The organism is Lentzea sp. CA-135723 (genome assembly GCF_050936595.1).
GTDB lineage: Bacteria > Actinomycetota > Actinomycetes > Mycobacteriales > Pseudonocardiaceae > Lentzea.
This window is the reverse complement of the sequence record NZ_JBNJMK010000001.1, coordinates 57672-519044: the sequence shown is the minus strand read 5'-3', so window position 1 is coordinate 519044 and position 461373 is coordinate 57672. Positions and strand designations below refer to the sequence as shown.

Below are 461373 nucleotides of genomic sequence, written 5' to 3'. Positions count from 1 at the left end.
CCGCGCACGCCGTCGAGATGGCGCGCAACGCCACCGAGACCGCCGACGAGCTGATCTCGTGGTGCCTGGAGGACAACGCGGTCGAGGACCTCGTGCGGGCGGTGGACGCGCGCCGGGCGTTGGTGCTGAAGGCGATGGGGACCGGCCGCGCCATGACCGGCCTGCTCGTCGACGCCGGTCACCACGACCTCGCGCGCAGATGGGCGGAGGCCGAGGGCAAGGACGCCTCGCTCGTACCGGACTCCGACGCCGCGGAGGACCGCTGGGGCGGGCTGCGGCGCGAGGTGGTGCGGGTGCTGGACCAGGAGTCACCGTCTCTGATCGGCTCACCGTCGCTGCCGGAGATCAGGGAAGCGTTGCGGCACCACGGTTCTGACGCCCTCGTCTACCTGCTTCCTGGCAACCAGCGTTATGACGGAACGGCCGTGATCGTGTCGGCGGAGGGCGAACCCCGCGCGGTTCCCCTGCCCGGACTCGACATCGGTGAGGACTCGCCGGTCGGTCGGTACCAGAAGGCGTACAGGACCTGGCACGAAGCAGAGTCACGAAACGGGCCTGAGCTCCAGCAGTGGAAAGCAGAGCTGCGGCGGGTGTGCGCGTGGGCGTGGAACACCGCGGGCCTGGAGCTCAGGTCGATCGCGGACCGGATCGTGCTGGTGCCGGTCGGCCCGCTGGGCATGGTGCCGTGGCACGCGGCCGGTCAGGACGGCCGTCATCTGGTCCAGGACGTCACGATCTCGTACACGCCGTCCGCCCGGATGTTCTGCGACGTGGTCGCCCGCGCCGAGGTCGCGGAAGGAAACCCCGTGCTGGTGGGCAATCCGGCACGCGACCTGCTCGCCGGCGCCACCGAGGCCATCGGCATCCGCGACTCGTTCTACCCCGGCGGGCTCTTCCTCGGCAGCCACACGGCGATGCCCCGGACGTGGAGGCCCGCCGAAGACGGTGCGGGTACCGCTGACGACGTGCTGCGGTTGCTCGCGAAGCCGTTGCCGCTGCTGCACCTCGCCAGCCACGCGGTGGCGGACATGCGGGAACCGTTGCGGTCACAGGTGAACCTGGCCTCCGGGCCGCTGGCGGCGCGCACGTTGCTGGAGATCAGCCCGGTCGACCTGCTGCAACTCGGGCTGGTGAACCTGGCCTGCTGCACGACGAACGTCACCGGGGTCGACTACGACGAGGCGCTCAGCCTCGCGACCACGTTCCTCGCGATCGGTGCGCGCACCGTCATCGGTTCGTTGTGGTGGGTGCCGTCCGGGCGCTCGACCGCGCACCTGATGTACATGTTCTACCGCCACCTCAACGACGGACTGCCGGCGGCGGAGGCGTTGCGCCAGGCCCAGTTGTGGATGCTCGACCCCGATCGCGTGCTGCCGGAGGACATGCCCGACGCGCTCCGAGCCATGCTCCCGGCGGCGGAGTTCAGCGAGGAACAGGTCGAGTGCTGGGCCGGGTTCACACCGCTGGGCCGATGAACACCGTCCACATCGGCTGGTCAGGCGACGGGGCCAGCCGTGTTCACCATGGTGCGGATGACCTGCTGCATCTGGGGCCAGTCGGCGACGTTCGAAGCGGCGTAGACGATGTAGTCCAGGCCTGCTCGCCGCCAGTAGCGCGCGAACGCCTGCCGCTGCACACCTTCCGCCGTGTAGAGGAACTCCCACTCCACGATGTTCGTGCTGGACGTCACGTGGGCCAACTTGATCCGCTGGTAGCCGCTCTTCACGCCCGACTCGTTGGAGGCGACCGCGTCGTAGAGCGCCCGGGCCTCCGAGGCGCTGGCGCCGTACCGGATGACGGCGCCCGGCGTGGCCGGGTCCTCCGCCTGGTGGTTGGTCGGCTGGCTGCCCGGCGTGACCGTCCAGGTCTGCGGGATCGAGACGAAGACCCCGTTCGGACCGGTCACCGCGCGGTAGCCGCTGGGATTGGACGCGGAACTGGACACCGAAGTGGACGGTCGAGTAGTCGTGTACCTCTGTTGCGGCGGCGTGGTGACGGGCGCGAACTTATTCGATGTCACGGGGACTGGTGCGGCGCCGACGTTCTGGCCGTTCGGAGTTTCCTCGTCACCGCGCATGAAACTGACGACCACCACCGCGGTGACGGCCACGAAGGACACGACCACGGCCGCGATGACTGCTTTGCCCTCAACGGACTTCTTCGCCGCGGGTGGCGCGACGTACTCGGTCGCGCCCCACGCGGGCGGGTCCTCGTAGACCGGCGCGGCCGGTGGCGGCGTGCTCCTTGCCGGGGCCGGGCCCCACAGCGGAGTTCGCGGCTGACCCGCGTTCTCCCTCGTCACATCGGTGTTCGCGGCGTCTTCCATGCCGGTCCGTCCTTCCCGAGACCACATCCAAGAGAAACAATCGCCACCGCATCGCGCGATGTTTCTCGCATGACGAGGAGAGCACGATGACCGACGATCGTTCCGCAGCAGGAGATCTGACGGATCAGCGCGTGCCGGGCCGGGTGGCGGTCGGCACCGTCACCCGGATCGGCGCCGTCCGTCAGGAACCTTTCGTGAGAAGAACCAGCCTGGCCGTCGCGGCGTGGGGATGCGCCGCGCTGACCGTCGCCGAGGTGGCGGTCAGCGCCGTGGTCGGCGGAATGTCCTTGCTGGCCAGGATGATTGTGGTCACCGTTGTGGTCACGGCGGCGGCGTACGTTCTGCGCCGTTCGACGCCCGCGCCGGACGAGGTCGACGTGCACCACCTCTGGGTGAGAGACGCGAACGGCGCGGAACACGCCTGCCGCGTCAGGGGTTCGATCAAGCAGGGCATCCCGCTGGAGGGCACCGGGGTCGAGGTGTACGGCCGGGTGGACAGATCCGGATCAGTGCTGGTCCGGGAGCTGATCACGGACGGCGGCGAGACGTGGCGCCCCAGGTTGCCGCTGTCCCAACGGATCTCGCGCGGCGCCGAGGTGCTGACCGTCGCGCTGTGGGCGGGGGCGGCGCTGCTGGTGGCGTGGTCGCTCGTGTTCTCACGATGAACGGTTGCTCCGGTCGAGTGACTGTTCGACGGAAATCTCGCACGGCGTAATGGATTTTCCGATGCGTTCGATGAGACCGGCATCGAACGCGTGACGTCCTCGATGGACATGAGGGAGCTGGTGGCGTGCCGAGGCCACTGATGAACAACAGGTCGGAATCCGCGACCTGGACCGCACGGACGGGGGCGACCTCGCCGACGCGGACCAAGGTGCTCGACGGGCGCCGGTCGGCGCGGTACCTGAGAGCGCTCAAAGCGCTCGACGGGTCCGGCAAGCTCGCGACGGCCGACGTCGACGAGCTCGTCGGCGCCGTGCACCGGGAGTTCGCCGAGAAGTTCTGCACGACGCCGCTCGGCATCGTCTCACGCTGCTACCTCGGCACACCGTACGAAGTGCACACGCTCGCGCTGGACGGCTCGATCATCTCGCACTACCGCGCCGGGGAACCGTTGCCGCACGGCATGGATCGCGCGCGCTCCCTCGCCGAGTCCGAACGCTACCTCGCCATCGAGGTCTACCCGGACCGACTGATGTGCGTCCGCCCCGACGGCACGACCGTTCTGCTGGAGAGTGACCGATGAACATGACCAACGTGTCCACGACCGACATCTCCAACCTGGTCAGCGCGGTGCGCCAGGTGTCGCGCAACCAGGAGACGCTCGGCAACCAGCAGGTCGTCCTGCACAACGACATGTCGGCCATGCAACGCAACCAGGACAGCACCCAGCGGGAGCTCCTGGACCTCAAGTCGCAGTTCGTCGAGTACGTCCGGCGCGACGAGCTGCGGCAGAACCTCCAGCTCGCGCAGGTGCAGATCCTCGAGGTGCGCGGCGAGCTGAACGACAAGTTCGGGAAGTTCGCCGAGGTGCGCGAGCTCGCCACCGGCACGTTGCAGGCGCTCGACGCGGGCATCGTCTCGCAGGGCGCCATCCGCGACCTGTCCGAGGAGCTGATGCTGCGCACGCCGGGATACTGGCTCGCGCCCGCGCTGATCGCGGTGGCCGCCTGGATCAGGGACGAACCGGCGCTCGCCACCAAGGCGATCGGTGAGGCGCTGCGCAGGGACAACGACAAGGCGTCGCTGTTCTTCGCGCTCGTGCTGCGCCGGCACCAGCGCGACCGGGCGACCGCCGCGTGGGTGCGGCAGTACGCGGCGCGGCAGGACCCGACGAAGCTGTCGCGGGAGTTCGTCGTCGTGCTGGACGCCGTGTCGACCGGCGCGTTCGGGCGCGAGGCGAAACCGATGCTGCTGGAACAGATGTCCGAGTGGTACGGACGGCTGGGCCAGGACCAGGACACCGTGGACAGACAGGTCGAACGCTGGGCGAAGATGATCGACACGATGCGCCGTCCCGCCGACGCGCGCTACGAGCTGCTGCCCGCGCTCAGCCCCACCTGGCCACAGCTCAAGGACCTGCTCGAAGGCGCGACCGTGCACGGCGCGGCGGAGGAGATGCTGCGCACGACGTTCGAGGGGCCCGTCCCGCAGAGCCGGGACCTCCACGAGCGCGTGGACGGCATCCTCGACAACCTGGTGCGCGACTTCGACGCCGAAGAAGCCCCTTACCGCAAGCGGGAAGCGGAGCTGCAGGCCATTGTGGACGCACAGGGCGACCACGACCTGGCCAAGAAGAAGATGGCCGCGGAAGACCCGTTGCACGAGCAGACGGTCGACTTCCTCACGTTGCTCAGCAACGCCGCCCTGCACGGCGACCGCGCGGGAGCCTCCGCCGGCACCCAGCGGTTCACGCTGGCGCTGGCCCGCGACTGGCTGGTGCAGGGCGCGGGGCGACTCGAGGCCGCCAACATCGCCGCGATGCCGTCCCGCGTCGAACTGCGCGCCGAGGGCTGGACCGGCTGGGTCGACGGCGACACCGACGAACAACAGCTGGTCAGGTCGCTGTCCGAGCACATCGACCGGGAGACGGCGAAGGCCGTCAGCGAGGTGCGGATGAGCGGCGCCGCGCAGGCCGCCTCGGTCTGCGGTGGCCTGGCGCTGCTGGTGGCATTGCTCTCGGCGGTCGGCAACGCCAGCGTGTTCGCGGTGTTCCTGCTGCTCGTGGCCGCGGCACTGGGCGTGTGGGTCGCGTTCGACCTCCGTGCGCTGCCTGCCCGCCGTGCGGAGATCCGCCGCAGGGGCGACCAGCGTCGCGTCGCAGCCGTCGTGAAGCTGCGCGGGGCGATCGCCGAACTCGTCGACCTGCGTGGCGAGTGGCAGCAGGAGATCGCGAAGGCGGACTCGCTGAGGACCTTCGCGGAGGGGCTCACCGCCACCGCCTTCGTCGCCATCGCACCCGACCAGCCGCGAGGAGCCTGATCATGCCCGGACCGGCACACAGCCAGGAGCAGCAGCACCAGCACCAGCCTCCCGTCGCCCGGCACGGCGTCGCGGACCAGGACATCGCGGTGCAGCTGCCCGCGTGGGACCTGTTGCCTCCCGCGGAGTTCCTCGACCGGCATCGCAGGAGGTAAACCCGATGCGGCACGTTCCAGGGCCCTATGCGGACTGGCGCGCGTGGCTCGACGCCTTCGGCGAGGGCACCGACCTTCCGTCCGGCCACCTCGCGCCGATCGGCGAGCAGATGGGGCCGCACGTGCAGGAACGCGTGCTGCGGCACGTCGCCGAGGCGTTCGCGCGACGGCAACGGCGCTGGGCGGACACGTTCCAGCGCGACCTCGGCGCCCTCAGCGGAGATCCGGTGCACGCGCTGGCGGCGACGCTGGCGAGCGCCCGCACCCGGCTCGCGCCGTTGCGGAAGTTCTGCGCCTCCCCGGCCATGCCACCGGCGCTGCGCGACGAGCTCACCAACGCCCTGAACGAGACCGTGCGGTCTTCGCAGCAGAGCCTCGACGACTCGGTCCGGCACGCCCCGATCGCGCTGCAGGCCGTGGTGCGCGAGAACCGGCTGACGACCGCGCCACCCCCTCCCCCGTCGCCCGGCAGGCAGAGCACCGGCCGGCGAGTGATCATCTGACCATCGGAGAAACCCCATGCCCAACGGAGCGGAGACCAAGGCCCGCGTCGAGTCGTACCTGCTCGCCCGGATCCCGTTCGTCTCCATCCGGACCGTCGAACGCGCCCGCGTGCTGGACGCGCTCGGCGAGCTGGCCCGCGAGAAGCAGCTCGACGTCCTGGTGCACACGCTCAGCCAGGGTCTGCGCGACCTGCGGACCAGAACGGCGATCAGCGAGGACAAGTCGTTGCTGGGCGCGCTCGACCTCGCCGGCGAGTGGTTCCAGTCGAGGTCGAACCTCACGGTCGTCTTCACGGACGTGCAGCACCTCTCCGACGACAACGACGTCGCCCGCCGGTTCGCCGACCTGGCCGCGCTCGCCGAGGAGCACGGCGGCTGCATCGTGATCATCACCTCCGACCCGGTCTGGAGCACGTTGCAGCGCATGGGCATGTCCGTGCGCCTCGACCTGCCGGACTTCGACGAGATGCACCAGGCGATCAGGGAGTTCCTCCGCCCGTACGCCACCGACATCCGCATCGAGTGGAACCCGGCGGACTACGAGCAGGCGGCGTCCATCCTCGCCGGCGTGACCAAGACCGAGGCGCTGAACATCCTCGCCACGTTCGTGGTGAAGAAGGAGATCACCAAGGCGGACCTCGTCCAGCTGAGCCGGGCCAAGGACTCCATCTTCAGCGAGCTCTCCGGCATCGAACGCGTCGAGCTGCGGCCCGGCGAGTACGAGGTGGGCGGACTCAACGGCCTGCGGCAGTGGCTCGACCGCAAACGCGACCTGCTCACGATGGACCTGCGCGACCGGGGCATCCGCGCCCCGCGAGGCGTGCTGCTGGTCGGCGTACCGGGGTGCGGCAAGTCCCTGTCCGCCAAGACGATCGCCTCCGACTGGCAGCTCCCCCTCTACCGCCTGGACATGGGCTCCGTGCTGGGCGCGTACGTCGGCCAGTCGGAGAAGCGCCTGCGCGAGGCACTGGCCACCGCCGACACCGTCGCCCCGTGCGTCCTGTGGATAGACGAGATCGAGAAGGGCCTCGCGGGTTCCGGCACCGACTCGACCGGCGTCACCACCCGCCTGGTGGGGCAGTTCCTCTACTGGCTGCAGGAGTCACGAGCGCGCGTCTTCGTCGTGGCCACCGCGAACGACGTCCGCTCCCTGCCCCAGGAACTGCTGCGCAGCGGCCGCTTCGACGACATGTTCTTCGTGGACCTGCCGGAGCCCGACGAACGCCGCGAGATCATCTCGATCTACCTGCGCAAGTACCTGCGCACCCCGGTCGAGCCGGACCTCGTCGACGAGCTCGTCGGCATCAGCGACGGCTTCGCGGGCTCCGACATCCAGTCCGCGGTGACCGAGATCTGCCACGAGGCCATCCGCGTCGGAGACCAGAACGTCGGCAGGGACTACTACCTGAGCTGCTTCCGCAACGTCGTGCCGCTGCTGCGGTCCGCGCCGGAGAAGGTCGAGGAGATCAGGCAGTTGCGCGACCGGGCGATACCGGCGTCAGGCCGCACCCGTCCCGCGGTCGTCGAGTCGGCCGCTAGCCGCCGGGTCGTGCTCGGCTGACCCCGCCAGCGTCGCGACCAGGTCCGCGATCTTCGCGGTCGTGGCCTGGTCGAGGCCCCGCAACGGTTCGCGGGGGTCGCCGACCGGGAGGCCCGCCGCGTTCAGTGCCGCCTTCACCGCCGGGATGAACGGCGCGGACATGATGGCGTCCATCAACGGGTAGACGTGGTTCCACTGCTTCCTGGCCGACTGGAGGTCGCCTGCGGCGAGGGCTCGGTGGATCGCCACGAGTTGGGCCGGCATCACGTTCGCGGTGCCGGCCATCACGCCCGCGGCTCCTTCGGCCAGGGCCATCAGGAGCAGGCTGTCCCAGCCGACGAAGGTGGAGATCACGTCGCCGTGGTTGTGAATCAGCTGGGTGGCCTGGGCCATGTCGGCGCTGGTGTCCTTGATGTACCGGATGTTCTCGACATCTCGGGCCAGGCGGCCGACCACGTCCGGGGTCAGGTTCACTCCGGTGGCGGACGGCAGGTTGTAGAGCATGATCGGGATGGTCACGGCGTCGGCGACGGTGCGGAGGTAGCGCAGGGTCTCGTCGAGGGTGAGCGGTTCGTAGTACGGGGTCACGACCATCAGCACCGTTGCGCCGGCGGCCTCGGCGTGGCGGGACAGGGCTACGGCCTCCCTCGTGCTGACGGCGCCGGTCTGGGCGATGACCGGCACCCGGCCGGCGGTCTGGTCCAGGACGGTCTCCACGACGTGGCGGCGTTCGGCTCCGGTCATCGCGGCGAACTCGCCGGTGGAGCCGCAGGCGACGACGCCGTCGACTCCTCCTTCGATGCTGCGGTCCACCAGGCGCCGCAAGGTCTTCTCATCCAGTGAACCGTCCACTGTGAACGGTGTGGCGAGGGCGGTCAGCACTCCGCTGAGCATGGTCCTCCTCCTCAGGTGGTGATCAGGTTGCGGGTCTGGTGGTCGGTGGCGAGCAGGCTCTGGGCCTGCTGGGCCGCGGAGAGGCCGGTCTGGATGGCGGTCTCGGTGTAGAGGGTGCCGAGGTAGTCGCCCGCCAGCAGGACGCGGCCGGTGGGGCGGGTCAGGGTCGGCTGGAGCTTGGCGCGGCCGGGGAAGCAGTACGGGGCGCCGGTCGGCCAGCGCTGCACCTCTGCCTCGACCAGGTGGTCGGAGAATCCGGGGAGGACGGCGTCCAGGTCTGCCAGGTAGGTGTCGCGGATGTCGTCGTCATCGCGGTCGAGGAGATCGCGGGCGAGGGAGCCGGGGGAGAACGTCATGATGCTGCTGCCCGGCGAGCGCGCGGACTCCAGGCCGCGGGCGATGTTCGACAGGTTCAGCAGGACGTTGAACGACCGCTTCGGCGTCGCGATCGCGTAGGCGTCGTCCCAGACCTGGCGGCCGGTCTCGTTCGTCAGGAACGCGGCGCTCACGTACGGGCCGTAGACGATCTTCGACAACGCCTCGCGGACGTCGCGGTCCAGGTCGACCGCGACGCGGTGGCTCACGGTCGCGGGCGTGGCCAGCACCACGCACCGGGCCTCGACCTCGTGGTCCACGCCGTGCTGCCGGTACCGCACGACGACGGACCCGCGCTTCCGCACCACCTCGGACACCACGGCGCCGAGCTGCACGCGGTCGCCCAGCGCGGCCGCGATCGCACCGGTCAAAGTGGACGGTCCGCCGACGATGCTCTGCGAGAGGCCGCCACCGATGTTCCACACCAGGCCGAAGTAACCGACGCCCGCGCCCGCCGACATCTGGTCCATGTCGGCGGACGACCGCGTCACGGTCGGCTTGAACAACGCCTCGGCGTCCTCGGGCAGGTCGCCCACGAAGTCGGCGAACGAGCGGTCGTTCATGAAGTCGTAGATCCGCTGCTGCCGGGTCGCGGGGTCCTCGCCGGGCCTGCGCCGCACGATCCGCGAGTACTTCGCCACGGCCAGCGCGACCTTGGCGCCCGCCGTCAGCATGCCAACGCGGGACTCGCGGGACATCGGGATGCGGAACGGATACGACTCCACGCGGCCTCGCAGCAGCAGCTTGCCGTTCATCGCGAGCCCGGCGAGCGAACCCGTGACCGGCGTCGAGTCGACCCCGGTGGAGCCGAGCAGCCACGACGTCGCGGAGTCACCGCCCGCGTAGACGTGCCCTCCCCAGTTCATCCAGTGCCGGCCACGGCGTTCCGAACGGATCCGGCCGCCGACCCGCCCCTCGGACTCCAGCACCACGGTGTCCCAGTGCCGCAGCCGCCACGCGGAGGCCAGCCCCGCGATGCCACCGCCGACGATCACCACGTCCTTCATCGGTTCTCCTTCAGAGATGCGGATTCGTGCAGGGCCAGGCCGCGGGTCTCCGGTGCCCAGAGCACCGAGACGACCGCGCCTGCGAGGCTGATCGCGGCGGCGGCGAGCATGGTGCCGCCGACGCCCCAGCCGGCCAGCGCGAGCGGGACGAGGTAGGTGCCGACGGCGGCGCCGATCCGGCTCGCGGAGGACGCGAGGCCGACCGCCGACCCGCGCACCTCGGTCGGGAACAGCTCGTTGGGGTAGATCCACTGCAGGATCTGGGTGCCGCCGATGACGACGGCGTAGGCACCGAAGAGCGCCATGATCACGACGGTCGGCGCGCCCGGGAACAGGCCCAGCAACAACAACGCGAGCCCGGACCACACGAAGCTGTGGATCACCAGCGGCCGCCGTCCCATCCGGTTCACCACGAACAGCGCGAGCACGCAACCGACGAGGAACAGCACAGTGATGAACGCCGACCCGACGTGTTCGAGCCCGCCTTCGAGGTTCAGCGCGCCGAGAATGGCAGGGCCGAACGCGTAGACGGCGAAGAGCGGGATCACCGAACAGGTCCAGAAGACCGAGATGTAGAGCATCCGCCCGCCGTAGCCGGACCTCAGGATCGCTTTGACGTCAACGTTCTCGCGTTCCTCCTCCGGCAGGTCGGCGATCGACGCGTCCGCCCCGTACACCTGCTTGATCACGGCGTCCGCCTCCGCGTGCCGCCCCTGGCTCGCGAGCCAGCGCGGCGACTCCGGCGTGCCGAGGCGCAGCAGCACGATGATCGTCGCGGGCAGCGCGGCGCTCGCGAGCATCCAGCGCCAGCCGTCGTCGCCGGTCGTGAGCAGCCACTCGCCCACGACGTACGACGTGGCGGCACCCACGAACCACATGACCACCAGACCGCCGAGCAACGGGCCGCGGTACCTGCGCGGCGTGAACTCGGCCAGCAGCGACGTCGCGATCGGGTAGTCCGCGCCGACCGCCATGCCGATCAGCAGCCTCAACACGAAGAGCCACACCGGATCCGTGGCCCAGAACTGCGCGACGGAACACCCGATGATCGCGATCAGGTCGACCGTGTAGAGGGTCTGCCGGCCGAACCTGTCCGTGAGCCAGCCGCCCGCGAACGCCCCGAAGAAGATGCCGATCAACGACGACGCGCCGATGAGTCCCTGCGCCGAGGCGGACAGCCCGAGCTGCGGCGTGATCTGGACCATCGCCACACCGATGACGCTCAGCACGTACCCGTCGAGGAACGGGCCGCCGGACGAGTACAGCGCCAGCTTCTTGTGGAATCGCGACAAAGGCGCGTCGTCCAGCCTGTTCACGGCCTGTGTCATCACAGCCTCCGGAAAGGGGTCGGTGGGGATGGGGACCAAGCATCTGGCCGCTTCCGGGGGCCGACAACGGGTCACAGCTCCAGACCTTCACCTGAGTCAGAAGTTCGCCTACGCTTCCGGGCCATGGCCGGACGTCCTCAGGGCGCCGTCGTCCTCACCGACGAGGAACGGGCCGCGCTGCGGGCGTGGACCCGCAGCCGCACCTGCGCCCAGGCACTGGCCCAGCGCGCGCAGATCGTGCTGGCGTGCGAGTCCGAACCCACGAACGCCGACGTCGCCCGCCTGCTGGGCGTCTCCCGCGACATGGTCGGCAAGTGGCGGTCGCGGTTCCTGGCAGACCGGCTCGCGGGCCTCGCTGAACAACCCCGCGCAGGCCGCCCTCCCGCGGCCGACGACGACACGGTCGCGCACGTCCTCATCCGCACGCTCACCCCGCCGCCGCACGGCCAGGCGCGCTGGACGACCCGGTCCACCGCGGCCGAGACCGGGCTGAGCCAGAGCACCGTCAACAGGATCTGGCGGACGTTCCACATCGGACGGTCGCAGCCGGGTTCGCGCCGGCCGTGGTCGTTGCCGGACAACGTCGAGGAGGTCGTCGGCCTGTACGTCGCGCCACCGGTGTGCGTGCTCGCCGTGACCACCGGCACCGGACCGGTCACGACCTCCCGGCTCTTCGGTCACGACGACGAGCCCGCGCACGTCCTGGCCGTCGCCTGCGCGTTCGCCAGGCTCAGAGGTACCGCGCCACCGCCGTCGTTCCTGGACGGGGTCGCGACCGGCCCGAAGGTGCGCCTGCTCGTCTGCGGCACCTCGGCGCCGGGAGGCCCGCACTGGCACTACGCCCCCGATGCGCGGGCGTGGGTCGAGGAGGTCCACCGGCTGCTGGCCGGCGCGCACTCCCCCGCGCCGGGCCCATCGAGGCTGCGCGACGCCCTGCTGACCTGGTCGACGACCTGGACGCCGGCGGCGCGGCCGTTCGCGCTCGCGGCCGCTCCGGGTGCCTCCTACAGCGCGCCCATCAGCGGCCGTGACAGTGACTCACCGGCGCCCGCCGCGCGCACAGTCCGGCCTTCCGCGGCCGAGCTCACCACCGATCCGCTGGTGGAACGGCTGCGCGAGACCCTGCTGGCCGGCCCGCTCGTCGCCGGTGAGCGCGTCCGCGAGGCACCGCTCGCCACCGGTCTCGGCTGTTCGCGCCGGGCCGTCCGCACGGCCCTGCGGGCGTTGGCGGAGGAAGGTCTGCTCGATCTGCTGCCCACCGGGGCGGCCAGGATCCCGGTCGTCACCGCCCAGGACGTCCTCGACGTCTACGCCCTGCGCGCGAGCCTCGGCGCGCTCCTGCTGCGCAGGGTCGCCATGTTCGGCCCCGAGGTCCTCGCCCCCGCGGCGGCGATGCTCGACGAGGTCCGCGCCGCCGCCCACGACCGCGACCACCACCGCATCCGGGCGGTCGACCTGTGGTTCCAGGACGCGCTCGCCCGCACCGCGGACCTCCCCCAGGCCGCGGGCACCTTCGAACGCTCCACCGCGCGCCTCTGGATGTTCGTCAACCTGCTCGACATGGACTACCGCCAGGCCTTCGACGTCATCACCGCCGAGGACGCCGCCGTTTTCGAGGCGCTGCAACGCTCCGACGGCAACGAGGCCGCCCGCCTGTGGCGCCTCAAGATCGAACGGTGCGTGCGCCACATGGTCGCCCAGTTCCCCTCGGACGACGTCGACCCGCACCTCTGGACGGCACTGGCCGGGCGGCCCCGCCTGCACAGGACCTAGGAGCTCGCGGTGTCGTGCACCAGCCGTTCGGCGAGGGCGCGGGCCGAGCTGGGGTTCTGGCCGGTGTAGAGGTTGCCGTCGACGACCACGAACTCCGCCCAGTCCTCCGGCGCGCTGCGGTAGTGGCCGCCCTCGGCCCGCAGCCGGTCCTCCACCAGCCACTTGGCCAGCGGGGCGGTGCCGACGGCGTGTTCCTCGACGTTGCTGAAGCCGGTGACCTGGCGGCCGCGGAAGAGCCAGTCGCCGTTGCCGGCACGGGCCGGGAGCAACGCGGCGGGACCGTGGCACACGGCGGCCACCGGCTTGCCCGCCTCGGTGAAGCGGCGCAGCAGCGCGCCGAAACCCGGGGAGACGGCGAGGTCCTCCATCGGACCCCATCCGCCGGGGACGAAGACGAGGTCGTACCCGGCGACGTCGACGTCCTCCAGCGCCAGGGGCGTGTGCCGGGCGGCGATCGACTCCAGGTGCAGCCGAACCCGTTGCGCCTCTTCGGAACTGCCGCCGTGGTACTCGGGGTTGAAGCCCGCCTCGTCCGCTGTCGGCTTCACGCCGCCGGGGGTGGCGAGGGTGATGGCGAAGCCCGCGTCGGCGAAGACGTGGTACGGGGTGCTCAGCTCCTCCGGCCAGTAGCCGCTCGGGTGGCGGGTGCCGTCCGCCAGGGTCCAGTGGTCGGCTCCGGTGACCGCGATGAGAACGTGCGTCATGGCAGAAGTCCTTCTGGGTGAACGGAAGCGCGCGCAAACTACGGAACACCCGGTCGACGGGTGCTCCGCCGGCAACGGGCGCTAGTTGGCCTGGTCGAGCCTGCCGACCGGCGGGAGTTCGCCGCTGGACAGGGAGTCGCCGAACGCGCGGGGCGTCACGCCGAAGCGGTCGCGGAACTCGTTGATGAAGTGCGAGGTGCTGCGGTAGCCGACGGCCTTCGAGATCTGGGTGACGTTGGACTCGTCCTCCACCAGCAGTTCGCGGGCCTTGTTGAGCCGCATCTCCTTCACGAACTGGTACGGCGAGCGGCCGGTGACGTCGCGGAACAGGTGCGAGAACGCGGACGGGCTCATGAAGGCCCGCTCGGCCATGTCGTTGACGCTCAACGGTTCCGCGATGTGCTCGCACACGTAGGCGATGATCGCGCTGACCGGGTTGGCCGCGCTCTCCCGCGCCGCCCGGCCGACGAGCCGCGAGTACTGCTCGGCCTGCAGGGCGCGGTAGACGATCTCCTTGAGGTACGTCGGCGCCAGCACGCGGCGGTCCGCCCCGGTCGACAGGGCGCGGAGGAAGCGGAGGATCGCGTCCATCATGTCCCGGTCGAGCGCCGAGACGAACGAGGGCGGCGGCACGGCCTCGGCGGGCTCGCGGGTGAACGCCGTGGTCCGGCGTTCCGCGATGATGTCGGACGAGATGCTGCGGACCAGGTCGTTGTCGAGCTGCAGGCCGAACGACAGGAACGGCTTCTCCCTGCTGGCCTCGACGATCTCGGTCAGGAAGGGCTCGTTGCCGCTGATGGCGAGGTAGGTGAACGGGTCGTAGTAGTGCGCGACCCCGCCCTGGGTGACCCGCTTGCGGCCCTGGGCGATCACGCACAGGTGCAGCTCGCGGACCTCCTCCCACAGCGGTGCCACCGGCTCGTCGAACCGGTAGATCGTGAGGCCGGGCCACAGCCCGTCGTTGGTCCCGACCTGGTCAGCGCGGGACTTCAGCTCCCGGACGAGGTCTCCGGAGCTGATCCGGAACTCCAGCGGGTTGAGGAACTCGGTCATGCCAGCCTCCTGGTCCTGCGCTGCACCCTACTCCTGCGTTCGGCCGTTCGTCGCTGGTCAGGACGGGTCAACGGTCTTCCAGTACGAGTCCTTGCGGACGATCTTGCCGCCGCGGAACTCCCAGAGGTCGCAGCCGCGTGCCCTCACCTCGGTGCCGTCGGTGGTGGTGCCGGTGACCAGCCACTCGGACACGCCCAGGTCACCGCTGACCCAGTGCCGGTCGGCGGCGTAGCGCACGTCGGGGATGGCGGAGAAGCGCGCGGCCAGGCCCTCGCGGACGGCCTGCTTGCCGACCAGGCGCCTGCCCCACGGCTCGGGGCCGCGCGAGGTGTCGAAGGTGCAGTCCTCGACGAAGAACTCCATGATCGCGTCGAGGTCGTGGGCGTTGAACGCGTCCATGATCGCGTCCAGCGTCGCGACGGACATCGTGGTCATCGCTCCTCCAAGTCAGAACGCCGAGAAACCGATGGCCTGGAGCTGTTCACGGCCGTCGGGGCTGATGTCGGACGGCTTCCAGGCGGGCAGCCACTCCCACTCCAGGACGAGGTCGCGGCCGGCGAGCACGGCGTGGACGTTGCGTTCCATCACCGCCGTCAGCGGGCACGCCGCCGACGTCAGCGTCATCGTGATGGTCGCGACGCCGTCGTCACCGATCCGGACCTGGCGGACGAAGCCCAGGTCGACGACGTTGACGCCGAGGTCCGGGTCGACGACGTCGTAGAGCGCCTCGCGGACCGCCAGCTCGGCCTCGGTCTCCGGGACGTGCTCGCGGACCACGGGCACCCGCGGCGGTTCCGGCACGACCTCCACGGCCGCCGCCAGCCCCGACGGCCGCAGCACGAGGGTCACGTCGCTGGTGGGACTGCTGATCCAGTCCGCGACGCCGTGCGCCTTGCGGCGGATCCGGACGATGTCCTCCGCCGCCACGGCCGTTCCCGCGGCCAGCACCAGCGCGTCCGCGGCCAGGCCATGCTGCTGCGCGCGAACCAGTGCCTTGTCGAGCACGCGCGCCAGCTGCTCGCAGGTGACGCCCGGACCGAACCGCAGCCGGGCACGCGCCTCGCCGGCGGGCCTGCCCAGCACCCGCCGCAACGCGGCCTGCGCGTCGTCCCGCGCGATCCGGACCTGCTCCTCCCGGACGGTGATGTCGACGGCCTCGGCCAGAGCGGTCATCGCCGTGCCTCCGTTCGTCGCGTCCGCTGGGGCAGCAGGCTCTTCAGGTCGAACCCGTCGTCGGCGAGTTGGGCGGCGGACACCTCGTGCGGCGCGCCGAGCAGCTTGCGGGTGGTCATGAGGTCACCGAGCCGGTCGAGGGTGACCACGGCCGTGACCCGCCCGTCCTCCAGGGAGAACACCGAGAACGAGCGGTCCTCGACCGAGCCCCGCAGGACCTTGGTCGCGTCCGGGCCCGCGTGGCCGACGGACTTGATGCTGTGGTCGTACTGGTCGGACCAGAAGTAGTGGCTGTCGGTGAACGGCACCGCCTCGCCCATCAGGTTCCTGGCGGCGTTGGCCCCGTGCCGCATCGCCGTGTCGTGGTGCTCGACCCGGACCGTGCGCCCGCAGGCGGGGTGGAACCGGGAGGCGACGTCGCCGATCGCGAAGACGTCCGGCGCGCTGGTGCGGCCGAACTCGTCGGTGACGATGCCGCCGTTCACCTCGATCCCGGCGGCGACGGCGAGCTCGGTGTTGGGCAGCGAGCCGACGCCGACGAGCAGGTCGTCGCACTCGACGACCTCGCCGTCCCCGGTCCGCAGTTCGAGCCCCGCCGCCGTCTCCGTCATCGACGTGATCAGCTGCCCTGCCCGGATCTCGACGCCGCGGTCGCCGTGGATGCCCACCACCGCGGCACCGAACTCGGGGCCCAGCACGCGGGCGAGCGGCCGTGCCTCGGGTTCGAAGACGGTGACGCGCACGCCTCGCGCGGCGGCGATGGCGGCCACCTCGCACCCGATGAAGCCCGCGCCGAGGATCACCAGGTGCCGCCCCGGCGCGAGCTTCGCGCCCAGGCGCTGGGAGTCGGCGACGGACCGGAGCGAGTGGACGCGGTCCCCGGTGAAGCCGGGCAACGTCCTGGCCCGCACGCCCGTGGCGAGGACCAGGGCGTCGTAGGCCAGCGAGCCGCCGTCGGACAGCCGCACCTTCCGCCCGGCAGGGTCGAGCTCCTCGACCCGCGTGCCGAGGAGCACCTCGACGTCGTTGTCCGCGTACCAGCCGGACGGGTTGGCCTGGAAGTCCTCCAACCCGAAACTCCCGGCGAGGTACTGCTTCGACAGCGGCGGCCGCTCGTAGGGCAGGTGCAGCTCGTCGGAGACCAGCGACACCCTGCCGTCGTACCCGGCGGACCGCAGGCCGGCGGCGGTGGCCGCCGCCGCGACCCCGCCCCCGACCAGCACGAACCCGTTCACCGCACACGCACCGAGATCGCGCCCTCGTCGTCGACCTTGCAGTCGTAGCCGACGAGGGTGGCCGTGGCCGGGTTGATGCCCTTGGCCGTGCACACGTCGAACTCCCAGAGGTGCTGCGCGCAGGTGAGCTTGCGGCCGTCCAGCTCACCGTCCGCGAGCGGCCACTCCTGGTGCGGGCAGCGGTTCTGGTACGCCAGCACGTCGCCGTCCATGTTCACGAGGAGGACGGACCTGCCCTCCACGTCGACGGCGAGCATCTCGCCCTCCCACAGCTCGTCGAGGTGCGACACCTCGTGCCACCCGGTGAGCTGCTCCGTCACGGTCTCGCTCATCTCCGTCTCACCTCGCCGCGTCGAAAATGCCGCTGTGCAACGACTCCCTGGCCGCGCGTGCCTGCGCGACGACCTCCTCGGCCGGCCTGCCGAGCAGCGGGGCGAGTGCCTCGACCGCCTCGTCGGCCATCGCGGACCAGCGGTCGATCCACTTGCGCAACGGCTTCTCGTTGGCGGCGCGCTGGTCCAGGGCGTAGCGGGCCAGCGCCGCACTCCACCGGTCGCGCCTGCGGCTGTCCGCGTCCAGGAGCCCGCTGAGCAACCACGACTGCTCGTCCCCCGCCGCCCGGCTCACCGCGCCGAACTGGCGCAGCAGCAGGTCGTCCAGCGTCGGGGCGAGGACGAGGTTGAGCGAGGTGAACGCCTCGCCCCAGTCGTAGGCGACCAGCGCCCGTTCGACGGCCTTGCGCGCGGGCTGCCACGCCGGGTGCCGCTCCCAGAGCTCCCGCTCGTTCTCGCCGATGCCGGAACCGGGGTGGGCGATCTGCAACGCCCGCGTCCGGTAGGCGACGACGGTGACGCGGCGCAGGAAGTCGGCGTTGGCATAGCCGGCGGCACTCGTGACGTACGAGCTCGGGCCGATGTAGCCGACGTAGGCCTCGGCCTGCTGGAAGCCGTGGACGAGGTAGCGCGACGGCGTCAGCAGCGACCTGAGCCGTTCGACCTGGTGCTGTGGCAGGGTTTCGTCCGCGTCGGCGTACATCTCCATCACGCCGTCGAGCTTGGTCTGCGCGGTGGCCTGGAGGTTGACGTACGCGCGGTAGGCGATCTTGTCGGGGTCGCGGAAGCCCTCCCAGTCGTCGGCCTGCAGCGGCGAGTGCTCGCGGTAGGTGAGGAACCACAGGTTGCCCGGCGAGGACGGGTTCTGCTCGAACACGCTGCTCTTGCCGGCGCGGGTGTTCCAGTTCTGCGAGTGCGTGACGATCTCGTACTCGCTGGGCATCCGGCGGACGTCGCCGAACGCGCTGAACGTGCGCAGCTTGCGCTGCCTCTTCACGGGCCCGCTCATGCCTTTGCCCCGCTCTCCCAGACGATGTGGTCGCTGCCGGTGCGCACGCGCCCCGCGAAGGAGGACATGGAGACCTCCAGCGAACGGATCCGGTAGTCGGATCCCAGGTATTCCTGCAGGGTCGCCTCGGTCAGCTCGAGCCTGCCCTCGGCCTGCACCCGGATGTAGGCGCCGCGGTCGATGACCTCGATCTCGGCGTCCGGGTTGTCGTCCTCGATGGCGGCGATGATCTGGTCGACCTCGTCGCCGTGCCGCAGCACCGGTCCCACGGGGTTCTTCACGACGCGCCTCCGGGGATCTCGTACTCGACGGCGACGTGGTCGAGCGGCTTGATGCCCGCCTCGGCGACGGTCAGGTGGCCGGGCAGCTTGCGGCCGTTGTGGATGACGACCTTCGGGTGCGGGAGGGCCCGCACCCGGCGGCCCTCGGAGTGGTGGGCGACCGCCGCGGCCACCTCGTCCATCGTGTTCGCGGTGGTCACCGGGACCAGGATCGCGACGAAGTCCGTGGAGAAGATGGCGTTGAGGGGCACCAGTTCCGGTGCGGCTGTCTGCTCGCTCATCTCGTCACCGCCCCGCCACGATCAGGCCGCTGGCCTCGCGACCGGCGTAGTCCTTGGTCCAGGCCTCGTAGTCCGGGTCGTCGCCCATGACGTCCGGCGTGATGCCCATGTAGTCGAGCAGACCGGGCACGGTCATCGGCTGGATCTGCCCGGCGAGGAACCGGTCGACCAGGGTCAGGTGGTTGACGTTGTCGCGGTCCTTCCACCAGATCTGGCGGCAGCCGTTGCTGCAGAAGTGGTACTTCTGGCCGTTGTAGTCGAGCGAGCGGTCCCGGATGCGCCACGTGCCGTCCCGCGACTGGGTGGGGTTGCACATGGGCAGGTGGCAGGTGGAGCACAGCCACGGCAACGTCTCCGGCAGCGTGGCCTCGACGTTGTTGGCGTTGATGTTGTCGATGATGACGTCCCACTTGTCGCCGTAGACGGTCTCCCAGTTGGGGTACTTCTCCCGCAACCAGTCGCGTTCGTCTTGGGAGACACCGGCCTTCGGCTTCCACCACAGGGTCGGCCGCCACCACCACAGTCCCATGTGGAGGGAGTGGTGCCAGGTGTCGAGGCCGCGCATGAACTCGTCCCAGAACCACGGCTTCTTCAGGCCGTAGTCCTCGATCGTGCGGACGAACTGGTCGACGATCCACTCCTCCATGAACTCCCGGTACGACTGCTTCCGGTGCTCCAGCGGGGTGTAGTAGTCCATGGCCGGCCCGGTCAGCGCGGCGAACGCCCTGGCGTTGGCCCAGAAACCCTTGTCGATCACCCACTGGGCGCGGGCCGGGTCGTGCTCGACCAGGATCTCCAGGGTGGCGACGCCCTGCTGGGAGTGCCGGGCCTCGTCGGTCTGGATCGACGAGATCATGCTGGCGAAGTTGACGTCGCCCGCCTCCAGCGCGTCCGCCGAGAGCGCGACGAACTGGAGGTTGGTGAAGCCGGTCTCGAACGTGAGCGGCAGCATCAGCGCGCAGTCGACGACGTTCGAGGTGGTCATGAAGCCGTCGAACAGGGTGCGCAGCGCGATCGGCACCCAGTCGTTGGTGCTGTATGTCTTCTGCGTCCAGTCGAACTGCGGGTCCTTGGCCACCAGCTCGTGGCCGAAGAACGTCGTGAGGTTCTGGTGCCGCAGCTCGTCCAGCTGCCCGTAGACGGCCATGTTGCGCCAGGCGCCGTTGAGGCCGAAGCGGGCCATCTTCAGCTCGGCGAGCATGGCGGTGTACTCGACCTGGGCGACGCCGCCGAAGTGCATCTTCGTGGAGGACTTCCAGCCCTCGTCCAGGTGGTCGAAGGTCGCGGTGCGCTGCAACGCCGCCTTGACGGCGTAGGTCGCGGACTCCTTCTCCCGCTGGGTGTACACGTACTCCGGGTAGGAGACCTTGTAGCCCTCCTCCCACTTCGCCCAGGCCTCGCGCGGCACCTTGCCGCTGCCGGTCAGCCAGTCCGGGTAGACCGCCTCGTCGTCCACGTAGGACAGCGTCCAGTCGACGTCGCGGACGAAGCCTTCCCACTCTTCCCGCTTGAGAAGCGCCATGGTCTCTCGATGTCCTCTCTCAGTCGACTTCGAAGTGGCCGAGCTGGCGGTTGACGCCCGCGTTGTCCCAGTAGGCCCTGATGCTGTCGATCAGGCCGTCCTCGTCGACGTGCACCAGGAAGAGGTGGGGCTCGGCGAAGTACTGGCCCTTGGCGGAGATGAAGCCCCACGCGGACTGCTGGGTGCCGGTGATGTCGCAGGCGACGACGACGTCGCCCTCGTCGTTGCCGTCGATGTGGTGGATCGTGTTGCCCAGGTCGGGGAACGCGTTGATCAGGCCGCTCCAGATGACCCTGCCGATGGTGCGGACCTTGCCGTCACCGCGGACCACGCGCTGCTTGGCCCAGACCTCGAAGGGGATGTAGGAGAAGTCGGCGTTGTCGGTGCACAGGTCCGTCATCGACACGACGTCGCGTTCGCGGTAGCGGTCGAAGAACTCGGTGACGACGTCGACGGGCGTGCGGGTGGCGGGACGGTCCAGCTGCTGCGTCACGGTGTCTCCTTCAGACGATCGTCACGTGGTCCTGGCGCTTCACGGCCAGCCGGCGGTAGAGCTGGTTCTGGCACCAGTAGGCCTCGACGCCGACGATGCGGTCGTCCTCGACGGTGAACCGCCACGCGGTGTCCAGGTCGAGGTGCTTCTCCTGGTTGATGGCGTCGAGGAAGTCGGCCGACTGGGTGCCCTCGATCTTGAACTCGGCGACGACGACCCTGCCGGCCTCGATGACGCTCTTCACCGTGACCAGCAGGTCGGGGAAGGCGGTGACGACGTCGTGCAGGAGGGTGCCGATGACGTTCTTCCCGCTGTCGCGGACCTTGAGCGGGAAGACGGTCACCACGGCGTTGTCGTCCACAGTGGACATCGCGGCGGGCACGTCCTTCAACCGGAACCCGGTCAGGAACGCTTCGACCGTCTGGCGTGCGGTCGTGGTCATGGCTGGCTCCTCTGGTCGCACGGGTTCACAGCAGCGCCAACGACTTCAGGACGGCGTCGGCGGTCGCCTCGGTGGAGTACGGGTTCTGGCCGGTGATCAGGTTCCGGTCGACGACGACGTGCGAGGCCCACGGGTAGGGCGCGTCGTCGAAGATCGCGCCCGCGTTCTGCAGGGCCGACGCGAGCAGCCACGGCAGGCCGAGCCTGCCGATCTCGTTCTGGTCCTCCTCCTCGTTGGTGTAGGAGGTGAGCCGGAACCCCTCGAACAGCCACTGGCCGTCGATGCGGTCGGGTGCGGCGAGCAGCAACGCGGGCGCGTGGCACAGGGCCGAGATCGTGGCGCCCTTGGCGTGCAGCGCGTTCAGCAACCTCGCCACATCGGGGTTGTCCGGCAGGTCGACCATCGGGCCGTGGCCGCCCGGAGCGAACATCGCGTCGAACGCGCCGAGCTCGTCGTCGCGCAGGCTGGCGAGCGCCACCGGGGAGCGGAAGCCCTCGATCGCGTTCGCCCTGGCCAGCCTGTCGTCGGCGACGGCCTGGCTCTCGGCGTTCAGCTCGGCGACGGCTTCGTGGAGCGACGTCTCGGGCAGGCCGCCGTCGAGGCCCTCGGCGCGCATCACCTCGACCAGGTCCCGGTCCTGCCGCCACGCGATCTTCGCCGCCCGGCTGACCAGGTCGTGTGCCTGCGCGACGGTCCTGCCGGCGGCCACGAGCCGTTGCGCGATCCGCCGCCCGGCCACCAGGTTCAGCTCCGTGGTGTGGTGCAGCGTGATCCGGATGTCGTCCGGGTCGTGGTGGAAGGTGCGGTAGACCGAGGCGAAGTAGTCGCGGTCCTGCGCCGGGTAGTGGAAGACGTGCCGCAGGCCGTACGGGTCGGGGACCGGCGCGGTGCCGTCCGGCGTCATGACGACGACCTCGGCACCCGCCGCCACGAACCGCTCGTACGAGAGCAGCGCCTCCTCGAGCCAGTACCCCGTCGGATGGTTGCTGCTGTCCCGCAGGTCGATCTCCCGCGCGCCGGACACGAGAAAGGCGATTCGCGGCATTGGGTTCCTCCCGGTGACGGGCTGGTGAAGACAAGAGAAACCATGCCGGTCGGTGATCCGACTTACATCGCAGAATCCGGCTGACGAGTTGCGAATTCCTGCACGCGGGGGCTCAGACCAGGCCGAGCGCCTTCGCGACCGCCCCGGCCGTCGCCTCGGTCGAGTACAGGTTCTGGCCGGTGATGAGATTGCGGTCCACGACCACGTGGGACGCCCACGCCGAGTCCGCGTCGTCGAGCACGGCCCCCGCGTTCTGCAGCGCGGAGGCGACGTACCACGGCAGGCAGAACGCGCTCTGGTCCTCTTCCTCGTTCGTGGCGCAGGTGAGCCGGAAGCCCTCGAACAGCCACCGGCCGTCCACCCCGTCCGGTGCGGCGAGGAGCAGCGCCGCGGCCTGACCGAGCGTCGCGATGGTCGCGCCCCTCCGGTGCAGTACGCGCAGAAGCCGTGCCACGGCAGGACTTTCCGGCAGATCCACCATCGCGCCGTGCCCGCCGGGAGCGAACACCGCGTCGAACCCGCCGAGCTCGGCATCGGTGAGTTCGGCGAGCGCCACCGGCTCGCGGAAGCCGTCGAGGTCCTCCAGCCTGGCCTTCCGGTCCGCCGCCTCCGCGGCGCTCACCACGGCCAGCTCCTCGACGGCCTGCCGCAGCGACGCCTCGGTGAGCCCACCGTCCAGCCCGGCCAGCATCACGTCGACCAGCCTGCGGTCCTGCCGCCACGCGATCTTGGCGGCCTGGCTGACGAGCTCGTGCGCCTGCTCCGCCGACCGGCCGGCCACCTCGAGCCGGCGGGCGATCCTGCGCGCGGCCACCAGGTCGAGCTCGGTGGCGTGGTGCAGCGTGACGCGGATGCGGTCCGGGTGGCGGTGGAAGGTCCGGCACACCGACGCGAAGTAGCCGCGGTCCTCGGCCGGGTGGTGGAAGCACGGCTCGAGGCTGCACGGCTCGATGACGGGCGCGCTGCCGTCCGGGGTCATCACGACGACGTCGGCGCCGTTCGCCACGAACAGGTCGTACGGCGTGAGCGCCTGCTCGGCCCAGTACCCCGCCGGGTGGGCGGCGCCGTCCAGGAGGTCGATCTCCCGGGCGCCGGAGACCAGGTAGGCGATGCGAGGCACGTGTTCCCTCCCACGCCGGACCCGTCATCGCGCCCGGCGCCGTGGGATTACACCGCAGAATCGCCCGCCGGGCACCTCAGCCGTGCTGGACGATCTGGATCAGGTTGCCGCAGGTGTCGTCCAGCACCGCCGTGGTGACCGGCCCCATCTCCAGCGGTTCCTGGGTGAACCGCACCCCGAGCCCGCTCAGCCGTTCGAACTCCTTGCGCACGTCGTCCACCGCGAACTGGGTGGCCGGGATGCCGTCCTCGACCAGCGCCGTCTTGTACGGCCGCACGGCGGGGTGGCCGTCCGGCTCGAGCAGCAGCTCGGTGCCGTCGAGGTCCTCCGGCGAGACGACGGTGAGCCAGCGGTCCGCGCCGATCGGCACCTCGGTCTTCTTCACGAAGCCGAGCACGTCGGTGTAGAACGCGAGCGCCTTGTCCTGGTCGTCGACGAAGACGCTGGTCAGGTGGATCCTCATGCGGTGCCCTCCGGTGGTCTCGGCCTGAGCCATCGGGTGACGACGTGCTCAAGCGGTGCGGTGTCGAGGTCGTGGAACTTGTAACGGCCCTCGCGGCGCGAGCGGACCAGACCGGCCTGCTCCAGCACGGCCAGGTGCTGGCTGACGGCCTGCCGGGTGAGGCTCAGCCCGTGCTTGGTCAGCAGGCGCGTGCAGATCTCGAACAACGTCTGCCCGTCGCGTTCCGTCAGCTCGTCGAGGATGCGCCGCCGGTTCGGATCGGCCAGCGCCTTGAACAGCTCCTCTTCCACGGCACCCACCATAGGCAAGTGACGACTTACCTGCAAGCCGTCACTTGCCTATTGATCCGGTCAGCGACGGCCGGTCGACAGGACTACGAGGAACTGGCCACCGCCCGCCTCGACACCGGCGGTCACCGGCAGCCCCGGCACCAGGCGGGAGAAGCGGTCCTCCAGCCACTCCGCCGCCTCCTGGGCGTCCTGCCGCGTGGGACACCGGGCCACGAGCTCGCGTCCGCCCTTGCGTTCCAGCCGGCCGGCGACGGTGATCAGCGGCGCGGGCTCGGCCACGTGCAGGCGTTCCGGCCAGGCGATGACCACCTTGACCGCGCCCTTGCGGGTGTTGCAGCCGCGGTGGGCGAGGCGCTCGGCGACCTTCGCCTTCCGGTCGGCGGTCCGGCTGTCCACGCTGGGGCCGCGCGGGTCGTTCACCGACATGCCGGGGTCGACCGGCTCGTCGCACACCCAGCACCGCCAGCCGTCGCGTTCGGCCACGTCGTCAAGAGAGCTCACGCGAGCAAACTAGCGCTCCCGATCGCCAGATCCCGGTCGCGGGTGCGCGCTGGACGGCGTCGAGGCGGGTGTCACCTGGTCTTGTCGGAGCTCCTGAGGTCTTCGACGATCTGCTGCACGGCCGCCTTGATCTCGTCGTCGATCTGGACCTCGGACACCTGCACCCGCACGTTCCACCGGCCGGCGACGGCGTGGACCGACAGTCCGCCTTCTCCGGGTGGCGTGGCCTCGCACGACCTGGTCTTCGCGTCGAGCACCCCGCTGGTGCAGAGCATCGGGGTGAGGCGCTCCGACTCCTCCTGGCTCGCGTGCGCCAGCAGGCCCAGGGCGAGCACCTTCTTGCCGGTCGACACGAAGACCTCGCAGCTGTCGGGCTCCGCGGAGCCCACCTGCGAGACCTGGAAGCCCTCGGTGATGACCGCCACCGGTTCGGGCTTGAGCAGGCCCGGGCAGCCCGACTCGATCTTCGCGGCCAGTCCTGCGGGCACGTCGGTGCCGCACGCGGTCACGAGCGCGAGCGCCGCCAGCGCTGCTGCGAGCTTGGTTCTCACTTGTTCCCCCGGAGTCGCGCCTGGTTGTGCGGCGCGGCGGCCATGATCGCACGTGTTGCAGGTGACGTAGCGGCATGTGGTGTTCTTTGAGGCACCACAGCCCGAAAGGCACCGTCCACGATGCACCTCTCGTTCACGCCGCCCCGCCAGGTCAAGATCGGCGACGCCGCCGCCTTCGCCGGCACGACGCCGCGGGCGATCCGCCACTACCACCAGATCGGCCTGCTGCCGGAGCCCGAACGGGGTGCGGACGGCCGTCGTCGGTACGGCTACGACGACATGATCCGGCTGCTGTGGGTTCGGCGGATGGCGGAGGCCGGGGTCGGGCTCGACGACGTGCGGGCGGCGTTCGACGGTTCCCAGGACGTCGACGAGAACCTGCGGCGCCTCGACGAGAGCCTGGCGGCGCAGGAGGCCCGCATCCAGCGGCAGCGCGCGGTGGTGCAGCGGTTGCGCGCTGTGGGCAGCCCGCTGGGGTTGTTGTCGGAGCTCGTGACGGATCGGCTCCGCCATCTGCCCGCCGGTGCGGTGCGGCCGTCCGATGTGGACACGTTGATGGTCACCGAGCGGATCTTCGGGCCGGTGGCCGCGGCGGTTCAGGCGAGCACGTTCATCGTGCTGGCCACGCATCCCGAGCTGCGGGCCGAGGACGACCGCCTCGACGCGGCCGAGGCCGAGCTGGACGACGGGGTCGAGCCTGACGACCCCCGCGTCGAGGAACTGGCCTTGCAGCGGTTCGCGCACTACAAGGCGCTCGAGCGAGCCGGTGCGGCGGCCGGGCTGGACGTGGCCGAGGAGGAGCTCTTCGAGAGCGACGAGGAGCACGACCTGCTGATGAGCGCCTACGAGGCGTTCACCAAGATGCCGTACGACTTCTCCCCTGCCCGGCTGCGGTGCGTCGAGCTGACGGGGCGGCTTCTCGGGCAGGACGGCTCGTGACCACCGACGTCTTCGCCGCGAGCCGCGAGCGGTACCTCGGGCCGTTCGACGGTGACGAGGTCTTCTGCGTCGGCAACGCCGACGAGTGCGACCACTACACGGAGGACGGCGCCGTCCGGATTCCGTGGCGGGGGTCGCCGCGGGCCGAGGACCTGGGGCGGGTGCGCAGTCTCGCCCTGTGTCCGACGGAAGCCCAGCTGCGGAAGGCGGTGCTGCCGTCCTACCTGCCCGAGCTGACGAACCTGGAGTCGTTGACCTTGCCCGCACCGCTCGTGACGCACCTGACGTCGCCGCGGCTGAGGTCGCTCGTGATCGGCAACGCCGATGGGCAGGTTCCCCAGATCCCCCTCGCCGACGTCGCGGTGCCCGCGCTGCGGGCGCTGATGTGGGTGACCTCCTACTCGGCACCGCGGTTGCCTCAGGTGGTCGATCCGTTGCCGCCGCTCGAGTTCCTGCACACCAACGTCTCCGGGGACGGCGCGGTGCTGCGGCGGATCGCGGGCCTGCCGACGTTGCGGCACCTCGAGGTGGAGGACCTGAAGAACGTCGACCTCTTCGAGCACCTGCCCGCGCCGTTGCGGGTGCTGGAGATCGGCGGCACCGGACGTGACTTCCCGGTGGCCCGGCTCGCCTCGATGCCGTCGTTGGAGTCGTTGCGGCTCAACGGGATTCGTGCCGAGATCGACTGCGAGGTGTTCCGGCGGCTGCCCGAGCTGACGCAGCTGACGGTCCTGAACTCGAAGCGGATCGTGCACGTCGAGGCGTTGCTGGAGTGCCAGAAGCTGACGGACATCACGTTCGTCAACTGCGGCAACCCGTTCAAGAAGGACGGCAAGGCGCTGTTCAGGGCCAGGGGCTTCTCCCGGCTGCGGATCGACCACTCGTAGCCGAGAACCGGCTGATGTCGACCGCCTCGTGCGCCTCCGTCTCGCGGGTGGCGGACGCGAGCAGTGCGCTGATCTTCTCGGCAAACGCCGGCGCGGCGGCCGGGGGCCGGTACCTGCGGGTGGTCTTCCGGGGCGTGGCGACTAGTCGGCGAACCGTTCCAGCAGCCCCAGTGCGCGGGCGAGCACCGGTGAGTCGTCATCGGCCCGTACGGCGGCCATCAGGTCGATGCCGTCCCTTCCCGCCAACGGACGGTAGGTCGTGCCCGGCACGCCCAGCTCCGCCACGGGTTGCGGGACCACGGCGACGCCGAGTCCGGACGCGACGAACGTGACGAGCGTGGACGTCTCGGCGACCTCGTGGCGGATCCGCGGCGCGAACCCGGCCGCGCGGCACAGGTCCGCGACGATGCCGTGCATGACGGAACGGCCCTGCGCGGCGTGCACGATCAGGTCTTCGTCGCGCAGGTCCTCGATCTTCAGCCGCCGGCGGCCGGCCAGTCGGTGGCCGTCCGGCAGCGCCACGATGAACCCGTCCCGGCGCAGGGTCCGGACTCGCACGTCCGGGTGCTCGACCGGCGGTCGCAGCAGGGCCAGGTCGATGCGGCGGGCGAGCAACGACTCCAGCTGGTCCGGCGCCAGCATCTCGCCGCGGAACACGAAGTCGACGGCAGGGAGCTCGTCGCGCAGCACGCGGGCGAACGCGGGCAGCAGGCTGTAGGTCGCGGAGCCGACGCACCCGACGACCAGGCGTCCCTGCCGTCCTTCCGCCACCCGCACCGCCTCCGCGCCGGCATCGTCCACAGCGGACAGCACGGCTCGCGCGCGGTCCAGGTAGACGGTGCCGGCCTCGGTGAGCTCGACCTTGCGGGTCGTGCGGCGCAGCAACGTCACGCCGAGCTCGGCCTCCAGCTGCTGGATCTGCTGCGACAGCGGCGGCTGGGCCATGTGCAGGCGTTCGGCGGCCCGCCCGAAGTGCCGCTCCTCGGCGACCGCGACGAAGTAGCGCAGGTGACGGAGTTCCACTCGATTGATACTCCCAGAGTCTCAACAACAGCGAAATGAGTATTTCCGCATATGAGAGCGGCGTCCTAGGGTCGAGGACATGACCGACGTCGTGATCTGCGAGCCCCTCCGCACCCCGGTCGGACGGTTCGGCGGGGCCCTGTCCTCGCTGAGCGCCGCCGACCTCGCCACCGCCGTGCTCACGGAACTGGTGCGGCGCACGGGACTCGGCGAGGGTGATGTCGACGACGTCGTGCTCGGGCAGAGCTACCCGAACGGCGAGTCGCCCGCGGTCGGCCGGGTCGCGGCACTCGACGCGGGCCTCGGCGTCGGCGTTCCCGGGCTGCAGATCGACCGGCGCTGCGGCTCCGGCCTGCAGGCGGTGCTGTACGCGGCGGCGCAGGTCGCGACCGGAGCGGCGAACGTGGTCGTCGCCGGTGGCGTGGAGTCGATGTCGCAGGTGGAGCACTACGCGCTGGGGTTGCGCACGGGCATCCGCAGCGGCGGCGTGCAGCTCGCCGACCGGCTCGACCGCGCGCGGGAGACGGCCGGCGGGAAGTTCCACCCGGTGCCCGGCGGCATGCTGGAGACGGCCGAGAACCTGCGGCGTGAGTACGGCATCTCGCGGGCCGAGCAGGACGAGTACGCGGTCCGGTCGCAGCAGCGCTGGGGTGCCGCGCACGAGGCCGGCAGGTTCGCCGGCGAACTCGTCCCGATCACCGTTCCGGGCGGGCGCAAGCCCGATGTCGTCGTCGGCCGCGACGAGCACCCACGGCCTGAGACCACTATCGACGACCTGGCCAGGCTGCGGCCGGTGCGGCTGAAGATCGACGCCGAGTCCACCGTCACGGCGGGCAACGCGAGCGGCCAGAACGACGGCGCCGCGCTGTGCGTCGTCACGACCCGCGCCGAGGCCGAGAAGCGCGGACTGCGGCCGATGCTCGCGCTGAGGTCGTGGGCCGTCGCCGGGGTCGGGCCGGAGGTCATGGGCATCGGCCCCGTTCCCGCCTCGCAGGCCGCGCTCGACCGCGCCGGGCTCACCCTCGACGACATGGACGTGATCGAGCTCAACGAGGCGTTCGCCGCCCAGGTGCTCGCCGTGCTGCGCGAGTGGAAGGTCGACAGCGCCGACGAACGCCTCAACCCCAACGGGTCCGGCATCTCGCTCGGCCACCCGGTGGGCGCGACCGGCGCGCGGATCCTCGCCACGCTCGCGCACGAGATGCACCGCCGCGGCAGCCGGTACGGCCTGGAGACGATGTGCATCGGCGGCGGCCAGGGCCTCGCCGCGGTCTTCGAGGCGGTGCGCTGATGGCCGTCGCCGAGGTCCACCACGTCGTCAGCGGCGACCCCGGCGGCCCGGTCGTGGTGCTGTCCAACTCGCTCGGCTCGACCCTGGAGATGTGGGACGCCACCGTTCCCGCGCTCGAGGAGCACTTCCGGGTCGTCCGCTACGACACGCGCGGGCACGGCCGCTCCCCCGTTCTCCCCGGCCCGGCGACCATCGACGCGCTCGCCACCGACCTCGTCGTGCTGCTCAACCGCCTGAACGTCGCGAAGGCGCACCTGGTCGGCCTGTCGCTCGGCGGCATGACGGCCCTGCGCGTCGCCACCCGCAACCCCGAACGCGTCGACCGGCTCGCCGTCCTGTGCACCAGCGCGCACCTGGGCCCGGCCTCGAACTGGACCGACCGCGCGGCCCTGGTCCGCGCGGAGGGCACCCAGGCCGTCGCGAAGGCCGTGGTCGACCGCTGGTTCACGCCGGCCCACCGCGACCGCGCGCGCTGGGAGGCGATGGTCGCGGCCACGTCACCGGAGGGGTACGCGGGGTGCTGCGAGGCGATCGCCGCCATGGACCAACGCGCCGACCTGCACCGGATCACCGCACCCACGCTCGCGATCGCGGGCGCCGACGACCCGGCCACCCCGCCCCCGCACCTGGAGCACATCGCCACGTCCGTGCGGGACGGCCGCCTGCTGGTCGTGCCGGACGCGGCCCACCTCGCCAACGCCGAACGCCCCGACGTCGTCACCCCCGCGCTGCTCGACCACCTCACCAAGGAGATCTCATGAGTCTGGACAAGGTGGTCAGCGGACCCGCCGAGGCGGTGGCCGGCATCCGCTCCGGCGCCAGCGTCGCGGTCGGCGGGTTCGGGCTCGCGGGCATCCCGTGGTTCCTCATCGAGGCGCTGCTGGAGCAGGGAGCCGACGACCTCACGATCGTCTCCAACAACTGCGGCGTCGACGGCGCGGGCCTCGGCCTGCTGCTGGAAAGCCGCCGGATCAGCCGCGTGATCGCGTCGTACGTGGGCGAGAACAAGGAGTTCGCCCGCCAGTACCTCGCGGGCGAACTCACCGTCGAGCTCACTCCACAGGGGACGCTCGCGGAACGGCTGCGCGCGGGTGGTTCCGGCGTGGGCGCCTTCTACACCCCCACCGGCGTCGGCACGCTCGTCTCCGAGGGCGGCCTGCCGTGGCGGTACAACGCGGACGGCACGGTCGCGATCTCCTCTCCTCCCAAGGAGGTGCGGACGTTCCACGGCAAGGAGATGGTGCTGGAGGAGTCGATCGTCACCGACGTCGCGCTCATCCGCGCCGCGATCGCCGACCGCGCGGGCAACTGCGTCTTCCACGCCGCCGCCCGCAACTTCAACCCCGCCGCCGCGATGGCGGGCCGGTTCACCGTCGTCGAGGCCGAACGCGTCGTCGAGGTCGGCGAGATCCACCCCGACCAGGTGCACCTGCCGGGCGTGTTCGTGCAGCACGTCGTCGCGCTCACCCCGGAGCAGGCCGCCCGCAAGGACATCGAGAAGCGCACCACCCGCGCGCGCCAGGAGGCGAACTGACATGGCCTGGACCCGCGACGAGATGGCCGCCCGCGCCGCGCTCGAGCTGCGCGACGGCGAGTACGTCAACCTCGGCATCGGCCTGCCGACGCTGATCCCCGACCACCTGCCAGAGGGCTCGACCGTCACGCTGCACGCGGAGAACGGCATCCTCGGCGTCGGCCCGTTCCCCTACGACGACGAGGTCGACCCCGACCTGATCAACGCCGGCAAGCAGACCGTCAGCGTGCTGCCGGGGGCGTCGTTCTTCGACTCCCCCACCAGCTTCGCCATGATCCGCGGCGGCCACATCGACACCGCGGTCCTCGGCGGCATGCAGGTCTCCGCGCACGGCGACCTCGCCAACTGGATGGTGCCCGGCTCCATGGTCAAGGGCATGGGCGGCGCGATGGACCTCGTCAGCGGCGCGCGCCGGGTCATCGTCCTGATGGAGCACAACGCCCGCAACGGCGACGCCAAGCTCGTCGCGACCTGCACGCTGCCGCTCACCGGACGCCGGGTCGTCTCACGGGTGATCACCGACCTGGCCGTGCTGGACGTAGAGGACGGCGCGTTCCGGCTGGTCGAGCTCGCGCCCGGCGTCACGGCCGAGGACGTCGTCGCGAGGACCGGGGCGCCGGTCAGCCAGGACTCGTCAGCCGGTCACCGTCCACTCGTGTCCCCGCCTGCTTGAGCTGCCGCAGCACCGGGCTGACCTCCATGGTCTCCACCCCCGGCAGGCCGCCGAGCCGGCCGGTGGTGAACTCGAAGAGGTGGTCGAGGTCGCGGCACTGCACGACGGCGTGCAGGTTGTGCGGCCCGGTGACGGCCGCGGCGAACCCGACCTCGGGCATCCCGGCCGTGGCCCGGCCGACCTCCTTGATCCTGCCGGGGTGCACCCGCAGCCACAGGTTCGCGCGCGTGCGGAAACCCAGCGCCTCCGGGGCGACCTCGACGTCGACGTGCACGACTCCGGCGGCGACCAGTGCGTGCATCCGCCGTGCCGCGCGGCCGGGCGTGAGGCCGGAGGCGGCGCCGAGGTCCACGAAGCTCGCTCGCCCGTCCGCGGCGAGAGCGGCGAGCACCTTCTCGTCCTGCGCGCTGAGCTGGACCTGTCGCACGGCAGGACGTTCGGTGAACGGGTTGCCGGCCGATCCCAGCGCGGCCTCCTGCTCCGCGGTCAGGGCTCCGGTGAGCGCGGCCCAGTAGTGGCCGCGACCGCCGACGAACTGGTGCAGGATCGCCGAGGCCTGGAGGTCGAGCACGGCCGCGGCGCGCGGCAGCCGGTGGCTGAGCAGGTCGTCGCGCTGCTCCTGCGACCGGGAGCGCACCGCGAACGTGACCTCGGCACCGGCCGCGCTGAGGGCGACCCAGCTGATGTCCTCGCGCTGTGCCAGCGATTCGGCCATCGCCGTCGCGCTGCCCGGCCGGCAGCGCAGGCGCACCATCCACCTGCTCTGCCCCAGCGCACCGGGGTCGACCACGCCGATCACCCTGATCATCCCGGTCCGCACCATGCGGCGGTAGCGGCGGGCGACGGTGAGCTCGGACAGGCCCAGCACGCTCGCGACCGTCGCGAAGCTGATCCTCGGATCGATCTGGAGCGCGCGAATGATTCTCACGTCCTCTGGCTCCAGGATGGCGGAATCAGCGATCTGAGGCCCGTTCATGGTGGTGATCCTACGAAGCGACGCGGATCTGGGCAGTTCGGAAGGTGCCCGCGGCGCACTCTGGGACGCGACCGAACGAAGGAGCCGGATCTTGTCCCTCAGCACCTCCCCCACGATCCTGATCGTCGCCGCCGGACGCGGCCTGGGCCACGCCCTCGCGGAGCAGTTCCACCTCCAGGGGTGGCACGTCATCGGCACCGTCCGGCCCGGCAGCGGGCACACGAAGCTCCACGACCTCGCCGCGAACGGCGGCGTGGAGATCGAGACGCTCGACATCGGCGAGCCCGAGCAGATCGCCGCGCTCCGCCGCCGCCTCGACGGCCGTGAGCTGGACGCCGTGTTCGTCAACGCGGGCATCACCACCGAGGACCAGAACGTGACGATCGGCGAGGTCACGAACGACGACTTCACCTCCGTCATGCTCACCAACGCCCTCAACCCGATGCGCGTGATCGAGGCGTTGCAGGACCTCGTCAGCCCGACCGGCCTGCTCGGCGTCATGTCGTCGGGCCAGGGCAGCATCACCAACAACGAGCTCGGGCAGCGCGAGATCTACCGCGCCAGCAAGTCGGCCCTCAACCAGCTCATGCGCGGCTACGCGGCCCGCCAGCCGGAACCGAAGCGCACGCTGCTGCTCACCGCGCCCGGCTGGATCCGCACCGACCTGGGCGGACCCGACGCCCCGCTCGCCATCGAGGACAGCATTCCCCGGCTCGTCACCGTGATGCTGGACCAGCTCGGCACGCCCGGCCTGCGGTTCCTCGACTACCGCGGCGAGGTCGTGCCCTGGTGAAGCGCGCCTCGCGGCACCCGCCCCGCCGCCACCCCGACGCCGACCTGGACCAGGCCGAGCACACCCACCAGGACGAGAGACGCCGTCCACGTCCCGGTGTGCTCGGCGAGGAACCCGGCGAGCACCGGACCGGCCGCGGCGAGCAGGTACCCGAGGGACTGCGCCATGCCGGACAACTGCGTGGTGCCGTGCTGGCCGCGGCCACGCAGGCTGATCAACGTGAGCGCGACGACCAGCGCGGCCCCGGTGCCGAGCCCGGCGATCACCGCCCACACGATGCTCCACCGCGGCATCAGCAGCAGACCCGCCACCCCGGCGACCATCGGCACGCTGGCCGTCACGGCGGCGACGACCAGGTCGTCCCCGTGCCGCATCAGGCGCGGGATCGCGAGGCCCGCGCCGACCCCGACCAGCTGATAGACGAAGAGGTGCAGCCCGGCGCGTTCGGCCGGCACGCCCTCGGACATCTCGATCGTGGGCAGCCACGTGACCATGACGTAGAACGTCGTGGACTGGAGCCCCATGAACGCCGTGACCAGCCACGCGGTCGGCTGACGCCACACGCTCACCGTCGCCCGCGCCTCACCGGCGGGCGCGGCGGGGCCGCCGAGCCAGGCGCGCGGCAGCCAGATCACGGCGGCGACGAGCGCGGGAACCGCCCAGAACGCCAACGCACCACGCCAGCCCACGCCGTGCGAGAGCGGAACCGCCACCGCGGACGCGACCGAGGCCCCCACGGTGATGCAGGCCGAGTAGACGCCCGTCGCGAGCGACACGTGGTCGCGGTAGTCCCGCTTGACGATCGTCGGCACCAGCACGTTGCCGACCGCGATCGCACACCCGGCGACCGCCGTCCCCACCCACAGGCCGATGTCCCCGGCCACGGCCCTCGCCGCCGTGCCGATCGCCAGCACCACCAGCGCGACCAGCAGCGTGCGCTCGAGCCCGAACCGCCGCGCGGGATGCTGCACCAGCGGAGAGATCGCCGCGAACGCCAGCAACGGCAACGCGCCCAGAAACCCCTGCGCCCCTTCGGAAAGCCCGGTCTCCTCGCCGATCCGCGGCAGCAGCGGACCCACCGCGGTCAAGGCCGGCCGGAGGTTGAGCGCGACCAGGAACACCAGCGCGACCAGCAGACCCGTCCGGGCCGTGCGCGTGTTCATCGGCCTGCCTTCACCGCAGGTTCGCGGGGGCGAGGACGCCGTCCAGCAGGACGTCGATGATCCAGGCGCTGCGCTCGTCGTGGCCGCCGCGCACGAAGACCGCCGACCCGAGCGCCTTCAGCGTCGGGTGCCGGTCGGGGTCCGCCGCGTCGAGGGTGCGCACCAGGTCGCCGATCTCCTGCTCACCTCGTTCGCGGCGGCCGTCCCACTCGGCGGCCGCGGCGGTGGCGTGTTGCAGCAGCAGGTCCGTCGCGCGGGCCGCGGCCTCCGGGCGCACGCCCGCCTCGGTCAGCAGGCGCATCAGCAGCTCGATCAGGTCCAGGTAGTGCGGGCCGTCCGGCCAGACGAACAACGCCGACCGCGCGATGCCCTCGTGGGCCGCGAGCATCGCCGAGTAGTCGGCCAGCAGTCGGTGCACGCGGTCGCGCCAGGGCTCGGCCTCGGTCCAGGTCAGGTCCAGCGAGGCGATCAGCCGGTCGATCAGCAGGGAGCTGAGCTCCGTCGCGTTGCGGACGTACACGTAGAGCGAGGCGGGACCGGTGTCGAGCGCCGCCGCGACCCTGCGCATCGTCAGCGCCCGCGCGCCTTCGGCCACGAGGATCGCCATCGCGGCGTCCACGATGCCGTCCCTGCTCAGGGCGGGTTTCGCGGGGCGTTCACGGCGGCTGACCGGCGTCTGTCGTGCCATGTGATCAGCCTATCAGCCCTCGAACGCGATCGTAACGAACATGTTCGTTACGATCGCGTTCGTGACTACCTCCACCTCCACTTCGCGGGCATCGACCCGGACGATGGCGCTGACGCTCGTCGTCGTGCTGCTCGCGGACGCCATGGACCTGATCGACGCGACCATCGCGAACGTCGCGGCACCTTCGCTCGCCGCGGACCTCGGCGCCGGGCCCGGCCTGATCACCTGGCTCGGCGCGTCCTACGCGCTCGCCCTGGGATCGCTGCTGGTCCTCGGCGGCCGGCTCGGCGACCGCTTCGGCCAGCGCCGGACCTTCCTCGTCGGGCTCACCGGCTTCGTGCTCGCCTCCGCCGCGGCCGGTCTCGCGGCAGGGCCGGGGATGCTGATCGGCGCACGGGTCGCGCAAGGCGCGTTCGGCGCCCTGCTCATCCCGCAGGGCATGGCGATCATCACCTCGACGTTCCCGAAGGACGCGCTGCGCAAGGCGTTCGGGCTGTTCGGCCCGATGCTGGGCGTGTTCGCGGTCGGCGGGCCGCTGCTCGGCGGCGTCCTCATCGACGCCGACCTCTTCGGGCTCGGCTGGCGGCCCGTCTTCCTCATCAACCTCGTCGTCGGCGGCGTCGCGCTGGTGCTCGCCTTCCGGTTCCTGCCGGAGGTCGAGCCCGACCGCACCACGCGCGTCGACCTGGTCGCGAGCGGACTGCTCGCCGTCTCGCTCTTCAGCTTCCTGTTCGGCCTGATCACCGGCTCCGAGCACGGCTGGGGAGCGGTCGAGTACGGCGCCACGGCAGCGGGTGTCGTGCTCTTCGCCGTGTTCTGCCGCCGTCAGGCACGCGCCGAGCAGCCGTTGCTGGCGCGCTCGTTGCTGGGCAACCGCGGGTTCACCTCGGGACTCGTCATGGGGCTGCTGGTGTTCGCGGTGTTCAGCGGGCTGATGTACGTGATCTCGCTGTTCTTCCAGCTCGGCCTCGGCTACTCGCCGACCACGACGTCGCTCAACCTCATCCCGCTCACCGCGGGCATCATGGGCGGCTCCGGGATCAGCACCGCCCTCGTGGCGCGGCTCGGCCGCAAGCTCGTCCTCAGTGGACTGCTCACCACGCTGGCCGGCGCCGGGCTCCTGCTGTTCGCGGTCCACTCCGGAACGACGTGGTGGCACAACGCCGCCGCGACGCTCGTCATCGGACTCGGCGCGGGCATCTGCTTCAGCACGATCTTCACCTTCGCCCTCGGCGACGTGGAACCGCACGAGGCCGGTGCCGCCAGCGGTTCCCTCAGCGCCGTCCAGCAGGTCGCCAACGGCGTCGGCTCGGCGACGGTCACCAGCGTCTTCCTCGCGATGAACACCAGCGGAGGCACCACTTCCGCCATGACCACGACGTTGCTGGTCGTCGGTGGCGTGCTCCTCGCCTGCCCCGCCGCGGTGCCGCTGCTGCCCCGCACCGCTGCCGACCTCGACCACTGAATCAGGAGAACGCCATGAGCAAGCTCGTCGTCTTCGGCGCCGGCGGTGCCACCGGTCACGCCATCGTCGGCCAAGCCCTCCGCGCGGGCCACGAGGTGCGGGCCGTGGTCCGCGACCCGGCCACGTTCCGCCCGGCCGACCTCTCGCCAGGCCCGCAGGTCGTCCGCGGCGACGTGCTCGACCTCGGCGAGGTGCGCGCCGCGGTCAGCGGCCAGGACGCGGTGATCTCGGCGATCGGACCGTCCGGCAGCCGGTCCGGCGGCCTGTACTCCGCCGGCGCCCGGCACTTCGTGACCGCGATGACGGAGGAGGGCGTCGAGCGGATCGTCGTGCTGTCCTCCAGCGGAGTTCGGCACGACGACCCCCACCATCCACTGTGGTACCGCGCCGTCGCACGCACGCTCATGCGCGAGCTCTACGGCGACATGCGTGCCATGGAGGACGTCCTCGAACGCAGCGGGCTGAACTGGACCGCCGTGCGGCCCTCCCGGATCGTCGACGGACCGGCCACAGGCACCTACCGGCTCGGCGACGCCGAGAACCCGGCGGGCGGCACCGCCATCAACCGCGACGACCTCGCCCGGTTCGTCGTGCACGCCGCGGCGGAGAACGGGTGGTCGCGGCGCCGGCCGACGCTCGCGCACTGATCGCGGAAATTTCCCCCGGACGGGATGTAGGCACGGCGCGCCCGGCTCCGACGTCTCACGCGAGGATGGGGCTGACCGGCCGCGTCCACGACGAACACCCAGGAGCCGACGGTGAAGTACGTGATCATGATCCACTCCAACCCGCAGCCGTGGGGCCACCCGACCTCCGACTACCTGCCCGACTACCAGGCCATGCCGAAAGAGCAGCTCGCGCGGCTGAACGCCGAGTTCGAGTCGATGCTCACGGAGCTGCAGAGCAACGGCGAGCTGCTCGGCGGCGAGGCGCTGGGAGCGCCCGAGTCGTCGCGGCTCTACCGCTGGAGCGACGGCAAGCCGCTGGTCACCGACGGGCCGTACGCGGAGGCCAAGGAGCACCTGGCCGGGTTCTTCCTCATCGACGTGGACAGCCAGGAACGCGCGGAGGAGATCGCCACGCGGTTCTCCGGCCCCGGCGAGACCGTCGAGCTGCGTCCCGCGATGTGGCCCGGCGGTTCCGACCAGTGAGCGCGCGGGTGGTCGAGGACGTGTGGCGGCGCGAGTCGGCGCACGTCCTCGCCGCTCTGCTGCACCGGTACGGCGACCTGGGCGACTGCGAGGACGCCGCGCAGGAGGCGGCGGAGGCGGCGGCCCGGCAGTGGGAACGCGACGGCGTGCCCGACAACCCGCGCGGCTGGCTCATCCGGGTCGCGTCCCGGCGGCTGATCGACCGGGTGCGGGCCGACGGGGCGCGGGCGGGACGGGAGAACGCGCTCACCGCCGCCCAGCCCCTCGACGCCCACCTCTCCCCCGCCGCCGACCAGACACCGCGCGACGAAGGCGACGACACCCTGCGGTTGTTGCTGCTCTGCTGCCACCCGAGTCTGAGCCGCTCCTCGCAGGTCGCGCTGACGCTGCACGCCGTCGGCGGGCTGAGCACCACGCAGATCGCCGCCGCCTACCTGGTGCCCGAACGCACGATGACCCAACGCCTCACCAGGGCGCGGTCCACGTTGAGGGCCGCGGGCGCGGTGTTCGAACTGCCGGACCAGGCCGACCTGCCCGCACGCATCGCCGCCGTGCTCGACGTCTGCCACCTCATGTTCACCGAGGGGCACACCCGGTCCACCGGCGCCGGGCTCCTCGACGCGCCGCTCGCCGACGAGGCCATCCGCCTCACCCGGCAGCTGCACGCGGTCGTGCCCGACCACGACGAGGTGGCCGGCGCGCTGGCGTTGATGCTGCTGACCCACGCCCGCGCGACGGCCAGGACCGAGGACGGCGACCTGGTGCCGCTGGCCGAGCAGGACCGCTCGCGGTGGAACGGCGAGCTGATCGCGGAGGGCGTGCGGATCCTGGAACGGGTGCTGCCGCGCGGGCACGTCGGCAGGTTCCAGCTGCAGGCCGCGATCGCCGCCGTGCACGCGGAGGCCGAGAGCTGGGCCGGCACCGACTGGAAGCAGATCACCCTGCTCTACGCGATGCTCGCCCGCGTGGCGCCGAGCCCCGTCGTGACGCTCAACCAGGCGGTCGCGCTCGGGATGGCGTTGGGTCCCGAGGACGGCCTGGCGCTCGTCGGCCCGTTGCTCGACGATCCCGCGATGCGGCGGCACCACCGCACGCACGCCGTCCGGGCGCACCTGCTGGAGATGGCGGGCGACCTGCCCGGCGCGCTCGACAGCTACCGCCACGCGGCCAGGCTGACCGCGAGCCAGCCCGAACAGCGCTACCTCAACGCCCGGATCCGCCGTCTGGACCCGAGCTGACAGGGCCGCCTCCACGAGGAAGGCGGCCCTGCCGGCGTCAGGACGCGAGAGGAACGTCCCCCGGCACGCCCCACGCGACGCTGAACTGGTTGCGCACGTGCCACGTCCCGGTGGACGGGCGCCAGACCGCGAGGTCGCCGACACCGTCACCGTTGTAGTCGCCAGGCACCGGGATGTCGCCCTGCTGACCCCACGCCGTCGAGCTGACGCCGCGGACGTGCCACTCGCCGGTCGACGGACGCCACACGGTCAGGTCGAACCCGCCGTCGCCGTTGTAGTCGGCCACCACGGGGACGTCGCCGTTCTGTCCCCATTGGACGGACACGACGATGCCGAACGCGCCGATGTAGTGCCAGGTTCCGGTGGACGGACGCCACACGGCGGCCTGCACCGCGCCGTCACCGTTGCCGTCGAACGGCACCGGGACGTCGCCCTGCTGACCCCACTGCTGGGTGAACTGGTTGCGCACGAACCAGGTTCCGGTGGACGGGCGCCACACCGCGACGTCGGTGATCTCGTCGCCGTTGTAGTCGCCGGGCACCGGGATGTCGCCCTGCTGGCCCCACGCCACGGTGAACTGGCCGTTCACGAACCACTGGCCCGTGGACGGGCGCCACACCGCCACGTCGGACACGCCGTCGCCGTTGTAGTCACCCGGCACCGGGACGTCGCCCTGCTGGCCCCACTGGGTCGTGCTGATGTTGCGCACGAACCACGTTCCGTTCGACGGGCGCCACACCGCGGTGTCCGTGCGCTGGTCGTCGTTGTAGTCGCCGTCCGGCCCGCCGAAGGTGTAGCGGGAGTTGAGCAGCAGGTTCGGCGAGCCCGTTCCCGGGTTCACCACGACGTCCTTCGTGGACTCCGTGAACGCCATCTCGAACCAGACCGTGGTCGGGGACGCGTTCGCGTTGCGCTGCAGGTGAAGCGCGGCCACTCCCGCCGCGTGCGGTGAGGCCATCGACGTGCCGCTGAGCGACCTGGTGGCGGTGTCGCTGGTGTTCGACGCCGAGGTGATGTCGTCGCCGGGGGCGAAGACGTCCACGCAGGTGCCGAAGTTGCTGCCACCGCTGGTCCAGTTCGTCGGCCGCACGTCGTTGCGGTCGGTGGCGCCGACCGTGATCGCGTTCGGCGTGCGGGCCGGTGAGGTCTGGCAGGCGTCGGCGTTCGAGTTGCCCGCCGCCACCGCGTACGTGACACCGGAGGCGATCGACGCCTCCACCGCCGCGTCCAGCGCCGCGCTCGCACCGCCGCCGAGGCTCATGTTCGCCACGGCCGGGCGCACGGCGTTCTGGGTGACCCAGTTGACGCCGCTGATGACCCCGGACGTGCTGCCGGACCCGAGGCAGTTGAGGACCTTGACCGCCACGAGCCGCACCGACTTCGCGACGCCGTGCGTGGTGCCGCCGATCGTGCCCGCCACGTGCGTGCCGTGGCCGTTGCAGTCGGTGTTGTTGTTGTCCCCGGTGGTGTTCGTGCCCCAGGTCGCCCGCCCGCCGAAGTCCGCGTGCGTCGTGCGGATACCGGTGTCGATCACGTACGCCCGGACGTTGCGGGCACCGGAACCGGCGGAGACGTACCTGCCGTCGGAACGCCCGGTGATCTGGTCGAGCCGGTCGAGGCCCCACAACGCCGAGGGCGTCGGCTGGCTCGCGTCCGCGGTGATCTCGGCGTCCTGCTCGACGTAGGCGACCCGCGGGTCCGCCGCGATCCGCCTGGCCGTGGTCTCGTCGGCCGCCAGCGCGAAGCCGGTGAGCGCGTGCCGCCAGGTCTCCCGCACCTCACCGCCACCGTTCTTGGTGACGATCTCGGTCGCGTCCGCGTTTTCCTTGAGCACCACGACATATCGGCCGGCGATGGTCTTCGCCCCCGCGCCGACGCGGATCTCCCCCTGTGCCGCCGTCGCGGGTGTGGCGAGCCCCGCGAACGCGACCGCCGCTACCGCCACGGTCAGCAGCACGCGTCTTGATGAGTACGACAATTCCGTCCTCCCAACGAAATCTCGTGGACCTGTCCCCCGACGTCCGACGACAACGGTGGCTGCGCGGAACGGGCGGAAGCGAGCGAAACCGCCGGAGTTTCCGGTGAACTTCCGCTACGGTCGCCCGATGTCCGCGTTCGCCGAGCTGCTGCGCCGTCATCGGGCGGCCGCCGGGCTGAGCCAGGTGGAGCTCGCGCGGCTCAGCGGGATCAGCGACCGCGCGTTGCGGGATCTGGAGCAGGGCAAGCGGGTTCCGCGGGCGCAGTCGGTGCGGCTGATGGCGGCGGCGCTGAAGCTCACCGGCGACGACCTGACCGCGTTCCTCGCCTCGGCCCGTCCCTCGGCCCCGCCCGCCGCGCCGGCGCCGGTCAGCACGGACGGGCTGATCGGGCGGGCCGGCGAGCTGCGGTCGTTGCTCGACCTGGTGCTCGGGGCCCGGCACCGGATCGTCTCGGTCACCGGCCCTGCGGGGGCGGGCAAGTCGCGTCTCGCCGCCGAGCTCGCCGCGGTGCTGGGCGGGCGCACCGATCTGGAGGTCCGCACGCTCGACCTGTCCGCCGTCACGGACGTGGCGCTGGTCGGTGACCTCGTGGCCGACGCGCTGGGCTGCGGCCCGTCCCGGCTCGCGCCACCGGACCGGGTGGCCGCGCACCTGCGGGACCGGCGGGTGGTGCTGGTCGCCGACCGGTTCGAACAGCTCGTGGACGCCGCGCCGGACCTCGCCGTGCTGCCCCGCCGTTGCCCCGGCCTGACCGTCGTCGTGACGAGCCAGCGGCCGTTGCGGGTGCGCGACGAACGCGTGCTCGCCCTGGCCGGTCTGCCCCGCGAGGCGGCGGCCGCGTTGTTCCTGCGCAGGGCCGGGTTGGAGGCCGCCGACGACGCGGTCCACACGATCTGCCAGAAGGTCGACCACCTGCCGTTGGCGATCGAGCTGGCGGCGGGCTGGGTGCGGCTGATGAGCCCGGCGGACCTGGCCGTCCGGCTGGAGAACCGGTTGCGCTACCTCACCGACGGGCCGCGCGACCTGCCCGCACGGCACCGGTCGCTCCGCGCGGCCGTCGAGGCGACGCTGGACCTGGTGTCCTCCGAGGCGCGCGAGACGTTCCGTTTCCTGGGCGGCTTCCACGGCGGTGTCCGGCTGGACGACCTCGAAACGCTGCTGGGCCAACCGTTGCCGGACCTGACCGAGCTGGTCGACATCAACCTGGTGCGGCTCGTGCCGGACGGCGACACGTCGCGCTACACGCTGCCGGACACCGTCGCCGAACTGGCAGCCGAGCAGCTCGACGCCCCCGACGCCCGTGCCCGGATCGCCGCGCACTACCTCGACCGGTTGCGTGCGGGAACGGCCTACGGCCCGTCGGAGGCGGCCAACGTCCGGGCCGCGGTGCGCTGGGCGGCGGCCGAGGAGCCCGAGCGGCTCGACGCGGCCGCGGCGATGGCGGTGACCCAGTTCTACGAGGCCACCGGACGGCTCGGCGAAGGTGCGGAGCTGCTCAGCCAGGCAGGCGCGGGCGGGATCCCGCCGTTGCTGATCAGGTCGGGACAGCTGGCGGCGTTGCGCGGCGACCTCGACGCGGCCGGCGACTCGGCTGAGCGCGCTTTGGCCGTAGCCGCCGAGGACGACCACGGCACGCGGACCGCCGGGCTGAGCCTGCTCGGCATGGTCGCAGTGGAACGAGGTGAGCCCGTCGCCGCCATGGCGCACCTGCGCAGGGCGCTGGCCGCCGCCCGCCGCTCCGGGGACGACGCGACGCTCGGCCGCGTGCTGAACAACTTCTCGTCGGTCTCCGCCGAGATCGGCCGCCCGCAGGACGCCTTCCGCCAGCTGGAGGCGGCGCTGGCGGCGAAGCGAAGAGCCGGCGCCGGGCCGTTCGAGCTGGGACGCACGCTGTTCAACCTCGCGTTCCTGGCCCTGGACCTCGGCGACACCACCGCGGCCGTCGGTCACGCGGCCCAGGCCGTGCCGCTGCTCACCGAGGGAGGCCACACCCTGCTGGCGGCGTTCGCGGAGGTCACCGCCGCGCTGGCACTCGTGGAGAACGACCCCGCCACCGCCGCGGCGCACCTGGGGCACGCCGACCGCCTGGTCGCGGACACCGTGGTGGACAACGGGAACGACCGCGTCGAGGCCACCGTCCGGTTGCGCGCCAGCGTGGTCCGGCACTCGCTGGGCGACGGGGCGGCGTGGCGGGAGCTGGCGGACGCGATCCGGATCTCACTGGGCCACACGACCCGCGACCGCGACTCGGTGGCGGAGGCCCTGACCCTGCACGCCCGCCACCTGTGCGCCAGGGATCCCGCGTCGGCTTCGGTGCTGCTCGGGGCGGCGGATCGCCTGCGGCGCAAGAAGATCACGCCGTTCGTCGGCGCCGCCCGCGAACACGCGCTGGCCGTGTTCGGAAGCGAGCAGGTCACCGCCCTGGACGACGCCGCGCTCATCGCCTTCGTCGACGACCTCGCCACGCGTTCCTAGAGGCGGCGCTCGGACACCTGCACGTCCCAGGTCTCCGCCGCGGCCGGGCGGCCGAACAGGTAGCCCTGCGCGTACGAGCACCCGGCGTCGCGCAGCCAGTCCGCCTGCTCCGGCGTCTCGATGCCCTCGGCGACCGTCTGCGCGCCCAGCACGTCGGCGAGGGCGATGATGCAGCGGATCACGCCCTCGGTGCGGCCGTTGCGGCCGAGCGCGCGCGTGAACGAGCTGTCTATCTTCACCACGTCGAACGGGTAGCGCTGCAGGTAGCTCAGCGACGAGTAGCCGGTGCCGAAGTCGTCCAGCGCCACCCGGATGCCCGCGTCGCGGACGGCCACCAGGGTCCGCATCGCGGTCTCGTCGGCCCACACGCTCTCGGTCACCTCGACGGTGAGCCTCGCCGGCGCCAGGCCCGTCGTGGCGACCACGCGGTCGAGCCTGGCCAGGAAACCCGGCGTCGAGAGCTCGCGGGTGGACACGTTCACCGTCACCCCGAGCGAACGGCCTTCGAGCTGCCAGCGGACGGCCTGGGCGCACGCCATCCCGAGGACCTTCTCGCCCAGCGGCACGATGAGGCCGGTCTCCTCGGCGAGGCCGATGAACGCGTCGGGTCCCTGCAGTCCCCTGCCCGGCCGTTGCCAGCGGACCAGCGCCTCCGCGCTCGTGACCGCGTTCGTCGCCAGGTCGACGATGGGCTGGTAGTGCACGACGAGCTGGCCGTCCTCGATCGCGGTGCGCAGGTCGGCCCTGTCGCGCTGCCGGGCCAGCGCCTGCTCGCCCATCTCCGGGTGGAACAGGCGGATCCGGTTGCCGCCCTCGCGTTTCGCGACGTACATCGCGGTGTCCGCGTCCCGCAGCAGGTCGGCGGTGCCGGCGTCTGGGTCCGCCACCGCCGCGCCGATGCTCGCCCCGAACTGCTCGGGGGCGGAGTTCAGCTCGGTCAGCACGGACTTGGCCAGTCCCACGGTGTCCTCGACGTCGCAGCCCGGTGCGAGCACGGCGAACTCGTCGCCGCCGAGCCGCCCGGCGACGGTGTCCGGCGGCAGGGCGGAGATCATCCTGGCCGCCACGGCCTTCAGGTAGTGGTCGCCCGCCTCGTGCCCGTCGGCGTCGTTGACGTCCTTGAACCTGTCGAGGTCCACGATCAGCAACCCGACGGCCGGGTGGCGGTCCATCGCCTCCCGCACGAGGTGCAGGAAGTGCGCGCGGCTGGCCAGGCCGGTCAGCTCGTCGCGTTCGGCCCGGTCGCGCAGCGCGTCCTCCCAGAGCCGGCGGCCGCTCACGTCCACGGCCGCCACCACGGTGTGGTCCGGCCCGGCAGGCTGCTCCACCGGACCGGTGTGCAGCGCGAGGACCATGCCGCCGCTGTCCACCTCGACCGGGTCGTCCGCGCAGCCGGCGCGGCAGCGGGTGATCGGGACGCCGTGCGCGCAGGACACCGTTTCGGACTCGGCGGGGCCGGTCCAGCCGAACATCTCGCGGGCGCGCAGGTTGTGCAGCCGGGGAGTGCCGTGCTCGTCGAGCAGCGCGAGCCCCACCGGGGTCGCCTGGAGGAACGCCGCCACGGTCCGGCGCGCGGCCTGCTGGGCCCGCACCGCGCGGACCGCCTCGTGCAGCGCGAACGTGCCGATCACCAGGCCGAGCAACGGCATCACGCCGGCCATCAGCACGTCCGGGTCGACGTTCGCCTGCCGGGACAACGACACGAGCAGGCCCGCCAGGTACCCGGCCAGGCTGACGAGCGACTTCACCGGGTACCGCCGCGGTCCGCCCTGCACCGCGCGCCGGGTCGTGACGCCGAAGAGGAACGCGAGCACGGGCTGGACGTCCGGCAGGACCAGTGCCGCGCCGGCCGTCACGACCCCCTCGGCGACCGCGCCCGTCCAGCCGTCCTGGCCCGGCCGCACCCACCACGACCCCGCCAGGACCAGGATCAACGCGGCCAGCGGGAAGCGCGTCACACCGGTGCCGGCGAACAGGAGGTTGCCCGCCAGCGCCGCGGCTCCCAGCACCGCGAAAGCATTGGTGAGCAATCGAACCGTCCACAGAGGATCGCGGGTCGCGCGGCTCACCGACTCGTCCACCAGCACCATTTCCCTCTGCGAAAAATGCACTATCTGAGGAAAGAAGTAACAGTGCAACCGCCGATCGGGTACCTGCGGCCGCTCAAGGTTTTGCGCAAGGTTTTGGGCACGGTCCCCCGCGCAGGCTGTGCGGCGCAAGCGAAAACTTCGATCCTGAGGGGGGACGAACATGAAGATCTTTTCAGCTGTCGCCGCCGTGCTGTTCGCGGCCACGACGACGCTGGCGTTGGTCGGCACGGCGAACGCCGCGGACGAGAAGCCGCTGCCCATCACCACGGGCACCGCGGACACCGACCAGTCCGGTTTCGGCATCATGGCGTGCACCGGCCACGGCCACTCCAACAAGGACTCGCGGAGCGGACAGCTCTTCGACGGCAGCAACGTCAACATCCGCCGGGGACCGCACGTCGGGTGCACGTCCGACGGGCAGGGCCAGCTCAGCCACAACGCCGACTACCACTGCTACGCCATCGGTGACGCGGTGACCAGGAACGGCGTCACGTACACCACGTGGACGTACCTGCGGGACACCACGACCGGCGTGCAGGGCTGGGTGAGCGACTCCCTGCTGGACCTGAACCCCAGCGGCGCGACCCGGGGCAGCCTGGAACCGTGCTGACCTGGTGACGGTGGCCGGTCCGGAGAGGCGCTCGGGGCCGGCCACCGTCGCATCGTCATATCGGGCGCGGTTCTGCGCCGAGCTGCCGGGCGTACAGCCGCAGCAGGTCGTGCATCACGAACCGGTCCGGCGCGGTCTGCTCGACCAGGTGCGCGGCCCTGAGCACGTCCAGCAACCGCCGCGCGGCGGGCAGGTCCACCCCGGTCAGCGCGGCGGCCGAGCCGGCGCTGTGCTCGGGTGCCGGATGCCGGCCCAGCCGCCGGAACAGCCGCGCGGCCGGCGGTGGCAACGCCCGGTAGGACCACGAGAGCGCGCTCCGCACCCCCGACGCCGGGTCGCCGGGCACGTCCAGCGCGTCGAGGTCGGCCGACGCCGCCACGAGGTCGGCCGGCCTGGCCGCCCGGTCCGCCGCCACCCGCAACGCGAGCGGCAGCCCCGCACACCGCCGGGCCAGCTCGACCGCCGCCGCGAGCTCCGCGTCGACCCGGTCCGCGCCGAGCACCTGCCGCAGCAGCGCCAGCGACTCCGGTTCGGTCAAGCGCCCCAACGTGATCCGGTGCGCGCCGTCCCGCGCCACCAATCCGGCCAGGTCGTCCCGGCTCGTCACCAGCACGACGCCGCCGTGCCTGCCCGGCAGCAGCGGCCGCACCTGGTCGGCCGACCGCGCGTTGTCCAGCAGCACCAGCATCTTCAGCCCGGCCAGCGTCGAGCGGTACAACGCGGAGCGTTCGTCCACCCCTGGCGGAATCCGCTCCACCCCCAGCGCACGCAGAAACCCTTCCAGCGCGGCGGAAGCAGGCATCGGCTCGGCCGCGTCGTAGCCGCGCAGGTTCACGTACAGCTGCCCGTCGGGGAAGTCGCCGCTGTGCAGATGCGCCCACCGCGTTGCGAGAGCCGACTTCCCGACGCCGCAGGTGCCCACGATCACCGACACCGGCCGGCCGAGCTCGCGCAACGCCTCCGCGCGGCCGACGAGGTGCGGCACGCCACCGGGCACCTGCGCCGGTCGCCGGACCTCGACCGGTGACGCCACCTCGGGCGCCTGCCGCAACAACTCCCCGTGCAGCCGTTGCACCTCCGGCAACGGGTCGACCCCGAGCGCCTCGGCCAGCCGGTCGCGCAGCTCCCAGTAGGCCGCGAGCGCCTCCGCCTGCCGTCCCGACCGGTACAGCGCCAGCATGAACTGCCTCGCCAGCCGTTCGTCCAGCGGGTGTTCCCGCACCGCCGCGGCCAGCTCCGTCACCAGCTCGGCGTGCAGTCCCAGCGAGAGCCTCAGGTCGACCCGGTCCAGCTCGACGCCGAACCGTTCCTTCGCAAGGCTTTCCCGCACGTTGTCGAGCCACGGCGTGCTCAGCCCGGCGAGCGCCTCGCCCCGCCACAACGCCACCGCCCGGTCGTACCGGGCCAGGCTCGCCGGCCCGGCCTCCGCCCGTCCCTGCGCCAGCAAGCGGTGAAACCGGTGCAGGTCCACCGCCTCCGGGTCCACGTCCAGCACGTACCCGCCGGACCTGCGCGCGATCGTCACGTCCAGGCCGCGAAACGCCTGCCGCAGCCGCGAGAGGTACGTGTACAGGGTGTTCCGCCCCTGCCGCGGCACCCCGTGCCCCCACGCCCGGTCCAGCAACTGGTCCGCCGACACCACCTGGTTGGCGTCGACCAGCAACGCCGCCAGCACACACCGTCTTCGGCCGTGCCCGAGCTGGACGGCGCGGTCCCCGCTCCACGCCTCCACAGCCCCGAGCAACCGGAACTCGACTTCCCCCATCGCACTGGGATAGCACGCCCGCCCGAGGGCGCGGGCCGAGTTGCCGTGCCGTTCGCCCGACGAGACCAGCGGCCCGCCGACCGATGAGTTTCACTGCTCCCCGAGGTCTTCAGCACATGTCACGAACTCGGAGGTCCTCATGAAGCTCCTGCTCACCTCGGGCGGCGTCACGAACGGCAGCATCCACGAGGCCCTCGTGCGCCTGCTCGGCAAACCGATCTCCGAGTGCCGCGCCCTCTGCGTCCCCACCGCCCAATGGGGCCACCCGATGTGCGGCCCGGCGTCGGTGCGCGGCTTCGTGGCGGCCGAACCTCGCTGGCGGCACTTCTCCGGCCTGGGCTGGCAGTCCCTCGGCGTCCTGGAGCTCACCGCACTGCCGTCCATCGGCGCGCGGCGGTGGGTCCCGTGGGTCCAGGAGGCCGACGTGCTGCTGGTCGACGGCGGCGACGCGACCTACCTGTGCCACTGGCTGCGCGAGTCAGGGCTGGCCGACCTGCTGCCGTCACTGCCCGACCTGGTCTGGGTGGGCGTGAGCGCCGGCAGCATGGTGCTGACGCCGCGGATCGGTTCGTACTTCGTCGAGTGGCCCGCCGCACCCGACGACCGCGCGCTGGGGGTCGTCGACTTCTCGATCTTCCCGCACCTGGGCGCGTTCCCCACGAACACCGCGGCCGACGCCGACCGGTGGGCCGCGGACATCGGCGGGCCCGCCTACGCCATCGACGAGCAGACGGCGATCACCGTCGTCAACGGGACGGTCGAGGTGGTCTCCGAAGGCGAGTGGACCAAGTACTGACCAGGGTGCCGGCGGTCAGCGCGACGCCGGCGACCACCGTGATCGCCACCTGGTGCCAGAAGAACCCGGCGGCGTCGTACGGCGAGGACGTCAGCACCGCACCACCGCCCGTGTCGCCCAGGACCGCCGCGGCCACAGACAACGCCACGGCTGCCACCGCCGCGATCGCGACGAGCTCCCACCACCGCCGCCACCACGCCCAGAACACCACCACGACCACCGCCACCGCCCCGGCTACCAGCGACCGGACCGGCTCGCCGGCGAACCAGCCCCACGAGGCGTCACCGGACCGTGCCACGTGCTCGGCGATCCCCATCGGCCGGAGTCCGTCGTAGACGTCGGCCAGGTCCCAGCACCCCGCCGCGCCGGTCACCAGGCCCGCTCCGACCGGCACGCCCCAGTCGGAGACCGGCCGCGGGCGGCGGGCCGGCCGGACGACCAGGGGCACGAGCGCGGCGGCCACGACGACGCACAGGCTCCACGCCGCCGCCTCCCAGGCGGAGGCCGTCACCGCACGGCCGTTGAGCCAGGTGGACTCGGGAGGCACGAACAACCTCGCACCCCACACCCACAACGCCACCGCGGTTGCGGTGCCGGCGAGGGCACGCGCCAGCATGCCGTGGCCAGACCTAGAGGCCAAGGCGCTGCTGTTCGGCCTGCACCACACGCTGCTCCACCGACACCGCCGAGTCCAGCGCGCTCGCGTGCGAGTGCTTCGTGTCGCTTTCCCGCGCGTAGTGGTCGAACAGCAACGTCTTGTGGTCGCGGATCTCCCGCACCCGCGCGTCCACGCTGTCCTTGACCAGCAACCGGTGCACGTGGACCTTGCGGACCTGGCCCATCCGGTGGCACCGGGCGATCGCCTGGTCCTCGGTGCTCGGCTTCCACTGCGGCTCCGCGATGATCACCACGGACGCGGCCTGGATGTTCAGGCCCACGCCGCCCGCCTCGATCTGGGCCAGCAGCACCGCGTGTCCCTCCCGCGCGGTGAAGGCGTCCACCAGCTGCTGGCGGCCCTCCGCCGAGGTCGCGCCGGTCAGCGGGCCGAACGCCTCGACGTGGTCCGCCACCGCGTCCAGCACGTCGTGGAAGTACGAGAACACCACGACCTTCCAGCCGTTGTCGCGGGACTCCTCGACGATCTCCAGCAGCCGTTCCAGCTTCGCCGAACCGCGTGGGGTGCGGGGTGTGAAGGCGGCGCGGCGCATCGCCATCAGGTTGCCGTCGCGCACCGCGTCGAGGTAGGCGCCGCGGTCCTGCTTGCCGAACTCGACCCAGTCCTCGACCTCGAGCAGCTCCGGCAGCTCCCCCAGCACGTCCTCCTGGTTGCGCCGCAGGTAGACCGGCGCGACGACGCGGCGGAAGGCCTTCGCCCCCACCACGGTTCCGGTGTCGCCGGTGCGGGCCGCGACGCTCGGCTGGAGGTAGGCGACCAGGTTGCGGAACTCCTCGACGCGGTTCTCCATCGGCGTGCCGGTGAGCAGCACGGCCCGTTCGGCGCGTTGCACGACCGCGTTGACGGCCTGCGAGCGTTGCGTGTCCGGGTTCTTCACGTAGTGCGCCTCGTCGACCACGACCAGCGTCGGGCGGAAGTTCTTCGGCAGCACCAGTTTCGGCAGCGTGCCGAAGGTCGTCACGCCGACGCCGCCCTGCGCCAGCCACTCGCTGACCGCGCCGTCGCGGCCCGTGCCGTGCAGGCGGTGCGGCACGAGGTCGCTGTGCCGGGCGATCTCGTTGACCCAGTTGACGACGACGCTCGCCGGGCACACCACCAGGAACCCGCGCCGGCCGCCGGCGGCGAGGCCCGCCATCACGGCGATGGCCTCGATCGTCTTGCCCAGCCCCATCTCGTCGCCGATGATCACGCGCTTGCGGGCCAGCGCGAACTTCGCGCCGAACACCTGGTAGCCGCGCAACGACACCTTCAGCAGGCTGGTGTCGAGCGGTGTCGCGTCGACCTCCTGCTCGATGTCGACCGGCACGAAACCCTTGGCGGCGCTGCGATCCGGCGTCGCGTCCGGGCCGGCGAGGTCGGCGAGCAACGTGTTGTACGCGGCCGCGTCGAGCTCGTAGTCCCGCCACAACGCGCGCCGGTCCAGGTCCGGCACGCGCAGCTGGGCGCCCACCGCGCGCAACGCCGTCACGTCGCGGCTCGCCAGCAGCGTCTCGAGCCGGTCGAGCGAGTCGAGGGCCGCCTGCCGGTTCTTGCGCAGCGAGAAGAACATCCGCACCCGGCTCCAGGCACGGGACGCGGCACGCACGTCGGCCTCGACCCTGCCCAGCACGTCGGCGAGCGGCTCGTGGAGCGGTCCGACGAGCTGGTTCGCCCTGCGCAGCTTGGACAACAGCTGCAACAGCTCGGTCTGCGCGCCGTCGGCCCGGTCCGGGTTCAGCCGGACCGTCGTCTCCCGCTCGACACCGTCGACAACGGCCCGCACGACGTCCACGATCTGCTCGGCCGACTGCCTGCCGACGCCCGGCACGCCGTCGAGCTGGTCCAGTCGCGCCCGAGCCACGTCCGCGACGGTCCGGTACCCGGCGGCCTCCAGCGTGCTCAGCCGCAGGTTCGCCTTCGCCTCGCGGAGCCGGTCCAGCGGCATGGCGGAAAGCCGTTCGGCCACCAGCGCGTCCCGCACCGCCCGGTACTGCGCGGCGGCCCGCGCGAGCAGCCGGTCCGGTTCCGCGCGCACCCCTGCCACCTCGGCGCGGAACGCCTCCGCGGCGGCGAGCACCGCGCGAGCGTGCCTACCGACCTTTGACGAGTCGCCCACCCGTGTCCCTCCTTCAGGCGGTCCGAGGGTACCCATCCGGCCGGCGGGCCTGATCGCGGCGCTTCAGAGCCCGAGCGCCGGCAACTCCACGCCGGTGGCCGGTGCGCCCGCCGGTTCCCGCCAGGCGCGGTACCGGAGCTCGTCCGGGCCGGTGATCCCGTACGCCTCGTGCAACGCGCCGACGCTGCACTGCGCCAAAAGCACGAACTCGGCCGTGAGCGCCGGACGGCGCAACGACGACGTCCAGTTGGGTTGCCCGGCCTCCGGTGCGGCCCAGTCGAACCTGCGCAGCTGGAACTCGCTGGCGTCCGCCACGACGTCCGTGCCCGGCGCCTCGGCGTCGAGCCGGTCCGGCGAGGCCGCGAACTGCACGTACCGCTTCGGATCGGCGGCCGAGTGCACGACGAGGAAGACGCGGTCGGTCACGTCGCGCAAGGCGTCCGCGAGGCGTTCGGTGAACCGCCCCCAGTCGTGCGCCAGCTTCCACGGCATGAGCACGGGCGTGAGCGTGGTGGTGAACTCCAGTTCCGCGTCCTCGAACGCGATCTGCTTCTCCATCGGCGTCCGGTGGTCGCGCCGTTCGAAGCCCTCCGCCTGCGCTCTCGGATCTTTCGTGGTCACCACGTACTCGTCAGCGGTGTTGCCGACGACCTCGACGGCCATGCGGCGGTAGGTGCCAAGGCGGGCGAGGTCGTAGCAGTCCAGCACGTCGTCGTGTCCCAGCTGCTTGGTGAACGTGCGCCGTCCTGTTTGGACGAATGACTCGTCGACCGCGTGGTCCGCCGTGATCCACCACCTGCCGGGCATGTGCTGCAACCGGTAGGCGACGTCGAGGTACCGGACGAAACGTCCTGGTGACGGCAGGCGGTTCACCTGCGCCCCGCCCTTCGATCGAGCGCGACGCCCTGCGGGGTGTCGACCCTCGCGCGCAGGCTCTTCGGCGCGAGGCTGAACGAGATCTTCCCGCCGGACGCCGTGTTCCAGCCCGCGCAGGACGCTCCCTCCCTGTCGGACATCACCGGCACGCCCCACCGGGACTCCCCTTCGCGCACCATCAACGCGAAGGCGTCCCCGAGGAACCGCCTCGACCCGGAGGTGACCTCGCGGATCGTGTCGGCGACGTGGAGACCGAGGTAGGACAGGTCTCCCCGGGAACCGATGGCCGACACGTCCGGGGTCGTGAAGCCGGACACCGCGTTCATGAGGTACGGGACGCCGTCGTCGACCTCGATCGTCCACCCGAAACGGTCGACGGCGAGCCGCAGCACCTGGTCGCGGGTGAGCGGCCACGGCGCGGCGACCCAGAAGTCGACGAGGTCGCACGCCTCGGTGGGCGTCATCGCTTTCCAGGTCACCTCTCGATCTTCTCACGTCCACGGGACTCCCTGCGGGGGAACCGTTCCACCGATCTGGGACCATGCGGCGCCATGGATCGTTTCGAGCAGTTCCGCCGCGCCGCAACGGATCGGGGCCTCCCGGCCGACGACATCGCCAGGTTCGCCGACCAGCTCCGGTTCGCGGTCTGGGCGCGGATCGCCCTCGACGGAGAGGACGTCGTCGGCCAGTTCGGAGGGCTGCCGCGGTTACCGGTGGGCGCGCGGTGGCCGAGCAGCGAGGACGGTTCCCCGTTGCCCTTCCTGGCCTCCGTCGACTGCACGGCGCTGCCCCAGGCGGAAGGACTCGCCCTCCCGGAGGCCGGCTCGCTGCTGTTCTTCCTGCACCACGAGCACGACCTCCTGGCACCCCTCACCGCGGACGAACCGGAGTACGCCAGGGTCGTCCACGTTCCGGCGGGCACCGAGACCGCACCGGCTTCCCCACCGGCGAGCCACGACAGCAGGACGTTCTTCCACGAGGACATCCCGTTCCTCCTCGCCGAACGCCCGCTCTCGGCGTCGGTCGAGCCCGTGCTGCCGAGGTGGGTCGGCGACGAGGACTTCGACTTCGACTCGGCGGTGCTGGAGGAGCTGGCCGCCGAGCTGGAGCACACCGGCGAGCTCTGCGAGGTGGCCGACGAGCTCTGGCCAGAGCCGGACCGGAGCGCCTGGCTGCGCCTCGGCGGGTACTGCTCGCGGATCGGCGGCCAGGACCCGCCGTGGACCCGGATGACGCTGGCCGGCATCACCAGCACGCACGACGGCGGGCTCGCCGACCCCGGGCGGTTCGGTCCGGGTGACGTCGAGGAGTACCGGCTGACGCGCGAATGGCTGCCGCTCGCGCAGTTCTACACCGGGAGCGACTACCACTACGGCTGCTTCCTGATCAGCTCCGACGACCTGGAGGCGAAGCAGTTCGACCGGATGCGCTCGTTCACGATGTTCACCGAGTGACCCGTCGCCGCGGCCCGAAGAACGTTGTTAATTCGCCGTTCGCCGTCCCGATGATCAAGAGCCTCTACGGTGCAGGCGGAGCAACCCTGCTCGAACTGGACGTCCAGTCCCCACGAAGGACGAGTGAGACGACTTCATGAACTCGCATCGCACCCTGCGCAAGTCGATCGTGGCCGCCCTCGCGGCGACCGCCCTCGCCCTCGGCACGGCGGCGGCACCCGCGGCCACCGCCGCGACCACGGTGAACCTGATGACGCTCAACGTCTACCTGCGCGGCACGGGCGACCCGGCCCCCGACTCGGCGGGCGCGGTCGCGGCGACCATCCGCGCGCACAACTCCCAGGTCGTGGCGCTCCAGGAGACGTCCTCGGCGTTCACCGCCGCCGTGGCCGCGAAGCTCGGCTGGAGCCACGTCACGTACGGCGACGTCGCGGTGATCTCCGCGTCCACCCAGACCTCGACCGACCGCCTCACCGCCTCCGGCGCACCCATCGTCGGCGCGCAGATCGGCGGCGTCTGGTACTACTCCACCCACCTCAGCTACGACCCGTACGGCCCGTACCTGTTCTGCAACGACGGCGCCTCGGCCGCCACCGTGACGGCACGCATGCGGTCGCAGGTCGACCAGGCCGTCGCGATCAGGAACTGGGCGCAGACCCCGAAGGCGCAGATCCTGATGGGCGACTTCAACAGCCCGTCCGGCCTCGACTGGGTCGCCTCGGCGAGGGCGCGCAACTGCGACACCGTCTACGACTGGCAGACGCTGCGCACGTTCTACGCCGCCGGCTGGCAGGACACCTTCCGCGTGGCCAACCCGAACCCGGCGGCGACGCCCGGCGACAGCTGGTCGGCCAAGCCGTCCAACAGCGGCGACCCGCAGGACCGGATCGACTACATCCTCACGAAGAGCGGGAGCACGGCGGCCGCGGCGGTCCGGACCCGGTCCGGCGCGATGATCGGCAGCTGGTCCGACCCGAACTGGATCAGCGACCACTACGGGTTCGTCTCCACCATCACCATCGGCTGAGCAGGTACGGGACCAGCCTCAGCGACCCAGCAGGCGGGTGCTCTCCTCGGCGCGGTGCAACGCGGCGAGGAGAGCGGCCCGGCCCGCGTGGTCGATGTCGTGGGTCAGCGCGTCCGTCGCCGTGTCGCCGCCCTGCTGGAGCTTGCCGGCCAGGTCGCGGTGAACGGCGGCCAGGCTCCGGGCGTCGAAGTCGGGGCGGACGAAGGTGAGCAGCAGGCGCACCTCGTCCTCGCAGCGGCGGTAGCTGTCGAGCAGGTGCCGGTTGCCGGCCGCCGCGACGATCGCGCGGTGGAACGCGCTGTGCACGCGGGTCAGTTCGCGCCAGGTCGGGGCCGGCGTGCGGGTGGCGAGCCGTTCCAGGTGCACTACCTCGGCGAGCACCGGGCCCAGGTCCGCGCCCGAGGCCAGGGCCATGCGGAGCGCGCCCAGTTCGAGCACCTTGCGGTAGTCGAAGATCTCGTCGATGCGGGCCCGGGACAGCGGCGCGACGACGGCGCCGCGGTGACGTTCGTGCGCGAGCAGGCCGCGTTCGACCAGCAGGCGCAGCGCCGAGCGGACCGTGTGGCGGCCGACGCCGAACCGGGCGACCAGCTCTTCCTCGCGGAAGCGGGTGCCCACCGGGTGCGCGCCGTCCAGGAGTTCGCCGCGCAGGGCCGCGGCGATGCGTTCGGGAGCGGCGATCACGGTGTCCACGTCGCAGATTGTGTCACAATCTAGGAGGAGTTGTGACACAATCGACCAGCGAGGGGCCGCCATGATCGACGTTCGGGTGTTCGGCGAGTCCGGGCCGCCGGTGCTGCTCCTGCCCGGTGGCGCCGAGTCCGCCGACGGGTTCTTCCCCGGCCTGCGCGAAGGACTGGCCGACGCGCAGGTGATCGAGCACGACCGGCCGGGCACCGGAGCGTCCACTGTGGACGGCGAGCTGGCCGGTGCGGCAAGGGCGATCAGCGACCTCGTCGACCGGCTGGGGCGCGGGCCGGTGGTCGTGGTCGGGCAGAGTCTCGGCGGGGCGGTGGGGGCACTGCTCGCCCGGGACCATCCCGAGCAGGTGGCGGGGCTGGTGCTGCTCGACCCGACGCCGATCAACGACCCCCGCACGTGCGCGACCATCGAACGCATGACGGTCGTGCTGGGCAGGATGGCCGCCGTGCCCGGCCTCCGCGGCCTGGTGGCGGCGGCGTTCCGGAAGACCGCGCTGCGCACCGCCCGCGGTCTGCGTCCCGACTGCGCCGCGGCGGCCGAACGCACGGCGCGCCTCGACATCCCCCAGCTGGCACGCGCGGTGCGCGGTCTCAGCGCGTTGTCCCAGAACTTCCGGGAGTCGGATCTCCCCAGGCTGCCGGCCGTCGTGGTCACGGCAGAGCGCAAGCCGGACCACGTGGTCAGGCAGGCGCACGAACGGCTGGCGGCGGCGTTCGGCGGCGAGGTCAGGACGTGGCCGGGAGCCACGCACAGCGTCCACCTGGACCACCCGGACGAGGTGCTGGACACCGTGCGCGAGATGGCCGGGAAGGTCGCGACCTAAGATCGCTGAGCGCCAGGCCGACGTTCCGGCGCGCGGGAGGGGGCAGCGTGTTCGGCCGGAAGAAGAAGCGCAACGGTCTCAACGACCTGATGGAGCAGCTCAGGCCCGACCTGAGCCGCGAGTCGCTCGGCGTCGGACCCGCCTTCCCCGGCGTCGCCGCGAACCCGCTGCTGAGCGGCGACGCGCGGAAGCGCATCGCGGAACTGCGCACCGGCGAGCTCGCGCTCGGCGTCCTCGTCGGCTGGCGGGAGGTCAACAGCAATCCCCGCGTGGTCCTGATGTTCGACGTGGAGACCGCCGACGGCAGCGCGTTCCGCGGCATCGCGGACGAGGACCTCACGATCACCGAGCTCACCCGGCTCGCCCTGGGTCAGACGTTGCCGGTGCGCTACCGGCCGGCCGTCATGGACCACTGCGTCGCCCTCGCCAGGGACGCGGACCCCGCCCGCGTGCGGCAGCTCTCCGAAGAGATCGCGAACCGCAGGCGGAGCCGACCGCGAGAGTGAGGGGCAAGCCGTGGGAGCCAAGGGGTTCTTCGGGGCGACGCGGGCGCATCGCCGCACCGCGCGGGTCGCTGACCTGATCGAGGCCCGGCAGGGCGAGGTCGTCAGGGAACGGCGCTACGGCGGCCGCGGGCTGCAGCCGTCACCGAGCCGCGCGATCGTGACCGTCCGAAGAGGACAGATCAACGATGTGTTCCTGCCGCGCATCGAGGTCACGGCGTTCCCGTCCGGCACGGAGTTCGTCGAGAACTCCGGCGAGTTCGTGCCGGACGGGCACACCGGCATCGTCGTCGACATCAGCACCTAGTGCAGGTGAACGCCCTGGTCAGCAGGTGACGTTGACGGTCGCGCTCGGCTGGAACGACACGTGCACGTGGTCCATGTGGTTGGCCGTCGGGCTGCCGCGGTCCTCCATCGGCGTGAACCCGCTGCCGTCGTTGTAGCGCTGGCGCCAGATCACGTAGGTGACGCCGAACGCCTTGCGGTTGGCCAGCACGTAGTCCGCCAGCTGGTTGCCGGTGGCGGTGTCGACCATGAAGTCGAGCGCGAGGCCGATCGGGTGCTCGCCGCCGCCCGCTCGCCCGGCCGCGCCGCCGATGTCCTTGACGCCGAACTTGCCCGCGATGTGGTGGCCCACCTGCGCCACGTGGGGCTTGGTGCCCTCCAGCGTGGTCGGGCAGGGCGGCGGGGGTGGTGGCGGAGGCGGCGGGGGTGGCGTGGTGGTCGTGGTCACCGGAGGCGGGGTGGTGGTCTCCGGCGCCGCCGACGAGGACGACGGCGCGGAGCTCGATGCCGCGATGGACGGCACGTCCTGGCTCACGGAGGTCGTCGGGGCGCCCAGCTGGGCGGCCGCACCGGTCGGGTCCACCGGCTGGTCGGAACTGCGGACCACCCAGAAGGTCGCTACCAGGCCCGCGGTGAGGGTGGCGGCGACCACTATGGGCAGCTTTCGGTTGGGTGTATCTGGCGTTCTATGTCGGCCCGGCATTCGGGAAGCACCTTGCGTCGGGGACAGGGCATGCTCACACGGCCCGCCACATTACGAAATGAACACGGGAACGTCACAGCCGAGTGTTCTTACTCACATCCCTGCTGGTGAGCGGCCTGCTACAGATGGTGACCGTCCTCACGTCCGTCCAGGTCAGACGGTGATGACGACCTTCGCGCGGGCGTGGTCGGTTTCGACGTGTTTGAGGGCTTCGCGTGCCTCTGCGAGTGGAAAGGTGCGGTCGACGACGGGCGTGAGATCCCCCGACTCGGCCATGTGGCGCAACGCCGTGAGGTACTCGCGGCCGGCCTCCGTGGTGAGCACCAGGAGGGTGTCGCGCACGAACGGCGCGCGCAGCTTCGCGCCCAGCATCAGCCGCATCGGGCCGAGGAGGCTGCCACCCGCGAACACTCCCCCGCCGGACAGCACGATCGTGCCTCCGGGGGTGAGCGCGCGGCGCAGGGCGGCCAGGGGGTGGTTGCCGACCAGGTCGAAGATCAGGTCGTGCCGGCCGCCCGCGGTGGTGAAGTCGGTGGCGGTGTAGTCGACGACGTGGTCGGCGCCGAGCGACCGCGCCTGGCCGGCGTTGCGCGTGCTGCACACGGCCGTCACGGTGGCGCCCAGCGACTTGGCGATCTGCACGGCGAACGTGCCGACGCCGCCGGACGCGCCGTTGATCAGGACGTGCTGACCCGGCTGGAGCTTCCCGGTGTCGCGCAGGCCCTTCAGCGCGGTCTGACCGGCCAGCGGGAGGGCGGCGGCCTGCTCGAAGGTCAACGTGGCCGGTTTGGTCTCCACCAGGTCCTCCGGCACCGACACGTACTCGGCGAACGCCCCGTCGGCGGTGCCGAGGTCGCCGAACACCTCGTCGCCGGGCCGGAAGCGGCGCACGTCCCGGCCGACCGCCTCGACGGTGCCCGCGAAGTCACGGCCGCGGATCCTCGCCCTGGGGCGGGTGAGGCCGACGCCGGTGAGCCTGGCCAAGTAGGGGTCGCCGCGCATGACGTGCCAGTCGTAGGCGTTGACCGACGCCGCATGCACGCGCACCAGCACCTCGGCACCCGAGGCCGTCGGGATCTCCACATTGGACAGTTCCAACATTTCCGTTGAGCCGTAACTGTTCTGCACGATCGCCTTCATCGGTGTGCTCCCTGCGGGACGCGGACGGGACGGCGGAGGATCCACTCCGCGACGACGAGGTTGATCACCCAGGACGCGAGCATCAGCACCGCCTTGGAGAGCTGGCCGAGCGGGCCGGTGGCGGCGATCCACGCGCTCAGCAGCACCGCCTGGGTGCCGGCGCCGAGGCCGATCGCGAACGCCCTGACCATCCAGGCGCGGTGCGCGGGCACGTCCCGGCGGCGGATCGCCAGGAAGCCCAGCACGAGGAACACCGCCCAGGCCGTGCCGAACACCAGCCGGATGCCGGTGAGCAACGCGCCCACGTCGGCGGGTTTGGGGTAGAAGGCGGTCATCCACAGGCCGGACAACGCACCGATCAGTCCACAGAGGATCAGAACGCGACCCGCTCCCCGGTGCCAGGCCGGTCTGCGGCGGCGGAGGCCGGGGGCGAACTGGAAGGCGCCGAGCAGGCTGTAGACGCTGACCGTGACGGCGTGCAGCACCACGGGCACCGGCGAGGCGAAGAACCGCGCGTTGTCCGGCGTGATCTCCGCGCCGCCGCCCAGCTCGGTCAGCCGGAGCACGCCGCCGAGCACCGGGATGACGCTGAACAGGATGATCGCGGCCGGGATGAGCTTGTCGGACCTGGAGTTCATGCCGGAAAGCGTGGCGTGCGGGGTGTGGTCAGGTCTCCAGCGGAAAGGCTGCGATCATCCTGGCCGTTGGTCTGGCGCGCTCGTCGTACTTTCGGCTGAGCGACGGACCCGTCTGGTCTCGTAGGCCCAGATGGCGACCTCGACCCGGTTCCGCGCGCCGATCTTGGCCATCAGGCTCGCGAGGTGCGACTTCACCGTGCTGAGCGTGATGTGGAGCTCCTGGGCGACCTCGCTGTTGGTGCGGCCCGCCGCGACGGAGGCGAGGACCTGCTCCTCCCGTTCGGTCAGCGGGTCGATCGGCTGCACCGCGGGACCGGCGGGACCGGTGTCCGCGAACGCGTCCAGCAACCGGGCGGTGACGCTGGGCGCGATCAGGGCGTCCCCGACGGCCGCGGCGTGCACCGCCTGGGCGAGCAGCGCGGGACCGGCGTCCTTGAGCAGGAACCCCTTGGCGCCCGCCCGCAACGCCGCGTAGACGTACTCGTCGAGGTCGAACGTGGTGATCACGACGACGGCGAGCGGGTCGGCGACCCCCGGCCCTGCCAGCAGCCGGGTGGCCTCGATGCCGTCGATCCCGGGCATCCTGATGTCGAACAGGCACACGTCCGGCCGCAGCCGGCGGGCGAGGTCCACGGCCTGCCTGCCGTCCGCCGCCTCGCCGACGACCTCGATGCCCGGCTGCACGTCGAGGATCATCGACAGGCCGGTGCGGACGATCTCCTGGTCGTCGGCGACGATCACGCGGACGCTCATCGCGCGGTTCCCAGCGGCAGCACGGCGGTCACCGTCCAGCCCTTCTCGTCCGGGCCCGCCTCACAGGTGCCTCCGAGCAACGTCGCCCGCTCCTTCATGCCGATGAGCCCATGTCCTTGCGCGGCACGGGTGGTGCCCGTCTCGCCGTCGTCGCTGACCCGCAGCCGCACCGCCTTCTCGCCGACGCTGACCCGCACCTCGATGCGGGTGGCGTGCCGGGCGTGCCTGCGGGCGTTGGTGACCGACTCCTGGGTGAGCCGGTAGATGGCCGTGCCGACCGACTTGGGCAGGTCGTCCACGGTCCCGTCGATCCGCACGTCGACCTCCGGACCGGGCCTGCCCGCGCTCGCCAGCAGCTCCACGTCGGCGACCGTCGGGCTGGGTGCGAGGTCCGCGGAGTCGTTGTGCCGCAACGCCCGCACCATCGTGCGCATCTCGGCGAGCGCCCGCGACGCCTCCGCCTCGATCACCGCGAGCGCCTCGGTGGCCGCCTCCGGCCGGTGCGCCGCCGTCGCCAGTCCGGCCTGGGCGCGGATCGCCATGGCCGACACGTGGTGCGCCACCGTGTCGTGCAGGTCGCGCGCCAGCCGTTCCCGTTCCAGCGACTTCGCCTGCTCGAGCTCGCGCGCCCGAGCCCTTCCCCGGTACCGCACCGCGGCACCGAGCGCGCAGGCCGTCCCCAGCACGGCACAGCCCGCCACCGCGTCACCGGGCGTGAGGTGGCCGAGCGCCGCGGACAGCCCGACCTTGCCGAGCATCACCGCCAGCCCGAGCACCCACTCCCGCCCGGAACCCCAGCGGAACAACGAGAACGGGAACAGCAGCATGAACACCAGCGCGTTGAGATCGGGTTCGCCGCCGAACACCAGCGACGCCACCACGGCGATCCCGAACGCGCCCGCGACCGCGAGCAACGGCCTGCTCCTGCGCACCAGCACCAGCGGCAGCAGCAGGACGACGAGCACGAGGGAGCCCACCCGCCAGCGCATCTCCGGCCGCAGCACCACTTCGAGCACGGCGACCACCGGCAGGACGGCGACCAGCGCCCAGTCCCACCACAGCCGGGCCGCCGCGCGGGGCGGCCGCGGCTCGTCCCAGACGGACCGCACGAGGGCGAACACGTCGTCATCGTACGAGAGCGCACGGCCGTGCGGCCGCCGGTCAGGAGGCCGGGGCCTCCTCCTCCACGGCGTCCGCGGCGTCGATGTCGAGCACCGCCAGCAACGGCTCCACCTGGCCCGTGCCGAAGGCCCGGCGTTGCCGGTCCGCACCGGTCCCCTCGCGGTCGAGCACCCGCAGACCTCGCCGCACCACGGGCAGGTCGCCGTTCGCCTCCAGCACCGGGGTGAGTCTTCGCACGAGGTCGTCCAGCTGGTCGCGCACCGGCCGCAGCTCGCCGGTCAGCACGTCCCAGGCGTTGCCCCGCAGGCCTTCGTTCGCCACTCCCCAGCAGGCCTGCCGCAGCGTTTCCTGAGGGATCTGGGGCACTTCCGCGTCCTCGTCGGCCATCACCTGGGCGACGAGGGCTCTCACCAGAGCCGCGAGCAGTGCCGCGTCGTCCGCGGTCACCGCGACGTCGGCCACCCGCACCTCGACGGTGGGCAGCTCGGTAGCGGGACGGACGTCCCAGTAGACCATCGCCCGGTCCAGGGCGGTGCCCGCCTCGATCATCGTGGCGCACAGCTCCTCGTAGTGCTGCCACGACTCGAAGACCGGCGGCGGACCGGACACCGGCCAGCGCGACCAGACCGTCGCGCGCCAGCTCGCGAACCCGCTGTCCGCGCCTCCAGAGAACGGGGAGTTCGTGGTCACCGCGGCCAGCACCGGCAGCCACGGCCGCACGTGGTTGCACACCCGCACCGCGGTCTCCCGGTCGGGGACGGCGACGTGGACGTGGCAGCCGCAGATCAGCTGTTGTTCCGCCAGCGCACCGAACTCGCGGGCGATCCGGCGGTAGCGCAGGCTGTCGGTGATCTCGCCGGACGCGTCGCCCAGCGGGGGCGCGCCGACGGCGATGGCCCTGCACCCGGCGAGCCGCGCCGCCCTGGCGACCACCCGCCGTGTCTCCAGCAGTTCCTGGCGGGCCTGCTCGGCGCTGTCGCACACCGGGGTGTTGATCTCGACCTGCGCGCCAGTCAGCTCGTGCTCCAGCTCCAGGCCGAACTGCTCACGAGCGACGGCGACCACGTCCTCCGCTCGGTTGACCGGCACGCCCGTCTGCGGGTCCACGAGGAGGAACTCCTCCTCCACACCGATCGTGGGGCTCCACAGGTCGTTCGAGGACGCCTGCACCACGTGTCACCGTCCTGTTCTTCACTCCGTCGGGGGAACCGCCGAATGCCCGTTCGTGGCAACGGGGAAACGCGCCGCTGTCAACGCGCTGTGACGACGACGTGCGGTGATCCTCCGAACGGACGCCAATCCGCGGCACGCGGCGCACCGAATCCCCGGTCGTGGCCGACTACATCCTCGTCATCGGGTACGGCGACGCCGGGCGCGAGGCCGTGAACGCCGTGCTGGAGGCGCAACCCGACGCGCGGCTGACCGTGCTCGACACCGACTTCGTCGCGGTCGCCGAGGCGGCGGCCAACGGTGCCGTCGCGGTCGTCGGCGACGGCCGCGACAGGTGCGCCCTCGACCAGGCCTCGGTGGACGCCGCGGACCGCGTGTTCGTCGCGGTCCCGGACGACCTCGCCTCGTTCCTGATCGTGCGGGCGGTGCGGACGATGAACCCGGACGCCGTGATCGTGGTCCTCGTCCGCGAGCCCGAGAACCACGGGCTGTTCGACTCCTACGACGTCACGTCCGTGCACATCAGGAGGCCACCGACGTGAACACCATCGAGTGCCAGCCGGTGGCGCCGTCCGGGATCGGGGCCGCGCGCTGATCGGTCTGCGTCCTGCCGTTCCGGTCGGTCGCCCGGCACTCCACGGTGTGGTTGCCCTCCTTCAGGTCCAGCTCGACGCGCCACATCCGCCAGGTGTCGACGTTGACCTCGGTGCTCAGCGTCGTGTCCTGCCACGGCCCGCCGTCCACGCGCACCTCGACGCGGTCGATGCCGGTGTGCTGGGCCCACGCGATGCCCGCGGCGACGAACTTGCCCGCGGGCACGCGCTCGAACGACTTCGGCCGGTCGATCCGGGACATCGTCTTGACCGGCGCCTTCTTCGCCCAGGTGCGCTGGACCCAGTACGGGTCGAACGCGTCGAAGGTGGTGAGTTCCACGTCCACCAGCCACTTGGTCGCCGAGACGTAGCCGTAGAGGCCGGGCACGACCATGCGCACCGGGAAACCGCGCTCCAGCGGCAGCGGTTCGCCGTTCATGCCGATGGCCAGCATCGCGTTCGAGCCGGGCGCCATGATCGACTCCACCGGCGTGCCGCACGTCCAGCCGTCGACGCTGCGGGTCGCGAGCTGGTCGGAACCGGGACGGACACCGGCTTCGCGCAGCAGGTCCGGCAGCGAGACGCCGATGAAGTTCGCCGTGGAGATGTACGGGCCGCCCACCTCGTTCGACACGCACACCAGCGTGATGGTCTTCTCCTCCAGCGGGCGGCGCAGCAGGTCGTCGTAGGTCAGCACCATCTCGTTGTCCACCATGCCGTGCACGCGCAGCCGCCAGTCCTCCGCGCGCAGCCGGGGAATGCTCAGCGCGGTGTCGACGCGGTAGAACTTGTCGAGAGGCGTCATGAACGGCGGGGTGCCCTCCCGCACGAAGTCCGCGTCGAACGGGATCTCCGGCGCCTTCACCCGCGGCCGCAAGGTGATCGCCCGCCGGGACGCCTCGACGTCCACGCGACCGGCGAGCCACTGCCCGCCCACCGCGGCCACACCGGCGCCTGCGGCGATCGCGGCGGTCGACACGAGGAACCTCCGGCGTCCCGGCGTCCCAGCCGCCGTCTCCGCGGGCTTCTCCCGGGACCACAGCCAGCGGAACGCCAGCACGCCGACGACGAGGCTGGCCACCGGCGCGAGCACCGCCCAGGTCGTCGTGGTGGGCCTGGCCAGCACCGCGGCGATCCCGAGCAGGCCGAGCAGGCCGGCCAGCGCCGTGCCGGGCCAGGGACCGCGCCGCGACAGCAGCCCCGCCACCACGCCGAGTCCGGCGAGGACGACCGCCATGCCGCCGAGCAGCACCAGCTTGTCGTTCTCGCCGAACGTGCGGATCGCGAAGTCCTTGACCGGGTGCGGTGTCAGGTCGATCGCGGTGTTGCCGACCGCGAGGAACGGCGAGGCCAGCGGGCTCACCAGACCGGCGACGAGATGCCCCGCCGCGAGCGCCGCGGCCACCGAGACGAGACCGATGACGACTGAACGTGTTGCCTTCACACCGGTACTTCGGAGCCGATCGCCCTCCGGATGGCGGGTCGCGGTTGCGCGCGGGACGTCCGGCGGCCAGGGTTCGTGGTCATGACCGAGGTTCTGCTGCAGCGCATCGAGGCGACCTTCGCCCACTACGACGTCAACGGCAACGGCGTCATCGAACTCGCGGACCTCTACGCGCTCGCCGGCAGGCTGATGCGCGGCTTCGGCGAACCCGCGGGCTCGGAGCGGGGCCGGGAGCTGATCGAGACGTCCGACAGGTTCTGGGAGACCCTGATCGAGCGCTGCGACGCCGACCGCGACGGCCGGATCACCCTGGACGAGTACCGCGCGGCGATGGCCACGGTGCTCGCGGACGTCGACGAGTTCGACGACGTGTTCCTGGAGGTCTCCGAGTCGCTGCTGGCGCTGGCCGACGCGAACGGCGACGGCCGCGTCGAGGCGGCCGAGTTCGAGGTCCTGCTGAAGGCGCGCGGCCTGTCCGACGCCGAGTGCGGCCTCGCGTTCAGCCACCTGGACACCGACGGCGACGGGTCGATCAGCCTGCAGGAGTACGTGGACGCGGTGCACGAGTACTACACGAACCCGGCCGAGGACACTCCCGGCAGCTGGCTGTACCCGAGGTCGCTGCAGCTGACCTGACCGTCAGCAACGGCTCCGCAGCTCGTCCACCCCGTCGCCGGCCAGCTCGTCGCAGCACGCGCCACGGCCCGTCATCGCCATGACCAGGGCCAGCGTCGGGCCGCGGACCTCGCTCCCCTGCCCCGTCGCGAACCCGGTGTCGGTGGCGACCAGCCGCAGCCCGCCGATGCGGCCCTTGGCGAGCACGACCACGTCTGAGGACGCGTAGTGCTCGGCGACCGCCACCAGCACCTCCGGAGGCGGCACCCGCCGGATGCCCAGCGGCCTGCGGATGTCCTCGCCGTGCACGACCTGCTCGGCGAGGGCTCCCACGGCCGAACCCCGGAAGCCGAGGGGTGTGGTCGAGCGGTTCACCGCGGCCTGGAACCTCGCGAGCGTCTCGGCCGGACTGTCGCCCAGCTGTTCGCGGAGGCGGTCCACCACCTGCCGGTCGAAGTCGAAGCGGGCCCGCAGGACGCCCAGGAACCAGCGGGGGAACGACAGCACGGCGCCCGCGGTGAGGTGTGCCAGCACCTCTCGGACGGTGAGTTCGGAGCACAGCGAGGTCGTGGCCCACTGGTCGTCCGTGAGGCCGGCGAGATCGGCGGCCAGGGCGGCCCGTTCGGCGTGCACCAGCGGCCAGGTCGAGTTCACGACGGCATTATCGCCGCGAAGCCCGTGTGGTTCAGGAGATTACGGGCAACGGTCGTGTGACGACCTCTGCGGAGTCCTCTGGGGACAGTCCGAGCATGCGCAGCACCATCTCGGCCATGCCCGCCGCGGCCGTGTCGCAGTCGACGTCCGGGCGGGCGAAGCGCAGTTCGATCAACGCCAGCAGCGTGCCGCCCAGCGCGGTCATGGCCAGCACGACGTCGACCGGCAGGAAGCGGCCGGTGGCGATGCCGTGCTCCAGGTCGCGGCGGGCGCGCGGGGCGAGGCCCGTGTCGGCGTGCAGCAGGCCGATCGAACGGCGGCGCAGCACCTGCATGAGCTCGGGGTGCGTGTCGGCCATCCGGGCGGCCAGGCGGAAGCCGCCCGCCAGGAGCTCCGCCGGGTCCTCCACGCCGGCGAGGCCCCGGTCGAAGGCGGCGCCGAACTCCTCCATCGCCTCGGTGACGGCGGCGTCGAAGAGGTCCGCCTTCGACGCGAAGTGGTTGTAGAAGGAGCCGAAGCCGACGTCGGCGCGCTCCGCGATCTGCTGGATGCTCGCCGCGTTCTCCTCGCCCTCCGCCAGGAGTTTCCTCGCCGCGGTGACCAGGGACTGCCTGGTCGCGGCACGGCGGCGTTCGTTGCGGGTGCCGGACGGGGCTGTGGTCGCCATGCGCGCGAGCCTAGCAGCGGAACTGACGGTCGTCACAAAACTGAGGGTTTCATCAGAAACATTGCGCGGCCACTCTGAGTGATGGCATGGTCATAATTGATGAAGTCATCAGAAGGAGGCTGGATGCGGACGGCACATCAGGACCTGCACAGCGAGTTCGGCGGGCTGCGGCACGAGCACGCCGGGCGGGCGCGGAACCCGGTGACCAAGGTCGCCGACCTCGCGTGGCTGGAGTTCGAGAAGCCCGACCTGGACCGGGCGGCGGTGTTCGCGCGGGACTTCGGGTTCGAGGTCGCGGCACGGGAGCCGGACGCGCTGTGGTTGCGCGGTACGTTCGAGGGGCCGCCGTGCATGGTGATCCGCAGGGGACGGACGTCGCGGTTCATCGGACCGGCGTTCCGCGCCGCCGAGAGCGCCGACCTGCACCGGCTCGCCCGCGCCACCGGACGGGACGTGCGCGCGGCCGACGTTCCCGGTGGCGGTGAGGTGGTGGACCTCCTCGACCCGTCCGGGTTCCCGGTGCGGGTGGTGCACTGCGCACTGGTGTTGCCCGCGCTGCCCGAGCAGGTGCCGCTGACGCTCAACTTCGGCACCGGAAAGCCCCGCACGAACGCGACTCAACGCGCGCCGCGCGAGCCGTCGCGGATCCAGCGGCTCGGGCACGTCGTGCTGGAGACGCCGGTGTTCGGCCGCGCGCTCGACTGGTACCTGGAGACGCTCGGCATGATCGTCAGCGACTTCCTGTTCCTCGACGGGCAACGCGACCGCGGGCCAACGATGGCGTTCATCCGCTGCGACCGCGGCGGTGAGGCCGCTGACCACCACACGCTCGCGATGCACCTGGGGCCCGGCACCGGGTACGTGCACTCCGCCTACCAGGTCACCGACCTCGACTCGATCGCGGCGGGCGGCGAGTACCTGGCCGAACGCGGCTACCGGCGCAGCTGGGGCATCGGCAGGCACGTGCAGGGCAGCCAGCTCTTCGACTACTGGCGCGACCCCGACCGGTTCATGCTGGAGCACTTCGCCGACGGCGACCTGTTCTCGTGCGACGTCGAACCCGGCTGGGCGCCGATGTCCGCGAGCGGCCTCGCCCAGTGGGGACCGCCGGTCACCCGCGACTTCCTCGGCGCGAACCCCTCCCCCGCGCTGGTGAGCCGGCTGGCGGCCGCGCTGCGCGACGACGACAACGAGATCGACCTCGCCCGCCTGGTGGCCCTGAAGAAAGCGATGTCCTCATGAGCACCAACGTCCTGCGCACCCGCGACGGCTGGTGGGTCGCCCGCGGCGACCTCGCCGTGCCCGTCGACACGAAAGCCGAGACGACCGCCGAGCTGATCGCCGACTCCGCCGCAGTGACAGCCGCGCGGCAGTCCACTGAGGACGGTGTGCCGATCGCGGAGCTGGAGCCGCTGTCGCCGGTCACCACGCCGTGCCGGGTGGTGGCGCAGATGGTGAACTACCGCAGTCACGCCAAGGACTCCGGGTTCACCGGCGACATCCCGCCCGCGTTCTTCCGCAAGGCGTCCGGCTCGGTCAGCGCGCCCGGCGGTGAGATCAGGCGGCCGGCGCACGTGCGGTTCCTCGACTACGAGGTCGAGCTCGGGCTGGTGCTCGGCGCGGCGCTGCCGATCGGCGCCACCGTGACCGAGGAGGACCTGCCGAAGTACGTGGCAGGACTGGTGATCACCAACGACGTCAGCGCCAGGGACGTCCAGCTGACCAAGACCCAGTTCTACGAGAGCAAGTCGTACCCGACGTTCACGCCGACCGGCCCGTTCCTCGCGCTGCTCGACGCCGAGGACTTCGCGCATCTAACGAGCCTGCGGTTGTCGTTGTCCGTCAACGGAGAGCTGCGCCAGGACCGCACGGTCACCGACATGATCGTCCGGCCGGCGCAGGCGCTGACGCTGCTCGCCCGGTTCCAGTCGCTCGACCCCGGCGACCTGCTGCTCACCGGCACGCCCGGCGGCACGGCGCTGAAGGCCCCGCCGAAGATCGCGGAGAAGATCGGCGCGCTGCTGCCCGCCGACGTGAAGTGGAAGATGTTCTTCCGCAGCCAGTCCCGCAACCCGCGCTACCTCGCCGACGGCGACGTCGTGACCGCCACCATCGCGACGCCGGACCGCCGGATCGACCTCGGCCGCCAGCACACGCCCGTGGTGGGCTCGTGACGGTCGTGATCGTCGGCGCGGGCCCGGTCGGGGTCACCGCCGCGTTGCTGCTGGCCCGTCAGGGGGTGCCGTCGATCCTGCTGGAGCGGCACGACGACGTCTACCCGTTGCCCCGCGCGGTCGCGGTCGACGACGAGGTGCGGCGCGTGCTGCAGGCCGCCGGGGTCGCCGAGGCGTTCGCCGCGATCTCCCGGCCGTCGCGCGGGTTGCGGCTCGTCGACGGACGGCACCGCGTGATCGCCGAGTTCGCCCGCGCATCCCAGGGCGTGCACGGGTTTCCGCAGACGAGCATGTTCGACCAGCCCGCGCTGGAACGCGTGCTGCGCGACGAGCTCGCCCGCCGGCCGTTGTGCGAGCTGCGTTCCGGCGTCGAAGTCGTCGCCGTGCAGGAGGGTTCGGTCACGTACCTGCGGGACGGCGTCGCCACGACGGTCGAGGCCGCCGCGGTGCTGGGCTGCGACGGCGCGAACAGCCTGACCCGCCAAGCGATCGGCGCCTCCTGGCACGACTTCGGCTTCGCGGAGGAGTGGACCGTCGTCGACGTGCGCACGGACGCGGCCGTGCGCTGCTGGGAAGGCGTGGACCAGGTCTGCGATCCGCAGCGGCCGGCGACGTTCATGCGGGTCGGCGAGGACCACTACCGCTGGGAGTTCCGGCTCTCGGAGGAGATCGGCGACGCCCAGGTCGGCGCACTCGTGGCGCCGTGGGTGCGGCCCGCGCCGGACGAGGAGTTCGAGGTGGTCAGGAAGGCGCGCTACACGTTCCGGGCCCGCGTCGCCGATCGGTGGCGGCGCGGACGGGTCTTCCTGCTCGGCGACGCGGCCCACCAGACGCCGCCGTTCGTCGGGCAGGGTCTCGGCGCGGGCCTGCGGGACGCGGCGAACCTCACCTGGAAGCTCGCCCTGGTGTTGCGCGGCGCCGACGAACGCCTGCTCGACACCTACGAGGCCGAGCGCTCACCGCACGTGCGGCGGGTCATCCGGATCGCGGTCGCGGCGGGCTGGGCGATGACCGGCGGGCAGGACCGCGCGGCGTCGTTGCGGCACGCGGCCACCGCAGCGCTGTGCCGGCTGCCCGGCGTGCCCGGCCTGGTGAACCGCGAGCGAGGGATCGCGCGGGGCCCGTTGAGCCGCGGCACCACCTGCCCGCAGCCCCTGGTCGGCGGCAGACCGCTGGACGACCTGCTCGGCACCTCTTTCGCGGTGGTGGCAAGAGGAACGACGCCGGGCGTGCGTGCGGTCGCGGCGGCATTGGGAGCTCCGATCGTGCAAGCAGACGAACTCGACGAGTGGCTGAGGAGTGAACGAGTGGACGCGGTGCTGGTCCGTCCGGACAGGACGGTCATGGACGTGGTACCCGCCGGTGCGGGCGAGTTCGCCGGAGTGGCCGGCTGGGCAAGGCTGGTGAGCGCCTGATGTCCCTGACCCGTCGCGCCTTCGGAGGCCTGCTGGGCACGGTGGCCGCAGGCCTGTCCGTCCCGGCGGCCCGGGCAGAGCCCGCCCGCCGCCCCAACGTGCTGATCATCCTCGCCGACGACCTCGGCTGGGCCGACCTGTCCTGCTACGGCTCACCGCACATCAGGACACCGCACCTGGACCGCCTGGCGGCGAGGGGAATCCGGTTCACCGACGGCTACTCGGGGTCGTCGACCTGCTCCCCCACCCGGCTGAGCCTCTACACCGGCCGGTACCCGGGACGCATCCCCGCCGGGCTCGAAGAGCCGATCGAGGCACCCGGTGCCGGACTCGACCCGAGCCACCCCACGCTGGCGTCGATGCTGCGGTCCGAGGGCTACACGACCGCGATGATCGGCAAGTGGCACTGCGGTTCGCTGCCCTCGCACAGTCCGACGAAGTCCGGCTGGGACGAGTTCTTCGGCAACTTCGGCGGCTCGCTGGAGTACTACTCGAAGCTCGACACGGAGGGCCGGTACGACCTGTACGAGGGCGAGACGCCGTACCAGGACCTGCGGTACTACACCCGCGTTCTCACCGAGAAGGCCACGGAGTTCGTCCAGCGCGAGCACGACGAGCCGTGGCTGCTCAACCTCAACTTCACCACCCCGCACTGGCCGTGGATCGCCGAGGGTGACGTGCAGGAGGCGCGCCGGCTCGAGAACCTGCTCCGCACGTTGCCGCCGGAGCAGAAGACCCTCGCCATGGCCCACCTCGACGGCGGGTCCGTGGCCAAGTACGCGCAGATGGTCGAGGACCTGGACCGCTCGGTCGGCGAGGTGCTCGACCACGTCGGCCCCGACACGCTGGTGATCTTCTCCAGCGACAACGGCGGCGAACGCTTCTCCTACTCCTGGCCGTTCGCGGGCATCAAGGGCGTGCTGCAGGAAGGCGGCATCCGCGTGCCGACCATCGTCAGCTGGCCCGCCCGGCTGCGTGGCGGCCAGGTCAGCTCCACTCCGGTGTGCACGCCGGACTGGACCGCGACCGTGCTCGACCTCGCCGGGGCACAGCCCGTGCTGCCGCTCGACGGCGTGAGCCTCGCCGCCCACCTCCTGCACGGCGAGGCGGCACCGAACCGGGACCTGTTCTGGCGCACGGAAACCCAGCGGGCACTGCGCAGGGGCAAGTGGAAGTACTACCGCGCCGAGGACGCCGATCTGCCGTTCTACAACGGGAAAGACCTGCTGTTCGACCTGGAGGCGGACCCGCGCGAGCAGGCCAACCGCGCCCTGCACGAGCCGGCCCTGGTCGCCGCATTGCGCACCGCCTGGGAAGCCGTCGACGCGGACCTGCTGCCCTACCCGGAGGAAACCCGATGATCATCGCACTCGCCGCGGCCACGGTCGCGAGCCTGCTCACCCCGTCCACCGCGGTCTCCGCCGAGCAGGCCGCCGTGAACGCCTACCTCTACACCTATCCGCTGGTGTCCGTGGAGGTCACCAAACGCGGCTCCGGGCTGCCCGCCAACCAGCTCGCGCACCTGCCCGTGGTGCCCGACGCGTCGTTCACCGACGTCGTCCGCCCGAACGTCGACACGCTCTACACGTCGATGTTCTTCGACGCCTCCGCCGGACCGGTGACGGTCACGGTGCCGGACATGCACGACCGCTACCACCTCTTCCAGCTCATGGACGCGTGGACGAACGTCGAGGGCTCGCCGGGCACCCGCACGATCGACTCCCCCGGCTACCGGTTCGCGATCGCCGGCCCGAACTGGCGCGGCACCCTCCCGCCCGACGTGCACGTGTACCGCATGCCCACCGACACCGGCTGGATGCTCGGCCGGATCCAGCTCAACGGCCCGGACGACCTCGACACCGTGCGGGCGCTACAACAACAGATCACCGTCACCGCGGCCGCCACACCACAGCAACGCGACACCGTGCCCGAGGTCATCCACAACCTGACCGCACAGCAGTACTGGGACCTCTACTACTCCAGCGCGTCGCACGACCAGCCGCGCCCGCAGGACCGGAAGTTCCTGCGCGAGATGAAGCGCCACGGCTGGAGCCCCGGCACGCCGGTCGACCTGACGAAGATGCCCGCCGAGTGGGAGTCCGCGTGGCCCAAGGTGCTGGCGGCGCTGGACACCGGCCTCGGCGGCACGACCGTCAACGGCTGGACGACGCTGCGGGACGGCATCGGCGAGTACGGCACCGACTACCAGGCCAGGGCGATCTTCGCCCGCCACCTGCTGGCCGCGAACCTGCCGCAGGACGCGGTCTACCCGAGCACGTTCGTCGACGCCGACGGGCAGCAACTGGTCGGGGAGAACAGCTACGTGCTGCACTTCCCGGCCGGCCAACTGCCGCCGGTCAACGCTTTCTGGTCCCTGACCGCGTACAACGCGCAGGGCTACCTGATCGACAACCCGGCCGACCGCTACGCCGTGCGCGGCGAACAGCTCGTCCGCAACGTCGACGGCTCGATCGACATCCATCTCCGGCCGGACGAGCAGCCGCAGAACTGGCTGCCCACGCCCGCGAGCGGTGAGTTCAACCTCGTGCTCCGGTTGTACTGGCCCGATCAGCAGGTGCTGGACGGCCAGTGGCACCCGCCGGCCGTCCAGCGCGTGGACGCCTGAGCCTCACGGATGGCCGTGTCCCGCCGTGGTGATGCGGCCCGTTGACTGCCCCTCGCCCAGCACGACGAACTGGCTCATCATGCCCTCGTCCTCGTGCAGGGTGAGGTGGCAGTGCAGCATGTACGGCGTGTCCGGGTCGGCGAAGTCGCTGAACCTCATCGCCAGCCGGTAGCGGCGGTCGGTGCCGAGCTGGATCGTGTCCTTCCAGCCCGCCAGGTGCGGCGGCGGGCGTTCGCCGTCGATGTCGAGCACCTGGAACTGCACGTCGTGCACGTGCAGGTTGTGCATGTAACCGTTGGTGTTGCGGACTTCCCAGACCTCGGTGGTGCCCAGCCGGACCGCGAAGTCGATCCTGGTCATGTCCATCTTGGCGCCGTTGATGGTGCGGCCGGCCAGTTCGAACGACCTGGTCTCGCTGACCGGCTGGGTGTCCAGATCCGGTGCCGTGCCCAGTTCCTCGGGCAACGCGCCCGCGTCGGCGAGGGTGCCTGCGGCGCGGAACTGGACGAGGTCCAGGCGGTCGTCGGCACCGTTGAGGCGGGCGCCGAGGGCGTCGTAGCCGAACGTCGTCGGGTAGGACCGCAGCTCCGTGGTCTCGCCCGGCTCGAACTCGACGACGATCTCGGCGCGTTCGCCAGGGGACAGCTGCAGGCGCGGGGTCTGCCACGCCTTCGGGAGCAGACCCCCGTCGGTGGCGATCAGCTGGAACGGCCGGTCGTCGGCGAAGCCGAAGTTGTAGAGGCGCGAGTTCGAGGCGTTCAGCAGGCGCAGGCGGACCAGCCGGGTGGTGACCTCGGTGCGCGGGCCTCGCGTGCCGTTGACGAGGATCTCGTCGCCGAAGACACCGCCGGTGCTCATGAACGGGGCCGAGTGGTCGAACTGGTTGTCGCCGTCGAACGCCCTGTCCTGCACGATCAACGGCAGGTCGTCCACGCCGTAGTCGTCGGGCAGGCCGAGCGCAGAGGCCTTGTCGTCGTCCAGGATGAACATCCCGGCGATGCCCCGGTAGAGGTGGTCGGCGGTGCGGCCGTGCATGTGCGGGTGGTACCAGAGGGTCGCGGCCTGCTGGCTGATGGTCCACTGCGGACGCCAGGTGCCGCCGGGCTCGACCAGCTGGTGCGGGCCGCCGTCCATGTCGGCGGGCAGGTGCATGCCGTGCCAGTGCAGGGAGGTCGCCTCGGCCAGGCCGTTGCGCACGGAGAACGCGACCTTCTCCCCCTTCCTGGCGCGCAGCGTCGGCCCGAGGAAGGTGCCGTTGACGCCCCAGGTCCTCGTCGCGGGCCCGTCGAGGAACTTCGTCTCGCCCGAGCGGACCTCCAGGTCGAACGTCCGCGTCCCCGCCGAGTCCACAGTGGACGGCGCCAGCGGCGGGATCGCGAGCTCTTGGGCGAAGTCCACCTTCCCCGCGGTGTCGAGCTCGGCCTGGAGGTAGAACACCCCGAACGCGGCGCCGCTCACCAGCAGCAGCGCCACGACGGACAGAGCGGTCCAGCGCAGCTTCTTCACGCGGCGACCGCCAGGCTCGGCCGGCTCGCACCCAGGCGGCGGCGTTCCAGGACGGCGGCGACCAGGTAGCCGAGACCACCCGCGAGAGCGATCGTGGCGTAGACACCCGCCACGTCGAAGAACAGGGACGCCGCGCCGACCAGGGCGAGGAACGACCCGAGCTGGTAGTGCAGGGTGATGTCGCGGGCCACGCCCTCGGCGATGTTGATCAGGCCGACGAGCAGGACCGAGCCGGCGGGCCAGAGGACGTCCTGCAGGTCGGGATCGCCGAGGGACACGCCGGTGATCGCGATCGCCAGCGCGGTGAACCCGGTGCACCAGGCGAAGCCCAGCAGCTTCTCGGCGCGGCGGCGGGACTCGCTCGCGCCCTGCTGCGACCGCATCCCGGCCCGCACGGCCAGACTCAGGGCGGGGATCAGGCCCGCGGCCAGCAGGGTGAGCGGGACCCAGGCCGGCAGGCCGAACACCGGGTCGGGACCCTTGGAGAGGGCGGCGGCGCCGTGGCCGACCAGGTAGGCCACGCCGAAGGTCAGGTAGGCGGCGCGGCTGTCGACCTCGCCCGGTGGGAGCGTCACGGCTGGTCCTCCTGCCCGACGATGACGACCTTGCCGAGGACCGTGCGCGACTCGGCCAGCGCCAGCGCCTCGCCGGCCCTGGCCAGCGGGAAGCGGCCGCCGATCTGCGGGGCCAGCACGCCGTCCGCGACGAGACGCAGCAGCTTCGTCAGGTCCTCGCTCATGCGCGCCCGGAACGCCGGCAGGTTCCGCTTGCCCGCCCAGAGGTTGTAGAAGGTCGCACTACGGCCGTTGGGCAGGAGGTTCCAGGCGTACAGCCGCCCGAACAGCGCGATCATCGAGCCCAGGCCGTTCTCGCCCTTCTGGGACGCCGATCCGTAGTTCACCAGCGTGCCGCCGCGCCGCAGCAACGCCCAGGACTGCTTCAGCCCCGGGCCGCCGACGTGGTCGAACACCGCGTCGACGCCGTTCGGTGCCAGGGCACGGATCCGGTCGTACAGCGCGGGATCGCGGTAGTCGACCGGGGTCGCGCCCAGCCGCAGCACCGCGTCGTGGTGGCGGGCCGACGCGGTGCCGATGACCTTGATGCCGGCGTGCCGGGCGAGCTGGACGAGGGTCGAACCGACGCCGCCGTTGGCGCCCAGCACGACGACGGTGCCGCCCTTGGCCACCCGCGCGGTGCGGTGCAGCATCTGCCACGCCGTGACGCCGTTGACGAGCACGGTCTCCGCGGCCTCGGGGTCGACGCCCGGCGGCACCGCCACCAGGTCGGCGGCGTCGAGCACCAGGTGGCTCGCCCAGCCGCCGATCTTGGTCACCGCCGCGTACCGGGCTCCCGGGAACACGCCGTCCACGCCGGGACCGGTGGCGACGACCGTGCCCACCACGTCGTAGCCGGGGACGAACGGGAACGGCGGCTGGTCGTAGTACTTGCCCAGCCGCATCTGCTGCTCGGCGAACGACACTCCGGTCGCTTCCATCCGCAGCACGACCTGGCCGCGCGCCGGGGCGGGCAGGTCGCGGACCCGCACCTGCAGGCCGTCGGGAGCGACCGCGCCCGGCAGGACGATCTCGGTCGCACGGGTGGTGGCGGCAACGCCGGTCATCACGAACCTTTCTGGCTCAGGGGAAGGAGGTCAGGCCTGCGTGCCGGGAGCGCCGCTGCCGCTGTACTCGCCGAGGTCGGCCACCAGGTCGGCGACGTCCGGGTTGCCCGCGTACCGGCGGCGGTGGATGTCGGCGATCTTGGCGCCCAGGTCGGGGTCGGCGTCGTCGGTGATGTCGAACGAGACGAACCTGTCGATCAGCGGCAGCCCGAGGCGGTCGACCTCCAGGTGCGCCGGGTGGTTCATCATCTGCTCGTAGTCGTCGAGGGTGTCGAGGACCGACACCGCGCCGAAGTCGTACTCACCGCCGAAGTCGCGGCCGATCACGTACGACCGGACCGTCGTCATCTGGGCGGACGCGGCCTGCATGGCCGCGAGGCCCGCCGCCGCCTCCTCGTCCGTCACGCCGGGCTTGAGGGAGAAGCGAATGCCGTGGTAGATCACCGAGAGGTCCTTTCAGAGGTGGTGCGGAGGGACACGCCGGCGACGAGAGCGCCGGCGAGCATGGCCACGCCCGACCAGGTGAAGGCGGTGCCGACACCGGTGAACGCGATCAGGGGCTGCACGAGCAGCGGGGAGAGGAACTGCCCCAGGAAGATCCCGGAGACGAGTCCACTGAGGACACGGCCGCGCCACCCCGGCGGCGCGACGTCGGACAGCCGCAGCGTGAGGTTCGGGATCGCGAGACCGACCCCGAGCCCGCCGACGAAGAGCCCGGCGGAGGTGCCCGCGACGGTGCCGGTGACGCCGACCAGCAGCCAGCCGGAGCCGAGCAGCGCGACGCACAGCACCGTGACGACGCCGGACGACAACTTCGTGCGCACGGCGGGGAAGGCGAAGCCGCCGAGAGTGCTCGCCAGGGTGCCGCACGCGACCACGAGGCCGACCAGCACCGGCCCGTTGCCCTGCGCGGTCAGCAGGAACGGCACCTGGGTCGGGGCCATGTAGAACGCCATCGTGGCCACCAGTGCCAGCGCGTAGATGCCCAGCACTCCCCCGGTGAACGCCCGCCCGTGCCCCGACGCGGGCGCAGCGGCGGCGGACCGGTCCCGGACGCTGAACACCGCGGCCAGCGCCACGAGCGCGGCCGTCGTGTAGAGCCAGAACGGCACCCGCCAGCCGACGGTGGCCAGCAGGCCCGCGAGCGGGAGCAGCACGGCTCCGCTGAGGCTCGCGAACACCTGCTGCAGCCCGAGGAACGCCGTGCGCGCGGGTCCGTCGAACCAGTCGGCGATGATCGCGTTGACGGCCGTCATCACGCCCGCCACGGCGACACCGAGCACCGCCCTGCTCACCAGCAGCAGGACCAGGTCGTCGAGGAAGTACCCGGCCGTACCGCTGACCGCGTAGAGCACGAGGCTCGCCAGCAACAGCGAACGCCGGCCGAGCCGGTCCGCCGCGAGGCCCGCGAACGGCGCGGTGAGCGCGACCGTCAGCGACGTGATCGTCAGCGCGAGCCGCACGAGCAGCGAGGCTCCGCGCTGGTCGGCGAAGACCTGTTCCATCAGCGGCAGGCTCGGCGCGATGATCGCCGGCGCCATGATGGTGAGCGTGGCCGCGGCGAGCACCGTGCCGCGGCTCAGCACACCGGGTGCCCGCCACACCGGCGCGCCAGTTGTTCCGGGCTGCACAAGAAACTCCGTGGATACCGAGGGATTCGCCGGCGGGACATCGCCGATCTCGATCACCACGAAAGCTATTCACCCGGACGTGTCGCGTCTTCGGACGACGGTGCCGTTCTCGGGTCCGTTCCCGGGACGAGTCAGCGCTCGCCTCCTACCACGGGAGGAGGCGAGCGTCATGCTTTCGACCCACATCGGCGGCGGACGGGCGACCGGACCGCCGCACCGCCCTACTATCCGTGGTCATGCGCTTTCTGCCGCGCGGCCACGACGCGTTCATCACGAGGACCGCGCTGCTCGGCAGCGTTTTCGGCATCCTCAACCTCTTCTACACCGAGGAGTGGGGCTGGATCCTCGCGCTGGCGATGCTGCCCGCGTTGCTCGTGCGGCTCGTGTGGCGGAGCATGCCCGGCTGGCTGCTGCTGGCGTGGCTCGTCGTCCCCACGCTCATCGGCGACATCGCGGTCGTCACGCACACCTCGACCATGGTGCTGATCATCGGGATGGTCGTGGTCGCGGCGGGCGGCACCCGGCGCGCCGACACGGTCGCGCTGACGTTGTGCCTGTTCTCCCCGTTCGTCGTGTGGGCGCTCGACACCAACAGCTGGCACCGCGGCATCGGCGCGTGGCTGTGGTCGGGCGGCCTGCTGCTCGGCTGGGTGCTCGGGCGGCTAGCGGGCGAGCAGCAGACCCTGATCGCGGAGCTCGAACGCACCAGGAGCGAGCTCGCCGACGCCGCCGTGCTCGCCGACCGCCAGCGGATCGCCCGCGACCTGCACGACATGGTCGGCCACAGCTTCAGCGTCGTCCTGCTGCACCTCGCGGGCGCGCGGATGAACCTCGCCGCCAACCCGGACGAGGCGGTGAAAGCCTTGCGGCAGGCGGAGACCGTCGGCCGTGAGGGCATGGACGAGCTGCGCCAGGCCCTGGTGCTGATGCACCGCGGCAATCCCGCGCCCACCGTGTCCGGGCTCGGCGACCTGGAGGGCCTGATCGCCACCTACCGGGACGCGGGCCTGCGGATCGACCTCACCGTCGCCGACGGCGTCGACCAGATCGGGGCCGCGCCGCGGATCGTCCTGCACGACGTGGTCCGCGAGGCGCTCACCAACGCGGCCAAGCACGCGCTGCGGCCGGAGGCGTCGGTCAACATCGGACTCGACGACGACGCCATCGCGGTCAGGATCACCAGCCCGCACGCGCCGGGCGTTCCCGGCGGACGAACGGGCATGGGACTGACCGGCCTCGAACACCGCGTGTGCGCGATCGACGGGACGTTCACGGCGTCGCCCGACCGCGGCGACTGGACCGTCCTGGCGTCGTTCCCGCGCCGGCTGGTGGAGGTGCGGGCGTGATCAGGGTGCTGCTGGTCGACGACCAGCCGATGATCCGCGCCGGGCTCTCGCTCGTGCTGCGCAGCCAGCCCGACATCCAGGTCGTCGGCGAACGCGACGACGGCACGGAAATCGTGCGCGTCGTCGCCGAGTGCGCGCCGGACGTCGTGTGCATGGACGTCCGCATGCCGGGGATCGACGGCGTCGAGGCCACCCGGCACCTGCGTGCCGCGAACGGCCCGCCGGTGTGCGTGCTGACCACGTTCGACGACGAGGACGTGCTGTGGTCCGCGGTCGAGGCGGGGGCGGCGGGTTTCGAGCTCAAGTCCGCCACGGCGGAGAACCTCGTCGAGGCGGTGCGCACGGTCGCCGGTGGCGGCGCGTGGATCGACGGCAGGCTGCTGCGCCCGATCCTCACCACCTACCGCAGGATCGCCCGCGCCGTGCCCCGCACGCCCGACCTGCCGTCGACCGTCACCGAACGCGAGCGCGACGTGCTGCGGCTGATCGCGCGCGGCCTGTCCAACCGCGAGATCGCCGAGCACCTCAGCCTCGCCGAGACCACGGTGAAGACCCACGTCGGATCGTTGTTCGCGAAGCTCGGTGCCCGCGACCGCGCCGCCGCCATCGTGTTCGCCTACGACTGCGGCCTCGTTCTGCCGAACCGCTGAGTCACGCCGGCGGAGAACGCCGAGGCGGCGTCGCCGCCTCGGCGAGAACCCCTCAGAGGCGGCGGACCCGGCCGAGCCACGCCGCGAGCTGCACCTCGCCGTGCGCGGGCAGGCCCCGCTGCACGGCCACCTCGGAGATCTGCTCGGTGATGAAACCCTGGTAGTGCGCGGGTTCGACGCTCTCGACCTCCCAGCCCTCGATGAACGCCTTGGGGATCACGTCGGCGCCGATGCTGGAGCTCAGGCCGGGAGCCGCGTCCGAGTGGGCGAGGATGTGCACGAGGGCGCCGGGGTTGGTCAGCGCGTGCAGCACGGCGGCGTAGTCCCTGGCGGCGTTGGAGTCGCCGTACGCGCCGAAGCCGTGGAACAGGGCCACGTCGACGACGGTGTCGAAGCCGCCTGCCAGGAACGGGTGCCGCTCGGGGTGCAGCATGTTGGCCACCTCGAAGCGGGCGGCGGGCACGCCTCGTTCGACGGCGGTGCGGCGGGCGTAGGCGATCGCGCTCGGCGAGAGGTCGACGCCCAGGGCCTCGTAGCCGAGCTTGGTGAACAGGGTGGTGTGCTCACCGGAGCCGCAGCCGGGTTCGAGGACCCGGCCGCGGATCAGGCCGGCGGCCTCCAGGGCGACGATCGCGGGCTGTGGCCCGCCGATGAGCCACGGCGCGGTGCCCTCGTCGTACATGAAGTTCCAGTACTCCGGATCTTCGAAGCCGCGGGACTCGTCGGTCTGACCGGTCTGTGTCATGGGTTCATAGTGGTGAACCAACACGTGGGCGAACACCGCTCGGAAACGAACCCACTGGGTTGTGCGGTATGGAATGCGGGTCCGCGTGCCGACAACGCTGGGTGGGCTCAGGCGGTCGTCTTCACGCGGGTCAGCACGGTGTCCAGGAAGTCGGTGACGCTCGCCGACTCCGGTTCCGCGACCGCCGCGACGTGGCCGTCCGGGCGGACCAGCACGAGCAACGGGCCGTTCGCCTGGTACGCGCGGTAGGCGGCCTCTTCTTCCGGCGGGATCACGTGGGTGGTGATCGCGACGGCGTAGCGGTCGTCCAGGCTCGCGGCCAGCCGGTCGGTGTCGAGCGCCTGGGCTCCGAACAGCAGCACGTGGTAGCCGGTGCCGTGGGTCAGGTCCAGGACGCTGCTCGCGCCGTCGCGGGTCGGCCTGATCTCCGCGTACGGCGCCCGGTCCCCCGGCCGCAGCGCACCGGTGCCCCGGCCGACGGCGGCCGACCTGGGGTACCTGATCCACAGCTGCGAGAACATGTGGAAGAACATCCGGCGGATCGGCGCGAGCCGGGACACCACGCCGACCACGCGGGTCGCCACGTGCGTGCGCATCCACACCGCCACGGCGCTGTTGCCGGTCTCCAGCTTGAAGCCGAGGTCGGTGCGCTTGAGCACGGTGCGGGCGATCGGGCGGCGTTCCGACTCGTAGGTGTCGAGCAGCCACTCGGGCGCCTCGCCGTTGATCACCTGCGCGAGCTTCCACGCGAGGTTGACCGCGTCGCCGACGCCGAGGTTGAGGCCCTGGCCGCCCGCCGGGTTGTGGATGTGCGCGGCGTCGCCCGCGAGGAAGACGTTGCCCACGCGGAACTTCGACGCGATCCGGCTGTGGAAGCGGAACATCGACGCCCAGACGATCTCCTTGAGCCGGGCGTCCACCTTGAAGTAGTCGTCGAACCACTGCTGGAGGTCTGCGGGGGCGAGCGGCGCGTAGGCCTCGTGCGATGGGTTCTTCTGCGACGGCGCCTGCTCCAGCTCCCGCGGCACCACACCGAAGAGCCGGCACCGGCCGGATGCGAGCGGCAGGATGCCGACGAACCCGCCGCGGGTGAGGTTGAGCCGCATGCCGCGCACACCGAGGTCGACGTCGAGGGTGACGTCGGCGAGCATGCCCGCCTGGTCGTAGGTCTCGCCGTCGAACGACTGCCCGACGAACCCGCGCACGACACTGCTCGCCCCGTCCGCGCCGACCAGCCATCGTGCGGTGATCGACGCACCGTCCGCCGTGGTCACGCTCACAAGGTCACCTGTGTCCGTCAGGTCGGCCACGGGGGTGTTCCACTCGACCTCGACGTGGTGCTCCTTCAACGCCTCCACCAGCACGCGCTCGGTCTCGAACTGCTCCAGCGCGAGTGCGTAGGGGAACCGCGTGCGGTCGCTCGTGCCCTCGCCCGCGAGCGGCATGTCGCCCACGTGCCGGCCTGCCTCGTGGATGGCGACGTCGGTGATCGGCAGGCCGCGGGCGACGGCCGCCTCCGCGACGCCGAGCCGGTCGAAGAGCTCCAGCGTGCGGGCGTGCACGATCGCGGCACGGGCCTGTTCGACGGGGCCGGGCTTGGCGTCGACGACCCGCACCCGCACGCCGTGCTGGGTGAGCATCAGCGCGGTGCACAGGCCGGTCGGGCCGGCGCCCACCACCAGGACGTCACAGTCGCGTTCGTCGCGCATCGGCTTCCTCATTCACGTCGGCGAGTCTGCGTTCGCAGTATCGCGACGTGCGGTGATGCTCCACATCGCCCGTTCTGGAGCGTGATCGGCCGGTCACCCTGCGCGAGCGCGCAGGTTCTCCGTGCCGTCCTTTCTCCGCGCCGTCCGGACCACCGATGGTGGAGGCGATCACATGGTGGACTGCCGGAAGCCGAGGGACCTCGATGAGCACCGCACCGGAAGCGTTTTTCGACGACCTGGCCGAGCTGTACGAGCGCTTCACGGTCATCCGCGACGCCGCCACGAGCCCGGTGCGGTCGTGGCTCGTCGAGCAGCTGCCCGCCGGGTCCCGCGCGCTGGACGTGGGCTGCGGCGGCGGCAACAACTGCGGCATGCTCGCCGACCGGTACGACGAGGTGGTCGGCGTCGACGTGTCGCAGAAGATGCTCGACATCGCGGCCGCGAAACCCACCCGCGTGCCGGTGCGCTACGAGTGCCGCGACGCCGCCACGATGTCGCCGGACCGCGACGGGCTCTTCGACCTGGTGATGTCGGTGAACGCGGTGTTCCACATGGGACCCGCCGACGAGGTGCTGCCCGTGCTGCGCTCGCTCGTGGCGCCCGGCGGCCGGCTGGTGATCGTCGACGTGACGCAGCCCGACGACGCGGCCGCCCCCGCCGAGCAGAGCGCCTACGCGTTCCAGACCGGCAAGATCATCTACGACGTCTCCGGCGACGTCGAGGCCGCGTGCGACTCGGTGCGGATGATGCTGCACCCCCGCTGGCTCGAGATGAGCGCCGCCGCGATGCCGCTCACCGATCGAGAGTTCCAGCTCCAGTACGAGAAGGCGCTGCCCGGCGTGCGGATCACCAGGGACCTCATCCCCACGATGAGCGCGGCCGTCTGGGAGAACGCATGAGCGTCTTCCACCTCCCCCGCCTGCACTTCGCGGGCGCCGCGATCACCCGCCTGCCCACCGGCCCGCGCGCGGGCTGGCTCGACCTGGAGACCAACCAGGCCATCGACGACGGGGGCGTGTTCGACACCGACCGTCCCGTGCAGGAGTACTACGACTTCCTCGCGGACTCGAAGGGCCACAACTTCGAGGGCAACGGCCACTTCTGGGTCGACGCGAAGGTCGTGTCCACCGAGCTCGCGCCCGGTGCCGTCGCCACCGAGGACCTCGTCGTCGGGCGGAGTCTCGACTTCTGGGGCCACTTCTGCGACTACACCGCCGGCACGGCCAACCGGTCGCGCGTGTTCGACGTCGACCCCGCCTCGAACTGGACCACGACGTTGATGGTCGGCCAGCTCGCGCTGGGCAGGGCGGGCCGCTCGCACGACGTGCCGTACCTGGTGACCGGCGACGTGAACGGGCTGTGCCCGCCGCGCTGGAACCAGTTCCACACCGTGCTGCACCAGTTCGCCGTCGACAAGGCCGAGGGGCTGCACTGGCTCGACGGCGTCGCGGACTCCCCCGTGCTCACCCGGTTGCGCGAGGTCGTCGAGACCGAGGCGGACGGCCTGGTCGTGCAGTTCGGGCTCACCGACCAGAAGCACACCGGCGAGGGCCAGCCGGACATCTGGCAGCTGCGCGGGTCGATCGGCGCCTGGTACCGGTCCGAGCTGCGCAGCTACCCGGCCGGGCGGCTGCTCACCCCGCGCACCACGAGGTCCGCGCTGCCCAACGTCTCCGTGCACGTCACCGACGAGCACGTGACCGCGAACCTCGTCACCGCGCGCCCGGACACCGATCTGGAGGTGCGCACGGCGTCCGGCACGCTGCTCGCGACCATTCCGTCCACTTCGGACTCCCGCACGTCCGGTGTCGTCGTGGCGGCGCGGGTGGACGGCGCGTCCGGTGATCTTGCCGAGGCGCTGGTGATCACCGCACCCGACGGGACCGTGCTGTCGCGCGAGGAAGAGGTCGTCGTCGAGTCCGACGAGGCCGCGTTGTTCCTGGAGCACGAGAACACGCGGACCGGCGAGGACCACGCCGTCGAGATCCCCGTCCGCTCCTACCTGCGCGGGGTGCCCGCGCGGGTCGACCGGATCCACGTCCGGCAGCACGTGAACCCCGCCGCGCTGCCGTTGGCCGAAGACCGCGACACCGCGCAGCTCGTGGCGTTCCTGCCCACCGGACAGGCCGAGTACCAGGCCTCGCAGGTGCTCTCCACCGACGAGCACGGCCGCGGCACCATCACGTTGAAAGGCGTGCGGGGAGGCGCGACGCGGGTCGTCCTGCGTCCCGAGAACACCCCGGAACCCATCGGTGCCACGGCCGCCGAGCGCTACGACAACGACGATGCCCAGGGCTACTGGTCGGCGGTCGGGTCGGTCGCGGTGCGGGTGCTGCCGGACCACTGGCACCTCGACGACCTGCCGGACGAGGACATCACGTTCCGCACGCTCTACCGCGAGGCGCTCGCCTACTACGAGCTGCAGTACTCGTTCATGCGGTCGGAGGTGCTGAGCCTCGCCGACGAGTTCAAGGTCGAGCCCTACGCCCGGCTGATCTGGCACGTGTCGGCGCCCGAGCACAAGGGCAAGACGTTCTACATGCCGCCAACGCGGGACATGAGCGCGCCGCAGATCCGGATGATGCTGCGCTACCTGCTCGCCGACGACGCCCAACGGCAGACCCCGCCGACTTTCGTGCCGCAGCAACGCAAACTCGGCACGATCACCACCAAGGACCAGCTGCTGCACGCGCTCTACCAGGCGGCGGCGATCGAGCTGGCCACCATGGTCCAGTACCTCTACGCGGCCTACAGCGTGCCGACCCACGGCGCCGGCAAGAAGCTGGTCGAACGCGGCGAGTGGACCGCGGAACAGCTGCTCACGGTGTCCGGCGAGGGCACCGAGACGTGGAGCAACGGCATCCGCGGCAGCCTGATGTCGGTCGCCCGCGAGGAGATGATGCACTTCCTCGCGATCAACAACATCCTGATGGCCATGGGCAGGCCGTTCCACCTGCCCAAGCTCGACTTCGGCACGTTCAACAGCGCCATCTGCGTGCCGCTGGAGTTCTCGCTGGAGGCGCTGAACCTCGCGAGCGTGCAACGGTTCGTGGCGCTGGAGCAGCCGCACGACCTGATCGAGGACATCGCGGGCAACGACTCCACGGTCCTGCGCGCGGACGGCGAGCCGTACCAGTACGGGTCGCTGAGCGAGCTGTACGCGGCGATCCGCGAGGGCGTGCAGGCCGTGCCGGGCGTGTTCCTGGTGAAGAAGGGCCGCGGTGGTGGCGCCCACCACCTGTTCATGCGCGAGTCCGTCAACGCCGTGCACCCCGACTACCAGCTGGAAGTCGACGACGTGGCAAGCGCGGTGTTCGCGATCGACTTCGTCACCGAGCACGGCGAGGGCGGGCAGATCCCCTCGACGCTGCCGGAGGAGGAGTCGCACTTCGACACGTTCCTGCGGATCTCGGAGATGCTGATCGCGGAACGGGCGAAGGGCCCCAACGACCGCAGGATCCCGTGGAACCCGGCCTACCCGGTGATGCGCAACCCCACGCTGAAGCCGGGCAACCCGGCGATGGACCACGTGACGCACGAACCGGCGCGGATCGCCATGAAGGCGTTCAACCGGTCGTACTTCATGGCGATGCAGCTGATGGTGCAACACTTCGGCTACAGCCCGGACAAGTCGTTGCGCCGCAGCAGGTTGATGAACTGGTCGCTGGACATCATGACCGGTGTGCTGCGGCCGCTGGGCGAGCTGATCGTGACGCTGCCGTCCGGACGGCCCGGCCGCACCGCGGGCCCGTCGTTCGAGCTCGACTCGACGCCCGAGTACATCTCCCGGCCCGACGTCGCGGTCGAGTGGATGGCGCGCGAGTTCGACGAGGTGGCGGACCTCGCCCGCAAGTGCGTCGGCTTCGGCCTCACCCCGACCGTCGGCGACCTGCTCGCCTTCATCGGGGACTCGTTGCGCACCATGGACCTGAAAGACCTGTGATGACCGAGAAGACGACAGTGTGCATCGCGGGCGGCGGTCCGGCCGGTGCCGTGCTGGGGCTGCTGCTGGCGCGGTCCGGGGTGGACGTCGTGGTGCTGGAGAAGCACGCCGACTTCCACCGCGACTTCCGCGGCGACACCGTGCACCCGGCGACGTTGCAGATCCTCGACGAGCTCGGGCTGATCGAGAAGTTCCACGCGCTGCCGCACCAGAAGGTCAGCACGATCGGCGTCGTGCAGGACGGCAAGCGGATCGACATCGCCGACTTCCGGCGGTTGAAGGTCCGCTACCCGTACATGGCGTTCGTGCCGCAGTGGGACTTCCTCGACCTCGTCACGGCGGAGGCCAAGAAGTACCCGGGGTTCCGGTTGCTGATGAACACCGAGGCGCTCGGCGTCGTGCGGGACGAGGACGGCCGGGTCGCCGGTCTGCGCGTGCGCGGGCCCGAGGGCGAACGGCAGATCCGCTCGACTCTCGTGGTCGCGGCCGACGGACGGCACTCGGTGATCCGGCAGGACGCGGGGTTCGTGCCGACGCTGATCGGGCGGTCGCTCGACGTGATCTTCTTCACGATCTCGCGCCGGGACGACGACCCGGACGAGGGCATCTGCGTGCGGATCGGCAACGGCAAGATCTTCGGCGCGACCGACCGCCGCACCTACTGGCAGATGTCGTACGAGACGTCGACCGGCGGCATGGACAAGGTGCGCCGGGAGGGGCTCGACAAGTTCCGCGCCGACCTGGCCGAGCTCGTGCCGTTCCTCGCCGACCGCGCGCACGATGTGTCCTCTTTGGACCAGCTGAGTCCGCTGGAGGCCAGGATCGACCGGCTGGAGCGGTGGCACGAGCCCGGTCTGCTGTTCATCGGCGACGCCGCGCACGCCATGTCCCCGGTCGCCGGCTTCGGCGTGAACCTCGCCGTGCAGGACGCCGTCGCCACCTCGAACCTGCTCACCGACGCGCTGCTGCGCGCTCAGGAGGGCCGGATCTTCGACGACTCGTTGCTGGCCCGCGTCCGCCGGCGCCGCAAACGCGCGGTCGCGTTGTCGCAGGGCCTGCAGCGGGCGACGCAGAAGTTCGGCATCGACGAGGCGCTCGACGGCTCCGGCCAGCCGCCCGCGCCGAAGATCTTCGAGAAGCTCGGCGTCGCCCAGTGGCTGATGAGCCGCGTCATCGGGCTCGGCTTCCGGCCGGAACACGTTCGCACCCAGGAGAGAGCGCCGGAGGGAACCGTCCGATGACCGCACCGGGAATGCCGCCGCAGGCACGGATGATGCAGATGATCACGGGATACTGGGTCACGCAGGTCGTGCACGCCGTCGCCGACCTCAAGATCGCCGACCACCTCGCCGAGTCGGCGCTGACGCTCGACGAGATCGCCGCGCTCGCGGGCGTCGAGAGCGACACGATGCTGCGGCTGTTGCGCGCCTGCGCGTCGCAGGGGCTCGTGGCCTACGACAACGGCCGGTTCGTCAGCACGCCGTTGCTGGAGACCCTGCGCGAGGGCGTGCCGGGGTCGTTCCGCGACATCGCGATCGTGCACGGCTCACCCGGCCACTGGCTGTCCTGGGGCAGGTTCCCGGACGCCGTGCGCGCCGGTGAGCCGCAGACGAAGGCCGCGCTGGGCAGCGACATCTGGACGTACTTCCAGTCACAGCCGCAGGAGTGGGAGCGGTTCTCGAACTCCATGACCGAGCTGACCGACGGCCTGTCGCGCGAGATCGGCTCGTTGCTCGACACCTCAGGGCTCACCACGGCGGTGGACGTCGGTGGCGCGAACGGCGCGCTACTGCACTCGTTGCTTAAGGCCAACCCCTCGCTCCGAGGCGTGGTATTCGACCTGCCGACCGTCGAGGCGACCGCGGTGGCCGAGGCGGAGAAGGCCGGGCTCGCCGACCGCTGCACGTTCACCGGCGGCTCGTTCTTCGACTCGGTGCCCGAGGGCGACCTGTTCCTGCTCAAGGCCGTGCTGCACAACTGGGACGACAAGTCGTGCGTGGAGATCCTCACGAACTGCCGCAAGGCGTTGCGGCCCGGCGGGCGGGTGGTCGTCGTCGAGATGCCGCTGGGGCCGTTGGGGGAACCGGGCTTCGCTCCCCTGCTCGACCTGGGGATGCTCGCCGTCAACGCGGGCCGGGAGCGCGACCTCGACCAGTACGCCGCCCTGTTCCGCGCCGCCGGCCTGCGCCTCGACGCGGTCACGCCGACCTCGTCGCCGCAGAGCCTGATCCACGCCGTTGCCGCGTAACCACGAACCGGAGGTATGACCGAAGATGCTGAAGAACGTAGTGGTGGTCGGCGGCGGCACGGCCGGCTGGATGACCGCGTCCTACCTGACGGCCGCGTTCGGGGACCGGATCGACGTCACGCTGGTGGAGTCGAAGCGCGTCGGCGCGATCGGCGTCGGCGAGGCGACGTTCAGCACGGTCCGGCACTTCTTCGAGTACCTCGGCCTCGAGGAGAAGGAGTGGATGCCCGCCTGCAACGCCACCTACAAGCTCGCCATCCGGTTCGAGAACTGGCGTGAGCCGGGGCACCACTTCTACCACCCGTTCGAACGCCAGCGGGTCGTCGACGGCTTCCCGCTCACGGACTGGTGGCTGCGCGACCCGAAGTCCGACCGGTTCGACAAGGACTGCTTCCTCGTCGGCACGCTGTGCGACGACCTGAAGTCGCCGCGCCAGATGAACGGCGAGCTGTTCGAGGGCGGCCTGGGCCAGCGCAGCACGTACCGCACGACGCTGTCCGAGCAGACCACGCAGTTCCCGTACGCCTACCACTTCGACGCCACGCTGGTCGCGAACTACCTGCGCGACTACGCGGTGGCGCGCGGGGTGAAGCACGTCCTCGACGACGTTCAGGACGTGACGCTGGACGACCGCGGCTGGATCAGCCACGTCGTGACCAAGGACAGCGGGAACCTCACCGGCGACCTGTTCATCGACTGCACCGGATTCCGCAGCCTGCTGCTGGGCAAGGCGCTGGGCGAGCCGTTCCAGTCCTACCAGGACAGTCTGCCCAACGACAGCGCGGTCGCGTTGCGGGTGCCGCAGGACATGGAGAACCGCGGCCTGCGGCCGTGCACGACGGCGACCGCGCAGGACGCGGGCTGGATCTGGACGATCCCGCTGTTCGACCGCATCGGCACCGGCTACGTCTACGCCGGCGACTACATCTCGCCGGAGGAGGCCGAACGCACGCTGCGCGCGTTCGTCGGTCCCGCCGCCGAGCACGCCGACGCCAACCACATCAAGATGCGCATCGGCCGCAGTGAGCGGCACTGGGTGAACAACTGCGTGGCCGTCGGCCTGTCCAGCGGGTTCGTCGAGCCGCTGGAGTCGACCGGCATCTTCTTCATCCAGCACGCCATCGAGCAGCTGGTGAAGCACTTCCCGGACGAGCGCTGGGACGACGGGCTGCGCAAGTCGTACAACAAGCTCGTCAACAACGTGATGGACGGCGTGCGCGAGTTCCTCGTCGTGCACTACTACGCCGCCAAGCGCCAGGACAACCGGTACTGGCAGGACACCAAGACCCGGCCGCTGCCGGACGGTCTGGCCGAGCGGCTGGAGCGCTGGCAGACCCGGCTGCCCGACGCCGAGTCGGTCTTCCCGCACTACCACGGGTTCGAGGCCTACTCCTACGTGTGCATGCTGCTCGGCCTCGGCGGTCTCGACCTCAAGTCGTCGCCCGCGCTGGGGCTGATGGACACCGCGTCGGCGCGGCACGAGTTCAAGCTCGTAGGCGAGCAGGCCGCCGAGCTCGCCAGGACGTTGCCCACGCAGTACGAGTACTTCGCCCAGCTGCACCGGGCGAGGTGATCTCGGTGGTGCTGAACGGACTCCACCTCGTCGCGCTGCTGGCCGCGTTCTTCGCTGTCGCGGCGCTCGGCCGAGCGGTCGCGCGGGCGTCGCGGCTGCCTGCGGTCGTGGGTGAGATCGCGTTGAGCATCCTGCTCGGACCGGTGCTGCTGGCCGCGTTCGGCAAGGGCGTGTTCACCGCTCTGCTGCCCGCGGACCTGACCGGGGTGCTCAAGCAGATCGGCGAGGCGGGGCTGGTGCTCTTCCTCATCGGCGTGGTGCACCACCTCGACCACGGCGGCACGGGCGGGTGGCGCGGCAAAGCGCTCGGCCGGATCACCGCCGGCGCCTTCGTGCTCCCCGTCCTGACCGGACTCGCCTTCGCCGCGTGGGTGTTGTGGTTCGCGCCGGACGAAGTCCGGGGCACGGCTCCACCGGTCGCACTGGTGCTGATGCTCGCGGTCGCCATGTCCGTCACGGCGGTGCCGGTGCTCGCGCGGATCCTGGAGGAGCGGTCCGACCTTGGCCGCGCCTCCGGGCTGTCGATGATGGCGTCGGTGCTGATCGACACGCCCGCGTGGCTGTTGCTTACCGTCGCGTTAGGACTCACGGCGGGCGGCCTCGGCGGCGTGTGGCTGGCGTTCGCGACGATCGGCGCCGGTGCGGTGATCGCGTGGCTCGGTCATCGGGCGCTCGGTTCCGCGGTCGTCAGCGGGTGCGCGTCCGGACGGCCGCGCACGACCGCTCTGGTCCTCGCCGTGGTGGCACTCGGCGCGGGCACGGCGGTGCACTCGCTCGGGCTCACCGCGATCTTCGGGGCGTTCCTGGTCGGCGTGATGGTGCCGCGCGATGACGCGTGGGCGCGGGTCGTCGCGCTGGTCAGCCGGGTGGGCAGGGCGTTCGTGCCGGTGTTCTTCGTGGTGGCCGGCGCGACGCTGTCCACCAGCGGCGCGTCGGCGTTCCCGTGGATCGGCGTGGTGCTGGCGCTCGTGCTCGGTGTGCTCGGCAAGATCGGCGGCGGGTACGCCGGGGCGCGCTGGGGTGGTGAGGACGAGGTCACCTCGCTGCGGGTCGGCGTGCTGGTGAACACCCGCGGGCTGACCGAGATCGTGGTGCTGCAGATCGGTTTCACCGCCGGCCTGCTCACGCCGGGGTTGTTCGTGGCGTTGCTGGTGATGGCGCTCGTGACGACCGCGCTCACCGGCCCGCTGCTGGACGTGATCACCCGGCGCGCCGGGGTGGCACGGGAGGAGGTCTCGGTGTGATGGACCAGTTCCGGGGATTGATGGCGGCCTTCCCGACCGGCGTGGCCGTGGTGACGGCGTTCGACCAGGACACGCGGCCGTGGGGGATGACGGTGTCGTCGCTGTCGAGCGTGTCGGTGGACCCGCCGACGTTGCTGGTGTGCCTGCGGGACCAGAGCCCCACGCTGGACGCGTTGATGCGCACCGGCGCGTTCACGGTGAACCTGCTGCACCACGAGGCGCGCCCGGCGGCGGAGCTGTTCTCCTCCGGCGACCCCGAACGATTCGGGCAGGTCGCGTGGGAGAAGCCGGAGTCGGTCGGTGGGCCGCACCTGGTGGACGACGCGCACGCGGCGGCGGACTGCGAGGTCGACCACATGCACCGCACCGGCACGCACGTGGTGGTGTTCGGCAGGGTCCACCGGGTCGTGCACCGCTCGGCCGCGCAGCCGCTGCTCTACGGGCTGCGCCAATACGCGTCGTGGCCCCGAATCGCTTGAGGCACGAAGAAGAAGGCCCCCACCTGGATTCGGTGGGGGCCTTCTTCTTCGTCACGGTAGCTGCGTCAGTGCTCGGCGAGCAGCCACTCCGTCGTCACCCTGATCGCCGGCGCCTGCCAGTGCGCCTCCACCGGCGGCCCGATCTCCACCAGGCTTTTCGGGCACGTCAGCGCCTCCACCGCACTGCGCGACGACTCCACCGGCGCACCGGGAGGGCCCGCGCGGTGCACGACCAGCGTCGGCGCGGTGATCACCGGCAGCACTCCGCGCGGCTGCAGCCAGAACACCTCGTTCAGCATCGCCCGCCCGACCACGAAGGTGTCCGAGACGCGCAGGTGCCCGTCCGCGAGCAGCGCACGACCGGCCTCGGCGCCGAGGAAACCGTCTGACCAGGCCGGGTTCGCGTCGGCGAAGTGGTCCTGGTAGTCGATCAGAGGGTTGAACAGCACGACCTTCGCCACCTCCTCGCCCCGCCGGGCCGCGTAGCCGGCCGCGACGCCGCCGGTGAGCCCGGTCGCGAGCAGCGAGGCGGGACCGGGGGCCGCGGTCTCGCGCAGGTGGGTCAGCGCGGCGCTGATGACGTTGAGCAGGCCGGACAGGCTCAGTTCGGCCTGGCTGCCTTCGCTGTCACCGTGCCCCGGCAGGTCGACGCGCAGGCTGGCGATGCCGAGAGCGGCCAGTTCCGCGGCCAGGCGGACGTGGAACCCTCCCTGGTCGCGGTCGGCGCCCTCGCCGTGCAGCAGCAGGGCGGTGCCGCGGAGCTCGCCCGCGGGCAGGACCTCGGTCGCGGCCAGCCTCAGGCCGTCGTGCCCCCGCACCGAGGTCGTTCGCTGGACGGCAGTGGCCGCTGTCATGACAGGCCTCCTCACGAGAAGTTTCGCGTCAGTGTCGTGCGTGGACGGACCCGCGCACCCCCGCGCGCGAGAGAAACCGTTGTGTCGCGCGGTATGGACTGCTCCGGTGAGCGGGTTGGGCACGCCGAACCGCGTGCCCGGCGGGCCACCCGCGTGATGTGGGGCGGTCCGGCGCGGCGAGACGATTCTGCCCATGAGTCCGGTGCACACGAACGTCTTGTCCGGCGGACAACACTGGCCGCAACGGCCGAAGCGCGTCACCGTGCTCGGCGCGGGCGTGGCGGGCCTGGTCGCGGCGCACGAGCTGGAACGCCTCGGCCACAGCGTGCAGGTGCTGGAGGCGCGGCTCGAGGTCGGCGGCCGGGTGCGCACCCACTCGTTCGTCCCCAGGGGCCCGCTCGCCGAGGTCGGCGCCATGCGGATTCCCGCCTCGCACCACCGGACCATGCAGTGGATCGACCTGCTCGGGCTGAGCGACCGGGTGCGGCAGTTCCGCACGCTGTTCTCCGACGACGCCAGCTTCCTGGAGACCCACGCCGGGCACCTGCGGGTGCGCGAGGCGACCTCGGTGCTGGTCGAGGAGTTCCGCCGCGGCCTGCCGCCCGGCGAGTACCGCGAGGAGTCCGTGCTCGCGGCGACGTGGCTGACCGCGAGCGTGAACGCGGTGGCACCCGGCGCGTTCCGGACGAACCTGCACAGCGACCTGAACCTGGAGCTGCTGGACCTGCTCGACGGCATCGACGTGCGGCCGTACTTCGTGAGCACCGGCGGGGTCGAACGCCTTGACGTCAACAGGTTCTTCGCGGGCAACCCGAAGTTCGCCGCCCGCAGCCGGCTCGCGCACTTCTTCGACGACATCACCGTCGAGACGTCGTCGGCGTTGTTCCGGCTCGAAGGCGGCATGGACCAGATCACCGTGCGGCTGGCCGAAAGCCTGCGCGGGCCGGTGCACCGCGGCCGTCAGGTCGTCGGGCTGCACGTGCGCCAGGACGGCGTGGTGGTGGAGACGCGGCGCGGCCTGGACGTCGTGGCGAGCCACTGCGACTACGTGCTGTGCACCGTGCCGTTCTCGGTGGTGCGGCGGATGAACCTGAGCGGGCTGGCCGACGACAAGCTCGCGACCGTGCACGACATGCAGTACTGGCCCGCCACCAAGATGGCGGTGCACTGCCGGGAGCCGTTCTGGGAGTCGGACGGCATCAGCGGCGGAGGCTCGTTCACCGGCGGCCTGGTGCGGCAGACCTACTACCCGCCGGTCGAGAGCGATCCCCGGCTCGGCGCGGCGCTGATGGCGAGCTACACGATCGGCCCCGACTCGGACGCGCTGACGCAGTTCCCGCCGGAGAAGCGGGAACGCGTGGTGCTCGACGAGCTCAGCCGCATCCACCCCGAGCTGAAACGGCCCGGCATGGTGCTCGGCGTCGTCACGCAGGCCTGGGGCGAGGACTTCTCCAGCATGGGCGCCGCGTCCGTGCGGTGGAGCAAGGACATCGCGACGTCCGAGGAGGAACGGGCGCTGGCGGCCAAGCCGCAGGGCACGTTGTTCTTCGCCGGCGAGCACTGCTCGTCCTATCCGGCGTGGATCGAGGGCGCGATCGAGTCCGGTCTCAGCGCCGCCCAGGAGATCCACTCCGCCACCTCCGCCGACCGCCCGGTCGTGGCGTCCGGCTACCGGCGCATGCGGGGTGGCGCGGCATGAACCCACGGGAGGAACAGGTGCTCGACACCGAGGTCGTCATCGTCGGCGGCGGACCGACCGGCATGGCCACCGCGCTGGAACTGCGCTCGCGCGGCGTGGACTTCGTGCTGGTCGAGGCCGGTGACGGCACGGTCGGGCACCCCAAGGTGTCCAGCATCGGGCCGCGCTCCATGGAGTTCTTCCGCCGCTGGGGCATCGCCGACGCCATCCGGCACTCCGGCTGGCCGGAAGATCACCCTCTGGACTGCGTCTGGACGACCCGGATCGGCGGGCACGAGCTGTTCCGGCTGCCCCGCCACACGATGGGCACCCGACCGGACTTCCGGCACACCCCGGAACCGGACGCGATCTGCCCGCAGCACTGGCTCGGTCCGTTGCTGCGCAAGGCGGTCGGCGTGCACCCGGACGGGCCGGTGCGGATGAGCACGCGGCTGGAGTCGTTCACGCAGGACTCGGCCGGAGTCTCGGCGGTGCTGAGCGACGGCACCGAGGTGCACGCGCGGTACCTGATCGCCTGCGACGGCGCGAGCTCGCCTATCCGCAAGCTTTCGGGCATCGCCGCGCCTGCGGTGCACGACACGTTGGTGTTCCGCAACGTCCTGTTCCGCGCGCCCGAGTTGAGGGCTCAGCTCGGGGACAGGATCGCGAACTTCTTCTACCTGATGATCTCGTCGGCACTGCGGTTCCCGGTGCGCGCGCTGGACGGTTCAGGGCTGTACCGGATGACGGTCGGGCTGCAGGGATCACCTGAGTCGTTGCAGGACGCCGAAACGCTGGTGCGCAGGGCGATCGCGTTCGAGACGCCGGTGGAGGTGGTGTCCGACAACGAGTGGTACCTCGTGCACCGGGTCGCCGAGAACTTCCGCTCCGGCCGGGTCTTCCTGGTCGGCGACTCGGCGCACACGCTGTCTCCGTCCGGCGGGTTCGGCATGAACACCGGCATCTGCGGTGCCGCCGACCTCGGCTGGAAGCTCGCCGCCGACCTGCGCGGGTGGGCAGGTCCCGGGTTGCTCGACAGCTACACGACCGAACGGCAGCCCGTCGCGTTCGAAGGCCTGGAAGAGGCGAACCGCAACCTGGAGCGGGCGATGCGCCGCGAGGTGCCGCCGTTCCTCAACGACGACACGCCCCAGGGTGCGGCGATGCGGGAGAAGATCAGCGAAGGGTTGCGGCGCGGCGGGGTCGCCAAGGAGTTCGACGCGCCGGAGATCCACCTCGGCTTCACCTACGCCGGGTCTCCGCTGATCGTCGACGACCCGACCGCCGAGAACCTGGAGGACCGGCGGCCGAACACCCGGCCTGGCTCCCGCGCCCCGCACGCGTGGGTCAAGGACGGCGTGTCCACTTTGGACCTGTTCGGCGACGGGTTCGTGCTGGTGCACTTCGAGGACTCGCCGCACCTCGGCGCGTTCGCGGACGCCTTCGGCACGCGCGGGATCCCGTTCCGCGCGGAGCGGCTCTCTCCGGACATCGCCGAGGCCTACGAACGGCCGTTCGTCCTGGTGCGGCCGGACGGGCACGTGGCGTGGCGAGGCACCGAACTTCCTGCCGACGCGGGGACGATCGCCGACACCGTGCGCGGTGGTGCGCGATGAAGCCGTTCTCGCTCAAGGGCTGGTCGGACGAGGACCTGCGCGACCCGTTCCCGGTGTTCGCCCGCCACCTCGCCGCCGGACCGGTGCAGTTCGCGGACGGCACCTGCTACGTGTTCGGCCACGACGCCGCCGTCGAGACGCTGACCAGTGCCGCGTTCGGCCGCCGCTCGCCGTCCGGTGGCGGCAGTCCGGTGTCGGTCACGTCGGCGTTGCGCACGCTCGTGGAGAACTGGCTGGTGTTCCTCGACCCGCCGCGGCACACCGAGCTGCGGTCGGTGCTGAACAGGGAGTTCTCGCCGTCCGTCGTGACGGACCTGCGGCCGCGGATCGCCGAGATCGCGCAGACCCTGCTGACCGACCTGCCGATCACGTTCGACCTGGTGGAGAAGTTCTCCGCGCCGCTGCCGATCCTGGTCATCTCCGAGCTGCTCGGCGTGCCGCGCGAGGACTCCGGCTGGCTGCGGGACCGCGCGGTCGACCTGCAGGAGGCGAGCAGCGTCCGTGCCGCGGCGAACCCCGACGCACACGCCATCGCCGACCGGGCCGCCCACGAGCTCCGCGACTACTTCCTGGCCCTGGTGCAGCGGCGGCGATCCGAGCCCGACGGCGACCTGGTGTCGTTGATGGTGTCCGCCCAGACGCGCGGCGAGCCGTTGTCGTCGGACGAGATCGTCGGCACCTGCGTGCACCTGATGACCGCCGGGCACGAGACGACCACCAACGTGCTGAGCAAGTCGGTGCTGGCACTGGCCTCCCGGCCGGAGGCACGCGCGGAGCTGCGGGACGGCGTCACCCCGGCCGCCGTCGAGGAACTGGTCAGGTTCGACCCGCCCGTGCAGGCCGTCGGACGGTGGGCGCACCAGGACGCCGTGGTCGCCGGCGTCGAGGTTCCCGCCGGCACCAGGGTGATGGTCATGCTCGGTGCGGCGAACCGGGACCCCGCCCGGTTCGCCGCACCCGACACGCTCGACCTGCGCCGCGCGGGCGGCCGCAACACCGGCTTCGGGCTCGGCATCCACTACTGCCTCGGCGCCACGCTGGCCCGCGCCGAGCTGGAGATCGGGCTCGGCCTGCTCCTCCAAGCACTCGGTGAGTACACAGTGGACAGCGTGAAGTTCCCGCACGACATCGTGTTCCACGGGCCGCACAGCGTGGTGGTGACCAGGGGCTAGGGAGCGATGCGGGCCAGGTCGACCCGCGAACGGATGTCGAGCTTGCGGTAGACCTGCCGCAGGTGGAACCCGACGGTGTGCGGGGAGACGAACAGCTCGGTGGCCACCTGCCGGTTGGTCAGGCCGTGCGCGACGAGTGCGGCGACCTTCGCCTCCGCGGTGGTGAGGCTGCCCCAGCCGGAGTCGGGGCGGGTCTCGTGGTTCCAGTGCCTGCGCCGCACACCGAGCCGGCGGAGCTTGCGGCGCACCCGTGCCGCGTCCCACGCCGCCCCGAACTCGTCGTAGCGCTCCATCGCCCGGTTGAGCGCCGGCACCGCGCGGTCGCGGTCGCCGTCGCGCAGCATCGAACCCAGGTCCTCGACCAGCGACGCCACCGCCCACACGTCGTCGCCGTACAGGTCCTCCAGGCCTTCGAGCGCCGCGACGTCCTGCTCCAGCAACGCCCTGCCGTGCCGGGCCGCCGCGACGAACGCGCGGTGCCCAGGGTTCGCCCCTGCGAGCTCCTCGGCGGTGACGACGATCAGCTTGGCGTGGTCGACCTCCCCCGCGCTCAACGCCGTGCGCACCGCCCAGGACGTGCACGACGGGTCCTCCAGCACCAGCCGCCGGCGCGCGGCGGGGTCCTCGATCGCCTCGCGCAGCTCCTCCAACGCCTCCCGCGCGCCCCGCCCGGCCGACGTGAGCAACGCCGAGAGCAGGCAGCGCAACAACAACGGCGGGCCACCGGGCACCCGGCTCTCCAGACAGCGCAGGTGCCGGGCCGCGGCCGCCAGATCACCCCGCCGCAGCGCCGCCATCACCAGCACGGCGCGCAGCTGCGGTTCGTAGACGGGCGTGCCCGCGCGTTCGGACGCCAGCAGGCCCGCCGTCGCCTCGGCCTCCGCCGCGGCCAGATCTCCCTTGACCAGCAGCACCTCCGCCCGCAACGCCAGCGGGAGCGCGCTGAGCACACCCATGTTCTGGTCGTCGATCGTGCGCCTCGCCTGCTCGGTCGCGGCCAGCGCCTCGTCCAGCCGGCGCACCCTCGTGAGCATCCACGCCCGCATCCACAACGGGTCCGCCTGGCTGATCTCGGGCAGCCCCGGCCGCAACGCGATGGCCTCGTCGGTGGCCGCCAACGCCTCGTCCAGCTCGCCCTCCCGCCAGCGCACCCGCGCCCGCACCGTGAGCGCGGCCGCCCGGACGGCGTCACCGTGCGCACCGGGTTCCGCGAGCACCCGTTCCGCCACGGCGACGACCTCGTGCCGTTCCTCGCCGGAGAACGTGTTGAGCAGCAACAGGTCCGGCCACGGCTCGTCCCGCCCCGCGACCACGTCCTTCGCCGCCGCCTCGTCGCCGCGCAGCATCAACGCCGTCGCGAGCCAGTTCCGCAGCTCGCCCGACGCCTCGTCCGCGTCCGTGCGGAGCTGCTCGGTCGCGAGCTCGATCGCGGCGCTCAGATCCCCCAGCCGCACCAGCGCGGCGACCGCGCTGGTCGCGAGCACGACCCGGTCCTCACCGGCGGCGATCTCCAGCCCGCGCGTCGCCAGCGCCGCCGCCGTCCGCGGCGCCGTCGGCAGCAACCCCGCCACGGCGTCCCTGATGATCCGCACCGCGGCCTCGTCACCGGGTTTCGCGCAGTGCACCAGGTGCACGGCGGCGGCCTCGACGCGGTTCCGCTCGACCAGCATCGTCGCCGCCTGCTGGTGCAGCATCGAGCGCAGCAACGCGGGCACCGTGCCGAGCACCACCAGCCACACCGGCTCGCGGTGGAACGCGAACTCGTCGCCGTCGCTGTCGATCACCCCGGCCCTGATGGCCTCCTGCAACGGCCCGAGCAGCTGCGAGGTCCGCTCGCCCAGCATCTCGGCCAGGTCCTGCGGCGGGAACCTGTCGCCCAGCACCGCCGCGACCTGCAGCACCTCCCGCGACCGCAACGACAACCGCCCCAGCCGTGCCCGCACCGCCCGCACGAACGCCTCGGGCAGCCGCGCGCCGGGCTCGGCCTCGACCGCCGACAACCCACCCACCGCAGCCCCGTCCACCAGCGAGAGAACGCCGCTCTCCGCGGTCAGGCACTGCTCCTGCCGCAACGCCAGCACGAGGTCCACCACGGACTGCGGCTCGCCACCGACGCTCTCGCACAACGCGATTACGTCCGGCTCCGGCGTGGCCTTGGTCAGCCCCTCGACCAGGCTCACCACCGCGGCCCCGGACAACGGCTCCAGCGGCCCGAGCCTCTTCACCCGCAGCTGCCGGACCACCGAGTGCAGGAGCTGCCCGTTCGGCGACTCCGCGTGCACCGAGTCCAGCGCGAACAACCACAGCACCGGCGCGTTCCCGAACTTGGCCATGACGATGCCCAGGGCGTGCACCAGCGCGGGCTCCAGCCGCTGCACGTCGTCCACGACCACCACCACGGGCTCGCTGCGCAGGTGGCCTGCGACCTGCGCCTCGCACCCGGCCGCCAGCAGGGCGATGCGGTCGTCCTCGCCTCGCAGCGCCCGGCCGCCGACCAGCGACACCGGCCGTCCCGGCGACGTGCCGTCCACCACGGCGAACCCCCGCCGCGCGGCCAGCGCCGCCGCCCGTTCGAGCACCCAGGTCTTCCCGGAACCCGGTTCGGACTGCACCACGACGACGTGTGCCTGTCCGCCGGCCTCGATCGCCGCGACCAGGTCCTCGACCGCCCGCAGTTCGGCCTCCCGGCCGTGCGGCCGAGCGAGGACCGCGACGCTGGGTGCGAGTGAGGGATCGAAGCCCTTTTCCAGATTCCCTTGGGACACGCCAAACTCTCCAATGCGTGTTGTCCGGCCTGGGCAACGCCACCTGTCATCGTTGTCGCGAAAGTCGCGAAAACGTCGCCGACTCCCCGAGCTCACGGCGCCCGAACACAATGCGATTGCGGGATCGGCCCCATTTATCTCAATTGGCCGGCGCCCTCACCTGGCCAGATCGTGGAACAACCTCTCACATTGATCTTCTAGGCGTTTCCCATGATGGCGGAGCCGCCAGAACGGTGTCAACGAGATGACACCAGTCCAGTCATCTTTAGGAAGAACCCCAAATCTCCACCCACGCGGATCAACTCGATCTGATGTTCGGACGATGCCCGGATACGACCGGAGGAACCACCGGACCGTTGACGGCAAAAACATGAAAAGGTATTCACCGGCCCACGCGGATCAGCGAAGCTTCACATGGGCCCCTGCTCGGTGTAATGCGCGATTTCACCGCCTTCGAACCGCCGCGAGCGCCCACTTTCGGTTTACACTGAAGCAATAGAGATCACTGTGCGACGGTCGCCAGGGCCGCGACGGTCTGCTCGACGATCTCGTCCTGGGCCTCGGCACGCGACACCGCCGGCACCCCGTCGCCCGGCTGGTCGCCGTAGTCGCCGAAGAACGCGTGCACCCCACCGGGGATCTCCGCGAACCGGGTGTCCGCGGGCAGCCGCGCGCGGGACGAGGCGATGTCCTGGGGCGTGGTGAAACCGTCCCGGCTGCCGTGGATGGACCACGCGACGAGGCCGCTGCGGGTCGACAGGTCATCGGTCGGATAGGACGCCCACAGCACGAGACCGCGCACGGACGGATCGGCGAGCACGTCCCGTGAGGCGGCCACGCCACCCAGCGAGTGCCCTCCGACCGCCCAGACCGGCACCTCCGGATGACTCGCCCGCAGGGGTGCCGTGTCGCCGCTGAGCAGGGCGATGTTCAGCGGTTCCTTCACCACGACGACGAAGAACCCCTGCGCGGAGACGCGCCGGAGCAACGGCAGGTAGGCGCGGTGGTCCACGCGGGCGCCGGGGTGGAACACCAGGCCCGCGCGGACCGGCCCGCCCGGGCGCAGCACGGTCTCGTCACCGGAGTCCTGGGTCGCGGCGAACGGCTGGAGGTACACCGCCGGCGCCACCAGCACGACCGCCAGCACCGCCGCGAGCCACGGCGGTGCCCACCACGCCAGCACGACGCCGATCACCGCCACCGCGCCCAGCAGGACCAGCTGCGCGGGGTGGCCGCTGGTGAGCGGTCGCCACGCCAGCGCGAGCAGGACCAGCGGCACCACGACGCTCAGCCCCGCCGCGACCGACCTCAGCACATTGTTCAGCACGCTGAGCATTGTGCCGTGCGGCCGGGGTCAGGTGGCGAAGACTCCCTCCAGCTGCCCGGTGTGGTCCTTCAGCACCCTGGCCGGTTCGGTGCCGAGGACGCGGTCCAGGACGGTCGCGTAGACGTCGCGGAAGTCGGTGGTCTGCCGCAGGTCGCCGTCGTCGAGGTCGGTCAGGCTCGGCTGGGCGCCGTAGAAGCCGCCCCGGACGCCCGCGCCCAGCAGGAAGACCGGGCCCGCGGTGCCGTGGTCGGTGCCGTCGCTCGCGTTGGCGCGCACCCGCCGGCCGAACTCGGAGTAGACCAGCACGGCCGCGCGCTTGCCGACCCTGCGGACGAACGGCGTGAGCGCCGCGTCCAGCTCGGTGAGCAGGCGTTGCTGAGTGGCGCGTTCGTCGGAGTGGGTGTCGAAGCCGCCGAGCGACGCCGAGTAGACGCGGCACGGCGCTCCCGCCTCGATCAGGCGGGCCACCACGTCGAGCTGGGCTCCCAGCGCACCGCCGCCGCCCGCCGAGGCGCCCTTGTCGCGTTGCTCGTCCGGGTCGTCGTCCGGGAGCTTGCCGCCCTCGGGTGAGCCGGTGAGGGTGGTGGCGGTGCGGCGCAGGTCGGCGATGGACTTGGACACCCGCGCCTGCCACGGGTCCTCACCGTTGGACGGCTGGCCCAGCGCCGAGAAGGCGTCGCCCAGCGGACCGGACGGCAGCTTGAGGCCGTTCAGCGGGAACGAGGCCGCGGCCGTGCGTTCGCCGGCGAGCAACGGCGGCAGCAGGGGTTCGACGGACAACGCGCGCAACGGGTCGTCGCCCGCCGTCTCGTCGAGCCAGCGGCCCAGCCAGCCGGACGGCACGGAGGTGCGCGGCGAGGCCGTCTGCCAGATGGCCATGGAGCGGAAGTGGCTGTGGTCGGGCTGGGCGTAGCCGACGCCGCGCACGACGGCGAGCCCCTTCTCGTCCCAGAGGGTCTTGAGGCCCTTGAGGCCGGGGTTGAGGCCCAGGCCCTCGCCGAGGCCGAGCACCTCGCCCGGTTCGTAGGCGAGGTCGGGGCGCGCGTCCTGGTAGGCGCGGTCCTCGGCGGGCACGACGGTGTTGAGGCCGTCGTTGCCGCCGTAGAGCGTCACGACGACCAGCACGCCCTGGCTCGGGTCGAGCGGGTCGTCCGCGGCCGCCTTCATCAGGTCGTCCCAGTTCACCTGAGTGGCGCCGATCGCGAGGGCGCCGGCGGCGGTGACACCGGACAGGGTGAGGAAACGGCGTCGGGTCAGCTTGTCCACGAGTTCACCTGCTCACTACGTATTCGGGGGAGTTCGCCGCCACGACGACGAGCTGCGCGGGGTCGCCGGAGACCTTGCCGAGCGCGGTTCTGGTGCGGTCGGACCACGAGTCCACGCCGAGCAGGCGCCGCACCCCCTCGATCCGGTCGGCGGTGCCCAGGTCCGGCTTGGCGCGGTCGGCGACGATCTTGGCCAGGTCGAGCCGCGACGGCCAGGTGGCGGTCGTCAGCCACGCGCCACCGGCGGGCCAGCCACCGACGCTCGGCGGGCGGAACGGCGTCTGACCGAGCCCGCGCAACGCCTTCAGCAACGCGTCGGCCTGCTTGCGGGTCAGGTCGCGCGGCCGCACGCCGACCGCGCGCATCAGCCCCACCGCCCACTCGACGGGTTGCTTCACCAGCGTGTTCGCCGCGTCGCGGAACGCCGGTTCGGCGGCCATGGCGCGCAACAGGGACCGCGTGTCGCGGCGGAACGCGGGCACCAGCCGTGCCACGACGTCGGCGGCGGGCGGTTGCGCGGACACCAGCCGGAACCACGCCCTGCCGACCACGAACTCGGGGCTCTCCTCGCGGGACAGCAGCAGTTCCACCAACGACTTCGCGGTGTACGTCGACGCCTGCCCGAAGACGGTCTTCTGGCTGTCGTCGTGGCGTTTCGCGACCAGTTCGGCCTTGCCGTCGTTTGCGCGCACCGTCCACCCGGTCAGCGCTCGCGCGGCCTCGCGGACGTCCTGTTCGCCGTAGTGGCCGACGCCGAGGGTGAACAGCTCCATGAACTCGCGGGCGAGGTTCTCGTTGGGCGCGCCCGCGCGGTTGTCGTTGCCGTCCAGCCACACCAGCATCGCCGGGTCGACCACCAGCGCCTGGGCCAGGTCCGCGAACGGCCCGAGGCCGAGCCCGCGGAACGTCTCGTTCTGCGCCAGCATCGACCGCGGCGAGCGCACCTTCTGCTCGCTCGTCGCGAAGTGCCCGTGCCAGAACCACGTCATCCGCTCGACGGCGGGTCTGCCCGTCGTGACCATGCGGTCGAGCCACCACGTCGCCAGCGCGTGCTCGTCCTCGCCGCGCTGGTGTGCCGCGTCCTGCTTGGCCGCGCGGTCGCCCTTCACCGGGCGGGGCGGGCTGGCGGGCTGCGGCGCGGGCACGTCGCCGGCGGGGTCCTCCGCGAGCAGCGCGTCGAGCGCGGCGTCGAACGTTCTGTCCAGATCTCCTGGCCGCGGGCCCGTGCCCAACCGGTCGTGCAGCCTCCGCACCGCGGCGCGATCGTCCAGTTGCACCATGGCGGACAGTGTTCGTCGGACGCCGTGCCGTGACCAGGGTGCCGGCTGATCCTTCAGAGTCGCTTCAGGCGCCGCGAGACCGCGCGAAACCGGCCGGCGTGCTGCCGTACCAGCGGCGGAAGGCGTGGATGAAGCTCGCGGGCTCGGCGAACCCGAGCTCGGCCGCCGCGCGCTCGACGGACAGCCCGCGGTCCGCGAGCAGCACGGCGGCGCGGGCGGCGCGCACCTCGTCCAGCAGCGCCTGGTAGCCGGTGCCGGACTCGGTGAGCCTGCGGCGCAACGTGCGCGGGCTGAGACCCAGTGCGCGCGCCACGTCCGGCATCGTCTCCTCGAACCGGGCCGAGCCCTCCAGCAGCCGCCGGACCTCGTCCTGGACACCCGGTTTGCGGCGACGGCGGGCGGCCATGTCCGCGCATTGCCGCTCGCACAACGCCGTCGCCTCCGGACTGGCGAGCGGGAGCGCTCTCACCAGCAGTGCCGCGTCCACAACGGACTGATCGCGCCGTGCGGAGAACGTCGGGACGACACCGAAGACCTCTTCGTGGGCCCGGACGTCGGTCGGTGCGGGACGGCTGAGGTCCACCGACACGACGGGCACCTCGCCTCCGACGAGCTCACCGATCACGGTGTGGATGGCGGCCAGGTCGCGTTCGACCAGGAACGGCGCCACGTCGGCGGGCAGCGCGCCGGGGTCGAGCGAGAGGACCAGCCGGTCTCCCGTCAGCGTGGCGGTGGGCGCGGTGAACGCGAAGCTGAGGTCCAGGAAGCGCAACGCCAGGTCGACCGCGTCCTGCACGGTGGCCGCGCTGAGGAACGCGTGGCCCAGCACGCCGAACGTCGTGGCGTGGTAGCGCCGGCCCGCGTCCACGCCCGCGTCCGGCAGGTGGGCGGCCAGGTTGCGCACCACCGCGAGCTCCTGGTGGGCGGTGATCTCCGCCGCCGGGTCGGCGAGCTGCCCGGCGGTGAGATCGCTGCCCGCCAGCAGGTAGTGCCGCGCCAGCCCGCGTTCGACGCCGTAGCGCAGCAGCAGGGCGACGCTCGCGATGCCGCGGGGGAAGTCCCAGTGCCGGGTCGCCGGTTCGGCCAACGTCCTCATGGCCGCGATTGTCAATTCCCCGGCCGCCGTTGTCCTGGTGCGAACGGGTGGTTGTTCCTAGTTTCGACAGCGTGCCTGCTACCCCAGAAGTGGTCGTCATCGGTGCCGGGTTCGGCGGTCTCGGTGTGGCGTTGTCCCTGCGCAGAGCCGGTTTCGACAACTTCACCGTGCTGGAGCGCGCCGAGGACGCCGGCGGGGTCTGGCGGGAGAACACCTATCCCGGCGCGGCGTGCGACGTGCCGTCGTCGCTCTACTCGTTCTCGTTCGCTCCCCACCTCGACCGGCGGCGCCGGTACGCGACGCAACCGGACGTCCTCGCCTACCTCCAGCGCATGGCGGCACCGGTGCGGGACCGGATCAGGTTCGGCGCGGAGGCCGTCTCCGCGTCGTTCGACGGCGGCCGGTGGCGCGTCGCACTGGCCGGCGGCGGTGTCGTGGAAGCGGACGTGCTCGTGTCGGCGGTCGGGCAGCTGAACAGGCCGTCGACTCCCGCCCTGCCCGGCGTGGACCGCTTCCACGGCCCGGTCTTCCACAGCGCGCGGTGGCGGCACGACGTGGACCTCACCGGACGGCGGGTCGCGGTGGTGGGAACGGGTGCCAGCGCGGTGCAGTTCGTCCCGCGCATCCGTTCGCTGGCAGGCCATCTCACCGTGTTCCAGCGGTCGGCACCGCACGTGCTGCCCAAACCCGACGCCGCCAAGCGCACTCCGGCGCATCCGTTGACCGCACGGGCCGCTCGCGCGGGGGTCTGGCTCGCCGGCGAGACGTTGACCGGCCTGCTCAACTCGGGGCGGTTCTCGCGGAGCCTCGTCGCCGGGCTCGCCGCCGCGCACCGCCACGTCCGGGTGCGCGACCCCCGGTTGCGCGCGCTGCTGCGGCCGCGCGAGCAGGCGGGCTGCAAGCGGGTGCTGTTCAGCAACGACTGGTACCCGGCGCTGACCTCGCCGGACGTCGACGTCGTCACCGAGCCGATCACCGAGGTCACCGCCGGCGGTGTGCGCACCCGTGACGGCCGGGAGCACCCGGCGGACGTGCTGATCTGGGGCACCGGGTTCGAGGTGGCGGACTTCCGGTTGCCGCTGAAGGTCTTCGGCGCGCACGGCCGCGAGCTCGCCGACGTCTGGGCGGGCAGGCCGCGGGCGCACCTCGGCATGTCCGTGCCCGGTTTCCCGAACTTCTTCCTCGTCTACGGCCCGAACACCAACCTCGGGGGCAACTCGGTGATCACGATGATCGAGGCGCAGTGCCGCTACGTCGTCGCGGCGGTGCGCCACCTCGCCGGCACGGGCGGCGGCCTGGAGGTGCGGCCGGAGGTGGCCGCCGCGTTCGACGCGGAGATGCGGGCCCGGCTCGCGCACGGCGTGTGGAGCGGCTGCGGCTCCTGGTACCGCGCGGACGACGGCTCGGTCACCACCAACTGGCCGGGGAGCACCAGGGAGTACCTGCGCCGGACCGCGCGGCTGCGGCCCGGCGACCACGTGCCGGTCCCGGCTCTGGCGGAGGGGTGAGACCGTGGACTACGACGTGCTCGTCATCGGCTCGGGGTTCGGCGGCGCGGTCACCGCGTTGCGGCTGACCGAGAAGGGCTACCGCGTGGGCGTGCTGGAGGCCGGCCGCCGGTTCGCCGACCACGAGCTCCCCCGCACGTCCTGGCAGCTGCGCGACTACCTGTTCGCGCCGGGCATCGGGTGCACCGGCATCCAGCGGATGACGCTGCTGCGCGACGTGCTCGTGCTCAGCGGGGCCGGTGTCGGCGGCGGTTCGCTGGTGTACGCCAACACCCTGTACGAACCGCCGGACTCGTTCTTCCGGGACCCGCGCTGGGCGCACGTCACCGACTGGCGGTCCGAGCTCGCGCCGCACTACGACCAGGCGAGCCGGATGCTCGGCGTCGTCGAGAACCCGGTGCGCACCGAGGCCGACCGGCTGCTCCGGCAGGTCGCGGCCGAGCTGGGCGTCGAGGAGACGTTCCGGCCCACCCGCGTGGGTGTCCACTTCGGACCGGACGGCGAGGACCCGTTCTTCGGCGGGGCCGGCCCGCGGCGCACCGGCTGCATCGCCTGCGGTGCCTGCATGACCGGGTGCCGCACCAACGCGAAGAACACGCTGCCGAAGAACTACCTGCACCTCGCCGAGCAGGCGGGCGCCCAGGTGTGGCCGTTGACGACGGTGACCGACGTGCGGCCGGGACGTGCCGGCGGGTACGCCGTGCGCACCCGCCGCACCGGTGGCCGGGCGGAACGCGTGTTCACCAGCAGCCAGGTCGTGTTCGCGGCAGCGTCCCTCGGCACGCAGAAGCTCCTGCACGGCATTCGCGACCGGGGCGGGCTACCGGGTTTGTCGCCCCGTCTCGGGGCCTTGTGCCGCACCAACTCCGAGGCGGTCGTCGCGGTGCGCACCACCGGCGGGCCGACCGACCACTCGCGGGGCATCGCGATCACGTCGTCGATCCACCCGGACGCCGACACGCACGTCGAGGTCGTGCGGTACGGCCGCGGCAGCAACCTGCTGGGCCTGCTGATGACCACGCTGGTCGACGGCGGCCCGTCCCGCCTGCGCCGCGGCCTGGCCCAGCTCCGCGCCGAGGTCCGCACGGCCCTGCGCACGCACACACCGCGCAGGTGGTCGGAGGAGACGATCGCGTTGCTGGTCATGCAAAGCCTGGACAACTCGCTCACCACCCGCCTGCGCGGCGGCCGCCTCACCACCGCCCAGGGCGAGGGCGCGCCCAACCCGTCGTGGATCCCGGCGGGCCACGAGGTGGCGAGACGGCTCGCGGCCCGCGCGGGCGGCGTGGCCAGGGGCGCGTGGACCGACCTGGCGAACGTCCCGCTGACCGGTCACCTCATCGGCGGCTGCGTGATCGGCGACTCCCCCGCCACCGGCGTGGTCGACCCGTACCACCGCGTGCACGGCCACCCGGGACTGCACGTCGTGGACGGGTCCACGATCCCGGCGAACCTCGGGGTCAACCCGGCACTGACGATCACGGCCCTCGCCGAGCGCGCGATGTCGTTGTGGCCGTGCAAGGGAGATCCGGACCCGCGCCCGCCACTCGGCGAGCCCTACCGGAGGATCCGCGCGGTCGCCCCGCTCCGCCCCGCCGTGCCGGTGGGCGCACCGGCCGCGTTGCGCGAGGGAGCCCCGGATGCCTGACTTCCCTGCTGCACCGTGGACCCTGTGCGGCCGGGGTTGGCTCACGGTGTGGACGGCGCCACGCTCGGCGGTACCCCTGCTGCCCGCGGGCGTGGCGCCGCTCAGCCTGTTCGGCCGGGTGGTCGTGGTGTCCGCGTTCGTCGACTACTCGCCCGAGGGGCTGCTCTCGTACCGCGAGCTGATGGCGGCGGTCGCGGTCCGCCGGGGAGTCCGGTTCGGACTGTCCATCACGGACATCTGGGTGGACGACGAGACGTCAAGGGCGGGAGCGCGGGCCATGTGGGGCATCCCCAAGGAGATGGCGGAGTTCACGCTGGCCGGCGGGCCTCGCTTCACCGCGTTGGCGCACGGGATCGCGGAAGCCTCCGGAACCGCCGGGGACCACTCGCCGTCCGGCCTGCCGGTGCGGGTCGGCACCTCGGTCTGGCAGACCCGCGACGGCGAGGGCGTGCGCACCGCCCTGCGCACCGCGGCCCGCGTCCGACCCACCCGGCTGCGCTGGCGGTTCTTCCCCGACGGCGCGCTCACCTGGCTCACGAACGCCCGGCCGCGCCTGCACCTCGCGGTCACCGGACTGCGCATGCGGTTCGGGCAGCCCTGACGTCGCGGCGCCCCTGAGCGCCGCGAGTTCCACCCATCTCTCCCGAGGAGCCCTGCATGCGATTACTCGCGCTGACCCTTGCCCTGGTGGCCACCACCCTGGCCGCCCCGAGCGCGTCCGCGGCGGCACCGGACTACGGCCGACCCGGCACGTACCCGGTGGCGTACAGCGATGTCACCGCCGTCGCGGGCGGCCGGTCGGTGGCCGCGCGCGTCCACTACCCCGCCACCACCGCGGGCACGAACCAGCCGGTGGCGGCGGGCCGGTTCCCCGCGATCGCCTTCGGGCACGGCTTCTTCCAGGCCACGTCGAAGTACACGAGCACCAGCAACCACCTGGCGTCGTGGGGTTTCGTCGTCGTGGTGCCGACCACGCAGGGCGGCCTCAGCCCCGACCACGGCACGTTCGCCGACGACCTCAACACCGGCCTGACCTGGCTGGTCGCCCAGGACACCACCACGGGCTCGCGGTTCCACGACCACATCACCACGACGGCGCTCGGCGTGGCGGGCCACTCGATGGGCGGCGGCGCGGCGGTGCTCGCGGCCGCGCGCAACCCGAGGATCACGGCCGTCTCCACCTACGCCGCCGCCGAGACCACCCCGTCGGCGAAGGCGGCGGCCGCGACCCTCGCCGCGCCCGCGCAGTTCCTCGCCGGCTCCCAGGACACCATCACGCCGGTCGCCGACCACCAGCGGCCGATGTTCGCCGCGAAACCGCCGTCACGGCAGCTGCGCACCATCACCGGCGGGTTCCACTGCGGCTTCATGGACTCCTCAGGCCTGTTCTGCGACAACGGTTCCGTCACCAGGGCCGCCCAGCTCGTCGCGGCCAAGCGGGTCATGACGTCGTGGTTCCGCCACTACCTCAGCGGCGACGCGGCCGCGCGCGACCTCGTCTGGGGTCAGCCCGCCCGCACGGACGCCGCCGTCGTGTTCGAGGGCACCGAGTAGCCGTGCGCGGGTGCGGAAGCGCAGCGGCGACTCACCGACCTCGCGCTTGAACGCCGTGCAGAACGCGCTCTCCGACCCGAACCCGAGTGACGCGGCCAGCTCGCCGACGCGGGCGTCGGTGTCGCGGAGCGCGCGTTCGGCCAGCAACATCCGCCAGCGGCACAGGTAGGTCAGCGGCGGTACCCCTGCCACCGCGCGGAACCGGGTCGCGAACGTGGTCCGGGACATGGCCGCCGCCCCGGCCAGCTCGCCGAGCTGCCACGGGTGACCGGGCCGGGTGTGGATCAGCGTCACGGCGGGCAGCAGCCGGGCGTCGGTGAGCAGGCGGAGCAGGCCCACCGGCAGGTCCACACGGCCGAGGTGTGCGCGCAGCACGTCCAGCACCAGCAGCTGGGCGTGCTGCCGCACCGCGAAGGCGCCACCGATCCGGTCCGAGGTGAACTCCTCGGCCAGCTGCTCGATCCGCGACGGCAACGACGACCCGCGCACCACGCTGACGTCCGGAAGCGCGTGCAGCAGGACGTGGCCGAGCGCGTTGACGTGGAGGTGCCCGCCGATCACCGCGTCGGCGTCGTGCGGCGAGAACTCCCCTGGCCTGGTCACGTCGATCTCGCGCGGCACCTCGTGCGGCGACCCGCCACGGCCGCGCAGCCAGGTCTGCCGGTTGAGCACGACCACGTCACCCGCCCCGGCCTCGACCGGCTCCGGCGTGCCGTTCGTCTCGAACGTCGCCCGCCCGCGCGCCACGACCACGAACTCCAGCGGCCTGGTCAGCTCACCCCGCGCGACCCACGGCCCGCTCGCGGTGAACCCGCCGGTCATCACGCCCCGGACGTCGATGAGCTCCAGGACCTCGGACAACGCGTCACTCCGCACCCTCGAACTATCGCTCAAGAATTGCGGACTTTCAATTATTCAGAGTTCGGAGCAGGCGCCCTAGCGTCAGGGGCATGTTCGAAATGCAACGCCCCCTGGGCACCGGGTTCACCGCCGCGTCGACCACCGCCGACGTGCTCGAGGGCATCGACCTGACCGGCAAGCACGCGATCGTCACCGGCGGCCACGCGGGCCTGGGCCTGGAGACCACCCGAGCGCTCAGCACCGCGGGCGCGACCGTCACGATCGGCGCGCGCGACCCGGAACGCGCGGCCGCCGCCGTCGCCGGCCTGGACCGCGTCGAGATCGGCAGGCTCGACCTGCTCGACCCCGCCTCCGTCGACGCCTTCGCCGAACGCTTCCTCACGACGGGAAGGCCGCTCGACATCCTCGTCAACAACGCGGGCATCGGCTCCGACAAGCTCGAACTCGACGCGCGCGGGTACGAGAAGGTCTTCGCCACCAACCACCTCGGCCACTTCCAGCTGACCCTGGCGCTGCTGCCCGCGCTGCCCGGCGCCCGCGTCGTGACGCTGACCTCCGGCGGCCACCGGCTCTCGGACATCCGCTGGGACGACCTGCACTTCGCCACCGGTTTCGACGCCGGCGCCTCCTACGGCCAGGCCAAGACCGCGAACATCCTGTTCACCGTCGAGCTCGAACGCCGTTGTGCGGCAACAGGTCTGCACGCCTACGCGGTGCACCCCGGCATCGCGGTGGCGACCACGCTCGCCCGCGGCGCCGACGGCATGTTCCCGCCGGAGGCGTTGAAGGCCATGGGCCTGATCGACGACGAGGGTGAGCCGATCATCGACCCGGACACCGAACGCAAGACACCGGAGCAGGCGGCGAGCACCGTGGTGTTCGCCGCCACCAGCCCCCTGCTCGACGGCATCGGCGGGGTCTACCTGAAGAACAACGACATCTCGCCGGTGGACGCCACCCCGTTCGACGGCGCGATCGGGACGGCGCCGCTCACCGACGTCGCCCCGCACGCCCTCGACCCGGACTCCGCCCGCCGGCTGTGGGAGCTGAGCGAACGGCTCATCGGCGCCTAGGCCTCGAACCGCCACTGCTGCTGGGGCTGCACACCGCCGCCGCAGTCCCACAGCTGCAACCGGGTGCCGTTGGCCGTGCCGCGTTCGACGGCGTCGAGGCACCGGCCCGACTGCGGGTTGCGCAGGTTGCCGTTGGCGTCCCGGACCCAGCGCTGCGCCCCGTTGCCGAGGCACGACCAGAGCCAGACCTGCGTGCCGTTGGCCGTGCCGCTGCCGCGCACGTCGAGGCACTTGCCGGACACCGGGTTCACCAGCGACTCCCCGCGCCACTCCCACCGCTGGTTCGTGCCGCCGTGGCAGTCCCAGAGGATCGTGGCGGTGCCGTCGGCGGTGCCCCAGCCGTCGAGGTCGACGCACCGGTTGCTGCCGGCGCCGACGATCTTCTGGGCGCCACCCCCACCGCCGTCGGTCGTGAAGCCGAACCGGTTGACCGCGAGGCCCGCGCCGCCGACCCACGGCTCGAAGCCCGCCTGCACGCTCGTCATGTACCAGGCGGGGTTGATCTGGCCGCGGTTCACGGCGTCCTGGGTGAACGCCTTGACGCTGAAGTCGGACATGAGGTTCGTCGGTTGCTGGCGGACGTAGGAGATGACGTTCCAGCCGATGTTGCCGATCCACACGTCCCAGGTGCCGCCTTCCAGGTTCACGGTCGCCTGCCTGCTGCCGATGGGTTGCGGGCGGCCGCGGTGGTTGGCCCAGATCATCAGCTCGGCGCCGTAGTTCTGGCCGGACGGGTTGGGGTTCGCGTCGAACCAGATGTCGAACGAGGCGTTCCACTCCCCCGCGTCCGGCGTGCTGATGTCGTAGGTCGCGCGCGGGTCGCGGAAGTCGCTCACCCGCAACGGAAGCCCGCTGCCGGTCGTGCAGCTGCCGTAGTGGCATCCTTTGTAGACGGACGGGTAGCCGGCGGGAACACCGTTGGTGGCGTTGTCGTGGTCCGAGCGCGTGATGCGGAACCCGGTGCCGTCCGCGCTGATGCACTGGGTCGTCGAGGCGCCCCAGCGGTTGTTCTGCGCGATGATCCGGCCACCGTCGAGACTGGCCGAGCCGTACTGGTCGCAGATCTCGACGGCCGCCTGGGCCGGTGGTGCCACGCCGGTGAGGGCCAGCGCGAGGGTGGCCAGCAGGGTCCACGTTCGCATCGGTCTTCCTTCCACGCCATCGGGGATCTGGGAGCGCTCCCAGGCTCTTCACGGTGAGGCGCAAGACCTGAGATGGCAAGGAAAGTCTCCGAAAGGTGTGTCGAATCCGTCGAACAGCGGCACTTCCGGGACGAAAGTCGCGATGTTTCGCTGTTACCGCGCCGAATTCGTTGACACGCCAGGAAGAACGCCGGGATTCTCCGACCGGGCGAACTCGGGAGGTTCAACGGTGAAACGCCGAAGTTCAGCACTCTTCCTCGCACTCCTCGTGATGATCGCGTCGGTGTCCACCGCGCAGGCGGCGGCAGGTCCTCCGGTGAGCCAGGACGCCGCGATGTACCCGAGAGCGGTCCGGCTGGCGCACAACGGTTCCGCCAACGGACGCGTGCTGCTCACGACCACGGGTTTCCCCGGCGGCGGGCCCGTGGGCGCGATCAGCGAGAGCACCGACGGCGGCGCGACCTACCGCCGCGTCGGCACCGTAGCCGATCCCGAGGCGCGGTCAGGACTGTGCTGCACCACGCTCTTCGAACTGCCGCGGCAGGTCGGCTCGCTCGCACCGGGCACGTTGCTGTGGGCGGGCTCCGCCGGTCAGGACGCTCCCGACCGGCGGATGTCCCTGCGCGTGTGGCGCAGCAACGACGTCGGCCGCACCTGGAGCCTCCTGGCCACGGCGGTGCGGGCGGCCGGCACCGGTGGTCTGTGGGAACCCGAGTTCTCCGTGGACGCCTCCGGACGGCTCGTGCTGCACTTCGCCGACGAGGGCCAGCCCGGCCGCAGCCAGGTCCTCGCCAGGGCGGTCAGCACCGACGGCGTGCAGTGGACCCAGCGCACGACCACGGTGGCGGGCACCGCCTCGGGGCACCGGCCCGGTATGGCCTCGGTCCGGCGGCTGCCCAGCGGCACGTACCTGATGGCGTACGAGGTGTGCGGCTTCGGCGGCCAGTTCGACTGCGCCGTCCGGTACCGCACCTCCCCGAACGGCTGGGACTGGGGCGATCCGGCCGACCTCGGCCCGCTCGCCCGCACGCAGGACGGCCGCTACCTGGTGGCCACGCCGACGCTGGCGGTCACGTCGTCCGGCCGCGTGCTGCTGGTCGGGCAACGCGTCCTCAACGCCAACGGCTCCACGGCGGCGCTCAACGGCCTGGCGATGTTCGCCGCCGGCCAGGCCTTGGACTCGTGGACCGCGCTCCCGGTCCCGGTCGCGGTGCCCGGCGCACGTCCGGGCGTCTGCCCCAACTACAGCCCCACCCTCGTGCCGCTGGACGACGACCGCGTGGCGCAGGTGACCACCGACGCCGGAGCTGACGGCGTGTGCCGCGCCTACGCGGGTGCGGCGGCGTTACCTCCCACCACCGAACGGACCGGGGCGTTGCGCGCGGTCGGCGGGACCTGTGTGGACGCCGCCGCGGGAGGTGGCCGCAACGGCGACGCCGTGCAGCTGTGGACCTGCAACACCGCGCCCGTGCAGCGCTGGACGTGGCGGCCGGACGGGTCGCTGACGGTCAACGGCCGCTGCCTGGACGTCCCCGGCGGCGCGACCGCGGCCGGGACACCGTTGCAGATCTGGGACTGCAACGGCCTGTCGCCCCAGCAGTGGCTGCACCGCCCGGACGGCACGCTGATCAACCCGTTGTCCGGCCGGTGCCTCGACTCCCCGGACGGCGCGACGGCCAACGGCACCCGGCTGCGCCTGTGGGACTGCAACGGCTCGCCGGCCCAGCGGGTCGAGCACCTGACCGCCGCCACCACGGCGGCGGCACGTCCCGCGGTGGCGTTGCGGTACCTGATGATCATCAAACCCTCCTCGACCGCACCGGGCTGGGGCGGGCAGCTGTCCGCCGCCCAGGTCGACGCGGCCCGCAACGCGTTCCTGACCACGTGGCCGCGCATGGTGCGGGACCTCACCGGTGGCAGCGTGTTCCTGCAGACGTCCGTCCAGGTCTCCCCCGACCCGCTGACGAGCTCGAGCGCCGAGGGCATCATCCGGCCGGAGGACGTCGGCGGCGACACCGCGCGCTGGGTGCACCCCGGCGAGTGGGACGGCGTGCTGATGTACGGGCCGTTCCGCAACCACTCCTACTGGACGCTCGGCGGCACCGGCCCGCACAACACCGGCTGGAGCAGCGTGAACGCCCGCGACGACCTCGGCTACCACCAGGACGCGCTGGCCGGGTGGACGCACGAGGCGTTGCACGCGCTGGCCCAGTTCTACTTCCGCCAGCTCGGCACGGGCCGCGCCCCGCAGTGCGCCGACGACCCCGGCCGCACCGACGGCGTGCACTGCGCCGCCGCGTACGGGTACGACCAGAACTCGGGCAACCTGCCGTACTGGCTCGGCTGGTACCGCGACTACCTCACCGGCCGGATCGCGAACGGCGCCATCGGTCTCGGCGATCCCACCTGGTCCAGGGGCAACCGGCGCGAGAACGTCCTGCGCCTCCCGGCCGGAGCCACGATCCCCCGCGCTCTGGGCGGCGTGCGCAACGCACTCGGACGCTGTCTCGACGTCGCCGCGGGCGGGCAGCTCAACGCGACGGCAGTGCAGCTGTGGGACTGCAACACCGCGCCGGTGCAGCAGTGGGCGGTGGAGACCGACGGCACGGTCCGCGCGATGGGCCGCTGCCTCGACGTCCCCGGTGGGCAGACCGGCAACGGAACACCGCTCTGGGTCTACGACTGCAACGGATCGGTGTTCCAGCAGTGGGTGCCGCGCGCGGACGGTTCGTTGCTCAACCCCAACTCGGGGCGGTGCCTCGACGTGCCGGGCGGGCAGGGCGGGAACGGCACCCGGTTGCAGATCCACGACTGCAACGGGGCGCCGAACCAGCGGTGGACGACCGGGCTCTAGGGAGCCCAGGGCGCGTCGACGGACCAGGCGATGTCCGGGACGAGGCTCGCGGCCCTGTCCTGGGGGCCGGAGCCTCCGGGGGTCGCGAGCCAGAGCTCGCTGTTGATGTGGCGCAGGTACGACCCCGGGAAGTTCCACGCGCTCAGCCGCACCCCGGTCGGTGCGGAACGGGCGCACCACGTGGCGTCGGCACGCATCAGGGCCGTGCCGTCGTTGGCGCTGATCTTCACGCGGCCGGCCTGGTGCCGCAGGTAGTGGCCGGGGAAGTTGCGCGACTCCAGGCTGTAGCACCCGCCGGCGAGGCCGGGGACGATCCGCCAGGTGGCGTCGGCCTTGAGCAGCGCGGAACTGCCGGCGTCGACGTGTTCGGTGTACCCCAGCGCGTTCTGGTGCCGGGCGTAGCGGTCGGTGAAGCCGGGGGTGGTGACGCGCAACGACTTCAGACCGGTGGGCACGGTCACCGCAGCGCCGTCGTCCCCCGCCGCACCGGGTACGGCGGCGAGCGCGGACGCCCAGCGGGCGGCCATCTTGTCGTAGCCACCGCGGGAAGGATGCACGCCGTCGGCCAGGTCGGCCGTGCCCAGGGCGGCGTGCATGTCGACGAAGTGGACGCGGGAACCCTTGCCCCGCACCATGTCCGGGATGGTGGCGTTGTAGGCGTCGGCCCTGGCCTCCAGCACCGGGTCGGACAACGGGATCACGGACGCGACGAACACGTCCGCGTTCGGTGCGGCCGCACGGATGCGGTCGACCAGCGCGCTCAGGCGTCCCGGAGCGCCGGGCAGGTCGTGGTTCTGCACGATGTCGTTGGTGCCGATGTGCAGCAGGACCGTGCGCGGTGCGGTGTCGCGCACGACGCCGGTGGCGATCGCGTCGATCTGGTCGATGCGCCAGCCGGAGTGGCCCTCGTGGTCGTGGTCGGGCAGGTCGGCCGGGCCGTTGAACCCGGTGCCGACGAAGTCCACCAGGTGACCGGCACCGGCCAGTGACCGCCACAGGTTGATGCGATAGCCGCCGGGAACGTTGAAGCCGTCGGTGATCGAGTCACCGAGCGGCAGGACCCGCGTGCCGCCGTTGCCCTCCGCCGAGGCCGGCGCCACTCCCAGGCAGAGGAGGAACAAGGTCGTCAGGATCGCCGTGCATCGTCGCCACATGCCGAACTCCCCGAAGTAGGAAGGCCGGGGCGTCGCCGCCCCGGCCTCGTGCGGATCTACGGCGCCCAGGGCGCGGCCATCGTCCAGGTGCTGTCCGCCGTCAGCGTCTGCGGCCGGTCGAAGCCCGCTTCGGCGTTGCCGGACGCGACGAACACCTGAGACTCGAAGTGCCGCAGGTACGAGCCCGGTTTGTTGATCGACTCCAGCGTCACGCCCGTGCCGCTCAAGCCTGGCCGGGCGCAGAACGTGGCGTCCTCGCGGAACAACGCCGAGCCGTCGTTCGGCGAGTTCCGCACCCGGCTCGCGGCGTGCCGCAGGAACTGGCCGGGGAAGTTCACCGACTCGAACGAGTAGCAGGACGAGTCGGCGAGCCCGCGGCGGACGGTGTAGGTGGCGTCGGCCTTGAGCGTCGCGCTGCTGCCGCCGTTCACGATCTCCGTGTACGCCAGGCTGTCGGCGTGCCGGAGGTAGCGGTCGGTGTGGCCCCACGTCGCCACCCGCAACGACTGCCGCACGTCCGTCGCCAGCCGCACGGAGCTCCGCCACAGCGCAGGATCCGCGGTCGCCCAGGTGGAGTCGGCGGCGAACCCGGTCGCGCTGTCCCAAGGGTTCGGGCCGCCGCTGCGGGCCAGGTAGACGTTGTCCGCGTAGTGCCGCAGGAACGAACCCGGGATGTTCAACGACTCGAACGACGTGCCACCCGCAACAGGCCGGGCACACCACGTGGCGTCGGCGTTGAACGAACCTCCGGTCGACGCCTCGACGCGCGCGGTGTTGTTGGCGTGCCTCAGGAAACGACCGGGGAAGTTCACCGACTCGAAGGAGTGGCAACGTGGGTCGGCGAGACCGGCCACCGTGCGGAACGACGCGTCCTGGCGCGCGCTGTCCGCACTCGCGCCGTTGATGACGTCCGTGCGTGCCACCGAGTTCGAGTGCCGCAGGTAGCGGTCGGTGAACCCCGGTGTGGTGACCCGGAACGACCGGACGTGCCCGAGTGTGAACACGGCCGGCGAGTTGAGGTTCCGCGAGGACGCGATCAGATCGGCGTGCGCGGCCCTCAACTGGTTGGTGTCGACCTTCTGCACCCGCCGGTCGTAGGTGTACAGGCCGTTGTACTCGCCCTCGACGTCGGTGATCTCCGTGTACACGTACGCGGAGAGCCCCTTGGTGGTCATGAGCTGCTTCACGTCGCGGACCATGCCGGTGTAGCGGTCGTTGAGCTGGCCCGCGCTGAACACCTGCTCGTAGGCGAAGAAGTCGTTCTTCGGGCTGTACTCGTGGCCGGGCGTGCGCAGCCCGATGCCTCCGAACTCGCCCAGCACCGACACGCGGGTCGCGGACGGCCGTGGCGCGTCCGGTCCGGTGTAGACGTGCCAGTCGATGATGTCCCCGTTGCCGGGATCTCCCTTGGAGACGCAGCAGTTGTAGCCGCTGTGGGCGTTCATCAGCCGGGTCGGGTCGTAGTTCTCGAGGTCGGTGCTCACCCGCCGGGTGTCGGCGAGGTTCCACTCGCCCCAGCCCTCGTTGAACGGCACGTAGGCGACGACGGCCGGTGAGAACCGGTGCTCGTCGACGATCTCGCGCGCCTCGGTCTCGAACTGCGCGATCTGCGCGGCCGTGCGGCTCTGGTCGAACGCCGGTGTGGACGGAACGTCCTGCCACACCAGCAGTCCGAGGCGGTCGGCGTGGTAGTACCAGCGCGCCGGTTCGACCTTGATGTGCTTGCGGACCATGTTGAAGCCGAGGTCCTTGTGCTTCTGCAGGTCCGACGCCAGCGCCGCGTCGGTCGGCGCCGTGTACAGGCCGTCGGGCCAGAAACCCTGGTCCAGCGTGCCGATCTGGAACACGAACTCGCCGTTGAGCGTCGGCCGCAGCACGCCGTTGACGAGCTTCGTGCCGACCTCGCGCATGCCGAAGTAGTTCACGACCTGGTCGACGGTCGCCCCGGAGGAGTTCCGCAGCGAGACCCGCAGGTTGTAGAGGTACGGGTCGTCCGGCGACCAGCGGCGGGCGTTCGGCACGGGCACCGAGAACTCGGTGAACCCGCCGGTGGCGCTGCCCACGACGGTGGTCCCGGCCATCGCCTCGGCCAGCACCGTGTGCCCGGAAGCGTTGCCACGGGTGAAGACCCGGACTCTCGCGGTGTTGGTGGCGAGGTTCGGGTAGACGTCGACGGAGAACACCGACGTGGGCGCCGTGGGTTCGAGCCACACGGTCTGCCAGATCCCCGAAGACGGCGTGTAGAAGATCCGGCTGGTGTCGTTGACCTGCTTGCCGACCGGCTGCTTCTCGCCGCGGCCGTCGGTCGGGTCGTACACCCGCACGACGATCTCGTTGGTGCCGCCGTTCAGCTGGGGCGTGACGTCGACCTCGAACCGGTCGTAGCCGCCCTTGTGCGTGGTGACCTGGGTGCCGTTGACCCAGACCGTCGCCTCGTAGTCGACCGCGCCGAAGTGCAGCTGCACCCGTCTGCCGTTCCAGTTGGACGGCACGGTGAACGTGCGGCGGTAGAACATCAGGTCGCGGTTGTCGTTGCGCATGATGCCGGACAACGCGGACTCGATCGGGTACGGCACCAGCACGCGTTCCGGCAGCGTCTGCCCGAGCGGCGGCGCGGCGTACCGGTTGACGTTGCCCGCGCCGTCCGTGGCGGGGTTCAGGAACTCCCACTCCCCGTTCAGCGACTGCCACTCCGGGCGGGTCATCTGCGGGCGCGGGTACTCCGGCAGCGGGTTGGTGGTCGACACCTGGCTCGTCCACGGGGTGGACAGCGGCGGGGTCTTGGGCACGACGGCAGCGGACGCGCTGGAGCCGGTGGCGACGATGCCACCGGCGAAGACCAACACGGCAGCCGCCCACGAGAGGGCGGGGCGCATCGAACTCCTTCAGGCAGGGACTGGAGGGGTGACACATCGGACAACTCACCGAAAACTTTGCGTCACAAACCACCAAAGAACAACCCTATTCAACGAAAACCCGACCGAAAGTCGTGTTCGTTTGTGTTGGAGTGTTTGATGCGCCGTTTGTCTGCTCTCTTCGATCAGGTTCGAGGCACGAGCACAATCGCGTTCACCTGCGGCTGGTCGACCTTGCCGCGCACGAGGTCGACCCGCACCGCGCCGTTCTCGTCCGCCGTCACGGCGAGGTCCTTCTCCACGCCGAACGCCGTGAGCGGGGCGTCGGCACCGGCCGCGACCGCCGTGCCGATGATGTCGAAGTCGCTCAGCACGCGGGCGCCGTTCACGTCGACGTCGAAGACCCGCTGGCCGGGCCGGGTGAAGTACCAGTCGAGGAAGTAGAGCCTGAGCTCGTACGCGCCTCCGGCGGTGAGGCCGGTCAGCTCGTAGGCCGACTCCAGATGCCTTGCCGTGTACCAGATCTCGTTGGGGATCGGGTTGGTCACGGTGCGACTGAAGGAGGTGTGCGCCCGCTTGCCGGCCGGCTTCACATCGGTGAGCCCGCCGATCCCGTTGTCGGGCAGGAAGGTCGCGTCACCCACGCCTCCCACGTCCACCTGGACCGGTCCGCCGGCCAGCACCGCGGGCGCGGCGCCGAGGAGCAGGGCGACCGACGCCGCGCCCGCCGTGACGAACCTGACGAATCCACGCATGTACGGCTCTCCTGGGGTGAAGGGATGGTCGGCGGCGGTAGGTGCCGAGCTCGTGCAGCGGGTGACCGATGCGGTTCCGCGCCGGGAGGCGTGCAGAGGGAGCGGACACGAGCCATCGCGGCTCCTGTCACCAGCGGGGAAAGTGAGGAGAGCGCTCTCACAACCCTGCCGAGAAACGTTACGACCAGACGTCCGCCGTGTCAAAAGACCGGTCTTGACACCTCACGCGGCCGGGCGGGACGCTGTTTGGGAGAGCGCTCTCCAAGCCGGTTTCCCCACGTCGGCAGGAGGACAGTGGTGTCCCGAAAACTCAGCGCGTTGACGATGACGGCTGCCCTGGTGGCAGCGGTGGTGGTGACCCAGTCGGCGAAGGCCGACGACCTGGTCACGCACCACGAGTTCCAGGCGAACTGCTCGGTCACGACCCATCTCCCGGACGACCCGATCGTCTTCCCGGGACTGCCGGGCGCCTCGCACATGCACACGTTCCTCGGCAACCCCTCCACCAACGCCCGCAGCACCAACGACTCGTTGAAGGGAGCTCAGACCAACTGCCGGACGCCGGACGACAAGTCCGCGTACTGGTTCCCGTCGGTCTACAACGGCGACCAGATCGTGCCGCCGAACTTCCCGCAGGTCATCTACTACAAGTCCGGCATCCTGCGGTACCAGGACGTGGTGCCGTTCCCGCCGGGCATCCGGTTCGTGGTCGGCAGCCCCACGGCGACGCAGGAGCAGTTCCGCACCGCGCCCGGCGCGGTCGAGGGCTGGGAGTGCGGCGACAGCTTCCACAACTGGGACATCCCGGCGTACTGCCCGCCCGGCACCCAGCTCAACGTCCGCTACCAGGCGCCGAGCTGCTGGAACGGCCGTGATCTCGACTCGGCGAACCACCAGTCGCACATGGCCTATCCGGACCGCGCGACGCTGGTCTGCCCGCCGTCGCACCCGGTGGCGGTGCCGATGATCGAGTTCAAGATGGCGTTCCCGGTCTCCGGGGACATGTCACGGGTGAGACTGGCCAGTGGACGCGGCTACACCTGGCACTACGACTTCATGAACGCCTGGGACGCGCCGACCCAGGCGGCGCTGGTCCGGCACTGCATCAACGGCGGGCTGCAGTGCGACCCGCGCGGGTTCGACCTGTACAAGCCGAATCGAGGAGCGGCCCTCGGACCGGACTACCGGTTGCCGCGGTGAGGTTCCTCGCCTCATGCACCCCAGGGCGGCGCGTGCCCTGGGGTGTTTCCGCGTTGTTGCTGCTCGCGGGGTGTGCCGCCGCGCCCGCTCCCCCGCCGTCACCCGCCGAGGTCTCGCCGTTCAACGCCACCGACACGGCGTGGGTCCAGCTGATGATCCCGATGAACGAACAGCTGCTGCCCGCGCTCGACGTCGCACCCGCGTCCCTGGCCCAGTTCGCGGCCGACCTCAAGGCGTCGCACGCCCAGGAACTGGTCCACTTGCGACAGTTGCGGGACCGGGCCGGGCTGCCGGACACCAACGTGCACGCCGGCCACCAGATGCCGGGCCTGGTCTCGGAGGCCGACCTGCTGGTCATCCGCACGGATCCCTCGGCTCTGCCGAAGAAGCTGCGCGAACACCTGGAGCAGACGGCGAAGCTCGCCCGCAGCGAGCTGGAGAACGGGACGGACGCCGCGACCAAGGAGTTCGCGGCGTCCGTCGAGTCGTCACGCAGGGATCAGCTCGGCAGGCTCGGTCAGGGGTAGTTCACGACGTACCGGACCTGGTTCGCCAGATCCGCCTGACCGCCCGTGCCGTTGATGACGTTGGCGATCGTGCCCACGCCACCGAGCGACACCGCCACGAGGTGCGTGAACCGGACTCCCGAACGGTTCGGCGCCTCGAAGGCGTTGTCGGTGACCACGCTCGGGTTCGCCTGGTTGAAGCAGTACACGCCGACACCGAACGCCTGGTGCGTCGTCACGTTGTCCGCGACCTTGTACCCGGCCCAGCCGCGCTTCGAGCCGTTCATCCAGGCGGCCTGGTTCGGCGGGTCGTACGGCAGCTCGTTCTGGTAGAGGTAGACGCGGCCGCCGTTGCCGTTCCAGATCAGGTTGTGCTGCTGGTAGTGCTCGACGAACAGGCCGTACGCGATCACGTCGTCGCCGTTGACGATCACGCCGTTCTGGCCGGGGTTCGCCGTCCAGCTGACGCCCTCGCCGTGGTCGGCGCGCCACACCCAGGTGTGGTCGATGATCGTGTTGCGGCTGTTCACCCGCATGCTGACGGTGGCCTTGCCGGCCTGCGACCCGCCGACGCGCAGGTACACGTCGTGCAGCGAGGTCGGGTTGGCCGCGTGCGAGGTCGCGCTGGAGTCACCGATCTCCAGCAGCACCGGGGAGTTCTGCACACCCGCGTCGACGAGGAAGCCCGCGAGCCTGACACCGTCCACATCGGAGGTCGTCAGCGCGGCCCTGCCGGTGGTCGGCGTCAGCGTGGCGAGGCCGAGGCCGAGCACGACGGTGTTGGGGCGGGTGATGCGGATCGTGTCGTCGAGCTGGTGGATGCCCGGCGTGAGCAGGAGGTGCTTGCCCTGCTGCAACGCGAGGTTGATCGTCGCGGCCGGGGTGCCGGGCTTGACGATGAAGAAGTCCGCCAGCGAGACCGACGTGCCCGGGTTGCCGTTCTCCCAGCTCGTGCCACGCGAGTTCTGCCTCAGCGCGGGCAGGAAGACGCGGTACTCCCCACCGCTGGTGAAGTACAGATAGGGCTTCTCACGCGTCACCGGTGAGGTGTCGACGGTGGTGTGCGAGGGGTTCGGGAAGTTGTTCGGCGGCGCACCCTGCGTGCCCGCGAACACCATGTTCCAGACCGAGCCCGACCAGCCGCCGGCCAGGTTGCTGTTGCGGGTCAGGAACTGCTGCTGCGAACCGGAGACCGTCACGCCGTCGATCTTGCTGTCCACGATCAGACCGCCGCTGGCCCAGCCGTCGTAGCCGTTCCACAGGTGCGCCTGGCCGCGCAGGTGCATCCGCCGGTACGCGGTGGCCTGCGAGACCGCCCAGCGCTCGATCTGGTTGGGCGGCAGCGTGACCGAGAGGTTCTCGGTGCCGCGCCAGAAGTTCTGCGTCGCGTTGCCCAGGTTGTTCGGGTCGTTGCCTTGCTGGAGCCAGTCGGCCTCGACCCTGATGTGGCCGTTGATGTTCACGTCGTCCGGCATGAGGCCGAGCCCGACGATCTGCGTGTAGAACCGCAGGTTCACGTCGGCGTTGTAGCTGCCCGGCTTGAACAGCACCGCGTGCCGCTGCGGGCCGAACTGGTTCGTCTTCATCTGCGCGGAGATCGCGTCGAGCCGCGACTGCATCTCCGACTGCGACGAACCGGGCCCGTAGACGTACACGTTCGGGCCGAAGTCGGGGTTGCGCGGATCGGTCGGCGTCACCCCCGGAGTGTCCGGCACGGTGGCGAAGACGCCCAGCTCCCACAACGAGTAGCCGTAGCCGGTACCGCGCTGGGTGCCGAGCACGCGCAGGTAGCGGCCGGACCCGTTCACGTCGACCGACTGCGTGCCACCGGTGCCGGTCGTCGTCGAGTACACGTCACGCCACGAGTTCGCGGCCGCGGTGTCCGACACCTGGACCTGGAACGCCTTGCCGTACGCGCCTTCCCAGGCCAGGGAGACGCGGCAGACCTGTTGCGTGGAGCCGAGGTCCACCTGCAGCCACTGCGGGTCGGAGAACTGCGACGACCAGCGCGTTCCGGCGTTGCCGTCGACGGCGGCCGGCGCGAGGGTGCCGCCGTTCTCCGTCGAGGACGCGGTGGCGGTCTTGTTGAGAGCGACGTTGGAGGTGCCACAGGCGGCGGCACCCGCCTGCGATGTCACGCTGACTGTGGTCACCAAACACAGGGCGGCGGCGGCGAACGCGGCGGCCCTGGACAGGGTTGAGCCCATGATCCTGCCTGACGGGGGAAGGGCGGAAAGCCTTGGACAGGGGCGTGAGAGCGCTCTCCCAAGGGACGTTAACGCCGGGTGTCAGGCAGGTCAATCAGGCAGAGGCCCTCACGACGAGTTCCGGTTCGAAGATGACGGATTTCGGCCTTTGTCCCGGTTTTTCCAGATCTCCGAGCAGCAGTTCGGCCATCTGCGCCGCCATCCGCTCGACCGGTTGCCGGATCGTCGTGAGCTGCGGCCGGCAGTTCAGCGCGGGCGCGCTGTCGTCGAACCCGACCACGGCGACGTCCTCCGGGACGCGCAGCCCGTGCTCCAGCAGCACGTCCACGGCCGCCTGCGCCATCAGGTCGTTCGCGGCGAACACCGCGTCGAGGTCCGGGCTCTCCTTGAGCAGCTGGTGCATCGCGGCCGCCCCGCTCTCGGCGGTGAACCCGCCCTCGACCGTCGGGACGTACGGGAAACCGTGCCGGGCCATGGCGTCGCGGAACCCGGCGTGCCGGTCCTGGCTCGCCAGCACGTCCATCGGCCCGGAGATCGTGGCGATGTTGTAGCGGCCGGACGTCACCAGGTGGTCGGCGGCGAGCCTGCCGCCCGCGCGGTGGTCCATGTCGACGTAGCTGATCGGCATCGGGCTGCCGGGCCGCGCGTAGAGCACCGCGGGAACGCCGGCCTCGACCAGGCGGCCGGGCAGCGGTTCGGCGGCGTGCGTGGTGACGAGCAACGCCCCGTCGGCGCTGCCCTGGCGGAGGAACTCGACGACCTCGGTGCGCGCCTTGTCGGTGTCCGCGAGCATCAGCACCGGGTGCACGCTGTGGCCGCGCAGGAAGTCGACGACCCCGGCCGTGACGCGGCCGAAGAACGGGTCGGTGAACACGTCCGATCCCCCGCCCGCGCCGGAGATCACCAGCGCGACCGTGCCGGTGCGGCGGGTGACGAGAGACCGGGCCACGCGGTTCGGCGTGTACCCGGTCTGCTCGATCGCGTGGCGCACCGTCTCCTGGATGTCGGGATCGACGTTCCGCGTGCCGTTCACGACACGGGAGACCGTCGCGCGCGACACTCCCGCGACGCGCGCGACGTCCTCCAGCGTGGGCGCAACCTTGCTCATGCCACGGTTGTACCACGCCGGAGAGCGTTCTCCCGAGATCAGGAGGTGACGCGCACGTCCTTGATCGCTCCCCTCCAGAAGTCGACGTTCTGGCCGTTGTACTTGGCGCGTCCGACGGTGAACGCCCCGGTGCTCAGCGTGGCCGGTCCGGCGGCCGCCGTGGCGACCAGCGCGCCGTCGACGTAGAGCTTGATCTCGTTGCCCTTGCGCTCACCCTTGAGCTGGTACCAGCGCCCGAGCTCCGGCACGACCTCGTACCGGGCGCGGTTGCCGCCGGGGGTGCTGAACGCGAACGCGCCCTGCCCGTACTGCAGGTAGAACGGGTTCTCCGCCTGCCGGCCGTCCTGGCTCACCGCGCTCGCGTAGTTGCCGGGCAGCTCGTCGAGCCGCACCGTCGCCGACACCGTGTAGTCCTTGGTGGTGTCGACCACCGGGCCGAACGTGTCCGCGGAGCCGTTGCGGAGCTCCAGCGCACCGTCCTTCCAGGTGGCGCCGGTCGGGGTGAGGCTCAGCGGGTTCTTGCCGGACGAGTCCTTGGCCGTGGTGCCCTTGGTCTCGTTCAGCTTCCACTCGCCGCTGCCCGCGTACGGGTACGGCTTGCCCGCGTTCGCCCCGGCCTCGATCACGCGCCGGTTGATCTCGCGGACCGGCCCCGGATCGACCTTGAGGCGCTTGCGGTCGTAGGTCCACAGGCCGTTGAGCTCGCCTTCCAGGTCGGTGACCTGGGTGTAGACCGACGCCGACAGCTCCTCGCGGGCCTGGCCGAGGTAGAACGTGCGGGTGTTGTCGACGTACTTCGCCGTCAGCGCCGCCTTGTCCGCCACGCCGCTGTAGATCGCGATCGGCGGCACCGGCCACTGGTGACCCGGCGTGCGCAGGGTGAACCCGCCGTGCTCGCCGTCCATCACGACGCGCTTGCCGTCCGGGCGCGCCGGGTCGGTGTTGTTGTAGTCGTGGTGGTCGATGACGTCGCCCTTGCCGCTGTCACCCTTGGAGGCGCAGCAGTTCACGCCGCTGTGCGCGCTGACGATCCGGCTCGGGTCGAGCGCCTTGACCTCGTCGGTGATCTGCCCGGTGACGGTCTTGTCCCACTCGCCCCAGCCCTCGTTGAACACGATCCAGGCGTAGATGGACGGGTAGTTCTGGAGCTGGTGCATCAGCTCCTTGCCCTCCTTGACGAACCGCTCCTGCGAGAGCGGGTTGTTGCCGTCCTCGAGGGCCACGAAGTCCTGCCACACCAGCAGTCCGAGCCGGTCCGCGTGGTAGTACCAGCGGGCGGGTTCGGCCTTGATGTGCTTGCGGACCGAGTTGAAGCCGAGGTCCTTCTGCGCCTGCAGGTCGAAGATCAACGCTTCGTCGCTCGGCGCGGTGTTCAGGCCGTCCGGGTAGAAGCCCTGGTCGAGCTGCATCAGGTTGAAGATCGGCTGGCCGTTGAGGGTGAGCTTGGGCGTGCCGCCGACGTTCGCGATGCCGGTGGAGCGCATGCCGAAGTAGCTCTTGACCTTGTCCTTGCCGAGCGTGATGTCGAGCTTGTAGAGGTACGGGTCGTCCGGCGTCCACAGGTGCGCGTTCGGCACCGGCAGCGTGAGGTCCGAGTTCGCCGGGCCGGTGACCGTGCCGACCTGCTTGCCCTTGGCGTCGCGGGCCGTCGCGGTGACGGTGGCGGAGCCGGCCGACTTCACGTTGACCTTGAGCGTGCTCGCGGCGAGGTCAGGGGTCGTCTTGATCTCGTCGATGCCCTTGTCCGCCACCGGTTCCATCCACACCGTCTGCCAGATGCCCGACGACGGCGTGTAGAAGATGCCGCTGGGGTTGGGCGACTGCTTGCCCTTGGGCTGGTTCGGGCCGGTGGTGTCGGTGACGCCGACCACGATCTCCTGCTCACCGCGCTTGACCACGTCGGTGATGTCCGCGCTGAACGCCGTGTAACCGCCGGTGTGCTCGGCGACCAGCTTGCCGTTCACCCAGACCTTGGCCTCGTAGTCGACGGCGCCGAAGTTGAGCTTGAGCCGCTGGCCGGAGCCGATCTTCCAGTCGTGCGGGACGGTCACCGTGCGGCGGTAGAACATGTGGTCCTCGTGCCGTTCGAGCCCGGAGAGCTGGGACTCGATCGGGTACGGGACGACGACCTTTTCGCGCAGCTTCTTGCCGAACTGCGGCTGCTCGCCGGCCTTGGCCGCGGCGAACTCCCACGGGCCGTTGAGGTTGAGCCACTTGTCGCGCTCGAGCTGCGGCCGCGGGTACTCCGGCAGCGGGTTGCGCGGGTCGACCTTCTCGCCCCACGGCGTCCTGAGCCGCTCGGTGGAGACGTTGCCGGTCGTGCGGGCGGTCTTCTCGACCTTCTGCCCGTCGACCGCGAGCGCGCCCGCGCCGTCGTAGTACATCCGGACCCGCTGGCCCTTCAGCACCCGCTCGGACAGCCGGATGGTCGCCCTGGTCCGGCTCGTCGTGATGACCGAGATCGGGAACGGGGTGGCGTCGACCTCGACGCGCAGGTGGTCCTTGAGGTCGGACGCGCCGGTGACCCGGCCGCCGAAGTCGGCGGTGAGGGTGCGGCCGTCCTTCGAGACCTCCGCCGTGCGCGGCACGACCTTGAAGTCCGACGGCGGCGTGAACGCGGACGTCGGGACGATCTGCTTGGGCGTGGCCGGGCTCGACCAGCGCAGGAACATGTTGGCGCCGCCGACGTCCTGGAACATCTCCAGCTTGAAGTCGTACTGACGCCCCGCGGTCAGCGTGACCGGCGCGCTGGTCTGCTCACGGTCCCAGTCGCCGACCCAGTGGTCGATCACCGGCTGCCCGTCGACCAGCAACCGGAACCCGTTGTCGCCGATGGCGTAGAAGGTGTAGTCGCCGGTCTGCGGCACGGCGATCTGCCCGGTCCAGCGGGCGGTCGTGTGCTCGGTGCGGCCGTTGAGGAACCCGAACACACCGGTCAGGTCACCGTGGTTGATGTCGGAGTCGAGGACGGTCCCACCGAGGGTCGCGAAGTCGCGCGCTCCCGGTGCCGACATGCTGAAGTACTCGCCCTTCAGGCCGTGCACGGGCTCAGCAGCACCCGCGGACGGCACTCCGGGCGCTATGCCCAGCGCCAGCAACAGCGCGACGAGGACGGGGCCGGCTTTCTTCATCAGTGAAGATCCCCTTCGTTTTACAACGTTGTAAGAGCGCTCCCCTACATCCACGCACAGGCCCTGGAGGGCGGGCTACGGCCGAACGGAGGTATCGGCCATGTCAAACCGGACAAGTTTCCGGGACGACCGGGACGCGGGCCGTCGCCGATGGTGTCCGAACTGGACTGTCCCCCGTTCGCGGAACGTCAGTGTGAACAGCCCGCCGCCGGGGTACTGACAGAACGCCGAACACGCGCGTGTTCGCACCGGAGGACCCGCCTTCTGGCCGGTCCGGCCGCGCCGGCGACGGGATGTTGAGACATCGCAGCTCCCCGCCGCCGGCGCGGTTCCTCCGTCTCTCCCCGTACGATGCGCTGCACGAGCGTCAAGCAGCCGGCGCCGTGGACTCCAGGGAGAGAGATAGGGGCGCCGCGGAATGGCCGACTACGTGCAGACTGGTCCGGTGAGACAGCAGGGCGACGAGCGCCCGGACCCGTTGGACCGCCTGGACGAGGCCACCGAGGCGCTGGCGGAGCTGCACGACGCCTTCACCGGCGAGGAGTCCCTCGACGACGCGTTGCAGCGGGTGGCCGAGACCGCCGCCAGGGCCCTGCCGGACGCCGACGCCGTGACCGTGTCCGTCGTCACCGACACCCGGCCGCACACCGCCGCCGCCACCGACCGGGACCTGGTCGAGCTGGACCAGCAGCAGTACGACTCCGGCCGCGGGCCCTGCCTGGAGTCGGCCCACGCGCTCAAGCCGATCCGGGCCGTGATCGGTGAGCACCGCGAGTCGTGGCCCGAGTTCGAGACCGCCGCCGAGAAGGCCGGCGTCCGCGCGTACCTGTCGGTGCCCGTCATCATCCCCGCCTCGGACAACGCCGAGGAACGGCACATCGGCACGCTCAACCTCTACAGCTACACCGCGACGGCGTTCGACCCGTTCGACGAGGGTCTGATGCGCCTGTTCACCACCGCCGCGTCGGCCACGATCACGAGCGCCCAGCGCTGGCGCCACTCCCAGAACCAGGTGAGCCACCTCGAACGCGCCCTGGCGTCGCGGGCCGTGATCGAACAGGCGAAGGGCGTGCTGATGGCGGTGCACAGCTGCACCGCCGACGAGGCGTTCTCGATGCTGGTCGAGCAGTCGCAGCGGGCGAACACCAAGCTCCGCGAGGTCGCCGCGACGCTGCTGGAGTCGGCCACCCGGTCATGACCGCACGAGCGCGGCCAGCCTGACCCCCGCCCAGATCAGCACGGCGAGCACGCCCACCAGCAGGTACTCGATCAACGGGATGCGCACGACCTCGTCCAGCCGGTCGAGCCCGCGCCACGAGTACACGGCCAGCGCGGCGACGACGAACGCGCCGCCGATCCACCACCGGGTGACCGCGCTCAGCCCGACGCCGTGCATCTGGGTGAGCACGAAGATCGCCACGAAGCCGAAGAAGAACATCGGCCACATGCCGTCCGGTCCGGAGTTCATCACCGCGACCAGCGTGCCGTGGACGGCGACGAGGAGTTCGAGGGTCATCGTCCACCAGCGGTTCGTGTGGGATGTCGTGAACATCAGACTGCTCTGCACCAGCAGCAGGAACATGTAGAAGAACCCGATGAGGTGGCCGCTCGTGGACTCCATCGGGTGGTACCAGAACGTGTAGATCGCGGCCCAGCTGAACAGGTAGCCGTGGTAGCGCCGGGCGAACGCCACGACCTGCGCGGAGATCGGCGCCGACCAGGTCAGGACCAGGCCGCGGCGCTTGTTCTCCATCAGCAGCACGACGACGAGCAGCAGCACCACGGAGCCCTGCGAGCTGAAGATCGACACGTCCTGCGCGAGGCCGTCGTAGAAGACCTGGGTCTGCAGGGCGTGCAGCCCGATGAACGCAACGTTCGCCGCCAGCGCGACGACGTTCATCCGGTGCAGCCCGGTGGTGTACTGCCGGACTCTCGTCTGGGCGTAGTAGATCAGGCCCCAGGACACCAGCTGGTGGGCCGCGTAGCCCATCCAGGCGGACGCCCTGGTCCAGAAGGTCGGATCGGGCAGCTTCCAGTAGTACCAGGAGGCTCCCTGGTCGGGCAGCAGCGCGACGCCGTGCAGCCGTTGCCCGAGCAGCCACACCAGACCGGTGAGCACCGCGCTGCCCACCACCGCCCACACCAGGAGCCCGCGGCCGCGCCGCACATCGTTCAGCATGCTGAGCATTATGCATGCTACGTTCAGCGCACTGAGCAAATCTGGAGGCAGTGCGGTGGCCCGATATCTGTTGCGCGTCAACGGTGAACGGCACGAGGTCGACGTCGAGGCGGACACTCCCCTGCTCTGGGTGCTGCGCGACGAGCTGGGGCTCACGGGGGCCAAGTACGGGTGCGGGGTCGGCCTGTGCGGGGCGTGCACGTCCCATGTGGACGGTCAGGCGGCCAGGCCCTGCGTGCGGACGGCCGCGGACAGCGCGCGGTCGCGGATCACCACGATCGAGGGCCTCTCGCGGGACGGCGACCACCCCGTGCAACGGGCGTGGCGCGAGCTGGACGTGGCCCAGTGCGGGTACTGCCAGCCGGGGCAGATGATGGCCGCGGCCGCGTTGCTGGCCCGCGATCCCGACCCCGACGACACGGCGATCGAGGAGGCGTTGCGCGACAACGTGTGCCGCTGCGGCACCTATCCCCGCATCCGCGCCGCCGTGCGCAGGGCCGCCAGGATGATGCGGGAGGAGCGGTGATCAGCAGGAGGACGTTGCTGCGCGGCGCCGGAGTCGGCGCGCTGACGGTGGCGGTGCCGGTGCCCGCGTTCGCCGCCGAGGGGTTCGTGCCGAACGTCTTCGTGCGGCTGGACGACGCGGGCCGGATCACCGCGACGGTGCCGCGGCCGGACAGCGGCCAGGGCATCCGGACCGTCGTCGCGCTGATGGTCGCGGAGGAGCTGGCGGTCGAGGCAGCCGACGTCGCGCTGGAGCAGGCGCTCGGAGACCCGGCGAAGTACGGCTCGCAGGCGGTGTCGAACTCGACGTCGGTGCGGCAGCTCGGCACGCCGATCCGCACGGCCGCCGCGACCGCGCGCTGCCTGCTGGTGGCCGCCGCCGCGCGGCGCTGGACCGTGCCGGTCAGCGAGTGCACCGCGAAGAACGGCGCCGTGTGCCACCCGCGCCGGGGCAGGCTGCCGTACCGGGCGCTGGTGCGCGGGGCGGCCGCGCTCGACCCGGCCACCGTGCCGGTGACGCTCACGCCGCAGGACCAGTGGCGCCTGCTGGGCAAGACCCGCGGCGGCCGCGTGGATGCCCACACCATCTCGACGGGCCGGGTGAAGTACGGCATCGACTCCCGCCCGCCCGGCGGCCTGGTGGCCGTGGTCGCGCGCCCGCCGTGGATCGGTGCCGTCCCGGACACGATCGACGACACCGCCGCCCGCGCCCTCCCCGGCGTGGTGGACGTCGTCACGCTCGTCGCTCCGGCCGACGGGCAGGGTGGCGTTGCGGTCTTGGCTCGGTCGACCTGGCAGGCTTTGAAGGCACGGGACTCGTTGCGGATCACCTGGCGCGGCGGCACCCCCACGGCCGACAGCCGGGCGTGGCTGGCCGACCTGCACGCCGCCCTGCCCGCGCAGAGCCCGATCACCGGGCTCCAGCGGACGTTCGAGATGCCGTTGCTCGCGCACGCGCCGATGGAACCGATGAACGCGACCGCGCACGTCCGTTCAGATGGCGCCACCATCTGGGTGCCGACCCAGGACCCCGGCCGGATCCAGACCCTGGTGGCCACCCAGCTGGGGCTGCCGGCGGCGAGCGTCCGGGTCGAGGTGACCGCGTCCGGCGGCGCGTTCGGGCGGCGCATCGAGACCGACCAGGTCCAGGAGGCTGTGGCCTGCTCCCGCCGGGCAGGTGTGCCGGTCCAGGTGCTCTGGACCAGGGCGGACGACATGCGCAACGACTCGTACCGGCCGATGTCCGTGCACCGGCTGACCGCGGAGCTCGGCCCGGATGGCATGCCCATCCGGCGTGCGCACGAGGTCGTCACCTGGCCGTTGACCGTCCTGCCGATCTTCAACAACCCCGCGCTGATCAAGGCGAGCGGCGACCACTTCCCGTACGCCGTGCCCGGCGAGGTCACCGTCGCCGTCCGCCCGGCGCCGCTGCGCACCGGCTTCTGGCGTTCCGTCTACTCCGGACAGTTCGCCTACGCCGAGGAGAACTTCCTCAGCGAGATCGGCCGGCGCGGAGGCTTCGACCAGGTCGCGCTGCGCCGCACCCTGCTGCCCGCCGGGTCACGGCTGCAGAAGGTCCTCGCCGTCGCCGCCGACCGGGCCCGCTGGTCCAGGCCTCCCGCGCCGGGCACGCACAGGGGTGTCGCGTGCCTGGAGGAGTACGGGTCCGCGATCGCGGTGATCGCCGTCGCCGAGCCGGCGAACCGCAGGGTCCTGCGGGTGCACGCGGCGGTCGACGTGGGCGTGGCGCTGCACCCGTCCGGCGTCCGCGCGCAGGTCGAGGGCTGCGTGTCCGACGCACTGTCCACAGTGCTCGGTGCCCAGATCACCGTCCGCGACGGGCACGTCGTGCAGTCGTCGTTCGGCGACTTCACGTGGGCGCGGATCACCCAGAGCCCGGACATCGACGTCGTGATCGTGCCGTCGGACGCCCCGCTCGGCGGCCTGGGCGAGCTCGCCTATCCCCCGGCGGCCTCGGCGATCGCGGCGGCCCTGTCCGGCGACACGCCCGTGACCGGCATGCCGATCGGGACCGGCGTGGGCTGACCGGGCGGCTCTGCGATGATGGGTCCGTGGCCGAGGGAGACGAACTGGCGGTGCAGGACCGCCCGGACCAGGTGGGCGCGGACGTCGCCTCCTGGCCCACGGGCAGGCTCCTGTCGGTCGCGGCCCGCGTCGTGGAGAAGCGCTTCGAGGACTTCCTGGCGAGCCGCGGCCTCACCCACGCCGGGATGATCACGCTGCACCACCTCGCCGACGGCCCGCGCTCGCAGCGCGAGCTCGCGGTGCTGTGCCGGGTCACCGACCAGACCATGAGCCGCACGATCGAGCACCTCGACCGCGCGGGCCACGTCGCGCGCAGCCAGGACACCACCGACCGCAGGCGAACGTCGGTGAAGATCACCCCGGCCGGCCGCAAGGCGCTGGCCGCGGCCCGGCGGGAGGAACGCGAGTCCGACACGCTGCTCGGCGCCGTGGACGACTACGAGCACTTCCGGCGGCAGCTGATCGCACTCATCGCGGCGGCCTCCACACAGGACTGAGCTGGCCTTCGGGCCGCGCGAAGGCCGCCGCACCGCCACGGGTTCGCTGCAGGTCGCGGCGTGCACACCGGCGGCGACGCGGGCAGAAGGCCGGCCGCACTGCCCACGAATTCAGGACAGGTCACCGCGCCCGCACCAGCGGCGAGACCGAAGGCCGACCGCACTGCCCACCGATTCGGCGCAGGTCACCGCGTCCGCACGGCGGCGAGCTCGAAGGCGAGCCGCACTGCCCGCAGATTCGAGGCGGTCGCGGCGTGCACACCGGCGGCGGCGCGAGCAGACAGCCGGCCGCACTGCCACGGATTCGACGCAGCTCACCGCGCCCGCACCAGCGACGAGACCGAAGGCCGACCGCACTGCCCACCAGTTCGCGGCAGGTCACCGCGCCCGCCACCACCCGCGTTCCCGCCTTCCCGGGCCGTACGACTAGCCGCCGCACGAGTCCCGGACCACCAGCCTGGTCGGCAGCACCACCGGGTCCGCCCGCTCCCCCTCGGTGATCATCGCCATGATCGCCTTCGCGGCCGCCACGCCGAACCCCGGCTTGTCCTGCGCCACCGTCGTCAGCGCGGGATCGACCACGGCGGCGATCTCGATGTCGTCGAACCCGACCAGCGCCAGGTCGTCCGGCACGCGCAGGCCCGCGGCCCTGGCGGCGAGCAACGCGCCCACCGCCATCTCGTCGCTGGCCGCGAACACCGCCGTGGGCGGTTCCTCCAAGGCCAGCAGCCGGTGCATGGCGGCGGTTCCGCTCGCCCGGTAGAAGTCGCCGGCCACCACGTAGTCGTCCCGCGCGGCGATGCCCGCGTCGAGCAACCCCGTGCGGTAGCCGGAGACGCGGGCTTCCGACGGCTGGTTGCCGCGCGGCCCGGTGATCGTCGCGATCCGGGTGTGGCCGAGTCCCGCGAGGTGCCGGACGGCCTCCTGCGCGCCGCCGACGTTGTCCGACGTGACGTAGGTGGCGCGCGGTCCGTCCACGGCCACGTCCAGTGCCACGCAGGGAACTCCGGACTGCGCGAACGCCTCGAACGCGTCCGCGTCCGACCCGCTGTCGATCAGCACCAGGCCGCCGAGGTGGTGGCGGCGGGTCATGTTCACGTACCCGACCGGGTCTGCCAGCGACGCGCCGACCTCGCGCGCGTCGCCGCTCGTGGCGAGCATCAGCAGGTGGTAGCCGTGCGCGGACAGCGCGGATTTGAGGCCTATCAACAGGTCCTGGAGGTACGGGTGCCGCCAGTCCGGTCTGCGGTGGTCGGTGTCCCACACCAGCCCGATCATCGTGGACTGCCTCGTCGACAACGCCCGTGCCGACTCGTTGGGCCGGTAGTCCAGCTCGTCCGCGACCCGCAGCACCCGTGCACGCGTCTCCTCGTTCACCGTTTCCGGCTGGTTGAAGACGCGCGACACCGTCGCCACGGACACGCCGCAGAGCTGGGCGATCTCTCGCCCGGTCGCCATCCGGCCTCCCACTGCAATCGTAAGCGGTTACATAGACCGTACGAGCAGCAGTTCTCCTAGTCAAACGCCTGCGCGAGTTGATCTGTTTATCATCTCGTTACTTGACGGACGCCCGGAAACACCGCTGTCATAGGCGCCACACATCTTCCCCGGAGAACCACCTCTCCTCTCTTCAGCGCGCCCAGAAACCAACGGAGGCCTGGAAAATGCGCCCCAAAGCACTCGCACTCGGCTGTGTCGCGCTGGCGACGGCCGTGGTGCTCGCCGGTTGCGGAAGCGACACCGCGTCCGGCGGCAAGACGAAGCTGACCATCGGGTTGTTCGGCAACTTCGGGTACGCCGAGCTGCTCAAGGAGTACGCGGCGGCGCACCCCGACGTGGAGATCAGCGACCGGACGGCCTCCTACTCCGACCACCACAAGAACCTCGCCGCGCACCTCGCCACCAGCAGCGGCGCCGCCGACATCGAGGCCGTCGACACCGGGTACATCAACCAGTTCAAGGCCACCCCGGACAAGTTCGTGGACCTCAACACCAAGGGCGGTGACCAGCTCAAGGACCGCTGGCTGCCGTGGAAGTGGGAGGGCTCGCTCAGCAAGGACGGCAAGCAGATCGGCTACGGCACGGACGTCGGCGGCCTCGCCATCTGCTACCGCCGCGACCTGTTGCAGAACGCCGGCCTGCCCGCCGACCGCGACCAGGTCGCCGCGCTCTGGCCGACCTGGCAGGACTTCATGAACGCGGGCAAGAAGTTCCAGGAGAAGGCGCCCGAGGGCGTGAAGTGGTTCGACGGAGGCCCGACCGTCCTCAACGCGATCGTCGGCCAGGCGGGCGTCGGCTACTACGACAAGTCCGACAAGATCGTCGTCGGTGACAACAAGGAGATCAAGGCGGGCTGGGACCTCGTGGTCGACGGCGTCAACGCCGGGCTGTCCTCGAAGCTGCTGTACTCCACGCCCGTCTGGAACACCGGGTTCAAGCAGGGCCAGTTCGCGACCGTGACGTGCCCCGCGTGGCAGATGGCGAAGATCAAGGACCAGGCCGGTCCGGAGGCCGCGGGCAAGTGGGACGTCACGTCGGTGCCCGGCGGTGGCGGCAACTGGGGCGGCTCGTACCTCACGGTGCCGAAGTCCGGCAAGAACGTCGACAAGGCCGTGGAGCTCGCGGCGTGGCTGACCGCGCCGGAGCAGCAGGCCAAGGTGTTCAAGAGCGCCGGGCTGCTGCCGTCGATCCCGAAGCTCTACGAGGACCCGTCCATCGTGGACTACAAGAACCCGTACTTCAACGACGCCCCGATCGGCAAGCTGTTCACCGACGCGGCGAAGAAGCTGAACCCGCAGTACCAGGGACCGAAGGCGGGCGACATCCAGACCGCGATCGGCAACGCCATGCAGCGCGTCGAGCAGGGCAAGCAGAACGGCGAGGACTCGTGGCGCCAGTTCGTCGGCGACGTCCAGAAGTGACGCGCTGACATGGTCTTGATGGACAAGACGGCCAGAAGGCACCGGTGGGACACGAAGTTCGCGCCGTACGGGTACGTGGCGCCGTACTTCCTGATCTTCGGTGTCTTCGGGCTGTTCCCCCTGCTCTACACGATCTGGGTCTCGTTGCAGGAGCGCAACCTGCTCGACGAGGCCGCGGCGAAGCTGGTCTGGTTCGACAACTACGCGAAGCTGATGGCGGACCCGTACTTCTGGAACGCCATGGGCAACACGCTCAGCCTGTGGCTGCTCACCACGGTCCCGCAGATCCTGTTCGCGTTGTTCATCGCGCAGCTGCTGAACCGGAAGGTCCGCACCCGCACGCTGTTCCGGATGGGCGTGATCCTGCCGAACATCACCTCGGTGGCGGCGGTGACGATCATCTTCGCGCAGCTGTTCGGCCGCGACTTCGGCCTGGTCAACTGGGCGTTGGGCCTGTTCGGCGCCGGGCAGATCGACTGGCAGGCGGGCACCGCGTCGTCGCACATCGCCATCGCGGTGATGGTGGTGTGGCGCTGGACGGGCTACCACGCGTTGATCTTCCTGGCGTCGATGCAGGCGATCTCGCCGTCGCTGTACGAGGCGGCCACCCTGGACGGCGCGAGCGGCCGGCAGCAGTTCTGGCGCATCACGGTTCCGCTGCTGCGGCCGCAGATCATCTTCACGACGATCATCGCGACCACCGGCAACATGCGCCTGCTCGCCGAGCCGTTGCTGTTCAACCCCGGCGCGGCGGCCGCGACGGGCGGCTCCGACCGGCAGTTCCAGACCGCGGCGCTCTACCTCTACGAGCAGGGCTTCACGAAGTACGACTTCGGCTACAGCTCGTCCATCGCGGTCGTGCTGGCCGTCGCCACGGTGATCGTCGCCGGGATCGGCTACCTGGTGACCAAACGGATCCGGACGGAGTGACCCGATGACCGCAGTGCTGCAACGCCCGGCGCCGGCGCGGCCCACCGGCCCCGCCACGAGGGCGCGCAGGCTCGCCAGGCGCGTGGCGGGGCCGTGGACGTACGCCGCCCTGATCGCCGTGCTCGCCGGGTCGGCCTTCCCCGTGTACTGGTCGTTCGTGGTGTCCTCGCAGACACCGGACGCGATCGACAGCGTGCCGCCCGTGCTCGTGCCGGGCGGGCACCTCTTCGCGAACATCGCCCGCGTGTTCGACACCACCGACTTCGGGCTGGCACTGCTCAACTCGATCGTGGTGTCGGGCACGGTGACGATCTCGGTCGTGCTGTTCTCGACGCTCGCCGGGTTCGCGTTCGCCAAGCTGAAGTTCCGCGGCCGCAACGTGTTGCTGCTGCTGATCATCGGCACGCAGGCGATCCCAACCGAGCTCGGCATCATCCCGCTCTACATGATGATGGCCGAGTTCGGCTGGGCCGGCGAGATCCACGCGGTGATCGTGCCGGGGCTCGTGACCGCGTTCGGCGTGTTCTTCATGCGGCAGTACTTCGAGCGGGCGATCCCGGACGAGCTGCTCGAGGCGGGCAGGATGGACGGCTGCCACTCGTTGCGGCTGTTCTGGCACGTCGCGCTGCCCGCGGCACGCCCGGCGGCCGCGGTGCTCGGGCTGTTCACGTTCATGCAGGCCTGGAACGACTTCTTCTGGCCGCTCGTGGTCCTCACGCCGGAGAACCCGACCGTGCAGACCGCTCTGTCCACTTTGGCCAGCGGCTACACCACCGACTACACGCTGGTGCTGACCGCCGCGACGATCGGCACGGTGCCCGTGCTGGCCGTGTTCCTGTTGTTCGGCCGCCAGATCGTCGGCGGCATCATGTCGGGCGCCGTCAAGGGCTGACCTCACTTGGAGACTGTTGTGAGCAATCCGGCTTTCCGCTGGGGCGTGGCGACCTCGGCTTTCCAGATCGAAGGGGCGGCACGGGAGGACGGCCGCGGTCCGTCCATCTGGGACACCTTCGCGCTCGTGCCGGGTGCCGTGGCGAACGGCGACACCGGGGACGTGGCGGCCGACCACTACCACCGCTGGGCCGAGGACGTGCGGTTGCTCGTCGACCTGGGCGTGGACGCGTACCGGTTCTCGGTGTCGTGGTCGCGGATCCAGCCCGAGGGCAGGGGTCACGTCGAGCAGCGCGGCCTCGACTTCTACCGGCGGCTCGTGGACACGTTGCTGGACAACGGGATCGAGCCGTTCCTCACGCTGTACCACTGGGACCTGCCGCAGGCGCTGGAGGACGAGGGCGGCTGGCGCAACCGGGACACCGCGGACTGGTTCGCCGACTACGCCATCATCGTGCACGACGAGCTCGGTGACGTCGTCCGCAAGTGGACCACGTTGAACGAGCCGTACTGCTCGGCGGTCGTCGGGTACGGCGAGGGCCGGCACGCGCCCGGCGCGAGGGAGGGCCACGGCTCGCTGGCGGCCGCTCACCACCTGCTGCTCGGCCACGGCCTGGCGGTGCGGGCGATGCGCGCGAACGGTGAGCCCGGCGAGTTCGGGATCGTGCTGAACCAGTCCCCCGTCGTGCCGGTCACCGACTCCCCCGCCGACGTGGCCGCCGCGACCCGGCAGGACGTCCTGCTGCGGCGGCAGTTCACCGATCCGCTGTTCGGCGGGGCGTACCCGGAGGAGATGCCGTCGATGTTCGGCGACATCAGCGACTTCTCGTTCCGGCACGACGGCGACCTGGAGGTGATCGGTCAGCCGCTGGACTACGTCGGCCTCAACTACTACTACCGGCTGCACGTCGCCGACGCCCCGCACCGCGAGCCCGACCCGGCCAAGCGCACGGCCCACGACATCGGCGTCGACACGACCCGGCTGCCGGACGTCCGGCGCACCGGCATGGGCTGGCCCGTCGAACCCGAGGGCATGACGTTCGCGCTGGGTGACCTGGCGAGGCGGCACCCCGCCCTGCCGCCGGTCTACGTCACCGAGAACGGCTGCGTCTACCCCGACAACGCCGACTTCGAGGACACCGACCGCATCGCCTACCTGGGCGACCACATCGCGGCCGCGCAGGCGGCGGGCGTCGACCTGCGCGGCTACTTCTGCTGGTCACTGCTCGACAACTTCGAGTGGGCGCACGGCTACAAGCACCGGTTCGGCCTGGTGCACGTCGACTACGAGACGCTGCGGCGCACTCCGCGGGCCAGCTACCACTGGTACCGGGCGTTCATCGCGAAGGCACGGCAGGGCAGCTGACGGCCGGGGTCGTGAGGTCCAGCAGGTAGTCGTCGACGTTGGACCTGGTGCAGGCGCTGCGCGGGTAGGCGATGTGGCCCCAGCCCTCGTAGGTGAGCAACGCCGTGTTGCGCGGCGCCTGCTTCCTGATGCTGACCGCCCACGCGTGCGGGGTGGTCGGGTCGTACCTCGCGTTGATCACCATGATCCGCGGCGCGTCCCGGATGTCGAGCCGGTGCGGCGGGTTGGCGGGCTTTCCGGTGACGCCGACGCACGCGGTGGCCTCGTCGTGGCCGAGGAAGCTGCCCCGCATGATCGGCGCCCGGCGCAGCTCGTCGGTCCGCATCCGCTCGTACTCGCGGAAGTTCTTCAGCCGCAACGAGAAGTCCTGGCACACGCTGACGAGCCGCACCGACTCGTAGTTGGGTTCGAAGGCGAGGCTCCGGAACGCCGGCGTGCCGGTGACGAGGTCGGCGGCGTAGGGCCAGTCCGGCCCGCGCAACGCGAAGTACATGCTGTCCAGCAGGCTCTGCCGCCCACCGGGCTGGGCGTCGGCGCGGACCAGTGCCGCCTCCCACGCCGCCCGCACGTCCTGGCCGTGCAACGAACACTCGGTGCTGCCCGCGCACCACTTCTCGAACTCGCGGAACGCGTCGTCCGACGCCGCCGCCCGATCCCCCACGAACCGCGGCAGATCCACGCTGTGGTCGACCACGCTGTCCAGCACCATCGCCCGCAGGTTGCGCCCGAAGCGTTCGGCGTAGGCCTGCCCGAACGTCGTGCCGTACGACAGCCCGAAGTAGCTGATCTTCCGCTCGCCCAGCGCCCTGCGCGCCGCGTCCAGGTCCTGGGCGACCGTCGCGCCGTCGGCGTGGTCGAAGATCGGGCCGCTGCGGTCGCGGCACTTCCTCAGCACGTCCTGGTTGTGCCGCAGCAACGCGGTGAACCCGGCCTCGTCCGCGGGGTGGATCGACGGCCCGCCGAGGACGAGGTCGTTGCAGCGGATGGGCAGACTGCCACCGGTGCCGCGCTGGTCGACGCCCACGATGTCGAACCGCGCCCGCACCTCGGCGCTGAACAGGCCCGACAACGCGAACTCCGCCGCCGACCCACCGGGCCCGCCGGGGTCGACGACGAGCACGCCGATCCGCCGAGCCGGGTCCGTGGCCCTGTGCCGCGCGATCGCGAGGTCGATCTTCGGGCCGCGAGGCTTCGCCCAGTCCAGCGGCACGCTCAACGCCGCGCACTCGCCGTCCGGGTTGTCCGGACAGGGCGTCCACGCAAGCGACGGCGCCTCAGCGTGCGCCACTCCTCCGGAGAACATCAGCACCGCGACAGACACCGCCAACGCCCGTTTCACCGACCGCACAACGCCCCCTCAGGCCTCGTCGTGCGCCCACCCTAGTGAGAAAGCGCTCTCACCGGCGGAGCCGTTCGGCGGCAAGCCTTCCCGAGATCAGCACGGGCGGAATCCCGACCCCCGGCGTGGTCCCGCTGCCCGCCAGCACCACGTTGCCGTCGCGGAACGGCAGGTTGCTCGGCCGGAACGGACCGGTCTGCGCGAACGTGTGGGCGGCGGAGAACGGTGTACCGGCTGCCTGGCCGTCCCTCGCCCAGTCGTCCGGCGTCACGACCGCGAGCGGTTCGGCGTCCACGAGGAGCTTGCGCGCCACCATCTCGCCGACCAGCTCCTCGGCGTACCGGGACGCCAGGGCGTCCCAGCGCAGCGGTGCCGCGTCGAGGTTCGGGCACGGCGCCAGCAGGTACTGCAGGTGCCTGCCGTCAGGGGCGAGCGCGGGATCGGTCAGCGTCGGGGTGGTGAGCAGCAACGACGGGTCGCTCATCAGCCTGCCCCGCCTGACGATCTCGTCGAACGTGCCGTTCCAGCTGTCGCCGAACGAGATCGTGTGGTGCGCGAGGTCGTCCGCCACCGCGCGGGCGCTGAGGTGCACAACGACCGCGGACGGCGACCACCTCAGCGGGCGGATCCGGCGCGGCCTGCCTCGGAGCAACCGGCTGCTCTGCGCTGGTCCGGTCGCCAGCACCACCGCGTCGCAGGGGTGGCGGTCGCCCGCCAGCACCGCGCTCACCCGCGCGCCGGTCCGTTCCAGCTCGGTGACCTCCACGCCGTACTCGAACCGCACCCCGGCGCCGGCCGCGGCGTCGGCCAGCGCCTGGGGCACCGCCCGCATCCCGCCGCGCGGGAACCACACGCCCGCGATGGTGTCCATGTAGGCGATCACGGCGTACGCGGCCAACGCGTCCTTCGGCGCCACCCCGGCGTACAGGGCCTGGAAGGTGAAGACGCGCCGCAGCCGTTCGTCGTGCAGGAAACGGCCGACCGCCTTGTCCAGCGACCCGAACCCGCCGAGCCGGGTGAGCCGCAGCAGGTCGGGACCGGCCAGGTCGAGCGGCGAGTCGAAGCTCGCGCCGATGAACCTGTCGCGCTCCACCTCGTACAGCTTCGTGAGCCACGCCCGCAGGTCGCGGTACCCCTGCGCCTCGCGGTCCCCGGCGAAGTCGCGGACCGCCTGCTCCATCCGGTCCGCGTCGGTGTGCACGTCCAGCGCCGTGCCGTCGGCGAACGCCGCGCGGTAGGCGGGGTGCAGCGGCAGCAGGTCCAGGTGGTCCGCGAGCTTCGACCCCACCGCCGCGAACGCGTCGTCCAGCAGTTCCGGCATGGTGAGCACGGTCGGACCGGTGTCGATCCGGTGCCCGTCCACGTCGAGCCTGCCCGCGAGCCCGCCGGGGTGCGGATGCCGTTCGAGGACCGTCACCTCGTGCCCCGCGCCGCGCAGGTGCAGCGCGGCCGAGAGCCCGGAGAGGCCGGCGCCGACGACCACCACGTGGTCCGTGCGGCCCTTCACCACGTTCACCATCAGGTGGTCCGCGCCACGGCACGACCGGCGAGGCGGACCAGCGCGTGACGTGCCTCGGCGTCGACGGCCGCGCGGTCCAGCGCCGCGAGCCCCGAGTCCGCCAGCCGTGCGATGTGCTGCTCCACCACGTCCACGGCCCCGAGTTCGACGAGCAACGCGCACACGTCGTTGATCATCCGCGTGCTCTTGTCCCCGCTCTCCAGGCAACGCCGGAGCAACCGCTGCGCCGCCGGTTTTCCTTGCGCGCGCGAGAGTGCGATCGACATCAACGGCGTCCGCTTGCCCTCCCGCAGGTCCTCCCCCACCGGTTTGCCGGTGACCGACGGGTCGCCGAACACCCCGATCAGGTCGTCCCGCAGCTGGAACGCGACCCCGATGTCGTGCCCGTACGCGCGCAGGCACGCCACGACGTCGTCAGGAGCGCCCGCCAACGCCGCGCCGAGGTGCAGCGGCCGTTCCACCGTGTACGCGGCGGTCTTCAGCGCGGCCACCCGGACGGCGTGCTCCAGCGACTCCTCCCGCCGGGCGACCGCCAGCAGGTCGAGGTGCTGACCCAGGATCATCTCGGTCCGCATCGCCTGCCACGGCTCCCACGCGCGCCGCAGCGCGTCGGCGGGCAGACCGGCCGTGACCAGCGCGTCGTCCGCCCACGCCAGTGCGAGGTCGCCGACCAGGATCGCCGCGGAGTCGCCGTACTGGCGCGCGCTGCCGGCACACCGCTCGCGCAGGTGCCGGGCCGCGAAGGTCTCGTGCACGGACGGCTTGCCCCGCCGGGTCGCCGAGCGGTCCATCACGTCGTCGTGCACGAGCGCGCAGCACTGCAACAGCTCCAGTGCCACGAGCGCGCGCACCACGTCGTCCGCGTGCGTCGAGCCACCGGCCGCCCGCCAGCCCCACCACGCGAACGTCGGGCGAATTCTCTTGCCCCCGGCCATGATCAGCCCGGTCAGTTCCGCGGCCAGCTCGGGCGCGAGGTCCTCCCGGGCGCGCAGGAAGTCGTGCAGTGCCCCGTCGAGCTGGACGCGGAAGTCGTCCACCTGCGACGGGCAAGCGCTGGTCAGCAGCGACATCGGCGGTCCCTTGAGGAGTCGGGGTTCGGCACTTCCGAGCTAAGCAGCGCACCGGCGGGTCTGCATGATGAGCGCCGCCGTTGTGCGGAGGGCAACTCGCGGACTTAGCGTGGGAGCACCTCCTCCGCGAAAGGACAGCTGATGTCGGCTGAACGCGAACTGGACGCCGCGGGCGTGACCACGCCTGCGTTGCGCGACGCGTACCGGCGCTGCCGCGAGCTCAACGCCCAGCACGGCCGGACCTATTACCTGGCAACGAGGTTGCTCAGCGCGGAGCAACGACCCGCCGTGCACGCCCTGTACGGCTTCGCCCGCTGGGTGGACGACGTGGTCGACGACGTCCACAGTGGACTTCCTGAGAAGACGGCGGCGCTCACCGCGATCGACGCCCGGCTCCAGGCCGCCCTGAGCGGTGGCGCGCCGGACGACCCGGTGCTGGCGGCGCTGGTCGACACCGTGCACCGCTACGACATCCCGCTCCAGCACTTCCAGGACTTCATGGAGTCGATGCGGATGGACCTCTCCGTCACCGACTACCTCACCTATCCCGACCTCGAACGCTACGTGCACGGCTCGGCCGCCGTGATCGGGCTGCAGGTGCTGCCGGTGCTCGGCACCAGCACCTCGCGGGAGGAGGCGGAACCCGCCGCGGCCGCGCTCGGCATCGCGTTCCAGCTCACCAACTTCATCCGCGACGTCGGCGAGGACCTCGACCGCGGCCGCGTGTACCTGCCCGCCGACGAGCTCGCGTCGTTCGGCGTCGACCGCGAACGCCTGCTGCACGCCCGCGCCCAGGGCCACGCCGACCGGCAGGTCCGCGCCGCGCTGCGGGACCAGGTGCGCCGGGCGCGCCAGGTGTACGACCGGGCCTGGCCCGGCATCGGCATGCTCGCGCCGCGCTCCCGGCCGTGCGTGCTCACCGCCTACCGCCTGTACGGCCGCATCCTCGACCTGGTCGAGGACGCCGACTGCGACGTGCTGTCCCGGCGCGTCGTCGTGTCGAACGGCAGGCGGCTCGCCGTCGCCCTGCCCGCGCTGGCGAGGGCGGTGTTCGCCCGTGCGGCCTGACAGGTTCCCGGTGAAGATCTACTCCAGCCCTCCCTGGCGCGAGCAGCGTCCGACCTGGCAGGACGCCAAGCCGCAGCTGATCGAGGCGGCCCTCAAGCGCGCGACCGCCCGCCCGTCCGGCAACTGGTTCGTCGCGGGCGCGAGCCGTGACGTCGTCAAGGGCAAGCCGACCGGTCGCGTGATCGCGGGCCAGGAGCTCGTGCTCTGGCGCGGACCGCACGACACGCTCCTCGCGGGCTCCGGCTCGTGCCCACATCTCGGCGCTCCCCTGTGCGACGGCGCCGTGGCCGAGGGCAAGCTGATCTGCCGCTGGCACGGGCTCGCGCTCAACGGCAAGCGGTTCGGCGCCTGGACGCCGTTCCCCGCGCACGACGACGGCGTGCTGGTCTGGGTCCGGCTCGACGAGGCAGGGGGCGAGGAACCCCTGCCCGCCCCGGTGCTCCCGCGGCGCCCGCCGGCCGGGTCCATCGACGCGGTGGCGACGCTGGTCGGCCGCTGCGACCCCGAGGACGTGGTCGCGAACCGGCTCGACCCGTGGCACGGCGCGTGGTTCCACCCGTACTCGTTCGCGAACCTGGACGTGCTGGAGACGCCGACCGAGACCGAGGACCGGTTCCTGGTAGAGGTGACGTTCCGGCTCGCCGGGCGGGTCGGCGTGCCGGTGCTCGCCGCGTTCACCTGCCCGGAGCCGCGCACGGTCGTGATGCACATCGTGGAGGGAGAGGGCGAAGGCAGCGTCGTGGAGACGCACGCGACGCCGATCGGTCCCGGCCGGACGGCCGTGGTGGAGGCGACCATCGCGCATTCGGAACGTCGCGGGTTCGCGTTCGCGAGGCCCGCCGCGGGCGCGTTGCGGCCGGTCATGCGCTGGGCGGCGGCCAGGCTGTGGCGCGACGACCTCGCCTACGCCGAACGCCGGTACTCACTGCGCCAGAAGGGTCGATTTCCGGACTGAGCGAGCCGAGTTGCGTCGTTTCTGAGTCGATTTTAGGATGGTGCTCCACCGCCGAGGTCGACTCATCTGAGGACGTGCGCCATGCCCGAACTGTCCCGTCTGCCTCAACCGGTCGCGGAATCGTGGGACTGGCAGCTCCAAGGTCTGTGCCGCGGCATGGACAGCACCTACTTCTTCCACACGCCCAACGAACGCGGCTCCTCGCGAGATCAGCGCGAGGCCGCGGCCAAGGCCATCTGCCAGCGCTGCCCGGTCATGGAAAAATGTCGTTCGCACGCGCTGGAGGTGCACGAGACCTTCGGCATCTGGGGCGGACTCGGGGAAAGCGAGCTGAGGGCGATTCTGGCGAAACGCGCGCGCAGGACGTGACGTACACGCCTCGCGCGGTGGCGGGCATGCTCGGCATCGCCCCCACCACACTGAGAACCTGGGACCAGCGGTACGGCCTGGGTCCTTCGGTGCGCACGGAGGGCGGTCACCGCCGGTACGAGGACGCGGACGTCGAGGTGCTGCGCCGGATGGTCGTGCTGACGTCTCAGGGTGTCGCGGCCTCCGCGGCGGCGGTGCTCGCCAGGCAACGCCCGGTGGCGCCTCCAGCTGGTGCCCGCACGCCGATCTGCGCCGAGGAAGCCCTCATGGCGCAGCACACCTTCCTCGACGCGGCGAAACGTCTCGACGAACCGGCGATGTCCGACCTCGCCGCGAAGCTCCTCAGCGGACACGGCGTCGTCTCGGCGTGGGAGTCGGTCTTCGTCCCGGCCATGGTGGCGCTCGGCGACCTGGTCGCCGGCACCGGCCAGGGCGTGGAGGTCGAGCACCTGGCCAGCGCGAGCGTCCTGCACGCGTTGCGCGGCATCCCCCGCTCCACCGAACCCGGCCTGCTCGCCGCGTTGTTGTCGTGCGCGCCGGACGAGCAGCACTGGCTGCCGCTGGAGGCGCTCGGCGCGGCGCTGTCCGAAGAGGGCTGCAGGTGGGGCAACCTCGGCGCGCGGGTGCCGGCCCCTGCGTTGTGCGACGCCGCGGAACGGTTGCGGCCCAGCGTGGTTCTCGTGTGGGCGCACCGGTCCGACCTCGCGCTGCGGGTGCCGCTCGCGGAGCTGGCCGCGCGGTCGGACGCGCTGGTCGCGGTCGCCGGGTCCGGGTGGGAGGGCCTGCGACTCCCGTCGTTCGTGCGCAGGCCCGCGTCCCTGGCCGACGCCGTGGACATCGTGCTCGGCCGCGTGCGCTAGAAGATCTCGCGCTCCTTCTCCTGCGCCCGCACCTGGTCGAGGTCGGCGAGGCGCCGCAGCCCCTGCACCGCGCGGACCATCCGGTGGTTGCCGCTCACCTGCCGCTCGTGCCGGTCGAGCCACGCCCAGTAGCCCGCGGTGAACGGGCACGCGCGGTCGCCGGTGCGCTTCTTCGGGTCGAACCAGCAGGACCCGCAGTGGTCGGTCATGCGGTTGAGGTAGGCGCCGCCGCTGAGGTACGGCTTGGTGGCGATCACGCCGCCGTCCGCGTGCTGGCTCATGCCGATGACGTTCACGGGCATCACCCACGGGAAACCGTCCACGAAGGACGTGACGAACCAGTCGTTGAGCGCGGCCGGGTCGTAACCTCGTTGCAGGGCGTGGTTCCCGAGCACCATCAGCCGTTGGATGTGGTGCACCCAGCCGTGGTCGCGGACGCCTTCGAGCGCGGTCCGCAGGCACGCGGCCCTGACGTTGCCCGGTTTCAGCTCCGACCACCACCGCGGCAGCTCGGCGTCGGCGCGGAAACCGTTGCGGTGCCGGTAGTCCTCGGGTCCGAGGTGCCAGTAGAGCTGCCAGACGTACTCGCGCCAGCCGAGCACCTGCCGGACGAACCCCTCGACGCTCCGCAACGGCGCGGCGCCACCGCGGTAGGCGTCCTCGGCCGCGTAGACGACCTCCAGCGGGTGGAGCAGTCCGTGGTTGAGGGGCACCGACAGCAGCGAGTGCGCCATCGTCCAGTCCTTCGTCAGGACCGCGTCCTCGTGCGGGCCGAAGTGCGGCAGCCGGTCGCGGACGAAGACCTCCAGCGCCCGCAACGCCTCCGCTCGCGTGATGGCGAACCTGCGGGGTCCGTCCCTGCCGACCGCGGGCAGGTCCATCGCGTCCAGGTCGGCCCGCACCTCGGCGTCGATGTCGTCCTCGTCCGGCCACCACGGCGCCGGAACGTCCAGCCGGGCGCGTTTCGGTGGAGGCTCGCGGTTCTCGGCGTCGAAGTTCCACCGGCCGCCCACCGGGTCGCTGCCCTCCATCAGCACGTCGAACCGGGCGCGCTGGAAGTGGTAGAAGTCCTCCATCAGGAACTTCTCGCGGTTGCCCGCCCACGCCGTGAACTCGTCGCGCGACAACGCGAACGCGTTGGTGGGCAGGATCTTCACGCCGAGGTCCCCGAGCATCCGCACGGCGGCGGCCGACCCCGGCTGGTAGGCGGACACCGGACCCTTCAGCCCGCGGATCGCCTCGCCGTAGGTGTTCGCGCGCACGAGGGTGACCCGGTCGGGGAACTCGGCGGCGAGGTGCCGCACGCCGGACAGCACGAGGTGCAGCTTCTGCCGGTGGTACGGCCTGCGCCGCAGCGCCGCGGCGGACTCGACCAGCACGATCTCGTCGTGACCGGTGAGGAAGTGCGGTCCGAGCTGGTCTCCGAAGAGCAGGAGCGTCATCGAGCACCGTTCAGGTCGGCCAGCACGGCGTGCGCCGCTCTGCGCCCGGAGTGCAGCGCGCCCTGGATCGAGCTGGTGTCGCGGTGGTCGCCGCACACGTACCGGCGCTCGCCCGCCCTGACCGACTGCTTCAGCCGGTGCGGCGCGGTCATCGCCGGCAGCGCTCGCGGGATCTCGTAGCGCCGCAACACCTCCCACCCGCCGGTGTCGGTGCCGTACAGGCGTTCCAGGTGCCTGCGGACCGACAGCTCGTCGGCCTCGCCGAGCACCGAGGCCTGCACGAGCGGGGCGTGCGGCGAGTACGGCCGCGCCACCTCGGACATGACGGCGGTGTTCACGACCGGCCCGCCGTCGGCGTCGACCACCAGGCAGCCGTCGCGCAACGGCGACCTCGGCGGCCGGAAGTACCAGGTGGTCACACCGTTCCAGCGCGGTTCGGCGAGTCCGGGCAGCAGCCGGGCCGCCGTCGTGCCGTCCGTCGCGACGACGACCGCGTCGGCGGCGATCCGGCCGCCCTCTTCGAGTTCCACCGAGGTGTCGCTCACCGCCCGCACCGCCGTGTCCAGCCGGACGGTGCCGGCGGGGAGCCGTTCCGCCATCGCCTTCGGCAGCTCGCCCATGCCGAGCGCGGGCACGGCGGCGCCGCCGCGGGCGAAGCTGCGCCACACCAGGTGGAAGAACCGCGACGACGTGGTCAGCTCCCGTTCGAGGAACACGCCCGCGAGGAACGGCGCGAACACCGCCTCGACCGCGTGGCCGGACAACCCGGCGGCGCGCAGGGCGTCGCGGGTCGGCCGGTCCGGCGCGATGAGCAGCGGCCGCACCGGCCCGAACGCGTCAGGGCCGGAGAACCGGGCGATGGCCGCCACGTCCCGCACGCTCAGCACGTGCTGGCGCAGGAACCCGTCCCACGACGACGGCCCGCTGCGCGGATCGGCGAGCAGGTCGTGCCTGCCGTCCTCGTGCACGAACACGCCGGGCCGGAAGTGCCGCAACGGCAACGGGTCCAGCTTCAGCCGCTCCAGCTCCGGGTAGGCGGGCAGCAGGATCTGGAAGCCCCGGTCGAACCGGACGCCGTCCTCGACGTCGGTCCGCACCCGGCCGCCGACCTCGTCCGCCGCCTCCAGCACGGTGACCTCGTGGCCGGCCGCGGTCAGCTCCAGCGCGGCGTTCAGCCCGGCCAGACCGGCTCCCACGACGACGATCACAGCGTCCTCCAGCGTCGGGCGGCCGAGCGCAGCAGCGGCACGCGGCCCTCGGTCGGCACGGTCCACAGCTCGGTGCCCGCGACGCCCCAGCGGCTCAGCAGGTGGTTGGCGGCGGTGAAACCGGTGGTGGCGGCGCGTTCCATCAACGCGACGGGCAGGTCGACGCGCACCAGGTCGCCCGCGACGACCAGGAACTCGTCGGGGGTCGTGACCGTCGGCCTCCTCGAGTGACCGCCGGCGGGGAACAGCGGGCAGTCCGCCCGCAGCTCGTGCCGTTCGTCGACGACCTCCGCCCGCTTGGTCTCCGGGTAGACCTCCGTGAGCTGGTGCCACAGCCGGGACCTAGCGTCCCGTTCGTCCACATCGGACGGCAGCGCGTAGCCGTGCAGCTCGACGACCGAACCGCCGGTGCGCGCCGCCCAAGCCCGTGCCTCGTGCTCGTAGTGGTCGAGGACGCTGACGTTGTCGAGCAGGTCGTGGCCGCCGGTGCCGAGGAAGCCCGGCCGGTCCGCGTCGACCGGGGTGTCGAGCCAGTACCGCGACACGAGGAACCTCGGCGCGGTCCTGAGTTCGCCGACCTGCTCGCGCCAGGCCGCGTCGCCGAGGTCCGGTGACTCGTGCACGAGCGCGCGCAGGCCGGGGACGTCGGCGGCGAGCACGACCGCGTCCGCGTCGAACGCGCCCTCGCCGACGCCGACCTCGAACCGCTTGCGCCCGCCGGGGCGGATGCCGGTGACCTCGGTGCCCGTGCAGACCGTGGCCCCCAGCAGGGAGAGGTGGCGGCGCAGCGGTTCCCACAGGCCGTGCGGGAACGGGTCGGCGGCGACGTCGAACAGCAGGCCCTCGCTGGAGCCGAGGAAGTAGATGTGGAACATCACGGCCAGCTCCGCCGCGGACATCTGGGTGGGATGCGCGAAGAAGCTGCGGGAGAACACCTCGAACGCGAGGGCGTGCGCGGCCTCGGGGAAGCGGATGCGTTCGAGGTAGGTCGCGGCGTCGATGCCGTCGAGCTCCTCGTACACCCGCGGCACGGCCACGTCGAGCAGGCTGAGCGCCGCCCGCGCGTTGACGTCCGGCAGGTCGCGCCACCGGAACGTGGGGCTGCTCCTGAGGAACGCCAGCGCGTTCCACGGCACGGCGGTCGGCAGCGTCGCGAAGGTGTCGCGGTGGCCGGAGGCGTGCTGCAACGGGTAGTCGGGCAGCGGCGTGAGGGCCCTCCCGGCCGGGTCGACCCGCTTGAGCAGCGCGCGGAGGTTGTAGTACTGCCGGAAGAACGCGTGGAAGCCGCGGGTCATCGTGGCCTCGCTGCCGTCCGCGAGCCTGGTGCTCCAGCCGCCGGCCCGCCCGCCGAGGTAGTTCTCGCGTTCGCACACGACGACCTGCGCCCCGCGTTCGGCGAGCAGCGTCGCGGCGGCGAGTCCGGCGATGCCGCCGCCGACCACGACGACCGCGGGTGCGTCGCCGTCGAACCGCGCGCGTCCCGGCGGCGCCGGGATCCGCACCGCCCTGGGATCCCTCACCGCTGCTCCTCCGGTGCCTGGCCGCGGAACGTGTGCACGACGCCGAGCTGCATACCCGGCACGGGAGCGCTGCGCACCGCCGTGAAGCCGTTGCGCCGCAACCGGTTCCTGAGGTCGGTGGCGCCGTCGAAGTCCAGCACGCTGCGCCACAGGTAGGTGTAGAGGCCGCGGTCGCCGGTGACCAGCCAGCCCATCGGCACGATGAACCCGCACAGCGCCGTCCACACCGCCGTGCTGATCGGCGAGTCGCGCACCGAGTACTCGTGCAGGACCAGGGTTCCGCCGGGTTTGAGCATGCCGCGGACGCCGGCCAGGGTCTCGTCCGGCGCGGGCAGGTTGCGCACCAGGTAGGCGGCGAACACCGCGTCGAACTCGCCCTCGGCCACGTCCTCCGCCCGGCTGTGCACGAACCTCACCCTGGCGGGCCACCGCTTCTCGCGAGCCCGCGCGATCATGCCCGCGGACGCGTCCACGGCGACGATCTCGACACCGGGTGCGGCGGTGACCAGCGCGGCCGTGGAGGCGCCGGTGCCGCAACCGAGGTCGAGCACCCGCATGCCGGGGCGCAGGCCGAGCGCCGCAGCTGACCGGCGCAGCGCCTGGTGGTAGCCGGGGTTGAGCCCGACGAGGAAGTCGTAGCCGCGGGCCGCGCGGTCGAACTTCCCCGGTACCTCAAGCTTGTTCACGTGCGAGCCTTCCCCGTTCCCACAACAGCAACACGGCGGTGACCATGGCGAACCCGTAGAGGAAGTCCTCCACGGGGATGTCCCACGGCACGCGCACCCCGCTGATCGCCCAGTCCGCGTACAGCACGACCGGCGCGTCCAGCCTCGTCAGCCAGCCATCCACCGGCACCTGGAACCCGAGCACGATCGCCATCGTGACCCAGTACGCCGGACGCCTGAACAACCCGGTGCGCAGCACGCAGAACTCCAGCAACAACACGACGACCACCGCGGACAGCGCGGCGAACGTGTACTCCTCAACCATGACGCGACCGCCGTGCCGAGCGCGTCAGCCAGCGTTCCTGATGGCCGCACACGGCCTCGTAGGTCAGCACCGCGCACAGCGGAATCGCCACGAAGAACAGGACTTCCTCGAGCGGCAGCACCCCGCCGATCAGGACGCCCGTCGTCGCCTCCGGGTGGAAGCTCCAGTGGCCGCGCAGAATCGCGATGACGTCCCAGACCGCGAGCACGACCAGCACGGGTGCGACGGCTCGCGCGAGCTCGGGGCCGCGGCGGTACACGCCACGTCCCATCCATTCGAGCGGCACGGTGATGAGCACGCACACACCCAGTACCGCCAGGTACTCGTACTGGCTTCGCATCGCGGACCTCCCACCACGACCGTATGGGCGGTCCGTCGACTCTGCACAACGGCGAGCGTTCTTTCTCGGCCCGTCAGGTCATCTCCGATTTGGAGATCGCGTAGTAAGCGTCCACTGTGTCTCCATCGATGCCCACGTACGTGTCGATCCACGCCGCCGCGGCGCGCACCAGCACCAGCACGGCGGCGAACTGCTGCTCCTCCGTCAACCTCGCCAACACCAGCGCGACCCGCTGGTCATCCCCAGAAGCCAGGCCGCTCAACAGGTCGGAGGCCACCGCGGTCCCCAGGGCGTCCTCTCCCGGCACGGACACCGGAATGCGCGCGGACGGCGCCAGCGCGCCACGGGGAACACCGCGCAGCAACACCGCCGCGCACGTGTCGATCGCGATCACCCGCGTCCGCTCGTCGCCCGCCAGACACCGCACGGCCTCTGCGGACCACTGGTGATCACGCCGGTTGACCGCGCCCACGGCGGCCAGCGTCAACTCCCTGGCCTGCACGTCGTCGAGCCGGTGCATCGACTCCCTGCCTCCTACTCGCAGTCGTCCCCGACTGGAATGTGCCCCCGCACGATTTCTGTGTTGCTACAAGCAATGCAGACATGGTCAAACGACCGGTGCCGCCCTGCATGACGAGTGGAGTGGAGTTCACTCGTCCGCAGCAGCATCACCACTGCCCCAAACGTGTTCAGATGTTGATAACATCCAGATGATGGCAACACGACACCTCTACGTGGTCCGGCACGGCGCCGCGGACGCGTTCGGCAACCTGACCGCGGTGGGCGAACAACAGACCCACCACCTGGGCGAACGCCTGGCCAGGTCCCCGATCACCGCCGTCTGGCACTCCCCGCTGGCCCGCGCGACCCGCACCGCGGCACTCCTCGCCCCACACCTGCCAGGCGTACCGGTGACGGAGGCGGCGGAACTGGTCGACCACGTCCCCCACGTCCCCAAGACACCGCCGCCGGCCTGGGCGGGCTTCTTCGACGGCTACTCCTCCGAGGAGGCGGCGGCAGGCGAGCGTCTAGCGGACGCGCTGGTAGCCCGCTTCGCCCGGCCGGCGGCCGCCGAGGCGCACGAGGTGCTGGTGACGCACGCCTACCAGGTGGCGTGGCTGGTGCGGCACGCGCTGGGCGCGCCTGCCGACCGGTGGCTGGCGATGAGCTGCGGGAACGCGGCGTTGACGGCGCTCCAGTTCCGCGAGGGCACGCCGCCGGCTTTGGTGGTGTACAACGACATGAGCCACCTGCCGGAGGACCTGAGGTGGACGGGCTTCGGCCCGGGCCCTCGCCCCTGACCGCACGAAGCGCGTGAGGCAGTGCGGCTGCGCGAGAGGCGTGAACGCCGACACGCTCACCGCAGGCAAAGCGGCTATGTGGGAGGCGTGAACGCAGACACGCTCACCGCAAGCAAAGCGGCCACGCGGGAGGCGTGAACGCGGCCACGCTCACCGCACGTAAAGCGGCCACGTGGGAGGCGGCGAACGCAGACACGCTCGCCGCAGGCAAGGCGGCCACGCGGGAGGGTGCGCGTGGCCGCAGATCGCCGATTCGCCGCGCCGCGAGGCTGCTTTCAGGTCCGCCGGAGCAGCGCGTGGGCGGCGCCGAGTCGCTCCGCCTCGTCCCGACCCAAGCCGCCCGGCAACGCCGTCTCTCCCACAGCCCTCTCCGCCACAGCCGCCTCCCCGGCAGCCGTCTCCCTCACCGCCGTCTCCCCCACAGCGGTCTTGCCCACCGCCGTCTGCGCCACAGCGGCCTCGCCCACCGCCGTCTCCGCCACCGCGGTCTTGCCCACCGCCGTCTCCCCCACAGCCCTCTCCGCCACAGCCGCCTCCCCGGCAGCCGTCTCCCCCACAGCGGCCTCGCCCACCGCCGTCTCCGCCACCGCGGCCTCGCCCACAGCCGCCTCCCCCACAGCCGTCTCCGCCACAGCGGTCTCGCCCGCCGCCGTCTCCGCTACAGCGGCCTCGCCCACCGCCGTCTCCACCACCGCCGTCTCCACCACCGCCTCCCCCACCACCGCGTCCGCCCACTCCAGCAGCCGCGTCAGGTGTCCGGCCGCCTCGCCGGTCACCACCGGAGCCTCCCCCAGCACGACGTCTCCGCTGGTCCCGTCGATGCTGACCACCGCGCCCACCCCGAGCCTGCGCCCGCCCGCCGTCACGGCGTCCTCGCCCACCTCCAGCGCGGCCACTCCCACCACCCCGGGCTTGCCCATGGACCTGGCCACCACCGCGGCATGGCTGGCCGGGCCTCCCCGCGCCGTCACGACGCCGGTGGCGGCGGCCAGGCCGCGGATGTCGTCCGGCGACGTCTCCGGCCGCACCAGCACCACCGGTCCGTCCAAAGCCATGCGCACGGCCGCGTCCGCCGTCACCGCGATCCGGCCCGTCGCTACGCCGGGGCACACGCCCAGGCCCCGCGCCAGCACTTCCTGTCCGGCCAACGCGATGCGCGGCGTGCGGACGTGCTTCAGATGCGCCGGCGACACCCGCAGCAAAGCCTCGTCGCGGGTGAGCACGCCTTCGTCCACCAGGTCCACGGCCAGCCGGACGGCCGCGGCACCGGCGAACCGGCCCGGACGCACCTGCAGCAGCCACAACGTGCCCGACTCGTAGGTGAACTCGACGTAGCAGGCGTCGCGGTAGTGGCCTTCGACGACACCCAGTGCGGCCTGGAGTTCCTGCCACACCTCGGGTTCGCGGTCGGCCAGTGCGGTCAGGGGGTGGGTCAGGGAGGTGCCGGACACCACGTCCTGGCCCTGGTGTCCGAAGAGGACCTCGCCGAACGGCACCGCGGCGCCTGTGTCGGGGTTCCGGCTGAAGGCGACGCCGGAGCCGCTGTGGCCGTCGCGGTCTCCGAACACCATCTGCTGCACGATCACGGCTGTGCCGAGGTCGTGCGGGATGTCGTGCAGGGTGCGGTAGGTGCGGGCGCGCGGGGTGTGCCAGGACGTGAACACCGACTGGACGGCCTCGGCCACGCCATCGGCGCGCACGTTCAGGATCGTGTCCATCATGCCCGGCATCGACACGGCCGCGCCCGAACGCACGGACACCAGCGGCGTGCCCAGCGACTCGACGGCGGACGCGAGCTCGTCTAGAAGCCCATCGGGCACAACGCCGTCGTGCAGGAACGCGCGGCAGGCCGACGTGGTGACGACGAAGGCCGGCGGCACCAGCAGGCCCAGGCGGTGCAGCAGCACGAGGCCGTGGGCCTTGCCTCCCACCACTTCCGGGGATTCGTCCAGCGACGCGGAGAGGTGTCTCAGCCAGACCATCGGGCGATTCCCTGGGTGGCGAGCAGGTCCTCGTGCAGTTCGGCCCAGATGGTGTGGAACGAGTCCAAGGTGTCGGCCACACGATCGAGCTCGCCCGCCTGGGCTCGGCGCAGGGCCGTGGTCAGGCGGTGCGAGTAGCGGTCGAAGCGCGGGACGGCGGCGGCCAGGGCGGCGATCACCGGGACGGCGCGGGCGTGGAAGTCGGCGAACAACGACAGGACGCGCGTGTCGTAGGCGGTGTCGGTGTGATCGTTGATCACTCCGCCCGGACGGACCTGCCAGGCCGTGCACAGGTCCAGCAGTTCCGGGTTGAGCACCAGGAAGTCGTCGAACGCCGCCGTCAGCGCCGGGCGGGTGCCCGCCTGCTCCAGTTCGGCCTTCGTCGCGGCGGCGTCGGCGGCGCGGCCCGGCTCCGTCAGCGACCAGCCGCCGAAATCCCGGTCGTGCGTGACCAGGCCGGCCACCGCCAGGTCGATCAGGGCGGACTCCGCCGCGAACTCGTCGAGGCCCGTGAACCAGGCGACGCGAGTGGGTCCGGTGCTGCCGACGCAGCGCAGGGCGTGCAGGACGAGGTTCACGGCATCGCCTCTCGCATCCGCGCTCCCGCCGCGTGGCCGGCACCGCGGCCGTGCGCCCGCGCCACGATCACGCCGGCGCGCACGCTCACCGCGGACTCGGTCTCGTCTCCGACGTCCGCGAGGCCGATCGCCGACGCCACCGCGGCGTCGTCGTCCAGCACCAGCCGGACGTGCCGCCACGGCTCGGCGGCGAACACCCGCCGCAGGCACGCCACGACGTCGGTCACCCGCAGCCGCACGAGCCGGCCGATCTCCTCCCGGTCGTCCGTCACGACCGCGACCACGACCTGCTCACCGGGCTTCGCCGACCGCACGGCCTCCTCGGCCGCGCCCAGCCGCCCCGCGCCGAGCACCACAACCAGGCCGTCACTGAAGCCGACCGGCTCGCCGCTGATCACGTCCACGAGACCCGCCGGGGCCTCCCAGGCGTCCGCGCACGTCCTGGCCGGTGAGACGTACGGCAGGTGCGGCGGCGCCCAGGTGTCCTCCAGGTCGATCCCGGCGAGGTGCCGGCACGCGTGCGCCACGTCGAACGGGTCCCCGAACCCCGGCGACGTCTCCGCCCGGTGCCCCGCCCCGTCCAGCATCGTGAGGACGAGCTCGGCCAGCCGCACGCGCCGCACCGGCGCGCCCCGCTCCAGCGCGATGGCCAGCAGCAACGCCTCCAGCCTCGCCACCTGGGCCAGCACCGCGGGACCGTGCCCGTCGTCGAACACGCCGTCGAGCGACCGCAGCTGCAACCGCCCGCCCGGCGCCGAGTCGCCCACCAGCGGCAACCGTTCCAGCCACACCCGCGCGAACACCCCGAGCGCGTCCAGCCTCGACGTCGGCGACACCGTCGCGAGCGGCTCACCGGAGCCCTTCCCCGCCAGGTCGATCAGCACGGCGAGGTACAGCGCGCGCTTGCTCGGGAAGTTCGAGTACACCGCCCCGCGGGTGAGCTCGGCCCGCTCGGCGATGCGGTCGACCCGCGCCGGCCCGAACCCGTGCTCGGCGAACTCCTCCCGCGCGGCCGCCAGGACCGCCGCACGCGTGCGTGCCTGCTGCTCGACCCGAGTGAGCCGGACCATCGCCACTCCCGATGCATCTGAGATGTTCTGAACATCCAGATTACCTCAACATCGGAAGGCGGATCACCCATGCCCTGCGGGTATCGGCCACGACACAGCAGGTCTTGGACGGCGCGCGAAATCCACCCGAACCTGGAGACACCACTTCAGGAAAGGAACCACCATGAAGGTCTTCGTCACCGGGGCCTCCGGCTACATCGGCAGGGCGACCGTCGCCGCACTCCGCCGGCACGGGCACGCCGTCGAGGCGCTCGCCCGCACCGACGTGTCCGCCGCGGCCGTGAGCGAGGCCGGTGCCACCCCGGTGCGCGGCGGACTCGCCGACCTCGACGTGCTGGCCGGGGCCGCGCGCCGGGCGGACGCCGTGATCCACCTCGCCCAGGCGGACAGCGGCGAGGCCGACCTGGCCGCCGCGACCGCCATGCAGGGCCACGGCACGTACGTCCACACCGGCGGGACGTGGGTTTACGGCGACACCAACGGGATCGCGGACGAGGACGCCCCGTGGAACCCGCCCGCGCTCGTCGCGTGGCGCGAGGAGGTCGAGCTGAAGATCCTCGCCGCAGGAGGTGTCGTGATCAGGCCAGGACTGTTGTACGGCAGGGAGAACCGGCTGATCGACGTCTTCTTCACCCAGCCGGGCAAGGCATCGGGCGCGATCCCGTACATCGGGGACGGCACGAACCACTGGTCGCTGGTGCACGTCGACGATCTGGCGGACCTGTACGTCAGGGCACTCGATGCGAAGCCGGGTTCGGTCTACGTCGGGGTCGGCGGAGTGGACCCGACGGCACGGGAGATCGCCACCGCGCTCAGCCACGGCGCGGGCCTCGAAGGCCGAACCGTCTCGCTGTCGCTGGAGCAGGCGCGCGAGCAGATGGGCCCGATCGCCGACGCGTTCGCGCTGGACCAGCGGTTCACACCGGCCCGCGCGCGGACCGAGCTCGGCTGGACGCCCCGGCACACCGACCCGCTCGCGGAGTTCGCGGGTTAGAGCGGCGCGTTCTCCAGGCCCGCGAACACGATGGCGATCAGACGTCGGCCCTGAGCGACGCCGGCCTCGGTGTTCGGGACGCGCCACAGGAAGCTCATCAGCATGATGATGTCCGCCGGGTCGTGACCCGGCGCCATCGTGCCCTCGGCGACGCAGGCGTCGACCAGCTTCGCGACCGCCTCCGTGGCCGGGCCCCAGGCCGCGCGGACCATCTCCTGGGCCGCCTCGCTGTGCAGCGCGTCGCCGAGGCCGTGCTTGAGGCGGATGTAGGACGAGAGCGTCTCGAACCACTCGACGAACGCGGCCTTGGCCGAGGTGTGGCGTTCCAGCACGTCGTCGGCGTCGGTGGTCATGCGTTCGATGTCGTGCTGGTAGGCCGCCAGGATCAGGTCCTCGCGGGTCGGGAAGTGCCGGTAGAGCGTGCCAGGGCCGACGCCGGCGCGCTTCGCGACCTCGCTGAGCGTCACGAGCGGGTTCTCCGCGAACAGCTCGTGAGCGGCGTCGATGATCGCGACCCGGTTGCGCGCGGCGGCCTTGCGCTGCGTGCCGTAGGTGCCGGGGGTCTCCTGGTTCATACCTTCAGATGATGCCCTGCCGTTGACTCGCGGACAATCCTCCGCTAGTTTCGGAAGCACTCCCGGAGAATCCTCCGCGAGTACGTCTGAAGGAGAGACCCATGTCGAACGTGCTGGTCACCGGCGGTACCGGGTTCATCGGCAGCTGGTGCGCGCTCGCGTTGCTGGAGGCGGGACACGACGTCCGCACGACGGTCCGCGACCTGAAACGGGAACCGGGGCTGCGCGCGTTGCTGCACGGCGCGACCGAGTTCGAGGACGCACGGCTGACGGTCTTCCGCGCCGACCTGAGCGGTGACGAGGGCTGGGCGGAGGCGGTCGCGGGCTGCGACCACGTGCTGCACGTCGCCTCCCCCACGCTGCGGACCGCGCCGGAGAGCGAGGAGGCGATGATCTCGGCCGCCCGCGACGGCGTGCTGCGGGTGTTGCAGGCCTCCCGCGACGCCGGGGTGAAGCGCGTCGTGCTGACGAGCGCGCTCGGTGCCATCGCCTACGGCCACCCGCGCCGCTCGGAGCCGTTCACCGAGGAGGACTGGACGAACGTCGACGCCGACATCGCCCCGTACCAGCGGTCGAAGACCCTGGCCGAACGCGCCGCGTGGGAGTTCGTCCAGGCAGAGGGCGACGGCCTGGAGCTGGCCGCCGTGCACCCCGCCGCCGTCATCGGCCCGGTGCTGGGCCCGGACGACCCGCCCTCGCTGCGCACCATCCGCGGCATGCTCGACGGCAGCCTGCCCGCCTGTCCCCCGTTCGGCACGGGCTGGGTCGACGTGCGCGACGTCGCCGACCTGCACCTGCGCGCCATGACCGACCCGGCGGCCAACGGGGAGCGCTTCCTCGCGACCGCCGGGCCGAGCCTGCGGATCGTCGAGGTGTCCCGGATCCTGCGCGCCCGCCTCGGCGAGCGGGCCGCGAAGGCCCCCACGAAGGAGATCCCGCTGGCGGTCGCGCGCGGCCTGGCGATGGTCAACCCGGCGATGAGGTCGTTGCGGCCGCAGCTCGGCCACGACTTCAACGCGACCAGCGCCAAGGCGCAGCGGGTGCTCGGGTGGCGGCCGCGGCCGATCGAGGACAGCATCGCCGAGACCGCGGAGAGCCTGCTCGCGCACAACGCGGTCCCGGCCTGACGCCTACCTGAGGTGGTCGACCGGCAGCGGGCCGCGTGAGCGCATCGTCCTGATGGCGAACGAGCTGCGCACGTCGCTCACCGCCGGGATGGCCACGACGTGGGCCAGCAGCAGCCGTTCGTAGGACGGCAGGTCCGGCAGGACGCCCTCGGCGAAGAAGTCGGCCGAGCCCGTCACGAGGTGGCACGCGACGACGGCCGGGATCGCGAGCAGGCCCTCCTCGACCTCCCGCGCGGTCTCGGCGGAGTGGTTGTTGACCTTGATCTCCAGGAAGACCGTGAGGTCGAGGCCCGCCTTCTCGCGGTCCAGCTCGGCCCGGTAGCCGGCGATGATCCCGGCGGCCTCCAGCGCGCGGACGCGGCGCAGGCACGCGGAGGGCGAGAGGCGCACGGCCTCGGCGAGCTCGTTGTTGGGCACCCGGCCGTCGGTCTGCAGGCGGCGCAGGATGGCCCGGTCGACGGCGTCGAACCTGTCCATGTGCACAATGTTCGAACGATCGAGTTATCGGCGCAACGAGATTTCGTCGTTGACGTTCTGAGCGCCTCACTTTCGCAGCGGCTGCCTCGCTCGGCGCTCAAGAATTCATGGCATGTCCTCCCCTCTCACCGTGTCGCGCGCGTCGGCGATGTACGTCGGGGCCCTGCTGGGTCCCGGGTTGCTGATCGTGCCCGGCCTGACGGCGTCCATCGCCGGTCCGGCGTCCGTCCTCACCTGGTCCGGCCTGCTCGTGCTCTCCGGTCTGCTCGGCTGGGTCTTCGCCGCGCTCGGCATCCGCGTGCCGTCCGCGACCGGTGTGCGCGGGTACGTCACCGCCGGTCTCGGCGCCCGCACCGCGGCCACGACCTCGTGGACGTTCCTCGCCGGGATCATCACCGGCACGCCGATCGTGAGCATGATCGGCGCGAGCTACGTCGCCGAGCTCACCGGGTCGGGCCGGGTGACGGCGTGCGTGGTCGCCGTGGGGATCACCGCGGCGGTGCTGCTGATCACCTCGCGCGGCCTGCGCACGTCGTCGACCGTCCAATCAGGACTCGTGCTGCTGTTGCTGGGCGTGGTGACGCTCAGCGTCATCGGCGGGGCGCTGTCGTCCGACGCCGGCAACTGGACGCCGTTCGCCCCGCACGGCTGGACGGCGGTCGGGACGGCCGCGGCGCCGTTGATGCTCGCGTTCGTGGGCTGGGAGGCGGCCGCGCCGCTCACCGCCAGGCTGACCGATCCGCGCCGCCAGCTGCCGCGGATCGTCACGATCACGCTCGTCGTCACCAGCGTGCTCTACCTGGCGCTCGCGGCCGTCACGATCGGGGCGCTCGGCCCGGACGGCGGCGGTTCCACGCCCGTCGCGAAGCTGCTCGTCCTCGCGGTCGGCCCGGCCGGGCTGCTGCTGGCGGCCGTCTCCGCCGTCGTCCTCACCATCGGGACGGTCAACGCCTACGTGTCCGGGGCCGCGACGCTGGCCCGGTCGCTCACGAGGGACTCGCTGGACCTCGACACCCCGCCGCGCTGGCTGAACGCCGCGATCCTCACCTCCAGCGGCGTGTTGATCAGCCTGTTCGGCGCCGGAGTGCTGGACCTCGACGCGCTGGTCGCCGTGCCGAGCACGATGTTCCTGGTGGTGTACCTGGGGTGCACGGCCTCGGCGTGGCGGGTGCTGTCGGGCGGGGTGCGCGTGGCCGCCGCCGTCGCGTTCGCCGTCGTGCTGGTGATCCTGGGGTTCACCGGCACAGCAGGGCTCGCGGCCGCGGCGGTGGCGCTGGTGGCGTGGGCGTTCACCCGCACCCCTGTCACCGCTGGGTCTGCGCGGGCCCGGACGTGACGCGCCAGGCGCAGTAGCCGAGGCCGATCGCGCCCGCGGCCATCGGAACGCTGGTCAGCAGGCCCGCGACTCCGTTGCCGGGGACCACGAACGACGCCACGACGAACAGCAGCAGCACCGGCACCCACTTCGGGACGGCGTGCGAGCGGAACAGGCCGACGCACTGGAGAACGGTGCCCAGCAACACCATCGCCGCACCGGGGACCATCAACGCGAACAGGTGCGGATCGTTGTTGGCCGCGTCGACGACGGCGGTGCCCGCGGCGCGGTCGACGGCGGGGTCGGTCGGGTAGAAGTACGCCGCCGCCCAGCCCGCCACGGCCGCGCCCTGCAGTCCGCCGCCTGTCCACATGAGCGCGCCGCCCCAGGTCGCCCAGCCGCTGCCGCGGTGGCGCACCAGGAACATGGTCGCGAGAGCTTGGAGCGGGATGTTGAGGACCTGCAGGGCGGCGAGGCCGGTGAGCAGGGTCCACCAGAGTTCGCGGCCGGCCGCGATGTCGGTGTACGCGTAGGTCTCGCCGCCCGCCGCCGGTTCGGGCCAGAGCAGGCCGCCGGCGACCGCGGCGACCGACGTGATGGCCAGGACGGCCGCGAGCACGGCCATCCGGCTGCGGGTGGAGGTCTCGGAGGTGGTGGGTGCCGAGGTGTCGATGGACATGGCTTTCCTTTCACGGGATCGGCCGGGTGGGCGGTAGCGAGGTGACCGGCCGCCTTTCCGGCACCGCTCCGCTTTTCGTGGCTTCAGCCAAGCCCCAGACCCCCGCCGCCCACATCGGTGCGGCCCCTTGGCAGCATCTCCGTGCCGGCACGGAGGCCATCCGCCGACACCGGCCTTACCCTGGCCCGATGAGGTGGCAGCGACCCGCCGGATGGGCTCTCCTGAGCGCCGCCGTCGTGATGACGGCAGGCGGGACCTGGCTGCTCCTCCACACCCCGGGCAACCCCCTGGCGTTCGCCGGCTTCGCCACTCTCGGCCTCGCGATGGCGGCCCTGGGCGTGACGATCTCGCACCGCGTCCCGGCCAACCCCGTCGGCCCGCTCCTGGCGTGGATCGGCGCGATCGTGGTCTTCCTGGCCACCCGCGACGTCTACTACCGCACCTGGCTCGACGACCCGGACGCCGTGCCTCTCGACCCGCGCGTCGTGGCGGTGCTGAACGAGAGCGGCTGGTGGCTGCCGGCCGCCGTCGCGTTGCTGTTGCTGCACTTCCCCAACGGCACCCTGCCCGGCCGCTGGAGGGCCCTGCCGCCCGCGATCGTCGTGCTCGCCCTGGCACAGCAGGCGTTCGGCACCATGCCGCAGGAGCCGTTCACCGAACCCGTGCAGGACCTGGCCAAGCCGTGGGGCGAGGTGCCGGACGCGGCCAACGTCCTCAGCTACGTCGTGAACATCGGCCTGATCCTCGCGGTGATCGCGGCCGGTGTCTCCCTCGTCGCGCGGTTCCGGACGTCGGAGGGCGTGGTCAGGGCTCAGCTCAAGTGGCTCGCGTTCGCCGGGCTGGCGGTGACGGCGTACCCGGTGGTGTGCCTGGCCGAGATCGTCGTGACCGGGCGCAGCGGTGTGGTGGCGACGGTGTTCGGCGTCGTCACGATCGTCGCGCTGTTCTGCTCGGTCGGCGTGGCCATGCTGCGGCACGACCTCTACGACGTCGACCGCGTGCTGGCCGACACCATCAGCTACACGATCGTCCTGCTGGTGCTGGTCGGCGCGTACGGGCTGGCGGCGCTGACGCTCGGGCTCTTCGCCGGGCGGGACTCCCCCGTCGCCGCGGCCGGTGCCACCGCCGTGTGCGCCGTGCTGCTCACCCCTGCCCGCAGGCACCTCCAGAAAGCAGTGGACCGCAGGCTGTTCCCGCGCACCAGGGCAGCGCTCCAGGCGGTCGAGGACCTGCAGCAGCGCGTGCACACCCAAGCGGCACAACCGGAAGAGCTCGAAGCGACCCTCAGGGAAGCACTGCGCGACCCGACGCTCCGGGTGGGTCTGCTGCTCCCCAACACCACCGGCTTCGTGGACGCGCGCGGCGAGCCGGTCACCGACACCGGGCTCGTGCCGATCACGTTGGGAGGCACACAGATCGGCGTCCTGGCGGCCGGCGACACCACGGCGCTCAAACCCGTCGCCGAGAAGGCCGCGAACCTCGTCGAGGTCGCCCGGCTGCGCGGTGAACTGGCGGCCGCGCTGCGCGAGGTCGAGGCGAGCCGGGCCAGGATCGTGCAGGCGGGGGACGCCGAACGGCACCGGCTCGAACGCGACCTGCACGACGGCGCGCAGCAACGGCTGGTGTCGCTCGGCATGGCCATGCGGCTCGCGCAGCGGCAGCTGCCCACCGGCGAGGTCGACGTGCACGCGCTGCTCGACCAGGGCGTCGCCGAACTGGCCACCGCGATCGCCGAGCTGAGGCAGATCGCGCACGGCCTCAGACCGACGAGCCTCGACGACGGCCTGCACGCCGCGTTGCAGGCCCTCACCCACAAGCTGCCGGTGCCGGTGGCGCTGGAGATCACGGCGGGCGACCTGGCCGACGACGTCGCGATCACCGCCTACTTCGTCGCCGCCGAAGCCATCACCAACGCCGCCAAGCACGCCAGGGCGAGCACCATCACCGTCCGCGTCACGCAGCAGGCCGACGAGGTCAACGTGTCCATCGAGGACGACGGCCGCGGCGGAGCCGATCCGCACCGGGGTTCCGGGCTCGCCGGACTGGCCGACCGGGTGGCCGCGATCGGCGGGAAGCTGAGACTCCGCAGCCGGCCCGGCACCGGCACGACCATCCAGGCGGTGCTGCCGTGCGCATCGTGATCGGCGAGGACTCGGCGCTGTTCCGGGAGGGCCTCGCGAGCCTGCTCACCCACGCGGGCCACGACGTCGTGGGCAAGGCCGCCGACGCCGAGACCCTGGTCGAGGTCGTGGCGAGTGAGAACCCGGATCTGGCCGTTGTGGACGTCCGGATGCCGCCGGAGCTCAAGGACGACGGCGCCAAGGCCGCCAGGAAGATCCGCGAGGCCCAGCCGGAGGTGGCGATCGTCCTGCTGTCGCAGCACATCGAGACGAAGCACTCGGTGGAGCTGGTCAGCCAGGGCGGGTTCGGCTACCTGCTCAAGGACCGCGTGCTCGACGTCGACGAGTTCCTGGAGTCGATCACGCGCGTCGCGGCGGGCGGTTCCGCCCTCGACCCCGAGGTGGTGGGCCGGCTGCTCGGACGGCCCACCACCGGGGCGCTCACCCCGCGCGAACGCGAGGTGCTCGGACTGATGGCCGAGGGGTGCACGAACGTGGCCATCGCCAAACGGCTCTGGCTCACCGGGCGCACGGTCGAGACCCACGTCGGCAGCATCATGGCCAAGCTGGGCCTGGCCGCGAACGTGGAGGAGCACCGCAGGGTTCTCGCCGTCCTGACCTACCTGGCCGAGTACGGCTGATGCTCCTCCACCCCTGCTCAGCTCAGCGCGCAGAGCAGTGAGCAGGCCTTCGCGGACGACCAGTCGGTGTACAGCCGCGCACCGTTGACCGGCGTGTACTTCGCCTTCGCCTTGTTGGTCAAGGGGAAGAGCGACAGCAACGCGTAGGTCGAGCAGTGCACCACTTTGGACTCACCGGGCTGCAACGTGAACGGCCCGGTCTGGCAGGCCGGTTCCACGTCGTCGACCACGTGCGCGTCGACGACCGGGATCGGCCCGTTGTTCGTCACGGTCACCCGCCAGTACGCGGTGGCGTTCAGCAGGCCCAGCACACCGACCGGCGCCTGCTTGAGCCACGGCCCGGCGCCGCCCGCCTTGCAGTGCGACGGCGTGTACGAACCGCAGATCTCCTTGTTCACCACCACGTTCGGCAGGCACGCCGCACCCGGTGCGACCTGTCGCGTCACCGTGTTGGACGAGAACGCGCCCGTCCCGTCGGTACCGCCGGCGGTGTTCGCGACGGACGTGACCGCGCAGTCCGCGGCGATCGTGGTGCGGAAGCACACCTGCGGCGCGTCCCCGCCGAACTCGACGGACAGCGACGGCTGGTTGCCGTTGCCGAAGTCCGCCGCGTTGTTCAGCACCAGCGAGGCCGTGACGGTCAGCGGAGAAGCGGTGACGCCGGTCAGGTCGACCGTGCCGTCCGGCGCGAACCCCGGCACGGCAACGGGATTGCCGCCGCCGTCCGTCGCCCGCACGCTCGACGCGCCGAAGTTCACGTTCGCCGGGGTCACCCCGACGAGCCGCGCCTTCGTGTAGCTCGTCGCGTGTTGCTTGCCGTCGCAGTAGAACTGCGAGGGGTTGAGCGACACGGAAGCGCCACTGCGCACGCATGGCGACGCTCCCGTGTCAGGATCCATGGAGAACAGCACGCCGGCGTCACCGAGCCCGATCAGGCAACCGGTGGGCGCGTCGTAGGCGTAGCCGTAGTCCCTCGTGTTCCCGCCGTTGACGCCGGGGTGGTAGATGCGCGACGGCACCCCGGCGCACGCGGTGCCGGTGCTCCAGTCGTGGCACAGGGTCGCGCCGACGTACGGGCCGCTCCAGATGCCGAAGTAGCTGCGCACGCGGTCACCGGTGCGGACGACCTCCGGCGTGAACACCCACGTGTTGCTCTCCAGCGCGGTGAAGCCGTTGGGCAGCGGCGACCCGTCGATCGCGAAGCACGTGGTCACGTTCGTGGCACCGGCCGTGCTCGCACACGCTCCGGTCTCCTGGCCCGTCGTGCTGTAGGCGGTGAACGCGTTGTAGGAGTAGTTGCCGGCGGGAGCGAGCTGTTTCGGTGCCGGCCAGCCCGCGCACCTGTCCGCGGTGCCGGGGTCGAAGCAGCCCATCATCGGCGTACCGGCGTTGACGGCCAGCGACGACGACGCGAACAGCTTGCCTCCGGCGACGGCGAGCGCGCCGAGGTAGTAGCCGCCGTGGTTGGTGAACGGCACGATCGGCGCGTAGGGCTGGCCACCGCACGCGGTCTGCGTCGCGGGCGTCCAGCACAGCACCTGGCCCGAGTTCGCGACGCCGTAGAGGTTCCCGCCGATCTGGGCGAGCCCGGCCATCTCGAACGTCTGTCCACCGCGGTTCATCAACGGCCAGTAGCCGCAGTTTCCGGGAGCGGCGAGGTCGAGGCAGCCGACACCGATCGAGGACGCCGTCACGGCCGAGTAGTACACGCGGGCGGGATTCCCGGTGTCGCGGACGTACTGCGGGGTGAGCGGGCTCGCGATGTCCCCGGTGTTCCCGGCGCCGAACGGGCCGGGCGTCGTGTTGAGCGGCTTCGGCCACGGCCCGCCCGCGCACAGCGAGCTGGTCGAGACGTCGGTGCACACCAGCTTCGGGTTGGCGAGCCCCAGGTGGTGGTAGACGTTCCAGGCCTGCAACCGGCCTTCGGGCGTGCGGTGCAGGATCGGGATGAACCCGTCACCGCCGGTGGGGCTCGCGCTGGCCCGCACCGGCGGGGTGAGCACGTTCCCGAGGGCCTTGCCGCCGTTGCGCACGTTCGGGTGCGTGGCGGTGACCGGGTTGCCCTCCGTGCCGGTCCAGCCCGGCGGGACCTGCAACGACCCGGCCAGCAGCGACTGGCCGGCGCCGATGGGGTCGGTGATGGTCGCGGCACCGTTGGCCGCGTTGTCGTAGGACACCACCCAGGAGGCGGTGGCGCCGTGCGCGGCGGGGTCGGACACGCCCTGCACGGACTTGGTGAGCGTGGAAGCGGGTGGCTGGGCGGCCACGGGCACTGCGGCGGTCAGCGTGCCGCCGGCGAGCACGCAGGCAAGCAGCACTGCCGGCAAACGTCTTCGCACGAGCGGACTCCCTTCAGCGGCGGTTCGGGAACAGACCGCAGACGCTAGGGACGCCGCTCGTGCGCGAACACCCGCTCACCCGCGTGCGTGGGATGTCTGCCCCATCAGACCAACGCGCGGGAGCGGAACATGCGACCTCGCAACGGATTCCAATTCATAGTCGAATGAAGTTTCACCTGAACGCCGCCGAAGTGCCTATCCGAGGACCGAATGTTCGCGGTGCGGAGTCCACCTGAGATGGACGGCGCGGTCCGGCGGGCCGGCCCGCAGCAACGACAACCGCGGCCTGATGGCGTCCGTGCGGGCAGAGGGCGGCTTGCGGCTGCCCGCCCGGAACTGGACCGGCCACTCGGCCTGGTAACCCTGTTCGGCGGCCGCGTGCAGGGTCCAGTGCGGGTCGTAGAGGTGCGTGCGGCCGATCGCGCACAGGTCCGCGCGGCCCGCCAGCAGGATCGAGTTCACGTCGTCGTACGAGGCGATCGCGCCCACCGCGATCACGGCCGCGCCGGTGACCTCGTGCCTGATCCGGTCGGCGAACGGGGTCTGGTAGCTGCGCCCGTACGCGGGACGTTCGGCGGCGGTGACCTGGCCGCTGGACACGTCGATCGCATTGGCTCCGTGGGCGACGAACGCGCGGGCGATCTCCACCGCGTCGTGTTCGGTGTTGCCGCCGTCGACCCAGTCGGTCGCGGAGATGCGCACGATCATCGGCCGCTCGGCGGGCCACACCGCGCGGACGGCGTCGAACACCTCCAACGGGTACCGCAGCCGGTTCTCCAGCGAGCCGCCGTACTCGTCCGTGCGCTGGTTCGCGACCGGTGAGAGGAACGACGACAGCAGGTAGCCGTGCGCGCAGTGCAGTTCGAGCAGGTCGAAGCCCGCCTCCGCACCCCTGCGGGCGGCCGCGACGAACTCGCCGGTGATCCGGTCCAGGTCCCCGCGGGTGACCTCGGCCGGCACGGCGGAGGTGGGACCGTACGGCAGCGGGGACGGGCCGCAGACCTCCCAGCCGCCCTCCGGCAGCGGGTCGTCCATGCCCTCCCACATCAGCCGGGTGGAGCCCTTGCGGCCGGAGTGGCCGAGTTGCAGGCCTATCCGGGCAGTGCCGCGGTCGTGCGCGAACCGGACGATCCGCGCCCACGAGTCGCGCTGCTCGTCGTTCCACAGGCCGGTGCAGCCCGGCGTGATCCGGCCCTCCGGCGAGACGCAGACCATCTCGGTCATCACGAGTCCGGCGCCGCCCATCGCCTTCGAGCCCAGGTGCACGAGGTGGAAGTCGCCGGGCACGCCGTCGTCCGCCGAGTACATGTCCATCGCCGAGACGATCACGCGGTTCTTGAGCTCCAGCTGCCCGAGCGTGAACGGCTGGAACATCGCCGGGGCAACGGAAGCGAGTCCCTGCGAGGCGGCGAACTCGGCGTCGACCCGGTCGGCGAACTCGGCGTCACGGGTGCGGAGGTTGTCGTAGGTGATCCGGCGCGAGCGGGTGAGCAGGTTGAAGCAGAAGCGGGTCGGCTCCTGCTCGGTATACATGCCGATGTTCTCGAACCATTCCAGCGACGCCTGGGCGGCGCGCTGCGTGGACTCCACGACGGGTCGCCGTTCGGTTTCATAGGCGGTGAGGGCGGTTTCGACGTCGGCGTGTTCGTGCAGGCACGCGGCGAGGGCGAGCGAGTCCTCCATCGCGAGCTTGGTGCCGGAGCCGATCGAGAAGTGCGCGGTGTGCGCGGCATCGCCCACGAGCACGAGATTGCCGTCGTGCCACTGCGCGTTGCGGACGGTCGTGAAGCTAAGCCACTTCGAGTTGTTCGCGTGCACCTCGTGGCCGTCGAGCTCTTTCGCGAACAGCTCGCGGATCCGGTCGACGGCACGCTCGTCGGAGACACCGGGCGCGAACTCCTCGCCGGTGTCGAACCCGGCGCGCCGCCACACGTCCTCGTGCATCTCGACGATGAACGTGGACCCGTTGTCCGAGTAGGGGTAGCCGTGGACCTGCACGGTCCCCCACGGCGTGTCCTTGATGTAGAACTGGAACGCCTCGAAGACCAGGTCGGTGCCGAGCCACATGTACTTGTTGCGCCTGCGGTCCACAGTGGAGCGGAAGACGTCCTGGAACGCCTGGCGCACCTGCGAGTTGACGCCGTCCGCGCCGACGACGAGGTCGTGCGAGGCGCGCAGGTCCTCGACGGCGGGCGCGGGGGTCGAGAACCGCACGTCCACGCCGAGCGCGAGACACCGCCGCTGGAGAAGGTGCAGCAGCTCCTTGCGGCTCATCGCGGCGAACCCCTGCCCGCCCACGGTGTGCGTCTCGCCGCGGTAGTGGATGTCGATGTCCGTCCACCGCGCGAACCGGCGGGCCATGGCGTCGGCGAACTCCGGGTCGGCGTTCTCGATCCCGCCCAGCGTCTCGTCCGAGAACACCACGCCGAAGCCGAACGTGACGTCCGGCGCCTCGCGTTCCCAGACCGTGACGACGTGCGCCGGGTCGAGCTGCTTCATCAACGCGGCGAGGTAGAGCCCACCGGGGCCACCACCGACGACTGCGATCTTCATGCGGACACCTCGTCCTCGACGATCTTGCGCAGGGCGAAGCGCTGGAGCTTGCCGCTCGCGTTGCGGGGCAACGAGGTCCGGAACCGCACCTCGCGCGGGTACTTGTACGGCGCGATGGTCCGCTTCACGTGGTCCTGGATCTCGCGCGCCTTCGCGTCGTCGGCCGTGACTCCCTCGCGCAGCACCACGAACGCGCACACGACCGAGCCGCGTTCGTCGTCGGGCTTGGCGATGACGGCCGACTCCAGCACGTCCGGGTGCGCGTCGATGGCCTCCTCGACCTCGGGGCCGCCGATGTTGTAGCCGGAGGAGACGATCATGTGGTCGCTGCGGGCGTGGTAGTGGAAGTAGCCGTCCTCGTCGCGGTGGAAGACGTCACCGGTGACGTTCCAGCCGCTCACCACGTAGTCCTTCTGCCGCGGGTCGTCGAGGTAGCGGCAGCCGACCGGGCCGATGACGCCGAGCCGTCCGGGTTCGCCCGGTCCGAGCTCCTCGCCGTCGACGCCGAGCACGGTCGCTCGGTAGCCGGGGACGGGCTTGCCGGTGGAGCCGGGCCGGATGTCGTCGCCGGCGGCGGAGATGAAGATGTGCAACAGCTCCGTGGCGCCGATGCCGTCGATCACCTTCAGCCCCAGCGAGTCGTGCAGGCGTTGCCAGGTCTCCCGCGGGATGTGCTCCCCCGCCGACACGGCGCCGCGCAGCCCGGCGAGCTTGTGCTCCAGGCCGTCGCGCAGGATCGCCTTGTACGCCGTGGGAGCGGTCGCCAGGACCGTGACTCCTTGCTGCTGCACGAAATCCGCTACCTGGGCCGGGGTGGCGGCCTCGGTCAGCAGCGCGCAGGCGCCGGCTCTGAGCGGGAAGACGAGCAGCATGCCCAGGCCGAACGTGAACGCGAACGGCGCGGTGCAGGCGACGAGGTCGTCCTCGGTGAGCCGCAGCACGTGCCGGCCGAAGGTGTTGTCGATCGACAGCACGTCGCGGTGGAAGTGCACGGTGATCTTGGGTGCGCCGGTGCTGCCGGACGTGGGCGCCAGCAACGCGACGTCGTCCGCCGCGGTGTCGACGGCGACGAACTCCCCCGGCTTGGTCCGCGTGCGCGTCGCGAGGTCGTCGTACGTCATCACCCGCAGGTCCGGGAAGTTCTGGACGTCCTCGGCGAACCTGGGGTCGACGAGCGCGATGGACGGCCGGGTGCGTTCGACGATCGGGGTGAGCTCGCGGGTCCTGAGCGCGGCCATGGTCGTCACCACGACACCGCCCGCCTTCAGGACGCCGAGCCACGCGGCCGCGGTCCACGGGTTGTTCGGCGACCGCAGCAGGACCCGTTGTCCCGCAACGAGTCCGAGGTCCTCGGTGAGCACCTCCGCGACCTGGTTGGCGCGGGTCCGCAACTCACCGTACGTCCACACCTCACCCGCCGGGGTGCGCAGCGCGGGACGGTCGGGGCCGAACGCCACCACCGGGACGTCGATCAGCTCGACGGCGGCGTTGAGGCGGTCGGGGTAGGTCAGCTCCGGCGTCGTGAACTCGATCGTCGGCCACAACGCCGACGGAGGGAGGTGGTCGCGGGCGAAGGTGTCCATGGTCGAGAAGTCCTTCCGCGGGCGGCGGGTCAGGAAGCGCGGATCATGCCCTCCTGGGCAACGGTGGCGAGGTGCTGGTGATCGCGGGTGAAGAAGCGGCCGTAGCCGAGTCCCCGTCCCTGATCGGCGGCGACGGCCTCCTGCACGTAGAGCAGCCAGTCGTCGACGCGGCCCTGGCGGTGGAACCACATGGCGTGGTCGAGGCTCGCGGTGACGAGTCCCGGCTGTGCCCAGGGCAGGTCGAGCACCCGCAGCACCGGCTCGAGGATCGTGTAGTCGCAGACGTAGGCCAGGGCGGCGAGGTCGCGCTGGGCGTCGGTCAGTCCGTCGACGGGCCGCAGCGGGTCGAACGGCCTGATCCACACGGCCTGGTGCGGCACCTTCTCGCCCTCGACGGCCAGGTAGACCGGGCCGGGCACGTGCCGCATGTCGAAGCTGCGGCCACCGGCCCAGTACGCCTTGGACTCCTCGGTCATCGTGCCGCCGGCGCGATCGGCGAGGTAGTCGGCCGAGCCCGGCAGCTCCTCGGGTGCGGGCAGGTCGTCGGTGAACTCGACTTGGAACGTCCCGCCCGGCTCGCCCGCCGCGAAGTTCGCGAGGCAGACGTAGAGGGGCTTGCCGTTCTGGTAGCCGCGGACCTGCCGCGTGCTGTAGCCGCGGCCGTCGCGCAGCAGCTCGACCTCGTACCGCACCTGGGCGCCGATGTCGGCGGGGCGCAGGAAGTAGCTGTGCATCGAGTGCAGCGTCTTGCCGTCGGTCACCGACCGCATGGCGGCGGCCGCGGCGGCCGCGACCAGGTCGCCGCCGTACGCCTTGGGCCACGGGCAGGGCTGGGTGACGGCCGTGAAGGCGAGGTCGAAGTGCTCGGCCTCGGCCTTCTCCAGCGTGACGGCGTCGGTGAAGATCGCGGAGGTCGTCATCGGGTCAGCCAGTCGCGCAGGTCCTCGTCCGGCACGTCGTCGAGGTTCACGACGATGTTCTCCGGCGTCCGCGTGGTCATCCACGTCAGCGGGTTGTTGCGGTCGAGGTTGCACTCGATGTGCGGCATGAACGGCGGCACGAACACCCAGTCGCCCTCCGCCATGTCGAGGTAGTCCTCGAACTTCTCGCCGAAGTAGATCCGCGCCCGCCCGGACAGCACGTACCCGCCGGTCTCCGCCTCGCCGTGGTGGTGGGTGACGGAGCGGTAGCCGGGTTCGTTCGTGACCTTGCCGAACCACAACCTGGTGGCCGGGGTGTGCTGGATGCTCACGCCCGAAATGCGGATCGCGCCACCGGAGTTCGCCGTGTCCGGGTTCTCGGCACCTCCCCGCGTCACGACCGGCGCGACCAGACCACTGGGCAGCCGGTACATCGAGTTGTCGCCTTCGAGCTGGTACTTGCTCAAGTCGGGCTCCATATCTCGTATTCTTCACGACCGTCAGATAGTGTCAATACTCATGAAGCCTTTGGCAGTGAACCCGGCGAGCCTTCCGGCACCGAGCGGCTACTCCCACGGCACCCTGTCCGGCACCACGCTGCACCTGGGCGGCCAGACCGCGCTGGACGCGGACATGAAGATCGTTCCGGGCGGCATCGTCGAGCAGTTCCGCCAGGCGTTCGGCAACGTCCTGACGACGTTGCGCGCGGTGGGCGGCGAGCCGGAAGACCTGGTCAGCATCACGATCTACCTCACCGACATCCCGGACTACCAGGCGCACGGCAAGGAGATCGGCAAGGTGTGGCGCGAGCTCGCCGGACCCGTCTACCCGGCCATGGCCGGCATCGGCTGCACCGCGCTGTGGCAGCCGGAGGCGCTCATCGAGATCCTCGGCGTCGCGGTCATCCCGGAAGAGCGGCTGGTCAGGCCGAACTGAATCGATAGCGCTTTCATGATCGACGCAATGTGAACGCCATATCGGAGGTGCTCGGGTGAAGCTCGCGTCCGTGTCCGTCGGCGGTGTGCGCCGTGCGGGTGTCGTCGACGAGACGGAACGCATCGTCTCGTTGTTGTCGGTCACGGTGGACGACGTCGTGCGCGGCGCGCCCGTCGAGCTCACCGGCGAGGTCGTGCCGCTCGACGGCCTGTTGTCGCCGTTGCACCGCTTCAACCGCGACGTCCTGTGCACCGGCTGGAACTACTGGGACCACTTCGAGGAGTCGGCCGGCAAGCGCGAGGGCCAGGACCCGGTGTCCCGCCCGCTGCGGCCGACCTTCTTCACCAAGGGCCCGGACACCGTGATCGGTCCGTTCGACCCGATCGCGTTCGACCCGTCGGTGTCCCAGAAGTGGGACTACGAGGCGGAGATCGCGATGGTCATCGGCCTGGACGGCCGTTCGATCCCCGAGGAGAAGGCGCTCGACCACGTCTTCGGGTTCCTCGTCGCCAACGACGTCTCGCAGCGCGACCTGCAACGCGCGCACGGCGGCCAGTGGCTCAAGGGCAAGAGCCTCGACGCCACCATGCCGCTCGGCCCGTGGCTGACCACCCTCGACGAGATCGCCGACCTCGCGGCGTTGCGGGTGCGGTGCGAGGTCAACGGCGTGCGGTTGCAGGACGCGTCGAGCGCGCAGATGGCGTTCACGTTCGCGCAGATCATCGCCGAGCTGAGCGAGGGCATGACGCTGCGCGCCGGCGACGTGATCCTGACCGGCACCCCGAGCGGGGTCGGCAACGCGCGTGAGCCGCAGATCTTCCTGCGGGACGGCGACGTGGTCGTGACGCGGGTCAGCGGGCTCGGCGAGCTGCGCAACACCGTGACGCTGACCGACCTCGCGAGCCCTGGCGTTAAGCTCCCAGCCGATCAAGGAGGAGAGCGCTGAACGTCGCGGACATGACCGTGGAAGCCGCGGCTCCCGCCGGACGCGACCGGCTGGGACCGCTCATCATCACGATCTTCGGCCTCTACGCGCGCACGGAGCACAACTGGCTCTCCGTGGCGTCGGTCGTGCAGCTCATGGCCGACCTGGGCGTCGAGGGCCAGGCGGTCCGCTCGTCGATCTCGCGCTTGAAGCGCCGTGGTGTCGTGGTGGCCGAACGTCGGGACGGCGCCGCCGGGTACGTGCTGGCCGAACCCACGCTGGAGACGCTGGCCGAGGGCGACACGCGCATCTTCGAACGCCGCCGCGCCACCGCCGACGACGGCTGGCTGGTCGTGGTGTTCTCGGTGCCGGAGTCCGAACGCGACAAGCGGCACGCCCTGCGCACCAGCCTGACCCAGCTCGGCTTCGGCACCACGGCGCCCGGCGTGTGGGTGGCGCCCGGCAACCTCGCCACCGAGACCCGCCGCACGCTCGAACGCCGGGGCCTCGCGGAGTACGTCGACATCTTCACCGGGCAGCACTTCGCGTTCGGCGACCTGCGCTCGAAGGTGCGCGCCTGGTGGGACCTCGACGAGCTCGCGGACCTGTACGCGGACTTCCTGCGGCGGCACCGCCCGTTCCTCGACGCCGGCGCCACCACGCCGGAGCAGGCGTTCCAGGCGTACGTGCCGATGCTGACCGCGTGGCGCCGCCTGCCGTACAGCGACCCGGGCCTGCCCCTGTCGCTGCTGCCGCCGGGGTGGAACGGCGTGACGGCGGAGGCGTTGTTCGAGCAGCTCAACACGACCCTGAGCGCCCCGGCCCGCGAGCACGCGCTGGCCGTGATCCACGGGCGTTAGCCCGCGTTGCTCTGCGGCTGCGGGCACTGGCCACCCGGCATCGTGAGCAGCTCGAAGTGCCACATCTCGTTGGCGTAGGCCTGGCAGAGCCCGTAGTCGGAGCCGTGCTGGATGAGCCAGTCGTCGGCGTTGGTCGGCCCGATGTCGATGGCCTTGCCGGTGACGTGCGCCGACTTGTCCGGCGGGTGCACCCACCTCAACGCCTCCTCCTCGCTGCGGTAGAGGTCGATCGCCTGGTCCAGCAACCGCTGCTGGTACTCGCGACTGCGCCAGCCCGACGTCACCCGGAACTCAACCCGGCTCTTCGCGTCCGCCGCGGCCTTGCGCACCGCGGCGAGCAGTTCGGGGTCGAGGTTGGCGATCGCGGCGTGCTGGTCGTCGTCGAGCGAGATGCTCTGCCCCTCGGGAATGCTGCCGTCCCCGGCCACCCCGCGCCCACTCGGCACCCCGCCAGGGCCACCGCCCGTCCGCTCGACCTCGGCACCGCCCGCCGAACACCCCGCCAAGAGCACCACTGCCGCCATCACGATCCATTTACCAGCCACGACACCGAGCGTGCCGAACCGATGTCCCCGGACCTCGCGCGCAACGTGCACGTTGTGTGCTGGTTGTGTAACGGCTCCATGCCATGAACTAGGTTCAAGCTCATGGAGATCTACGACATCCCGGTCCACACCCTCGCGGGCGAGCCCGGCGACCTGAGCGCGCTCAAGGGCAAGGTCGCGCTCGTCGTCAACGTCGCCTCGCGCTGCGGCCTCACCCCGCAGTACGCGGGCCTGGAGCGGCTGCAGGAGAAGTACGGGGCCGAGGGCTTCTCCGTGGTCGGCTTCCCGTGCAACCAGTTCATGGGCCAGGAGCCGGGCACGTCCGAGGAGATCGCCACGTTCTGCTCCGCCACCTACGGGGTCTCGTTCCCGCTGTTCGAGAAGATCGAGGTCAACGGACCTGGTCAGCACCCGGTCTACCAGGAGCTGACCAGGCACGCCGACGCCGACGGCACGGCCGGTGACGTGCAGTGGAACTTCGAGAAGTTCCTCGTCTCGCGGGACGGGCAGGTGCTCGCCCGGTTCCGTCCGCGCACCGAGCCCGAGGACGCCTCGATCACCGAGGCGATCGAGGCCGCCCTGCGCTAGGCGGCGACGGGAGCAGCGCTGCGGACCGGGGACGTCCGGAACGCCAGCACCGCGGCCAGCAGGCTCAGCGCGCACACCGCCGTGATGTAGGCGCTGACCCCGGTCGTGGCACCGGTCTCGTTCAGGATCGCCGTGGACACGAGCGGCGCCAGGCCACCGCCGAGCAGGGCCGCGAGCTGCAGCAGCAGCGACGAGCCCGAGTAGCGGACGTTGGCCGGGAACGTGTCCGCGACGATCGCCCCCTGCACGCAGTGGGTGATCGGGATGATCAGGCCCATGCCGACCAGCGCGACGACGATGACGGCCGTGCTCTTCGTGTTGAGCAACGGGAAGAACGCGGCCGCCCACACCAGCAGCGCCACCGAGCCCCACAGGAACATGCCGCGCCGCCCGCGACGGTCCGCAATGGACGTCCACAGAGGAATCGTGAGGAACCACAGCGCGGCCGCGATCGTCACGGTGATCAGCAGGAACTGCCGGTTCAGCCCGAGTTGCGCGGTGCCGTAGGAAAGGCTGAACACCAGGAACAGGTACGCGACCGCCGAGTTCGCGATGCTGAGCACCAGGATCAGCACCAGCTTGCCCGCGCCGACCGACAGCGCCTCCTTCAGCGGGAAGGCCACGATCTCGCGGCGTTCGACCGCCTTCGCGAACGACGGGGTCTCGGTCACCCGCATCCGGATGACCAGGCCGACCACCACCAGCGCGGCGCTGAGCAGGAACGGGACGCGCCAGCCCCACGACGTGAAGGCCGCGGAGGGCATCACCGTGCTGGTGATCAGGAAGACCGTGTTGGCCAGCACCAGACCGGCGGGCGTGCCCATCTGCGGGAAGCCCGCGTACCGGTTGCGCTGGTCGGACGGCGCGTGTTCCAGGGCCATCAGGTTCGCGCCCGCGTTCTCGCCACCGAGGCCGATGCCCTGCACGACGCGCAACGCGACCAGCAGGATCGGCGCCCACACGCCGATCGTGGCGAAGCCGGGCAGCACGCCGATCAGCGTCGAGCCGATTCCCATCAGCACCAACGACACCACGAGTGTCATCTTGCGGCCGATGCGGTCGCCGTAGTGGCCGAACACCAGTCCGCCGAGCGGGCGGGCGATGAACCCGACGGCGAACGTGCTGAACGCGGCCAGCGTGCCGGCCGCCGGCGACAGCGACGGGAAGAACTGCTTGTTGAAGATCAGCGCGGAAGCCGTGCCGTACAAGAAGAAGTCGTACCACTCCAGCGTCGCGCCGGTGAGTGTCGCGAGCGCGACCTTCCGTTGCGACGTGGCGGCTCGTTCACTCATGGTGGCCTGCCAGGGGTCGGGGGTGACGGGGTGTGCTGGCCGAAAGCGTGACCTGGGTCGCACAGCCGCACAAATACCGATCAGCGCCCTCGCCATGCCCGCACGGCTATACCGGCTGCCAGAATCCGCATTTGCCGCGCATGGCGCGAGGCGGGACGGTGAGGTGGTGACAGTCCGAACCGGTCCCCTGCGCTACGCCACCGCCGCCCGTTTCGGCATGCCCGCGCGTGCCCGCTCGGAGCGGTCGTCCGGCCAGATCAGCCCGCAGCCGCGGTCGAGACTCGAAGCCGTCATGGGACCGCCGCTCGACGACCGGCCGCAGGGCGAGGACTGCCTGAACCTGTCGATCTCGACACCCGCGTGCGACAGCGGCCGGCGCCCGGTGCTGGTGTGGCTGCACGGTGGCGGGTTCAGCAGCGGCGCGGGCCTGCTCGACTGGTACGACGGCTCGGCGCTGTCCGCGGAGGGCGATGTCGTCGTGGTGAGCGTCAACTACCGTTTGGGCGCGTTGGGTTTCCTCGTCGCGGACGACGTGAGCGACGGCAACCTGGGGCTGCTCGACCAGGTCGAGGCGCTGCGGTGGGTGCGCGACAACATCGACCGGTTCGGCGGCGACCCGGAGCAGGTCACGGTGTTCGGGCAGTCGGCGGGCGCGCTGTCCGTCCTTCTGCTGCTCGACCACCCCGAACGGCTGTTCCGGCGCGCGGTCCTGCAGAGCCTCCCGCACGGCGTCGAAGCGTTGGCCCGCAACGAGGCCGCCGAGACGGGCACCGAGTTCGCCGGGCTGCTGCGCGGGCTGCTGTTCTCCGCCTCTCCCAGGGAGATCGTCCACGCCCAGACGGAGATCGCCCGGCGCCGCACGGGAGTGACCATGGCGTTCCGGCCCGTCGTCACGCCGTGGGAGCCAAAGGACTTGACCGGTGTCGAGATCGTTCACGGGTGGAACGCCGACGAGATGACGGCGTTCGGTGGCGAACGGAACGGCGGCGTGTTCGCGGACGACGGCTTCGCGCACCGGATGGAGCAACGCGGCGCGCGGGTGTTCACCTACTACAACGCCTGGCGCCCGGCCGGTTCCGCCTACGGGGCGACGCACTGCGTCGAATTGCCACTGCTGCTGGGGTCCGCACGGGCGTGGGCGGGGTCGCCGATGCTCGGTGACATGCCTTGGGAGGACGTGGATCGGCTCGGCCGCGGCCTGCGCTCCTCGTGGATCTCCTTTGCCAGGAACGGGATCCCCGGCCCGACGGACGGCCTCCCCATCAGCTGGCCGAGTGTGCCATAGGACGGACCGGCAGTTTCCAGGTGAGCACTACCTAACGGACGGTCGCCTGGTGAACACTCTCGGAGTCGGACATACCGGGAGGCGGCGATACGCGTGACAACGGGAGACGAACCGCCGCAGTTCCGGGTCCTCGGCACGTTCGAGGTGACGCGGGGCAACCGCCGCTGCACCCCGACGGCGTTGAAGCAACGCGCGTTGCTGGCGCTGCTCGCCTTGCACGCCAACGAGTTCGTGCCGACGAGTCGCATCGTGGACCAGCTGTGGACGCGCGGCGCGCCCCGTTCCGCGGTCGCCGCGCTGCACGGCTACGTCACGTCCGTGCGGCGCGTTCTCGCCCCTGGCTGGAACTCGCGCACCTCGCACCCCATGCTCAACACCCGTCCCTCGGGATACGTGCTCAGCCTGGAGCCGGATCAGCTGGACGTGACCAGGTTCCGCGAGCTGGCGCGGCAGGGACAGCTGGCGATGGCCACCAACGACTGCCGGCACGCGCGGGAGCGGTTCGGTGCCGCACTGGCGTTGTGGCGGGGCGCCCCGCTCGCGGACCTGCGCGAGACGGGCATCTTCGAGCACGACATCGCACGGCTGAAGAAGGAGTACCTCGAACTGCTGCGCAACAGGTTCGACGTCATGCTCTGCAACGGCGACGGGCACCTGGCCGTGTTCGACCTGGAGGAGCTGTGCCGCACCTACCCGTTGTGGGAGGGTTTCCACGAGCAGCTGATGCTCGCGCTGTGCCAGGCCGAACGCCGTGCGGACGCGTTGACGGCGTACGCGCGGGCGTACCGGCTGCTGACGACTCAGGCCGGCATCGAACCGGGGCCGCGGCTGCGGGCCATGCACCAGCTGATCCTCACCGGCGAGGACCCGTTCGACCGGGAGCACCGGCACGAACGGGTGCTCACCGGGCTACAGCTGGCGCACACCGTTTCTCCTTAGCCCCCAGTCGAAGAGGCGGCGGTAGAAGACGAGCGGCTCGGCCTCCTGGACCTCCGCCCGCGTCACCTCGCCGATCAGGACGGTGTGGTCACCGTGGTCCATGACGGCGGAAGTGGTGCAGCGCAGGTAGATCGGCGCCGCGCACAGCCGGGGCACCGACCCGTCCCACGCCCACACGACGTCGGCGAACTTGTCGGCACCTCGGCTCGCGAACGTCCGCGCGGTGCGTTCCTGCGCGCTGCCGAGCACGTGCACCCCGAACTCCGCGCTGAGCGTCAACGGCTCGCAGCACCGTGACGCGTGATCGACGACCACGAGCACGGACGGCGGATCCACGCTGTACGAACAGATCGAGGACACCAGCAGTCCGCACGGCCGGCCGTTCCCCTGCCGCGTCGTGACGACGGCGAGGCCGGAGACCAGCCGGCTCATGGCGTCGGTGAACGTGGCCACCGGGAGCCCGGCGGCCACGTTCTCCGTTGCTGTCACGGCGTTTCCCCTAGCTGACCGACGCCGCGGCGCAGAGTTCCCTGCGCTGGCGGGCGTCCTCGTCGTCGGTCACCGCGAGCACCGCGTCGTAGTCGAGGATCGCGGCCGCGAGCTCGCCGGACTCCTCGTACGCGATCGCGCGGTTGTACCGGACCTCCGGGTTGTCGTCGAGCGTCAACGCCCGGCTCAGGTAGCTGATCGCGTCGGTCAGCTCGCCGGACGCCACCGCGATCGTGCCGCGGATGGCCCACGCCTCGGCGAGCTTGTCGTTGCGCTGCACGGCCTGCGCCAACGCCTCGGAGGCAGCCGCGTACTCGTCCTGCTCGACCAGCAGCTGGCCCTTGAGGCACAGCAGGTGCGCGTTGGCCGGCGCCAGTTCGAGAGCGGCGGCGACGTCACGCCACGCCCCGTCGACGTCGCCGTTGGCCAGCAGGTACCCGGCCCGGTTGATGCGCGCGTCGACGTGCTTCGGGTCGAGCTCGATGACGTAGCCGAAGTCCGCCATCGCGCCCTCTACGTCACCGAGCGCCAGCCGTGCGTCGCCGATGTTGTAGTACGCCTCGGGGAACGGCGGCGAGAGCCGCAGCGCCTCGCGGTAGGCCTCGATCGCCTCCTCGTCGCGGCCGAGCTTGCGCAGCACGTTGCCCACGTTGAAGTGGTGCTCGGGGAAGTTCGGGTCGCGTTCGAGCACGTAGCTGTAGTCGGCGAGCGCGTCGTCGAGCCTGCCCATCGCGCCGTAGACCTGCGCCCGGTTGTAGCGCAGCACGAGCCGGTGCAGCACGTGCTCGTCCGGTTCGAGGTCGCGGTCGAGCCGCGCCATCCCCTCGTTGACCAGGTCGAGCGCCACCTGCGGCTTCTGCTCGCGGACCTCGACCAGCGCGAGGCCGTTGCGGGTGAAGACGGACTGGAAGGCTTCCTTCTTCGGGTCCGTGAGCTGCGAGGCGATCGCGATGGCGAGGTTCATCCACGCCCGTGCGCGCACGTAGTCGCGTTCGGCCTCGGAGTAGTGCCGGGCGTGCAGCATGGCCGTGGAGTAGGCCAGTTCCAGGTGCGTGCCCGCGTCCGTGGAGGCCGCACGGCCCTCGACGTAGAGGGTCTCGGCCTCGGCGGCCCGCCCGACGGCGGCCAGCACGATGCCGGTCTGGAAGGTGAGGTGCCACCACAGGTCCGGGTCGGTCTCGCGGTCCGCCGCCGCCCGGCCGCGCAGGCCGTGGTCCGCGGCGGCCTGGTAGAGCCCGACCTTGTGGCAGTGGTCCAGCGCGACCCGCAACGCCTGCGCGCCGGCTCCGGCGGGGTCGCCGCCGTGCTCCAGGTGGAACGGGATCGCGCCGAGCCGCAGCGAGAAGTCGCCGGACTCGGCGAGCTTCGCGGCGCGTGCGTCGTGCAGTGCCGCACGCGCCTCGGCCGGGAGTTCGAGGTAGGCGGCGAGCAGCCGCGGGTCGTCGTCCGTGCCGTCACTGTCCACATAGGCCTGGGCGAGGTCGCCGGTCAGCGGCACGTCCTGCCCGGGTTCACCGTCCACGACCTGCGCGTGCGCGGCGATCGTCTGCGCCAGCGACACGTCGATCTCGCCGCGCGGGTCCGCCAGCGGCTCGCGGCTCGTGCCGACGACGACGGTCAGGTCCGGGATGTCGCTCCGCCGCAGCAGGACGGCGATGAACTCCTGGTCGGACGCGTCGGCCTCGTGCGCGTTCTCGATCACGAGCGTGCGCGGCCCGCCGTCGAGGGCGGTGAGGTAGTCGCGCAGCAGCTCGGCCAGGCCGTTCGCGATGTTGCGGGTGTGCAGCCGGGAGTAGTAGCGGGTGCGTTCGCTGTCCTGCACCGCCCATTCGAGCGTGTGCCACGCGCTCGGCACCCGTCCCGCGAGCTCCGGCGTGGTCGTGAGCAGCTCGATGTTGTGCCGCTCGGCCAGTTCCGGGCAGCGTTCCAGCAGGTCGTCGGCGATCTGGCGGAACAGCGCGCCGGCAGCCGTGTACGGACCGCGCAGCCGCCGGTGGGCGTCGAGGACCGCCCAGACCGGCGGCAGCTCCAGTGCGGCGAGGGCGTGGGCCCGGTCGCGCCGCCGGTCGGCGCGGATCCAGAAGCGGCTGTCCATGGTGCGTCCTTTCAGTGAATGACGTGGTGCAGACGACGGTCGCGGCGCGCCTTGACCCGTTCGCGGACCATGAGCCAGCCGAGGACCGCGCACTGCGCGAGCGCCACGGCGCCGAAGACGATCGAGTCGAGCAGCTGGGCCGTCGGCACGCCGTCACCCGTGAGCCGCCCGAGGACGCCGGTGACGAACCGGTACAGCACGGGGGCGCCTGCCAGCACGAACGTCGTGAGGCTCGCGGTGTACCCGACGACGACGAGCCACGAGTACCAGCGCCCGACCTTGCGGTCGACGGGGTGCAGCAGGTCCTCGTCCGTCTCCTGCCTGCCGAAGAGCCTGCGCACCCGGTTGCGGAAGATCTGCAACGCTGCGCCGTGCAGGTCGACGCACCCGAGCACGGTGCTGACCAGCACGTAGATGTCCGTGCGCAGGTACAGGAAGAACTGCCAGATCACCCGCAGCAGCGCGGCGAACGCGACGGCCAGCAGGAACCGCCCGAGCCCCGACAGCGAGCCGTCCGGGTGCCGGGTCAGGTCCGCGGCGACGGTGCACGCGGCGATCCCGAGCACGTCCGCGAGCAGCCCGGCCACGATGGGCAGATAACGCTGCCTGCGCGGCACCGCGACGAGCCCGTCGAGCGAGGTCTCCAGCACGATGAAGTAGAGCCGCCGACCTATTCGCAACCGTGATCGCACACCCAGCCGCCGACCCGCGAGCGCGTGGAACGACTCGTGCAGGAACAACAGCGGAATCGCGGCGAGGAACAGCCCGACCTGAATGACCATGTAATAGTCGGAGAAGAAGATGTTGTGATAGGTGGGCCTCAAATCCGCGTTGAACACCATCGCGGAGAGTCCCCAGATCGTCAAAGCCGCGTAAACGACCCAAGCGAACGGCGAGAACAACGCCCTGCCGAGATCGCTGAACCGCACCGGCGCCTTCTCGGCGGCCACCTCGCCGGTGCCGCGAACGAGGTCGAGCTCCTCCAGCCCCGCGAGGACGTCCTCGACGTCGACCTCTTCCCCGTACTCGCGCTCGAACCACGCCGCCGCCTCGCGCGGGGTGTCGCCGTCGACCAGCCGCCGCACGAGTGCGGCTCCCTCACCGGGGAAGATGCCGTACGAGTCGACGTCGGCCCGCCCGATCGTCACCTCGTCGCCGTCCTCCAGGAACACCAGCGGGTGCAACGGCACCGGCCGGTCCAGATCGAACTCGGTCACGACGTTCCTCCCCCGCGAAGTCGGATGCGCTGAGCGCGCGAGCCCAGCGCATCCGCGTCTCGCCTTAGGCCGGCTTGACGTTGTACTGCGAGCAGGCGGCCGCCGTGAGGCGGACCGGGCCGACCTTGCGAATGGTGATTCGCTTCATCTGAGCCTTGGGCTTCTGCATGAGAACTCCTCCCTCCGGTGAACTTCGGACATCCAGGAGTCTGCCCGCGCACACCAAGAAAGCTCCAAGAAGGCTCCAAAATCGATTTGGCCCCGCCCGGGCAACGAAAAGCGAATGGGCAGCATCGCGGCAACCGGAGGAGCGAAAAGCGGACCGGGGAACCAGCGCCGCCACACGCCACCCCGCCTCACTCCCACCCCGCCACACACCACCCCTCCACACACACCACCCCGCCTCACACGCCACGCACGCCACACCTCCACGCACGCACCCCGCCTCACTCCCACCCCGCCACGCACACCACCCCCGCCTCACTCCCAACCCCGCCTCACTCCCAACCCCGCCTCACTCCCAACCCCGCCTCACTCCCAACCCCGCCTCACTCCCAACCCCTCCACGCACACCACGCCTCCACTCACGCCACCCGTCTCACTCCCACCCCGCCTCACTCCCACTCCGCCTCGCTCCTACCCCGCCTCGCTCCCCCTCCGCCCGCTCCCCTCCGCCTTCTCCTCACCCCGGCCCCTCTCCCACCCCCAGCGCACTCCCCACCCCCGGCCCGTTCCCCACCCCCACCCCACCCCGGCCTTCTCCCCACCCCCAGCGAGCTCCCCACCCCCGGCGCGTGCGACGGCCCACCACCCCTCAGGCGCGTAAAGTCGGATCATGAAAACCCCCCGGCTGCTCGACGGCAGGCTGAAGCTGCGCCACCTCGTGCTGCTGGACGCGCTCCTCCGCCAGGGCACCGTCGTGGGTGCCGCGGCCGCCCTCCACGTCACCCAGCCCGTCGTCACCCGCGGCCTGCACGAACTGGAGGAGATCCTCGGCGTCACCCTCTTCGACCGGGGCCCGCGCGGCATCACCCCGACCGTCTACGGCTCCGCGTTCGGCGAGCACGCCAGGGCCGTGCTCGCCCAGCTCAACGAGGCTGGCAGGCACCTGGTCGAACTCGCGGAGGCCGAACGCGGCACCGTCGTCGTGGGCACGCACCTGGCCGGCACCAACGTGTTGCTGCCCAGGGCCATCACCGCGATGAAGCGCAAGCGCCCGAACCTGACGGTGATCGTGCGGGAGGCCGCGCCGGAGCCGTTGCTCGTGGAGTTGGCGGCCGGGCGCGTCGACATGATCGTCGGGCGGCTCACGGCCCCGTCGGACGAGCAGCTCGAACGGCGCAAGCTCTACGACGAGGCGGTGCACCTCGTCGTGCGGGCGTCACATCCGCTGGCGGGCAAGGAGGTCGGGCCGGCGGACCTCGCGAAGCACCCGTGGATCATGCCGGGCGCGGAGACGGTGCTGCGGCGCGAGCTGGAGCAGTTCTTCGCCCGCCACGAGATCGCGATGCCGGTCAACCGGGTGGAGACGACCTCGTTCCTGATCGTGCGGGAACTGCTGGTGGAGAACGACTTCATCGCCGCGCTGCCGAGTCTGATCACGGTCGACGACGAGCGGCTGACGCGCCTCGACGTCCAGCTCGACCAGGTCGGGCACAGCGTGGGGCTGACCTTGCCGTCCCGCACGCTGAGCCCGTCCGCCGAGGCGTTCATCGAGTGCCTCGCCGACATCGCGTCCGAAATGGACGGTCGCTAACCCAGGAACCGCAGTGCGTTGTCGCGCGAGATCAACGACCGTTGCGCGTCGTCGAGGAACGCGCTCTTCGTCACGACCGAGCCGACCGGCCGCTCCCCCAGCGGGTACGGGTAGTCGCTGCCGACCACGACCCGGTCGACGCCGACGGTCTCGACCAGCAGCCGCAACGCGCGTTCGTCGAACACCACCGAGTCGACGTAGAACCGGCCGAGGTAGTGCGACGGCGGGAACTCGGACGTGCCGATCACGTCGTGCCGCTGGTGCCACGCGTTCTCCGTGCGCCCCAGCCAGAACGCGAACGAACCGCCGCCGTGCGCGAAGCAGATCCGCAGCGACGAGTCGATCCGGTCGAACACCCCGCCGAGGATCAGCGCGAGCACGGACAGGTGCGTCTCGGCGGGCATGCCGGTAAGCCACTGCGCCATCCACCGGTCGTTGCGCGGCGTGCTCGCCATGTCCCACGGGTGCACGAACACCGGCACGTCCAGCGAGGCCGCGTGCTGGAGGAACGTCACCACTCCCTCGCTGTCCAGGTCGAGGTCGCCGACGTGGTTGCCGATCTCGACACCGCGATGGCCGCCCGCCACGCAGCGTTCCAGCTCCCGGCACGCCTCGTCCGGGTCCTGCAGCGGCACCTGGCAGAACGGGATCAGCCGGTCCGGCGCGGGTGCGACGATTTCCAGCGCGAGGTCGTTGAAGATCCGCGCGACCTCGGCGGCCTCACCCGAGGGCAGGCCGTAGGAGAAGAACGCCGGCGTGGGCGAGACGACCTGCGCGTCCACGCCGTCGGCGTCCATGTCCGCGAGCCGCAGCGACGCGTCCCAGCAGTTCGCCTGGACGCGCCGGAACTCGCGGGTGCCCATCATGATCATGGCGTCGGACGCCGACTCGACCCGCAGCCACGGCGCGTCCTGCCCGGGAAGCGCCGGCCAGGACCGCGGAACGTAGTGCGTGTGGACGTCGATGATGCCCATGGTCAGCCCTTGCCGGGGTGCAGCGCGCCGCAGTGGGAGCACGTGCGGGCGTCAGTGTCGGCGTAGAACTTCTCGAACACCGGCGGCAGGTCCGCCACGATGTCGCGCACCTGGAGCTCGATCTCGTGCAGCAGGTTCGAGCAGCTCAGGCAGTACCACTGGAACCGCTCGAGCTGGCCCTCCTCACGAACGCGTTCGATCACGAGGCCGATCGAGTCGGGGTCGGGACGCTGCGGTGAGTGCGGGGTGTTGCCGGGCAGCAACCACGTCTCACCCTCGCGGATGTGCACCGTCTCCGGGCCCTCCTTCGTCATGACGTTGACGTGCATGTCGCCCTTGATCTGGAAGAACCACTCCTCGTAGGGCTCGTGGTGGAAGTCGGTGCGGCTGTTGGGGCCGCCGACGATCTGCACGATGAAGTCGTCGCCCAGGGACATCGTCTTGTTCGCGACCGGGGGCTTGAGCAGGTGCCGGTTCTCGTCGATCCAGGCCAGGAAGTTGATCACGGGCGGCAGAGTCATCGGTTCTCCTCAGGCAGGCGGGCGATGGCCTGGATCTCGATCAGCAGGTGCGGGTGGGGCAACTGGTGGACGGCGACGGTCGTGCGGGCCGGGCCGTTCTCGTCGAAGAACGAGGCGTAGACCTCGTTGTAGCCGCCGAAGTCGTTCATGGACACCAGGAACGTCGTCACCTGGGTGACGTCGGCGAGCGTGCAGCCGACCTCGGCGAGGATCGCGGCGATGTTCTCGATCACGGCCTTGGTCTGCGCGCGGACGTCGAGGTTCGTGGTGCCGAGCTCGTCGACCTCGACGCCCGCGAACGTGTTGTCTGGCCGGCGGGAGCTGGTGCCGGAGACGAACACCAGGTCGCCGGACACCTTCACGTGCGGGAACCGGCCGCGCGGGCGGGCGAGTCCGCTGACCGTGCGCGCTGTCATCGCGTCCGTCCTCCGAACGAGACGGGGGCGAGCCCGTCGATCGAGCACTCGACGTAGTCCCCGGAGAGCGGCAGGGCGACGGTCGCGGCGCCCGCCAGCACGACGTACCCGGCCTTCAACGGGATTCCCCGGCGCCGGGCCACCTCTTCCAGCGCCCGCAACGCGTTCGCGGGGTTGCCGAGGATCGCGCTGGTGGAACCTTCGACGTGCGCCGTGCCCGAGGTGAGCCGCACCGCGCGGCCACCCACGTCGGTGACGGGCTGCCAGTCTCCGATGACGTACCCGGCCGCGGAGGTGTTGTCCGCGATCACGTCGGTGTAGGTGAACCTGAAGTCCCGGTAGCGGGAGTCGATGACCTCGATGGCGGCGGCGACAGCGTCGACGCACTCCTCGATCGGGGCGGACCCGTCGACGTCACGGCCCAGCCGGTAGGCGATCTCGGGTTCGACCTTGGGGTGGATGAGGTTCTCGCTCGTCCGGCCCGCCATGCCGCTGGTGAGCCTGCCGACGATCACCTCGGACACGCCCATCTGCTTCATCTTGGCCTCGCTGGTGAAGCCGAGCTTCACGCCGGTGACCGTCTCGCCCGCGCGTTCCCGCAGAGTGATGAGGGCGTGCTGGACCTCGTACGCGTCCTCGACCGTGAGGTCACCGAAGTTCGGGATCTCGGTCGCGGTCGTCTGTGCTTCGTGGAGGGTCTCGGCGATGTTCACAGCTGCACGCACACATTCGTGGGTTCGGTGTAGAAGTGCAGGGACGACTCGCCGCCCTCGCGGCCGATGCCCGACAGGCCCGTGCCGCCGAACGGGGACCGCAGGTCGCGCAGGAACCACGTGTTCACCCACGACATGCCGACGTTCATCGCCTGGGCGACGCGGTGGCCGCGGCGCAGGTCGTTCGTCCACACCGACGCGGCCAGGCCGTAGTCGGTGTCGTTGGCGAGCGCGATCGCCTCGTCCTCGCCGTCGAACGGGATCAGCGCGGCGACCGGGCCGAAGACCTCCTCGCGCACCACGCGGTCGGCGTTGGTGAGGCCGGTCCACAGCGTCGGTTCGATCCACGAGCCGTTGCGCAGTCCCTCGGCCAGGTCCGGGATGCCGCCGCCGGTGATGGCCTTCGCGCCGGACTCCTCGGCGAGCGCGAGGTAGTCGAGCACCTTGCGGCGGTGCTGCTGCGAGATCAACGGGCCGGTCGTCGTCGCCTCGTCGTTGGGGTCGCCGAGCCGCAACGCCCGTGCGCGTTCCACGAGGCCGTCCGCGACGTCGGCGAAGATCGACCGCTGCACGTAGACGCGTTCGGTGCAGAGGCAGACCTGGCCGGTGTTGGTGAAGATCGCCCGGCTCAGCCCGGTGAGGGCCTCGTCGAGGTCCACGTCGTCGAACACGACGGCCGCGTTCTTGCCGCCGAGCTCGAACGACACGGGCCGCACGCGCGGCGCGACGGTCCGCATGACGCGGGTGCCGGTCGCGGTGGAACCGGTGAACGTCACCCCGTCGATGCCGGCGTGGCCGACGAGGAGCTCACCGATGTCACCGTGACCGTGCACCACGTTGTACGCGCCGGCCGGCAGTCCCGCGTCCCTCAGCACCTCGGCCAGCAGCGTCGCCGTACCGGGTGTGAACTCGCTGGGTTTGACCACGACGCTGTTGCCGCACGCGAGCGCCGCCGACACCTTCCACGTGAGCAGCAGCAGAGGAAGGTTCCACGGCACGATGACCGCGACCACGCCGAGAGGCTTGCGCACGGCGTAGTTCAACGCCTTCCTGCCATCGGCGAGGTCGGTGAGGAACGACTCCTGCCCGGCCGCCGACACGACGTCGGCGAACGTGCGGAAGTTGTGCACCGCGCGGGCCACGTCGAGATCGCGGGCGAGGTGGACGGGCTTGCCGGTGTCCGCGACCTCGGCCGCGACGAACTCCTCGAACCGCGCCTCGACGCCGTCGGCCGCGCGCCGCAGCACCGCCGCCCGTTCCCGCACCGGTACCCGGTCCCAGCCCGACGTCGTGGCCGCCGTGACCGCCTGGTCGACCAGCAGCGCGTCGGCGACCTGCACCATCGCGTGCGTCCTGCCGGTCGCCGGGTCGACGTCGCCGAACGCCGCGTCCCGCTCGGCGAAGGCGCCGCCGACGAAGTTGCGGATCATCTCCATGCCCACCACTGTGGACAGGGCCCGCCGTGCTCCGCCAATGCCGTTCTCGCGGCAGGTCATGCCTCTCGGGGCATAGCCTCAGGTCAGGCGAAGGTCTTCGCCAGCACGGTGTCGACGTGCCCGGCGATCTCGTCGGCGGCCTCCTCGATCGCGAAGTGGCCGGTGTCGAGCAGGACGACCTCGGCTTCCGGCACGTCCCTGCGGTAGGCCTCGGCTCCGGCCGGGATGAAGAACGTGTCGTGGCGGCCCCAGACGGCGAGCACGGCCGGCTGCCGTTCGCGCAGCCACGCCTGCCAGGCCGGGTAGCGCTCCAGGTTGGTCTGGTAGTCCCAGAGCAGGGACTTCATGTAGTCCGCGCGGCCGGGCAGGTCGAGCACGGCCTGGTCGGCGAGTGCCTGCTCGGGGTCGATGTGCTCGGGGTCCTTCGCGCCGGTGAGCCACTGGTGGCGGGTGCCTTCGAGGCTCACGACCCAGTCCACGGACTCCTGGTCCACGGACCGGTCCTGCCACCAGCCGTTCAGCACCTGCATGTCCGGGCCGAGACCGTCGGTGTAGGCGTTGCCGTTCTGCGTGATCACGGCCTTGACGCGCTGGTCGTGCTCCAGGGCGACGCGGAAGCCGACCGGTGAGCCGAAGTCGAACATGTAGACGGCGTAGTCGCCGATGCCGAGCTGGTCGATCACGCGGCCGGTGACGTCGGCGAGCCGGTCGAAGGTGGGGTCGCCGGGCAACGGGTCGGACGAGCCGAAGCCGGGGTAGTCGATCGCGACGACGTGCCACGACGCGGCGAGGCGGTCGATCAGCCGCACGTAGGCGCGGGTGCTCGACGGATATCCCGGCAGCAGGACGATCGTCGGCCTGGCCGCGTCCCCGGCCTCGCGGACGAACACCTTCAGGCCGTCGATCTCGACGTGGCGGTGGCGGATGGCGGGCATGGCGTTCTCCCTCGGTTCGATCTAATGGGTAAAGCGACCGTATACACGTTAGGTCACGTGCCGCAAGGCCAGCTGGCGGAAATCTGCTAACGTGTGAGATGTCTTTCCAGCCGTTAGGAGCGGGCGTGACGACACTGGCGGGCTTCCAGGCGGCGGGCTTCCCGATGGGGGCCGAGCCGCTCGTCGCGCTCGACCTGGTCGACACGCAGGCGTTGTGCCTCGACCCGGTCAGGGACCTGCTGCCGGACGAGCAGGAGAACGCGAGGTGGTGGGCGTTGCAGGCCGATCGCCTGCCCGCCGGTCCCCCGCCGTCGCTGGGCGCGACCCGGCGGCTGCGGTCACTGGTGCGGGACCTGCTCGACGCGCACATGACCAGGACCACGCCCGATCCGGCGCTGGTCGCGGACCTCAACGCGGTGGCGGCTGCCGTGCCGACCAGTCCGCGGCTCGACGGGTGGGGTGCGGACGCGACGGCCGGGACCCGCTGGCACGACGACCACAACGGCCACCCGGCGCTGGCCGCGGTCGCGGGCGAGGCGATCAGGCTGCTGGCAGACCAGGCACGGCTGGGGTCGCTGCGGGCGTGCGCGAACCCGGCGTGCTCGATGCTGTTCCTGGCCGAGAACAAGCGCCGGATGTGGTGCGCGGCCAACGTGTGCGGCAACCGCGCACGCGTCGCCCGGCACTACGAGAAGACCCGCGCCTAGACCTTCGTGCTCTGGTGCAGCAACTCCGCGAGCGGGCCGGGCGCCGCCAGGAACGGCGAGTGCGACGTCGGCAGGTGGTGCACGACCGAGGCGCGAGTCGCCATTTCTCCTTGAAGCGACGGCGGCATCGTCTTGTCGTGGTCGCAGACCACGTAGGTGGACGGGATCGTCAGCCAGCCCGCGGCCCGCAGCCGGTCCGTGGCCGAACGCGCGCTCTGCGGCCGCAACCTCACGACGGCCCGTGCGGCGACCTCGGGATCGACGTCGCCGTAGAACAGCTCCGCGGCGTCGGCAGGAGGCGGCACCAGGTCGGCGTCCAGCGGCGGCAGGTCCGCCACCTCGCTGATCGACGTCCCCGGTTCGAGCATCCAGGCCGCGAGGAACACCAGGCGCGTCACGTTCAGCGCACCGGCCGTCGCCTCGGTCACCGGGAAGCCGCCGTAGGAGTGCGCGACGACAGCGACCGGACGGCCGACGGCGGTGATCGCGTGCCGGACGGCCTCGGCGTCCTCGTGCAGCCCGGCCGGCGATCCCGCGCTGGGCAGGTCGACCACGTGCGCGGTCCGGCCGAGGTGTTCGAGATCCTCGATCACGGCCTCCCAGCACCACGAGCCGTGGAACGCGCCGTGCACCAGAAGGATGTCAGGTGAGAGCATCAAGTCCCCCGCCGCAGAGGCGGGAATCGTCTCACGGGCATGCCTCGCACCGAAAAAGGCATTGGCAGACTTCGTCGCAATGCCGTGAGGTATGCAAGGAGACGCTTGACATGTACACGCAACTCAAGAGCATCATGCTGGCAGAACAGGTTCCCGGCCCGTTCTTCGTCTGAACGAGCCCCGTCACCCGGTCCAGCGGCGGTAGGAGCCGGCGTCGACGTTGTTCCCACAGATCACGGTGACGACGTGCCGCCCGGCGAAGCGGTCGCGGTCCTCCAGGATCGCGGCCACGCCGAGGGCGGCCGAGGGTTCGACGACCAGGCCGGCGTGCTCGAGGAGCAAGCGCATTCCCGCGATGATCGACGACTCTCGGACGAGAGTGGCGTCATCGGCCACCACCAGCAGGTCGTCCAGCACCTCCTGGATGGGGAACCGCCCGGCGACGCCGTCCGCAATGGTGTCGGCGGTCTCGGTGGTGACTACCCGGCGGGCGCGCCACGAGAGGGTCAGCGCCGGCGCGCGTTCGGGCTGGACGCAGATCACCTCGGTTCCGGGCCTCGTCGTCTTCACCACGTACCCCACGCCGGTCGCCATCGCACCGCCGCCCAGCGCGACCAGCACGGCGTCGAACTCGCAGTCCAGCTCCAGTCCGATCGTCGCGGCACCCTCGCACGTCCCGATGTCGGGGCTGTCCTCGAGCAACCGGATGTCGCGTTCCGCGGCGATGCGCACCGCACATTCGCGAGCCATCCCGAAGTCGCCCACCAGTTCCAGCTCAGCACCCCAGCGCGCGGATCCGGTCCAGCTTGGACGCAGGCGCCCCAGCCGACCACCGTCGCGTCACGGCCACGCCGTCCTCTCGAGCACGGACGCGCGTGCCCGAGGTTGCCGCGCCGGCGCACACCACGACCTCGCGGCCTGCTCGGCGAGCCGTCCGAATCGAACTCGGTGCCCGGCCCCGTATCCGATCGCGCCGCCCCCCGCCCTTCCTACCTTGCGGAACGAGCGAAAGAAGGTTTCGGTTCCCGGCCATCCACAGGCTACCGCAGACCCACGTCGTCGCAGGTCAGAACATCGGCACCCTGTGGACAACTTGCGATCTTAGCGAGGTCGAGGCGCATCACCGGCTCCGATGGGCGTTGATCTCGTCCCGGTGCTCCAGCGCCCACTCCGCCAGCGCGATCACCAGCGGCATCAACGTCTTCCCCAGCCCGGTCAGCTCGTACTCGACCCGCGGCGGCACCTCGGCGTAGGCGGTGCGGCTGACGAGGCCGTCCTCCACGAGGTGCTTCAAGGTGAGGGTGAGCATGCGCTGGGAGATGCCCACGACGGTCTGCTCCAGCTCCTTGAACCGCAGCGGTCCCTCCCGCAGTGCGCCGACGACCAGCAGGCTCCACTTGTCGCCGATCCGGTCCAGCACCTGGCGGACCGCGCCGCCGTCGTCGATCGGTGGCGGGCAGCCGTCCGCACGCGTGAACCGGGTCACAGCCGGACCTCCCGTCCTGGACACATACATCGTTGTGCCTTTTGCAGCTGCCTCAATGCAGACACAACATGAGGCTACGCACAAGGCGTAAGGATTGGAGTCTGCAATGAACATCGCACTCTGGGTGGCGCAGGTCCTGCTGGCCGTGGTCTACCTCGCCAGTGGCGCGGTGAAGCTGGTCCGGTCACGCGAGCAGATCGTCGCGTCCGGCAGCGGGAACTGGGCGAAGGACTTCTCCGACTCGGCGGTGAAGGGCATCGGCGCCGTCGAGGTGCTCGGTGCGCTGGGGTTGGTCCTGCCGTGGGCCACCGGCATCGCCCCGGTTCTGACGCCGATCGCCGCCGCCGGGCTGGTCGTCGTCCAGATCGTCGCCACGCGGGTGCACCTGAAGATCAACGAGACGAAGACGTTGCCCGTCAACGTGGTTCTGCTGCTGTTGGCGGCTTTTGTCGCAATCGGTCGTTTCGCAGGCTGAACACCACCAGGAAACGTCCCAACCGGACAATTCGCTTATAGTATGTAAAGTTTCCTATCATATTGACCACGGGTCTAGACGTGTGCCACGCTCACAAAAATCGCCGCCCTCAAAGAGAAACCGGTCTCACGGAGCGAGGGACACATGCGCAAAACCCTGCAAGCACTGGCTTTGACCGCTGTCGCGGCCACGAGTCTCATCACCTCGCACTCGGCGATCGCCGCCCCGGTGGCGGCGAAAGCCGCGGCGTCCCCCTACGTTCCCGGCACCCTGCGCCCGTCCGCCGACCAGGCGACGCAGGACGCCGCGCTGATGAAGTACTGGAACTTCTGGAAGACGAACTTCCTCAGCACCAAGTGCGGCTCCGGTACCTATGCCGTGCTGTCCAAGGACGCCGACCACGCCTACGTCGCGGAGGGCGAGGGCTACGGCATGACGATCGCCGCGATGATGGGCGGCAAGGACCCCCAGGCGCGGGCGATCTTCGACGGCATCCTGAAGTTCGTGAAGGCGCACCCGTCGGTCAACAACAAGGACCTGCACGCGGCCGAGCAGGACGCGAACTGCAAGAGCGTCAACGGCAGCGACTCCGCGACCGACGGCGACCTGGAGATCGCGTACGGCCTGCTGGTGGCCGACAAGGTCTGGGGCTCCTCGGGTTCGGTGAACTACCTCTCCGAGGCCAAGCGGGTCATCAACGCCATCAAGAAGTCCGAGGTCAACTCCAGCTCGAAGTTCATGCTGCTGGGCGACTGGGGCAACGACGCCGAGTACAAGAACAGCTCGCGCTCGTCGGACTGGATGCCCGGCCACTTCCGGGCGTTCGCCAACGCCACCGGTGACTCGACCTGGACCAGCGTCCGCACCACGCACGAGAACGCGATCACCAAGCTCCAGTCGCAGTTCTCCGGCAGCACCGGTCTGCTGCCCGACTTCGTGGTGAACACCAACAGCAGCAGCATCAAGCCCGCGCCGGCGAACTTCCTCGAGGGCTCCTACGACGGCGCCTACAGCTGGAACGCCTGCCGCGACCCGTGGCGCCTCGGTGCCGACGCCATCACCGCGTCCGACAGCGCGGCGAAGGCCCAGGTCCGCAAGATGAACACCTGGATCCAGGCCAAGACCGGCGGCGACCCCGCCAAGATCGGCTCCGGCTACAAGCTCAACGGCACCGCCACCGAGTCCGGCGAGCACCCCTGCTTCACCGCGCCGTTCGCCGTGGCCGCCATGACCGACCCCGGCAGCCAGGCCTGGCTCGACAAGCTCTTCGCGCAGATCAACAAGTTCAGCCCGGACAAGAACGACTACTACGGCACCGGCATCACCCTGCAGGTGCTCATCATCCTGTCCGGCAACTTCGTCGCCCCGTAAGTCACCTCCGCCGCCCTGACCCACGGAGGTTTCCTTGCAGTACCGCAAAACCTGCGCAGTGGCGGTAACGCTGCTGGCGGCCACCCAGTGGACGCCGGCAGCGCAAGCCGCGACCGTCAACGTCTCCACAGCAGCCCAGCTCAAAACCGCACTGGCCAACGCCACCCCAGGCACCACCATCTCCCTGGCAGCAGGCACCTACCGAGGCTCGTTCGTAACCCAAAAACCAGGCACGTCCGCGCAACCCATCACCCTGACCGGCCCCACCACCGCCGTCCTGATCAACGACGGCCCGTCCGGCGACCCACCGGACTGCCCCACCCCAGCCCCGGGCTACGACTCGGGCTACGGCCTGTGGCTCTCCAACGCCCCGTACTGGAACCTGACCGGCTTCACCGTCGCCGAGTCCAAGAAGGGCATCGTCGCGGACAACTCCCACCACACGGTCATCGACCGCGTGACCGTCCACCACGTGGACGAGGAGGGCGTGCACTTCCGCAAGTCCTCCGCCGACAGCGTCATCCGCAACTCCAGGATCACCGACACCGGCCTCGTCCAGACCGGCTACGGCGAGGGCGTCTACATCGGCTCCGCCGAGTCCAACTGGGAGTGCCACGGCAACAGCGGCGGCATCGACAAGAGCGACCGGGTCCAGGTCCTGAACAACACCATCGGCCCGAACGTCACCGCCGAGCACATCGACATCAAGGAGGGCACCCAGAACGGCGTGATCCGCGGCAACACCTTCAACGGTCAGGGCATCGCGGGCCAGCACTCCGCCGACTCCTGGGTCGACGTGAAGGGCTCCGGCTACCTGCTGGAGAACAACACCGGCACGTTCCGCAAGCCGGGCACTCTCGCCAACGGCTACGAGACCCACCAGATCACCGGGAACCTCAGCGGCTGCGGCAACACCTGGAAGAACAACAGGTCGGACGTGGGCAACTCCGGCGAGTACGCCATCAAGATCACCACGCTGTCCCAGTGCACGAGCAAGCCCAACGTGGTCTACGCGTCGAACACGGTGACAGGCGCCAAGAAGGGCCTGACCAACGCCAAGGTGACGCCGTAAGTCACCGCCGGTCAGTCCCGCACGGTCTGCGGGACTGACCGGCGAGCCCGACCGGATGCACCTCCGGCGGCCATCCGACGGATTCCGGCGAAACCGAGGTTTGACCGCACCTCGAAGCGGGCATTGGATCGCTCATGATGGCGTCGTACTGGGAAACCGCCCGAACCGGTTTCCTGGCGTTCGTGGGTGTCGGCCTCTCGGTCCTGGTCCCCCTGATCCTGCTGCACTACTTCCGCTTCAGGCGCGTCGAGCCCCGCAGGGCCTTCGTCCTCTACGGGCTGCTCGCCTACGGTCTGGTGGCCCTGGCGCTGATCTTCCTGCCGTTCCCGAGCGACCCGGACAACCTGTGCACCGGCGACCAGATGCTGTCCACGGTCCCGTTCCAGTGGGTCACGGACATGAGCAACAACATGGCGGCCTACGGACGGTCCGGCATCGGAGCGATGGTCCAGTCGCAGGCCTTCCTCCAGCAGCTCTTCAACGTCGCCCTCTTCGTTCCCCTGGGCATCGTCCTGCGCAAGGCCTACGGCAAGGGCCCGCTGGCCGTGATCGCCATCGCCATGGGCATCTCCCTGGCCGTGGAGGTGGTCCAGTACACCGGCAACCTCGGCTTCTACCCCTGCCCGTACCGGATCGCCGACGTGGACGACCTGATCTCCAACACCTTCGGCGGCTTCTTCGGCTGGATGCTGGCGCCGGCCGCCTTCGTGGTGCCCCGCGTGCCGTCCTCGGAAGAGGCCGAGGCACCGCAGGGAACCGTCACCGTGCCGCGCCGCCTGCTGGGCCTGATCTCCGAGCTGGTCCTGGTGATCGTGATCGCCAAGCTGCTGCTGCACAGCAACCCGCTGTGGGCCGTCTGCGTGCTGGCCGCGTTCCGCGTCGTCCTGCCCGCCGCCGCCAACGGCCTGACCGTCGGCGGCATCCTCTTCAACTACCGCGTCCGGGCCGAGAACGGCACGCGCGCCAACCCGTTCGCCCTGCTGGCCCGCGAACTGCTCGGCTTCACCGGCTTCCTCGCGTACGCGACGGTCGTGTCGCCGCTCGTCGACATCGGCTGGTGGGACCTGGCGGTGGTGGCGCTGTACGTGGGCGGCGCCTTCGTGGTGCCGATCTTCCGGCGCGACCAGCGCGGCTGGCACGAGCACGTGGCGCGCACGCGGGACGTGTTCACCGACCGGGCGATCGGGTACCCGGACCGCCATGACGACGTACACGCACACAGCTGAGGCGGACATCCCGGCCGACACGCTCTTCGGCTTCCTCGCGGAGCCGCGCAACCTGCCGCGCTACTTCCCGCAGATGACGGCCGCCGAGCCGGAGGGCGGCGAGCAGGTCCACGTGGAGGCCGAGGTGCACGGCCACCACGTGGAGGGCGAGGCCTGGGTGCGGCCGGACCCGGAGCACCGCACCCTGGAGTGGGGTGCCGAGGGCCCGGACGACTACCACGGCGAGCTCCAGGTCGAGGAGGTCTCGCCGGGACGGTCGCGGATCACCGTGAGCCTGCACAGCGTCCGCGAGGCGCAGGGCGACGAGGTGCAGCGCGGGCTGGAGCAGACGGTGGCGGTGCTGACCCAGACCGCCGCGGCGGACGACCGGGCGAACTAGGGGCGAGCTAGAGCAGCGAGGCGAGCAGAGCGGCGGCCCGCGCCGCTCCGTCCCGCTCCACCTCCCGGTACGCGGGACGCCGGCCGATCTCCTCCGCGATCGCCGCGGCCAGCCCGTCCGCCACCTCCTCGTAGCTCATGCACCGGCCCGCGCCGTAGCGGTCGAGCCGGTGCCGGACGTGGAAGTTCTGCTCGAAGTGGTGGCGCAGCGGCACGTAGATGAACGGGCGCCGCGCCGCGGTGAGCTCCATGCACGTGGTCAGGCCGCCCTGGACCACCGCGACGTCGCACGCGGCGAGGACCTGCGGCAGGTCGGGAACGAACCCGCGGATCTCGACAGCGGGGTGCGCCGGCAACGCCGACGGGTCGATCCGCGGGCCGGTGACGACGAGGAACCGCAACCCTGGCACCCGCCGAACCGCCTCCGGCACCACGGAGAGCACCCGCTTCAGCAACGACTCCCCCACTCCCGAACCACCGACCGCGACGACGCAGAGCTTCTCGCCGGAGCGGAGACCGAGCCGACCGCGCAACGCCTCCACCTCGCGTTCGCCCACCGGGTCGAACCCCGTGACGTAGCCGCAGAAGTCGAAGTTCTGCTCCGTCCACTCGCGAATCGCCGGCAGCCCCTCGCCGAACGGCAGCGAGACCACGTCGTCCGGGTCGCCGACGAACACCGACCGGTCCCGCACCCGGCGCAGCCGTGCGCGGTGCTCGATCATCTCGAGGTTGTGGTCGGCGGTGAGACGCTGCTCCCGCGCGCCGCCGTCCGGCATCGGCAGCCAGCCGACGAAGTCCGTCAGCCAGGCGAACGAGAACCGCTTCAACCCCGGGTTCTCGTGCAGGAAGTAGTCGACGTCCCAGGCCTCGTCACCGATCACCAGGTCGTACGGCTCGTCCTCCAGCAGGTCCTGGAACACCATGAAGTTGGCCACCAGCAACGCGTCCAGCCGCCGGAACGCCTCGAACACGTGCAGGTCGTGCTCCCCGGCGTCCTCCTCGACGTGCGCCGACTCGGTGGCGAGCCACGCGGACGCCGGGTGGACGCGCTCGCCCGCCGGCCCGAGCACCTCGGTGACCGGGTGCTGGGCGAGCCAGTCGACCTCCAGCCGCGGTTCGAGCTTCCGCAGCTCGGTCGCGATGGCCAGGTCGCGCCGGGCGTGCCCGAGACCGATCGGCGAACTGAGGTAGAGCGCCCGCAACGGCCTGGTCCGCGACGTCCGCACACGCCTCACCGAGGGGTGCACGCGGTCGACGAAGTCCTTGATCAGCAGGTTGATCCGGACCGGGTCGCGGGCGTGCACCCCGTGCCCGGCGCCGTCGACCAGCACGAGGTCGCCACCGGTCAGCTCGGCCAGGCGCGCGCCGATGGCGTGCGGCCGGATCTGGTCGTCGGTCCCGTGGATCACCAGCACCGGGCACCGCACCTGCCTGCATTCGTCCTCAATGGACTCCGACGCCAACCTTCCAGCAGTCGTGTCGACGAGCGTCACCGGGTCGATCTCGTGCGCCCACCGCACCGCGTCCTCGATCTGCTTCGTCGAGTGCGGCTGGGAGAACATGCGCGAGAAGAACCACGAGGTGAAGTCGTCGTAGCCGCCACCGAGCCAGTGGTGCCGATTGTACGGCGTGTCGCCTTCCGTTGCCTCCCAAGCTTCTCGCTCCTGGTCCTGGACGCCGATGAGCGACCCGCTGGCCGGTCCGATCGCGACGATCCCGGTGACCCGCGCGGGATGGCGGACGGCCGCGAGCACCGACCACGCGTCGCCGCGGGACAACGCCACCAGCACGGCCCGCGCGGTGTCCGTGGCGTCCAGCACGGCGATCGCGTCCTCCGCGCACTCCGAGTCCACATAGGACTTGAACCCGGCCGGCCGATCCGACTCCCCGCTGCCCCGCCCGTCGAACGTGACCACCCGGAAGTGCCGTGCCAGGAACGGGACCTGGGCCTTCCAGAACCTCGACGGCACGATCGACCAGGTGGGCATCAGCAGGACGGTCGGCCTGCCGGGGTTGTCGTAGACCCGGAACGCGAGCCGCACCCCGGCGCGGTCGGCGAACCCGGTGCGGTCGGCCTCGCGCACCGGGCGCGGCTCGGCGTTCACGGGCGGACTTCGAGGACCTGGTTGAACGGCGTCTGCGCGACACCGGCGAACCGGGTGAACCCACCGGCGACCGCGACGTCGCGCAACCGCGCGGGCCCGGCCTGGGTGCCCAGCGCGAGACCGACGTCCTGCGACAGCGACGCGGGCGTGCACAGCAGCGTGGAGAAGCCGTAGTAGGTGCGGCCCACGGGGTTGAGGTTGTCCTCGACGCGGTCACCTGCCATCGGCTCGACGATCATCCACGTGCCGTCGCCCGCCACCGCGTCCCGCACGTGCTGCGCGGCCCCGACCGGGTCGCCCATGTCGTGCAGGCAGTCGAACATGGTCACGAGGTCGTAGCCGGTGCCGGTGAAGTCCTTGGCGGAGGCCACCTCGAACGTGACGCGGTCGCTCACCCCCGCGGCCTCCGCGCGTTCGCGCGCGACCCGGACCGACTCGGGGTGGTAGTCCGATCCGACGAACGTCGACTTGGGAAAGGCCTGAGCCATCAGGATCGTTGACGCGCCGTGGCCGCAGCCGACGTCCGCGACCCGTGCGCCGGCGCGGAGCTTGTCCGTGACGCCGTCCAGCGCGGGCAGCCAGCCGTCGATCAGGTTCGCCGAGTAGTTGGGCCGGAAGAACCGCTCGCACCCGACGTGCACGTCGGTGGTGTGCTCGTGCCAGCCGACGCCCGAGCCGCTGCGCGCCGCGTCCAGCACCCGTCCGGCGTCGTGCACGGTGCCCAGCGCGATCTGGAACATGCCGGGCAGGAACGCGGGGCTGTCCTCGACCGTCAACGCCACGGCGTGCTCGATCGGCAGCGAATACCTGCTGGTCGCGGGGTCGTAGGTGACGTACCCGCCCGCCGCCTGGGCGTTCAGCCACTCCCGCGCGTACGGCTCGGCGGTGCCGGTGCGGTCGGCGAGCTCGGCGGCGCCGACCGGCTGCCCGTCGGCCATCGCGCGGTAGTAGCCGAGCTTGTCGCCCATGACGACGAGCGCGGCGTTGAGCGTGGCGCCCACCTCGTCGACGGCGCGGAACACGAACTGCATCAGCTTGTCGGTGTCGACCTCGGGTCTTGTCGTGGTCATCTCTTCCCTCCCTGGTGAGGCTCAGGAACCTAGGAGCGCCGGCGACGTGGCCGCATCAGGTGCCCCACCTAGGGTTTCGCCGACCTACACTCCCCCGTGTGCTGATGGGCCGCGACTCGGAACGGCACCGGATCGAGCGGCTCGTCGCGAGCGCCCGGATCGGCCGCGGCGGCGCGCTCGCCCTCACCGGTGAACCGGGCGTCGGCAAGACCACCCTGCTGCGCTTCGCCGCCTCGTGCGCGACCGGCATGACCGTGGTGCACGCGGCGGGCAGCGTCGCCGAGCGCGAGATCCCGTTCGGCGGGCTGCACCAGGTGCTGCGCCCGGCCCTGGACCGGCTGGCCGAGATCCCCGCGCCGCAGGCCCAGGCGTTGTCCGTGGCGCTCGCGCTGGCGTCCGGGCCGGCGATCGACAGGTTCGCGGTCGGGGCCGCGACGCTGAGCCTGCTGTGCCGGTTCGCCGAGGACCGGCCGCTCGCGGTGCTGCTCGACGACCTGCACCTGGTGGACCGGCCGTCGGTGGACGCGCTGGCGTTCGCCGCCCGCCGCCTCGCCGCGGACCCGGTCGTCCTGCTGGCCGCGACCCGTGCCCCGGACCCGCCGCTGCCCGCGCTGGCGTTGACCGGCCTGGACCTCGCCACCGCCCGCGACCTGGTGTCGAGCCGCTCGGGCCCGGTGTCGCCGGAGCACATCGCCCGCCTGCACCGCGCGACCGCGGGCAACCCCCTCGCCCTGGTCGAACTGGCCGCGCACCGCGTGGACACCTCCCCGGAGGCGCCGCTGCCGGTGTCCGCCGCGCTGGCCCACGAGTTCGCCGCGCAGGCCCGTTCGCTCAGCGCGTCCGGGCAGGCGGCGTTGCTGGTCGCGGCCGTGGCGGGCGCCGACCTGCGGGTGGTGGCCGGGGCGTGCGAGGTGCACCGGGTCGAGGTCGGCGCGCTGGCCGAGGCGGAGAGCGCCGGGCTGGTGCGGATCGCCGCCGGACGCGTGGAGTTCCGGCACCCGTTGATCCGCGCGGCCGTGTACGGCGACGCCGACCCGCAGCGGCGCCGGGCGATCCACCGGGCCGTGGCGGCTGCCGTCGGCGAAGGGTCCGACCGGCAGGCCTGGCACCTGGCCGAGGCCGCGGTCGGGCCGGACGCCGTGGTGGCCGGCCTGCTGGTGCAGGCGGCGGAGCGAGCGCACGACCGCAGCGCGCACGACGTCGCCTCCGCCGCGTACGAGCGGGCGGCGCGCCTCAGTCCCGACCTCGAACGGCACGCGGCGCTGTGCGTCTCGGCCGCGGAGTCCGCGTGGCTCGCCGGCGAGACGAAGCGGTCGATCGCGTTGGTGGACCAGGCGGGCCCCGGCCGTGCCGTGGAGCTGCGGGCGGCGATCGCGGCACGCACCGGGTCGCTGACCGAGGCCCGCGACCTCTGCCGTCAGGCCGCCGCGGCCTCCGGCACCCCCGACGCCGCCGTCGTCCTGCTGGCCGACGCCGTCAACGCCTGCTTCTACCTCGGCGACACCGCCACCGGCCTAGACCTCGCCCACGAGATCGAGGCCAGGCTCCCCCAGGTGACGACCCCGCGGGCGACCGGCCTCGGTCACATGGCCGCCGGAGTCGCCAGGATCCTCGCCAACCGCGGCGGCGCCGACCAGATCCGGACCGCCGTCGACCTGCTCACGACCTCCGGTCTCCTGCACGAGGACCGGAGCAGGCTGTCCTGGCTGATGATCGGCCCGCTCTTCCTGCGCGACGCCGACTCCGGCACCGAACTGCGCCGCACCGTCGCGCACGCCCGCGACGAGGCCGCCGTCGGCACCCTTCCCGCGCTGCTCTTCCACGTGGCGAGGGACGAGGCCACCACCGACCAGTGGGCGCGTGCCGAAGCCACCTACGACGAGGCGACGCGGCTGGCCCGCGAGGCCGGCCAGGAGACCGACCTCGCCATGTGCCTCGCGGGCAGGGCGTGGCTGCAGGCCAGGCTGGGCAACGAGAACCGCTGCCGGGACCTGGTCGCGGAGGCCCTGCCGCTCTGCCGGTCCCGCGACATCCACATCGGACGCGTCTGGTCGCTGTTCGCGCTGGGAGAGCTGGAACTGGGCCGCGGCGACCCCGCGAAGGCGTTGACCCACCTGGAAGAGCTCGCCGCACTGCTCGACGACCTGAGGCTGGTCGACCCGGACCTGTCGCCCGCGCCGGAGCTCACCGACGCCCTGGTCCGGCTGCACCGCCGTGCCGAGGCCGAACCGATCGCCGAGCGCTTCCGGGCAGCGGCCCGCGCCAAGGGCCAGCCCTGGTCGATGGCCCGCGCCGAACGGACGTCCGGCATCCTCAGCGAGGACTTCGAGACGCACTTCGAGGCGTCGTTGCGGTACCACGAAAGGACTTTGGACGACTTCGAGACCGCGCGCACGCGGCTCGCCTACGGTGCCCGCCTGCGCCGGGCCCGCCGCCGGGCCGACGCACGCCCGCACCTGCACGCCGCGCTGGAGACGTTCGAGCGCCTCCGCGCGGCCCGGTGGGCGGACCTGGCGGCGGTCGAACTCGGCGCCACCGGCGAGACGATCAAGCGTCGGGACGACGAGGAAACCCTGACGCCGCAGGAGTTGCAGGTGTCGTTGCTGCTCGCGGAGGGCAAGACCACCCGCGAGGTCGCCGCCGCGTTGTTCCTCAGCCCGAAGACCATCGAGTACCACCTGCGCAAGGTCTACACGAAGCTCGGCATCCGCTCACGCGCCGAGCTGGCCGACCGGCTGCCCTGACGCCCACGCGAACCCGTCCGGGTCGGTGAACTCCCCGGCGCCGTGCATCTCGACGCGGTGCGACCCGGACCCCTCCGGCGCGACGCCCGCGTCCTTGGCCAGCGCGCGCCGCCGGTACAGGCCCAGCTTGATGCCGCCGGTCCCGGCGAACTGCACGTACACGCGGCCGAAGCTCTTCTCCACCACGAACCCGTGGTCCACGTAGCACTGCCTGCTCGCCACGATGTCGGTGGCGCCGATCAGCAGCACGACGTCCTCGACCGCGCCGGTGACCGGGGCGGTGTTCTTCTTGGCGGAGGTCGCGACCTTCCAGATCGTGCCGTCCGGCGCCCGCACGACCCCGCCGTAGCCCCACATCGACCTGGCGGCGGGCTTGAGCACCGTCGCGCCGGCGTCGATCGCACCGTTGATGAGGACGTCGACATCGCCGGGCTGCGCGACCGTCAGCGAGAGGGTGAAGCCGCGGAATCCGGTGGCCGGTTCCTGCGAGGCCCGCAGGCGCAGCCGGGAGCCGAGCCCGAAAGCGGTGGCGTAGAAGCGTTCGGCGGCCGCGAGGTCGGCCACTTCGAGGGTGATCGCGTCGAATGAGGTCATGCCGGGAACGCTATTCGCCGCCCCGCCCGCGGTGCTTCTCGATTCCTGACCGCCTCACGGCACCAGCCGCGGCACCACCTTGACGTACACGACCATCCCGACGACCTCGACCATCGTCTGGGTGACCACGACGACGGCGGCGACGTCCCCCGGCAACGCCAGCGCGAGCGGCAGCACCACCAGCGAGTTCCGCGTGGCCCCGGTGAACACGATCGCCCGCCCGGCCGGTCCGTCCACCCGGAACACCCGCGCCACGGCCATCCCCGCGAACGCCATCGCCACCAGGAACACCGCGTAGAACGGCACCACCCGCACCACCAGCCCGAGGTCACCGAGCTTCGGCACCTGCGACGCCACCACGACGAACAACGTCACCGCCATCAACGGCACCATCGACGTGCTGATCGCGCCGATGACCCGCCGCGCGAACGTCTGCGTGAGCCACGCGAGCACCAGCGGCACCACGATCAGCACCACGAACGCCTCGACGAACGGCCCCGGCTCCACCACCGCCAGGTCCGCCCCGAGGAACAGCCACAGGTACCCAGGTAGCAACACCATCTGCGCCAGCAACAACAACGGCGTCGCCGCCAGCAACCGCCGGCTGTCACCGCCCGCCAGCCCGCTGAACACGATCACGTAGTCCACACACGGTGTGAGCAACACGAGGAGCACGCCGACCCGCACGGCCTGATCGTCAGGCAGGAACGCGAAGAGCGCGGCCACCACCAACGGCACCACCACGAAGTTCACGACCAGCGCCGCCGCCAGGAACCGCCCGGACCGCAACGAGCGCCCCAGCTCGGCCACCGGCACCTGCAGGAACGTCACGTACAGCAGCACCGCCAGCACGGGGTTGATCGCGTGCTCCAGCGCTGGCCCAGCACTCGGGACGAACCACCCCGCCAGCCCGCCCGCCGCCAGCGCGCCGAGGTAGACGGCCACCTGATGACGTTCCATCCCCGCGACGAACCCAGGCAAAGCAACCCTCCCGATCAGCTGATCAGGACGATAACGGGCACGCGGGCGTGTGCGAGCACGCCACCAGGTCGTCGCAACCGGCCGTGATGGCCGCGCGCAACGTGTCCCGGACGACCTCCAGGTCCGCGATCTTCGCCTCCACCTCGCCGAGCTTCACCACGGCCCGCTCCCCCAGCCCGGGCCTGCGCGCCCCCAGCAGCTCGCCGATCTCCTCCAGCGAGAACCCGAGCCGTTGCGCGGCCTTGATCACCCGGATCACCGTCACGGTCTCGCGCGGGTACAACCGGTGCCCGCCCAGCGACCGGTCGGGCCGGGCCAGCAACCCGACGCGTTCGTAGTACCGCAGCGTCTCCCGGTTCACCCCGGCCGCCTCCGCCACCTCGCCCGTGCGCAGCGCGGTCACCGGGCCTCCAGCGCGTCCAGCACCGCGACGTGCTCGGCGGGCACCGAGATCGCCAGGCTGAGCGCGCCACCGGAGGCGGTGAGCGCGAACGTGAAGAACGAGCAGCAGCCCGTCTCCCGCACCGCCAGGTCCGCCGCGCGCGCCGCGATCTCCGGGCGCGGCTCCAGGTCCAGCACCAGCCGTGTCCTCTCTGGACGGTGGCGCGCGCCGGCGGCGAACAGCTCGTCGAACTCCGCCACCCGCGGTGGCCTCGAAGCCGCCGGCAACGTGCACGCCGCCGGTGCCCACACCTCGTCGCTCATGGTCCGACGGTAAACCCGTACCCAGGCCCCGGATGCAAGTCGTGGGAGAATGGGCGACCGCTGGCGGAAGGGACGTTGTGGGCGAGCGCATGCAGATCGGTGAGGTCGCCGAACGGATCGGCCTGTCGTTGCGCACGATCCGCTACTACGAGGAAGTCGGCCTGGTCGTGCCGAGTGCGCGCAGCCAGGGCGGGTTCCGCCTCTACACCGAACCCGACGTGCAACGGCTCGGCGTGATCATGCGGATGAAGCCGCTGGGCTTCCAGCTCGACGAGATGCGCGAGCTGCTCGAGCTCCTCGACGCCTTGGCCGAGGACAGCAGCGACGAGCACCTGCGCCGGCTCACCGAGTTCTGGAACGCCGCCGAGGAACGGTGCGAGGCCCTGCGCAAGCAGCTCGCCATCGCCGAGGACTTCGCCGCCACGCTGCGGTCGCACCTGCCTGCCTGAGACGCCGCTCACGATCAACGTCCGGCAGCGCAACCCTACCCTCACGTCAGGGTAGGGTTGCGCCGCGCCACCGCCGTCGCGCGTCCCAGACCTGCGTTTCCCTGCATCGAGGTTGATGTGTCCTCCTCCCAGGCCTCCCGGCCGTCCCTGCTTCAGCGCGTGCGCACGACCTGGTTCGCGAACACTCGTGCGGACCTGCTGTCGGGGCTGGTCGTCGCGCTCGCGCTGATCCCGGAGGCGTTGTCGTTCTCGGTGATCGCCGGGGTGGACCCGAAGGTCGGCCTGTACGCGTCGTTCACCATCGCGATCATCATCGCGTTCGCGGGCGGCCGTCCCGCGATGATCTCGGCCGCGACCGGTGCGATGGCGCTGGTGCTCGTGCAGCTGGTGCGGGACCACGGCGTGGAGTACATGTTCGCGGCGACCGTCCTAACAGGAATGTTTCAGATCCTCTTCGGACTGCTGGGCGTGCACAGGCTGATGCGGTTCGTGCCGCGCACGGTCATGACGGGCTTCGTGAACGCGCTGGCGATCCTGCTGTTCGCAGCGCAGATCCCGCACATCACCGGCGGCGGCTGGCCGGTGATCGCGCTGGCGGCGCTCGGGCTCGGGATCATCTACCTGCTGCCGCGCCTCACCAAGGTCGTGCCCGCGCCGCTGGTCGCGATCGTCGTGGTCACCGCGCTGACGGTGTTCCTGCACATCGCCGTGCCCACGGTCGGCGACCAGGGCGAGCTGCCGTCCGCTCTGCCCGGCTTCGGCCTGCCGGTGGTGCCGTTCACGTTCGGCACGCTCGCGATCATCGCGCCGTACGCGCTGACGCTCGCCGCGGTCGGGTTGATCGAGTCGCTGCTCACCGCCCAGCTGCTGGACGACCTCACGGACACGCCGTCCAGCAAGGGCACCGAGGTGCGCGGCCAGGGCATCGCGAACATCGCCACCGGGTTCTTCGGCGGAATGGCGGGCTGCGCGATGATCGGCCAGTCGATGATCAACGTGAAGTCCGGCGGCCGCACCCGCCTGTCGACCCTCGCGGCGGGCGTGTTCCTGCTGGTCCTGGTGTTCGTGCTCGGCCCGGTCGTGTCGCTCATCCCGATGGCCGCGCTGGTCGCGGTGATGGTCTTCGTGTCGGTGAGCACGTTCGACTGGGGCAGCATCAGGCTTTCGACGCTGCGCCGCACGCCGAAGAGCGAGACGGCGGTGATGGTCGTGACCGTCGGCACGGTCGTGGCCACGCACAACCTCGCGCTCGGCGTGCTGGCCGGCGCGGTGCTCTCGGCGATCTTCTTCGCCCGCAGGGTCGCGCATCTGGTCGAGGTCTCCAGCGTGCTCGACCCGGACGGCGGCGTCCGCGTCTACGCCGTCACCGGCGAGCTGTTCTTCGCCTCCACCAACGAACTTCTGCACGTCTTCGACTACGGCGACACAGTGTCCAAAGTGGTCATCGACCTGTCCGCGGCGCACGTCTGGGACAGCTCGGCGGTCGCCACGCTCGACGCCGTCACCGCGAAGTTCGCCTCTCGCGGGGTCGAGGTCGAGATCGTGGGCCTCAACCCGCACAGCGCCCAGCTGCACACCAGGCTGTCCGGTCAGCTCACGAGCTGAAGAACTCCTTCAACGCGGCCGCCACCTCGTCAGGGCGTTCCTCCGGCAGGTAGTGGTCGCAGTCGAGCACCCGGCCTCGGACATCCCGCGCGTACGACTTCCAGATGTTCAGAACATCGTAGTGACGGCCGACGAACCCGTGCTCGCCCCAGAGCGCGAGCAGCGGTGCCTGCACGATCCCGCCCTCGCGGTCGTGCTCCAGGTCGATGCCGGCGGCGGCTCGGTAGTCGGAGCAGGACGCGGCGATCGCGGCGGGGTCGGAGAAGCAGCGGACGTACTCCTCCACCGCCGCCGGGTCGAACGGCGTGCCGCCGTGGTGGCGGCTCCGCATCCGCGCCTCGATCCAGAACCGCGGGTCGGCGCCGATCAGGCGTTCGGGGATGCCGTTCGGCGCGGCCAGGAAGAACCAGTGGAAGTAGCCGAGGCCGAAGTCCTTGTCCGCGTGCTCGAACGCGTGCCGGGTGGGCACGATGTCCAGCACCGCGAGCTTGGTGACCGCGTCGGGCGCGTCGAGGGCCAGCCGGTGCGCCACCCGGCCGCCGCGGTCGTGGCCCGCCACCCCGAACCGGTCGAAGCCCAGCTCGGTCATCACCGCCAGCTGGTCGGCGGCCATCGCGCGCTTCGAGTACTCGGCGTCGTCCGGACCTGGCACGGGCTTGTCGCTGTCGCCGTACCCGCGCAGGTCGGTGACCACCACGGTGAAGTCCTCGGCCAGTTCCGGCGCGACCCGGTGCCAGATGACGTGCGTCTGCGGATAGCCGTGCAGGAGCAGCAACGGCGGCCCGTCCCCGGCGATCCCGACTCGGATGTCGACGCCATCCGAGTTGACGGTCCTGCGCTCGAACGGCAGCGGCACGCTCATGACACGCTGTCCAGCACGGCCTGGGTGAACTCGCCGGTCGAGGCGGTGCCGCCCAGGTCAGGCGTGCGGACGGGCGTCCGCGCCAGCACGTCGGCCATCGCGCGCTCGACGGACGCGGCCGCTTCGGCGTGCCCGAGGTGGTCGAGCATCAGCGCCGCGGTCCAGATCGCGCCCAGCGGGTTCGCGACGCCCTTGCCCGCGATGTCGGGCGCGGAGCCGTGCACCGGTTCGAACATCGACGGGAAGTCGCGCTCGGGGTTGATGTTCGCGGACGGCGCGATGCCGATGCTGCCCGCGACGGCCGCGGTGAGGTCGCTGAGCACGTCCCCGAAGAGGTTCGACCCGACGATCACGTCGAACCGCGCGGGATCGAGCACCACCTTGGCGCACAGGGCGTCGATGTGCTCGGACGTCCAGCCGACGTCCGGAAAGGACAGTGCGGTCTCGGCGACCACCTCGTCCCAGAACGGCATGGTGTGCACGATGCCGTTGGACTTGGTCGCCGACGTCACGTGCCCGCGCCGCTGTCCCGCCAGCCGGAACGCGTACGAGGCGATCCGTTCCACACCAGCCCGCGTGAAGACCGACTCCTGGACGGCCATCTCCTCCGGGAACCCGCGCCCGAACCGGCCACCGACCTCGCTGTACTCGCCCTCGACGTTCTCCCGCACCACGACCAGGTCCATCGCGGCGGCCCCGCGCACCGGGCTCTCCACGCCCGCGAACACCTTGACCGGCCGCAGGTTCACGTACTGCCGGAAGCCGCGCCGGATCGGGATCAGCAGCCCCCACAACGAGACGTGGTCCGGCACCGACGGATCGCCGACCGCGCCGAGCAGCACCGCGTCGTGGTGCCGGATCCGCTCCAGCCCGTCGGCGGGCATCATCGCGCCCTCCGCGACGTACCGGGCGCACGACCAGTCGAACTCGTCGTAGACGAACGTGATGCCGTGCCGCCGCCCGGCCGCGTCGAGCACCCGGCAGGCCGCGGGCGTCACCTCCTGGCCGATGCCGTCTCCCGGGACGAGCGCGATGCGGTGAGTGACCATGATTCCGATGACATCACCATCCGGACGCCCACGTCCAAGACGCGCGTCCACCCAGCGTTAGAGGTTCAGGCTATGAGCGACGTCGAGGAACGCGCTCGCGGCCGGGCTGAGGTCGCCGGGGCCCGCGACCAGCGCGAGGTGCAGGTACCGGGCGGGTTCGAGGGCCAGCACGAGCGCGCCGGCCTGCCGGGCGAGCGGCGCCCACGACTCGGCCAGCACCGCCATCCCGACGCCGCCGAGCACGAGCGGCAGGATCGCCTCGCGGTGCTCGGTCTCCACCACCGGCGTGATGTCGGCCCGAGCGCTGATCTCGTCCACGACCCGCCGCATGCCGGTGCCGGGCTGGCCCACGATCAACCGTTGCCCTGCCAGGTCCTCGTGCCGCACCACCGCGTCCGGCGCGAACGGCCCGCCGTGCGGGCAGACCAGCACGAACCGCTGCGTGCCCAGCGGCGTCACGCGCACCCGCGAGTCGCACACCGGTTCACTCGCGCCGAGCAGCCCGAGCTCCGTCCGTCCACTTCGGACCTCGTCGACGACGTCCTCGGCCGTGAACGCCGACCGCACCGCGATCGACAGCCCGGGGTGCTTCTCCGTGACGGCCTTGATGATCCGCGCCAGCGGCTCGACCGACTGCGACGGCATCGCGGCGATCTCGACCCGCCCGACCCGCAGGTCCGCGACCTCCGCGACGCTCGCTCGCGCCGTGGCGAGCACGCGCACCACCTGCCGGGCCGGTCCGATGAGCGCCTCGCCCGCGTCCGTCAGCACCAGCCGGCGACCCGCCCGCCGGAAGAGGTCGATGCCGAGGTCGCGTTCGAGCGCCCGGATCGCCTGGGACAGCGAGGGTTGCGCGACGTGCAGGGCGGCCGCGGCCTTGTTCACGCTGCCGAGGTCCACGACGGCGAGGAAGTAGCGCAGGTGCCGGACGTCCATCCCCGCAGGCTAATCCGCGAAGGCGTCGGCCTGCGACCGGTAGAGCCGGGCGTACTGGCCGCCCCGCGCCAGAAGTTCCTGGTGCGACCCGAGTTCTGCGACGCCGCCGCCTGCCGGCACCACGATCAGGTCGGCGGACCTGACGGCCGAGAAGCGGTGCGTGACCAGGACCGTGATCATGCCATGCGCGCCGTCGGTGGCCCTGGTCATGCTGCCGAACAGAGCGTCCTCGGTGAACGCGTCGAGCGAGGCGGTCGGTTCGTCGAAGAACCGCACCAGCGGGGTGGTGCGCGCCAGGCCGCGGGCGAGCGCGAGCCGCTGCCACTGGCCGGTGGAGAGGTCGGTGCCGCCCCAGGCCGTGCCGAGCTGGGCGTCCTGGGCGAGCACCCCCGCGCCCGCCCTGGTGATGGCGGAGCGGACGTGCGCGGGGTCGTCGAGGTGCGGCAGGTCACCGACGCCGACCGCGTGCTGGACGGTGAGCTCGAAGCGGGCGAAGTCCTGGAACGCCGCCGCGAGCCGCTCCCGCCACGCGTGGACGTCCAGGTCGGCGTCCCGGATCGGCGCGGTGATCGCCCGCTACCAGTCCGAGGTCGACATCGGCCTGCAACTCGTCCTGCGAGCCGTCCTCGCGGGCCACCGGGGCGACCGGACAACGTTGACGGAAGCCTGGTCCGTGCTCTCCGAACCGGGCGGCGAACAGCACACGGCCCGCCTGCACGGCCTGGCCGCGACGTTCTGCTCACTGCTGGAGGAGGACAGACCGAGGGCCCGCGCCGACCTGGCGGCGGCGTTGGAGGCCGAACGCGCCACCCCGACCACCTACCACCTGACCGGCCGGCTGGGCCTCTCGCTGCTGCTGCGCGCCGTCGACGGCGACCTGACCAGAGCCGAGTACGACACCGCGGTCGCCGACCCGGCGGCGGGCCTGCGCTGGGACCACCACTTCGCCCTGCTCGCCTCCGCCGTCCTGGCCGGCGCGGCGGGAGAGCACGACGTCGCCGTCCAGGTCGCCGAGAGCGCCGAGGTGGGCCTGCTCTACCCGATGGCCCGCCACCTGGGCCTGAGGCTCGTCAGCGAGGCGGCGGCCCGCGACGGCTGGGGCGACCCCGAGGCGTGGCTGCGCGCCGCCGAACACCACTTCCACGACGCGGGCGTCCCGGCCGTCGCCGGCGCGTGCCGGGCCCAGCTGCGCCTGATGGGCGTCCGCCTCACGCAACGCAGGTCCGGCGTCGACGAGGTGCCCGACGAGCTGCGGCTCGCGGGCGTGACCGTGCGGGAGTACGAGGTGCTGCGGCTGCTCGGCGCGCGGCTCGCGAACAACGAGATCGCGGCGCAGCTGCACCTCTCCCGCCGCACGGTGGAGAAGCACATGTCGAGCCTGCTGACCAAAACGGGCCTGACCAACCGGCTCGCTCTGGGCAAGCTCGCGACCGAGCACACCGACCAGTGCCGCGCTAGAGAACGTCCATCCGGAGGAACTCCTTGATGCGCAGCGACTTCGGCGGGCGCTTCACGTCAGGCGCCAGTGCCTCGAACGCCTCCGCCTCCGTCACCACGCGCGGGGCCGTCACCTCGACGTCCTCGCCGCCCACGGTCAGCTTCGCGTGGCCCGCCGCCATCACGTTGCGCACCCAGTCCGACTTCGACCCGTACACCAGCACCACGAGGTAGCCGCCGTCGACCGGGTGCGCCTCCATCGGGGTGCGGTAGAGCATTCCGGAGCTGCGGCCCACGTGGGTGAGCACCGCCCACTTACCGCTCCTGAGCGCGTGCGGGTTGAACACGCGCTTGTTGACGTGGCCCCACCACCTGGGCATAGGCATGTCTGACTCCTCTCCTGCACCAAGACGCCGTGGGCGGGCGATCTGTTGAAGTAGCGTGCGCACGTGGAGATCACCGACGACCGCGCCTTCCCCGCCGCGCTGGCCGCTCTCAGCGGCATCGACTTCCCGTGGGAGTACGACGAGAAGGCCGACGAGCCCTCGCCGGGCAACATGGACTACGAGCCGTACCAGGAGTTCGACTCGGCCGAGGAGACCACCGACTGGATCCGTTCGTGGACCGGCAACAAGGAGCTGGACGGGGACGCGTTCCGGACCTTCGGGCAGGACGGGACGGGCGGTCTGGCCGTGCTGTGGCTGGTGCGGGAGGGGCCGTTGACGGCGCAGCCCGTGGTGTTCTTCGGGTCCGAGGGCGAGGTCGGGCCGGTCGCGACGAGCCTGGGCGAGTTCCTGTGGCTGCTCGCGGGCGGCGTGGGGCCGCAGGAGGCCGTCGAGTTCGGGTCCGACAGCGGGGTGGAGAACGCCGAACTGCGTGCCGTGGCGGAGAAGTACTCCGGGCTCGCGCCGCGCACGCCCGCCGAGGTGCTGGCGGCGGCACGGGCCGAGTTCCCCGACTTCGCCGAGCTGGTCGCGTCCTGGTGCCGTTAGAACGCTGACGGGGAACCGGAACCAGGACCGGTTCCCCGTTGGTCTATACCACTTGGTCGACCGAGGTTACGCTCCGGTCAACCCTGTTGTGCCGCAAGGTAAACAGGACCTCGTCCCCCGGAGGTCTGCCCTGTGAGAAAGCTCCTCGCGGCCGCACTTCTGCTCAGTGCCGCCGTCATCCCCACCGGTACGGCCGCCGCGGCCGACCCGATCTACAAGGATCCGGCGCAGCCGATCCCGGCGCGCGTGGCCGACCTGCTGGGCCGCATGTCGCTCGACGAGAAGGTCGGGCAGATGACGCAGGCCGAGCGGAACGCGGTCAGCAACGCCGATCTGACGAACTTCCGGCTAGGGTCGCTGCTGTCCGGTGGCGGTTCCGCGCCGTCGCCGAACAACGCCACGTCGTGGGCGAACATGTACGACAACTTCCAGCGCGCGGCGATCGCCACCCCGCTGGGCATTCCGATGATCTACGGCGTGGACGCCGTGCACGGGCACAACAACGTCGTCGGCGCCACGATCTTCCCGCACAACATCGGCCTGGGAGCGACCCGTGATCCCGGGCTGGTGCAGCGGATCGGCCGCGCGACCGCCGAGGAGGTGTCGGGCACTGGCATCGACTGGGACTTCGCGCCGTGCCTGTGCGTCGCGCGCAACGACCGGTGGGGCCGCACCTACGAGTCGTTCGGTGAGACGCCGCAGGACGCCACCGCGATGACGACGATGATCACCGGCCTGCAGGGTTCGAAGCTGTCCGACCCCGGTTCGGTGCTTGCGACGGCCAAGCACTACATCGGCGACGGCGGCACGACCAACGGCACCGACCAGGGCAACACGCAGGTCAGCGAGGCGGAGCTGCGCGCGACGCACCTGCCGCCGTTCCGCGACGCCATCGCCAAGGGCGTCGGCTCGGTCATGATCACCTACAGCAGCTGGAACGGCACGAAGCTGCACGGCCACAAGTACCTGATCACCGACGTGCTGAAGAACGAGCTCGGCTTCAGCGGCCTCGTCGTGTCGGACTGGAACGCCATCGACCAGATCGACGGCCAGCCCGGCTTCACCGCGGCCGAGGTGCGCGACTCGATCAACGCCGGCCTCGACATGATCATGGTGCCGACCGAGTGGCGGCAGTTCATCACCTACCTCAAGCAGGAGGTGCAGGCGGGCCGCGTGCCGATGTCGCGCATCGACGACGCCAACCGCCGCATCCTCACCAAGAAGTTCGAGCTCGGCCTGTTCGAGAAGCCGCTGACCGACCGCACCTACACGCCGACCGTCGGCAACGCCGCGCACCGCGCGCTGGCCCGTGAGGCCGTGCGCAAGTCGCAGGTGCTGCTGAAGAACCAGAACGGCGTGCTGCCGCTGTCCAAGACGGCGTCGAAGATCTTCGTGGCGGGCAAGAGCGCGGACAACATCGGCTACCAGAGCGGCGGCTGGACGATCTCGTGGCAGGGCGGCAGCGGCGCGGTGACGCCGGGAACCACTGTGCTGCAAGGCATCCGCAGTGCCGTGTCGACGTCCACCACGGTGACGTACAACCGCAACGGCACGGGCATCGACGGCACGTACAACGCCGCGATCGCCGTCATCGGTGAGACCCCGTACACCGAGGGCGCTGGCGACCGGCCCGGCAGCCTCGGCCTCGACGCCGAGGACATCGCGACGCTGAACACGTTGCGCGCCACCGGTGTCCCGGTCGTCGTGGTGCTCGTGTCCGGACGCCCGCTGGACATCGCGGCGCAGCTGCCGCAGTGGAGCGCGTTGGTGGCCGCCTGGCTGCCCGGCACCGAGGGCAACGGCGTCGCGGACGTGCTCTTCGGCGACTACAAGCCGATCGGCACGCTGCCGTTCACGTGGATGCAGAGCGCCTCGCAGCAGCCGATCAACGTCGGCGACGGCAAGGCACCGCTGTTCCCGTACGGCTTCGGCACGCAGTTCCCGGCCACGCAGAACGCCTACAACATCATCGGCGCCTCGTACTACGACGAGCAGCGCGGCACGCAGGTCGAGCGGTGCACCGACTCGGGCTGCGGCCAGAACGTCGGCTACCTGACGCCGGGCGACTACGTGGCCTACGCGGACGTCGACTTCGGCGCCACGCCGCCGACCTCGGTGACCACGCGCCTCGCATCGGGCTCCACGGCGAACGGCACGTTGCAGTTCCGCCTCGACAGCCCGACCGGCCCGGTGGTCGCGACGGTGTCCGCGGCGAGCACCGGCGGCTGGCAGACGTGGACGAGCCGCACGGCCGCCGCGTCGGGCGCGACCGGCGTGCACCGGCTGTACCTGGTGGCGACCGGCGGCACGGGCGGTGACCTGGCGAACGTGAACTGGTTCCAGTTCGCACGCTAGTGACCTGCGAAAACGGGGGTCCCGGCCATGTGCCGGGACCCCCGTTCGCGTGCTCGGGCTAGGCTCGTCGGGCTGACGGTTCGTTCCCCGCGACGGGGAGCGAGGCAAGAGGGAACCCGGTGCGAGTCCGGGACTGCCCCGCAGCGGTGAGTGGGAACGAAAGCTGCCATGGAGCACTGGGCGAGAGCCTGGGAAGCGGCGGCCGGTAGGTGCGAGCGGTGTGCCCACGAGTCCGAAGACCTGCCGCCGGCGTTCCATCCGCACGCTCGCGAGGAGAGAGCCTGTGATTCACCCAGTGCTGCCCGGAAGATCACCCGCCGAGTCGCGGCTGACGCTGTCGCAGATCATGGACAACAACGACACCAACCTGATGGGCACGGTCCACGGCGGTGTGCTGATGAAGCTGGCCGACTCCCTCGCGGGAGTGGTGTCGGCACGGCACTCCGAGGGCGCCGCGGTCACCGTGGCGATCGACGAGATGACGTTCCGCGTACCTGTGCGCGTCGGTGACGTGCTGCACCTGCACGCGCAGATCAACTGGGCGGGCGCGACCTCGATGGAGATCGGGGTCAGGGCGCTCGCCGACCGCTGGGACAGCACGGTGCCCGCCGTGCACGTGGCGTCGGCCTACATCGTGCTGGTCGCGGTCGACGAGCTCGGAGCGCCGAGGGCCGTGCCGCCGGTCGTGCCGGTGACGGACGAGGACCGCAGGCGCTTCGGCGAGGCGGAGATCCGGCGGGCCCACCGCCTCGCGAGGCGGGCGGCGATCGAGGACTCGCGCGCACTCACGGCCTGATGCGGAGGGCGGACGAGGCCGTGGTCTCGTCCGCCCTCCCTTCAGCCTGCCGAGCCGATCGCCTCGTCCAAGATCACCAGCCCCTCCCCCAGCTCCTCCTCCGACGCCGTGAGCGGCGGCGCGATCCGGAACACCCCGCCCATCCCGGGGATCTGCACGATGTTCATGTGCAGCCCCAGCTCCAGGCACCTCTGCGTGATCGGGGCGCTCAGCGACTCGTCCGCGATCTCCAGCCCCACCAGCAACCCGCGCCCGCGCACGTCCGACACCAGCGTGTGCCGCGCGGCGATGTCGTCCAGGCCGGACCGCAGGAACGCCCCGAGCTTCGCGGCCCGTTCGTCCAGCCGCTCTTCCTCCAGCACGTCCAGCACGGTGTTGCCGACGGCCGCGACCAGCGGGTCCGACACGTGCGTGGTGAAGAACAGGTAGCCCCGGTCGTGCGCGGAAGCCTCGATCTCTGCGGACGTGATCACGGCGGCCAGCGGCAGGCCGGCGCCCAGGGTCTTCGACAGCGTCAGGATGTCCGGCACCACGCCGTCGCGTTCGAACGCGTACCAGGTGCCGGTGCGGCACAGACCGGTCTGCGCCTCGTCGAAGATCAGCAGCATGCCGCGCTCCCGGCACTTGGCCTGCAACGCGGCGAAGTAGCCGAGCGGCGGTTCGAGGATGCCGCCCGACGACAGGATCGGTTCGACGATGCACGCGGCCAGCGAGCCGACCGACTGGGCGTCGATCAGGTCGAACGCCAGGTCGAGCTGCGCCTGCCAGTCGCCGGACGGCGCGGGGATGGCGAAGTTGCCGGGGGTGGCGGGGCCGTAGCCCTTGCGGCCGGCGGAGTACGTCGCGGCGGCCGCGGCGGCGGTCATGCCGTGCCACGAGCGGGCGAAGGCGACCACCTCGTGCTTGCCGGTGACGAGCTTGGCCATGCGCAGCGCGGCCTCGTTGGACTCGGCGCCGGTGGTCAGCAGCTGCACCTTGGAGAGCGACGGGGGCAGCGTGCCGGCGAGGCGGCGGGCGAGGTCCACGACCGGGCGGCTGAGCATGCCGCTGAACAGGTGGTCGAGGTTCGCGATCTGGCGTTGGACGGTCTCCACGATGCGCGGGTGCGAGTGGCCGAGGATCGCGCTCATCTGGCCCGACGTGAAGTCGAGAATGCGGCGGCCGTCCTCGGTGAACAGGTGGCTTCCCGACGCGCTGTCGATGATCTCGCGCGTGAACGTTCCGCCGTAGCGGACGAGGTGGCGGTCGACGTCGTCCCAGAAGGTGTCCATGGCCCAAAACGCTAGGAGCAACCGAGCAACAGGTCCATCTCACAATCCCACGCTCGCTGTTCGGAAATACTGCACAGCATGACGCTCAACCCGTGGCGCCTGCGCCTGCTCAGCCAGCTCGACGCGCTGGGCACCGTGCGGGCCGTGGCGCAGGCCGCGAACCTGAGTGCTTCGAGCGTGTCGCAGCAGCTCGCGGTGCTCGAGACCGAGACGCGCACGCAGCTGCTCGAACGGACCGGGCGGCGCGTCCGGCTCACCTCGGCCGGGCTGATCCTCGCCAGGAGGGCGCGCTCGATCCTCGACCAGATGGACGCCGTCGAGGCCGAGCTGCGCAACCTCAGCCAGGAGCCGTCCGGCCTCATCCGGCTCGGCGCGTTCCAGAGCTCGATCCACACCCTCGCCGTGCCCGCGATCCAGCGGCTCGACCACCCGCACCTCGACGTCGAGATCCTGGAGCTCGAACCGCACGCCAGCATGCCCGCGCTGCTCGCGGGCGAGGTCGACGTGATCATCACGACCACCGACTTCGTCGAGCTGCCGGTGCCGAAGGACATCGACGTCGTGCCGCTCGGCGAGGACCCGATCGTGCTCGTCACGCCACCGGGACAACCCAAGAACGACATCGCCGCGTGCAAGGACGAGCCGTGGGCGTTCGACATCCCCGGCTCCTACATGGCGAACCTCGCGACCAGGCTCTGCCGGCAGGCGGGGTTCGAGCCGAGGGTGGCCGGCCGGTTCAGCAACTACATGCTCACGCTCAAGCACGTCGAGGCCGGTCTGGCGGTCGCGGTGCTGCCCGCGCTGGCCGTGGACAGGCGGTTCGACGTGGTCACGAAGGAGCTTCCGGTGACGCGGAGGATCACCGCCGCCATCCGGCGCGACTCGCGCGCCGCGATCACCGCGGTGCTCGACGCCCTGCATACTCGGTCGCAGTCGGACGAGAGGTGATCATGAGCAGGCGCGTCACGATCAACGACGTCGCGCGGGTCGCCGGGGTCTCGCGGCAGACGGTGTCGCGGGCGCTCAACGACAAGGGCGAGATCGACGGCAACACGAAGCAGCGGGTCCTCGACGCGGCCAAGGAGCTCGGCTACCGGCCGAGCCGGTTCGCGCGCGGTCTGGTCAGGCAGGACAGCACCACGATCGGCCTGGTCATCCCCGACCTGCTCAACCCGTTCTTCACCGAGGTCGCGGCCGGCGCCTTGGAGGCCGCGCGGTCGCACGGCTGGCACGTGATCGTCTACGACACCGCCGACAGCATCGCCGAGGAACGCGGCACGCTCGAGGTCGTCGCGTCCCAGGTGGACGCCGTGGTCGGCTACTTCAGCCTCGACGAGTCCGAACTGGACCGGCACCTCGGCGGCATGCCCGCCGTGCTGATCGGCCGCGACCACCACGAACCGCGGTTCAGCTCGATCCGCATCGACGGCGAGCAGGGCGTGCACGCGGCCATCGACCACCTGGTCGCCGCGGGGCACCGCCGGATCGGCATGCTCGACCACGCGGGCCGCGCCGACCCGAGCCTGCGCCGCGACTGGTTCGAGGACGCCATGACCGGGCACGGCCTGCACGCGCCGGTCGTCGGCAACGCCGTGCAGTCGGTCGACGGCGGCGCCGAGGCGTTGCGCCGGCTGCTGGACGAGCACCCGGACCTCACCGCCGTCTTCACCTACAACGACGTGATCGCGATGGGCGCGCTCAAGGCCGCCCGCAGGCTCGGCAAGGCCGTCCCGAAGGACCTCGCGGTGATCGGGTTCGACGGCCTGCAGCTCGGCACGGTCGTCGACCCGGCGCTCACGAGCGTCGCCCTCGACACCCGCCGGATCGGCACGCTCGCGATAGAGCAGGCCGGTCGGCTGGTCGCGGGCGAATCGCCGCTTCCCTCCGAAGAACTGCAGGTCAGCGCCGTCCTCTTAGTGCGCGAGTCCGCCTGACCCTTGACAGGCTCACTCGATCGGCTCATGCTTCGCGCCAATCCGTGAACGTTCACGGGAGCGTTCACGGGCTCTCCGGAGGGTCCCCGATGACGTTGACTCGACGCAGGTTCCTGGCCGGCGCGGCGGCTCTCGGCGCAACCGCGCTGGGCGCGACCGCGTGCACCAGTCCGACCACCGCCAACCCGGGCAAGATCACGCTCTGGTACTCGACGAACGGCGTGTCGGAGAAGGTGCTCGGCCAGGCCGTGCAGCGCTTCCCCGCGCAGAACCTCACCCCGTCCAAGGTGAGCGGCGAACTGAACCGGCGGCTGCTCGCCGCCCTGTCCGGTGAGGCCTACCTGCCGGACATCACGATGCTCGGCGACGGCATCTCGACCTACTTCAGCGCCACGGACCGGTTCGCCGACCTGAACGCGCTCGGCGCGAAGCAGGACGAGCCGGACTACCTGCCGTGGAAGTGGCAGGCGGGCCGCAGCCCCGACGGCTTCCAGCTCGGCTTCCCGATCGACACCGGCCCGGCCGCGCTCTACTACCGGCACGACCTGTTCGGCGAGGCGGGCCTGCCCACCGAGCCGGACGCGGTCGCCGCCGCACTGTCCACCTGGGACGACTACTTCGAGTTCGCCCTGCGGGTCAAGGACAAGCTGCCCGGCCGGTACCTGATCACCGACACGAAGATGGTGTTCACGTACTCGCTGGCGCAGGAGAAGCAGAAGTACCTGGACCGGCAGAACCGGTACCTGGAGGACCAGTCTCAGGTGCGGCGGGCCTGGGACCGCGCGGTCAAGGCGTTCCAGATGGGCCTCACCGCCGGGTACGCGGGGTCGGCGACCGGTGAGGGCGTCGACCGGCGCGCGGCCTGGACCAACGGCAAGGAGGTCGCGTTCGTCAACGCCTCCTGGATCACCGGCAACCTCAAGCAGTCCGCGCCGAGCACGTCCGGCAGGTGGCACGTCTGCCAGGCGCCCGGCGGGCCGGGCAACCAGGGCGGCTCGTTCCTCGCGATCACCAAGTACTGCCCCGATCCGCAGGGCGCCTACGAGATCGTGAAGTGGCTGATGTCGCCGGAGAACCAGGCCGCGGCCTACCTCGAACTGGGCCTCTTCCCGTCGAGCCCGGCGGTCTACGCCGACCCGTCGGTGCTGGCGCCGGAGGAGTTCTTCGGCGGGCAGTCGTCGATCCAGGTGTTCGGTGAGATCGCGAAGAAGGTCGAGCCGGTCTACTTCTCCCCCTGGGACATCACGATCTCCGACACCTACACCGACGAGCTCACCAACGTCGAGTCCGCGGGCAAGGACCCCGAGCAGGCGTGGGAGGACGCGCGGACCGCCGTCGACCGGCTGCTGCGCCGGCAGGGGGTGCTCGCATGACCGCCGTCGCCGCGAACCGGAGGTGGAGGTACCTCCCGCAGTACCTCGCGATCGCACCGTTCTTCGTGCTGTTCGCGATCTTCGGCGTCTATCCCGTCGTGTACTCGCTGTGGTTGTCGTTGCAGCGCTGGAACGGCGTCAGCGAGATGAAGTTCGTCGGGCTGGAGAACTTCCGGTTCCTGCTCACCGACACCGCGTTCTGGGACGCCATCGGCAACACCCTGGTCATCTGGGTGATGTCGACGATCCCGATGCTGGTGCTGTCGATGCTCGTGGCGCTGGGGCTCAACTCCTCGGTGCGCCACAAGGGTTTCCTGCGGGTGGCGTACTTCCTGCCCAACGTCACGTCGATCGTGGCGATGTCGCTGGTGTTCGGCTCGTTCTTCTCCAGCGAGTTCGGCGTGCTGAACTGGTTCCTGGGCCTGATCGGCGTGGACCCGGTGCAGTGGCTGACCGATCCGTGGGCGATCCGGATCGCGATCTCGTTGATGATCATCTGGCGCTGGACGGGCTACAACGCGATCATCCTGCTGGCCGGGCTCCAGGCGTTGCCGCAGGACGTCTACGAGGCCGCGAAGCTCGACGGCGCCGGCCCGGTGCAGACCTTCTTCCGCGTCACGCTTCCGTTGCTGCGCCCGGTGTTGCTGTTCTCCGTGGTGATGTCGGCGATCGGCGGGCTGCAGATCTTCACCGAGTCGCAGATCCTGCTGGGCGACCGCGGTGGCCCCGAGGGCGCGGGCATGACGATGGTCCTCTACTTCTACAACACCGCGTTCGCGGACAACGACTTCGGCTACGGCGCCGCGACCGCGTGGGGCATCTTCGTGGTCGTCGTGCTGTTCTCGATCCTCAACTGGCGGCTGGTGCAGCGTCCGGGCCGCGCGAACGGAGGCGACAGGTGACCCGTCCCGGGACTCTTCTCACCTACGGCGCGATGGTGGTCGGCGCGCTGATCACGTTGTTCCCCTACTACCAGCTCGCGGTGATGGCCTCGAACACCACCGCGGACATCTACTCGTCGCCGCCGACGTTCTGGTTCGGCGGGCACCTCTTCGAGAACATCGGCGAGGTGTTCGCGAAGATCGACTTCTTCGGGTCGTTGCTCAACACGCTGGTCGTGGCGATCGCGACGACGGTGCTGGTGCTGTTCTTCGACTCGCTGGCGGCCTTCACGTTCGCCAAGTACGACTTCCCTGGCAGCAACGTCCTCTTCGGAGTCCTGCTGGCGACGTTCGTGGTGCCGACGCAGCTCGCGGCCATCCCGCAGTTCGACCTGATGGCGAAGTTCGGCCTGGTCGGCAGCCTGAACGCGCTGATCATCCCGGCCGCCGCCAACGCGTTCGGCATCTTCTGGATGCGGCAGTACGCCCGGAGCGCGATCTCCGACGAGGTCCTGGAGGCGGCGCGGGTCGACGGCGCGGGCTTCTTCCGCACCTACCTGTCGGTCGGGCTGCCGGTGCTCCGGCCCGCGCTGGCGTTCCTCGGTATCTTCACGTTCGTCAACGCGTGGAACGACTACCTGTGGCCGCTGGTCGTGCTGATCGACTCGAACCACACGACGTTGCAGGTGGCGTTGTCGCAGCTCAACGGCCTGTACCTGCAGGACTACGCGGTCGTGATGGCCGGGACGCTGGTCGCGATCGTGCCGCTGGTGATCGTGTTCCTGATCGGTGCCCGTCACTTCATCCGCAACATCGCCGCCGGCGCAGTGAAGGGCTGACCATCTTGCCGTCGTACCTCGAAGACATGGGTCCCGGTTCCGGCTCGGTCCCGCCGCGGGCGTTCTTCACCTCCGACGCGGCCTCGCTGTCGCTCGACGGGGAGTGGCGCTTCCGGTTGTCACCGCACGCTTCCGCGCCACTGGGCGCCGAGGCCGACGACTTCGACGACAGCGGCTGGGACGCGATCACCGTCCCCGGTCACTGGCAGCTGCAGGGGCACGGGGCGCCCGCGTACACCAACGTGCGCTACCCGTTCCCCGTCGATCCACCATACGTGCCAACGGAAAACCCCACGGGTGACCACCGGCTGACGTTCGACCTCCCCGGCGGCTGGCCCGCCGAACCGGCCGTGCTGCGGTTCGACGGCGTCGACTCGTGCGGGCGGGTGTGGCTCAACGGCATCGAGCTGGGCGTGACGCGCGGCAGCCGGCTGCCCACCGAGTTCGAGGTCGGGCACCTGCTGCGCGCCACCGGGAACGTGCTGGTGGTGCGCGTGCACCAGTGGTCGGCCGGCAGCTACCTCGAAGACCAGGACATGTGGTGGATGTCCGGGATCTTCCGCTCGGTGACGCTGCTGTCCCGGCCGCGCGGCGGGGTCGCGGACTACGAGATCCACGCCTCCTACGACCACGTCTCCGGCTCCGGCACGGTGTCCGTCGAGGGCGGCCTGCTCTCCGTGCCCGAACTGGACGTGCGTGACCTCCTTCCAGGGCAGTCGCTTTCGCTGCCCGTCGAACCGTGGAGTGCCGAGCGCCCTCGGCTCTACCACGGCATCGTGCACACCGACGTCGAACGCGTGCCGGTGCGGATCGGTTTCCGCACGGTCGCGATCGACGACGGCGTGCTCACGGTGAACGGTGCTCGTGTCGTGTTCCGCGGCGTGAACCGGCACGAGCACCACCCCCGCCTCGGCCGCGCGGTGCCCCGCGAGGTGGCGCTCCAGGACGTGCTGCTCATGAAGCGGCACAACGTGAACGCCGTGCGGACCAGCCACTACCCGCCGGACCCGTACTTCCTGTCGTTGTGCGACGAGTACGGCCTGTGGGTGATCGACGAGTGCGACCTGGAGACGCACGGCTTCGGTGAGCTCGGCTGGTCCGGCAACCCCACCTCCGACCCGCGCTGGGCCGAGTCCTGTGTGGACCGCATGCGCCGGATGGTCGAACGCGACAAGAACCACCCGTCGATCGTGCTGTGGTCGCTGGGCAACGAGTCGCACACCGGCGCGAACCTGGCGGCGATGGCCGAGTGGACCCGCGACCGCGACCCGTCCCGCCTCGTGCACTACGAGGGTGACCACGACTGCGCGTACGTCGACGTCTACAGCCGCATGTACGCCTCGCACGAGGAGGTCGACGAGATCGGCCGCACGCGTGCGCACGGGTTGCCGTTCGTGCTGTGCGAGTTCGCGCACGCCATGGGCAACGGGCCGGGCGGCGTGCTCGAGTACCGCGAGCTGTTCGAGCGGTACCCGGCGGTGCAGGGCGGGTTCGTCTGGGAGTGGATCGACCACGGCATCGCGCGGGACGGGCACTTCGCGTACGGCGGCGACTTCGGGGAGCCGTTGCACGATGGGAACTTCGTGATCGACGGGCTGGTGTTCCCCGACCGGACGCCGTCGCCGGGGCTGGTGGAGTTCGCCAAGGTCTTCGAGCCGGTGCGGATCAGCGGCGTCGACGGCGGGATCCGGGTCGAGAACTTCTACGACCACGTGGGGCTGGAGCACCTGAGGTTCGACTGGGTGCTGGAGGAAGAAGGGGCGGAGGTCGCTTCAGGCACGCTCGGCGATGGCGAGGCCGCCACGGGCGAAGGTCCGTGGCCGGTGGCAGGCGATCACGCCGACCTCCCCCTCCCCGCCTTGCCGCCCACCACCGGCGAAGCATGGCTCACCATCCGCGCATCGCTCGTCTCCCCCACCGCGTGGGCCGAGGCCGGGCACGTCGTCGCCTGGGGCCAGCTCCCGATCTCCGAGGCCACGCCGACCCCGTTCGCCGGCTCGGGGCCCCTGTCCGGCCTCGCCGAGTTCGACGAGGTCACCGGCCTGCTGACCCGGTTCGGCGGCCTCACCCTGGACGGCCCTCGCCTCGACCTCTGGCGCGCCCCCACCGACAACGACCGCGGCTCCGACCACCCGGAGGAGAAGGCCTGGCGCGACGCCGGCCTGCACCGCCTGCAGCACCGCGTCATCGAGATCGACACCCACGAGACCGGCCTGGTCGTCCGCACCCGTGTCGCACCCCCTGCCTGGGGCTTCGGGATGTTCGCCGACTACCGCTGGACCGCGTCCGGCGACCGGCTGCGCCTCCAGGTCGACGTCACCCCGGACGGCGAGTGGCCGTGCACGCTCCCCCGCCTCGGCCTGCGGATGGCGCTCCCGGCGGCCGACGCCGTCGAGTGGTTCGGCAGGGGGCCGGGAGAGGCGTACACGGACAGCCGGCAGGCCGCGCGGATCGGCCGGTTCGCGACGACCGTGGACGGGCTCCAGACGCCGTACGTGTTCCCGCAGGAGAACGGCAACCGCGCCGACGCGCGGTGGCTCACCATCGGCGGGCTGCGGATCGAGGGCGAGCCCACGTTCGACTTCACCGCCCGCCGCTGGACCAGCGAGGACCTCGACGCGGCGCGGCACACCGACGAGCTCCAGCCCCGTGACCAGGTGTTCCTCAACCTCGACCTCGCTCAGCACGGGCTCGGCACGGCGTCGTGCGGGCCGGGCGTGCTGCCGCAGCACCGGCTGCACGCGCGGAAGTGCGGCTTCGCCGTCACGTTCGTCTCAGCATCCGGACTTAGTTGAGATGTCACCTAAACTCGGGAGGAGACGTCGAAGGAGGGTTCCGTGCCGCGGAAGTCAGAGCCGTTGCGAAAGCTCGGTTTTCTCACCATCGGGCTGTTCGACGAGCAGGATCCGGGTGCGGGTCACCGGTCCACGCTCGACGTGATCGCGCTCGGCGAGGAACTCGGGTTCGACAGCGCGTGGGTGCGGCACCGGCACCTGCAGTTCGGCATCTCCTCGCCGGTGGCCGTGCTCGCCGCCGCGTCGCAGCGGACCAGCCGCATCCAGCTCGGCACGGCGGTCATCCCGCTCGGCTGGGAGAACCCGCTGCGGCTCGCCGAGGACCTCGCCACAGTGGACGTGCTGTCCGGCGGGCGGCTCAACCCCGGTGTGAGCGTCGGCCCGCCGATGCACTGGGACGACGTCAAGCACGCGCTCTACCCGGAGACCGCGGACGTCGAGAACTTCAGCTACGACCGGGTGAAGAGGCTGCTGGACTTCGTCGGCGGCGAGAAGGTCGCCTCGTTCAGCGGCGTCGAGGGCATCGAGGTGTGGTCGGACCGCGTCCAGCCGCACGCCGCCGGGCTGCGCGACCGGATCTGGTACGGCGGCGGCAGCCTGCGGTCGGGCCGCTGGGCGGGCGAGAACGGGCTGAACCTGCTGGCCAGCAACGTGATCCAGTCCGAGGGCTCGCTGGACTTCGCCGAGACCCAGCGCACGCTGATCCAGACGTTCCGCGAGCACGGCGGCGGCCGTGTCTCGCAGGGCCTGGTCGTCATCCCCACCGACTCGGCCTCGCCTGAGCAGCGCGCGAAGTACGAGGCGTACGTCGCGGGACGCGCGGACCGGGTCGGCAAGACCTTCGGGCCGCGCGACTTCATGTTCGAACGCGACATCGTCGGCACGTCCGCCGAGATCGCGGAACAGCTGTACGCGCACGTCGCGTTCCAGGAGGTCGACGAGGTGGCGTTCGCGCTGCCGTTCAGCTTCGAACACGAGGACTACGTGCAGATCCTCACCGACATCGCGACGAAGCTCGGCCCGGAACTCGGCTGGCAGCCCGCCTAGGTGCTGTCCTGCAAGTTCGTCAGGTGAGAGGCGCGGGCGAGAGACCCGGAGGCGGTGCCGCCGCAATGCCCTCATACCAGGCGTATTCGGGCGTTGTGGCGGCACCGCCTCCGGGGCCCTCGCCTGCCACTGTCGCCCGATGAACTTGCAGGACAGCACCTAGCAAGCCCACCAGGTGTCGATGCGCGGCACGGCCCGCGCATCACCGTCCGCCACCCGGTCGGCGTGGAACAGGAACCCGGCGATGCCCGCCGCGCCCTGCATCCAGCCGATCCCGGGTGGCAGCACCGGGTCGCCGTTGCGGTGCTCCAGGAACCGCCAGCACACGCCGGGCCCGTCGGGCAGGGCGCGGTCCACGACGACGTCGGCCAGCCGCAACGCGAAGTCCGTGTGCTGGCCGGCGTCGAGCAGCCTGTCCCCCACGCCTGCCGTGCCGCAGCACCGGCCGTCGTTGTCCCAGAACCCCGGGTACTTCCGTTCGGGCAGGCCGGACACGACGATGCTGTGCAGGCTGCGGCGGTGCCACTCCTCCACCTGCGCACCGGCCACTTCGGACACTCCGGCGTGCCGCAGAGCGGGCCACAGCAACGAGGTTCCGGTCGGTCCGTGGCACCAGCCGTAGCTGAACTCCTCGAACTCCTCCAGCCGCGGAACGCGCACCGGCACGCGCAGCCCGCCGTCGGACGTGTCGCCCAGCGCCACCAGGTGCTCGGCGCCCGCCCGCGCCGCGGCGACGAGGTCCGCACGCCCGAACTCCGCCCCGGCCAGCGCGAGCGCCGTCGCGACGCCCGCCAGCCCGTGCGCGAAGTTCGGGAACTCACGCTGCCTCGAGCAGAACCGGGACGGAACCATCCGCCAGCTCAGCCCGCCCGGCACCTCCTCCTGTTCCGCCAGCAGGACACCGGCCGCGAGGTCCGCGAGTTCCCCGGCACCGGCCGCGCCGTGCCGATGCGCCCACACCGCACCCAGCAACACCCCGGCCGTGCCCACCGTCAGGTCGAGCACGCGCGCGCCTTCGTGGTACTCGGGCGGCCCGAACCGCCAGTGCGGCCAGCCGTCCGGCGTCGCCAGGTCGAGCAACCGGGCGACCACGTCGTCGACACCGCCCGCGTCCAGGGCCGTCAGCACGCTGATCGCGCTGACCAGCCCGTTGAAGAAGGTGACCTCGTCGGACGGGTTCGCCCGCACGCGGCCGGCGATGGCCGCCGCCAGTTCCTCTTCCTGCGAGGTCCACGCGCGGACGAGCCGGATCTCCGCCAGCACGTGCGCGAGCCCGCCGACCCCGGCGTACATGCCCGCACGCCACCGCGGCAGCAGGTCCCCGCCGAGGAACTCCGGGATCCACACCCCGTCGTCGTCCTCGTCGATCTGGTTCAGCACCCAGCGCCACGCGAGTTCGGCAGTCCCCCGGTAAGTCCCCATGCTCACCTACATTGGCGGAGGTGACCCTGCAGCGCATCCTCGATTCCGCCCGCCTCTCCGACGCGACGACGGCCCCGTTGGGCGGCGGCACCTACAACTCGGTGTTCCGCGTCTCGGCGGCCGAAGGCGAGTTCGTGCTGAAGATCGCGCCGCAGAACCAGCCCGGCCTCACCTACGAACAGCGGCTGATCAGCACCGAGGCGATGTTCTGCGCCCACGCGTCGAAGGTCGCGCCCGTCCCCGAGGTCGTCTACACCGACAACGCCACCGCGCTGCTGGCCACGTTCCTGCCCGGCGAGCCCGTGTTCGGCCGGCACGTCGACCGGCCGCTGATCCGCCGCCAGCTCGGCGAGACCGTCCGCGCGCTGCACGAGATCACCGGCCCCGGCTTCGGCTACCCGCAGCTCGGCCTGCACGGCACGTGGACCGAGGCGTTCCAGGGCATGTACGCCGCCGTCCTCGCCGACGCCGAACGCTTCGGCGTCGAGCTGCCGACGACCGACATGGGCCGGCACGTGAAGGCGTTCGACGAGGTGCGGCGACCGGCGCTGGTCCACTTCGACCTGTGGGACGGCAACGTCCTCGCCGGCACCGGACTTTCCGGACTGGTCGACGGCGAACGGGCGTTCTGGGGCGATCCGGTCGCGGAGTTCGTGTCGCTCGCCCTGTTCGGCACGATCGAGGACGACCACGACCTCCTGCCCGCGTACGGCTTCGAGTTCACCGACTCGGCACGCGTCCGGCTGGCCGCCTACCAGGCCTACCTCTACTCGATCATGCTGACCGAACGGGTGCCGCGCGGCAGCTCCGACGAGGCGTTCGAGCGGGTGATCATGGACGCACTGACGCCCGCACTCGGTGTTCTCGCCTGATCGCCGCGGGTGATCTGGGAAGCTGGACCCGTGCGCGTGGCATTGCTGGGCCCGACCGCGGTCGAGGCGGAGGACGGCACACCGGTCGACATCGGTGGTGCCCGCGTCCGCATGCTGGTCGCCCGGCTCGCGCTCGACCCCGGCCGCCCGGTGCCGGCGACGACGCTGATCGACGACCTGTGGGGCGAGCAACCCCCTGCGGACGGCGCGAACGCCCTGCAGTCGCTGGTGTCGCGGCTGCGCAAGGTGTGCCCGGTGGCGCTGGAGCCCGGCGGGTACCGGCTGGGGGTGGCGGCCGAGGACGTCGACGTGTTCCGGTTCGACCGGCTGCGGGCGGCCGGGCAGGTGGACGAGGCGCTGGCGTTGTGGCGCGGGGAGGCACTCGCGGACGTGCGGGAGGCGCCGTTCGCCGGGCCCGTCGCGGCACGGCTGGACGAGGCGCGGCTCGCGGCCGAGGAGGATCGCGGCGAGCTGGACGTGGCGGCGCTGACGGCCTTGCACGAGAAGCATCCGCTGCGCGAACGGCTCGCCGGGCTGCTGATGCGGGCGTTGTGCGCGCAGGGCCGGCAGTCCGACGCGCTGCACGTGTACACCGAGGTGCGCGACAGGCTGGCCGACGAGCTGGGCGTCGATCCGTCGCAGGAGCTGCAGGACGTGCACCTCGCGGCGTTGCGCGGCGAGCTCGGGCCGCGGCCGGTGGTCGACCGGCTGCCGGTGCGGCTCACCAGCTTCGTCGGGAGGGACGAGGAGCTGCGGGAGATCTCGGCGCTGCTCGGGCAGGCGCGGCTGGTGACGCTGGTCGGGCCCGGTGGCGCGGGGAAGACGCGGCTCGCGACCGAGGTGGCGGCCCGGCATCCGTTGCACGGCAAGGGACGCGTGTGGTTCGCGGCGCTCGCCGGCATCCACGCAGCCGAGGACCTGCCCGGTGTGGTGCTCAAGGCGTTCGAGCTGCGGATGACGACGACCGACCCGATGCGGCGACCCAACGAGGGCATGGACCGCATCGCCGAGGTGCTGGGCGCGGGCGAGTCGGTGCTGGTGCTGGACAACTGCGAGCACCTGATCGCGGCGGCCGCGGAGTTCACCGGCAGGCTGCTGCGCCGGGTGCCCAACCTGAAGATCATCGCGACCAGCCGGGAACCGCTCGCGATCGACGGCGAGTCGTTGTGCCCCATCGGGCCGTTGGCCGTGCCGAACGGCCAGGCGGACGTGGCGGACTTCGGCGCCGTGCGACTGTTCGTGGACAGGGCGAACGCGGTCAAGCCGGGGTTCCGGCTGGACGAGTCCACTGTGGAGGACGTGAAGCTGGTGTGCCGCAGGCTCGACGGCATGCCGCTCGCGCTGGAGCTGGCGGCCGCGCGGTTGCGGTCCATGACGATCCGGCAGATCACGCAGCGCCTGGACGACAGGTTCCGGCTGCTCACCTCCGGCAGCCGGACGGCGTTGCCGCGGCAGCGGACGTTGCGCGCCGTCGTCGAGTGGAGCTGGGACCTGCTGACGGAGGACGAGCTGGTGCTCGCCCGCCGGCTCGCGGTGTTCCCGGCGGGTGCGGACCTGGCGGCGATCGAGGCGGTCTGCGGCGAGGACGCGCTGTACGTGCTGACGTCGCTGGTCGAGAAGTCCATCGTGGACGTCGTCGAACTGGACGGCGAGGCGCGGTACCGGATGCTGGAGACGATCCGGGTGTACGCGGCGGAGCAGCTGGAGGCGTCCGGGGAGAAGCGGGAGTTCGTCGGGCGGTTCCGGCGCTACTACCGGGACCTGACCGCGCGCTGGGAGCCGTTCGTCCGCACCGCGCGGCAGATCGAGGCGATCAAGGTCTACCAGGCGGAGCAGGACAACGTCGTGGCCGCGTTGCGCGGCGCGATCGACGACCGGGAGGCGGGGCTCGCGGCCGACATCCTCGGCGGCGTGTTCTGGTACTGGCTGATCAAGGGCGACAACGAGCGTTCCGAACGGTCGGTGCGCGAGGTGCTCGCGCTGGCCGGCGACCTGCCGCCGGACGTCGTCGCGACGTTCCGCGCGATGAGGCTGATCATGTCCGCGATCCCGGGCCTGCCGGAGCCGATCGAGGCCTCGCAGGTCATCGAGGACTGCGTGAACACGGGCGCCACCCAGAAGTACCCGTCGCTCGCGATCGCGTTGCCGATGCTCGCGTTCCTGAGCCAGAACAAGGAGCTCGCACGGCGGGAGGTGCACCGCGCGGCGGCGAGCGAGGACGCGTGGGCGCGGGCGGGCGCCGACTGGGCGATGAGCTTCATCCTGAGCGAGGACGGCGACCTGGCCGGCGCCGAGCAGGCCCGTGACCGCGCGTACGACCAGTTCACGGCGGTCGGTGACCGGTGGGGTTCGGCGATGACGCTCGGCATGAAGGCCGCGTTCGTCTCGCACACAGGCGACAACCTGGCCGCGATCGCCCTGTACCAGCAGGGCCTCGAGGTGGCGCGGGAGCTGGGATCCGTCGAGGACTCCGTGCAGCAACGGTGGCGGCTCGCGGTCGAGTACGCGCGGCTCGGCGACACCGAGGCGGCCGAGCGTGAGATCGCCCAGGCAGAGCAGTACGTCCACGACGCGGGCAACGACCAGCTGAACCTGATGATCGGCTACGCGAAGGCCGAGGTCATGCTGCGGTCGGGCCGCCTTCCGGAGGCCCGCGAGCTGAGCACGCGGTTCAAGAACGCGGCCTCGGTCGCGGCGTTCCTCGGCCCGTTCGTGACGGAGTGGTCGGCGATCCTGGACGCGCGGATCGCGCTCGCCGAGGGCAGGCCGGACGAGGCCGAGTCGTGCGTGGCGGTCGCGGTCGGCACCACGTCCGACCGCGGGGACATGCCGGACCTCTCGGGCGTGACCGAGCTCCTGGCCCGCGTCCGGCAGGCGCAGGGCCGCACGGACGCGGCGGTGCGGTTGCTCGCGCTGGCCCAGGTGATCCGGGGCAGGCTCGACCTGGGTGACCCGGACGTGCGGCGGATGGTCGCCGACCTGGGCGAGCCCGAGCCGGTGACGGTCACCAAGGCCGAGGCGACGCGCCAGGTGCGCGCGGAGGCGGGCCTCAGCGTCGGCTGAAGCCCGCCCCTGGTCCCGGCTACACGCGACGGCGGTACGCCCACATCGCGAGCGGGAAGAACACCGCGACCACACCGGCCATCCAGATCAGCGACCCGGTGAGCGGCCCTGCGATCGCCCCGCCGTTCAGCAGGCCGCGCAGCGCGTCCGACAGCAGGCTCACCGGGCTGACGTCCGCCCACGCCTTGAGCCAGCCCGGCATCGTCGAGGTGCCGACGAAGACGTTGCTGCCGAACGTGAGCGGCATGATCAGCACGAACATCAGGCCCTGCACGGCCTGCGGCGTCTTGAGCAGCATGCCGACGAACACCGAGGCCCAGCAGAAGCACAGTCCGAACGCGATCGTCAGCCCGGCCGCGACGAGCAGCTCGGCCGGCCCCGTCTGCACCCGGTAACCCATGACCGTGGCGACCACCAGCAGCACGACGATGCACACGACGTACCGCACGATGTCCGCGAGCACCGCCCCCACCAGCGGTGCCGAGCGGGCGATCGGCATCGACCGGAACCTGTCGAACACGCCCTTCGAGACGTCCGTGTTCATCTGCACGCCGGCGGTCATGCTGGCCTGCAGGATGTTCATCACCATGATGCCCGGCACGAGCATCTGGAGGTACGCGTCCGTGTTGCCGGCGAGCGCGCCGCCGAACAGGTACGTGAACATCACCAGGAACACGATCGGCGCCAGCGTGACGTCCGCGAGTTGCTCGGGGTTCTTGCGGATCTTGAGGATTCCCCGCCACGCCAGCGAGAAGCCGTGGCGCACGCCCCGGTCCAACGCCAGTGTCGAGTTACCCACTGCGGCGCTCATACCAGGCTCCCCTCGTTCTGCTTGCCGGTCAGCGCCAGGAAGACCTCGTCGAGCGAGGGCAGCCGCAGCGCCAGTTCGTCCGCGGTGATGCCGGCCTCGTCGAGCTTCCTGACCAGAGTGGACAGCAGCACCGGGTCGTTCACCGGCGCCGTCAGCAGTCCCGTGTCGTCGTCGCGGGTCGGCCTGACGCTCGTCAGGTCGCCGAGGATCCGGTAGACCGCGTCGAGGTCGCGCATCGACGTCGGCCGCACCTGCAACGTCTGCCCGCCGACGCGCCGCTTGAGCTCGTCCGGCCTGCCCTCGGCCACGACGCGGCCGTGGTCGAACACCGTGATCGAGTCGGCGAGCTGGTCGGCCTCCTCCAGGTACTGCGTGGTGAGCAGGACCGTCACGCCGTTCGCGACGAGCTTGCGCACCACCGCCCACACCTCGTTGCGGGCGTGCGGGTCCAGGCCCGTGGTCGGCTCGTCCAGGTACAGCACGGACGGGTTGCCGACGAGGCTGGCCGCGAGGTCGAGCCTGCGCCGCATGCCTCCCGAGTACGTCTTGGCGGCCCGGTGCGCGGCATCGGTGAGCTCGAACTGCTCCAACAGCTCCGCGGCCTTCGCCTTCGCCCCCGCGCGCGAATGGTCCAGCAGCCGTGCGAGCAGCACGAGGTTCTCCGTGCCGGACAGGTCCTCGTCCACCGACGCGTACTGCCCGGTCAGTCCGATGAGCGACCTGACCGCCCGTGGATCCTTCACGACGTCATGCCCGTGCACGGTCGCGTGTCCCGCGTCCGGGCGCAGCAACGTCGCCAGCACCCGCACCGCCGTGGTCTTGCCCGCGCCGTTCGGCCCGAGCACGCCCACGACCTTCCCCTCCGGCACCTCGAGGTCGACGCCGTCCAGCGCCTTGGTCTCCCCGTAGTGCTTGACCAGGCCTTCTGCCCTGATCGCGAGTGCCATCGTTCCTCCCTGAGTCCCTCGGGAGGAAGTGTGCGCCCGCCCGCTGGCAGGGCGCTGGCAGCCCGCTGTCAGCCTTCGCGGGCCGTGACGTCGTGGGCGGTGATCTCGCCGCCGCAGCACCGGCAGGCCAGGAACGCGTCGACCGGCTTGCCGCACGCGTTGTGCTCCAGCACGATCGGCGGCCCGTCCGGGTCGGGCACGTGCGCGTCGCCCCACTTCATGAGGATCACGATGGCGGGGAACAACTCCAGCCCGGCGGGGGTGAGCCGGTACTCCTCTCGGTCCTCCGCGTACGGCACCCGTTCCAGCAGCCCGGCCTCGACCAGTGTCTTCAGCCGCGCCGACAACGTGGGCCGCGGGATGCTCAGGTTGCGCACGAACTGCCCGTACCGCTTCACCCCGAAGAAGGCCTCGCGGAGGATCAGCAGCGTCCACCTCTCCCCCACCAGGTCGAGCGCGCGCCCGACGGACTCGCCGCGGAACCGGCGGTCCAGGCCGGCTGGGTCGGTCATCGGCGTCCCTTCGCGAGCAACGGGGAGAGCGTGGTGAGCAGTCTGCGCCCGGCCGGGTCCTCCGCCGTCGCCGGGACCAGTCCGACGTGCGCGGCGCCCGCCTCGTGGTACTCGGTGACGCGGTCGGCGATGGTCCGCGCGGAGCCGATCGCGCCGACCTGGTCGAGCAGGTCGAGCGGGATGGCGTCGGCGAGTTCGGTGCGGGGTCTGCCTTGCCTGGCCTCGTCGACGAGGTCGCCGTGGCCGAGGGCGGTGAACATCTCGCCGTAACCGGGTGGGGCCAGGTAGACGGCCAGCTGGGAGCGGAGCTGCCGGAGGGTGGCGGGGCCGGGGTCGAGGGCCGCGGTGATCCAGACGGCCAGGGGTGGAGGCAGGGGTTGTGACGTGGCGAGCCGTGTGCGGACCTCGGCCACGTGCCCGGCGCTGACCAGGTTGAGCACCACCTCGTCGCCGTCCGCCGCCGCGACCCTCGTCATCGCCGGCCCGAACGCCGCCACCGAGATCGGCGTGCCCGGCACCGGTTGCTGGAGGCGGAACCCGGACACGCGGTTGCCGTCGAGCAGCGCGCGGGTGTCGCGGATCGTCTCCTTCATGCGCCGCACGGGTTCCCACTCGCGGCCGTGCCACCCCGTGACGATCCGCGGGCTCGACGCCCCGAGCGCCAGAGCGGCCGGTCTGCCGGTGGTGGCGACCACTGTGGACAGTCCCAGCGCGAGCGCCACCGGGCTGCGCACGCCCACGGCCAGCGGGCCGATCTTCAGCGAGATCCGCGACGTCCGCAGACCTGCCGCCGTGGCCAGGGCGAACGCGTCGAAGGTCGCCATCTCGCCGATCCACAGCGTGCCGAAGCCCGTGTCGTTGGCCGCGATGGCGATGTCCAGCGCCTCGACGGGCGGCCGGTCCAGCCAGAACGGCGTCACCACGCCGACAGAGCTCACAGCTGCTCCGTCCGCGCCTCGACACCCAGCAGCAGCCGGCCGGGCACCTCGAACGAGGCCGAGTTGACCTGGAAGTGCGCCGACGCCGTGTGCGCGTCCCGGAACCTGCGCTGCAACGCCGCCCCGTCGTAGATCGCCCCGCCACCGGCGAGGTCGTAGAGCTCCGACACGACACCCCGCGCCGTGCGGGCAGCGTGCGTGGCCGCGAGCCGCAGCTCGGCCTTCAGCTCGACCGGCACCTCACCGGCCTGCGCCGCCTCCCAGGCCTCGCCGACGGCCGCGAAGAAGTACGCCCTCGCGGCCTTCACCGACGCGGTGGCCGACGCCACGGCGGCCTGCGTCGACCCGCGCTCGGCCAGCGTGCGGCTGGACCCGAGCGGACTCCGCCGCACAGCCAGGGCCACGAAGTCGTCCAACGCCCCGAACGCGTTGCCGAGCGCCGCCGCCGCGACCGACAGCGCGAAGAACCCGAACACCGGGAAGCGGTACAGCGCCCCGCCACCCACGGGACCGTCCAAAACGGACAGCACCCGCCGTTGCGGCACGAACACCTCCCGCGCCACGCAGTCGTGACTGCCGGTCCCCCGCAACCCGGTCGTGTGCCAGGTGTCGAGCACCTCCACCTCGGCCCTGGGCAACGCGGCCACCTTCAGCGCCTTCTCATGCACGAACCCGGCGAACAACCAGTCGGCGTGCCCGATCCCGGAGCAGAACGACCACTGCCCCGACACGACGACACCACCATCGGCCGACACACCCCGCCCCTTGGGCGCCCACACCCCGGCCGCGACCGACCGAGGATCCCCGAAGACCTCCTGCGCCCCGTCGTCCGGCAGGTAGGCACCGAGCAGCCCGGACGTGGCCGCGATCGACACGCACCACCCGGCCGACGTATCCCCGCGAGCGATCTCCAACGCGGCCCCGAGCGTCTCGGCGGGCGGCAGCTCCAACCCGCCGAACCGCTGCGGCACACCGGCCCTGAACAGCCCGGACTCCCGGACGACCTCCAGCAGCTCCGGCGCGAGAGCACGCCCGGCCTCGGTCTTGGGCGCGACCTCGCGGGCCAGGTCGGCGATGGTCCGGACGTCAGCCACGACGGCCTCCCAGTTCACTTTTCTTACCGGTTCAGTTTCCTTACCGTAGCCAGGGAGGCATCGGCCACGCAAGGAAGTCGCCTACCGCAGGGGCCTGCCCGACTCCGGCATCGGTGCCCCGGTCACCCGTTCAGCGCGTGCGTCGCGGTCGCCCCTCCGTCCACCACGAACTCCCCACCCGTGCAGTAAGCGCTCTCGTCGCTCGCCAGGAACAACACGACGTTGGCCACGTCCTCCGGCTGCCCGATCCGCCGCAACGCCAGCTTCTTCCCGATCGGCGACACGTCGATCGGCCGCCCCAGGGCCTCGCTCACCATGGGAGTGTCGATCGCGCCCGGATGCACCGAGTTCACCCGGATCCCGTGCTGCCCCAACTCCATCGCGGCCACCTTGGTCATGCCGCGGATCGCGAACTTCGACGCCGTGTACGCCGTCAGGTACGGCATGCCGCCGAGTCCCTCGACCGACGACACGTTCACGATCGACCCGCCGCCGGCCGCCTTCATCGGCTCCACCACGGACCGCATGCCGAGGAACGTCCCGACCTGGTTGATGCCGATCACCCGCTGGTAGTCGGCCAGCGTCGTGTCGGCCAGCGCCGAGAAGTGCAGGATCCCGGCGTTGTTGACCAGCACGGACACGGAGCCGAACGTCGAGACGGTGAACGTCACGGCCTCGGCCCACGAGGACTCCGACGACACGTCGAGGTGGCAGTACTCGGCGCCCAGCTCCGAAGCGAGCTCCTTGCCCTGGTCGTCGAGCACGTCGGTGACCATCACCGACGCCCCCTCGGCCACGAACCTCCGTGCGGCCGCCGCGCCCTGGCCACGGGCGGCGCCGGTGATCAGGGCGACCTTTCCGGACAGCCGCATCTACATCATCTCGTCGGTCAGCGGCATCATCACGGTCTTGAGCTCGGTGTAGGCCTCGTACGCGCTCTGCCCGCCCTCGCGGCCCAGGCCTGACTGCTTGTAGCCGCCGAACGGGATGTGCGGCTCCAGCTGGAAGCCGTTGATGCCGACCATGCCCACCCGCAGCGACTTCGAGACGCGGAACGCGCGGCGCACGTCGTTGGTGTAGACGCCCGCGCCCAGGCCGTACTCGGTGTCGTTGGCGATGCGGATCGCCTCTTCCTCGGTGTCGAACGGGACGACGGTCAGCACCGGGCCGAAGATCTCGTCGCGGGCGATGGCCATGTCGTTGGTGGCGTCGGCGAAGATCGTCGGCGCCACGAAGTTGCCGGACGCGTAGTCGCCGTCGAGCCGCGCGCCACCGGTGACGAGACGGGCGCCCGCTTCCTGGCCCTTCTCGATGTAGCCGAGGACGCGGTCGAGCTGACGCGAGTTGATCAACGGGCTGGCGAGCACGGCCGGGTCGAACGGGTCGCCGAACGTCACCGCGCCCGCGAGCATCTGGGCCATCGAGATGAACTCGTCCTGGGCCTCGCGCTGCACCAGCGCACGGGTGTGCGCGACGCACGCCTGGCCGGACAGGCCCATCGTGACCATGCCCATGCACGTCATGGCGGCGAGACCCACGTTCGGGGCGTCGGCGAACACGATCGCGGGCGACTTCCCGCCCAGCTCCAGCGACACCCGCTTCATCGTCCCGGCGGACGCCTCGACGATCCGGCGGCCGACCGCCCGGCTGCCGGTGAAGCTGATCTTGTCGACGCCGGGGTGGGTGATCAGGGCCTCGCCGGTCGGGGTGCCGGGGCCGGTGACGAGGTTGACCACGCCCTCCGGCAGGCCGGCCTCGATCAGCAGCTCCACCATGCGGATCACGCAGAACGACGCGTACTCCGACGGCTTCACCACGACCGTGCAGCCGGCGGCCAGCGCGGGCGCGAGCTTCTGGGCGAACAGCACGAACGGCGCGTTCCACGGCAGGATCGCCGCGACGACGCCGACCGGTTCGCGGAACGTCATCGCCAGGTGGTCGCCGCCCTGGTACGGCGGCAGCGTCTGGCCGCCGACCTTGTCGATCCAGCCCGCGTGGTGGTCGAAGATGTCGGCCGCGATGCCGACCGAGGTGGCGTAGATCTGCCCGAACGACAGCGGCACGCCGTTGTCCAGCGCCTGCAGACCCCGCAGCTCGTCGGCGTGCTCGCGGAGCAGGTCGCCGTAGCGGCGCAGGATCTTGATGCGCTCGGAGGCGCGCGACCGCGGCCAGGTGCCCTCGTCGAACGCCTTGCGGGCGGCGAGCACCGCCGCGTCGACGTCCTGCGCGGAGGCGACGGCGAAGCTGCCGATCTCCTCGCCGGTGGCGGGGTGGTGGTGGGTCCAGGTCTCGTCCGCCTCGCGGAACTCGCCTCCGACGAGGAGCCGGCCGTCCTTGAGGCCCAAGGTCTCGCGGTGGGGTTGGACGGTGAGCGACACAGCTCCTCCTACAGGGCCATCGTTTCCGTGCAAGCGAACGTCCTTTGTGGATCCCGATCGGCGAAGTAGCCGTCGAGATCGCCCAGCGCGTCGAACTTCCGCTCGACGGTGGGGGGTGCCATCAGCGCGACCATGCCGCCGTGCACGACGAAGACCTGTCCGTTGATCTTGTCGCCGGACGGTCCCGCCAGGTGCGCGACGAACCGGGCCACGTGCGACGGGTCCAGCGAGTCGTCACCGGAAGGCGCCTCACCGAACACGTGCGCGGTCATCTGGGTGCGGGCGCGCGGGCAGATCGCGTTGGCGCGCACGCCGTAGCGACTCGTGCCCCGCGCGGTCGCGACCGTCAGGGCGGCGATGCCCGCCTTGGCCGCCGCGTAGTTGGCCTGACCTTCCGACCCGAGCAGGAACGCCTCGGACGCGGTGTTGACGATCCGCCCGTACACGGGTGCGCCTGCCGACTTCGACTGCTGCTTCCACAGCGAGACGGCGTTGCGCGACAACAGGAAGTGGCCGCGCAGGTGCACCCGGACGACCAGGTCCCACTCCTCGTCGGTCATGTTGAACAGCATCCGGTCGCGCAGCACGCCCGCGTTGTTCACCAGCACGTGCAGCCCGCCGAAGTGCTCCACAGCGGCCGTGACGAGGGCGTCCGCGGTCGCCCGCTCCCCCACGTCACCCTCGACCACGACGCACTTCCCGCCCAGCTGCTCGATCTCGGCCGCAGCGGCGTCGGCCGATCCCGGCAGGTCGTTGAGCACGAGCGAGGCACCCGCGCGAGCGAGCTCCAGCGCTTCCGCACGGCCGAGCCCGGCACCGGCGCCGGTGACCACGGCGACCTTCCCCGCAAGGTCCACAAGAGACTCCTAATCGAAGAGAATCACCTGGCGGATCAACGACCCTCCGCCTCGCAACGCCTGCAGGCCCTCGTTCACGTCCTCCAGCTTGATCCGCTTGCTGATCATGCCTTCGAGGTCGAGGCGGCCCTGCCGCCACAGCGCGATCATCCGCGGGATGTCCCGGCGGAAGTTCGCCGTGCCGTAGAACGACCCGTGCAGGGTCTTGTCGTGCAGGAACAGCTCCTGGGCGCTGAACGACACCATCGCGTCCGCGCGCCCCGCGCCGACGATCACCGTGTGGCCGCCGCGCCGGGTCAGGTCCCACGCCTGCCGGATCGTCGCGGGCAGGCCGACGACGTCGAACACGTAGTCGAAGCCCATGCCGGAGTTCAGCTGGTTGTTGAGGTCAGCGATGCCGTCCGGCGTCGTCGCGTGCGTCGCGCCGAACCTCTGCGCGACCTCGTGCTTCTCCAGCACGGGGTCGACCGCGACGATCCGGGCCGCGGCCGCGAGCCGGGCGCCCTGCAGCACCGCGACCCCGACGCCACCGCAGCCGATCACGGCGACGCTGGAACCCGCTTCGACCTTGGCCGTGTTCAGCACGGCGCCGACACCGGTCAGGATTCCGCACGACAGCAGGGCGGCGACGTCCCACGGCACGTCGTCGTCGATCTTCATGGCCGCGTCGGCCGGGACGACCATCTCCTCGGCGAACGCGCCGAGCCCCGCGTACCCGAAGGCGGGGTTGCCGCCGACGACGAACCGGGGCGAGGTGAACGCGGAGATGGTGTGCACCAGGCACAGATGTGCTTGCCCGGTAACGCATTGCGCGCACTTCCCACACGGCGGCACGAACGTGATCGCCACGTGGTCGCCTACCGCGAGCGACGTGACGGCGCTCCCGATCTCGACGACCTCACCGGCGCCTTCGTGCCCCACGACGCCGGGTGCCAGCGCGGGCAGCGTTCCGTCCATTGCGGACAGATCGCTGTGGCAGACACCGCAGGCCTTGATCTTGATGCGGATCTCGGCCGGCCCCACGGGTGTGGTGGTCACGTCGTCGCGGAGCTCGAGCTTGTCGTCGCCTACCTGGTTGAGCACGGCAGCCTTCACCGGTATCACTCCTCGCTGAGCTCACGGCCGAAGTAACCTGTCGGACACTAGAATCTGTTCCTGTTCTTGACAAGGCCCATCAGCGGGACAGACGGAGCGCGCCCTTCGGGCACGACGCCACGGCCCGTTCCGCCGGACCCTCCTCCGCCGAGGCCAGCTCACCGTCCCGGATCTGCAGAACCTCGTCGTCGTCGAGATCGAAGACCTCGGGCAGGATGGTCATGCACTCGCCGTGCGCCTCACACAGCGAAGGGTCGACGCCGACCTTCATCGCGGCCTCCTGACATCAAGTAGAACTTGTTCTAGAGTAGCGGTCATGCGCATCGGTTTCACGCCCGAACAGGAGCAGTTGCGCCAGGAGCTGCGGGCGTACTTCGCCGCGCTCATGACGCCCGAACGCCGAGCCGGGCTCGCCGGAGGCAGCGACTACGGCGACGCCGAGGTCTACAAGGACACCGTCCGGCAGATGGGGCTGGACGGGTGGCTGACGATCGGCTGGCCGGAGGAGTACGGCGGCCGCGACCGCCCGATGATCGAGCAGCTGATCTTCCTGGACGAGGCGTCCGCCGCCGGCGCGCCCGTGCCGTTCCTGACGCTCAACTCCATCGGGCCGACGATCATGACCTACGGCACGCCCGAGCAGAAGGCCTTCTACCTGCCGAGAATCGCGTCCGGAGAGCTGCACTTCGCGATCGGCTACTCCGAACCGGAGGCGGGCACCGACCTCGCCGCGCTCCGCACGAGGGCCGTCCGCGAGGGCGACGAGTACGTGATCAACGGCCAGAAGATGTGGACCAGCCTCATCCAGTACGCCGACTTCGTGTGGCTCGCCTGCCGCACCGACCAGGAGTCGAAGCGGCACCGGGGCCTCAGCATCATCATGGTGCCGACGACCGACCCGGGCTTCTCCTGGACGCCCGTGCCGACCATGTCCGGACCCACGACCAGCGCGACCTTCTACGACAACGTGCGCGTGCCGGTCGGCAACCTCATCGGCGAGGAGCACAAGGGCTGGAAGCTCGTCACCAACCAGCTCAACCACGAACGTGTCGCCCTGTGCTCGGCCGCGCCGTTGCAGACCGCACTGCGCGAAGTTCGTCAATGGGCGGACGAAACCGGTGCCGCACAACACGAGTGGGTGCGCCTGCACCTCGCCCGCGTGCACGCCAAGACCGAGTTCCTCAAGCTCGTCAACTGGCGGATCGCCTCCGGTGCCGACGAGGCGCCGTCCCCGGCGGAGGCGTCGGCGACCAAGGTGTTCGGCACCGAGTTCGCCACCGAGGGCTACCGGCTGCTGATGGAGGTGCTGGGCGCCAACGGGATCGTGCGCGCCGGCTCACCCGGAGCGCTGCTGCACGGCCGGGTCGAACGCATGCACCGCTCGGCGCTGATCCTCACGTTCGGCGGCGGCACCAACGAGATCCAGCGGGACATCATCGCGCGGGCGGGCCTGGGACTTCCCGCCGTGCCCCGGTAGAGGAGGCTTCCGTGGACTTCACCCCGACCGAGGCGCAGCGCGAACTGGCCGCGCTGACCCGCAAGATCCTCGACTCGTCCGACACGCCGTGGCCCGACCTGGTCAAGTCGGGGGTCGTGCCCGAGCAGCCGGACGAGTTCGGCGTCCTGGAGCAGTGCGCGGTGCTCGTCGAACTGGGCCGCGCGGTCTCCCCCGTGCCCTACCTGCCGACCGTGGTCGCGTCCTGCGCGCTCGCCGAGTTCGGCACCGCGGAACAGCGCGACCGCTGGCTCACGCCGGGAACCGTTCTGTCCGTCGCGTTGCAGGAGGCCGACGGCGTGCTGACGACCGTGCCGTTCGCCTCCGAAGCGGCGGCTTTCCTCGTCGCGCAGGGCGACCAGGTCGTCGTGGTCGCCGCGGAGGACCTGGATATCACGTCCCAGGAACTCCTCGACGGCTCGGAGGCGGGCTCGTTCGCGTGCACGGGCGGCGAGGTCGTCCCCGGCCTCACCCCGGACTGGCTGGTCACCCGCTACACGCTGGGGCTGTGCGCCCACCAGCTGGGCGTCACCGAACGCGCGCTGGAGCTGACGGCGGAGTACGCGCGGACCCGCGTGCAGTTCGAACGCCCGATCGGCAGCTTCCAGGCCGTGGCGCAACGCCTGGCCGACGCGTACATCGACGTGGCCGCGATCCGGCTCACGCTCTGGCAGGCCGCCTGGCGCCTCTCGGAGGGCCTCGACGCCGAGGCCGAGGTGGCGACCGCGAAGTTCTGGGCCGCCGACGCCGGGCACCGCGTGGCGCACACCGCCGTGCACGTCCACGGCGGCACCGGCATCGACATGAGCCACGACGTGCACCGCTACTTCACCGCGGCCAAGCGCGACGAGTTCGAGCTGGGCGGGGCGACCGCCCAGCTCCTGAAGCTCAGCGCCGTGATGTGATCGGGCGCGGGCCCGCCGGCGTGTCAGCGGGCCTTGTTCAGCCTCTCCACCGCCTGGTCGTACTCGCTCAGCAGGCCGGCCATGACCTCGGCGACCGGGCGCACCTCGTTCATCCGCCCGACGATCTGCCCCACCGGCATCGACACCACGGACGGGTCGCCCGAGCGGGCGATCCGGTGGTGCGCCTCGCTGACCAGCAGGTTCTGCAACGGCATCGGCAACGGCTCTGGCGCGTCCGGCTCCGTCCACGCCTCGGTCCAGCGGGTCTTGAGCAGCCGCGCCGGCTTGCCGGTGTAGACGCGGGTGCGCACGGTGTCGCTCGACCCGGCGGCGAGCAACGCCTCCTGCGTGCTGGAGTTGCCCAGCGCGTACTCGGCCGTGGTGAGCCAGCAGGAGCCCATCCACACGCCGGACGCGCCGAGCGCCAGCGCCGCGGCCGCCTGCCGGCCAGAGCCGATGCCCCCGGCGGCGAGCACCGGCACGTCGACCGCGTCGACGATCTCCGGCACGAGCACCATCGACGCGATCTCCCCGGTGTGGCCGCCCGCCTCGTACCCCTGTGCCACCACGATGTCGACGCCGTTGGCCACGTGCCGTCGCGCGTGCTCCGCCTTGCCCGCCAGCGCGGCCACCGGAACCCCTGCCGCGTGCACGCGTTCGATGACGTCGGCCGGTGGTGAGCCCAGTGCGTTCGCGATCAGCCGGATCGGGTGTTCGAGCGCGACGTCCACATGCGACCGCGCGACCGAGTGCAGCCAGCCGAGCACGCCCTCGCCGCCCTCGCCGTCGGGCAGCGGGGGCACGCCGAGCTTCAGCAACGTCTGCGCCACGAAGTCCTTGTGGCTCTGCGGGATGAGCCCGGCGAGGTCGATCTGCGTGCCCTCCGCCGGGATCTTCGCGGGCATGACGATGTCGACCCCGTACGGCTTGCCGCCGGTGTTCTCGTCCATCCACGTCAACGCGCGGTCGAGGTCCTCCGCGTCGTTGAACCGCACGCACCCGAGGACACCGAGCCCGCCCGCCCTGCTGATCGCCGCCGCCACGTGCTCGGACGGCGTGAAGCCGAAGACGGGGTGCTCGATGCCCAGCTCGTCACACAGGCTGGTGCGCATGGTCCTCCACGTGGCGCTTCGCCCACTGGTAGTCGGGTTTGCCGCTCGGGGTGCGGCCGATCTCGGGCACCAGCCACAACGACCGCGGCACCTTGTAGCCCGCGAGCGACTCGCGGACGTGAGCGTCCAGTTCGGACAGTGTCGGGGTGGCGCCGTCACGCGGCTGGACGATCGCGCCGACGCGCTGGCCGAGCAGGTCGTCCTGGATGCCGATCACGAGCGCGTCGAACACGTCGGGGTGCGACTTCAGCACGCCCTCGACCTCTTCTGGGAAGACCTTCTCGCCGCCGGTGTTGACGCAGGTGTTGCCGCGGCCCAGCAACGTGATGTCGCCGTCCTCCTCGAACCGGGCGAAGTCGCCGGGCACGGTGAACCGCCTGCCGTCGACCTCCACGAACATCCGGGCGGTCTTCTCGGGGTCCTTGTAGTAGCCGATCGGGATGTGGCCGCCGCGCGCCAGCTTGCCGATGACACCGGGCGACGGCTCCAGCCTGTTGCCGTCGTCGTCGATGACGATGGTGTCCTCGTTGAGCTTCACCTTGGTGCCGTCGGTCTTCACCATCTCCTTGGGCACCGCGCCGATGCCCGTGGACCCGGTCTCGCTCGACCCGATGGACTCCAGCAACGTCGTGTGCGGCAGGTGTTCGTGGTACTGCTTCTTCACCGTGTACGAGAAGAGCGCGGCGCTGCTGTTGAGGATGTAGAGCGACGAGGCGTCGTACGTGCCGCGCTGGAACTCCTCGATCAACGGCCGGCCCATCGCGTCCCCGGTGATCACGGCGACCTGGACCTTTTCCCGTTCGATCACCTGCCAGATCTCGACGGGGTCGAACTTGGGCACCAGCACCACCGTGCTGCCGCTGAACAACGCGCCGAGCACGGCCCACTGCGCGGCGCCGTGGATCAGCGGCGGCAGGCACAACCGGATCAGGCCGTAGTCCTTGCCGGCCCTCGCCTGGTGCCACTCGTCGGCCAGCCGTTCGCCGGTGACGAAGTCGATGCCGCCGCCGAGCGTGCGCCACACGTCCTCGTGCCGCCACATCACGCCCTTGGGCATGCCGGTCGTGCCGCCGGTGAAGAGGATGTAGAGGTCGTCGGGACTGCGCGGGGAGAAGTCGCGGTCACCCGATTCCTCGCTGAGCGCCGTCTCGTAGTCCGCGCCCTCGAACGACTCCTCGGTCTCGTCGTCGATCACGACGGTGTGGCCGGGCGCGCCGACCTCCGCGACCAGCGGCGCGTACCGCCGTTCGTGCACGAGAGCGGTCAGGTCCGCCTCTCCGAACAGGTATTGCAACTCGTTCTTGGTGTAGCGGTAGTTCACGTTGATGGCCACGGCACGCAGCTTGTAGACCGCGATCATGGCTTCGACCAGTTCGATCGAGTTGCGCGCGTAGAGGCCCACGTGCGCACCCTGCGTCACGCCGTTCTTTGCCAGGTGGTGAGCCAGTTTGTTGGCTCGCGACTCGAGCTCGGCGTAGGTGACCCTCTTGGCCCCGCACACGAGCGCGGTCCGGTCGGGCACGGTGTCGGCGGCGTGTTCAACGAGGTCTGCGACGTTGAGGGCCATAGCACGCAAAGTAGAACGTGTTACTGTTCTGGACAATCCCCCGTGCGGTCAGACTCGATCCAGGAGGCGTGCGAATGACGACCACGACAGAACCACACGCGTTGGTGGACCTCGTCGGCAACGTCCTGGTCGTCACGATGAACCGGCCGGAGGTCCGCAACGCCTTGTCCGGCCCCATGTTGGCCATCATGAAGGACGCCTGGGACCGCGTCGACGCCGATCCGGACGTCCGCGTCTGCGTCCTGACCGGCGCGGGCGGCTCGTTCTGCGCGGGCGCCGACCTCAAGGCGATGACGTCCAACCACCCCAGCGAGAACGCAGGCAAGTTCGACTTCTCCGTCATCGAACCACTGCTGAAAGGACGTCGATTGACGAAACCGCTCATCGCGGCGGTGGAAGGCCCCGCGGTCGCCGGCGGCACCGAGATCCTGCAGGCGACGGACATCCGGGTGGCGGGCGAGTCAGCGCGGTTCGGCGTCTCGGAGGCGCGCTGGGGCCTGTTCCCGATGGGCGGCTCCGCGGTCCGGCTGCCCCGGCAGATCCCGTACACCGTGGCGGCGGACCTGCTGCTGACCGGACGGCACATCAGGGCGGCGGAGGCCAAGGAGATCGGCCTGATCGGGCACGTGGTGCCGGACGGCCAGGCGCTGGACAAGGCCCTGGAGCTGGCCGGGCTGATCACGGCCAACGGACCCATCGCGGTCCAGAAGATCCTGCAGACCATGCGGGAGACCGAGGTCATGCACGAGAACGAGGCGTTCACAGTGGACGCGCGGCTCGGCATGGAGGTGTTCTCCAGCGAGGACGCCAAGGAGGGGCCGCGGGCGTTCGCGGAGAAGCGCAAGCCGGAGTTCAAGGGTCGTTAGCATCGCCCTGTGAGCCCTGTTGTCATCATCGACCTCGACGACTGCCTGATCCCGGACGGCGCGGCGGCCCGTGCCGCCATCGCCGCCGTCCTCGGCGAACTCGCCCTCGAGGCGACCGACCACGCGGTCGACGTCGTGCTCGCCGCGGCCCGCAGGGAGTGGCGCGAGAACCGGACCGCCACGCACCGCGAGGTCGAACGGGTCGCGTCCTGGGAGGCGCTCTGGGCCGACTTCCACGAACTGCCGATGCCGCAGGAGATCGTCGAGGCGTTGGTGGGCAACGACGTGCGGGCGTGGCGGCTGGCGTTGGCGGATCTGGGCAGCGCCGCCGACGCTCAGACCGCCGCAGCGGCGTTCCGGCGGCTGCGCAGCGCTCTGGTGCGGCCGTTCCCCGGTGTCGAGTCCGCTTTGGACTCACTGGTCGAGCGGCACGAGCTGTGGCTCGCCACCGACGGCTGCCGGTCGTTGCAGCGCGCCAAGATCCGGCTGTCGGGGCTGGCCGGCAGGTTCGCGCGGGTGTTCGTGTCGGGGGAGGTCGGACATCCCAAGGGCACGCCGGGGTTCACCGACGCGGTCAGGACGGCGCTGACGGACGGCAGGACCGTGTGCCTGGTCGCGGGCGACAGCACGACCACCGATCTCCTGCTGGCGGAGACCGGTGGCTGGCCGTTCGTGCGGATCACCGAGCAGCTGCGGTTCGCCGACGTGCCTGCCTACTGCCGCTGCTAGAGGTCGTTGGCCGCGATGTAGCCGAACGTCATGGCGGGGCCGATGGTCGAGCCCGCCCCGGCGTAGCTGCGGCCCATCACGGCCGAGCTCACGTTGCCCGCCGCGTACAGGCCGGGGATGACCGAGCCGTCCGGCCGCAGCACGCGGGCGCGGGCGTCGGTGACGAGGCCTCCCTTGGTGCCGAGGTCGCCGGGCACGATCTTGAACGCGTAGAACGGCGCGAGCCACAGCGGGGCCAGGCACGAGTTCGGGAAGACGGCCGGGTCGGTGTAGTAGTGGTCGTAGGCGCTGTCGCCGCGGTGGAAGTCCGCGTCGCGGCCGGTCATGGCCTGGCCGTTGAAGCGGCTGACGGTCGACTTCAGGGCGGCGCCCGGCACGCCGATGGCTGCGGCGAGGCCGTCCAGCGACCAGTTCTTCACCACCGCGCCGGACTGGTACCAGCCGTCCGGGAGCGGCAGGGCCGGGGCCACGTCGGCGAAGAGGTAGCGGTTGCGGTAGTTCTGGTCGACGATGAGCCAGGCCGGGATGCACGGGTCGGTGGGGTTCTTGTCGTACATGGTGTGCACGACGTCGCTGTAGGGCCCTGCCTCGTTGACGAAGCGCCTGCCCGCCGCGTTGATCATCAGGCCGCCGGGCAGGGTGCGTTCTGCCAGGCAGAAGTACGGTGAGCCCGGGGTCGGGATGGCAGGACCCCACCAGGCATCGTCCATCAGGTCCACGGCGGCGCCCGCGCGCAGGCCCGCGCGGTGGCCGTCGCCGGTGTTCTCGCGAGCGCCGACCGTCCACTGCGTACCGATGGGCTGGCGCTGGTACTGGGCGCGCATGGCCGCGTTGTGCTCGAAGCCGCCGGAGCCCATGATCACGCCACGGCGGGCGCGCACGGCTCCGCGTGAGGTCAGCACGCCGCGGACGGCGCCGTTCTCCACGATCAGGTCTTCCAGGCCGGTGTTGAGCCACACCGGCACCCCGGACTGCAGGAGCCCCGCCCGCAGGCCTCCCGCCAGCGCCTGGCCCATCGTCAGCGGCTTCTGGCCCGCCAGTGCGGCCGCGGTGCCCCGTGCCAGCGCCGCCGCGGCCGTCGCCGCGCCCTTCGCGTTCACCAGCGCCAGCGCGAGCCACTTGTAGTCGGCGCCGTAGATCACCAGGCCGGCGGGCGGGGTCAGGTACGGGGCGTTGAGGTTGGCCAGTTCGGCACCGAGGACGCGGCCGTCGAGCACCTCCGGTTCGATCGAGCGGCCCCGCGCGATGCCGCCGGGGAGCTCGGGGTAGTAGTCGCTGTAGCCGTCCATGTGCCGGAACCGCAACGGGCTGTTGCGCATGACGAACGAGATCATCTGCGGCCCGGCCGCGAGATACGCCTGCTGCCGCGCCAGCGGGATGTCGCCGACGACCGCCGCCAGGTACTGGGCGGCCTTCGCGGGGGTGTCCGGGATGCCGGCCGCGAGGATGATCTCGTTGTTCGGGATCCAGATGCCCGCGCCGGACCGCGCCGCCGAGCCGCCGTAGGTCGGCGCCTTCTCGACGACCACGCAGCTCAGCCCGCGCTTGGCGGCGGTCAGCGCGGCGGTCATGCCCGCCGCTCCGGCGCCGACCACCACGACGTCGAACTCACCGAGGTCGGCCGACGCCACCCCGGTCTTGACCAGTCCCGAGGCCAGCGCGAGCCCGGCTCCGGCGAGCACCTGACGGCGGTTCAGGGTCATGGGGTCGCTCCCGACATCGTCTTGCGGTGGTCCCAGCTGGCGGTCCTGGTCGGACGGAAGATCACGGCGACGCGCCTCGCCATCGCCTTCTTCAACGCATCACGCGCGGCCGGGTCGTCGCCGACCTCGCCGAAGTTGCGCGCCACCACGGCGTCCACGACCGGGCCGAGGTCGGTGAACTCGGTGACGCCCTCCATGTGCACGCCGCGCAGCTGGTCGTAGGACTCGCCGGTCTCGGCCAGCACGCTGCAGCGCGGATCCCGTCGCAGGTTCAGGATCTTCTGCGACTTGCGGTCCGTGCAGAAGACGATCTCGCCGTCCACCCACGCGAACCACATCGGCGCGAGGTGCGGCAGCCCGTTCCGGCCGATCGTGGCCACGATCAACGTCTTCTGCCCGCGCAGGAACTCCTCGACCTCGCCGGCCGACATCCTGATCGCGTCACGCATCGCGCAGCTTCCGCTTGTACAGCTTGCCGTTCGGGTCGCGTGGCAGCTCCGCCCGGTACTCGACGGTCCGCGGCAGCTTGAACTTGGCGAGCCGGGTCCCGGCGAACTCCAGCAGTTCCTCGGTCAACGCGTCGTCGCCGGCCACCCCGTCGGCCGGCTGCACCACGGCCTTGATCGACTCGCCCCAGTCCGGGTGCGGCACCCCGAACACCGCCACGTCCGCGACCTTCGGGTGGCAGATCAGCTCACCCTCGATCTCGGCGGGGTAGATGTTCACACCGCCGGAGATGATCATGTCGTTCTTGCGGTCGCACAGGAACAGGTAGCCGTCCTCGTCGAGGTACCCGATGTCCTGCAACGTGAACAGCTTGCCGACGCGCGCGGCCCGGGTCTTCTCCTCGTCCTTGTGGTACTCGAACGTCGAGGTGCCCATCCGCATGTAGACGAGCCCCTGCTCCCCCACCGGCAGCTCGGTGCCGTCCTCGCCGAGGATCTTGATCTCGGACGTCGGCCACGGCAGCCCGACGGATCCGGGCTTCTTCAGCCATTCCTGCGCGGTGATCGCCGTGCCACCGCCCTCCGTGGCCGCGTAGTACTCGATCACGACCGGCCCCCACCAGTCGAGCATGCGGCGCTTGACTTCGAGGGGGCACGGCGCCGCGCCGTGGATCATCGACCGCAGCGACGACATGTCGTAGCGCGCCTTGACGTCGTCCGGCAAAGCCAGCAGCCGGTGGAACTGGGTCGGCACCATGTGGCTGTGGGTGACCTTGTACCGCTCGATCAGCCGCAGCATCTCCTCGGGCGACCAGTGGTCCATCAGCACGGCGGTGTGGCCCAGCTGGATCGAGATGGTCACGAAGTTCAGCACGGCCGTGTGGTAGAGCGGTGATCCGCACAGGTGCACGTGCCCGTCGTGCGGCTTGATCCCGAAGATGCCGAAGAACCAGGCTGCGTTCGGGGGCACGTCGTCCGGGTCGGCGCCGGTCAACGGCCTGCGCACACCCTTCGGCCGTCCGGTCGTGCCGGAGGTGTAGAGCATCGGCGAGCCGGTCGTGCGGCCGTCGGGCCTGCCCTCGCCCTCACGGAGTTCGCTCAACGGCGTGAACCCGTCGATCTCCCCGACCGCGAACCGTGCTTCAACAGGCAGACTCGCGGCGGCCTCCACGGCGGCGGCCGCGAACCGTTCGTGCGCCACGACGGCCTTGGCGCCGCTGTCCTGCACGAGGTACGCGACCTCGGCCCCGGTCAGGTGCCAGTTGGCCATCACGACGTAGAGGCCCGTCTGGTAGGCGGCGAAGTACACCGCGACCAGTTCGGCGCTGTTGGGCAGCATCAGCACGACGCTGTCACCGGGGTTCAGGCCCAGGGCCCGGAACCCGCGCCCGTAGCGGTTCGCGTCGGCGGCGAGCTCGGAGTAGGTGATCTCGCGACCGCTCGGACCGACCAGCGCGGTCAGGTCCGGCTGATCGGCGGCGATGTTCCAGAGTCCTGTGACCACACCCTCAAAGTAGAACGCGTTTCACCTACTGACAAGCCTCAGCGACGGCCTTGATAGAGGCAACGTCGCGACAGCCGACGAGCAGTGTCGTGACGCCCGCCTTCTCCCACCGGCGGACCTCCTCGCGCACCTGCTCGGCCGTTCCGACGATGCTGATCTCGGACACCAGCTCGTCCGGAACCACCTGCGCCGCCTCGTCCTTGCGCCCGGCCTGGAAGAGCCTGCCGACGTCCTGCACGACCTCGCCGTAGCCCATGCGCGTGAACACCTCGGCGTGGAAGTTCATGCCGGGCGCGCCCATTCCGCCGATGTACAAAGCGACGAAGGGCTTCAGCATCGCCCTCACCGCCCCGGGATCGTCCGTCACGACGACCTGGCACGTGGCCGCGACCTCGAAGTTCTCCCTGCTCCGACCGGACTTGGTGAACCCGTCGTCGAGCCACTCGTTGTACATGTCGGCAAGCCGCGGCGCGTAGTAGATGGCGAGCCAGCCGTCCGCGATCTCCGACGTCAGCGCGACGTTCTTCGGCCCCTCCGCCCCGAGCCAGATGGGCAGGTCAGGGCGCAGCGGATGGGTGATGGGCTTCAGCGGTTTGCCGAGCCCCAGCGCCCCAGGTCCCTGATACGGCAACGGGTAGTGCGGCCCGTCGTTGCGGACGGGCGCCTCGCGTGCCATGACCTGACGCAGGATCGACACGTACTCCCTGGTCCTGGCCAGGGGTTTCGCGAACGGCCGCCCGTACCAGCCCTCCACGACCTGCGGCCCGGACACGCCGAGCCCGAGGATGAACCGCCCGCCCGACAGATGGTCCAGCGTCAGCGCGTGCATCGCGCACGCGGCCGGCGTGCGGGCCGACATCTGCACGACGGACGTCCCCAGCCGCACCCTCGAAGTCTCGGATCCCCACCACGCCAACGGGGTGAACGCGTCCGAGCCCCACGCCTCGGCGGCGAACACCGCGTCGAAGCCGAATTCCTCCGCCGCCGCCACGAGTTCGGCGGCGTTGTGAGGCGGCCGAGCGCCCCAGTACCCGAGCTGCAGACCGAGCTTCATGCACCCATCTTGCCACCATTTCGAGAACCTGTTTCACTTTGATCTGTGACTCGGCCGCTGAGTGCTCCGCTCGACGTTGGCTTCGACTACACACGCTCCCTCGGCCCGACGCTGGGCCGGTTCCTCTCGGATCTGCGGCGCCGCAGGGTGACCGGGATCCGCGGCAGCGACGGGCGCGTGCACGTGCCGCCGCTCGAGTACGACCCCGTGACCGCCGAACGCCTCCACGAGTTCGTGGACGTGGCGGCGACCGGTGTCGTGCGCGGGTGGTCGTGGATTCCCGAGCCCCTCGAAGGACAGCCGCTCGACCGGCCGTTCGCGTGGGCGCTGATCCAGCTCGACGGCGCGGACACCTCGCTGCTGCACGCCGTTGACGCGGGCACGCCGGACCAGATCGCCACGGGCGCCCGCGTGCGGGTGCGATGGCGCGGCGAACGCGTCGGCGCGATCACCGACATCGAGTGCTTCGAACTCTCCGACGAGCCCGCCGACGAACCCGTGGAGGCGGACGACGTCACGATGGTGACCACGCCGGTCAACCTGCACTACACGCACTCGGCGTCGCCGACAGAGGACCCGTTCCTGCGCGGCCTCATGGAGGGCAGGCTGCTCGGCCAGCGCTGCCCCCAGTGCGAGAAGGTCTACTTCCCGCCGCGCCCTGCCTGCCCGACCGACGGCGTGCCGACGACGGACCAGGTCGAGCTCGCCGACCGCGGCACGATCACGACGTTCTGCGTGGTCAACGTCCCGTTCCTGGGCCAGCGCATCCCGCCGCCGTACGTCTCGGCGTACGTGCTGCTCGACGGCGCGGACATCCCGTTCCTGCACCTGCTGCTCGGCGTCGCGCCGGAGGACGTGCGGATGGGCATGCGCGTCGAGGGCGTGTGGAAGCCGCGCGAGGAGTGGGGCCCGACGATGCAGAACATCGACCACTTCAAGCCGTCCGGCGAGCCGGACGCGCCGTTCGACTCCTACTCCCAGCACCTGTGAGGCTCGCGTGCGTGACATTGCGGTAGTCGGCTTCGCGCAGACGCCCTGCGTGCGCGAGACCGACGGCACCACCAACGGTGTCGAGATGCTGGTCCCGATCTTCCACGAGGTGCTCGGCGGCCTCGGGCTCACCAAGACCGACATCGGGTTCTGGTGCTCCGGCTCGTCGGACTACCTGGCGGGCCGCGCGTTCTCGTTCGTCTCCGCGGTCGACGCCATCGGCGCGTTCCCGCCGATCGCCGAGTCGCACGTGGAGATGGACGCCGCGTGGGCCCTGTACGAGGCGTGGGTCAAGCTGCTCTGCGGCGAGATCGACACCGCTCTCGTCTACGGCTTCGGCAAGTCGTCGGCCGGTGAGCTCCGCCGGGTGATGGCGATGCAGCTCGACCCGTACCTCGTCACTCCACTGTGGCCGGACACGCTCGGCCTCGCCGGCATCCAGGCGCGGATGGGCATCGAGAACGGCCTGTGGGACGAACGCGCCATGGCCGCCGTGGCGGCGCAGAGCCGCAAGAACGCTCTCGCCAACCCGCTGGCGCAGCTGTCCGGCGAGGTCGAGGCGGACGAACTGCTCACCCTGCCGTACGTCGCGGACCCGTTGCGGCGCCACGACTGCGCCCCGATCACGGACGGCGCGGCCACGATCGTGCTGGCCGCCGGCGACCGGGCCCGCGAGCTGTGCGAACGCCCGGCGTGGATCACCGGCTTCGAGCACCGCACCGACTCGCCGTCGTTCGGCACCCGCGACCTGACGACCTCGCCGTCGACCGTCGCCGCGGGCAAGGCCGCCGGCGTGGACGACGTGCAGGTGGCCGAGCTGCACGCGCCGTTCACCCACCAGGAGATCCTGCTGCGCCAAGCCCTCGGGCTCGGCGACGACGTGAGCGTCAACCCGTCCGGCGGCGTGCTCGCGGGCAACCCGATGTTCTCCGCCGGTCTCGCCCGCATCGGCGAAGCCGCCCGCCGCATCCACGACGGCTCGGCCACCAAGGTCCTCGGCCACGCCACCAGCGGCCCCCTGCTCCAACAGAACCTCGTCTGCGTCATGGAAGGGCGTGCGTGATGCGACCGGCAGCAGTGGTCGGCACCGGCCAGACGCACCACGCGGCCAAGCGCCTCGACGTGTCGATGGCGGGCCTGTGCCGCGAGGCGATCGACCGCGCGATGGCCGACGCGGGCGTCGACTGGCCCGACATCGACGCCGTGGTCCTGGGCAAGGCACCTGACCTGTTCGAGGGCGTCATGATGCCCGAGCTCTTCCTGGCCGACGCCCTCGGCGCCGTCGGCAAACCGTTGCTGCGCGTGCACACCGCGGGCTCGGTGGGCGGCAGCACCGGCAACGTGGCCGCCTCCCTGGTCCAGTCCGGCGTGCACAACCGCGTGCTGGCCGTGGCGTTCGAGAAGCAGTCCGAGTCGAACGCCATGTGGGCGCTCTCCGTGCCGACCCCGTTCACCATGCCAGTGCACGCGGGCGCGGGCGGTTACTTCGCCCCGCACGTCCGCTCCTACATCCGCCGCGCGAGCGCACCCGAGCACATCGGCGCGATGGTGGCCGCCAAGGACCGCCGCAACGGCGCCAAGAACCCGTACGCGCACCTCAAACAACCCGACATCACCGTGGAATCGGTCCAAGCCTCCACCATGCTGTGGGACCCGATCCGCTACGACGAGACCTGCCCGTCGTCGGACGGCGCCTGCGCGGTGGTCATCTCCTCCGAACCCACCTCGGGCAAGGCGGCCTGGATCCGTGCCACGGCGATGCGCACCGAGCCGACGACGTTCGCCGGACGCGACCAGGTCAACCCGCGGGCAGGCCGCGACGCCGCACGGGCGTTGTGGAAGCAGGCGGGCATCACCGACCCGCTGTCCGAAGTGGACGCCGCCGAGATCTACGTGCCGTTCTCCTGGTTCGAGCCGATGTGGCTGGAAAACCTGGGTTTCACCGACATCGGCCAGGGCTGGAAGCTCACCGAGGCGGGCGAGACCGAGATCGGCGGACGGCTGCCGGTGAACCCGAGCGGCGGTGTCCTGTCGTCCAACCCGATCGGCGCCTCGGGCCTGCTGAGGTTCGCCGAAGCCGCCATGCAGGTGATGGGCACGGCCGGGGATCACCAGGTGGACGGCGCACGAGTAGCCCTGGGCCACGCCTACGGCGGCGGCTCCCAGTTCTTCGCCATGTGGGTAGTCGGATCGGAGAAGCCGTGAAGTTCACCGTAGGCATCGCCATGAGCCCGCTGGACCAGCTGACCGAGCTGGCCCAGTGCGCCGAGGAGTGCGGCTACGCCTCGATAGCCCTGCCGGACTCCCTCTTCTTCTCCGAGAAGGTCTCCGCCGACTACCCGTACACCCCGGACGGCTCCCGGATGTGGAACGCCGACACCCCGTGGGTGGACCCGTTCGTGGCGGCCGCGGCGATGGGCGCCGTCACCTCGCGCATCCACTTCTACACCCAGGTCCTGAAACTGGGCTCCCGCAACCCGTTGCTGCTGGCCCGCCAGGTCGGCTCGGTGGCGCACATGACCGGCAACCGCTTCGGCTTCGGCGTGGGCCTCGGCTGGTCGCCGGAGGAGTTCGAGTGGTGCGGCGTGCCGTTCAAGAACCGCGGCCCGCGGGTCGACGAGATGATCGACATCCTCAAGCTCGTGCTGGCCGGCGGCATGGTCGAGTACCACGGCGACTACTTCGACTTCGACCGCCTGCAGATGTCCCCCGCCCCCACCTCCCCGGTCCCGTTCTACGTGGGCGGGCACACCCAGGCCGCGTTGAAGCGCGCGGCCAGGGTCGGCGACGGCTGGACCTCGGCGATGATCAAGTTCGAGGAGCTCAAGCAGGTCATCGCGACGCTCGACGACCTGGGCGCGTTCGAGAGGCCGTTCGAGATCCAGGCCGTGTGCATCGACCGGTTCGGGCTCGACGGCTACAAGCAGCTGGCCGAGGTCGGCGTGACCGACACGATCGTGGTGCCGTGGCTGTTCTACGGCGTCGGGTTCGACGGCAGCCTCCAGGCCAAGAAGGACGGACTTCGGCGCTTCGCCGACGAGGTGATCGGAGAGTTCGCGTGACCGCAGTGACCTGGACGGCGTCCAAGACCGAAACCCCGGCCCGCGTGGCTTCCTGGCGTTCCATGGAAGCCGTGTCGAGCGGCAAGAAGGACGAGTGGCTCGCCCTGTTCGCCGAGGACGCCGTCGTCGAGGACCCGGTGGGGCCGTCGATGTTCGACGCCGAGGGCAAGGGCCACCACGGCAAGGAGGCGATCGCGGCGTTCTGGGACCTCGCGATCGCCAACGTGGAGCGGTTCGAGTTCGCGATCCACGACTCGTTCGCGGCCGGCAGCGAGTGCGCGAACGTGGGGACGATCAGCGCGTTCCTGCCCGGCAACGCCCGCGTCGACACCGAAGGCGTGTTCGTCTACCACGTGGGCGAGGACGGGCTGATCAAGTCGATGCGGGCGTTCTGGGAGACCGAACGCGCGATGGCGACCTTGCGCGTCGAGTCCTAGAGAAGGACCGAGGGCCCCTCCGCGACACCGGAGGGGCCCTCGGTCGTCTTTCACGCGTACTGGACGCGGAACTCCTTGATCCCGTTGAGCCAGCCCGACCGCAGCCGCCGCGGCTCGGCCACCTGCCTGATGTTCGGCATGGCGTCGGCGATCGCGTTGAAGATCAGGTCGATCTCCAGCCTGGCGAGGTTCGCGCCGATGCAGAAGTGCGCACCGCTGCCACCGAAACCGAGGTGCGGGTTGGGGTCGCGGGAGATGTCGAACGTCTCCGGCGACTCGAACACCTCCTCGTCGAAGTTGGCCGACGAGTAGAACATCCCGACCCGTTGCCCCTGCTTGATCTCCACCCCGCCGAGCTCGGTGTCGGCCATCGCCGTGCGCTGGAACGACACCACCGGCGTGGCCCACCGGACGATCTCGTCGCCCGCCGTGGCCGGCCGCTCGGCCTTGAACTTCTCCCACTGCTCGGGGTGGTCGAAGAAGGCCTTCATGCCGTGCGTGATGGCGTTGCGCGTGGTCTCGTTGCCCGCCACCGCCAGCAGCAGGACGAAGAACCCGAACTCCTCCGACGCGAGCCCGGCGCCGTCCACGTCCGCCTGCACGAGCTTCGTGACGATGTCCTGGCGCGGGCACTTGCGCCGGTCCTCCGCCATCGTCCACGAGTACCCCAGCAGCTCGGTGGCCGCGGTCAACGGCTCGATCTCGAACTCGGGGTCGTCGTAGGCGATCATCTGGTTGGACCAGTCGAAGATCTTGCGCCGGTCGTCCTGCGGAATCCCGATCAGCTCCGCGATGGCCTGCAACGGCAGCTCGCAGGCGACGTCGGACACGAAGTCCCCGCTGCCCTTCTCCAGCGCCTCGGCCACGATCCGCTCGGCCCGCGACGCCAGCGCCTCTCGCAGCGAGCTGACCGCCCGCGGGGTGAACCCGCGCGACACGATCGCACGCTGCTTGGTGTGCGTCGGCGGGTCCATGTTCAGCAGCAACAACCGCTGCATCTCGATGTTGTCGCGCGGCATGTCCTCCTTGAACCGGATGATCGCCGTGTTCTCGCGGCTGGAGAACAGCTCGCTGTTGCGCGAGACCTCCTTGACGTCGCGGTGCTTCGTCACCACCCAGAAGCCGTCGTCCGGGAACCCCGCCGATCCCTGCGGGATGGAGTTCCACCAGATCGGCGCGGTCTGTCGCAGTTCGGCGAACTCCTCGAACGGCAGCCGACTCGCGTACATGTCGGGGTCGGTGAAGTCGAAGCCTTCCGGGATGCGCGGCTTGCCCACAGGCACCTCCTAGGTGGAACGCGTTCTAACCGATTCAAACACGCTTGCGGCTTGTGCTGAAGCCCCCACACGGCCAATCTGGAGCCTGACAGGAACGTGTTCTAGTTGCCGAGGAGGCTCGCGTGGGCAGTCCGGTGATCGTGGGAGCGGTGCGCACGCCCATCGGCAGGCGCAACGGCTGGTTGTCCGGCCTGCACGCCGCCGAGCTCCTCGGCGCGGCGCAGCGAGGTCTTCTTGACAGGACCGGCGTTGATCCGTCCACGATCGAACAGGTCATCGGCGGCACGGTCACCCAGGCGGGCGAGCAGTCCAACAACATCACCCGGACGGCCTGGCTGCACGCCGGGCTGCCGCAGACCACCGGCTGCATGACGGTCGACGCCCAGTGCGGGTCGGCGCAGCAGTCCACGCACCTGATCGCCGGGCTGATCGCGGCGGGCGCGATCGACGCCGGCATCGCGTGCGGGGTCGAGGCGATGAGCCGGGTGCCGTTGCGCGCCAACGTCGGTGAGACCGGCATGCCGCGGCCCGAGTCGTGGACGATCGACCTGCCCAACCAGTTCGTGGCGGCCGAACGGATCGCGGAACGGCGGGGCATCGGCCGCGAGGAGGTCGACCGGTTCGGCGTGCAGTCGCAGAACCGCGCGCGCAACGCGTGGGCGGCGGGCAGGTTCACCGCCGAGGTCGTGCCGGTGAAGGTCGGCGAGGACCTCGTCGACACCGACCAGGGCCTCCGGGAGACCAGCCTCGAGGCACTCGCCGCGCTCAAGCCCGTCGTGCCGGACGGCGTGCACACGGCAGGCACGTCGTCGCAGATCTCGGACGGCGCCTCGGCCGTCATGGTCGTGTCGGAGGAGTTCGCGCTGGCCCACGGCCTGAGGCCACGAGCCCGGATCGTCACGCAGTGCCTGATCGGCTCGGACCCTTACTACCATCTCGACGGCCCGGTCGACGCCACCGCGCGCCTGCTCCAGCGCAGCGGCATGAAGATGGCCGACATCGACCTGTTCGAGGTCAACGAGGCGTTCGCGTCCGTCGTGCTGTCGTGGGCGTCGGTGCACCGGCCGAACCTGGACCGGGTCAACGTCAACGGCGGCGCCATCGCGATCGGTCACCCGGTCGGCAGCACCGGCACGCGGTTGATCACGACCGCGCTGCACGAACTGGAGCGCCGGGACGCCTCCACCGCGCTCATCACGATGTGCGCGGGCGGTGCGCTGGCCACCGGCACGATCATCGAACGGATCTGAACGGGAACGGCGTCCGCCTGCTCTCGTGCTGGAACCGCCGGTAGAAGTCCTTCATGACCGCGGCGACGTCGTTGTGCCGGTTCAGGATCTCGGCGATGCGCGGCGGAACCCCTTCCCGGCGCAACGCGTGCGCGAACCACATCACCAGGTGCGTGACGGTGTAGTGGCGGTCGTAGTCCCGATGCTCGGCGAAGAACGCGATCTCCTCCTCGGACAGGTCGAACGCGGAGGAGATCGCGAGCCCGTAGTCGGCGAAGTACAGGCGTGACCCGTCGGTCAGCACGTTCTGGAAGTGGCCGTCGAAGTGCAGCAGCCCCTTCGAGCCCATGAAGTCCACCCCGGCCGCCAGCTCCCGTTCGACCGTCTCGCAGGCGTCTTCGAGATCGTCCAGGCCGTTCAGCCAGTCGTGCAGGTTGTGCGGAAACCACTCCAGGAACAACGCGATGCTCGACGTCGAGGCCCGCAACGCCTCGATCCGCGGACCGACCTCCGGCCCCCAGTAGCCGACGGCCTGCTCCAGCTCGTCCGACAACGTCTGGTCCGGATGCGGCAGCACCCGCCAGTGGTACATCAGCGGAAAACCCTCGTACGAACCCTCCACCACCCACGACGTGGTCATGGTGTGCACGGCCAGTTCGCGCCACGCGCCGAAACCCGCCGCGCCGACCAACCCGACGCCGTAGTGCGCGTGCATCGGCAGGTCGCAGAGGTTCGCCGTCGAGCCGGGGTTCTCCAGCTCCAACGAGGTCAGCGGCAACCGCTTCACGAACACCCGCGTGCCCCCGACCTCCAGCAACGCCGTGGGCCCGCCGATCCCCGCACTCGCCGGCTCGGCGCGTTCCACCAGCTCGGCGAGCTCCGAGTCGCTCAACGCCGACAGCGCGCCGGAAACCAAGGCGTACGTGTCCAGTCGGGTCACATGATCGAAGTTACTCGGCCCCGTAGACCGGCGTCGGGTGATCGTCCGCGACCAGCTTGCGCACCACGTCACCCAGCTCGCCGGGCGACCACCGCGCGCCCTTGTCGACCTCCGGCCCGCGCTGCCACCCGTGCACCACGCACACCCGCCCGCCGTCGACCTCGAACATCCGGCCGGTGACGTCCCCGGCCTCCTCGCTGCCGAGCCACACCACCAGGGGCGACACGTTCTCCGGCGCCATCGCGTCGAAGCCTTCAGAAGGCGCCGCCATCATGTCCGCGAACGTCGCCTCGGTCATCCGCGTCCGCGCGGCGGGCGCGATCGCGTTGACCGTGACCCCGTATCGGGCCAGCTCCGCTGCCGCCACCAGCGTCAACGACGCGATGCCCGCCTTGGCCGCCGAGTAGTTCGCCTGCCCGACGCTGCCGAAGAGCCCCGCCCCGGACGACGTGTTGATCACCCGCCCGGACACCGCACCACCGGCCTTGTGCACCGCACGCCAATGCGCCGCAGCGTGGTGCAAAGTCGCGAAATGCCCCTTCAGGTGCACCCGGACGACCTCGTCCCACTCGTCCTCGCTGCACCCGACGACCATCCGGTCCCGCACGATGCCCGCGTTGTTCACCAGCACGTCCAGCCCGCCGAACTCCGACACGGCCGCGTCGACCAACCGGCGCGCGCCCGCCCACGTTCCGACGTCGTCGGTGTTCACGATCGCGGTGGGCCCGATCAACGCCGCCACCTCGCCCGCGACCTCGGCCGACAGGTCGTTCACCACGACCCGCGCACCCGTCTCGCCGAACGCCAGCGCGTGCGCCCGGCCGATCCCCCGCCCCGCGCCCGTCACGATCACGACCCGGCTCATGAAGTCCCCTCATCGGCAGCGGTCAGGAACGCGGGTGCCTCTCCCCCGCCGTGCACGACCAGCGTCGCGCCGGTCACGTAAGAAGCCAGCGGTGAAGCCAGGAACACCGCACACGCACCGACTTCGTCCGGTGAGGCAAGACGTCCCAACGGCACAGTGCGAGCCACGGCCTCGATCCCGGCCTCCGAGCCGTAGTGCAGATGCGACTGTTCGGTGCGCACCATCCCCACGGCCAACGCGTTCACCCGCACTTTGGGCGCCCACTCGACGGCCAGAGAAGCGGTGAGGTTGTCCAGACCGGCTTTCGCTGCCCCATAAGCGGCGGTTCCCGGCGACGGCCGCCGACCGCTCACGCTGCTGACGTTGACGATCGCCCCGGAACCCTGCTGCTGCATGACCGCGTTGGCCGCCTGCGACACCAGCAACGGCGCCAGCAGGTTCAACTCGACGATCTTCGAGTGGAACCGCGGCGAAGCCTTGTCCGCCAACGCGAACGGCGCACCACCGGCGTTGTTCACCACCACGTCGAGCCGTCCGCGCTCGGCGACGATCCCCGCCACCAACGCGCTGACCTGCTCCGCGTCCCGGACGTCACAAGGCACGAACGACGCGCCCTCGACCTCCGCGGGCCGCCGAGCACACGTCACAACGACAGCGCCCGCCGACAGGAAAGCGCGGGTGATGCCGAGACCGACACCCCGCACGCCGCCCGTCACCAGGACCACTGCTCCGTCGAGGTCCAGTTCCACCAGCACCTACCCCGGTCGCTCCGGCACTGCTAAATTACCAAGCAATCGCTTGGTTCGGAAGGCGGCTCCATGGGAATCTCCAGCAGCCACAGCGAAAACGGCATCATCGAGGTCACCATCGACTATCCCCCGGTCAACGCCATCCCGTCGCAGGGGTGGTTCGAGCTGGGCAGGGCCATCACCGCCGCGGGCCAGGACCCGGACGCGCGCGTGGTGATCCTGAGGGCCGAGAACCGCGGCTTCTGCGCGGGCGTCGACCTGAAGGAGATCCAGCGCGCCGAGGGCTACAACGCCCTCGTCGCGGCGAACCGGGGGTGCTTCAAGGCGTTCGCGGCCGTCTACGACTGCGAGGTGCCGGTGATCGCCGCGGTGAACGGCTTCTGCCTCGGCGGCGGGGTCGGGCTGGTCGGCAACGCGGACATCATCGTGGCGTCCGACGACGCCACGTTCGGGCTGCCCGAGGTCGACCGGGGCGCGCTCGGCGCGGCCACCCACCTGGCCAGGCTCGTGCCGCAGCACCTGATGCGGACCCTGTACTACACCGCGCGGAACGTCAGCGCGCAGACGTTGCACCACCACGGGAGCGTCGTCGAGGTCGTGCCGCGCGCGCAGCTCGACGACGCGGCCCGCGAGATCGCCGGGGAGATCGCGAAGAAGGACACCACGGTGATCCGCGCGGCCAAGGAGGCGATCAACGGCATCGACCCGCAGCGCGTGCACCAGAGCTACCGCTTCGAGCAGGGCTTCACCTTCGAGCTGAACCTCACCGGTGTGTCGGACCACGCCCGGCAGGCCTTCCTGGACGGAGACCATGCGCGACAAGCGAACGACGGCTGACGAGGTCGCCGGGGAGATCAAGGACGGGATGACCGTCGGCATCGGCGGCTGGGGCTCGCGGCGCAAGCCGATGACCCTGGTCAAAGCCCTGCTGAGGACCGCGGTCGAAGACCTCACGGTCGTCACGTACGGCGGCCCGGACGCCGGGCTGCTGTGCGCGGCGGGCAAGGTGCGCAAGCTGGTCTACGGCTTCGTCTCGCTCGACTCGATCCCGTACGACCCCTGGTTCAAACGGGCCCGCGAGACCGGCGCGATCGAGGTGCTCGAACTGGACGAGGGCATGTTCCAGACCGGGCTGCGCGCCGCCGCGCACAGGTTGCCGTTCCTGCCGATCAGGGCAGGCCTCGGGTCGGACGTGCTGAAGTACGCGCCGGAACTCAAGACCGTCAGGTCGCCCTACGACGACGGCGAGGAGGTCGTCGCCATGCCGGCGTTGAAGCTCGACGTGGCCTTGGTGCACCTCAACCGGGCGGACAAGCACGGCAACGCGCAGTACCTCGGCCCTGACCCGTACTTCGACGACCTGTTCTGCCTGGCCGCGGACCGGCGGTACGTCTCGTGCGAGCGGGTCGTGGAGACGTTCGACGGGCCGCCGCAGACGTTGCTGCTCAACAGGATGATGGTCGACGGCGTGGTGGAGGCCCCTGGTGGCGCGGGGTTCACCAGCTGCGTTCCCGACTACCCGCGCGACGAGGCGCTGCAACGCGAGTACGCCACCGCGGCGAGCGATCTGGAGCAGTGGCCCGCCTTCTACGAGAGGTTCCTCGGATGAGCGACATCACGCGGGCCGAGGTCTGCGTCGCCGCGTGCGCCGACCTGTTCCTGGGTGCCGGCGAGACCCTGGCGAGCCCGATGGGCCTGATCCCGTCGCTGGGCGCCAAGCTCGCCCGGCTCACCACCGAGCCCGACCTGCTGCTGAGCGACGGCGAGGCGTTCCTGCTCACGCCGGAGTCCACTGTGGAGGGCTGGCTGCCGTACCGCAGGGTGTTCGACGTGGTCGCGCACGGCCGCAGGCACGTCGTGATGGGCGCGAACCAGGTGGACAGGTACGGCAACCAGAACATCTCGGCGATCGGCGACCACGCGAAACCCACCCGCCAGCTCCTGGGTTTCCGGGGCGCACCGGGCAACACCGTCAACCACCGCACCAGCTACTGGGTGCCGAAGCACAGCCCGCGCGTGCTGGTCGAGGCCGTGGACGTCGTCTCGGGCGTCGGCTACGACAAGGCCGCCGGACCGTTCCACGACGTCCACCGCGTCGTCACGAACCTGGCCGTGCTCGACTTCGGCACCCCCGACCACTCGATGCGGATCGTCTCGGTGCACCCCGGCGTCTCGGTCGACGAGGTGCAGAAGCAGACTTCATTCCCGCTCACGGCGGAGAACGTCACCGAGACCCGGCTCCCGACCGACGAGGAACTGGAGCTGATCAGGACCAGGCTCGACCCGAGTGCCAAGCGGGACAAGGAGGTGCCGGCGTGAGGACCGCGCTGACCGACCTCGTCGGCGTGCGGCACCCGGTCGTGCAGACCGGGATGGGCTGGGTCGCCGGGCCGCGCCTCGTCTCCGCGACGGCCGAAGCCGGCGGCCTCGGCATCCTGGCGTCCGCCACCATGACCTACCCCGAGCTCGAAGCCGCGATCAAGGAGACACGCTCGCGCACGTCCGCGCCGTTCGGCGTGAACCTGCGGGCGGACGCCCACGACGCCCCGGACCGGATCGACCTGCTCATCCGCGAGGAGGTGAAGGTCGCCTCCTTCGCGCTGGCCCCGAAACCGGACATGATCGCGAAGCTGAACGACGCGGGCGTCGTCGTGATCCCGTCGATCGGCGCGGCCCGGCACGCCGAGAAGGTCGCAAAGTGGGGCGCTCATGCCGTGATCGTCCAGGGCGGCGAGGGCGGCGGCCACACCGGCGGTGTCGCCACGACGTTGCTGCTCCCGAGCGTGCTGGACGCCGTCGACATCCCGGTGATCGCGGCCGGTGGCTTCTTCGACGGCCGGGGCCTCGCGGCGGCACTGGCGTACGGGGCGGCCGGTGTCGCGATGGGCACCAGGTTCCTGCTCACGCGGGAGAGCACGGTCCCGGACGCGGTCAAACAGGCCTACCTGCAACGGGATCTGAACGGCACGGTCGTGACCACCCGCGTCGACGGCCTGCCCCACCGGGTCCTGCGGTCCGACCTGGTCGAGCACCTGGAGAAGGCGGGCACGATCAGCAGCCTGACCAGGGCGATCGCGAACGCGGCCAGGTTCCGCCAGCACACGGGGTTGTCGTGGCGCGCGATGATCCGCGAGGGCCTGGCCATGAGGCACGGCAAGGACCTCACGTGGTCGCAGGTGATCATGGCCGCGAACACGCCGATGCTGCTCAGGGCCGGCCTGGTCGAGGGCCGGACCGACGCGGGCGTGCTCGCGTCGGGTCAGGTCGCGGGGCTCCTCCACGACCTGCCCACGTGCGCCGAGCTCATCGAGACGATCGTGCGGGACGCCGAGACCGCGATCGACCGGCTCAGAGCCGTTCGATGATCGTCACGTTCGCCTGACCGCCGCCCTCGCACATCGTCTGCAGCCCGTACCGGCCGCCCGTCCGCTCCAGCTCGTGCAGCAGCGTCGTGAAGAGCTTCGTGCCGGTCGCGCCGATCGGGTGGCCCAGCGCCAGCGCTCCCCCGTTGACGTTCACCCGCCCCAGATCGACCTTCAGCTCCTTGGCCCACGCCAGCGCGACCGACGCGAACGCCTCGTTGATCTCGAACAGGTCGATGTCCGCAATGGACATCCCGGCCCGGTCGAGCGCGTACTTCGTCGCCCGGATCGGCGCGGTCAGCATGTAGATCGGGTCCGACCCGCGCGCCGACATGTGGCGAACGCGCGCCCGCGGCGTCAGCTTGTGCTCGCGCACCGCCCGTTCCGACACGACCAGCACCGCCGAGGCACCGTCGGAGATCTGCGACGACAACGCGGCCGTCGTCCGTCCGCCCGGCCGCAACGGCTGCAGCTTCGCCATCTTCTCCGCGCTGGTGTCCGGGCGCGGGCACTCGTCGGCCGCGACCCCGTTCACCGGCGCGATCTCCCGGTCGAACCGGCCCTCCTTGATCGCGGTGATCGCCCGGAGGTGGCTCTGCAGCGCGAAGTCCTCCATCTCGCGCCGCGACAGGTCCCAGCGCACGGCGATCAGGTCGGCCGCGCGGAACTGGCTGACCTCCTCGTCGCCGTAGCGGTGCTGCCAGCCCTCGCAGCCCTCGAACGGGCTGCCCGCCTGTGTTCCGGCCGTCATGGCCGAGCCGATCGGCACCTGCGACATGTTCTGCACGCCGCCCGCGACCACGACGTCGGCCGTGCCGCTCATCACCGCCTGCGCCGCGAAGTGCAGCGCCTGCTGGCTCGACCCGCACTGCCGGTCGACCGTCACGCCCGGCACCTGCTCGGGGAAACCCGCGGCGAGCCAGGACGTGCGCGCGATGTCACCGGCCTGAGGGCCGACGGTGTCCACGCACCCGAAGATCACGTCGTCCACGTCGATGGGGTCGACGTCGACGCGGTTGAGCAGCGCCGTGATCACGTGCGCGCCGAGATCCGCGGGGTGCACGTGGCTCAGCTCGCCACCACGCCTGCCCGCCGGGGTCCGCACAGCCTCGATGATGTACGCCTCGGCCACGAGGGGCCCTCCTTCAAGCTATGTCTTGGAGTTCTTCCGGCGGCCCGTGGCGATGCCGTCGAGCAGGATCGCGAGGTACTGGTCGGCGATCGCTTCCGCCGCCAGGTCACCCTCCGGCCGGTACCACCGCACGGCCACCCACACCGTGTCGCGGATGAACCGGTACGTCACGTCAACGTCGAGGTCGGCGCGGAACACGCCCGCGCTCATGCCCTCCTCCAGCAGCACCGTCCACAGCTTGCGGAACTCGACGCTGCGGTCCTCGATGTAGGCGAACCGCTCGGCGCCGGCGAGGTGCTTGGCCTCGTTCTGGTAGATCGCGACGGCCGCGTGCCGGGTGTCGATCGACTCGAACGACGCCACCACCAGCGCCTTCAGCGTCTGCTTCGGACCGAGGCTCGCCTCGACGATCTCCCGGTACGAGCTGAACAGCTCGTCCAGGAACGTCCGCAGGATCTCGTCCACCATCGACTCCTTCGAGTCGAAGTGGTGGTACAGGCTGCCGGACAGGATGCCCGCCGCGTCCGCGATGTCCCTCACCGTCGTCTGGCCGTAGCCGCGTTCGGCGAACATCTGCGCGGCGAGCTCCAGCAGCTCGGCCCTCCGGGTGCTCATCGTTCGGTCCTTCCTCACGGGTGCTGACTGCTCACCGAGACGACCTCACCCGTCAGGTACGACGAGTAGTCGCTGGCGAGGAACACGATCACATTCGCGACCTCCCAGGGCTCGGCGGCGCGCCCGAAGGCCTCTCGGGACGCCAGTTCGGTCAGCAACTCCTCACTGGTGACCTTGGCGAGGAACGGGTGCGCCGCCAAGCTCGGCGCGACGGCGTTCACCCGGATGCCGTGCTCGGCGACGTCCATCGCGGCGCACCTGGTGAGCGCCATGACGCCGGCTTTCGCTGCGGCGTAATGGGCTTGACCCTTCTGGGCGCGCCAGCCGATCACACTGGAGTTGTTAACGACGACACCGCTTCGCTGGGCGACCATTTGGCGCAGCGCGGCCCTGGTGCAGCGGAACGTGCCGTTCAGCGTGACGTCGAGGACCCTCGCCCACTCGTCGTCGGCCATGTCCGTGATCGCCTTCTCACCGCCGAGGCCGGCGTTGTTGACCATCACGTCGATGCGGCCGTGGCGGGCGACCGTCTCGTCGACCAGGTTCTGGACCTGCTGCTCGTTCGTGACGTCGCACGGGATGGCGTGGTCGGTGCCGAGCTTCTCGTGGGTCTCCTTGAGCCTGCGCTCGTGCCAGTCGCTGATGACGACCGTCGCGCCCTCTTCGAGGCAGCGCTGCGCAGTGGCCGAGCCGATGCCGGTGCCCGCGGCGGCCGTGACCACGACGATCTTGTCCCTGAGCAGGTCGTGGCCGGTCATCGGGGCAGCCCCAGGATGCGGTGGGCGATGATCTCGCGCTGGATCTCGTCCGAGCCGCCGTAGATCGTCTCGGCGCGGCTGAACAGGAACATCCGCTGCCACTCGTTGTCGTCGATCATCGACTCGGGGCCGAGGGAGTCCATCGCGAGCTCGCCGAGCCTGCGGTGCCAGCCCGCCCAGAAGAGCTTCAGCACGGACGCCTCCGGGCCCGGTTCGTCGTTGAGGGTGCGCATCGTGTGCGAGCGCATGACGTGCAGCTCCACCCACGCCCTGGTGAGGCGTTCGTCGTCGCTGTTCGCCATGATCGCGTCGAGCTGCCTTCTGAAGCCGACCTGGTGGCCGAGCATCGCGGTGCCGCGTTCGAACCCCAGGGTGGCCATCGCGATCTTCCAGCCCTCGCCGGGCACGCCGACGACGTTGTGTGCGTCGGTCACGGCGCCGTCGAAGAAGACCTCGTTGAACTCGGACGTGCCGGTGAGCTGGCGGATCGGCCTGACCTCAATGCCGGGCTGGTGCATCGGCACGAGCAGGTACGAGAGGCCGTGGTGGCGCTGCGAACCCGGTTCGGTGCGGCAGAGGACGAAGATCCAGTCCGAGTAGTGCGCGTTGGACGTCCAGATCTTCTGGCCGTCGATCACCCACCTGCCGTCTTCAAGACGCGCCTTGGTCTGCACGGACGCGAGGTCCGAGCCCGCGCCCGGTTCGGAGTAGCCCTGGCACCACAGCTCGTCGAGGCTGCGGATCTTCGGGAGGAAGCGTTCTTTCTGTTGCTGGGTGCCGAACGCGACGAGCGTCGGGCCGAGCAGGCCCTCGCCGACGATGTCGACCTTCGCCGGGGCGTCGGCCTCGGCGTACTCCTCGTGGAAGATCACCTGTTCCTCGACCGTGCGCTCGCCGGGCCAGCCGAGGCACGTCCAGCCGCTCCGCGCGAGGTGCCGGTGCCAGCGCAGCCTGCCCTCGAACGCCTCGTGCTCGCGGCCGGGACCACCCAGGCCGCGCAGCTGCGCGAACTCACCGACGAGGTTGGCGGACAACCATTCCCGCACCTCGCGCCGGAAGGACTCCATGGGCCATACTCTAACCTACCAAGCACTTGCTTTGGAGGGCGTCGTGTCGAACGTTCCAAGCAGGGAAACGGTTTCAGCCGTGCTCGAAGGCGCCGCTGCTTCGTACATCGACGCGGAGGCGTTGGTGGACGGGGAGGTTCGCCTCACTTTCGCGGAGCTGCGCGCTGCCGTGCTGACGGCCGCGCGGGCGTTGGCCGGCATGGGCGTGCGGCCGGGCGACCGGGTGGCGTTGTGCGCGCCGAACTCCGCCGGGTGGGTGGTGGCGGCGCTCGGGGCGTTGCACGCGGGGGCGGCGCTGGTGCCGATCAACACCCGGTTCACCGCGACCGAGACCTTGGACGTGCTGCAACGCAGTGCCGCTCGGGTGCTCGTGGTCGAGGGGTCGTTCCTCGTGCGGGACCGGGAGGCGGAGCTGCGGGCGTTGACCCCGGACCTGCCCGCGGTGGTGCGGCTGCCGGTCGAGTGGGTCGACGCCGGCGCCGATCTTCCCGTGCTGGAGCCGGATCAGCTCTGCGACGTCATGTACACGTCCGGGACGACCGGGCGCAGCAAGGGTGCGATGAGTGCGCACCGGCAGTCTTTGGGGGTCGCGGAGGCTTGGGCGGCGTGTGGCGAGCTGACCGCCGCCGACCGCTATCTGATCGTCAACCCCTTCTTCCACACCTTTGGTTACAAGGCCGGGATTCTGGCCTGTCTGCTGAGCGGGGCGACGATCGTGCCGCAGCCGGTGTTCGACGTCGTGGAGACGATGCGGCTGGTCGAGCGCGAGCGGATCACCGTGCTGCCGGGGCCGCCGACGATCTTCCAGGCGCTGCTGGACCACCCGGACCGCGCGTCGTTCGACCTGTCGAGCCTGCGGCTGGCGGTGACCGGTGCCGCGGTCGTGCCGGTGGTGCTGATCGAGCGGATGCGCGCCGAGCTGTCGTTGACCGTGCTGACGGCCTACGGGCTGACCGAGGCCGTGGTCGCGACGATGTGCCGTCCGGGTGACTCGCCGGAGACGATCGCCCTGACGTGCGGTGCGCCGATGGCCGGGTTCGAGCTGCGGCTCGGGGATCGGGACGAGGTGTTGTTGCGCGGGCCCAACGTGATGCTCGGGTACCTCGACGATCCCGAGGCGACGGCCGCGGCGGTGGACGCCGACGGCTGGCTGCACACCGGTGACGTCGGGTCGATCGACTCGCGCGGGTACCTGTCGATCACCGACCGGCTCAAGGACATGTACATCTGCGGCGGGTTCAACGTCTACCCGGCCGAGATCGAGCAGGCGCTGGCCCGGCTTCCCGGGGTCGCCGAGGTGGCCGTCGTGGGGATGGCCGACGCGCGGCTCGGCGAGGTGGGGCTCGCGTTCGTCGTGACGTCGCCGGGTACGTCTTTGGACGCCTCGGACGTGATCGCGTTCTGCCGTTCGAGACTCGCGAACTACAAGGTGCCGCGCGCGGTCGAGTTCGTGCCCGCGCTCCCCCGCAACGCCATGGGCAAGGTCCTCAAAACCCGACTGCGCAAGGAGAACGCGTGACTGTCACGTACGAACGGCGGGACGCGGTCGCCGTCGTGACCATGAACCGCCCCGAGTACCGCAACGCGCAGAACTCGGCGATGACCTACGCGTTGGACGAGGCCTTCACCCGCGCGGTGGACGACGACGAGGTGAAGGTGATCGTCCTCGCCGGTGCGGGCGACCACTTCTCGGCGGGCCACGACATCGGCTCGCCCGGCCGTGACGTCGACCAGTCCTTCGAACGCAGGGCGGTGATGTGGTGGGACCACGTCGGCCGCGAGGGCGGTGATCTCCGGTTCGCCCGCGAGATGGAGGTCTACCTCGGCATGTGCCGGCGGTGGCGGGAGATCCCGAAGCCGACGATCGCGATGGTGCAGGGCGCGTGCGTCGCCGGTGGCCTGATGCTCGCCTGGATCTGCGACCTGGTCGTGGCCGCCGAGGACGCGTTCTTCGCCGATCCCGTGGTGCGCATGGGGATCCCGGGCGTCGAGTACTTCGCCCACCCGTGGGTGCTCGGTCCGCGTGCCGCCAAGGAGGTGCTCTTCACCGGCGACCGCTTCTCGGCCCAGCGCGCCTACGAGTGGGGCATGGTGTCGCGCGTCGTGGCCCGAGATGCTTTGGAGTCCACGACTTTCGAGCTGGCCTCGCGGATCTCGTCGATGCCGCGGTTCGGGCTGGCCCTGGCGAAGAAGGCCGTGAACCAGTCGGAGGACCTGATGGGCCTGCGCGCCGGCATGGACTCGGTGTTCGGCCTGCACCACTTCGCGCACGCGCACAACGCCGAGGTCAGCACCGACGCGTTGGCGGGCATGGACGCCCGTGCGATGAAGAAGGCCTCCAGCTGATGGACCTGGATCTCGACGCCGCGACCGCGGAATTCCAGTCCGAGGTGCGCTCGTGGCTCGCCACGCACGTCCGTTCGCTGCCTTCGATGGACACTGCCGCGGGTTTCGAGGAGCACCGCGCGTGGGAACGGCAACTGGCCGACGCGCGCCTGTCGGTGGTCTCGTGGCCGCGCGCGTTCGGTGGCCGCGAGGCGTCTTTGTTGCAGTGGCTGGTGTTCGAGGAGGAGTACCACGCCGCCGGCGCGCCGGGCCGCGTCTCCCAGAACGGCATCTTCCTGCTGGCGCCCACGTTGTTCGGTTTCGGCAGTGACGAGCAACGCGACCGCATCCTGCCGCCGATGGCCCGCGGCGAGGAGGTGTGGGCGCAGGCCTGGTCCGAACCCGAGGCGGGCTCCGACCTGGCGTCGTTGCGCAGCACCGCCACCCGCTGCGACGGCGGCTGGCTCCTGCGCGGCCAGAAGACCTGGAGCTCGCGCGCGTCGTTCGCCGACCGAGCGTTCGGTCTCTTCCGCACCGGCCCCGGCGAACGCCACCGGGGGCTCACCTACCTGCTCTTCGACCTGCGTGCCGAGGGCGTGACCGTCCGCCCGATCGACCAGCTCGACGGCGAACCGGGCTTCGCCGAGATCTTCCTGGACGACGTCTTCGTGTCGGACCACGACGTCATCGGCGAGGTCGGCGACGGCTGGCGCGTGGCCATGAGCACCGCGGGCAACGAACGAGGCCTGACGTTGCGCTCCCCCGGCCGGTTTGTGGCAGCGGCGTCGCGCTTGGTCGAGCTCTACCGCAAGAACCCGGACCCGGCCCTGCGCGACCGGGTCGTGGACGCGTGGATCGGCGCCCAGGCCTACCGCCTGCACACCTTTGGAGCCCTCGCCTCGCCACTGTCGGGCCCGGCGGCCAGCGTCACCAAGGTGTTCTGGTCGGAACTCGACGTGGCGCTGCACGAGACCGCCCTCGACCTGCTGGGCGAGGTGGCACCGGGCTGGCGCGACGGCTGGCTGTTCTCGCTGTCCGGCCCGATCTACGCGGGCACGAACGAGATCCAGCGCAACGTGATCGCCGAACGACTCCTGGGGCTGCCGCGATGATGTTCACGCTGTCACCGGAGCAGACGGACCTCGCCGCCGTGCTGCACGGGTTCCTGGGGTCGGGCAGGACGGACCTCGCCTCGCTGGGGGTGGACGAGGTGACCGACCCCGTGGATTTGGTGGTGGTGTTCGAGGAACTGGGCCACCACGCGTTGCCGGGGCCGTGGATCGAGTCGCTGGCGGTGGTGCCGGCGCTGCTGGGCAGGCCCGCGCCCAAAGCCGGCACCTGGTCGGTTGCGTTCCCGCCCCTCGTCCCCCACGCCGCCGAGGCCGACCACTACCTCCTGGCCGACGGCACCACCCTCCACCACGCCTCCCCCACCACCGAACTCAGCTCGGTCGACCCGGCCCGGCGCCTGCGCGAACTCTCCCCCGGCCCGGTGATCGCCACCGGCGTCCCCACCGAGCACGCCTTCAACCTGGGCGTCCTCACCTGCGCGGCCCAGCTCCTCGGCCTCGGCCGGGCCGTGCTCGACATGTCCACCGACCACGTCAAGGCGCGCCACCAGTTCGGCAAGCCGATCGGCCAGTTCCAGGCGGTCAAGCACCACCTCGCGAACGTCCTCATCGGACTGGAGCTCGCCCGCCCCCTCGTCCACGGCGCCGCCGTGACCCTGACCACCAGGGACATCTCGGCCGCCAAGGTCGCCGCCTCGGACGCCGCCTGGCAGGCGGCCCGCACCGCCCTGCAGGTCCACGGCGCCATCGGCTACACCGCCGAGCACGACCTGAGCCGCTTCCTCCTGCGAACCAGAGCCCTCCGCACGGCGTGGGGCAGCCCGTCAATGCACCGAGCACGCGTGCTGGAGGCGTTGTGACACCAGAACAACAGGCCCTGCAAGACGCCGTCCGCAGCCTGCTCACCAAGCACTCCAACGTCCGCGAGGCCATGGAGACCGGCTACGACAAGAACCTCTGGGCCCGCCTCACCGACATCGGCGTGCTCCCGATCCCGGAGGAGTACGGCGGTTCCGGCGCCACCACCGAGGAAACCCACATCGCCCTGGAAGAACTGGGCCGCACCCTCACCCCGTCCCCACTCCTGGCCACGGCCATCGCCGCACAGGCCCTCCTGAGCACCCCCACCCCGGAACGCCGGCTGCTCAAGAAGATCGCCGACGGCGCCGTCGCCACGCTCGCCTGGCCCTGGGACAACACGCACATCACCGAGGCGACCGACCACCTCACCGGCACCCTCCGCTACGTCCTGGAAGGCGACCTGGCCGAGATCCTCCTGGTCACCGACGGCCACCACCTCTACGAACTGACCCCGGACCAGCCGGGCGTCACCCGCGAACACACGCCGACCATGGACCAGACCCGCCGCCTGGCCACCATCACCCTCGACAACGCACCGGCGACACGACTCGGCCCCTGGGACCCGAAGATCCGGACAGCCGCCGTCGCGGCACTCGCGGCCGAACAGGTAGGCACAGCGGCCAAGGCCCTGGAACTCACCGTCGAGCACACGAAAACACGCGTGCAGTTCGGCAAGCCGATCGGCCAGTTCCAGGCCCTCAAACACCGCATGGCCGACATGCACGTCCTGGTGGAGACCGCCAGGTCCGCCGCCGGCGCCGTGACCGACGAGACCAGCGCGGCCGTGGCCAAGGTGTACTGCTCGGAGGCGTTGTTCCAGGTGGCGGCCGAGATGGTGCAGCTGCACGGCGGCATCGCGATCACCTGGGAACACGACGCCCACCTCTACTTCAAGCGGGCGCACGGCAGCCGTCAGCTGTTCGGCGGCCCGCGCGACCACCTGGAGCGTCTCTCCCGAATCGCCCACGAGTGATCATCTGGCCTGAACTCAGGCCTCAGCCCACAACAAAAGTGAACCCCATGGACGCGAAGACCTACGCCACCGTCACCGACGTGTGCGCGCGACTGGCAGGCCGCCTCGAGGACGACACCCTCCGCTCGGTGCGCGAGGACTACTTCGGCGGCGAGCCGGCACAGGCCGAGACCACCCTGCTCATGTCCATGGCGTACGAGAACATCGGCCTCACCACCGAGGAACGCGACCTGATCGCGTCCACTTTGGACGACCCGGACAGCCCCGACCTGGCCGCGGTACCGACCATCCCCGAGGTACCGCCGGTCCCCTACCGCTTCACCGCCACCGCGCCGCCCGGCGCACCGGACCCGTCCAAGGCCGACATCATCCTGTCGACCGACGCCCCGCGCCACGGAGGACACCGCCTTCGCCGAGCCTGGCGGGAACCGCTGGACGGCGCGCCGGACCTGGCGAAGTGGGTGTACGTGCTCCAAACCTCCGAGAGCGCGAACCTGCTGGGCGCGTTCTCCGGGCTGTCCGGCCGCCTGTGGGTGGTGCTGAAGGAGAAGTGGCCCCTGGAGGTGGTGGTCGAGGGCAGGCTCCTGCCGCCGTACCAGGCAGCGGCCGTGACTGTGGCCCCGCCGATCTGGAGTCTCTAGCCCAACCGCAAGGACGAGCCCGACCGGCGCAAGGCCCGCGATGGCGCAGCCGAGCCCACCCAGACCCCAACGCAATGCCGAAGGCGAGGCGTCCTCCGTCTCACCGCCGAGCAAGCGGTTCGGTGACGTGCCTGCGCAACTCAGCCACGCAGCAAGGAGATTGGGGCTTGATTTTGGGTGCGAGGTGCTACCACTTGTGGCTCGGCCGGGCGTTCTTCCCGGCCTTTTCCGGTCCGTCCAGCGCCTCGCAAGGGCCCCGAAGTCAAGCCCCAATCTCTATCGACGCGAAGCGGCGATGAAACGACCCGGCCCGTTAAAGTCTCTGCACCCCAACCCGACCACCGCACTGGTGACGGACTCGGAACGCACCGTCACACCTGTCCCAGCACCCGCCGAAACGACGGGCATTCCATGTGGGAAGCGGCCGGGCAGGCCGCGGCATGCCTCAAGTCGTCCCGCATCAGGGCCAGCTTCCGGATGGTCGCGTCCAGCTCGTCGGCCTTGGCCGCGAGCATCTCCCGATTGGGCGACGGCCGCCCATCAGGCGAGAACATCAACGTGATCTCGTCCAACGAGAACCCGGCCGTCCGGCACACCGCGATCAACGCCAGCTGCTCCAGCACCCCCACCGAGAAGACCCGCGTCAGCCCCTGCCGCCGCACCGAGGCGATCAGCCCGCGCTCCTCGTAGTACCGCAGGGTGGACGCCGGCACGCCGGACCGCCGGACCACTTCCCCGATGCCGATCTCAGCAGAGTCCACGACACTTGACCTCAAGCCGACTTGAAGTAGGACGGTAAGAGCATGACATCAGAGGCGAACAGCGCCCAGGCGGAGTGGTGGAACGCGGCCGGCGAGGGCTGGGCCCAGGCACAGGACGTGGTGGGCCTGGTCCTGCGACCGTTCCAGGACGTGCTGGTGGACCACGCGGCCCGGCGCCCGCGCACCAGGGTCCTGGACGTCGGCTGCGGTACCGGTGCCGTGACCAGGGGAATCGCTGCGGCCACCGCGGCGGAGTGCATCGGCGTGGACATCGCCGAGTCGATGCTCAGAGCGGCCAGGGAACGCGGCGGGGCCGAGTACCTCAGGGCGGACGCGCAGGTCCACACCTTCGACAAGCCCTTCGACCTGGTGGTGAGTCGTTTCGGCGTCATGTTCTTCGACGACACGACGGCCGCCTTCCGCAACCTCAGGGACGCGACCACCCCTGGCGGCGAGCTGTGCTTCGTCACCTGGCGCACCGCCGAGGAGAACCCGTTCATGGCCACCGGCAGCAAGGCCGCGGCGCCGTACTTCCCCGACGCCCCGCCGCCGGACCCGGACGGACCTGGCCCGAACCGGCTCGCCGACCCGGACAGGACGCGCAAGATCCTCGAGGACGCCGGCTGGACGGACGTCCGGATCGAACCGCTGGACCGCACCTGCACCATGCCCGAGCACCTGCTGACCACGTACCTCAGCAACCTCGGCCCCATCGCCCGCGCCATGAGGGAGGCCGCGGACCCCGGCGAGGTCATGGCCGAGGTCCGGCACGCGTTCGACGGGTTCGTGCACGGTGACGAGGTGCGGATTCCCGGCGCCTGCTGGCAGGTCACCGCCTCAGCTCCACTCTGACTGGCGCTGCCACGTCAGCAGGTTGTCCAGCACCTCGCCTGACCAGCCACGCGGGTCGAGTTCGGCGTGCGAGGCGTAGCGGCCGCGGTAGAACAGCAGCGGCTGCGTCTCGCGCACCGGGCCCAGGTCCACCACGGCGCCGACGACCATCACGTGGTCACCGGCGTCGTGCACGACCGACACCTCGCAGTCGACCCACGTCAGCGCCCCGTCCAGCACCGGCGCGCCGGTGGCCGACGGTGTCCAGGAAATGCCGGCGAACTTGTCGGCACCGGCGCGGCCGAACACCGTGGAGATCTCCCGCTGGTCCTCGGCCAGCACGTTCACGCAGAACGCGCCGGACGACGCCATCGCCGCCCAGCTGCGCGAAGTCCGTTGTGGACAGAACACGACCAGCGGCGGGTCCAGTGACAGCGCCGCGAACGCCTGGCAGGCGAACCCGACAGGGCCGTCGGCGGACATGCCGGTCACCACGGTCACGCCGGTGCAGAAGTGACCGAGAACGGAACGGTAGCGGGCCGCTACTTCTGGACGCCCACGCTGAAGTCGTGTCCCCACAGGCTCACCGCCGTGCTCTCGCGTGCGATCCAGTCCTCATCGGACACCTGCCGTCCCTCGCAGCCGAACTCGACGTCGAACCCGCCGGGCGTCTTCATGTAGAACGACAACATCAGGTCGTTGACGTGCCTGCCCAGGGTCGCCGACATCGGCACCTTGCGCCGCAACGCCCGGTCCAGCGTCAGGCCCACGTCGTCGGTGTTCTCGACCTCGACCATCAGGTGCACGATCCCGCTCGGCGTCGGCATCGGCAGGAACGCGAGGCTGTGGTGCCGCGGGTTGCAGCCGAAGAACCGCAGCCAGGCGGGAGGCCCGTCGGCAGGACGGCCGACGAACTGCGGGGGCAGCCGCATCGAGTCGCGCAGCCGGAAGCCCAGCACGTCGCGGTAGAAGTGCAGCGCGGCCTCGTCGTCCGAAGTGGACAGCACGACGTGCCCGAGGCCCTGCTCCTCCGTCACGAACCGGTGCCCGTACGGCGACACCACCCGCCGGTGCTCCAGGGCCGCGCCGTGGAAGACCTCCAAGGTGTTCCCGGACGGGTCCTCGAAGCGGATCAGCCCGGTGACGCGCCGCTCGGACAGGTCCGAGGCCGACCCCTCGACGTACGAGACGCCGGCCGAGGCCAGCCGCTTGGCGACCTCCTCCAGCTCGGCCTCGGTCGCAGCCTCCCACCCGGAGGCCTGCAGGCGGTCGGACTCCCCCGGCACGATCACGAGCCGTGCCGGGAAATCGTCCATCCGCAGGTAGAGAGCGCCGGGCGTCGAACCCTTGCCCTCCACCATGCCCAGCACCTTCAACGCGAACTCGCGCCACCGGTCCATGTCGGTGGCCTCGATGCGCAGATAGCCCAAAGAGCGGATACCCATCACGCCTCCGTCAGGAAGTCGAGGGCGAGCCTGTTGAACTCGTCGAACTTCTCCAGCTGCGCCCAGTGCCCGCACCCGCCGAACACGTGCAGCTGCGCGCGCGGGATCAGCTTCGTCGCCAGCAACGCGCCGTCGAGCGGGTTCACCCGGTCCTCCCGGCCCCACACCAGCAACACCCGCTGCCGCAACCTGTACGCCTCACGCCACAGCATGCCCTGCTCGAAGTCGGGACCGGAGAACGACTTCCCCAGCGCCACCATCGCCCGCAACGACTCCGGCCGGGAGGCCGCCTCGAACCGTTCGTCGATCAGCTCCTCGGTGATCAACGACTGGTCGAACACCATGATCCGCAGGAACTCCTCGATCTTCTCCCGCGTGGGCGTGCGGGCGAACGCGCTGAGCTTCCGCACGCCTTCGGTCGGATCCGGCGAGAAGACGTTCAACGACAACCCGCCCGGCCCCATCAGCACCAGCCGCCCGGCCCGCTTCCCGTGATCTAGGGCGAACCGCACAGCCGTGCCGCCACCCAGGGAGTTGCCGAGGATGTGTGCTTGCGAGACCTCCAACGAGTCCAGCAGGTCCTTCAACGCCCGGGACGCGAACGAGAAGTACTGGTCGTGCTCGGCCGGCTTGTCCGACGCCCCGTAGCCCGGCATGTCGACCGCCAGCACGCGGAACGACTTCGCGAACACCGGGATGTTCGCGCGGAAGTTCGACATGGCCGACGCACCGGGTCCGCCGCCGTGCAGCATGACCAGGGTTTCGGCGTTGCCGGCACCGGCTTCGTGGTAGTGCAACCGCACGCTCATCAAACGCCCCCTCAGAACAGCCCGTCGCGGACCTGGATGCCGAGCTCGTTCTTGCCGTACAGCACGAGCACGCGCTCCGGGTCGTTGCCCGCGTGCACCCGTGCGGCGTGCGCGTCGCGCCAGAACCGGGGCAACGGCAGCCCGGCGTTGATGGCTTTACCGCCCGCGCTCTCGAAGAGCAGGTCGATGGCGCCGAGCGCGCGCCCGCTGCCGAGCACCTGGTCGCGCCGGGCCCGCAGGCGCAGGTCGAGCGGGATCTTGGTGCCGGCGACGGCGTGCTCCCACTCGTCGGTGATGTCCTTCTCCAGCGTCCACCACGCGACGTCGATGTCGGCCGCCGCGTTCGCGATCCTGACCTGCGCGAACGGGTCCTCCACCGACTTCTCGCCCAGGTACGCCGCCCGGACGCGCTCACGAGTCGCGTTGACGTGCAGGGCGTACGCGCCTGTGGCCATGCCGATGATCGGCGCGGTGACCGCGTACGGGTGGATCGTCCCGTACGGCATGCAGAACAGCGGGCCGGGGTTGACCTCCTGGCCAGGACAGATGCATCGCGCCGTGTGCGACATGCTGAGCGCCCGGTAGTCCGGCACGAACACGTCGTTCACCACGATGTCGTTGCTGCCGGTACCGCGCAGGCCGACCGTGTCCCACACGTCGTTGATCGTGTAGTCGGAGATCGGCAGCAGGAACGTGCGGAAGTCGATCGGCTTGCCCTCGTCGTTCATCACGAGGCCACCGAGCAGCACCCATGTGGCGTGGTCACAGCCGGACGAGAAGCTCCACTTGCCGCTGAACCGGAACCCGCCCTCGACCGCCGTCGCACGACCCGTTGGCGCGTAAGAAGAAGAGATCCGCGTGTCCTGGTCCTCGCCGAACACCTCGTCCTGCGCCCGCACGTCGAACAGGCCCACGTGCCACGGGTGCACACCCAGCACGGAGGCGACCCAGCCCGTCGACCCGCACGCGCTGCCGATCAGGCGCACGGCGGTGTAGAAGTCGAGCGGGTGCGACTCGAAGCCGCCGTACCGCGCGGGTTGCAGCATCCGGAAGAACCCGGTCTCCTGCAACGCCTTCACCGACTCCGGCGGCACGCGACGCAGCTCCTCCGCCTCGGCCGCGCGGTCGGCCAGCGCGGGCAGCAGCTCGCGCACCTTGCCGAGGATTTCCTCGCTCATCGGACTTTCTCCCTGCTCAGCTCCAGTGCGATGTCGATCAGCTGGTCCTCCTGCCCGCCGACGAGCTTGCGCTCACCGGCCCGGACGAGGATCTGCGCGCCGGACACGCCGTAGCGTTGCGCCTGCGTGTACGCGTGTTTGAGGAAGCTGGAGTAGACGCCCGCGTACCCCATCATCAGCGCCATCCGGTCGAGCAGGCACTCCTCGGGCATGACGGGCCGCACCACGTCCTCGGCCGCGTCCACGATCTTGAAGAAGTCGACGCCGGTGGAGAACCCGAGCTTGTCGCACACCCCGACGAACGCTTCGAGTGGCGTATTTCCCGCCCCAGCACCGAATCCACGCACGCTGCCGTCGATCTGACGAGCACCCGCCCGTGCCGCGGCGACGGAGTTCGCGACGCTCAGCCCGAGGTTCTCGTGCCCGTGGAACCCGACCTGGGCGTCGTCCCCGAGCTCCGCGACCAAAGCCTCGACGCGCTCGGACACCTGTTCCAGCACCAGTGCTCCGGCCGAGTCGACCACGTAGACGCACTGGCACCCGGCGTCCGCCATGATCCGCGCCTGCTTGGCCAACGCCTCCGGTGGCTGCGAGTGCGCCATCATCAGGAACCCGACGGTCTCCAGGCCACGTTCGCGCGCCAGCTGGAAGTGCTGCACGGACACGTCGGCCTCGGTGCAGTGCGTGGCGATCCGCACGATCGAGGCGCCGTTGTCCTGCGACACCAGGATGTCGTCCTTCACCCCGACACCCGGCAGCATCAGCACGGCGATCTTGGCCTGGGTGGCGGTCTCCACCGCGACCTTGATCAGCTCCTGCTCGGGCGTGTGGCTGAAGCCGTAGTTGAACGACGACCCGCCGAGCCCGTCGCCGTGCGTCACCTCGATCACCGGGACCCCGGCGCCGTCCAGTGCCGCGACGATCGAGCGCACGTCCTCGGCCGTGAACTGGTGGCGCTTGTGGTGCGAGCCGTCACGCAGTGACGTGTCGGTCAGCCTGAGCTGCACGGGCGATCTCCTCCCCCACCTTGGTCGCGGCGGCCGTCATGATGTCGAGGTTGCCGGCGTACTCGGGCAGGAAGTCGCCCGCTCCCGCGACCTCCACGAAGATCGCCACCCGGCCCGCGTCGTACTGCGGCTCGCGCAGCAGCCGGAACCCCGGGACGTACGAACGGATGTCGGTCTCCATGCGCGCGATCGAGTCCGTGACCGGATCCGGGTCGGCGTCCTCGGGGATCGCGCAGAAGATCGTGTCGCGCATGATCATCGGCGGGTCGGCCGGGTTCAGCACGATGATGGCCTTGCCCCGCTCGGCACCGCCGATCGCCTCGATGCCGCGGCTGGTCGTGCGGGTGAACTCGTCGATGTTCGCACGCGTCCCCGGCCCGGCCGACACCGACGCGACGCTCGCGACGATCTCCGCGTACGACACCGGGACGACGCGGGAGACCGCGTGCACCATGGGAATCGTGGCCTGGCCGCCGCACGTGATCAGGTTGATGTTGGGCGCGTCGGCGTGCTCACCCAGGTTCACCGGCGGCACGACGTACGGCCCGACCGCGGCCGGGGTCAGGTCGATCGCCCGGATGCCCGCCTCGGCGTAGCGCGGGGCGTTGGCCCGGTGCACCGCCGCGGACGTCGCCTCGAAGACGACGTCCGGCAGCTCGTCCTGACGCAGCAACCACTCCGCGCCCTCGACCGAGACCTCGAGCCCCAGGTCGGCCGCGCGCTTCAGCCCCTCGCTGGCCGGGTCGATGCCGATCATCCAGCGCGGTTCCAGCGCGTCCGAGCGCAGGAGCTTGTAGAGCAGGTCGGTGCCGATGTTGCCGGAGCCGACGATGGCCGCCTTCACCCAGTCACCTCATTCGAATTTCAGGTCGACGGAGCCGAGTCCGGCGAACTCGGCGTGGAACTCGTCACCCGGCCTGGCGTCGATCGCGCGCGTGCACGAGCCGGGCAGCACGATGTCGCCCGCCAGCAGCCGGACGCCGAAGCCCGCGACCTTCTGCGCGAGCCACGCGACGGCGATCGCCGGGTCGCCCAGCACGGCATCGCCACGGCCTTCAGCGACCAGCTCACCGTTGCGCCGCAACGTGGCCGCGACCGCGCCGATGTCCAGTTCGGACGGACGCACGCGTTCGGAGCCGATCATGAACCCCGCCGACGACGCGTTGTCCGCGATGGTGTCCTGCAGGCCGATCCGCCAGTTCTCGATCCGGCTGTCGATCAGCTCGATGGCCGGGGCGACGAACTCGGTCGCCTCCAGCACGTCCTCGACCGTGCAGCCCTCGCCCGGCAGGTCGCGGGCCAGCAGGAACGCGATCTCGACCTCGACGCGCGGGTACAGGTACGCCGAGGCGTCCGCGGTGCCGGCGAGCTGCATGTCGTCGAGCAGGTGCCCGTAGTCCGGCTCGTCGACGCCCATCATCTGCTGCATCGCGAGCGACGACAGCCCGACCTTGTGCCCGACGACGTCGCGGTTGCGGTGGCGGATGTTGAGCAGCTGGATCTCGTACGCGTCCACCACGTCGATCTCGGGATACAGCTCCACCAGCGGTTTGATGGGCACGCGGTCGCGTTCCGCAGCCCTGAGCAGCTCGGCGGCCGCCTCCCTGGTCTGTGTCGTCAGCACCGGGTCTCCTTCACCACATGAGCACCGGCGCGACGGCCGGAGAAGACGCAGTCGGCGAGCGCCAGCCCGCTGACGTAGGACTCCGAGCAGATCCCGACCGCCGACCGGCCGGCCGCGTACAGGCCGGGCACCCCCTGCACCTGGCCGGTGTCCTCGTCCACGACGAGCCCGCCGAGCGTGAGCATCGGGCACGGGTAGCCGAAGCCGGCGCGCACCGACACGTTGATCAACGAGTAGGGCGGCGTCCCGAACGGCTCGGGCACCGCGATTCCGGCTTTCCTGGCCACTTCCTCGATCGTCGGCGCGCTGACGAGCCCGCGGCCGAGCAGGTAGCGGACCTGCCAGCGCTGGAACGGCGCGGTCTGGGTCCTCACCTGGGCGCGGGCGAGCCGCAGGATCTCGTCGTCGATCAGCAGCCAGGCCTTCCCGCCGCGTTCGACGATCTCGGTCCCGTTGGCCGCGCCGTACAGGCGGGCGTCACCGAACCGCTGCCCGGCGGAGTCGACCAGGACGCCGCGTTGCAACGCGCTGGGCGGCGTGACGAACCGCCACACCGAGATCTTGTCCATCCGCGCGGTCTTCCCACCGGCGGCAAGACCCAGCCTGATCCCGCCCCCGTCGTCGCCGGGAGTGCCCAGCGCGAGTCCGCCCCGGTGCGCCGGTGCGTTCTCGTGCACCAACGCCCGGTCAGCGATGAAACCGCCGGCCGCGATGACCACGCCCTGCCCGGCGTGGACCACCAGCGGCCGGCTGAACCGTTCGAGCTTCGCTGCCAGCCCGAACAACCTCCTGCCCAGCGGCGGGTAGTAGAGCCACGGCTTCGCGCCCGCCCTGGACAACGCCTGGTGCACAACCCGTGCGAACCCGGTCAGGGTCCGGCACCGCACGCCCGTGACCCGGCCGTTCTCCTGGACGAGCTCCACGGCACGGGTCTGCGGCATGATCCGCACGCCCGCGCGGCGCGTCGCCTCGGCCAGCCGCGCGAAGAACTCCCGGCCCGAGGTGCCTTTCGCCCTGGTCCGGTGCCCGCGCGGCGCCGGGTCGGGCCACGCGTCCTCGCTGCCGGACAGGTACAGGTAGTAGTCGTCGGTCGGGTACGAGGTCTTGAACGGCGACACGCGCGCGTCGAACGGCAGGCCCTGGTCCTCCAGCCAGGCCAGCATCTTCGCGCTGTCCTCGCAGAACCTGCGCAGCGTCTCAGGCGACACCGCGTCCTGGACCTCGTGCCTGAGGTAGGAGTACATCGCGTCCACCGAGTCGGCGACACCGGCTTCGACCTGCTGCCGCGTCCCACCGCCCGCGTAGACGACCCCGCCGGACAACGCCGTCGCGCCACCGCCGGCGAACCGGTCCAGCACCACCACGGACGCACCGGCCGCCGCGGCCTCGACGGCGGCGCACGCGCCGGCCGCGCCGAAGCCGATGACGACCACGTCAGCGGTGACCTCCACGCAACCCTCCTGGAACACGTTCTTGGTCAGAAACAGGTTCTTGGTGAGTCGACTTGCCTGGAACTCCTACACCATAGCGCCAAACCGCCTCAGAACTATAACCTGTTCTAGTCTGACCTTCTGGGAGGTGCGATGTACGACGTGATCGTCGTCGGCAGTGGCGCGGCAGGTATGACAGCCGCGCTCTGCACCGCTCGGCACGGGCTGAAGACCTTGATCATCGAGAAGGCCGCGCACTACGGCGGCTCGACCGCGCGGTCGGGCGGCGGTATCTGGGTGCCGGGCAACGCCGTGGTCGCGGGCAACGGTGTGCCCGACTCGCCCGAGCGTGCGAGCACCTACCTCGCGCACATCGCGCCCGAGACGCCGGCCGACCTGCGCGAGGCGTTCCTGAGCGGCGGGCCGGAGATGCTCGCGTTCGTCACCGAGCACACGCCGCTGAGGTTCCGCTGGGTGCGCGAGTACTCCGACTACTACCCGGAGGCGCCGGGCGGGCAGCCGCGCGGCCGTTCGGTCGAGCCGTTGCCGTTCAACGTCTCCCTGCTCGGCGAGGAGATCAAGAACCTCGAACCGCCGTACGTGCCGACGCCCGCCGGCATCGTGATCACCCAGACCGACTACAAGTGGCTGACCTTGATCGGACGCCACCCGCGCGGCATCGTCACCGCCGCCAAGGTGTTCGCCCGCCGGTTCCTGCCGGGCCGCCGCCTCACCATGGGCCAGGCGCTCTCGGCCGGGTTGCGGGCAGGCCTCCAGAAACTGGACGTCGAGATCAGGCTCAACACCGCGATGACGGACCTGCATTTCGAGAACGGCGAGGTCGCGGGCGTTCTCGTCGGCGACGAGCTGATCACGGCGAAGCACGTCGTGCTGGCCGCCGGCGGCTTCGAGCACAACGAGCAGATGCGCAAGCAACACCAGAACATCGGTACGGAGTGGACGGTCGGCGCGAAGGCCAACACAGGTGACGGCATCGAGGCAGGTCAGCGCGCCGGAGCCGCGGTCGGACTGATGGACGACGCCTGGTGGGGGCCGTCCGTGCCGTTGCCGCGCGGGCCGTTCTTCCTGCTCGCCGAACGCTCGCTGCCCGGTTGCGTGCTGGTCGACCAGACCGGGCGCCGGTTCGTGAACGAGGCAGCGCCCTACATCGACGTCGTCAACGCGATGACCGGCGACACGTGGCTCGTCTTCGACCACTCCTACCGCGGCCGCTACCCGTTCTGCGGCATCCCACCGCGACGGCCACTCCCCCGGCGCTGGAAGGAATCGGTGCTCACCGCGCCTAGTCTGGCGGAACTGGCGCAGCAGGCCGACCTGCCGGAACTGGCCGATACCGTGCGGCGCTTCAACACCCTGGCCGTCGACGGCAAGGACACCGACTTCCAGCGCGGCGACAGCGCGTACGACCGCTACTACGGCGATCCGCGCAACAGGCCCAACCCCAACCTCGCACCGCTGACCACCGGCCCGTTCTACGCGGTCAGGATCGTGCCCGGCGACCTCGGCACCAAGGGCGGCCTGTGCACCGACACCCGTGCCCGCGTGCTGCGCGAGGACGGCTCGGTGATCGACGGCCTGTACGCGGCGGGCAACACCAGCGCGTCCGTCATGGGCCACACCTACGCGGGCGCTGGCGCCACCCTCGGACCGGCGATGACGTTCGGATACCTCGCCGGCCTCGACATCTCTGGAGGAGAGCGATGACGCAGGACGGTGTGCGGACGATCGACGCGGGCGCCCCTCCGGCGAGGTTCGCGCGCGGCTGGCACTGCCTCGGGCTCGCGAGCGCGTTCCGCGACGGCAAACCCCACGCCATCGAGGCGTTCGGCACGAAGCTCGTGGTGTTCGCCTCCGAGGACGGCAAGATCAACGTCCTGGACGGGTACTGCCGCCACATGGGCGGCGACCTCACCCAGGGCACGATCAAGGGCAACAACATCGCCTGCCCGTTCCACGACTGGCGCTGGTCGGGCAACGGCAAGTGCGTCGACATCCCTTACGCCAAGCGGGTTCCTTTGAGGGCACGCACGCGGTCGTGGATCACTCTCGAAGAGAACAAGCAGCTCTTCGTGTGGAACGACCCGCAGGGCAACCCGCCGCCGGAGCACGTCACGATCCCGCGGATCGAGTCGGCGTTCAGCGACGAGTGGAGCAACTGGACCTGGGACTCCGTCGTGATCGACAACGCGAACTGCCGCGAGATCATCGACAACGTCGTCGACATGGCCCACTTCTTCTACATCCACTTCGCGTTCCCGACGTACTTCAAGAACGTGATGGAGGGCCACGTCGCCGCGCAGTACCTGACCACCCGCGGACGTCCGGACGTGGCGATGGGCTCGAACTACACCGGTGACGTCGAGGTGCGCTCCGAGGCCGCGTACTACGGGCCGTCGTACATGATCGACTACCTGTGGAACGACTACAAGGGCCTTGAGATCGAGACCGTGCTGATCAACTGCCACTACCCGATCTCGCCGACGTCGTTCAAGCTCCAGTGGGGCGCGATCGTGAAGAAGCTGCCCGGTGTGGACGACGAGCACGCGGACAAGATCGCGGCGAAGTTCGCCCGCGGCATCGGGGTCGGGTTCCTGCAGGACGTGGAGATCTGGCAGAACAAGTCGCGCATCGACAACCCGTTGCTGTGCGAGGAGGACGGGCCGGTCTACCAGCTGCGCCGCTGGTACGAGCAGTTCTACGTCGACGTCGAGGACGTGTCCGACGACATGACGCGGCGCTTCGAGTTCGAGGTGGACACGAGCCGCGCGATCGAAGTCTGGGAGAAGGAGGTCGCGGAGAACCTCGCCAAGCAGCAACCAGCACCTCAGGAGCAGGCGACGTGAGCGAGCGCGACGAGTTCCTGGTGGGCGGCATGGTCCCGGTGGGCTGCGACTGCGGGAACCGGGTGCTGGTGAAGAAGAACAGCCCGCAGCACACGTCCGTGCAGTGGCTTTCGGACACCTCGACCTGCGTCGAGCTGTGCGGGTCGCGGTCCGCGCTGGTGCCGACGTGCCTGCGGCTGCGCGACAGCATCGAGAAGGCCGTCCGCGAGGGGACGCTGGAGGTCGCCGATGGCTGAGGTGCACCGGCTGCGGGTCGACGCCGTGATCGAGGAGACCGCCGACGCGCGTTCGTTCGTGCTGTCGGGAGCGTCGTTCTCGGTGAAGCCAGGGCAGTTCCTGACCGTGCGGGCCGGCGAGGTGGCGCGCTGCTACTCGCTGTCGAGCGCGCCGGGCGAGCCGTTGAAGATCACGGTGAAGCGGACGCCGGACGGGTACGGGTCGGTGTGGATGTGCTCGTCGCTCGCTACCGGCATGGAGCTGGACGTGCTGGCGCCGGCCGGGGTGTTCACGCCCGCTTCGCTGGACGGGTCGGTGGCGGCGTTCGCGGCCGGGAGCGGGATCACGCCGGTCATGTCGATCATCCGGTCGGTGCTGCTGCAGGGTTCCGGGCGGGTGTTCCTCTTCTACGCCAACCGCGATGAGGCTTCGGTGATCTTCGCGCGCGAGCTCGCGGAGCTGGCTCGTGCGCACCCAGAACGGCTGACTGTCGTGCACTGGTTGGAGTCGGTGCAAGGACTGCCTTCCGTGGCGGGGTTGCGAGCGTTTGCGCGGTCCTGCGACGAGGCCTTCGTGTGCGGGCCCGGGCCGTTCATGGAGGCGGCGCGCAAGGCGTTGCACGACGTCGCGGTGGTGCACGTCGAGAAGTTCGTGTCGTTGTCGAGTGATCCGTTCTCCTCCCAGGTCGTCGCGGTCGACGATCGGCCGGATGCCGTGGTCGAGGTGTCACTGGACGGCGCGGAGCACCGGTTTCCGTGGCCCGCGCGAACGAAGCTGCTGGACCTGTTGCTGGAGAAGGGACTCGACGCGCCGTACTCGTGCCGGGAGGGTGCGTGCAGCGCGTGCGCGTGCCGGCTGGTCGAGGGCGAGGTGAAGATGCTCAACAACGACGTCCTCGACTCCGAGGACATCGCCGAGGGCATCGTGCTGGCGTGCCAGTCGGTTCCGGTCACGGACACCGTGAAGATCAGCTACGAGTGAGGGGCGCCTGAATGCCGATCGATCCCGCCGTCGCCGTCGGGGCGGAGCTGCCCGAGGTCGAGTTCTCGTGGTCCGAGTCCGACGTGCTGCTGTACCACCTGGCGTTGGGGGCGGTGGAACTCCGGTACGTCTACGAGCAGGGGCTGCGCGTGCTGCCGACGTTCGGAGTGGTGGCGCCGCGCTTCCACGAGACGGCCGCGCCCGTCGTGTCGTTCCCCGGCGTCGACATCGATCTGGCGCGGGTGTTGCACGGGACGCAGGAGATCACCGTGCACTCTGCTCTGCCCACGTCCGGCGAGGCCGTGTTGCGGACGCGGATCTCGGACGTGTGGGACAAGGGCAAGGCCGCGGTGATCGTGCAGGAGGCGACGGCTTTCACGCCTGATGGGACCGCTTTGTACACGACCCGGTCGAGCATCTTCGCCCGCGGTGAGGGCGGGTTCGGCGGGGAACGCGGGCCGTCCGGCAAGGTCGAGGTGCCGGCGCGCGCGCCTGACCACGTGATCGAGACGCCTACTTTGCCGCAGCAGGCCTACCTGTACCGGTTGTGCGGTGACCGGAACCCGTTGCACGCCGATCCGGAGTTCGCTGCTGCGGCGGGGTTCGAGGCGCCGATCCTGCACGGGCTGTGCACGTACGGGGTGGTGTGCCGGGCGGTGGTCGACGCCGTGCTGGACGGGCCGGAGCAGGTGCTGTCGTTCGGGGCGAAGTTCGCCGGGGTCGTGTTCCCGGGCGAGACGCTGACCACCCGGGTGTGGCGGGACGGTGCCCGGCTGGAGCTGACGACGTTCGCCGGAGACCGTCCCGTGCTCGCGGACGCGGTGCTAACCCTGACCGAGGACTAGGCCGCTGGTCGGGACGCCGGTGCCGGCGGTGACCAGGACGTGCTCGACGTCCGCGACCTGGTTCACCGCGGTGCCGCGGATCTGCCGGACGCCCTCGGCGATGCCGTTCATGCCGTGCAGGTAGGCCTCGCCGAGCTGGCCGCCGTGCGGGTTGAGCGGGAGTGCCCCGTCCAGTTCCAGGGCGCCGGTCCTGATGAAGTCCTTGGCCTCTCCCCTGCCGCAGAAGCCCAGCTCCTCGAGTTGGACCAGCACGAACGGGGTGAAGTGGTCGTAGAGCACGGCCACGTCCACATCGGACGGTCCGATGCCCGACCTCTCCCAGAGGCCGCGCGCCACGACGCCCATCTCGGGGAGCCTCGTCAGTTCGTCGCGGTAGTAGCTGGTCATCGTGAACTGGTCGACGCTGCTGCCCTGGGTGGCCGCCTTGACGTGGGCGGGCTTTCGAGGCAGGTCCCGCGCACGTTCCTCGCTGGTCACCACGAGGGCTACGCCGCCGTCGCTCTCCTGGCAGCAGTCGAGCAGCCGCAGCGGTTCGGCGATCCACTTCGACGCCTGGTGGTCGTCGAGGGTGATCGGCCTGTTGTGGAACCAGGCGTTGGGGTTCGTGGCGGCGTGCTTGCGGTCGATCACGGCGATGCGGCCGAAGTCCTCGCTCGTCGCCCCGTACTCGTGCATGTAACGGCGGGCGAACATGGCGACCATCGCGGCCGGCGTGCCCAGGCCCATCGGGTACGACCAGCTGTTGTCGATGTTGGCCGCGGCCGCCGTCTGCACCTGCCCGAACCGGTGCCCCGACCTTTCGTTGAAGGCCCGGTAGCAGACCACGACCTTCGCCGCTCCCGTCTCGACGGCCATCGCCGCCTGCTGGACCGTCGCGCACGCCGCGCCGCCGCCGTAGTGGACGCGGCTGAAGAACGTCAGCTCCGGGATGCCCAGCTCGCGGGCGACGGCGATCTCGGCGTTGGTGTCCATGGTGAAGCTGACCAGGCCGTCCACATCGGACGGTTCGAGCCCTGCGTCCTCCAGCGCGGCCCTGACCGCCTCGGCGGCGAGCTGGAGCTCGCTGCGGCCCGAGTCCTTGGAGAAGTCGGTGGCGCCGATCCCGACGATGGCGGCGTTCACGCGGGCACCTCGATCTTCACGGTTCCGGTGACGTGGTCGCCGTGGCCGGTCCTGCCGACGACCTCGATGGTCAGGTCCTGGTCTTCACGTCCGACGACCTGGCCGAAGAACTTCAGCGTGTCGTAGGCGTAGCAGGGCGCGCCGAGCTTGATGTTCACCTGCCGCACCAAGGCTTCCGGGCCCGCCCAGTCCGTGACGTAGCGCTGCACCAGGCCGGTGGTGGTGAGGATGTTGATGAAGATGTCCTTGGACCCGCGCTGGACCGCCAGGTCGCGGTCGTGGTGGACGTCCTGGAAGTCGCGGGTGGCCAGCGCGGTGCTGATCACGAACGTCGGCGTGGCCTCCACGTGCCACTCCGGCAGGGAATCACCGATCCGCACGGGGCCTCCAGCTCGGCATCGTCAGGTCGTCGTCGACCTTCGTGAACACGACCTCGACGCGTTGCCCGACGCTGGGCTCGCCGTCGAACTCGCCCAGCATCCGCACGCCCTCGTCGAGCTCGACCAGGGCGATGACGAACGGGGTCTGCTTGCCGGGCACCTGCGGGTGGTGGTGCACGACGTAGCTGTAGATGACGCCGTAGCCGTCGGAGACGAGGTAGGTCGGCTTGGTGGCGCCGCACTCCGGGCACATCGGGCCCGGTGGGTGGCGCAGGAGGCCGCAGCCGCCGCACCGCTGGACGCGCAGCTCGCCCTGACGGGTGCCTTCCCAGAAGTACTCGGTGTCGCGGTTGACGGAAGGGCGGATGGCGGCGGTGGGAGAGGTGGGGGTGGAAGTGGAACTGGCCGCGGCCGGGGTGGTGGCCGGGGCGGTGGTGGAGGCGGCGGGGGCCGCGGTGCCAGGCACGTTGGCGGGCTTGAACTTCAGCACGCGGAACCTCATCTCCGCCACCGCCTCGTCGCCCACCCACCACGTGCTGCGGGTCGTCACGAACCAGCCCTCGCCGAGGCCCGTCCGCTTCGGCCCCGTCACGTCCTCCAGGCTCGTCGTCACCGACAGCTGCTCCCCCACCTTCAGGTAGCGGTGGTAGGTCTGGTCGGAGTTGGTCGCGACGACCGACGTGTACCCGGCCTCGTCCAGCACGGTCATCATCGCGCCGAGCGGGTCGTCGAGGGTGCGTTGGCCGTGCAGACCCGCCATCGTCCACACCTGGACCATCGCGGGCGGCGCCACCTCGGTGTAGCCGGGATGTTCGTCGCCGATGGCCTCCAGCCAGGTGCGGATCATCGGCAGGTTGACCGGGTCGCGCGCCAGCCGGGGTGCGCACTCGCCCTGTTCGGCGATGCGGGCGGCCTCCTTCTCGATGTCGATCATCGCACCACCCGTGGCAGTCCCAGTCCGATGTTGGCGATCAGTTCGCGTTGGATCTCCTGCACGCCACCACCGAACGTCAGCACGAGGTTGCGGCGGGCCTGGACGTCGAGCCAGCGCACCAGCTCCGCGTCAGCGCCGTGCCGGCCGGCCAGCTCCTCCAGGAGCCTGCCGATGCGCTGGGTGCGGTCGGCGGCGAACACCTTGGTGGCGCTGGCGTCCGCGACCTCCAGTTCGCCGCTCGCGACCTGCCAGTTGAGCAGTTCGTTCACGCGGTGGACGGCTCGTGCCTCGGCCAGCGCCCTGCGCACGTCCGGTTCGTCGAGGAGGCCTCGTTCGGACGCCCAGGCGTGGACTCGTTCGATCAACGCGCCGATGCGGCCTGACGGTCCGAGCATCACGCGTTCGTGGTTGAGCTGGGTGGTGATGAGACGCCAGCCCTTGTTCTCCTCGCCGACGCGGCGGGACTCGGGCACGCGCACGTCGTTGTAGTAGGTGGCGTTCACGTGGTGGGCGCCATCGCACGTGATGATGGGCGTCCACGAGTAGCCGGGGTCCGTCGTGTCGACGATCAGGATCATGATGCCCTTATGGCGTGAGTCCGCGGCGCCTGTGCGGCAGGCCAGCCACACGTAGTCGGCGTCGTGGCCGCCGGTCGTGAACGTCTTCTGGCCGTTGACGACGTAACCCTCGTCGGAACGGACGGCCTTGGTGCGCAACGCGGCCAGGTCGGTGCCCGCGTCCGGTTCGGTGTAGCCGATGGCGAAGTGCAGGTCGCCGCTCAGGATCCTCGGGAGGAAGAAGTCCTTCTGCTCCTGCGTTCCGTACGTCTGCAGCGTCGGGCCGACGGTCTGCAGCGTCACGTACGGCAACGGCACGTCCGCGCGCGCCGCCTCGTTGACGAAGATCTGCTGTTCCACCGGCCCGAACCCCAGGCCGCCGTACTCGACGGGCCAGCCGACGCCGAGCCTGCCGTCGCGGCCCAGTCTGCTCACGAGCTCGCGGTAGACGGTGCCGTGGCGTTCGGTGAGCATCGCCTCGCGTTCGGCGTCGGACATGACGTGCGCGAAGTACTCGCGCAGCTCGTCGCGCAGCTTGCGCTGGTCGGCGGTGAGATCAACGAACATCGATGGCCCCCAAGCGGTGCTCCACTCCGCCGACGAACCGCGTCAGCTCCTTGGCCATGCCGTAGTAGCGGTGCATCGGGTAGGTGATGTCGAGCCCGAGGCCGCCGTGCAGGTGGTGGCAGCTGTGCACGGCCGGCAGCGCTTCGGCCGCGAGCCAGTAGGCCGCCGTGTCGAGGTCGGTGTCGTCGAGGCTCCAGGCGGCGGTCACCGCGGCCAGGTGCAGGGTGCGGGAGGCGATGTAGACGTCCGCGACCAGGGCAGCGGCGCTCTGGAACGTGGCGAGCGGCTTGCCGAACTGGTGGCGCGTGCCGACGTGCGCGACGGTGAGGTCGAGAGCTCCGGCCAGGACGCCGTCGGCCACCGCGCAGGCACCGGCCAGCGCGAACCGCCGCAGGTCGATGTCGGCGGGGGTGGACGGGCGGGCGCCTGCCCCTGCTCGCTCCTCACCGCCCCCGAGCGGCTCGCCGCGAGCACCCTCGAACCGCACCACGCCGTCCGAAGTGGACACCCCTGGCTGTGCCGGGTCGACGACGAACACCCCGATGTCCGTGCTCACCAGCATCCGCACGGCCTCGCCGGCGTTCGGCACGTTGATCTTCGTGCCGAAGATCCCGTCCTCACCGGCTCTCGTCTCCGGCGACACCGGCAACGGCCGTGACGGCTCGCTCAACGCCGCCGTGAAAACCGCGTGCTGCTCGGTCACCAACGGCAGCAAGGCGTCCTGCTGCTCCACCGTCCCGTGGGCCACGATCGGCAGCACGCCCAGCGCCAGCGTGGCCAGCGCGGGCACGTCCACCGCCCGCCGCCCGACCTCGGTGAGCAGCACGGCCGTCTCCAGCACGCCGAGCCCGTCGCCACCGAGCCGTTCCGGAACGGCGAGGGCCAGCAACCCCGCCTCCCCCAACGCCTTCCAGGGGGTGTCGCTCTCCCTGCCCAGCACGCCGGCCGCCAGCGCGGCGATCTCCTGCTGGGTCTCGTCGAGCTGGAAATCCATCTAAGACTCCCTCGGTAGACCGAGAATTCGCTCCCCTGCAAGATTCATCAGCACCTGCGTCGTCCCGCCCGCGATGCTCAGGCAGCGCGACAGCAGGAACTCGTACACCTGCGGGCCCTCGACGGCGGCGTCCGGCCCGAGCAGCTCGACCGCGAACTCCGCCACGTCCTGCCGTTGCCGCACGCCGACGAGCTTGCGCACGCTCGACTCCGCGCCCGGTTCCTGCCCGCCCAGCACCCGCAGGCTCGCCCGCAGGTCCAGCACGGACACCGCGAGTCCCTGCGCCACCAACGCACCCAGCCGTTCGGCGTGGTCGGGCGCCACCGGTGAGGTCAGGATCTGTTCGAGCGCCTCGCCGAGCGACGAACCCATGGCGACGCGTTCGTTGGCCAGCGTCGTGCGGGCGAGCTTCCAGCCGTCGCCGGGTTCGCCGACCACGCACTCGTCCGGCACGAACACGCCGTCCAGGAACACCTCGTTGAACCGCGCGTCCCCGGTGATCTCCCGCAACGGCCGCACGTCCACGCCGTTCGAGCGCATGTCGACCAGGAAGTACGTGATGCCCTTGTGCTTCGGCACGCTGGAGTCGGTGCGGGCCAGGCAGATCGCCCAGTCGGCCTCGTGCGCGAGCGACGTCCACACCTTCTGCCCGGTGAGCCGCCAGCCGCCGTCGACCCGTTCTGCCTTGGTGCGCAACGACGCGAGGTCAGAGCCCGCCTCGGGTTCGCTGAACAGCTGGCACCAGGTCAGCTCGCCGCTCAACGTCGGCGGCACGAACCGTTCCTGCTGCTCGGCCGTCCCGTGGCGGAGGATCGTCGGCCCTGCCCAGCCGCCGATGACCAGGTCCGGCCGCCGCACCCCCGCCCGCGCGAACTCGCTGTCGATCACCAGCTGCCGCGCCTGGTCGGCGTCCTGCCCGTACGGGGCTGGCCAGCCCGGCACGAGGAACCCGCTGTCCGCCAGCCGTTCCCGCTGACCGGTACGATCCAGTCCGGCGATCTCCTCGGCGAAGGCACGCACCGGCGGATCCGGCTCGACCTGGACGGCGAGCGACCGCCGTGCCCCCGCCAGCGCCAGCGAGGCGACCCGGCGACGCCAGTGCGCCACCCCGCCCGCGAGCTGCTGCAACGCCAACGCCCGCCGCAGGTACCGATGCGCGTCGTGCTCCCAGGTGAACCCGATACCGCCCAGCACCTGGATGCAGTCCTTGGCGTTGCGCACGGCCGCGTCGAACGCCACCGCGGCCGCCACCGCCGCCGCCAGCGGGTGTTCGTCCTCCCCCACCGACCGAGCCGCGTCCCACGCGACCGACGACGCCTGCTCGGCGCGGCACAGCATCTCCACGCAGAGGTGCTTGACGGCCTGGAACGACCCGATGACACGCCCGAACTGCTGCCGCTGTTTCGCGTGTTCCACGGCGGTGTTCAGGCACCAGGCCGCGACCCCGCTCGCCTCCGCCGCCATCAGCGTCACCGCGAGGTCGGAGGGATCGCCGACCACGTCCCCGGGCACGTCGACGCGCACCGACCCGAGTGAACGTGAGTGGTCCACGGATTCCAGCGGTGTCACCGAAACCTGAGACGCCGGCACCAGCATCCAATTGTCCGTTTTGACCAGCAGGTGCGTCGCTTCGGCAGCACCGACCACCTGCTGAGACGAGAACCCGAACCCCGCGATCCCGTCGAAGCCGGGGAACAGCACCGACACCAGCGCCGTGGGCAGCAACGGCCCCGGCACCAGGTTCTCAGCCGCCCGCTCCAGCATCACCGCGAGCTCGGCGACCGTGCCGCCTTCCCGCGTCACCTCGAAGAACCCGACCTTGACGAGATCAGCCCACTCGTCCCCGGCGGCGTCCACGCTGTCGCGCAACGCGCGCTGGTCCCCGGTCGTGGCGATCGGCATGCGGCCTCCTCCAGTACGTGAAGAAGTTTATAGAACGTGTTCTATTTCGAGCAACAGATCATGGCCGCCAAACCGATCGAGTATGATGAGAGCGCAGCTGCAACACGTTTCAGGAGGATCATCTCCGTGTCACCTTCGAAGTCGCGCACGGACGCGTTGATGGCGGGCGACGAGCTCAGCTCGGCCGCCCAGCGCGAGCGCCGCAAGCGGATCGTCGACGCGACGATCGCGCTGGCCTCCAAGGGCGGGTTCGACGCCGTCCAGATGCGTGCCGTGGCCGACCGCGCGGACGTGGCGCTGGGCACGTTGTACCGCTACTTCCCCTCGAAGGTCCACCTGCTGGTGTCGAGCCTCGCGGTCGAGCTGGAGCGCGCCCAGGAGAAGATGGACCGCACCACCGTTCCCGGCGAGAGCCCGTACGAGCGCGTGCTGTTCGTGCTCGGCCGCATCACCCGAGGCCTGCAGCGCAACCCGCACCTCACCGAGGCGATGACACGCGCGTTCACGTTCGCCGACGCCAGCGCGGGTGCCGAGATCGACAGGGTCTCGTGGCTGATGGAGAGCATGTTCACCAAGGCGATGAGCGACGACGCGCCCACGGACGAGCAGAAGGCCATCGCGCGCGTGATCGGCGACGTGTGGCTGTCCAACCTGGTCGCGTGGGTGACCCGCCGCGCCACCGCCACGGACGTCGCGAACCGCCTCGAGCTCACGGTCCGCCTGCTGCTCAAGTGAGTCGTCCCCGAGGATGACCCCCGCGTCACACCCGCGAACGATGCCGGTGCACGCCGCCACCACTACCGTCTGTCCTATGAAGACGCTCCTGGTCGTCCTCGCCGTGCTGGCCGTGGTCGGCGGCGGAACGGTCGCGCTGGTCAACCACCTGGGCGGCTGGAACACGCTGATCGGCAAGTCCTGGGCCATCACCTACGAGGTGTCGGCGCAACCGGCGGACACCCTCGCGGACGTGACGTACGCCGAGTCGCCCGACCGCAACCGCAAGGAGACCCCGCGCACCGTCAGCGAGGACGCCCCGCTGCCGTGGACGACCGAGGTCATCATCAACGCCGGCGAGAAGGCCCACGTCGCCGGGACGCCGAAGGGCGACCAGGTGCTGACGTGCCGCATCCTGCTCGACGGCGTCAAGGAACTGGCGACGGCCACCGGTCAGCCCGGCCAGGAGGTCGGCTGCGAGGCAGTGACCTCCACCTGACGCTCACCACCCCTGGTGCGCGAACGCCGCCCAGTAGCGCGGTTCGGCGAGGACGGCCGTCCGGCCGCGTTCGGCCAGGTGCCTGGCCACTCCGGCCGGAACGGCACGATCGGCGTCCAGTGCCCAGAGCTGCACCGCGCGCAACGCGTCGCGCGGCCTCATCCCTTTCCTGAGCACGAAGTCGTAGAACACGCACATCAGCAGCGCCGACTCGATGTCGTCGACCTTCCACTTCGTGCCGACGACACCCGACGCACCCGCCACCACGTACGCGGCGGCCAGCGTCAACGCCTCGTCGTGCAGGCTCGCCGTCAGGTCGCTCTCACACGCGGCCAGCACCACGAGCCCACCCGTCGCACCACCCGGACGTCCGCCGGCATGGCGCAACATCTGCCCGACGGACAACTCCGCGCGCGCCAACTCCAGGACGGACTGCGCGGGAGTCGCCCCCGTCCGCGCGTGACATCCCAGGTGCAACAACGAGGCACCGCTCTCCGCCAGCACCTCGGCGGGCGTCCCCGCACCGCGCACGGGCACGGCAGGACCCGCCTGGCCGTAGAAGTGCCCGTGTGGACAGAGACCGTGCAGGAACTCCGCCTCGTACGACACGCCGACGAGCGTCCCCACGGGGTCGCTCACGACGACCGGCGACGCGCCCACCGGTTGCCGGGGCCGCCGCGCGAGATCGCACAACTGCCTGGCCGACACGGCGTAGGTGAACCCGGCTTCCCGCAACGCCATCCGCCCGTCACCACCCGCCGCGTGCCAAGGCACCACACCGAGCGCGCCGGTGGGCACCAGCACGAACCACGGCATGTCACCGGGAACGTGTCCCAGCAACGGTTCCACCGCCACCTGCCACGCCCACTCGCACAACGCCGGCAGCTGCTCACGCCGTTGCTCGTCGTCCGCCGCGAGGTAACGGCCGACCGCGCTGCCGGGCCCGTCGACCAGCAACGGCAACAACACCTCGGTGACCGACCCCTCCGCCGCGGTCACCCACGCCCGTCCGGAGTGTTCGCCCTGTCCCGGCACCAGATGCACGAGAGCCGTGGCGTCCAAGCCCTGAAGCGCGTCGGAGATCTCGGCGATCGATGGACTCAACGTCCGGGAGTCGTTCTCCAGCGAGGAAAGCACCCGCCTGCGCACATCGCTCGGCGCGAACCAGGCATCGGCCGCCGCCGGCCCGCGTTCCCACTCCGCCGCGAGCTCTTCACGGCCCGCCGCCCGCAACCTCTCGCCGATACCGGACGTCACGGTCGCGCTGTGCAGCACCAGCCCGCGCCCCCACTCCACGGCTTCGACGGCGCGGACGAGGTCGCCGAGCGCGGCACACCGCAAGGCCACCTGCTGGCCTCGAAAAGCGGCATCGGCGGCTTGCCGCACCGCATGCTCCTCCTGTGCCTGCAGCACCACGTTGTTCGCGCGCAGGCGAAGCGAGTCGAAGCCCACCCGCACGGCCGCCTGTCCGTACCCGCGCGCGACCAGGTCCCAGCAGGAGTCGGCGAGATCGTCCAGCAACCCGGTGCTGTCGGGTCCCCTCAGCGCGACGAGATCGACCCGCGCGTACTGGCGCAGGGCTTCGTCCAGATCGCCGGTGTCCAGGGTGACGTCGTGCCGCTGCGCCCAGAACATCGAGAGGCTCAACCCCGCGGAGGCGCGATCACTGGCCGGAAGCCCGGTGTCGTCCCGGAACGCCGCCAGCATCCTGATTCCCCGCAGGAACCTGTCGTGATCGCCGATCCGGTGCGCGGCCAGCGCCCAGGCCTTGACCGCGTCCAAGCTGAACGCCGCGTGCGTGACCTCACCGTTCTCGACGGCCTCCAGCACCAGCGTCAACGCTTCGAGCGCGGGCTCCAGCACCTCGGTGTCGCCGTCCTCGGCCTGAGCGATCAGCATCGTGGCCAGTTCGAGCCGCGACGAGGCCAGCAACACCGGACTCATCGAACCGGCGTCCAGGTTCGCGAGCTGTTCGCACAACTCGTCCCTGCTCGTGCTCCTGTCGATCTGGCCGGTGTGCAGGATCGCCTCCGCCTGCCGGAGCATCGGCTCGAACTGGTCCACCCGCCCGCGGTCCCTCACCGCGCGCAGGTGGCTCACCGCGGTGACGAGGTCATGCCGTTCGCCGAACTCGAGGAACCGTTGGAACAGGAGCATTCCCAGCACCTTCACCGCCTCGGTGTGTTCGGCACTGCCCTCGTCCACGAGGTTCATCGCCTGCCGGCACAGCTCCACCGCGGAACCGTGCAGGTCGGCCCGTTCCCGCATGTTCGTCAACATCTGGGCCTGGGCGAGGATGATCAGGTAACTCGCGCGAAGGTGGGGCGGGGTGTCCGCGTTCCCGCTCGCCACCCCCAGCGCACCTGTCGCGTCGCCCAGCGGAGCAGGCCCGGAACCGCTCCACATGTGCGTGTACGACAAAGCACTTCCATAGAGACCGAGCACGTCGCTGCGCAGCGGATGATCTTCTCCCACCTTGCCGAGAGCCTCTTCCAGCAAAGCGGCCGCGGCGATCGCCGTGCGGGGATCCTCGGTGCTCTCGCTCACCGCCATCGTCAACATCCCCTGCTGGAGCAGGAACTCCAGCTCCAGGGTGACAGGCGCGTCCGCTCCGGCGAGAGCGGCGCGCGCGGCGACCGTCTCCTCCAACGCGGCCTTTCGCGACGCCAGATCGCCGTCCCGCACCACCTGCCTGTGCAACGCGGCCAGCGCGCACCGCCACTCCCAGCCCGGCTGTTCGTGCTCCCTGAGCCAGGCGAGCAGGTGGCGCGCCACCCCGTCCGCGTCGACCTCCCCCATCACGTCCGGCATCGTGGCGTCCCCCGTCCGCAACGCCACCAGCAACGCCAGCGCGGAGTTCTTGCGCCAGCCCATCTGGTCCGGATCAGCGATGACGTCGAGCAACAACGCCTCGGCCTCAGCGACCGCCGCACGTCCCCGCAAAGCCAGTGAGGCCAGCGCGATGGCCCGATGCGACCTCATCAGCTCGGCGACCTCCGCTTCGAGCCGACCGGTGACGCGCACCACCGCCTCGGCGTCGCACGCCAGCCAGTGCGCCTCGACCAGCTGAACTCCGACGACGGCGACAGGCTCGGCGGCGAAAGCCTCGGTGAGGAAGTCGATCAGGCGGGGCAGCTCGGACCGGTCCTCGCGCGCGAGACCGAGCAGCAACTCGCCGCGCAGGTGCACGAGCTCCGCGGAGTGCTCGCTCTCGTCCAGCCACCGCAAGGCCTCGGTGCGGGCGAACGGCTCTCCGGACTCGTCGAACCGCCAGTACCACAACCGGGCGAGCTCCACCGCCGCCTCGGGGTCCTGCACCGACTCGCAGAGGGCGACCGCCTCCTCCCAGTCCTCCTCCCGGTCGCGCGAGAGCGACGTGCGGACGCGGAGGAAGTGCAGCCTGGCGAGGCCGAGCACGGTGTCGGCGCGCCGGCTCGCCGCGTCCTCGTCGAAGTGGTCGAGACTGCCGTCCAGGAGCTTCTCGGCCTCGTCGAGGAGCACGGGTTCCACCGTGCCGTCGTCGTCCAGGGCGCGACGGAACTGCTCGACCAGCTGCCGGCCGAGCAACGAGTGGATCCAGCCCCGCTGGGCCTCGGACGCGAACTCCTCGGTGACGAGACCGCGCAGCACCTGCACGCACCCGTCCAGGTGAGGCCGGTCGCCGGTGACGGCGTACCTGAACCGGAGCAGGTTCACCAGCTCGACCCGGAAGTCGGGGGCGTCCCAGCACTCGGTCACGAGCTTCAGCTCCACGATCGCGACGTCGATCTCGCGGACGTCCGCCTGCGCCCGTGCCTGGAGCCGGTGCCACAACGCGCTCAGGTAGTGCGCCCACACCCAGTCGAAGCCGGGCCTCGCCGCGGCCTGCTGGACCTCGTCGAGCAGCTCCCGCACCTCGGCGAACGCGCGGGGATCCGCGGCCGGGTCGTCGAGTGCGTCCAGCAGCGACTCGGCGCGCTCCAACCGGGCTCGGTGGCGACTCGACGGGTTCACCAGGTCCCACCTCCGTCCGGTGCGACCGACGCTACGACCCGCCCGGCGCGTTCCCCGGCGACGACAGGCAACTGTCCTGTTTCTGTCCAAATACTCCCGGGCCCGGGCGGCAGAATGACCGCATGGCCGTCCAGCACATCATCGACGCGCTCGTCGCGGACTGGGACCGGGTCACCCACCGGCTCGGTTCCGACGGCCGCACCCGGCTGCGCGGGCTGGTCGACGCGATGCGCTCCGCCCAGAGCGCCGACGAACGGGCCGCCATCGCGCACGCGCTGACGCGGTTGCTCGGCGAGCTCCTCCCCCACGACGACGCGGTCTTCGCCAACGCCGGCGTCCGCTACTCCGATCCAAGACACGCCGACGTGCTCGACCGGCTGCTGGTGTCGATCTCGGGCGACGTGCGGTTCTACGGACGTCCCCGCAGCGCGAAGGAGCGCGTTCTCACGCACGTCTGGGAGTCGGCCTCCGATCTGCGGGAGCGACAGCACTCGCCGGACGTGTTCGGGGTGATCAAGCTGGACCGCGACGACGGCAGCGCTGCCGTTCCGGTGTTCCAGTTCGACGAGGAAGGGACTCCGCTGGAGGTCGTGTTGCGGGTGAACCGGGTGCTGCGCGCGCACGAGGACCCGTGGGGCGCGGCCGACTGGTGGTTCAGCGCGAACGCCTGGCTCACCGAGCCGCCGTACGAGCTGATCGGGCGGACACCCGACGAACTGCTGGTGGCGGCCGCCGTCGCGGTCACGGAGGGCTGAGGCGTGCCCGAGATCCCTCCCCCACCGCGGCTCACCGGCACGCCCGCGCGTGAGGTCGTCGCCGCCGGGTCGACCTTCCACCGCGTCCACCCCGCGACGCGGAAGGCGCACCTCTTCGATCCCCAGCACAGCAGCGTGTTCGGTGGCGGCCGGTTCGACGCGTGCATCGGCGCCGACCACCGCACGCTGTGCATGTCCGCCGCACCGGAAACCGCGATCGCCGAACGGTTCCTGCGCGAGTTCGCCCTCGCCGAGTGCAACGCGCGCATCCTCCAGCGCACGGCCCTGACCGGCCAGGTGCTCACCGAGGTGCGCTCGCACACGGATCTGAACCTCATCCGCCTCTACTACGCGCCCGACCTCGCCGCGGTCCACCAGGACCCGTGGCTCACCACGACGACGCCGAACCGCTTCCACGTCACCAGGGAGTGGGCGGAGTGGTTGCACCGCGAGGTGCCGTGGGCGGACGGGATCCTGTGGCAGTCGATCGCGGACATGCCGCGGCAGACCGTCGTCCTCTTCGACGACAGGTGCGCGGCTCCCCCGGCCACCGGGACGGTCCGCGCGCTGGACGACCCCGCCGAGCTGCCGTGGCTGATCGACCTGCTCAAGCCGTACGGGGTGGAGGTGAACCCGCCGCCACCGTCCGCGCCGAGGTACTTCCTCAACTTCCGCACCGGCGACGCCGAGGCGGTTCCCGAGCTGCTGCACCGGGAACTGGTCCGCCGGCTCGGCGAGCGGGCCGTGTTCTACGACGTGCGGTCCATGCGGCCGGGCCTGCCGGACTTCGCCGAGACGCTGGAGAACACCGTGCGCGACTGCGAGACGGTGATCGCGATCGTCGGCAGGCGCTGGGAGACGCAGACCAACAACGCCGGGGTGCGGTTCCTCGACGACCCGGACGACTGGGTGCGCCGGGAGCTGATCCTCGCGCGCCACAACGACAAGAAGGTCGTGCCGGTGCTCGTCGGCCTGCGCGGCGCGCTCAAACCCGAGAAGCTGCCGGCCGAACTGCGCCACCTGGCGGGGACCCAGATGCACCACCTGCGGCGCGGCTACGGCGACCACGACATCGCGGTGCTGGTGGACGAGCTGCTCCGGGACTGAGACGGGCGCCCCGGGAACCGAGGCGCCCGTCCGCCGTCACACGTTGTCGGTGTGCGTGACGCCCGCGGTGCGGTAGTCCTGCACCGCCGTCTTCACCTGGGCCGGGCTCAGCACCTGGTCCTTGGCGAAGTACACGTAGTCGACCTCCTGCTGGTAGGCGCGTTCGGCGCTGCTGCCCTGCAGGCCGCCCGAGATGAACCAGAGGTTGAAGTTGATCGACATCGGCGTCTCCGGGTAGTACTTGTCACCGTGGTCGGCGACGAGCGCGCCGTCGATGTAGTACTTCACCCGGCCGTTCGCGACCTGGAAGACGAGGTCGTGCCAGCCGTTGTAGCTCTGGCGCTGCTCGTTGTGGATGTTGTCGGCGACCCACGGCTCGTTCTGGTAGGTCTCCCACGTGGTCTCGTACATGATGTTGCCCTGCTCGCCCCAGCCGCCGTTGGGCAGGTACTCGAAGTCGATCTCCCCGTAGTTCGGGGCCATCGGCGCGTCGAGCGGGGTGATGGTGAAGAACGTCTGCACGACGTGGTCACCGTCCGGGCCGAACACCGGCGCGTCGCTGAACTTCACCCGCGCCGCGTAGGTGCCCTCGAAGAACTTGCGCTGGTGGAACATCTCGGTCTGCTTGGCCGCGGAGCCGTTGTTCCACGAGTCGAGGCGCATGACCTTCTGGCCGTCCACGGTCGGGAACGTGACGCGCGAGGCGTCCCACTCGGCGCCGGGGACACCGGGACCGCCCGCGCCCGACCGCACGGTCCAGCCGCGCTGGCTGATCCGCGAGTCACTGGAGCTGGTGTAGGCGAAGTCGTCGAACATCTTGGCGCCGTTGGGGTTCGGCGGCGTCGTCGTGGTCGTCGTGGTGGTGGGCGGAGTGCCACCGGGCGGGGTGCCCCACAGCAGCGTGCTGCCGCGGTAGACCGTCACCTTGTTGGACGCCGAGTAGCTGCTGTCGGCGCGGAACGAGTAGTCGTCGGTCTGGGTGATCGGGCCCCAGTTGGTGCGGTAGAAGCGGAGTTGCAGGTCGCCGGAGTCGGCGCCGGGGTTCAGCGTGCCAGCGCCGGCGGTGAAGCCGACCTCCAGGTAGCGGTCGGCGGGACCGCCGGTGAGCGTGCCGAACTCGCCGGTCACGTTGCCGCAGCCGCGCACGGCCCACGAGCAGGCGAAGCGGTAGCCGACGTCCGGGGTGTCGGCCTTGAAGTAGTAGCGGATCTTCACCTCGGACAGCGGCACGCTCGTGCTGCCGGAGTTGACCAGCTTGAACCAGGGTTCGGCCTGGTCGGTCGTCGCACCGGACGCGCTGGTCCGGTACTGGGCGGTGATCGCGTCGGCGGCGAACGCGTTCGGTGCGACGGCCAGTGCGGCCACCGCCAGTGCCGCGCAGGACGCGGCTAAGAGTGCTCGCAACGTTCTCTCCTCATTTCGGCAGGGACGGACAGGGCGGCGAGCCTTGACGAGTGGAGGCGCATCCGGGTGGTGAAGCCCTCCCACTCGGGGCGCTGGGACCAGAGGGTGTCGGCCAGCGCGGCAAGTCGGGGAAACGCCAGGTACTCCAGGTGGTCCTTCGAGCGCACGTGCTCGGTCCACAGCTGGCACTGGGCGCCGAGCACGCCGTCGGGCAGGGGCACGTGGTAGACGTCGCGGGTGGTGACGACGTACCCGGGCTGGCCGGGTGGTTCGTGCGTGCCGTCGGTCTGCGGGTAGTCGAGGTAGGTGGAGGTGTGCGGGGCCATCACGACCGGCTGGCCGCGTTCGAGTGCTGCGGTGGCCTGGGTTTCGTCCTTCCACGGCATGAGGACGGACCGCGCGTCGCCGGTCGGTTCCCACGCCGCCGGGGTGCGGCCGCGGTCGAGCAGGTACTTGCTCGCCTGCTTCAGGAACCGGCCGTGCACGTCCTCGGGCAGCAGGCACTCGTCGCCGCCGAGGTGGACGTGCTCGCCGGGGAAGATCTCCAGCACCTCGGCCAGCACCTCGCGGACGAAGCCGAGGGCGTGCATCCCGAACGCGGCATCGCTGATGCCCCAGCGGGTCCAGACCGGCAGCGGCTCGGGGGCGATGCCGAGGTCGGGGTACGCGGCCAGCGCCGCGCGGGCGTGACCGGGCATCTCGATCTCCGGCATGACCCGGATGCCACGTTCGGCGCCGTGCGCGACGAGTCCCTCCAGTTCGGAGCGGGTGTAGGTGCCGCCGTGCGGGACGCCGTCGCCGTTGGTCTCGGTGCGCCAGCCGCCGATCGAGGTGAGCAGTGGGTGGGCCGGGACCGGCATGCGCCAGCCCTGGTCGTCGGTGAGGTGCAGGTGCAGGACGTTGAGCTTGTGGAACGCCATCAGGTCGAGGAACCTGCGCAGCACGTGCACCGGCTGGAAGTGCCGTGCCACGTCGAGCATGAACCCGCGCCACGGCAACCGCGGCACGTCCCGGATGTCGACGCCGGGCAACGTCCACTCCACCTCGGACACCCGGCTCGGCCGGAGCGCCTCGGGCGGCAGCAGCTGGCGGATGGTCTGGACGCCGTGCGCCAGGCCGTTGCGCGTGGCCGCCCTGAGCAGGACGCCGTGCTCGTTGACGGTGAGCGCGTAGCCCTCCTCGCCGAGGCCGACGAGCTTGGCGTCGAGCGCGAAGAGGACCTGGCCGTGGTCGGCGAGCGGCAGCGGCAGGCCGGTGGCGGGCCTGAGCAGGGTCCGCAGCAGTCTGGCGGCCTGCTCGGCACCTGGCGTGACCCTGATGCTCGTTCCGCAGTCGAGCGTGAAACCCTTGCTGCGCCGGACGATCCTGGTCGGCAGCGGCACGATCATCCCTTCACCGCCCCTCCGACGATGCCGGTGGTGACCCGGCCCTGCAAGACGACGAAGATCAGCAGCACCGGCAGCATGAACAGCGTGGAGGCCGCCATCGTGGCGCCCCAGTCGGTGCCGAAGGTGTTGTTGAACGACGACAGCCAGACCGGCAGCGTGCGGTCGTCCTGGTTCTTGATGATCAGCACGTTGGCGAAGGCGAACTCGTTCCAGGCCGTGATGAACCCGAACAGCGAGGTCGCGAGCAGTCCCGGTGCGAGCAGCGGGAACACGACCTTGCGGAACGCCTGGCCGCGCGTGCAGCCGTCGACCTGCGCGGCCTCTTCGAGATCGACGGGGATGGCGGCGAGGAACCCGCGCAGCGTCACGATGGTGAACGGCAGCGTCATCATGAAGTAGACCAGCGTGAGGATCCAGAGCGTGTCGAGCATGCCGGTGTCGCGCGCGATCACGTAGATCGGGATCAGCAACGCCTCCCAGGGCGTCATCTGAGCGATGAACACCATCAGCACGAACGCCCTGCGTCCCTTCCACTGCAACCGGGCGATCGCGAACGCGGCGAGCAGTGCGACACCGAGGGCCAGCAGCACCGCCCCTCCCGCGACCAGCAGGCTGTTGCGCCAGAACGAGAAGAAGCCCTGCGCGGCGATGGCAGTGCCGAAGTGGTCGAACGTGAGCGGGATCGGCAGGAACGTCGGCGTCTCGCTCTGGATGTCCTTGGTGGGCTTGAAGGCCGTGAGCACCATCCAGTAGACGGGGAAGACGGAGAGCACGAACACCGCCAGCGCCGCTGTCGTGCGGGAGATCCTCCCGATCATCATGCGTCCCGCTCCTGCCGGTAGAGCTGGCGGAAGTACGCCAGCAGCGCGAGCACCAGCAACACGACCATCAACATCGAGACCGCGGCGCCCAGGTCGTAGCGCTGCAACGACTGCGCGACCTGGAAGGCGTAGACGGGCAACGTCGTCGTGGCCTGCCCTGGACCGCCCTGGCTGATCACCCAGATCTGCACGAACGCCTTGACGACCCAGATCACCTCCAGGCACGTGATCAGCCCGAACATGGCCCGCAGCATGGGGAACGTGATGGTGGTGAAGACCCGCCACGCGCCGGCGCCGTCGATCCGCGCCGACTCGTACAGCTCCTGCGGCACGGTGATCATCGCCGCGTACAGCGACAGCGCGGCGAACGGCACCGACTGCCAGACGATCAGCGTGACGAGGATGCCGAACGTGGCGTCGCCGTCCGCGAACCAGGTGTAGCCGCGGTACTCCTCGAAGCCGAGCGCGACCAGCGCCCAGTTCACGATGCCCAGCCGGGACTGGAAGAGCCACTGGAACACCGTGGTGGCGGCGATGATCGGCGTCGCCCAGGTCAGCACCAGGCCGCCCATCACCAAGAACCGCAACCACTTGCCGAGCCTGACCAGCAGCAGCGCGACCAGAGTGGACAGCACCATGATGAGCACGACGTTGATCGCCGTGAAGTACAGCGTCCTGCGGACCACGCCCCAGAACTCGGGGTCCGTGAGCACCTTCGCGTAGTTGTCGAAGCCGACGAACTTCGCGTCGCCCCTGACCAGCTGCGGCAGCCCGAACTCCTGCAGCGAGATGATCACGTTGCGCACCAGCGGGTACAGCAGCAGGTACGCGGTGGTGAGCAGGGTGGGCGCGATCAGCAGGTACGGCAGGATCGGCCGTCTGCGCTTCGGAGGAGGGGCCGGTGCGGTCTCCTGCACCGGCCTCTCGGCGAGCAGCGTCATTTGCCGGAGTTGAGCGCTTGGGTGATCACTTCGTCGGCCTTCGCGGCCGCCGTCTTCGGGTCGGCGCCGGTCAGCACCGCCGTCTGGAACTCCTTGATCGGGTTGCGGGCCTCGACCGCCGCCCAGTTGGGCGAGTTCGGCGTGGCGAAGCCGTTGGCCGCGCCCTGCGCCATGGCCGCCGTGCCGGGGTCGCCGCCGACCGCGTTCGCGAGCGACTTGCGGTTGGGCACGTAGTTCATCGCCTTCGCGAGCTCGACCTGCCACTTCTCGCCGGCCAGCGCCTTGACGACCTCGTACGCGCCGTCCTGCCTGCTGGACGCCAGCGGGATGATCAGGTCGGAGCCGCCGGTGAACACCGCGCCGGGCTTGTCGGCGGTCTTGCCGGGGATCGGGAAGAAGCCGATCTTGCCTTCCAGCGCGGGGTTGGCCTTGGTGACGAGCTTCGCCGCGCCGGGCACCGCGATGAACTGGGCGACCTTGCCGCCCGCGACCACGTCCGTCTGCTGCGGCTTGGACTCGTCGGCGTCCTTCGGGCCGTCGCCGAGCGCCTGGAGCCGCTTGTAGAAGTCCATGCCCGCCAACGCCTCTGACGTGTTGAGCGAGCCCTTCCAGTTCGCGCCGTCCTGCTTCGCGAGGTCGCCGCCCTCGTCCCAGACGAACCCGGACAGCGTGTACCAGTTCTGGCCGGGCAGGTAGATGCCCTGCTGGTCGCCCTGGTCGAGCTTGGCGGTGGCCGCGAGCCACTCCTCGCGCGTCTTCGGCGGCGTGACCTGCGCGGCCTCGAACAGGTCCTTGCGGTAGATCACGACCCGGTTGGCCGCGTAGAACGGCACGCCGAACTGCTTGCCGTCCACCGCACCGGGATCCGCGAGGCCGGGGATCCAGTCGTCGCCCTGCAGCTCGGACTTCTTGCCGGACAGGTCCGTGACGCCCTTGCTGGCCACGTACTGCGCGACCTGGGTGTTGCCGACCTCGATCACGTCGGGCGGATCGGTGCTGGCCAGCGCACTGGTCACCTTCTGCGTGATGCCGTTCCACTCCTGGATCTGGATCTTCAGGTCGAGGTTCGCGTGGTCCTTCTCGAACTCGGACTCGAACCTCTGGACGAAGTCGTCCGTGGCCGTGTCCTTCATGAGCCACACGGTGATCTCCTGCTTCTCACCCCCTCCGGCCTCCGTGCCGCAGGCGGACAGGGCGAGTGCAAGAACCAGTAAGGCAGCGGAGCGCGACACGACTCACCTCTCGCTGGGATGTGACCAATTGGTCAGGTCTCGACGGGTGAGGTAGAAAGTGGCATAGACCACTTCTCAGGTCAATCCCCAGTTCGGACGCGTGAGAGCGCTCCCGATCTTGAACTTGCCGCTTGCTTACCACTGGTATGCCATACTGGCCGCCGACGAAGCGGAGAGGCATGGCCGAAGCGATCCTGAAGCGCGAGCGGGTCCGCGACCACCTGCTCGAACTCATCGAGACCCACCCCGCGGGAGCCCCCATCCCGGCGGAACGCGTGCTGTGCCAACAGCTCTCGGTGTCCCGCCCCACCGTCCGCTCGGCGGTGGAGGAACTGGTCAACACCGGCCTGCTGGTCCGCCAGCACGGCCGCGGCACCTTCGTGGCCCGCGCCAAGATCACCCAGGAGATGGTCTCCGACACGGGTTCCATGTCCCTGCCCCAGGCGGGCGGGGTGTGGTCGTCCCGGGTGCTGGAACACGCCCGCATCCCGGCCGGCGCCCGCGTCGGCCGCCGGCTGCACCTCTCCCCCGCGGCCGAGATCCACTACATCGCCCGGCTACGACTCGTCGACGGCGAGCCGATGGCGTTGGAGTACCTGCACGTGCCGGCGGCTGTCGCGCCTTCGTTGACGTTGCACGACATGGAGTCCGGCGACTTCTACGAACGGCTGCGCGAGCACGGCGTGCACGTTTCCGAGGCGGTGCAGTCGATCGAGCCGACCGTGGTGAACGAGTCAGAGGCCGCTCTGCTGGCCGTGCCCGTGCTGGCGCCGGCTTTGCTGTTCGAGCGGCTGACGACGGACGCCGAGGGGCGGCAGGTCGAGTACGTGCACTCGATCTACCGGGGGGACCGGTACAAGATCGTGTCGCGGCTGACGCTCGGGGCGTCACCGCGCAACACGGTGGACGTGCAGGCGAAGGTGAGCGGCAACCCGTTCTGATTGGGGCGCAACGGTCCGGCCGCACGACGCGCCTCGCGCAGGGTGAGCGTGTCGATTCCCGCGCGAGGGGACCCATCTCACTTCCCCAACGACGCCCACAACGGCGAAGGCATGGGGAGCCTGCACGCCGAGTTCAGCAGGAACTGGACGTACTGGGCGTTCGCCTACGCGGTCAGCCTGATGCCAGCCGTGATCGGGCTCAGCTTCTACGTCCGCGCCCGCAGGCAGCGCGGCGCGTCCGACAGCTCGGCGGCCATGGAACTCGCGGCGGCGCTCCTCGCCCTCATCGCACTTGCGTGGCCGATCCGCTGCCTCCGACGAAGCGCCCGCCGGTGACAAAGGCACCCCGCAGGCGACTGACTCCACGGCTGCCCGCCGGCGCCGTTCGCCGGGTCAGTTGAAGCGCACCGAGAAGCTGTCGACGAAGTTCTGCGCCTTCTCCAGCGTGTGCGAGCTGTAGGTGCCGCCCGCCCGCGCGTCCAGCAACGCGTTCTGCTGCGCGTCCAGCATCAGCCGCTGCAGCTCGCGGTGCTGGTGCATCTCGCTGTCCGGCTCCGGTTCGACCAGCATCTTCTCGATGTTCTCGCTCATCATCACCGTGCGCTCGCGGGTCCGCTCCAGCACGTCGTCGGTGAACGAGTCGCCGTTCTCGCGGCACAGGGTCGGGCTGGCCAGCAGGTCCTGGGTGGCGACGACCAGTTCGTTGGCCAGGCGGGCGTACTCGCGGCGGCCGTGTTCCTCGTCGTTGCCGCGGATGCCGAGCCACTTGATGACCAGCGGCAGCGAGCCTCCCTGCACGACCAGCGTCAGGATCGCGACGGTGAAGGCGATCAGGACCAGCTCGTCGCGGTGCGGCACGTCGGTGGGCAGGGTCTGGGCCGCGGCCAGGGTGACGACGCCGCGCATGCCCGACCAGGCGAGGACGGCGCCGCCGCGCCAGCTCAGGCCCTCGCTCGCGTAGAACGCGACGTCGGCCTGTTTGCGTTGCAGGGCACGGACTCCGCGGTCGTAGCGCTTCTCCTCGCCTGGGCGGGGGCCGCGTTCGAGGAAGCGGTCCAAAAAGGAGTCGAGCTTGCCGGTGAACGCGTCCGCGCGGCGTTGCTGGCGGCGCAGCATGGCGATCAGCGGGATCACGAACACGCCGCGCAGCAGGACCAGGGTGGCCGTGGCCAGGACGCCGATCATCAGGGTGCGCAGCACGCCCTCGTCCGCCACGGCGCCGATGACGGCGGTGAGCTCGAAGCCCATCAGCAGGAAGACGCCATTCTCCAGCAACAGCTGGATCGTGCGCCAGTTCGTGCGTTCGGAGATGCGGTCGTGCGCGGTGAAGCGGCGTGCGCTCAGGTGGCCGGTGATCAGGCCCGCGATGACCACGGCGAGCACGCCCGACGCGTGCGCCTCCTCCGCCGGGATGAACGCGAGGAACGGGACCACGAACGAGATCGCGGTGGTCAGCACGGGCTGGCCCTGGATCTTCGACCGCACCCACACCGACACCAGGCCGACGACGAACCCGATCGCCACGCCCACGGCGACGGCGTAGGCGAAGTCGCCCAGCGCGTCGCCGAACGTGACGCTCGCCGTGATCGCCACGACGGCGGTGCGCAGCAGCACCAGCGCCGTGGCGTCGTTGACCAGGCCCTCACCCTCCAGAATGGTCACGAGCCGCGGTGGCAGCCCGAGGCGCTTGCCGATCGAGGTGGCCGCGACCGCGTCGGGCGGGCTGATCACCGCACCCAGCGCGAGCGCGGCCGCGAAGCCGATGTCCGGGACCAGCCACCAGATCAGCAGGCCCGTCCCGAACGCCGACACGGCCACGAGCAGCACCGACAGCGACCCGATCGTGGAGAAGTCCCGCCGGAAGTCCACGACCGGCACGTTCACCGCCGCCGAGTACAGGATCGGCGGCAGCACGATCACCAGGATCCACTCGGGCTCCACGAACAGGTGGGGCGCGCCGGGCAGCTGGCTGCACCCCATGCCGACCAGCACGAGCAGCACCGGTGCCGCCACGCCGAGCTTCGGCGCGAAGTACGACACCGCCACGATGATCAGCACGGCGACGACGGCGAGCAAGGCCCATTCCTGCATGCCGTGCAGTTTGCTCGATCCCGGCGGTCCCCGCCCGTGGAGCCACGCCGGTCAGGAGGCCGGAAGCACGTGGCGCCCGTCACGGTCGGTGCTCAGGCACAACGAGCAGATCTGGCCGCCCAGCGCGCTCGCCGTCATGTCCGGCCGCTCGTACGACTCCGCGCACACCACGCAGTCGTACCGCGTGCCGCTCGGGTTGCCGTCCTCGTCCAGCAACGGCTCCGCGATGCCGTCGTCGGTGCGGCGCAGGTAGAACCGGCCGCGCGTGACGACCGCGAGCAACGGCGCCAGCACGATCGGAATGCCGACGGCGACCAGCGGCGAGTACGGCTGGACACCCGCGCCGAACAGTCCGAAGTAGACGGAAATGGACAGGACGGACGACGCGAGGAACGACCCGACGCCCACCGGGTTGACCGCGAACAGCATGCCCCGGCGGAACTCCGGCTGCTTCGGCGACAGCTTCAGCAGGTACTTGTTGATCGCGATGTCCGCCGCGACCGTGACGACCCACGCCATCGCGCAGTTCGAGTAGAAGCTGAGCAGGTTGTTGAGGAAGCTGAACATGTCCGCTTCCATCAGGATCAGCGCGATCGCGAGGTTGACCAGCACGAACACCAACCGCCCCGGGTAGCGCTTCGTGACGCGGGTGAACGAGTTCGTCCACGCGAGCGACCCCGAGTAGGCGTTGGTGACGTTGATCTTCACCTGGCTGAGCACCACGAGCACCAGCGCGAGCGGCACCACCAGCCACGCGGGCATGAACTGCTTGAACACGCCGGTGAACTGCTCGATCGGCTCCACCGCCGCGACCTTGCCGACCGCGTCGAGCACGTAGATCGCGAGGAACGCGCCGATCGCCTGCTTCAGCGCGCCGAACACGACCCAGCCCGGACCGGCCAGCACCATCGACGTCCACCACGCCCGGCGGTTCTCCGCCGTGCGCGGTGGCATGAACCGCAGGTAGTCGATCTGCTCGCCGATCTGCGCCATCAACGACAGGCACACGCCCGCGCCGAGCATCACCGCGGCGAGGTTCACGCCCTGGTCGCCGTACGACAGCCACCGGCTCACCGACGACGGGTCCGCGATCACCAGGTACAGCAGCGGCGCCACCATCAGCAGCAACCACAACGGGTTCGTCCAGCTCTGCAGCTTCGCGAGCACCTTCATCCCGTAGACCACCAGCGGGATGATCACCAGCGTCGACGCCAGGTACCCCAGCCACAACGGCAGGCCCAGCGCGTACCGCAGGCCCTGCGCCATGATCGAGCCCTCGAGCGCGAAGAAGATGAACGTGAAGCTCGCGAAGATCACGCTGGTGATCACCGAGCCGTAGTAGCCGAAGCCCGATCCGCGCGTGATCAGGTCGAGGTCGATGTTGTACCGGGCCGCGTAGTAGGCCAGCGGGAAGCCGGTCACGAAGATGACGACGGCCGCGAACGCGATGGCCAGCAACGCGTTCCCGGTGCCGTGCGTGAGAGCGATGCCCGCGCCGATCGAGAAGTCCGCCATGTAGGCGATCCCGCCCAGCGCGGACGCCCCGACGACGGCCGGCGTCCAGCGCCGGTACGTCCGCGGGGCGAACCGCAGCGTGTAGTCCTCCAGCGTCTCCTTGGACGCCGCCGGAGCCTCCGCGCGCTCCACAACCTGGTCGAGGGTCATGGAGTTCGACGCTACGAACCGCGCGTTTCCAGCGATCACACCGTTTGTGACGACCGAGTCACGCTATGTTCACTGATCATGGATGACCTCGTGACGTTCATGAAGGAGCGCAAGCTCGCCGAAGAGGCTGCCGCGCGGGCGTGGGCCGAGCGGGCCGCGACGATCTCGGAGTGGGCGCGCAAGGTCGTGATCCTGCTGACGAACCACCAGATCCCCGCCGAGCACACGCTGCACGACCGGGCAGGCGACCAGAAGGTGCGGATCGCGTCCGGCTGGCTGGTGCTGACGACCAGGACGCCGAGCGCGACCCACCCCGGCGTCGTCAAGGAGGCCGGGATCCTGCTGACCCCGGCCGCCGAGCTGTGGCAGTACGACACCGACTGGACCGTCTCCGCCCGCCTCACGCCGACGATCCCGGCGTTCCGCAGCGCGGAGGGTGCCGTGCTGAAGGCGCGGTGCGAGTGGATCCTCGACAACGTCATCGAGGCGTTCGCGGACACGCTGGACCGCCACGGCATCGACGTCTTCGAGCTCGAAGGACTCTAGGCCAGCTTCCAGATCCGGACGATCTTGTCGTCGCCGCCCGCCGCGATCCGCTTGCCGTCCGGCGAGAACGCCACCGCCTGGATCTGCCCGGCCGCCCCGATCACGGTGGCGCGGATCTTCTTCGTCTCCACGTCCCACAGCTGCACGAAGTTGCCCTGCCCCCAGGCCGCGACCGTGTCGCCGTCCGGGTGGTAGAGCGCGCTGGACAGCGTGAGGTCGTCGTCCGCGCGCAGGAACACGGCCTTGCTCTGGCCGGACGCGACGTCCCAGAGCTGCATGCTGTTGGTGCCGTCGCCGTCGATCACCGCGAGGGTCTTGCCGTCGGGTGAGAACGAGCCGCCGTCGCCGGTCGAGTCGTTGATGGTCTTGACCGTCTTGCCGGTGGCCGGGTCGACGATCTTGATCTCCTGGTACTTGCTGCCCGCGTAGGCGAGCAGCTTGCCGTCCGGGCTGAACGACAGCTCGCTGCTGCCGCGCGCCTCGGTCAGGCCGATCTTCACCTTGCGCGTGGCGACGTCCCAGACCTGCATGCGGCCGGTGTGGGTGACGCCGACGAGGGTCTTGCCGTCCGGGTGGAAGCGCAGGGTCTTCATGATCGAGCGGCTCTCGTCGAGGCCGCCGATCATCGAGCGGTCGGCGAGGTTCCACAGGTACGTGGTGAAGTCGCCGGTGCGGTTGCCGCCCGCCGCGAGGATCTTGCCGTCCGGGCTGATCGCGACCGCGGTGGCCGCGGCGCCGCCGGGACCGGCCGGCAGCTGGACGGTGCCGATGACCTTGTTGGTGGTGGTGTCCCAGATGCGGACGAGGTCGCCGCCGTCGCCCAGGCCGTCCTCGGCGCTGGCGAGGAACTTGCCGTCCGGGCTCCAGGCGATGGACGCGATCGCGTCCTTGTGGTCGACGAGCTGGACGTGCTCGGCGATCTCCTTCGGCGTGCCCGGATCGGACTTGGTCGTCGTCGGCGACTGCTCAGAGCCGCCCTCCTTGTTGGACGCCGCCTTGTTGTCGTTGGTGGACGGCAGCTGGGCCGCCTCGCCGTCGTTGTTCTTCGAGGCGAGCCACCACGCGGCACCGCCACCGATGGCCGCCACCGCGCCGATGCCCGCGAACAGCGCCGTTCGCCTGCTGACACCGGACTTCTGGGCGACGACCGGCAGCACGACCGGGGCGCCCGCGAGCATCGCGAGGGCCTGGTCGACCGTGGCGCGTTCGGCCGGGTTCTTGCGCAGCAGCCCGCCCAGCAACGACGACAGGTGGCCCGCGCGCTGCGGGGGCGGCGGTTCCTGGGTGAGCAGCATCGACAGGGTCGTCATGAAGTCCTGGCCCTGGTACGGCGGCCTGCCCTCGACCGCGGCGTACAGGGTGGCGCCGAGCGACCACAGGTCCGTCGCCGGCGTGATCGGCGCGCCGGTGCCCTGCTCGGGCGCCATGTACGCGGGCGTGCCGACGATCGAGCCGTCGGTCGTCAGCGGCACGTCGCCGGTGAGCCTGGCGATGCCGAAGTCGGTGATCACGACCCGGTCGCCGGACAGCAACACGTTGGCGGGCTTGAGATCGCGGTGCACGATCCCCGCCTGGTGCGCCACCCGCAACGCGCTGAGCATCGACGTGGCGATGTAGGCGACCTGGTCGGCCGGCAGCGCGCCCTGGGTCTTGATCAGATCGGAGAGCGACCCGCCCCGGACGAACTCCATCACGATCATCGGGGTGCCGTTGTACTCGACGACGTCGTGCACGGTGACGATGCCGGGGTGGTTCAACTGGCCGGCGAGCTGCGCCTCCCGCATGGCGCGCTGGCACAGCACCGCTCGCTGCTGCGCGTCGAGACCGGCCGGGAGCAGCAGCTCCTTGATGGCCACCTCACGGCCGATGACCTCGTCACGGCCGAGCCACACCCGGCCCATGCCGCCGGTGCCGATCACCTGAACAAGCCGGTAGCGCTGTGCCACCAGACTTCCCGTCGCATCTGTCACGGCGCGCAGCTTAGAGGGGAGACCGCGCTCTCATGACGCTAACCGGAAAGTTCGTGATCCATTGGATCCGTTGGTAGCAAAGCAACATCGTGCGGGTTCAATAGGTCGACAATGGACCTGTCCCTAGTGGACTCTCGCGACCTCGACTCCTGTGGTGCCGAACATCCGCAACCTGCGCACCCTGGTCGGCTCGACGGTGAACCCGGCCGCCTCGATCCGCTTCCGGACGGAGTCGCCGACGTTGTCGTGCAGGTGCTCCTTCATCGGTCCGCGGTGGTGGTGCACGATGTCGGCGAGCACCAGCACACCACCCGGCTTCAGCACGCGCCGCACTTCCGCCAGCATCTCGTCCTTCGACGTCGTGTCGAGGTGGTGCAGCATCAGGCTGGAGAAGACGACGTCGAACGTGGCGCCGGGGAACCCGAGCTCCTGCGCGTACCCCCTGTCCAGCCGCGCCCGCCGCCGGAGCTTGCGTTCCGCGCGCGCCAGCATCTTCAGGTCGGGGTCGACGCCGGACAGTTCGACGTCCCGGTGCCTCTTCGCGGTGGCGCGCAACAGGTTCCCGGTGCCGCAGCCGACGTCGAGGACGCGTTGCCCCGGTTGCGGCCGGGCCAGCTCGACCATCTCGGCGTGCACGCGGGCGAGCGCGGACACCTGGTGCACCAGGTCGTAGAACGGCAGCAGGTAGTGCTTGCCCATGCCGGGCAGGTAGTCCCGCTCCGGGGAGGATGTTTCGGCCATTAGGCCAGCGTGGCCGGGGTTCTGCCTGGATTTCTGCGCCGATCCGTGGTTCGAGTGGGACGATTTGACGGTGCGCACCCGACGAACGCCGCTGAAGGGCGACGAGCCGGCGAAGTACGCCTGGCAGCCCGTCCCCGGCGAGGTGCCGGTGGCGGTCGTGCCGCTCGGCCACGGCGCGGGCTTCGACGGCGCGCACGAGGCCCACTCCCACGACTTCCCCGGCATCGCGTACTTCGAGGCCTCCGGCGGCGTCGTGCGGCACGGCCGGCAAGTCCGGCAGGTCGAGGCGGGCGACCTGTTCGTCATCGCGCCCGGCGACGTGATGGGCCGGGCGCGCAGCGACGACCTGCTCGGCGCGCGCGGCTGGGGCGTCTTCTTCACCGCCGACGTGCTGAGCTCCGACACTCCCGGCACGCACCTGGCGTGGCGCACGCACCCGCTGCTGTTCCCGTTCGTCCGCGGCGGCGCCACGGGTGCGTTGCGGCTCAAGGTGCCCTCCGGAGCACGCGCCGAGTGGACCGCTCGCGTCGAGGCGTTGCACGACGAGCTGTCGCACCGCCGCGACGGCTACCGCGAGGCCGTGTCGGCGCACCTCACGTTGCTGCTGGTCGGGGTGTCCCGGCTGGCCGCTGACCTGGTCGGCGACCTGCGTGAGAACGCGGAACCGCTGCTGGCCGCGGTGTTCGACGTGATCGAGCGCCGCTACCGGGAGCCGCTGTCCCTGCGCGAGGTCGCGGCGGCCGTCAGCATCTCCCCCGGCCACCTCACGTCGACCGTGCGGCAGCGGACCGGCCGCACCGTGGGCGAGTGGATCACCGAACGCCGGATGGTGCTGGCCAGGCGCCTGCTCGCGGTCACCGACCTCCCGGTGGGCGACATCGGGCGCCAGGTGGGCATCCCGGACGCCGGCTACTTCGCGCGCACGTTCGGCAAACTGCACGGAACGAGTCCCACGCGTTGGCGGCAGTTCAACCACTTGAACACCCGCTGAACACCTGTGGTCGGCCTGTGGATCACCAGGCGTTTCGTCGTTTTCGTCCCTCTCGGACGTGGCACTGTCGAGACCATGACCGGCGGGACGCCCACCATGAACGAGAACAACAGAGACCTCGGCACGAGGTTCCACGACCTGATGGAAGTCGTGGTGAGGTGGCTGCCGTTCGGACTGTCCCGCGTCGTCGCGCCGAGCTTCCTCGGGTTCGCCCTGATCAACGGCTTCACCTTCGGCATCGACCTGCTGCTGCTCACGCTGTTCCGCAGCGGCCTCGGCCTGCCGGTCCCGATCGCGTTCACGATCGCCTACGTCCTGGCGTTCGGCCTCAGCTTCGTGCTCAACCGGGCCCTGAACTTCCGCTCGCACGCGCCGGTGGGCCCGCAGGCGGGCCTGTACGCCGTCGCGATCCTGATCAACTACCTGGCGTTCATCCTCGGGGTCGGCAGCGCGCTGACCGAGCTCGGCCTGCAGTACCACCTGTCCCGCATCGTCGCCGGCGCGTGCGAGGCCGCGTTCATGTACAGCGTCATGCGCTGGGTCATCTTCCGCGACACGAAGAACTGACCTACTGCAGGTAGCCCTCGACCTCGCCGACCGAGCGGGCGGGAACGTCCTCGGCGTCCTCGCCCAGCGACCGCGCGGACCGCCGCCGGCGCAGCAGGTCCCAGCACTGGTCGAGGGCCTCCTCGAGCGACCGCAGCCGCGCGTGCTCCTCGTCGGTGGAGATCTCGCCGGACGCGAGCTGCTGACGGAGCTTGTGCTCCTCGTCGACCAGCTCGTTGATGCGCCCCAGCACGTTCTCGTCGCTCATCTACGCCTGTCCCGTCTCGAAGCGGCTGACCTTGCCCGACTCTACGGCGAACCGCCAGTAGGTGCGCATCTCGCCCCACGTGTCGTTGTGCACGTGGACGATCAGCGACTTCCCGTCCTCCGAGGACGATTCGACCTTCATCGTCCCGTTGTCCTCGAACAGCTCCTTGGTGGTCCACGCGCGCAAGTCACGATCGCTGCCGTCATCGGACATCGTGGCGTTGTCCGTCAACAGCCCGTAGAACGCCTCACGGTCGCCCGCGTTCACGGCGGCGATGAACGCCTCGACGGTGGGATCGATGGTCATGTCCCTGCTCCTTCCTACGGCAGCGCTGCGAGCGAGAGGCTGTTGCCGTCCGGATCGAGCACCTCGACGTGCCGCACGCCGTTGGAGTACGTCTCCACGGGCTCATGCGTAACACCAAACGCCACCAGCCGCTCCAATGCCGCGGAGAACTCGTCGATCGTCACCCCGAACGTCACCATCGAACCGCCCACACGGGCAGATCGCACGTCACGGGCGTCGAGCACGATGTAGGCGTTCTCGCCCACCTGCCACAGGTGCTCCTCGCCGATGACCTCGTCCGCCGCCCGGCCGAAGAACACCCCGTACCAGTCGAGCGACCGCGTCAGGTCGCTCACGCACATCACGCTGTGCAGGTCCACGCTGCCCCACCTTTCCGGAGATCCGTCGTGAAAGCAGACCGACGGTGGCTCCGGAACTCATCGCAGGCGTGGGCGATTCGCCCGATTGGTCCAGCGAAATGGTTCAACCAATTGTTTACACTCGTGAACCAGGGCCGCCGACCCGTCACGCGACCACCTCCTGAACCGGGAAGTGGTCGCCACCTCCGCCTGCCAGGAGGCGCAGTGAAGACACGCACTCGGCTTGCCCTCGCGAGCCTGTCCGCCACCACCGCGATCGTCGTCGCGTTCATCGTTCCCACGACACCCGCGATCGCCCACGGCACGATGTCCGACCCGGCCAGCCGGGTCTACACGTGCAAGAACGAGGGACCGGAGACGCCCAAGTCCGACGCCTGCAAGGCCGCCGTCGCCGCCGGTGGCACCCAGGCGTACTACGACTGGAACGAGGTCTCGCTGCTCGAGGCCGGTGGGCGCCACCGCCAGCTCATCCCCGACGGCAAGCTCTGCAGCGCCGGTCGTGACAAGTACCGCGGTCTCGACCTGCAACGCGCCGACTGGCCCGCCAAGAGGGTCTCGCCGGGCGGGCTGACCGTGACGTACCACGCGTCCGCACCGCACTCGAACAGCAACTTCGAGTTCTACATCACCAGGGACGGCTGGAACCCGACCATGCCGCTGAAGTGGTCGGACCTCGTGCACCTGCAGACGTTCAACAACCAGAACCCGTCCACGTTCACCAATTGGACGCTCAACCTGCCGAACCGCTCGGGCCGCCACGTCCTGTACTCGATCTGGCAGCGCGTGGTCGGCAGCAACGAGGCGTTCTACACGTGCTCGGACGTCGACTTCGGTGGCGGCACCACCAACCCGCCGACGACCACGACGACGACCCAGCCGCCCACGACCACGACCACCACGACGCAGCCGCCGGCCGGTGGCACGTGGGCCGCGGGCACGACGTACTCGGTCGGCAACCGCGTCACCTACGGCGGCGTGAACTACGAGTGCCAGCTCGCGCACACCGCGCTCGCCGGCTGGGAACCGCCGAACACGCCCGCCCTGTGGCGACGCCTCTGATGCGGTTCTTGTTGCTGTTGCTCGCCTTCATGGTGTCCGGCTGCGCTTCGACGCAGCCGGACGCCGTGTTGCGCGGCGATCCGCTGGACGTGATGTTCCTGCAGATGATGCTCCCCCATCACCAGCAGGGAGTGGAGATGGTCGCGCTCGCGAAGGACCGCGCGCAGAACGAGGAGCTGCGCATGCTCGCCGCCGCGATCGAGCAGACCCAGATCACCGAGGCCGGCACGATGCGCGACTGGCTCACGTCGTGGGGCGAACCCCTCACGGCACCGCCCGACGCGCACACGGGGCACGGCGGCATGCGCGAGTCCGACCCGAAGGAGGTCGCGCGGCTGGCGGCGTTGCGGGGCGCGGAGTTCGACCAGCGCCTGCTCAACGTCATGATCGCGCACCAGGACGACGCCGTGCAGATGGCCCGCTGGGAGAGCAGCGGCGGCGCGAGCCAGGAGGTGAAGGACCTCGCCGGCCGCATCGACCAGTCGCGGACCGCGCAGATCGCGATGATGAAGAAGTTCCTCGACACCACGTGACGGGGTACCCCATGGCGGACCTGAGGAGGCCGACATGCAACCCGTCCCGTTCATCCCGTGGCTGTGGCGCGATCCGTCGTGGGCCGGCGAGCCGAAGCCGGACCTGGCGGATCGCCCCGACTCCGGCCTGATCGGCTACGACGTCGAGGCGACCGACGGCGGCATCGGCAAGATCGACGAGGACAACGCGAAGGTGCCGCACGACTGCCTGATGGTCGACACCGGGCCGTGGATCTTCGGGAACAAGGTGGTGCTGCCCGTGGGCACCGTGCGGCACGTGGACCACGAGGAACGCAAGGTCCACGTCGACCGCACCAAGGAGCAGATCAAGAACGCGCCGCCGTACGACGCGAACGACCACGACGGCTACCGCGAGCGCACCGGCGAGTACTACTCCGAGAGCTATCGGCTGATGCCGCCGATGCTCTGACTCCCGTTGCGGACTACCTAGGATCGAGCGCATGACCTCGGTGCTGCAGAACGTCGCGATCGACTGCGCGAACGCCTACGAGCTCGCGTTGTTCTGGAGCAGGGTGACCGGTCGCCCGTTGCACCCCGACGACCAGCCGGGCGACCGCGAGTGCGAGGTGCTGCTGGCCGAGGGGCCGGTGCTGTACTTCAACGAGGTGCCCGAACCCAAGACGGCGAAGAACCGGCTGCACCTCTGCCTGCGCCCGGACACCACGCGCGACGAGGAGGTCGCGCGGTTGCTCGGGCTCGGCGCGACGTTCGTCGGCGACCACCGCAACCCCGACGGCACGGGCTGGGCGGTGCTCGCCGACCCCGAGGGCAACGAGTTCTGCGTGCTGCGCGGCTCCGCCGAACGGGCCTAGGCGGGCACCTCCGGCGGGGCCAGGGCGTCGAGCACTGACGAACGGACGCCCAGCACGCTCATCAGTTCCAAGGCACGCAACGGCCGCAGCACCGCGGCGGTGTTCGCCACGACGATCAGTGCGCTGCCGTGGCGCAGGCACAGGTCCTGGTGGTCGAGCAGCACGCCGATGCCCTGGGCTCCGAGGAACCGGACACCGCTCAGGTCCACGACGACGGGTGCGGGCGGGATGACCGCCGCGACCGCTTCGGTGAGGCACTCGGCCAGTTCGCCGGCCGTCGTGCAGTCGACCTCGCCGCCGACCCGGACGAGGATGGAGACGCCCACGCTTTCGCAGTTCGTGCGGAAAGGCACTTGTCCGTTGGGGAGCACGAGGCAACCTCCAGTAGGGACGGCACGCACGGCCGTCTACCGGGCTGGCTGCTCAACCCACACGAACCGTAGCGCACTCGGTGTGTGAGTGCCGTTCGTGTGACGGGTTCCCTCGGATGGATCACAGCTTGCGCGCGTAACATCGGTCGCCGTGACCGGTTTCTTCCACGAGACCGCCTTCTACGGCTCTGACGACGAGTTCCTCGCGCACGCCGTGCCGTTCGTCGAGAACGGCCTGCGCGAGGGTGAGCCGTCTGTGGTGGCGTGCACGAAGCACAACACGGCGCTGCTGCGCGGCGCGCTCGGCGACACGGCCGTCATGTACCTGCCGGGCGCCGACCAGTACTCGCGGCCGTCCGAGTCGATCGCCCGCTTCCGCGCGCTGTTCGCCGAGCACACGGAGAGCGGCGCGCGGCAGATGCGCGTGGTCGGCGACGTGCCGCATTCCGGTGTGGGCGCCTGCTGGGACTGGTGGGCGCGCTACGAGGCCGCGGTGAACCAGGCCTACGCCGAGTTCCCGGTGTGGGGCCTGTGCCCGTACGACACGAGGACCACGCCGAAAGAAGTGCTGGCGGACGTGCTCAGCACGCACCCGAACATCACCCCCGCGCCCGGCACGCACGAACCCAACCCCGGCTACCGCGAGGGGCTCGCCGCGTCGCCGCAGGTCGTCGACCCGCTCGAAGAGGGCTTGCCGCTGGTCGAGCTCTTCGACACGTCGGCGGGCGCGGTGCGGGAGGCGGTCGGCACGGCCATCGAGCCGCTGAACCTGTCCGAGGACGACGCGCACGACGTCGTCTACGCGGCCAGCGAGATCGTCACGAACGGCCTGACGCACGGCGTCGCCCCGGTCCGGTTCCGGCTCTGGGCCGGCGGGTCACGGGTGATCGTGTCCGTGACCGACCAGGGTCCGGGCCCGTCCGACCCGCTGGCGGGACTGATGCCCACCAAGGAGACGCTGTCGGCCGGGCTCGGCCTGTGGATCCTGCACCGCACGTGCGGCTACGTGGCGATGGGCCGCGACGGGGACGGCTTCACCGTGCGGGTGAGCGTGGGCGGCTCTCAGAGCACGTAACGCGCGGCCTCGGCGGCCCGCTCCTGGTCGACGTGCACCTCGTACCGCCGGGCCTGCAACGTCATCGTGCTCGCGAAGTCACGGCGGCCGCGCGTGCTCCAGTGCGCCGCGAACCCGAAGACACCGCCCCAGAACGCACCGGCGAGAACGCTGACCGCCAGGAACCACACCCAGCCCGTTCCGGCCGTGAACAGCGCGAACAGCAGACCGATGAACACGCCGAACCAGGCACCGCTGATCGCGCCCAGCACCGCCGACCGGCCGCGGGTCAGCCGCCCGGTCACCTGCTCGACCATCCGGACGCCCTCGCCGATGATCCGGACGTTCTCCACCGGGAACCCGTCGTCGGACATCCTGTCCACGAGCCGCTGGGCGTCGAGGTAGTCGGGGTAGCTCGCCAGCAGCGCCGACTCGACCCGGCTCACTTCCTGGGGCACTTCGTGCTTGATGTCCACCCTCACCGGTTACCCGCGCGCGAGGCGGTTGACACGATCAACTTCGCGCGGCACCGGCAGAACGGTCTTGCGGGACAGCAGCCGGTGGGCGACGGTCAGCAACGTCCGCGCCTCCATCCGCTCGCCGTAGCGCAGGTGCTCGTCCACGGCCACGACGCATCCCATGACCTGCGGCGACACGCTCGCGTTCACCGCCGTGCACGCCGCGAGCGCCTCCTGGAGGCCCCTGCGGGCGTCGTCGGCGTCGACACCGGCCAGCGCTGAGCAGACCGCGTTGTCCAGCTTCTCCAGCGCCGTCGCGCGCATCTGACGGGACGCGGGCTCGTCGAGTTCGGTGGTCATGCTCGCCTGCCTTCACAGTCGGAATCCTCGCGCCGACTGCTTGACGCCCCGCGCGTGGTTACCCGCCTCGAGCGCCCTCAAACCGGGTCTTCACCGGCGCCGGCGACGAGAATGCCGCCTTGGCGACGAACCAGCCCTGCGCACGGGCAGCCCGACCGTGTCACCCGGCCTGGTCCACCCGGCGAAACAGGACTTCACGGCACTCAGGACACCTGGCGCAGTTCGCGGTCGCACGCCACGAGGTGCTCCCACGTGCGGCCGCGCTGACTCGGCGGTGCTTCCCCGTCCGCGGTGCACACCGGGTACACCAGACCGAAGGGAACCGGTTGGTCGAACTCGTCTCCGGTGTGGATGTCGACGATGCGGCGCACGTGTGCCATCACAACCACTCCCTCACGGGTGGTGCTCGGTGGGACCAAATGGGTTTGGGCACCTCGAATACCCCGTGAGCTGCACGGACATGCGTTGCCGCGTTGCGACATCAGGGTGAACCGACAGTCCATTGTGGACTAACCCACCGGCACCGCCGGCCCTCCCTCCTCCGGCACCGGAGGAGGGCGTGGTGCGGGATGTCGGAACTTCTCCCCGCCGGTCGCCGGCACGAGCACCCTTGCTCCCCAACGCGAGGCCCGTCAAGGTGCTAATTCGAATTATTACTGGGTTGACGGCGATGCGGGTGCTGGCGCAGACTCCGTGCCAATTCGAATTGGCAGGTGTTCAATGGCCAAGAGGCTCACCCAGCAGGACATCGCGCGGATGGCGGGCGTCAGCCAGGCCACGGTGTCACTGGTGCTCAACAACCGGACCGACAGCGGTGTCCGGATCGCGGACGAGACCCGTGCGCGCGTCCTGGAGGTCATCCGCCGCACGGGCTACGTCGCGAACCCGATCGCGCGCCGCCTGCACGACCAGCGCAACCGGATCCTCGGCGTGTTCACCTACGAGGCCGTCTTCCCGAGCACCCGCGCCGACTTCTACCAGCCGTTCCTCGAAGGCATCGAGGAGCAGGCCGAGGAGGCGGGCTGCGACCTGCTGCTGTTCACGAGCGCCAAAGCCGCGGAAGGGCGGCGGCGGATCTTCAACGACGACAGCAGGATCCGGCTCGCGGACGGGTGCGTGCTGCTCGGCCGCACGGTCGACCGCGACGACCTGGCTCAGCTCATCGCGGAGGCCGTCCCGTTCGTGTCGATCGGCCGTCGTGACGACGCGGGCGGGCCGGTCCCGCACGTCGGTGCCGACTACAGCGCCGCGGTGCGGGACCTGGTGGACCGCGCGGTGGCCTTGGGCCATCGGAAGTTCGCCTACGCCGGCGCCGGCACGGGCGCGGAGTCGTCGGCCGACCGGTTGCGCGGCTTCAAGCAAGCCGTTGCGGCGCAAGGAGTTCAAGGCACGCACGTGCCGTTCGCCGGGCTGGAGCAGTTGCTCGACGACGGGATCACGTGCGTGCTCGCCGAGGAGGTCTCCGACGGTGCCGCGCTCGTCCTCGCCGCCCGCGAGCGCGGCCTGTCGGTCCCCGGTGACCTGTCCGTGCTCACGCTCGGCGCGGCCACCAGGCCCGCGCCGGACGACATCGCGCTGACCGGGTTCCGGATCCCGCGCCGGGAGATGGGACGGCGGGCCGTGCAGGCGCTGACCGAGGTGCTCGAACACGGCACCACCCCGCAGGAGCTGCTGGCCTGCGAGTTCGTCGAAGGCACCACGTTGGGCGCCGTCTGACGGAGCAGTCCGCCACCCGCGTTGATCCTGGAGGAATCTGTTGTCCCACAACACAGACGTCATCATCGTCGGCGGCGGGCTCGGCGGGGTCGCCGCGGCACTCGCGTTGCTGCGCGCGGGACGCCGGGTCGTGCTCACCGAGGAGTTCGAGTGGCTCGGCGGGCAGCTCACCAGCCAGGCCGTGCCGCCGGACGAGCACAGCTGGGTCGAGCGCTTCGGCGTCACCGCGTCCTACCGGGCGTTGCGCGACGGCATCCGCGACCACTACCGCCGCCACTACCCGCTGACCCCGCGGGCGAGGGCGTGGCGCGAGCTCAACCCCGGCGCGGGCAACGTCAGCCGCCTGTGCCACGAACCCCGCGTGGCCGTCGCCGTGATCGACGAGATGCTGGCGCCGCACCGGGGCAGCGGCAGGCTCACGGTCCTCCAGCCGGCGCGGCCGGTCTCCGCGCGCACCGACGGCGACCGGATCGTGTCGGTCACCGTCGAGCACAACGGGTCCGAGGTCGAGCTCGCGGCGCCGTACATCCTCGACGCGACCGAGACCGGCGAGCTGCTCCCGTTGTCCGGCACCGAGTACGTGACGGGCTTCGAGTCCACACTGGACACCGGCGAACCGAGTGCGCCGGAGACCGCGCAACCGGCGAACATGCAGGCGATGTCGGTGTGCTTCGCGATCGACCACGTCGACGGCGACCACACGATCGACCGGCCCTCCCGCTACGACTTCTGGCGCGAGTACCAGCCTTCCTACTGGGGCGACCGGATGCTGTCGTTCCGCTCCCCCGACCCGCGCACGCTGGCCATCGCCGAGCGCACGTTCACGCCGAACCCCGACGACGACCCGCTCGCCGTGCTGTCCGACCAGCGGCTGAGCGCGGGCGACAGCAACCTGTGGACGTTCCGCCGCATCGCCGCCCGCCGCAACTTCGTCGACGGCGCCTACGAGAGCGACATCTGCCTGGTCAACTGGCCGATGATCGACTACTTCGAGTCGCCGGTGATCGACGTGCCGGACGCGGAGCGGCACATCGCGGCGGCACGAGAGCTGTCGAGGTCCGTCCTGTACTGGTTGCAGACCGAGGCGCCACGGCCGGACGGCGGCACCGGGTTCCCCGGGCTCCGGCTGCGCGGCGACGTCACCGGCAGCGCGGACGGCCTGGCGCAGGCGCCGTACATCCGCGAGTCGCGGCGGATGCGGACCGAGTACACGATCGTCGAGCAGGACCTGTCGCTGGCCGTGCGCGGCGACAAGGGCGCGGTGCAGCACGCGGACGCGGTGGGCGTGGGCATGTACCGCATCGACCTGCACCCGTCGACCGGCGGCGACAACTACCTCGACGTCGCGAGCTGCCCGTTCGAGATCCCGCTCGGCGCGCTCATCCCCCAGCGCGTCGAGAACCTGCTGCCCGCGGGCAAGAACATCGGCACCACCCACATCACCAACGGTTCCCACCGGCTGCACCCGGTCGAGTGGAACGTCGGCGAGGTCGCGGGCGCGCTCGCGGACTTCTGCCTGGCGCACCGAGTCACCCCTCGCGCGGTGCGCAACACCCCCGGCCTGCTCGCGGACTTCCAGCACCGGCTGGAACGCGACGGGGTCGAGCTCCGCTGGCCGGACGTGTCCGGTTACTGAAAGCCTCAGGGAGACAACGATGTCCAGGCTTCTCGCGCTTGTCGTCACAGCACTTCTCGCACTGACCGCGTGCAGTGGGTCCTCGGCGCAGTCCGGGCCGAAATCGCTGCGCATGACCGTGTGGACCGCCAACGAGGCGCATCTCAAGCTGCTCAACGAGATCGCGGCCGAGTACAAGGCGGCGCACCCGGACGTTACCGAGATCAAGTTCGACACGATCCCGGCCGACGGCTACACCACGACCCTCACCACCCAGATCGCCGGCGGCAACGCCCCGGACCTCGCCTGGGTCCTGGAGGAGTCGGCACCGGACTTCGTGTCGTCCGGCGCCCTCGCCCCGATCAGGGCGAAGGTCGAGAAGGCCGACGAGCTCGTCCCGTCCGCCACCAAGCTCTGGGAGAAGGACGGCGAGCTCTACGCCTACCCGTTCTCCACCTCGCCGTTCGGCCTGTTCGTCAACACCGACCTGGTCGAGGACCTGCCGGCGACCTGGGACGAGGCCGTCGCCGCGTCCGCCGGCAAGAACCTCGTGCTGCCGGACTTCAAGTACCAGAACTGGGCCGTGCTGTCGGCGATCTGGCGCGGCTGGGGTGCTCAGGCCTGGAGCGACGACGGCAAGCAGTGCGGGTTCGCGAGCGCGGAGATGAAGGACGCCATGGCGTTCATCCACAAGGCGATCTTCACCGACAAGGCGATCCCCGGCCCCGGCACGACCGTGGACTTCTTCGCGGGCAACGCGGCGATGGCCATCAGCCAGATCTCGCGCGCGGGTGCGTTGAAGGACGCCAAGTTCGGCTGGACGCTGCTGCCGTTGCCCAAGGGCCCCAAGGGTGACTACGCGGTGATCGGGCAGGCGGGCGTGGGCGTGCTGAAGCGCTCGAAGAACGCCGAGGCCGCCGCGGACTTCCTCGGCTTCTTCACCAACGCGGCCAACTCCGCGAAGCTCGCCCAGTTCTTCCCGCCGGTCCGGCAGTCGCTGCTCAACGCGGACACGCTCGCGAAGAGCAACCCGCTGATCAAGCCGGAGCAGCTGCAGTCGGTCGTGATCGACGGCATCAGCAAGGGCGTGGTGAAGCCCAGCCACCAGGGCCAGGAGGAGCTGAACCAGACGATCCGCGCGGCACTCGACCCGTTGTGGAAGCCGGACGCCGACGTGTCCGCGGTCCTCGACGGGGTGTGCGCGAAGATCAAGCCGCTGCTGGAGCGCTCGTGACGTTCTGGACGTATCGCAGGCGCGACAACCTGGTCGGCTACCTGTTCGTCGCGCCTGCTCTGCTCGGCAGCCTCGCGTTCGTGCTGATCCCCCTCGGCATGGTCGGCTGGTACAGCCTCAACGAGTGGAACGTGCTCGGCGGGACGTTCGAGTTCATCGGCGGCGAGAACTACGCGAGGCTGCTCGCCGACGAGAAGCTGCGCGACTCGCTCGTCGCCACGGCCTGGTTCGCCGCCGGGCTGGTGGTGCTGAACCTGTCGCTCGCGTTGCTGCTCGCCGTGCTGCTCAACCAGAAGCTCCGCGGCACCACGCTCTTCCGCACGTTGTTCTTCTCCCCCGTGCTGGTGTCGCTGGTGGCGTGGACGCTGGTGTGGCAGCTGATGCTGCAGCCGGAGGGCAGCGTGAACGACCTGCTCGGCGTGTTCGGCGTCAGCGGCCCGAACTGGCTGCGCGGCGAGTCCTCGGCCATGGTGTCGGTGATCGTCGTGCAGGTGATCAAGAACGTGGGCCTGAACATGGTGCTGTTCCTCGCCGCCCTGCAAGGGGTTCCGGCGCCGCTGTACGAGGCGGCGAAGATCGACGGCGCGGGCGCGTGGACCCGGTTCACCCGCATCACGATCCCGTTGATCAGCCCGACGATCCTGCTCACGTCGATCATCACGATCGTCGGTTCGCTGCAGGTGTTCGCGCAGATCGCGGTGCTCACCCAGGGCGGTCCCGGCACGTCCACCACCGTGTTGATCTACTACCTGTACCAGCAGGCGTTCCAGTTCCACCACTTCGGCTACGGCGCGACGATCTCGGTGCTGCTGTTCGTCATCGTCGCCGCGCTGACGCTGGTGCAGTGGCGGATGCGCCGGAAGTGGGTGCTCCATGAGTCGTAAGGTCTGGCTGTACGGGTTGCTGTGCCTGCTCTGCGTGCCGTTCGTGTTCCCGACGTGGTGGATGGTCACCTCGTCGATGAAGCCGATCGGCGAGATCTTCTCCGAGTCGCTGCTGCCGTCCGACTGGCAGTTCTCGACGTACGAGACCGTGTTCAGGATGCAGCCGTTCGGGCAGCAGTACTGGAACAGCCTCTACATCGCGGTGATCGTGACGGCCGGGACGATGGCCGTGGCCGCGCTGGCGGGCTACGCGTTCGCGCGGATCAAGTTCCCCGGCCAGAACGCGCTGTTCGTCGTGGTGCTGACCGGCCTGCTCATCCCGAGCGAGGTGACGATCGTGCCGTTGTTCCAGCTGTTCCAGTCGCTCGGGATGACGAACACGCACTGGCCGTTGATCATCGTGCCGATCTTCGGGGCGCCCTGCGTGCTGGCGATCTTCATCATGCGCCAGTTCTTCCTGGCGCTGCCGCCGGAACTGGAGGAGGCCGCGCGGATGGACGGCCTGGGGCGCGCCGGGATCTTCTACCGCGTCGCGCTGCCGCTGTCCCGGCCGGCGCTGGGAGCCGTCGCGATCTTCACGTTCCTGCACTCGTGGAACCTCTACCTGGAGCCGATCGTGTACCTGTCCACGCCGGACATGTTCACGCTGCCGCAGGCGCTCACCCAGTTCGTCGACATCTATGGTGGGCCGATGTGGAACGTCCAGCTGGCCGCCGCGACCATGACAGCCGTCCCGATCCTGGTGGTGTTCGTGGTGGCGCAACGGCAGTTCATCGAGGGGCTCGCGCACACGGGCGTGAAGGGATGATCGACCAGGAGATCGCGGCGGCGATGGACTTCCCGCTGACGCCGCTCACGCCGGACCGGATCGGATGGCGGCGGGCCAACGGCCGGGTGGTCACCGACGCGGAGCTCACGCGGGGCGGGGCGGTGACGTTCAGCGAGGAGGACGCGGACGGCGTGCCGGTGCTGGTCCTGAGGCCTGCGCACGGCTCGTCTTCTGCTCCTCTCCTCCACATCCACGGCGGTGGCATGGTCGCCGGAACCCGGCGCTCCGACCTGCAAGCCCTCTCCGAGTGGGTGGCAGAGTTGGGCGTCACGCTGGTCTCCCCCGAGTACCGGCTCGCCCCCGAACACCCGCACCCCGCCCCGGTCGAGGACTGCTACCGCGCCCTGACCTGGATGGCCCGCAACGACTTCGCCGACCCGATCGTCGCCGGCACCTCGGCGGGTGGAGGGCTCGCGGCGGCCGTGACGTTGATGGCGCGGGACCAGGGCGGACCGGCGATCCGGGGGCAGCTGCTGATGTGCCCGATGCTCGACGACCGGTGCGAAACCCCGTCCAGCCACCAGTTCCTGGAAGGCACGACCTGGGTCCGCACGTCGAACCTCACGGGCTGGACGGCGTTGCTCGGCGAAGCGCGCGGCGGTCCGGACGTGTCGCAGTACGCCGCTGCGGCCCGTGCGAGCAGCCTCGAAGGGCTGCCGCCGACCTACCTCGACGTGGGCTCGGTGGACGTGTTCCGCGACGAGGTGGTCACCTGCGCGTCCAGGATCTGGCAAGCGGGCGGGGACGCCGAACTGCACGTCTGGCCGGGCGGTTGCCACGGGTTCGACCAGATCGCGCCGGAGGCGTCGCTGTCACGCCGCGCCCGAGCCACGCGGCTGGCGTGGCTCAGGCGAACGCTTCACTTGTAGCGCGGATGCGTGGTGTGCCACTCGAAGCCGCCACCCATCCAGGCCTTGGTGCCCTTCAGGAACCGGTGCAGCTCCGGCGACGGCACCGCGAGCAGCGCCTTGTGCCCTGCCTCGAAGTCGCGCACCAGCTGGTTGTGCAGCTCCACGGTCCGTTCGGTGGCCTCGGCGATCGAGCACTCCCGGTCCGCCGCGATCTGCAACACCATGTTGCACACGGGTTTCTCGTCGGCGGCGTCCTTCTCCACCGACACCAGGTCGTTCACGATCACCGACGCCGTGCCCGCGGCCGTGAGCAGCTGCCGCACGCGCGGGTCGTAGTACAGCGGCGCGGGCAGCTCGTAGCCTCCGACGGCGTCGATCAGCGTCATCGACGTGTAGAAGGTGTCGTGCTGCCGGGTCGCGAGGTACTGCCACGCGGGCGGGTAGTTGCCCGTGTGCCGCCATGCCGCGTAGGCGCCCCACGACACGAACATCGCGAACGTCGAGTAGCAGACGCGTTGCACGATGGTCGCCGTGGAGCGTGACGTGAGGTGGGCGATGCCCGAGCGCAGGCCGACGAGCACCGGGTCGTCCGCGATCCGCTCCTCCAGCGCGGTGGTGAACTCAGCGGCCGGAGCGACCGGGTCCATCGCGGCCATCGCCAGCGCCAGGCGCGGCGGCAGCTCGGCCGGGATCGCGCCCATCTCGGTGTCGTCGGCGTAGAGGTCGTCCGCGGCCCACCACGCCGCGTTGAGCCTCGCCGCGATGAGCAGCTGGTCGACGTCGTCCGTGTCGACGTGCGTGAGCACCGCGAGCCTGCCGAACATGCCGCCGAGGAACCGTTCCGGCTCCTCGAAACCGCACTCGCCGGCCCACGCGACGAGGCGTTCGTCCACGGCGGCCGCGAGCAGCGCGTCCTCGCGTTCGAGCACCGGCACGTAGAGCGGCGGCGCGGTGCCGTCACCCCACGGGCGTTCGGCGTAGCCCGGTTCGGGTGGCAGCTCCACGACCTCGGGCCGCCCGAGCCGGGCAGCGGAGGTGCCCAGCCCGGACGGCCCGGTGAGGAGGTCCTTCATCAGATGCGGTCCGCGACGATCAGGAGGTAGTGGAAGCTGCCTTCCTTGTACGCGGTGAGGAACGGGTCCTCGACGCCGGTCGCGACCGACGACTGCGCGCGCAGCTCCCAGTACGGGATGGTCTCCGGCGTCAGGTCGACGACGCTGATCGGCACGAAGCCGTTGTCCGCCAACGCCCGGAAGTAGTAGCTGCGCGGGTGGATGTTGCAGATGTAGTGCTGGTCGATCTGGCTGACGGCCCGCGAGCGCATGCCCGTCAGGTCGTTGGAGCAGCCGGTGATGCAGACGTACCGGCCGCCGGGCGCGATGAGCCGCGCGAACTCGCCGTACAGCTGCTGGAGGTCCACGTACATCGTGGTTTCGTTGGTCCAGATGCCGTTGAACGAGCCGGTCTCGAAGCCGGTGTCGAGCATGTTCTTGAAGTGGAACCTGACGTCGTTCGCGACGCCGCGTTCCCGCGCCTGGTTGTTGGCGAACGCGACCTGCTCCTCGGAGATGCTGACGCCGTCGATCCGCGCGCCGAACCGCGCGTTGGCCATGAAGCTCGTGCCACCACGTCCCGAGCCGCCGTCCATCAGGTGCGGGTTCGCGGGCAGGTCACCGAACGCGTCGAGCAGCACCTCCGCCTGCGCGGTCTCCAGCCGGTGCATCTCCGCGATCATCACCTGGTCGCGGACGTCGGCGGGCGCCTCGAGCACCGCGGGGTCGTACTGGCCGAGCCCGTAGTGGTGGTGGTAGAGCCCGTCCACCTCGCCGAGCTTGATGTTGACCGGGTCCTTCTCCTTGTTCCAGTAGTCCGCGACGGAACGCTGGTAGTCGGTGCGCAGAACCGGCTTCACAGTGGGGCTCGCCATGACCTGAGTGGCTCCTGTTCGTTGGATCGCTCACTGCCGAACAGGAACAGACCTTTGCAGCTGTCGGCCCAAGCGGCGATCCGCCGTTCAGGCTTGGTTCGGCCACGAACGGGTGTGCCCGATACTGCATTTCGGTAGCCCTCATAACCCAGGAAACCCCTTGGCTAGCCCCACTTTCGTGGGTTCTTGGCGACCAACCGCATGACGTGCAGGCCCTATATTCCACGCCGTCCGAAATGGACGTCACCCGATCGCCGGAGCCGCGAGCGCCGCTCCTGGGCTCGCCCGGCCCGCCCGCCGCTGAGCCGTCCGGGGCACGAACCCAAAAATCCCGGTACTCCGTTCCGAGGCCTCCTCACGTCCACTCGGCCCGCGACCGGCCAGCACTTCTCCCTCGATTCAGAGGCGTGAGCTGGACCACTCACTGTCCGAAGAGGCAGAAATCCGTCATTGAAAAGCATTGCAACATTACCCATTTCACGGATGTGAAAGTTTGACACACATCTAAACCATCGACTACAAAGAAATGGCCCCGCCCTGCCAAACGAGGGTAATCAATGACGAAAACCTCCGTACCCCTGCTCACACTCCTCTTAATCGGTTCCCTGGCCGTCCCTGCCGCCACGGCGACCGCTGCACCTGCACTGACGGGCCTAGACGTCTCGTCGGGCAACCGTCGCGCACCTATTTCAGGCATGTACGACTGGTCGAAAGCGGGCTATCGCGGCAATGGCGTGCTGCCGGGAAACAATGAGGTGAACCCGAGCACGGCCTGTCAGATCACGGCGGCCGAACTCGCGAGCCAGTTCAACGTGCGCCCGAATGACACGGCCGACGACACGGCGGGGCTCCAGGCCGCGATCGACGCCATCAAGACGCAGTGCTCGCCGAGCGCGAGCTACACGAAGCTCAGCACCATCACGCTGCCGGCGGGCCAGCTGAAGGTCTCCAAGGAGCTCCACGTCGACGCCGACTACCTGATCATCAGGGGCGCCGGCGCGACTGCCACGAAGATCGTCTACACGCCCGACGCCACCACCCGCTACGACGCGCTCACGCCGGACGGTTCCGACTGGGACGAGGACGGCATGACCTACGGCCAGGGCAAGGGCGGCTGGCTGTGGCCGGGCCGCGGCCTGTTCCGGGTCCAGTCGCGCGGCGTGCACAGCAGCTACGCGAGCGACTACGCGTCGGCGCCGGCGAACCGCAAGGACATCTTCGAGGGCACGATCAACGTGCACTGGAAGGCGGGTGCCAAGGTCGCCACGGCCGCGAAGGCCGGTGACCGCGCGATCAAGGTCGCGTCGGCGTCCGCGATCAAGGCGGGCATGCTCGTCAACGTCCGCGCGGCCAACTCGGTCAAGTTCTACGAGCAGCAGTTCGCGAACGGCACCGAGTGGCCGTACCTGAACATGCACATGCGCCAGCAGATCTTCACCGTGGCCTCGGTGTCGGGCACGACGGTCACGCTCGACAAACCGCTGGAGTTCGACGTCCCGGTCAACTCCACCTCGGACGGTTCACCGGCGATTGACGGGGCGACATACGACTCCAAGGTGTCGCCGCTGGTGGACCCGGTCCTCGGCGTCGGGTTCGAGAACTTCGGCTTCACGCAGGCGATGCCGAACCTCAACCCCGCCGAGGCCGTCAACAACTACGGCAACATGGCGCCCGCGGACGAGATGCACGGCATCGTCTTCAAATGGGCCGCGAACTCGTGGGTGAAGGGCATCCGCGCGGAGATGACCGGGTCGCACCCGATCGTCACCGAGGAGGCCAAGAACCTGCAGATCGTCGACAACTACCTCGACGGTTCGTGGAACAAGGGCAAGGGCGGCAACGGTTACTTCCGCGGCTCCCGAGTCTGGGACTCGCTCTACGCCGGCAACACGTCGCGCAACCTGCGCCACTTCACGTTCCAGTGGTCCGCGTCGGGCAACGTCGTGGTGGGCAACGACTTCGACTCCGACCTGAACCTGCACGGCGGCTGGGAGCGCAACAACCTGTTCGAGAACAACAGCGTCAAGATCTCCTACGCCCACCGCTCCGGCAACTGCCGTGCGAACTGCGGTGAGGAGGGTGGCGGCGGACCTGACGACTCGAACTGGTTCCCGATCTGGTGGGGTGCCGGCAAGAAGGCCGTCAAGTGGTCGGGTGCCTCGGGCCCGCGCAACGTGTTCTTCAACAACGGCATGACGAAGCAGTTGTCCACCAACGGCTCGTACGACGCCTTCTACAGCGAGAAGGGCCGCATCTACCAGTTCGGCTGGAACGGCACCGCCTACAAGCACCTCGACGTCGGCGGCACCCCGATCGCGGACTGGGCGAAGAACGAGCAGCGCGACTACACCGGCGGTCACGGCCTGGACGCGACCAAGACCGACGCGGCGAAGTCGCTGTTCCTCAAGAACATCCCGGTGACCTTCGCCGCGGGGTCCACTGAGGACAACTTCGGTGCGCAGGCCACGATCCCGGTGGCCAACGCCGACCAGCTGAAGTCCGCGCTGGCGAACGCGAAGCCGGGTGACACCATCCAGCTCGCCTCCGGCACCTACCGCGGTTCGTTCGTCAGCCAGAAGTCCGGTACGTCCAGCAACCCGATCACGATCTCCGGGCCCTCGTCGGCGGTGCTGATCAACGACGGACCGTCCGGCACCGCCCCGTCCTGCCCCGTGCCCACCGCGGGCTGGGACTCGGGCTACGGCCTGTGGCTGTACAACGCGCCCTACTGGACCATCAAGGGCATCACGATCGCGGAGTCGAAGAAGGGCATCATCCTCGACAACTCCCACCACGTGACGATCGACGGCGTCACCGTCCGCAAGACCGACGAGGAGGGCGTCCACTTCCGCCGCAGCTCGGCGGACGGCGTCATCAAGAACTCCACGATCACCGACGCGGGCGTCGTCACGAAGGACTACGGCGAGGGCGTCTACATCGGCTCGGCCAACTCCAACTGGAAGTGCCACGGCAACTCCGGCGGCGTCGACAAGTCCGACCGCGTGCAGGTGCTCAACAACAAGATCGGTCCCGGCGTCTCCGCAGAGCACATCGACGTCAAGGAAGGCACGCAGGGCGGCCTGATCAGCGGCAACACGTTCAACGGCACCGGCATCTCCGGCGCCAACTCGGCCGACTCGTGGATCGACGTCAAGGGCTTCGGCTACCGCATCGAGAACAACACCGGCACGTTCTCCTCGCCGGGCACGTTCAAGAACGGCTACGAGACCCACAACCCGAGCACGTCCCCGTCTTTCAGCAACGGCTGCGGGAACGTGTGGCGCAACAACAAGTCCGACCTGGGCAACGTCGGCGACTACGCCGTGTACGTGTCGTCCACGTCGAAGTGCAAGGCCAACCCGAATGTCGTCTACGCCTCGAACACGGCCAGCAAGGCCAAGAAGGGCGTGTCGAACATCCCGGTCACCCCGTAGAAGGCGGGGGTTGCAGGGGTCCCGATCGGTGTACGGCGGCGTCGCCGATCGGGATCCCTGGCAGGACGCGGAGCCCGCACCCTTAGTGGGGGGTGCGGGCTTCGCAGCTCTTCTAGGCGTTCTGCCGCATCGCGCGCACTTCTTCCCTGAGCGCCTTCACCTCGCGCAGCAGCAGGTCGTCGTGCGCGGCGGTTCGCTGGGCCGGCAACGTGATCTCCTCCTGCATGGCGCTGCACACCACGGCGATGAACAGGTTGAGCATCGTGAACGAGCCGACCATCAGGTAGATGAGGAAGAAGATCCACGCGAACGGCTTCTGCTCCATCAGGTCCCGCATCACGTCCGACCAGCCGTCGCCCGTGGTGATCTGGAAGAGCGTGAGGAGCGTCGGGCCGAGGCCGGTGAAGCGCGGGTCGCCGGTGTCGCCGAACAGGTTGCTGGCGATCACGCCGCCGACGTAGACGAGCAGGACCAGCAGGCCGGACAACGAGACCAGGCCCGGGATGGACCTGACGAGCGCGGTGACGACGCGGCGCATGCTCGGCACCATCGCGACGAGCCGGAGCGCTCGCAGGATCCGGAGGCTGCGCAGCACCGACAGCGGGCCCGCGCTCGGGATCAGCGCGATGGCGACGATCACGAAGTCGAAGATGTTCCACGGGTCCTTGAAGAACTTCCACCCGAACGCGTACAGCCGGGCGGCCAGTTCGGCCGTGAAGATCGCCAGCGCGGTGTGGTCGATCACCGTCAGGGCCGGTCCGAACTTCGCGTGCAGAACCGTGGACGTCTCGGCTCCCAGGGTGATCGCGTTGACCACGATCACCGCGACGATGAACATCTGGAACCGGTTGCTCTCCACGAGCGAGCCGACGCGGGCGCGCACCATCTTCACTTGCTGCTCCTACGACAGGGGTTTTGCTACCTATCGGCGGTGGAGCGGGGCCAACTGTTCACCCGGTCGTGTTGATCAGCTCCAGCCGGCTGGCGGTGCGATCGAGGTCACGCACCTCGCCGCCCAGGACGTCGGCCAGCGGGTGCTCACTCACCAGTGTCAACCTGACGTCGGCGTCGACCAGCACGTCGACGACGTTCGCGAACCGTTGCCGTGCCTCGCGATCGCGGTTCTCCAGCTTCGGGACGTCCGTGATCACCCAGTCGTCGTAGCGTTGGACCAGCTCCAAGTAGTCCTGCGTCGAGGTCGGTTTCTCGCACAGGTCGCCGAAGTCGAACCAGACCTCGCGGGTCGCGACGCTCAACGCGGTGATCGCGCGGCCGTTGACCTCCAGCACGACCGGCCTGCCGGGCGGTGTCTTCGCGCGGACGATCTCGCCGGTCTCGAACCGCGACCGCGGCGCGCCGTGCAGGCGCCGGTAGTCGGTGGCGCCGCCGAGCTCGACGACGTCCATCAGCTGTTTGATCAGCGCGATGCCGGGCAGGAAGTGGTCGTGGTAGAGCGGGTTGGGCAGCAGGCCGTCCGGCGGGTGGTTGGAGGTGGCGATGATCATCACCTGCCGCCCTTGGAGCTCCTCCAACAACCGCGTCAGCAACATGGCGTCGCCAACGTCGTGCACGTGCAGCTCGTCGAACGCCAGCACCTTCGCCCGTCCGACGAGCTCCTTGACGGCCTTCGCCACGGCCCCGCGCGCGTGCAGCCGTGCGGAGATCCGCCGGTGCAGCTCCTGGAAGAACGCGTGGAAGTGCACCCGCTTCTTGGGCCCCGGCAGCACCTCGAACAGGGCGTCGGCCAGAAAGCTCTTCCCCCGCCCCACCGGCCCGTGCAGGTACACACCCCTGCGCCGCCCTTGGAGCTCCTCCAACCTCGCCACGGCCGCGAGTTGAGCTTGATCGAGCTCGTACCCGCTTGCCGACACCTGCTGCCGAAGATCCACAGTTACCCCCGGCGCCAGCCTACGATCACGCACGTGAGCAATGTCGAGGCCGAGCCCGCAGAAGTGACGTGCACCTCCACCCCGGGCAACGTGGAGGTCCTCACCCCGCGCGACGTCCCGCTGGGCGGCCCGAGGGCCATGTCCGTCCGCCGCACCCTCCCCCAGAAACAACGCTCGCTGATCGGTGCCTGGTGCTTCTGCGACCACTACGGCCCCGACGACACGAGCATGGACGTGGCCCCGCACCCCCACACGGGCCTGCAGACCGTGAGCTGGCTCTTCACCGGCGAGATCGAACACCGCGACAGCCACGGCGTCCACGCCTACGTCCGCCCAGGCGAGCTGAACCTGATGACCGGCGGCCGGGGCATCTGCCACTCCGAGCAGTCCACCCCGGCCTCCACCACCTTGCACGGCGTCCAACTCTGGCTGGCCCTCCCGGACGCGCACCGCGACGCCCCGCGCGACTTCCAGCACTACGCCCCACCCACCGTCAACGCGTCCGGCGCCTCGGTCCGCGTCTTCCTGGGTGAGCTGGCGGGCTCGACCTCACCGGTGCGCACCTTCACCCCGCTCCTGGGCGCCGAGATCGTGCTGCCGCCAGGCACGTCCGTGACGTTCGACGTGGCGGAGAACTTCGAGCACGGCGTCCTCCTCGACACCGGCGACCTCCGCCTGGGCGACACCGCACTCGCCCCGAAAGCGCTCGGCTACCTCGGCACCGGCCACACCACCCTGACGCTGTCGACTGACGGGGGCGCGCGGGTCGTGCTGCTGGGCGGCGAGCCGTTCGGCGAGGAGATCGTGATGTGGTGGAACTTCGTCGGCCGCACCCACGACGAGATCGCCGCGTACCGCGAGGAGTGGCAGGCGGAGACGGACAGGTTCGGCCGGGTCGAGGGCTACCCAGGCGACCGGCTGCCGGCGCCACCGCTGCCGGGCGGACGACTCCGGCCGCGCGGAAACCCGGCCTGATCAACGTCACCTAACGTGCCGAATTAGCTACGGAAAGCACGTCCACTTTTAACTAAAATTAAGGTTCGGCCGCGGGACCGTCCCATCATCCGGGCCGCGAGCCATCCGTCTCAGCTCGTGATTCCGTCCACAGATGACCGAACACGACCTGCGCAAATCCACCAAATCCGCAGGTCAGGGCACACCCGCACATCCGTCTCACCTGGCGGGCGCCGCCCCATGCGAAAAGTCATACTTCGGGACCATTGAAAATCACGTTCCGATCGCTTTTCCTGATCGAGGCATCCACGGAGGCTGCCGGACGTCTAAGGGGGCATGAGGAACGTGACACGAGTGGGCGCCGACTCGACATTCGCCTTCATCGCCCCGTCCGGGCGCCCGCTGCCCGTTGACGTCGAGCTCGGCTACCGCGCCGACGACCCCCACGCCGTGACCATGACGTTCCGCATGGGGCGGCAGGAGACGGTGTGGCTGGTGAGCAGGGACCTGCTCGCCGACGGCCTGATCACCACCAGTGGTGCGGGCGACGTGCGGTTGCGGCCGCACAACTCCACCACCGCCGTGCTCGAGCTGCGGTCCGACGTGTCGCACGCGGTGTTCCACGTGCAGTCGTCGGAGCTGCAGGAGTTCCTGAACTCCACGTACGACGTAGTCGCCCCCGGTTGCGAGAACGACTACGTCGACTTCGAGGCCGAACTGCGCAAGCTGCTCGACTAAAGCACTACCGCACGCCGTTGTTGATGGCGCGCGCGTAGGCCGCCGCGTTGCCTTGGGCGCTGCACGCCTTCATGTCGTCGTACAGCCACATGAAGCCGCCGGTAATGCCCGCCGAGGTCTTCCAGGACCTCATCTTGCTCTCGACGGTCGCCGGTGAGTCGCCGGCGCTGCACCCGCTGCCGTGCTTGCTCCACAGGCCGGGGTCGACGGTCATGCCCAGCGCGCGGTTCCAGGTCGCGGGGTTGTTGCCCGCGCCGCCCGCGTAGCCCTGCAGGTAGACGCGGTCCACCAGCGAGCCGAGGTTCGACTTGAGGCTCGCCCAGAACGACTGGTTCGTGTACGGCGCGAACGTGAACTTCGCATAGCCGAGGCCCTGCGCCATGCGCGCGAACGCCGCGGTCGGGGCCACCTGGTAGAACGACTCGTCGTCGTTGTTGATCGCGTCGGCACCCGTGGCGGTGCGCAACGCCTGGAAGTTGCGGTACAGGATCGACGACGGCCCGGTGCCGCCCGAGCTGATCAGCGCCGCGATGTTCTCCCAGTCGCGCACGCCCCACGACCCCACCGACACCTCGATGCGGTTCACCGACGTCGGCGCCTGCTTCAGCGTGCGCAGCCGCGCGGGCCAGCCGGCGTCACCGACGTAGCGGCCGTTCTGCACGATCAGCTTGTCGTTGAGGTAGAGATCGCCGTTGGGGTGCACGTGGACGCTCCACAGGATCACGGTCGTGAACCCGGACGAGCGCAGGGTGTCCATCACGGCTTGGCCGTCGGCGTAGAACGGGCCACCACCGAAGATCGCCGACCGCGGCGTCGCCTGAGCGGACGCCGGCTGGACGAAGACCAGGGCCAGCAACACGGCGAGAAGAGCGGGGAACCAGGGCCGCTTCATCACGTTTCCCTTCCGTTGGAACAAGTCCAACATCTCGGGCGGCGGCCACAACCAACACCCTAGCGACGCGATCAAGAGCCAAGAGTTTTCACCCGAACGAGCACGTATCATGGAGTCGTTCCAACCCATACGTTCGAGGTCGTGACAGCGACGAACTCCACCGCCTACAGCAGGGACCTGGGCGACGAACTGCGCCGCCTCCGGCAGCGGTTCACCGGCCTGCGGGGCCGCGCGATGGCGCAGCAGCTCGGCTGGGACCCGAGCAAGGTCTCCAACCTCGAGCACGGCAAGATCAAGGGCAGCGACCTCGACCTCGCCCAGTACCTCACCGCGTGCGGCAAGGACATCGACTTCTTCGAGGACTTCCTCCGCCGCTACCACAACGCCTTCGACCCGTACCTCGCGCAGCAGCCCGGCAACGCGCGCACCCTCGCGATGACCGAGGCCTCCGCCACGTCCATCACGGCCTACGACGTCCTCAGCGTGAACAGCCTGCTGCAGACGCCGAACTACGCCCGCGCCCTGCAGGCCACGACGGGACACCCGGCCGAGGACCTGGACCGGCAGGCGGTCGTGCGCCGCCCCAACGGCCCGAAGTGCGTGTTCTACCTGCACGAGCTCGCGCTGCGGATGCGGCTCGGCACCGAGCAGGTGATGGAGGAGCAGTACGTGTGGCTGCTCGCGAACTCGTCCGTCATCCGCGTCGTGCCGGAGGAGGCGAGCACGGCGGCGTTCCAGTCGGCGTGCACGCTGTTCGAGTTCGAGAAGGTCGCGCCGCTGGTCTACGCGGAATCGGGCCTGGCCAAGGTCTTCGCCCAGGGCGAGACCTCCGTCGCCCGCGCCCGCGGGCTCTTCGACCTGCTCGACGAGATCGCCCTGGACGAGACCCGGACGCGGCGCAAGCTCGCCGAGTACCGCGGCCCCACCCCGATCCGCTCGCTGGTTCGTTAGCGGCGGACCATCCAAGTCGCAGAGAACTTTGACCCACAACAACATCTCGGCACCCCCACCGGTGCGCGTGGACATGTTGAGCCCGCGCGTGCCGAGGTTGCACCACGGTGCTGGGCTTCAGCGCCCGAGCGTCCCCGCCTGCAACGGCAGCAGCGGAGCCGCCACCCTCGTCAGCGGGCCGCTGCGCACCACTCCCCCGGCCGGGCCCGCGAACGGCGCGGCCGGGTCCACCACGTCGGGCATCCGCGCCCAGACGGCCCATCTCTCGTCCCACGCCTGGATCACGTCGAGGTGGCCACCGGGGAGGAACCGGGCCAGGTGCACCCCTGCGACCTGCCCGGTGTTCCCCAGCAGCGGGAGCAGCCGGAAACCGCCCTCCCGCCGCAACCTCTCGATCAGCTCAGCGCTGTCCATCTCATCTCGCCGCCAACTCAGTGTCAGCCCGATAAGCCTCTACAGCAGCATCCCGCTCCGCCGAGGACCACCCAAGCGGCCCGGCGATCAACGCGGCGACCTCGGTGGCCACCGAAGCACCGAAGTCCAGGTGCTCCATCGAGATCCGGGTGCGCCGGGCCAGCACGTCCTCCAGCCCCAGCGCGCCCTCGTGCGTCACCGCGTACACGATCTCCGCCGCCAGGTACCCGGCGACGGGCTCCCCCAGGGACGGGTCCTGCGCGATCAACGCCAGCACGTCCGACACGGCCGAGCCGTAGCGGCGCAGCAGACGCTCCACAGTGGACGTGGACAGACCGGACTCCGCAGCGATCCGAGTCCGGTCCGCCCACAGCTCTTGGAACCCGACCGCGCCGCACAACGGCAGCCGGGCGGTCAGCGACGGCGCCACCGCGCGCCCCAGCCCGGCGACGGCGGCGTTCACGACGTCGGCGGCCATCACGCGGTAGGTCGTGTACTTGCCGCCGGCGATCACGAAGAACCCCGGCTCCGGCTGAGCCACCGCGTGCTCGCGCGAGAGCTTCGACGTGTCGCTGGACGCCCCGGCGAGCAACGGCCGCAGCCCGGCGTACGTGCCGACCACGTCGTCGGCCGACAACGGCGTCCGCAGCACGGCGTTCACGTGGTCGAGGATGTAGGAGACGTCCGCGGCAGTGGCCGAAACGTCCTCCGGCGCACCGGAGTACGGCGTGTCGGTCGTGCCGATGATCCAGTAGGCGCCCCAGGGGATCACGAACAGCACCGACTTCTCGGTCTGCGTGATCAACCCGCCGTCGAGCTGGATCTTCGACCGCTCCACCAGCACGTGCACGCCCTTGGACATCCGCACGTGGAACGGTGGCGTCCCAGGCGACATCGAGTTCAGCGAGTCGGTCCACACGCCGGTAGCGCTGATCACGCGACGTGCGCGCACCACGTGCGTCACGCCGGAAAGCTCGTCACGAACCGAAGCACCGGACACCCGGCCATCGGTGCGCAGCAACGACGTCACCCGTGCCCGTGACACGACCGTGGCGCCGTGCTGAGCCGCTGTGCGCACAAGAGTCGTCACGAGCCGTGCGTCGTCCATCTGCGCGTCGTAGTACCGAATCGCGCCCGCGAAAGCGGAAGAGTCGATGGACGGCCCAACGGAGGCCATCTTCCGACGAGAGAGGTGCCGGTGCATCGGCACGGCACCGGCGCCGCCGATCGAGTCGTACAACATCACGCCCGCGCCGACGTACGCGCGTTCCCACTGCTTCTTCAACGGGAAGAGGAACGGCACCGGCCGCACCAGGTGCGGTGCGAGCCGGCGCAGCAACAAACCGCGTTCCTTCAGAGCCTCCCGGACCAGCTTGAACTCCAGCTGCTCCAGGTACCGCAGCCCGCCGTGGACGAGCTTGCTGGACCGGCTCGACGTGCCCGCCGCCCAGTCGTCGGCCTCGACCAGCGCCACGGAGAGGCCGCGCGACGCCGCGTCCAATGCAGCGCCCGCGCCGACCACACCACCTCCGACGACTAGTACGTCGAACTCCGTGCCGCCCAACTCCTCCAGGGCCTGGGCACGCCGAGCCGGATCCAGCCTCGCGAACAACTTCAGCTCCTCAGGAGAAACGGGCTAGCGGACGTCGTCGTCGACCCAGTCGAACGACTTGGTGACGGCCTTCTTCCAGTTGCGGTACTGGCGCTCGCGCTCGTCGGCGTCCGCCTCGGGCGTCCAGCGCTTGTCCTCGGCCCAGTTGGCGCGCAGCTCGTCGAGCCCCGACCAGTAGCCGACGGCCAGACCGGCGGCGTACGCGGCACCGAGCGCGGTCGTCTCGGCGACGACCGGGCGCACGACGGGCACGTCGAGCACGTCCGCCTGGAACTGCATGAGCAGCTCGTTGGCGACCATGCCGCCGTCGACCTTGAGCTCGGTCAGCGGCACGCCCGAGTCGGCGTTCATGGCGTCGAGGACCTCGCGGGTCTGGAACGCCGTCGCCTCCAGCACGGCCCGCGCCAGGTGGCCCTTGTTGACGAACCGGGTCAGGCCGACGACCGCACCGCGCGCATCCGCACGCCAGTACGGCGCGAACAGACCGGAGAACGCGGGCACGAAGTACGCGCCGCCGTTGTCCTCGACGGACGCGGCGAGCGTCTCGATCTCCGGCGCAGAGCCGATGATGCCGAGGTTGTCGCGCAGCCACTGCACCAGCGAGCCCGTGACGGCGATGGAGCCTTCCAGCGCGTAGACGGGGGCCTCGTCGCCGATCTTGTAGCAGACGGTCGTGAGTAGACCGTTCTTCGAGGCGACCTTCTCCGTGCCCGTGTTCAGGAGCATGAAGTTGCCGGTGCCGTAGGTGTTCTTGGCGGTGCCGGGCTCGTAGCAGGCCTGGCCGAACGTCGCCGCCTGCTGGTCGCCGAGGATGCCCGCGATCGGCACGCCCTTCAGCACCCCGCCGGGGCCACCGTTGCCGTACACCTCCGAAGACGACCGGATCTCCGGCAGCATGGACACCGGGATGCCCATCTCGCCCGCGATCTCGGCGTCCCACTGGAGCGTGTCGAGGTCCATCAGCATGGTCCGCGACGCGTTGGTGACGTCCGTGGCGTGCACACCGCCGTTGGGGCCGCCGGTGAGGTTCCACAGCGTCCACGTGTCGGTGTTGCCGAACAGCAGGTCGCCCGCCTCGGCCCGTTCGCGGGCGCCCTCGACGTTGTCGAGGATCCAGCGGATCTTGGGGCCGGAGAAGTAGGTCGCCAGCGGCAGGCCGACCTTCGCCTTGTAGCGGTCGGCGCCGCCACCGAGCGCGCCGAGCTCGTCCACGATCGCCTGGGTGCGGGTGTCCTGCCAGACGATGGCGTTGTAGACGGGTTCGCCGGTGTTCTTGTCCCACACCACCGCGGTCTCGCGCTGGTTGGTGATGCCCACGGCGGCGAGGTCGCCGGTGTTGAGGTCGGCCTTCGCGAGCGCCTGACCGATCACGAACCGGGTGTTCTCGGAGATCTCCACCGGGTTGTGCTCGACCCAGCCGGCGCGCGGGAAGATCTGCTCGTGCTCCTTCTGCCCCACGGCGACGATGGAGCCGCTGTGGTCGAAGATGATCGCCCGCGTGCTGGTCGTGCCCTGGTCGACGGCGAGAACGTACTGCGACATCGAAGAAGTCCTTTCCGGAGGGTCAGAACGCGATGGAGGCGATCACACCGGCGAGCGCGCCGCCGATGATCGGGCCGACGACGGGCACCCAGGCGTAACTCCAGTCGGAGTCCTTCTTGCCGATCTCCTCGCCCTCGCTGCCCTTGTACGCCATGGGGAGCACGGCGTGCGCGATGCGCGGGCCGAGGTCACGGGCCGGGTTGATCGCGTAGCCGGTCGGGCCGCCGAGGGAGGCGCCGATGCCAACGACGAGCAGCGCCACGGCCAGCGGGCCGAGCTGCGACGGGGTCTTGGCGAACGCGAGGACCACGAAGACGAGGACGAAGGTGCCGATGATCTCGCACACCAGGTTCCAGACGTAGCTGCGGATCGCCGGGCCGGTGGAGAAGACGGCCAGCTTGAGACCGTGGTCGTTGGTCTCCTCGAAGTGCGGCTTGTAGGCGAGCCACGCGACCACGGCGCCGAGGAACGCACCGAGCATCTCACCGGCGAAGTAGACGAGCGTCGAGCCGAAGCCGACGGGAACACCAGGGGCGTACTCGGCCGCACCGCTGGTGAGGATGCCGATCGTCACCGCCGGGTTGAGGTGCGCGCCCGACTTGAAGGCGACGTACACACCGGCGAAGACACCGAGACCCCAGCCGAAGTTGATCAACAGCCAACCGCCGTCGAAACCCTTCGACTTGGCGAGCAGCACGTTGGCCACCACGCCCGCACCCATCAACAGCAAGATGGCCGTACCGAGCACCTCGCTGAGGAACACTGACCCGAGACCCACGCTGGCCTCCCATTCGACTCTGAACGGCTGATCACCCCGTGGTGATTGAGCGGAACGTAAGAGCGTCTGAACAGGTGTTCAACAGGTGTGTTTCGACAATGTCGACACCCGTGGCCCTCGATCGCGTGACTGATCGGTCACGCTGCGCGCAGACAAGGCGTTTCAGGCCCGTTTCGTGCGGTGATGAGCGTCGTAGCTGTTCGACATTGCCGACACGGGTCGTCTCAATTACGTTTCTGACGTGCCCGGACCCATCCAGTCGATCGAACGCGCCGCCGCCGTCCTGCGGCTGCTCGCGCGTGGCTCCGGCCATCACGGTCTCACGGAGATAGCGGACTCGCTCGGTCTGGCGCGCGGCACCGCGCACGGGATTCTCCGCACGCTGCAACGGGTCGAGTTCGTCGAGCAGGACCAGACGACCGGCCGTTACCGCCTCGGCGCGGCGCTGCTGCACCTGGGAACGTCCTACCTCGACGCCAACGAACTGCGTTCTCGATCGATCAACTGGGCCGACACGCTCGCCGCGCGGTCGGGCCAGGAGGTCAGGATCGGGATGCACCACGACGGCGCCGTGCTCGTCGTGCACCACGTGTTCCGTCCCGATGACTCCGTGCAAACCCTCGGCATCGGCGCCATGCTGCCGTTGCACGCGACGGCGCTCGGCAAGGTGCTGCTCGCCTACGACCCGGACCTGTCGGCGGCCGCACGCCGGCGGGAGCTCACCTCGTTGACGCGCAGGACGATCACCCGCACGCAGATGCTGGAGCGGGTGCTGACCGAGGTGCGTTCCCAGGGCTGGGCGGGCGAGGCCGAGGAGTACATGCCGGGCGAGGCGAGCATCGCCGCGCCGATCCGCATCCCCGGCGGCCTGGTGGTCGGCGCGATCGGCATCTCGGGCGCCGCCGACCGGCTGTGCGACTCCACGGGCCGTCCTCGTGCGACCCTGGTGCGGCAGGTCGTCCAGGCGGCGGAGTCCGTCACCACGTCCCTCGTCGACGAGAACTGAAGGGCTCGCCGTGCAACGGTTCGTAATGGCGATCGACCAGGGCACGACGTCGACGCGCTGCATCGTGTTCGACCAGAACGCCCGCCTCGTCGCGGTCGCGCAGCGCGAGCACCGGCAGTACCACCCGCGGCCGGGCTGGGTGGAGCAGGACGCCGTGGAGATCTGGCGCAACGTCGACCGGATCGTGCCGCAGGCGTTGCGGCAGGCGGGGATCACGGCCGAGCAGGTCGTCGCGATGGGCATCACGAACCAGCGCGAGACGTTCGTGCTGTGGGACCGGCACACGGGTGTCCCGATCGGGCGCGCGATCGTCTGGGAGGACATCCGGACCGAGGAACTCGTTGCGCGCCTTGGGGAACAGCCCGGCATCGAGGAGGTGCGCGAGCGGTGCGGCCTGCCGCTGGCGACCTACTTCTCGGCGCCCTCGTTGCGGTGGATGCTCGACAACACGCCCGGTCTGCGCGAGAAGGCCGGCCGCGGTGACGTCCTGTTCGGCACGATGGACACCTGGCTGATCTGGAACCTGACCGGGGGCGTGTCCGGCGGTCTGCACGTGACGGACGTGACCAACGCGTCGCGGACGATGCTGATGAACCTCTCGACGCGGCAATGGGATCCGATGCTGCTGGAGTTCTTCGGCGTGCCCGCCTCGATGCTGCCGGAGATCCGCCCCTCGACCGAGATCAGCGGCGTGACGACGCGGGTGGTGCCCGGGATCTCGATCGCGGCCGCCCTCGGCGACCAGCACGCGGCGTTGTTCGGGCAGACCTGCTTCGAGAAGGGATCGATCAAGGGCACGTACGGCACCGGCGGGTTCCTGTTGATGAACACCGGGACCGAGCTGGTGCGGTCGAAGCACGGGCTGCTGACGACGATCGGCTACCAGATCGGCGGAGAGCCCGCGTACGCGCTGGAGGGCTCGATCGCGGTGGCCGGGTCGCTGGTGCAGTGGTTCCGCGACAACCTCGGGCTGATCCACTCGGCGCCGGAGATCGAGACGCTGGCGCGCACGGTCAAGGACAACGGCGGCTGCTACATCGTTCCGGCGTTCTCGGGGCTCTTCGCGCCGCACTGGCTCGCGCAGGCGCGCGGGCTCGTCGTCGGGCTCACGTCGTACATCAACAAGGGACACCTGGCGCGGGCCGTGCTGGAGGCGACGGGCTGGCAGACGCGCGAGGTCGTGGACGCGATGAACGCCGACCTCGGGGCGCCGACGCCGGTGCTGAAGGTGGACGGCGGGATGACCGCGGACCACCTGCTGATGCAGTTCATCGCGGACGTGCTGGACATCCCGGTGCAACGGCCGCTGGTGGCGGAGACGGTGTCTCTGGGCGCCGCCTACGCCGCGGGGCTGGCCGCCGGGTACTGGCCGGACCTGGAGGGGCTGCGGCGCAACTGGCACCTGGCCGCGCGGTGGAACCCGGCGATGGACGCCCGGTACCGCGAGACCGAGTACGCGAACTGGAAGCGGGCCGTGGAACTCACGTTCGCGTGGGCCCGCTCCAGTCCGTCCACTTAGGAACGCTGCTTGCGGACCCAGGCGGCGACGTCGTCGGCCTCGATCGGCAGCGCGTCCGACAGGACGTCCGCGCCGGTGCTCGTGACGACCAGGTCGTCCTCGATGCGCACGCCGATGCCGCGCAGCTCGGGCGGCAGCGTCTCGTCGTTCGGGTGGAAGTACAGGCCCGGCTCGACGGTGAGCGCCATGCCGCGTTCGAGGATGCCCTGCTGGTAGGTCTCCTGGCGGGCGTCGGCGCAGTCGTGCACGTCGAGGCCGAGGAAGTGGCCGGTGCCGCAGACGATGTAGCGGCGGTGGTGCTGGCCCGCCGGGTCGAGCGCCTTGTCGACGCTCACCGGCAGCAGGCCCCAGTCGTGCAGGCCCTCGGCGAGCACGCGCATGGCGGTGTGGTGGAAGGCGCTGTAGTCGTTGCCCGGCCGGACTTCCGCGAGCGCGGCGACGTGCGAGCGGTGCACGAGGTCGTACACCTGGCGCTGGGGTGCGCTGAACTCGCCGCTGACCGGGAACGTGCGGGTGACGTCGGCGGTGTAGAGGGAGTTCATCTCGACGCCGGCGTCGAGCAGGAGCAGGTCGGCGTCGTTCACGCGGCCGTCGTTGCGCGTCCAGTGCAGCACCGGGGCGTGGTGGCCCGCGGCGACGATCGAGGTGTAGCCGGGGCCGTTGCCCTCGGTGCGGGCCCTGCGGTCGAACGTGCCCTGCAGCCAGCGCTCTCCCCCGCCGCGCACGGCCTGGCCGAGCTCCATGGCGACGTCGGCGAAGCCCTTGACGCTCGCGTCGACGGCCTGGCGGAGCTGGTCGATCTCCCAGTCGTCCTTGACGCGGCGCAGCTCGGCGAGCGTGGTGCGGAGCTCGTCGCTGTGGCTTCCGGTCAGGGCGTCGAGCAGCGGGTCGAGGCCGCTGGCCGTGAGCGTCTGCGGGTGCCGGCCGCGCAGGGCGTTCGCGAGGTCTTCGAGGGGACGCGCGGTGATGCCGAGCGCCGCGCCCCACTCCTTGGGGCCGGCCGCCGCGCCGATCCAGAACGGGCTGCGGTCGGCGTCGCCGAAGAAGTCGACGCTGTGGGTCTCGCTCGGGACCGGCACGAACAGCGTGGCGTCGTCGTCGGTGAGGACCAGCACCGCGCCCTCGACCTGGCAGCCGGTCAGCCAGACGAAGTCGCTGTCGGCGCGGAACTCGTGGAACGTGTCGTTGGACCGGACGTGCGCCCGTCCCGCCGCGAGCGCGATGCGCTTGCCGGGCAGCGCCGCCGTGAGCCTGGCGCGGTGGGCCGCCGCCGCCTCGGCCGTGCCCTTGGGCAGGTCGATCGCGCTGTCCCAGTCACCCCAGCCGTCGCGGATGTAGGTGCGGAATCCGTCCGCGTCCACCAGTTTCGCCATGTCGCGGCGTGTCCGAGCCAATTCGGGTTCCTCCCAGAGTGGTCCTTCCTGCCACCCTCCCCGCTACCGGCGGGGTCCCGCCAATCCGGATCGGGGATAGCCTCAGGCTATGGAACTGGAGATCCGGCACCTGCGGGCGATCTGCGCCATCGGCGACGCGGGCTCGTTGTCGCGCGCGGCCACCCAGCTCGGCATCTCCCAGCCGTCCCTGACCACCCTGCTGCAACGGGTGGAACGCCTGGTCGGAGGCCGTCTGTTCGACCGCGGCCGCGCCGGTGCCCTTCCTACCGCGCTGGGTGCGCAGATGTTGCAGCGGGCCCGGTTGCTGCTGGTGGAGCTGGACGCGTTCGGCTCGGACATGGTCCAACGAGACGGCCCGTCTCGTCTCGGCTCGGTGCACATGGAGTGCGTAGGCCCGTTGTACACGCGCCTGGAACAGGTGCTGGACGACATCACGCTGGTGGTCGACCCCTCCTCGACGGGCTTGGCCCTGGCGTTGGCGAACGGTCACCTCGACGCGGCGGTGATCGCGGTGGACGAGGAGGGCGACCTCGGCCTGCCGCGCGGGGTGGCGCAACGGGTCGTGGTGCCGTGGGTGCCGGTGTACATCGCGATTCCCGCTGGTCACCGGCTTGCTTCGCAGCCGGAGATCTCGTTGGCCGACCTGGCCGGCGAGTCGTGGGTGGGGCCGCCCGGTGCCGAGGACGGGTCGTTGACGGCGTTGCGGGCGGCGTGCCGGGCGGTGGGGTTCGTGCCGAGGATCCGGTTCGAGATGCCGAGCGGCGCCGGGCGTCAGCTGATCGCGGCGGGCAAGGCCGTGCAGCTGGTGGAGCCGACGTCGCAGGGTGGTCCGGGGGTGGCGGTGCGGCCGCTGGCGGGGGCGCCGATGCGGATGCGGCTGGTGTTCGCGTGGCGGCGGGAGCGGCTGACCTTCCGTCAGGCCAGCCGCGTGTTCGCCGAGGTGCTCGGGGCCTATGCGGAGCAGGCGATGGCGAGCCCGGTGTTCCGGCCGTGGTGGGAGGAACGAGGGGCGGCGCTCACCTCAGCGGACTGAAGCGGGCGAGCCCAGCGTGCCGAGCCAGCCGTACCAGTCGCCGTCGTACCTGGACCCGATCACCCTGCCCAGGTGGTCCCGCGCACCGGCCCAGTCCCCCACCCGGTAGTCCGCGAGCACCGCCGCGACGTCCTCCGGGTGCTTCTCCACCAGGTACCGCGCGGCCAGATAACCCCAGTTGTAAACCCTCGTGGAGTCATGGTCGTAGGTGGTGTCGAACAGGGTGCTCAGCGCGTACGTCTTCTTCTTCGCCTCAGCCAACGCGTCGGTGTAGACCTCGCCCCGGTAGCTGTACGACAGGTACTCGGCGAACCCCTCGATCCACCACACGGTCGGCGTGGTCATGTTCTCCTCGAAGTCGCCGTGCATGTCGAACCGGCCGTCGAGGTAGTGGGTGTACTCGTGGTTGAGGTTCCAAATGGCGAACGTGGGCAGCCAGTCGGCCTCGTGCGCGATGAACCGCGCCTGGTTCAGCGCCGGGTCGCCTTCGAGGTACATGCCGCCGTTGTTGGTGGAGATGTCGAACAGCACGCCCGCGTACGTCCGGTAGTCGTTGCTGGTGTTGAAAACGACGACTTCGAGCGACGTGTTGTTGTCACCCGCCACGGGCCCAGAGTCACGCACGACACGATGGAACGCCGCGTCCTGGTTGGCCAACGACGTGCAGGTCTGCCGTAGCTGCGTGCGGGTCAGCTGCTGCGCGCGGATCTTCAACGACGTGCTGCACGTGTGCCGGACGGTGAGCACGCGCCGGTCGATCTGCGCGCGGAAGTCACACGTGCCGTACCGGCGGCAGTTGGCCTTGTCGTACCAGTCCACCATCTCCGCGACGCCCACCCACAGCGGGGCGAGGCGGCCGACGACGTCCCCGCGCGACGCCAGGTCCGCGAGCAGCGGGCGCACGCGCAGAGCGATGTCGTTGTACTGCAGGAACCTCCCGAGCTCACGGGTGGCGTTCTGGACCTGGTACTGGCGGTCGGTGCCGAAGAGGTCCTGGTGGCGTACGACGAACCGCCACAACGCGCGCAGGATCTCCGGGTCGGCGCGTACGGCCGTGAGGAACTCCGGATAGCTGTGGCCGTAGTAGAGAAGGAGCATTCCGGCGTGCACGGCGGCGTCGTCGGAGGGCGTGTAGTTGTCGAGCACGCGCACCAACGCCCGCAGCTCGGCCGGGTAGTCGGTGGCAGCGGCGGTGTAGATGGTGGAGTCGGGGGTGTCGCCGGGGTGCAGGTTCCTGGCGACGGCGGGCGGCAGCAAGGGGCTGGCCGGCTGACCGGCGGCGAGACGATACGTATCGTCTCGTTTGCCGCCAGGCGTGCTGCTCGGCTGATCGGCGGCGAGACGATACGTATCGTCTCGTTTATCGCCAGGCGCGCTGCCCGCCTGACCACCGACGAGACGATACGTATCGTCTCGTGAGCCGCCAGCCGGAGCCGCGTCCGCGTGCGCCGGCATCACCAGCCCGGCCAGCAGCGCCACCACTAACGCGAGTGATCTCATCGGGGTGTCCTCCGCAGGGTTCGAGGTGCCCCAGAGCGTCACACCGGCCCCGAACCCGCGAGCATCCCTTCCGCACATAGCGCGCTGCTATGGGAGCGTTCACGACAACCTTGTCAGCCTGTCCTGCTTGTCCTCTTGACCGCGCATCGAGACACCCCCGAGGGTGGATGGCGGGCGCCTGATCCGCATGGAGAGCCGATGTCGCACGACCTTTCGCGCCGCGCCTTCCTCGACGCCAACGCCGGCCTGGTGGCGAGCGCCGCCCTGACCCCTCCCGCGTCCGCCGACCAGCAGAAGGCAGCCCCCGAGGTGACCGACCTCGCGCGCAACCGGCCCGTCCAGGCCTCGTCCACCGCCTACGCCGCCACGCCGCCGCGGTTCGTCACGGACGGGCTGCAGCAGGTCGGGGTGCGCGGGTCCGGCTGGCGGGCGGCGAACGGCGAGCCGCAGCAGGTCACCGTCGATCTGCAGGCCACCTGCGAGGTCGAGGCGTTCGCGCTGGTCTTCGAGGCGGAGCTGGGCGACCCGACGTTCGTGCCCGCGCCCGGTTACCAGCCGCGCAACGACACCACCGGCGTCGAGATCCTCTCCGCCGCCGCGCTCTCGTACGTCATCGAGGTCAGCACGGACGCCAAGACCTGGCGCGAGGTCCACCGCACGGATGACGGCCGGGGCGCGGAAACCCGCGTCCAGCTGGAAAAGCCGGTCACCGCGCGGTACGTGAAACTGTCCATGAGCCGCCCGTCGAACGGCAACCCGTTGGGCCTCAACGGTTTCCAGGTCTACGGCACCGGCAGGCAGCCGGAGGCCCAAGGCTGGACCGACTGGCGCAGCGACGCCGAGGTTCCGGCGCTCAAGCCGGGCCCGGACAACACGGCCGAGCTCGACAGCGGCTGGCACCTCACGATGGACGACTTCGCCGGCACCACCGATGGCGCCGAGCTCGCCAAACCGGGCGTCGACACGGCGAGGTGGCTCGACGCGACGGTCCCCGGCACGGTCCTGACGTCGCTCGTCGACCAGGGCCACCTGCCCGACCCGGCCGCCGCCATGCACAACATGACGATCCCGGAGGCGTTGTCGAGGCACTCCTGGTGGTACCGCCGCGCGTTCGCACTGCCGAAGGGCTTCAGGAACCGCAAGGTGTGGCTGGAGCTCGACGGCGTCATGCAGCACGCCGAGATCTGGCTCAACGGCACCAAGATCGGTGATGTCACCAACCCGTTCGTGCGCGGCGCTTTCGACATCACCGCGGCGCTCCAGGACGAGGATCAGGTCTTGGCCCTCCGGCTCAACCCGATGCGGCATCCGGGCAGCCCGACCGACAAGGGCAGCGACGGCGGCGCGTTCCCGAACTCCGGCCGGCTCTACCTCGACTCCCCCACCTACCTGTGCATCTCCGGCTGGGACTGGATGCCCGCCGTCCGCGACCGCGGCACCGGCATCTGGGACCACGTCCGCCTGCGCGCCACCGGCACCGCCACCCTGGGCGACACGCGGGTCGTGACAACGTTGTCCCCTGACCACAAGACGGCGGACATCGCGATCAGCGTGCCCGTCACCAACACCGGCACCACCGCGCTGCCCGTCACGGTGCAGGCGGCGTTCGACGGCGTGAAGCTCGCCAAGGCCGTCACGCTCGCGCCGGGCACCACCGAGGTCGCCCTCGGCACGCACCGGATGACCGACCCGGAACTGTGGTGGCCCAACGGCTACGGCGACCCGAACCTGCACGACCTGACGCTCGTGGTCGTCACCGACGGCGCCGAGAGCGACAAGCGCACCACCCACTTCGGCATCCGCGAGTTCACCTGCGAACACGAGGTGCCGATCGAGTTCCCGCCCGGCGGCAACGCCGTCACCCAGACCGTCGACCTCGGCACCCAGGCCGCACGCCACGTCCGCATCCTCACCGAACGCCGCGCCACCGGCTGGGGCACCTCGCTGTGGTCGCTGGAAGTCCGCTCCAACGGCACAGACCTCGCGCGCGGCAAAACCGCCACCGCCTCCTCCCAGGACCACGAGGGGAACCCCGCCGGCAACGCCGTCGACGGCGATTCCGGCACGCGCTGGGCGTCGGAGTACCGCGACGGCGAGTGGATCCAGGTCGACCTCGGCAGCACGCAGACGTTCAGCCAGGTCGTCATCTCGTGGGAACGCGCCTACGCGTTGCGCTACAAGGTGCAGCTCTCCGACGACGGCCAGACGTGGCGTGACGCCAAGACGGTCAGCAACGCGCCGAGGCCGTTGAAGATCCGCGTGAACGGCGTGCCGATCTTCTGCCGCGGCGGCAACTGGGGCTTCGACGAACTGCTGCGCCGCATGCCGGCCGAGCGCGTGGACAACGTCATCCGGCTGCACCGCGACATGAACTTCACGATGATCCGCAACTGGATCGGCAGCAGCAACCGCGACGAGTTCTTCGAGGCGTGCGACCGCCACGGCATCCTGGTGTGGAACGACTTCTGGGTCGTCGGCTACTTCCCCGACGACATCCCGGACTACCTCGAAACCGCCCTCGACACCGTCACGCGCTACCGCCACCACCCGAGCATCGTCGTGTGGTGCGGCGCCAACGAGGCCTCCCCGCCGCCCAACACCGACGCGGGCCTGCGCAAGGTCGTCACCGAGCAGCACACCGACGTCTATTACCAGAGCCACTCGGCCGACGGCAGCGTCTCCGGCCACGGCCCGTACCACTGGGTCGAACCCGCGAAGTACTTCGACCCCACCACCTACGACACCTCCAACTTCGGCTTCCACACCGAGATCGGCATGCCGACCGTCCCCGTCGCCGAGACCATGCGCAACCTCGTCGGCGACGAACCGTCGTGGCCCATCGGCGACGTCTGGTACGCCCACGACTGGTGCACCAACGGCAACCAGCGCCCGCAGCTCTACCAGGCCGCCATCGACGCCCGCCTGGGCGAGTCGGAGGACATGGAGGAGTTCAGCCGCAAGGCGCAGTTCGTGAACTACGAGAACATGCGCGCGATGTTCGAGGCCTGGAACGCCAACCTCTGGGACGACGCCTCCGCCCTGCTGCTGTGGATGTCACACCCCGCATGGCACTCCACCGTCTGGCAGACCTACGACTACGACATGGACGTCAACGGCACGTACTTCGGCGCCCGCAAGGCCTGCGAACCCCACCACGTCCAGGCCTCTTTGGACAGTTGGCGGGTCACAGTCCTCAACCACACCGCGGTCGCGCTGCGAGGTCGCGCCGAAGCAACGGTGCACGCGCTGACCGGCGAGGTCCTGAGCACCCAGCAGGCCGACGTGGAGGCGGGCCCGTCCGCGAAGGCCGACCTGTTCACCGTCACCCCGCACGACTCACCGCTGCACCTGGTGCGGCTGCGCCTGTTCGACGGCGACCGCCTGCTCTCCGAGAACACCTACTGTCGCTACCGGACCCCGGCCGACCTCCAGGGCCTGAACTCGGCCCGCACCAGGATCTCCAGCGACGTCGGCACCACCCGCCGCGACGGCGACCGCCGCACCCTCAGGGTCAAGGTCCGCAACACAGGCGAGGTGGTGGCGGCCATGACGCGGATCGGTCTGCGCGACCGGCGCTCGGACACCCGTGTGCTGCCGACGTTCTACAGCGACAACTACCTGTGGCTGCTGCCCGGCGAGACCCGCGAGGTCACGCTGTCCTGGCACCGGCGCGACCTCACGTCCGAACAGCCGCGCGTGACCGTCGAGGCCTACAACGCCTAGTCCGGCTTCGTCGGTTCCGCGAACAGCAGGTGCCGCACGTGCGCCGGTCCCTTGGCCAGCGCACGGGCGGTCTCCTGGTTCTGCTGGTCCACGACCGTGCCGCGCTCGACGTGCTGGCGCAGGTGCTCCTGCCAGGTCGCCACGGTGAAGGTCTCCAGGAACGTCTCTGGCTGCTCGGTGTCGCGGAAGAGGCCCCACATCGTGGCGCCGGTGCGGCGGCGGGCCCTGCCGACGCGTTGCATGGCGTCGATGAACGCGTCCTCGTTCTCCGGCGCGACCGGCCACTCCACCGTGACGAGGACGGGGCCCGCGTCGGTGTCGTCGATCTCCGGCGGTTCCTCCCAGTACGTGGACGGGCTGACGTCGAGCGGGCGGTCGTGCAGCGGCAGCCAGCGGGTCGCGGCGAGGGCGAGCACGACCATGGCCGCCGCGGGCACGATCATGGCCACCTCGAGGCTGTACACGTCCGCGATCGCACCCCACACGACGGCGCCGAGCGCCTGGCCGCCCATCAGGATGAGCTGGTAGTAGGCCAGTGCGCGGGCGCGGGTCCAGGCAGGGAGGAGCACCTGGGCGTTGGCGTTGAACGTCGACAGCGTGGCGATCCAGCAGGCGCCGGTCAGCAGCATCGCGACGATCACCAGCGGGAAGCCGCGCGTCAGCACCGCCGTGCTCGTCGCGGCCGCGTAGACAAGCGTCGCGAGCAGCACCATGGCGTTCTTGCTCATGCGCTGCAACAACTTCGGCACCACGAACGCGCCGCCGATCGCGCCCGCGCCGACGCTGCCGAGCAGCACGCCGTACCCGCTGGCGTCGAGTTCCAGCGGCCCGCGCGCGATGGCCGGCAGCAACGCCCACAGCCCGCTGCCGAACAGGATGAACAACGTGAGCCGGGCGAGCACCCTCCGGAACAACGGCGAGCTCGCCACGTACCGCGCGCCCGTGCGCATGGCGGTGGTGATGTGCTCGGTGCCGAGCGGCCGGTGGTCCGACGGGCGCTTCCACCTGGCCAGCACGACCAGCACGCCGAAGAAGCTCACCGTGTTGAACGCGAACGTCGCCTCCGGCCCCGCCAGCGCGATCAGCAACCCGCCCAGCGCGGGACCGATGGCGCGGCCGACGTTCATGTTGACGCCGTTGAGCAGCGCGGCCTGCGGGATCTCCTCGCGCGACACCAGCTCCGGCTGGATGGCCTGGAACGACGGCATCGACAGCGCCTGCCCGATCGCCATCAGGGCGAGCAACCCCAGCAGGCTCGCCGGCGTGGCGCGATCCGTGCCCGCCAGCAGCATGAGACCGCCCGCGCCTGCCAGCATCAACGCCTGGCCGGTGATCAGCACCTGGCGGCGGTCGAGGATGTCGCCGAGCGCCCCGGACGGCACCACCAGCAGGAACACCGGCAGCGTGGTGGCGGTCTGGACGAGCGCGACCTGCAGGGCGCTGCCGCCGAGGTCGCCCATGAGCCACTGGGCGCCGACGGTCTGCGCCCACGTGCCGATGTTGGACGCGAACTGGGCGAGCCACAGCGCACGGAACGCGCTGCGGCGCAGGGGCGCCCACGGGGATGCGGTCACCTGCCGATCTTCACACCGGAGAGTGCCGATCGCCGAGCACAACGCGCGGCCGGAGGGAGGGGGTGAGGGCGCGGGCGGGGTTGAGTGAGGGGCGCAGGTGGCGGCTGAGTGCAGGACGCGGGTGGTGGCCGAGTGAGAGCGCGCGTGGCGACCGGGGCAGAACGCGGGTCGCGACTGGAGTTGGGGGCGGGTGGCGGATGGGCTGGGGCGCGGGTGGCGGATGGGCTGGGGCGCGGGCGGTGGCGGGGGCAGGACGGGGGGTTGGGGCGCGGGTCGCGACTCGGCTGAGGCGCGTGGTGGCCGAGTGAGGGCGCGGGTGGCGGATGGGCTGGGGCGCGGGTGGCGGCTGGGGCGAGGTGCGAGTGGCGGATGGATTGAGTCGCGAGTGGTGGCTGAGCGAGAGCGCCTGGCAGCCGGGGGCAGGACGCGGGTGGCGACTGGGTCGAGGTGCGGGTGGCGGCGGCGTCAGGGACGCGGGTAGCGACTCGATTGAGGCGCGTGGCGGCCGAGTGAGGGCGCGGGTTGCTACCCGGTTGAGGCGGCCGAGTGAGGGTGCAGGTTGCGACTCAGTCCATGTGCGCGGCGGACGCGTCAGGGCGCAGGTGGCGACTGGGGCCAGACGTGCGTGGCAGCTGGGTCGGGACAGCTCGGCGGACAGCCGGAGCGAGGCTTGTCAGCGGTGCGGCGCGGAGACCGCGTGCCCTGCCACCACCCCAGATTTATCTTCAGCCAACACTGAAGCCACTACACTCATCAGCTTTCGAAACTTTGGTTGCCTAAGTGATTTGGGTCACATCCAGGGGTCTGATCTGTCGGGCGCAGACGTGTGAACGTTTAGAAGCCGTCCCTCCGGTTCACGGGTTGAGAGCGCTCCCAGTTCCTGGGGAAACAAGCGTTCTCGCAGGCCGGGCGCGCCCGGAAGTCGCCCGTTTCCGGGCGCGGCGACGGATTGTGAACATTCGTCTCGACCGGGTACGTATTCGCCCGATCAGGAACGGCTTGCCCCATTCTGCTCGATACTGCGCGCAAAGCAGGCAGAGGAGAAAGGTTCCGAGCACTCGTGATCACGCCCGAGTTCTTGCTGTCGACCCGCGAGTTCGAGGTGCTGTGGCAGACGCTGCGGCTCGGCAGAATGCCGTACCCGCTCGACGTGCCCAGCGAAGGAGCGACCGAGCAGGACGTCAAAGCCTTGCAGTCCAGGACCATCGAGGGCCTGCGGCGGCGCGGCATCGCCGACGACGTGCGGCTCGAGGACCTCATGCGGTTGCTGAGCGACCACGAGGTGTCCGTGGACGCCGTGGCCGGCCTCGACCGGACCGTTCGGGCACTGGCCGCGGCCACCGACCGCGAGGGCGTGCTGGCCGTCATCGACGGGGACGAGGTGGGTCTGTCGGAGATCCGGCCCACGGCGTTGGCGCGCGAGATCGTGCGCGTGCTGCCGGACGGGGTGGCCGGGCCGGGCAGTGCGCTGTCGGTGCGGTTGGAGACGCTCCAACAGGCCGTGGCACTGCAGGAGGCCGAGCAGGAGGAGGAGTCCGAGGACCCGTGGGGTGCGGCGGACGAGGAGCTCGACGACCGCGAGGCGCTGCTCAAGGCCGGGCTGTCCGCGCAGGACGCCAAGCAGATGGACGAGCTGGCGGCCAACCGGGTGGCGGGCGGCCAGTTCGGCGTCACGCACGGCAGGCACCGGGCGGACGTCGTCATCAACTGGTTCGACACCCACCAGGGGCGCTACCTGATGGTGCGAAGCGACGGGTGGCTCAGCCTGTCGCCGACCGACAACGACCGCATCGCGACGCGGATCGACGCCGTTCTGGCCTGAAGGTGAACTCCGTGCGTCATACCGCACAAGAATGATCCAAAACGGACACCGCGGGCGTACTCTCACGAGTGCGCCCGCTTTTCGTTCGGGGTCGACCGATTCAGCCGATCCGGTGAACGCCGAACCAGCCGGTGACCGCGCCTTAAGAAAGCCCTAAATCCTGGAAATTCCCCTATGTGATTTGGGTCACATCAGGCGCGAGTCAAGGGCTGTTCTAGGGATGTGAACAGAGATCGCAAGCCCGAGTGGGCAGCCCCCCGAGAGCGCTCCCACAACCTGGGGAAACGATCACGTCGTTACACGACGTTCACCTGGTCGTGGCCCGTTTCGGTGCCTGACAACGGATTGTGAACGCGGATCTCAATTGGTGACTCGCACGCCCCAAAGTGAGCGATACGCCAAAAGAGGCCTGATACTGCCCGCATGTACATCGTCGGTGACGAGAAGGTCGTTCCGCTCGCTGAGACCGTCACCTCGGGTCAGGTGCAGATCGACCCGGAGGCGGGCGAGGAGCTCCGCAAGCAGTTGCAGGCCCAGATCGACCAGGTCGACTCGTGGATCGGGCGTGCGAACTCGAGCATCGCGCGTCCGACGGCGTTGGGCGCGAACCCGGTCGGGGACAAGATGCGCGACAAGTTCACCCATCGTGCCGAGGGTGAGCAGTACTCGTTCGTCAGTGTGATGACCGCGTACCGCACGGTTCTGGAGCAGACGAAGAACTCGATCGTGGAGGCGATCGGGAACTTCGAGGCGCTCGACCAGGAACAGCAGGCCGAACTGAAGAAGCACATGGGTAACAGCTGATCTCGTGGCCAGCTGATCCACCGAACCGAGAGGCGAGCCGGTCATGCCCCCCGAGACCGACCCCAGCGAGGTCGAGAACGTCCCGGTCCTCACGGACCCGCAGAACTGGGCGTCGCGATCGCACCAAGAGCTCTACGCCGCGGTGCACAACAACAACGACCCCGGTCAAGCCGGCCAGATCAGCTCCGACTGGGGCAAGTACGGCAGCGAGCTGACCGAGGCGTCCCGCACGATCAACTCGGTGATCACCTCCAGTGAGTCCAAGTGGACCGGAGGCGCCGCCGATGCCGCCCGCGCGGCGATGAAGAAGCTCGGCGACTGGGTCGACGAGACCGCCCGCACCGCGGTCGAGGTCGGCAACAAGGTCGCCGACCAGGGCCGCGTCATGGAAAGCGCCCGCGCTCAGATGCCGCAGCCGGTCCAATTCGACTGGAACAAGGCCGCCGCCGCGCTCTCCCAGCCCGGCACGCCGGCGTTCGTGCTCGCGTCCGCTGACATCGCTGTCGCCAACGCCGCGTCGCGCGCCGCGCACGACCAGGCGGTCACGGTGATGACCGACATGGAGAACAACTCCCGGCAGATCGACTCGTCGACTCCGTCGTTCAAGCCGCCGTACAACCCCAACACCGGTCAGGTCGAGGAACCGGTGATGGCCATGCCGCAGTCCGGCGCGGCGACGTTCACCGGTGGCGTGGACGGCCTCATGCGCGCGCAGTCCGCGGTGGACGCGCCCGCCGCGACCGGTGTGCAGAACGGCGCCGGTGGTGGCGGAGGCGGCGGTGCCGCGGGTCCCGGCGCGAACCAGCCCGCCGCGGCGGCCTACAACCCGAGCGCACCCGGTTACACGCCGGCAGGTCCCGGTGGCGGCGCGGGCGGCGGTGGCGGCGGCGGTAGCTACACGCCTCAGATGGGCGGCGGCTACAACCCCGGCAACACCAGCACGAACACCGCGGCGGCGTACACGCCGACCGCGCCGGGTTACAACCCGGCCGCGAACACCGGCAGCACCTACACCTCCGGTAGCGGCGGTGGTGGCGGTAGCAGCACCTACACGCCCCAGATGGGTCCCGGCTACACGCCGCAGATGGGCCCCGGCAAGACCGGCAACAACCAGAACGTCCCCAAGGTCCCGGTCGTCGGCCGCGACGTGCCGAACCCGAACTACAACCCGCAGAACCCCGGCTACACGCCGCAGGGTGTCAAGGGTGGTCCCGCCCCGTACTCGCCGACGGCCCCCGGCTACACCGGGCCCGGCGGAGCGGGCGGCGGCGCCGGTGGTGGTGGCGGCGGTGCCGGTGGCGGCGCGGGCGGCATGAAGGGCCCGATGCCGTACTCCCCGCAGATGGGTGCGGGCGGCGGCGGTGGCGGCTTCGGCGGCGTCGCGGGTGGTACCGCGGGTGCCGGCGGCGGCTCGATGCAGTCCGGTGGCGCGGCGGGCGTCCAGGCCCAGGGCCGCGGCGGCATGCCGATGGGCATGGGTCCCGGTGGCGCCTCGGCGGCCGGTGCCGGCATGGGCGCGGGCGCGCCGATGGGTGGCGCTCCCGCCGGCGGTGGCCGCGGCGAGGACGACAAGGAACACCGCTCCGCCAGCTACATCATGGGCGGCGACCTGTTCGAGGTCCCCGGTGAGAACCTGCCCCCGTCGGTGATCGGCGCCGCCAAGGCCAAGAAGCAGAAGGGGACCGAATCCTCGTGATCACGCCCGAGTTCCTGCTGTCGCCGCGCGAGTTCGACGTGCTGTGGAACGACCTGCGGCTGGGCAGAGTGCCCTACCCGCTGGACGTCCCGAACGAGGGCGCGACCGAGCAGGAACGCCGTGTGCTCGTCACGAAGACGATGGACGAGCTGCGGTCCCGCGGGCTCGTGGACAACCAGCGCCTCGAGGACTTCCTGCGGCTGCTCGCGGACCACAAGGTCTCCGTGGACGCCGTCGCCGGTCTCGACCGCACCGTGCGCGCGCTCGCCGTCTCGAACGGCGAGCGCGCCGCGCTGGCGATCATCGACGACGACCGCGTGGGGCTGCTGGAGATCCGGGAGACCGGGATCGCCCGCGAGATCGTGAAGGTGCTCCCCGACGCCGTGCCCGGCCCCGGCACGGCGGTGAACGTCCGCGTCCAGTCCCTTCAGGACGCTGTCGCGATCCAGGAGGCCGAGGGCGCGGCCGACGCCGACGACCTGTTCGGCGAGGGCGGTGTGGACGACCGCGAGGCGCTGGAACAGGCCGGTCTGTCCGCACAGGACGCGAAGCAGTTCGAGGAGCTCGCGTCGAACCGCGTAGCGGGCGGCCAGTTCGGCGTCACCCAGGACCGCCAGCGGTCCGGTGTGGTGATCAACTGGTTCGACACGCACCAGGGCCGTTACCTGATGGTCAACTCGGACGGCTGGATGAGCGTGTCGCCGACCGACAACGACCGCATCGCCACGCGCATCGACGCCGTGCTCGCGTGAACTGATTCGCGCGCAGCGACGTGTAAGCAGAACGACCGCTAGTTGAACCGCCGCCGGAGGACCGTGTGACTGCCGCGAACCCGTACCAGTGGGTCGAAGAGTACGAGGCCAAGCTGGCCGACCTGAAGCAGAAGTCGGAGGACCTGACGGAGAACTTCGCGGCGGCCTCCGCCACCGTGTCGTCGCAGGACGGCTCGGTGACCGTGACGGTCGGTCCCAACGGCGGTCTGCAGAACCTGCAGCTGGGTCACCGCGCGGTCGAGCTCGGCGGGCCGCGGCTCACCGCGCTGATCCTGGAGACGGCCCGCAAGGCGCAGAAGCAGGCGGCCACGCAGGTCCTCGAGCTCTTCAAGCCGCTCGGCGAGGGCACCGAGGCCTACCAGATGGTCTCCGACTCGATCCCGGACGACGAGGTCGCGGAGGACACCAACGACCAGTACGACGAGGTCGACGAGGACGACGAGCCGGAACCTGCTCCGGCGGCGGCACGGCCCGCGGCGGCGCCCCAGCCGGCGCCGGTCCGCGGCAAGCCCCGCACGGACGACCCCGAAGACGACGACAACCAGCCCTGGTAAGGAACAGCGATGACCGCGCCTGAAACTCCACTCCCGTCTCCTCCCGGGATGAACATCACCGAGGAGAACAAGCTCAAGGGCTCGCTGTTCATCGAGGCCTACGGCAGCCTGATCGACGGCATCAGCAAGGACGCCGAGAGCGAGACCGAGAAGGCGCTGGACATCACGTTCAACGCCATCGGCGCCGCCTCCGCCACCGTGATGCTGGCGATCGACCCGCTCGGCAGCATCATCGGTGCCGGTGTCGGCTGGCTGATCGAGCACGTGTCGTTCCTGCGCGACGCCCTGAACCAGCTGATGGGCAACCCGGAGGAGATCCAGGCCAACGTCGAGGCCAACAAGGCGCGCGCGGCCGAGCTGCGCGTGCTCGCGGAGGACCACAAGAGTGGTCTCGCGACGTTCGACGGCTGGACCGGTCAGTCGTCCGAGCGCTTCAAGGCGTCGATGGACAACATGAGCCACGAGCTCGACGACCTCGCGAACGCCGTCGAGACCAAGGCCAAGATCGTCGCGATCATGGGCATGCTCGTCACGGTGCTGCGCGACATCGTCCGCGACCTGATCGCGCAGCTGATCGGTTCGCTGATCGGTGGCGCCATCCTCGCGGCCGCCGCGATGATCCCGACGTTCGGCGCCTCGATCCCGATCTTCTGCGGCTTCGCGGTCGGCAAGGCCGTCGCGCTGGGCGTGAACATCGCGTCCCGCGTGGCGCGCGTCGTCGCCGCCCTGGGCCGGCAGATGAAGCGCCTCGGTGACCTCGACGGCATCATGAAGAAGGTCAGCAAGGGCTGGGAGCGGTTCGAGAACACCGCTGACGTCGCCGAGATCACCTACGAGGGCTACAAGGCCCAGAAGGGTGTCGACGACAAGATCGACGAGGCCATGGGCGCCCGCGGCAACACGCCTCCCGGTGCCACCGACGGCAAGACCGCCGCTGACGTGACGGGCACGGCGAGCGCGACGCTGCCCAACGCGCGCGTCGGCACGGTGCAGATGGACAGCACCGCGCAGGGGACGCTGGCGAACGCCCGCATCGGCACCGTGCAGCACGAAGCGGTGGCGGCGACGCTGCCGAACGCGCCGCTGCAGCCGACGATGGCGGCCAAGAGGATCGCCGCCGAGCCGCTCCAGCCGATGCAGGCGGTCCGGGCGCGGGACGCCATGGAGCCGTTGCAGCCGACGCAGGCGCTGCGGGCTCGTGACGCCGTTGAGCCGTTGCAGCCGACGATGCAGGCCCGCACTGCCATGCACGCCGCGGAGCCGGTGCAGTCGTTCCAGCGCGCTGAGGCGTTGCAGCCGATGCAGCGTGCGGAGCCGATGCAGCGTGCGGAGCCGATGCAGCAGGCGTACGCGCGTGAGGCCGTGCAGCCGTTCCAGCAGGCATACGCGCGTGAAGCCGCAGAGCCGTTGCAGCCGACGTACCAGCGCATGGCCACGGAGGCGACGCCGCTGCAGCCGTTCCAGCGGGCCGAGGCACTTCAGGCGCCGGTGGCGTTCTCCCGTGTGGACGCGGGCGACTCCACGATGACGTCCGGCGTGAGCATGACCGGTGGTGGTGGCGCGGTGCACGACGCGCAGCCGTTGCAGGCGCGTGAGATGTACATCAGCCCGGAGACGCCGTCCGAGCCGCTGCAGCAGCAGTCCGGTTACGAGCCGCTCGCGCGCACGCAGATGTCGCACGCGTACGACGCTCTCGAGCCGTCGCAGCCGCGTGAGGCCTACGCGCGCGTTGACGCGGAGCCCGCGTACTACGAGAGCGTGAACCCGCTCATGGGCGAGCCGCTGCAGCAGACCGTCGGGTACGAGGCGGCCGGTGGCGCTGCCTCGCAGCCGTCGCGGCCGGCAGAGCGTCCTTCCCGGCCGACAGAGTAAGTCCCAGCCAACAGCCGGGATCCCAGGGTTGGGATCCCGCCTCGTTCTGACGCAGTTCTGGAGAATCGCCGCTCATGGCCAAGGGGAACGTCAACCCGAACCCGTCGTCGAACCCCGGGGCGAACCCGCCCCCCACGGCGCCGCCTTCGAGCGGAACGGGCGGAACCGGCGGAGGCCCCAGCGGCACCAGCGGCTACTCCATGAACGACTCCTCGATGCAGGGGTTGCAGAACAAGGCGGGTGACCTGGGGTCCCGGCTGTCGAGCATCTCGTCGGGCCTGCGGGGCCTGAACTTCAGCGGCAACGCGCTCGGCCCGATCGGTCTGTTCGCGGTGCCCGCGCTGAACGCGTCCAACGAGAACGCCGTCTCGCAGGCGGACAAGGGCTCGAAGGCGTTCACCGACGTCCAGTCGAACCTGAAGGCGACGCTGCAGACGTCGCAGCAGGTCGACCAGACGAACCAGACGAACATCAAGTCGATCGACCCCACCACCGACGCGAAGAACGTGCGCGGCGCGGGCAACAACACGTCCGGCAACTTCACTCCCGGCAGCCCGAACTCCGGCCCGGCGCCGACGACCAAGGGCGCCGGCAACGCGACGTCCGGCAACTTCACGCCGGGCAGCCCGAACTCCGGCCCGGCGCCGACGACCAAGGGCGGCGGCAGCAACACGACGTCCGGCGTCAAGGGTCCCGGTGGCGGTCCGGCCGCGGCGGGCCCGAACATCAAGGGCGGCGGCAGCAACGCCACGTCCGGCGTGAACACGGCCGGTGGCGGTCCGGCGGCCGCCGGACCGAACGTCAAGGGTGGCGGCAGCAACGCGACCTCCGGTGTCAACACGGCCGGTGGTGGCGCGGCCGCGGCGACGCCGAACATCAAGGGCGGTGGCGGCGGGGCCAAGGGCCCGGCGCCGTTCACGCCGACCGCGCCCGGCTACACGGGCCCCGGCAACATCAAGGGCGGCGGCAGCAACACGACCTCCGGCGTGAAGACGCCCGGAGGCGGTGCGGCGGCGTCCACTCCGAACATCAAGGGCGGCACCGGTGCGACCGGTGGCGGCGCCAAGGGCCCCGCGCCCTTCACGCCGACCGCGCCCGGCTACACCCCGCCGGCCGGCGCGGGCGGCAAGGGCGGTGCCACTGGCGGCGCCAAGGGTCCCGCGCCGTTCACCCCGACCGCGCCCGGCTACACCCCGCCTGCCGGCGCAGGCGGCAAGGGCGGTGCGACCGGTGGCGTCAAGAGTCCGGCCGCCTTCACGCCGACGGCGCCCGGCGCCCCCGGTGCGACTCCCGGCGGTGGCAGCAAGGGCGGTACCGGTGCCGGTTCGACCGGTGGCGGTGCCAAGGGCCCCGCGTCGTTCACGCCGACGGCCCCCGGTTACACCGGTCCCAAGGACCCCGGTGGCGCGGCGGGCACCAAGCCGTCGACGACCGCTCCCGGTCCGCAGAACGCCGTGACGTCGCCGTCCCGCGGCGCGACGCCTCCCGCCGCACCTCCCGGCATGGCCCCGCCGATGGGTGGCGCGTCCCCCGGTGGCGCGACCGGCGGCGAGCGCGGCGGCAGCAAGTTCGGCACCGGTGGCTCGAAGGGCGTGTTCGACGCGCCCAAGGCCCCGACGCCCGACAGCACGATCACGAAGGCGCCGCCGCAGTCGTCCCCGTCGACGCCGCCGCCTGCCCCGAAGCCCACCCCGCTCTCCCCGCCGCCCGCGGGCACCACGCCGGGCGGCGCGACCCCCGGCGGCACCTCGCCGGGTGGCTCCGGTGGCGCCAAGACCCCGGCACCGTTCACGCCGACCGCACCCGGCTACAACGGCCCCGGCAACGTGCCTCCCGCCGCGGCGGGCTCGCAGAGCGCGGTCGCGACCCCGCCCCAGAACGCGGGCGCGCGCCCCGGCGCCACCCCGGCCGCGACGCCTCCGCCTTCAGCGGCGGCAGGCGGCATGGCCCCGCCGATGGCGCCGGGCGGCGCGACGCCGGGCGCGACCGGCGGCGAACGCGGCGGCAACAAGTTCGGCCCTGGCGGCGGCGCGAAGGGCGTGTTCGACGCGCCCAAGCCTCCGACCCCGGACAACACGATCACGAAGGCGCCGCCGCAGTCGTCGCCCTCCACCCCGCCCCCGGCCCCGAAGCCGACGCCGCTCAGCCCGCCCCCGTCGACCAGCACCCCGTCGACGAACACCCCGGCAGCGAACACTCCCGCCGCGAACACGCCTGCGGCGAACACGGCATCCCCGAACACGGCGCCGCCGACCCAGTCGCGCCCCGGCACCCCGCCGCCCGCGGCGAACGTGCCGCCGCCCGCCCCGAACACGGCCCCGCCGGCGCAGACGCGCCCGGCACCGCCGGTCAACACGCCCCCGGTGTCGTCGCCCGCGCCGAACACGAACGTGCCGTCGCCGCGCCAGGACACCACCCCGTCCGCGCAGCCGCCGCGTGCCGACACCCCGCCGGCGCAGACGCGTCCGGCACCGCCCGCGAACGTGCCACCGGTCAACACGCCGTCGCCCGCACCGAACGTCAACACGCCTTCGCCCACCCCTGCGACCAACACGCCGCCGGCCAACGTGCCACCGGCGAACACGCCGTCGCCCGCACCGGCGACCAACGCACCCTCCACGAACACCCCGTCTCCCCGTCCGGAGACGACGCCGTCCGCGCAGCCGCCGCGTGCCGACACCCCGCCAGTGCAGACGCGTCCCGCGCCGCCTGCCAACGTGCCGCCGGTCAACACGCCGTCGCCCGCACCGAACGTCAACACTTCTTCGCCCACCCCTGCGACCAACACGCCGCCGGCCAACGTGCCGCCGGTGAACACGCCGTCGCCCGCACCGGCGACCAACGCACCCCCTACGAACACCCCGTCGCCGCGTCCGGACACCACCCCGTCCGCCCAGCCGCCGCATGCCGACGCACCGCCCGCACAGACGCGACCCGCGCCGCCTGCCAACGTGCCGCCGGCCAACACGCCCTCGCCCGCACCGAACGTCAACACGCCTTCGCCCACCCCTGCGACCAACACGCCGCCCGCCAACGTGCCGCCGGCCAACACGCCGTCGCCCGCACCGAACACGAACACGTCGAGCCCGAACGTCAACACGCCTTCGCCGAATCCCGCGACGAACGCGCCTTCGACGAACGTCCCGCCGGCGAACACCCCGTCGCCGCGTCCGGACGCCACCCCGTCCGCGCAGCCGCCGCGTGCCGACGCACCGCCGGTGCAGACGCGTCCGGCGCCGCAGGTCGACGCGCCGGTCAACGGCCCCAACACCGACGCGCCTGCCGTCCAGACGCGGCCGGCGCCCCAGCCGCCCACCGGCGCGGCGCCGAACCCGAACACCACGGCGAACCCGAACACGACGGCCAACCCCACGCCCGACCTGGTCGTGCTGCCGCCCGTGGCCGCCGGATCGAACCCCAACGCCAACGCGGAGACGGGACGTGCGTCCGACGCCGACTCGTCCACCGATGCCCAGCAGGACGCCACGACCTCCGCTGCCCCTCCGACGGTGAAGGACCTGCTGGCGGACGTCGACAATGTCGTCGTCGCGGTGGACAACGCGGCGGGGCTCGGCCACCAGGCCGCCGCGACGACGCTGGTGAAGGCGCTGCGCGACGGCGGCTACCAGGACAAGATCACCTTCGTCACCGATCCGGAGTCCGTGGCGAAGATGGACCTCCTGATCACGCCGGACCTGGGCGAGGTCGAGGTCGTCAGCACCCCGAACCATCCCGCCGACAGCAACACGTTGCTGATGTCGGCAGGCGACGACTCGCTCAACGCGCACGACACGAACACCGCCGCCAACTTCCTCGACAAGAACAAAGTCAACGAAGCTGTCGTTCTCAAGCCTTACGCCTGGGACAGCAGCAAGCGGCTTCTCATCAAGCGCGACGCCCCCGGCAGCGAGGTCCAGATCATCGATCTGGACCCGCACATCAGCCAGGACGCCAGGTACGTCTACGACGTACCGAAGATCACCGATCCGCAGGCACTGGCCGACCTCATCGACACGGAGATGGCCGCCAACCCCGCGAAGGCGGACGGCATCAAGAAGGTCGCCGAGGCGGTGCTGGGCGACAAGGCCGACCTGATGCCGGTCTACGGCCTCGTGGCTGTCGACCCCATCAGCCGTCCCGGCGTGTCCAACCACCTCGCGATGGCCCTGCACTCGCTGGACCAGAAGCCCGCGATCATGATGGAGATCACCCCCTCGCCGGTCTGGTTCGTGCCGCAGCCCCAGGTGGAAGGGGTCCAGCACGCGGACATCACCTCACCCGACCTGCAGCAGAAGATCGACAACCTGAAGCAGGGCGACGTCCTGGTGGTGAACACCGGGTCCATGCCCCAGGCGGTGTTCCAGCAGGTCTTCCAGCTCGGCACCCTGCCCGCGATCAACGAGGGCGCGAACTCCACGAACCTCGCGCACCTCGTCGAACGGCCGAACATCTCCGTTCTCACCAGCAAGACCCCTTATCCGAACGTCCCCGGCGCCGAAGCCGCCACCGCGAACCTGAACAACGCGAGCAACGGCTTGCGAGCGGACACCGCGTGGACCGCCGCCGTCAACGCGGACCTGCAGACGAGCACCGACCCCAAGACGGGCCCGTCGGCTGCGAAGCAGGCGTTCAAGGTGACCACCGCCATCGAGACCTTCACGGCGCTCGGGGACTACGTGGTGTCGCCGGACCGCGCCCCCGGCGAGGCAGCCAGCTCCGTCTCCCAGATCTCCTCCATGCTCTCGCCCGCGCTCCACGGCAAGGGCGAGGAGGTCACGAACATCCTTTCCGGACTCCCGGAGGACGCGGCCAAGGAGATCAAGAGCGTCATCAACGGCAGTACGCCGTCGCCGAAGTTCCTCGACGACTCCAAGTACGCGGTCGACCTCACCAAGCAGCAGGTTGACCAGATCATCGACCTGCTCGAGTCGCGAAAGCCGGAGCTCCAGCAACAGCTGGCCAACGACTTCCCGAGCAACAAGCCGGGCGATCCGGTCGATCCCGCCGATCCGAAATCGGCTCAGAACGACGTCGCCCAGCTCGCTGACCTGCTGAAGAACCTCTCGCAGAAGGACAGTCCCGAGAGCAACTACTTCTCCCAGGTGTTCGAGAACGCTCGCGCACCGCAGAACAACCAGGTTCTCCAGGCGCTGACCCTGCGGCTGGACCCGCCGTCCGCAGCGCCGCCTGCCCCGGCGGTGCAGACGCCGGACGCCGAGGTGCCGAGTCCGCAGACGCCGGTGGAATCGACGCCCCCGGCCCAGCAGCCCCCTGCCCAGCAGGCCCCGGCCGCGGTGGCGCCTCCCGCCGTCACGCCCCCGAACACCACCGTCGAGACCAACACCGGCAACGACGTCGAGTCCGACACCGAATCCGAAGGACCGGACCTCGGCGACGGACTCTTCGACGACTTCAACTTCGAACCACCCGCACCAAACCCGGCCACCACCAACACCGAGACCAACACCGGCGCCGAGACCAACACAGACAGCGACGTCGACTCCGACGCCTTCTTCGACGCCGAGTCCAACCCCGGCACCAGCGACGTCGAGTCCGACACCGAGTCCGACGGCCCCGACATGAGCGGCGGCCTCTTCGGATTCGACAGCGACGTCGAAACCAACACCGACACCCGCGGCGACGTCGAGAGCGACGTCGAGTCCGACAACGACGTCTTCTTCGACGCCGAGTCCAACCCCGGCACCCGCAGCGCGCCCCCGGCGCCCGGCGCCGAGGTCAGGCCGAACACCGACACGGACACGTCCGCGAACACCGACGCGCCGTCCCAGAACACCCAGCAGACCACCGGCAACGGCCCGGCGCCGACCAGGGACGCACCGGCCACCCCGCCGCCCGCGGCCCCGCCGGCACCTCCCGCTCCCCCGGCCTCGAACCTGAACCCCGACGGCACCCGCAAGGACGTGCCGAAGGTCGGTGCGCCGCCCGCCGCGACCCCGCCCACCCCGGAGTCGCACAAGGGCAAGGAGGTCCTGACCGACCAGTCGTGGCGCCACGACCCGGCCAGGACCGCGGAGTGGTCGAACCCGAGCAACCCGGCCGACCGCAGCACCTGGGCGGACCGCCGCAACGACACCGACGTGCGGACCGTCAACCAGACCGTCCACGACGTCCGCACGGACAGCACGCCGTCGAACATCAAGTCCTACCAAGGGCTCATCAACTACGACCTGCGGCGCATCGAGACCAGCCCCGGCAACTTCGTGCAGGAGTACACCGTCAAGGTGCACATCGATCCTGCGGCGAACATGACGCCCGAGCAGATCGCGCAGGTCAAGGAGAACGCCACCAACGGCGTGAACTCCATGCTGAACCAGGGCCACCGGCTGCCCAGCGGTGACCAGTTCCACCTGAACCTCGAGTTCACCGACAACAAGGCCGACGCCCACACCAGCGTCAAGGTCGACCCGAACAACCCCAACCCGGACCAGACGCACTGGGGCGCCGACACCAGCCCCGAGGTCCTGGCGCACGAGACGCTGCACTACCTGGGAATTCCGGACGAGTACAAGGACTCGACCCGCGTCTTCCAGCAGCACGACACGAACTCGGGCGTGCACCAGAACGACGGCGGCATGATGGGCGCCGACATCCACCTGGACGACCCCGGCATCCGGCCGCGGCACCTGTGGCTGATCGAGAACACCGCCAACAGCCAGGTCGCGGTGCCCGACACCACGATCAACCCGGCCGGTCCGGCGACCGTGCCGCCGCCCGCGGGCTGGACCCCCAAGCCCGCCGCGGACACCGCGCCCGCACCGTCCACACCGGACACCGACAGCACTCCCGGCCCGGACGTGCGGACGCGGCCGATGCCGACGGACACGCCCGGCCTGCCCGGCAGCTGGGACGCCGACGTGGACGCCGACGTCCGGCCCAACACGCAGAACCACCTGCCGAACCTGGACAAGGTCGGCCTGGTCGAGTCGGTGCTGCGCAGCGCCGCGTTCCAGAACGCGCCGGTCCCGAACGCGTCACCGATGGTCGGCACCAGCGACGTCAAGTCCACTGTGGACGCCGTGCTGAACGACGTCGCGCAGAACCCGCAGAACCACAACCACCCCGGCCTGACCCCGAACGGCCTGTCGAGCTGGGTCGCGAACCAGGTCGACCCCGACGCGCTGGCGAAGTTCCACCCCGACCTCGAGCCGAACGTGCCCGGTCCCAACACCGGCGCCAAGCTCGACCAGTGGCGGGCGAACCTCGCGAACGACCTCGCGAACGGCTCGTCGAAGCGCTGGGACGTCGTCAGCACCGACGGCATGAAGCCGGGCGACGCCGACGTGGTCAACCACGTGACGCAGCAGGTGAAGACGACCGGCGCGATGCCGACGCCCGCCGCCCTCGTCACCACGGGCCTGAACACGCCGTCCTGGGCCGACTCCCAGGTCGGCGCGCACCTGCCCGACACGATCGCGCAGTCGCTGGGCGTGCAGCTCGTCGTCGAGAACAACGGCGTGCAGACCACCCACGGCCCGGCAGGCGCGCCGCAGGTGCAGATCTCCTCGCAGAACGGCGCGTTCGGCGCCCTCGGCGGTCCGACGCCGCAGGAGGTCCGCGCCGGCATGGAGGCCTGGCTCAGCGGCAAGTCCTCCGCCGAGGTCAACCAGACCATCGGCGACCTGTACAAGGGGCGCCAGGACAAGGGCCTCTACGACGCGGCGCAGAAGACCCAGCTGATCAAGCGCGCAGCAGCGCACCCCGGCGGTCCGCAGGTCTTCACGAACGACCTGATGCAACGGTCGGCGGACCTGCAGAGCCGGATCGACGAGGCGAAGTCCAAGGGCTCCTGGAAGCCCGAGGCGGCGCAGAACCCGCAGGAGCGCGCGCAAACCGCCGCGATCAAGGCCCAGGTCGAGATCCTCACCGACCTGAAGAGCAACACCGACAGCCAGATCGACACCCTGAACGCCGAGGGCCCGAACCTGGGCCTGACCCACATCATCGACACCCAGGTCGCGGGCCCGAACGCGGACAACCTCGCGGGCATCCCGTCGACCATGCTCCCCCAGCTCGACGCCCGCCTCACCCAGCAGATCGCGGCGGCGGAGAACGCCGGGTTCGACGCCCAGAGCCTCAAGGACCTGCAGCAGCGGGTGCAGAACGAGGCGGACGTCCGCAAGGTGCTCTCGCACGCCTCGACCCGCGGTCTGGACGCGTTGAGCACCCAGCTGGAGGACGCCAGGGAGGCCCTGCAGAACTACCGCGACGGCAAGTCGGCGAACACCGGCATCAGGGGCTTCCTGACCAGCATGTTCGGCGGCGAGGTCGACACCTCGGTCGACTTCGACCAGAAGATCGCCGACGCCGAGGCCCTGGTGCGGCAGACGGAGCGCAACCTGTCGTTCGTCGGCAACCCCGACTACGACAACCGCTTCGCCAAGGCCGCGGACATGCACGCGAACATCCAGGCGACGCAGGCCAAGATCGCGCAGATGAACGCGGACATCGAGGCCCGCGCGGAACGCCTGCGCGACCTCGATGCCAGGACCCGGGAGTTCAACAACCGCCAGTTCGAGCTGGAGCTGGAGCAGCGCCGCCAGGAGATGGCGAACGAGGCCGCCCTCAACGACCCCGGCTCCGACGTGCAGTCCGATCTCGACGTGCAGTCGGACCTCGACGTGCAGTCCGATCTCGACGCGCGGTCGGACGCGGAGTCCGACGTGGACACGCGGCCGGGCAACAGCGGGCTCACCCCGCGGCAGGAGTTCGCGGGCTTCAGGGCCTCGCTCTTCGGCAAGACCCCCGCCGAGCTCGCCGACCTCGCCGTGCAGCACCGCAACGACCCGTTCCACGTGCAAGAGATCAACCAGATGTCCCGCAACCTGGAGATCGCGCAGAAGCCCGGTGGCATCCCGCAGCACCTGAGCGACCTCCGGACCGAGATCAACGAGAACCACCGCAGGGCGACCGATCTGAAGCACGTCAGCGACGCGCTTCCGGACATGTTCAAGTCCGAGCTGATGCGCACGGACCAGGCCGAGCGCCAGGCCCAGCAGCAGATTCTCAAGCAGCAGCAGTCGCAGCTCTCCAACGAGCTGATGACGCTGCAGTACGACCACAAGGACGCGCTCACGACGTACGCGCTGAGCCTGCCCCCGGACGACCTGAACGCCCCCGGCTGGCAGCAGGTGTCGCCGCAGGACGTCGAGGTCCTCCAGGACCACGTCACGGACCTGATCCGCGACGCGCGCGTGGCCGGTCAGCCGACCCCGCAGCTGGACCAGCTCTACGGTCAGCTCCAGGACCTCCAGCTCGTCGACTCGGCGGTGCCCTACCGGCCGGAGACGCCGCCGGTCGAGGTGGACGACGCCTCGTCCGTCCACTCGGACAACGACGCGCCGCCCCCACCGGCAGGCGACATCCGCGACCGCGGTGCCGGCCAGAACCAGCAGGCCCAGCCCGCACCGGCCCCGGCGCCCGCGCCCCGTGCCGAACCGGGCCCGTTCATGCAGGACCCGGCCACGCGACCGGCGAACCCGGACGTGGACCTCGTGGTGCCCGGCGGCTTCGGCCCCGTGCAGGAGGGCACGTCGCCGCGGGCGTTCGCGGCGTCGCTGTACGGCCTCGACTCCGCGGCGCTGCGCGACATGCAGCAGAACCCGGCGTACAGCAACAACCCCGACCGCGCGGCCGCGATCCAGAACGCGCTCGACATCTCCCGTCACGCCGGTCCCCCGCACATCTACGACCAGCGGACGCAGATCGCCGAGCAGGGCCTCGCCAAGGCCAAGGCCGACAGCACCCGGTGGAACGCCGCCGACATGGTGCCCGACGCCTTCAAGACCCAGTCGATGCTGGACGACCAGGCGGCCCGCCGCGAGCGGGCGGGCCGCGACGTCCAGTGGCAGCAGAACCGCGTCGACCAGTTCACGAACAACCGCGACGCGGCGCTCACCACCTACGCGCTGCGGCAGCCCGCCGACCCGAACTCCCCCGCCTGGCGGCAGTTCAGCGACGCCGACATCGCGTCCGTGCAGACCCACCTCGACCAGCAGATCCAGGACGCGCGGTCGGGCGGGCACAACACCGGCCACCTGGAGGCGCTCCGGGACTTCACCGACCAGGTCCAGCAGGCCCGGCAGGACGCGGACGCCGACACGCGCCCGGCGCCTCCCGCGCCCACCCCTGACGACGTGCGGACCCAGCCCGAGACCGACGTCCAGACGCGGTCCGAGCCCGAGGTCGAGACCCGTCCCGCGCCGCCGAAGCCGAGCCCGGCCATCCCGATGACCACGACGGCGCCGCAGCCCGTCGGCCAGGTCCCGGACACGAAGCTGCCGAGCTTCTTCCAGGACAACAAGGCGCTCGGCTCGATCACGCCCACCGACGTCAAGGGCGCCGACGCCGTCGTCGGCAGCATCGACAACCTGAAGCCGGACGACCAGGCGCGCATCAAGAACGCCATCGAGAACGACTTCGAGACGTTCCTCGACTCCGGTCGCAACTTCCAGGTGCAGATCGGCGGCAAGTGGTTCGAGGCGAACATCCGCGCGGAGATGCGCGCGGACGCCACCACCGAGGTGACGGCCGACGCCGACACCAAGGTGGACAAGAACTACCAGGCCGCCACCGCGTCCACGACGACGAACACCCTGGCCACGTCCAACGACATCGGCGGTGCCGTCACGGCCGGTGTCGCGGCGGGCCCGTACGGCTCGGTCGGCGGCAAGGCCGCCATCGCGACGCCCGCGGTCTCGCAGGCGACCACGAACACCACGACCGAGCAGCGCGCCATCAAGTCCGGCGAGGGCTCGAAGACCGTCAAGACCCCGGTCTCGTACGAGATCACGCTCAGGGACGCGAGCGGCAACCCGAAGCCGTCCACGACCGTGAACACCGGCACGAACGTCACGCTGCAGGTCCCGACGGACCTCAGCACGATGGTCGACACCCCCAGCACGACGCCGGCGATCAAGCCCGCCGACGCCGAGTGGGGCACCAAGGTCGAGAACGCGGTGCCGGAAGCCGTGGTGGTCAAGGACGGCGGCAAGGCGTTCACCGACGTGGCCGCGAAGCTGCACCCGTCGATCACGAAGATCGGCTCGCCCGGTCGTGAGGCGCTGCAGAACTTCCTGTCCCCCACCTCGATCCGCAACAACCTGCCCGCGATGCTCGGCGGCTTCGTCACGTCGCCCGACCTCGTCAGCCCGCACGCCAGCAAGGGCGGCGCGGTGCAGATGAAGGCGACGCTCAAGGAAGCGAAGCTCGTCGGCACGCACGACAAGGCCGCGCTGGACCTGAAGGACACCTCCGCCTGGGGCAGCAGTGTGTCCTCGTCCACCAAGACCGGATTCGACGCGAACGCGGGCATCGGCGCCAACATCGGCGTGCCCGGCACCGTCACCGGCACGGTCGGCGCGACCGTCAACTACTCGGCGCGCACGGCCGAGGGCGTGAGCGCGGGGTCGAGCAGCAACCACAAGACCGGCATCGGCGTGAAGGCCGAGACCGGCCTGTACGAGGTGACGGCAGAGGTCGAGGTCCGCACGCCCTCCGGTGAGAGCGTGAAGATGGAGGTCACGACCCACATGCGGATGGGCCTCAACGAGGCCGGCGCGGTGGGTCTGCTCACCAACCCCGACACCAGGAACACGATCACCGACCCGGCCACGGCGAACACGAAGTACCTGCCGCCGTTCGTCGCCGACACGATCGCCACCGGCAACGCGAAGGTCGGCGAGTTCGCCGCGGCCAACAAGGTGCAGGGCCAGGTCGAGGGCGCCCTCAAGGACGTCCCCGGTCTGCAGAAGTTCCTGCCGCAGTGGAACAACCCGACCGCGCAGCCGCGCAAGGGCCAGGGCTACCCCGACGTCGCCGAGCAGCTCGCGAACCAGCGCAAGATCGCCGCGAGCCTGTCCCCCGCCGCGCTCAAGGCGAACATGGACAGTCTGCTCGGCCCCGGCGTCCAGGTGCAGCTGAAGAGCTCCGGCAAGACGACGAACACCTACGTGAACGTCACGGTCAAGGCGAAGCTCAGCAACCCGCAGCACCTCGGCCAGGCCGACAAGCACGCCGTCAGCGACTCGACGACGACGGGCCCGAAGCTCGACGCCAACACCAGCACCACCAAGGGCTGGACCGGTGGCGTGCAGGGCAGGGCGAACATCCCGGTGAAGACCGGTGTCGCCGCGCTCAACCCGTCGCCGCAGGCAGGCGTGTCCTACAGCCACTCGTGGACGGACAAGACCTCGGCGGGCCCGGCGGTCTCCGCCACCAACGCGCAGGCCGGCAGCCCGGACTCGCAGGTGTTCTCGAACGACGTGGAGTTCGAGGTCGAGATCACGACCTTCACGCGGCCGCGCACGTGGGTGCGGGCGATCGTGCCCGGCGCGCCCGGTTTCCACGCGCCCGAGGTCACCACGGTCGCCAAGACCGGCGACCCGAACCTGCCCAAGATCTCCGGCAACGTCAACCTGTGGGTGTCCGACGGCGCGACGCTCAAGAACAACCCCGGTGACGGCTTCAAGCCCGGCGATCCGCAGGTCACCAAGATCGACGGGCCCACCTCCGTCAAGGACGTGCTGAGCCCCGAGGGAGCCCGGCCGAAGTCGCCGGAGTTCCTCAACGTCGAGGCGGTCGCGAACACGACGGCGTTGCGGGACCAGGCGATCAAGGCGCTCGACGCGGCCGCCAAGGGCGACTCGGCGCTCACCACGCCGGGCACCGCGTCGCGCGCGCAGATCGACAAGATGTTCGCCCCGGAGAACATCAAGGCGAACCTGCAGCGGCTCATCGAGACCGGCGTGCAGGAGCAGGGCCTCAAGTACGACCGGCGCGTCACCGACCGTTCCGGCGCCATCGGCATGTCCGTGAAGCTGGGCAAGGCGCAGCTGGTGGCCGTCTCGGACACCACGGGCACGGACAACTCGGTCAGCGGTGGCTACAAGGCCGGTGAGTCGTCCACGACCGCCCGGTCCGTCGACATCACCGGCGGCATCAACGTGCCGATCCGGCCGAACGTCACCCCGCCGCCCGCCGGCACGCCGTCGAACCCGAGCGGGTCCGGTGGTGTCGCGGCGACCGCGAAGATCACGCCGTGGTCGGACAGCAAGACCCGGTCGAGCGAGATCGGCGGCACCGTCGACCGCGGCAAGACCACCTCGGGCGAGGCGCGGACCGTGCTGGTCCAGATCGACGCCGAGTTCACCATCGTCGGCGAGAGCCGCGCGGGGAACTTCCTGCACGGCGGCACGCCGAACGCCGAGGGCGTCAAGGTCGACCTGCCGAAGTCGGTGTTCGTGCGGGTGTCCGAGGACGTCGCGCGTGAGCTGGGCGCGCTGCCCAAGGTCGAGTCGAGCGTGCCGAAGCCGGACTTCGGCACGATGGCGCCGCCCGCGACGGTGGCGACCAACGAGCCGGGCGCGCTGGGTCTGTCCAACGTGGAGTCGGTCCCCGACCTGTCCGCCGCGGTCCGCGAGCTCACGACCGACCTGGCCACGAAGACCAAGAAGTTCGGCAGCGACCCGCTGATCCCGGACTCGGTCCTCAAGGACTCGATGAGCAACCTCCAGCGCATCGTCGACCTGAACTCGCCGTCGAGCGTCAAGGCGATGATCGACAGCGCGCTGGACGGCGGCGTCCCGCTGCTGGTGCACCAGCCCGGCACGTTCGGCAAGGACTCCTACCAGGTCACGTTGCGGGCCAAGGCGGGCACGCCGAAGTTCGAGCAGGTCGTCAACGACGGCGTCGACATGACGCACAACGTCGGTGGTTCGAAGAAGGACAGCGACGGCCAGGGCCGCGGCTCCGGCTGGGGCGCCGGCCTGCGCGCACCGGGCCTCGCGGCGCCGGGCAGCGCGAACCCGGCCGTCTCGGGCACCGCGGGTGTCGCGGCGGGCGCGAACGTCGGCGGCAGCAAGAGCACCTCGATCACGACCTCGACCAACGAGGCGTTCAGCCACACCCGCACGGCGAGCGGCCCGGCGGCGCAGTACAGCGTGCCGGTCGAGTTCGAGATCGTGGTGGAGAAGGGCAACCAGCTCGTCTCGAGCGCGAAGAGCGGCCCGCAGGAGATGAAGGTCCGCACGCACGCGGACAACCAGAAGATCGCCGGTGGCGCGGCCCCGCAGCCGTACATGTCCGCGGCCTCGAAGCGCGGCGCGGAGTACGGCACGGACGCGGCGACGTTCGCGTTCCAGCAGGACACCCGTGCCTCGCAGCTGCCGTCCACCGCGTCGGTCGAGAACCTCCGCGGTGCCAAGGACCTGCGCGACGCCGCGGTGAGGGCGATGACGGAGGCGGGCGCCGGCAAGGGCCTGACCGCCAAGGGAACGGGCTCGCTCAACGCCCTGTTCTCCACGCTGAGCCCGGAGAACCTGCAGCCGCACCTGCCGTCGATGCTGTCCGGCCCGCTCGACGTGCCGGGCCTCAAGGAGGCGGCGCTGACGTTCGGGCAGGACGCCGACGTCAAGGTCTACGCGAAGCTGGTCAACCCGCAGCTCGGGTCGCTCAGCGACAGCGTCAAGATCGAGCACCCGCTGACCACGAAGACGACCGAGACCTCCAGCGAGGCCAAGGCGTCCGAGACGATGGACGTGTCCGTCGGTCTCGCGCAGGGCAGCGCGGCGGTCAAGCAGGGCACCGACCCGAAGGACACCGTCAACTTCTCCACCGGCGGTGTCGAGGCCAAGCACGCGGGTGAGGACTCGGCGGCGGTGTCCGGCGGTCCCTCGCAGGCACAGGGCGCCAACGTCAAGCCCAAGGACGCGCCCCGCAGCGGTCTCGTGCAGTTCGACGTCGAGTACCGCGTGGTGGCGACGATCGGCGGCAAGACCGGTGTCGTCGACCTGACGGTGCCCGGTTCGGCCGGCGTGCGGATGCCCGCGTCCGAGGTCGAGACGATGCTGAACCAGCAGTTCAGCGACTCGTTGAAGGACGCGCAGACCGAGGTCAAGAAGGCGGCCGACGACTGGCGGACCGCCGAGAAGGCCGTCGAGGACGCCCGGCACGAGGCCCAGGACAAGATCAACGAGGCTGCGGCCGTGATGGCGAAGACCGACGCGCCGCTCGGCAAGGCGTCGGTCGAGGCCGAGACCGCGATCGACGCGCACCTCGACGCCGAGGCCAAGGTCGTTCCGCTGCAGAGCACGTTCGACAACGCGATCAGGGACGCGGCGAACACCCGTGCCGCGATCCAGGACCTCAACGCCCAGGTCGTGTCGCTGAGCCAGGACGCGCAGGTGGCCGACAACGCGGTCGCCGACGCACGGGCCGAGGGCGCGCCCGACGCCCAGATCGCGCAGCTGGAGCAGGAGGCCGACGCGGCGCACACCGCGCTGGACAACCGCCGGCAGCAGCTCGCCGAGGCACGCGCGGAGTTCGAGGCGCAGCGCCAGGCGGCGGCCGGTGCCCGCACCGACCTCCAGACGCAGCAGAACGCCGCCGCGCAGGCCGACAACGCCCGCACGGCCGCCGAGGACGCTCGTCAGCAGCTGGTCGACCAGCAGACCAAGGCCGAGAAGGACATCAAGGACGCGGAGACCAAGCTCGACGACGCCCGCCGCAAGGCCGACGCCGAGCAGAAGAAGTGGTGGGACGCCAAGACCAAGGTCGACGGCGAGATCGACTCGTTCAACAACCCGCCGCCGCCCGTCCCGCCCAAGAACGACGGCAACACCGGTGGCCCGTCTACGAACACCACCAACACCACGGCGGACACCGACACTCCGCCGCCCGTGCCGCCGAAGGACACGGCGGTGGCCGAGACCAGCCGTTCCGGTGCCGAGGCGAGCTCGTCGCGTCCCGCACCGCCGGTCGCCCCGCCCGCTCCCCCGGTCCAGAACACCGACGGCCGCAGGGACGTGCCGAAGGTCGGCGCGCCGCCGAAGATGACGCCGCCGACCCCGGAGTCCCACGCGGGCAAGGACGTCCTCACCGACGAGTCGTGGCGGCACGACCCGGCCAAGACCGCTGACTGGTTCGCGCCAGGCAAGCCCGCCGACCCGAGCACGTGGGCGGACCGGCGCGAGAACGCGAACGTCAGGACCGTCGACGTCGTCGTGCGCGACGTCCGCACGGACAGCACGCCGTCGAACCTGAAGTCCTACCAGGGCCTCATCAACTACGACCTGCGCCGCATCGAGACCAGCCCCGGCAACTTCGTGCAGGAGTACACCGTCAAGGTGCACCTCGACCCTGCCGCGAACGTCCACCCGGAGCTCGTGGCCGAGGTGAAGGCCAACGCCGCCAACGGCGTGAACTCGTTGCTGAACCAGGGCCACCGGCTGCCGAGCGGTGACCAGTTCCACCTGAACCTGGAGTTCGTCGACAACAAGGCCGACGCGCACACCAGCATCAAGGTCGACCCCAAGAACCCGAACGTCGACCAGACGCACTGGAACCCGGACACCAGTCCCGAGGTCCTCGCCCACGAGACCCTGCACTACCTGGGCATCCCGGACGAGTACAAGGACTCGAGCCGCGTCTTCCAGCAGCACGACACCAACTCGGGCGTGCACCAGAACGACGGCGGCATGATGGGCGCGGACGTCCACGGCAAGGAGCCCGGCCTGCGGCCGCGGCACCTGTGGCTCGTCGAGCGCACCGCGAACAGCCAGGTGATGGTCCCCGACACGAGGCTGGACCACACCGGCCCGATCACGCCGGCCCAGGACACCGCGGTGAAGGAGACCCCGGACGGCGACACGCGTCCCGGCAAGCGCACCGACAGGGACTTCGACAACGACAGCGACGCCGAGACCCAGCCCACCGGCGCCGACAAGAAGACCCGGCAGGAAGACGCGGCGCTGGAAGCCGACATCGAGAACCTGACCACCAAGCTCGGTCAGCTCGACCTCGGCCCGGTCGACTTCCAGTACAACCAGGCGTTCGCGAAGCTCGCGAACGACGCCGTGCCGATCCCGTCGCGGCAGGAGCACGTCGGCAACCTGCTGAAGAGCGTCGAGCAGAACAAGCCGCCGTCGTTCGTGGTCAACATGATCGTCGGCCACGGCCAGCTGAGCGACCCGGACACCGACATCAGGTCGGTCGTGGAGTCCATCACGGCGAACGCGGGTGACCTCAAGAAGGACATCGTGTTCGTGGTCGGCGTGAACGGCAGGAAGGGCGACGAGAGCGCGCTCGACATCGCCATCGCGAACGCCAACCGCGAGATCGCCGGGCTCGACGTGCCCATCGCGCTGGTCAAGCTGGACCCCGCGCCCGCGGCCGCCTCGGCGAAGTTCCCGTATGGCACCATGCGCAACGACACGATGACCAGCAACGCCAACAAGTTCGCCGTCGGCGCGATGCTGGGCCGCGACACCCACCCGTACCTCTCGATCCAGGACTTCGACACCGGCTCGCGGCTCGTGACCGGTGACCGCAAGGACGTCTTCACCCACTTCCGCGACTCGATGAGCCCGGAGGGGATCGCCCCGATCCGCCCGTTGATGCACTCGGGCGGCTACCGGGTCGGCGACGCCGACATCAAGGGTCAGGTCGAGGCGCGGATCGAGGCGCAGACGAAGAAGCTCAACGAAGAGGCGGGCAAGCTCCAGAACCAGATCAACAACCACAACCCGGCCGCCGCCGCGAAGGGCAAGGGCAAGGGCGCCAAGTTCGACCCCGAGAAGGCTCAGGCCCGGATCAAGGAGATCGGCGCCCGCAAGAAGGAGCTCGAGGCGGCCACCGCCGAGATCAACCGGCCCGGCTTCGTCCGCGACTTCGAGCAGGCCATGCGCGACGACATGGACGCGCGGGTCCGGCAGTCCGACGTGAGCCCGTTGCTGCCGTACTCGCCAGAGCCGAACCTGTTCATCGACGCCGTCGTCCCGCTGATCGACCCGGACGTCAAGTTCAGCAAGGACGACGCGGAGTTCAACGGCCTCGGCAAGTCGATGAATCACTTCGCGGCCAACGAGCTCGTCGAGATCCACGCGGCGCAGACCGTCGCGAAGAGCGAGAACGACACCCAGACCAACATCGACAACGTCGTGTCGGGTGTGGCCGTCGACGCGGCGAACAACCGCAACCCGTTCCGCGGCCAGAACTTCTCGACCGACTTCGTGGACGGCGCGGTGAGCACCGACCTGTCCCGCCTCGCGCTCGGGTTCGCCGAGCGGGGCCGCAAGTCGTGGCCGCAGTCGCACGTCGACTGGACCACGGTGCCGAGCCGGTTCTTCGGCGCCGACACGACGCTCGACCCGACCCTGGCGAAGGCGGCCAAGGAGGGCACCGCGCCCGCGGACATCCGCAAGGAGTACCAGAAGAAGGACCACACCCAGCGCGAGCCCGAGCAGGTCAAGCACCACACCTACTCCTACGACGAGAACACGAAGGTCCACACGGAGACCGCTCCGGTCGAGGGAGGCTGGACGCCGAGCGAGACGGACGCGCGCAAGCTCGGGTGGCAGGACAAGAACACGCTGAACCAGGCCGTCTCGGCCCCGACGAAGCTCGGGATCGGGTTCTCGGGCATCGACGCCGGTGTACCGCCGGTGCAGCCGGAGCCCGTGGTGCCGCCGGAGAAGACCAAGAAGCCCGCGGCGAAGGGGCCGAAGCTCACGCCGGAGCAGAAGGCGGCGGCGCAGGCGCTGGCCAAGGCCGCCAAGGCGAAGGCGAAGCAGGACAAGCTCGACGCGCTGCCCCCGTACGAGGCCGGCACCAAGCAGCAGAAGATGGCCGCGATGGTCGGCATGGCGTTGTCCGACAACAACAGCAACGTCACCCGCACGTTCGGCACGCTGGAACACGGCGTGCTGCAGTACGCCGCCGACCCGCGCCCGGACGGCCTGTTCGACGCGGCCACGCAGGCGCTGGGCAACGACCCGCGGACGGCGGCCGACCTGCGCCGGGAGACGATCGCCAAGGCGGCGAACGCGTCGCCGGACGTCACGACGAAGATCGCGCGGTTCCGGCAGCAGCACGGCCTGGAGAACGGCCACCTGGTCAACGCCTTCGTGGAGCCGGGCCCCGCTCCCCAGACCGTGATCCCGGACAGCTTCAAGCCGGCGCCCGGCACGGCCACCGACGTCGAGGTCGACCACACCGGCACGCCCGGCACCGACCTCGACCCGATGGAGCAGTCGGACTTCGACGCCGCCCAGCAGACGGCGAAGGACGCCGACAACGCCAAGGCACGCGCGGCGGAGAACCTCGCCGGGCACGTGCTCGCGACGCAGCTCGACCGTCCGGTGGTGTTCCACCGCCCCGGCGAGACGCTGACGCTGCAGCCGTTCACCGGCGACTCGGACGCGGACGCGCTGCACTTCGAGGTGCGCGAGAACGACAACGGCAAGTCGACGTTCCTGCCCATCGACGCGATGGACGTCGACGGCCAGTCGCGGCAGGCCCCGCCGTCCACTCCGGACAGTTCGGTGTGGACGGAGCCGGAGGTCCAGACCCGCCCGGCGCCTCCGACGCCGGTCATCCCGATGGCCACGCTCGCACCGCAGCCCGTCGGCCAGGTCATGCCGGGCACGCAGTCGTTGCCGGGCTTCTTCCAGGACAACAGGGCGCTGGGCACGATCGCGCCCACCGACGTCCGGGGCGCCGAGAACGTCACGAACGCGATCGCGAACCTGAAGGCCGACGACGCCGCCCGCATCCAGCGGGCGATCAAGGGCGACTTCGAGTCGTTCCTCGACAACGGCCGCAACTTCCAGGTCAAGATCGGCAACACCTGGTACGAGGCGAACGTCCGCGCCACCATGCAGGCGCAGACCGCCACCGCACCGGTGGACGCGCCGGGCGTGAAGGTCGACGCGATGGCCCAGTCGGGCAACACGTCGTCCAGCACGCACACCGTCGCGACGGCCAACGACGTCGGCGGCTCGGCCACGGCCGGTGTCGCGATGGGCCCGTACGGCTCGCTGGGCGGCAAGGCCCAGCTGGCGACACCGGCGCAGTCGCAGTCGATGTCGTCGTCGCTCACCGACCAGCGCGTCATCCGCGCCGGTGAGGGGTCGACGCAGGCCGTCGTCGGCGTCTCGTACGAGATCACGCTGACCAACGCCAACGGCACCCCCTCGCCCACCGTCACGGTCGACGCGGGCACGGACGTGACGTTGCAGATCCCGAACGACCTGGCGACGATCACGAACTCCGGCAACGCCCTGCCCGAGATCACCCCCGCCGTCCCCGGCTGGGGAGCGAAGCTGGAGCACCCCGCTCCGGAGGCGGTGACGGTCGACAACCAGGCCAAGGCGTTCGCCGACGTGGCCGCGAAGCTGCACCCGTCGATCGTCAAGGTCGGTTCGCCCGGCCGGGAGGCGCTGCAGAACTTCCTGTCCCCCACCGAGATCCGCAACAACCTCGGCGCGATGCTCGGCGGCGCGTACGTCACGTCGCCGGACCTGATCAGCCCGCACGCGAGCAAGGGCGCGGCGGTGCAGATGACCGCGACGCTGCAGAAGGCGGAGCTCGTCGGCACGCTCGGCACCGGGCAGCTGCGCGTGCACGAGACCTCGTCGCACAGCAGCGGTGTGTCCTCGACGACCAAGTCGGGCGGCGACGTCACGGCCGGGTTCGGTGGCAACATCGGCGTGCCGAACGCGGTCGGCGGCCAGGTCGGCGCCACCGTCACGTACGGGGCGCGCAAGGCGGAGAACGTCAACGCGGGCATCAACACCGCGCACAAGAGCGGCATCCAGCTCAAGGGCGACACCGGTCTGTACAAGGTGACGGCCGAGGTCGAGGTGCGCACGCCGTCCGGCGACAGCGTCAAGATCCCCGTGACGTCGTACCTGCGGGTCGGGCTGCCGGAGGCCGCGCAGGCCGGGCTGCCCACGCCGGCCGGGACGCGCGACTCGATCGTCGACGACACCAACAAGGGCCAGAAGTTCCCGCCGCCCTACCTCGGTGACGCGATCGCCACCGGCAACGCCAAGGTCGGCGAGTTCGAGGTGGCGTCCGAGGTCCAGAAGCAGGTCGAGAGCGAACTGCGGAAGGTCCCGGGGCTCGAGAAGTTCCTGCCGAAGTGGAACGAGGCGGGCGCCGACCCGCGCAGCCGCAAGGGCAAGGACTTCGCCGAGGTCGCCGAACAGCTCGCGAACCAGCGCAGGCTGACCTCGCAGCTCTCCCCCGCGGCGTTGCGGACCAACATGGACAGCCTCATGGGTCCCGGCGTCCAGGTGCAGCTGAAGAACAGCGGCAGGTCGACGAACACCTACGTCAACATCACGGTCAAGGCGAAGATCAGCGACCCGAAGCACCTCGGGCAGGCAGACCTGCGCAACGTGCGGGACGCGTCGTCGACCGGCCCGAAGCTCGACAGCTCCTCCAGCACCACCAAGGGCTGGAGCGGCGGCGTCGAGGGCAAGGTCGTGATCCCGGGCCAGACCTCGGCCGCGAAGCTCACGCCGACCCCGCAGGCAGGCGTGAAGTACAACCACTCGTGGACCGACAAGACCACCGCCGGTCCGACGGTGAACAGCACGTCGCTGAACGTCGGCAGCCCGAACGCCCAGGTGTTCCGCGGCGACGTCGAGTTCGAGGTCGAGATCACCGCGTTCACCCGGCCGCGGGCCTGGGTGCGGCGGATCGTGCCCGGTGCCCCCGGTTTCCAGGCGCCGGTGCAGACCACGGTCGCGAAGACCGGCGACGGCACGCTCGCGCCGATCAGGGGCGAGGTCAACCTCTGGGTGTCCGACAGCTCCACTTTGGACACCGACCCCGGCAAGGGCTTCGAGCCGGGCAAGCCGGAACCGAAGACGCTTCCCAAGGCGCCGACGGTCAAGGAGCTGCTGAGCAAGCCCTCCAAGGACAAGGTGCCGGACTTCCTGCACGTGGAGGCCGTCGCGAACACGACGGCGCTGCGCGACCAGGCGATCGACGCCCTGAACCGCGCGGCCGGAGGTGACTCGGCGCTGACCGTGCCGGGCACCGCGTCCCGCGCGCAGATCGACAGGATGTTCTCCCCGGAGAACATCAAGGCGAACCTGCGCACGCTGACCGAGACGGGCATCCAGGAGCAGGGCCTCAAGTACGACCGCAGGCTGCTCGACCGGACCGGCGCGATCGGCGTGAAGTTCGGGCTGAGCAACCCGAAGATCGTGTCGATCTCGGACGACACCGGCACCGAGAACGCCAGCACCGGCGGTTACAAGGCCGGTCAGTCGTCGACGACGAACCGGTCGGTGGACGTCACCGGCGGCATCAACGTCCCGATCAAGCCGAACGACCCCGCCCCGCCCGCCGGTGAGCCCACTCCCACCAGCGGTGCCGGTGGCTTCGCGGTGGCCGGCAAGATCACGCCGTGGTCGGACTCGAAGACCTCCGGCAAGGAGGTCGGCGGCAGCCACGACCGCAACCGCGTGACGCCGTCCGGTGCCCGCACCGTGCTGGTGCAGCTCGACGCCGACGTCACCGTGGTCGGCGAGAGCCGCGCGGCGAACTTCATCGCGGGCAGCAGGCCGCACGCCGAGGGCGCCACCGTCTCGTTGCCGAACTCCGTGTTCGTGCGCGTGACCGAGGACGTCGCCCGGGACATGGGTCTGCTGCCGGACGTGCAGCCGAACGTGCCCAAGCCCGACTTCCCGAAGATGGCGCCGCCCGCGACCGTGGCCGCCGGCGAACCCGGCGCGCTGGGTCTGTCCGTTGTGGAGAGCGTGCCGGACCTGTCCGGTGTGGTGTCCGACCTGTCGGCGAAGGTGAACGCCAAGACGTCCAAGCGCTTCGGCGGGTCGTTGCTGCCGGACTCGGTGCTCGACGACTCGATGAGCAACCTGCAGCGCCTGGTCGACTTCAGCTCGCCCGCGAGCGTGAAGGCGATGATCGACAGCGCACTCGACGGCGGGGTTCCGCTGCTGGTGCACCAGCCCGGCACGTTCGGCAAGGACTCCTACCAGGTGACCTTGCGGGCCAAGGCAGGCACGCCGCAGTTCGTCGACGTCGTCAACGACGGCGTCGAGATGGAGTCGACGATCTCCGGCTCGCACAAGGTGACCGACGGCCAGGGCCGCGGCACCGCCTGGGGCGTCGGGCTCAAGGCACCGGGCCTCGCGGCGCCGGGCAGCGCGAACCCGAACGTGTCCGGCACGGCAGGTGTCGCGGCGGCGGCGAACGTCGGCTCGTCGACGAGCAGCTCGGTCACCACCTCGACGACCGACCAGCAGTCGGCGTTCCGCGCGGGCAGTGGACCGGCGGCGCGCTACACCGTGCCGATCGAGTTCGAGCTCGTGGTGGAGAAGGGTGACAAGGTCGTCGCGTCGCAGCCCAGCGGTGTGCAGGAGATGACCGTCCGGCTGCACGCGGACAACCAGAAGATCGGCGGCACCGAGACGCCCGCGCCGTACACGAAGACGCAGACGCCCGGCACGGCGGCCGACGCCGCGCCGGATCGGGTCTCCGCTTGGCAGCAGGGTGGTTCCGCGCTGCCCGCCGGTGCGTCGGTGGAGAACTTCCGCGGTGCCGCGGACCTGCGCACGGCGGCGCTCGACGCGTTGAAGGGCGCGGGTGCGGGCAAGGGCCTGACCGGCAAGGGCACCGGCTCGTTGAACAGCCTGCTGTCCACGCTCAGCCCGGAGAACCTGCAGCCGCACCTGCCGTCGATGCTGTCCGGGCCGTTGACCGTGCCCGGCCTGCACGAGGCCGCGCTGACGTTCGGGCAGGACGCGGACGTCAAGGTCTACGCGAAGCTGGTCGATCCCACGCTGGGGTCGCTGAGCGACGGCGTGGCGCTGGAGAACCCGAAGTCGCAGGTCACGGCGACCGGTGTGGACTCGAAGGTCGCGGACTCGGGTGACGTGTCGGTCGGTCTCGCGACCGGTGGCGCGGGCATCAAGCAGAACTCCGACCCCGGTGACAACGTGGCGGTCGCTCTGAGCGGTGTCGAGCTGCGGCACGCCGCCGAGGACTCGTCGGCGGTGTCCGGCGGGCAGACCGACAACAAGGTCAACAACCTCAAGCCGAAGGCCACCACCGGACTGGTGAAGTTCGGGGTCGAGTACCGCGTGGTCGCGACGATCGGTGGCAAGACCTCGGTCGTCGACCTGGCGGTGCCCTCCTCGGCCGCGGTCCGCATGCCGGTCGCGGACGCGCAGGCGTTGCTGGGCCGACCGTTCAGCCCGTCGCTGTCCGGCGCCCAGGCCGACGTGAAGGCCGCGGCGGACGCCTGGCGCACCGCCGAGGTCGCCGTCGACGCCCGCCGTCACGAGGCGCAGCAGGTGATCAACGACGTGGCCGCGTCCACCGCGCGGGGCGACTCGTCCTTCACCCCGGTCCAGATCTCCTACAACACCGCGATCCAGACCCACCTCGACGAGCAGGCGAAGCTGCCCGCCCTGGAGGCGCGCGCGGAGACCGCGCGTGCCGAGGTCGCGCGCACGCTGGACCAGATCAACGAGCTGGCACCCAAGGTGGGCGGCTTCGGCGCGCTGGCCATGACCGCGCAGTTCGAGATCGACGACGCCCGCACGGACGTCGAGACCAAGGCCGCCACCCTGCAGCGCCTGGAGAACCAGCTGGCCGCCGCCCCTGGCAACGCCCAGCTGCAGACCCAGGTGGACGCGGCGCGCACCGCGCACGCGGACGCCGAGACCGCGCTGCGCGGCGCCGAGGCGACGTTGGACTCCACGCAGAACTCCATGCGGGAGACGCAACGCCGGCTCGACGAGGCCAACGCGGCCATCCCGGGCCTCCGCGCCGAGGCCAACGCCCGCCGCGCGGACGTGGCGGCCCAGCAGGGCGTCGTGGCCCAGGCCCAGACCGACCGCCTGGCCGCCAAGGCGACCCACGACCAGGCAGCCGCCCAGGTGGCGCAGCACCGCGCCGCACAACAGGCCCTGGTGACCGACGCCGAGACCCGCCTGGACGACGCGAGGCGCGCGGCCGACGCCCGGCAGCAGACGTGGTGGGACAAGAAGGCGGCGGTGGACGAGCAGATCGCCACCTACAACGCCCCGCCGGCCGCTCCGGCGAGCAGCGCCACCGACGGCGGTACTGACGGTGGCACGGGTGGCGGAACTGACGGCGGAACTCGCGCCGGAACTGACGGCGGAACTCGCGGCGACACCGACGATGGAACTCGCGCCGGCACCGATGGCGGCGCACGCAGCGGTACCAGCGGCGACACCGACAGCGAGACCGACAGCGAGACCGACGGCGGCACCGGCGTGGTTCCGCAGCCTCCCGCGATCACGGTGACCGAGGCCTCGTCGAGCGACGCGGACGGCACCCCGGCCGTTCCGCAGCCGCCCGCGGAGGCGTCGTCGTCGCGCGGCGAGGCACCGACGCGTCCGGCACCGCGGCCCCCGCACGCCCCGGCGACCGGCGAGCCGTCCGCGGCCACCCCGGACGTGGCGGCTCCGGCCGCCGTCCCGGACGTCGTGGTCGCGAGCCACGTCAAGTCCCTCACCGCGGACGCGATGACCGACGCTCCCCCGCTCGCCAGGCAGGTGGAGCAGACGCTGCCCTCCGGCAGCCCCGGCGTCGGTCTGCTGCGGGCATCGGTCGTCCTCGACACCAGGACAGACGACGTCGCCACCCTGATCCAGCGCCACGGCGCCGAGCAGGTGGCGAGGACGTTCGAGAAGGAGTTCGGCCACCCGGTCATCGGCGCGGCCCAGCAGGCGCGGTTCGGCAAGCTCGCCGACCCGCGCAGCAGGTCCGCCTTCGACGCCTGGGCGCACCGGATGTGGGACGCCATCGGCACCACGCCGTCCTACACCGCCGACCTGGACCGGCTCGCCACCGACGTCTTCGCCCACGGCAAGGGCTACGACCACGGCGCGAGCGTGGCGCAGGAGGCGGCGTTCAGGGACGTGGTCGAGGCCCCGGTACCGGGCGACACCGCGGTCGCGGACGACTCGCCGGTGACCGCTGACCCGGCACCGGAGCTCGTGGCCGAGTCCGCAGTTGACACCCGACCCGAAACCCCGGCCGCCGAAGCCGAGCCGGCGGCCGAGACCACCGTCGTGGCCGAGACCCCGGTCGACGCCGAGCCGGTGACCGAACCCGCGCTCCACACCGAGCCCGACCTCCACACCGAGGCCGTGGTCGACGCCGAGCCGGAGTCCACAGTCGACACCGAGCACGCCGCCGACACCGACACCGCGGTCGAGGCCGAGCCGGTCGACGTGCCCACCGCCGAGCCCGCCACCCAGGCGGACCCGCTGCACAGCACCGACACCAGCGCGGACTGGTTCGACCCGCGCGACCCCGCCTCCTCCCAGGCCATCGCCGACGCCCGCGCCACCACCCCGGCCACCAGCTGGGTGCGGGGCGAGGACGGCGGCGTGCTCGACTCCACGAAGGTCGGGCCCAACGGCATCAACATGCAGGCCTGGCGCGGCCCCATCGCCTACGACCTCCGCACCATGGACGTCGGCGGTGTGCCGGTGCGCGACTTCACCGTGCGCCTGCACCTGAACAACGGCACGGCCGAGGTGCAGGACCGGACCCGCGCGGGCGTCGAGGAGATGTTCAACCAGGGTTACCGGCTGCCGGACGGTGAGCAGTTCCACGTCACCGTGGAGTTCACCGACAACCCCGCGGACGCGCACGCCACGATCGACGTCACCGACGATCCCGGCGGCAGGGCCGACCAGCTCACCTGGCCGGCCGACACCGGGCAGCGGCAGCTGGCGCACGAGGTCGGGCACTTCCTCGGGCTGCGGGACGAGTACCTGGAAAAGGACGCGGTCAAGCCGATCTTCCAGCACCAGGACGGCAAGGGACACGTCGTCGACGACAACTCCCCCATGACCGACGGCATCGACGAGGCGGACGCGCACCTCAAGCCGCGGCACCTCCAGCTGGTCTCCGACCGGATGGCGGCGCTGCAGACGCACAACCCGCCGCAGGACACCGCCGAACGGTCCGAGCTGCCCCCGCCGCACATGCCCAAGCGCGGCAACGAGCACCTCGACACGGACGCGGCGGCCGACCCGGTCAAGCGCACCCGCGACGACCTCGCCGAACTGTCCATCGAGGACACCGAGGCGAACGTCGAGGCGGACACCGAGGCCAACGACGTCGAGATGCGGGACGAGGCGCCGTTCAACCAGCACGGCGTGCACAACGAGGCGTACGCGAACCTCGCGCAGGGCAACGACCTCGTCCAGATCACCGCGGACAACTACCTGCAGCGCACCCAGCACGGCATCGACCACGACGAGAAGCCGTCGTTCGTGGTCAGCATGATCGTGCGGGCGAGCGAGCTCGACCAGCTGAGCACCGTGATCGACGGTGTCATGGCCGGCACGCAGGACGTGGACGGCCGAGTGGCGTTCGTGCTCGGTGTGAACGCGGAGGGGCAGGCCGAGATCGACGCGGCGATGGCGACCGCCGCACCGGTGATCAACGAACGCGCCGAGCCGATCGCGCTGGTGAGCGTCAAGCACGGCGACGACGGCTTCCAGTTCGGCACGACGCGCAACAAGACGCTGGAGAGCGAGGCGCACGTGTTCGCGGTGACCGCGCTGGCGGCCGCCGGGACGCACCCGTACGTCGCGGTCATGGACTTCGACCCGGCCGACCGCACGACCAGGCAGGGCGGTCACGTCTTCGACCACGTCACGCGGCTCACCGACGGCACGGTCGGCGACGACGCCGGCGGTCCGTCGCGGCCGTTGATGATCGGCGGCGGCTACCGGGTCTCCGTGACCCCGGAGAAGCTGCGCGAGGCGGTCCTCGAACGCATCGACAACGACACGACGACGAGCGCCAAGAAGAAGGAGGACCTCCGCGCGAAGCTCAACGACGAGAACTTCCACCAGAAGTTCGTCCAGGCGATCGACGCGGACATGCAGGCGCGCAGGAACCAGCAGGGCGTCCACCCGATGCTGCCCTACACGCCGGAGCCGAACCTCTTCGTCGACGCTCTGGTGCCGCTGACCCAGCCGAGTGTCCGGTTCGGACAGGGCGGGGCGGAGTTCGGTGGGCTCAGCCAGTCGCTCAACCGTTTCTACGCGACCGAGCTCGCGCGGCTGCACACGCCGCAGGACGCGAGCGACATGGCCGCCGCCACCGAACGCGCGAGGATCGACGTCCAGAACAACCGCCACCCGGTGCGCGGTGAGGCGTTCAAGACGGACTTCTTCGCGGGCGACACCGGCACCGACCTGTCCCGGATCGCCTACGGGTTGCTCCAGACCGGCAAGCTGCCGCAGTCGCACACCGCGCTGCCGAACCCGTCGAACCGGTTCCACGAGACCAAGCCGGCCAGGAAGGGCACCAGGTTCAAGGCGGAACGCGACCAGCTCGCCACCGGTGAGCACGCGAGCGTCGAGCCCTACCTGCCGCCCGCCGACGGGGAGACCAGCACCCACTGGGAGCCGCCGAACCCGGAGCAGCTCGGCTCGGAACCGCACAACACGATGAACCCGGCGGTGTCCACGCCGATGCCCGCACCGTTCGACCAGATGCAGGCGGGCATCCAGGAGAGCCAGAAGGTGCACGCGGCGCACGGGCTGGTGGCGTCCGACCACGTCAGCACCGCGCGGCGGCAGCTCCGGTTCCTGAACGAGGACGTGCTCGCTCGCCAGCCCGCGCCGGCGGTCACCCCCAACGGCCTGTACGCGGCCGTCGGCCAGGCCCGCGGTGTCGACCCGATGACGTTGCGCAGGCAGGTCGTGGACCTGGCGGCGACGCACCAGAAGGTCACGAAGGCGGTCGCGGACTACGGCGTCGGCAGGCCCATGCACCAGGGTCACCTGTACGGGTCGCTGGTGGAGAACGTGAACTGGCGCATGCACAGCGACGCCGCCGAGAACAACGGCTGGCAGAACGCCCGTGACCTGCTCGGACACCTGATCGCGACGCAGCAGAGCGTCAACATCCGGGTGCACCAGCAGGGCCACGAGCCGGTGCTGCTGCGGCCGCTCGGCCCGACGTTCCCCGACACGGTCGAGGTGGAGCTGGTCCTGGAGGGCAACCAGGTCACCTACCGCCCGTACCAGGGCACGTGAGGACTACAGCAGGACGTGCGGATGCATTAGCGTGACCAGCGTGGACGAGTTCGCGCAGGCGCTCCGGACGGCGATCACGAATCGCGGTCTCGGTCTGGAGCGCCTGCGCGAACACCTCTCCCAGAACGGCGTGTCCGTCTCGATGGCGACGCTGAGCTACTGGCAGACGGGCCGCAGCCGCCCGGAGCGGCAGAAGTCGCTGCAGGCCGTCGTCCACCTGGAACACATCCTGCAGGTGCCGCCCGGCCACCTGTCCGAACTGCTCGGCCCGCCGCGTCCCAGGGGCCGCTGGCTGCGCAACGCGCCGGCGCCGATGTCCGCGTTCTGGCCGTTCCCCTCGCCCGTCGAACACGCGCTGCACGACCTCGACACGCAGTGGGACGACCAGCTGCTGCGGGTGAGCCAGCAGGACTTCGTGACGATCGGGGCGGACCGCACCGAACGGGTCTTCCGCTCCCGTCAGGTGCTGTCGGCGTCGATGAACGGCCCCGACCGCTGGGTCGTGATCATGCACATCGACGCCCACCACCGGCCGTTGCCGCTGGTCAACGCCCTGAAGAACTGCACGGTCGGCCGCACGGTCACCGAACCCGCCGACGGCCTGCTGGTCGCGGAGCTGCTCTTCGAACGGCCGCTGCGCAAGGGCGAGAGCGTGGTGATCGAGCACGAGCTGGTCAACCAGGACCCGTGCCCGCCCGCGACGAACTACGAGCGCAAGTTCCGGCTGCCGACGCGGGAGTACGTGCTGGAGGTGACGTTCGAGGGCGACGCCCCGAGCGCCGTCCGGCAGGTCGCGGACGGCTCCGAGGTGAAGCCCGGCCGCACGCTGCTGGACGTCGCGCTGGACGTGCCACCGGGCACGCGGGGTTTCAGCTGGACCTGGTGAACCCGCGCGACGACCGCACCAGTGCGGCCGCGGCGGGGGCGGCGAAGCAGATCAGCGCGCACGCCCCGAGCACCGCGCCCGCCCCGAACGCGTCGATCGCGGGGGCGATGAGCGCGAGCCCCAGCGGCGCCAGGCCGTAGGACAGCAGGAAGTCGAGCGAGGACACGCGGGCGAGCTTGCCGGGGTCGACCTCGCGCTGGATCGCGGTGAACCACGGCACGTTGAACAGCTCGATCCCGATGCCCGCGACCACGTAGACGGCGATCAGCACGACCGGGTGCACCGGCAGCAGCAGGCCGAGCGGGATGAGCCCGTAGAGCCCGAGCCCGGTCAGCGCGACCCAGCCCGCGTTGCGGGGCCGCCACCGCCCGATCACCGCCGCGCCGATCAACGCCCCCACGGTGTACGCGGTCGTCGCGCCCGCCAGCACGGCCTCCGTGTCGTACCGGTCGCGGCTCACCACCGGCAGCAGCACGGCCGTCGCGGAGTAGCCGAACGCGATCATGACCGTCAACGCGCCGAGCCCGGCCGGCAGCCACGGGTGCCTGCGCACCTCGTGCACGCCTTCGAGGAAGTCGGCGACGAACCCCGCGCGAGCCTGGGCCTGTTCCGGCCTGCCCTGTCCCTTCGGCGGCACCAGCGCCGCGCACAGCCACAGCGCGGCGGTGACCGCGAGCAGCACCTGGGCGTTGGTGATCAACGCCGCGAGCGCGGTGAGGCTCGGCGCGACCAGCGTCGTCACCCTGATCGCGAGGGTGGTCGCCGCGTTGGCCTGCTGCCGTTGCGCTTCCGGCACCACCTCGGCCACCAACGCCTGGAACGCGGGCCGGCACGCCCCCTGACCGGCCCCGACGACCGCCGCCGCCACGGCCATGAGCAGCAACGACCGTCCCATGCCGAACGCGATGACGGGTGTGACCAGAGCGGCGGTGAGACACGACCAGAGGACCACGGTGCGGCGTGCGTGCCGGTCCGCCAGCACCCCGGCCACCGGCACCGCGGCGACGAACCCGGCCGTTCTGGTGGCCAGCACGACACCGAGCTCCACGGCCGTGATCGACCGTTCCAGCACGGCGAGGCCCAGCACGAACGGCAGGGCCCACATCGCGAGCCCGGACGCGGTCGTGCCGGTCCACAACCGCAGGAACGCGGTGTTGCGGAAGACGGACGGTGCCGCCGTTGCTTTCTCGGTCACGTGGACCAAGGTCCCATCACCGGCGGGCTCCTGACCACACCGCGTGAATATTCCGTCTCACCGCGCAAAAGAAGGACGGGTGCTCCCCCGCCGCCTGCGGAGAGCACCCGTCCCGGTCCTGTGTGGACAGATCAGCCGATCTTCTCGATCCGCGCGTTGCGGATCAGGAACTTGCCGGGCTCGCGAACCTGTTCGAAGGCCGCGTTGTTCAGCAGCGCGCAGCTGCCGGACACCGACGCCACCTTGACGGTCGTGGACTTGTTGTTGTCCAGGTTCGTGACCTTCAGCGTCGTGCCGATCGGGAACGTGCCGCTGGACGCGGCAGGCGCGCCGCCCTCACCGGAGAGCGTGACGGTGGAGCCGTTGCAGACCTGCTGGCCCGTGGCGCCGCCGCCGTTGTTGTTGCCCGCGTTGGCGTCGGGCTGCTGAGCCTGACCCTGGTCGCCGTTGCCGGCGTTGCCCTGGTTCGCGTTGCCCGCGTTGTTCCCGGCGTTGCCCTGGTTCGCGTTGCCCGCGCCGCCGTCGCCCTTGCACCCGGCCGCCTTGCGCCGCTGCTGGATGAGGTCGACCACGGCCTGGCGGTTCGCGATCCGCGCCTCGGACTGGGAGTCCGGGTTGGACTTCTGGCCCGCGATGAAGTTCAGGTTGTTCTGCAACGCCTTGTCCAGTCCGCCGCAGTCCTCACCGGACGTGGCGGCCTGACCGGCTTCTGGCTTGGCCTGGACGTTGTTGCCACAGCCCGCCGCGGCGCGCCGCTGGTTGATCAGGTTCACGACCTGCTGGCGGTTCTGGATGCGCGCGTCCGACTGGGCGTCGGGGTTGGCCTGCTGGCCGGCGATGAAGTTCAGGTTGTTCTGCAGGGCGGTGTCCAGTCCGCCGCAGTCCTCAGCCGCGTTCGAGTTGGTGCCGCTGAAGGCGAAGATGCCACCGGCGACAGCAGCGACCGCCAGCACGGCGCCCGCGCCGATCATGGCGGGCTTGCGGTGTCGAGCGCCCATTCTGTGTCTCCTCGGGGGGTCGAACGGTGTTGTACCGATGACTACGGGGAGGTCACGAACGGGGTTCAACGCGGACCGGGACATGTTTGGTTTTAAATGCTTTTAAGGTTTTCCGCACTGGTGATCTTGCTGGTCAGCGCGCACTTTCCCGGGCCAGGGGGCCAGTTCTGGCTCCCGGCGCGGAAATGGGCCAGGCAGTGGGTTGCGCTCCAGCCCTAAACTGGTACAGACCACCTGACTCTCACCGGCGGAGCAGCGTCCGAGCGGCCACGGTGACCCACGCGGCCACCAGCGTGCCGTACAGCACGACGGCCACCCCGGAGAACAACGCGGACGGAACCCGCACGGCCAGAGCGTGCGTCCCGGTCACCAACGTCCCCAGCGGGAAGACGAAACTCCACCACGTCAACGCGAACGGCAACCCGCGCCGAACCGCCCGCACGGTGACCGCCGCCGCCAGCGCCACCCACAGCAGCGCGAACCCCCACGCGACAGTCCCGTACAGCACACCGAAAGCGACCTGCCCCGGCAACACCGGAACCCCGGTCAGCAGGTTGGCGGCGGTGATCGACTGTCCCAGCGGCCCGAGCACGATCCACAACGTCGGCACGGTGGAGGCCGCCCCCACCCCGTGCGCCACCAGGCGTTGCCAGATCTGCGGCACGATCACCAGCGTCGCGAACAGGCTCACCCCGAACAGCGCGTAACACCCGAGCACCATCGCCTGCCGCCCGGCCCCGTCCGCCATGTGCTGGGCCAGCAGCGCACCAGAAGCGGCAGAGACCATCGGCGGCACCACGGGCATCAGCCACCCGGCGAACGCGAGCTCCCCGCTGCCGATCATCCGCAGCGGCACCACCACAGACGTCACGAGCCCGAGCAGCGTGCCGACAGTCCACAATGTCCAGTCAATGGCCAGCGCGGCGGGCATCCCGATCCAGTCGGACCCGAGCAGCAGGGCACCGGTGCCGACCGTCATCAACGCCATCGGCGGCGCGCCCCAGAACTGCGCCATCACCGGGTCCGCGAGCTGAGCGCGCACGGTCGACCACGTCCACCGCCGGGCAGCCGCGACCACCAGGCACACCAGCACCAGGGCGGCCAGCGCCCACACGTACCGGGCGGCGGCGTGCAGGCCGGGCGTGGAGGCACCGGCCGTGGCGACGATCCCCGTCCCCATCACGGACGCGAAGAGGTTCGGGCCGAAGGGCGCCGCTCGTCGCACCTCTGGGGCACGGTGTGGTCGAGGTGCGAGAGCGGTCACGACCTGACGATCGTCGCTTCCCAGCGGTCTCGGTAGGCGCCGATCGCCGATGTGCACATAGGCTTCCCCTATGCCTCTACCGCCCAGGGTCACCGACCTCACCAGCTTCGACCTGCTGTTGAGCGTCGCCGAGCTGGGCAGCATCGGCCGGGCGGCCCAGGCCCACGGCATGTCCCAGCCGAGCGTCAGCGAACGCCTGCGGACCCTGGAGGCCCGCGTCGGCCTGACGTTGCTCGAACGCACCCCGCGCGGCGCGCGGCTCACCACGGCCGGTCAGCTCGTCGCGGGCTGGGCGGCGCAGGTGATCTCCCGCGCGGCCGACCTCGACGCCGGCATCACGAGCCTGCGCGCCGACCGGCAGAGCCACCTGAGGATCGCCGCCAGCCTCACCGTCGCCGAGTACCTGCTGCCCGCGTGGCTGATCGCGTTGCGCCAGGTGAGCCCGGACACCGCGACCGTGCTGTCGGCGGGCAACTCGGTGCACGTCGCCGAGCAGGTCCTCGCCGACCGCGCCGACCTCGGGTTCATCGAGAGCACCGACGTGCCGGCGGGCCTCGCCACGCGCGTCGTCGCGCGCGACGAACTGGTGCTCGTCGTCGCTCCCGGCCACCCGTGGGCACGGCGCCGCCGCGTCACCGCCGCCAAGGCCGCCGCGACCCCGCTCGCCAGCAGGGAGCCGGGGTCGGGCACGCGGCAGGCCTGGGAGCACGCGCTGAAGGCGGCCGGTGTCACCGAGTCCGCGGACCCGTTGCTGGAGATGTCGTCGACCACCGCGATCAAGGCGGCCGCGATCGGCGGCATCGGCCCCGCCGTGCTCAGCATCCACACCGTGGCGGCCGACATCGCGGCCCGCACGCTCGTCCGGGTCGAGGTCGGCGACGTGGACCTGCACCGCGCGCTGCGGGCGGTCTGGCCGTCCGGCACGACACCGCGCGGGCCCGCCTCCGACCTGCTGACCATCGCGACGCGTAGTCTCACCCATCGTGCCGACCGGAGGTAGCAAGCAGGTTCGGGCCGCGCGCAAGCGGAAGAAGCGCATGGCCCGCGTCGTCAACGACCTCACCGACGCGCAGTGGGACGCCCTCAAGACGGCGTGGGGCGGCTGCGCGTACTGCGCGGCGCCCGCCACCTCGTTGCAGAAGGACTGCGTGCAGGCCATCTCCCGCGGCGGCAGGTACACGCTCGGCAACGTCGTGCCCGCGTGCGGATCCTGCAACGCCAGCAAGTGCAACGCCGAGGTGACGGGCTGGCTGCGGCGCAAGAAGCTCGACGAACGCACGTTCCTGGTGCGCCACTACGAGATCTCGGCCGAGATGACCGCCCGGTTCCCCGTGCCGTCCACTGTGGACTAGGCGGAGTTGCGGACCGCGTTGTACCCCGCGTAGAGCGCGTCCCAGGCCTTCTCGCAGCGCGCGTTCAGCGCACCGTCCGCGCTCTGGCCACCGGCCGCGAACCACGGTTCGCACGAGGCGATCTCGGTGAGCTGGCGACGCACCTCGGTGAGGGCGGTCTGGCCGGCGGGCGGCAGCTTGGCCGACTGCTTCTCGACCTCGTCCACCACGCCGGACACGTCGGGCATGACGTGGGCGCAGTTGTCGGCGGCGGCGACGGGCTCACCGCGCAGCCGGGCGGCGCAGTCGGTGAGCAGGACGCCGATGGCGTCGAGCCGGGGCTGCAGATCGGGCAGCGGGGAGCCGGTGGCGGTGGTCGAGGCCGGGGTGATCGTGGGCAGGGACGAGGTCCCGGTACCGCACCCGAGCAGCAGCAAAGCCAGCGCGATGGCGGAGTAGCGCATGCCAGGAGCGTAGCGAGACGGAAGGGCCGCCAGAGCGGGGGTGCTCCGGCGGCCCTGGTCGTTCACCCGATCAGGGTCAGGCGGCGATGTAGGACTTGACGCCCTCTGGGAAGCCGACCGGGGCGGCGGACGCGTCGTTCACCGCGTCGCTCACCACGGCGGACTTGCCCTTGCAGCCCGGCTCCGACCAGATCTTCACGGCGCCGTCCGGGTTCAGCGACAGGAAGCCGCCGCGGAGGTCCTGGCAGGTCTTCTCGACCTTGACGCCGACCGCGAAGCTGTCGCCGAAGTCCTTCTGGTTCTTGCCCTGGAAGAAGGTCACGGAGCTCGCGGGCTTGGCACCCGGCGCCGGCTGGCCCTGCTGACCGTTGTTCTGGCCCGGCGCCTCGGCCTTCGGCACGGCGCGCTTGCCCTCGGGGTTCATCACGAACCACTTGCCGCCGACGTTCTGGCCGAGGATGTCGCCGGCCTTCTTGTCCTTGTTGAAGAGGTAGGCGGGGCGGCCGCCGATGGTGACCTGGAACTGGCCGTCCTGGCGCTTGATGAAGTTGATGTTCTCGCGGCGGATGCCGGGGAAGAACAACCGCGTGCCCTTGGTGACGGTGATGGGCGGCCAGGTCTTCGCGCAGTCGCCGTTGCAGTTCGACACCCCGCCGTTCACCGGGTCGTCGCTGAACCAGTAGACGGAAAGGCCTTTCCCGTTCACGACGGCGGGTTCCAGGCCACCGGCGTTGCCTGCGCGCAGCTCGACCCACTTCTGCCTGGTCTCGACCGGCGCGTTCTCGGGGGCGCGGTCACCGGTGTTCTGGTCGGCCTTGTTGGAGTTCGCGGTGCCGCGCAACAGATCCACACCGGACGTCGCGTCGGTCTCGACCGCGTTGTCAGCCGCGTTCTCAACCTGGGCCTGCTCCTGGGCAGGGGCGGCAGAGCCGGACTGCGTGGCGCCCTGACCGCACGCGGTCAGCGTGACAACACCGATCGCCAAAAGGGCAGCAACGATCCCAACTTGCTTGCGACGCATTGGTTTCTTCTCATTCCTGAGTGGACTCATCAACCTGTTCACCACTGTCACGGGCACGCTCCCAGAACGGTTCAGCGAAGTTCAAGTTGAGACCGCGATCACACGCGTTCCGGAGCGCAGCCGGTACCGTTGACGCCGTGAACATCAGCCTGAGCAGCGATTTCGCGACCGCGGTCCCCGAGATGGCGGTCTCGTGGAAGGCCGAACCGGTCGCCGAACCGGAACTCCTGGTCCTCAACGAGCAGCTCGCACGCGATCTGGGGCTCGATCCGGAGTGGCTGCGCGCGGAGGGTCTGCCCTTTCTCACGGGCAACAATGCCCCCGGCGTCGCGCAGGCGTACGCGGGTCACCAGTTCGGCGGCTACAGCCCCCGGCTCGGCGACGGCCGCGCGTTGCTCCTCGGCGAACTGACCGACACCGAGGGCCGGTTGCGCGACCTCCACCTGAAGGGGTCGGGCCGCACGCCGTTCGCGCGCGGCGGCGACGGACTGGCCGCCGTCGGCCCGATGTTGCGCGAACACGTCGTCAGCGAGGCCATGCACGCGCTGGGCATCCCGACGACCCGGGCGCTCGCCGTCGTCTCCACCGGGCACGTGGTGCAGCGGGAGGAGCCGCTCGCCGGTGCCGTGCTGGCCCGCGTGGCCGCGTCGCACCTGCGCGTCGGCAGCTTCCAGTACGCGCGCAACACCGGCGACCTCGACCTGCTGCGCCGTCTCGCCGACCACGCGATCGCCCGCCACCACCCCGGCAGCACCTACCTGGAGCTGTTCGCGCACGTGGTGGCCGCCCAGGCGTCGTTGGTGGCGCGCTGGATGCTCGTCGGGTTCATCCACGGCGTGATGAACACGGACAACATGACGATCTCCGGCGAGACGATCGACTACGGCCCGTGCGCGTTCATGGAGGCCTACGACCCGACGACGAAGTACAGCTCCATCGACCACCGCGGCCGGTACGCGTACGGGAACCAGCCGATCATCGCCGAGTGGAACCTGGCCCGGCTCGCCGAGGCACTGCTGCCGTTGTTCGCCGACGACGAGGACGAGGCCGTGCAGCTGGCCCTCGCGACGCTGCGGACGTTCGACGCGCACTTCGAGTCGGTGTGGATCGACGGCATGGCGGCGAAGCTCGGGCTGTCCGGCGACGTGAAGCCGTTGCTGAAGGACCTGCTGGCGCTGATGCAGGAGAACCACGTCGACTTCACGTCGTTCTTCCACCTGCTGTCGCACGCGGCCCGTGGCGACGCGGAACCCGCGCGGTCGTTGTTCCTCGACCTGGCCTCGATCGACGCCTGGATCGCGCGCTGGCGCGAGCTCGGCCCGGACGCCCCGCTGATGGACAGCGTGAACCCCGTCTACATCCCGCGCAACCACCTCGTGGAGGAGGCGCTGGCGGCCGGCGCCGACGGTGACATGGGCCCGTTCGACCGGTTGCTGAAAGCGGTTACCTCCCCGTTCGGCGAACGGCCCGGCCTGGAATACTTCGCGGCTCCCGCGCCGCGGGATTTCAGCGCCACCTACCGGACCTTCTGCGGGACTTGATGAAACTGCAGCCCATCGGCCACGTCGAATCACCCCTCACCGACCGCTCGGCCGCGCCCAAGCAGCCCGACGAGGGCGCACCGGAAGCGGCGCTGGTGTTCGCGCCCGAGTACGCGCGGGCGATGCGCGAACTGTCGCCGGGCCAGGACGTACTGGTCCTCACGTGGCTCGACCGCGCCGACCGCTCGGTGCTGGCCGTGCACCCGCGCAGCGACCCGGACCGCGCCGAGACCGGGGTGTTCTCGACCCGGTCGCCGGACCGCCCGAACCCGATCGGCCTGCACCACGTGCGGATCACGTCGGTCGAGGGGCTGAACGTGCGGGTCGCGCACCTGGAGGCGATCGACGGCACACCGATCGTGGACGTGAAGCCGGTGCTCGGCCCCGAGCGCTAGGGGGTCACATCGCGCGGGCACCCTTCGTGGTCCGGCGGCACCACGAGGTCCTCGCGGAACGGCAGCTCGCCGCACAGCAGCAACGGCGTCGAGGTCGTGTCCGTGTTGCCCTGCAGGATCAGCACCGCCTTGTCGGACGGCAACCGCGTGCTCGCGCCGAACCCGATCGTGCCGGTAGCGCCCTGGATGGCGTTGTCCGGCCGGATGCTGCCGATGCCCGCGAGCAGCCCCTCCCGCACCCGCGCGCCGGGGTCGGTCCTGCGCACCTGCCGCACGCCCTCCACGAGCACCTGCATCGCGTCGTAGGCGGTGGCCGACCGGCCGTCGCCGATCGACTGGCACGTCCTGCGGAACACGTCGAGGTAGTTCTTGTAGAACGGCACCTTCGCGCAGTCCCGCCACGCGGCGGGGCTCGCGAACGACACGTAGTCCAGCCGCACGTTGGGGAACTGCGCCATCGTCCCCTCCAGGATGAACCGGGTCGACGAGTCGCTCGCGATCACCGGCGGCGTGCGGCCCTGGCACCTGCTGTTCATGCCGCGCAGGAACTCGGCGAGGTTCTGCGAGCGCCCGACGTAGAAGATCGCGTACCCCGGCTTGGCCTCGGCGGGACAGGCGCCCTGCCCGAGGCTCGCGGGCGCGAGGCCCTCGTCGTCGTTCGCCACCCGGTAAGACTTGTACTGGCTGACCGCGATCCCCCGCTCGGCGAACGAGGCCTTCGCGCCCTCGGCGAGGTTCTGGCTGTACCGGTCGGTGCGGTCGCCTGAGTAGAAGATCGCCACGTCGGTGACGTTCAGCCGCGTCTTCGCGTAGTAGGCCGCGACGCGCGCCTCGCGCAGGTTGTTCGGCGCGATCTGGTAGTAGTACTCGTTGATCAACGCCATGTCGTCCGACGACGTGAGCGTGCCGATGATGGGCAAGGCGTTGCTGCCCAACCGCTTCACCACGGACCGCGCGGTGTCCGTGCTGATCGACAACCCGGTCACGGCCACCACGCTCCGGTCCCGCGCGGCCAGTTCGACGATCTTGTCCACCGCGACGTCCCCGGACGCCAGCCCGCGCCCGCCCGGCCCCTCACCGCCGTTGGCGAGCAGCATCCGGATGGGCACGTCACTGGTCTTCTGCGCCACCCAGACGCCGCGCAGCTCCTCGACCAACGCCTGGAAGCTGTTGGAGGTGCTGGGGGTCAGCACGCTCAGGAACACGATGGTGATCGCGTCCGGCCGGGCCTCCACCCTCCGGTTCTCGGCCATGATCCGCCCGTACACGTCCTCCAGCGACGGCCGCACCTCCGCCGGCACGGTGTCCGGTACGAAGTGCCGCAACGGATCCGCCGACACCCCGACGCACTCCGCCCCGACCCGTTCCAGCGGCGACCGGAAAGACGGCGACCACCACTCCTCGCACCGCGCGTGGTTCAGGAACGGCACCGCCACCAGCGACCCGGCCAGCACCAGCAACACGACCGGCGCCGCGACCGCGCGCCGCAGCCTCATCGACGGGAACTCCGACAGCGCACCGACAATCCCCCGCGCCGGCTCGGACGCATCCGTGTCGAGCTTCAGCACCCAGTCGTCCGACCGCGACAACTGCCGCAACCAGTCGTGGTACCCGGCCAGCGCGTCAGCGGCGTGCGTGCGGGGTGCCTCCTCCGACTCCCCCGCGGCGATGACCAGCAACGGATCCGGCCTGCTCAACGGGTTCGCCCGCCACGACTGTCCACTGCGGACACCACTGCGCGCCTTCGCGATGGCCCCGACCAGCCACTGCCCCTCGGCGTTGTCCACCAGGAGCCAGGGGTTCCCGGTCCGCCGCCGCCCGGTCCCCCGGATCGTCCACCGCCGGTGCGACCGCCGCAGGTCCTCCAGCAAGGCCCGCATGAGCAGGTCCCCGACCTCGTCCTCGTGCCGTTCGGTCAGCCGTTCCTTCACCACGGCCCGTGCCAGCCGGTAGAACCCGCGCCGGGACCGCCCGCCGAACGCCTGCTCCCCCACCCAGGTGGCGGGCCGCCACACGAGAGCCATCACCGCGAGGCCGATCCTGGGCATCACCCCGATGATCAGCCGGATCCACCAGGGGAAGTCCTGGGCGAGGTCCTGCGCCCCGTCCGCGGTGACCCTGACCCGCCCGCGCAGGTGCTGCCGGAACTCGCGGGCGATCGCCCGTTCCTCGTCGTCCGCCTCGACCCCGGCGGGCAACGACAGGTCCAGCAACCACGCGGCCAGCGCGTAGTGCGGAAACCGCAGCCGCGCCACCCCGCGCACCTCACCGGCGAGCTGCCCCACGGCGTCGTCGAGCAACCGCCGCCGATCCGCCTGGGCCCCGTCCACCAACGCGTAGGGCACGCGCCGTCCCCGAGCGGCGACAGCCCGGCCGGCCAACGCCTCGAGAGGGCTCTCCACCCCGGCGGGCCGCCGCAGCCACACGATCGGCAACGGCACGTCCCGCCCCGGCCACCGGGTCCGCGACGACACCCGGTCCAGCAACCTCAGCAACTCGACCGCGCCGCTGAACTGCAGCCCGCGCGTCTGCTCGGAACCGACGAACCACCCCTGCGACCCCACCCTGGACAGCGCCACCCTCGCCCCGTTCCGCCGGACCCAAACAGAATCTGGACGGATTGTCGGGCAGGAATGCCACGCCATTAGCTGTTTCGACCGAATTCGAAGCGGCCGCGAATGCCCTGTGACCAGGGTTTAGCCAGCGGGTACCCGGACCACATGAACCAGCCGGTACCACCTCCCAACCCGGTGCCACCGACGCCGGGCCCGGACCAGCCGCCCGCCCCCGGCCCGGACCAGCCGCGACCACCGGACCCGTTCCAGCCACCGAACCCGCCGAACCCCGGCCCTCCGCCGGATCCGACACCTCCTGGCCCTCCGCCGGATCCGCTGCCCCCGAACCCGGTTTAGCCGGAATCCTCACCGGGTACACGGCCAAAACGGACAGCCGAACCGACCTGGGGAGCGGGACATGCTCAGTGGTCAGGAACAGCAACGGTTGATCGACATCGAACGGCGCCTGCGAGCCTCCGACCCGGACCTGGCGAAAGAGCTGAGCCAGGGTCCCCTGGCCAGGGCGACCGCCCGCCAGCGAGCGATCGCCATCCTCGCGACGCTGAGCTTCAGGAAGCGACCGCGACAGTCCGGCTGACAGCCCTGGGCGGCGCCTCGGCCCGCCCCCACCGCATCCGGGACCACGGCAGGTCCATCTCGCTCAGCACCTCGATCTGCCGTGGCTCCAACTCCTCCGGCCGCGCCGCCGACGCGTGCCGCGAATAGGCGGCCTCGACGTACCGGTGCCCGGTGTCCGGAGCCAGCACCACGACCTGCCGCTCAGGATCGAGCCGCTGCTCCCACCGCGCCGCCAGGTACGCGGCACCGGCCGACAACCCGGCGAAGATCGCGTGCTCCCGCAGCAACGCCACCCCGCCGCACAAAGCCGCCTCGAACCCGAACCAGTGCACGGTGTCGTAGAGCGTGTGGTCGACGTTGTCGAACGGGATGGAGCTGCCGATCCCGGCGATGATGATCTCCGGGTCGTGCACGTGCTCGCTGCCGAACGTGACGCTGTCGAACGGCTGCACCCCCACCAGCTCGACGTCCGGCGAGGTCTCCCGCAGGAACGAGGCCAGCGCCCCGGTGGAGGCCCCGGTCCCGACCCCGCCGACGACCGACAGCCGCGAGCAGTCGGCGTGCGACCGGACCAGGTCGGCGATCGCGCGGTACCCGCGGTAGTGGACGTCGTCGTGGTACTGCCGCATCCAGTGGTGCCGAGGCTGGTCCCGCAGGATCTCCTGCACCCGAGCCACCCGCCTGCTCTGGTCGAGCTTCAGGCTGGCCGAGGGCGGCATCGGCTCCACCGTGGCGCCGAGGATCTCCAACTGGGTGCGCAACGTCAGGTCGACGGTCGTGGAGGCGACGATGTGGCAGTGCAGCCCGTACCGGTGGCAGGCCAGCGCCAGGGCGTGCGCGTAGATCCCGCTGGAGCTGTCGACCAGCGTGTCCCCGTGCGCGATCGTGCCGCGTTCCAGCAGGTACCGGACGGCTTCCAGCGCCGACGCCACCTTCATGGTCTCGAAGCGCAGGCACAGGGTGTGGGAGTCGAGGCGGACGAGGGCGGGGCGGCTGAGGGCGTCTGCGATGTGGTGGTCCACGTCTTCTCTCATGTCCGGTAGCGGTACAGCGCCGTCTCGTCGGCGCTGAACTGGGAGAACGGGAACGGCTCCGCGGACAGGGCGGTGACTCCGGAGCCGAGGAAGTGGCGGGCGACGGCGCTCGCGGTCTGCGCGTAGACGACCAGCGGTACCTCACGTGACCGGCACACCCGCACGATCTCGTCGAACGTGCCGTTGCCGATCGTCATCCCGGTGGCCACGACGGCGTCCGCGACGCCGAGCACGTCCCGCATGTCCGGGGTCACCGCATCGCCCCACTGGGTGGTGCGCAACGACAGGTCGCACGGCAGGCATTCCGCACCGCGCTCCCGGATCGCCGCCACCAGCGGGTTGACCACGCCGATCAACGCGACCTTGGCGCCGGCGGGCACGTCCAGCAGCCCGGCGACGGCCGCATCACGTGCCCGAGCCCGTTCCTCCGGCGTGCCAACGGGAAGAACCACCCGCTCGGCCCCGGAAGTCCGATGTGGACTGACGCTCGACAGGTACGCGTCTAGCGCAGCCACCCGCACCGGGGCCGGTGCCTCGGTCAGCAGCGAGGCGACCGGCGCGCCGGAGTAGTTCGCGCACACCGCCGGGTCGGCCTCGCCTTCCGCGAACGCGCAGGCGCCGAACGCGGTCCCGACCCTGGCCAGCACGTACTGGTTGCGGTAGGTGGTGTCGCCACCGGCCAGCCGCGTGCCGTGGTGCACCCAGAACACGCTGGTGGCGGGCAACGACGCCGGATCGGGCCCGTGCCGTCCCGCGAGCACCTCGGCTATCAGGTCATCCACTGTGGACATCGCTTCCCCCTCCGGTCCGGACCGGCGCGCGGTACCCCACGGCCAGGTGGCCCAGGTCGTCGCGGCCGATCTCCGCTTCCACGTCGAACACCTCGCGCAGCAACGGCGCGGTCAGCACCTCTTCCGCGGTACCGGACGCGACGACCGCGCCGCCGTGCATCAGGACCAGCCGGTCGCAGTACCGGGCGGCCAGCGCGAGGTCGTGCAGTGCCACGACCACGGTCTGCGGCGTCCGGCTCGCCAGCTCCATGAGCTCGAGCTGGTGCCGCACGTCCAGGTGGTTCGTGGGCTCGTCCAGCAACAACGCCGACGTCCGCTGTGCCAACGCCCGCGCGAGATGGGTGCGCTGCCGTTCACCGCCCGAGAGCTGCTTCCACGGCCGGTCGGCCAGCCCCGTCAGGTCGAGCTTCGCCAGTTCCACGGCCACGATGGCGTGATCCGCGGCGGACGGCCCGCGCCACCGCGACCGGTGCGCGGTCCGGCCGAGCATCGCGACCTCGGCCACCCGCAGGTCGCTGTCCGTGTCGGCGGTCTGCTCGACGAACGCGAGCTTGCGCGCCCGGTCGCGAGCGGGCCACGCCGCGATCTCCACCCCGTCGTACCGCACGACTCCCGCCGTCGGCGCCCGAAGTCCTGCCACACACCGCAACAACGACGACTTGCCGGACCCGTTCGGCCCGATCAGCCCGACGGTCTCCCCCGGCGCGACGACGAGCGACACGTCCCGCACGATCGTCTTGCCCGGGACGCCCCAGCGCAGGCCGTCCACCTCGATCTTCACAGCTCACCCCGCCTGCGCAGCACCAGCAGGAACAGCGGCACGCCCAGCAGCGCGGTGAACACGCCCACCGGTACCTCCAGCGGCGCGAACACCACGCGGGTCAGCGCGTCCGTCCAGACCAGGAACACCGCCCCGGCCACGGCCGACAGCGGCAGCAGCCGCCGGTGCAACGGCCCCACCAGGAAGCGCACGCCGTGCGGCACGATCAGCCCGACGAACCCGACAGCTCCGACCGCCGCCACGGCCACGGCCGTCAGCACCGAGGTGGTCACCAGCATCACGATCCGCGTGGTCCGGACGTCGACCCCCAACGAGGAGGCGGTGTCGGCGCCGAACGCGAACCCGTCCAGCGCCGCCGAGCACAGCCACGCCACCAGCAGCCCGGCCCCGAGCACCACCGCGCACACGACGACCGACGTCCAGCGGGCCGACGCGAGCGAGCCCAGCAGCCAGTTCGTCACGGCCCGGATGCTGTCGGCGTCGCCGGACGACAACAGGACCAACGAGGTGAGCGCCGCGAACAGCTGCCCCACCACGACCCCGGTGAGCACGATCCGCGACGAGTCCAACCCGGTGCGCCGCAACAACAACATCAGCAACCCGAACGCCACCAGCGCGCCGGCCAGCGCACCTCCGGTCACCCCGAGCTGCGACCCGGCGAACCCCAGCACTACCACGACCACCGCGCCCGTCGAGGCACCGGACGACACCCCGAGCAGGTACGGGTCGGCCAGCGAGTTCCGCGTGACGCTCTGCAGCACCGCGCCGCACACCGCCAGCGCCGCTCCGACCAGTGCCGCGAGCAGCACCCGAGGCAACCGGAGGTCCCAGATCAACGAGTCCAGCAGGCGCGGCAGCGGCACCACCGGCAACCCGAGACGGGCGCCCGCGGCCCGGCCGATCTCGGCCCAGCCCGCGCCCACCCCGATCCGCACCGCGAGCACCATCGAAACCACGAGCACGACGAGACTCAGCACGACGGCCGCGTTCTTCTTCTGAGGCAACGGTTTCGAGTTATGAACGACAACAGGTTCGAGTACCGCGGCCTCAGCCACGGATCTTGTCCAGACCAGCGGCGAACGCCTTCAGCGCGTCGACCGTGCGCACGGACGGGTCCATCTCGATGCCGGGCAGTTCGATGACCTTGTTGTCCCGCAACGCCCTGAGCTGCGACACCACCGGGTGCTCGCGCATCATCGCGATCTTCTCGGCGGCCGTGTCACCGGGGTTGCCCCGCTCGGACAGGTCACCGACCACGATCACGTCCGGGTCGCGGCGCGCGATCTGCTCCCACGACGCCTCCGGCCACTCCTGGTCCACGTCGTCGAAGACGTTGACCGCACCGGCGATCCTGCTCATCTGGCTCGGCATGCCGTCCCGCCCGGCGACGTACGGAACGCCCTTGAACACCGAGTAGACCCAGACGACCTTCACCGGATCCCGTTTGACCGCTTGGACTTCCGCGACGACGGCCCGTTGCTCGGCGGCGAGCTGATTCGCCTTCTCCTGGATGCCGAAGATCCTGCCGAAGTTCTCGTAGTCGCGGAACAGCCGCTCGAACGGCGCGGTCGTGCCGTCCGGGCAGTTCACCGCGCTCACGAACGCCGGCACGTCCAGGGCCGCCAGCTCGTCGCGCGTCCCGGCCCGGTCCGCGGTGAAGAGCGCCTCGAACGACGCCACGACCAGGTCGGGGTTGGCCGCGCGCAACGGTTCCGAGGTGAGCAGCTTCGGCGACAGCACGGGGATCTTCGCGTAGGCGCCGGCGAAGCGCGGCGCGACCTTGGTCTTGACGTTGGCGGTGCCGGCCATCCGGTCCTGGACTCCCAGCGCCAGCAACGTCTCCGTGGAGTTCTGGTCGAGCGTGACCACCCGTTGCGGCGTGCCGGCGAACGTGAGCTGCTTGCCGCAGCTGTCCACCACCACCGACTGCGCAGCCGGCGTCTGGGCGCCTCCCGGTGTGGCGCAGCCGGCGGCGAGAACCGCGACCAGCGCCAGGCCGAGCCGGGCGGGGTGAGACATCGGATCCTCCAGAGAAGTTCACTCGATCGGTGTGCGCTACTGTAACGACAATCATTTTCATTGCAACCCTGCCGGAAGGTCGAACGAGTGGTCCACGACACAGCGCGCGCTACGCCCTCGGTGCTGCGCAGCACGACGTTTCTCCGCCTCTGGACCGCGACCACGGCGTCGGGCATCGCGACCTGGGCGCTGCCGTTCGTGCTGGGTCTCGCCGTTCTCTCGCGCTCGATCACGGCCGTGGAACTGGGAGTCCTGCTGGCCGCGCGCACTGCGGGCTTCCTCGCCGCCGTCCCGGTCAGCGGCGTGCTGGCCGACCGCTACGCCCGCCGCCGGGTCGTGCTGATCTCCGGCCTGACCTCCGCGCTCGCGGCCCCGGTCCTCGCCGCCTTCGTGGGCAACTCGCTGCTGGTCGCCGCTGTCGCCGCCGCCGCGATGGGCGCGGGCCAGGGCGCGTGCCGCCCCGCGTTCCAGGCACTGACGGCCGAGGTGGTCGCAGAAGACCAGCGGCAGCAAGCCAATGCCGCGATGACGTTGTCCGTGCGCGTCACGACCCTCGTGGCGCCGGGCCTGACCGCGTTGCTGGCACTGGTGTTGAACACCCAGGTGCTGCTGCTCGGCATCGGCGCCCTGTGGCTGGCCGCCGCACTCGTCCCGCCCGCGGGCACCGGCCGGCGGGCCCCGCACACCGGCGCCGGTTTCGTCGCCGACTTCTGGGAGGGCGTGCGCGAAGCCCGCAGGCACCCGTGGTTCCTCGCGGGCCTGGGCGCGCTGACCGCCGTGATCGCCACCGGCTACTCGGCCACCGGAGTTGTGCTCCCCCTGGTCAGCCGCGACCGCTACGGCACGGAGGCCGTGCTCGCCGGAGCGCTGACCGCCTACACCCTCGGCGCGCTGGCCGGCGCGGTGCTGATCTCCCGCTGGCGACCGCGCCACGCGGGCTGGACCGCGCTGGCCGGCCTGGCCCTGTACGGCTTCGCGCCGCTGAGCCTGCTGCTGCCGGTGAGCCCGTTCGTCGTGATCGCCGCCTACGCGGTGGCGGGCCTGGGGATCGAGCTGTTCAACGTGCCGTGGTTCACCGCGACCCAGCGCGAGGTGGAGCCGTCCAAGCTCGCCAGGGTGTCCTCTTTGGACTTCCTGATGTCCTACGGCCTCGCACCGGTCGGCCTCGCCCTGATCGCCCCCGCGATCTCGGCGTTCGGCGCGCAGACCGTGCTCGCGGCCTGCGCGGTGATCTGCTTCGCGGCCCCCGCCCTGGCCGCGCTGGTGCCGTCGTCCCGCGACTTCGGCCCGCGCCGATGACCGTGCGGTGGACGGCGGGATCGTCGGGCTGCACGCGGACAGCTTCGACGTGGTCGTCGACATCGCCGGGAAACCCGTGCGGCGCAGGCACCCCGACGGTGATCTCCAGGATCTCGGGCACGCCGGGTCCTCCGCGGTCAGTGCTTGACGGTGACGGTCTGGCGCTCGGTGAACTCGAGCAGGCCGGCGAGCCCGCTCTCCACGCCGAGGCCGGACTGCTTCACGCCGCCGAACGGCACGTGCGGCGAGAGGTGCATGACCTCGTTGATCCACACCGTGCCGGCCCGCAGCCGCCGCGCGAGCGCGACCGCGGCCTCCGGGTCAGAGGTCCACACCGAGGCGCCCAGGCCGTGCTCCCCCGCGTTGGCGCGGTCCACCACGTCGTCGACGTCGTCGAACCGCAGCAACGGCAGCACCGGCCCGAACTGCTCCTCCCGCACGACGCGGGCGTCCTCCGGCGGGTCGCCGATGATCGTGGGCCGGATGAAGTACCCCTCGCCCGGCGTCTCGCCGTCGTCGCCGGTGAGGAACTCGTAGCCGTTCTCGCGGGCGTCCGCGATCAGGCCGGCGACCCTGTCGTGCTGGCGCCGGTTCGACAGCGGGCCGAGCCGCACGCCCTCGTCGAACCCGTTGCCCACGCGGACCTGAGCCGCGATCTCCGTCAGCCTGGCCGCGAGCCGGTCGTAGACGTCGGTGTGGGCGTAGAGCCGCTTGACCGCGAGGCAGATCTGGCCCGAGTTGGCGAACGCCGCCCAGAACAGCTGCTCGGCCACGGCGTCGACGTCGGCGTCCGCGAGGACGATCGCGGGGTCGTTGCCGCCGAGCTCCAGGGTGACGCGGGCCAGCGAGGCCGCCGCGTTCGCCGCGACCGCCCTGCCGGTCTCGGTCGACCCGGTGAAGCTGATCATGTCGAACCCCCGGTGCGCGGTCACCAGCGGACCCAGCTCGTCGAGGCCGGACACGACGTTCAGCACGCCGGGCGGCAGCACGCCGCGCAGGAGCTCGCCGAGCCGCAGCGCAGACAACGGGGTGAAGGTCGACGGCTTGAGCACGACCGCGTTGCCCGCGAGCAGCGCCGGGCCGAGCTTGAACCCCAGCTGGCCCAGCGGGTAGTTCCACGGCGTGATCGCCGCGACCACCCCGAGCGGGACGTGCGCGGTGACCGAGCGCCGTTCGGCGTCGTCCTGGTTCACCGCGGACGGAAGGCTGAGCGTCGCGGTCTCGCGCAGCCAGTGGCTGAGACCACCGACCTCGCCGAGTGCGAGGGCGAGCGGTTTGCCCTGCTCCAGCGTGACGAGCCCGGCCAGTTCGTCGGCGTGGGCGTCCACCACGTCCGCGATCGCGACGAGGTGCTTCTGCCGGTCCGTCTCGCTGAGCGCGGCCCAGGCCGGTTGGGCCCGGCGCGCCGTGGCGACGGCCTCGTCCAGCTGCTCCGGCGTGCACGCCGGTGCCGCACCGGCGGTGCGCAGGGTCGCGGGGTCGACCACGGCGAAGGTGGTGCGACCGCCGACGGCCCGGCCGTCGATGGTCATCGTGAAGGCCGTGTGGGTGGACATGCTTGCTCCCGTTCCGTGACGAAGACGGCAGTGATCACCGTCAGGGCCCATGGAACAGCGGGAACCGCCGTTGAGGGAGGCCGTGGCAGCCGGGGTGTGGCACACCTACCCTGCGACGAGGCGAGCGAGAGCCGTCTCGCTCTCGCTGCCGGGTTTCGGCGTCCCCACCAGCAGCTGCTGGCCGGGAGCGTCGTGCACGTCGAAGGTCTGGTAGGTCAGCTCGATCCGTCCGGCATCGGGCAGGACGAACACCTTGAACGCACGGGTGAGCCCGCCGACGTCGTTGCTGTTCCACAGGCGGCCGAACTCGGCCGAGCTCGCGGACAGCTCCTCGACGAGAGCGGCGATGGAGACATCGGCGGGGAAGCGACCTGCGTTGAGGCGCAACGCGTGCACGGTCGCCGTGCGCAGCAGCTCCCAGTCCGTGAAGACCACCTTCGCCTGGGGATGCGTGAACAGGATGCGCGGCATGCTCCGCTCCTGCCCGAACGGAGACAGCAGGGCGTCGGCGACCGCGTTCGTCGCGAGCACGTCGAACGCGGGACCCAACACGTACGCGGCGGCGCGCGAGAACGCCTCCAGCAGCTCCAGCAGTGCCGGGTGGACCTGGCCTCCGGGCACGTCCGAGGTCGTGCCCGGTCGCAGCCCCGCCAGCCGCTGCAGGTGGTCCCGCGCGTCCGGCGAGAGCCGCAGCGCACCGCCGATCGCACCGATCACCTGCGCGGAGGGGTTGCGTTCGCGGCCCTGTTCCAGCCGGGCGTAGTAGTCGACGCTCACGCCCGCGAGCACCGCGACCTCCTGGCGCCGCAGCCCCGGCACGCGACGGCCGGACGGCCCATCGGCGAAGCCGAGCGCCGCCGGGTCGAGTCGTTCCCGGGACGCACGGAGGAAGTCGCCCAGCTCGTTCGCGGGTGAAGCCATGCGCCGGAGCGTAACGCCGGTGACGCGGCCGGGCGGCCCGCCCGCGTCACCGCGAGCAGGCCGCCCGGCCGAACCCGGCTCTAGTGCGAGGCCGCCTTGTGCAGCTCGCGCTGCAGCTGCGCCTTGCTCATCGAGGACGCGCCCTCCAGCCCGATGTTCTTGGCCTGGACCAGGAGCTCCTCGCGGGTCGCCTGGCCGGGCAGCTCACCGAGGTGGTCGGCACGGCTGCGCGCGAACAGCTCGCCGAGCTCGTACCGGCGCGTCGCGCTGAGCCGCTGCCGCATGCCTGGCAGCACGGTCTTCTCCTCTTCCTCCACGTGGTGGGTGATGGAGTCGACGACGTCCTTCAGCGCCTTCTCGTACGCGGGCGAGTCGTAGTCGGTGTCGAGGAGCTTGGCGAGCAGCTGCTCGGCCTCGGCGTGCTCCTCCTGGCTGTGCTCGACCTCGTCCTCGCCACCCGCGTCCTTCGCCACCGGGTAGACCTCGGACTCCTCCGCGCGGCTGTGCGCCACGAGCAGGCCGCAGAGCACCGGGGTGAGCAGCGGTCGTTTCTCCGGGTGGTTCTTCAGCTCGTCGAACAGGCGCTCGACCTCGCGGTGGTCCTGCATGATGAGGTCGACGACGTCGTACTGCATGGTGGTTCTCCTTCAGTTCGGGTGGGTCCTCGGATAGCGCGTGGCGATGGGCGCGATGCCACGCCGTCCGATGCGGCCGAGTGCGATGCCGAAGCCGCTGAACACGGCCACGGCCACGACCGCGCTGAGCACGATCGACCACGCCAGGCCCGCGTTCAGCAGACCGGCCGCGGCGCCGGCGATCACCCCGGCGACGAGTCCGTTGACGAGGTTCACGAGCCCGGCGACGCCGAGTGCCGTGCCGATCAGCCGCGGCCGGCGGGCCTTGCGCCAGCCGGTCTGGCCGCCGTCGGCCTCGACGCCGAGGGTGTCGTCGTGCAGCTGGCGCACGAAGACGTTCCTGGTGGACGGTTCGAGCTCCGCGTACACGGCCCTGATGCGGTTGATGCCCAGGCCTGCCTGGACGTCCTCGATGGTGAGCTCGACCGTGCGGAAGAGCGTGGCGAGGCCGATCAGGAACAACGCGGTGAAGATGACGAGCATCAACGTCAGCAGCACCCGCAGCGGCACGACCTGGGCGACGAACCCGAGCGCGATCATGGACGCGGAGATCGTCGTCAGCAGATGACCCGCCCGGCCGCTCGCGTCGGTGATGGTCGCCGTGCGGATCATCTGCAACGTGTTGTGCTCCATGGTGAGGATCGAGAGCGCCGCCGTCTTGTCCACTTCGGACTGTTCGGGCACGTCAGCGTCCGAGCGCGGAGGCGAGCTCCTTCTTCGTCATCGTGGAACGGCCTTTTATGTTCTTCTTCTTGGCCTCGTTGTAGAGCTGCGCCTTCGTCAGGCCCTTGGGACGGTCGGTGCCCGACCGCAGCCCGCCGCGCCGTTGCGGCGACATGTCCTGTGTGGACGACTTGCTCGCCGTCTTCGACTCGCCGGCCTGGGCGCGGTTCTTGTTCACCGTGCGCGCGGCGATCTCCTTCGCGCGCTTGGCCGAGCCGCCCCGCTCCTGCACGGACTCCTTGATGTGCTCGTACTGCCGTTCTCGTTTCGCGTTCGATCCCGCTGGCATGACGACCTCCTCGCGAACCGATTACCCCGGACGGAACGGTTCACACCTGGGTGACCGGGTAGCCGGGGGCATGGCGATCTCATCGAGACTCGACACCACTCGCGTGCTCGCGACGGTCGTGCTGCCCACCCTCGCCAAGAGCCGGTTCCGCGGGCCGGGTGCCCTGGCGGTGGCCGAGAAGCTCCAGTCCGACACGCGCGCCATCGACGCGATGCGCAGGCTGCGCGACCGGTACGGGCCAGAACCGGTGCGGCTGCGCGTCACCGGCCGCAGCATCGCCGTGCTGGTCGACCCGACCGACGTGGGCAGGCTCCTCGCCGCCACGCCCGAGCCGTTCGCACCGCTCACCGGCAGCCCGCACGGCGACCAGGTCCCGTTGCCGGAGAACGTCAAGACCGAGGCGATCGTGCGGGACGAGGCCGACCTGCTCACCCGGCACGCCATGAGCACCGGCGAGCTGACCTGGGACGCGTTCGCCCAGACGTGGGGACGCGTCGCCCGCCGGATCTTCTGCGGTGACGACGCGCGCAACGACGACCGCGGCACGCCGTCGGGGTTCGACGCGGCCGGCGTCCTCACGATGCGCGCGCTCGCCATCGGGGCGCGCGGGGTGAACGGCGTCCTGGAGTCCGCGCGGCTGTGGCCCACCACGCCGTTGCTCCTGCGGCGCAGCACGATCGCGACCCGCTGGCACGGCATGGCACTACCGGAGGACACCGAGTTCGTGGTGTACACGCCGTTCTTCCACCGCGACCCCGACCGCCTGCCGTTCGCCGACCGCTACGCCCCCGAGCTGTGGGACGGCCCGCGCGACCCGGCGATCGTGCCGTTCGGCGCGGGAGAGGGCGAATGCCCCGGCCGCGACCTCGCCCTGGCCGCCGCCTCCACGATGCTGGACGCGCTGAGCGAGCACCTGTCGTTCCCCGCGCTCACCGAACCGCTCCCGGGCACGCTCAACCACTACGGCCTGAGCCTGCCCGCCACTCCCACGGGCACCCGAGTGTCCTGACCGGACGGAGAACCCGATGCGTGCCGTCGTGCTGAACTGCACCCTCAAGAAGTCGCCGGAGAAGTCCAACACCGACCTGCTCGCCCAGGTCGTGATCGACGAACTGTCCAAGAAGGACGTCGAGGTCACCACGTTCCGCCTGGCGGACCACGAGATCCCGCCCGGCGTCACGACGGACCTCGGCGGCGGTGACGAGTGGCCGAACATCCACACGCTGCTGCTCGACGCCGAGATCCTGGTCTTCGCCACGCCGACGTGGGTGGGCAGGCCGTCGTCGCTCGCCCAGCGCGCGCTGGAGCGGATGGACGCGATGATCTCCGAGACCGACGACCAGGACCGGCCGGTGGCCTACAACCGGGTCGCGGGCGTGGTGGTGACCGGCAACGAGGACGGCGCGCACCACGTCATCAGCGAGATCTGCGGCGGGCTCGGCGACATCGGCTACACGATCCCCGGCCAGGCCTGGACCTACTGGAACCGCGGTCCCGGCCCCGGCCCGAGCTACACCGACACCGACGAGGGCCACGAGTGGGCGGAGAACACCGGCCGCACCATGGCCGCGAACCTGCACGCCGTGGCCACCGCTCTAGCCGAACGCCCGATTCCTGCCTGAGGAACAGCATTTTCCGAACAATATTGCCGATAACGGACAAAGTACCTTTGTTTCGCCGGTGAACGGCCGGGTATCGCTGCCTCATGGCAGACGGTGTGCGCACGCTCATCCCCGCGAGAATCGACAGGTTGCCCTGGTCGCCGTTCCACACGCGGATGGTCATCGCGCTGGGCGTGGCATGGATCCTCGACGGCCTCGAGATCACGGTCGCCAGCGCGATCGCCGACACGCTGACCAAACCCGAGACGCTCGCGCTGTCGTCCACCGCCGTCGGCCTGCTCGCCACCGTCTACCTGATCGGCGAGGTGGTCGGCGCGCTGTGGTTCGGGCACCTGTCCGACCGGCTCGGCCGCCGCAAGCTGTTCATGATCACGCTCGGCGTCTACCTCGTCGGCTCCGGCCTCACCGCGTTCACGCTCGGCAACGGCGCGGGCTGGCTGGTGTTCCTGTACCTCACCAGGTTCATCGCCGGCATGGGCATCGGCGGCGAGTACGCGGCGATCAACTCGGCGATCGACGAGCTCATCCCCGCGCGCTACCGGGGCCGCGTCGACATCGCCGTCAACGGCACCTACTGGGCGGGCGCGGTGCTCGGCACGCTCGGCTCGTACATCCTGCTGAACCACGTGGAACTGTCGCTCGGCTGGCGGCTCGGGTTCCTCATCGGACCGGTGCTGGGCCTGGTGATCCTGGTGGTGCGCAGGCACCTGCCGGAGAGCCCGCGCTGGCAGATCATGCACGGCCGCGACGACGAGGCCGAGCAGACGATCACCGGCATCGAGCAGGAGGTCGAGAAGGAGTCCGGCTCCGCCCTGCCGCCGGTCGACGAGAAGAAGGCCATCGAGGTCAAGCCCGCCGAGCAGATCGGCTACCTGGCGCTGGCCCGCGTGCTGTTCCGCGAGTACCCGAGCCGCGCGGTGCTCGGCGCGACCCTGATGATCACCCAGTCGTTCCTCTACAACGCGATCTTCTTCACGTACACGTTGGTGCTGGGCAAGTTCTACGGCGTGCCGTCCGAGGTGACGCCGCTGTACCTGGTCGCGTTCGCGGTCGGCAACCTCGTAGGACCGTTCACGATCGGGCACCTCTTCGACACCATCGGCCGCCGCCGCATGCTGTTCCTGACCTACGCGGTCTCCGGCGCCCTGCTCGCCGTCACCGCGGTCCTCTTCTACAGCGGAGTGTTGAACGCGGTCACGCAGACCATCGCGTGGTGCGTGATCTTCTTCTTCGCCTCGGCGGGTGCCAGCGCGGCGTACCTGACGGTGAGCGAGATCTTCCCGCTGGAGGTGCGGGCGAAGGCGATCGGCGTCTTCTTCGCCATCGCCCAGTGCTTCGGCGCGCTCGGCCCGGTGATCTACGGCGCGCTGATCGGCACCGGCGACCAGCCCGTGCGGCTGTTCATCGGGTACCTGGTCGGCGCGGTGATCATGATCGGCGGCGGGCTGGTCGCCCGGTTCCTCGCGGTGGACGCGGAGAACAAGTCGCTGGAGGACATCGCGATGCCGCTGTCGGCGACCGCGCGCCGCAGCCACACGCGCGCCGAGGGCGCCGGGTCGCCGTTCAAGACCTGAGCCCCCGCGTCATCGTGGCCCCTGGACGAGTGCCGTGAAGGTGTCGGCCAGCCGGTGGGCCACCGCGCCCAGCTCCTCGCGGGTGGCGAGCCCGGTGAGCGACTGGAGCGCGCGGTCCTGCACGAGCAGCACGAGACCGTGGGCGGCCGCCCACGCCAGCAGTGAGACCTCCGCCGGATCGGCCGCGGCGCCTCCCGCCGTCGCGGACGCCGCGTCACCCAGGACCGCGAAGGAGTCGCGGTGGGCCTGGACGAGCTCTGGAGCGTCACGATCGAGCTCGGCCGACCGGAACATGAGGTCGAAGAGCTCGGGGTTGCCGAGGCCGAAGTCCAGGTAGGCGTGGCCGAGCGCGGTGAACCGCGCCGCCGGGTCGGCGACGTCCGCCACGGCGGCGGCGAGCGCGTCTCCCAGCTGGGCGAAGCCCTCGACCGCCAGCGCCGTCAGCAGACCGGCGCGGTTGCCGAAGTGCCACTTCGGGGTGGCCCTGGACACGCCCGCCCGCCCGGCGATCGCGCGCAGACTCAGGCCCCCCACCCCGTTCTCCAGCAGCTCGGCGCGAGCGGAGGCCAGCAGGGCCGCGCGGACGTCGGCTGGGTACGCGGAGTCGGACGACGGGCTCATGCCACCAGTCTCGCAGAGGAGTTTGACACCGTCAAAGCAGAGGTGCACAGTGGAGGCGACCGAGACTTTGACACTGTCAAACACGAGGAGCTGCTGTGTACCGCTGGTTCGTTCGACGCAACGTCCGCGCCGCGTTCTCCGCGCTGTCCCGCGGCGAGATGTCCCTGATCGACAACATGGCCCCCGACGTGCACCACACGTTCCCCGGCCGTGGCGCACTCGGCGGAGAACGGTCCACCCGCGAGGACGTCACCGCGTGGCTGGCCAGGCTCTACCGCGTCCTGCCCGGCCTGGAGTTCCGCGTCCGCGCCGTCGCCGTGGACGGCTGGCCCTGGCACACCACCGTCGGCGTCGAGTGGACCAACGAGGCCACGCTGCTCGACGGCAGCCGCTACACCAACACCGGCTCGCACGTCCTGACCCTGCGCAACGGAAGGATCACCGCCTTCCACGCCTACCTCGGCGACGTCCAGTCGATCGACGAAGCCCTGGCACACCAGGCCGCCGGCGGACTGACCGAGGCGACAGCGCCCGCCATCGTCTCGGCCTGACACCGGATCGCCTTCGCGCCGTGCCCGTTCCCAGGCGCCGCACCCTAAAGTGGCGCGGTGACCACCACTCCCACCGAAGTCACCCTGACGAGCCGTGGCTCGGCCATCGCCCAGCGCGTCCTCGCGGGGGTGTCACTGGTAGGCGTCGTCGCGGGCATGGTGCTGGCCGGCTTCTCCGACGGCCCCTGGTGGGCGATCCTGCTGTGGGAGCTCGCACTGCTGGTGACCGCGTTCATCATGCTGGCGATCTGGTCGTCGGCGGGTGACTCCGCCAGGGAGACCACCGCCCTGGAGGCGGCGGGGACGCGGGTGCTCAGCGAGGTCACGGACAAGTCCCTCTACGACGACAGCGACGAGAAGTACTACGACCTGACGCTCTGGCTCCCCCTGCCGGACGGCGGTTTCGAGGTGGGACACCGGTGCGGCCGGCCGGAGTGCGCGGAGCTGCGGCCCGGTGCGCGGCTGCCGGTGCTCGTCGATCCCCGCACCCGCGCGTGGGCCGTCCTGCACTGACCCACGCGCGTTCCCCGGCTCAGCCTGCGAGGCGGGAGACCAGCACTCCCCCGCGTTGCACGAACGACTCCGGCAGCCACGGCTGGTCGACCTCACGGCCGTTCCACCGCGTCTCCTCCAGGTAGATCCCCGGCGTGCCGGTGGCGATGACCGTGATGTTCCTGCCGGGAATCCGCGCCTTCGGGAACATCGGGCTGGAGAGGTGCAGCTCGGCACTGCTCGGCGTGCGCGGGTAGAGGCCCAGCGCGGCGAAGACGTACCAGGCGGACATCGTGCCGAGGTCGTCGTTGCCGGGCAGGCCGGACGGGCCGGTCCTGTAGACCAGCCGTGCCATCGCCCGCACGGTCTCCTGCGTCTTGCGCGGCTGGCCGAACTCGTTGTACAGCCACGGCGTGTGGATGCCAGGCTCGTTGGTCGGGTCGTACCGCAGGGCGTCGCCGCCGGTGGCCCACGAGCCGTCGGCGCGCTTGAAGAACCCGTCGAGCCTCGTCACGGCGGTGTCGTTGCCGCCCATCACCGACGCCAGGCCGGCGGCGTCGTGCGGGACCATCCACGTGTAGGTGGCGCTGCTGCCCTGCGCGAAGCCCTGGTCGGAGGCAGGGTTGAACGGCGTCACCCAGGTGCCGTCGGCGCGACGGGCCTGCTGGTAGCCCGTGGCCGGGTTGAACGTGTTGCGCCACCAGCCCGCGCGCTGCTCCATGTCGGCGTTCGGGCGGCCGAGCCGGCGACCCAGGTCGGCGAGCGCCTGGTCGGCTACGGCGTCTTCCAGGGTCTCGGCCGCGCCGCCCCAGCAGTGGCAGGTGTCCTGCGGGGCGTAGCCGAGGCGCACGTATTCGGCGAGGTTCGGGCGCTGGCCCTCGCACTGGCCGGGGCAGCCCTTGTCGGACAGGCCGTCCGGGTGCGGGACGGTGGCCTGGCGCAGCAGCGAGTCGTAGGCCGCGCGCACGTCGAAGTTCCGCGCTCCCATGGCGTACATGCCCGCGATGGCCGGGGCGGACGGGTCGCCGGTCATGACGTGCGTCGGGCCGGTGATGTGCACCCAGCGGTCCCAGACGTCGCCGTTCTGACGCGAGATCTCCAGCAACGACTGGGCGAACGCGCTCGCGACGTCCGGTGCCAGCAACGCCAGCAGCTGGGTGTGGGCGCGGTACTGGTCCCAGCCGGAGAAGTTGCCGTACCGGGTCGCACGGCCGACGTCGGTGATCACGTTGGGCTGCAGGAAGCTGTGGTAGAGCGCGGTGTAGAAGACCGTGCGCTCGTCCGCGCTGCCGCCGTCGATCTCGACCGCCCGCAACCGCTTGGCCCACTCCTCGCGCGCCTCACGTGCGACGTCGTCTACCGTCGCGCGCTTCGGGATCTCCGCCGCGAGGTTGCGCTTGGCCGCGTCCAGGCTGGTGTAGGAGATGCCGACGCGCATCCGCACGGAACTGTCCGCAAAGGACACGTAGCCGCCGGAACCCTTGCCCGCGCGGGCGCTTCCGGTCAGGTAGCCCTCGCCGCCGGACGCCGACGTGGTCCCCGGCCTGAGCTCGCTGTCGACCCAGGTGCCGTAGGCGCTGATCGGGCGGTCGAACGACGCCGTGAAGTGCAGGCGGTAGTAGGTCTTCTGGTTGTTCGTGCCGCCGTTGGCCCTGCGTCCGCAGAACGCGCCGGTCAGCACCGAACCCGAGACGCTGTTCGTGGCCGGGTCGATCGTGATGTCCGCGTCCTCGCTGCCGTTCAACGAGTTCGACGTGCGGAACAGCAGCGAGCCGTTGACCGGGAAGGTGAACTCGCCGATGCCCGCGCGGGTCGTCACGGAGAGATCGGCCGTGGCACCGGACTTGAGGCCCACCCGGTACCGGCCGGCCTCGGCCTTCTCGTCGGCGTGGGAGAAGTCGCTCGCGAAGATCTGGTCCTTGGTGTCCGCGGTCGGCGACGAGGTGATCTCCCCGACGTGCGGCATGATCGGCACGTCGCCCGCCGCACCGGGGTGGCAGCCGGCGCCGTTGACGTGCGTGAGGCTGAACCCGCGCACGCGCGTCGCGTCGTAGGCGTAGCCGTTGGCGGCGCCGGTGTTCGTCTGGTCCCCGCGGGTCGAGGTGGGACTCCACGAGATCATCCCGAACGGCCGCACGGCGCCGGGGTAGGTGTTGCCGCCGCCCGCCGAGCCGATCAGCGGGTCGACGTACCGGGTGTCGTCTCTCACCGCCGCGCTCGCGGGGGTCGCCAGTGCGGCGGTGAGGACAGTGACCAGGAAGACCGGGAGCGCTCTCACGTCCCGGGACAGTAACCGGAAATCAGTAAACGCAGGGTGGCCGGTAGCCGTCGATCTTCAGGCCCTGGAACTCCAGGTCGTTCTTCGTGTTGCCGACGAACACCAGGCCACGGGCGTCGTCGAGGGCCTCGGCGAACGGGTAGGACGGCTTGCCGAGCGCCGGCAGATATGTCCAGTCCTTTGTCTTGAAGCTGAAGAACCGCTTCACCAGCTTGCCGCCGGTGGACGGAATCCTGGTGACCCATTTGTCGCCACCGCTCCAGAACTCCGCCGGCCGCAGCTGGACGTAGAGGTCGTTCGTGGCGCGGTAGGTCATCCAGAAACCGTGCGATGTGGACAGATCGGCCTGGGCCTCGAACTTGTTGCCCAGCCAGACGACCATGACCGCCCAGTCGTCGGCCAGGAACTTGATCTTCGCCGTGTGGTCGTGCCGCCCCTTGGGCACGAGGATGCTGCCGGTCGCGGGTTCGGTGGCGCCCTCACCGCTGGCGATCCACTGCTGCAACCGGTCGATGGACGGGGTTCTGCACTCGTTGCCGTGCGAGGCGCTCGCGACGGCTGTCGAGCCGAGGGTGAACAACAGCGCGTACGCGATCACCGCGACGCGGCCGAACGTCGATTTCAGGCGCATCTCGCGGACCGTAGCGGAAATTGGTATAAACCATTTCCGTTGACGGTTGACAGGGTCTCGTTTGGTTACCCGGTCAGCGGATTGTGAGCACCCCTCACGGCGGCCACAGTGTGCCGCGTGCGCCCCGCCAGATGCGTTGCATTCATAGGTGTCGTAACGGTTTTCGCCCTCCAACTGACCACGCCCGCCGTCGCCGCGACGGACTGCGGCCCCGCGATCGACGAGAAGACCTTCGCCTCGGCCGCCCAGCTGCGCGCGCTGAACGCCACCGTCGCCGGGTTCGGCGTCCGCGCCACCGGCAGCCCGAACCACAACCGCCTCATCTCGTGGCTCGAACGCCGCGCCGACCGGCTGCCCGGCGTGTCCGTGCGGTCCGAGCCGTTCGCGATCACCCGCTGGCAGCCCGGCCCCGGCTTCCTGCTGTCCGGCGGCGCCGTGCCGGTCGCGGGCGCCATCCCCTACTCCGAACCCGGCCTCCGCGCGGGCGAGCTCGTTTCCCTTCCCGCCGGCACCCCGATCACGCCCGGGAACGCCCGCGGCAAGGTCGTGCTGCGCGCGTTCCCCGCCCTCGACCGCGGCTACCTCGCCGAACCGTTGCTGGACAGGGACATGGTCGACGCGGGCACGGCCGGCGCCGCCGGGGTGGTGATCGCGTTCCCGTTCCCGCACGAGCAGGTGAAGGGCTACTGGGACCCGCACCTCGGCACCCACTACCGCGTGCCGGGCGTGTTCGTCGGGTCGGACGCGGCGGCGCGGCTGGTGCCGGGCACGCGCACGACGATCGGTGTGCTGGCGGCGCGCGTTCCTGCCGTCACGCGGTCGCTGGTCGCCACGCTGCCGGGTGTCAGCGGCGAACGGATCGTGCTCGACACCAACACCGACGGCGTGGGGTGGGTGCAGGAGAACGGGACCGTCGCGTTGCTGGCGCTGGCCGAGCACTTCGCGCGCCTCCCGCTGCGGTGCCGTCCGCGCACGATCGAGTTCGTCTTCGCGACCGGGCACCTGCACCGGCCGGCCGAGGGCAGCGAGTTCAAGGCCCGCGCGCTGGACCGCGACTACGACTCGGGGTCGGTGGCGTTCGCGTTCGTGCTGGAGCACCTCGGGACGCGGGAGTTCCTGCCAGTCGACGGATCGCTGCAGGCGACCGGGCTGGCCGAGTTCTCCGGGTGGTTCGCGGGCAGTCCGGTGCTCGCCGGAAGCGCTTTCACCGCGTTGGCCGGACGGGCGGTGGATCGCACGTTCGTCCTGCCGGGCAGCGACCTGCCGGTACCCGGCCGGGTGCCGCCGCAGTGCTCGTTCGGCGGGATCGGCACGCACTTCCACTCGCACCTGGTCCCGACGATGGCGATGATCTCCGGGCCGTGGACCCTCTGGGCACCGGCGTTCGGGGCGTCGGCCGTCGACCACGAGCGGATGCGGCGCCAGGTGCTCGCGGCGGGTGACGCGATCACGGCCCTGGCGCCGGTGCCGCGGGACGAGATCGCCGGGCCGTACCTGGCGCAACGGCAGGCGCGGGCGGCCGGTGCGCCGACGTGCTCGCACGACCTGCCACCCGAGTGGGCGCCTAGAAGGTGATCGACGCCTGGACGGCGAGGTGGTCGGACGGGTGCTGGCCATCTCGCCGGTAGGTGTTGATCGCGACCTCCCCGACGGTGACGCCGCGGGTGAGGATCCAGTCGATGCGCGGGCCGTCCGGGACCAGCGGGCCGTAGCCGTGGAACGTCCCGTACGCCGGGGTGGTCTGCCGTCCCGCGAGCCAGCTGTCGGCGAGGACGCTCGTCAGGGTCGCGTAGGCCGGTGAGCCGGGGACGTCGTTGAAGTCGCCGGTGAGGACGACCGGCAACGTCTGGGCCTCCAGGCGGTCGCGGACGAACTCGGCGCCGCGCAGGCGGGCGTTCGGCGACTCGTGGTCGAAGTGCGTGTTGACGGCCACGAACTGCCTGCCGGACAGGCGATCGGCGAACCTGACCCAGGTGACCGTCCGGACCACGTTGTTGCCCCACGACCTGGAGCCGATCACGTTCGGCGTGTCGGAGAGCCAGTGGTGGTCGAACTCCAGCGGTTCGAGGCGGAGGGTGTCGAAGAAGATCGCCATGAACTCGTCGTGGCTGCCGCCCGCCCGGCCCTGGCCGATCCAGTCGTAGTGGTCCGGGAGGTCGTGCGCGATGTCGTTGAGCTGGCCGTAGAGGCCCTCCTGGGTGCCCAGGACGTGCGGGAGCTCGTTCATCAGGAGCTGGGCCATCACCGGGCGCCTGGCCGGCCACGAGTTCGGCTCGGCGGCGGAGGCGAACTTGAGGTTGAACGACATCACGCGCAACGGGTCCATCTCGCCGATCATGACACAGGCCCGGCCCTGTCGTGGGCCGACAGGGCCGGGCCTGCGATCTACGCGGGCGCGTAGCCGGTCGGCGTGCTGGTGAAGCTGCCGCGGCCCTGCGTCCGGCTGCGCAACCTCGTCACGTACCCGAACATCTCGGCCATCGGCACGCTCGCCGTCACCACCGTCGCGCCGGACCTGGCCACCGAGCCGAGGATCCGGCCACGGCGCGTCGCCAGGTCACCGAGCACCCCGCCGAGGTAGGAGTCCGGCACGGTCACCGTGACCTCGGCGATCGGTTCGAGCAGCTGCATGACGCCGGCTTTCAACGCCTCGCGCAGCCCGAGCCGCCCTGCCGTGCGGAACGCCATCTCCGAGGAGTCCTTGACGTGCGTGGACCCGTCGGTGAGCGTCACCCGCAGCCCGGCCACCTGGTGGCCGAGCGGGCCCTCGGCGAGCGCGTCCCGGCAGCCCTGTTCGACCGCGCGGACGAACTCCTGCGGCACCCGGCCGCCGGTGACGGCCGAGCGGAACTCGAACCCGTCCTCCAGCGGTTCGGTGTCGATCACGATGTGGGCGAACTGGCCCTGCCCTCCGTCCTGCTTCACGTGCCGGTACACGAATCCGCGCACGCCTTCGCTGACCGTCTCCCGGTACGAGACGCGCGGACGGCCCATCGTGATCTCCACGCGGTGCAGCGTTCGTGCCTTCTGCACCGCCACCTCCAGCTGCAGCTCGCCCTGGCCGGACAGCACGGTCTGGCCGGTCTCGGGGTCCGTCCCGAACCGCAGGGACGGGTCCTCGTCGACGAGGTGCGCGAGCGCCTCGACGAGCCTGGCGTTGCCGGCGCTGGTGCGCGCCTCCACCGCCACCGAGACGACCGGTTCGGCCGACACCGGGGGTTCGAGCAGCAACGGCGCGTCCGGAGCGCACAGCGTCGCGCCGATGCGGGCCGACTTCAGCCCGACCAGCGCCACGATGTCGCCCGCGACGGCCTCGTCGACCGGCGTGTGCCGGTCGGCCTGGACGCGCAGGATCCGCCCGACGCGTTCGGCGCGGCCCGCCACCAACACCGAGTCTCCCTTGTGGAGGGTGCCGGAGTAGACGCGGACGTACGCGAGACGTCCGGTGGCGGTGGCGTTCACCTTGAACACCAACGCCGCGAACTCCTCGTCCGGGTCGGGACGGCGTTCCTGGCCGTCGACGCCGCGCACCGGCGGAACGTCCACAGGGGACGGCAGGTACGCGATCACCGCGTCCAGCAACGGTTCCACACCCCGGTTGCGGTACGCGCTGCCGCACAGCACGACGGTTCCGGTGCCCTGCGCGGTGATCTCGCGCAGCGCCGTTTGGAGCGTCTCGTCACTCAGGCCTCCTGCGAAGAACTCCTCCAGTGCGTCAGGATGCAGTTCGGCGACCGCCTCCTCCAGGAGCCGGCGGCGTCGTCGTGCCTCTGCCAGCAGTGTTTCCGGCACGGGTGTGTCCTCGAGCGCGTCGTCCCAGACCAGCGCCCGCATGCGGACCAGGTCGACGACGCCGCGGAAGCCGTCCTCCGCGCCGATCGGCAGTTGCACGACGAGCGGCACGGTGTGCAGGCGCGTGCGGATCGACTCCACGACGGCGTCGAGGTCCGCGCCCGCACGGTCGAGCTTGTTGACGAACGCGATCCGCGGCACGCCGTGCCGGTCGGCCTGGCGCCACACCGACTCGCTCTGCGGCTCCACGCCGGCGACACCGTCGAACACCGCGACCGCGCCGTCGAGCACGCGCAGAGATCGTTCGACCTCGTCGGCGAAGTCGACGTGGCCGGGCGTGTCGATGAGGTTGATGCGGTGGCCGTCCCACGTGCAGGTCACGGCGGCGGCGAAGATCGTGATGCCGCGGTCGCGCTCCTGCGGGTCGAAGTCGGTGACGGTGGTGCCGTCGTGGACCTCGCCGCGCTTGTAGGTGCTGCCGGTGGCGAACAGGAAGCGTTCGGTGAGGGTGGTCTTGCCCGCGTCGACGTGGGCGAGGATGCCGAGGTTGCGGACGGCGTTCAACGTGATGGTGCGCATGGCTCTGCCTTTGGTTTCAAGGACTTACGGGGGTCAGCGCGATGACCCGACGAACGCTTTCAGGCGTGCGTCAGACACTCCGGCGCCCGGCGCGCAGCAGGCGACCGGGGTGCGGGGACACGAGGATCACGTCGAAGCGGGACGAGAGAACGACGGCGGTACGCACGGCCGGTCTCCTCTCTCGTCTCGGTGGTGATGATCGTGGAGTGTAGACAGATCAACACTTCCACGGAAGCCATTTGTTCCAACCGCGGGCGGTCCTGGTTTGTTCCCCGGAACACCGGCGTGCCCGTCTTCGTTCAAAGGCCATGCGTTTGTGTCTGCTCGGTGACTCGATCGCCGCCGGAGTGGGCAGCACTCGCCGCGAGGACACTCTCGGCCCGTTGCTCGCCCAGCACCTGCGGGGTCTGGGGCACCGGATCGATCTTCAGGTGCGCGCCTTCCCCGGCGCCCGTTCCGCGGACCTGCGCGCCCAGGTCCGGGCGGCGGGCGCGGTGGACGTCGCCGTGGTGGTGATCGGCGCGAACGACCTGACCAGGTTCGTTCCACCGGAGGTGGGCGCGCAGCAGCTGCACGACGCGGTCGCCGACCTGCGAGCGGCAGGTGCGGAGGTCGTCGTCGCGACGGCGCCGGACCTGAGCGTCGTCGCGCACGTGCCGCCGGCGTTGCGGGACGTCGTGTCGGCCGCGAGCCGCCAGTACGCCGAGGCCCAGCAGCGGGCGGTCATCCGCGCCGGCGGTGTGGTCGCGCACGTCGAACGCGCCGTCACGCCGCGGTTCGCCGCCGACCCGTCGCTGTTCGCCGGTGACCGCTTCCACCCGTCCGCGGCGGGCTACCGGGCGATCGCCGAGGCGCTGGCACCCGCCGTCGAGGTCGTGGCCGCCCGGATCTGACCGATTGCGATCACGGGCGTGGCGTCGTACTGTCCAGACTAAGTTCAAGCATTGAACGAATGAGGTGGATGATGAGCACGCCCACTCCGGCGGACAAGTTCTCCTTCGGTCTGTGGACCGTGGGCTGGCAGGGCCGCGACCCGTTCGGCGAGGCCACGCGCCCCGAGCTGGACGTGGTCGAGGCGGTGCACCGGCTCGCCGAGCTCGGCGCGTACGGGCTGACGTTCCACGACGACGACCTCTTCGGCTTCGAGGCGACCGACCGCGAGAAGCAGATCGACCGCCTGAAGGGCGCGCTGGAGGAGACCGGGCTCGTCATCCCGATGGTGACGACGAACCTGTTCAGCCACCCCGTGTTCAAGGACGGCGGCTTCACCAGCAACGACCGCGGTGTGCGGCGGTTCGCGCTGCGGAAGGTGCTGCGCAACATCGAGCTGGCCGCCGAGCTGGGCGCGCAGACGTTCGTGCTGTGGGGCGGCCGCGAGGGCTCCGAGTACGACGTGGCGAAGGACGTGCGGGCGGCGCTCGACCGGTACCGCGAGGGCATGAACCTGCTGACGCAGTTCGTGACGGACCGCGGCTACGACATCCGGTTCGCGCTGGAGCCGAAGCCGAACGAGCCGCGCGGCGACATCCTGCTGCCGACGGTCGGGCACGCGCTCGCGTTCATCTCGTCGCTGGACAAGCCCGAACTGGTCGGCCTGAACCCCGAGGTCGGGCACGAGCAGATGGCGGGCCTGAACTTCGTGCACGGCATCGCGCAGGCGTTGTGGCACGGCAAGCTGTTCCACATCGACCTCAACGGCCAGCGCAGCATCAAGTACGACCAGGACCTGGTGTTCGGGCACGGCGACCTGATGAACGCGTTCGCGCTGGTCGACCTGCTGGAGACGGCCGGTTACGACGGCCCGCGGCACTTCGACTACAAGCCGTCGCGCACCGAGGACATCACCGGCGTGTGGGACTCGGCTCGCGCCAACATGGCCACCTACCTGCTGCTGCGCGACCGCGCGGCCGCGTTCCGGGCCGACCCGGAGGTGCAGGAGGCGTTGCAGACGGCGGGCGTCGCGGAGCTGTCGCAGCCGACGTTGAACGCGGGCGAGTCGTACGACGACCTGCTGGCCGACACCGGGTTCGACCCTTCGGTGGCGGGCGAGCGCGGTTACGGCTTCGTGCGCCTGAACCAGCTCGCGATCGAGCACCTCACCGGAGCGCGCTGACATGACGCTGGTCGCCGGCGTCGACTCGTCGACGCAGTCGTGCAAGGTCGTGGTCCGCGACGCCGAGACGGGCGCGCTCGTCAGGGAGGGCCGCGCGGCCCACCCGGACGGCACCGAGGTGCACCCGTCGCACTGGTGGTCGGCCCTCGAGTCCGCGCTCGCCGACGCCGGCGGCCTGGACGACGTCGCCGCCCTGAGCGTCGCCGGCCAGCAACACGGCATGGTGTGCCTGGACTCCGACGGCGCCGTGGTGCGCGATGCGTTGCTGTGGAACGACACCCGTTCCGCGGCGGCCGCCTCCGCGCTGACCGCGGAGCTGGGCGCCGCGGAGTGGGCCACCCGGATCGGCCTCGTGCCGGTGGCGTCGTTCACGATCACGAAGCTGAGGTGGCTCGCCGAGCACGAACCGGCGAACGCCAAGCGCACCGCGGCCGTCTGCCTGCCGCACGACTGGCTGACGTGGAAGCTGCGCGGCACCGGCGTCCTGTCCGACCTGGTCACCGACCGCTCGGACGCGTCCGGCACCGGCTACTTCGACTCGGCGGCGAACACCTACGTCCCGTCCCTCGTGGAACTGGCCCTGGGCCGCTCCGACGTGGTGCTCCCCGAGGTGCTCGGCCCGGCGTCCTCTGTGGACGGCCCCGTGCGACTCGGCGCGGGCGCCGGCGACAACGCGGCGGCCATGCTGGGCGTGGGCGGCGGCGTGGTGGTCTCCCTCGGCACCTCCGGCGTGGTCACGGCGACAGCCGACGTCCGCGCCTCCGACCCGTCCGGCATCGTGGCGGGCTTCGCCGACGCGACGGGCCGCTACCTGCCGCTCGCCTGCACCCTGAACGCCGCCCGCGTGCTGGACGCCACCGCCCGCATGCTGGGCGTGGACCTGGCGACGCTGAGCGACCTGGCCCTGTCCGCCCGCCCCGGCGCCGAAGGCCTGGTGCTCGTCCCGTACCTGGAGGGCGAGCGCACCCCGAACCTCCCCGACGCCACCGGCGCGTTGCACGGCCTGACCCTCACCAACGCCACCCCCGCGAACATCGCGCGTGCGGCCGTGGAAGGCATGCTGTGCGGCCTAGCCGTAGGACTCGATGCGCTGGCATCCCAGGGTGCGGACGTCACGAGCGTGCGCCTGGTCGGAGGAGCAGCAGCCTCTCGTGCCGTGCGGGAGATCGCACCCGCCGTCTTCGGCGTACCGGTGACCGTACCCGCACCGGGCGAGTACGTGGCCGACGGCGCCGCGCGTCAGGCAGCGTGGACGCTCACCGGCGGCGACACCCCGCCGGAGTGGGAGGGCGCCGACAGCACGCTGTTCGAGGCGGACGCCATCCCGTCGATCCGCGCGCGCTACGCCGACGCGGCCACCAAACACCTGAGCCGATGACCACCGGCCCCACGCCAGCCACCAACAACGCCCCACCGGGCGCTGGCCGCGGGCCCGCGGCCAGCGCCCACAACCGCCCGCCGGCACCCAGCGTCCTCAACCACCCGCCCGACGTGCGCCGGCCCGTGCCCAGCGCCCACGGCCGCCCGCCCGGCACTCACCGCCGCGGGCCCACACCCGGTGTCTGCCGCCCGCCCACGCCCTGTGCCCACCTCAACCCGCCCTCCCCCAGCGCCCTCAACTACCCACCTGCCGCCCTCCACCACCGACCCACACCCGGTGTCTGCGGCCCGGCCACGCCAAGCGGCCGCATCCACACGCCCAACATCCACCGACCGCCCGCACCCAGCGCCCCCAACAACCCAGCCAGCACCCCCCGTCCGCCCACACCTGGCGTCCGCAACCGCGCACCCGGCGCACACCGCCGCCCGCCCGCGCCCGTTGCCCACCTCAACCCGCCCGCTCCCAGCCCCCTCAACCACTCGTCCAGCACCCACCACCGCGCGCCCACACCTGGCGTTCACCACCGCCGGCCTGCACCTGGTGTCCGCCACCAGGCACCCGGCACACGCCGCCGCCCGCCCGCGCCTAGAGCCTTCAACCACTCCACCAACCTCCACCACAGCCGGCCCACACCCGCCGTCCGCGACCACCCGCGCTGCGCCCGCCACCGCCGGCCCACGCCAGCCACCCGCCACCACCCACCCGCCGCTGGCCACCGCCGGCCCACACCCGCTGTCCGGGTGCGGGCCGGCGCACCGCGATACTGGCCGCGATGACCACCGTCGACCACCTGAGGCAGGTCCGCCTCGGCAACCTGCGGACGGTGCTGCTCGCACTCGTCGACCGCCCCGGCTCGCGCGCCGACCTCGCGGCCCGCACCGGCCTCACCAAGGCCACCCTGTCGAACCTCACCGAACCCCTGCTGGCAGGCGGCATCCTCGTCGAGGAGCCCGCCACGCTCGCCGGCATGGGCAGGCCCTCCAAGCCGTTGCGCTTCCACCCCGACGGGCCGGTGGCGGTGGGCGCCGAGATCAACGTCAGCCACCTGGCGGTCGAGACCCTCGGCCTCGACGGCGAGACCCTCGAACGCCGGCTCGTGCCCGCCGACCTGCGCAAGGTCGCCGAGGACGACGTCCTCGACCGGCTCGCCGCCCTCATCCACGAGGTCACCGGGCCGCGCCCGCTGCTCGGGGCCGGGCTGGCGATTCCGGGTGTGGTGCACGACGGCGTGGTGGTCAGGGCGCCGAACCTGCCCCGGCTGGTCGGCGCGCCGCTCGCCGCCGACCTCGGCAGGCGGCTCGGCATCGACGTCGAGCTCGACAACGAGGCGAACCTCGCCGCGCTCGCCCACCTGTGGCCCCGGCACCTCGCCGGTGAGGACTTCGTGCACGTGACGGCGGACGTCGGCATCGGCGCCGGGGTGGTGCTGGGTGGCGAGGTCTACCGCGGGGTCAGCGGGTTCGCGGGCGAGCTCGGGCACGTCGTGATCGAGCGCGACGGCATCCCCTGCACCTGCGGGAGCCGCGGGTGCGTCGAGCGGTACGCGGGACTCGACGTCATCCTGCGCGAGGCGGGACGGCGGCGACTCGACTCGTTGCGCAAGGCACTCGAAGCCGGAGACGCCAAAGCACTCGAGGCCGTGCGGAAGGCCGGTGAGGCGCTCGGTGTCGGCATCGCGACGCTGACCAACCTCTTCGACGTGCCCACGGTCGTCCTCGGCGGCAGCTACGCCGTGCTGTACGACCACCTCCACGAAGCCGTGCGGTCCGAAATGGACGGTCGCGTGCTCGCCGGCGGCGAACGGCACACGCGACTCCTCGCCTCCCCGCTCGGCGAGTTCGCGGTGGTGCGGGGTGCGGCGGGGCTGATCACGCGCCGCGCCGTCCAGCAGCCCGAGCGGCTCTTCTCGTAGTCAGCAAGCCGAGCGCGACCCCGGCCACACCTAGCGCGAGCGACGCCCAGCCGCCGACGATGCCGTAGCCGGTGCCAGGCCCGCCCTTGGCCATCAGCACGACGACCAAACCGACCACCGCACCGACTGCCCCCAACGCGAGGGCCCACGCGCCACGGCGTCGCGTGAGCGCTAACAATCCAAGCGCGCCAACAACAATCCCGACCAACGACCACGCGCGGCCGGAGGTCATCTCATAAGCAGCGGAAAGCACCATGGGCACAGCCTGGGCTTCCGGCCGCCGCCAGTCGTCGTGCGAGCGTGGACACCCGAGTACCGCGCCCACAGGCCCCTGAGCAGCTCCGGCTACCGCGCCCGCGGTAGCCGGAGAATCCTCCCTGTGAACGATCTACCAGCGCACAAAGCCAACTAGGGTGCACGCATGGGCAGGCGCTGGCTGGACTGGGCGATCGCCGCGGGTGTAGCGGTGAGCCTCGTCGTGGCAGGCCATCCCGCCACCGGACCTGGCTACGCGCTGCTGGCCGGCAGCGGAGTGGCGCTCACCGCCAGGAGAACCGCGCCCAGGACCGTGCTCGTCGCGACCGGTCTGCTCGCGCTCGGCTACCAGGCCACCGGCGCGGCCGTGCCGGTGATCGCCTTCCTGTTCGCGGTCTACTCGACCATGCGCGCGGGCCACCGCGTCTTCACCCTCGCCGGCTCGCTGCTGCTCCTCGCCACGCTCCCGCTGGCCGCGCTGGTCTCGCCGCGCGACCTCACCACGTACGAGGCGTTCACCCAGACCAGGGACGTCCTGCAGATCGCGTGGCTGATCGCCGCCGCGGCCGCCGGCGAGGCATTGCGGCAGGCCGAGCGGCGGGCCGACGAAGCCGAACGCACCAAAGAGGAATCGGCTCGGCGGCGCGCCGACGAGGAGCGCCTGCACATCGCGCGCGAGCTGCACGACTCGCTGACCCACCAGATCTCGGTGATCAAGCTCCAGGCCGAGGTCGCCGTCCACCTCGCCCAGAAGAAGGGCGAGACCGTGCCGGCACCGCTCCTCGTCATCCGCGACGCAGGGCGGGACGCCGCCAGGGAGCTCCGCGCCACGCTCGAAGCCTTGCGGGATGACGACAAGAACCCGCCCCACGGCATCAAAGACGTCCCCGCGCTGGTCGAACGCGCGCGATCGAACGGCCTCGACGCCCGGCTCACGATCGAAGGCAGCCACGACGGCGTCCCGGCCGCGGTCGAACGCACGGCGTACCGGATCGTGCAGGAGTCGCTCACCAACATCGCCCGCCACGCGTCGGCCGCGAGTGCGAGCGTTCACATCGGCCTCCACCAGAACGCGGTGATCATCAACGTGGACGACGACGGCGCGCCTGCCCAGCCCAACCCCGAACCCGGCGTCGGGCTGCTCGGCATGCGCGAACGCGTCACGGCGCTCGGCGGCCGGCTCCACGCGGCGCCCAGGAGCGAAGGCGGTTTCCGCGTGCAGGCCGAGCTCCCCGTGGCACAGCCGTGATCCGCGTGCTGCTGGTCGACGACCAGCCGTTGATCCGCAGCGGATTCCGGGCGTTGCTCGACGCGGAGGACGACATCAAGGTCGTCGCCGAGGCCGCCAACGGCGTCGAAGGCCTCGAACAGGCCCGGAAGCACCTCCCGGACATCGCCCTGATCGACGTCCAGATGCCCGAGATGGACGGCATCGAAGCGACCGGACTCATCGCCGCCGACCCGTTGTTAGCGCTCACCCATGTCGTCATCCTGACCAACTACGGCCTGGACGAGCACGTCTTCCACGCCCTGAAGGCGGGCGCGGCCGGGTTCCTCGTCAAGGACGTGCTGCCGGAGGACTTCCTGCACGCCGTTCGCGTCGCCGCCCGCGGCGACGCGCTGCTCGCCCCGTCGATCACCCGCAGGCTCATCGACCGCTATGTGAGCGTGCCACCGCGCCAGAGCACGAGCCTCACCCATCTGACCAACCGCGAACGCGAGGCGGTCACGCTGGTCGCGCGAGGCCTGTCGAACGACGAGATCGCCGCGAGCATGGTGATCAGCCCGCTCACGGCGAAGACCCACGTCAACCGGGCGATGACGAAGCTGCACGCCCGTGACCGCGCGCAGCTCGTCGTGATCGCCTACGAGTCTGGCCTGGTCGTCCCGCAGACCTCCGGCCGCGGGTAGCCCTCCTCGCAGATCCGCGCCTCGGCCGCCGCCACCGACAGCGACCAGCGGATGATCCGCGCGTCGTTCGCCCCCGACACCACCTCGTCCTCCCGCGTGAACGCCACCGCCTGCACCGGCCCGGCGTGCCCGGTCAGGGTCGTGCCGGTGCGGGTGGCGAGGTCCCACACCACCACGGCGGCGTCCTCTCCCCCGGACGCCAGCGTGGCGCCGGACGGGCTGAACGCCAGCGCCACCACCGGCGCGGAGTGTCCTGTTAGCGTGAACAACTCCACGCCCGTCGCCACGTCCCAGATCTTCACCGTCCGGTTGGCGCCCGCCGTGGCGAAGCGCGTGCCGTCCGGGCTGACCGCTACGTCGCGCACGTCGCCCTGGCCGGTGCTGACCCTCCGCTCCAGCCTGTCCTCCGCCACGTTCCACAGCATCGCGCCGCCCGCCGGGTCGGTGGAGATCAGCAGGCGGCCGTCCGGTGTGAACTCCAAGGCGCTCGCGATGTACGGGCCGCCGGAGAACGTGCCCTGCACGAGGCCGGGCAGGCTCCAGCGGAACCGGCCGAGCGACGCCGCGACGAGGCCGCGCCCGTCCGGCTGGTAGGCGATGTCGGTCGACGCGCCCAGGCCGGTGTAGGACAACGACGACAGCCGTTCGCGCCGGGCGACGTCCCAGAGCGAGATCGTGTGGTCGCGGGTGAGCGCGGCCAGCCGGGAGCCGTCAGGGCTGAACGCCACCGACTCGACGCGGTCCGCGTGACCGTCCAAAGTGGCCAGTGAGGTGCCGTCGAGATCCCACAGCCGCACGGTTCCGTCGTCGCCTGCCGACGCGACGGTGCCCTGCGCGACGTCGATGTCGTTGACGCCACCGGCGTGCCCGGTGAACGGCGGCACGGCGTCCTCGCGCACCGCCACGATCCGGCCGTAGCCGCCGGAGACCAGCAGCGTGCCGTCCTTGCCGAGCGCGATCGCCCTGGACTCGGTGCGGCCGCGGTCGCGGTAGGTCGTGATGGGACGCGCGGTGCGCAGGTCCCAGATCGTGACGAGCCCGTCCTCGTCTGCCACCGCCATCCGCCCGCCGACCGGCCCGGACGCCTCCCACGCGTACGCGCCCTGCTGGGGCAGCTCGGACAGCAGCTTTCCGTTGGGGTCCCAGAACTTCACGCCCTCGCGCAGCGTCGCCGTGACGATCCGGTCGCCGTGGAAGCCGACGTTGTTGACCTCCAGTGACGGAATCGTGCCGATCTTCGTACCGGCCGCGGCGTCCCAGACCACTGGCGGTTCCTGGCCGTTCGCGGTGACCAGCAGCCTGCCGTCCGGGCTGAACGCCAGCGCGGTGATCTCGTGGACGTGCGATGTGAACGTGCGCTTGATCTTGGTGGCGACGTCCCACACCTCGACCGCGCCTCCCTCGACGCCGACCGCGAACGACGTCCCGGACGGGTGGAACGCGAGTCCGGCGGTGATCGTGCCGAACTGCTGCGAAAACACGGCCCTGCCCGTCGCGAGGTCCCAGACCACGACGTCGCCGCGGCTGCCGCCCAGCGCCGGCAGCGACGCGTTCGAGGCCAGGAACCTGTCGTCCGCGCTGAACTCGGCCTGCCTCGCGTAGCCGCCGTCGGTGAACGTGTTGTGGTCCGCGAGCAGCAGCTTGCGCGATCTCGTCGCCGGGTCCCACAACGTGACGTGGCCGTCCCGGTCGGCCGTGGCGATCACGTCGCCCTTGTTGGACACGCTCACATCGAGCACCGGCGGGCCGTCCGCGTTGAGCTCGATGCGGCGGCGGGGCGCGGACGCGGTGCTCAGCAGCGCGCCTCGGGTGTCATCGTCTGGGTGCAGCCGGTAGGCGGTCACGGCCTGCTGCCCGGCGAGGTCGGGGGCGGTGTCGACGAGCCCCCGCGCGGACAGCGCGAGCTGGTGCGCCTGCTCGATCCGTTGACGCAGCTGGGCTTCCCGCGTCTGCCACCACGCGACGCCCCCGCCGCTCGCGGCCAGCACCAGCAGCACGCCCATGATCGCGACGAGCCTGGTCAGCAAGCGGTTGCGGCGCTTCACCGCCACCTGCTCGGCCTCGTCACGCCCGCGGCTGGCCACGAGGAACGCCTCCTCGGCCGCGTTCAGCTCGCCGGGGTGGTCCTGCGCCCAGGCCGACGCCGTGAGCAGCTGCGCGCCCCGGTAGAGCGCGCCCTCGTCGTGCGCGAGCTCGGTCCAGGTGCGGGTGGCGGCGGTGAGCCTGCGGTGCACCAGCAACGTCGACCGGTCGTCGGACAGCCAGCGCTGCAACCGGGGCCAGGCGCGGATCAGGGCCTCGTGAGCGATCTCGGCGGTGTCCTCGTCGAGCACCACGAGCCGTTCGGCGACCAGACGGGCGAGCACGGTGCCGATCACCTCGGCCCCGGCGACGCCGTCGAGCTCGGCGCGGTGGATCGGCCTGCGGGTGTCCTCGGTGCCGTCGCCGAACGCGGTGAGCCGCACCAGCATCCGGCGCATGGCCTGCTTCTCGGCGTCGCCGAGGTCGTCGTACGCGCGTTCGGCGGTCTGGGCGATCGCGCCCCGGACACCGCCTCCCGCCCGGTACGCGGCGAGGGTGAGCTCGGTGCCGGACCGTTGCCACGTCTCCACGAGAGCGTGCGACAGCAACGGCAGCGCGCCCGGCTCGGCGTCGACGTCGGCGAGGACGGTCGCGAGCAGGTCCGCGGCGACGGACAGCCCGCTCATGGCGGCCGGGCGCAGCACGATGTCCCGCAGGTCGGCGGCGGACGGCGGCCCCACCAGCACGGTCGCCTCGTCCGCCAGCGCCTGGACCAGGCCGGGGTGCTGCGTGACGTGGGCGAGGAAGTCGGCACGCACGCCGAGCACCACCCGTGTCCGCCGGTGCGGCCCCTGGGCGGCGTCGAGCAGCACGGCGAGGAACTGTGAGCGCTCACTTTCGTTGGCGCACAACGTGAACAGCTCTTCCAGCTGGTCGACCACGAGCAGCACGCGCACGTCGTCAGGGCCGCCGGCGAGCGCGTTGCGCACCTCGACGTCGAACGCCGCCGGGTCCGCGGTGAGGTCGGGCCGTTTGCCGGTCAGCGCGGCCAGCGCGGTTGTGAGCGTTGCCATCGGGTGCGCGGTCGGGGTGATCACCACGGGCCGCCACCGGTCGCCTAGCCCGCCCACGACGCCGGCGCGCAGCAACGACGACTTGCCGCTGCCGGACGCGCCGAACACCCCGACCACGGGATGGCGGTCGACGCGGCGCTGGACGAGCTCCACGAGGTGGTCCCGGCCGAAGAACCACGGGTGGTCGTCGGGCTGGTAGGCCATCAGGCCGCGGTACGGGCAGTCGGCGCGGGTCGTCCTGGGCGGCGCGGGCTCGGTGATCGGCGTGCCCCGCAGCATCGTCTCGTGCAGTGCGCGCAGTTCGGGGCCGGGTTCGATGCCCAGGTCCTCGACCAGCCGTTCGCGGCCCCTGCGGAACACCTCCAGCGCCTCCGCCTGCCGGGACGCGCCGTAGAGGGCGGTCATCAGCCTGGCGCGCAACGGTTCCCGGTACGGGTCGGCCTCCACGAGCTCGGTGAGGCCGCCGATCACCTCGGCGTGCCTGCCCAGTGCGAGCTCGGCGGTGGCACGGGCCTCGGCGGCCAGCAGCCGTGCCTCGTGGAGGCGCGCGGCGAACTGGTCGGGCAGGTCCGGGTACGCCGGTCCCCGCCACAGCGCGAGCGCCTCGGTGAGCAGCTCGGCGGTGTGCCGCGGATCCGCGGTCCGGCCGGCGTCCTCGGTCAGCTGCTCGAAGCGGTCGGCGTCGAGCTCGCCGGGTTCCACCCTGAGCCGGTAGCCGGACGGGTCGCGGGTGATGCGGTCGCCGAGGTCCAGTGCGCGCCTGAGCTGGTGGACGTAGAGGCGGACGTTCTCCTGCGCCGAGGCGGGCGGGACCTCCCAGAGCGCCTCGATCAGCCGGCGCGGTGAGACGGGCGAGTTCGCGTGCCGCAGCAGCATGGCGAGCAGGGTCCGTTGTTTCGCCGACCGCAGCGGGACGTCCTCGTCGCCCACCGCCACGGCGATCGGACCGAGCACCCGGAACCGCACACGCCCTCCCCCGATGATCGGCGCGAACGTTAACAACGACCTGGCGTTATACGCAGCCGATACGCGGAAATACGGTCCTGTGCCGAGCGTTCCGGGACGTGCGAACCATCCATGTCTCGCTGTCGCTGCGCAGCGCCCTGCTGGCCGGCAGGATCACGTCCCTGCTCGGCGCCGTGCCGTGGGCCGTGCTGGGCACGCCCGCCGATGTGAGCGTTCTCGACGCCTCGTGCGCCTCCGGTCCCGGCACCGTCGCGGTGCTGTCGTCGTTCGACGCCGTGGACGGCCTGGTGCGGCTCGGGGTCACCGGGCTCGTGCTCGCCGACGACCCGCCGGAGGACATCGTGCGGGCGGTCCACGACGTCGCCCGGTTCGGCGGCTGGGTGTCGCCGCGGCTGGTGCCGTCGTTGCTGCCCGGTCCCCCGCCCGCGTCGCTGACCTCGCGTGAACGCGAGACGTTGCGCCTGGTCGCCGAGGGCCGCGAGAACGCGGAGATCGCCGAGGCCATGTTCATCACCGTGAGCGCGGTGAAGTACCACGTGTCCAACCTGCTGAGGAAGTTCGGCTGCCGCGACCGCACACAACTGGTCTCGCGACTAGGGCGGCCGCTGGCCGTGCGTTCCTAGCGTGCAGGCCATGAGAATCCTCGTTGCCGCCCTGATCTCGTTAGGGGTCCTGCTGGGGGTCGTCACCCCGGCGCAGGCCGCGCTCCCCGCGTGGCCGAACGTGAAGTCCGGCCAGACCGGCGCGAACGTCCTGACCGCGCAACACCTGCTGCGCCACCGCGGCTACAACATCAGCGCCGACGGCGAGTTCGGCCCGAACACCGAGGCCGCGGTGAAGCAGTTCCAGAGCGCCAACGGCCTCTCCGCGGACGGCCAGATCGGCCCGAACACGTGGCCGAAGCTGGTTGTGAGCGTTCAACAGGGCAACAACAGCAACGCGGTCCGAGCCGCCCAGGTCCAGCTCAACCGCTACGGCTACAACCTCGCCGAGGACGGCGACTTCGGCGGCGGCACGCACAACGCCGCCGTGGCGTTCCAACGGTCCAAGAGCCTCACCGCGGACGGCATCGTCGGCCCCAACACCTGGCAGACCCTCGTCGGCGGCTCGGGCTCTGGCGGCGGAGGCGGCACGTACAGCCTGCCGCTCGCCAAGAGCGCCCTGCCGCGCAGCGAGTACGACGACCCGCACCACGACTACCCGGCCATCGACCTCCCGGTGAACAGCGTCCCCGCCTACGCCATGGTCACCGGCACCGCCTACCGCATCAACGAGCCCAGCGGCTGCGGCAACGGCCTGCGCATCGTCAAGAGCGGCGTCGACTACATCTACTGCCACTTCTCGTCGTGGTCCGTGGCCAACGGCGCGTCGGTGAAGGCGGGCGACCGGGTCGGCACCACCGGCAACACGGGCAACTCGACGGGCCCGCACCTCCACGTGGCCATCAAGATCAGCGGAACCTCGTACTGCCCGCAGAACTTCCTGCTCGCGATCTACGACGGCCGCACCCCGCCGGCCCCGTCCTCGCTGCCCCGCACGGGTTGCTTCTACTGACCCCTGCGCCGGCTCATGTGGACCTCCGGCCCGGCGAACTCCTGTTCGCCGGGCCGGAGGTTCGTCGGGCGTCAGCCGAGCCGGGCCAGCGCACTTCCCAGTCCGGCGAGGCTGTCGGCGATCCACGGCAGGGTCACCGGGTCGTCGCTGCGCAACGCCTCCCACCGCTGCTCCGCCGTCCGCCCGTAGAGCAGGCTCGTCGCGACGCGGAACCGCAACGCCTCCGGTGCGTCGCCGAAGTGCTCGCCCGCCAGCACGCCGATGCCGTGCTCGTCGAGCAGGCGGTCGGTCAGTTCGACGCCGGTGGTGACGTTCAACCCGGGCCTCAGCGGTTCGAGGTCCGGATACAGGTAGAAGCCGGCGGTGGGTGGCCGGCACAGCGCTCCGGCCTCGACGAAGATCCGGTGGGCCGCCGTCACGACCGACTCGTGGAGGCGGCGACTGGCGGCGATGTGAGCGTTCACCTCGGCCGGCTCGTCCAGGACGTGAGCGGCCGCCGCCTGCATCGGGGCGGCGAGGCTCGACCACACCTCGCTGGCGATGCCGATGACGTCCTCGCGCAGTGCCGGGTCGGGGATCCGGGCGAAGCCGACTCGCCAGCCGCCCAGGGCCATGTTCTTGCTCAGGCCGCCGGTGACGACCGTGCGGCCGGGCAGGTAGGTCGCGGGGCTGACGTGGGCGGTGAAGGTGAGGTCGCGGTAGATCTCGTCGGAGATGATCGTGAGGTCGTGGCGGTCGGCGATGTCGCAGACGCGTTCGACCAGGCCGGCGGACGCCTGGGTGCCCGTGGGGTTGTCGGGCAGGGTGAGCACGAGGATGCGCGGGCTGGCTCCGTCGGCGCGGGCCTTGGCCAGGGCCGGCTCGAGGAGGTCCGGGTCCGGAACGCCGCCCGCCTCGGGTGGGATCGGGACGCCGATGACTCGCTTGCCCGTGAGCTGCGCCTGGGCGGCGTAGGAGACCCAGGACGGGGCCGGCAGGACCACGTCGCCCGGCAGCGCGGCGAGCAGGGCGTAGAGGAGTGGCTTGCTGCCAGGGGCCAGGACGATCTGGGACGGGTCGGTGGGCGTGCCGCGGCGGGAGAGGTAGCCGGCCGCCGCCTCGCGGGCCCGTGGGGTGCCGGCGACCGGGCCGTAGCTGTTCTCGGTGACCGCGCCGGCCAGGGCGGCGGCGACGTCCGGGTGGACCGGGAGGCCTGCCTCGCCGAAGCCGAGGTGCAGGACCGGCAGGCCGGCGGCGCGGCGGGCGTTGATCTTCTCGTTGACGGCCAGGGTGGCTGAGTGCGGGATCATCGTGGCATCTCCATGCAACTGGACTTGCATGCGATACTGTTCGCGCAAATGTGGTTTTGTCAACCTGGTGAGGACGCTCGATGGACTTCGCGGAGCTGCAGCGGGTGCTTCAGGGGAGGCTGCCCGACCTGGCCGCCGGGCAGCGGCGGGTGGCGCAGCTCGTGCTGAGCGATCCGGAGGGGTGCGCTTTCCGCACGATCGGCGAGACCGCGCGGCTGGCCGAGGTGCACGAGTCGTCGCTGGTGCGGTTCGCGCACGGGCTCGGGCTGAGCGGGTGGCCCGCGCTGACGGCGTTGTGCCGGGAGCGGCTCAAGGAGAAGGCGCAGCTCGTGGGGCGGCTGGAGGCGGCCGGCGCGGCGGACGACCTGCTGGGGTCGATCGCCGAACAGGACCAGGCGAACATCGCGCGCACGCTCGCCACCATCGACCCCGAACACTGGGAACAGGCCGTCACGTGGCTGGCCGAGGCGCCGCGGGTGCACGTCATCGGGCTGCGCAAGTGCTTCTCCCCCGCGTACCTGCTCGGGTACCTGCTGCGGCTGGTGCGCCGGGACGTGCGCCAGCTCGGCACGACACCGGGCGGACTCGCCGAAGAGCTGCGCGACCTGGAACCCGGCGACGTGCTGGTCGGCATCTCGATCCACCGCTACCACCGCGACACTGCGGCGGCCGTGGAGTTCGCGGCGCGACGCGGCCTGCACGTCATCGCGCTGACCGACAACGCCTCGTCCCCGCTGGCCCGGCACGCCGGCGCGTGCTTCTACGCGGAGAGCGGCGGCGTGACGATCCTGCGGTCGATGGCCGGGTTCGTGAGTCTCGTGCAGGCCCTGGTCACGGCGACGGCCGTCCGGCTCGGCGCGCGCGGCCGGACGGCACTGCGGGACGAGGAAGAACTCTTGTTGTCACTGGACATCTACGTCGAACCGTGACCGCGTAGTTCTACTCGCGGTGAGCGACCACACAGGCCGACGCCGAAACATTCGGGGCACCAGAACCGTTGTACAGGTTGGTCGGTGCGGTCCGTGTCCCCCGGGCCTCACCTCAACGCCTCCGCGGAAGACCTCGAAAGTGGTGCCGCGCAGTGCTTTTCGCCGAGAGGCGACCGATCGCACCGGCCTCACCAACTCGCCCGCGAGCCGTCATCCTCCCCGACAGACGGCTTGAGGGCGATCGTGGCCGGCGTGGAGCTCTCCTGCCGCGCCGGCCATTTCTTCTTGCACGAGAAGGTCTTCCACGTCCGACGTGGTGACCGGCCACACAGTTCACGTTGGAACACAACAAAACCCCGCGCCGTTGTACAGGACGGTCGGTGCGGAACGAGTCCCCGGGCCCCACTTGGAAAGCCTCCGCGGAACACCGTTCGGCTGGAACCGCGTTGTGCACATCGCCGCGAGGCGACCGCCGCACCGACCAGCAAGCCTCGCCCTCGAGTCGTACACCCCCAGGCGGCTCGAGGGCCTTCCCACCAGCAATCCCTTGCACCACCAAGACTCCTGGTGAGCGAGCACACAGATCACCAGGAAACACAACGGAACCCCAAACCGTTGTACGAGACGGTCGGCGCGGAACGAGTCCCCGGGCCCCACACACAACAGCCTTCGCGGAAGACCGGTACGACCGGAGCCGCGCAGAGCCACTCGCCGAGAGGCGACCGCCGCACCGACCACCCCACGCTTCGCCGCCGAGCCGCCCACCCCCCAACGGCTCGGTGGCCTTCCGCCCCCAGGCTGCCGGCCTCCCCCAGGCAGCATGGGGGCTTTCTCATGCCCGCGGTCGGGTGGGCCGAGGAGTTCGGGGAGGTGGCACGACGGCTGCCGGTTGGTGGAGGGGCGGGTCCGGTGGGTGGAGGGGCGGGTCCGGTGGGTGGAGGGGCGGGTCCGGTGGGTGGAGGGGCGGGTCCGGTGGGTGGAGGGGCGGGTCCGGTGGGTGGAGGGGCGGGTGGGGCGCCTTTAGGCCGCAGGAATGCGGGGCCGGTGAGAGTGCGGGTGTCGCGCGAGTGCGGCGCGAACGCTGTGCGGCACCGAGGTGGCGAGAATGCCGGTGCTGGGCGAGTATGCGGCACGGACGCCGCACACCACCGGGGCGGCAAGAATGCCGGTATCGCGCGGGCATGCGGCGCAGACGCAGCACACCACCGCAGCAGCGAGAGCGCCGGTGCCGCACGAGCGTGCGGCACGGACGCAGCACGCCACTGAGGCGGCGGGAGTGCTGGTACCGAGCGAACGCGGTGCCGATGCTGGCGCGAGCACCGGCGCAGGTGACCTGCCGATGCGGTGCCGGTACCGGCCGCGAGTCCCGTCTCGCGGTGCGGGTGCGGCGTTCGGCCGCACCTGCGGATCGGGTGCCACTGCCGTTGGGACGCAACGCAACGGCCGATCCGCCGCCGGGCTGGCGGCGGCGCGGCGGGCGTTCGGGCTCGGCCTGGCCGGGCTAGGCGATGCCCGCGGCGATCAGCTTTTCCCAGATCTCGCCCTGGTCGACCACTTCGACGCCGAGCTTTTCCGCCTTGGTCAGCTTGGCTGCTCCTACGCCCTCGCCCGTGATGAGCAGGTCGGTGGTGGCCGAGACCGAGGAGGCCGCGGTGGCGCCCGCTCGTTCGCACATCTTCTGGAACGTCGGGCGGGTCACCTTCTCGCCGGAACGCGGGTCGCTGATGGAGCCGGTGATCACCACCGCCTTGCCTTCGAGGGGTGCGCCGGCGACGACTACCGGGGGCAGGTCCTCCTCGCGGACCTCCAGGGAGACGCCTCGGTCGCGCAGGCGTTCGATCTCCGGGCGCAGGCGGGCCAGGTGGTGCGTCAGGGACTCCGCCACCTTCGCACCGATGTCCTCTACTGCCACCAGCTTCTCGACGCCCGCGTCGGCCACCTCTTCGAGGGAGCCGAAACCCGCTCGGCAGAGGCGGGCTGCGGTGCCCTCGGAGGCCATCGGGATCGAGAGGCCGATCAGGGCTCGGCGCAGGCCCACGGAGCGGCTGCGGTCGATCGACTCGATCATGCGGGTCGCGGAGATCTCGCCCACGCGGTCGAACTCCAGCAGGCGTTCCTTGGTCAGGGTGTAGAAGTCGGACGGGTTCACCAGGTCGCCGGTCTCGGCGAGGCGTTCGATCCACACCTGGCCCATGGCGTCGATGTCGGCTGCCGCGCGCGAGGACCAGTGGATCAGGCGGCGGACGGTCTGGGCGGGGCAGACCGCGTTGGTGCAGAACAACTCCCGGCTGTTGCCCTGTTCGGTCAGCGGTTGCTCGCACGACGGGCAGACCGAGGGCGGCACGATCTCGCGCTCGGTGCCGGTGCGCTTCGACTCGTCCAGGACGCCCGCGACGAACGGGATCACGTCGCCCGCCCGGCGCACCAGGACGGTGTCACCGATCTTGATGCCGCGCGACCGGATGACCTCCTGGTTGGCCAGGGTGGCGCGGGTGACGGTGGTGCCGCCGACGAAGACCGGCTCGAGCCACGCCACCGGAGCGATCTTGCCCGTCTTGCCCACGTCCCACACGACGTCGACCAGCACCGTCGTCTTCTCCTCCGCCGCGAACTTGTACGCGATCGCACCGCGCGGCGACGACGAACGGGTGCCGGCGGCGGCGAACGCGTCACGGTTCGCCAGGCGCAGCACGGCGCCGTCGAGGTCGTAGTCGAGCTTGTTGCGAGCCTGCTCGATGCCGCCGATCAGCTCCTGCGCCTCGGCCGCCGTGTTGCAGTGCTTCATCTCCGCCACGCTGAAGCCCAGCTTGCGCAGGCCCGCGTCGAGGTCGGAGTCGGCGCTCTCCGGCTCGGTCGTCAGGTCGAACGCGAAGAACTGCATCCGCCGCCCCTCGACGGCCTTGGGGTCCTTCGCGCGCAACGTGCCCGCGGCCGCGTTGCGCGGGTTGATCAACGGCTTGTCCGGGTGCGCCGCGTTGTAAGTGTCGAACGTGGACCGCAGCATCACGCACTCACCGCGCACCTCCACGCGGCCGGGCGCCTCCACCTTGTCCGGCACGCCGTCGCACAGAGCGCGAGTCAGGAACGTGACGTCGTCACCAGTCGTGCCGTCGCCACGCGTCACGGCGCGTGCGAGCCGACCGTTCTCGTACACGAGCGCGAGAGACAGCCCGTCGAGCTTCGGCATCACCACCACCGGCTGACCGGGGAACCGCGCGAAGAACGACTCGACCTGCTCCGGCTTGTTCGCCTTCTCCAGCGACAGCATCGGCCGCGAGTGCCGCACGGGCGCGTGCAGCACCGACGGCGCGCCCACGTGGTCGAGCGGGTTGTCCGCCGGCGCCAGCTCAGGGTGCTCGGCGACCAGAGAGCGGAACTCGTCCTCGATCACGTCGTACTCCGCGTCGGCCACCAGCGGCTCACCCTGGTAATACGCGTCCCGCAGCTCGACGATCCTGGCGGCGAGCTCCTGAATCCGATCCCCAGCAGCACTCATGGGCGGGACGTTACCCGGCGCCACCGACAAAAACGGCCGGTCGCGCCTGGAGGCCCGCTCGAGTCCCGCTCGAACTCACCCGAACAGGCCGATCTCGTGCGCCACGGTCCCGCAGCGGTACACCAGATCGGGTCGCACCTGGCTGATCATCTCGAAGTCGGCCGACCGCAGCACCCGCACCAGGTCGGTCCGCCGACCAGGCGTGTGCCGGTACCCCTGCTCGTGCAGCCGCAGCCAGGCGTCGACCATCGCGATCTCGCACCACTGGTCGATCCGCGGCGCCCCGAGCCCGTCGAACACGTCGAGCAGCTCCTCGTCCCGCCCTCCCCTGCCGATCCGGTCGCACAGCTGCACGACGAACGCGCTGCTCTCCGCCAGTGACGTCTTCGCCAGCTCCCGCAACGTCTCCGCGCCCACGGTGACGTCCCGCCGCAGGCACTCCAGCACCAGGTCGGGGAACCGGTCCGCCCACCACAGGTAGTGCGCGGCGCGTTCCCACGGCTCCACCGGTGACGCCGCCAGCTCCATCACGGCGCGTGCGTAGTGCACGTCATAACGCGCGGCGGGCAACGCTTCGGCCATGTAGCTCAACGCCTTGCCGGCCGCGTCACCGACGAAACGAGCCTCCACGACCGCCTCGCGCAACCCGCCGGCGTCCACAGTGGTCCCGGCGCCGATGCCCAACACCGGCGACGACGGCTCGTCCCAGCTCACGAACAGCAGCCCCACGACCGCCCGCCAGTCCGCATCGGACAGTTGCGACCTCCAGAACGCCGCCAGCCGTGGCCAGTCCTCCACCCCGATGTCGCGTGCCGAGCACAACGGCACGAGCACGACATGCAGCAGCACGAGGTTGAGCGAGTACACGGCGGAGTGCTGCCCGAACGCGAACAACCGCCGCACGACGCGTGCCAATCCGGCGCGATCGTCGGACGCGTCCGCCATCTCCCCCAGCACCGAGATCACGCCGGGCGACATGGGCGTGAGCGCCAACATCCCCTGCACGTCACCGGAACGCAGTCCGCCCCAGATCCGCAGAGCGGCCACGTGGTCACCGAACGCCGCGGCGAGGAACTCGTACTCCCCCGACAACGGCCCGAGCGGCAAGCCCCTCTGCAACGCGTTGCCCACCGAGTCGTAGAGCGCCAGCATCAACAACAACAGCGGCTGCTCGGCGAACGACCGGTGCTCAAGGGCGACCGACAACGGCAACGGCAAGAGCCCGTGGTCGGCGAAGTACCCGGCGTTCGCCGAGTTCCACACCTCCAGCCACCCCGCGACGTCGTCGTCCGAGAACGCGGGCAGGCGCAGCACCTCCGCCCCCTCGACCCCCTCCCGGCTCGTCATCACGACGGCGACGCCCCGAGCGCGCTGCAGCTCCAGCAACTCCGGCCGCACGCCGTCCGCCAGCACCACCGAGACCCCCTCCGGCACGACGGCGAGGCCCTCACCCCGCACGACCGGGAACCCGCTCGCCGGCAACCGCGCCGCCAACACCTCGACCAGCACCGACTTGCCCGAACCGGGCCCACCCACCAGAACCAGCGGACGCAACGCCGCCACCGGCGACCTCAGATGCGCCAAGACCCGCCCGTAGAGCGCCGGATCGACGTACGCCTGCGCGATCAGCGGGATCTCCACCCCGTCCGGCACCTCCCCGAGGTCGATGATCCGCCGGTCGAGCTCACGAAGGTTCCCCACACCTCCGAGTCGATCAGCAAGCGGCCCTCGCGCGCCGCCCGCGCACGACGACAGGTCGTTTGGGACCGTCGAACGGCAAGGGCCGATCAGCCGAACGGACCAGTCGCGACGAAGTCATGTACTCGTGTGCACTACAAGGGCGTCCACGAACAACGGCCACACGGCACGTGGCAGGTCATGCCCCACAGCGTCCAGCACGAGCAACGACGCACCAGGCACCGCGTCGCGCAAGGCTTCCCCGTGCGCCAACGGATAGACAGGGTCTATCGCGCCGTGCACCACCAACGTCGGTGCGACCACATCCCCGAACCCACCACTACGAGGCGCATCGAACTCCATGCAGAAGTGATTGGTCATGGCCGACTGGATGTTCACGGTCCGTGCGACGTCCTCAACGGCCAACGCGCGCACGGCGTCCTCGTCGAAGTAGGGCGACGACCCTGCATAGGCCCGTAGCACCGTCACGATGTTCTCCACGTCGGACGGCGCCGCAGCAGAGGACGCCTCCAAGAACTCAGGAGTCATCTCGGGCAGCTCAGGATCGCCGGTGGTGGTCGCGAGGAACGTCAGCGAAGCCACGCGCGCAGCGTGCTCGACGCCCAACGCCAACGCGATCGCCCCGCTCATCGACCGCCCGACCACGTGTGCGCGCTCGATCCCGAGAGCGTCCAAGATCCCCACCGCGTCCAGCACGAGGTCGGACAACGCGTACCCAGGCGACCCGGGCGGGTAGCTCACCGACAACCCGGTGTCGCGGTTGTCGTAGCGGATCACGAACCGACCGCGTGCCGCGAGAGAGGCGCACAACTCCCTCTCCCACCACAACATGGACGCGCACGCGCCGTGGATCAGCAACACCGCCGGATCAGCAGAAGACCCGAACGTCTCCACACACAACTCAACGCCGTTAACAAGCATCACCGCACCGCCGGTCCATCGCGCAGAACGCCTCGAACGTGATCCAACGAGAGAGAAGCAGGGTCGAACGCAGTGAGGCACCAAGTAGCCCCGGCCGCCGCGTAAGAAGAAACGTCAGCCCCAGGCTCGACCTCGCACACGTAGTCGAACGGCCCGGAGGAAGTCCTCAACGCCTCCACCTGCCCGACGGCGTCCGCGAACTCGGCGGCCGACGACAGGTTCACCGGGAAGAACCCGTCCAGCCCGGCCGCCCGCCTCATCGGCCGCGCGTTGCCGGGAAATCCGGCGGCCCACACCGGCACCCCGGGCCGTTGCACCGGACGAGGCAGGAACGACACACCGTCCACTGTGTAGTGCTCGCCGCGGTGCCGCACGACCTCGCCGCTCCAGGCGGCCCGCAGCACGGCCAGCGACTCGTCCAGCATCCGCCCGCGCACCCGGTCGTCGCACTCCTCCCCGGTCCGCGAGAACTCGCCCGCGAACCGGTCGCTGCCGAGCCCGACCCCGAGCACCAGCCGCCCGCCGCCGAGCAGGTCCAGCGACGCGGTCTCACGGGCGAGCTTGACCGGGCGGCGCCGGGTGATCGCCGAGACCATCGGCCCGAACCGCAACGTCGAGGTCGCGCAGGCGATCGCGGTCAGCGTGATCCACGGATCGGCCACGTGCGTCACCGGCTCGCGCCACCGCACGTGGTCCCACACGAACAACCCGTCCCAGCCGGCCTCCTCCGCCTCGGCGGCGAGCCGGGCGACCAGCCCCGGATCAGCGAGGACGTCGAACAACGGCAACCAAAGCGCACATCGTGGGTTCATGCGGTCAACGCTAGGAACGCACGACCATAAACAAAAGCGATAGATTCTGCTCAAAGCAACAAGCTACGCTTATCAAATGCTGGACCTCCGCCACCTCGCCACCCTCGACGCGGTCGCCGCCGAGGGCACCTTCGGCCGTGCCGCCGACCGCCTCGGCTACACCCAGTCCGCCGTGAGCCAGCAGGTGGCGGCCCTGGAGAAGGCGGTGGGCGGCGCGGTGTTCGACCGCCCGGGCGGCCCGAAACCGGTCCGCCTCACCCCGCTCGGCGAGGTGGTCCTGGCGCACGGCCGCGACCTGCTCGCCCGCGCCCAGGCCACCGAGGACGCCGTCGAGCGCTTCAAGGCGGGCGAGGGCCGCGTCGACATCGGCACGTTCCAGAGCATCACCAACGTCCTGCTCCCCGCGGTCGTGCGCAGGCTCCTCGACGAGCACCCGAACGCCGACATCAGGCTCTTCGAGGAAGAGACCGACCAGCCCACCGCCGACGGCCTCGACCTGGTCTTCTTCGACGGCAGGCTCACCGGCGACGTCGAGCAGACCAAGATCCTCGACGACCCGTACGCGCTGGTCACCCGCCCGGGCCAGTTCGCACCAGGACCGGTCCCGCTGACCGCGCTGCACAACACGGCCATGGTCGCCCAGCCACCGATCTGCGACCAGGCCAGGGTCGAACGCGTCTACGCCGACCACGGCGTAGCACCCCTGATCGTGTTCCGCACCGCCGACAACCGCGGCGTGCTCTCGATGGTCCGCGCCGGCATGGGCCTCGCGGTCATGCCGAAACTCGCGCTCGACGACACCAGAGGCCTCGCCACCCACGACCTGGAACCGGCGCTCGCCCCGCGCGAGATCTACCTCGCCTGGCAGGCGAACCGCACCCTGTCCCCGCTCGCCACCAAGGTCGTCGAGCTCACCAGGCAGACCGCGAGGACCCTCTAGTCGCGCGGCCCGCGCAACGTCAGCACCACCCGCAGCACGTGCTCGACCGCGGCCGGGAACACCGCGCCGCGCAGCTCGTCGCGGTGCACCAGGGTCTGCCCGGCGAACTCGACCATGCGCTCCGGCCCCACCCGCCGCACCACCAGCGCCGCGACCTCCTCCAGGTCGAGCTGAGGGTTGTCGAGGCGGGTCAGCGCGAACTCGACGATCAGCTCCTCGTCACTCACGGCTCCCCAACCCTTCGGTTTCTCCCACCGACACACGTCGAGAACATGCGCTGGACCGATGATCCACGCCACCGCACGCTGTCGAGCATGAAGTTCTCGCGGCCGGAGGCCCGCAGCTGGAGATGCCCGCCCGGTCCCGCCGAGGTGCGGGACTTCCACGCGGGGCTGCCCGGCTACGCGCCCACTCCGCTGACCGAGCTCCCGAGCCTCGCCGCTGAGCTCGGAATCGGCCGGCTGTTCGTCAAGGACGAATCCTCCCGGCTCGGCCTGCCCGCTTTCAAGGCTCTCGGCGCGTCCTGGGCGGTGCACCGGCTCCTCGAAGGCGTGACAGGCCAAGTCACGTTCACCACCGCGACCGACGGCAACCACGGCCGCGCGGTCGCCAGGCTGGCCCGGCTGAACGGCCACCGGGCCCACGTCTTCGTCCCCACCACTGTGCCAGAAGAGGCGGTCGAGGCCATCCGCCAGGAGAACGCCCAGGTCACGGTGGTCGACGGCACGTACGACGACGCCGTCGCCCAAGCCGCGCAAGCCGATGGCGTGCTCGTGCAGGACATGGGCCGGCCTGGCTACGAACAGGTGCCGCAGTGGATCGTCGAGGGCTACGGCACGCTCTGCCACGAGATCGACGAGCAACTGCCCGCCGAACCCGACCTGGTGGTGATCCCGGTCGGCGTCGGCTCGTTCGCCCAGGCCGTGGTCACGCACTACCGCAGCCGCAGCGGCACCCGGCTGCTCGCGGTCGAACCCGACACCGCCGCCTGCGTCTTGCACAGCCTCCAAGCGGGAGAGCTCACGACCGTCCCGACCGGCGGCACGATCATGGCCGGGCTCAACTGCGGCACCCCGTCCGCCACCTCCTGGCCGTACCTGCGCAACGGCCTCGACGGCGCCGTGGCGATCTCCGACGACGACTGCGTGCAGGCCATGGAGGACCTCCACGCGCTCAACGTCCACTCAGGACCGTGCGGGGCCGCCTCGCTCGCCGGGCTCCGCGCGGTGCGCGCGGATCTCCACGATCTCGACACCGTCGTTCTCATCAGCACGGAAGGACGCCCGTGAACCCTCGTGACCTGCTCGCGGACCTGATCGCGATCGACTCGGTCAACCCCGACCTCGTCCCCGGCGGCCGCGGCGAACGCGAGATCGCCGACTTCTGCGCCACCTGGTTCCGCACGAACGGCTTCGAGGTCCACCGCCTCGAACGGCGACCGGGCAGGCCGTCGATCGTCGCCGTCAGGAAGGGGACCGGCGGCGGGAAGTCGTTGATGCTCAACGGCCACCTCGACACGGTCGGGCTGGCGGGCTACGACGGCGACCCGCTCGACCCCAGGACGGAGGACGGCAGGATGTACGGCCGCGGCACGTTCGACATGAAGGGCGGCATCGCGGCCATCATGGTCGCCGCCGCCCGAGCCACCGAACGTCCGTTGCGTGGTGACGTCATCGTCGCGTGCGTTGCCGACGAGGAACACGGCAGCACGGGCACAGCGGAGGTGCTGGAGTCGTTCACCGCCGACGCCGCCATCGTCACCGAACCCAGCCACCTCGAAGTCACCCTGGCGCACAGGGGTTTCGCGTGGTTCGACGTCGAGGTCCACGGCAAAGCTGCGCACGGCTCACGCCCAGAGCTCGGCATCGACGCGATCGCCAAGGCCGGCCACTTCCTCGTCGCCTTGGAGCAGCTCCAAGAAGACCTGGCCAACGGCCAGAAGCACCACCTGCTCGGCACCGGCACGGTCCACGCGTCGTTGATCACCGGCGGCGAGGAGGCCTCCACCTACCCGGCGACCTGCCGGATCACCCTCGAACGCCGCACGGTCCCCGGCGAGTCACCGGAGCAGGAGCTGCAGGCCATCCTCGACCACCTCACCGAGACGGTTCCGGACTTCAGCGCCACCCTCACCCGAGGCCTCGCCAGGGACCCGTTCGAAGCCGACCCGCAGGCCGAGATCGTCCAGGCCCTCATCGCCAACCTGGACGCCGAGCCGATCATCCGCGCCGAGCCGTTCTGGACCGACTGCGCGCTGCTCGACCAGGCGGGCATCCCCTGCCTGCTGTTCGGCGTCGACGGCGCGGGTGCCCACGCGGCCGAGGAGTACGTCGACCTGGCCTCGCTCGACCGGCTGACCGACGTGCTCACCGGCACGATCAGGGCGTTCTGCGGCTAGGTTCTTGCCCCGGGGAGAGGGGAACCGGGGATGCCGCGCAAGGAAAGACCGCTCGACGACGGCGACTCGGCCGTGCTCACGTTCGCACGGGAGCTCAGGTCGCTGCGGGAACGGGCGGGGAGCCCGACGTACCGGCAGCTCAGCTCGCTGACGCACTACTCGGAGGCGGCGCTGTCGCAGGCCGCCGCCGGGCGCAAGCTGCCGACGCTCCAGGTCACGTTGGCGTACGTGCGGGCGTGCGGCGGCTCGGAGGAGGAGTGGGAACGCCGCTGGCACGCGACGGCGGCCGACGAGCCACGGCCGGAACACGACGTCAGCTCGCCCTACGCGGGCCTCACGCCGTTCGGGCAGGACGACGCGGAACGGTTCTTCGGCCGCGACCGCCTGATCGACAAGCTCGCCGGACGGGTCGAGTCCCAGCGGGTCGTCGTGGTCGTCGGCGCGTCCGGGGCGGGCAAGTCGTCGCTGCTCAGGGCAGGCCTGATGCCCAGACTCGGCAACGCCGTCCTGTTCACGCCCGGCCAGCAGCCGCTCGACGAGTACGCCAAGGCGGCCAGGACCGACGACGCCGTGCTCGTCGTCGACCAGTTCGAGGAGATCTTCACCCTCTGCGAGGACCGCGACACCCGAAGGCGGTTCGTCGACGCACTGACCGCCCACCGCGTCGTGCTGGGCGTGCGCGCCGACTTCTACGGCCACTGCACGGACTTCCCGGTGCTGGTCGACGCGATGAGCGGCGGCCAGGTCACGGTCGGCCCGATGAGCACCGACGAGCTGCGCGCCGCGATCGTCCAGCCGGCGCGCCGGATCGGCCACACCGTCGAGACCGCGCTGGTCGCCGAGCTCGTCGCGCACTGCGCCGACCAGGCGGGCGCGCTGCCGTTGCTCTCGCACGCGCTGCTGGAGACCTGGCACCGCCGCAAGGGCAACACCCTGACGCTGCAAGGGTTTCGCGCCGCCGGAGGGTTCGAGGGCGCGCTGACCCGCACGGCCGAGTCGGTGTTCGCGGGCCTCACCGGACGGCAGCAGGACCTCACCCGGTCGTTGTTCATCAGGCTCACCGCGATCGGCGACGGCACCGAGGACGGCAAACGCCGGATCAGCCGCGGCGAGCTGGACGACGACCCGGACACCGCGGCCACCCTGGAGGCGCTGACCACCCACCGGCTGATCACCGTCGACCGCGACCGGGTCGAGATCACCCACGAGGCGTTGCTGCGCTGCTGGCCACGGCTGCGCGAGTGGCTCACGGCCGACCGCGACGGCCTGCGCGCGCACCGCGACCTCGCTGACTCGGCGGCCGTGTGGGAGTCGTTGCACCGCGACCCCGGCGCGCTGGTCAGGGGTGCGCGGCTCGGCGCGTTCCGGCCGTGGCTGCTCGACCCGCCGCACCCGCTGACCGCGCGCGAACGCGAGTTCCTCACCACCAGCGTCACCGCGGAGTCCGCGGAGCTGGCCGGCACCCGGCGGGGACGCCGCCGCCTGCAGATCCTCGTCGGTCTGCTGACCCTGCTGCTGATCATCGTGACCGGCATCAGCGTCACGGCGATGCAGGCCACCTCCGAGGCGACCAGCCAACGCAACAGCGCGCTCTCGCAGAAGGTCGCGCAGGACGCGAAACGCCTGCGCGGCACCGATCCGGCGCTGGCGGCCCAGCTCGCGCTCGCCGCGTACCGGCTCTCCCCCACGCCCGACGCCCGCAGCGCCGTGCTCAGCTCGTTCACGCCGTTCTACTCGACCCGCCTGACGAGCCACACCGACAACGTCAACTCCGTCGCCTACGCGCCGCAACGCAAGCTGCTCGCCAGCGCCGGCCGGGACCGCACGGTGCGGGTCGTCGACATCGCCGACCCGCACCACCCGCGCGAGGTCGCGACGCTCAGCGGCCACACCGAGAACGTCGTGAAGGTCGCGTTCAACGCCGAGGGCACGATCATCGCCACGGCCGGATGGGACCGCACGGCCCGTTTGTGGGACGCGACCAGTGGCACGTTGCTCACCACCATCCCGCACCCGGACCAGGTCAACGCGGTGGCGTTCAACGGCACCGTCCTCGCCACCGCGAGCACCGACAAGACCGTGCGGCTGTGGGACGTCACCGATCTCCGCGGCGCCCGCCAGATCGCCGTGCTGCCCCACCCGGACGCGGTCGTCTCGCTCGCGTTCGGCGGCGGCGAGCTCGTCGCGGGCACGTGGGACGGCAGCACGCTCGTCTGGGACCTGACCGGCACGCCCACCAGCCGGGTGCTGCCCGGCAAGGGACCGGTGCACGCCGTTGCCGTCAGCCCCGACGGACAGATCGCCACCAGCTACGACCGGGACGTCAGGATCTGGCCGAAGACCGGTGAGCCGCGCACGCTGACCGGGCACACGGATGTCGTGCGCGGCCTCGCGTTCAGCCCCGACGGCCGGCTCGCCAGCACGTCCGTCGACCGCACGGCCCGCGTCTGGGACCTCGCCCGGCCCGACCCGCTCGTGCTCACCGGCCACACCGCCGGGGTCGTCGGGGCCGCCTTCGCCGGATCGGCGCTGGCCACGGCGAGCGACGACCACACCGTGCGGCTGTGGGACCTGCCCGGCGAGCTCATCCCCGCGCACAGCGACTCCGTCTACTCCGTCGCCACGCACGGCGGGATGATCGCGACCGGCGGCTACGACCGCGTCGTGAAGCTCTGGCGGGACGGGCGGCTGCTGCACACCCTGACCGGGCCTACCGACGCGGTGAACTCGGTGAGGTTCTCGCCCGACGGCAGGACCCTCTACGCCGCCAGCGCCGACCACCGCGTGCACCGCTGGGACATCACCGGCGACCCCGTGGAACTCCCCGATCTCGCGGGACACGCCGACGCCGTCAACACGCTGGCGATCAGCCAGGACGGCACCACGATCGCCACCGCCGGCACCGACCGCACCATCGTGCTGTGGGACGCGCGCACCGGTTCGTCGATCGGCACGCTGCTCGGCCACTCCGAGTCGGTCGAGGCCCTCGCGTTCAGCCCGGACGGCCGGCGCCTGGCCAGCGGGTCGTCCGACTTCAGCACCCGGATCTGGGACGTCGCCACGCGCCAGGTGAGCGTTCACCTCACCGGCGGGTCGCACGCCGTGAAGTCCGTGGCGTTCAGCCCCGACGGCAGGCTCCTCGCCACCGGCGGCACCGACTTCGCCGTGCGCCTGTGGGACGCCGGCAGCGGCGCACCGGTCGCCGAGCTCACCGGCCACACCGACACCGTGCACGCCGTCGCGTTCTCCCCCGACGGCGCCACGCTGGCCAGCGCGAGCGCCGACCACGACGTCCGGCTGTGGCGGGTAGCCGACCACACGCCGTTCGCCACCCTGTCCGGCCACACCGAACGGGTGTACGCGCTGACGTTCCTGCCCGACGGCCACACCCTGCTCAGCGCGGGTGGCGACCGGACCGTGCGAGCGTGGGAGGCCGACGTCGAGCACGCCGCCGAGCGCGTGTGCGCCGCGGTGTCGCCGCTCCTGTCCGCCCCCGACTGGAACCGCCACTTCCCGGACGTCGACCCCGCCCCGCCCTGCACCTGATCGTCAGACCGACGACCGCGGCAGACCCACTTCCTCACTCATCGGAAGATCCCCCTTCTCGTTCCTCACTTCCTACCGAGAAGGGGTTCTTCACGATCGAGGCATCACGCGGAAAGAATCAACGCTGAACAACCAGGTCAGGGCCGTGGGGCGGGTTCTCTCGCCCGGCCTGCCCAGCGCATCACGGGTTCCTCCACGTACTTCCAGGACAGCGCCGCCGCCACGATCGTGAGCACCGCCGCGACCGGGCCGGCGGCCGCGCCGAGGTCCGGTCGCAGCCACAGCGTCAGCGGGTAGTTCCAGAGGTAGGCGCCGTAGGACAGGGTGCCGAGCGCGACCAGCGGCTTGACCGGCGTCGCCACCTGCTCCCACTTCGACCACACGAGCAGCAGCACCGCCGTGCAGGCCGCGATCGCCGGGCCCGCGCCGAAGTACGTGAGCACGTGGCCCCGCAACGGCACCACCGACAGCACCGCCAGCCCGGTCAGCGCGACCGGCACACCCCACGCCGGAGCGTTGGTCAGCTTGAGCCGGGTCGCCGCGCCGATCACGAAGCAGACGAACCACGACGTGGGCAGCGCGTAGGCGTTGTCGGCGTTCGGCCACAGCCAGACCAGCGTCGCCGCGCACGCCGCCAGTGACGCGACCGCGACGACGGCCAGCACCGCGCCGGTCCGGTTCCGCACCCACGCGAGCGCCAGCAACGCGGGCCACAGCAGGTAGAACTGCTCCTCGGTGGCGAGCGTCCAGCCGTGGAACGCCGCCGGGCTCACCCCGCTGATCGGCAGGTTGCCGGTGAACGTGACCAGCACGAGCACGGTCCTGAGCAGCTCGTCGCGCTCACCCAGCGGGTCGAACACCAGCGTGACCAGCACGAACACGAGTGTTAGCGCTATCAACGCCGGTAGCAGCCTGCGTGCCCGGCGCAGGTAGAAGCGCTTGAAGTCGACGCGCCCGTTGAGCTGCAGCTCGCGGTGCAGGACACCGGTGATCAGGTAGCCGCTGAGGGTGAAGAACACCACCACGCCGACCACCCCGGCGCCGGGGAACACGTTCGGGAACGCGTGCCGCAGCATCACCAGCAGGATCGCGACGCCGCGCAGCACGTCCAGTCCGGCGACGCGCCTCACCGCACCGCTCCCCTGATCAGCTTGTCCAGCAGGTCCGGATAGGACAGTCCGGCGGCCGCGAACATCTTGGGCACCTGCGACTCCGCCGTCATGCCCGGCATGGTGTTGACCTCGTTGAGCACGAACCCGTCCGCGGTCAGGAAGAAGTCGACGCGCGCGAGCCCGCGGCAGCCGAGCGCCTCGTAGACCCGCAGTGCCGCGTCCTCCAGCGCCTTCAGCTCGGTGTCGTCCAGCGGCGCCGGGATCACGAACCGCGCGGTGCCGTCGTACTTCACCGCCGTGTCGAAGAGCCCCGGCACGTGGATCTCCAGCGGCGGCCCGGTCCGGCGGCCCTCGTCCGGGTCGTCCAGCACCGCGACGTCGATCTCCCGGCCGGTCAGCACCTCCTCGACGAGCACCCGGTCGTCGAGCTCCAACGCCGTGCGCACGGCCGGTTCGAGGTCCTCCTCGCGTTGCACCAGGGTCACGCCGAAGCTCGACCCGGCCGCCACCGGCTTCACCACGACCGGGCCGTGGAAGTCCACAGTGGACGCGTCGGTGACCAGCACGCCCTTCGCCGTGCGCACCCCGACGGCCTCGGCGACGAGCTTGGTCGCCCACTTGTCCATCGCGAGCGCACCGGCCCGCAGCGGGGAGCCCACGTACGGCACTCCCGCCAGTTCGCAGAGGCCCGCCAGCGTGCCGTCCTCCCCCAGCGGCCCGTGGACCAGCGGCAACACCACGTCGCACGTCGCCAGCACGTCGAGCGCTGCGGCCAGGCTGCCCGAGGTGAGCGTGTCCAGCACCTGCCCGTCCGGCCCGTGCCAGCGGCCGTCACGGCCGATGGTGAGCGCTACCACCTCGTACTTCTCCGGGTCGAGCGCCGCCCGCACGGACGCAGCCGACGCCACCGAGACGTCGTGCTCGCAGTTCTGCCCGCCGCCGATCACGGCGACGCGGATGCCCCTCATCGAACGCTCCTCCGCACCCTCGCCCCGATGCCCGTCACGATCTCGTGCGGGATCGTGCCCGCCCAGCGGGCCCAGTCCGCCACCGTCGGCTCGCCGCTGTCCCCCGGCCCGAAGACCAGCGCCTCGTCCCCCGCCGTCACTGCGTCGTCCCCCATGTCGACCACGATCTGGTCCATCGAGATCACGCCGGCGACCGGCCGCCGCCGTCCGTTCACCAGCACCTCCGCGCGCCCGGAAGCGGTGCGCGGCAGGCCGTCCGCGTACCCGACCGGCAGCAGCGCGAGCGTCGTCGCGCGATCCGTCACGTACCGGTGGCCGTAGCCGACCCCGGTGCCCGCCGCGACCCGCCGCACCTGGACCACCGGCGCCGTCAGCCGCAGCGCGGGACGCAGCCGAGTGGTCCCGGACGGGTCGATCCCGACGAGCCCGGCCCCGATCCGGACGACGTCGAGATGCGCGCTCGGGTCCGTGAGCGCAGCGCTGGTCGCCGCGAGGTGCCGCACCGAGGGCCGCAGCCCCGCCTGGCGCGCCATCTCGACCCCGCGCAGCAACGCCCGGCGGCCAGGCTCGTTCGACCCGGGCACGTCCGCGCACGGCAGGTGCCCCATCACCCCGGCGACCCTGACCCGTCCGGCCAGCTCCGCGCGCCTGGCCGCAGACATCAGCGCGAGCCAGGTCTCCGGCGCGGCCCCGTCCCGCGCCATCCCCGTGTCCAGCTGGAGGTGCACGCGCACCCCGCCGTCGAGTGCCGCGAGGTGCTCCAGGCTGGGCACGCTGAGGTCGATCCGGTGCCGCAGCGCGATGGTCGCGCTCACATCGACCGGGTTGAGCCAGCTGAGCACCGGAACGTCCACACCGGACTCGCGCACCGCCACCGCCTCGGCGAGCGACGTGACGCCGACCCAGCGCGCCCCCGCCGCCACGGCCGTCCGCGCGACGTCGCCGAGCCCGTGCCCGAACCCGTCCGCCTTCACGACCGCCATGACGTCACCGCGGGCCCACGAGACGAACCGCCGCGCGTTCTCGGCCACCGCGGCGAGGTCGACGTGCAGCACCGGCGCGACGGCCGCCTGCCGCAGGGTCGTCACGCGCGCGCCCACGCGGGCACCTCCACCGGTCCGTAGAGCGCGTGGCCGGCGCCGGACAGCAGAGCCCAGTAGCGGTCGCCGTAGGACCAGTGCCACCACTCGGTCGGGTAGTTGACCAGGCCCGCGTCGCCCAGCGCGGTGGCCAGCACCGTCCGGTTGCGGCGCGCCTCGTCGTCGACCTCGGCGGCGAAGAAGCAGGTGCCGCCGCTCTCCTCCGGCGTCGCGTCGACGGCCGTGCCCATCCACAGCTCGGCACCGGACGACGAGACCAGCGTGAGGTCGACCGCGGCGCCCGCGACGTGCGGCGCGACGGCCAGCGGCGCCACGAACCGGCTGGACAGCCGGCCGAGCTCGACCTCGTCGGCCGAGGGGTGCAGCAGACGCAGTTCGTCCGTGTAGCGCTCGATGATCGCGTTCTGGTCGGCGACGGTGCGGTGCCCCTCGATCACCCGCAGGTCCACACCGGACGGAAGCAGCGCGCGGGCGACGTCGAGGCGTCGCGCGAGCCCTTCCCGCACCAGCACGCCAGGCGCGAAGTCCAGTGGCACCAACGGGTCCCCGTTGTCGAGGACCCGGACGGCACGCACGATCGGATCGGCTAGCAGGATGGTCATGCCGCCAACCTAGGAACGCGCGTCCACTGCGGACTCCTCCTGGAGGCCACCCCCGGCCGCCGAACGGCCGGTTCGCGAGCCGGGCCCTCAGCCGTTCGGACGAGGTCCCCCACGCCGCCCCGAAATTCGGCAGACTGTCGTCGTGACCCGACTGAGGACGATCTGACGTGCACGCCGCCGGCATTGTGCTGCACCCGCAACGCGACTCCGCCCCCGCCGTCGAGGCGATCCTCGGCTGGGCGACCAACCGCGGTGTCGAGATCCTCGGCATCACCGACGAGATCCAGCGCCTGCGCTGCGAGGCCACCCCCGTCACCGCCGCCGAACTGGGCAGGCGGGCCGACCTGGTGGTGAGCCTCGGCGGCGACGGCACGATGCTGCGCGCCATGCGCCTGGCCGACGGCGAGAAGGCCCCGGTGCTGGGCGTCAACCTGGGCAAACTCGGCTTCCTGGCCGAGGTCGACGTGCCGGACCTGCCCGCGGCGCTCTCCGCGATCGACTCCCACGACTTCTCCGTCGAACCCCGCCTGGCCATCGACGCGAGGTTCCCCGGGCACGAGGTCACCGCGTTCAACGACATCGCCGTGGTCCGGGTCCCCGGTGAGGGCAGCGCCCGCGTCGCCGTGCACGTCGCCGGCCAGCCGTTCGTCAGCTACGCCTCCGACGCCGTCATCGTCGCCACCCCGACCG

The 461373-nt window shown here is 70.8% G+C and carries 404 protein-coding genes, 2 pseudogenes and 1 riboswitch (2 of these 407 running past the window's edge); of the genes and pseudogenes, 191 read left to right on the top strand and 215 right to left on the bottom strand.

The features are described 5' to 3' along the window. Positions 1–1475, top strand: the final stretch of a protein-coding gene (locus tag ACQEU1_RS02240) for a CHAT domain-containing protein (protein WP_433195641.1). It extends 2389 nt beyond the left edge of the window; 1475 of the gene's 3864 nt are visible here — the last part of the coding sequence; its start codon lies off the left edge, out of view; its stop codon occupies positions 1473–1475. A gap of 20 nt (positions 1476–1495) precedes the next feature. On the opposite strand, the gene ACQEU1_RS02235 is transcribed toward ACQEU1_RS02240, so the two are convergent. Next, on the bottom strand, positions 1496–2326 hold the full coding sequence (locus ACQEU1_RS02235) for a hypothetical protein (protein WP_433195639.1): 831 nt from the start codon (positions 2324–2326) through the stop codon (positions 1496–1498). An 86-nt stretch (positions 2327–2412) separates the two neighbouring features. Here ACQEU1_RS02235 and ACQEU1_RS02230 point away from each other — a divergent pair, with 86 nt between their 5' ends. The 6 genes from ACQEU1_RS02230 (at position 2413) to ACQEU1_RS02205 (ending at position 7527) form a co-directional block, all read left to right on the top strand. Continuing rightward, positions 2413–2991 (top strand): hypothetical protein, encoded by a 579-nt coding sequence (locus ACQEU1_RS02230; protein WP_433195637.1) that lies wholly within the window; start codon positions 2413–2415, stop codon positions 2989–2991. A 125-nt stretch (positions 2992–3116) separates the two neighbouring features. Continuing rightward, the gene (locus ACQEU1_RS02225) at positions 3117–3572 is read left to right on the top strand and encodes a hypothetical protein (RefSeq protein ID WP_433195635.1); all 456 of its coding nucleotides are present in this window, start codon (positions 3117–3119) and stop codon (positions 3570–3572) included. Then, positions 3569–5308, top strand: a complete 1740-nt coding sequence (locus ACQEU1_RS02220) for a hypothetical protein (protein WP_433195633.1) — start codon at positions 3569–3571, stop codon at positions 5306–5308. Before ACQEU1_RS02225 ends, ACQEU1_RS02220 begins: the two co-directional genes overlap by 4 nt. A gap of 2 nt (positions 5309–5310) precedes the next feature. Beyond that, complete coding sequence (locus ACQEU1_RS02215) at positions 5311–5463, top strand: hypothetical protein (RefSeq protein WP_433195631.1); 153 nt, start codon at positions 5311–5313, stop codon at positions 5461–5463. A gap of 5 nt (positions 5464–5468) precedes the next feature. Beyond that, a complete protein-coding gene (locus tag ACQEU1_RS02210) occupies positions 5469–5966 on the top strand; it encodes a hypothetical protein (RefSeq protein WP_433195629.1) in 498 nt (165 codons plus the stop codon). Positions 5967–5982: 16 nt separating this feature from the next. Beyond that, entirely contained in the window at positions 5983–7527 is a 1545-nt protein-coding gene (locus ACQEU1_RS02205) for an AAA family ATPase (RefSeq protein WP_433195627.1), read from the top strand. Here ACQEU1_RS02205 and dapA read toward each other — a convergent pair. Genes dapA through ACQEU1_RS02190 form a run of 3 tightly spaced genes read right to left on the bottom strand, consistent with a single transcriptional unit; the run spans position 7465 to position 11110 of the window. Then, positions 7465–8400: a 4-hydroxy-tetrahydrodipicolinate synthase gene (gene dapA / locus ACQEU1_RS02200; RefSeq protein WP_433195625.1), complete on the bottom strand. Its 936-nt coding sequence runs from the start codon at positions 8398–8400 to the stop codon at positions 7465–7467. The genes ACQEU1_RS02205 and dapA overlap by 63 nt on opposite strands. An 11-nt stretch (positions 8401–8411) precedes the next feature. Beyond that, on the bottom strand, positions 8412–9782 hold the full coding sequence (locus ACQEU1_RS02195; RefSeq protein ID WP_433195623.1) for a flavin monoamine oxidase family protein: 1371 nt from the start codon (positions 9780–9782) through the stop codon (positions 8412–8414). Continuing rightward, positions 9779–11110, bottom strand: coding sequence for an MFS transporter (locus ACQEU1_RS02190; RefSeq protein WP_433195621.1), 1332 nt, complete (start codon positions 11108–11110; stop codon positions 9779–9781). Before ACQEU1_RS02190 ends, ACQEU1_RS02195 begins: the two co-directional genes overlap by 4 nt. A gap of 123 nt (positions 11111–11233) precedes the next feature. Here ACQEU1_RS02190 and ACQEU1_RS02185 point away from each other — a divergent pair, with 123 nt between their 5' ends. Beyond that, positions 11234–12883, top strand: coding sequence for a helix-turn-helix domain-containing protein (locus tag ACQEU1_RS02185; protein WP_433195619.1), 1650 nt, complete (start codon positions 11234–11236; stop codon positions 12881–12883). Here ACQEU1_RS02185 and ACQEU1_RS02180 read toward each other — a convergent pair. The 18 genes from ACQEU1_RS02180 to ACQEU1_RS02095 form a co-directional block, all read right to left on the bottom strand. Next, complete coding sequence (locus ACQEU1_RS02180) at positions 12880–13587, bottom strand: type 1 glutamine amidotransferase domain-containing protein (RefSeq protein ID WP_433195617.1); 708 nt, start codon at positions 13585–13587, stop codon at positions 12880–12882. The genes ACQEU1_RS02185 and ACQEU1_RS02180 overlap by 4 nt on opposite strands. Before the next feature lie 81 nt (positions 13588–13668). Further along, positions 13669–14640: an AraC family transcriptional regulator gene (locus ACQEU1_RS02175; RefSeq protein WP_433195615.1), complete on the bottom strand. Its 972-nt coding sequence runs from the start codon at positions 14638–14640 to the stop codon at positions 13669–13671. A gap of 57 nt (positions 14641–14697) precedes the next feature. Then, complete coding sequence (locus tag ACQEU1_RS02170; protein WP_433195613.1) at positions 14698–15075, bottom strand: nuclear transport factor 2 family protein; 378 nt, start codon at positions 15073–15075, stop codon at positions 14698–14700. Positions 15076–15087: 12 nt separating this feature from the next. Beyond that, positions 15088–15813 carry an iron-sulfur cluster assembly protein gene (locus ACQEU1_RS02165; protein WP_433195611.1) on the bottom strand — a complete coding sequence of 242 codons (726 nt, stop codon included), beginning with the start codon at positions 15811–15813 and terminating at the stop codon, positions 15088–15090. Continuing rightward, positions 15810–17048, bottom strand: a complete 1239-nt coding sequence (locus tag ACQEU1_RS02160) for an NAD(P)/FAD-dependent oxidoreductase (protein ID WP_433195609.1) — start codon at positions 17046–17048, stop codon at positions 15810–15812. Before ACQEU1_RS02160 ends, ACQEU1_RS02165 begins: the two co-directional genes overlap by 4 nt. Then, positions 17045–17380 carry a Rieske 2Fe-2S domain-containing protein gene (locus tag ACQEU1_RS02155; protein ID WP_433195607.1) on the bottom strand — a complete coding sequence of 112 codons (336 nt, stop codon included), beginning with the start codon at positions 17378–17380 and terminating at the stop codon, positions 17045–17047. Before ACQEU1_RS02155 ends, ACQEU1_RS02160 begins: the two co-directional genes overlap by 4 nt. Positions 17381–17387: 7 nt before the next feature. Continuing rightward, entirely contained in the window at positions 17388–18389 is a 1002-nt protein-coding gene (locus ACQEU1_RS02150) for a toluene hydroxylase (RefSeq protein WP_433195605.1), read from the bottom strand. Beyond that, positions 18386–18670, bottom strand: a complete 285-nt coding sequence (locus ACQEU1_RS02145; protein ID WP_433195603.1) for an MmoB/DmpM family protein — start codon at positions 18668–18670, stop codon at positions 18386–18388. The genes ACQEU1_RS02150 and ACQEU1_RS02145 overlap by 4 nt, the downstream gene beginning before the upstream one ends. Further along, positions 18667–18951 carry a toluene-4-monooxygenase system B family protein gene (locus ACQEU1_RS02140; protein WP_433195601.1) on the bottom strand — a complete coding sequence of 95 codons (285 nt, stop codon included), beginning with the start codon at positions 18949–18951 and terminating at the stop codon, positions 18667–18669. Before ACQEU1_RS02140 ends, ACQEU1_RS02145 begins: the two co-directional genes overlap by 4 nt. A 4-nt stretch (positions 18952–18955) precedes the next feature. Beyond that, the gene (locus ACQEU1_RS02135) at positions 18956–20473 is read right to left on the bottom strand and encodes a toluene monooxygenase (protein ID WP_433195599.1); all 1518 of its coding nucleotides are present in this window, start codon (positions 20471–20473) and stop codon (positions 18956–18958) included. 19 nt (positions 20474–20492) lie between these two features. Beyond that, on the bottom strand, positions 20493–20966 hold the full coding sequence (locus tag ACQEU1_RS02130; protein ID WP_433195597.1) for a nuclear transport factor 2 family protein: 474 nt from the start codon (positions 20964–20966) through the stop codon (positions 20493–20495). A 10-nt stretch (positions 20967–20976) separates the two neighbouring features. Further along, positions 20977–21408: a nuclear transport factor 2 family protein gene (locus tag ACQEU1_RS02125; RefSeq protein WP_433195595.1), complete on the bottom strand. Its 432-nt coding sequence runs from the start codon at positions 21406–21408 to the stop codon at positions 20977–20979. A gap of 25 nt (positions 21409–21433) precedes the next feature. After that, positions 21434–22453 carry a DJ-1/PfpI family protein gene (locus ACQEU1_RS02120; protein WP_433195593.1) on the bottom strand — a complete coding sequence of 340 codons (1020 nt, stop codon included), beginning with the start codon at positions 22451–22453 and terminating at the stop codon, positions 21434–21436. Between the two features lie 112 nt (positions 22454–22565). Continuing rightward, on the bottom strand, positions 22566–23573 hold the full coding sequence (locus ACQEU1_RS02115; protein WP_433195591.1) for a DJ-1/PfpI family protein: 1008 nt from the start codon (positions 23571–23573) through the stop codon (positions 22566–22568). A 76-nt stretch (positions 23574–23649) separates the two neighbouring features. Beyond that, positions 23650–24036 carry a VOC family protein gene (locus ACQEU1_RS02110; protein ID WP_433195589.1) on the bottom strand — a complete coding sequence of 129 codons (387 nt, stop codon included), beginning with the start codon at positions 24034–24036 and terminating at the stop codon, positions 23650–23652. Beyond that, positions 24033–24326, bottom strand: coding sequence for an ArsR/SmtB family transcription factor (locus ACQEU1_RS02105; RefSeq protein ID WP_433195587.1), 294 nt, complete (start codon positions 24324–24326; stop codon positions 24033–24035). Before ACQEU1_RS02105 ends, ACQEU1_RS02110 begins: the two co-directional genes overlap by 4 nt. A 60-nt stretch (positions 24327–24386) precedes the next feature. Further along, on the bottom strand, positions 24387–24827 hold the full coding sequence (locus ACQEU1_RS02100; protein WP_433195585.1) for a hypothetical protein: 441 nt from the start codon (positions 24825–24827) through the stop codon (positions 24387–24389). A 71-nt stretch (positions 24828–24898) separates the two neighbouring features. After that, the gene (locus ACQEU1_RS02095; protein ID WP_433195583.1) at positions 24899–25378 is read right to left on the bottom strand and encodes a hypothetical protein; all 480 of its coding nucleotides are present in this window, start codon (positions 25376–25378) and stop codon (positions 24899–24901) included. Positions 25379–25498: 120 nt separating this feature from the next. Between ACQEU1_RS02095 and ACQEU1_RS02090 the strand changes: the two genes are divergently transcribed. Then, positions 25499–26317, top strand: coding sequence for a MerR family transcriptional regulator (locus ACQEU1_RS02090; RefSeq protein WP_433195581.1), 819 nt, complete (start codon positions 25499–25501; stop codon positions 26315–26317). After that, a complete protein-coding gene (locus ACQEU1_RS02085; RefSeq protein WP_433195579.1) occupies positions 26314–27204 on the top strand; it encodes a hypothetical protein in 891 nt (296 codons plus the stop codon). Before ACQEU1_RS02090 ends, ACQEU1_RS02085 begins: the two co-directional genes overlap by 4 nt. A 141-nt stretch (positions 27205–27345) precedes the next feature. Here the strand turns inward: ACQEU1_RS02085 and ACQEU1_RS02080 are convergent, their stop codons facing one another. Then, positions 27346–28227 (bottom strand): LysR substrate-binding domain-containing protein, encoded by an 882-nt coding sequence (locus ACQEU1_RS02080; RefSeq protein WP_433195577.1) that lies wholly within the window; start codon positions 28225–28227, stop codon positions 27346–27348. 79 nt (positions 28228–28306) lie between these two features. Between ACQEU1_RS02080 and ACQEU1_RS02075 the strand changes: the two genes are divergently transcribed. Genes ACQEU1_RS02075 through ACQEU1_RS02060 form a run of 4 tightly spaced genes read left to right on the top strand, consistent with a single transcriptional unit; the run spans position 28307 to position 31725 of the window. Next, positions 28307–29518: an acetyl-CoA C-acetyltransferase gene (locus ACQEU1_RS02075; protein ID WP_433195575.1), complete on the top strand. Its 1212-nt coding sequence runs from the start codon at positions 28307–28309 to the stop codon at positions 29516–29518. Then, entirely contained in the window at positions 29518–30279 is a 762-nt protein-coding gene (pcaD, locus tag ACQEU1_RS02070; RefSeq protein WP_433195573.1) for a 3-oxoadipate enol-lactonase, read from the top strand. The genes ACQEU1_RS02075 and pcaD overlap by 1 nt, the downstream gene beginning before the upstream one ends. Beyond that, complete coding sequence (locus ACQEU1_RS02065) at positions 30276–31052, top strand: CoA transferase subunit A (RefSeq protein ID WP_433195571.1); 777 nt, start codon at positions 30276–30278, stop codon at positions 31050–31052. The genes pcaD and ACQEU1_RS02065 overlap by 4 nt, the downstream gene beginning before the upstream one ends. Before the next feature lies 1 nt (position 31053). Further along, positions 31054–31725 (top strand): CoA transferase subunit B, encoded by a 672-nt coding sequence (locus ACQEU1_RS02060; RefSeq protein ID WP_433195569.1) that lies wholly within the window; start codon positions 31054–31056, stop codon positions 31723–31725. On the opposite strand, the gene ACQEU1_RS02055 is transcribed toward ACQEU1_RS02060, so the two are convergent. Further along, positions 31673–32653: an Lrp/AsnC family transcriptional regulator gene (locus ACQEU1_RS02055; protein WP_433195567.1), complete on the bottom strand. Its 981-nt coding sequence runs from the start codon at positions 32651–32653 to the stop codon at positions 31673–31675. The two genes, ACQEU1_RS02060 and ACQEU1_RS02055, sit on opposite strands and share 53 nt — an antisense overlap. Positions 32654–32792: 139 nt before the next feature. On the opposite strand from ACQEU1_RS02055, the gene ACQEU1_RS02050 reads away from it, so the two are divergent. Next, the gene (locus tag ACQEU1_RS02050; protein WP_433195565.1) at positions 32793–33494 is read left to right on the top strand and encodes an SDR family oxidoreductase; all 702 of its coding nucleotides are present in this window, start codon (positions 32793–32795) and stop codon (positions 33492–33494) included. Here ACQEU1_RS02050 and ACQEU1_RS02045 read toward each other — a convergent pair. Next, positions 33467–34657: a CynX/NimT family MFS transporter gene (locus tag ACQEU1_RS02045; RefSeq protein WP_433195563.1), complete on the bottom strand. Its 1191-nt coding sequence runs from the start codon at positions 34655–34657 to the stop codon at positions 33467–33469. The genes ACQEU1_RS02050 and ACQEU1_RS02045 overlap by 28 nt on opposite strands. Before the next feature lie 10 nt (positions 34658–34667). Next, entirely contained in the window at positions 34668–35345 is a 678-nt protein-coding gene (locus tag ACQEU1_RS02040) for a TetR/AcrR family transcriptional regulator (RefSeq protein WP_433195561.1), read from the bottom strand. A gap of 61 nt (positions 35346–35406) precedes the next feature. On the opposite strand from ACQEU1_RS02040, the gene ACQEU1_RS02035 reads away from it, so the two are divergent. The 4 genes from ACQEU1_RS02035 (at position 35407) to ACQEU1_RS02020 (ending at position 39199) form a co-directional block, all read left to right on the top strand. Then, complete coding sequence (locus ACQEU1_RS02035; protein WP_433195559.1) at positions 35407–36810, top strand: MFS transporter; 1404 nt, start codon at positions 35407–35409, stop codon at positions 36808–36810. Positions 36811–36824: 14 nt separating this feature from the next. Further along, entirely contained in the window at positions 36825–37457 is a 633-nt protein-coding gene (locus ACQEU1_RS02030) for an NAD(P)-dependent oxidoreductase (RefSeq protein WP_433195557.1), read from the top strand. Positions 37458–37568: 111 nt separating this feature from the next. After that, positions 37569–37961, top strand: coding sequence for a YciI family protein (locus ACQEU1_RS02025; protein WP_433195555.1), 393 nt, complete (start codon positions 37569–37571; stop codon positions 37959–37961). After that, complete coding sequence (locus tag ACQEU1_RS02020) at positions 37958–39199, top strand: RNA polymerase sigma factor (RefSeq protein WP_433195553.1); 1242 nt, start codon at positions 37958–37960, stop codon at positions 39197–39199. The genes ACQEU1_RS02025 and ACQEU1_RS02020 overlap by 4 nt, the downstream gene beginning before the upstream one ends. Before the next feature lie 37 nt (positions 39200–39236). Here ACQEU1_RS02020 and ACQEU1_RS02015 read toward each other — a convergent pair whose 3' ends face one another. Beyond that, complete coding sequence (locus tag ACQEU1_RS02015) at positions 39237–41156, bottom strand: S8 family serine peptidase (RefSeq protein ID WP_433195551.1); 1920 nt, start codon at positions 41154–41156, stop codon at positions 39237–39239. Between the two features lie 148 nt (positions 41157–41304). Here ACQEU1_RS02015 and ACQEU1_RS02010 point away from each other — a divergent pair, with 148 nt between their 5' ends. Continuing rightward, positions 41305–43653: an ATP-binding protein gene (locus ACQEU1_RS02010; RefSeq protein ID WP_433195549.1), complete on the top strand. Its 2349-nt coding sequence runs from the start codon at positions 41305–41307 to the stop codon at positions 43651–43653. Here the strand turns inward: ACQEU1_RS02010 and ACQEU1_RS02005 are convergent. Then, positions 43650–45683: a putative bifunctional diguanylate cyclase/phosphodiesterase gene (locus ACQEU1_RS02005; RefSeq protein WP_433195547.1), complete on the bottom strand. Its 2034-nt coding sequence runs from the start codon at positions 45681–45683 to the stop codon at positions 43650–43652. The genes ACQEU1_RS02010 and ACQEU1_RS02005 overlap by 4 nt on opposite strands. A 220-nt stretch (positions 45684–45903) precedes the next feature. On the opposite strand from ACQEU1_RS02005, the gene ACQEU1_RS02000 reads away from it, so the two are divergent. Then, positions 45904–46353, top strand: a complete 450-nt coding sequence (locus ACQEU1_RS02000; protein ID WP_433195545.1) for a hypothetical protein — start codon at positions 45904–45906, stop codon at positions 46351–46353. Positions 46354–46408: 55 nt separating this feature from the next. Here ACQEU1_RS02000 and ACQEU1_RS01995 read toward each other — a convergent pair whose 3' ends face one another. Further along, the gene (locus ACQEU1_RS01995; protein WP_433195543.1) at positions 46409–48118 is read right to left on the bottom strand and encodes a BTAD domain-containing putative transcriptional regulator; all 1710 of its coding nucleotides are present in this window, start codon (positions 48116–48118) and stop codon (positions 46409–46411) included. Between the two features lie 139 nt (positions 48119–48257). Here ACQEU1_RS01995 and ACQEU1_RS01990 point away from each other — a divergent pair, with 139 nt between their 5' ends. After that, entirely contained in the window at positions 48258–48914 is a 657-nt protein-coding gene (locus tag ACQEU1_RS01990; RefSeq protein ID WP_433195541.1) for a Type 1 glutamine amidotransferase-like domain-containing protein, read from the top strand. Here the strand turns inward: ACQEU1_RS01990 and ACQEU1_RS01985 are convergent. The 4 genes from ACQEU1_RS01985 to ACQEU1_RS01970 all read right to left on the bottom strand — a co-directional run bounded on the left by ACQEU1_RS01985 (position 48865) and on the right by ACQEU1_RS01970 (position 53040). Further along, positions 48865–49530 (bottom strand): hypothetical protein, encoded by a 666-nt coding sequence (locus ACQEU1_RS01985; protein ID WP_433195539.1) that lies wholly within the window; start codon positions 49528–49530, stop codon positions 48865–48867. The two genes, ACQEU1_RS01990 and ACQEU1_RS01985, sit on opposite strands and share 50 nt — an antisense overlap. Before the next feature lie 13 nt (positions 49531–49543). Beyond that, a complete protein-coding gene (locus tag ACQEU1_RS01980; protein ID WP_433195537.1) occupies positions 49544–51685 on the bottom strand; it encodes a DEAD/DEAH box helicase in 2142 nt (713 codons plus the stop codon). 63 nt (positions 51686–51748) lie between these two features. Beyond that, positions 51749–52558, bottom strand: a complete 810-nt coding sequence (locus ACQEU1_RS01975) for a TY-Chap domain-containing protein (RefSeq protein WP_433195535.1) — start codon at positions 52556–52558, stop codon at positions 51749–51751. Further along, a complete protein-coding gene (locus ACQEU1_RS01970) occupies positions 52555–53040 on the bottom strand; it encodes a DUF6301 family protein (RefSeq protein WP_433195533.1) in 486 nt (161 codons plus the stop codon). The genes ACQEU1_RS01975 and ACQEU1_RS01970 overlap by 4 nt, the downstream gene beginning before the upstream one ends. A 72-nt stretch (positions 53041–53112) precedes the next feature. On the opposite strand from ACQEU1_RS01970, the gene ACQEU1_RS01965 reads away from it, so the two are divergent. Both ACQEU1_RS01965 and ACQEU1_RS01960 read left to right on the top strand, forming a co-directional pair. Beyond that, positions 53113–54015 carry a DUF1963 domain-containing protein gene (locus ACQEU1_RS01965; protein ID WP_433195531.1) on the top strand — a complete coding sequence of 301 codons (903 nt, stop codon included), beginning with the start codon at positions 53113–53115 and terminating at the stop codon, positions 54013–54015. A 136-nt stretch (positions 54016–54151) separates the two neighbouring features. Continuing rightward, positions 54152–55042, top strand: a complete 891-nt coding sequence (locus ACQEU1_RS01960) for an endonuclease/exonuclease/phosphatase family protein (protein ID WP_433195529.1) — start codon at positions 54152–54154, stop codon at positions 55040–55042. 18 nt (positions 55043–55060) lie between these two features. Here ACQEU1_RS01960 and ACQEU1_RS01955 read toward each other — a convergent pair whose 3' ends face one another. Beyond that, positions 55061–55735 (bottom strand): GntR family transcriptional regulator, encoded by a 675-nt coding sequence (locus ACQEU1_RS01955; RefSeq protein ID WP_433195527.1) that lies wholly within the window; start codon positions 55733–55735, stop codon positions 55061–55063. Between the two features lie 61 nt (positions 55736–55796). On the opposite strand from ACQEU1_RS01955, the gene ACQEU1_RS01950 reads away from it, so the two are divergent. From ACQEU1_RS01950 to ACQEU1_RS01940, 3 genes are read left to right on the top strand one after another with little or no spacing between them, the layout of a single operon-like run. Then, entirely contained in the window at positions 55797–56567 is a 771-nt protein-coding gene (locus ACQEU1_RS01950; protein WP_433195525.1) for an alpha/beta fold hydrolase, read from the top strand. A 47-nt stretch (positions 56568–56614) separates the two neighbouring features. Beyond that, entirely contained in the window at positions 56615–57073 is a 459-nt protein-coding gene (locus ACQEU1_RS01945; RefSeq protein ID WP_433195523.1) for a hypothetical protein, read from the top strand. 10 nt (positions 57074–57083) lie between these two features. Further along, complete coding sequence (locus ACQEU1_RS01940) at positions 57084–57377, top strand: hypothetical protein (RefSeq protein WP_433195521.1); 294 nt, start codon at positions 57084–57086, stop codon at positions 57375–57377. A gap of 18 nt (positions 57378–57395) precedes the next feature. On the opposite strand, the gene ACQEU1_RS01935 is transcribed toward ACQEU1_RS01940, so the two are convergent. From ACQEU1_RS01935 to ACQEU1_RS01910, 6 genes are all read right to left on the bottom strand, one after another. Continuing rightward, the gene (locus tag ACQEU1_RS01935) at positions 57396–58007 is read right to left on the bottom strand and encodes a hypothetical protein (RefSeq protein ID WP_433195519.1); all 612 of its coding nucleotides are present in this window, start codon (positions 58005–58007) and stop codon (positions 57396–57398) included. 204 nt (positions 58008–58211) lie between these two features. Next, the gene (locus ACQEU1_RS01930) at positions 58212–59198 is read right to left on the bottom strand and encodes an NAD(P)-dependent alcohol dehydrogenase (protein WP_433195517.1); all 987 of its coding nucleotides are present in this window, start codon (positions 59196–59198) and stop codon (positions 58212–58214) included. Beyond that, positions 59195–59836 carry a DUF2306 domain-containing protein gene (locus ACQEU1_RS01925; protein ID WP_433195515.1) on the bottom strand — a complete coding sequence of 214 codons (642 nt, stop codon included), beginning with the start codon at positions 59834–59836 and terminating at the stop codon, positions 59195–59197. Before ACQEU1_RS01925 ends, ACQEU1_RS01930 begins: the two co-directional genes overlap by 4 nt. Positions 59837–59890: 54 nt before the next feature. Continuing rightward, a complete protein-coding gene (locus tag ACQEU1_RS01920; RefSeq protein ID WP_433195513.1) occupies positions 59891–60589 on the bottom strand; it encodes a response regulator in 699 nt (232 codons plus the stop codon). Next, positions 60586–61710, bottom strand: coding sequence for a sensor histidine kinase (locus tag ACQEU1_RS01915; protein ID WP_433195511.1), 1125 nt, complete (start codon positions 61708–61710; stop codon positions 60586–60588). Before ACQEU1_RS01915 ends, ACQEU1_RS01920 begins: the two co-directional genes overlap by 4 nt. Before the next feature lie 40 nt (positions 61711–61750). After that, positions 61751–62881, bottom strand: coding sequence for a carboxylate-amine ligase (locus tag ACQEU1_RS01910; RefSeq protein ID WP_433195509.1), 1131 nt, complete (start codon positions 62879–62881; stop codon positions 61751–61753). A gap of 161 nt (positions 62882–63042) precedes the next feature. Between ACQEU1_RS01910 and ACQEU1_RS01905 the strand changes: the two genes are divergently transcribed. Further along, entirely contained in the window at positions 63043–63423 is a 381-nt protein-coding gene (locus tag ACQEU1_RS01905; RefSeq protein ID WP_433195507.1) for an NAD-binding protein, read from the top strand. Here ACQEU1_RS01905 and ACQEU1_RS01900 read toward each other — a convergent pair. Continuing rightward, positions 63404–64918: a molybdopterin-dependent oxidoreductase gene (locus tag ACQEU1_RS01900; protein ID WP_433195505.1), complete on the bottom strand. Its 1515-nt coding sequence runs from the start codon at positions 64916–64918 to the stop codon at positions 63404–63406. The genes ACQEU1_RS01905 and ACQEU1_RS01900 overlap by 20 nt on opposite strands. Before the next feature lie 81 nt (positions 64919–64999). Here ACQEU1_RS01900 and ACQEU1_RS01895 point away from each other — a divergent pair, with 81 nt between their 5' ends. Then, positions 65000–65554 carry an EF-hand domain-containing protein gene (locus ACQEU1_RS01895; RefSeq protein ID WP_433195503.1) on the top strand — a complete coding sequence of 185 codons (555 nt, stop codon included), beginning with the start codon at positions 65000–65002 and terminating at the stop codon, positions 65552–65554. A 3-nt stretch (positions 65555–65557) separates the two neighbouring features. Here ACQEU1_RS01895 and ACQEU1_RS01890 read toward each other — a convergent pair whose 3' ends face one another. After that, positions 65558–66187: a maleylpyruvate isomerase family mycothiol-dependent enzyme gene (locus ACQEU1_RS01890; protein ID WP_433195501.1), complete on the bottom strand. Its 630-nt coding sequence runs from the start codon at positions 66185–66187 to the stop codon at positions 65558–65560. Between the two features lie 31 nt (positions 66188–66218). Then, positions 66219–66854, bottom strand: coding sequence for a TetR/AcrR family transcriptional regulator (locus ACQEU1_RS01885; protein WP_433195499.1), 636 nt, complete (start codon positions 66852–66854; stop codon positions 66219–66221). A 123-nt stretch (positions 66855–66977) separates the two neighbouring features. On the opposite strand from ACQEU1_RS01885, the gene ACQEU1_RS01880 reads away from it, so the two are divergent. Genes ACQEU1_RS01880 through ACQEU1_RS01860 form a run of 5 tightly spaced genes read left to right on the top strand, consistent with a single transcriptional unit; the run spans position 66978 to position 73069 of the window. Then, on the top strand, positions 66978–68096 hold the full coding sequence (locus tag ACQEU1_RS01880) for a VOC family protein (protein WP_433195497.1): 1119 nt from the start codon (positions 66978–66980) through the stop codon (positions 68094–68096). Next, on the top strand, positions 68093–69028 hold the full coding sequence (locus ACQEU1_RS01875; protein WP_433195495.1) for a fumarylacetoacetate hydrolase family protein: 936 nt from the start codon (positions 68093–68095) through the stop codon (positions 69026–69028). Before ACQEU1_RS01880 ends, ACQEU1_RS01875 begins: the two co-directional genes overlap by 4 nt. After that, positions 69025–70443, top strand: a complete 1419-nt coding sequence (locus ACQEU1_RS01870; RefSeq protein WP_433195493.1) for a bifunctional 3-(3-hydroxy-phenyl)propionate/3-hydroxycinnamic acid hydroxylase — start codon at positions 69025–69027, stop codon at positions 70441–70443. Before ACQEU1_RS01875 ends, ACQEU1_RS01870 begins: the two co-directional genes overlap by 4 nt. Next, positions 70443–71804: a sulfatase family protein gene (locus ACQEU1_RS01865; protein ID WP_433195491.1), complete on the top strand. Its 1362-nt coding sequence runs from the start codon at positions 70443–70445 to the stop codon at positions 71802–71804. The genes ACQEU1_RS01870 and ACQEU1_RS01865 overlap by 1 nt, the downstream gene beginning before the upstream one ends. Next, positions 71801–73069, top strand: a complete 1269-nt coding sequence (locus tag ACQEU1_RS01860) for a DUF1254 domain-containing protein (protein WP_433195489.1) — start codon at positions 71801–71803, stop codon at positions 73067–73069. Before ACQEU1_RS01865 ends, ACQEU1_RS01860 begins: the two co-directional genes overlap by 4 nt. Positions 73070–73072: 3 nt before the next feature. Here ACQEU1_RS01860 and ACQEU1_RS01855 read toward each other — a convergent pair whose 3' ends face one another. From ACQEU1_RS01855 to ACQEU1_RS01835, 5 genes are read right to left on the bottom strand one after another with little or no spacing between them, the layout of a single operon-like run. Continuing rightward, a complete protein-coding gene (locus ACQEU1_RS01855) occupies positions 73073–74575 on the bottom strand; it encodes a multicopper oxidase family protein (protein ID WP_433195487.1) in 1503 nt (500 codons plus the stop codon). Continuing rightward, positions 74572–75150, bottom strand: a complete 579-nt coding sequence (locus ACQEU1_RS01850; RefSeq protein WP_433195485.1) for an ABC transporter permease — start codon at positions 75148–75150, stop codon at positions 74572–74574. The genes ACQEU1_RS01855 and ACQEU1_RS01850 overlap by 4 nt, the downstream gene beginning before the upstream one ends. Then, the gene (locus tag ACQEU1_RS01845) at positions 75147–76196 is read right to left on the bottom strand and encodes a medium chain dehydrogenase/reductase family protein (RefSeq protein WP_433195483.1); all 1050 of its coding nucleotides are present in this window, start codon (positions 76194–76196) and stop codon (positions 75147–75149) included. Before ACQEU1_RS01845 ends, ACQEU1_RS01850 begins: the two co-directional genes overlap by 4 nt. 30 nt (positions 76197–76226) lie before the next feature. Then, a complete protein-coding gene (locus ACQEU1_RS01840) occupies positions 76227–76640 on the bottom strand; it encodes a Dabb family protein (RefSeq protein WP_433195481.1) in 414 nt (137 codons plus the stop codon). Next, a complete protein-coding gene (locus tag ACQEU1_RS01835) occupies positions 76637–77827 on the bottom strand; it encodes an MFS transporter (RefSeq protein WP_433195479.1) in 1191 nt (396 codons plus the stop codon). The genes ACQEU1_RS01840 and ACQEU1_RS01835 overlap by 4 nt, the downstream gene beginning before the upstream one ends. A gap of 236 nt (positions 77828–78063) precedes the next feature. On the opposite strand from ACQEU1_RS01835, the gene ACQEU1_RS01830 reads away from it, so the two are divergent. Further along, the gene (locus ACQEU1_RS01830; protein WP_433195477.1) at positions 78064–79173 is read left to right on the top strand and encodes a sensor histidine kinase; all 1110 of its coding nucleotides are present in this window, start codon (positions 78064–78066) and stop codon (positions 79171–79173) included. Next, on the top strand, positions 79170–79823 hold the full coding sequence (locus ACQEU1_RS01825; protein WP_433195475.1) for a response regulator: 654 nt from the start codon (positions 79170–79172) through the stop codon (positions 79821–79823). The genes ACQEU1_RS01830 and ACQEU1_RS01825 overlap by 4 nt, the downstream gene beginning before the upstream one ends. Positions 79824–79875: 52 nt before the next feature. On the opposite strand, the gene ACQEU1_RS01820 is transcribed toward ACQEU1_RS01825, so the two are convergent. Together ACQEU1_RS01820 and ACQEU1_RS01815 are read right to left on the bottom strand one after the other, a co-directional pair. Beyond that, entirely contained in the window at positions 79876–80568 is a 693-nt protein-coding gene (locus ACQEU1_RS01820) for an SAM-dependent methyltransferase (RefSeq protein WP_433195473.1), read from the bottom strand. Between the two features lie 107 nt (positions 80569–80675). Further along, positions 80676–82277 carry an FAD-dependent monooxygenase gene (locus tag ACQEU1_RS01815; protein WP_433195471.1) on the bottom strand — a complete coding sequence of 534 codons (1602 nt, stop codon included), beginning with the start codon at positions 82275–82277 and terminating at the stop codon, positions 80676–80678. Positions 82278–82480: 203 nt separating this feature from the next. Here ACQEU1_RS01815 and ACQEU1_RS01810 point away from each other — a divergent pair, with 203 nt between their 5' ends. From ACQEU1_RS01810 to ACQEU1_RS01780, 7 genes are read left to right on the top strand one after another with little or no spacing between them, the layout of a single operon-like run. Beyond that, a complete protein-coding gene (locus tag ACQEU1_RS01810; protein ID WP_433195469.1) occupies positions 82481–83176 on the top strand; it encodes a class I SAM-dependent methyltransferase in 696 nt (231 codons plus the stop codon). Beyond that, positions 83173–86220: a ferritin-like domain-containing protein gene (locus tag ACQEU1_RS01805; RefSeq protein ID WP_433195467.1), complete on the top strand. Its 3048-nt coding sequence runs from the start codon at positions 83173–83175 to the stop codon at positions 86218–86220. The genes ACQEU1_RS01810 and ACQEU1_RS01805 overlap by 4 nt, the downstream gene beginning before the upstream one ends. Next, entirely contained in the window at positions 86220–87461 is a 1242-nt protein-coding gene (locus tag ACQEU1_RS01800; RefSeq protein WP_433195465.1) for an FAD-dependent oxidoreductase, read from the top strand. Before ACQEU1_RS01805 ends, ACQEU1_RS01800 begins: the two co-directional genes overlap by 1 nt. Then, positions 87458–88468, top strand: coding sequence for a methyltransferase (locus tag ACQEU1_RS01795; protein WP_433195463.1), 1011 nt, complete (start codon positions 87458–87460; stop codon positions 88466–88468). Before ACQEU1_RS01800 ends, ACQEU1_RS01795 begins: the two co-directional genes overlap by 4 nt. 25 nt (positions 88469–88493) lie before the next feature. Further along, entirely contained in the window at positions 88494–90041 is a 1548-nt protein-coding gene (locus ACQEU1_RS01790) for a tryptophan halogenase family protein (RefSeq protein WP_433195461.1), read from the top strand. Between the two features lie 5 nt (positions 90042–90046). Continuing rightward, positions 90047–91285 carry a cation:proton antiporter gene (locus tag ACQEU1_RS01785; protein ID WP_433195459.1) on the top strand — a complete coding sequence of 413 codons (1239 nt, stop codon included), beginning with the start codon at positions 90047–90049 and terminating at the stop codon, positions 91283–91285. Beyond that, on the top strand, positions 91285–91764 hold the full coding sequence (locus tag ACQEU1_RS01780; RefSeq protein WP_433195457.1) for a flavin reductase family protein: 480 nt from the start codon (positions 91285–91287) through the stop codon (positions 91762–91764). Before ACQEU1_RS01785 ends, ACQEU1_RS01780 begins: the two co-directional genes overlap by 1 nt. Positions 91765–91829: 65 nt before the next feature. On the opposite strand, the gene ACQEU1_RS01775 is transcribed toward ACQEU1_RS01780, so the two are convergent. Continuing rightward, positions 91830–92618 (bottom strand): alpha/beta hydrolase, encoded by a 789-nt coding sequence (locus ACQEU1_RS01775; protein ID WP_433195455.1) that lies wholly within the window; start codon positions 92616–92618, stop codon positions 91830–91832. A gap of 193 nt (positions 92619–92811) precedes the next feature. Between ACQEU1_RS01775 and ACQEU1_RS01770 the strand changes: the two genes are divergently transcribed. From ACQEU1_RS01770 to ACQEU1_RS01760, 3 genes are read left to right on the top strand one after another with little or no spacing between them, the layout of a single operon-like run. After that, positions 92812–94317 (top strand): flavin monoamine oxidase family protein, encoded by a 1506-nt coding sequence (locus ACQEU1_RS01770; protein WP_433195453.1) that lies wholly within the window; start codon positions 92812–92814, stop codon positions 94315–94317. Continuing rightward, positions 94314–95912: an FAD-dependent monooxygenase gene (locus tag ACQEU1_RS01765; protein WP_433195451.1), complete on the top strand. Its 1599-nt coding sequence runs from the start codon at positions 94314–94316 to the stop codon at positions 95910–95912. Before ACQEU1_RS01770 ends, ACQEU1_RS01765 begins: the two co-directional genes overlap by 4 nt. Further along, positions 95909–97084 carry a cytochrome P450 gene (locus tag ACQEU1_RS01760; RefSeq protein ID WP_433195449.1) on the top strand — a complete coding sequence of 392 codons (1176 nt, stop codon included), beginning with the start codon at positions 95909–95911 and terminating at the stop codon, positions 97082–97084. The genes ACQEU1_RS01765 and ACQEU1_RS01760 overlap by 4 nt, the downstream gene beginning before the upstream one ends. Here the strand turns inward: ACQEU1_RS01760 and ACQEU1_RS01755 are convergent. The 5 genes from ACQEU1_RS01755 to ACQEU1_RS01735 all read right to left on the bottom strand — a co-directional run bounded on the left by ACQEU1_RS01755 (position 97081) and on the right by ACQEU1_RS01735 (position 104817). Next, entirely contained in the window at positions 97081–99849 is a 2769-nt protein-coding gene (locus ACQEU1_RS01755) for a LuxR C-terminal-related transcriptional regulator (RefSeq protein ID WP_433195447.1), read from the bottom strand. The genes ACQEU1_RS01760 and ACQEU1_RS01755 overlap by 4 nt on opposite strands. A 502-nt stretch (positions 99850–100351) precedes the next feature. Further along, the gene (locus tag ACQEU1_RS01750; RefSeq protein ID WP_433195445.1) at positions 100352–101176 is read right to left on the bottom strand and encodes an alpha/beta hydrolase; all 825 of its coding nucleotides are present in this window, start codon (positions 101174–101176) and stop codon (positions 100352–100354) included. Between the two features lie 27 nt (positions 101177–101203). After that, a complete protein-coding gene (locus ACQEU1_RS01745; RefSeq protein ID WP_433195443.1) occupies positions 101204–102442 on the bottom strand; it encodes a DUF1501 domain-containing protein in 1239 nt (412 codons plus the stop codon). A 4-nt stretch (positions 102443–102446) separates the two neighbouring features. After that, positions 102447–103721 carry a DUF1800 domain-containing protein gene (locus ACQEU1_RS01740; RefSeq protein ID WP_433195441.1) on the bottom strand — a complete coding sequence of 425 codons (1275 nt, stop codon included), beginning with the start codon at positions 103719–103721 and terminating at the stop codon, positions 102447–102449. Between the two features lie 64 nt (positions 103722–103785). After that, entirely contained in the window at positions 103786–104817 is a 1032-nt protein-coding gene (locus ACQEU1_RS01735; RefSeq protein ID WP_433195439.1) for an AraC family transcriptional regulator, read from the bottom strand. Positions 104818–104888: 71 nt separating this feature from the next. Here ACQEU1_RS01735 and ACQEU1_RS01730 point away from each other — a divergent pair, with 71 nt between their 5' ends. Genes ACQEU1_RS01730 through ACQEU1_RS01715 form a run of 4 tightly spaced genes read left to right on the top strand, consistent with a single transcriptional unit; the run spans position 104889 to position 109527 of the window. Beyond that, positions 104889–106325 (top strand): flavin-containing monooxygenase, encoded by a 1437-nt coding sequence (locus ACQEU1_RS01730; protein WP_433195437.1) that lies wholly within the window; start codon positions 104889–104891, stop codon positions 106323–106325. Positions 106326–106329: 4 nt separating this feature from the next. Then, complete coding sequence (locus ACQEU1_RS01725; RefSeq protein ID WP_433195435.1) at positions 106330–107973, top strand: FAD-dependent oxidoreductase; 1644 nt, start codon at positions 106330–106332, stop codon at positions 107971–107973. Next, entirely contained in the window at positions 107966–108574 is a 609-nt protein-coding gene (locus ACQEU1_RS01720; protein ID WP_433195433.1) for an acetoacetate decarboxylase family protein, read from the top strand. Before ACQEU1_RS01725 ends, ACQEU1_RS01720 begins: the two co-directional genes overlap by 8 nt. Before the next feature lie 56 nt (positions 108575–108630). Further along, positions 108631–109527 (top strand): alpha/beta hydrolase family protein, encoded by an 897-nt coding sequence (locus ACQEU1_RS01715; protein WP_433195431.1) that lies wholly within the window; start codon positions 108631–108633, stop codon positions 109525–109527. Positions 109528–109545: 18 nt separating this feature from the next. Here ACQEU1_RS01715 and ACQEU1_RS01710 read toward each other — a convergent pair. After that, positions 109546–110403: pseudogene (locus tag ACQEU1_RS01710) on the bottom strand (AraC family transcriptional regulator); the annotation flags it as partial. Between the two features lie 74 nt (positions 110404–110477). Here ACQEU1_RS01710 and ACQEU1_RS01705 point away from each other — a divergent pair. Further along, positions 110478–111461, top strand: coding sequence for an SDR family NAD(P)-dependent oxidoreductase (locus tag ACQEU1_RS01705; protein ID WP_433195429.1), 984 nt, complete (start codon positions 110478–110480; stop codon positions 111459–111461). Here the strand turns inward: ACQEU1_RS01705 and ACQEU1_RS01700 are convergent. Next, positions 111458–112603: a GH12 family glycosyl hydrolase domain-containing protein gene (locus ACQEU1_RS01700; RefSeq protein ID WP_433195427.1), complete on the bottom strand. Its 1146-nt coding sequence runs from the start codon at positions 112601–112603 to the stop codon at positions 111458–111460. The two genes, ACQEU1_RS01705 and ACQEU1_RS01700, sit on opposite strands and share 4 nt — an antisense overlap. Positions 112604–112832: 229 nt before the next feature. Between ACQEU1_RS01700 and ACQEU1_RS01695 the strand changes: the two genes are divergently transcribed. Beyond that, positions 112833–115457: a ricin-type beta-trefoil lectin domain protein gene (locus tag ACQEU1_RS01695; RefSeq protein WP_433195425.1), complete on the top strand. Its 2625-nt coding sequence runs from the start codon at positions 112833–112835 to the stop codon at positions 115455–115457. On the opposite strand, the gene ACQEU1_RS01690 is transcribed toward ACQEU1_RS01695, so the two are convergent. From ACQEU1_RS01690 to ACQEU1_RS01680, 3 genes are all read right to left on the bottom strand, one after another. Continuing rightward, entirely contained in the window at positions 115454–116611 is a 1158-nt protein-coding gene (locus ACQEU1_RS01690) for an AbfB domain-containing protein (RefSeq protein WP_433195423.1), read from the bottom strand. The two genes, ACQEU1_RS01695 and ACQEU1_RS01690, sit on opposite strands and share 4 nt — an antisense overlap. Positions 116612–116667: 56 nt before the next feature. Further along, positions 116668–119487, bottom strand: a complete 2820-nt coding sequence (locus ACQEU1_RS01685) for an AbfB domain-containing protein (protein ID WP_433195421.1) — start codon at positions 119485–119487, stop codon at positions 116668–116670. A 164-nt stretch (positions 119488–119651) separates the two neighbouring features. Continuing rightward, positions 119652–120221: a malectin domain-containing carbohydrate-binding protein gene (locus ACQEU1_RS01680; protein ID WP_433195419.1), complete on the bottom strand. Its 570-nt coding sequence runs from the start codon at positions 120219–120221 to the stop codon at positions 119652–119654. 297 nt (positions 120222–120518) lie between these two features. Between ACQEU1_RS01680 and ACQEU1_RS01675 the strand changes: the two genes are divergently transcribed. Together ACQEU1_RS01675 and ACQEU1_RS01670 are read left to right on the top strand one after the other, a co-directional pair. Then, positions 120519–121421: a DUF1996 domain-containing protein gene (locus ACQEU1_RS01675; protein WP_433195417.1), complete on the top strand. Its 903-nt coding sequence runs from the start codon at positions 120519–120521 to the stop codon at positions 121419–121421. 32 nt (positions 121422–121453) lie between these two features. Next, complete coding sequence (locus ACQEU1_RS01670; RefSeq protein ID WP_433195415.1) at positions 121454–121948, top strand: DUF305 domain-containing protein; 495 nt, start codon at positions 121454–121456, stop codon at positions 121946–121948. Here ACQEU1_RS01670 and ACQEU1_RS01665 read toward each other — a convergent pair. The 3 genes from ACQEU1_RS01665 to ACQEU1_RS01655 form a co-directional block, all read right to left on the bottom strand. Next, positions 121939–124080 (bottom strand): galactose-binding domain-containing protein, encoded by a 2142-nt coding sequence (locus ACQEU1_RS01665; protein ID WP_433195413.1) that lies wholly within the window; start codon positions 124078–124080, stop codon positions 121939–121941. The genes ACQEU1_RS01670 and ACQEU1_RS01665 overlap by 10 nt on opposite strands. A gap of 148 nt (positions 124081–124228) precedes the next feature. Next, a complete protein-coding gene (locus ACQEU1_RS01660) occupies positions 124229–125242 on the bottom strand; it encodes a LacI family DNA-binding transcriptional regulator (protein ID WP_433195411.1) in 1014 nt (337 codons plus the stop codon). Between the two features lie 38 nt (positions 125243–125280). Then, on the bottom strand, positions 125281–128373 hold the full coding sequence (locus ACQEU1_RS01655) for a PA14 domain-containing protein (RefSeq protein WP_433195409.1): 3093 nt from the start codon (positions 128371–128373) through the stop codon (positions 125281–125283). 445 nt (positions 128374–128818) lie between these two features. Here ACQEU1_RS01655 and ACQEU1_RS01650 point away from each other — a divergent pair, with 445 nt between their 5' ends. Further along, entirely contained in the window at positions 128819–129571 is a 753-nt protein-coding gene (locus tag ACQEU1_RS01650) for an ANTAR domain-containing response regulator (RefSeq protein WP_433195407.1), read from the top strand. On the opposite strand, the gene ACQEU1_RS01645 is transcribed toward ACQEU1_RS01650, so the two are convergent. Then, the gene (locus tag ACQEU1_RS01645) at positions 129566–130552 is read right to left on the bottom strand and encodes a hypothetical protein (protein WP_433195405.1); all 987 of its coding nucleotides are present in this window, start codon (positions 130550–130552) and stop codon (positions 129566–129568) included. The two genes, ACQEU1_RS01650 and ACQEU1_RS01645, sit on opposite strands and share 6 nt — an antisense overlap. 55 nt (positions 130553–130607) lie before the next feature. On the opposite strand from ACQEU1_RS01645, the gene ACQEU1_RS01640 reads away from it, so the two are divergent. Genes ACQEU1_RS01640 through ACQEU1_RS01630 form a run of 3 tightly spaced genes read left to right on the top strand, consistent with a single transcriptional unit; the run spans position 130608 to position 133599 of the window. After that, positions 130608–131078 carry a (2Fe-2S)-binding protein gene (locus tag ACQEU1_RS01640; RefSeq protein WP_433195403.1) on the top strand — a complete coding sequence of 157 codons (471 nt, stop codon included), beginning with the start codon at positions 130608–130610 and terminating at the stop codon, positions 131076–131078. Continuing rightward, positions 131075–133102, top strand: coding sequence for a molybdopterin cofactor-binding domain-containing protein (locus ACQEU1_RS01635; RefSeq protein WP_433195401.1), 2028 nt, complete (start codon positions 131075–131077; stop codon positions 133100–133102). Before ACQEU1_RS01640 ends, ACQEU1_RS01635 begins: the two co-directional genes overlap by 4 nt. A 26-nt stretch (positions 133103–133128) precedes the next feature. After that, complete coding sequence (locus tag ACQEU1_RS01630) at positions 133129–133599, top strand: MarR family winged helix-turn-helix transcriptional regulator (protein ID WP_433195399.1); 471 nt, start codon at positions 133129–133131, stop codon at positions 133597–133599. Between the two features lie 426 nt (positions 133600–134025). Here ACQEU1_RS01630 and ACQEU1_RS01625 read toward each other — a convergent pair whose 3' ends face one another. Continuing rightward, positions 134026–135057 carry a LacI family DNA-binding transcriptional regulator gene (locus tag ACQEU1_RS01625; RefSeq protein WP_433195397.1) on the bottom strand — a complete coding sequence of 344 codons (1032 nt, stop codon included), beginning with the start codon at positions 135055–135057 and terminating at the stop codon, positions 134026–134028. 206 nt (positions 135058–135263) lie between these two features. Between ACQEU1_RS01625 and ACQEU1_RS01620 the strand changes: the two genes are divergently transcribed. From ACQEU1_RS01620 to ACQEU1_RS01605, 4 genes are read left to right on the top strand one after another with little or no spacing between them, the layout of a single operon-like run. Beyond that, positions 135264–136520 carry an ABC transporter substrate-binding protein gene (locus ACQEU1_RS01620; protein ID WP_433195395.1) on the top strand — a complete coding sequence of 419 codons (1257 nt, stop codon included), beginning with the start codon at positions 135264–135266 and terminating at the stop codon, positions 136518–136520. Between the two features lie 18 nt (positions 136521–136538). After that, positions 136539–137450 carry a carbohydrate ABC transporter permease gene (locus ACQEU1_RS01615; protein ID WP_433195393.1) on the top strand — a complete coding sequence of 304 codons (912 nt, stop codon included), beginning with the start codon at positions 136539–136541 and terminating at the stop codon, positions 137448–137450. Positions 137451–137454: 4 nt separating this feature from the next. After that, positions 137455–138342, top strand: a complete 888-nt coding sequence (locus ACQEU1_RS01610; protein ID WP_433195391.1) for a carbohydrate ABC transporter permease — start codon at positions 137455–137457, stop codon at positions 138340–138342. Between the two features lie 18 nt (positions 138343–138360). Further along, complete coding sequence (locus ACQEU1_RS01605) at positions 138361–139707, top strand: GH1 family beta-glucosidase (protein WP_433195389.1); 1347 nt, start codon at positions 138361–138363, stop codon at positions 139705–139707. On the opposite strand, the gene ACQEU1_RS01600 is transcribed toward ACQEU1_RS01605, so the two are convergent. The 3 genes from ACQEU1_RS01600 to ACQEU1_RS01590 are packed head-to-tail and all read right to left on the bottom strand — an operon-like array spanning position 139679 to position 143635. Next, positions 139679–141055 carry an alpha/beta hydrolase gene (locus ACQEU1_RS01600; protein ID WP_433195387.1) on the bottom strand — a complete coding sequence of 459 codons (1377 nt, stop codon included), beginning with the start codon at positions 141053–141055 and terminating at the stop codon, positions 139679–139681. The genes ACQEU1_RS01605 and ACQEU1_RS01600 overlap by 29 nt on opposite strands. A 49-nt stretch (positions 141056–141104) precedes the next feature. Then, positions 141105–142565 carry a phytoene desaturase family protein gene (gene crtI, locus ACQEU1_RS01595; protein ID WP_433195385.1) on the bottom strand — a complete coding sequence of 487 codons (1461 nt, stop codon included), beginning with the start codon at positions 142563–142565 and terminating at the stop codon, positions 141105–141107. Next, positions 142565–143635 (bottom strand): polyprenyl synthetase family protein, encoded by a 1071-nt coding sequence (locus ACQEU1_RS01590; protein ID WP_433195383.1) that lies wholly within the window; start codon positions 143633–143635, stop codon positions 142565–142567. Before ACQEU1_RS01590 ends, crtI begins: the two co-directional genes overlap by 1 nt. Before the next feature lie 141 nt (positions 143636–143776). On the opposite strand from ACQEU1_RS01590, the gene ACQEU1_RS01585 reads away from it, so the two are divergent. The 4 genes from ACQEU1_RS01585 (at position 143777) to ACQEU1_RS01570 (ending at position 146887) form a co-directional block, all read left to right on the top strand. Next, the gene (locus tag ACQEU1_RS01585) at positions 143777–144703 is read left to right on the top strand and encodes a phytoene/squalene synthase family protein (protein ID WP_433195381.1); all 927 of its coding nucleotides are present in this window, start codon (positions 143777–143779) and stop codon (positions 144701–144703) included. After that, entirely contained in the window at positions 144693–145658 is a 966-nt protein-coding gene (locus tag ACQEU1_RS01580; protein ID WP_433195379.1) for a DUF5914 domain-containing protein, read from the top strand. Before ACQEU1_RS01585 ends, ACQEU1_RS01580 begins: the two co-directional genes overlap by 11 nt. A gap of 81 nt (positions 145659–145739) precedes the next feature. Continuing rightward, positions 145740–146027, top strand: a complete 288-nt coding sequence (locus tag ACQEU1_RS01575; protein ID WP_433195377.1) for a WhiB family transcriptional regulator — start codon at positions 145740–145742, stop codon at positions 146025–146027. Next, positions 146024–146887, top strand: coding sequence for a MerR family transcriptional regulator (locus tag ACQEU1_RS01570; RefSeq protein WP_433195375.1), 864 nt, complete (start codon positions 146024–146026; stop codon positions 146885–146887). Before ACQEU1_RS01575 ends, ACQEU1_RS01570 begins: the two co-directional genes overlap by 4 nt. On the opposite strand, the gene ACQEU1_RS01565 is transcribed toward ACQEU1_RS01570, so the two are convergent. The 7 genes from ACQEU1_RS01565 to ACQEU1_RS01535 all read right to left on the bottom strand — a co-directional run bounded on the left by ACQEU1_RS01565 (position 146884) and on the right by ACQEU1_RS01535 (position 152907). Then, entirely contained in the window at positions 146884–148329 is a 1446-nt protein-coding gene (locus ACQEU1_RS01565; RefSeq protein ID WP_433195373.1) for a cryptochrome/photolyase family protein, read from the bottom strand. The genes ACQEU1_RS01570 and ACQEU1_RS01565 overlap by 4 nt on opposite strands. Then, entirely contained in the window at positions 148326–149537 is a 1212-nt protein-coding gene (locus tag ACQEU1_RS01560) for an NAD(P)/FAD-dependent oxidoreductase (RefSeq protein ID WP_433195371.1), read from the bottom strand. The genes ACQEU1_RS01565 and ACQEU1_RS01560 overlap by 4 nt, the downstream gene beginning before the upstream one ends. After that, entirely contained in the window at positions 149534–151057 is a 1524-nt protein-coding gene (locus ACQEU1_RS01555; RefSeq protein ID WP_433195369.1) for an FAD-dependent oxidoreductase, read from the bottom strand. Before ACQEU1_RS01555 ends, ACQEU1_RS01560 begins: the two co-directional genes overlap by 4 nt. Next, positions 151054–151743, bottom strand: coding sequence for a class I SAM-dependent methyltransferase (locus ACQEU1_RS01550; protein ID WP_433195367.1), 690 nt, complete (start codon positions 151741–151743; stop codon positions 151054–151056). The genes ACQEU1_RS01555 and ACQEU1_RS01550 overlap by 4 nt, the downstream gene beginning before the upstream one ends. Further along, the gene (locus ACQEU1_RS01545; RefSeq protein WP_433195365.1) at positions 151730–152047 is read right to left on the bottom strand and encodes a lycopene cyclase domain-containing protein; all 318 of its coding nucleotides are present in this window, start codon (positions 152045–152047) and stop codon (positions 151730–151732) included. Before ACQEU1_RS01545 ends, ACQEU1_RS01550 begins: the two co-directional genes overlap by 14 nt. Continuing rightward, the gene (locus ACQEU1_RS01540) at positions 152040–152387 is read right to left on the bottom strand and encodes a lycopene cyclase domain-containing protein (RefSeq protein ID WP_433195363.1); all 348 of its coding nucleotides are present in this window, start codon (positions 152385–152387) and stop codon (positions 152040–152042) included. Before ACQEU1_RS01540 ends, ACQEU1_RS01545 begins: the two co-directional genes overlap by 8 nt. Before the next feature lie 73 nt (positions 152388–152460). Next, on the bottom strand, positions 152461–152907 hold the full coding sequence (locus ACQEU1_RS01535) for a hypothetical protein (protein WP_433195361.1): 447 nt from the start codon (positions 152905–152907) through the stop codon (positions 152461–152463). Between the two features lie 193 nt (positions 152908–153100). Here ACQEU1_RS01535 and ACQEU1_RS01530 point away from each other — a divergent pair, with 193 nt between their 5' ends. Continuing rightward, positions 153101–153688, top strand: a complete 588-nt coding sequence (locus tag ACQEU1_RS01530) for a histidine phosphatase family protein (RefSeq protein WP_433195359.1) — start codon at positions 153101–153103, stop codon at positions 153686–153688. 275 nt (positions 153689–153963) lie between these two features. On the opposite strand, the gene ACQEU1_RS01525 is transcribed toward ACQEU1_RS01530, so the two are convergent. The 3 genes from ACQEU1_RS01525 to ACQEU1_RS01515 are packed head-to-tail and all read right to left on the bottom strand — an operon-like array spanning position 153964 to position 157318. After that, the gene (locus ACQEU1_RS01525; protein WP_433195357.1) at positions 153964–155670 is read right to left on the bottom strand and encodes a PEP/pyruvate-binding domain-containing protein; all 1707 of its coding nucleotides are present in this window, start codon (positions 155668–155670) and stop codon (positions 153964–153966) included. Then, positions 155658–156248 carry a transcriptional regulator gene (locus tag ACQEU1_RS01520; protein WP_433195355.1) on the bottom strand — a complete coding sequence of 197 codons (591 nt, stop codon included), beginning with the start codon at positions 156246–156248 and terminating at the stop codon, positions 155658–155660. The genes ACQEU1_RS01525 and ACQEU1_RS01520 overlap by 13 nt, the downstream gene beginning before the upstream one ends. Further along, positions 156245–157318: a TetR/AcrR family transcriptional regulator gene (locus ACQEU1_RS01515; RefSeq protein ID WP_433195353.1), complete on the bottom strand. Its 1074-nt coding sequence runs from the start codon at positions 157316–157318 to the stop codon at positions 156245–156247. The genes ACQEU1_RS01520 and ACQEU1_RS01515 overlap by 4 nt, the downstream gene beginning before the upstream one ends. Before the next feature lie 163 nt (positions 157319–157481). Here ACQEU1_RS01515 and ACQEU1_RS01510 point away from each other — a divergent pair, with 163 nt between their 5' ends. Beyond that, complete coding sequence (locus ACQEU1_RS01510; RefSeq protein WP_433195351.1) at positions 157482–158312, top strand: NAD-dependent epimerase/dehydratase family protein; 831 nt, start codon at positions 157482–157484, stop codon at positions 158310–158312. On the opposite strand, the gene ACQEU1_RS01505 is transcribed toward ACQEU1_RS01510, so the two are convergent. Continuing rightward, positions 158309–158887, bottom strand: coding sequence for a TetR/AcrR family transcriptional regulator (locus tag ACQEU1_RS01505; protein WP_433195349.1), 579 nt, complete (start codon positions 158885–158887; stop codon positions 158309–158311). The two genes, ACQEU1_RS01510 and ACQEU1_RS01505, sit on opposite strands and share 4 nt — an antisense overlap. A 101-nt stretch (positions 158888–158988) precedes the next feature. Between ACQEU1_RS01505 and ACQEU1_RS01500 the strand changes: the two genes are divergently transcribed. Continuing rightward, the gene (locus tag ACQEU1_RS01500; protein ID WP_433195347.1) at positions 158989–160014 is read left to right on the top strand and encodes an SDR family oxidoreductase; all 1026 of its coding nucleotides are present in this window, start codon (positions 158989–158991) and stop codon (positions 160012–160014) included. Between the two features lie 3 nt (positions 160015–160017). On the opposite strand, the gene ACQEU1_RS01495 is transcribed toward ACQEU1_RS01500, so the two are convergent. Next, positions 160018–160491, bottom strand: coding sequence for an Lrp/AsnC family transcriptional regulator (locus tag ACQEU1_RS01495; RefSeq protein WP_433195345.1), 474 nt, complete (start codon positions 160489–160491; stop codon positions 160018–160020). 112 nt (positions 160492–160603) lie between these two features. Between ACQEU1_RS01495 and ACQEU1_RS01490 the strand changes: the two genes are divergently transcribed. Further along, positions 160604–161827 (top strand): APC family permease, encoded by a 1224-nt coding sequence (locus ACQEU1_RS01490; RefSeq protein WP_433195343.1) that lies wholly within the window; start codon positions 160604–160606, stop codon positions 161825–161827. Here the strand turns inward: ACQEU1_RS01490 and ACQEU1_RS01485 are convergent. After that, the gene (locus ACQEU1_RS01485) at positions 161796–162485 is read right to left on the bottom strand and encodes a hypothetical protein (RefSeq protein ID WP_433195341.1); all 690 of its coding nucleotides are present in this window, start codon (positions 162483–162485) and stop codon (positions 161796–161798) included. The two genes, ACQEU1_RS01490 and ACQEU1_RS01485, sit on opposite strands and share 32 nt — an antisense overlap. Positions 162486–162673: 188 nt before the next feature. On the opposite strand from ACQEU1_RS01485, the gene ACQEU1_RS01480 reads away from it, so the two are divergent. Both ACQEU1_RS01480 and ACQEU1_RS01475 read left to right on the top strand, forming a co-directional pair. Further along, positions 162674–164626, top strand: coding sequence for a sensor histidine kinase (locus tag ACQEU1_RS01480; RefSeq protein ID WP_433195339.1), 1953 nt, complete (start codon positions 162674–162676; stop codon positions 164624–164626). Further along, positions 164614–165246, top strand: a complete 633-nt coding sequence (locus tag ACQEU1_RS01475) for a response regulator (protein ID WP_433195337.1) — start codon at positions 164614–164616, stop codon at positions 165244–165246. Before ACQEU1_RS01480 ends, ACQEU1_RS01475 begins: the two co-directional genes overlap by 13 nt. Positions 165247–165263: 17 nt before the next feature. On the opposite strand, the gene ACQEU1_RS01470 is transcribed toward ACQEU1_RS01475, so the two are convergent. The 5 genes from ACQEU1_RS01470 to ACQEU1_RS01450 form a co-directional block, all read right to left on the bottom strand. Further along, complete coding sequence (locus ACQEU1_RS01470; protein ID WP_433195335.1) at positions 165264–167585, bottom strand: DUF7617 domain-containing protein; 2322 nt, start codon at positions 167583–167585, stop codon at positions 165264–165266. A 195-nt stretch (positions 167586–167780) separates the two neighbouring features. After that, a complete protein-coding gene (locus tag ACQEU1_RS01465; protein ID WP_433195333.1) occupies positions 167781–170138 on the bottom strand; it encodes a bifunctional salicylyl-CoA 5-hydroxylase/oxidoreductase in 2358 nt (785 codons plus the stop codon). After that, positions 170135–171721 carry an AMP-binding protein gene (locus ACQEU1_RS01460; RefSeq protein WP_433195331.1) on the bottom strand — a complete coding sequence of 529 codons (1587 nt, stop codon included), beginning with the start codon at positions 171719–171721 and terminating at the stop codon, positions 170135–170137. Before ACQEU1_RS01460 ends, ACQEU1_RS01465 begins: the two co-directional genes overlap by 4 nt. Positions 171722–171750: 29 nt before the next feature. Further along, positions 171751–172641, bottom strand: coding sequence for an acyl-CoA thioesterase (locus tag ACQEU1_RS01455; RefSeq protein WP_433195329.1), 891 nt, complete (start codon positions 172639–172641; stop codon positions 171751–171753). After that, positions 172638–173108 (bottom strand): cupin domain-containing protein, encoded by a 471-nt coding sequence (locus ACQEU1_RS01450; RefSeq protein WP_433195327.1) that lies wholly within the window; start codon positions 173106–173108, stop codon positions 172638–172640. Before ACQEU1_RS01450 ends, ACQEU1_RS01455 begins: the two co-directional genes overlap by 4 nt. A gap of 52 nt (positions 173109–173160) precedes the next feature. On the opposite strand from ACQEU1_RS01450, the gene ACQEU1_RS01445 reads away from it, so the two are divergent. The 3 genes from ACQEU1_RS01445 to ACQEU1_RS01435 are packed head-to-tail and all read left to right on the top strand — an operon-like array spanning position 173161 to position 175362. Further along, positions 173161–173577, top strand: coding sequence for a RidA family protein (locus ACQEU1_RS01445; RefSeq protein ID WP_433195325.1), 417 nt, complete (start codon positions 173161–173163; stop codon positions 173575–173577). Between the two features lie 55 nt (positions 173578–173632). Then, the gene (locus ACQEU1_RS01440) at positions 173633–174523 is read left to right on the top strand and encodes a fumarylacetoacetate hydrolase family protein (RefSeq protein WP_433195323.1); all 891 of its coding nucleotides are present in this window, start codon (positions 173633–173635) and stop codon (positions 174521–174523) included. Between the two features lie 11 nt (positions 174524–174534). After that, positions 174535–175362 carry a PaaX family transcriptional regulator gene (locus tag ACQEU1_RS01435; protein WP_433195321.1) on the top strand — a complete coding sequence of 276 codons (828 nt, stop codon included), beginning with the start codon at positions 174535–174537 and terminating at the stop codon, positions 175360–175362. Here ACQEU1_RS01435 and ACQEU1_RS01430 read toward each other — a convergent pair. Continuing rightward, positions 175359–175907: a M15 family metallopeptidase gene (locus tag ACQEU1_RS01430; RefSeq protein ID WP_433195319.1), complete on the bottom strand. Its 549-nt coding sequence runs from the start codon at positions 175905–175907 to the stop codon at positions 175359–175361. The genes ACQEU1_RS01435 and ACQEU1_RS01430 overlap by 4 nt on opposite strands. 102 nt (positions 175908–176009) lie before the next feature. Between ACQEU1_RS01430 and ACQEU1_RS01425 the strand changes: the two genes are divergently transcribed. Continuing rightward, on the top strand, positions 176010–176495 hold the full coding sequence (locus ACQEU1_RS01425) for a glutathione peroxidase (RefSeq protein WP_433195317.1): 486 nt from the start codon (positions 176010–176012) through the stop codon (positions 176493–176495). Here ACQEU1_RS01425 and ACQEU1_RS01420 read toward each other — a convergent pair. After that, on the bottom strand, positions 176492–177787 hold the full coding sequence (locus ACQEU1_RS01420) for an MFS transporter (protein ID WP_433195315.1): 1296 nt from the start codon (positions 177785–177787) through the stop codon (positions 176492–176494). The genes ACQEU1_RS01425 and ACQEU1_RS01420 overlap by 4 nt on opposite strands. A gap of 166 nt (positions 177788–177953) precedes the next feature. Between ACQEU1_RS01420 and ACQEU1_RS01415 the strand changes: the two genes are divergently transcribed. Beyond that, positions 177954–179072 (top strand): carboxylesterase family protein, encoded by a 1119-nt coding sequence (locus tag ACQEU1_RS01415; protein ID WP_433195313.1) that lies wholly within the window; start codon positions 177954–177956, stop codon positions 179070–179072. Between the two features lie 93 nt (positions 179073–179165). Then, a complete protein-coding gene (locus ACQEU1_RS01410; RefSeq protein ID WP_433195311.1) occupies positions 179166–180011 on the top strand; it encodes an AfsR/SARP family transcriptional regulator in 846 nt (281 codons plus the stop codon). Here the strand turns inward: ACQEU1_RS01410 and ACQEU1_RS01405 are convergent. From ACQEU1_RS01405 to ACQEU1_RS01395, 3 genes are read right to left on the bottom strand one after another with little or no spacing between them, the layout of a single operon-like run. Beyond that, the gene (locus ACQEU1_RS01405) at positions 179982–180500 is read right to left on the bottom strand and encodes a flavin reductase family protein (RefSeq protein ID WP_433195308.1); all 519 of its coding nucleotides are present in this window, start codon (positions 180498–180500) and stop codon (positions 179982–179984) included. The genes ACQEU1_RS01410 and ACQEU1_RS01405 overlap by 30 nt on opposite strands. A gap of 10 nt (positions 180501–180510) precedes the next feature. Then, entirely contained in the window at positions 180511–182595 is a 2085-nt protein-coding gene (locus tag ACQEU1_RS01400; RefSeq protein WP_433195306.1) for a tetratricopeptide repeat protein, read from the bottom strand. Positions 182596–182606: 11 nt separating this feature from the next. Continuing rightward, a complete protein-coding gene (locus ACQEU1_RS01395) occupies positions 182607–183812 on the bottom strand; it encodes a hypothetical protein (protein ID WP_433195304.1) in 1206 nt (401 codons plus the stop codon). Between the two features lie 835 nt (positions 183813–184647). Here ACQEU1_RS01395 and ACQEU1_RS01390 point away from each other — a divergent pair. Then, positions 184648–185568 (top strand): LysR substrate-binding domain-containing protein, encoded by a 921-nt coding sequence (locus tag ACQEU1_RS01390; protein WP_433195302.1) that lies wholly within the window; start codon positions 184648–184650, stop codon positions 185566–185568. On the opposite strand, the gene ACQEU1_RS01385 is transcribed toward ACQEU1_RS01390, so the two are convergent. The 6 genes from ACQEU1_RS01385 to ACQEU1_RS01360 form a co-directional block, all read right to left on the bottom strand. Next, positions 185565–186542, bottom strand: a complete 978-nt coding sequence (locus ACQEU1_RS01385) for an amidohydrolase family protein (RefSeq protein WP_433195300.1) — start codon at positions 186540–186542, stop codon at positions 185565–185567. The genes ACQEU1_RS01390 and ACQEU1_RS01385 overlap by 4 nt on opposite strands. A gap of 2 nt (positions 186543–186544) precedes the next feature. Continuing rightward, complete coding sequence (locus ACQEU1_RS01380) at positions 186545–187063, bottom strand: 3-hydroxyanthranilate 3,4-dioxygenase (protein ID WP_433195298.1); 519 nt, start codon at positions 187061–187063, stop codon at positions 186545–186547. Next, on the bottom strand, positions 187060–187479 hold the full coding sequence (locus ACQEU1_RS01375) for a RidA family protein (protein WP_433195296.1): 420 nt from the start codon (positions 187477–187479) through the stop codon (positions 187060–187062). Before ACQEU1_RS01375 ends, ACQEU1_RS01380 begins: the two co-directional genes overlap by 4 nt. Beyond that, the gene (locus ACQEU1_RS01370; RefSeq protein WP_433195294.1) at positions 187476–188204 is read right to left on the bottom strand and encodes a 2-keto-4-pentenoate hydratase; all 729 of its coding nucleotides are present in this window, start codon (positions 188202–188204) and stop codon (positions 187476–187478) included. The genes ACQEU1_RS01375 and ACQEU1_RS01370 overlap by 4 nt, the downstream gene beginning before the upstream one ends. Continuing rightward, the gene (locus ACQEU1_RS01365; protein ID WP_433195292.1) at positions 188189–189628 is read right to left on the bottom strand and encodes a 2-hydroxymuconic semialdehyde dehydrogenase; all 1440 of its coding nucleotides are present in this window, start codon (positions 189626–189628) and stop codon (positions 188189–188191) included. The genes ACQEU1_RS01370 and ACQEU1_RS01365 overlap by 16 nt, the downstream gene beginning before the upstream one ends. Positions 189629–189711: 83 nt before the next feature. Further along, the gene (locus ACQEU1_RS01360; protein ID WP_433195290.1) at positions 189712–190563 is read right to left on the bottom strand and encodes an alpha/beta fold hydrolase; all 852 of its coding nucleotides are present in this window, start codon (positions 190561–190563) and stop codon (positions 189712–189714) included. 125 nt (positions 190564–190688) lie between these two features. Here ACQEU1_RS01360 and ACQEU1_RS01355 point away from each other — a divergent pair, with 125 nt between their 5' ends. After that, entirely contained in the window at positions 190689–191270 is a 582-nt protein-coding gene (locus tag ACQEU1_RS01355; RefSeq protein ID WP_433195287.1) for a CGNR zinc finger domain-containing protein, read from the top strand. On the opposite strand, the gene ACQEU1_RS01350 is transcribed toward ACQEU1_RS01355, so the two are convergent. From ACQEU1_RS01350 to ACQEU1_RS01340, 3 genes are all read right to left on the bottom strand, one after another. Next, entirely contained in the window at positions 191267–191926 is a 660-nt protein-coding gene (locus tag ACQEU1_RS01350) for an alpha/beta fold hydrolase (protein ID WP_433195285.1), read from the bottom strand. The genes ACQEU1_RS01355 and ACQEU1_RS01350 overlap by 4 nt on opposite strands. 183 nt (positions 191927–192109) lie before the next feature. Next, entirely contained in the window at positions 192110–192691 is a 582-nt protein-coding gene (locus ACQEU1_RS01345; protein WP_433195283.1) for a pyridoxal-phosphate dependent enzyme, read from the bottom strand. Positions 192692–193046: 355 nt separating this feature from the next. After that, positions 193047–193412, bottom strand: a complete 366-nt coding sequence (locus tag ACQEU1_RS01340) for a winged helix-turn-helix transcriptional regulator (RefSeq protein ID WP_433195281.1) — start codon at positions 193410–193412, stop codon at positions 193047–193049. Positions 193413–193518: 106 nt separating this feature from the next. Here ACQEU1_RS01340 and ACQEU1_RS01335 point away from each other — a divergent pair, with 106 nt between their 5' ends. From ACQEU1_RS01335 to ACQEU1_RS01315, 5 genes are all read left to right on the top strand, one after another. Next, positions 193519–193887, top strand: coding sequence for a DoxX family protein (locus ACQEU1_RS01335; protein ID WP_433195279.1), 369 nt, complete (start codon positions 193519–193521; stop codon positions 193885–193887). A 144-nt stretch (positions 193888–194031) separates the two neighbouring features. Then, the gene (locus tag ACQEU1_RS01330) at positions 194032–195258 is read left to right on the top strand and encodes a glycosyl hydrolase family 8 (protein WP_433195277.1); all 1227 of its coding nucleotides are present in this window, start codon (positions 194032–194034) and stop codon (positions 195256–195258) included. 34 nt (positions 195259–195292) lie between these two features. After that, positions 195293–196330 carry a right-handed parallel beta-helix repeat-containing protein gene (locus tag ACQEU1_RS01325; RefSeq protein WP_433195275.1) on the top strand — a complete coding sequence of 346 codons (1038 nt, stop codon included), beginning with the start codon at positions 195293–195295 and terminating at the stop codon, positions 196328–196330. 134 nt (positions 196331–196464) lie between these two features. Continuing rightward, a complete protein-coding gene (locus ACQEU1_RS01320; RefSeq protein ID WP_433195273.1) occupies positions 196465–197556 on the top strand; it encodes a VanZ family protein in 1092 nt (363 codons plus the stop codon). Continuing rightward, positions 197531–197935 carry an SRPBCC family protein gene (locus ACQEU1_RS01315; protein WP_433195271.1) on the top strand — a complete coding sequence of 135 codons (405 nt, stop codon included), beginning with the start codon at positions 197531–197533 and terminating at the stop codon, positions 197933–197935. Before ACQEU1_RS01320 ends, ACQEU1_RS01315 begins: the two co-directional genes overlap by 26 nt. 7 nt (positions 197936–197942) lie before the next feature. On the opposite strand, the gene ACQEU1_RS01310 is transcribed toward ACQEU1_RS01315, so the two are convergent. Together ACQEU1_RS01310 and ACQEU1_RS01305 are read right to left on the bottom strand one after the other, a co-directional pair. Next, complete coding sequence (locus ACQEU1_RS01310) at positions 197943–200039, bottom strand: alpha/beta fold hydrolase (protein ID WP_433195269.1); 2097 nt, start codon at positions 200037–200039, stop codon at positions 197943–197945. Next, positions 200036–201109 carry a class I SAM-dependent methyltransferase gene (locus tag ACQEU1_RS01305; RefSeq protein ID WP_433195267.1) on the bottom strand — a complete coding sequence of 358 codons (1074 nt, stop codon included), beginning with the start codon at positions 201107–201109 and terminating at the stop codon, positions 200036–200038. The genes ACQEU1_RS01310 and ACQEU1_RS01305 overlap by 4 nt, the downstream gene beginning before the upstream one ends. Positions 201110–201213: 104 nt before the next feature. Between ACQEU1_RS01305 and ACQEU1_RS01300 the strand changes: the two genes are divergently transcribed. After that, a complete protein-coding gene (locus ACQEU1_RS01300) occupies positions 201214–203853 on the top strand; it encodes an ATP-binding protein (RefSeq protein ID WP_433211274.1) in 2640 nt (879 codons plus the stop codon). Here the strand turns inward: ACQEU1_RS01300 and ACQEU1_RS01295 are convergent. Genes ACQEU1_RS01295 through ACQEU1_RS01280 form a run of 4 tightly spaced genes read right to left on the bottom strand, consistent with a single transcriptional unit; the run spans position 203821 to position 206133 of the window. Next, the gene (locus ACQEU1_RS01295; RefSeq protein WP_433195265.1) at positions 203821–204447 is read right to left on the bottom strand and encodes a glyoxalase; all 627 of its coding nucleotides are present in this window, start codon (positions 204445–204447) and stop codon (positions 203821–203823) included. The genes ACQEU1_RS01300 and ACQEU1_RS01295 overlap by 33 nt on opposite strands. Before the next feature lie 54 nt (positions 204448–204501). Continuing rightward, complete coding sequence (locus ACQEU1_RS01290) at positions 204502–205407, bottom strand: bile acid:sodium symporter (protein ID WP_433195263.1); 906 nt, start codon at positions 205405–205407, stop codon at positions 204502–204504. A gap of 43 nt (positions 205408–205450) precedes the next feature. Further along, positions 205451–205831 (bottom strand): MerR family transcriptional regulator, encoded by a 381-nt coding sequence (locus ACQEU1_RS01285; RefSeq protein ID WP_433195261.1) that lies wholly within the window; start codon positions 205829–205831, stop codon positions 205451–205453. Then, positions 205828–206133: a hypothetical protein gene (locus ACQEU1_RS01280; protein WP_433195259.1), complete on the bottom strand. Its 306-nt coding sequence runs from the start codon at positions 206131–206133 to the stop codon at positions 205828–205830. Before ACQEU1_RS01280 ends, ACQEU1_RS01285 begins: the two co-directional genes overlap by 4 nt. Positions 206134–206222: 89 nt before the next feature. On the opposite strand from ACQEU1_RS01280, the gene ACQEU1_RS01275 reads away from it, so the two are divergent. Both ACQEU1_RS01275 and ACQEU1_RS01270 read left to right on the top strand, forming a co-directional pair. Then, entirely contained in the window at positions 206223–206582 is a 360-nt protein-coding gene (locus tag ACQEU1_RS01275; RefSeq protein WP_433195257.1) for a MerR family transcriptional regulator, read from the top strand. Positions 206583–206741: 159 nt separating this feature from the next. After that, positions 206742–208187: a SulP family inorganic anion transporter gene (locus ACQEU1_RS01270; RefSeq protein WP_433195255.1), complete on the top strand. Its 1446-nt coding sequence runs from the start codon at positions 206742–206744 to the stop codon at positions 208185–208187. Here ACQEU1_RS01270 and ACQEU1_RS01265 read toward each other — a convergent pair. The 4 genes from ACQEU1_RS01265 to ACQEU1_RS01250 are packed head-to-tail and all read right to left on the bottom strand — an operon-like array spanning position 208177 to position 211577. Further along, complete coding sequence (locus ACQEU1_RS01265; RefSeq protein WP_433195253.1) at positions 208177–209049, bottom strand: alpha/beta fold hydrolase; 873 nt, start codon at positions 209047–209049, stop codon at positions 208177–208179. The genes ACQEU1_RS01270 and ACQEU1_RS01265 overlap by 11 nt on opposite strands. Continuing rightward, a complete protein-coding gene (locus tag ACQEU1_RS01260; protein WP_433195251.1) occupies positions 209046–210098 on the bottom strand; it encodes a tartrate dehydrogenase in 1053 nt (350 codons plus the stop codon). Before ACQEU1_RS01260 ends, ACQEU1_RS01265 begins: the two co-directional genes overlap by 4 nt. Before the next feature lie 57 nt (positions 210099–210155). Beyond that, positions 210156–211034, bottom strand: coding sequence for a LysR family transcriptional regulator (locus tag ACQEU1_RS01255; RefSeq protein ID WP_433195249.1), 879 nt, complete (start codon positions 211032–211034; stop codon positions 210156–210158). 9 nt (positions 211035–211043) lie between these two features. Further along, positions 211044–211577 carry an ATP-binding cassette domain-containing protein gene (locus ACQEU1_RS01250; protein WP_433211271.1) on the bottom strand — a complete coding sequence of 178 codons (534 nt, stop codon included), beginning with the start codon at positions 211575–211577 and terminating at the stop codon, positions 211044–211046. On the opposite strand from ACQEU1_RS01250, the gene ACQEU1_RS01245 reads away from it, so the two are divergent. After that, positions 211510–212520 carry a response regulator transcription factor gene (locus tag ACQEU1_RS01245; protein WP_433195247.1) on the top strand — a complete coding sequence of 337 codons (1011 nt, stop codon included), beginning with the start codon at positions 211510–211512 and terminating at the stop codon, positions 212518–212520. The two genes, ACQEU1_RS01250 and ACQEU1_RS01245, sit on opposite strands and share 68 nt — an antisense overlap. On the opposite strand, the gene ACQEU1_RS01240 is transcribed toward ACQEU1_RS01245, so the two are convergent. After that, complete coding sequence (locus ACQEU1_RS01240) at positions 212489–212857, bottom strand: nitroreductase family deazaflavin-dependent oxidoreductase (protein ID WP_433195244.1); 369 nt, start codon at positions 212855–212857, stop codon at positions 212489–212491. The two genes, ACQEU1_RS01245 and ACQEU1_RS01240, sit on opposite strands and share 32 nt — an antisense overlap. Before the next feature lie 63 nt (positions 212858–212920). On the opposite strand from ACQEU1_RS01240, the gene ACQEU1_RS01235 reads away from it, so the two are divergent. From ACQEU1_RS01235 to ACQEU1_RS01220, 4 genes and pseudogenes are all read left to right on the top strand, one after another. After that, the gene (locus tag ACQEU1_RS01235) at positions 212921–213463 is read left to right on the top strand and encodes an SMI1/KNR4 family protein (RefSeq protein WP_433195242.1); all 543 of its coding nucleotides are present in this window, start codon (positions 212921–212923) and stop codon (positions 213461–213463) included. 132 nt (positions 213464–213595) lie between these two features. Further along, positions 213596–215404: pseudogene (locus tag ACQEU1_RS01230) on the top strand (glycoside hydrolase family 3 protein); the annotation flags it as partial. Between the two features lie 24 nt (positions 215405–215428). Then, a complete protein-coding gene (locus tag ACQEU1_RS01225; RefSeq protein WP_433211268.1) occupies positions 215429–215818 on the top strand; it encodes a carbohydrate-binding protein in 390 nt (129 codons plus the stop codon). 59 nt (positions 215819–215877) lie between these two features. Further along, positions 215878–216080: riboswitch (cobalamin riboswitch) on the top strand. A 21-nt stretch (positions 216081–216101) separates the two neighbouring features. Continuing rightward, the gene (locus ACQEU1_RS01220) at positions 216102–216614 is read left to right on the top strand and encodes an acyl-CoA thioesterase (protein ID WP_433195240.1); all 513 of its coding nucleotides are present in this window, start codon (positions 216102–216104) and stop codon (positions 216612–216614) included. Between the two features lie 41 nt (positions 216615–216655). On the opposite strand, the gene ACQEU1_RS01215 is transcribed toward ACQEU1_RS01220, so the two are convergent. Beyond that, the gene (locus ACQEU1_RS01215; RefSeq protein WP_433195238.1) at positions 216656–217885 is read right to left on the bottom strand and encodes an aspartate aminotransferase family protein; all 1230 of its coding nucleotides are present in this window, start codon (positions 217883–217885) and stop codon (positions 216656–216658) included. 78 nt (positions 217886–217963) lie between these two features. Between ACQEU1_RS01215 and ACQEU1_RS01210 the strand changes: the two genes are divergently transcribed. From ACQEU1_RS01210 to ACQEU1_RS01180, 7 genes are all read left to right on the top strand, one after another. Further along, complete coding sequence (locus ACQEU1_RS01210; RefSeq protein ID WP_433195236.1) at positions 217964–218833, top strand: LysR family transcriptional regulator; 870 nt, start codon at positions 217964–217966, stop codon at positions 218831–218833. A 2-nt stretch (positions 218834–218835) separates the two neighbouring features. Further along, positions 218836–219819, top strand: coding sequence for a LacI family DNA-binding transcriptional regulator (locus ACQEU1_RS01205; protein WP_433195234.1), 984 nt, complete (start codon positions 218836–218838; stop codon positions 219817–219819). A gap of 89 nt (positions 219820–219908) precedes the next feature. Next, complete coding sequence (locus tag ACQEU1_RS01200; protein WP_433195232.1) at positions 219909–221192, top strand: extracellular solute-binding protein; 1284 nt, start codon at positions 219909–219911, stop codon at positions 221190–221192. Next, complete coding sequence (locus tag ACQEU1_RS01195; RefSeq protein WP_433195230.1) at positions 221189–222094, top strand: carbohydrate ABC transporter permease; 906 nt, start codon at positions 221189–221191, stop codon at positions 222092–222094. The genes ACQEU1_RS01200 and ACQEU1_RS01195 overlap by 4 nt, the downstream gene beginning before the upstream one ends. Next, entirely contained in the window at positions 222091–222912 is an 822-nt protein-coding gene (locus ACQEU1_RS01190) for a carbohydrate ABC transporter permease (RefSeq protein WP_433195228.1), read from the top strand. The genes ACQEU1_RS01195 and ACQEU1_RS01190 overlap by 4 nt, the downstream gene beginning before the upstream one ends. Before the next feature lie 26 nt (positions 222913–222938). Beyond that, positions 222939–225707 (top strand): glycoside hydrolase family 2 TIM barrel-domain containing protein, encoded by a 2769-nt coding sequence (locus tag ACQEU1_RS01185; RefSeq protein WP_433195226.1) that lies wholly within the window; start codon positions 222939–222941, stop codon positions 225705–225707. Positions 225708–225749: 42 nt separating this feature from the next. Further along, on the top strand, positions 225750–226754 hold the full coding sequence (locus ACQEU1_RS01180; RefSeq protein WP_433195224.1) for an LLM class flavin-dependent oxidoreductase: 1005 nt from the start codon (positions 225750–225752) through the stop codon (positions 226752–226754). A gap of 159 nt (positions 226755–226913) precedes the next feature. Here ACQEU1_RS01180 and ACQEU1_RS01175 read toward each other — a convergent pair whose 3' ends face one another. Continuing rightward, complete coding sequence (locus ACQEU1_RS01175) at positions 226914–228176, bottom strand: lanthionine synthetase LanC family protein (protein WP_433195222.1); 1263 nt, start codon at positions 228174–228176, stop codon at positions 226914–226916. 20 nt (positions 228177–228196) lie between these two features. Here ACQEU1_RS01175 and ACQEU1_RS01170 point away from each other — a divergent pair, with 20 nt between their 5' ends. Both ACQEU1_RS01170 and ACQEU1_RS01165 read left to right on the top strand, forming a co-directional pair. Then, positions 228197–229048, top strand: a complete 852-nt coding sequence (locus ACQEU1_RS01170; protein WP_433195220.1) for an aminoglycoside phosphotransferase family protein — start codon at positions 228197–228199, stop codon at positions 229046–229048. 30 nt (positions 229049–229078) lie between these two features. After that, the gene (locus ACQEU1_RS01165) at positions 229079–232111 is read left to right on the top strand and encodes a BTAD domain-containing putative transcriptional regulator (RefSeq protein WP_433195218.1); all 3033 of its coding nucleotides are present in this window, start codon (positions 229079–229081) and stop codon (positions 232109–232111) included. A 19-nt stretch (positions 232112–232130) separates the two neighbouring features. Here ACQEU1_RS01165 and ACQEU1_RS01160 read toward each other — a convergent pair whose 3' ends face one another. From ACQEU1_RS01160 to ACQEU1_RS01115, 10 genes are all read right to left on the bottom strand, one after another. Then, positions 232131–232922 carry an ABC transporter permease gene (locus tag ACQEU1_RS01160; protein WP_433195216.1) on the bottom strand — a complete coding sequence of 264 codons (792 nt, stop codon included), beginning with the start codon at positions 232920–232922 and terminating at the stop codon, positions 232131–232133. Continuing rightward, positions 232919–233869 (bottom strand): ATP-binding cassette domain-containing protein, encoded by a 951-nt coding sequence (locus tag ACQEU1_RS01155; RefSeq protein ID WP_433195214.1) that lies wholly within the window; start codon positions 233867–233869, stop codon positions 232919–232921. Before ACQEU1_RS01155 ends, ACQEU1_RS01160 begins: the two co-directional genes overlap by 4 nt. A 68-nt stretch (positions 233870–233937) precedes the next feature. Further along, positions 233938–234381, bottom strand: coding sequence for a winged helix-turn-helix transcriptional regulator (locus ACQEU1_RS01150; RefSeq protein ID WP_433195212.1), 444 nt, complete (start codon positions 234379–234381; stop codon positions 233938–233940). Next, positions 234378–235319: an LLM class F420-dependent oxidoreductase gene (locus tag ACQEU1_RS01145; protein WP_433195210.1), complete on the bottom strand. Its 942-nt coding sequence runs from the start codon at positions 235317–235319 to the stop codon at positions 234378–234380. Before ACQEU1_RS01145 ends, ACQEU1_RS01150 begins: the two co-directional genes overlap by 4 nt. Next, positions 235316–236413, bottom strand: coding sequence for an acyl-CoA dehydrogenase family protein (locus ACQEU1_RS01140; RefSeq protein ID WP_433195208.1), 1098 nt, complete (start codon positions 236411–236413; stop codon positions 235316–235318). Before ACQEU1_RS01140 ends, ACQEU1_RS01145 begins: the two co-directional genes overlap by 4 nt. A gap of 122 nt (positions 236414–236535) precedes the next feature. Then, positions 236536–237285: a glucose 1-dehydrogenase gene (locus ACQEU1_RS01135; RefSeq protein ID WP_433195206.1), complete on the bottom strand. Its 750-nt coding sequence runs from the start codon at positions 237283–237285 to the stop codon at positions 236536–236538. Beyond that, a complete protein-coding gene (locus ACQEU1_RS01130; RefSeq protein WP_433195204.1) occupies positions 237286–238791 on the bottom strand; it encodes an aldehyde dehydrogenase family protein in 1506 nt (501 codons plus the stop codon). 8 nt (positions 238792–238799) lie between these two features. Continuing rightward, positions 238800–239648, bottom strand: a complete 849-nt coding sequence (locus ACQEU1_RS01125) for an SDR family NAD(P)-dependent oxidoreductase (RefSeq protein ID WP_433195202.1) — start codon at positions 239646–239648, stop codon at positions 238800–238802. A 9-nt stretch (positions 239649–239657) separates the two neighbouring features. After that, positions 239658–240743 (bottom strand): Zn-dependent alcohol dehydrogenase, encoded by a 1086-nt coding sequence (locus ACQEU1_RS01120; protein WP_433195200.1) that lies wholly within the window; start codon positions 240741–240743, stop codon positions 239658–239660. A gap of 79 nt (positions 240744–240822) precedes the next feature. Next, positions 240823–241014 (bottom strand): ferredoxin, encoded by a 192-nt coding sequence (locus tag ACQEU1_RS01115; protein ID WP_285634061.1) that lies wholly within the window; start codon positions 241012–241014, stop codon positions 240823–240825. A 45-nt stretch (positions 241015–241059) separates the two neighbouring features. Here ACQEU1_RS01115 and ACQEU1_RS01110 point away from each other — a divergent pair, with 45 nt between their 5' ends. Further along, positions 241060–242220, top strand: a complete 1161-nt coding sequence (locus tag ACQEU1_RS01110; protein ID WP_433195197.1) for an acyl-CoA dehydrogenase family protein — start codon at positions 241060–241062, stop codon at positions 242218–242220. Positions 242221–242231: 11 nt separating this feature from the next. Continuing rightward, on the top strand, positions 242232–243143 hold the full coding sequence (locus tag ACQEU1_RS01105) for an acyl-CoA dehydrogenase family protein (RefSeq protein ID WP_433195195.1): 912 nt from the start codon (positions 242232–242234) through the stop codon (positions 243141–243143). A gap of 23 nt (positions 243144–243166) precedes the next feature. On the opposite strand, the gene ACQEU1_RS01100 is transcribed toward ACQEU1_RS01105, so the two are convergent. Both ACQEU1_RS01100 and ACQEU1_RS01095 read right to left on the bottom strand, forming a co-directional pair. Next, positions 243167–244255 carry an NAD(P)H-dependent flavin oxidoreductase gene (locus tag ACQEU1_RS01100; protein WP_433195193.1) on the bottom strand — a complete coding sequence of 363 codons (1089 nt, stop codon included), beginning with the start codon at positions 244253–244255 and terminating at the stop codon, positions 243167–243169. Next, positions 244236–245822 carry an acyl-CoA synthetase gene (locus ACQEU1_RS01095; RefSeq protein ID WP_433195191.1) on the bottom strand — a complete coding sequence of 529 codons (1587 nt, stop codon included), beginning with the start codon at positions 245820–245822 and terminating at the stop codon, positions 244236–244238. The genes ACQEU1_RS01100 and ACQEU1_RS01095 overlap by 20 nt, the downstream gene beginning before the upstream one ends. 74 nt (positions 245823–245896) lie before the next feature. Here ACQEU1_RS01095 and ACQEU1_RS01090 point away from each other — a divergent pair, with 74 nt between their 5' ends. Together ACQEU1_RS01090 and ACQEU1_RS01085 are read left to right on the top strand one after the other, a co-directional pair. Beyond that, positions 245897–246688 (top strand): crotonase/enoyl-CoA hydratase family protein, encoded by a 792-nt coding sequence (locus tag ACQEU1_RS01090; RefSeq protein ID WP_433195189.1) that lies wholly within the window; start codon positions 245897–245899, stop codon positions 246686–246688. A 9-nt stretch (positions 246689–246697) separates the two neighbouring features. Beyond that, positions 246698–247417, top strand: coding sequence for an HAD family hydrolase (locus ACQEU1_RS01085; RefSeq protein WP_433195187.1), 720 nt, complete (start codon positions 246698–246700; stop codon positions 247415–247417). On the opposite strand, the gene kstD is transcribed toward ACQEU1_RS01085, so the two are convergent. From kstD to ACQEU1_RS01065, 4 genes are read right to left on the bottom strand one after another with little or no spacing between them, the layout of a single operon-like run. Continuing rightward, entirely contained in the window at positions 247414–249120 is a 1707-nt protein-coding gene (kstD, locus tag ACQEU1_RS01080) for a 3-oxosteroid 1-dehydrogenase (protein ID WP_433195185.1), read from the bottom strand. The genes ACQEU1_RS01085 and kstD overlap by 4 nt on opposite strands. Further along, on the bottom strand, positions 249117–249569 hold the full coding sequence (locus ACQEU1_RS01075; RefSeq protein WP_433195182.1) for a pyridoxamine 5'-phosphate oxidase family protein: 453 nt from the start codon (positions 249567–249569) through the stop codon (positions 249117–249119). The genes kstD and ACQEU1_RS01075 overlap by 4 nt, the downstream gene beginning before the upstream one ends. Beyond that, positions 249562–251070, bottom strand: coding sequence for an acyl-CoA synthetase (locus ACQEU1_RS01070; protein ID WP_433195180.1), 1509 nt, complete (start codon positions 251068–251070; stop codon positions 249562–249564). Before ACQEU1_RS01070 ends, ACQEU1_RS01075 begins: the two co-directional genes overlap by 8 nt. A gap of 25 nt (positions 251071–251095) precedes the next feature. Next, a complete protein-coding gene (locus tag ACQEU1_RS01065) occupies positions 251096–252124 on the bottom strand; it encodes an LLM class F420-dependent oxidoreductase (RefSeq protein ID WP_433195178.1) in 1029 nt (342 codons plus the stop codon). Between the two features lie 45 nt (positions 252125–252169). On the opposite strand from ACQEU1_RS01065, the gene ACQEU1_RS01060 reads away from it, so the two are divergent. The 5 genes from ACQEU1_RS01060 to ACQEU1_RS01040 are packed head-to-tail and all read left to right on the top strand — an operon-like array spanning position 252170 to position 256613. After that, on the top strand, positions 252170–253114 hold the full coding sequence (locus ACQEU1_RS01060; RefSeq protein WP_433195176.1) for a Zn-ribbon domain-containing OB-fold protein: 945 nt from the start codon (positions 252170–252172) through the stop codon (positions 253112–253114). Between the two features lie 7 nt (positions 253115–253121). Then, positions 253122–254177: a thiolase domain-containing protein gene (locus ACQEU1_RS01055; protein ID WP_433195174.1), complete on the top strand. Its 1056-nt coding sequence runs from the start codon at positions 253122–253124 to the stop codon at positions 254175–254177. After that, positions 254177–255319, top strand: coding sequence for a thiolase domain-containing protein (locus tag ACQEU1_RS01050; protein ID WP_433195172.1), 1143 nt, complete (start codon positions 254177–254179; stop codon positions 255317–255319). The genes ACQEU1_RS01055 and ACQEU1_RS01050 overlap by 1 nt, the downstream gene beginning before the upstream one ends. Then, on the top strand, positions 255316–256176 hold the full coding sequence (locus tag ACQEU1_RS01045; RefSeq protein ID WP_433195170.1) for a TIGR03619 family F420-dependent LLM class oxidoreductase: 861 nt from the start codon (positions 255316–255318) through the stop codon (positions 256174–256176). The genes ACQEU1_RS01050 and ACQEU1_RS01045 overlap by 4 nt, the downstream gene beginning before the upstream one ends. Continuing rightward, positions 256173–256613: a nuclear transport factor 2 family protein gene (locus tag ACQEU1_RS01040; RefSeq protein WP_433195168.1), complete on the top strand. Its 441-nt coding sequence runs from the start codon at positions 256173–256175 to the stop codon at positions 256611–256613. The genes ACQEU1_RS01045 and ACQEU1_RS01040 overlap by 4 nt, the downstream gene beginning before the upstream one ends. Before the next feature lie 50 nt (positions 256614–256663). On the opposite strand, the gene ACQEU1_RS01035 is transcribed toward ACQEU1_RS01040, so the two are convergent. Then, a complete protein-coding gene (locus ACQEU1_RS01035; RefSeq protein WP_433195166.1) occupies positions 256664–257890 on the bottom strand; it encodes a cytochrome P450 in 1227 nt (408 codons plus the stop codon). Between the two features lie 122 nt (positions 257891–258012). Between ACQEU1_RS01035 and ACQEU1_RS01030 the strand changes: the two genes are divergently transcribed. Beyond that, positions 258013–259140: a steroid 3-ketoacyl-CoA thiolase gene (locus ACQEU1_RS01030; protein ID WP_433195164.1), complete on the top strand. Its 1128-nt coding sequence runs from the start codon at positions 258013–258015 to the stop codon at positions 259138–259140. Here the strand turns inward: ACQEU1_RS01030 and ACQEU1_RS01025 are convergent. From ACQEU1_RS01025 to ACQEU1_RS01015, 3 genes are read right to left on the bottom strand one after another with little or no spacing between them, the layout of a single operon-like run. Then, positions 259124–260059, bottom strand: coding sequence for a hypothetical protein (locus ACQEU1_RS01025; RefSeq protein ID WP_433195162.1), 936 nt, complete (start codon positions 260057–260059; stop codon positions 259124–259126). The two genes, ACQEU1_RS01030 and ACQEU1_RS01025, sit on opposite strands and share 17 nt — an antisense overlap. A gap of 10 nt (positions 260060–260069) precedes the next feature. Continuing rightward, positions 260070–260924, bottom strand: coding sequence for an SDR family oxidoreductase (locus ACQEU1_RS01020; RefSeq protein WP_433195160.1), 855 nt, complete (start codon positions 260922–260924; stop codon positions 260070–260072). Beyond that, entirely contained in the window at positions 260921–261679 is a 759-nt protein-coding gene (locus ACQEU1_RS01015) for an SDR family oxidoreductase (protein WP_433195158.1), read from the bottom strand. Before ACQEU1_RS01015 ends, ACQEU1_RS01020 begins: the two co-directional genes overlap by 4 nt. A gap of 63 nt (positions 261680–261742) precedes the next feature. Here ACQEU1_RS01015 and ACQEU1_RS01010 point away from each other — a divergent pair, with 63 nt between their 5' ends. Genes ACQEU1_RS01010 through ACQEU1_RS00995 form a run of 4 tightly spaced genes read left to right on the top strand, consistent with a single transcriptional unit; the run spans position 261743 to position 265038 of the window. Next, positions 261743–262510, top strand: a complete 768-nt coding sequence (locus ACQEU1_RS01010) for an enoyl-CoA hydratase family protein (protein ID WP_433195156.1) — start codon at positions 261743–261745, stop codon at positions 262508–262510. Further along, the gene (locus ACQEU1_RS01005; protein WP_433195154.1) at positions 262485–263282 is read left to right on the top strand and encodes a CoA transferase subunit A; all 798 of its coding nucleotides are present in this window, start codon (positions 262485–262487) and stop codon (positions 263280–263282) included. Before ACQEU1_RS01010 ends, ACQEU1_RS01005 begins: the two co-directional genes overlap by 26 nt. Then, positions 263279–263992: a CoA-transferase subunit beta gene (locus tag ACQEU1_RS01000; RefSeq protein WP_433195152.1), complete on the top strand. Its 714-nt coding sequence runs from the start codon at positions 263279–263281 to the stop codon at positions 263990–263992. Before ACQEU1_RS01005 ends, ACQEU1_RS01000 begins: the two co-directional genes overlap by 4 nt. After that, positions 263989–265038 carry an NAD(P)H-dependent flavin oxidoreductase gene (locus tag ACQEU1_RS00995; protein WP_433195150.1) on the top strand — a complete coding sequence of 350 codons (1050 nt, stop codon included), beginning with the start codon at positions 263989–263991 and terminating at the stop codon, positions 265036–265038. The genes ACQEU1_RS01000 and ACQEU1_RS00995 overlap by 4 nt, the downstream gene beginning before the upstream one ends. Here ACQEU1_RS00995 and ACQEU1_RS00990 read toward each other — a convergent pair. The 4 genes from ACQEU1_RS00990 to ACQEU1_RS00975 are packed head-to-tail and all read right to left on the bottom strand — an operon-like array spanning position 265022 to position 268607. Continuing rightward, positions 265022–266167, bottom strand: coding sequence for an acetyl-CoA C-acetyltransferase (locus ACQEU1_RS00990; protein WP_433195148.1), 1146 nt, complete (start codon positions 266165–266167; stop codon positions 265022–265024). The two genes, ACQEU1_RS00995 and ACQEU1_RS00990, sit on opposite strands and share 17 nt — an antisense overlap. 18 nt (positions 266168–266185) lie before the next feature. Then, the gene (locus tag ACQEU1_RS00985) at positions 266186–266782 is read right to left on the bottom strand and encodes a TetR/AcrR family transcriptional regulator (protein WP_433195146.1); all 597 of its coding nucleotides are present in this window, start codon (positions 266780–266782) and stop codon (positions 266186–266188) included. A gap of 14 nt (positions 266783–266796) precedes the next feature. Next, complete coding sequence (locus tag ACQEU1_RS00980) at positions 266797–267540, bottom strand: SDR family oxidoreductase (protein ID WP_433195144.1); 744 nt, start codon at positions 267538–267540, stop codon at positions 266797–266799. Further along, positions 267537–268607 (bottom strand): acyl-CoA dehydrogenase family protein, encoded by a 1071-nt coding sequence (locus ACQEU1_RS00975; RefSeq protein ID WP_433195142.1) that lies wholly within the window; start codon positions 268605–268607, stop codon positions 267537–267539. The genes ACQEU1_RS00980 and ACQEU1_RS00975 overlap by 4 nt, the downstream gene beginning before the upstream one ends. Here ACQEU1_RS00975 and ACQEU1_RS00970 point away from each other — a divergent pair. Genes ACQEU1_RS00970 through ACQEU1_RS00945 form a run of 6 tightly spaced genes read left to right on the top strand, consistent with a single transcriptional unit; the run spans position 268606 to position 274477 of the window. Then, on the top strand, positions 268606–270126 hold the full coding sequence (locus ACQEU1_RS00970) for a FadD3 family acyl-CoA ligase (protein WP_433195140.1): 1521 nt from the start codon (positions 268606–268608) through the stop codon (positions 270124–270126). The genes ACQEU1_RS00975 and ACQEU1_RS00970 overlap by 2 nt on opposite strands. Continuing rightward, on the top strand, positions 270123–270953 hold the full coding sequence (locus ACQEU1_RS00965) for an enoyl-CoA hydratase (RefSeq protein ID WP_433195138.1): 831 nt from the start codon (positions 270123–270125) through the stop codon (positions 270951–270953). The genes ACQEU1_RS00970 and ACQEU1_RS00965 overlap by 4 nt, the downstream gene beginning before the upstream one ends. Then, a complete protein-coding gene (locus tag ACQEU1_RS00960; protein ID WP_433195136.1) occupies positions 270953–272044 on the top strand; it encodes an acyl-CoA dehydrogenase family protein in 1092 nt (363 codons plus the stop codon). The genes ACQEU1_RS00965 and ACQEU1_RS00960 overlap by 1 nt, the downstream gene beginning before the upstream one ends. Then, positions 272041–272862: an acyl-CoA dehydrogenase family protein gene (locus ACQEU1_RS00955; RefSeq protein WP_433195134.1), complete on the top strand. Its 822-nt coding sequence runs from the start codon at positions 272041–272043 to the stop codon at positions 272860–272862. Before ACQEU1_RS00960 ends, ACQEU1_RS00955 begins: the two co-directional genes overlap by 4 nt. After that, positions 272859–273836 carry an acyl-CoA dehydrogenase family protein gene (locus ACQEU1_RS00950; RefSeq protein ID WP_433195132.1) on the top strand — a complete coding sequence of 326 codons (978 nt, stop codon included), beginning with the start codon at positions 272859–272861 and terminating at the stop codon, positions 273834–273836. Before ACQEU1_RS00955 ends, ACQEU1_RS00950 begins: the two co-directional genes overlap by 4 nt. A gap of 47 nt (positions 273837–273883) precedes the next feature. Beyond that, entirely contained in the window at positions 273884–274477 is a 594-nt protein-coding gene (locus ACQEU1_RS00945) for a hypothetical protein (protein WP_433195130.1), read from the top strand. 371 nt (positions 274478–274848) lie between these two features. On the opposite strand, the gene ACQEU1_RS00940 is transcribed toward ACQEU1_RS00945, so the two are convergent. Beyond that, entirely contained in the window at positions 274849–275238 is a 390-nt protein-coding gene (locus ACQEU1_RS00940; protein ID WP_433195128.1) for a helix-turn-helix domain-containing protein, read from the bottom strand. Between the two features lie 42 nt (positions 275239–275280). On the opposite strand from ACQEU1_RS00940, the gene ACQEU1_RS00935 reads away from it, so the two are divergent. Further along, the gene (locus ACQEU1_RS00935) at positions 275281–276090 is read left to right on the top strand and encodes a class I SAM-dependent methyltransferase (protein ID WP_433195126.1); all 810 of its coding nucleotides are present in this window, start codon (positions 275281–275283) and stop codon (positions 276088–276090) included. Here ACQEU1_RS00935 and hsaB read toward each other — a convergent pair. From hsaB to ACQEU1_RS00895, 8 genes are read right to left on the bottom strand one after another with little or no spacing between them, the layout of a single operon-like run. After that, positions 276076–276648, bottom strand: coding sequence for a 3-hydroxy-9,10-secoandrosta-1,3,5(10)-triene-9,17-dione monooxygenase reductase subunit (hsaB, locus tag ACQEU1_RS00930; RefSeq protein WP_433195124.1), 573 nt, complete (start codon positions 276646–276648; stop codon positions 276076–276078). The two genes, ACQEU1_RS00935 and hsaB, sit on opposite strands and share 15 nt — an antisense overlap. Then, positions 276612–277514, bottom strand: coding sequence for an iron-dependent extradiol dioxygenase HsaC (hsaC, locus tag ACQEU1_RS00925; protein WP_433195122.1), 903 nt, complete (start codon positions 277512–277514; stop codon positions 276612–276614). The genes hsaB and hsaC overlap by 37 nt, the downstream gene beginning before the upstream one ends. Further along, positions 277514–278323 carry a 4,5:9,10-diseco-3-hydroxy-5,9,17-trioxoandrosta-1(10),2-diene-4-oate hydrolase gene (hsaD, locus tag ACQEU1_RS00920; RefSeq protein ID WP_433195120.1) on the bottom strand — a complete coding sequence of 270 codons (810 nt, stop codon included), beginning with the start codon at positions 278321–278323 and terminating at the stop codon, positions 277514–277516. The genes hsaC and hsaD overlap by 1 nt, the downstream gene beginning before the upstream one ends. An 11-nt stretch (positions 278324–278334) precedes the next feature. Next, positions 278335–279501, bottom strand: coding sequence for a 3-hydroxy-9,10-secoandrosta-1,3,5(10)-triene-9,17-dione monooxygenase oxygenase subunit (gene hsaA, locus ACQEU1_RS00915; RefSeq protein ID WP_433195117.1), 1167 nt, complete (start codon positions 279499–279501; stop codon positions 278335–278337). Next, positions 279498–280508 carry a 4-hydroxy-2-oxovalerate aldolase gene (gene dmpG / locus ACQEU1_RS00910; protein WP_433195115.1) on the bottom strand — a complete coding sequence of 337 codons (1011 nt, stop codon included), beginning with the start codon at positions 280506–280508 and terminating at the stop codon, positions 279498–279500. The genes hsaA and dmpG overlap by 4 nt, the downstream gene beginning before the upstream one ends. Further along, entirely contained in the window at positions 280474–281352 is an 879-nt protein-coding gene (locus ACQEU1_RS00905) for an acetaldehyde dehydrogenase (acetylating) (protein WP_433195113.1), read from the bottom strand. The genes dmpG and ACQEU1_RS00905 overlap by 35 nt, the downstream gene beginning before the upstream one ends. Positions 281353–281361: 9 nt before the next feature. Beyond that, positions 281362–282132: a 2-keto-4-pentenoate hydratase gene (locus ACQEU1_RS00900; RefSeq protein WP_433195111.1), complete on the bottom strand. Its 771-nt coding sequence runs from the start codon at positions 282130–282132 to the stop codon at positions 281362–281364. Then, positions 282126–283583: an FAD-binding protein gene (locus ACQEU1_RS00895; RefSeq protein ID WP_433195109.1), complete on the bottom strand. Its 1458-nt coding sequence runs from the start codon at positions 283581–283583 to the stop codon at positions 282126–282128. Before ACQEU1_RS00895 ends, ACQEU1_RS00900 begins: the two co-directional genes overlap by 7 nt. A 132-nt stretch (positions 283584–283715) precedes the next feature. Between ACQEU1_RS00895 and ACQEU1_RS00890 the strand changes: the two genes are divergently transcribed. From ACQEU1_RS00890 to ACQEU1_RS00870, 5 genes are read left to right on the top strand one after another with little or no spacing between them, the layout of a single operon-like run. Next, positions 283716–285287, top strand: coding sequence for an FAD-dependent oxidoreductase (locus ACQEU1_RS00890; RefSeq protein WP_433195107.1), 1572 nt, complete (start codon positions 283716–283718; stop codon positions 285285–285287). Then, positions 285284–286426 carry a Rieske 2Fe-2S domain-containing protein gene (locus tag ACQEU1_RS00885; protein WP_433195105.1) on the top strand — a complete coding sequence of 381 codons (1143 nt, stop codon included), beginning with the start codon at positions 285284–285286 and terminating at the stop codon, positions 286424–286426. The genes ACQEU1_RS00890 and ACQEU1_RS00885 overlap by 4 nt, the downstream gene beginning before the upstream one ends. After that, positions 286423–286662 carry a hypothetical protein gene (locus tag ACQEU1_RS00880; protein WP_352235707.1) on the top strand — a complete coding sequence of 80 codons (240 nt, stop codon included), beginning with the start codon at positions 286423–286425 and terminating at the stop codon, positions 286660–286662. The genes ACQEU1_RS00885 and ACQEU1_RS00880 overlap by 4 nt, the downstream gene beginning before the upstream one ends. Then, positions 286655–287623, top strand: a complete 969-nt coding sequence (locus ACQEU1_RS00875; RefSeq protein ID WP_433195103.1) for a 2Fe-2S iron-sulfur cluster-binding protein — start codon at positions 286655–286657, stop codon at positions 287621–287623. Before ACQEU1_RS00880 ends, ACQEU1_RS00875 begins: the two co-directional genes overlap by 8 nt. Positions 287624–287634: 11 nt before the next feature. After that, on the top strand, positions 287635–288468 hold the full coding sequence (locus tag ACQEU1_RS00870; RefSeq protein WP_433195101.1) for a MaoC/PaaZ C-terminal domain-containing protein: 834 nt from the start codon (positions 287635–287637) through the stop codon (positions 288466–288468). Here the strand turns inward: ACQEU1_RS00870 and ACQEU1_RS00865 are convergent. From ACQEU1_RS00865 to ACQEU1_RS00840, 6 genes are read right to left on the bottom strand one after another with little or no spacing between them, the layout of a single operon-like run. Then, positions 288448–289590, bottom strand: a complete 1143-nt coding sequence (locus ACQEU1_RS00865) for a lipid-transfer protein (protein WP_433195099.1) — start codon at positions 289588–289590, stop codon at positions 288448–288450. The genes ACQEU1_RS00870 and ACQEU1_RS00865 overlap by 21 nt on opposite strands. After that, positions 289587–289970, bottom strand: a complete 384-nt coding sequence (locus ACQEU1_RS00860; RefSeq protein WP_433195097.1) for a MaoC family dehydratase — start codon at positions 289968–289970, stop codon at positions 289587–289589. Before ACQEU1_RS00860 ends, ACQEU1_RS00865 begins: the two co-directional genes overlap by 4 nt. Next, complete coding sequence (locus ACQEU1_RS00855) at positions 289957–290901, bottom strand: bifunctional MaoC family dehydratase N-terminal/OB-fold nucleic acid binding domain-containing protein (protein WP_433211265.1); 945 nt, start codon at positions 290899–290901, stop codon at positions 289957–289959. The genes ACQEU1_RS00860 and ACQEU1_RS00855 overlap by 14 nt, the downstream gene beginning before the upstream one ends. Continuing rightward, positions 290901–292028, bottom strand: a complete 1128-nt coding sequence (locus tag ACQEU1_RS00850) for an acyl-CoA dehydrogenase family protein (protein ID WP_433195095.1) — start codon at positions 292026–292028, stop codon at positions 290901–290903. Before ACQEU1_RS00850 ends, ACQEU1_RS00855 begins: the two co-directional genes overlap by 1 nt. Beyond that, the gene (locus ACQEU1_RS00845) at positions 292018–293022 is read right to left on the bottom strand and encodes an acyl-CoA dehydrogenase family protein (RefSeq protein ID WP_433195093.1); all 1005 of its coding nucleotides are present in this window, start codon (positions 293020–293022) and stop codon (positions 292018–292020) included. The genes ACQEU1_RS00850 and ACQEU1_RS00845 overlap by 11 nt, the downstream gene beginning before the upstream one ends. Continuing rightward, positions 293023–294924 (bottom strand): acyl-CoA dehydrogenase family protein, encoded by a 1902-nt coding sequence (locus ACQEU1_RS00840; protein ID WP_433195091.1) that lies wholly within the window; start codon positions 294922–294924, stop codon positions 293023–293025. Between the two features lie 159 nt (positions 294925–295083). On the opposite strand from ACQEU1_RS00840, the gene kstR reads away from it, so the two are divergent. After that, positions 295084–295659, top strand: a complete 576-nt coding sequence (gene kstR, locus ACQEU1_RS00835) for a cholesterol catabolism transcriptional regulator KstR (RefSeq protein ID WP_382438802.1) — start codon at positions 295084–295086, stop codon at positions 295657–295659. Positions 295660–295735: 76 nt separating this feature from the next. After that, the gene (locus tag ACQEU1_RS00830) at positions 295736–296137 is read left to right on the top strand and encodes a hypothetical protein (protein ID WP_433195089.1); all 402 of its coding nucleotides are present in this window, start codon (positions 295736–295738) and stop codon (positions 296135–296137) included. Between the two features lie 3 nt (positions 296138–296140). Here the strand turns inward: ACQEU1_RS00830 and ACQEU1_RS00825 are convergent, their stop codons facing one another. Continuing rightward, positions 296141–300130 carry a CHAT domain-containing protein gene (locus tag ACQEU1_RS00825; protein ID WP_433195087.1) on the bottom strand — a complete coding sequence of 1330 codons (3990 nt, stop codon included), beginning with the start codon at positions 300128–300130 and terminating at the stop codon, positions 296141–296143. Positions 300131–300252: 122 nt separating this feature from the next. On the opposite strand from ACQEU1_RS00825, the gene ACQEU1_RS00820 reads away from it, so the two are divergent. Further along, entirely contained in the window at positions 300253–300885 is a 633-nt protein-coding gene (locus ACQEU1_RS00820) for a hypothetical protein (protein ID WP_433195085.1), read from the top strand. A 3-nt stretch (positions 300886–300888) separates the two neighbouring features. Next, entirely contained in the window at positions 300889–301992 is a 1104-nt protein-coding gene (locus ACQEU1_RS00815) for an RES family NAD+ phosphorylase (RefSeq protein ID WP_433195083.1), read from the top strand. Between the two features lie 36 nt (positions 301993–302028). Here ACQEU1_RS00815 and ACQEU1_RS00810 read toward each other — a convergent pair whose 3' ends face one another. The 5 genes from ACQEU1_RS00810 to ACQEU1_RS00790 are packed head-to-tail and all read right to left on the bottom strand — an operon-like array spanning position 302029 to position 307679. Then, positions 302029–303396 (bottom strand): cellulose binding domain-containing protein, encoded by a 1368-nt coding sequence (locus ACQEU1_RS00810; protein ID WP_433195081.1) that lies wholly within the window; start codon positions 303394–303396, stop codon positions 302029–302031. After that, positions 303381–304784 carry a beta-N-acetylhexosaminidase gene (locus tag ACQEU1_RS00805; RefSeq protein WP_433195079.1) on the bottom strand — a complete coding sequence of 468 codons (1404 nt, stop codon included), beginning with the start codon at positions 304782–304784 and terminating at the stop codon, positions 303381–303383. The genes ACQEU1_RS00810 and ACQEU1_RS00805 overlap by 16 nt, the downstream gene beginning before the upstream one ends. After that, the gene (locus ACQEU1_RS00800) at positions 304781–305605 is read right to left on the bottom strand and encodes a carbohydrate ABC transporter permease (protein WP_433195077.1); all 825 of its coding nucleotides are present in this window, start codon (positions 305603–305605) and stop codon (positions 304781–304783) included. The genes ACQEU1_RS00805 and ACQEU1_RS00800 overlap by 4 nt, the downstream gene beginning before the upstream one ends. After that, the gene (locus ACQEU1_RS00795; protein WP_433195075.1) at positions 305602–306546 is read right to left on the bottom strand and encodes a carbohydrate ABC transporter permease; all 945 of its coding nucleotides are present in this window, start codon (positions 306544–306546) and stop codon (positions 305602–305604) included. The genes ACQEU1_RS00800 and ACQEU1_RS00795 overlap by 4 nt, the downstream gene beginning before the upstream one ends. After that, on the bottom strand, positions 306543–307679 hold the full coding sequence (locus ACQEU1_RS00790; RefSeq protein ID WP_433195073.1) for an extracellular solute-binding protein: 1137 nt from the start codon (positions 307677–307679) through the stop codon (positions 306543–306545). The genes ACQEU1_RS00795 and ACQEU1_RS00790 overlap by 4 nt, the downstream gene beginning before the upstream one ends. A 278-nt stretch (positions 307680–307957) precedes the next feature. Between ACQEU1_RS00790 and ACQEU1_RS00785 the strand changes: the two genes are divergently transcribed. After that, complete coding sequence (locus ACQEU1_RS00785) at positions 307958–308719, top strand: GntR family transcriptional regulator (protein ID WP_433195071.1); 762 nt, start codon at positions 307958–307960, stop codon at positions 308717–308719. Between the two features lie 111 nt (positions 308720–308830). Then, complete coding sequence (locus tag ACQEU1_RS00780; protein ID WP_433195069.1) at positions 308831–309055, top strand: hypothetical protein; 225 nt, start codon at positions 308831–308833, stop codon at positions 309053–309055. A gap of 57 nt (positions 309056–309112) precedes the next feature. Here the strand turns inward: ACQEU1_RS00780 and ACQEU1_RS00775 are convergent, their stop codons facing one another. Together ACQEU1_RS00775 and ACQEU1_RS00770 are read right to left on the bottom strand one after the other, a co-directional pair. Next, positions 309113–310810, bottom strand: a complete 1698-nt coding sequence (locus tag ACQEU1_RS00775) for a cation:proton antiporter (RefSeq protein ID WP_433195067.1) — start codon at positions 310808–310810, stop codon at positions 309113–309115. 51 nt (positions 310811–310861) lie between these two features. Then, positions 310862–312475 carry a purine-cytosine permease family protein gene (locus tag ACQEU1_RS00770; RefSeq protein ID WP_433195065.1) on the bottom strand — a complete coding sequence of 538 codons (1614 nt, stop codon included), beginning with the start codon at positions 312473–312475 and terminating at the stop codon, positions 310862–310864. Positions 312476–312553: 78 nt separating this feature from the next. Between ACQEU1_RS00770 and ACQEU1_RS00765 the strand changes: the two genes are divergently transcribed. Next, complete coding sequence (locus tag ACQEU1_RS00765) at positions 312554–313021, top strand: hypothetical protein (RefSeq protein ID WP_433195063.1); 468 nt, start codon at positions 312554–312556, stop codon at positions 313019–313021. On the opposite strand, the gene ACQEU1_RS00760 is transcribed toward ACQEU1_RS00765, so the two are convergent. Both ACQEU1_RS00760 and ACQEU1_RS00755 read right to left on the bottom strand, forming a co-directional pair. Further along, entirely contained in the window at positions 313018–314991 is a 1974-nt protein-coding gene (locus tag ACQEU1_RS00760) for a WD40 repeat domain-containing serine/threonine protein kinase (RefSeq protein WP_433195061.1), read from the bottom strand. The two genes, ACQEU1_RS00765 and ACQEU1_RS00760, sit on opposite strands and share 4 nt — an antisense overlap. A 123-nt stretch (positions 314992–315114) precedes the next feature. Next, the gene (locus tag ACQEU1_RS00755) at positions 315115–315732 is read right to left on the bottom strand and encodes a class I SAM-dependent methyltransferase (protein WP_433195059.1); all 618 of its coding nucleotides are present in this window, start codon (positions 315730–315732) and stop codon (positions 315115–315117) included. Between the two features lie 70 nt (positions 315733–315802). Between ACQEU1_RS00755 and ACQEU1_RS00750 the strand changes: the two genes are divergently transcribed. Both ACQEU1_RS00750 and ACQEU1_RS00745 read left to right on the top strand, forming a co-directional pair. After that, complete coding sequence (locus tag ACQEU1_RS00750; RefSeq protein ID WP_433195057.1) at positions 315803–316723, top strand: AraC family transcriptional regulator; 921 nt, start codon at positions 315803–315805, stop codon at positions 316721–316723. Positions 316724–316819: 96 nt separating this feature from the next. Continuing rightward, positions 316820–317290: a GtrA family protein gene (locus ACQEU1_RS00745; RefSeq protein ID WP_433211261.1), complete on the top strand. Its 471-nt coding sequence runs from the start codon at positions 316820–316822 to the stop codon at positions 317288–317290. Position 317291: 1 nt separating this feature from the next. Here ACQEU1_RS00745 and ACQEU1_RS00740 read toward each other — a convergent pair whose 3' ends face one another. From ACQEU1_RS00740 to ACQEU1_RS00730, 3 genes are read right to left on the bottom strand one after another with little or no spacing between them, the layout of a single operon-like run. Beyond that, positions 317292–317537, bottom strand: a complete 246-nt coding sequence (locus tag ACQEU1_RS00740) for a DUF2630 family protein (protein WP_433195055.1) — start codon at positions 317535–317537, stop codon at positions 317292–317294. Beyond that, entirely contained in the window at positions 317538–317843 is a 306-nt protein-coding gene (locus tag ACQEU1_RS00735) for a nuclear transport factor 2 family protein (RefSeq protein ID WP_433195053.1), read from the bottom strand. It abuts the gene before it with no gap. A 14-nt stretch (positions 317844–317857) separates the two neighbouring features. Further along, positions 317858–318202 (bottom strand): VOC family protein, encoded by a 345-nt coding sequence (locus ACQEU1_RS00730; RefSeq protein WP_433195051.1) that lies wholly within the window; start codon positions 318200–318202, stop codon positions 317858–317860. 204 nt (positions 318203–318406) lie between these two features. Between ACQEU1_RS00730 and ACQEU1_RS00725 the strand changes: the two genes are divergently transcribed. From ACQEU1_RS00725 to ACQEU1_RS00710, 4 genes are read left to right on the top strand one after another with little or no spacing between them, the layout of a single operon-like run. After that, entirely contained in the window at positions 318407–319261 is an 855-nt protein-coding gene (locus ACQEU1_RS00725; RefSeq protein WP_433195049.1) for a lytic polysaccharide monooxygenase auxiliary activity family 9 protein, read from the top strand. Continuing rightward, the gene (locus ACQEU1_RS00720) at positions 319261–319794 is read left to right on the top strand and encodes a DUF305 domain-containing protein (RefSeq protein WP_433195047.1); all 534 of its coding nucleotides are present in this window, start codon (positions 319261–319263) and stop codon (positions 319792–319794) included. The genes ACQEU1_RS00725 and ACQEU1_RS00720 overlap by 1 nt, the downstream gene beginning before the upstream one ends. Positions 319795–319828: 34 nt before the next feature. Next, positions 319829–320224: a PRC-barrel domain containing protein gene (locus ACQEU1_RS00715; RefSeq protein WP_433195045.1), complete on the top strand. Its 396-nt coding sequence runs from the start codon at positions 319829–319831 to the stop codon at positions 320222–320224. A 31-nt stretch (positions 320225–320255) separates the two neighbouring features. Beyond that, positions 320256–320627 (top strand): VOC family protein, encoded by a 372-nt coding sequence (locus ACQEU1_RS00710; protein ID WP_433195043.1) that lies wholly within the window; start codon positions 320256–320258, stop codon positions 320625–320627. On the opposite strand, the gene ACQEU1_RS00705 is transcribed toward ACQEU1_RS00710, so the two are convergent. After that, positions 320624–320953 (bottom strand): STAS domain-containing protein, encoded by a 330-nt coding sequence (locus ACQEU1_RS00705; protein ID WP_433195041.1) that lies wholly within the window; start codon positions 320951–320953, stop codon positions 320624–320626. The two genes, ACQEU1_RS00710 and ACQEU1_RS00705, sit on opposite strands and share 4 nt — an antisense overlap. Before the next feature lie 196 nt (positions 320954–321149). Between ACQEU1_RS00705 and ACQEU1_RS00700 the strand changes: the two genes are divergently transcribed. Further along, positions 321150–322073 carry an anti-sigma factor RsbA family regulatory protein gene (locus ACQEU1_RS00700; protein WP_433195039.1) on the top strand — a complete coding sequence of 308 codons (924 nt, stop codon included), beginning with the start codon at positions 321150–321152 and terminating at the stop codon, positions 322071–322073. On the opposite strand, the gene ACQEU1_RS00695 is transcribed toward ACQEU1_RS00700, so the two are convergent. From ACQEU1_RS00695 to ACQEU1_RS00685, 3 genes are all read right to left on the bottom strand, one after another. Then, positions 322061–322528, bottom strand: coding sequence for a general stress protein (locus tag ACQEU1_RS00695; RefSeq protein ID WP_433195037.1), 468 nt, complete (start codon positions 322526–322528; stop codon positions 322061–322063). The genes ACQEU1_RS00700 and ACQEU1_RS00695 overlap by 13 nt on opposite strands. A 9-nt stretch (positions 322529–322537) precedes the next feature. Next, entirely contained in the window at positions 322538–322870 is a 333-nt protein-coding gene (locus ACQEU1_RS00690) for a hypothetical protein (RefSeq protein ID WP_433195035.1), read from the bottom strand. A 203-nt stretch (positions 322871–323073) separates the two neighbouring features. Continuing rightward, a complete protein-coding gene (locus ACQEU1_RS00685) occupies positions 323074–323250 on the bottom strand; it encodes a hypothetical protein (protein WP_433195033.1) in 177 nt (58 codons plus the stop codon). Positions 323251–323590: 340 nt separating this feature from the next. Here ACQEU1_RS00685 and ACQEU1_RS00680 point away from each other — a divergent pair, with 340 nt between their 5' ends. From ACQEU1_RS00680 to ACQEU1_RS00655, 6 genes are read left to right on the top strand one after another with little or no spacing between them, the layout of a single operon-like run. Next, positions 323591–324586 carry a LacI family DNA-binding transcriptional regulator gene (locus tag ACQEU1_RS00680; RefSeq protein ID WP_433195031.1) on the top strand — a complete coding sequence of 332 codons (996 nt, stop codon included), beginning with the start codon at positions 323591–323593 and terminating at the stop codon, positions 324584–324586. Between the two features lie 40 nt (positions 324587–324626). Beyond that, positions 324627–326222, top strand: a complete 1596-nt coding sequence (locus tag ACQEU1_RS00675) for an FAD-dependent oxidoreductase (RefSeq protein WP_433195029.1) — start codon at positions 324627–324629, stop codon at positions 326220–326222. A gap of 19 nt (positions 326223–326241) precedes the next feature. Next, positions 326242–327435, top strand: a complete 1194-nt coding sequence (locus tag ACQEU1_RS00670) for an ABC transporter substrate-binding protein (protein WP_433195027.1) — start codon at positions 326242–326244, stop codon at positions 327433–327435. Continuing rightward, positions 327432–328319 (top strand): carbohydrate ABC transporter permease, encoded by an 888-nt coding sequence (locus ACQEU1_RS00665; protein ID WP_433195025.1) that lies wholly within the window; start codon positions 327432–327434, stop codon positions 328317–328319. The genes ACQEU1_RS00670 and ACQEU1_RS00665 overlap by 4 nt, the downstream gene beginning before the upstream one ends. Continuing rightward, positions 328309–329127, top strand: coding sequence for a carbohydrate ABC transporter permease (locus ACQEU1_RS00660; protein WP_433195023.1), 819 nt, complete (start codon positions 328309–328311; stop codon positions 329125–329127). The genes ACQEU1_RS00665 and ACQEU1_RS00660 overlap by 11 nt, the downstream gene beginning before the upstream one ends. Next, positions 329124–330017: an alpha/beta hydrolase gene (locus ACQEU1_RS00655; RefSeq protein ID WP_433195021.1), complete on the top strand. Its 894-nt coding sequence runs from the start codon at positions 329124–329126 to the stop codon at positions 330015–330017. Before ACQEU1_RS00660 ends, ACQEU1_RS00655 begins: the two co-directional genes overlap by 4 nt. Here the strand turns inward: ACQEU1_RS00655 and ACQEU1_RS00650 are convergent. Both ACQEU1_RS00650 and ACQEU1_RS00645 read right to left on the bottom strand, forming a co-directional pair. Continuing rightward, complete coding sequence (locus tag ACQEU1_RS00650) at positions 330008–331072, bottom strand: family 2 encapsulin nanocompartment cargo protein terpene cyclase (RefSeq protein ID WP_433195019.1); 1065 nt, start codon at positions 331070–331072, stop codon at positions 330008–330010. The genes ACQEU1_RS00655 and ACQEU1_RS00650 overlap by 10 nt on opposite strands. Further along, entirely contained in the window at positions 331072–331926 is an 855-nt protein-coding gene (locus tag ACQEU1_RS00645) for a geranyl diphosphate 2-C-methyltransferase (RefSeq protein WP_433195017.1), read from the bottom strand. The genes ACQEU1_RS00650 and ACQEU1_RS00645 overlap by 1 nt, the downstream gene beginning before the upstream one ends. Positions 331927–332681: 755 nt before the next feature. Here ACQEU1_RS00645 and ACQEU1_RS00640 point away from each other — a divergent pair. Further along, positions 332682–335360: a right-handed parallel beta-helix repeat-containing protein gene (locus tag ACQEU1_RS00640; RefSeq protein WP_433195015.1), complete on the top strand. Its 2679-nt coding sequence runs from the start codon at positions 332682–332684 to the stop codon at positions 335358–335360. A 112-nt stretch (positions 335361–335472) separates the two neighbouring features. Here the strand turns inward: ACQEU1_RS00640 and ACQEU1_RS00635 are convergent, their stop codons facing one another. Further along, positions 335473–336246 (bottom strand): ion transporter, encoded by a 774-nt coding sequence (locus tag ACQEU1_RS00635; RefSeq protein WP_433211258.1) that lies wholly within the window; start codon positions 336244–336246, stop codon positions 335473–335475. Positions 336247–336310: 64 nt separating this feature from the next. Further along, complete coding sequence (gene zapE / locus ACQEU1_RS00630) at positions 336311–337231, bottom strand: cell division protein ZapE (protein ID WP_433211255.1); 921 nt, start codon at positions 337229–337231, stop codon at positions 336311–336313. Positions 337232–337282: 51 nt separating this feature from the next. On the opposite strand from zapE, the gene ACQEU1_RS00625 reads away from it, so the two are divergent. Continuing rightward, positions 337283–338224 carry a pirin family protein gene (locus tag ACQEU1_RS00625; RefSeq protein WP_433195013.1) on the top strand — a complete coding sequence of 314 codons (942 nt, stop codon included), beginning with the start codon at positions 337283–337285 and terminating at the stop codon, positions 338222–338224. Between the two features lie 315 nt (positions 338225–338539). Further along, a complete protein-coding gene (locus tag ACQEU1_RS00620; RefSeq protein ID WP_285633685.1) occupies positions 338540–338941 on the top strand; it encodes an SsgA family sporulation/cell division regulator in 402 nt (133 codons plus the stop codon). Between the two features lie 4 nt (positions 338942–338945). On the opposite strand, the gene ACQEU1_RS00615 is transcribed toward ACQEU1_RS00620, so the two are convergent. Then, the gene (locus ACQEU1_RS00615) at positions 338946–339833 is read right to left on the bottom strand and encodes a lysyl endopeptidase (RefSeq protein WP_433195010.1); all 888 of its coding nucleotides are present in this window, start codon (positions 339831–339833) and stop codon (positions 338946–338948) included. A 141-nt stretch (positions 339834–339974) separates the two neighbouring features. On the opposite strand from ACQEU1_RS00615, the gene ACQEU1_RS00610 reads away from it, so the two are divergent. Beyond that, positions 339975–340784 (top strand): helix-turn-helix domain-containing protein, encoded by an 810-nt coding sequence (locus ACQEU1_RS00610; RefSeq protein WP_433195008.1) that lies wholly within the window; start codon positions 339975–339977, stop codon positions 340782–340784. A gap of 117 nt (positions 340785–340901) precedes the next feature. Here ACQEU1_RS00610 and ACQEU1_RS00605 read toward each other — a convergent pair whose 3' ends face one another. Genes ACQEU1_RS00605 through ACQEU1_RS00590 form a run of 4 tightly spaced genes read right to left on the bottom strand, consistent with a single transcriptional unit; the run spans position 340902 to position 345130 of the window. Then, complete coding sequence (locus ACQEU1_RS00605) at positions 340902–341198, bottom strand: hypothetical protein (protein WP_433195006.1); 297 nt, start codon at positions 341196–341198, stop codon at positions 340902–340904. A gap of 1 nt (position 341199) precedes the next feature. Then, a complete protein-coding gene (glpD, locus tag ACQEU1_RS00600) occupies positions 341200–342810 on the bottom strand; it encodes a glycerol-3-phosphate dehydrogenase (RefSeq protein ID WP_433195004.1) in 1611 nt (536 codons plus the stop codon). A 24-nt stretch (positions 342811–342834) separates the two neighbouring features. Further along, entirely contained in the window at positions 342835–344352 is a 1518-nt protein-coding gene (glpK, locus tag ACQEU1_RS00595) for a glycerol kinase GlpK (protein ID WP_382438693.1), read from the bottom strand. 22 nt (positions 344353–344374) lie between these two features. Further along, the gene (locus ACQEU1_RS00590) at positions 344375–345130 is read right to left on the bottom strand and encodes an MIP/aquaporin family protein (RefSeq protein WP_433195002.1); all 756 of its coding nucleotides are present in this window, start codon (positions 345128–345130) and stop codon (positions 344375–344377) included. 241 nt (positions 345131–345371) lie between these two features. Here ACQEU1_RS00590 and ACQEU1_RS00585 point away from each other — a divergent pair, with 241 nt between their 5' ends. Together ACQEU1_RS00585 and glpK (ACQEU1_RS00580) are read left to right on the top strand one after the other, a co-directional pair. Beyond that, a complete protein-coding gene (locus tag ACQEU1_RS00585) occupies positions 345372–346136 on the top strand; it encodes an IclR family transcriptional regulator (protein ID WP_433194999.1) in 765 nt (254 codons plus the stop codon). A gap of 25 nt (positions 346137–346161) precedes the next feature. Continuing rightward, positions 346162–347655 carry a glycerol kinase GlpK gene (gene glpK / locus ACQEU1_RS00580; RefSeq protein ID WP_433211252.1) on the top strand — a complete coding sequence of 498 codons (1494 nt, stop codon included), beginning with the start codon at positions 346162–346164 and terminating at the stop codon, positions 347653–347655. On the opposite strand, the gene ACQEU1_RS00575 is transcribed toward glpK (ACQEU1_RS00580), so the two are convergent. Continuing rightward, the gene (locus ACQEU1_RS00575; protein WP_433211249.1) at positions 347652–349028 is read right to left on the bottom strand and encodes an aminopeptidase P family protein; all 1377 of its coding nucleotides are present in this window, start codon (positions 349026–349028) and stop codon (positions 347652–347654) included. The genes glpK (ACQEU1_RS00580) and ACQEU1_RS00575 overlap by 4 nt on opposite strands. A 109-nt stretch (positions 349029–349137) precedes the next feature. Here ACQEU1_RS00575 and ACQEU1_RS00570 point away from each other — a divergent pair, with 109 nt between their 5' ends. Continuing rightward, positions 349138–350082: a LysR family transcriptional regulator gene (locus ACQEU1_RS00570; RefSeq protein ID WP_433194997.1), complete on the top strand. Its 945-nt coding sequence runs from the start codon at positions 349138–349140 to the stop codon at positions 350080–350082. Here the strand turns inward: ACQEU1_RS00570 and ACQEU1_RS00565 are convergent. Next, positions 350071–351339, bottom strand: coding sequence for a collagenase (locus ACQEU1_RS00565; protein WP_433194995.1), 1269 nt, complete (start codon positions 351337–351339; stop codon positions 350071–350073). The two genes, ACQEU1_RS00570 and ACQEU1_RS00565, sit on opposite strands and share 12 nt — an antisense overlap. 441 nt (positions 351340–351780) lie before the next feature. Between ACQEU1_RS00565 and ACQEU1_RS00560 the strand changes: the two genes are divergently transcribed. Continuing rightward, positions 351781–355305, top strand: coding sequence for a discoidin domain-containing protein (locus ACQEU1_RS00560; protein WP_433194993.1), 3525 nt, complete (start codon positions 351781–351783; stop codon positions 355303–355305). Here ACQEU1_RS00560 and ACQEU1_RS00555 read toward each other — a convergent pair. Beyond that, a complete protein-coding gene (locus tag ACQEU1_RS00555; RefSeq protein WP_433194991.1) occupies positions 355302–356879 on the bottom strand; it encodes an MFS transporter in 1578 nt (525 codons plus the stop codon). The two genes, ACQEU1_RS00560 and ACQEU1_RS00555, sit on opposite strands and share 4 nt — an antisense overlap. Before the next feature lie 1060 nt (positions 356880–357939). Here ACQEU1_RS00555 and ACQEU1_RS00550 point away from each other — a divergent pair. The 8 genes from ACQEU1_RS00550 (at position 357940) to ACQEU1_RS00515 (ending at position 394154) form a co-directional block, all read left to right on the top strand. Then, positions 357940–358701 (top strand): ESX secretion-associated protein EspG, encoded by a 762-nt coding sequence (locus ACQEU1_RS00550; RefSeq protein ID WP_433194989.1) that lies wholly within the window; start codon positions 357940–357942, stop codon positions 358699–358701. A gap of 423 nt (positions 358702–359124) precedes the next feature. After that, positions 359125–359505 (top strand): hypothetical protein, encoded by a 381-nt coding sequence (locus ACQEU1_RS00545; RefSeq protein WP_433194987.1) that lies wholly within the window; start codon positions 359125–359127, stop codon positions 359503–359505. Positions 359506–359548: 43 nt separating this feature from the next. Then, positions 359549–361201 carry a PPE domain-containing protein gene (locus tag ACQEU1_RS00540; RefSeq protein WP_433194985.1) on the top strand — a complete coding sequence of 551 codons (1653 nt, stop codon included), beginning with the start codon at positions 359549–359551 and terminating at the stop codon, positions 361199–361201. Further along, positions 361198–361953: an ESX secretion-associated protein EspG gene (locus ACQEU1_RS00535; RefSeq protein WP_433194983.1), complete on the top strand. Its 756-nt coding sequence runs from the start codon at positions 361198–361200 to the stop codon at positions 361951–361953. The genes ACQEU1_RS00540 and ACQEU1_RS00535 overlap by 4 nt, the downstream gene beginning before the upstream one ends. A 65-nt stretch (positions 361954–362018) precedes the next feature. After that, positions 362019–362528, top strand: a complete 510-nt coding sequence (locus ACQEU1_RS00530) for a YbaB/EbfC family nucleoid-associated protein (protein WP_433194981.1) — start codon at positions 362019–362021, stop codon at positions 362526–362528. Positions 362529–362576: 48 nt separating this feature from the next. Then, positions 362577–364400, top strand: a complete 1824-nt coding sequence (locus ACQEU1_RS00525; protein WP_433194979.1) for a hypothetical protein — start codon at positions 362577–362579, stop codon at positions 364398–364400. Between the two features lie 74 nt (positions 364401–364474). Further along, entirely contained in the window at positions 364475–393268 is a 28794-nt protein-coding gene (locus ACQEU1_RS00520) for a hypothetical protein (RefSeq protein WP_433194977.1), read from the top strand. Between the two features lie 40 nt (positions 393269–393308). Beyond that, on the top strand, positions 393309–394154 hold the full coding sequence (locus ACQEU1_RS00515; RefSeq protein ID WP_433194975.1) for an XRE family transcriptional regulator: 846 nt from the start codon (positions 393309–393311) through the stop codon (positions 394152–394154). Here ACQEU1_RS00515 and ACQEU1_RS00510 read toward each other — a convergent pair. The 3 genes from ACQEU1_RS00510 to ACQEU1_RS00500 all read right to left on the bottom strand — a co-directional run bounded on the left by ACQEU1_RS00510 (position 394138) and on the right by ACQEU1_RS00500 (position 397572). Continuing rightward, complete coding sequence (locus tag ACQEU1_RS00510) at positions 394138–395349, bottom strand: MFS transporter (RefSeq protein ID WP_433194973.1); 1212 nt, start codon at positions 395347–395349, stop codon at positions 394138–394140. The genes ACQEU1_RS00515 and ACQEU1_RS00510 overlap by 17 nt on opposite strands. Positions 395350–395480: 131 nt before the next feature. Then, positions 395481–396113, bottom strand: coding sequence for a hypothetical protein (locus tag ACQEU1_RS00505; RefSeq protein WP_433211246.1), 633 nt, complete (start codon positions 396111–396113; stop codon positions 395481–395483). Between the two features lie 475 nt (positions 396114–396588). Continuing rightward, a complete protein-coding gene (locus ACQEU1_RS00500) occupies positions 396589–397572 on the bottom strand; it encodes a TDT family transporter (RefSeq protein ID WP_433194971.1) in 984 nt (327 codons plus the stop codon). Between the two features lie 109 nt (positions 397573–397681). Here ACQEU1_RS00500 and ACQEU1_RS00495 point away from each other — a divergent pair, with 109 nt between their 5' ends. Together ACQEU1_RS00495 and ACQEU1_RS00490 are read left to right on the top strand one after the other, a co-directional pair. After that, the gene (locus ACQEU1_RS00495) at positions 397682–398611 is read left to right on the top strand and encodes a LysR family transcriptional regulator (RefSeq protein ID WP_433194969.1); all 930 of its coding nucleotides are present in this window, start codon (positions 397682–397684) and stop codon (positions 398609–398611) included. After that, on the top strand, positions 398595–398963 hold the full coding sequence (locus ACQEU1_RS00490; protein ID WP_433194967.1) for an HNH endonuclease: 369 nt from the start codon (positions 398595–398597) through the stop codon (positions 398961–398963). Before ACQEU1_RS00495 ends, ACQEU1_RS00490 begins: the two co-directional genes overlap by 17 nt. Here the strand turns inward: ACQEU1_RS00490 and ACQEU1_RS00485 are convergent. Both ACQEU1_RS00485 and ACQEU1_RS00480 read right to left on the bottom strand, forming a co-directional pair. Continuing rightward, entirely contained in the window at positions 398960–399406 is a 447-nt protein-coding gene (locus tag ACQEU1_RS00485) for a hypothetical protein (protein ID WP_433194965.1), read from the bottom strand. The two genes, ACQEU1_RS00490 and ACQEU1_RS00485, sit on opposite strands and share 4 nt — an antisense overlap. A 76-nt stretch (positions 399407–399482) precedes the next feature. Beyond that, positions 399483–400427: a COG4315 family predicted lipoprotein gene (locus tag ACQEU1_RS00480; protein WP_433194963.1), complete on the bottom strand. Its 945-nt coding sequence runs from the start codon at positions 400425–400427 to the stop codon at positions 399483–399485. Between the two features lie 137 nt (positions 400428–400564). Here ACQEU1_RS00480 and ACQEU1_RS00475 point away from each other — a divergent pair, with 137 nt between their 5' ends. Both ACQEU1_RS00475 and tsaA read left to right on the top strand, forming a co-directional pair. Then, positions 400565–401968 carry a protein adenylyltransferase SelO gene (locus tag ACQEU1_RS00475; RefSeq protein WP_433194961.1) on the top strand — a complete coding sequence of 468 codons (1404 nt, stop codon included), beginning with the start codon at positions 400565–400567 and terminating at the stop codon, positions 401966–401968. Beyond that, entirely contained in the window at positions 401968–402363 is a 396-nt protein-coding gene (gene tsaA, locus ACQEU1_RS00470; RefSeq protein WP_433194959.1) for a tRNA (N6-threonylcarbamoyladenosine(37)-N6)-methyltransferase TrmO, read from the top strand. The genes ACQEU1_RS00475 and tsaA overlap by 1 nt, the downstream gene beginning before the upstream one ends. On the opposite strand, the gene ACQEU1_RS00465 is transcribed toward tsaA, so the two are convergent. Next, positions 402360–404942, bottom strand: coding sequence for a hypothetical protein (locus tag ACQEU1_RS00465; RefSeq protein WP_433194957.1), 2583 nt, complete (start codon positions 404940–404942; stop codon positions 402360–402362). The two genes, tsaA and ACQEU1_RS00465, sit on opposite strands and share 4 nt — an antisense overlap. A 394-nt stretch (positions 404943–405336) precedes the next feature. On the opposite strand from ACQEU1_RS00465, the gene ACQEU1_RS00460 reads away from it, so the two are divergent. Further along, positions 405337–405516: a DUF3040 domain-containing protein gene (locus ACQEU1_RS00460; RefSeq protein WP_433194955.1), complete on the top strand. Its 180-nt coding sequence runs from the start codon at positions 405337–405339 to the stop codon at positions 405514–405516. On the opposite strand, the gene ACQEU1_RS00455 is transcribed toward ACQEU1_RS00460, so the two are convergent. Genes ACQEU1_RS00455 through ACQEU1_RS00435 form a run of 5 tightly spaced genes read right to left on the bottom strand, consistent with a single transcriptional unit; the run spans position 405488 to position 410122 of the window. After that, positions 405488–406531 carry a pyridoxal-phosphate dependent enzyme gene (locus ACQEU1_RS00455; RefSeq protein WP_433194953.1) on the bottom strand — a complete coding sequence of 348 codons (1044 nt, stop codon included), beginning with the start codon at positions 406529–406531 and terminating at the stop codon, positions 405488–405490. The two genes, ACQEU1_RS00460 and ACQEU1_RS00455, sit on opposite strands and share 29 nt — an antisense overlap. Continuing rightward, positions 406528–407322 carry a Rossmann-like domain-containing protein gene (locus ACQEU1_RS00450; protein ID WP_433194951.1) on the bottom strand — a complete coding sequence of 265 codons (795 nt, stop codon included), beginning with the start codon at positions 407320–407322 and terminating at the stop codon, positions 406528–406530. Before ACQEU1_RS00450 ends, ACQEU1_RS00455 begins: the two co-directional genes overlap by 4 nt. Then, a complete protein-coding gene (locus ACQEU1_RS00445) occupies positions 407306–408103 on the bottom strand; it encodes an ABC transporter ATP-binding protein (protein WP_433194949.1) in 798 nt (265 codons plus the stop codon). The genes ACQEU1_RS00450 and ACQEU1_RS00445 overlap by 17 nt, the downstream gene beginning before the upstream one ends. Beyond that, positions 408100–409107: a FecCD family ABC transporter permease gene (locus ACQEU1_RS00440; RefSeq protein ID WP_433194947.1), complete on the bottom strand. Its 1008-nt coding sequence runs from the start codon at positions 409105–409107 to the stop codon at positions 408100–408102. The genes ACQEU1_RS00445 and ACQEU1_RS00440 overlap by 4 nt, the downstream gene beginning before the upstream one ends. Positions 409108–409150: 43 nt before the next feature. Next, positions 409151–410122 carry an ABC transporter substrate-binding protein gene (locus tag ACQEU1_RS00435; protein ID WP_433194945.1) on the bottom strand — a complete coding sequence of 324 codons (972 nt, stop codon included), beginning with the start codon at positions 410120–410122 and terminating at the stop codon, positions 409151–409153. A 120-nt stretch (positions 410123–410242) separates the two neighbouring features. Here ACQEU1_RS00435 and ACQEU1_RS00430 point away from each other — a divergent pair, with 120 nt between their 5' ends. Together ACQEU1_RS00430 and ACQEU1_RS00425 are read left to right on the top strand one after the other, a co-directional pair. After that, complete coding sequence (locus ACQEU1_RS00430; RefSeq protein WP_433211243.1) at positions 410243–411421, top strand: MFS transporter; 1179 nt, start codon at positions 410243–410245, stop codon at positions 411419–411421. Positions 411422–411428: 7 nt separating this feature from the next. Beyond that, positions 411429–411569, top strand: a complete 141-nt coding sequence (locus ACQEU1_RS00425) for a hypothetical protein (protein WP_433194943.1) — start codon at positions 411429–411431, stop codon at positions 411567–411569. On the opposite strand, the gene ACQEU1_RS00420 is transcribed toward ACQEU1_RS00425, so the two are convergent. The 5 genes from ACQEU1_RS00420 to ACQEU1_RS00400 all read right to left on the bottom strand — a co-directional run bounded on the left by ACQEU1_RS00420 (position 411559) and on the right by ACQEU1_RS00400 (position 415545). Further along, entirely contained in the window at positions 411559–412977 is a 1419-nt protein-coding gene (locus ACQEU1_RS00420; RefSeq protein WP_433194941.1) for an aldehyde dehydrogenase family protein, read from the bottom strand. The two genes, ACQEU1_RS00425 and ACQEU1_RS00420, sit on opposite strands and share 11 nt — an antisense overlap. Positions 412978–413082: 105 nt before the next feature. After that, on the bottom strand, positions 413083–413898 hold the full coding sequence (locus tag ACQEU1_RS00415) for a helix-turn-helix transcriptional regulator (protein WP_433194939.1): 816 nt from the start codon (positions 413896–413898) through the stop codon (positions 413083–413085). Between the two features lie 80 nt (positions 413899–413978). Continuing rightward, positions 413979–414533, bottom strand: a complete 555-nt coding sequence (locus ACQEU1_RS00410) for a hemerythrin domain-containing protein (protein ID WP_433194937.1) — start codon at positions 414531–414533, stop codon at positions 413979–413981. A gap of 12 nt (positions 414534–414545) precedes the next feature. After that, complete coding sequence (locus ACQEU1_RS00405; RefSeq protein ID WP_433194935.1) at positions 414546–415217, bottom strand: hypothetical protein; 672 nt, start codon at positions 415215–415217, stop codon at positions 414546–414548. Position 415218: 1 nt separating this feature from the next. Beyond that, complete coding sequence (locus ACQEU1_RS00400; protein WP_433194933.1) at positions 415219–415545, bottom strand: plasmid stabilization protein; 327 nt, start codon at positions 415543–415545, stop codon at positions 415219–415221. A gap of 70 nt (positions 415546–415615) precedes the next feature. On the opposite strand from ACQEU1_RS00400, the gene ACQEU1_RS00395 reads away from it, so the two are divergent. The 3 genes from ACQEU1_RS00395 to ACQEU1_RS00385 all read left to right on the top strand — a co-directional run bounded on the left by ACQEU1_RS00395 (position 415616) and on the right by ACQEU1_RS00385 (position 418741). Beyond that, positions 415616–416554, top strand: a complete 939-nt coding sequence (locus tag ACQEU1_RS00395) for a cytochrome P450 (protein WP_433194931.1) — start codon at positions 415616–415618, stop codon at positions 416552–416554. Between the two features lie 16 nt (positions 416555–416570). Then, the gene (locus ACQEU1_RS00390) at positions 416571–417167 is read left to right on the top strand and encodes a flavodoxin family protein (RefSeq protein ID WP_433194929.1); all 597 of its coding nucleotides are present in this window, start codon (positions 416571–416573) and stop codon (positions 417165–417167) included. An 83-nt stretch (positions 417168–417250) separates the two neighbouring features. Next, complete coding sequence (locus ACQEU1_RS00385) at positions 417251–418741, top strand: MFS transporter (protein ID WP_433194927.1); 1491 nt, start codon at positions 417251–417253, stop codon at positions 418739–418741. 9 nt (positions 418742–418750) lie between these two features. Here ACQEU1_RS00385 and ACQEU1_RS00380 read toward each other — a convergent pair whose 3' ends face one another. Then, positions 418751–419362 (bottom strand): TetR/AcrR family transcriptional regulator, encoded by a 612-nt coding sequence (locus tag ACQEU1_RS00380; RefSeq protein WP_433194925.1) that lies wholly within the window; start codon positions 419360–419362, stop codon positions 418751–418753. Between the two features lie 95 nt (positions 419363–419457). Between ACQEU1_RS00380 and ACQEU1_RS00375 the strand changes: the two genes are divergently transcribed. Together ACQEU1_RS00375 and ACQEU1_RS00370 are read left to right on the top strand one after the other, a co-directional pair. Beyond that, positions 419458–419913 carry a nuclear transport factor 2 family protein gene (locus ACQEU1_RS00375; protein WP_433194923.1) on the top strand — a complete coding sequence of 152 codons (456 nt, stop codon included), beginning with the start codon at positions 419458–419460 and terminating at the stop codon, positions 419911–419913. A gap of 57 nt (positions 419914–419970) precedes the next feature. Continuing rightward, positions 419971–420426, top strand: coding sequence for a hypothetical protein (locus ACQEU1_RS00370; RefSeq protein ID WP_433194921.1), 456 nt, complete (start codon positions 419971–419973; stop codon positions 420424–420426). A gap of 19 nt (positions 420427–420445) precedes the next feature. On the opposite strand, the gene ACQEU1_RS00365 is transcribed toward ACQEU1_RS00370, so the two are convergent. Together ACQEU1_RS00365 and ACQEU1_RS00360 are read right to left on the bottom strand one after the other, a co-directional pair. Next, positions 420446–422683, bottom strand: coding sequence for a GH92 family glycosyl hydrolase (locus tag ACQEU1_RS00365; protein WP_433194919.1), 2238 nt, complete (start codon positions 422681–422683; stop codon positions 420446–420448). Between the two features lie 22 nt (positions 422684–422705). Beyond that, positions 422706–423314 carry a hypothetical protein gene (locus tag ACQEU1_RS00360; RefSeq protein WP_433194917.1) on the bottom strand — a complete coding sequence of 203 codons (609 nt, stop codon included), beginning with the start codon at positions 423312–423314 and terminating at the stop codon, positions 422706–422708. A 117-nt stretch (positions 423315–423431) separates the two neighbouring features. Between ACQEU1_RS00360 and ACQEU1_RS00355 the strand changes: the two genes are divergently transcribed. Beyond that, positions 423432–424889, top strand: coding sequence for a hypothetical protein (locus tag ACQEU1_RS00355; protein WP_433194915.1), 1458 nt, complete (start codon positions 423432–423434; stop codon positions 424887–424889). On the opposite strand, the gene ACQEU1_RS00350 is transcribed toward ACQEU1_RS00355, so the two are convergent. Then, positions 424879–425640, bottom strand: a complete 762-nt coding sequence (locus tag ACQEU1_RS00350) for an endonuclease/exonuclease/phosphatase family protein (protein WP_433194913.1) — start codon at positions 425638–425640, stop codon at positions 424879–424881. The genes ACQEU1_RS00355 and ACQEU1_RS00350 overlap by 11 nt on opposite strands. 59 nt (positions 425641–425699) lie before the next feature. After that, the gene (gene fusA / locus ACQEU1_RS00345; protein WP_433194911.1) at positions 425700–427685 is read right to left on the bottom strand and encodes an elongation factor G; all 1986 of its coding nucleotides are present in this window, start codon (positions 427683–427685) and stop codon (positions 425700–425702) included. A gap of 308 nt (positions 427686–427993) precedes the next feature. Between fusA and ACQEU1_RS00340 the strand changes: the two genes are divergently transcribed. From ACQEU1_RS00340 to ACQEU1_RS00325, 4 genes are all read left to right on the top strand, one after another. Further along, positions 427994–428578 carry an SGNH/GDSL hydrolase family protein gene (locus ACQEU1_RS00340; protein WP_433194909.1) on the top strand — a complete coding sequence of 195 codons (585 nt, stop codon included), beginning with the start codon at positions 427994–427996 and terminating at the stop codon, positions 428576–428578. A gap of 68 nt (positions 428579–428646) precedes the next feature. Continuing rightward, positions 428647–429798: a xylose isomerase gene (xylA, locus tag ACQEU1_RS00335; protein ID WP_433211240.1), complete on the top strand. Its 1152-nt coding sequence runs from the start codon at positions 428647–428649 to the stop codon at positions 429796–429798. A gap of 1 nt (position 429799) precedes the next feature. Next, entirely contained in the window at positions 429800–431176 is a 1377-nt protein-coding gene (locus ACQEU1_RS00330) for a xylulokinase (protein ID WP_433194907.1), read from the top strand. Positions 431177–431951: 775 nt separating this feature from the next. Then, positions 431952–433091, top strand: a complete 1140-nt coding sequence (locus tag ACQEU1_RS00325) for an ROK family protein (RefSeq protein ID WP_433194905.1) — start codon at positions 431952–431954, stop codon at positions 433089–433091. Here ACQEU1_RS00325 and ACQEU1_RS00320 read toward each other — a convergent pair. Further along, complete coding sequence (locus ACQEU1_RS00320; RefSeq protein WP_433211237.1) at positions 433048–433323, bottom strand: DUF6223 family protein; 276 nt, start codon at positions 433321–433323, stop codon at positions 433048–433050. The genes ACQEU1_RS00325 and ACQEU1_RS00320 overlap by 44 nt on opposite strands. 189 nt (positions 433324–433512) lie before the next feature. On the opposite strand from ACQEU1_RS00320, the gene ACQEU1_RS00315 reads away from it, so the two are divergent. Then, the gene (locus ACQEU1_RS00315; protein ID WP_433194903.1) at positions 433513–434595 is read left to right on the top strand and encodes a sensor histidine kinase; all 1083 of its coding nucleotides are present in this window, start codon (positions 433513–433515) and stop codon (positions 434593–434595) included. Next, a complete protein-coding gene (locus ACQEU1_RS00310) occupies positions 434592–435257 on the top strand; it encodes a response regulator (protein ID WP_433194901.1) in 666 nt (221 codons plus the stop codon). The genes ACQEU1_RS00315 and ACQEU1_RS00310 overlap by 4 nt, the downstream gene beginning before the upstream one ends. On the opposite strand, the gene ACQEU1_RS00305 is transcribed toward ACQEU1_RS00310, so the two are convergent. Beyond that, on the bottom strand, positions 435212–439318 hold the full coding sequence (locus ACQEU1_RS00305) for a BTAD domain-containing putative transcriptional regulator (RefSeq protein ID WP_433194899.1): 4107 nt from the start codon (positions 439316–439318) through the stop codon (positions 435212–435214). The genes ACQEU1_RS00310 and ACQEU1_RS00305 overlap by 46 nt on opposite strands. A gap of 98 nt (positions 439319–439416) precedes the next feature. Here ACQEU1_RS00305 and ACQEU1_RS00300 point away from each other — a divergent pair, with 98 nt between their 5' ends. Continuing rightward, complete coding sequence (locus tag ACQEU1_RS00300) at positions 439417–439941, top strand: LuxR C-terminal-related transcriptional regulator (RefSeq protein WP_433194897.1); 525 nt, start codon at positions 439417–439419, stop codon at positions 439939–439941. Between the two features lie 10 nt (positions 439942–439951). Then, complete coding sequence (locus ACQEU1_RS00295; protein ID WP_433194895.1) at positions 439952–440872, top strand: peptidoglycan-binding protein; 921 nt, start codon at positions 439952–439954, stop codon at positions 440870–440872. A gap of 71 nt (positions 440873–440943) precedes the next feature. On the opposite strand, the gene ACQEU1_RS00290 is transcribed toward ACQEU1_RS00295, so the two are convergent. Continuing rightward, positions 440944–442161 (bottom strand): pyridoxal phosphate-dependent aminotransferase, encoded by a 1218-nt coding sequence (locus tag ACQEU1_RS00290; RefSeq protein WP_433194893.1) that lies wholly within the window; start codon positions 442159–442161, stop codon positions 440944–440946. Between the two features lie 80 nt (positions 442162–442241). On the opposite strand from ACQEU1_RS00290, the gene ACQEU1_RS00285 reads away from it, so the two are divergent. After that, positions 442242–443090, top strand: coding sequence for a MurR/RpiR family transcriptional regulator (locus ACQEU1_RS00285; RefSeq protein ID WP_433194891.1), 849 nt, complete (start codon positions 442242–442244; stop codon positions 443088–443090). Between the two features lie 1501 nt (positions 443091–444591). On the opposite strand, the gene ligA is transcribed toward ACQEU1_RS00285, so the two are convergent. The 4 genes from ligA to ACQEU1_RS00265 form a co-directional block, all read right to left on the bottom strand. Next, on the bottom strand, positions 444592–446586 hold the full coding sequence (ligA, locus tag ACQEU1_RS00280; RefSeq protein WP_433194889.1) for an NAD-dependent DNA ligase LigA: 1995 nt from the start codon (positions 446584–446586) through the stop codon (positions 444592–444594). A 75-nt stretch (positions 446587–446661) separates the two neighbouring features. Next, positions 446662–448287 carry a hypothetical protein gene (locus ACQEU1_RS00275; RefSeq protein WP_433194887.1) on the bottom strand — a complete coding sequence of 542 codons (1626 nt, stop codon included), beginning with the start codon at positions 448285–448287 and terminating at the stop codon, positions 446662–446664. 114 nt (positions 448288–448401) lie between these two features. Next, on the bottom strand, positions 448402–449205 hold the full coding sequence (locus tag ACQEU1_RS00270; RefSeq protein WP_433194885.1) for an alpha/beta fold hydrolase: 804 nt from the start codon (positions 449203–449205) through the stop codon (positions 448402–448404). Then, positions 449205–450017, bottom strand: a complete 813-nt coding sequence (locus ACQEU1_RS00265) for an LLM class flavin-dependent oxidoreductase (protein WP_433194883.1) — start codon at positions 450015–450017, stop codon at positions 449205–449207. The genes ACQEU1_RS00270 and ACQEU1_RS00265 overlap by 1 nt, the downstream gene beginning before the upstream one ends. Positions 450018–450093: 76 nt before the next feature. On the opposite strand from ACQEU1_RS00265, the gene ACQEU1_RS00260 reads away from it, so the two are divergent. Then, positions 450094–450957, top strand: coding sequence for a LysR family transcriptional regulator (locus tag ACQEU1_RS00260; protein ID WP_433194881.1), 864 nt, complete (start codon positions 450094–450096; stop codon positions 450955–450957). On the opposite strand, the gene ACQEU1_RS00255 is transcribed toward ACQEU1_RS00260, so the two are convergent. Continuing rightward, positions 450954–451184: a hypothetical protein gene (locus ACQEU1_RS00255; protein ID WP_433194879.1), complete on the bottom strand. Its 231-nt coding sequence runs from the start codon at positions 451182–451184 to the stop codon at positions 450954–450956. The genes ACQEU1_RS00260 and ACQEU1_RS00255 overlap by 4 nt on opposite strands. A gap of 87 nt (positions 451185–451271) precedes the next feature. Here ACQEU1_RS00255 and ACQEU1_RS00250 point away from each other — a divergent pair, with 87 nt between their 5' ends. The 3 genes from ACQEU1_RS00250 to ACQEU1_RS00240 are packed head-to-tail and all read left to right on the top strand — an operon-like array spanning position 451272 to position 456901. Beyond that, on the top strand, positions 451272–452246 hold the full coding sequence (locus ACQEU1_RS00250; protein ID WP_433194877.1) for a pyridoxal-phosphate dependent enzyme: 975 nt from the start codon (positions 451272–451274) through the stop codon (positions 452244–452246). After that, positions 452243–453355: an ArgE/DapE family deacylase gene (locus ACQEU1_RS00245; protein WP_433194875.1), complete on the top strand. Its 1113-nt coding sequence runs from the start codon at positions 452243–452245 to the stop codon at positions 453353–453355. Before ACQEU1_RS00250 ends, ACQEU1_RS00245 begins: the two co-directional genes overlap by 4 nt. Before the next feature lie 30 nt (positions 453356–453385). Further along, positions 453386–456901, top strand: coding sequence for a helix-turn-helix domain-containing protein (locus ACQEU1_RS00240; protein WP_433194873.1), 3516 nt, complete (start codon positions 453386–453388; stop codon positions 456899–456901). A 137-nt stretch (positions 456902–457038) separates the two neighbouring features. Here the strand turns inward: ACQEU1_RS00240 and ACQEU1_RS00235 are convergent, their stop codons facing one another. From ACQEU1_RS00235 to ACQEU1_RS00220, 4 genes are read right to left on the bottom strand one after another with little or no spacing between them, the layout of a single operon-like run. Next, positions 457039–458031: an acyltransferase family protein gene (locus ACQEU1_RS00235; RefSeq protein WP_433194871.1), complete on the bottom strand. Its 993-nt coding sequence runs from the start codon at positions 458029–458031 to the stop codon at positions 457039–457041. After that, complete coding sequence (locus ACQEU1_RS00230) at positions 458028–458981, bottom strand: D-alanine--D-alanine ligase family protein (RefSeq protein WP_433194869.1); 954 nt, start codon at positions 458979–458981, stop codon at positions 458028–458030. The genes ACQEU1_RS00235 and ACQEU1_RS00230 overlap by 4 nt, the downstream gene beginning before the upstream one ends. After that, a complete protein-coding gene (gene alr, locus ACQEU1_RS00225) occupies positions 458978–460081 on the bottom strand; it encodes an alanine racemase (RefSeq protein WP_433194867.1) in 1104 nt (367 codons plus the stop codon). Before alr ends, ACQEU1_RS00230 begins: the two co-directional genes overlap by 4 nt. Further along, a complete protein-coding gene (locus ACQEU1_RS00220) occupies positions 460066–460683 on the bottom strand; it encodes a M15 family metallopeptidase (protein ID WP_433194865.1) in 618 nt (205 codons plus the stop codon). Before ACQEU1_RS00220 ends, alr begins: the two co-directional genes overlap by 16 nt. Before the next feature lie 167 nt (positions 460684–460850). Between ACQEU1_RS00220 and ACQEU1_RS00215 the strand changes: the two genes are divergently transcribed. Next, positions 460851–461373, top strand: partial view of an NAD(+)/NADH kinase gene (locus ACQEU1_RS00215; RefSeq protein WP_433194863.1) — the 5' portion only. It continues 329 nt past the right edge of the window; the window shows 523 of its 852 coding nt (coding positions 1–523); the start codon lies at positions 460851–460853; its stop codon lies beyond the right edge, outside the window.

Excerpts from the sequence above, each read along its gene's own strand:
- ACQEU1_RS02235 (WP_433195639.1), bottom strand. The coding sequence starts at position 2,326 with ATGGAAGACGCCGCGAACACCGATGTGACGAGGGAGAACGCGGGTCAG.
- ACQEU1_RS02230 (WP_433195637.1), top strand. The coding sequence starts at position 2,413 with ATGACCGACGATCGTTCCGCAGCAGGAGATCTGACGGATCAGCGCGTG.
- ACQEU1_RS02220 (WP_433195633.1), top strand. The coding sequence starts at position 3,569 with ATGAACATGACCAACGTGTCCACGACCGACATCTCCAACCTGGTCAGC.
- ACQEU1_RS02215 (WP_433195631.1), top strand. The coding sequence starts at position 5,311 with ATGCCCGGACCGGCACACAGCCAGGAGCAGCAGCACCAGCACCAGCCT.
- ACQEU1_RS02210 (WP_433195629.1), top strand. The coding sequence starts at position 5,469 with ATGCGGCACGTTCCAGGGCCCTATGCGGACTGGCGCGCGTGGCTCGAC.
- ACQEU1_RS02205 (WP_433195627.1), top strand. The coding sequence starts at position 5,983 with ATGCCCAACGGAGCGGAGACCAAGGCCCGCGTCGAGTCGTACCTGCTC.
- dapA (WP_433195625.1), bottom strand. The coding sequence starts at position 8,400 with ATGCTCAGCGGAGTGCTGACCGCCCTCGCCACACCGTTCACAGTGGAC.
- ACQEU1_RS02195 (WP_433195623.1), bottom strand. The coding sequence starts at position 9,782 with ATGAAGGACGTGGTGATCGTCGGCGGTGGCATCGCGGGGCTGGCCTCC.
- ACQEU1_RS02190 (WP_433195621.1), bottom strand. The coding sequence starts at position 11,110 with ATGACACAGGCCGTGAACAGGCTGGACGACGCGCCTTTGTCGCGATTC.
- ACQEU1_RS02185 (WP_433195619.1), top strand. The coding sequence starts at position 11,234 with ATGGCCGGACGTCCTCAGGGCGCCGTCGTCCTCACCGACGAGGAACGG.
- ACQEU1_RS02180 (WP_433195617.1), bottom strand. The coding sequence starts at position 13,587 with ATGACGCACGTTCTCATCGCGGTCACCGGAGCCGACCACTGGACCCTG.
- ACQEU1_RS02175 (WP_433195615.1), bottom strand. The coding sequence starts at position 14,640 with ATGACCGAGTTCCTCAACCCGCTGGAGTTCCGGATCAGCTCCGGAGAC.
- ACQEU1_RS02170 (WP_433195613.1), bottom strand. The coding sequence starts at position 15,075 with ATGACCACGATGTCCGTCGCGACGCTGGACGCGATCATGGACGCGTTC.
- ACQEU1_RS02165 (WP_433195611.1), bottom strand. The coding sequence starts at position 15,813 with ATGACCGCTCTGGCCGAGGCCGTCGACATCACCGTCCGGGAGGAGCAG.
- ACQEU1_RS02155 (WP_433195607.1), bottom strand. The coding sequence starts at position 17,380 with ATGAGCGAGACCGTGACGGAGCAGCTCACCGGGTGGCACGAGGTGTCG.
- ACQEU1_RS02150 (WP_433195605.1), bottom strand. The coding sequence starts at position 18,389 with ATGAGCGGGCCCGTGAAGAGGCAGCGCAAGCTGCGCACGTTCAGCGCG.
- ACQEU1_RS02140 (WP_433195601.1), bottom strand. The coding sequence starts at position 18,951 with ATGAGCGAGCAGACAGCCGCACCGGAACTGGTGCCCCTCAACGCCATC.
- ACQEU1_RS02135 (WP_433195599.1), bottom strand. The coding sequence starts at position 20,473 with ATGGCGCTTCTCAAGCGGGAAGAGTGGGAAGGCTTCGTCCGCGACGTC.
- ACQEU1_RS02125 (WP_433195595.1), bottom strand. The coding sequence starts at position 21,408 with ATGACCACGACCGCACGCCAGACGGTCGAAGCGTTCCTGACCGGGTTC.
- ACQEU1_RS02120 (WP_433195593.1), bottom strand. The coding sequence starts at position 22,453 with ATGCCGCGAATCGCCTTTCTCGTGTCCGGCGCGCGGGAGATCGACCTG.
- ACQEU1_RS02110 (WP_433195589.1), bottom strand. The coding sequence starts at position 24,036 with ATGAGGATCCACCTGACCAGCGTCTTCGTCGACGACCAGGACAAGGCG.
- ACQEU1_RS02090 (WP_433195581.1), top strand. The coding sequence starts at position 25,499 with ATGCACCTCTCGTTCACGCCGCCCCGCCAGGTCAAGATCGGCGACGCC.
- ACQEU1_RS02075 (WP_433195575.1), top strand. The coding sequence starts at position 28,307 with ATGACCGACGTCGTGATCTGCGAGCCCCTCCGCACCCCGGTCGGACGG.
- pcaD (WP_433195573.1), top strand. The coding sequence starts at position 29,518 with ATGGCCGTCGCCGAGGTCCACCACGTCGTCAGCGGCGACCCCGGCGGC.
- ACQEU1_RS02065 (WP_433195571.1), top strand. The coding sequence starts at position 30,276 with ATGAGTCTGGACAAGGTGGTCAGCGGACCCGCCGAGGCGGTGGCCGGC.
- ACQEU1_RS02060 (WP_433195569.1), top strand. The coding sequence starts at position 31,054 with ATGGCCTGGACCCGCGACGAGATGGCCGCCCGCGCCGCGCTCGAGCTG.
- ACQEU1_RS02045 (WP_433195563.1), bottom strand. The coding sequence starts at position 34,657 with ATGAACACGCGCACGGCCCGGACGGGTCTGCTGGTCGCGCTGGTGTTC.
- ACQEU1_RS02040 (WP_433195561.1), bottom strand. The coding sequence starts at position 35,345 with ATGGCACGACAGACGCCGGTCAGCCGCCGTGAACGCCCCGCGAAACCC.
- ACQEU1_RS02030 (WP_433195557.1), top strand. The coding sequence starts at position 36,825 with ATGAGCAAGCTCGTCGTCTTCGGCGCCGGCGGTGCCACCGGTCACGCC.
- ACQEU1_RS02010 (WP_433195549.1), top strand. The coding sequence starts at position 41,305 with ATGTCCGCGTTCGCCGAGCTGCTGCGCCGTCATCGGGCGGCCGCCGGG.
- ACQEU1_RS02000 (WP_433195545.1), top strand. The coding sequence starts at position 45,904 with ATGAAGATCTTTTCAGCTGTCGCCGCCGTGCTGTTCGCGGCCACGACG.
- ACQEU1_RS01995 (WP_433195543.1), bottom strand. The coding sequence starts at position 48,118 with ATGGGGGAAGTCGAGTTCCGGTTGCTCGGGGCTGTGGAGGCGTGGAGC.
- ACQEU1_RS01990 (WP_433195541.1), top strand. The coding sequence starts at position 48,258 with ATGAAGCTCCTGCTCACCTCGGGCGGCGTCACGAACGGCAGCATCCAC.
- ACQEU1_RS01985 (WP_433195539.1), bottom strand. The coding sequence starts at position 49,530 with ATGCTGGCGCGTGCCCTCGCCGGCACCGCAACCGCGGTGGCGTTGTGG.
- ACQEU1_RS01965 (WP_433195531.1), top strand. The coding sequence starts at position 53,113 with ATGGATCGTTTCGAGCAGTTCCGCCGCGCCGCAACGGATCGGGGCCTC.
- ACQEU1_RS01960 (WP_433195529.1), top strand. The coding sequence starts at position 54,152 with ATGAACTCGCATCGCACCCTGCGCAAGTCGATCGTGGCCGCCCTCGCG.
- ACQEU1_RS01950 (WP_433195525.1), top strand. The coding sequence starts at position 55,797 with ATGATCGACGTTCGGGTGTTCGGCGAGTCCGGGCCGCCGGTGCTGCTC.
- ACQEU1_RS01930 (WP_433195517.1), bottom strand. The coding sequence starts at position 59,198 with ATGAAGGCGATCGTGCAGAACAGTTACGGCTCAACGGAAATGTTGGAA.
- ACQEU1_RS01925 (WP_433195515.1), bottom strand. The coding sequence starts at position 59,836 with ATGAACTCCAGGTCCGACAAGCTCATCCCGGCCGCGATCATCCTGTTC.
- ACQEU1_RS01920 (WP_433195513.1), bottom strand. The coding sequence starts at position 60,589 with ATGAGCGTCCGCGTGATCGTCGCCGACGACCAGGAGATCGTCCGCACC.
- ACQEU1_RS01895 (WP_433195503.1), top strand. The coding sequence starts at position 65,000 with ATGACCGAGGTTCTGCTGCAGCGCATCGAGGCGACCTTCGCCCACTAC.
- ACQEU1_RS01885 (WP_433195499.1), bottom strand. The coding sequence starts at position 66,854 with ATGGCGACCACAGCCCCGTCCGGCACCCGCAACGAACGCCGCCGTGCC.
- ACQEU1_RS01880 (WP_433195497.1), top strand. The coding sequence starts at position 66,978 with ATGCGGACGGCACATCAGGACCTGCACAGCGAGTTCGGCGGGCTGCGG.
- ACQEU1_RS01875 (WP_433195495.1), top strand. The coding sequence starts at position 68,093 with ATGAGCACCAACGTCCTGCGCACCCGCGACGGCTGGTGGGTCGCCCGC.
- ACQEU1_RS01865 (WP_433195491.1), top strand. The coding sequence starts at position 70,443 with ATGTCCCTGACCCGTCGCGCCTTCGGAGGCCTGCTGGGCACGGTGGCC.
- ACQEU1_RS01860 (WP_433195489.1), top strand. The coding sequence starts at position 71,801 with ATGATCATCGCACTCGCCGCGGCCACGGTCGCGAGCCTGCTCACCCCG.
- ACQEU1_RS01845 (WP_433195483.1), bottom strand. The coding sequence starts at position 76,196 with ATGACCGGCGTTGCCGCCACCACCCGTGCGACCGAGATCGTCCTGCCG.
- ACQEU1_RS01830 (WP_433195477.1), top strand. The coding sequence starts at position 78,064 with ATGCGCTTTCTGCCGCGCGGCCACGACGCGTTCATCACGAGGACCGCG.
- ACQEU1_RS01820 (WP_433195473.1), bottom strand. The coding sequence starts at position 80,568 with ATGACACAGACCGGTCAGACCGACGAGTCCCGCGGCTTCGAAGATCCG.
- ACQEU1_RS01815 (WP_433195471.1), bottom strand. The coding sequence starts at position 82,277 with ATGCGCGACGAACGCGACTGTGACGTCCTGGTGGTGGGCGCCGGCCCG.
- ACQEU1_RS01810 (WP_433195469.1), top strand. The coding sequence starts at position 82,481 with ATGAGCACCGCACCGGAAGCGTTTTTCGACGACCTGGCCGAGCTGTAC.
- ACQEU1_RS01805 (WP_433195467.1), top strand. The coding sequence starts at position 83,173 with ATGAGCGTCTTCCACCTCCCCCGCCTGCACTTCGCGGGCGCCGCGATC.
- ACQEU1_RS01800 (WP_433195465.1), top strand. The coding sequence starts at position 86,220 with ATGACCGAGAAGACGACAGTGTGCATCGCGGGCGGCGGTCCGGCCGGT.
- ACQEU1_RS01795 (WP_433195463.1), top strand. The coding sequence starts at position 87,458 with ATGACCGCACCGGGAATGCCGCCGCAGGCACGGATGATGCAGATGATC.
- ACQEU1_RS01790 (WP_433195461.1), top strand. The coding sequence starts at position 88,494 with ATGCTGAAGAACGTAGTGGTGGTCGGCGGCGGCACGGCCGGCTGGATG.
- ACQEU1_RS01780 (WP_433195457.1), top strand. The coding sequence starts at position 91,285 with ATGGACCAGTTCCGGGGATTGATGGCGGCCTTCCCGACCGGCGTGGCC.
- ACQEU1_RS01775 (WP_433195455.1), bottom strand. The coding sequence starts at position 92,618 with ATGACAGCGGCCACTGCCGTCCAGCGAACGACCTCGGTGCGGGGGCAC.
- ACQEU1_RS01770 (WP_433195453.1), top strand. The coding sequence starts at position 92,812 with ATGAGTCCGGTGCACACGAACGTCTTGTCCGGCGGACAACACTGGCCG.
- ACQEU1_RS01765 (WP_433195451.1), top strand. The coding sequence starts at position 94,314 with ATGAACCCACGGGAGGAACAGGTGCTCGACACCGAGGTCGTCATCGTC.
- ACQEU1_RS01760 (WP_433195449.1), top strand. The coding sequence starts at position 95,909 with ATGAAGCCGTTCTCGCTCAAGGGCTGGTCGGACGAGGACCTGCGCGAC.
- ACQEU1_RS01740 (WP_433195441.1), bottom strand. The coding sequence starts at position 103,721 with ATGGTGCAACTGGACGATCGCGCCGCGGTGCGGAGGCTGCACGACCGG.
- ACQEU1_RS01735 (WP_433195439.1), bottom strand. The coding sequence starts at position 104,817 with ATGAGGACGTTGGCCGAACCGGCGACCCGGCACTGGGACTTCCCCCGC.
- ACQEU1_RS01720 (WP_433195433.1), top strand. The coding sequence starts at position 107,966 with ATGCCTGACTTCCCTGCTGCACCGTGGACCCTGTGCGGCCGGGGTTGG.
- ACQEU1_RS01715 (WP_433195431.1), top strand. The coding sequence starts at position 108,631 with ATGCGATTACTCGCGCTGACCCTTGCCCTGGTGGCCACCACCCTGGCC.
- ACQEU1_RS01705 (WP_433195429.1), top strand. The coding sequence starts at position 110,478 with ATGTTCGAAATGCAACGCCCCCTGGGCACCGGGTTCACCGCCGCGTCG.
- ACQEU1_RS01700 (WP_433195427.1), bottom strand. The coding sequence starts at position 112,603 with ATGCGAACGTGGACCCTGCTGGCCACCCTCGCGCTGGCCCTCACCGGC.
- ACQEU1_RS01690 (WP_433195423.1), bottom strand. The coding sequence starts at position 116,611 with ATGTGGCGACGATGCACGGCGATCCTGACGACCTTGTTCCTCCTCTGC.
- ACQEU1_RS01685 (WP_433195421.1), bottom strand. The coding sequence starts at position 119,487 with ATGCGCCCCGCCCTCTCGTGGGCGGCTGCCGTGTTGGTCTTCGCCGGT.
- ACQEU1_RS01680 (WP_433195419.1), bottom strand. The coding sequence starts at position 120,221 with ATGCGTGGATTCGTCAGGTTCGTCACGGCGGGCGCGGCGTCGGTCGCC.
- ACQEU1_RS01660 (WP_433195411.1), bottom strand. The coding sequence starts at position 125,242 with ATGAGCAAGGTTGCGCCCACGCTGGAGGACGTCGCGCGCGTCGCGGGA.
- ACQEU1_RS01655 (WP_433195409.1), bottom strand. The coding sequence starts at position 128,373 with ATGAAGAAAGCCGGCCCCGTCCTCGTCGCGCTGTTGCTGGCGCTGGGC.
- ACQEU1_RS01645 (WP_433195405.1), bottom strand. The coding sequence starts at position 130,552 with ATGCTGAACGATGTGCGGCGCGGCCGCGGGCTCCTGGTGTGGGCGGTG.
- ACQEU1_RS01625 (WP_433195397.1), bottom strand. The coding sequence starts at position 135,057 with ATGGCGACCGGGCGAGAGATCGCCCAGCTCTGCGGCGTGTCCGTGGCG.
- ACQEU1_RS01620 (WP_433195395.1), top strand. The coding sequence starts at position 135,264 with ATGCGCCCCAAAGCACTCGCACTCGGCTGTGTCGCGCTGGCGACGGCC.
- ACQEU1_RS01615 (WP_433195393.1), top strand. The coding sequence starts at position 136,539 with ATGGACAAGACGGCCAGAAGGCACCGGTGGGACACGAAGTTCGCGCCG.
- ACQEU1_RS01610 (WP_433195391.1), top strand. The coding sequence starts at position 137,455 with ATGACCGCAGTGCTGCAACGCCCGGCGCCGGCGCGGCCCACCGGCCCC.
- crtI (WP_433195385.1), bottom strand. The coding sequence starts at position 142,565 with ATGGTGAACGTGGTGAAGGGCCGCACGGACCACGTGGTGGTCGTCGGC.
- ACQEU1_RS01590 (WP_433195383.1), bottom strand. The coding sequence starts at position 143,635 with ATGTCGCTGCTGACCAGCGCTTGCCCGTCGCAGGTGGACGACTTCCGC.
- ACQEU1_RS01585 (WP_433195381.1), top strand. The coding sequence starts at position 143,777 with ATGTCGGCTGAACGCGAACTGGACGCCGCGGGCGTGACCACGCCTGCG.
- ACQEU1_RS01575 (WP_433195377.1), top strand. The coding sequence starts at position 145,740 with ATGCCCGAACTGTCCCGTCTGCCTCAACCGGTCGCGGAATCGTGGGAC.
- ACQEU1_RS01565 (WP_433195373.1), bottom strand. The coding sequence starts at position 148,329 with ATGACGCTCCTGCTCTTCGGAGACCAGCTCGGACCGCACTTCCTCACC.
- ACQEU1_RS01545 (WP_433195365.1), bottom strand. The coding sequence starts at position 152,047 with ATGGTTGAGGAGTACACGTTCGCCGCGCTGTCCGCGGTGGTCGTCGTG.
- ACQEU1_RS01540 (WP_433195363.1), bottom strand. The coding sequence starts at position 152,387 with ATGCGAAGCCAGTACGAGTACCTGGCGGTACTGGGTGTGTGCGTGCTC.
- ACQEU1_RS01535 (WP_433195361.1), bottom strand. The coding sequence starts at position 152,907 with ATGCACCGGCTCGACGACGTGCAGGCCAGGGAGTTGACGCTGGCCGCC.
- ACQEU1_RS01530 (WP_433195359.1), top strand. The coding sequence starts at position 153,101 with ATGGCAACACGACACCTCTACGTGGTCCGGCACGGCGCCGCGGACGCG.
- ACQEU1_RS01525 (WP_433195357.1), bottom strand. The coding sequence starts at position 155,670 with ATGGTCTGGCTGAGACACCTCTCCGCGTCGCTGGACGAATCCCCGGAA.
- ACQEU1_RS01515 (WP_433195353.1), bottom strand. The coding sequence starts at position 157,318 with ATGGTCCGGCTCACTCGGGTCGAGCAGCAGGCACGCACGCGTGCGGCG.
- ACQEU1_RS01510 (WP_433195351.1), top strand. The coding sequence starts at position 157,482 with ATGAAGGTCTTCGTCACCGGGGCCTCCGGCTACATCGGCAGGGCGACC.
- ACQEU1_RS01505 (WP_433195349.1), bottom strand. The coding sequence starts at position 158,887 with ATGAACCAGGAGACCCCCGGCACCTACGGCACGCAGCGCAAGGCCGCC.
- ACQEU1_RS01500 (WP_433195347.1), top strand. The coding sequence starts at position 158,989 with ATGTCGAACGTGCTGGTCACCGGCGGTACCGGGTTCATCGGCAGCTGG.
- ACQEU1_RS01495 (WP_433195345.1), bottom strand. The coding sequence starts at position 160,491 with ATGGACAGGTTCGACGCCGTCGACCGGGCCATCCTGCGCCGCCTGCAG.
- ACQEU1_RS01490 (WP_433195343.1), top strand. The coding sequence starts at position 160,604 with ATGTCCTCCCCTCTCACCGTGTCGCGCGCGTCGGCGATGTACGTCGGG.
- ACQEU1_RS01485 (WP_433195341.1), bottom strand. The coding sequence starts at position 162,485 with ATGTCCATCGACACCTCGGCACCCACCACCTCCGAGACCTCCACCCGC.
- ACQEU1_RS01480 (WP_433195339.1), top strand. The coding sequence starts at position 162,674 with ATGAGGTGGCAGCGACCCGCCGGATGGGCTCTCCTGAGCGCCGCCGTC.
- ACQEU1_RS01465 (WP_433195333.1), bottom strand. The coding sequence starts at position 170,138 with ATGAAGATCGCAGTCGTCGGTGGTGGCCCCGGTGGGCTCTACCTCGCC.
- ACQEU1_RS01460 (WP_433195331.1), bottom strand. The coding sequence starts at position 171,721 with ATGGACACCTTCGCCCGCGACCACCTCCCTCCGTCGGCGTTGTGGCCG.
- ACQEU1_RS01455 (WP_433195329.1), bottom strand. The coding sequence starts at position 172,641 with ATGACGACCTCCGCGATCTTCACCGACGCCGTCACGCTGGAGAAGGCC.
- ACQEU1_RS01445 (WP_433195325.1), top strand. The coding sequence starts at position 173,161 with ATGAAGCCTTTGGCAGTGAACCCGGCGAGCCTTCCGGCACCGAGCGGC.
- ACQEU1_RS01435 (WP_433195321.1), top strand. The coding sequence starts at position 174,535 with ATGACCGTGGAAGCCGCGGCTCCCGCCGGACGCGACCGGCTGGGACCG.
- ACQEU1_RS01425 (WP_433195317.1), top strand. The coding sequence starts at position 176,010 with ATGGAGATCTACGACATCCCGGTCCACACCCTCGCGGGCGAGCCCGGC.
- ACQEU1_RS01420 (WP_433195315.1), bottom strand. The coding sequence starts at position 177,787 with ATGAGTGAACGAGCCGCCACGTCGCAACGGAAGGTCGCGCTCGCGACA.
- ACQEU1_RS01400 (WP_433195306.1), bottom strand. The coding sequence starts at position 182,595 with ATGGACAGCCGCTTCTGGATCCGCGCCGACCGGCGGCGCGACCGGGCC.
- ACQEU1_RS01390 (WP_433195302.1), top strand. The coding sequence starts at position 184,648 with ATGAAAACCCCCCGGCTGCTCGACGGCAGGCTGAAGCTGCGCCACCTC.
- ACQEU1_RS01385 (WP_433195300.1), bottom strand. The coding sequence starts at position 186,542 with ATGGGCATCATCGACGTCCACACGCACTACGTTCCGCGGTCCTGGCCG.
- ACQEU1_RS01380 (WP_433195298.1), bottom strand. The coding sequence starts at position 187,063 with ATGACTCTGCCGCCCGTGATCAACTTCCTGGCCTGGATCGACGAGAAC.
- ACQEU1_RS01375 (WP_433195296.1), bottom strand. The coding sequence starts at position 187,479 with ATGACAGCGCGCACGGTCAGCGGACTCGCCCGCCCGCGCGGCCGGTTC.
- ACQEU1_RS01365 (WP_433195292.1), bottom strand. The coding sequence starts at position 189,628 with ATGGAGATGATCCGCAACTTCGTCGGCGGCGCCTTCGCCGAGCGGGAC.
- ACQEU1_RS01360 (WP_433195290.1), bottom strand. The coding sequence starts at position 190,563 with ATGCCCGCCATCCGCCACCGCCACGTCGAGATCGACGGCCTGAAGGTG.
- ACQEU1_RS01350 (WP_433195285.1), bottom strand. The coding sequence starts at position 191,926 with ATGCTCTCACCTGACATCCTTCTGGTGCACGGCGCGTTCCACGGCTCG.
- ACQEU1_RS01335 (WP_433195279.1), top strand. The coding sequence starts at position 193,519 with ATGAACATCGCACTCTGGGTGGCGCAGGTCCTGCTGGCCGTGGTCTAC.
- ACQEU1_RS01330 (WP_433195277.1), top strand. The coding sequence starts at position 194,032 with ATGCGCAAAACCCTGCAAGCACTGGCTTTGACCGCTGTCGCGGCCACG.
- ACQEU1_RS01320 (WP_433195273.1), top strand. The coding sequence starts at position 196,465 with ATGATGGCGTCGTACTGGGAAACCGCCCGAACCGGTTTCCTGGCGTTC.
- ACQEU1_RS01315 (WP_433195271.1), top strand. The coding sequence starts at position 197,531 with ATGACGACGTACACGCACACAGCTGAGGCGGACATCCCGGCCGACACG.
- ACQEU1_RS01305 (WP_433195267.1), bottom strand. The coding sequence starts at position 201,109 with ATGACCACGACAAGACCCGAGGTCGACACCGACAAGCTGATGCAGTTC.
- ACQEU1_RS01300 (WP_433211274.1), top strand. The coding sequence starts at position 201,214 with ATGGGCCGCGACTCGGAACGGCACCGGATCGAGCGGCTCGTCGCGAGC.
- ACQEU1_RS01295 (WP_433195265.1), bottom strand. The coding sequence starts at position 204,447 with ATGACCTCATTCGACGCGATCACCCTCGAAGTGGCCGACCTCGCGGCC.
- ACQEU1_RS01290 (WP_433195263.1), bottom strand. The coding sequence starts at position 205,407 with ATGGAACGTCATCAGGTGGCCGTCTACCTCGGCGCGCTGGCGGCGGGC.
- ACQEU1_RS01280 (WP_433195259.1), bottom strand. The coding sequence starts at position 206,133 with ATGAGCGACGAGGTGTGGGCACCGGCGGCGTGCACGTTGCCGGCGGCT.
- ACQEU1_RS01275 (WP_433195257.1), top strand. The coding sequence starts at position 206,223 with ATGCAGATCGGTGAGGTCGCCGAACGGATCGGCCTGTCGTTGCGCACG.
- ACQEU1_RS01265 (WP_433195253.1), bottom strand. The coding sequence starts at position 209,049 with ATGAGCGTGCCGCTGCCGTTCGAGCGCAGGACCGTCAACTCGGATGGC.
- ACQEU1_RS01260 (WP_433195251.1), bottom strand. The coding sequence starts at position 210,098 with ATGGTCACTCACCGCATCGCGCTCGTCCCGGGAGACGGCATCGGCCAG.
- ACQEU1_RS01255 (WP_433195249.1), bottom strand. The coding sequence starts at position 211,034 with ATGGACGTCCGGCACCTGCGCTACTTCCTCGCCGTCGTGGACCTCGGC.
- ACQEU1_RS01240 (WP_433195244.1), bottom strand. The coding sequence starts at position 212,857 with ATGCCTATGCCCAGGTGGTGGGGCCACGTCAACAAGCGCGTGTTCAAC.
- ACQEU1_RS01215 (WP_433195238.1), bottom strand. The coding sequence starts at position 217,885 with ATGGACACCTTCTGGGACGACGTCGACCGCCACCTCGTCCGCTACGGC.
- ACQEU1_RS01210 (WP_433195236.1), top strand. The coding sequence starts at position 217,964 with ATGACGCTCAACCCGTGGCGCCTGCGCCTGCTCAGCCAGCTCGACGCG.
- ACQEU1_RS01205 (WP_433195234.1), top strand. The coding sequence starts at position 218,836 with ATGAGCAGGCGCGTCACGATCAACGACGTCGCGCGGGTCGCCGGGGTC.
- ACQEU1_RS01200 (WP_433195232.1), top strand. The coding sequence starts at position 219,909 with ATGACGTTGACTCGACGCAGGTTCCTGGCCGGCGCGGCGGCTCTCGGC.
- ACQEU1_RS01195 (WP_433195230.1), top strand. The coding sequence starts at position 221,189 with ATGACCGCCGTCGCCGCGAACCGGAGGTGGAGGTACCTCCCGCAGTAC.
- ACQEU1_RS01185 (WP_433195226.1), top strand. The coding sequence starts at position 222,939 with ATGGGTCCCGGTTCCGGCTCGGTCCCGCCGCGGGCGTTCTTCACCTCC.
- ACQEU1_RS01175 (WP_433195222.1), bottom strand. The coding sequence starts at position 228,176 with ATGGGGACTTACCGGGGGACTGCCGAACTCGCGTGGCGCTGGGTGCTG.
- ACQEU1_RS01160 (WP_433195216.1), bottom strand. The coding sequence starts at position 232,922 with ATGAGCGCCGCAGTGGGTAACTCGACACTGGCGTTGGACCGGGGCGTG.
- ACQEU1_RS01155 (WP_433195214.1), bottom strand. The coding sequence starts at position 233,869 with ATGGCACTCGCGATCAGGGCAGAAGGCCTGGTCAAGCACTACGGGGAG.
- ACQEU1_RS01150 (WP_433195212.1), bottom strand. The coding sequence starts at position 234,381 with ATGACCGACCCAGCCGGCCTGGACCGCCGGTTCCGCGGCGAGTCCGTC.
- ACQEU1_RS01135 (WP_433195206.1), bottom strand. The coding sequence starts at position 237,285 with ATGCGGCTGTCCGGAAAGGTCGCCCTGATCACCGGCGCCGCCCGTGGC.
- ACQEU1_RS01115 (WP_285634061.1), bottom strand. The coding sequence starts at position 241,014 with ATGAAGGTCGGCGTCGACCCTTCGCTGTGTGAGGCGCACGGCGAGTGC.
- ACQEU1_RS01110 (WP_433195197.1), top strand. The coding sequence starts at position 241,060 with ATGCGCATCGGTTTCACGCCCGAACAGGAGCAGTTGCGCCAGGAGCTG.
- ACQEU1_RS01100 (WP_433195193.1), bottom strand. The coding sequence starts at position 244,255 with ATGCGCACCAGCCTGTGTGACGAGCTGGGCATCGAGCACCCCGTCTTC.
- ACQEU1_RS01095 (WP_433195191.1), bottom strand. The coding sequence starts at position 245,822 with ATGGCCCTCAACGTCGCAGACCTCGTTGAACACGCCGCCGACACCGTG.
- ACQEU1_RS01090 (WP_433195189.1), top strand. The coding sequence starts at position 245,897 with ATGACGACCACGACAGAACCACACGCGTTGGTGGACCTCGTCGGCAAC.
- kstD (WP_433195185.1), bottom strand. The coding sequence starts at position 249,120 with ATGACCCTGAACCGCCGTCAGGTGCTCGCCGGAGCCGGGCTCGCGCTG.
- ACQEU1_RS01075 (WP_433195182.1), bottom strand. The coding sequence starts at position 249,569 with ATGCGTGACGCGATCAGGATGTCGGCCGGCGAGGTCGAGGAGTTCCTG.
- ACQEU1_RS01065 (WP_433195178.1), bottom strand. The coding sequence starts at position 252,124 with ATGAAGCTCGGTCTGCAGCTCGGGTACTGGGGCGCTCGGCCGCCTCAC.
- ACQEU1_RS01050 (WP_433195172.1), top strand. The coding sequence starts at position 254,177 with ATGCGACCGGCAGCAGTGGTCGGCACCGGCCAGACGCACCACGCGGCC.
- ACQEU1_RS01020 (WP_433195160.1), bottom strand. The coding sequence starts at position 260,924 with ATGAGCCGGGTCGTGATCGTGACGGGCGCGGGGCGGGGGATCGGCCGG.
- ACQEU1_RS01010 (WP_433195156.1), top strand. The coding sequence starts at position 261,743 with ATGGGAATCTCCAGCAGCCACAGCGAAAACGGCATCATCGAGGTCACC.
- ACQEU1_RS01005 (WP_433195154.1), top strand. The coding sequence starts at position 262,485 with ATGCGCGACAAGCGAACGACGGCTGACGAGGTCGCCGGGGAGATCAAG.
- ACQEU1_RS01000 (WP_433195152.1), top strand. The coding sequence starts at position 263,279 with ATGAGCGACATCACGCGGGCCGAGGTCTGCGTCGCCGCGTGCGCCGAC.
- ACQEU1_RS00985 (WP_433195146.1), bottom strand. The coding sequence starts at position 266,782 with ATGAGCACCCGGAGGGCCGAGCTGCTGGAGCTCGCCGCGCAGATGTTC.
- ACQEU1_RS00980 (WP_433195144.1), bottom strand. The coding sequence starts at position 267,540 with ATGACCGGCCACGACCTGCTCAGGGACAAGATCGTCGTGGTCACGGCC.
- ACQEU1_RS00970 (WP_433195140.1), top strand. The coding sequence starts at position 268,606 with ATGGGCCATACTCTAACCTACCAAGCACTTGCTTTGGAGGGCGTCGTG.
- ACQEU1_RS00975 (WP_433195142.1), bottom strand. The coding sequence starts at position 268,607 with ATGGAGTCCTTCCGGCGCGAGGTGCGGGAATGGTTGTCCGCCAACCTC.
- ACQEU1_RS00960 (WP_433195136.1), top strand. The coding sequence starts at position 270,953 with ATGGACCTGGATCTCGACGCCGCGACCGCGGAATTCCAGTCCGAGGTG.
- ACQEU1_RS00955 (WP_433195134.1), top strand. The coding sequence starts at position 272,041 with ATGATGTTCACGCTGTCACCGGAGCAGACGGACCTCGCCGCCGTGCTG.
- ACQEU1_RS00945 (WP_433195130.1), top strand. The coding sequence starts at position 273,884 with ATGGACGCGAAGACCTACGCCACCGTCACCGACGTGTGCGCGCGACTG.
- ACQEU1_RS00935 (WP_433195126.1), top strand. The coding sequence starts at position 275,281 with ATGACATCAGAGGCGAACAGCGCCCAGGCGGAGTGGTGGAACGCGGCC.
- hsaC (WP_433195122.1), bottom strand. The coding sequence starts at position 277,514 with ATGGGTATCCGCTCTTTGGGCTATCTGCGCATCGAGGCCACCGACATG.
- hsaD (WP_433195120.1), bottom strand. The coding sequence starts at position 278,323 with ATGAGCGTGCGGTTGCACTACCACGAAGCCGGTGCCGGCAACGCCGAA.
- hsaA (WP_433195117.1), bottom strand. The coding sequence starts at position 279,501 with ATGAGCGAGGAAATCCTCGGCAAGGTGCGCGAGCTGCTGCCCGCGCTG.
- ACQEU1_RS00890 (WP_433195107.1), top strand. The coding sequence starts at position 283,716 with ATGTACGACGTGATCGTCGTCGGCAGTGGCGCGGCAGGTATGACAGCC.
- ACQEU1_RS00885 (WP_433195105.1), top strand. The coding sequence starts at position 285,284 with ATGACGCAGGACGGTGTGCGGACGATCGACGCGGGCGCCCCTCCGGCG.
- ACQEU1_RS00875 (WP_433195103.1), top strand. The coding sequence starts at position 286,655 with ATGGCTGAGGTGCACCGGCTGCGGGTCGACGCCGTGATCGAGGAGACC.
- ACQEU1_RS00870 (WP_433195101.1), top strand. The coding sequence starts at position 287,635 with ATGCCGATCGATCCCGCCGTCGCCGTCGGGGCGGAGCTGCCCGAGGTC.
- ACQEU1_RS00850 (WP_433195095.1), bottom strand. The coding sequence starts at position 292,028 with ATGTTCGTTGATCTCACCGCCGACCAGCGCAAGCTGCGCGACGAGCTG.
- ACQEU1_RS00845 (WP_433195093.1), bottom strand. The coding sequence starts at position 293,022 with ATGGATTTCCAGCTCGACGAGACCCAGCAGGAGATCGCCGCGCTGGCG.
- ACQEU1_RS00840 (WP_433195091.1), bottom strand. The coding sequence starts at position 294,924 with ATGCCGATCGCCACGACCGGGGACCAGCGCGCGTTGCGCGACAGCGTG.
- kstR (WP_382438802.1), top strand. The coding sequence starts at position 295,084 with ATGGCGGGCGACGAGCTCAGCTCGGCCGCCCAGCGCGAGCGCCGCAAG.
- ACQEU1_RS00830 (WP_433195089.1), top strand. The coding sequence starts at position 295,736 with ATGAAGACGCTCCTGGTCGTCCTCGCCGTGCTGGCCGTGGTCGGCGGC.
- ACQEU1_RS00820 (WP_433195085.1), top strand. The coding sequence starts at position 300,253 with ATGGCCGTCCAGCACATCATCGACGCGCTCGTCGCGGACTGGGACCGG.
- ACQEU1_RS00805 (WP_433195079.1), bottom strand. The coding sequence starts at position 304,784 with ATGATCGTGCCGCTGCCGACCAGGATCGTCCGGCGCAGCAAGGGTTTC.
- ACQEU1_RS00800 (WP_433195077.1), bottom strand. The coding sequence starts at position 305,605 with ATGATGATCGGGAGGATCTCCCGCACGACAGCGGCGCTGGCGGTGTTC.
- ACQEU1_RS00795 (WP_433195075.1), bottom strand. The coding sequence starts at position 306,546 with ATGACGCTGCTCGCCGAGAGGCCGGTGCAGGAGACCGCACCGGCCCCT.
- ACQEU1_RS00790 (WP_433195073.1), bottom strand. The coding sequence starts at position 307,679 with ATGAAGGACACGGCCACGGACGACTTCGTCCAGAGGTTCGAGTCCGAG.
- ACQEU1_RS00785 (WP_433195071.1), top strand. The coding sequence starts at position 307,958 with ATGGCCGAAGCGATCCTGAAGCGCGAGCGGGTCCGCGACCACCTGCTC.
- ACQEU1_RS00780 (WP_433195069.1), top strand. The coding sequence starts at position 308,831 with ATGGGGAGCCTGCACGCCGAGTTCAGCAGGAACTGGACGTACTGGGCG.
- ACQEU1_RS00775 (WP_433195067.1), bottom strand. The coding sequence starts at position 310,810 with ATGCAGGAATGGGCCTTGCTCGCCGTCGTCGCCGTGCTGATCATCGTG.
- ACQEU1_RS00770 (WP_433195065.1), bottom strand. The coding sequence starts at position 312,475 with ATGACCCTCGACCAGGTTGTGGAGCGCGCGGAGGCTCCGGCGGCGTCC.
- ACQEU1_RS00765 (WP_433195063.1), top strand. The coding sequence starts at position 312,554 with ATGGATGACCTCGTGACGTTCATGAAGGAGCGCAAGCTCGCCGAAGAG.
- ACQEU1_RS00755 (WP_433195059.1), bottom strand. The coding sequence starts at position 315,732 with ATGGCCGAAACATCCTCCCCGGAGCGGGACTACCTGCCCGGCATGGGC.
- ACQEU1_RS00745 (WP_433211261.1), top strand. The coding sequence starts at position 316,820 with ATGAACGAGAACAACAGAGACCTCGGCACGAGGTTCCACGACCTGATG.
- ACQEU1_RS00740 (WP_433195055.1), bottom strand. The coding sequence starts at position 317,537 with ATGAGCGACGAGAACGTGCTGGGGCGCATCAACGAGCTGGTCGACGAG.
- ACQEU1_RS00735 (WP_433195053.1), bottom strand. The coding sequence starts at position 317,843 with ATGACCATCGATCCCACCGTCGAGGCGTTCATCGCCGCCGTGAACGCG.
- ACQEU1_RS00720 (WP_433195047.1), top strand. The coding sequence starts at position 319,261 with ATGCGGTTCTTGTTGCTGTTGCTCGCCTTCATGGTGTCCGGCTGCGCT.
- ACQEU1_RS00715 (WP_433195045.1), top strand. The coding sequence starts at position 319,829 with ATGCAACCCGTCCCGTTCATCCCGTGGCTGTGGCGCGATCCGTCGTGG.
- ACQEU1_RS00710 (WP_433195043.1), top strand. The coding sequence starts at position 320,256 with ATGACCTCGGTGCTGCAGAACGTCGCGATCGACTGCGCGAACGCCTAC.
- ACQEU1_RS00690 (WP_433195035.1), bottom strand. The coding sequence starts at position 322,870 with ATGACCACCGAACTCGACGAGCCCGCGTCCCGTCAGATGCGCGCGACG.
- ACQEU1_RS00685 (WP_433195033.1), bottom strand. The coding sequence starts at position 323,250 with ATGGCACACGTGCGCCGCATCGTCGACATCCACACCGGAGACGAGTTC.
- ACQEU1_RS00680 (WP_433195031.1), top strand. The coding sequence starts at position 323,591 with ATGGCCAAGAGGCTCACCCAGCAGGACATCGCGCGGATGGCGGGCGTC.
- ACQEU1_RS00670 (WP_433195027.1), top strand. The coding sequence starts at position 326,242 with ATGTCCAGGCTTCTCGCGCTTGTCGTCACAGCACTTCTCGCACTGACC.
- ACQEU1_RS00660 (WP_433195023.1), top strand. The coding sequence starts at position 328,309 with ATGAGTCGTAAGGTCTGGCTGTACGGGTTGCTGTGCCTGCTCTGCGTG.
- ACQEU1_RS00655 (WP_433195021.1), top strand. The coding sequence starts at position 329,124 with ATGATCGACCAGGAGATCGCGGCGGCGATGGACTTCCCGCTGACGCCG.
- ACQEU1_RS00650 (WP_433195019.1), bottom strand. The coding sequence starts at position 331,072 with ATGAAGGACCTCCTCACCGGGCCGTCCGGGCTGGGCACCTCCGCTGCC.
- ACQEU1_RS00645 (WP_433195017.1), bottom strand. The coding sequence starts at position 331,926 with ATGGCGAGCCCCACTGTGAAGCCGGTTCTGCGCACCGACTACCAGCGT.
- ACQEU1_RS00635 (WP_433211258.1), bottom strand. The coding sequence starts at position 336,246 with ATGGTGCGCGCCCGCGTCGGCTCGCTCGTGGAGAGCAACCGGTTCCAG.
- ACQEU1_RS00620 (WP_285633685.1), top strand. The coding sequence starts at position 338,540 with ATGAGGAACGTGACACGAGTGGGCGCCGACTCGACATTCGCCTTCATC.
- ACQEU1_RS00615 (WP_433195010.1), bottom strand. The coding sequence starts at position 339,833 with ATGAAGCGGCCCTGGTTCCCCGCTCTTCTCGCCGTGTTGCTGGCCCTG.
- ACQEU1_RS00605 (WP_433195006.1), bottom strand. The coding sequence starts at position 341,198 with ATGGACAGCGCTGAGCTGATCGAGAGGTTGCGGCGGGAGGGCGGTTTC.
- glpK (WP_382438693.1), bottom strand. The coding sequence starts at position 344,352 with ATGTCGCAGTACGTTCTCGCCGTCGACCAGGGCACGACCAGCACGCGG.
- glpK (WP_433211252.1), top strand. The coding sequence starts at position 346,162 with ATGGCGATCGACCAGGGCACGACGTCGACGCGCTGCATCGTGTTCGAC.
- ACQEU1_RS00575 (WP_433211249.1), bottom strand. The coding sequence starts at position 349,028 with ATGGCGAAACTGGTGGACGCGGACGGATTCCGCACCTACATCCGCGAC.
- ACQEU1_RS00570 (WP_433194997.1), top strand. The coding sequence starts at position 349,138 with ATGGAACTGGAGATCCGGCACCTGCGGGCGATCTGCGCCATCGGCGAC.
- ACQEU1_RS00560 (WP_433194993.1), top strand. The coding sequence starts at position 351,781 with ATGTCGCACGACCTTTCGCGCCGCGCCTTCCTCGACGCCAACGCCGGC.
- ACQEU1_RS00545 (WP_433194987.1), top strand. The coding sequence starts at position 359,125 with ATGTACATCGTCGGTGACGAGAAGGTCGTTCCGCTCGCTGAGACCGTC.
- ACQEU1_RS00540 (WP_433194985.1), top strand. The coding sequence starts at position 359,549 with ATGCCCCCCGAGACCGACCCCAGCGAGGTCGAGAACGTCCCGGTCCTC.
- ACQEU1_RS00525 (WP_433194979.1), top strand. The coding sequence starts at position 362,577 with ATGAACATCACCGAGGAGAACAAGCTCAAGGGCTCGCTGTTCATCGAG.
- ACQEU1_RS00520 (WP_433194977.1), top strand. The coding sequence starts at position 364,475 with ATGGCCAAGGGGAACGTCAACCCGAACCCGTCGTCGAACCCCGGGGCG.
- ACQEU1_RS00495 (WP_433194969.1), top strand. The coding sequence starts at position 397,682 with ATGCCTCTACCGCCCAGGGTCACCGACCTCACCAGCTTCGACCTGCTG.
- ACQEU1_RS00485 (WP_433194965.1), bottom strand. The coding sequence starts at position 399,406 with ATGCGCTACTCCGCCATCGCGCTGGCTTTGCTGCTGCTCGGGTGCGGT.
- ACQEU1_RS00480 (WP_433194963.1), bottom strand. The coding sequence starts at position 400,427 with ATGCGTCGCAAGCAAGTTGGGATCGTTGCTGCCCTTTTGGCGATCGGT.
- tsaA (WP_433194959.1), top strand. The coding sequence starts at position 401,968 with ATGAAACTGCAGCCCATCGGCCACGTCGAATCACCCCTCACCGACCGC.
- ACQEU1_RS00460 (WP_433194955.1), top strand. The coding sequence starts at position 405,337 with ATGCTCAGTGGTCAGGAACAGCAACGGTTGATCGACATCGAACGGCGC.
- ACQEU1_RS00455 (WP_433194953.1), bottom strand. The coding sequence starts at position 406,531 with ATGAGAGAAGACGTGGACCACCACATCGCAGACGCCCTCAGCCGCCCC.
- ACQEU1_RS00450 (WP_433194951.1), bottom strand. The coding sequence starts at position 407,322 with ATGTCCACAGTGGATGACCTGATAGCCGAGGTGCTCGCGGGACGGCAC.
- ACQEU1_RS00435 (WP_433194945.1), bottom strand. The coding sequence starts at position 410,122 with ATGTCTCACCCCGCCCGGCTCGGCCTGGCGCTGGTCGCGGTTCTCGCC.
- ACQEU1_RS00420 (WP_433194941.1), bottom strand. The coding sequence starts at position 412,977 with ATGTCCACCCACACGGCCTTCACGATGACCATCGACGGCCGGGCCGTC.
- ACQEU1_RS00415 (WP_433194939.1), bottom strand. The coding sequence starts at position 413,898 with ATGGCTTCACCCGCGAACGAGCTGGGCGACTTCCTCCGTGCGTCCCGG.
- ACQEU1_RS00410 (WP_433194937.1), bottom strand. The coding sequence starts at position 414,533 with ATGCAGTACGACGTCGTCGACCTCATCATGCAGGACCACCGCGAGGTC.
- ACQEU1_RS00400 (WP_433194933.1), bottom strand. The coding sequence starts at position 415,545 with ATGCCAGCGGGATCGAACGCGAAACGAGAACGGCAGTACGAGCACATC.
- ACQEU1_RS00395 (WP_433194931.1), top strand. The coding sequence starts at position 415,616 with ATGGCGATCTCATCGAGACTCGACACCACTCGCGTGCTCGCGACGGTC.
- ACQEU1_RS00390 (WP_433194929.1), top strand. The coding sequence starts at position 416,571 with ATGCGTGCCGTCGTGCTGAACTGCACCCTCAAGAAGTCGCCGGAGAAG.
- ACQEU1_RS00385 (WP_433194927.1), top strand. The coding sequence starts at position 417,251 with ATGGCAGACGGTGTGCGCACGCTCATCCCCGCGAGAATCGACAGGTTG.
- ACQEU1_RS00380 (WP_433194925.1), bottom strand. The coding sequence starts at position 419,362 with ATGAGCCCGTCGTCCGACTCCGCGTACCCAGCCGACGTCCGCGCGGCC.
- ACQEU1_RS00360 (WP_433194917.1), bottom strand. The coding sequence starts at position 423,314 with ATGCGCCTGAAATCGACGTTCGGCCGCGTCGCGGTGATCGCGTACGCG.
- ACQEU1_RS00350 (WP_433194913.1), bottom strand. The coding sequence starts at position 425,640 with ATGGACCCGTTGCGCGTGATGTCGTTCAACCTCAAGTTCGCCTCCGCC.
- fusA (WP_433194911.1), bottom strand. The coding sequence starts at position 427,685 with ATGCGCACCATCACGTTGAACGCCGTCCGCAACCTCGGCATCCTCGCC.
- ACQEU1_RS00340 (WP_433194909.1), top strand. The coding sequence starts at position 427,994 with ATGCGTTTGTGTCTGCTCGGTGACTCGATCGCCGCCGGAGTGGGCAGC.
- xylA (WP_433211240.1), top strand. The coding sequence starts at position 428,647 with ATGATGAGCACGCCCACTCCGGCGGACAAGTTCTCCTTCGGTCTGTGG.
- ACQEU1_RS00330 (WP_433194907.1), top strand. The coding sequence starts at position 429,800 with ATGACGCTGGTCGCCGGCGTCGACTCGTCGACGCAGTCGTGCAAGGTC.
- ACQEU1_RS00325 (WP_433194905.1), top strand. The coding sequence starts at position 431,952 with ATGACCACCGTCGACCACCTGAGGCAGGTCCGCCTCGGCAACCTGCGG.
- ACQEU1_RS00320 (WP_433211237.1), bottom strand. The coding sequence starts at position 433,323 with ATGACCTCCGGCCGCGCGTGGTCGTTGGTCGGGATTGTTGTTGGCGCG.
- ACQEU1_RS00315 (WP_433194903.1), top strand. The coding sequence starts at position 433,513 with ATGGGCAGGCGCTGGCTGGACTGGGCGATCGCCGCGGGTGTAGCGGTG.
- ACQEU1_RS00295 (WP_433194895.1), top strand. The coding sequence starts at position 439,952 with ATGAGAATCCTCGTTGCCGCCCTGATCTCGTTAGGGGTCCTGCTGGGG.
- ACQEU1_RS00290 (WP_433194893.1), bottom strand. The coding sequence starts at position 442,161 with ATGATCCCGCACTCAGCCACCCTGGCCGTCAACGAGAAGATCAACGCC.
- ACQEU1_RS00285 (WP_433194891.1), top strand. The coding sequence starts at position 442,242 with ATGGACTTCGCGGAGCTGCAGCGGGTGCTTCAGGGGAGGCTGCCCGAC.
- ligA (WP_433194889.1), bottom strand. The coding sequence starts at position 446,586 with ATGAGTGCTGCTGGGGATCGGATTCAGGAGCTCGCCGCCAGGATCGTC.
- ACQEU1_RS00270 (WP_433194885.1), bottom strand. The coding sequence starts at position 449,205 with ATGCTTGTTAACGGCGTTGAGTTGTGTGTGGAGACGTTCGGGTCTTCT.
- ACQEU1_RS00265 (WP_433194883.1), bottom strand. The coding sequence starts at position 450,017 with ATGAACCCACGATGTGCGCTTTGGTTGCCGTTGTTCGACGTCCTCGCT.
- ACQEU1_RS00260 (WP_433194881.1), top strand. The coding sequence starts at position 450,094 with ATGCTGGACCTCCGCCACCTCGCCACCCTCGACGCGGTCGCCGCCGAG.
- ACQEU1_RS00250 (WP_433194877.1), top strand. The coding sequence starts at position 451,272 with ATGAAGTTCTCGCGGCCGGAGGCCCGCAGCTGGAGATGCCCGCCCGGT.
- ACQEU1_RS00240 (WP_433194873.1), top strand. The coding sequence starts at position 453,386 with ATGCCGCGCAAGGAAAGACCGCTCGACGACGGCGACTCGGCCGTGCTC.
- ACQEU1_RS00230 (WP_433194869.1), bottom strand. The coding sequence starts at position 458,981 with ATGAGGGGCATCCGCGTCGCCGTGATCGGCGGCGGGCAGAACTGCGAG.
- ACQEU1_RS00220 (WP_433194865.1), bottom strand. The coding sequence starts at position 460,683 with ATGACCATCCTGCTAGCCGATCCGATCGTGCGTGCCGTCCGGGTCCTC.